Source organism: Noviherbaspirillum sp. ST9 (assembly GCF_048799745.1).
GTDB lineage: Bacteria > Pseudomonadota > Gammaproteobacteria > Burkholderiales > Burkholderiaceae_D > Noviherbaspirillum.
Genome location: NZ_JBLWFR010000002.1, coordinates 228739 through 657116, shown reverse-complemented (window position 1 = coordinate 657116; position 428378 = coordinate 228739). Strand labels below are relative to the sequence as shown.

The following is a 428378-nucleotide window of genomic DNA, read 5'->3' as shown; positions in this document are numbered from 1 at the left end:
TGCCTGATGACCATAGCGAGTTGGTACCACCCCTTCCCATCCCGAACAGGACCGTGAAACGACTCTGCGCCGATGATAGTGCTGCAACCAGTGTGAAAGTAGGTTATCGTCAGGCTTGTTATATGCATGAGCCCCGCCTTCTTCTGAAGGCGGGGCTTTTTGCTTTTGCGTGCCAAATTCCGGCTCCCCGTAGTATCAAAGACCGACGTCATCGGCTTGTCTGATCCGAAGTGGGGTGGAATGCGGAGGGCCGGGTTGAAACCCGCCAACGAGTGCCAGCGGGTGACGCGTTCGATTATTCCTTCTCGATACCGGCCTTGCGAATGATTTCACCCCACTTGCGGGTTTCATCCGATTGGAATCGCGCCAGTTCTTCCGGCGTGGTGACAAAGACCTCCACCCCGCTTTGCCCATAGAAGGCAGCCTTCGCCGCCGGGCTTTTCGCGGCCTGCGTCAGCAATTCATTCAGCCGGGCGACGATGGGCTGCGGCGTCTTTGCCGGCGCGTAGGCTGCAAACCAGTAGCCGATGTCATAGCCTTTCACGCCGGCTTCCTCGATTGTCGGTACATCCGGAGCAAGGGGAGAGCGGCTCTTGGCCGAATAGCCGAGCGCGCGCAGCTTGCCGCTTTTGACGTGGGGGAGCCCCGTCGAGGTATCCGTGATCATCATGTCGATCTGTCCCCCGAGCAGGTCGGTGACAGCAAATGTGTTGCTCTTGTACGGGACGTGCAGGAGCTTCACGTCGGCAAGTTGCTGGAAGAGTTCGCCAGCGACACGGCTGGAGGAGCTTCCACTGCCGAAGGTAATCTTGCCCGGTTCCTTCTTTGCCATCGCAATAAATTCGGCGACGTTCCTGGCCGGATACTGGGTATTGACCACCATGACCTGGCCGCCCTTGCCGAGCCCGGTGACAGGTGTAAAGTCTTTGACCGGGTCGTACGGAAGCTTCTTGAAAAGGTGTTCAGCCGCCGCGTGCGTCGTATTCGTGGTGATAAAGACCGTGTAGCCGTCCGGCGCAGAGCGGACCGCTTCATTCGCCCCGATGAACCCGTTCCCGCCCGGCTTGTTGTCCACGATGACCTGGTGCTTGACCTCTTGCGTCATGGCTTGGCCGAGCGCGCGGGCGAGTTGGTCCGTGGCAGTCCCCGAGGCAAAAGGCACGACCAGCCGGATCGGCTTTTCCGGGAAATCCGCGGCCGCAGGGACGGCGATGACGGCCAGCCAGAGTGTCGAGAGGGCGAACAAGGGTCGTTTGATGTGCTTCATGGTTGTCTCCATCATGATTGTTGGAAGTGGATTGTCAGGTCGACTGGGGTATGTCCAGGCTGAGAATGGCAAAGCTGAGCGTCTTGCCATGGGCATCGATCGCGAGTGAACGCGTGACCCCGCCGGCAAGCGCGTCGCGCATGACGAAGTTGAGTGCGCCGAGGGAGGACAGTACAAAGCGCTCGACGTCGCCTTTCACGATCTCCGACAGATGCGCCTTGACGCGCTCCGCCGTCACGTATTTCTCGATCGCCGGAAAGTCTTTCGGGTCGTAGACGATGACCGAAATATTTGAAATGTTGCCTTTGTCGCCGGCGCGCGCATGGGCGATTTCCCTCAGCTGCATGTCAGGTCTCCGTGATGTGAACGGCAGTGTGAAGTTCGGAGCGTGGCAGCAATATGGACACCACCGCGACGATGTCCCGTGCCCACTTGCTTGCTCCACCGCCGCCGGCGGGTCCGCAGGTGTAAAGGCTTTCCACCTCGTTTGCAATGCGGGTTGCTTCTGCCAGCGAGCCGGTGCGACCGGCGACGCGAATCCTTACCTCGCAAGGATCCGGCCAATTCGCCGAGAGCTTGTCGCCGTGCATGGAATTGATGCCCAGGAGGTCGTAGCGCATTTCGCTCGCTTGCAGGCCAATCAACTTCAACCGCTCCTGCACGATCTCAAGCGCCAAGCGCGCCCTAGTCGCGGCGCCCGGGCCTGCATACGACATCTGGCCTTCTCCAATGTAACTGTCGACATAGCCGATCGACGTTTTCAGCATCTCCGGCCTTGCCCGTCCGCTCGCTCCGCTGACCCGGACACGGTCGGGTCCAATCTCTTCAATCACGACGCGGGAAAAATCCGCGACCACGTCCGGCGTCATGTAAGAGGCGGGATCATGGATTTCGTAGAGCAATTGCTCCTTGCAGGTGGCGGTAGTGACCTGACCGCCGCTGCCCGGCACCTTGGTAATGATTGCTGAGCCGTCCTCGTACACTTCTCCAATCGGGAATCCCAAGCGCGCCAGCCCGGCGACATCCTTGTAACCCGGGTCGGCGAAATAGCCGCCGGTAATCTGACCGGCGCATTCGAGCAGGTGTCCCACGAGCGTACCCTGGCCCAAGCGATGCCAGTCGTCCATCTTCCACCCAAAGGTATGGACAAGCGGGGCCAGCACCAGGGCCGGATCGGCCGCGCGTCCGGTAATGACCACGTCCGCGCCCTGTGCCAACGCGTCGACGATTGCTTGTGCGCCGATATAAGCATTGGCCGACAGGAGCCGGTCACCAAATCGCGTGACCGGCTGTCCCGTGTCATCGAGGTAACTCCCCCGCCGCACCCTTTCCAGCACGTCGTCGCCCGTCACCGCTGCCACCTTGAGCCCGTGCATCCCCAGCGACTGCGCGACGTCGCGCACCGTTTGGGCGGCCGCCAAGGGATGCGCCGCCCCCATGTTGGTGATGATCCGTATGCCGCGCGCGCAGCAGGCAGGGAGCACAGCGCGCATCCTGTCCTCGAGAAGCGGGTCGTAACCCGCGTTCGGGTTGGCCATTCTCGCGCGTTGAGCGAGAGCAATGGTCCGCTCGGCGAGGCATTCGAAAATCAGGTAGTCGATGTCCCCTTTTTCGGCGAGTTCGACTGCCGGTTCGATGCGATCGCCCGAGTAACCTGCGCCTGATCCAATTCTGACGTATCTCATTGAGGCCCTTGCTTCTGCGGCTGCGGCGCCCGCCGTTTGTCGGTGTTGTACTGATTCTGAGGGCGCGGTTTGATGAAGTAAAATGAATATTTGCGATCAATTAATCATTTTTAGGTATTAATCGTGCAAAGAAATATTTCGACCCGCCTGCTCCACGCGTTTGTCGCGCTGGCGGAGCTCAAGCACTTTACCCGAGCGGCGGAGCGGTGCCATACGTCACAGTCGGCGCTGAGCGTCATGATCAAGAAGCTCGAAGGCATGCTTGGGACAACGCTGTTCGAGCGGGACACACGGAAGGTGACGTTGACGCCCGAAGGCGAACTCTTCGCGGAGGCCGCGACGGCACTCATTGCCGAAATCGAGGCTGCTTTCGACGACATGAGCGAGTACGTTGCGCTGCGTCGGGGCAGGGTGTCCATTGCGGCGCTGCCTTCCCTTGCGGCGAACGGCCTGCCGTCGGTCATTGTCGAGTACAAGCACCTCTATCCGGGGGTGAAGGTCAGCCTGCACGACGCACTCTCGGATCAGTGCCTGGCTCTTTTGCGGCAGGGGAAGGCCGACCTGGCGTTGACGGCGCCCGGGCCGGACGTTCAGGAATTCGAGGCGCGCACGTTGTGCAGTGATCCGTTCTATGTGGTCTGTCCGAAGGAACATGCCTTGGCCGGGAAGAAGACAGTGCGCGTGGCGGATCTGGCTGGCCACGAAGTCATCCACCTCGCGAAGTCCTCCAGCGTGCGCCAGCATGTCGAGATCCTGCTTCGGGAAGTGCAAGTCGTTCATTCCGGGTTCGAAGTCGAACACCTTGCGACAGTCGCCGGTCTGGTAAAGCAAGGACTGGGGATCAGCATCGTCCCCGAGCTGACACTGTTCCAGTTTCGTCAGCTGGGTCTCGTCGCAATACCTCTGCAATCGAGCAAGCTCGTTCGCCCGATCCTCGTCGTGCGGCGGAAGGACAGGTCCTTGTCCGTCGCTTCTCAAGCGATGCTGAAGTTGATCGAGAAGCGCCTGGGTCAAACGGCCATACCACGGAAGTACAAGAATTTCTGAGTGGAGCGCGGGAGGACTTCCGGCACGGCCGCGTCGCAAGATAACCACAGCTTCGCGATTTCTGCTCCAGACGGTGACACATCGGACTATCCGCATTGTCCCAAAAAAGAGCACCGACATCATGCTTTTGCGGTCTTTGACTTGAGTCAAAGTTGCGTCGCAAATGCGTTGCATAGACTGGCTCCATCTTCCACTGCAAAGGAGTCATCCATGAAAGCACTACCTCGCATTTTCCTGCTCGGCCATCTTGCGTTCGCACTGAGCGCCGCGCCCCTCGCACACGCTGCTCCGTCCGATGCGCCATTGGGCGCGATCGAACGCGCGGAAGCAGACAAGGCAAAGACATTGCTGGAGGAGGCCGCTTCTTACCTGCGGAAGAATGGCACAGAGAAGGCATTCAAGGCATTCAGCAAGCGGGACGGTGAATTCGTGAAGGGCCCGAATTACGTTTATGCGATCGGGCTGGATGGGATGATGGTCGCGCACGGTGCAGCGCCGGAAGTGCTGGTCGGAACCAACGTCACCGACCTGCGCGATGCTGCAGGAAAGTCCTTCATCCGCGAGATGCTGGACCGGGCCGCCGCTGACGGAAGTGGTAGTGTCGAGTATCGCTGGCTCAATCGCAGCAACAACCGCGTGGAGGCGAAGACAGCTTTTTTCACGAAGGTCGACAACCACGTCCTCAGCGTGGGTTACTACCTGCCTCGCTCGTCAGAGGAGGAAGCGCAGGGCATGCTGGACAAGGCGGTTGCGCAGATGAAGAAATCGGGCGCACGTGCCGCGTACCGCAAGTTCAATGATCCCAAAGGCGCATTCATTCGTGGCGACCTGTACGTGTTTGCGATCGGCATCGAGGACGGGAAATATCGCGCATCCGGTGCTGCGCCCCACCTCGTCGGCAAGAACGTGCGCGATATGCGGGACGCGGAAGGAAAACCCCTCGTCCAGGAAATGATTGCGCTGGCCACGGAGAAGGGGAGTGGTACGGTTGATTACGTGTGGCGTAATCCCGCGACCAACGCCGTTGAACCAAAGCATTCACTGGTCCAACGGGTGAACGATGTCGTGGTGGGCGTGGGGTATTACTCGAAGCAGAAATAGAGGCGGCAGCCGTGAAGCCCCATTACTGTCTCATGTAATACCATGACGGACATGGTGGGGCGTTCGAGAAATTCGATCTGAACGCAGCACCTTTACCCAGGACGGTCGACAGACCGCGGCGAACCTTGCATTACTTGAGTCTGAAGAACGATGACGCACTACCTTATCTCCTTTCCCGCAAGCGCCATGGACGTCCCCGCTAAGGACTTTGCCGCCGTGGGCGAAGCTGCGCGCGATGTCATCCGCGAGGCGAAGGCGGCAGGCGTGTACGTGTTCGGTGGCGGTATCAATTCGGATGTCGCATCGCTCATGGTCGCCTCAGATGGCACAGTCAGAAACGAAACCTATCCGCAGACGAAGGAATTCGACGGTGGCTTCTGTGTCCTGCGGCTCCCGTCACGCGAAGCCGCCATCCTGTGGGCGGCAAAGATCGCCAACGCCTGCCGCTGCGCGCAGGAGCTCCGCGAGTTTGGGTATGACCCGGAGAGTTGAGGGGCAGTGCACGTACCCATTGCGACCGGCTTCGTCGGCCGACTGGACGGTTCAGCGTGGGTAGGTGAATTTCGTTTTGAAGTTGGTTGTCGACGGCATAGAAGGCGTTCAGCGTGACCGTTCTTGTTCCGTGTGAAAAGACGCGAACCGTTTCCCGGACGTTCCCCTGAGTATTCGCTCATATTCAGAAATGACCTGGGCGCCAAGCAAGAGCACAATTGCTCCAATTTCCAGGCTCAGGAGCACGACGATTGCTGTCGTCAACGATCCGTAGACTGTACTGACTTGCGACAGTGTTGCGAAATACCACACCAGTACATGCCGCGTGATTTCCCACAGCAAGGCCGCTACCCCGCCTCCGATCAAGGCATGCCGCAGCGAAAGGCGTCCGACCGGCATTACCAGGTAAACGGAGGTGAGGACGAGGATTTCACCCGCCACGCCGAGAAGATAGAGCAGCATGCCCGAGACACCGCCCAGCGACCAGCTATGCCCGAGGAAGTCGATGCGCTCCCGTCCCATGGCCTCCAGAGCGCCCGATACCAATGTCACCACCAGCGTGCCGACACCCAGAAACAGGATGTAGCAATACGGCAGCAGGGCGGATACGAGGAAATGGCGCCGGTGGATCGCGACGCGATGAAAGAAAATCACCGACAGCGCATTCTCCAGCACGGTGAACGCGAGCGAGCTGAAGAAGATCATCGTTGCCAGCAACAGCCAGCCGACCACATCGCTGTGGTGCATGAAACTCGCCAGCTCGCCGATGATTGCCTTCGATTGTCCCGGGATGAGCCATTCCAGATAACGGCCCATGGTATCCAGCAACTCCACCTGGCCGATCACATGGGATAGCGCGATGACAATCAGGATGAGCAGAGGCACGATGGACAGCAGCGCATAATAGGCAACGGCGCCGGCCAGCAGTAAACCTTGGTTGGCCCTGAAGGCTTTGAGCGTGTGGATGGCAAAGGCTCCTGGATGTCTCAGGATGTCCCGGGCCTGGTGGCCGAACGTGTCCATGCCGTTATTTGACGTATTGGAGACGAAATCTGTTCGCTAGAGCTTAACCTCAGCTGCGCCGGCGATGCTTTGATCATGACGTTCTTGCATCATTGCAGCCTAGTGTTTCCGAATGGCAATCTGTGTGCAGGTGGCACTCCTGAGGCAATAATCACGCCTTCGTCGTCGCATTCGGAACTACGACCTACCAGCAAGCTTTTCAGACCGCCGCGGGAGGATAAGCCAGTTGTAAATCCCGAGAACGGCGGTTCCCACAAACACAAGCTGCATGGTGATGAGGCCTGGTGCGCCGGTCAGCAACCCGAACGCGATCCAGGCACAACTGGAGATGAGATAGAGGACGAAGGCCCATGCGGCGTGCGCGTGCCTCGCTGCAAGCATGATGGATCCAACGGCTCCAGTAATGCATCCGGTCCATTCAAGGATCTCGGTAGGTGAAAAGTACATCGACGTCAACGGCAGATCTGAGAAGCCGGGAACGATCTCACAACGATGGGTGTTGGACAACGTCGGGAGTCGCTGCAGTGCGAAATGGTTGACTGAGGTCAAGCGGTGACGATCTCCCTGTGGCGAACTGCCCATTGTCCCGGCCCGACGCATGGAGGAGGGCGCTGCTACCGGGAGCTTGTCGACGTGACGGCAAGGTCAACTCAATGGACTGTTGTTAATACTCAATGGCGCCACTGCTCGAGGGAATATCGTGATGGAACAATGATCACGCCCACGAGAACATCATGACCGATCCGCAAACGCCAGAGGCTTCATCCTACGATCCGAACCGATTGTTCGACGCACTTATCGACCGGATGCATCTGAAAAATGACGCGCAGCTTTGCCGCGAGCTGAACGTGGAGCCCCCCCTCGTCAGCAAAATTCGTCATCGTCGGCTGCCCATGGGCGGATCCCTCCTCATTCGCATGCACGAGGTAAGTGGGTTGACCATCGCGGAGCTGCGGCACCTGATGGGGGACCGTCGGCAGAAGTACCGCATTAGTGCAGCCCCTTACAAATCAAAATCGCAGCAGACCCGGCCAAGCGCATGACCGGGGACACCTCGGCATCCCCATCTCCCGTCCGGCCGTCCTGTGCCTGCGGGGCACGTAGTCGTATGAGGCCACTTTCAGAAACTTGCAACGGGAAGGCCTGAGTTTGGTGGTATGCTCGCGGCACATTTTTTCTGCGATCGACAGGTATGAACTCTCCGTCTCATGAACCGGCTCATTCCGGCCGCGGGCTGCTGAAGCAACTTGAACAACAATTCGAGGTTTTTCGAAAAGGCTTGCCGCTCGCGATCGGGATTGACAAGGAAATCATCGCGCGCATGCCCACCATTGACCGGAAGGCGCTACGGGTTGCCCTGAGCATCCATACCCATACCACGCGATATTTGACCGCACTCGACAAGGCAAAGACGCGCTTTGACCTGGATGGGAACCCGGCCGGGGAAGTGCTGGAAGCGCACCGTGTCCTTGCTGTCGACACAGTCAAGGCGCGTAAGAAAAAGATCGCCGAGCAACGCAAGGAACAGGAGCAGGCAGCGCTCGAGGAGCAGGAAAAAATCAAACGTGACGAGAAATTGCGCCTGCTCGCGGAAAAATTCTCAGTGCGTCGCTAGTTCTTGCACGTCTACCTCATCCACTCTCTTGTTCCGTGGCTGTGGGGTACCGGACGAAATGCAGACGCCGTGCACGGCAAGGACGTGGCGTCGCCCACAATGATCACGACTTAGGTGCCTGCCTCGCTTACACAGGCGCTTCTTCTCAAATATCGTACCTGACAAGTAAGGCACCCCGGGTGGCAGGCAGAGGCGATTGAGCCATGATGAGGCCTTTGGTCTCGCTCCCGCTGCCGCACTCGACGCAGTTCAACTTCACTCTTATCGCTTGCACTTATGCCTGTATAAATATACAGTGTGCACAATTTTGAACTGACAGTGCCTCTATACGATCACGACTTGCAATAATGGGGCTTCAAAATGCGGTTCGGGCGGCGTGCTCGGTCGGTACACGCAATTTGGGACAAAGAAATGGCTGGCAAACAACTCGACATGTTCTTGAAACCCAGTGGAAGGACAGCCATCATCACTGCATCGGGCTTCGTGCTGGATCTCGGAAATCCTGATGCCTCCGGTTTGCCCGTTGAAGACGTTGCCAAAGCACTGGCGTACCAGCCGCGCTGGTGTGGCGCTACGCGACAGTTCTACTCGGTAGCAGAACACAGCGTCATGGTGTCGCATCTTGTTCCCTTACCAATTGCATACCACGCGCTATGGCATGATGCGATCGAATTCATCCAAGGCGACTGGCCATCCCCGCTCAAGGTTCATCTGGGTAGGGAAGCCATCAATAAAAAGCTCGCACCTATCGAAGCCGCTCTTGCAAATCGATTCGGGTTCGATCTGCATGTGCCTGGCGTCAAGGAGGCGGACCTGGTGGCGATGGCGACCGAAGTTAGGGACCTCTTGCCCGCAACCTGGATGGATTGGGGCCATTTGCCCACGCCGGCGCCTGCAAGGATTGAGCCTGTCGGCCCTGAAAAGGCGTATGACCTGTTCATGCAGCGCTACGAAGAGATCCGGCACCTCGCGCGGCCCGCGTCCGCGGCACAGAAGTCACGGCGAAATCGACGTCACTGATATCCTGTGCTTGTCCAGAGTCTTCCTCGTATCCTTGAGCACATGGCACTCCAGCCCGTCCGCTTGGACCTCCAGATCCCAGGTTGCGCACTTGGGCTTTCCGCTCGGCGTCTGTGGGAACATACCGAGTTCGGCCAGATCACTCCTTTTATTCCGATTCCGAAAGAGGGAGCGATTGATGTTCGCGCCTATATCGATGTCGTCAATCGCGCCGGACGGATGGAGATCCTTACCGGACTGACCCTGCTCGAAGCAGTAGAGGGTCGCCATCAGGGCGTGTTCCGGACGATGATCAATCAGCTGCTGCGGCAGTTGGGAAGCCGCAGTGTGCGTCAGTGGCTGGCGCAAGTCGAGAGTCACGTTATTGCCTTCACCCAGCAGCGTGCAGTCCGCAACCTTCCGCAGCCGTTTCTTGCTCTTACTGGGGAGGGGGCATTCGGAATACTCGGATTGCACTCTGCGCTTCAGCATTGGCTCAAGGAACATGGCCTGGAGAAGGCGAACCTCCTTCAATGGCAGCAACGCATTTCTAACCTGGGAAAAAAAGGCTTGCGAGCGGACGAGCTCGCCTTTTGCGGGCTGGCGGAGGCAGAGTTGGAGGAGTTCGACGTCGTGGTAGACGGAGCAGACCTGGCAACGCAGCTTCATTTCAATCCATTGCGCTTGTCCATCTTGCCGGTGCTTTCTCCGGCGATCGTCCAACTCGAGTTTGTGCGCGTGCCCGCCAATATCGACTATCCACGGACGAAGCCAAAAATCAAGCGGGAATTGCAGAGTCGCCCGCAGTGGCGGGATCGTGTACTCGGTTATTCCGTCGACGTGGTGGAATGGGACGATCTTCTGGGTCCGGTTCGGACCTGGATGGCGTTCACACACCAAGGTGAACCTGTCGTTTCTGATACCAATCCTACCGGTTTGTGCCATTCGCTCGATGAAGCAAGGAACTTGGCAAACGTTCACGCTGCGCAGCTGTTCCCGAAAATGTCGACGCAAGGAATATGGTCTGAGTACCGCCTGAGCGGTGGCTCCGATTATCGCGAGTGGCTGGTCACATTGCCCTATTACGCGCCCAGCTATTTCTCCCAACACTTCCAGCACAGGAATGTCTTGTTGCACTTGCGTTGCGATATACGTGAAGGCGCACACGGGGAACGCGTTCTGCTGCTGCAGGAGGTACAGAGCGACTGGGCGCAGGAGGCACGTCGCGAAAGTAAGGATGAACGGGTTCTCCCGGTGCCTCCATGGTTGCAGGAGTGGCCGGCGCTTGCAATGAAACTGGCGCTACTGCATGCCGCAACGCTGAACGTCGATGCCCTTGCTTGGACGCCCGGCTCGATGCAGGCGCATCGCTACGGTGGGCGAGGCTCTGCAGGATTGACCGAGCTGTATGACCGGACCTTGCCGGCTGAGGCGACGCGATTGTTGCGGCGATACGGCGCGCAATGCGGGGCGGTAGAGGTCTTCCAACCCGAGAACTTTTACGTGGAACCCGCCGAGTTCGGCTACGAGGTATGGGATGACCGGGGACGTCTGCTTGCCACAGCCGACAGCTGGGATGCGGCGCAGGCTGCGTTGCCAGATGGGGCGCATGAGACGCTCGTCTCGATGCACGGGATAACACTAGATGAGCCACTCAGGCAGGCCATCCTTGGTGACGGATTTTTCGCGTGGGGTAACGGGATTCACTAGGACGCGAGTGCATTGCCGTCGTTACACCGGCCGCCGCGCTATTCATGGGCGAGACGGGCAAAAGCCCGGAATCGGCGTCAGATGCTGCTGCCCAGGCAGTGACGATGCAGGTCTTCGAAGGATTCGACAAGGAGGCCGCTCGCAAGCCGGCGCTTTTCTTTGGCGGATAAACCCTTTATGCGGTACTCGATGCGGGAGGCGGAGGAGCGGTCGGGGTATTCCTGTTGCCAGAGTATCCGTACCGGCTTGTGGGCGCGCGTGTACTTGGCTCCGCGTCCCAGCACGTGTGCAGAGAAGCGCGCCAGGACATCGACGGCAATGCCTGTATAAATACTGCCGTCCTCACACTCGATCATGTACACATGCCAGTTCATGCGCGCACTATATCCTTATCTGCAGAAAAAGAAAAAGCGCCTCCAAAAGGCGCTTTTCACTTGATGCCCGTTCCGATTACTTGCCGACCTTGACCTTGGCGACCTTATCTTTCAAAGCCGGGGCAGCCTTGAATTTCACCGTCTTGGCTGCCTTGATCTTGATGGTAGCGCCAGTAGCCGGATTGCGACCGGTGCGTGCAGCACGCTGGCCAACCGTAAAGGTGCCCAGATCCGGGAAGGCAAAACGGCCTTCCTTCTTCAGGTCGCTGCCGATGAAGCCAAACACCTGCTCCACGATGGCCTTTGCCTTGACCTTGGTCAATTCATGGTCGCCTGCGAGCTTCTCGATCATTTCCGATTTGTTCATTACTGCTTCTCCTTGTTTTGTTCCTTGGCAAATATAGCCAGGGGCGGAGTATAAGCTGCGGTAGCCGAGCAAAACAAGAAAGAAAGAAAAAACGAAGTCTCTGATAAGAGAGTGCGGCGCACGGAATTGCGCGCAAATGAGTGGTCGCGTTCCGGCTACTCCGATAATTTCGGGGCGCGAGGCCGACACGCTTCCCGACGCGTCCATTTGGAGAGGTAAGTGCAAGGGAGTGCGGTATGCCGCCAAGGCACTGGTTGTAATCATTCTCAATGGAAGAACTCGCGGGTTACTGCGCGAGCAGCAAGTTAAGTGACATTGGACGAAACGCCGGAGCATCCAGCTTCATCTAATGGATAGATGCAACGAAAAGGTCGTCACGCGAGTATTTAATCGGAGTTCGCTGTCACCCGTGGGAGATACAAAGCGCGGCGACGAAAGCCGGAAACCAGCGAGGAATGCCATGAATGCCTTTGATACCCGACTCATCTCCCGTGAAGTGGTCGCAGAAGGAACGCTCGCTTTTCATTTCAAGAAGCCTGACGGGTTCTCTTTCAAACCTGGCCAAGCGATCGATCTGGTTCTCCGCCTTCCCGAGAGTGAAGGTGAGGTCGCACGTCATGCCTTTTCCCTGGTTAGCGCCCCCCATGAAGACGATCTCGTGGTTGCGACGAGAATGCGAGACAGCCTGTACAAGAAGACGCTCGCCTCTCTTGCTCAGGGAGATGCGGTCAGAATCGAAGGACCTTTCGGTTCACTCCTTTTGCACAGCGACCGCGCACGTCCCGCAGTATTCATAGCAGGCGGCATTGGCATCACGCCATTCATGAGTATGCTTCGTCAGGCGGCGTTCGAAAACCAATCGCGCGATTTGAGTCTCCTGTACTCAAATAGGCGCCCCGAGGATGCGGCATTTCTTGATGAGCTCCAAGAATTGGCCACGCGGAACAGGGGAATCAAGGTGATTGCAACGATGACAGACATCACCAGATCAAAGCGACGTTGGGATGGTCCAACCGGGGCAATCAATGAAGGCCTGGTTGCAAGCGTTGTCACTCGGGATGTGAATCCGGTTTATTACTTGGTGGGGCCGCCCGGTTTGGTCGAGGCGCTGAGAGACATGCTCAGTCGAGTGGGAATCGGTGACGACGATATACGTAGCGAAGAGTTCTACGGGTATTAATTTTTGTCATCCGGTGCGCCGTCGTGACAAGTATGCTGGCATGAATGGAAAAGCGACCATTGGACAAGAAACGTTCGGCGCAACAGCCAGGCCGTAATGCACCTGCCAGGGCGAAGCCGCCAGGGCAAGTGGTGCTGGTCCTCCAAGGCGGCGGTGCATTGGGCGCCTATCAGGTTGGTGTCTATCGGGCGATGCACGAGGCAGGCATCGAGCCTGCCTGGATTGTGGGAACTTCAATTGGGGCCATTAATGGCGCGCTGATCGCCGGAAATCCTCCGGGCGCACGATTGGACCAACTACACCGCTTCTGGGAAACAGTCGAACAAAGTTCTGGAAGCTATCTATCAAAGTACCTGTCGAGCAATGACCATGCTTTCTCGAGCTTGCTGACGATTATGTCGGGAATTCAGTCCTTCTTTGTCCCGAATCCACTGGTCATGTTCGGCCAGAATGCGCCGGTTGGCATTGCCAACGCTGCGTTCTACTCTACCGTGCCGTTGCGCCATACTCTGTCGGAACTGGTCGATTTTGAATACATCAACCAAGCGCATGTTCGGATCTCGCTCGGCGCTGTAAATGTCCGCACTGGAGAAATGGCGTACTTCGACAGTCGAGATACCGGCATCTCATTGAATCATGTGATGGCGTCGAGTGCATACCCCCCGGCGTTTCCCGCGGTCGATGTCGACGGAGATTTTTTTTGGGATGGCGGGATATTTTCCAATACACCTATCGAGGCGGTGCTCGACGATAATCCGCGGCGAGATTCCCTGATTTTTGCGGTGGATGTCTGGAAGCCGGAAGGCCATACGCCGGATTCACTATGGGAAGTTGCCGAAAGAGAGAAGGAAATTCTTTACGCGAGCCGAACCAAGAGCCATCTTGCGAGGCAGAAGCAAATACATCATCTGCGCCACGTCATTCGTGAGCTGACAAAGGAAATTCCAGATAAGGGACGGAATTCACCGCGCATCAAGGAATTGGCATCATGGGGATGCCATACGACGATGCACGTCGTCAAATTGGTGGCAAATGGGCTTGAGGACGAAGACCATCTGAAGGACATTGACTTCACCGCTTCAGGGATTACTGCGCGCATGAGTGCGGGTTATGCGGACGCCAAACGCATGATTGAGGATGCGCCGTGGCTCCGCGCTGTGGATGCGACGGACGGTGTCGTTGTCCACGAGATGTTGACTGGCCTGACCAGACCGCTGGCATCGGGCGTGGACGGGTTCGACGGGCGGACAAAATAGTTGGACGCCGAGGCGGGGAGGGGCAAGCCCGATTTCAGGACGCCGTAGCGTCGATGCGCCAGGACGAGGCCCCTAATTCCGTAGGAGACTAGACTTTGGAGTTTGACATGGGTGACAACATGCAGCAAAGGACTCCACTCGGTGACGCCGTCATGGAGCAGATGGCCGATGCGCTGATTTACTCCGGGACGGACGGCACGATACAGCGGTGGAACCGCGCCGCCGAAGCATTATTTGGTTTTGGCGCTTCAGAGGCACTCGGGCAGAGCCTGGACCTGATTATTCCCGAGCATTTGCGGGCGTCGCATTGGCGCGGCTTTGACGCGGCTATCCAAAGCGGCGTGACGCGCCTGAACGGCCGTCCTACACTGACACGCGGCTTGCACAAGTCTGGGAAGAAGCTCTATGTCGAAATGAGCTTTGCCTTGGTGCTGGATGAAGCGCGTAAGGTGATGGGTTCAGTGGCGATTGCGCGCGATGTTACTGAAAGAACAGAGCGGGAAAAGACGCAGGACGTCGTAAAAGATTGAGGGCGGCGGGGTTCCGACAATTGGAACCTGCAATCTTGGCTCTGTAATTGGTTAGCCGGCTAGCCTTGTTTATTCCACATTCGGCATAAGTTGACTTTATTCCTTTTGACGAATATTATTACTATATTCCATATCTGGAATATCAGTTTTTTATTCCGTAAATAGAATAATTGGAGCATGCCGTGACATCCCTGCCGATTCGTACCACGGGCCAGTTAGGCCCGTACTTGAAAGCCCTTCGGCGTGCGCGCGGCTGGTCGCAAGAGCAGCTCGGCACCAGGATCGGATTGTCGCAGGAACGCATTGCGAAGATCGAGGGAGCACCTGAAAAGGTAAGTTTCGACTCCCTTCTGACCCTCTTGATGGCACTGGACGCCGAATTTCATGTCGTTGATCGCCAGGCCCCACATGAAACGCGCCAGGACCAAGGGGAGGGCTGGTAATGGCAGGCCGGCCGAGCGGAAAACGCATGCTCGATGTCTGGATGAACGGCGAGCTGGTCGGCAAATGGACGCTGGCTGCGCGCGCCAGCGACAGCTTCGCCTACGACGCCTCCTGGCTTGCAAGTCCCAGCAGACGCCCGATCTCTCTGTCCATGCCACTGACAAACGGCACGGCAGCCATTACGGGCCCGGTCGTATCCAATTATTTCGACAACCTCCTTCCCGAGAGTGCCGATATCCGACGCCGAATCGCGCAGAAATTCGGCGCAGCCTCGACGGGCTCATTCGACGTACTGGAGAAGATCGGACGCGACTGCGTCGGATCGGTCATGCTCCTTCCTGCCGGGTCGAGCCCGCCCGAAGTGCGGCGGATCGATGCAGAGCCCCTGACAGACTTGCAGGTAGAAAAGCTGCTCGATGGAACGATCTCTCCGGCCGCACCCGGCGAAACGCAGGACGATGAACTGCGCATATCGATCGCCGGTGCACAAGAAAAGACGGCATTGCTTTGGCACGACGGCAAATGGTGCCGACCGCACGGCGCCACTCCCACGACGCACATACTGAAGCTCCCACTCGGCACTGTCGGAACGGCGCAAGCCGACTTCTCGACGTCGGTAGAGAACGAATGGCTGTGCAGCAGGATTGCGGCAGCGTACGGGCTGCCTGTCGCGCGAAGCCAAATACGCAAGTTCGGCCGTTATACCGTACTCGTTGTTGAACGATTCGATCGCCTCGTCCAGCGAGACTGGATTATCCGATTGCCGCAGGAAGACTTCTGCCAGGCGCTTGGACATGCTGCGACAAATAAGTACGAGAGCATGGGAGGCCCCGGAATGGCGTCCATTCTCGACCGGCTGCGCGGAAGCTCCAAAGCACTCGATGACCGCCGCAACTTCCTTGCTGCGCAGCTGCTTTTCTGGTTGCTGGCCGCTCCGGATGGACATGCCAAGAATTTCAGCATTTTCATCGACCGTGGCGACGCATTTCGCATGACGCCGCTTTACGACGTTCTGTCCGCGTGGCCTGCAATAGGAAGCGGCCCAAACAACTACCAGTGGCCGAAAGTGAAACTGGCGATGGCAGTGCGCACTGCCAACGTCCACTACAGGATGTGCGAAATCCGGCGACGGCACTGGAACGCTGTCGCCAAAGCCAACGCCTTGGGCGCCGACTTCGAGGAGACGATCCAGGATCTTATCGAACGGACCCCACGCGTCATCGACGCGGTCAGTTCCCAGCTGCCCGAGGGCTTTCCCGCCGACGTGGCTGGCCGCATATTCGAAGGGCTTCGACAACAGGCCGCGGTGCTCGCAAGCCAGGAGGTCGACGCTGCGGGCATTACATACATTTAGGGTCGGTGCGAGGGTTGCGTGTTCCGGCGATAGCGCGGATTGAAACCACCGGGGCCAGGACGGCCCCGGCTTCAGGTACCTACTTCTTTACCAGAACGCACTTGGAGTCGGCCAGTTTGGTGAATGCTTCCTCGCCGGGGATGGTGGCGACCGTCTTCAGGTAATCCCACGGCTTCTTCGATTCGGACGGCGTTTTCACCTGCATCAGGTACATGTCATGCACGTAGCGGCCGTCTTCGCGGATGTAGCCCTTCGCGTAGAAATCGTCGAGCTTCATTTTCTTCAGCTCCGCCATCACCTTGTCCGCATCGTCGGTGCCGGCGGCCTTGACGGCCTTCAGGTAGGTGGCGGTCACCGAGTAGTCGGCGGCCTGATGCGAGCTGGGCATTTTTTTCATGCGCTCGAAGAAGCGGGCAGCGAATTTGCGCGACGCCTCGTCTTTGTCCCAGTACCAGCTGTCGGTCATGACCAGCCCCTGCGCGACCGGCAAGCCGAGGCCGTGGATGTCATTGATCGTCATTAGCAGGCCGGCGAGCCGCATATTCTTCGTCAGGCCGAAGTCATTGGCAGCCTTGATCGAATTGATGGTGTCCGCGCCGGCATTCGCGAGGCCCAGCACTTGTGATTTCGATGCCTGCGCCTGCAGCAGGAAGGCCGACATGTCGTTGGCGTTCGGCGGGTGTTTCACCGAGCCCAGCACGGTGCCGCCACTGGCCTTCACGACTTCGCTGGTGTCGTTGTACAGCGAGGCGCCAAATGCGTAATCAGCGACAAGGAAATACCACGACTTGCCACCGGTCTTGACGACCGCCGAGCCGGTGCCTTTGGCGAGCGCGACCGTGTCGTATTCGTAGTGCACGGTATAGGGCGTACAGTCCTCGTTGGTCAGGCGCGACGTCGCAGCGCCGACGTTGAAATAGACACGCTTCTTGTCGGCGATCACCTTGTTCATCGCCAGGCCGGCGGCGGAATTGACGCCGCCGATCAGCATTTTCAGGTCTTGCTGGTCGATCCATTCCCGCGTCTTGGCGGCGGCGGTATCCGCCTTGTTCTGGTGATCGGCAGATAACACCTCGATCTTGCGGCCGAGGACCGTGCTGCCTGCATCCTCCACCGCCATGCGGATTGCTTCCAGGCCCCCGGTGCCGTCGGTGTCGGCGTAGGGGCCGGACATGTCGGTGATGAAGCCGATGCGAAACGGCATGCTCGATGTCTGCGCATGGACGCCCGCTGTCGCGAGGCAAAGCGTGGCGGCGGCAATGGCGCCGATGGTGCGGCGGGGCTGCTTGTTCATGTCTCTCTCCTGTTCACGGGCGCTCTGTGGGCCCGCTGTTGTTCAAAACTCGTTGAGGGGAAGAATGCTACAGCTGCAAAGAAATTCTTGTTCCGAGGGCGGCATTCGGCAATCCGCCCGGCAGTTACTGACGTCCGGCGAGCAGGCTGACCGCAAAGTCGGCCCGCACATCCTTCGCCGCGACCATCTCACGCGCAATGCGGTCGATATCCGCGCCTTTGGCACCAGCAGCAATCGCGATATTGCGCGCGTGAAGCGCCATGTGGCCGCGCTGTATCCCTTCCGTTGCCAGTGCGCGCAGCGCGCCCATGTTCTGCGCCAGGCCGACCGCAACAGCGACTTCGGCCAGCTCCTGCGCACTACCGGCCTGCAGGATCTTCAGCGCCAGTCGGGCGAGGGGGTGTGTCTTGGTTGCGCCGCCAACGAGGCCGACCGGCATGGGCATTTCGATGGTGCCGACCAGGTCGCCTTTCGCGGAGACTTCCCAAGTGGTGAGCGAGGTATAGCTGCCGTTGCGGCAGGCGTACGCATGCGCGCCCGCTTCTACCGCGCGCCAGTCATTGCCGGTGGCGATGATGACGGGGTCGATGCCGTTCATGATCCCCTTGTTGTGGGTGGCGGCGCGGTACGGGTCGACGGCGGCGAAGGTGCCGGCGTCGACGATGCCGTTAACGACTTCTTCACCGCTGTAGTCCTTGCTGTCGAGCAGCGCCGCCGGCACTTGCAGGCGTGCCCGCGCAAGGCGAAGGTCCGCCAGGTTGGACAGGATACGCAGGCGAACCTTGCCGCCGGTGATTGCTTCCACCCGGCTGGCAACTGCTTCGGCCATCGTATTGACGGTATTGGCGCCCATTGCGTCGCGCACGTCGACAATCAGGTGCATGACCACCATCGATCCACGCGCGGTGTCCGGGAAGACGTGCACTTCGATATCCCGGCAGCCGCCGCCGAGGCCGATCAGGACCTTGTCGCGGCTGTTGGCGATGTCGATGATTTCCTGGCGGTGGTTGAAAAGGGCATGGCGCGCGCCGTAGGGATCGGCCAGGTCCATGATTTGTACTTGCGCGCGCATCAGCGGGCCAGTACTGGAGGTCTGGAAGCCACCGGCTTCGCGCACAATCTTGGCCATGTAGGAAGCGGCCGCCACCACAGAGGGTTCTTCGACCACCATCGGCACCAGCACATCGCGGCCGTTGAGTTGGAAGTTGCCTGCTACCGCAAATGGCAGTTCGAACTTGCCGACCACGTTTTCGATCATGCCATTGGCGATATCGAGCGGCAGGGCGCCTGGCTCGGCGAGCAGCGCACGTTCGGAAGCGCTGAGGCCGACGCGGGCGGCGATTTCATCGAGGCGCTGCGCAGGTTCAAGCGAACGGAAATTCGGCAATCGGGAATCGATTGTCATGTCTGTCTCCTGTAGTGGGTGGGGCCGTGGAATCGTGCCCGGCTCTTCGAATCAGGAGGAAGTCTAGAGGTCGGAGGGGGATTTTGATATGTATTAAGTACACATATAAGTTAATAATTAATGTAGGTTGGTGGCGCCAGAGAATGACTGGCAGGGCACGTGTTTAATGCAAGATGCTTCGACGTAAGAATTTCCCTTACCCAGTCATATGGAAGGAAAACACATAAAATCATTGAATTAACGGGTTCTTGTTGCCAGCAGCTTCGCTGCGCTCGAAAAGGAATGACGTGATGGAAAGCCAGTCTCTCCGTGGTGCCGAAAGCGCTGCAGCGCTAGGAAACGAACTCATCGCCTTGCTGTACCAGAACGCAGGCAAAGAAGAGTTTTCTCGCCTTCTCGCGCGCATTGATGTTTCCGACCATAGCGTCGCCTCGAAAGAGCTGCTGTCACAAGGCGCGCAAATGGCGCAGGCCATCCGCGAGCGATTCGACGAATACCTGCAGCGTGAACGCGGATTGAACGCGGTCATCGAAACCGCACAAGATCTGACCGCCATCCGTGACCTTGACCGTACCTTGCAGGCCATCGTTCACCGCGCCCGCAAGCTGATGGGAGCAGACATCGGCTACCTGTCTATCCGCGACCGCGAGGAAGGTGATTTCTACGTACGCGCGACCGATGGCGCATTCTCGGAAAATTTCAAAAAGATTCGGGTCCCGCAGGACGTCGGCATCTGCGGCTATGTCGCCCGCAACAAGTCGCCATACAGTTCCGCCGAATACGGCAAGGATCCGCGTTTTTCCCACACTGGACCCATCGACATGGCCGTGACCGAGGAGGGGATCAAGTCAATCCTCGGCGTGCCACTACTGGCCGGCGCTGACGTGATCGGCGTGCTCTTTGTGGGGGACCGCTATGTCCGCGCCTACAACGCGTGGGAAATGTCGATTTTGTCGACGCTCGCGGCCCACGCCTCGGTCGCGATCGAAAATGCTCGTCTGTTCGAGCAGACGCAGGTCGCGCTCAAGCAGGCGAGCGACGCCAACGCGCTGCTCAAGAAGCAGAGTGCCGACACCCAGATCGCAGCGGAAGCGCATGAGCAGTTGACGACGCTTGTGGCGCGAGGCGGGGGCTTGCAGGACATCTGTGACATGGTGGCGTCCATGCTGGACGGGCACGTCAGCGTCATCGATGAAGCCGAGCAATGCATCCATGCTTCCGCCGCGGGCAATCCGGAGCCAGGCCATGAGGAAAAACGGCGCGGCACGGAACGCGAACAGGAACTGCTGTACACGCGACAGGACAAGATCCACGCCGCGCTCGTCGAAAGCCGCATCATCGGTCGTTCGGTGGCTGCATACGTAATGCCTGATGAAGTGTGCCGAGTCTCTGCCGTAGTAGGGAGCAGGGGTTTGCTCGGCGGTTTGATCATCAGGACGGCAACCGAACTGAACGACGTTGCTGTGCGCATCTTCGAGCGAAGTTCGATGGTCACCGGCGTGGTGTTACTCGCGCAGGAGCGCAATGAGTACGCAGCGCGGCAGGAAATCCCCGCGATCTTTCGTGGCCTGCTCAGTCAGCCGCAGCACGACCTGGCGCGGCTCACTGAACAAGCGGCGCGCCACGGCCTGAACCTGTCACAGTCCTTGTGTGTTGCCGTTCTACAGGCGAAAGGGGAGCGTGCGGCATACGTGCTCGGCAAGCTGCGCGGACTGCCCCAGCTCCCCGCTACGCTCTTCGACGAAATCGACGGCGCCATCGTGCTTATTTCCGGACTGACGGACGACGAGGAACTGCGAAAAAGTCTGGAACGGGTCATCGTGCAGGGAATGCGCGAGCCGGTAACAGGCGTCATTTCCCGGACGCTTGCGCATCCGAGAGCGTTACCGGAGTGCTACCAAGCCATGCTGCGATGCATAGCCACCATGCATGCGCTTGGAAGGTCGGGAGCGATTTTTCTGGAGCGCGAGTTGGCGCTCTACGCCTTCCTTTTCGACAAACGTGCTCCCGAGGACATTGAAGCTTTTCTGGCGGCGACCCTTGGGAAGCTCTATCAGGAGGGACGTCAGCGCAAGTCGGAGCTGGCACGGACACTATTGTCTTACCTTGATCACGGCCACAACGCACGTGCCGCGGCCGCGGACCTTGGTATCCATATCAATACCTTCCGCCAGCGCTTGGACGCCATCGACTCCTTGATGGGGACGTGGAATGACGGGAGCCGCGCACTGGAAATCCATGTCGCGCTTCGCCTGCTGCGATTGCGGGAGGAGTTCACTTCTACGGGGAATTCGATTCAATAAGTCCGCCCTGAGGCAATAGCCTCTGGCAGAACCGCTTATCGCTGGATTGCGGCGAAGGATTCCTCGCAAAAGATCCGGTTTGCTGGATTTCGACAAGTGGAACTTGCAAATTTTTAATCTGTAAGTCTGCAGTTGTCGTCATCTTTATGGACAATTCGTTGGATATCCTGTCACAGGACCCCCTTGGACTTGACTCGCGAAAGACGAGCAATTTGCATTTGCAATTATGTTTCCCGGCACAAGACGTAGTCCGGTCAAGCGGAACCGGAGTTAACATCATGAGCATAATGTCTGCTTGGCAATAGGGCTGCGAATTTCGATCTCGTCGTGTTGGAAGACGATTACATTTGCGCCGAATACCTGAACGGGCACTGTGTGACAGACGCAAGCAGCTTCATCGAATACGCCTTTGAATGCGCAGAGCACGGCACTGCGCAACATCCATGTACCGTCGATCGCCAGCCTTATGAAGTGCCCAGCGCCCTCGCTGCAGGACGTGCAGCGACGCATATTTATTCCGGAGAATTAAGCCAATGACCGTACTGCACGTTATCTACCTAGTAGCCATCGCTGCTGAGGCAGCGTCGGGCGCCCTAATGGGCATGCGACGTAGAATGGATCTGTTCGGTCTTTGCGTAGTCGGCACGGTAACCGCACTGGGGGGCGGCTCGGTGCGGGACATGATCCTCGGACATTACCCGCTGGGATGGGTTGCGCACCCGGAGTACCTGCTCTTCACCGTCGGCGCATCTGTAGCGGCCGCGCTTTGGGCACGGCGGCTCCATCAACTCAAGAGGGCATTCCTCCTGATGGACGCCCTCGGCCTGGTGGCATTTACCGTGATCGGCTGCAATATCGCCGCAACCACAGAGGTGCACATCGCGGTAGTTGTGCTGATGGGCATGATCACGGGGGTCTTCGGTGGACTGCTGCGAGACATCCTGTGCAACCAGGTGCCGTTAGTGCTGCGGAGGGACCTCTACGCCACCGTCTCGCTTGTTACGGGCATGCTGTATGTCGCCCTTCTGGAGCTTGGGGCCAGCGTCAATCTTGCGACCAGCATGGCAATTCTTATCGGCTTCTCCATGCGGTTGATTGCAATACGTTTTTCACTGGCCTTACCGGTGCTAGAGGCCGACCTCAGTTCTTTCGAGGAAGAAAACGAGAAGCGCTGAATACGAGTGGAAGTCTTAGATGAGCCTAACGCTGGCGGTCACGTATTGCGAGCCTCGTTTAAAAAGGATCCGAACCAGGGGGTTAAAGAAGCGATCAGAAGCATATTCAAGCGGAAATGGCACATTACTCTCCGCGCCAGTGAGCCGCCTGTCATATTTGCCTCAACCCACTCTTATCAAGAAGCAGTAGACAAGGCGCCATCCTAAGTATTACGACATCGCGGAACGGAGATTATTGTCGAGTGGGGGAAGGGCAGGCAGGCATTGGCGACACCGCCTTTGCATCACCGTATCCTTGTTCTCCCTGACAGGGAATCTCTTGACGCCATAGCGCAACCAACACCTGCAACTCGCGCTCCGCGTCGAAGCCAGGGTCGTTCGTAGGCTTGATACGGTCAAGCACAGCGAACTCGAAGTTTTCCTCGCCGTACTCCTTCCAGTCCTGCTGGAGCAGGCGGTTGCGGTGCATGCCTGTGCGCAGTTCGAAGCAGTGCCGGTTCAACGCTCCTTGCACATCCTTGCTGCCCGCCACGAGGGCACGCTTGCTGGTCAGGTTGCGTACGATGTAGACGCCGGCGCGCGAGCTGGCCTCCAGGTAGTTTTGCTTCAGGGTCTTTTTGTCGGTCATGTTTATTCCTTGTGCCTGCATTCCGGTGCTGCCAGGCGTTCAGCTTGCAACGCCAAAGGCGAGGCGAGTCGCGTAAGCGCGCAGATCATCGGGCCAGGAACGAGTGTGCCGGTCAAACATCATTTGGTCCTGGGCGAACAGCGCCCGGGTAGCGTCCTCGAAACCTGGCAAATCACCTGCGATCGCCGACATGAATCGGTAGGCGCGTTCCTGTGCATGGCGCTGCCTGTCGCGATCGACGTTTTCACGGCGTGCTTCATCGACCAGCTTGCGTAAGGTGACCGATGCGCCGCCGGGTTGCCCATTGAGCCAGTCCCAATGGCGAGGCAGCAGCGTGACTTCGCGCGCTACCACGCCGAGTCTGGGCCGGCCGCGGCCTCGCGGCTCCTCGTCGGCAGGAATCGTATCCTCCGGTGCTGATGTACCGGAGGTGAGTCGAGCCAGTACTTCGTTGTTGCTGCCACGCGTGTCGATTTCGACGACCCGGCCACTATCGTCGTCAAACGTCAGCACGGGTCCGGACAGTCCGGCATCCTGGGCTTGCTTGACCGCGAGTGCAACGGTTTGGAGGGAGCCGGCAGCGATACGGTGATGGCCGGCAAAGCTCGTGTATGAAGGGGGCATGGTCATGGGCGGGCGTGATGGATGGCAGCGATAGATGCGCATAATACCCGGGTGAAAATCATATTGTCAATTATATCCGGGTAAAATGTGATGGATGATTCGCATGACCGGGCACCTCAAGGTCGCAGGGACGGTTTGCATTTGCAGCTTTTATCGGGGTATTGTGGACGGTCCGCCTTCAATCCGCGCGGCTCCAGCTTGTTAAGCGGCAGGCGGCGCTGGAGGGGCGCCAGCGATAGCTTGGTGGCCTGGGGCTCATTCGCGTTTGCGGGGACGGTTGAGGGCGGATTTCTCCGCAAGAACGGCGCAGAGTATGTGGACAAGCTCCAGAACGCTGCAACCAGGGCAGCAGGAATGGAGGCAGCTGACCTGGTGGAATAAAGAACGCCTGCTCTTGGCAGGTGTTCCAAATCAGGAAATCTCGATTTTCTAGCTGAATGCAGGGCGGCGCAGAAGTAGTCAGACACAAACATCCTAACAACTCGCTTCTATAACTTATTGAACTCTAGGGGTAAAGTGCTTAGAAAAAGCATTATTGTGTCTCAACGTTTAGTCGCAATCCTCCTAACGATCTGCCCTTGCACACAATAATCCTAACGCCCGGATGGCGACTTGAACGTGACACAATGCGCCTAACATTCGTGCGCATGCCGCATCGCGCATAATTGTCTTGACTTCACGGGCCAGAAAATTAATCTGTAAGAATTGTAGTGGGCGTCGCCAGATACCCCTGCAACCAAATGCAGCAGGCGGTGTATGTCGGGCAGGATGGGAACGCAATTTCGTGGCAAGTTGGCCGATGCTTACGGCCAACGGGGAAGCTATAACAGCAACCTCTGGTATGTCTATAGTCCACGCACCTCCCGCGACTGGGTTCTAAAAAGCGATCTTGAATGGGATCACTTTGTATTAGCCGAGTCTGATCCCACCATCAAAGATATCGATTACAGCCCCGCACCTTTGCGAGAGCGGCTAGATGACGGCCGCATTTACGAAACTACATTGGATGCGACGGTGATCCATACCGACGATTCGATTGAGTGGCGGGAAATCAAATACGCCGAACCATCCAGCAGGAAAGAAGAATCTCGCAATCGACTTCAGCAAGAAGCGCAGTCCAAGGCGGCGCGGCGAGCCGGTGTTGCATATACCAGGTGGACCGAACACGAGATACGGTCAAATTTCCAGAAGCTAACCAACTGGCGCCGAATCGTTGTCTGGCTCGCCGCCACGCGAGAGCGATCCCTTGCAACCTATCAGACAGACATAGCCTGTTTTCTTGACCGTAGGCATACGGTTACCTTAGGAGAAATCGAAGATCAATGGGGCGAGCCCGCCTTCCCCTTGTACGCAGCAGCGCTATTTCGGTCTCTACAGCAGGGCTCCTATTTATCCGACCTGGATATCAGGCCGTTGAGCCGCTTGACTCAAATAAGTGTGCTGAGAGGAGAGACATGAGCGGGGCGCACTGGACTTTCCGAAATCTCCCGCAGGAACTTGCGGACACGTCTAGTTGGCCGCAAGTCGACGCCGACGCCTTGTCCGAAATGGAACGAGCCCGGTTGATGAGGTTCCAAACTGCCATCGAGGAGTACATCCACACCGGACAGATTAGGTCGATCTGCAGCGAAATGGGTATTACGCCACCGGAGATAATCCGCCAACTGAATCGCTGTGTGAAAGTAGCCGCGGACGGACGCTTGGAGGGTTGGCGTGCACTTATCCGCGGCCGAAGGATCAATTCTTTTAAACGTTCGAGGGCTCTTCCCAAAGGACGTGCACATGCTCCGAGCGACTTTACAGGCGCGTTCGCTGCCTTCATGGACGACTATCCCGAGATCAGGAAAACGGTGATCGACTTGATTCTAAAACGCAAAACGAAAGAGCAAGGACATGTGCATGAGGCCAGAGTTTCAGTGAAAAGTCTGCACAAGACGTTCGTCCAGCTCTGTGAACAACAAGGAATTACTAGGGAAGACTACCCATTGAACACTAAGTCTTGCGGCCGACGCTCCCTGGCGCGATTCGTACACGACGTATTACATGGCAATCCAGAGGACGGCGTCGAAGCAAGATTTGGCAAAGTCGCAAGAAGCCGCATGAACACGGGTACGGGACAAGCGTCTAGTCCGATTTCTCTGGCCCCGTTCGATCTAGTCGGAATGGATCCACACAAAATGCATTGTTATGGCACAGTCCGTATTCCGGGCCCGGTCGGGCCGCAACGGGTGCCAATCGAGCGGCTTTGGATTATTCCGGTGCTCGAAGGTCATACGAAAGCTATTTTGGGCTACAGCGTCGGCATTCGGACCGAGTGTTCTGCCGCGACGGCAGAGAATGCGGTTATATCGGCCATGTCCCAATGGCAGCCGCGGGCGCTTAAGGTACCGACAATGCGTTACAAGCCGGGCGCCGCCTTGCCGTCAGGGATATTTCCGGAATTGGTAGGACGCGCATGGGTCACCATGATGGTCGACAACGCTGCTATCCACTATTCGAAGACGATTGCCGAACGTGCGCGGCGACGGGTAGGTTGTTTCTTGAATTTTGGCCCGCTCGGGCATTGGGAACATCGAGCTGCTCTCGAACGGCTGATGAAGACACTTGAACTGTATGGCTTTCAACGGCTTCCGTCTTCGACCGGATCATCTCCACAGGATCCCCTGAGAGACGACCCAGTCAAGAGGGCGGTTGAAATCGGAATCGATTGGGAGGTATTGCTCGATTTGATTGACGTGACATGCGCGAACTATAACGTGGAGGCTAATGGCGCGTTGGGAAACCGATCGCCGTTGAGTGTGCTGCGTGATTTCATGCACGCTGACCCGCCTGAATTTCTCCTTCGTCGCCTTCCCCCGGCGAACGCACAACAGCCCGAGCTAGGAGTGAAGGTTGAAATTCGATATGTGCGTGGCGATCCGGCAAAAGGAAGGCGTCCCTATGTCGAAATTGATCGAGTTCATTACACCAGTACAATCCTCGCCAACGCGATGGGACTGATAGGTAAAAAACTTCGTATCCACATTCGGGAAAGCAATATGTGCACGGTCACGGCTTATCACGAGGGAGGAGAAGAGCTTGGCGTATTGTCGGCACAAGGTGCCTGGGGGCGTGTTCCTCATACCCGAGAAATGCGAAAGCAAATTAACGCGTTGAGGGATGCCGGCGAACTGGCTATCGGGCCCGACGATGATCCGGTCCACCAGCTGATGCAGTACTACGCATCCAAGGCCCATAGAGAGGCTGAAAAGCAGCCGTTGAAGGTATCGAAGCCGGCAACCAAGCTTGTAAATGCGGCTGCGGCCTCGGGCCTCCCGGTACCGACCGCCATCCAACCCAGTGAGCTGGCACAGACGGCAAAACCAAGCGAACAGCAACCAGCTTCGCTATCCCGCTTAGTCAAGCCTCCGGTGTGGAAAACAATCACCTAGGATTTGATTGTCCATGGATAAGAATGCGCAGTCGGCGACTGAACCATCCGTCCTCCGAAACAAAACTAACCCAGACGAGCATCCCGTTATTCGGAATCGAGCGCGGCTTCCCACGCCGCCGATAAGAAATGCTTTCAATATTGTTTCGCGCACCGTCCTTCAGCGCGATCCTGGCTGTTGTTTCATAGCGCATCCTAGGTTCGGCAAGACTTCCGCAATTAGGGTTCTTAGCAAGCAGTTGGCACATAGTTTTCCCGCCATGCCGATAGTAACTATCAACGCCAAGTCACATCAGCGATTTTCGGAAGCGACGTTTTATGGTGAGCTTCTGACTACCTGCGGGCACGGCGCCCCTACTGCCGGAAAGATCGAGGCACGCCGCTCTCGATTCTTCAATTTCGTCTGGGCGTTGGCTCAGTCGCGGGATAGCGATAGGGTCCTGATATTTATAGATGAAGCACAAAACTGGCATGAATCAGAGTTCTCCGTGCTGCGCGACTTGTCCAACGACCTGTCGTTGGAACGCGACGTCATCTTGATTGCCGTTTTTTTTGGACAGCCTGAACTCGCATCGATCCGTACGGCATTACTGCAGAGCGCACGTATCGACTTGATCGGACGTTTCATGATTCAGCAGCACAATTTCGCCGGCTTGGCGACGTTGGCGGAGCTGGTCGAAACAATGGGTTATTACGACGATCCGGATGTTTCTGAATATCCGGAGGGTAGCGGCACGAGCTACAGCGAATTTCTTCTAGGCGCTGCATTTCGGAGCGGTTGGCGTCTCCAGAATGAAAGCGGTCGATTGTGGAAGCAATTCAAAGACGCCGCACAGCCGCATGGAGGTCTAGGTCAACTTGGAATGCACTGGGTTGCGGCAAGCATTCGGACTTTTTTCGTATCACAAATGGAATATGACCACCCTGGCCTGGAAGGTACCGATGAAGACTGGGAAAATGCCGTGAGAGCCTCCGGGTTTGCCCAATCTTTAGGGGTCACCTATGTCTTCGATGACAAGCTGCCGGTGGTTGCCCTTCACTAACGGTCGATCAATTCGCCGGCAATGACATGGGACAAGTGTACGATTACGGCAGGTCTGAGGCATCGTTCTACACTTGGTTGCCGGAGTGGGAAGGGCAATGGGAAGGCCCGATGTCTCTCTTGCTCAAATTCGGATGGGCCAATTGCCTCTCGGCACGTGTGCTGTGCGATACATTATTCGGGCGCCATTTGCTCCAGCAAGACCAGCCGAATTTTCATGGTCGAACGCTATTGTGCCCACAGTGGGCGTTCCGGAGCGATTGTGAAAGCGCGCTTCCCTTGGCGAGGAAAATTGCGACTAGCGGATTGGATCAGTTCGCACCAAGTTGGTTTCGAACCTTGGCGTCCGACGCCCATCTGCGCTTTTGTCCTGCATGCCTCGGATTGGGGTACCAATCGGCAATATTTCAAATAGATGCATTGGCGGTTTGCCCAATTCATGGTGAAACGATTCATGAGACTTGCCAACATTGTGGCACCCCAACACCGCGATATGCGCTGACAGCGGATTCATTTGAAAAGCCGTTCCATTGTCAAGCCTGTAATAAGCCATATGGGGGATCATTTCAACCGACATCGTGGAGGTCCGCCTTTGTCGATAAAGAAACGACGGCTGGGCTAAATCCCCTAATTCATTGGCTAGAGGCGTTGCAAGAGCGAGGACCGACATGGCCGCAATGGAGCGACTGGTGGGGGCCGTGGCTCGATGACCGAATGGCGCATGAACGGCGTGTCGCAACGTTTAACGCCCTTACACAAATGATTGACGTCGATATCGATATGAAATGCTTCAAGTCGCCGGAGCGATCGGTCCGGGTAACAGCGGGAAAGCTGAATTCTGAATTGAGTAGTTACGCGCGCGCGTCGTTAACCGGCGTTGCGCTTGATGAAGAAAAGATACGGACGCGACAAAATATCTATAAGTCGATCCGACGATATGTTTTGAAACGGATGGCGGGCTGCAATCAAGCCAATCTGCAGAAGACATACGAGTCGACGGATCTCTCTTCGATAGACGAAACACTAAATCTGAGCTTAAAAAAGTGCATGAAGGCGCAAAGCGTGACGCTTTGGCGCCTGCATTTTGAAGAAGTCGGGTCGTTGATCGATCAACCGCGAGGCTCGCTTAGCTTACGCACCGCGGCGCTCAACTGGCCTTGGAATGGCAGTGCCGACGATACGGCGTGGGCTGGATATGTGCTTACCAGTTTGTTCGCATCGATTGACGTGGTACAGGCGTGGCAGAAACAGGCTGGCGCGTTGCATGACGCCGATCTGTACGGAAGTGACCGGGCGCATGCCATGTCACTTTACAGTGAGTTCGCTTTACATTTTAGCGTCAGAAGATTTCCGGTTTTCCCTCAAATTTCTGTGGCGACCGCGTCGCTGGCGTCGAATCAGTTACAGCAGATATTGTTTGTAATTGGACCCGGGAAGCGAATTCATGAAGGTAGCTACTTTCCGCTATGCGATAAGACCAAGCAATGCCCGCTTTGCAGGCACCGTCCGAGCGCGTCATTGACTAGTGGCGGCAAACACCTCGGGGCCGTGCGCTGCCACTTCAGGCTCGGCGGAGCAAATCAAAACACATCGGGCATCGTAATTCGTCCAATCGAGCGCCTCGTTCTACCGCCGGATCTCGATGGATCATTAGGTCCGTACCGGGAAACGCAGGAGCCATGCCAAATATCCGCGAAAACCGACCTGGAAGCACTTGAGCACTGGCTGGAATCTATGGAGTCCGGTAAGAGTACTTGTCTGGCATACCGGCGCGAAGTGGAGCGATGCCTCCTTTGGGCAGTTTGCGAAAGGAAAAAACCACTGTCCGCTCTGGACACAGACAATACGACCGAGTATGGCAACTTCCTCTTAAATCCTCAACCAGCCCGTCGCTGGATTTCCGCAGGCCGGGTACGGCGATCAGCGGACAATTGGGCACCGTTCCGTGGACCGCTTTCTTCACGTAGCCGAGAATTTTCTATTCGCGTAATCAAGCTGTTTTTTGACTGGCTTTGCGCGCAGCGATATGTCACACGCAATCCCTGGATGCTTTCACGTTTCGGTTTAGGTAGAACCCCTCTTCGTGACTCCGCTCCCGTGATGGTAGCGCCCCCCCGAAACGCCATGATTTCTCTAGACGAATGGCACTACATTGCGCTGGCGCTGGACGTCGGAGAATTTAGCCCGCGCCATTGTCTGCTGATATATTTGGCGTACTTTTCAGCTCTTAAGCCACGCGATTTAGTGACCTTAACCAGAAGCTCCTGCCGTCCGGTGACCAGCGGCGAAGACGCCATCTGGCAAATGGCTGTTCCGAAGAGGGGTGATGGTCGGGCCGTTATCTATCTGCTCCCGCCCGTGAGAGATGCACTGCTCGATTACCTTGCGGAGTACCGATTCCCGGTCGCCACTACCGGAAATTTGCCAGCCTTTCCAGATTTGCCGTTGCTGGTGACGGACCCGAAAGTTCGTCCGGCCGAACTTTCAATCACCGTCAAGCCTGTTTTTCTGGCAGCAGCAAAATTGGCCGAGAGTGAAGGGAAGATATTCATGGCTCGCCGTCTTGAAAAAGCAGCCTTGGGCTGGTTATCAAATGCGCTCGAAGCTCATGCCGCGCAGCAAAACGTTCCTGGAGACTGGCCGCGGCGCCTTCTTGGGGTCACAAAGTTGGTGTCGGCAAGTTCTATGCGATATCTGCCGAACTGTGAGCATCTACCTGAATCGGAAATATTGCGCGGATTTGATGCGCTACAAACATTTTGGCCCCTTGGAAAGGGACGAGCAGGCACCTCAAGGTACTAAATTGGTGACCGTACTCGGAACTAGTATCTGAGCCTTCAGTTGACTAGTGCAACATTACGCTCCCTCGGTCTCGAATGTAGCGCGCCTGCTAATCCTCGAGGCAGAGTACGGCCGCAATAGCTATCAAATCGATCATCCAGCGTGTCGATAGACATGAATTCTCGATCTGATGCTAAAAGCGCGCTGATAAATTGACATTATGAGCATAATGTCAACTAATTAGGCAGAAGCTGCAAATCCTGGCTCTGCCCAGCCGATATTTCTCGGACAATTTCCTGAATGATCTGCTACCGACGTGGCAAATACGCGATGGAGCTGGAATGCCTGTCGGCTTGTGGCATAGCGGACATGCGCTGCAAAAAATTTCCCACCACCGCCAAGCTGTAGCCTGCACGCACGAGCATATTCAGCGCAAGCCTTTCCAGCTCGACGTTGACGTGGATCGGCCCAGATGAGGCCTCCACGGCACTAACACCTGTCGCGGATTCGACGGCAGGAGCACGCAAACTGTCGATAGTCTTGGCTTCCTCTGGATTCAGTTGCGGTTGCAAGACATTGCGCGCCACCTCACGCGCGATTACATAGGCAAGTTCTCCGTCCGATCTCACGAAGTTCAACATTCCTCGCGTAATCATCACGCGCCGTCCGTCGGCGTAAGCGGTAAACTCGTCGCTGTGGCCGACATCGATTTTCATTGCACATGCCGGGGTGAGGGGAACGTCGAAGGTCATCCGGTCGTGGCCCCGTAAAACCATCAGCGAGACTTCGGAGCGACCCTGCAACTCCGACGCGATCAGCGCGGACGCCTGCACTTCTGCCAGCTCACCCTCGGGTATGGGTTCAATACCGGCCGCGAGGAGGATATCTCCCTCACGGATTCCGGCCCACTCGGCCCCGCTTCCATTCAACACTTCTGTAACCCGCAGGCGATCATCCAGGCCCAGATACTTCTGTGCTTCGTCGACATAGTCCGCCGAATAGGAATACTTGTTTTTTGCCGTAAATCCGATGATATTTCGCGCATGGTCGGGACACAGCGGCGTATTGTTCAGCAATATAGGCGCGGCAACGCGATATAGACGTTGCTGCTGTGCGTTCCAAGCGTGGAAGCTGGTGGCCGGGTCCGCGGCGGGCAGGTCGAGTTCGTGGGTGGGTTGCCGTGAAGGCGGTCCGACCGGTGCGGCTGGTTGCGGTATGTTCACGACAACCTGTTTCGGACTCGATGGAGCGGGCGGAGCGGCGATGGAGGATACCGCCCGAGGCGGAGCGCTGCACGCAGATAGGACGAGTGCAATCGCGCATCGGACCGCGATGGCGGCGCAACCTCCCGACTGCCAAAGTTTTCCAGATTGCCTGTGCTGGCTCATCGCTATTCCTTGTCCCGCTTTACATTCTTCTCGACGATGGCATACAGGATGAGGCCGTAGGCAATGAGTCGGATTACATAATAGATCGGAGCGTCTTCGTTCTGCATGAGCGACAGCCCGAGGATCAGGCGGTTGGCTGCTTCCAATGCGAAGGAAATCGCAAAGTACAGGAAGAAGCGATCCTTCGTGCTCTTCCAGAATCCAAAAAAGAACAAGCTTACGGTGCTGGATGCCATGGCGATCGCGCCGACAAGGGTGGCATTGAGCATGGTTATTCTTCCTCCCGAATGAGTCCGTATAAAAGCGGAAGCAAGGCCGCCAGGCCGGCGAGAAGACGCCAGGTGGTCAGATTCGTATCAAGGAAGAAGAGGCGGTCAAGGACAAGAAGTACATTGTTGATGAACATCCCGGAAAAGCACAGCCCGCTCCATAGCAGAATCCGATGGCGGGTAGCAAAGAAACCGCGCAGGAGCATGAGCGCGCAGGCAAATGCCGTCAGTGCGCAAAGCGTGTAGATAATTGCCGCCATGCTATGTCTCCTTTCTCCATTTGAAGGCGTCGGCAAACTGCTGCGCCTTCTTGCTGCTCTTGGCGTGGATGAGATTCGTGACACCGATGAGATTGCGCGAATACACCTCAGCCAACCCGTTAATCATCCTGGCAATATCTTCATTGTTTGGTTCGTAACAGTAGAGCGGGGGATCCTGGGCAATTTCCGCGACAATTCCCGCATGCCCCAGCTGCAAAAGCAGGTCGACGGCGGCCCGTTCACTCATGTAGAGCCGATGCGCGACCTGCTTGCTGGTCCAGCTGCGCGACATTTCATTCCGCAGCAGCAGCATCGCTTCAAGATACGGAACCGAAGGAATGCAGAGCAGGATGAAACGCCTGACGTCATCGGGAATAGGGGCCCGATCCATGTTTCCTCACTTTGTTTGCAGATTTTTTGCGTTGTCTGGCAACCCGGCGACGTCGACGGCGGGGCCCATGAACCGGTCGGCAAGGGTCTGGTAAAGCGGCGCCGGACAGACCAGCCTGGATGCACCGGTGGCGACCACCGTAGTTGCCATCAGCGGCAGGAGCATGTGGTGACTGCTTGTCATCTCCATCATGATCACGAACGACGTCATCGGCTCGCGCGTCACGCCCGCGAGATAGGCCGCCATCGTCAGGACGATGACAGCGCTATGGGGCGCGATCGTGGGCAGGAATGACGCGACGTTTTCGCCCAGCCCGGCGCCTACTGCGAGCGAGGGAGCGAAGATCCCGCCAGGAATTCCGCTCAGCGTCGAGAGCAGCGTCGCGGCCAGCTTGGCAATCCCGAAGTACCAGGGCAGCTCCTCACGGCCTTCGAGCGCTGCGCGAGTGACCTCGTAACCGGTCCCAAAAATGACGCCATCCGTCATCAACCCGATGACCGCGACAGCACTGCCGCCCAGGGCCGCAATGAGAAGGAGACGACTTTTTTGATCGGTGCGCGATGGCAGCAGGGTCGTGCCAGCAATCATGGCCCGGCTGAATGCCGCACCTGCAACTCCGCCTGCAGCGCCGCAAACAAGGATGGCAGCGCCTTCCGTCGCGAGATCCAGTGTCGCCGCGGTGAATCCAAAATAGGTGTAACTGCCCAGCAGGAAGAGCGATATCAGGCCGCTAAAGACGACTGTGACGATGGTCGGAGTGTTCGCATTGAAGACATGCTTCTTGCTTAGCTCTTCGATGGCAAACATGATCCCGGCAAGGGGCGTATTGAACGCGGCGGCGACGCCGGCAGCGCCACCAGCAAGGATCAGCGCGCGCCTGTGCGCGGGGGAGCGGAAGGGCCCGTGCCCGTAGAAGAAGTGCATGATCGAGGCTCCGATCTGCACCGTCGGACCTTCGCGCCCGACGGACGCGCCGACGGCGATGCTCGCCAGGGTCAGGATGACCTTTCCAACTGCGATATGCAGCGACAGCAGGTCGCGCCGCTTCCCCGCACGGGGCTCATTCAGTGCCGCGATGGTCTGTGGGATGCCGCTTCCCGCCGTGCCGTTGAAATAGCGGGTGCTGAAAAAGGCAATTGCCGCAAAGCCCGCGGGCATAAGAAGGAGGGGGACAAGCGAATTGGTGGCGAATAGCAATTTATTCAACTTGCTGGCATATTCACTCTGCATAGCAAGAAAAACAGCAGTCAGCCCGACAAGCAGAGAGCCGATCATCCATGCGGCGGCGTGATGCCAAATGGAAGTCAGCTGCGACCAGAATGCGGATCGACCCGCTGCGGGCCTATGGGATTCGTCATCGCGGGCAGGTGGCATTGATGTATAAATATGGAGAAATCAGGTTTGGGCAAAATATATTGCGCCAAATATAAATTTGAGGCAATATGTATCGGAGCAGATAAATGACGACTAGAAAGAAATCGAACAGCGTGCATGAGCGCGATCAAGGCGACGCGGAAGCCGCGCCCCACATGGAGGTGCTGAAGAAACTGCGTATCGTCGTCCGCGCCGCACAGCGGCACTCGAACTGGATTGAAAAGCAGTGTGGCGTGACTGGCGCGCAGCTCTGGGTGATGCAGGAATTGCACGATTCCCCAGGCCTGCGAGTGGGCGATGTTTCGCAAAAGCTGGCTATCCATCAGACCACCACCAGCAATCTGGTGGATGCGCTGGTGAAGAAGGGGTATGTAACAAAGGCGCGCGACGCTGAGGATCAGCGCGTGGTCAAGCTGCAATTGACTGAGAAGGGCGTGGACGTCATCCACTGTGCACCGACTCCTGCACGCGGCCTGCTGCCGGAGTCGCTGCAAAAACTGGACGCGAAACAGCTGCGGGACCTGAATAAGAGCCTGCAAACCCTCCTCGACGTCATCGAGCGTGCCGACGAATCGTTTGGAATGCAGCCGCTGCCGTTCACGATGTAAGTGCGGCGCTGCCCGATAGCAGCGGGTTCTTATCGAGCCTCTTCAAGCCCCCGGAACCGGGGGCGTTTTTTTCAGCGTGTCTTCGCAAGATTGCGCGTGCGTTCAGCCCACGGCCGGTTTTTTAAAGGAGTTGCCATGACCGCATTCGAATTTGCGTCCTATGACGTTTTGACGGCAGGTATCGTGTTCATGGCGGTTCTGCTCGCCCTCCTGCTGGTGAAGGCATTTGCCGCTCGGCAGTTACGCCGATGGGCATCGGACGGCCGGTTCCAGTTGCTGGCCTACGCCGAACAGATCCTGACCGCTACCCGCCTGCCGTTCATGCTCGCGGTTTCGCTCCTGGCATCGATAAGCCAGATGGATATTCCCGCCGACCAGCGCAAATGGATCCATTACGCCTGGATCGTGATTCTGGTTTCGCAGATCGCGCTGTGGGGCAATCGGATGATCACGCTTGCCGTAGCGCGTGCCTTCGAGCGACAGCGCGAGGCGGACCCGGCGGCGGCGACACATCTGATGCTGGCCGGCCTGGTCGGTCGAATTATTCTCTGGTCGCTCGCTCTGCTGGTGGCGCTCGACAATCTCGGCTTCAACATCACCACGCTGATGGCAAGCCTGGGAATCGGCGGCATCGCCGTCGCGCTCGCGGTGCAGAATATCCTTGGCGATATCTTCTCGTCCGTATCCATTGCGCTCGACAAGCCCTTCGTCATCGGCGATTTCATTGTCGTCGATAACTTCATGGGCACGGTGGAATACATCGGTATGAAGACGACACGCCTGCGCAGCCTCGGCGGCGAGCAAATCGTTATCTCGAATACCGAACTGCTGAAAAACCGTATCCGCAACTTCAAGCGCATGCAGGAGCGCCGCGTCGCCTTCGAATTCGGCATCGCTTACGAAACCCCACCGAGCGAGGTCGAGCGCATTCCCGCGCTGCTACGGAAGATTGTGACCCAAGAACGCTTCGCTACCCGTTTTGACCGGGCGCACTTCAAGGCATACGGCGACAGTGCCTTGCAGTTCGAGGTGGTGTATTACGTGCTGGATCCGGACTACAACAAGTACATGGACATCCAGCAGGGGATCAACCTGGCTCTGCTGCGCGCCTTTCGAGAGCGGGGCATTGCTTTCGCGTATCCCACCAGGACCCTTTACCTCTCCTCTCCGGCGGACGGATTGCCGGTCCAGGCCGCGCCTGGACACGCATCTTTCGCACCTGCAAAGTAAACAGGAGGAAACATGTCGCTCCGTTCGATCCGGCTTTCGCTGCGATTCATCGTGCCGCTCGCCCTCGTTCTCGGCGCGTGCGCCTACGTAGTGGTGCCGCTCATGGATTCCCTTACCGTCCGCTGGTTTGTCAGAGACCTGGACATCCGCTCGCAACTCATTGCCTCCACGCTGCAGGAACCGCTGGCGGAGCACATCGTGCAAAAGGCAAAAAAGCGCATTACGCAGCTCTTCGACCGAGCCATCCAGGACGAGCGCCTGTACGCGCTGGGATTCTGCGACAACTCCGGAAGCTTGCTCTACAAGACTGGAACGTACCCTGAATCGCTTGCTTGCGCCGGGAGCGTCGAGCGCTCGCTCATTCGCTTGCCGCAGGGGGCGCTGCATGTCGCCCAAAGTGTTGTCAATAATATTTATGGCGAGTCGCTCGGAAAGCTCATTCTTCTGCACGACATGAGCTTCATCGAGCGGCGCAGCGCAGATACCAAGAAGTACGTCGTAGCATTCTTTGCACTGCTCGCGGTTGTGATCTCTCTGATTACAGTCGTTATCGCCCATCTCAGCTGGCGCGGATGGATGAACGGGTTGCGAAACTTTGTTCGCGGCGGCCTGCTTCCCCGTAACGCGACCTACACGCCGCCGGAGATGCAACCCCTGATCGGTGACCTGCGTGCACTCCTGCATGAATATCACCTGGAGCGTCAGGGCCAGCAGAACGGCTCGCAGCTTTGGACTCCCGAGAAGCTGAAAACGCTGCTGCAGGGAGAACTGGCGGGCGATCAGGTCTTGGTGGTCTCCAACCGCGAGCCCTATATCCATGTGCAAACGCCAAACGGCATCGAGGTGAGCCGACCGGCCAGCGGACTGGTAACGGCTGTCGAAGCTGTCATGCGGGCCTGTTCCGGGACGTGGATCGCGCACGGCAGCGGTTCCGCGGACCGCCAGACGGTCGACCGCAATGATCATGTTCAGGTGCCCCCGGCACAACCGAGCTATACCTTGCGCCGGGTCTGGCTCTCGAAGGAGGAGGAGCAGGGGTACTACTACGGCTTCGCGAACGAAGGGCTGTGGCCGCTATGCCATATCGCTCACGTGCGGCCGGTGTTCCGGTCCAACGACTGGGAAAAGTACGTAGAGGTCAATCGGCGCTTCGCTGACACCGTGATCGCCGAAGCGCGGACCGAGGACCCGGTGGTCCTGGTTCAGGACTACCATTTCGCCCTGCTGCCCAGGATGGTGCGCGAGGCCCTGCCCAGAGCGACCATCATCACGTTCTGGCACATTCCCTGGCCGAATCCGGAATCCTTTGGAATCTGTCCGTGGCGGGAAGAAATCCTCGCCGGCATGCTGGGCAGCACTATCCTCGGCTTTCATACACCGTTTCATCGCAAGAACTTCCTTGAAACCGTGGACCGGTACCTTGAAACGCGCATCGAATTCGAAGCGTCCACTATTTCCCATGGCGGAAAATTGACGCAGGTCGAACATTACCCGATCTCGATTGCCTGGCCGGAATCGCAGAGCGGCGAACCTGAGATCACGGAATGCCGCGCCGCCATCCGGAAGGAACTGGCGCTGGCGCCGGATCACCTCCTCGGCATCGGGGTGGACCGTCTCGACTATACCAAAGGCATCGTCGAGCGCTTTCAGGCCGTCGAGCGGATGCTGGAGCTGAATCCTGACATGGTGGGGCGCTTCACATTTGTACAGATCGCTGCACCCAGCCGGTCCTCGCTCGACGAATACCAGAACTTTGAGGCGCGCGTGCGCAGTCTTGCACTGCGTATCAACCAGCGGTTCTCGCAAGGAAGTTATACCCCCATTATCCTCAAGGCGGAACATCACGAACAGGAGGCGCTGCACCGGTACTACTGTGCAGCGGACGTCTGCATGGTCACCAGCCTTCACGACGGGATGAACCTTGTGGCCAAGGAATTCATTGCGGCGCGCGCGGACGAGCAGGGCGTTCTGATCCTGAGTCAATTCACGGGCGCCGCACGCGAGCTCCATGAAGCGCTGATCATCAATCCGTATCACATCGAACAGGGCGCGGACGCCTTGCACCGCGCACTTACCATGCCGGAGAACGAACAGCGGGAACGCATGCGCAGCATGCGGCTGCTCGTCCGGGATTTCAACGTCTATCGTTGGGCGGGACACATGCTGCTGGATGCGGCCCGTCTGCGTCATCGGGAGCGAGTCATGAACAAGATCCATTCGCACAGCCGCAAGGCATTGCGCCGGGTGATGTAGCCATGTCGCTGCACTTTTTCGAACATGGCGCGCAGCGCCTGCAGGAAATCGTACAACCCGGCATGCTGTGTGCCTTCGACTTCGACGGCACGCTGGCGCCAATCGTGAAGGATCCCCACCGGGCATCCGTCCCCTCGGCCGTCCTGCGCCGGATGACCATCCTGTCGGAGCTCGCGAGAGTCGCGATCATTTCTGGACGCTCCGTTGCGGATGTGGGCGTGCGTCTCGACTTCCTGCCTGAGTTCGTGATCGGCAACCACGGGATCGAAGGCTTGCCGGGTTGGGAAGAAAAGGCGAGCCGCTTCCAAGCGTTGTGCGCTGGCTGGGAGCAGCAACTTCGGCATGCAATGACCGACCGCACGCTGTTCGACGGCGGCATCTGGATCGAGAACAAGACCTATTCCGTCTCGGTGCACTATCGTCTGGCGCGCAACCGGCTTGATGCTGAATCACGGCTGCTCGACCTGTTCTCCGCGCTCGCGCCTGCTGCGCGCGTCGTACCAGGCAAATGCGTCTTCAACCTGCTGCCGGTCGACGCTCCGGACAAGGGGACAGCGTTGGCGCAATTATGTGTTGCGAGCGGGGCGCCAGGTGCCATTTATGTGGGAGATGACGTCACGGACGAGCACGTATTCACGATGCGCAGGCGCGATTGGCTGACGGTGCGGATCGAAAGGTCCGGCGACAGCGCAGCCGATTTCTACATTCATCATCGGCTCGACATGGTTCAGCTCCTGGATGCATTGATCGGCCAGCTGGCATCGTTCAAAGCTCCGTCCTGGAGACAGTCTGAGCAAACCGTCATGACCCGATAGCATCCGGACAAGCTCTTCAACTCAGAAAGAAGTGCCATGCAAGAGATTTTGCCGATTTCTTTCCAGCTCGCCTGGCCGATTGCCATCTTGCTCGCGTGGCTTGCGGGAGAGTTCGGTTACCGCTACACAGGCCTGCCGCGCATCAGCATTTACGGACTGGTCGGCTTCCTGTTCGGGAACCTGACCTCGGGCGTCCTGCCGCAATCGGAAACGGATGCATTCATGCTGCACGCCAATCTGGGATTCGGCCTGATCCTGTTCGAATTGGGCTACCGCATCAACTTGCGCTGGTTGTATGCGAATCCCTGGCTGGGCGCCTCCAGTGTGGTCGAAGCAGCGCTGACCTTCGCAGCGGTGTATCTGGTTGCCGAATGGTACGGCGCACCGACGCTGACATCGCTGCTGCTGGCATCGCTGGCGATGTCGACGTCACCAGCGGGGATTGTGCGGGTGCTGAATGAACAGCAGAGTTCCGGTCAGGTGACGGAGCGTATATTGCACTTGTCCGCCTTGAATTGCGTGCTTGCGGTGTTTGCCTTCAAGGTGATCGTTGGTATCGGCGTCTTCCAGACCTCGGGCAACCTCGGTCATGCCGTGTGGACAAGTCTGGCTGTGCTGGCTGTTTCCGCCTGGCTTGGGGCGCTGCTTGGCATCGTCGTGCCCGCGCTATTGAGACGCCTCGGCAACCTCGCCCAGGATGCGACGCTGGCATTTGCCCTTGCGGTGATCCTGCTGGTCACGGTCACACATGCGTTCAAATTTTCACCCTTGCTGGCCACGCTCACTTTTGGCATCGTTGCTCGCCACAGGCGGGTTACCCTGAACCAGGCGCAGCGCAATTTTGGTGTGATGGGCGATTTGCTGGCGGTTCTGTTGTTCTTTTTCGTCGCAGCGATTCTGGACTGGGCGCAGGTGGTGCAGGGCATGGGCTTCGCCCTGTTGCTCGTGGCAACCCGTTTTGTCGCGAAGATGATTGGCGTGGCGGCTTTTTCGCGTCTTAGCGGCATCTCATGGCGCAAGGGCGCGCTCATCGGCATGGCGCTGACGCCGATTTCGGTCTTTGCCATCTTGCTGCTGGAACAGACGCGTCGTCTCGGCATCGACCTGGTGGAAGGGCTCGCACCGCTGGCCGCAATGGCGCTCTTGCTCGAAGTGATTGGGCCGATCGTCACGCAGCGCGCGCTAATCTGGGCAAACGAAACGCCGGATACCACGGAGAACTGAGATGCCGCTCGAACCTTTCAAACTATCCGATCCGCTGACTCTCGGCGTCGAACTGGAGCTCCAACTCGTCAGCCTGAGCGACTTCGACCTGACCTCGGCCAGTCCTGACATGCTCGACCTGTTGTCGCGCAAACCGTTTCCTGGGATTGTGACGCCGGAGATCACCGAGAGCATGATCGAAATCGCAACCGATATACAAACCAGCCATGCCGGCTTGCTATCGCAGCTGCAAGGTATTCGGGATAGCCTGGTAAGGGCTGGCGACATGCTTAACGTGGGCGTATGCGGAGGCGGAACGCATCCGTTCCAGAAGTGGTCCGAGCGCAAGATCTATTCGAAACCGCGCTTCAAGCAAGTGTCCGCGCTGTACGGCTATCTGGCCAAGCAATTCACCGTTTTCGGACAGCACGTGCATGTCGGTTGCCCGTCCGGCGACGACGCCTTGTTTCTCCTGCATTCCCTGAGCCGCTATGTGCCGCACTTTATCGCACTCTCCGCGTCTTCACCGTATTTTCAGGGGCGCGACACCTTGTTCAATTCCGCGCGGCTGAATTCTGTATTCGCCTTTCCGTTGAGCGGGCGGGCGCCGTTCCTGCTTCGCTGGGAGGATTTCGAGCGCAGTTACTTCACGCGCATGGAACAGACCGGAATCGTCAAGAGCATGAAGGACTTCTATTGGGATATCCGGCCCAAGCCCGAATACGGGACCATCGAGCTGCGCGTCTGCGACACACCGCTGACAGTAGAGCGTGCTGCCGCGCTGGCGTGTTACCTGCAGACGCTCTGCTGCTATTTGCTCGAGCGGACGGAGGCACCACCCGCCGAGGACGACTACCTCGTCTACAACTACAACCGCTTCCAGGCCTGCCGCTTTGGCCTCGACGGCACCCTGGTGCATCCGAAAGGTCACAGTAGCCTGACCCTTCGCGAGGACATCCTGACGACGCTGCGCAGCCTGGAACCGTACGCCGAAAAGCTAGGCGGCGTAGCGGCGCTCGAGCATCTATACCAGGCGACGCATACCGGGAGTGACGCGCATTACCTGAGGCAAGAGTTGGGGACAAGTGGCAGTTGTGAAGGAATGGTGCATGCGGCGATCCGCCGCTTCCGCGAGGGCATCACACCGGCGCGTTAGTTCGCTTCGATGGCCGCGATGGGCTCACTCGGCAGCTGTGGCGGTCGCTGCAGTGCTGCCTCCATGACCGGTGCAAACGAAGGGCCGTACTCCCCGGGGACGGTGCATTCGCTTTGCTGCGCAATGTTGCCGTCGACTGGAAGGCTGAGGCTGAAGTACAGGGACGCGCTCGATCCGCTACTGCCTAAGTCTTGCGAGAGCGAAATTCCCCACGTGTCATTCGCCACGCCTACTTCCAGTCGGCCACCATCATTGCCTGCACCGTAGCCTCCCCGGAACCGTATGCAATTGGCGAAAAATCGTTGGTATACAAGGCGGCCCGTGGAATGAAATTCCTTCCGTGCCTGGGCGACGCCAGCGCCATAGTCGAAATGCGAGAACTCGCGGCGCAATTCGATGCGTGAATCCCAGGTCGGGCGCAGGCCAAGGTTCAGCATGAAACCATCCATTTTCGCGCCGGTGATACTGCCTGGTCGGTCCTCGTCGCCATCCTGCATGGGTAGCCCGGGCATGGCAGACAAGTAGGAGGTAACCGAGGGGGCCGCCGAGACCGTATAAACTGCAAGGCCGAGGTCCGAAACGAAACGTTCGGCAGGCCAGTACTTTCTTGCGCTGAGGAGGTAGCTGTCCTGGCGGAAGGAGGGCGTATCCGCAGCATATGCGTTGCCCTCAGTCTTGCGCATCTGTGCGCCCGCAAGACGGAACCGGACGTTGCTGCGATGCGCGTACACGGCATTGCCGACGATTTCCGAATAGCCGCGGTCACGCCGGAAAGTGGCGCCCGCGCCCAGCTTGCTGTTTAGAAGCAAGCCATATTCCAATGCGATCGTTGCCCTGCCGTCGACGTCGTGGTCAAGTTTGGCTTCCCATTTTTCGGTATGCGCCTCGTACGTGATGCTTGCTCCCTGCTCGTCGAGCTGCCATTGCAGGGCCGGTGGCAAGTCTGAACCCGGCAGGTTGGGAAGCGCAGGAACCGCTGCGGGAAGATGCGGAGCGACAAGCGATAACAGTATGGCGAGCAAACGGATTGGCGTCCTTGCGCCGGAATGTGCAATCGAACGGCCTGAACACACTGGGATCATGCTATCTCGTCTCCTGATTGGCAGGGCAATGGATGCGTGTCTCGAAAGCATTTGCTCCAATATACTTGCTTGCCGTCCAGACGGCAAGGCATGACGAATTGTCCACGGTCAATTCAAAGGAACACGAGCAGCGCGGCGTAGCCGATTGCGCCCAGAAGGAAAGGAGCAAAGCGACTTTCTCGCTCGGCAGGAAGCTCTTCCTTGAGCACATTCAGGATGATGCCGCCAGTCAGGAACGCGACGAGCAGTGACAGCAGGGACGGGGGGATGACAGACGCCATTCCGGCGACTCCGCCCAACGGCACGCCTGCAGCAATGATCCATCGCCCGATGCGTGCGTAGTAGTGTTTATGGTGCTCATGCAGGCCGTAATCGTTGACAAAGAAGTGAAGGGCCATCGCGAGCGTAAAGAGTGCGACATCGTGCCAACCGACGTAGCTGCGTTGAAGCATCAGATAACCGACCAGCGCGTTGTAGAGGGTAAAGACAACGGTGCTGATCCAGAACATGCGCCGGCTCGTGACATCTTCGTGCGTGGTCTTCCGGTGTCTCTTGCGCGATTGAATCGCGGCACGCTCCAAGCCATAAAACGCTGCCAGACCCGCGAGTGCCACGAGGTAGGCATGATGTTCCAGGAACGCGAGCGCAATTCCCGCCGCCTCCTTCAAGACTTCCTGATGCTCTCCGAGCTCAGGCAGGAGGCGGACAAATGCATAAGCAACGGAAATACCGCCGGCAAACGACAGCCAGCCGCTTCGAGGAATGACATCGAGAAAGCGCAATTTGCCCGCAACGAGCGGGACAGCGGTGAGGCAGCCGAGTGCCAGCCAAACCATGGCTTGATTGTTCATTCGATAAATGCCGAAGCGTTTTGGATGACGAGTAGGGTGCAAGGCAAGTTGGATGCCAGAAGGTCCGCTGGCTTTGATGTTGCTATCTCTTGGATTCCATCTCCTGAAAGGCGCGCGATGACTGAGAAGAGCGAGAACAAGCATCTGTCAAAAGTCCAATCTTTACCGCAGCGTGCCAGCCCGGCGTTTGTCCGGCGCGTGCTCATTGTCTATGGCGTCGGTGCCGCATTTCTTATGCTTGGCGTGACGCTCTGGTTCGCGTCGAGTGCTCTGTTACTGGTGTTTTCCAGTGTCCTGGTCGCTGTACTCCTGCATGACGCCTGCGCCGTGCTGGAGAGGCGCACGCCGCTGTCACGCGGACCGGCGCTCGGACTTGTGCTGATGCTTGGGTTCGCGGTATTGGCACTCATGGGCTGGTTTCTGGCGCCGCAAGTGGCGGCCCAGACCAGTCAGCTTGCAAGCGATCTGCCAGCAGCGATGCAGCGTTTGCGCGATTATCTTGAGAGCCATCCAGCATTGCAGGAAATGGTACGGTCCCTGCCGCCGCCGGAGCAGATTTTGAAGGACGCCTCATCCCTGATGACTCGGGCCGGGACGGTGTTTTCCGGGGTACTTGGCGTCCTCGGTAATGTCGTGATCGTGCTGTTCGTGTCCATTTACCTGACCTATCGCCCGCAGACATACACGCACGGCATACTCAAGCTTCTGCCACCATCACGCCGTGAACGGGGCCATGACGTGTTTGCGGGAGTTGAACGACACCTTGAGCCTCTGGCTGCGCGGAAAGCTGCTTTCCATGACCGTCGTCGGCGCGGCGACGGCGATCGGATTGACCATTCTCGGCGTCCCGCTGGCGCTCGCCCTCGGACTGGTCGCCGGGCTCCTGGATTTCATTCCGTATATCGGACCGGTTCTGGCCGCAATTCCCGCGCTCCTCATCGCGTTTTCCCAAGGACCGATGCTTGCGCTGTACGTCATCTTGCTGTTCATCGTCCTGCAATTGCTCGAAGGGTATCTGCTCTTGCCGCTGATCGAGCGCAAGACAGTCTCGATGCCACCGGCATTGACGATCACGATGCAAGTACTGATGGGGCTTGCCTTCGGACTGGCGGGGATCGCGCTGGCGACGCCACTGACTGCGGTCGTTGCGGTACTGGTCGCGATGCTCTACGTGGAGGATGTTCTTGATGACCGGGTCAACCTGCCGGCGGAAAAGGAGTGAAGAATGTTTTTCGATAGCTGGGACAGTCTTGTCCGAATCGTGTTGACTGGTATCTTCGCCTATGCTGGAACTGTCTTCCTGTTGCGTATCAGCGGCAACAGGACGCTTTCGAAAATCAATTCCTTCGACCTGGTCGTGACGATTGCATTCGGCTCCACTTTGGCGACGATACTGACCAACAGCAGTGTCAGCCTAGCCGAAGGACTTCTGGCCATTGCTGTGCTGGTTTCGCTTCAGTTTGTTCTCACCTGGTTGTCCGTGCGCTCCCGCGCATTCGGTCGCATCATCAAAACGCAGCCCACCTTGCTTTTCAAGGACGGAGAGTTTCTTGTCGAAGCCATGCGCCGGGTTCGGGTGACCCAGGAGGAGATCAGGGCGGTGATATGCCAGCAAGGGATTGGGAGCACCGGCCAGGTTGCCGCAGTGATCCTGGAGACGGATGGCAGCCTTTCGATCGTGAGCAAGAATCAGGAGGGCAACCTGGACGTTCTGCAAGGTGTGCGGGGACATGAAGAGCCTTAACGGCACGACAGGAATGTTTGGCGGCGGCCGGCTGCAATAAATTTTACAAAATGTTGTAATTTGTATTTGGTCGAATGTAGTTCATCTTGGAAATCGGCGGCCGGTTTGGCGCATCAGAGCCACTGGCAAGACATTCTCCGAGGGCGGCCAGACATGGCATCGCATTTGCAAGTCACTCCGCGTGCACTCATGGTTCGCTCTCTGGTTTTCAGGTTGAGTGCTTCCCCATGGGAGGGCGCCGGCTTTGCCCGAAGCCGAACTCCCCATGGGGTTTTTTGCGCTATTGTCCGCTACTCAGTTCCTGCGTCAGGGACTTGGCCTGCGCATTCTTCACCTTCCCTCCCACGATGTCCTTTGCAGTCACTCCCGATTTGTAGAAGGCAGCGTTCTCGTCATTGTCGAAGTTGATGTCGGTGACGCCGATCACGGCGCCGGCGAATGCGCCCTTTGTATCCGACCAGACGACGATGTCGCCCCGTCCCGCGGTAGCCTTGGCCTTCGCCTCGTAATCGACAATCGTCAGCCCCGCGTCAGCGGTAAGCGAAAACTTGTTCTCCTGCATGAAGTTGTCGACGGCTTTCTGGTTCATAAGCATCATTGCGATCGATCCCACCTCTGCGCCGGCTTGCGCACCTACGCTCATTCCGCCGAAGTTGTAGAACGCCGGATTGCTCCATTTTCCGTTGTTGTTGACCAACAGGACGCCTTCGCCGCCACGCACGCCCACCGTCAGGCCGCCTCGTGCGTATTGCGGCACGATGAAGACGCCTTTCGCCTGGTGCAACATTTTCTTCAGCTGCGGGTCCGTCTCCATCCGTTTCACAACGCGGGTCGCATTATTAATCTGTTGCATCGTGTCTTCCGGGGCACTCGATGCAGCGGAACCGCTGCGAGAAGCGCCGGAGCTGCTTTCAGAGGCCTGAGCCAACGCAGCGCTGCCAGGTGAGCCGAGCGCTAGTGCGCAGGCGAGTGCCAACATTCGCGTCTTCGGTGTTTTCGTCATCATGTTCGTTCTCCTTTGAATGCCGGGTCCATTACCCGCAAGAGATCATGCAAAAAATCGTCCATTTTCCGGGCAGGTACAGATGATGCGTGCGCCTGCAGCGCCTATTCATCACGTGAAACAGGAGAACGACATGAAAAGATCGACACACCTCTTTCTGATTGCCAGCTTTGCCTCCATCAACGCAATTGCACAGTCATCAAATGACAGCGCAGCCATGCAAACCGACGACTTGACCGCCTCGACGATTGCGCGGCTGGAAAAGCAGACGGACAACGATGTCAAATACGTTTGCGGGGGCATCGGCATCAATGAAGTCGCCAGTTTGAAAGACGCGGCATCCAACTATGACCTGATGATGACCTTCGCCGCCAGCACCGGGGAGTACCTGGCAAACGTGGATGTCGAGATAGCGGATTCCCGCGGGACGCCCGTCCTGAACGCGAATTGCGACGGCCCCATCATGCTGGTCGATTTGCCGAAGGACGGCCGCTACCGGGTCCGCGCCGAGGCGGAAGGACGTGCCTTGACCCGGACTGCGCACGTCAGGGAGCGTGGCAATGTCCAGCGTCTCCGGTTGGCGTGGCCGGTGCAGGTGGTGGACATGGGCATATCGCCTTCGGCGATACCGCAATCTTCCGGCGCAGGGGCGTCCAGCAGTCGTTCAAGTGGCGGTGACGACGGGTCGAATCCGAGCGGTGCCCAGGCGCGCTAGATAGTTCATCTGCATGAACGGGAGGGGAGCCCCGTCTGGATAGCGGCTCCCCTCGACCTCGCTGAAGGCTGAATCCGTCCGGACATCCTGGCCACGATCATCCCAATGACAAGAAGAAGAACGATTATTGGCGCCACCCTCGGTGCCATCGTCACGGTCCTTGCCACGTTGCTCGTGCTGAATGTGAGCATCGGGGACAAGCAGATCGACCGGCGTCTCGAGCACCGCTACGCCGTCGATGACCGCCAGTTTGCACGGACCATGGGCGTGATCCTCGGCCCGGCGCTGGAACCGGGCAATCATGTCGAGGCTCTCGTCAACGGCGACGAGATCTTCCCCGCCATGCTGAAGGCAATCCGTAACGCGGAACGGACCATCACGCTGGAAACCTATATCTTCTGGTCGGGAACGATCGGCGATGAATTCGTCAATGCATTGGTTGAACGCGCCCGCAAGGGAGTACGGGTGCATATACTGCTCGACTGGATTGGCGGCAAACTCGACGAGGATCAGATTACGCGAATGCAGGAAAACGGTGTCGAGGTCCGGCGCTACAACGCACCGCGCTGGAACAACCTGCATCGTCTAAACAACCGGACGCATCGCAAGCTGATGGTGGTCGACGGAAGGATCGGCTTTACCGGTGGTGTTGGCATATCGGACCCATGGCGCGGCGACGCAGGCAGTCCCGCGCACTGGCGCGACACCCATTTCCGTGTCGAGGGGCCGGTCGTCGGCCAGATCCAGTCGGCCTTCATTGATAACTGGATGCAGGCAACCGGAGAAGTGCTGCACGGCGAAGCCTATCTGCCGGAGCTCGTCCCGGTCGGAACACAAAGTGCGCAAATGTTCACCAGTTCACCGGGCGGCGGATCGGAAAGCATGCAGCTTATGTACCTGCTGTCGCTCACCAGTGCGGCGAAATCCATCCGGCTGTCCGCCTCGTATTTCATCCCTGACGATGTGGCGCTCAACACGCTGCTGGCCGCTTTGCGCCGCGGCGTAAGGGTTCAGATCGTTCTGCCGGGGCATCATCTCGACCGGCCGAGCGTGCGGCGCGCCTCGCGTGCAGAATGGGGCGAGCTGCTGCGTGCCGGCGCCGAGATCAACGAGTTCCAGCCCACGATGTACCACGTCAAGGTGATGATTGTGGATGATCGCTGGGTGTCGGTGGGTTCGACGAATTTCGACGCGCGTTCTTTCGCCATCAACGACGAAGCCAACCTCAATGTGTACGACAGGGAGTTCGCGCGTCAACAGATCGACATCTTCGAGCGCGACCTGGCGCAGTCGCGCCGGGTGAGCCTCCAGGAATGGGAAAACAGGCCGTGGCGCGACAAGCTTCTCGACTTTCTTGCCTCGCTGCTCAGTTCCCAGCTGTAGGCATTGTGCAGTTTTCTATTGGCGTCGTCGCGGTCAGTTTTGCTTGACTGTGACGATCAGCCTGGCGTCGTCCAACGCGGCCGTCCGGTGAAACGTAATTTCCTGGTACTGGGGCGATTTCAACATGGAGAGGAAGGCGTCCTTCGACGGATATTCGACCAGGAGCACCTCGTCCCATTGCTCGCCGGGAGGGGCGATAAAGGCATGTTTCGCGTCGCCGTGCCACACTACTCTTCCGCCGACTTGCTGCAGGTGCGGAACAGTCTCTTTCGCGTAGGTCGCATAGGCCTCCCTGCCTGACCGCGGCGGTTGCTGCTTGTCGACGGCATACGCTGCTTCGGCACGAAAGCGAAGCAGGTTGAGCATGACGACCGGCGTATCTGCGGGAACGGTTTGGGCGAGGAGCTTGACGCTTTCGGGTGTGGGGTCGACGGATTTTGCCAACGTAGTCTCCTTGATTCATGTTGGAATAGTGCGGATGTCGTCAAGCATATGATAGTGCGATTCTTCAAACTTGTTGGCCGGTGCGATTCACGAAAGAGTTTCGACGCTCACGAACCCCGACGAGGTCAATTTCAGTGTTACTTGTTTTTGCGGGCCGCTGACTTTCTCGCGTACGCTCTTATGCCGTCCCCCTGTACACGCATGAGCGCAAAGACAGCCGCCGCGGACAGCGTCAACGTTCCCACGTCGATGACGAACTCGAGAATCCGCTTGCCGGTCTCCGCGCTCGACGGCAGTCCGAAAACAAGCGAAATTCCCAGCCACGCAGGAAGAATGCTGATATGGGCGGTCGCAGCAAGGCCGATCAATTCTCGCCGGCCGGCGTCGTCCAGCGCGGCGAAGCCGGCAGCTGCGCCGATCACCAGCGCGATCAGAAAGCCTGACAGGGTTGAGCCGAACTGGTCGTACTCCATGGGCGCCTCGGACAACAGTGCGACAACGGCACTCCCTGCGACAATGAGTGCCGTTGTCGCAACGAAAGCTGTAGCTCCCTGACGGAGCAATCGCCATTCCCGCGTGCACATGGAAAGCGCGACGGAGATCATGTGGTGGTGATAGGGAAGGAAAAGCAAACCGGCAATCAATACCGGCAAATTCATTTCAATCATCCCGTAGCCGACGAGCAGCGACGCCAGAAAGACCCGCCCGACGAGGCTGGCGGTGATATGGGTAAATTGCCAGAGGTCCTCGTAGACATCGAGCGTCGGCATTGTTACGGGCACCGTCTCGTCACTGGGCTGTTCGGGTGTAATCAGCGATCGTGGATGCCGAACAGCAATCGTGTAGAGGGCCGGATCGAAGAAGGGCGCTGCCAGCAAGGAGTCGAGGAATTCCTTTGCAATCGGTGTAGCAGTGGCTATTTCCACTGTTTCCGATGGTGTTGGCTCCGCCCCGCTTTGCAGGAGAGCGCCTTCTTGAACGGATACCTTCGTGATGCCGACGCTGAATGCAATTGAGGCAATCCTTGTTGCTTCGCCTGCGGGGGCCGTTACAGAAATCAGTCGCATAATGCCTCCTCGAGTTCGGGGTTTGGACGCAGAATACCGGCCGTGCCGGACGCCGCAAGCGGATTACCGCAATGAATCAAACCGCTTGCTGAAATACACATCGATTCCCGTCACCGCACCGCCGCGTAGCACGACCGACCAGTTTCGTGTCATTTCATACGTCAGTTTCAGCACGCTTTCCGCACTCGCCAGGCTCTGCTCGTAACCAATAAAAAGCCGGTCCGAGATTGTCTTGCCGAGATTGACCACCTGCTGTCCCGCCAATCCAAACTCGCTTTCCCCGATGGACAGCTCGTCCAGTCCAAGACCGCCGGCCAGACGTTCGGCGCCGAACTTGTTGAGCAGGCCGAGGGCCGCTCCCTTAGCTGCGGCCTGCGCCTGTCCCGGCCCGGCGTTGCCGCCGCCGCCGCTGCCGAAAACCAGCCAGGAAAGCTTTTCTTCGTCCGGGACGTTCGGCTCCGACACCAGTTGTACGCGGGGCCGCTGCGGCGTTCCCGAAACGCGGACGCCTGCGGCAACCTCCTGATCACGGCGCATGGCGAGGATATTGATGTTGGGATTGCTGAACGGTCCCTGGAAATTGATCACGCCGCGCTCGATGTCCAGTTCGGCGCCGAACGCTTCGTAAGTGCCTTTGACGACGCGTATCGTCCCGTAGGCTTGCGGGGCCTCGCCGGGCGCGCTGCGAATGTCCAGCGCGCCCGCGAGCAGCAGTTCGGCGCCGGATCCTTCGAAGCGGAAGTTGTTGCCGAGGTCGACATGGATGTCGACGCTCGGCGAGAACGGCCCGGCCGGCGGTCGGCGGGTTGCCAACGGGCCGTCCTTCGCGGGACCTCCTTCCTGTGCGCCACCGCGCAGCACGATGACATCGTCTCCCAGTTTGGGCGGCGTCTTTTCGGGCAGGTCGAACAGTGCGCGGTCGACCACAAACTTGCCGGTTACCTGCAGGTGGCCGCCGGCATTCACGGCCTGGGCCTGGCCGGACAGGATCAAGAGCGAGGAAGGATTGGACAGCAGCTGGAAATTATCGGCGACGATGTTTGCACGCAGACCGCCGTCGCCGGGGTCGAGCGGAATGCTGCCTGATGCACGCAGCGTACCTGGGCCGCTGCGGAATTCCACCCGCTGCAGTTGGACCACATTGTCCTGCAACTGGAGGCGGGCAATGCCATCGTGCATCTGGATGCCCTGGTCGTACATGGTTACTACCAGTCCGTCTCCCGTAATGGGGCCCGTCAAACTCGGATCGGCAAGCGTGCCGCCTATGTCCAGATCGAGCGCGGCACGGCCTCGCAGGATGATGTTCGGTCCGGCGATGAGACCGAGGGTCTGCAGTTGCGGGATGGCCGCCTCGACGTGGCCGCTGAGCGGAGCGCCCATTTCCATCGAAAGCCGGCCGTTCGACTCCTGTAGCGGAATCCGGGCGCGGGCCGCGGCCGTGCCAAGTCGTCCGGCGGCCGCGTGTGCCCGAAGCGCGACAACCAGTCCGTCGAAATCGGCGCGGGCAGACAATGTATCCAGGTCGACGCCACGTTTGCCCGGGAGCTGCGGCAGGTTGATATCGCCGCTGCGGCGTTCGACCTGTACAAAGCCGCTCGCACGGTCTGCCAGCGTCAGGCTCCAGTCGCCGTCAAGCACAAGATCGGTCGTCAGCGGTGGTTTTGCGCCGGTCAACTGACGCCGCAGATCGAGCAGACGCGCGACTTCCAGTCCGCGAAATGCGCCCTCTGTCCGGATGCGGCGGTCGTTGTACTGGAATCCTTGCAGATCAATCTGCGCACCTTCCAGCCGGATCCGGGAGGCACCGAGCGTGACCGCTCCTGGCGCAATACGCGCGGACAGCGGATCGTCCAGCGAGACCCGGGGGAAACCAGTGTTTTCAAGTGCTTGCAGCACACCGTCCCACGTCAAACCCTCGGCGTGATGCGTCAGCGCGCCGCGCGCGCCGACGCGCATATCGAGGGGCTTTCCGCGCAGCTGGCCGCGCGCGTTTGCGGTAACCGCATGCCGCGCCCAGGTGCCGTCAACGTCTGCGCTTAAGCGGTCCAGACGGATGTCGGTGCTCCGAACGCCGGAAGCGTCAAGTTGCACATTGACGGCGGCGTCCGGTGACACTCCCGGCAAAGCGTCCATTCTGGCCTGCCCGGAGAGGCGCGCCGCCCGGTGAGGGCCGAGCGCAAGTTGTTCGGCGCGAAACTGCGCGTTGATCTTCGGACGGTCTACCGACCCGGCGAGCTCGCCGTCGAGACGCAGCACACCGGACAAGCCAAAGCCAAGCCGCCCGAGTGCAGGCGCGTCGACGGTGATGTGCAAACGGTCATCAGGCTCGCCGAAGCTGCCCTTCAGCGTGGCGTGGTTGCCTGCGATTGATACGCGGGCATCGCTCGGCAGGATTTCCTTGCCGGCCACGCGCACGGTGCCGCTGCCCGTCATCGGAAGGCCGGCATAGGTGCTGTTCCGGATGTTGAAATCCACCGCAGCGCGCAGTAATGGTTGCAGTGCGCCTTGCACATCGAACTGCATATTGATGCGTGCGGGGGGAATCTTCTGTCTTTGCGCGCCTTGTCCGGTCGCGGTCAAGAAGCGTGCGGGGTTGAAGTCGTTCAGCGTGCCGCTCAGTTTGTACGATGAATCGCCTTCGCGCGCCAGTGTGCCGCTTGCTTCGAGCCGTGCGTCGGCAGCCTGCAGCTTGAGTGACTCGACCGTGACGTGCGCCGGAACCAGCGTCGCCACTGCCGCGATCGAAAACGTCTTGTCCTCGAATCGCATTTCGACATGTTGCATGTCGCCGTCCAGCTTGACCTGCAGCGGCCCATCGAGTGCCGACCGCTGCAGGGCAGTATGGAGGGCATGCATGTCGATGCCGCTTGCCTGCAGCACCAGTTGTCCCTGCGACGGTCCGTGCAGCTCGCCACTGCCGGTCAGTGTGCCGCCACCATTGAGCGAAAACGACAGGCCTTCGAGCTTTTGCCGCTCGGCGTCGAGGACCAAGCGTGCCTTCGCGGCAGCCAGCGGCAACAGTCCGGCATCGATTGTCCCCGCCTTTGCGTTTGTGACCGACACCGGACCGGCAACGGTGAACGCAGGCGCGCCTTCTACCGGCACGAGTTGGGCATCGACGTTGATTTCGGCCTTTGGCCAGGCAGGATTGATCGCGCGCGGGTCGAGGTCACGTGCCTGGATCTCGGCGCGGCGCAGGGGGACGGGCGAGAACGGGGCAGCAGCAACCTTGGCCTGAGCGCGCAGTCCCTCGCCGGTCGCATCAAGGTGGATGACGGGTTCGCGCAGGCTTCCGGAGAATTGCGCGGCGAGCCGGAGGTCCTTCTCCTGCACGCGGCTTTCCAATGTGGCATTTCCGCTGACTGGAAATGGCTGGCGGCCGCCGAGGTCCAGCGACGCCGCTGCCTTTCCGAATGGTGTCGCGGCATGTTCGAGGGTCACATGATGCTGTTCGCCGTCGGAACGCGCGCGAAGCAGGATGTCGCGAAAGGTCCGGGTCGAATCGTCATCGCGGATGGTCAGCGTGTCCACGGAGGCGCTGCGCAGGTCGACTGCCAGCGGCAACGTGATTTCCTGCGGCAGGCTTGCCGGCTCGGGAGGGGAAGGGCGCTGCGTGATGTCAACCTTGCCCGCATGCAGACGATCAATCGTGAGCAGCAGCGGGGAGCGAGTAAGGTTCCAGCGGCCTTCGAGCCGGTCGATATGGATCCGCTTCGACTTGTCCTCGATCACGACGTCGCGCAGTTCCAGCCCGCTGGCCAGAGTGCCGCCGGACACCTCGCCCGACAGTTGCATCGGAAGCAGGCGGGTGGCGGCTTGCCACGCGAGGCGGGCGCCCGGTTCAGTAAACAGCATGGCAAGCACGACAGCGACTGCGAGAACAATGAGCAATCCTGCTGCTGCCGATGTCCATCGCAGTACGCGTCCGGCCGGGCGCGCTGGTGAACGGGACGGGGCGGGTTTCCGTGCCATGGCCGCCGCTCAGAATGCGACGCCCAGCGAGAGGTGCGGGCGGATGCTGTTGTCGCGAAAACCGAAGGCGATGTCGAGATTGACCCGGCCGACGGGGCTGCGCCAGCGCGCGCCGACGCCCACGGCGTGGAATAGGTCCCTGTCCGCCCAGCGGTCGCTGGCCATGCCCACGTCGTAGAACACGGCGGCGCCCCAGCGCTCGCGGAACCAGCGCTGGTACTCGACACCGCCGGTGGCCAGGAATCGCGTCGGGTAGATGACGCCGTTGCGCTCCGTTCCTATGCTCTGGAAGGCGTAGCCGCGCACGGAATCGGTGCCCCCGGCGCGGAAAAGCAGCGATGCCGGGATTGCCGCGTTGCCGCCCTTCGAAATGACGGCACCGAGCTCGGCGCGGAGGACGACAATGTCGCGTTGCCTGACCGGCAGGTATTCGCGCAGGCGGCCGTATCCGCGCACGAAGGTTTGATCGCTCAGCAGGCCCTTGACGGCGACGCCCGCCTGCAGGGTGACGATGCGTCCCTTGCGAGGGAAGGTCGGATTGTCCACCTGCCGCCGGGTTCGGGCGATGCCTGCGACCAGCGCTTCATGTGTCCCCGGGAGCACCACCACATCGGGTGGGACGGGCGCACCACTGATCTGTTCCAGCCGGTCGCGGTAATACTCGAGCGAGTAAGTCAGGTCGCGTGTATCGGTGCTCCGGGACCGCCGCAGACCGAGGCGACGGCTGCTCAGTTCGACGCCTTCCAGCGTGGACCGCTCGAACGAAGCGCTGCCGCCGTTGACAAAGGCATTGGGGCCGGGCGGCATGGCCAGGTCAAGCGACCCGAACTGGCGGCGCTGTTCCACAGCGACCTGCGTGTCCAGCACCCATGCGCGTCCGAAGATGTTGTTGTGCGAGTAGCGGCCATCGAGGTGCGCACCGGTGTCGGTGGTGTAGCCTGCGCCGGCACGGATGCGCTGCTCCGGGTACTCGGTGACGCTGACGTTGACCGGTGCCAGGTTGGCACGGCTGCGATCCTTGTCGATCTCGACGACGGCATTGCTGAAGTAGGGTGTGCGCAGGATCTGGCGCTGGAATTCAAGCAGCCGGTCGGCACTGTACTCTTCACCGACACGCAGCGGATTGACGTTGCGGACTATGCTTTCCGGATAACGTTGCGTACCGTTGATACGCGTCTCGCCGAAGGTGAAGACTGGTCCGCTGTCATAGGCCACTGACAAGTCGGCCGCTTGCCGGTCAGCATCGACACGCGCCTCGGAGGAGGCGATCTCCGCTGCCGCGTAGCGCCGCCGCTGCAGTATCTGCAAGCCGCGCTGCTTGGCGCTGGCCCATTCCTCCTGCCGGAATGGTTCGCCTGCCTTCAAGGACCAGGCCTCTTCGACGCGTTCCGACTGTTCAGGTGAACGTCCTTCCGCCGGCCCCTGGACGTCGATCCGGACGTTTGAAATCGTGGTTCGCGGCCCCGCTGTTACCGCCACCCGGATGAATGTGTCGCCGTTCTCTTCTCGCACATCGACTTTCGTCTCGGTTGAAAAATATCCCTCGGTGGCAGCGAGCCTTGCCACGCTGTCCGGCGTCCTAGCGACCATGAAATCCAGATGCTCGCGGGTCAGGTCCTCTCTGTCCTCGTAGCGTGCCAGGTCGAGAAACTGTTCGAGTAGTTCCTTCAGGGGTTTCGGGGCTTCGATTTCCACCCTGTACGCCGTGGCAGGCATGCTGGCCATGAGTAATAGGATGCAGGCAAGCACTTGCGGCAGACGGAAGGAGCGCAAAACTGGTTGTTGAGCGGAGGCCACGTGTTCACCTCGACGTTTGAACGACAGACGGTATGCGCGACGGCCGGGGTGTGGTGCGTTTCTTGCATCTGGACAAGCGACCATGGAACTCGACCTCAATATCCTGCTGCGCCTTCTGATTGCGCTGGCGCTTGCCGGCCTTCTTGGTTGGGAGCGGGAACGGACCGGAAAGGCCGCGGGTGTACGCACGCACATGCTGGTCGGGATGGGTGCGGCGTTGTTCGTGATCCTGGGAGAATTGTTTGTCCTGCGCTTCAGAGAGTACGACGAAAACATGCGATTCGACCCCTTGCGCATCATCGAGGCCGTAGTAACCGGCATCAGTTTCCTCGGGGCTGGCACCATCTTCGTGTCCAGGGGCGAGCAGCATGTGAAGGGATTGACGACGGCAGCGTCGATCTGGGTGACGGCTGCCGTAGGCATGCTGGCGGGCCTCGAGCGGTACCTGCTGGCGGCTGGCGCCGCGATTCTGGTTTTCGGCGTACTCCATCTCGCCGCAAGCCTCAAGCCCGCGGAATCGAAGGAAGACCGGGGGAGGGAATAGCGAGCGGCAGTCTCGCACGGTTGCGATTTTCCTCATGGCACTGGTTCTGCACGCTTTATGCCGGCCTGTTGGGTAGAAATCGTCGGCGGCCACTTGAAAAATCGAACCGGACGCGAATCCAGGAGCATCGTGCCGTTCGCCGTCACAATGCGCGCTCGCAGCCAGTGCAAGCCGGGAGCGACGTTGCGAAGAGCGAGCTCCCGATCTTTGCCCGGACTGATCCGCCGCCCGTCCAGCACTAGCTCGACGCGATTGCCGGGGGCGCGATGTTCGTTTGTCAGCGTGAGCAGATGCACGTCGATTTCCCCGTCGTTATCGAAGACGGTCGTCCTGTCTCCCGGAAAGAGGATGACAAGCCGCTCGTAGCCATACGCATCTGCCAGCGCGAAGCTGTCGTGTTCCTCTCCCAGTCCAGGCAGATGCCATAGCAGGGCAAGGAACACGGCAGCAAGACGCCAGTACCGCATGGACTGCGTGCCCCTGTGTTAGCGGCCGCTGCTGGTCCCGGCGCCCGGCTTCAGCTGGAGGTTGTTGAAGACTTTTTCGACCCCGGATACCCGCAGCGCCGCCTGTCCGGCGTTGCGCTTCTCCTGCTCGCTGTCGACAAATCCGGCGAGTGAAACGACACCCCGATAGGTATCGACATTGATCTTGGCGGCTTCGCCCAGCCCCTGGGTCTGCGCAATTTCTGTCTTGACCCGGGCCGTAATGGCGGCGTCATCAAATGCCTGGCCGGTTGCGCGCGACGTGGAGGTCGGAGCGCAGGCGGCGACGAGGAGCGAAAGTACTGCGGCGACGAGGGCAGACAACAGCTTCATGGCAATTTCCTTTCATCGATGGCTTGCGGGCGGAGTGACGGACCTGCGGCCCGCGTGCTCCGAACGGATGGTTCGATCCGCATGTTGCATTTTTCGTACCAATGCTCGTACGCAGCATTTATCGGATTGCTGGCCGGGATCCGACGCAAAAACTACAAAGACCTTGTAAATCGTATTTGTACAAATATTTTAAGTTGACATTGGGAAGCAGGTGCGATCGCCAACGGTGACGCCGCTCGTCGACATATATCTGGTTCTTGCGCAGTACGCAGGCCGGCATCGCCTGACCATGGAAGACAAGTTGCTTGCGCCATCGACGAGCACCTTGAGCAGAGGAGAGAAAAGAATGCCAGGAGGAATCGTAGTGGTCACGGGGGCATCTGCCGGCATCGGACGTGCAACGGCCGTCGAGTTCGGCAGACACGGCTGGCGGGTGGCCTTGCTGGCGCGCGGCGTGGACGGACTAGAAGGCGCGAAGCAGCAAGTGGAAGAGGCCGGCGGCACGGCAATGGTGGTGCCGGTGGACGTCGCCGACCAGGAGCAGGTTGAGGCGGCGGCGGAAAGAGTGGAGCGGGAATGGGGGCCCATCGACGTATGGGTTAACAACGCCATGGCGACCATCTTCTGCGCCTTCGTCAACATTTCGCCCGATGACTACCGCCGCTCCACGGAGGTCACCTATCTCGGTACGGTATGGGGGACGCTGGCCGCACTTCGGCGGATGAAGCCGCGCGACAGCGGCGTTATCGTACAGGTCGGCTCGGCGCTCGCATACCGGTCGATCCCGCTGCAAGCCCCGTACTGCGGCGCGAAGGCAGCGATCCGCGGATTCACCGATTCCTTGCGCTCGGAACTTGTGCACGACAAGAGCAAAGTCCACCTGACCATGGTGCAGCTTTCCGCCTTCAATACGCCGCAGTTCGATTGGGGGCGCACATGCTTGCCGGGCAAGCCCAAACCGCTCGGGAAGATCTTCCAGCCCGAGGTCGCTGCAAAGGGCATTTATTGGGTCGCCATGCACCGGCGGCGCGAGCTGTGGGTCGGATGGCCGGCAGCCAAGGCTATTCTAGGGACACGGGTGCTGCCAGGATTTCTCGATCGCCTGCTGGCCTTCCAGGCGTATGAAGGCCAGCAGGCGAGTGAAACGGTGTCTCCCGATCGGCAGGACAATCTGTACGTCCCGGTTCCTGGAAACCATGGCGCACATGGACGATTTGACGCACAGGCAATCGAGCGGAGTGCGCAAGTGTGGGTCGTCACGCATCCATGGCCGCTTGCGGCCGGGACCATGGTCTGTGCCTTGCTGGCGGGACTGCTGCTTGCGGCGTGAAGTGTAAAGACGAGACGGGGAGAATCGCGAGCCGAACAGGAATTGAAGGATAATCGAGGCGAAAAAGCCGACAGAACAACATGAACGACATCGAAATCATCGCCGCCTTCCTCTTTGCGCTTGCGCTAGTTCATACGTTCGCGACCAAGTCCTTTGGACGTCTTGCCGATCGCCACCCGAAACATGCGGGCCTGTTTCACTTGCTGGGCGAGATCGAGGTTGTCTTTGGCTTCTGGGCACTCGTCCTGTTTGCGGCGATCGCCGTGACCGACGGAGGAAAGCAAGCCATCGACTACGTGGAGTCCCGGCAGTACACCGAGCCCCTTTTTGTGTTCGTCATCATGGTCGTTGCCGCATCACGGCCGGTGCTGGAGGCCGTCAAGGGGTTCGTCCGAATTCTCGCCGGGCTGGCGCCCTTTCGCCTGGCTGTCGCTCGTGTCTGGCTATGTCTTGCCGTCGTGCCTTTGATCGGGTCGCTGATTACCGAACCGGCGGCAATGACGCTTGCGGCCCTCATGCTCGCACCGCTGGTGTTCCGCCAGGGCGTACCGGAATGGCAAAAATATGCTGCGCTGGGTGTGTTGTTCGTCAATATCTCCATCGGCGGAACGCTCACGTCATTTGCAGCGCCACCAGTCCTGATGGTTGCGTCGACCTGGAAGTGGGACAGCGTTTTCATGGCAACGACATTCGGATGGAAGGCATGCTGTGCGGTGCTGATCAATGCAAGCGCGGTCACCTTCCTGATTCACAAGCACTTGGCTGATGACGCGCCGGAGGCGGGCGCCGAGACGCAGGTGCGGGTACCGGTTCTCGTCTCCGCCATTCATCTACTCTTCCTGGCCGGAATCGTACTGTTCGCACATCACCCGGTCATCTTCATGGGTGTCTTCCTGTTCTTCCTTGGCTTTAGCCATGCCTACAGCGCCTACCAGAGCCCGCTGATCCTCAAGGAGGGGCTGCTGGTCGGCTTTTTCCTCGCCGGCCTGGTGGTGCTGGGCGGTATGCAGCAGTGGTGGCTGCAGCCCATCGTCGCCAGGCTGGAACCTACCGCACTGTTCTTCGGTGCGCTGGCCCTGACGGCGATCACCGACAACGCCGCGCTCACGTACCTCGGTTCGCTGATCGAAGGCATTTCCGAGCAGGCCAAGTACATGCTTGTGGCCGGCGCGGTTGCGGGCGGAGGGTTGACCGTCATCGCCAATGCGCCCAACCCGGCTGGTGTCGCGCTTCTGCGCGACGGATTCGAGGACGAGTCGATCGGTGTCGGCGGCCTGCTGCTAGGGGCGATCCCTCCGACGATCGTGGCCGGGCTTTTCTTCTTGCTCTAAGGGTCGCGCCCCTCCCGCAACGCCACGTGCTTTTAGTCTCCTGCCTGGTTTGAGCGGAGGTTGCCAGCTGTAGCGTCCTCGCGGACCATGCCTCTCCATGCCGCTTGCCGCATGCCACGTAGCAGAAGGGCGATTCCGAGGCTGCCGAGCAACAGGCCCGCCATACGTTGACGTTGCATCAGTCCTGCCATCCATAGTGTGCCGCCTCCCAGCAAGGCGGCTCCGGTTGCCTTGGTCATTTCATCATCCTCCTTAAGTAAATGTCTCATCGACGACGTCCGCTTTACCCGTCCTGGCGGTGCCTTTCAGACTGGAGTGTCGACGCCATCGATCGCCGTACAGGCAGCACGATGCATGCCAGGCGGTTCGAGTGCGGCTGAGGATTTTTCGACTGCGTGGATGGGCCAAAAGCGTGGAACTGCCCGTTCGCCCGTCACTCCCAATCCATAGTCAGGCGATTCTATGGAGGCAGCAATGAGCGAACAGAGATTGAAGGGTGAATTAGCCGTCGTTACCGGCTCCGATTCCGGAATCGGACAGGCAACCGCGATTGCCTTCGCTCGCGAAGGAGCGGATGTCGTCGTAACCTGGTTCCACGACCGGCAGGGGGCGGAGCAGACCGCGCGCGAGGTGGAGGCAGCCGGACGCAGGGCGGCGGTGTTCCAATTTGACCAGCGTGAATCGCAGAATGCCGCCCAGTTGTTCCAGGAGGTTCGGAAATCGCTTGGGGTGCCAACCATCCTGGTCAACGACGCAGGCATCGATGCGACCGGCAAGCATGTCAAGGACATGACGGACGACGACTGGAACGACGCAATACGCACCAACCTTTGCGGGCCGTTCTACTGTTGCCGTGAATTCATCCGCTGCATCGAGGGCAGTGGAAAGCATGGCACCATCATCAACATCACGAGCGTGCACCAGGAAATCCCGCGGGCCGGTGCATCCGGTTATGACGTGGCCAAGGGCGGATTGCGCAACCTGACGACCACGCTCGCACTGGAGCTGGCCGAGAAGGATATCAACGTCAACAACATCGCGCCCGGCATGGTGCTGACGCCGATGAACCAGTCTGCGCTGGACGACCCGCAGGTGCTGCAGCGGCAGGTCCAGTCGATTCCGATGAAGCGGGCGGCGCAGCCGGAAGAGATTGCGCACGTCGCTGTCTTCCTCGCCTCCGCACAGGCACGCTACATCCATGGCACCACCATCGTGGTGGATGGTGCGTTGATGCTGTTCCAGGGACAGGGCGCGTAGCGGGCAGTGCGTTGCCGCGTGCCAGGACCCGCTTCCACTTTCCGGGAACCGATTGCTACCAGACGAGGTAGCGGTCCCATGCATCGTAACTGTGGCGTACCGGGCCGCGCGGGAACGCGAGCAGAATCAGCAGGACGCCTGCAATCGTGTCGCCGATGGTCGTCGACTGGTTGGCGCCGGCAAGCACCCACGGGGCAACGAGAAGCCAGGCACCGAACAGGAAGTTGACCGCGCGCAGCGGACGGGCGACTTCGGCAAACGCCGCAATCGAGAAGGTGAATACCAACGCACCGACAAGATGATCGCTGTCGGCCAGCATTCCTTCTGCGCCCAGTGTGGCTCGGGTGAACATCAGCCAGACGCCGACGGCCGCGGACAACGCGAGCCCGACGGGCAGGGCGCGCGCCTGCTCGCGCAGATGGACGAGATGGGTCCGCGTCACCTCAAGTGGGGGGGATGCATCATGGCCGGCGCCGCGTACGGTGCCGCCATGCCAGAACACCTTCCACACGGATTGCCCCTCGCGGCGGGCGCGGATCAGGAACTGGAACATGGCAACCAGTTCGTCAAAGGTGTAGGGCAGCATGAGCACCATTGCCGCCGCCGTCACGAGGCAGAGCGTGCACCAGGTGCCGATCACGATCGGCTGGATGATGATGAAGAAGATGCTGACGCCGCCCAGTGGAACCACCAGCACGCCAAACATGCCGACCATCCAGGGCATGGTGCGCCAGCGACGCCGGTCGCCCATCAGGCCGGACAAGGCTTCGAGCAGGTAGCTGACGGCCCCGAGTCCGGCATCGGCGACCGGCCAGGCTTTCGATACGTCCGAAGTGATGATGCGCGCCGTGCCATCGCCAAAGAACGGATCCCAGACAGTAGAGATGTGCCCCATCTGGAAGGCCGCAAGATGACGCGCGAGAAAAAAGCTGAACAAGGCCAGCGCCACGATCGGCAGTCGCTGTGACCAGGAGGACGGCGAGTAGGACCAGCCGGGCGGAATGTCTTCTTCGGCCTTCATCGCATCCATGCTCATTCCAGGCATCATCGGCACCAGGATGGAGAATGTGATGGCGAGCGCGCCGATCAGCAGGTCGTTGTTGGTCGACGCGGCGTCCGGCGCCCAGAATATCAGCGGCGCGAACAGCAGCCAGATGCCGGTGAAGCATGTTCCCCATTGCGCCCAGCGCTGCCGCCAGAACAGGGAAAGCGCCCCGAAGAGGATCAGCAGGCACCCGGCAGCAAGGTCGCTCCACATCATCGCCTGAGCACGCAGCTCGGGTGACGGCAGGTTGCGCGCCGCTGTCACGCGGTCCACTGCAGGACCGAAGCCGCCGGGATCGAGATAGCCCAGGACTGCCGGCGAGGCCAGCAACCATGCGCCCAGCGTGATGACGGCAAAGTGCACCCACAGCCGCTGCAGATGCTGCATGTACATGTGCCGCATGTGGGCATCACCCACGTGCTTTTCGGCATCGGTGTGCATCATCTCCATGTCGAGCCCGTTGTCGTGCCTGATGTTTTCAGTGCAAGCTGCAGTACCTGTGCCAGGTGCATTGGATCGCGCCCGGTCGTCTGTACGATCTGTTCGCGGCAGCTGAAGCCGTCCGCAATGACAAGAATGTCCTCCGCGGCGTTTCGCACGGCCGGGAGCAGCACGCGCTCGGCGCAACGCATCGAAACGTCGTACTTGCCGGCCTCGAAGCCGAACGACCCGGCCATGCCGCAGCAGCCGGAATCGAGCAAGTCGTAGTCCAGTCCCAGTTTGCGCATCACGGCTTCTTCCGCGTCGGTTTTCAGTACGGCCTTGTGGTGGCAGTGCGTGTGCACGATGGCGCGCCGGTCGAGTGCCGGTGGCGTGTAGCGGTGCCGTTCCAGGAATTCGCTCAGCAGGAAGACCTGCTGTTTCAATCGCTTTGCCTGTTCGCTGTGCGGGAACAGGTTGGGAAGTTCTTCGCGGAATACGGAGACGCAGGCCGGTTCCAGACCGACAATCGGCGTTCCCGCATGGATCTCATGTTCGAGCACATCCATCACCCGCCGCAGGTAATTGCGCGCCCTGGCCACCATGCCGAATTCATACAGGGGGCGTCCACAACAGAGGTGTACGCCGGGAATGTGCACTGAGAAGCCGGCGTGTTCCAGCACCTCGACCGCGGCCCGGGCGACATCCGGGTGGAAAAAGTTGTTGAAGGTATCCGGCCAGAGAATGACCTTGCCGGCCCCTGTGCGGGAAGAGGGCCGCTTTCGGAACCAGTGGGTGAAGGACTCCTGCGCAAATGGCGTGATGCGGCGCTGTGGCGCGATATGCGCGATGGCCTTGGCGATGCGGGCGAACGGTTCTTTCTGCGTGAACAGATTGACGACGCGTGGCATGTGTGAAGCGAGCGCCGCCCAGCGGTCGATCATGCCGAACGCGTAGGCATTCAGCGGGCGTATCTTTCCGGCGTAGTAGTGCGACATGAACTCGGCCTTGTAGGTTGCCATGTCGACCTTCACCGGGCATTCGCCCTTGCAACCCTTGCAGGACAGGCACAGGTCCAGCGATTCGCGTACCGCTTCATCTTTCCAGCCATGCGTGATGACGTCATGCTGCAGCATTTCGAACAGCAGGCGCGCGCGGCCCCGGGTTGCATGCATCTCCTCGCCGGTTGCCATGTAGCTCGGGCACATGACACCGCTCTTCTTTCGGCACTCCCCGACACCGACGCAACGCAGCATGGCGCGCGAAAAATTGCCGCCGTCGCCGGGATAGAAAAACTCGACTTTTGCCACCGGCGGATCGTAATCCGCGCCCAGACGCAAATCCTGGTCGGCTTGGTGCGCACCGATCACCTTGCCGGGATTCATGCGCCAGTGCGGGTCCCAGATACCCTTGAACTCGCGGAAAGCCTGTATCAATCGATCGCCGAACATGATGGGCAACAGCTCGGCCTTCGACTGCCCGTCGCCGTGCTCGCCGGAGATCGAGCCGCCCATGTCGACGACGAGATGCGCCGCCTCGTGGATAAACTTGCGATATTTTTCGATGCCCGGTGCGGTTTCTAGGTCGAAGTTGATGCGCGTGTGCACGCATCCCTGGCCGAAATGTCCGTACAGGTCGCCGTCGTAGTCGTACTTGTCGAACAGTGCGCGCAGCTTGCGCAGGTACTCGCCGAGGCGTTCCGGCGGCACGGCGGAATCTTCCCAACCTTCCCAGGTGATGTCCTTGTTCGGCACGTGGGCGGTTGCGCCCAGGCCGGATTCCCGCACTTTCCAGACCTTGTGCTGCACGGCAGGGTCGTCAAACAGCTTCATGCTGGGCGGTTTGTCGGTGCGCCCCAGGCTGTCCATCAGTTTCCGAGCGCGGGCATTGGCGTCTTCCATCGTGTCGCCGCCGAATTCGACCAGCAGCCAGCCGCCGCCCTCGGGTAGAAGCCGGATGTTTTCGGGGTGCAGGTCGATCGCATCCATGTCGTGCACCAGCCGGTCGTCGATGCCCTCCAGCGCGATCGGCCCTGCGCGCATCACCTCCGGCACGTGGTCGCCTGACTCGAAGACATCCTTGTAGCCCAGTACCAGCAGCGTCCGGCAGCGCGGGCTGGGCAGCAGGCGCAAGGTTGCTTCCAGAACGACGACGCAGGTCCCCTCGGATCCGACCAGTGCCTGCGCCAGATTGAAGCCGTTTTCCGGCAGCAGGGCATTGAGGTTGTAACCGGATACGCGGCGCGGAATGTGCGGATAACGGCTGCGGATGTCATCCGCAAAGGTGTCCCGCAACGCAGCCAACCGGTCGTAGATATCGCGGCTGCGTCCGGTCTCGCCGCGCATGCGCTCATCGCTGGTCGCTCCGACGCGCAAGCGCAGTCCGTCATACGTCAGGACGTCAAGTTCCAGGACATTTTCGACGGTGGTGCCGCCCATGACGGAATGCGGACCGCAGGAATTGTTGCCGATCATGCCTCCCAGCGTGTTGTGGTTATGGGTGGCGGGGTCGGGGGCGAAGGTCAGGCCATGGGCTTCGGCGGCATCGCGCAGGTCGTCCAAGACAACACCCGGCTGAACGCGCGCAGTTTTCTCATCGGGGTCAATTGACAGCACGCGATTGAGGTACTTGGAAAAGTCCATTACCACCGCGACGTTGCAGCACTGCCCGCACAGGCTGGTGCCGCCGCCGCGCGGCAGGACAGGCGCGCCGTAGCGGTGGCAGATGCGCACGGTCTCGATGACGTCTTCGGTCGTGCGGGGAATGACGACTCCGATCGGCACCTGACGATAGTTCGAGGCGTCGGTTGCGTACAGGGCCCGGCTCCCGTTGTCAAAGCGCACTTCACCCTGCACGGCGGCACGCAGTTCCTCGGCCATGCTGTGCATGTTGCCGAAATCCGGCGCAAGCGGCTGGGCCGGAGCACCTTCTATGAGACGAGATAGCATTGGGCGTCCTGTTCCTTGAAGTCGATGCCGAGACCAGGACGGCCGGGATCAGGGGCCAGGCGGCCCTTGTCCGGGCTCGGCGCGCCGTCGAACAACATGCGCTCGATCCGGGCATGGTCATGGAAGTATTCGAGGTGTATCGCCTGCTGTGCGGCGCAACATAGCGGCAGGTGCAATGTCGGTGCGCAGTGTGACGACAGCGGTATGCCAAAGGCGTCGCACAGAGCGGCGACAGCCATGAATCCGGTAATGCCTCCGCAGCGCGTGGCATCTGCTTGCAGTACGTCGACCGCCTGTGCTTCCAGCATGCGCCGGAAGTAGAACACGTCGTAACCGTACTCTCCGGCGGAGATCGCCATGCCCGGCGGCGCCCGATCGCGTAGCAGGCGCAGTCCGGCGAGGTCATCGGACGATACCGGCTCCTCGAACCAAGCCACGCCACACTCGACAAAAGCCTCGGCCATCGCCAGCGCCTGCTTGCGAGTACAGGCACCGTTGGCATCGACGAACAGGCTGGCTGCGTCGCCTATCGCATGCCGTGCGGCCTGCACGCGGCCGAGGTCCTTGTCGGGCTCGCGTCCGACCTTCATCTTCACCATACGCATGCCGGCCTCCACCCATCCGCCCAGCTGGCGCTGCAGCTGTTCGATCGTATAGCTGGTAAACCCGCCGCTGCCATATACGGAAATCGTCGGGCGCGCCATGCCGAGCAGTGTTGCCAGCGGCAGGCCAAGCAGCTTCGCCTTCAGGTCCCACAGGGCGGCGTCGACCGCCGAGATTGCCATGGAGCAGATGCCAGGGCGCCCGAGGTTGCGAACAGCGGCAACCATCTCGCGCCAACGCGCCCCAATTGCCATGGCATCCTGCGCGTCGAGCAGCGGGGCGAGCGTGTCGTGGGTGAGCTTTGCAGTCGCCGTATCTGCATAGCCGTACCCGATGCCGGTCTTGCCGCCGGCAGCGAGGCGCACCAGGACCAGCGTCGTGGAATTCCACGCCAGGGTGCCGTCCGACTCGGGCAGGTCGGTAGGGATGCGGTAGGTTGCGACGTCGACCCGTTCTATCCTGGGTGTGGAGGCGTTCATCGCTTACTTCTTCTCCGACGGCGGGAACATCCCGTCCCACCATTCCTTGGCGGACGCCTTGATGATGCCGGTTGCGTCCGGATCGCGGTTAATCAGGGCGGACAGGTAGGCCTTGGCCTGCTTGGCCGAAATGTGCGGCGGCAGCGGCGGAACGTCGGGGTCGGTGACCATTTCGATGACCGTTGGCACGGAGGAGGTGAGCGCAAAGTCCCAGGCCCTGCCGATGTCCTCCGGCCGGTCCACCCGCATGCCGCGCAGGCCGATCAGATCGGCGTAGGCCGCGTACGGAAAGTCAGGCACATTCTGTGAAGTCGCGAATTTCGGGTCCCCCTGCATGGCGCGTTGTTCCCAGGTCACCTGGTTGAGGTCGCCGTTGTTCAAGACCATGACCGTCAGGCGCGGGTCTTTCCATTCACGCCATACCTTCGAGATCGTGATCAGTCCGCTGATGCCGTTCATCTGCATTGCGCCGTCGCCAAGCAGTGCAATCACCGGGCGATCAGGATGCGCATACTTGGCGGCGATGGCATAGGGCACTGCCGGCCCCATGGTCGCCAGACCGCCGGACAGCGACGCCATCATGCCGCGCCGGATCTTCAGGTCGCGCGCGTACCAGTTCGCGGCGGAACCTGAGTCGCAGGTGAGGATGCAGCCGTCGGGCAGGCGCGGCGACAGTTCCCAGAATACGCGCTGCGGGTTGATCGGCTTGGCGTCGTTCATCGCGCGCGCTTCCAGTACCCGCCACCAGCGGTCGACATTCTGCATGATGTCCTGCTGCCAGGAACGGTCCGTCTTGCGCACCAGGCGTGGAATCAGTTCGCGCAGCGTTGCGCGGGCGTCGCCGACGAGCCCCATTGCCATCGGATAGCGCAGGTTTAACATGCGCCCGTCAATGTCGATCTGGACGCCGGCCGCCTGGCCTTCCTTCGGCAGAAATTCGGAATAGGGGAAGGACGAGCCGATCATCAGGAGCGTGTCGCAGTCGTTCATCATGTCCCAGCTCGGCTTGGTGCCGAGCAAGCCGATGGACCCGGTCACGAAGGGCAGGTCGTCGGGCACTGCCGCCTTGCCGAGCAGGGCTTTGGCAATGCCCGCGCCGAGCAGGTCGGCGGCCTGAAGCACCTCGTCGGTCGCATGCAGCGCACCAGCGCCGGCCAGGATCGCGACTTTCTTGCCCGCGTTGAGGATATCGGCCGCGCGGGCCAGGTCCGGTGCGGGCGGGACGATGGCGGAAGCGGAATATCCCATTCCGCTGTGCACCGTGCCGTGCTCCCGCGGCGGGACAGGAACTGCCGGCAGTTCCTGTACGTCGTTGGGGATGATGATGCAGGTCACCGTGCGCTGGTCGCGCGCGATGCGGATAGCGCGATCGACGAGGTGGCGCATCTGTTCGGGCGTGGTGGCCATGTGCACGAACTCATGTGCGACATCCTTGAACAGCGACATCAGGTCGACTTCCTGCTGGTAGTCGCCGCCGAGGGCCGCACGCTTCTGCTGTCCGACAATGGCGACCACGGGTTGGTGGTCAAGCTTGGCGTCGTACAAGCCGTTGAGCAGATGGATTGCTCCCGGGCCGGACGTGGCGAGGCAGACGCCAACGTCCCCGGTAAACTTTGCATGCGCGCAAGCCATGAAGGCCGCCAGCTCCTCGTGCCTTGCCTGCACGAACTGCATCTTGTCGCCCACGCGCCCGAACGCGCCCATGATGCCGTTGATGCCATCCCCCGGATAGCCGTAGATGCGGTGCACTCCCCATTCGGAGAGGCGTTGCAGCAGGAAATCGCTCACAGTTGCAGCCATGTCTGCCTCCTCTGATTGCTGAAGCCGTTTCGGTGCAAGGCATGTGCCCGTGTAGAGTTTGAAACCGAGAATTCCGAGCGCTGGGCTGCAGAAGCTTGAGGAAGGGTGATTAGTTCGCACGCCGACCGTGAAGACCAGAAAAATGCGGCTGCAACAGTCTCCCGCCAGGTCAAGTTGCTCATCGGCTGCTTTGGCCGCCGGCGACAATCCGGCAGTTATATCGCCGTTCATTGATCCGATTTGTAACTGTTTTTACAAACTCGTGTAAATAATATTTGTCCAAATATAGTTGGCGGGCGCTTGTTTCCTGGCATCGACCACATACCGGGGAGAGCGGCATTGCGTCCGGTTCGGCGCCATCCGCACAGCGGGTTTCGAGGTACAAGGAGACATGAATGGAATCGGGTCATTCAAGGAGTATTCGATGGGTATCTTGCAAAGCACAGAAGCGCTCCGGGACTTTTCGGTTGTTGCGGCGGACGGCCGCCTCGGATATGTCGCGGATGCCTGTTTCGACGAGCGACATTGGACCATCCGCCATCTTCTCGTCAATACGGAAAGCACGCTTCCCTTTCGGAAAGTGCTCATCTCGCCCTCATCCCTTTTTGCGGCTGACTGGGAGCACCGCACACTTTTCCTCGGGCTGACCACGCAACAGGCCTGGAGCGGTACCGCGATCGAAGCGGTGGGGCAGGCGGCGACATCCTGCCATATGCAACATGAACGGCAATTGCGCTGGTGCGGGGATGTGGCCGGCTGCGACATCCTGACAAAGGACGACGAGCCGGTTGGGCATATCGATGATCTCCTGTTTGACGAGGAGCACTGGAAGATCGTGTCGATGGTCGTGGAGACAAGGAACTGGTGGCCGGGAAGGCGGATCGCGATTCCGCCGCGCCGGATCGTGCGCGCGAGCTGGCCGGCGATGATCGTCGTCGTCGATGTAACGCGCGGGCAGTTCGAACCGGAGGACGGTGAGGATGCCGATGGCCGAATCGCGGCAAGAAGCCCCCGCACCTATCCGCGCGGTCGTCGACCTCCCCAGAAAACCACACCGGGTACGCAATTTGCGGTACGGAGTCAGTGACGCGTGCCGGCGTACGCGCGGCGAATCCGTACTTGGACGAGAAGGAGCAGATAATGGACAGGGCACCCGAATCATTGATCGGAGAAATGAGCGTGATGGACGGATCGGGCCACCGGCAAGTGACGTGGAACCGGGATAATCCTGTTGAGATCGCCGCGGCGAAGGCGGTTTTCAATGATCTGATTGCGCGTGGATACAGCGCGTTCGGCGCGAAGACGAAAGCCGCGCCAAGGCATGCCACTCCGGTGTTCGATCCGGATGCCGCTGCGCTGGTCATGGTGCCGCGGATAGTGGGAGGTTGATGTGTTCGTACTCGGGCAATTTTCCTCCACGAGCGGTTTGCGGGAAAAGGCTCGCACTCTCTCCCGGGGTTGGAACAAGGTGTGGAGGCACATCACGGCGATCAGGCGGGTTGACGCGACTGCCGGGCAAGAGGCGGAGCGGCAGCGGAAGGCCGCGAAGCGAAGCGAGCGGCGCGCGCTCGTTTTTCTGGCGAGGCAACTGAATGAGGTGCAACGCAGTGAATTCCGCACGTTCAGGTATTTTCATGTCACGGGTGGAAAAAGCGGCGATCGTTATCTCATCCGGCCGGACAAGGCCGCCAACATCGACGTTCTCCTCGCGGACGGCAGGACGAAGCACCGCTTGTGCGCCAGCCCGGTCGGCGTCCCCTTGTATGCAATGATGGCGGCGCAACTGCTGTACTTGCAGGACCCGGAAAGCGAGCAGCGTTTTCTTCGGCGCGCGAAGGTGCACCCGGACCCGACCGTGTTTCCGGGGCTGCCGGGAATTATCCAGTGAAAAATCCAGCTCACTTGTCTGGTCGGGAGAAGAACGCGTCGCCGCCCAACATCTCCATCGGCAGCGGAAAGACGATCGTCGATGACCTGTCACCGGCGATGGTGGAAAGTGTTTGCAGGTAGCGCAGCTGCATGGCCCCGGGCTGCCGGCCCAGTACCTCTGCCGCCTGCATGAGCTTCTCGGAGGCCTGCAACTCGCCCTCGGCATGAATGACCTTGGCGCGTCGCTCGCGTTCGGCTTCCGCCTGCCGCGCAATCGCGCGTACCATGGATTCGTCGAGGTCGACATGCTTGATCTCCACATTCGCCACCTTGATACCCCACGCATCTGTTTGCACATCCAACACTTGCTGGATGTCCAGGTTCAGCCGCTCGCGCTCCGCCAGCATGTCATCCAGTTCGTGCTTGCCCAGCACGGCACGCAGCGTGGTCTGCGCCAGCTGGCTGGTCGCCTCGAAGAAGTTGGCGACCTGGATAATCGCCTTTTCGGGCTCGACCACGCGGAAGTAGAGAACAGCGTTGACCTTCACCGAGACGTTATCGCGCGAAATGACGTCCTGGGTCGGCACGTCGAGCACGATGGTGCGCAGATCCACGCGCACCATCTGCTGCAACACGGGAATGATAATGATGAGGCCAGGCCCCTTGACGCCCCAGAACCGGCCCAGCTGGAACACCACCCCGCGTTCATACTCTCGCAGGATGCGGATGGAGGCGGCGAGCAATGCGAGCAGCAAGAAGAGCAGGGCACCGATACCGAAGCTGAAATCGAAAAACATCATCGTTCATTCTCCACGTTCAGGATTTCCTGCCGGGACGACGCGCAAGGTGAGTCCGTCGCGCGCGGCGATGCGCACCTTCTGCCCTTGCCTCAACGGGGTTTCACTGGTGGCGCGCCACAGTTCCCCGCTGGCGAAAACCCAAACTTCGCGTTGTCCGGCCTCGCGCACTTCGGCAATGCCGCCGATCAGTCCGTTGCGGACCGCCCGACGGCGAGTCTTCAACGCCACAGCAACCGTTCCCGCGACCAGCACCGCACCTAGCATGGCGATGGTGCCAATGACGCCAAACGGAATGCCGTAGCCCGGAAGTTCCGTATCGATCAGGATGACCGCGCCGGCCACAAAAGCCGCGACGCCGCCCAGCCCAAGCGCACCGAAACTCGGCACGAAGGCTTCCGCAGCCATGAATGCCATTCCGAGCACGATCAATGCCAGTCCCGCATAATTCACAGGCAACAGTTGTAATGCATAGAGCGCAAGCAGCAGGCAGATTGCGCCGATGACGCCCGGGACGCCCAAGCCCGGGCTCATGAATTCGAAGATGAGACCGTAGAGTCCGATTGTCATCAGCAACAGCGCGACACTGGGATTGGTGATGGTGCCGAGCAAGCGTGTGCGCCAGTCAGGTGCGGAGTCGACGACCGATGCACCTTTCGTTTGCAGCGTCCGCTGCTGTCCCAGGACGTTTACCTTCCTGCCGTCAAGCTGCACGAGGAGCGCCGGAACGTCGGCTGCGATCAGGTCAATGACATGCATCTTCAACGCCTCCTGGGCCGGCAGGCTCACTGCGTCGCGTACTGCACGCTCTGCCCAGTCGACGTTGCGCCCCCGCATCTGCGCCAGTCCACGCAGGTACGCGACGGCATCATTGACCTGCTTGCGAGTCATCGGCGTCGTGTCGGCCTTGTCGACGGGATCCTTGCCGGAAGCGCTGCCCGGCTGTTCATCCTTTCCACCCGGCGGCCGTTGTCCGCGCTCCGGCTCAGAGGGCGAGATACCGAGCTGAACCGGCGTCGCCGCCCCGATATTCGTTCCCGGCGCCATCGCCGCGACGTGGCTCGCATAGAGGATATAGGTCCCTGCGCTCGCCGCACGTGCACCGGATGGAGCCACATACCCCGCGACGGGCACCGGTGAAGCAAGGATTGCCTTGATCATCAGGCGCATCGACGTATCAAGGCCCCCTGGCGTGTCCATTTTCAATATCACGAGCTGGCTGCCGGAATTCGCCGCGCGCTTGATTCCGCGAACAACATAGTCAGCATGGGCGGGCCCGATAGCGCCATCCACGGTAAGCAGGGCGATCGGGGCCGATACCTTATCCTGCGCGACGGAGTGTACGGCGGCGCCCCATGCGAGCAGCGCACATACGCTGGCGAGGATGGTCGTGACGATTGGTCCCGGTCGCCAGAATGCGCCGACACGGGAGGCTTGACGGAGGGGGGACATAGGCTGCAATGACGCATGAATCGCACCAGCCGTTTCCGTGCTTGCGCTAGCCTGGCCCGCCTCTTGCCTTCATGTCTCTGGGCCTTTGTACGGAGAAACGTGTTGGAGCGCTCGATGCTAACCACCCAGACACTTGGCGATAGGCTTGAATCCACGGCGCACCCGCCGTTCCCGATGACCAAGGTGCGCGCAATCCTGCTCGGATTCCTCTTCGTCACGGTGATCGGGGCGCTCGATCTCGCTGCGGGGTTCCGTATCAGCCTGTTTGTGCTGAACATCATCCCGGTGATGTTTGTCACCTGGTTCGCCTCGCCGCGCTGGGGGGTGTTCTTTGCCGTGCTGATGAGCGTCGTGTCGCTGACGACCGACATCTGGCTGGCGCCATCGGCGCAAATCTTCGCGCACTATCGCTATCTTGATATTGGCAGCGACTTCGCTGCGACCCTGTTGCTGGTATACATGCAGCATCGACTCAGGAAGGCTTATGACCAGGCAATGCATTCCTCGCGGACGGATGCGCTCACCGGTTGTCTGAACAAGAGCGGTTTCGTTGAAGAACTGGTGGTTGAAATCGAACGGAGCAAGCGCTACGGGCATCCGATGTCGCTCATCTATGTCGACTGCGATAATTTCAAGACAGTCAACGACACCCTGGGCCATCAGGCCGGCGACGCCGTGCTCGCCGACATTGGGCGCGTATTGCGCAAACGAATCCGAAGCGTCGACAGTGCCGGTCGGCTTGGGGGAGATGAGTTTGCGGTACTGCTGCGCGAAAGCAGTGCGGAAGCGGCGCTCAGCCTTGCGCAGCAAATCAAGCTGGCGTTGGACCGTGGCATGCATGCACATCAGCGGCCGGTGAGTTTCAGCATCGGCGCCGCCGCATTCGACAAACCGCCGCACAATGCCGATGCGGCATTGAAGGCAGCCGACGCGGTCATGTACGAGGTAAAGAAACATGGCAAGGATGACGTCCGGGTCCGGCGCTGCTGACCGCGGCGCACCTACCCTGGACCGACATGTTCTCCGATGACGAGGCGGGTGTCGCTCAGATAGCCGTATTCCGGCACCTCCAGGTTGAGCGGCGCGGGAACGTTCTTGAATACACGGCCAGAGAGGTCGAACTTGGAGCCGTGGCACGGGCAATAGAACCCGCCAGGCCCATCGGCGCCTGTGGCGGTGGCGACGTCTTCGGGCCGGTACACGGGGATGCATCCGAGATGCGTGCAAATGCCGACCGCGACGAAGTAGGGCGGTCGGATGGCGCGCGCCGGGTTCGAGCAGTAGGGCGGCTGCTGTGGCTGAGACGATTGAGGATCGGCCAGTAGCGCATCATGATCCCCGAGCCTTGCCAGCATGCCTTCCGTCCTGTGCACGATCCAGATCGGCTTTCCGCGCCATTCAACTGTTCGGATATCCCCCGGCGAGAGGCCGGAAAGGTCGACCTCTACGGGAGCTCCCGCTGCTCGGGCTGCGGCGCTTGGTTGCATGCTCGCGATAAAGGGCACGGATGCTGCCGCCAGGCCGACACCGCCCGCGGTGCTTGTAGCCGCGAGAAGGATCCTGCGGCGATGCTTGTCGACTGTCATCGCTCCTCCTGTTCTCCAGTTGCCAAGACGCGAAGCGAGTCGCGTCCAATCCGCATTGAACTGATCGTCATGGAGCCTGCTGCAGGTTTCGTACCGACTGCAGCCCTGATCTCGTTCACGGGACCCTGCTTGCGAGGCAAACGGTGCCAATTGCTTTTGATTTAACGCGCTATTCCGTGTGCGGAGGCGCTTCCGCAAGTGGGTCTGCAACTTGCATCGCCCCGAGCTGGGCGAGCAAAGGAGATCATTTATGCGCGTGTACTCGTGTTTACTGGCGGCGGCACTGCTGTCCGCTTGCGCCTCCGACGTTGCCATGTTGCGTCCTGCCCCTGAAGCGACGCGTGCTGATACAACGGGCGCGGCCCAGTCTGCTGTCGGTGAATCGGGTGGGGTGCGTGTGCTCGCAACGGCGCGCGCGTGGCCGGGGCGCGTCCCGGTCGAGGATGTGATCACGCCGCTTCGACTCCGGATAGACAACAACAGCAGTCGGCCCGTGCTGGTGCGCTACGATCGGATCATGCTTGCCGGAGCTTCGGGAAAAGGCTATGCGGCACTGCCACCGTACGAGATCGACGCGACCGTGTCGGTGCCTCGATTGACACCCGGGCATCCCGTGATCGTCGAACCAGGCTTCGTCGCACATGGTTTCGCTGTGTCGCCGCTGTACGCACCTGTCTATCCCGGCTACTCGACGATCGGCGGCCCCTACGCATTCGACCCGATGTACTACAGCAGCCATGGTCGCTACTGGCGGAATGTTCCCGTCACGCTGCCGACGCGGGAAATGCTGCGTCTGGCGCTGCCCGAAGGGAGGATTGCTCCCGGCGGCGGCGCTGACGGCTTCGTCTATTTCGAGAAGGTCGCGAAGGATGCGCAACGTGTACGGTTGCGCGTCGAAATCCTCGATGCCGACAAGGGGAGCCGGATAGGCATAGTCGAGATTCCCTTTATTGTGACCGCCGGCTAGTTGCCGGCAGTATCCTTGAGGACCGCCGTCGCGCTACCGTATTCGACGGTGGTGTTCCCTTGTTCAGCCACCTGCAGCAACGACTTTCGGACGTTGCCAACCTGCATTGGAAAGTTATTCAAAAAACATTACAAAAGCGTGTAAATAGTATTTGACCAAATATACTTCCTATCTGCGATTTGCCGGCTGGCTTTTTCCATTCAAGGCCGAAGCGACGCCATGGAGGCGACGCGGTGCAAGTCTCAATGGATCCGGGCACTGCTTTTGCATCCATCAGGGATACTGCGGCATCCACATCCTTGTTCCGATCTCATTGCCGTCATCAAGGCGACGGAAGTTTGTCGGCATGCCGCAGTCCCTTCCTGCGCTCACACTGCTACCCGCAGGGCGGGACGAGGAAGGCCGGCAGCGTTTCCCAGACGATCCCCAATATCGACAGCAGGCCCAGCCCGAGCGTCGCCCGCTGCTCGAACAAAGAGTACTTCCTGGCACGTTGACCGGTTACAAGGACAGTGGCAATTGCTGCGACCGCGGCGGCCGTCAACGCTGAAATTCCCCATTGCGTCACCCCTTTCCCCAACCATTCCACGCCCGCGAACCCGCGCGCGCAGGCGAGGGCAGCCAGGCTATAGACCGACAGGAAATGGCATGCCCAGACCAGTGGACCGGAGAATATCAGGAGGAAAGTGCGTGTAAAGGAGGAAATCCCCATGGCAGTCATCCGATCAAGCGTGGAAAGATGTGCACCAGCGCGAGGCCGATCACGCCCTGGACCGTGGTGTAGTGCCAGAGCAGCATGGTGTTGTCGAAAGTGACGCGCCGGTTCGCGTCCAGCAGGCCGAAGGCTGACCGTGCAACCGTGTAGAGACCCATGATGACGAGGATGGCGACGAACAAGCCTTGCAGGGCCTGGATGGTGTAGACGGCGGCGGCGTAGGCATTGTCTTCCGGGCGCAAGCCGGTCTGCCACTGGCCCATGAAATCGAGCAGGAGAGCGCCGCACAGCAGGACGATGGCGACGGGCAATGCTATTTGCACGGCTTTTCCATTGCCCTCATGCAGCCGGCGGTTGGCCCATGCAACGAGAACGCTTGCGACAAGGAGCAGGCCGGTCGATGCAAGCGGCCATCCCATTGTCGGCAACAAGGTCGGGTCAGGCCAGATCTCCGGAGAAACGGTCCACAGGAACAGATAGGAGAACAGCATCGAGCCGAATATCGAGCCCGACACCAGGATCAGCACGACCATCGCCCACCAGGAATGCGACGATGGACCGGCCATGTAGACCGGGAGGTGCTGGCCGCCGATGTCGACTGGCGGATGGGATGGGCCGGGGTCGGTGGTCCAGAGCCAGCGCAGCACCATAACAATCGCGACCACGCCGCAGATCACGGCCGGCACCACCAGCTTGACCGTCAGCAGCAGGAAGAAGCCGGCCGTGCCGAAGGCCGCCAGCACCGGCGGCCAGCTCGGGCCGGGCATTTGCAGCACGTATTGCGGTCGGGCATCCAGCGGACTGGTGACGATGGTTTCCCGGCCGCCGGTCGGCGCATTGGGCAGGTAGTAGCGCCCGGCGTCAACCTCTTCTCCGAGACCGGGCTGGTCCCACAGGGGCTCCGCGCTGGACACGATCGGAATGCTGCGCGTCCCGTAGTTGTCGTTCGGCAGCCATTCCAGCGTGCCGGCGTCCCACACATTGCCCGCGTTCTGCCCCCCGGTGGGACGAAAGTTTCGGGCGAGATCGACAAGAAAGACCAGGACCCCGGCCGCAATGATGAAGGCGCCGATGGTCGAGACCATGTTGAGCGGGCCCCAGCCGAGATATTCCGCATAGGTATAGACGCGGCGCGGCATGCCGGCGAGGCCGGTTATGTGCATCGGGAAGAATGCGACATTGAAGCCGACGAACATGAGGCCGCAAGCCCATCGCCCCAGGCGTTCCGACAAGGGCTTGGCACTGACGAACGGCGCCCAGTAATAGAACGCCGCAAACAGCGGAAACACCATGCCGCCGAACAGCACGTAGTGCAGGTGCGCGACGATGAAATAGGTGTCATGTGCCTGCCAGTCGAAGGGCACGACTGCCACCATCACGCCGGTCAGGCCGCCAAGGACGAAAATGAAAAGAAATCCGAGCAGGAACAGCATCGGCACTTTCCACTGGATCTTTCGAGCAGCTGCCAGGGTGGCGATCCAGGCGAAGACCTGGATGCCGCTGGGCACCGTGACCGCCATGCTCGCCGCCGTGAAGAAGCTGAGTGACAGCTGCGGGATGCCTGTCGCGAACATGTGGTGTACCCACAAGCCGAAGCTGAGGAAACCGGTGCCGATCAGCGCCAGTACGACCAGCCGGTGTCCGACCAGCGGCGTGCGTGTCATGGCAGGGACGATCATCGAGACCATGGCCGCGGCCGGCAGGAAAATGATGTAGACCTCCGGATGTCCGAAGAACCAGAACAGGTGCTGCCACAGCAGCGGGTCGCCGCCCTTGGCGGCGATGAAGAAGGGCCAATGAAAGCTGCGCTCCAGTTCCAGCAGGATGGTTCCCAGGATGACCGCGGGAAAAGCGAAGATGATCATGCCGGCGAATACCAGCATGCCCCAGCCATAGACCGGAATTTTGTCCAGTGTCATCCCCGGCGCCCGCGTGCGCAGCACGCCGACCACGATCTCGATCGCGCCGGCGATGGCGGAAATCTCGATGAAGCCGATGCCCAGCAGCCAGAAATCGGCGTTATGCCCCGGGGAATATTCGTAACTGGTCAGCGGCGGGTACATGAACCAGCCGCCGTCCGGCGCCAGTCCCATGAACAGGCTGCAAAAGAACACCAGGCCGCCCACCGCGTACGCCCAGTAAGCATAGGCCGACAGCCTCGGAAACGGCAGGTCACGCGCGGCCAGCATATTTGGCAGCAGCAGCACACCCATCGCTTCGACGGCCGGCACGGCAAACAGGAACATCATGACGGTGCCGTGCATCGTGAACAGCTGGTTGTACAACTGGTGGCCGATCAGGTCGTTGTCCGGCACCGCGAGCTGGCTGCGCATGAGCAGCGCAAGCACGCCGGCCAGCAGGAAAAACAGGAAGGCCGTGCCTACGTACAGCAAGCCGATGTACGTATTGTTAACGACCGTGATGAAACGCCAGCCGGAGGGGGGCTGCCAGATTTTCTTGAGCTGGTCGAGCTCCGCTTCCGGCCGCGGCGCCGGGTTGGGGAAGGGCGGTTTGGTCTTGGCGTCCATCAGCGCATCCGGTAAAGGAGAAACAGGCCGGCGACATACACGATCAGCGTGGCAAGCGAGTCGAGGCCCATGCGGGCAACCGTCAGGTTGCGCCGCTCTATCAATCCGACCAGATACGTTGTGGTGAGCAGGATGCCGATCAGCGATACGAACAGGGAAAAATTGCCGACCTCGTTGAGCACCGGGCCGCCGGGATACACGGCATCGACCAGGAAGATCAATGCGACATTGAACAGGTTCGTGCCGAGGATGTCGGAAATGGCCATTTCATACTGGCGCAATCGCATCGCGGAAACGACGGTGCTGATCTCCGGCAGCGACGTGGCCAGGCCGAGCAGCACCGCGCCGACGAAGCTCTGTCCCAATCCGGTCTGCTCCGCGATCGCGTCGCCGGTCTGGCTGAGGAGAAAACCGGCGGCGAGGATGAATGCTGCTGCGACCACGGTTTTCCCGACCAGCCTTCGCATGGAAATGTTCTTCTGCGAATCGCTCGCCGGCGTGCCGCCGCTCCGCGGCGGGCTGTCCACGGAAGGCCGCCACGGCTGGCGTCCTTCCGCCTTCGACAGCATCCAGATGGTGCATAGGTAAAGCGCAAGAATGCACCAGCTCCAGGCACCGATTCCCAGGATCGGCGTGTCCCGGACCACAATCGCAACGGCCACTACCGTCAGGACGAGAATGCTCAGCGCTCCCTGCAGCAGCAGCGCCGGGGAAGAGACGACCACGGTGAGCGCATCCTTGCCGATGATGGCATCGCTCGCCGCGAGGACGGCCTTCTGCATCGCGACGCCCCCGAGCAGGTTGTTGACGGAAAGCACAGGGTTGCCAGTGAACGCGGAAAAGAGTGCGACCGCGATTTCCGGCAGCGAGGTAATGCCACCCAACAGGACAAGTCCGACCGCCATATGCCCAACTCCGGTCTTATGGGCAATGTCGTCCGCATAATGCGCCACCCCGGTTCCCGCCAGCCAGACGATGGCAGCCGACGAGGCGAAGATTGCGAAATTGCCCCAGAGCGGAAACTGGCCGAAATCGGGTAGCTGCATTGCTTGTTTCCTTGTCGCTATTGCAGGCTTTCCATGTAGGCGGCAATGGCGCGCAAGTCATCCGGCGAGAGTCGGTCGAATGAGGGCATGCCGTTGCCGGGCTTGATATGCTGGCTCGCAGCGATCCATCCCGCGAATGCGCCCACGCCGTTGGGCAGCGTGGCCGCCGCGATCGATAGCCGGCTTCCCGCGTGCGTCAGGTCCGGTCCCGCTGTGCCTGCGGCCGGAGTTCCCCGTACCGTGTGGCATTTGACGCAATCATTGTCGAGAAAAACCTTCTGCCCGCGTCGCGTCTGGGCTGAGTCGGGGCCCCTTGCCGGCTGCTGTTGGGCCGCCAGCCAGGCATCGAAATCTTCGGGAGGCATGACGGCCACATCGAAGGCCATGTTGGCGTGCTGCGCGCCGCAGTACTCCGCGCACTGGCCGCGAAAAATTCCCGGGGTCGATACGAACAGCCGCTGCCGGTTGACATGGCCGGGAATCATGTCCGTCTTGCCTGCGAGGTTAGGCACCCAGAAGCTGTGAATCACGTCGGCCGTGGTCAGCTCGAGCTCGACGAGGCGTCCTGCGGGCATGCGGATTTCGTTAGCCGTTTCCATGACCGGTTTTCCGGATGCATCCAGATAGCGCACGCGCCACCACCATGTCTCTCCGACAACCTCGATGCGCAGGTCCGGCGCCTCGCTTGCCCGGACCAGCGAGGCCGACACGATCATCGCGTAGATGAGGAGTGCGGTGAGCACAATAACCGGAAAGGCTACGCCCCCGATGACGACCAGCCGCCGGCTGCGGAGCCATGTGCGCACGGATACCGGGCCGAACATTGCCAGCGACACGAGCAGCATCACACCAACGAAAATCGCTGCGCCGGCAACAAACATGACGCCGCCGATACCGGCAATGGCGATCGCGTCCTTGCCTTCCGGATGTAGCGCCGACTGGATATTCGCCCAGGCGCCGAGAGGGAAGGCGGCAAGCGTGGCAACAGGAAGCCTTCTTCGCATCGAAGGAATACCTTTCGTCAAGCGGGTAAAAGCGTGTTGCAGAGGCGCCGCCTGCATGTCCAGCGGCGGCCGGGCACAGCGGACTAGCAGATTGCGTACCACTTGCCTGGCAGGCTGGCAGGGTAATTGCACCACGGGAGAGCGGATTCCTATTGAGCCGGCACGACATTCATGTTGCGACATGCTTCCCGTATCGCATTACTTCTTGCCTGCACTGCCTGTGCAGAGCAGGCGCTTGCCCATGGAGCGGAGCAACACAACGTCGGCGCGACGATCAACGCCTGGGTCCTTATCTGTCTGCTTGCCGCTGCTGGCTGGTATGCGCTCGGCGTCGCCCGCCTGCGGCCGCGCACGCATCGGGGGGCGAGCGTATCAGGACGCCGTATCGCTTCTTTCAGCTTCGGCCTCGTCTTGCTCGGGCTTGCGCTGGCTTCTCCGCTCGATACCTTGGGCGCCGATCTGTTTTCCGCCCACATGCTGCAGCACGAGGCGATGATGCTGGGGGCAGCCCCATTGCTGGTAGCGGGCCGGCCGCTGCCGGTCTTCCTTTGGGCGTTGCCGCCAAGTGCACGGATGCGGACCGGAATCGTGCTTCGTTCCCGCGCCGTGCACCATGCATGGCGAACCCTCTCCCGGCCAATCGGCGCATGGTGGCTGCACGCCGTCGTGCTCTGGGCCTGGCACGTTCCGCGCCTGTTCCAGGCGGGCCTTGCGAACGAAGCGGTGCATGTGCTTCAGCATGCATCCTTCCTGGCGGCGGCGCTGCTGTTTTGGTCTTCCGTGGCGCGGGCCGGAGCGGGCATGGCGGTGCTATCGCTGCTGGCGACGGCCATCCACACCGGTATCCTCGGTGCACTGCTGACGTTTTCTCCGCATGTGTGGTATCCGGTTTACGACGGCCGGACCGATGCCTGGGGTTTGACTCTGCTGGAAGACCAGCAGCTTGGCGGGCTGATCATGTGGGTGCCAGCGGGCTTCCTCTTGGTCTTTGCCGGCGTGGCCGCCGCTGCAAGAGCGCTCGGACAGGACCGGGAGCGCGCGGCATGAAGGAACTTGTCCTTGGCGTGTGCCTGGTGCTCGGCATCGGCGCTTGCAGCGAGCGCCCGGTCGTGCCAATGCTTGGCGCCGACGCAGACCGGGGAAAGGACGCCATCCGGCGCCATGGCTGCGTCGCCTGTCATACGATTCCGGGCATCGCCGGCCCTGCAAGCAACGTGGGCCCTCCGCTGGCGCAAGTCGCGCGCCGGGCCTATCTCGGCGGCGTGGTGCCGAACCTGCCTTCCGAAATGATCCGCTGGCTCATCGATCCGCCTCAAGTCGATCCCCAGACCGCCATGCCGGCAATGGGCATCACGGAGCCGGAAGCAAGGGACATCGCGGCGTATCTGTACACCCTCGATTGAACAGGTGCCGCAGCCATGGCAATCAGAATACGGACCCTGATCATCGCGAGCCTCGTCGCTGCGGCAGCGGGCGGCACCTTCGTTTACTTGGGGATCTACAACATCGCGGCAACGGAGCAGCATACGGCGCCCGTGTACTGGCTGCTCGACTATGCGATGCGGCGGTCGGTGAAGAACTTCAGCGCCGATATCGAGCCGCCGGCTTTGTCGGAGGAAGCGCGCGTGCGAAACGGCTTCCGGATCTATAGCGAGAAATGCCAGCAGTGCCACGGCGCGCCGGGTGTCGCACCCGATGCACTTGCCTTCGGGTTGCGGCCGGCGCCGGCAAACCTGGCGGCGACGGCCAGGGAGTGGAGCGTGACCGAAATCTACTGGGTGGTCAGAAACGGCGTCAAGATGAGCGGGATGCCGGGATGGGAATACAGGCTCACCGACGACGAGATCTGGGATGTGGTCGCTTTTGTCAGGCGCCTGCCTGCATTTTCGCCAAAGGGATATGCGGAATGGGCATCTGCCGCCCCCCCGAGGAGCGAGGCAAGACTCGCGCCTGCGCCGGACGAGGCAGTGCCCTCCGCTGGCAACGCCGAGGCCGGCAAGCGAGCCATCGGGCAGTACCTGTGCGCGACATGCCACAGCATTCCGGGCGTTGTCGGGGCCAGCAAGCATGTCGGCCCGCCGCTGGAAGGCATGGCGAACCGCAAGTACATCGCCGGTGTACTGCCAAATACGCAGGAGAACATGGTCCGATGGCTGCGTGACCCGCAGCGTATCGATCCCAGGTCCGCCATGCCAGCGCTCGGTGTGACGGAAAAGGACGCGCGCAACATGGCCGCCTATCTTTCGACACTGGACTAATAATGGACACTCGCTATCCGCCGATCGAAGACTATGCCTTCATCAGCGACTGCCACTGCGCGGCGCTCATCTCGCGCAATGGATCGATCGACTGGTGCTGCATGCCGCGACTGGACGATGACAGCTGCTTCGGGCGGCTGCTGGATTGGGACAAGGGGGGGTATTGCGCAATCTGCCCGGCGGGCGCGGAATTCACCACCACCCGCCGATATCTTCCGCAAACCATGATCCTCGAAACCCGCTTCCAGGCTCAGGGCGGAGAAATCCGCCTGCTGGACTTCTTCGCTATGGACGAGGTCGAGATGGAGCACGCCCGCTACGACCATGTGCGCATCCTCGAAGGGGTGGCGGGCGAGGTCGACGTGAACGTCACGGTGTCGCCGCGTTTCGATTACGGTGAAATCGTGCCTTACATGAAATGCAGCCAGCCCGGCACCTACACGGCGACCGGCAGCAACAAGGGGTTGATCATTCGTTCCGGCTTCCCGCTGGAGGTGCATCAACACCGCGATCTGTCAGGCCGCGTCACCGTCCGGGCGGGACAGCGTATCCGCATGGTGGTCCAGTTCCAGTATCCTGAGCTGATCGACAAGACGCTGGCCGCCGGCGGCCCGGATGACGAGGAAGTCGACCGGAGTTTCGAGCGCACGCGCGACTGGTGGCGGGACTGGGCCAACCGTATGCGGCCCCCGAGCGGGGAGACGGCGGATGCGCAGACTGTGCGCTCGACGATCGTCCTGAAGGCGCTGACGTTCCAGCGGACGGGCGCGATCGCGGCGGCGGCAACGACATCGCTGCCGGAATGGCCCGGCGGCACCCGCAACTGGGACTATCGCTTCAGCTGGATCCGGGACTCGGTATTCACCGTGCGTGCACTGCATGAACTCGGCTTTACAGTAGAGGCCGACCGGTTTCACCAGTTCATCCAGCGCAGCGCTGCGGGAGATGCGGACCAAATGCAGATCATGTACGGCGTCGACGGCAAACGCCGGCTGACAGAGATCGAATTGCGCGATCTCGAGGGTTACCGGCATTCCAGGCCTGTGCGGATCGGCAACCATGCGGCAAGCCAGATGCAGCTGGATGTATATGGAGAACTGTTGGAAATGGCGTGGGAGTGGCACGTCAGCGGACATCGGACCGAGCCGGATTACTGGACTTTCCTGGTCGATGTGGTCGAGATGGTGTGCGGACGCTGGCAGCAGCCGGACCATGGCATCTGGGAAGTGCGCGGCGAGCCGGAGCACTTTGTCCACTCGAAGGCGATGTGCTGGGCGGCGCTGAACCGCGGCATCCTGCTGGCGGAGCAGAACGGGCTCGAAGCACCTGTTGTGCATTGGCGCGAGGTGCGAGACCAGGTCCGGCGGGCAATCGAGACCGAGGGTTATGACGCCCGGCGCGGCATCTTCGTCCAGTCGTTCGGCAGCAGCTATCTGGACGCCGCTCTGCTGCTCCTGCCGCGCGTCGGGTTTGTGGCCTATGATGACCCGCGCATGCTGCGCACGGCCGAAGCCATCTGCGCGGAACTGGACCACCGGGGACTGCTGCGGCGGTACAACGCACCGGACGGACTTCCGGGACCGGAAGGCGCCTTCCTGCCGTGTACGTTCTGGCTGGCCGCGTGCCTGGCGTGCCAGGGCCGTCTGGAGCAGGCATGGCACTACTATCGGTCGGCCTCCGAATGCGCCAACGACCTTGGCTTGTTTTCCGAAGAATTCGACACCGGGTCCGGACGCATGCTGGGCAATTTTCCGCAGGGTCTGTCGCACGTGTCGCAGGTTACGGCCAGGCTGTCGCTGGCACAGGCCGAGCGTGGCGGCAAGGCCGCTAGGCCCCAATGTCAATAAGCGGAAGGCCGCTCTCCGGGTCAAGCTTGCGCTTCAGGTAACCAGGAGATTCAACCAGCAGGACCTCCAGCGTCGGCCGGACAATGCCATGCAGCAGGTGTCCGCCACAAGCGCTCCCGTCTCGCTTGCCGAGCACGACATGCGCGTGGATCTTCGGCCTCCCTTCATGCAGGGCTACGTCGCCGACCAGCGACAGCACCTCGACCTGCTCATCGACAGGAGTCTTCTCGTAATCCTTCTTTTCCCAATCGAAATAGCCGAGCTGCGCGGAGCGGAACGCGCCGATGGCGGTAAAACGCGCGGCTGTCAGCGCTTCGCTCTCGCAGAACGCCTGCAGGCTGGATATCGCCTCGTCGCCCGGTTCCATGACAAGCGCGTAGGTCTTCTCCTCCGCATTGTTGATGATCTTGAAGCGCATGACGCTGACCTCCAGCGAGTACCAATTCCCGGAAAGTAGCAAGAACCGCGCGCATACCCGCCGACCAGCACACCGCCGGGAATATCGCTTGCTTCTTGTTGTTATTTGGCCTGATGCATGACAGCACAAGGAGGGAAAATGAGATATGTGACGGCTGCGCTGATCCTCTCGGCAGCGACCACAGTCCATGCCTTCGACCTGACGCCCATGGACGCCTGCAGGCCGCAAAGCGGCGCATCGTGCGCGGCGGCCAGGCTCAGCGGCATCAACTGGCGTGGCGCCCGCCTCGACTATGCGGAACTGGATAGAGCGGTGCTCGTTCGTGCACGCCTCGATCGCGCGAGCTTGCAGGGCGTGGACCTGAACAATGCGGACCTGACCAATGCCAGCCTGAGAGCGGCCGACATGCAGGCGACAGACCTGCGCGACGCCTCTCTGGTCGGGGCACGACTGAACCGGAGCGACTTGAGTTATGCGCGCATGCACCGTGTGCAGATGAGCGAAGCAATTTTGCGGGACGCGGACCTGACCGGAGCCGATCTGCGTGAATCGGTGTTGAGAAACGCGGACTTCGAGAATGCTGACTTGCGGAATGCGCAACTGGAAGCAGCGGACGCCGCGTGGGCGAACTTCCACGATGCTGATCTGAGCGAGGCTTCGCTCGCCGGTGCAAACCTGCGGGGCGCCAATTTCAGGAATGCCGATCTGCGTAATGCAGACCTGCGCGGCGCGAAGTTCGACGAGGCAAGTTTTGCAGGAGCGAAAATGGCAAACTGCCTCGGCTGTCCCGGGATGGCGGGCGATTGAACAGAAGGGACAATGATCGAAGGAAATTGAAACTATATTTGAGCAAATACAATTTACACGGATTTGTAAAAATTGTTTCACTTCTCCTTCTTGCCGACATCGACCGGCCCGCCGGGCCGAAGGTGGAATTTCCCCGCGGCCTTATTGCTCCAAATTCGACACCATGTTTTTCCCCGACCCGCCGCCCGGCAGATCTCACGCAATGAAGACCCCAGATACCCACCCAGACGCCCGCATCATCAGATTTGCGTTGGCAAGAAACCGTCTTGCCATCCTGCGGCGCCTGGAGGCGGCGCTTGAAATTCCGATGGCGGTGCTAGGGGTTGTGTGGCTGGTCTTCATGGTCGTTGAACTCGTCTACGGCCTTGGCACTGCGGGAGCCACCGCCGTGACGGCGATCTGGGTCGTATTCATTGCAGACTTCCTGCTTCGTTTTGCGGTGGCGCCTAGTAAGGGCGTCTATTTGCGCCGCAACTGGCTCACCGCAATCGCCTTGTTGCTGCCGGCGTTACGCATGCTGCGTTTCGCTCGCATTTTCCGAACACTGGCGCGGCTGCGCGGCGTGCAACTGGTGCGCATCCTGACTTCAGTGAACCGCGGGATGAAGTCGCTCGGCAACACCATGCAGCGACGCGGCTTCGGCTACGTGTTCGCCCTGACCCTGATCGTGACCCTTGCTGGAGCGGCAGGGATGCTGTACTTCGAACGCGACGCACCCGGCAGCGGCCTGACGGACTTCTGGAGCGCCTTGTGGTGGACGGCAATGATCGTCACCACCATGGGCAGCGAAAGCTGGCCGAAGACACCGGAAGGCAGGGCCTTGTGTCTCTTTCTTGCCATCTACGCGTTTGCGGTCTTTGGCTATGTGACCGGGACAATCGCGACCTACTTTATTGATCGTGATGCGGCGGAAGGGAAATCGGAAACGGCAGATCGGGCGGGAATGGACGCCATGCGGGCCGAGATCGCCGAGTTGCGGCAGGAAATCCGGGCGCTTCGTATCGGCAAACAGTAGGCGGAAAGGTTGAATCGATACCCGTGGAACGGACACCACGAGCCGGATTCATGAGAGCTTGCTGAGTACGAAGGCACAAAAGAAGCCGAGCGACGCGATGAGCCCGCTGAAGTTATGCACCGTTTCGAAAGCCTCGGGAATCATTGTGTCCACCAGCATCGCCAGGATCGCTCCGGCCGCCACTGCATTGGTCGCGGCCAGAACTTCGTTCGAATAGTGGCTGAACACCGCGTAGCCGGCCCATGCCGCCGCGCCGCAGGCCAGTGCAATTCCGGTCCAGATTCCGAAAATGTAGGTTTTCGAGCGGCCGGCGCTCTTCATGCCGGAGGCACTCGACAATCCCTCGGGGACGTTGGACAGGAAGACGGCGGCCACCGCGACCAGGCTGACCTTGCCATTGGCGATCATGCTGACGCCGATGACCACAGCCTCGGGGATGCCGTCGAGCAGGGAGCCGAGCGCAATGGCGATGCCGCTGCCTTCCTGCTCGGATTCGGAGTGCTGCCGGCTGCCGGAACGCTTCCGATGCTGCGCGCCATACCTTGCAAGCAGGACGTTGGCAACGGTGAAAACCGCCGCCCCGCCCACGAACCCGAGTGCAGTCGAATCGAACCCGCCACGCCGGTAGGCCTCGTTCATCAACTCCAGCGACAGGGCAGAGATCAGCACGCCACTGCCAAACGCCATGACGGCGGCCACGAGACGTTGCGGCAACTGAGTGAAGTAACCGACGCCGGCGCCAATGACCAGGGCTGACCCGGCGACAAGCCCCCACATCAGCGCCAGAAGGGACGGAATCACGCTGGCTCCCCGGTGCACCGGAATGCAGGCGGCCGGGTCGGCGCGATCTACCTGCCTATCCCGTTTGTCGGGCCGGGAGCGGGGCCGGTGGGAGAGCCGGTGACGCCACTGCCCATGCTGCCGGAACCCGGACTGGTCGGGTACTGCGATTCGGTGATTGTCGAATCCTTGTCCGGCGCGCTGCCGATGGGCAAGGAGTCGGTCGTGATGACCGACGATCCGCTCGAATCCGTTACCGGGCAATGTACGCTCGAGGGTCGGCATTCCATTTCGAGTCCGATCCGGCCGGCGTTGCCGGAATTCCGTGCCGGCGCAGCCTTCGCCGGAGCATTGGTCCCGGCGTTGCCTGCGCCGGACGCTCCGGAAGCGCCGCTGCTTGGGACGGCGGATTTGTCCACAATGGTCATCGAATGGGCAATGATCGCCGGTTTTCCTTCATAGCGGCGGAACATGCGGTCATCCACGCCGCGACCGTACTCGCGGCGGAAGTCTTCCGCCTGCAGCACGCGCACGGTTCCGGTCACACGTACTTGCTTGTCTATCCACGCGGGGTTGAAGCCAAGGCTGACGAGCGGCGTTTTACCGACCACCAGGATGTCGTTGTCGATGCCGCCGCTGAGCACGCGGTCTTCATCGAGTTTGACCGTCCAGGGCGTCAGGACTTCTTCGACGGGGCTCGTCACGGTAACGTTGCGTCCCGCGAAGTCACCAGGACGCGACATGATTTCCGCGACCGTGACATTCAGTGCCGGCGAGGCAGGCGGTGCCACACCTTCCATACCGGCACCGGCCTTGCCGGGCGATATGACCGGCCTCGACGTGTCGGTCGGCGCGACATTTTGTGCAAGGGCCGATACGGAGGGGAGCAGGGGAGAGATTGCCATCAGAAGGGCAAGCGACGCTTTTTTCATGACACGACCTCCACGTGATGCGACTGTCAACAGGGGCTTCGGTCTGCATTTCCCATACCACCCCCTGGCTGCTTCAGTGCCTCCCCCAGGGCAATCGCTACCCCTGCCCACATTCGATCGACAATGAATCGATGGACTGCGGCATCTTCAATTTGTTGCGCAGTTCGGGCTCTCTCTCACCTGGCCGCAGCGTTGCCTTAGGGCCGCGGAAGTCCTGGTTTTCATGCACGGTGACGGTCGCGCGCGGACCGACGATGATGCTCTCGGCCTTTGACTTCCAGTACACGCCGCTCGCACCGCCGGTCGGCGCGTGCAGCGAGGAGATGGCAATCGGACCTGCGATCATCAAATCATCCGCCCCCTTGTATCCGGTACTGGGAAAAAGCCTGACCCAGCAGCCGCGCGCCAGGGTCGGATCTGTTCTGACTTCCGTCGGCGCAAGAATGATCAATGGCGGAACGACAGGGCCGGGAACAAGCGTGCCGCCGGTGGATGGCGAGGCCGCTCCGGTTAACTGGGCGTGACATGGTATCTGCAATGCTGCCAGCAAGGCGGCACACGCGGCGCCCCGGGCTACGTTGACAAGTGTTCTCGACATGCGTGTTCCCTCATGAACAATGGCTTCCTGCCGATTCTGATCAGCCTGCGAGTCGGTGAAAGACGGCTTTGCCCTTCACCTCGATTCCTGCCTGCTCACGCAGTGCAATCTACTTGCAGCGAATCGATGGACTTTACGAAACCGAGTTCCTTGGAAATGTCCTTGACCTGCTGTCCTCCGCTGAGTTTCGCAGAACTGCCCTTGAAATCGCGCTCGCTGAATACGGTAACGCTCGCCTTGGGCCCGACGGTCAGGCTGTCGGCCTTGCGCGACCAGTTCACGCCGCTCGCCGTTTCGAAGGACGGCATATACATCCTGCCGACTACCGTCAGGACGTCGTTGCCCTTTTTAGGCATGGCGTCCTTGTCGGTAAGACGTACCCAACAGCCGTTATTGAGCGTGCGCTCTTCCTGCTCCACCGGGATCAGGACAACCAGGGGAACCGTGACAGTGGCTGTTCCAGGCGCGCTTTGCGCACTGCCCGGCGTGGACGAGGCACCGCTGGTCGTGGAGCCTGGCGCCGTTGCCGGGGCGCTGCCCTCGGCCAAAACAGGAATGTGGGCGCTTCCGATCAACATGGTGAGCAGGACAGTCAAGCTTCTCAGTTTCATTCTGGTCATGATGGCCTCCGTTTCCAGTTTATTAAGATGCACATGCAATGGTCACGGCACTGCGCCGTGTGTGGCCCGTGACGCTGCATGATGCGTGCCATCGCGGCGTGACGCGTCGCTCGCAACAGCATCTGGTGGAACGGCTAGCGGCAGGCGGGCCAGCATGGCGCGGCCGCGCTGTTCAAGCGCGGCAATCTGGTCGGGATCGTCGAGGTGCCTGTTGCCGCCGCTGGCAATACGCGCAATCTGGTCGACAAGAAATCTGCGCCGTTCGCCCTGTGCGCATCGTGCGATGGCGTCCAGTGCGTCCAGCAGGCGCAGTGAAACGGTGAGGCTTCCCTTGCCACTTTCACCAATCTGCCGGACGACATTGCCCAGCATGTCATGGAAGTCGTCGCCACAGCGCATCACGCGCAGATTTCCCTCATGCCGGCAATGGTCCGGAAGTATTTGCAGAGGCGCCATCCGGGCAAAAATGGAGGACAGGTAATCGATGCACAGGAGTGCAGTCGTTGTGTCGTTTACGCCCGGAGACAAGGCGCGCAAGGCGATGTCGACAAGTTGCTGTACGCCGACGGCTGGGTCTTGTTCGACGGTTCGATAATGGCCGGTGTTGAAGTAGCCATTCAGCTTCGCCTCCATCTGGGCATCGGGTTTGCGGTTCATTGATGCCAGCAAACCGCCGTCGATGACGAAGTCCCCGATCTTCCGTTCCATCCGGACGATGATCCCGTGTTCCGAAGCGTAGCGGGCAAGCCCGCTGAAATCGACGGATCGCAGGTAGCCCGTACGTGCCGATTTGAGCCCGAACCAGTCCGCGCCGGAATAACCTGGCGGTGAAGCATTCCGATTGTCCTCCTTTGCGGGCAAATCGCTGCCGTAGGTCGCGTCGACCATCCTGACCGTCTCCGCCGCGACGTGCGAAACAATGGTGGAAACCTGAATCGAGGTTGCCATGTGATGGATGAAATACACCAGAACACCGACGCCGATCAGCGCGAACAGCATGGCGACGGTGACTGCCACGGACGGCACGAAGGCCTCGTCGGTGCCGCGGATTGCGCGCATGACGACGAGGCAGTAGCAGAAAATCCCGATAAAGGTGCCGAGCACCATCTGCGTCGGCCGGCTGCCCATGAAAGTGCGGATGACGCGTGGTGTGTACTGCGAGGCCGCCAGCGACAGGACCAGGACGGTGATCGAAAACGTCAGGCCGGCGACCGTAATCATCGCCGCCGCGACGGTCTGCAGCAATGCACGCGCGCCATCGGCGCTGGCGCCGAACAGGCGGGGCCATTGAGACAGTATGTCGTCACCGATACGCGTATCCACCTCGATGGCGAGAACCGCGAGGCCGATCGCGAAGCCGACCACCAGGGTAGGGATGAACCACAGCGAATAGCGAATGTCCTGGAGGACTTGCAGAAGACGGAGCATGTCGCCCTCAAAATGATCATTACCACCACTGAAACTTTGCAGGATTCATACCAGTGGATTGCGACGCCGAAAGAAGTTGCCCCAGGGTGTACGACGTGAGGGCAGTCCCAATCTGGAGTCGTGGCGGCGGTGCTCACGAGCATCCGGATTGAAAACTTTCTTACAAAGTCGTGTAATTTATATTTGTACGAATGGATTGCTGGGCGGAAAATTGGCAGTGCGGCGAGGAGATCAGGCGTACGCGGCCCTGATGTGTCCGGGCACTCCTTTTGCACCGGCATTACGGAACGTCGTCGTGTGCGCGAGCGACGATCGTCCCGAGTTGAACGATTGTCCGCACTCTGCCGGCGCGTTGTGTCGAAAACACAGTATCAATGTCGGAGGTAACCATGAACTTGTTGCACAGCACCGACGGTCTCCAAGGATTCTCCATCATCGCGAAAGACGGCGAACTTGGCAGCGTCAAGGATGTGTACTTCGATGATCAGGAATGGACCGTCCGCTACCTGGTGGTTGATACCGGCGGATGGCTGACCGGGCGCAAAGTCCTGCTTTCACCCCATGCCGTGACCGGCGCAGACTGGCGGAACCATTCGCTGGCGGTCAACCTGACCAGGGAGCAGGTACAGAACAGCCCGTCTATCGAGACGGCAAAACCGGTGGTTCGCCAGCATGAGGTTGAGTTCTACGACTATTACGGCTATCCGTACTATTGGTCCGGGCCCTATCTTTGGGGATATACCGTGCTCCCCGGCATGCTGGAACAGAAACCTCTCGAAGATGAAGGACGCCAGGAAGACCGCGTGCGCATGGAGCAGAAGCGCGCCCGCAACGACCCGCATCTGCGCAGCGCCGACGAAGTGATCGGCTACGACATACAGGCGACCGACGATACGATCGGCCACGTCGAAGACCTGCTTTTCGATGAAGAAAGCTGGAAGATCGCCTTGATGGTGGTGGATACGCGCAACTGGTGGCCGGGGAAAAAAGTCATGGTGCCGCCTGGCCGCATCGAGCGTGTGAGCTGGGAAGGCAAATCCGTGGTGGTCAATGTGACGCGCGAGCAGATTGAGGACAGCCCGGAATATGACCCCGAAGCAAACCTCCCGCCGGACACAGGATCCGCCCGGCTGTTCCGGCAGTTCGGTCCCTCGTGACGGCCGGACGCAGTGTCCAAGCGGGCCGGTGCCAAGCTTCTGTCCTGTATGCCTACCGGAGAACAACATGAACAACTTCAATGCTGCAGCTTGCAGAACCGCCTTCACAAGCGCCGTCGCGCTGTCCTTGCTTGTTCCGCTCCCGGGCCATGCCCAACCAGCGCCCGCAGGCGGCGTGCAACAACCTGCGCCGGCGCAGACGATCGAACTGCCAAGCTTCGTCAATCTCGTCAAACAGCAAGGCAACTCCGTCGTCAACATCAGTGCCACCCGGACCATTTCCGGCGGGCGCGCCGCCATGCCCGTGCCGGAGGGAGATCCGTTTTTCGAATTCTTCCGCCGCTTCGGGCCGCAGCCTGACCCGGGGGAGCAGCACGCGCAAGGACTGGGTTCCGGCTTCATCATCAGTCCGGACGGATTCGTCCTGACCAATGCCCACGTGGTGGCGGATGCCGACGAGGTGACAGTCAAGCTTACGGACAAGCGTGAATTCAAGGCCAAGGTGCTGGGGGCGGACACCTATACGGACGTGGCCTTGCTGAAGATCGAAGCGACCGGGCTGCCCGCCGTCAAGATGGGCAACCCGCGAGCGCTGGAACCGGGAGAGTGGGTCGCAGCAATCGGCGCGCCCTTTGGCTTCGAGAACAGTGTCACCGCCGGAATCGTCAGCGCGAAGGGACGCCTGTTGCCGAACGAAAGCTACGTGCCTTTCATCCAGACGGATGTGGCGGTCAATCCCGGCAACTCGGGTGGACCTTTGTTCAACATGCGCGGAGAAGTCATCGGGATCAACTCGATGATTTACAGCCGGACTGGCGGGTACATGGGATTGTCTTTTGCCATACCCATCGATATTGCCTCCGATGTCGCTGAACAGCTCCGGACATCGGGGAAGGTGACGCGCAGCCGTATCGGCGTGCAGGTGCAGGAACTGACGCGCGAACTGGCGGCATCGTTCGGCTTGCAGGAGCCGCGCGGGGCGCTCGTGGCCCAGGTGGAAGAGGGCGGGCCGGCCGCAAAGGCCGGGCTGCAGGCGGGCGACATTGTCATGGCATTGAATGGACAGCCGGTGCAACGCTCCGCCGATCTCGCCCGCCTGGTCGCGGGGACGAAACCCGGCACCACCGTGACGGCCGATATATGGAGAAAAGGCCAGATCGTGCCGATCAAAATCACAACGGCGGAGCTCATGGCGCCGTCTGCAAAGGAAAGCAGCGATGCCAGCGCAAAAACCGCTGCCCGGGCTGGTCTCAGCGTAGGACCGATGCCCGACGAGCAGCGCCGCACGCTCAAGCTCGATCACGGCGTGCTGGTGCACAATGCAGAAGGCCCGGCAGCGAGGGCTGGAATCCGGCCGGGCGACATCATCCTCCGCATCAACGATATGCCCGTGAAGGACGTGGCGCAGCTTGAGTCAATGTTCACCCGCAACCGGGGCAAGACAGTAGCCTTGCTGGTGCGGCGCGGGGCAGAAACGGTCTTCGTGCCCCTGAAGTTGCCGGAAGGCGCGGAGAGGAAGCCGCGCTAGAAGGGCGCTTTCCGGTGGTCTTGAATAAGGTATGCGCCGTTCAACAAGGAGAATCGCCATGAACAATTCATTCCGCCTGTTTGGTTGCTTCCTTGCCATCCTGTTGCACGCTTCGCTTGCGCACGGCCAGGATCAGACCACGGTCAACAATTGCCGTCCGCGGGAAGGGACGCTGTGCGCCGACATGAACCTCAATAGCGTCGACTTCAGCCGGCAGAATCTCTCGCGCGCCCAATTCTCCGGTTCCAACATGGAAGGTGCCAGGCTGACTGGGACGAATTTCACCAACGCCAACCTGACGCGCACTGATCTTCGGCTAGCTGATCTTCGCGAGGCACGCCTGGTTGACGCGGACCTGAGGGCGGCAAACCTCGCGCACGCCAATCTCCTGTCGGCGCAGGCCAGCAATGCAAACATGCAGAACGTGATCGGCGAGGCGGCCGACTTCAGCAAGGCCGTCCTGAACGGTGCCGATTTCTCCGGCGCGGAACTGCGAGCGGCGAAACTGCTGAACACTGATGCCAACCGGGCCAATTTCCGGTCGGCAGACCTGTCGGGAGCCGTGCTGAACGGCGCAAACCTGGAAGGCGCAAACTTTACCAACGCCAACCTGCGCAACGCGGATCTGCGCGGCGCGAGGCTGCACCAGGCCACGTTCACCGGCGCCGACATGGTCGGATGCCGCGGGTGTCCTCCTCAGCCACCCGGGTCGTTGCGTTAGGAACGTCAACTATTCGGCGCCGACCACCACCGTGGCAAGACGCTCCGGCCCGATCTTGCGTCGGAAAGCACGCATGACGTCATCCGCGGTCACCTGCGAAATCCTTTGCGTCCAGGTCTTCAGGTAATCGAGCGGCAGGTCATAGAAGCCGATCACCGCGATGTTTTCGAGGATCTTCAGGTTGTTGTCCAGCCGCAGCGCGAAACCGCCGATGAGGTTATCCTTCGCCGCCTGGAGTTCATCCTGCGTCGGCCCGGTGTTCATGAACTCCGCGATCGTGCGGCGCGCCACGTCGAGCGCCACGTCGGTCTGCGCCTTCTGGGTTTGCATGCCGACTTCGAACGGGCCTTGCTGCTCCATAGGCAGGAAGTAGCTGTAGACGCTGTAGGACAAACCGCGCTTTTCCCGAACCTCGTGCATGAGACGGGACACAAAGCCGCCCCCGCCAAGAATGTAATTGCCGACGGTAAGCGGAAAGTAGTCGGGATCGCCGCGTTCGAGCGCCGGCGCGCCCATCAGGATATGTGATTGCGACGCCGGGTGCGCGACGCGCTCTTCCTGTCTGACGGTCACAGGCACCGGTGGCAGGGAGCCCAGCGCGGCTCCGCTCGGCAGCATGGAGGTCAATGCGCGCGCCGTCGCATCCGCTTCCGCCCGGCTGATGCTGCCGATCATTGCAATCACTGCGCGATTCGATACGTAATGCTTCTTGTGGAACGCGACAAGATCCTCGCGGGTAATCGCTTGGACCGACTCGGGAGTCGCATTGCTGCCGTAAGGATGCGGCGCGTAAAGAACACGCCAGAATGCCCGGTTGGCAATGGACTCCGGCCGCGTAAGCTCTTCCTTGATGGCGGCGACGACGCGGGCCTTGTCCCGGTCGAGCAGCGCCTCCGGAAAACTCGGCTGGGCCAGCAGGCGCGCCATCAGCATGATCGCCCGATTGCGGTTTTCCGGCGACGCGAGCGTGCGTAGCGTCATCCCACCGCGATCATTGCCAACGTTCCCCGAACGGCGGGCGGCGATATCGGCGAAGGCATTCGAAATCTGCGCCTCGTTCATCGCGGGGCCGCCCGCGCTTCCGGGGGCAGGCTCGATGCCGCGGGCGAGCATCGCATTGGTCAGCGAAGCGGTCCCGGCCTTGCCGGCAGGGTCGCGTCTCGAACCCGCATCGAATTCGACGCTGACGTCGAGAATCGGGAGGGTGCGACTTTCAACAAAAAGGACGCGCGCGCCATTTTCAAGCGTCCAGGACTGGATATCGAGCGCGGCATGAGCCGTGCCGCTCATCCAGGCAACGAGGAACACAATGACAATTTTCATGTTCTGCATCCTTGAACCGGTCTCAGTGCCGCGTCGGAAGGGAAGGAGGCTTCCTGTTCTCCAGCGGGAGTGGAACGAGCGTGGCAACTGTCAGGTTGTCGTCGCCAAAATATTTTGCGGCCACTGCCTTGACCTGTTCCACGCTGACCTTGCCCAGCCTCTCGATGATCCGGTCGATCTTCGTGTGCGGTATCCCCGACAACTCCAGCTCGCCGATTTCCATTGCCTGCCCGAACGCGGAGTCCCGCTTGTAGATTTCGTCGGCGACGAGTTGGGTCTTGATCCGGGCGAGTTCCTCCTCGGATACGCCGTCCCTCGCAATGCGGGCCACTTCGTCGCGGAGTCGTTTCTCAAGTACCTCTGGGGAGACGCCCGTCGCTGGCGTTCCGGATAGGACGAACAGAACAGGGCTCCCCCGCGAAATGTTGGCGTATTCCGCCGACGCGGTATTGGCGATACGTTCGGTGCGGACAAGCCCGGCCTTGAGCCGCGCATTGTCGTAGCCGTCGAGCACCGCAGCCAGCACATCGAGTGCGAACGGATCTTCATCCTTTTCAACGTCGCGCAAGGCAGGTGCCTTGAACGCGAGCGCGATGTAGGGATTCTCCGCCGGCGCCTTCACCGTCACGCGCCGTGGTCCCGTCTGTGGGGCTTCCTCCTGCGGACGTGCCGAGAGCACCGGGCGTGACGGGATGGCTCCAAAATGGCGGCGCGCCAGTGCGCACACGGCGGCTCCTTCGACGTCACCCGCAACCACCATGACGGCATTATTCGGCGCATACCAGCGGCTGTACCAGCGCCGGGCGTCTTCCACCGTCATATTTGCAAGGTCGCTCATCCAGCCGACGATGGGATGGTGGTAGGGATGCGAGAAGTAGGCGGCCGCGTGCAATGCCTCGTATAACTTCGCGATCGGCTGGTCGTCAGTCTGCAGGCGACGTTCCTCCATGACGACCCGTATCTCGCGTGCAAACTCTTCCTCGGTCAAGACGAGATTCGCCATCCGGTCCGCTTCAAGCGCCATCATCTGTGGCAGACGAGACCGTTCCACCTGTTGGAAATAGGCGGTGTAGTCGGTGCTTGTGAAAGCGTTTTCCCGGCCGCCCAGTTGCGCCACGCGGCGGCTGAACTCGCCGGGCTTGTGCGTTTTCGTTCCCTTGAACATCATGTGTTCAAGCACGTGGGCGACACCGGTCACGCCGCTGTGCTCGTCCATCGAGCCGGCGCGGTACCACACCATGTGCGCGACGGTGGGGGCGCGGTGATCTTCCTTTACGATCACGCGCATGCCGTTGACCAGTTGGCACTCGTGCGACGCTTGCGCCGACGCGACGGTGGTCGCGAAGGCAAGTGCCATCGGGAGGAAAGAGCGCGTTGCCGTTTTTTTCATTTATCCCCCTTGTCCGGGCGAGTCCGCAACGACCGCCGCCCCGTCAACGGCGCGGCGGTCCACCATGGGGCACTGCGATGTCAGCTTTGTTGACAATCGATGCGCAAGGACGCGAATTCGTCGAAGAGTCCCACACGCTTGCTCACATCCGCAACGCGCTGACCGGCATTGAATCGCGCGACCTGGTCCCGATAATTTTCATTGTCGTACACCGTCATCGACGCCTTCGGGCCCAGTTCGAGGCTCTCGACACGGTCGTCCCAGTTCAAGCCGAAGAAACCAGTGCTGTCCATATCGGCCAGCATCGTCGGTCCGACCAGTGTCAGCATGTCGCCGCCGTAGTTGTCGCGGCTGTAAAGCTTGGCCCAGCAGCCATTTTTCATCGCGTTGTCATTGGTGGCCACGTCAACGGGAACCAGCAGGTAGACGGGCGCCTTCGCGTCGCGGCCTTTGTTCGACGCCGTTTGCGCGGATTTTCCCTTGCTTGCCGATGCTGTGCCTCCGCCTTGGGCCGACGACCCTTGCTGCCCGCTTTGTCCCGAGCTGGCTGCGGTACCGGACGAACCGCTCGTGCCGGAGGCGCTTCCTGATCCCGACGCGCCGCTCGGTGCGTTGGCGATGTTCGCGGGGTCCGTCGACGCGCCTACGCTCGGCGTTTGCTGTTGCGTCGCTGCTTGCGCGAGCAGCGGCCCGGCATCCGCGGAGCCGGCCATCACGGGGCTGAATGCCACGGAAAGCGCGGCCGCAGCCAATGTCGTCTTGCATGTCTTGGTCAAGTTGGTCATGTCGTTCTCCTTGCTTGGCGTTGTAGAAGGTGCCCGCACGAAGCGGTACTGCGCTTCGTGCAAGTCGGGTGCCAAACACGGGTTTTCGCGCTGGGTCCAGCCGATAGTTGTGCGCGATCCCGAGCAGTGAGGCAAAAGCAGAAGGGCGTCGGCGACGACGTCTTGCCTAATGGAATTCATATTTGGGCCAATATAAATTACACGCTTTTGTAAAAACTTTTCCCTGCTTGCCCGGTGGTCAAAGAGTCCGGTGCGAGCTAGGGGCATCCGCGGCACCCTCTGGTTTCAGCACCCAGAAAATTGGCCAGCGACGTGTCGGCTCCGCGCAAATCCGCATTTGTCAGGTTTGCTCCGGTCAATGTCGCGCCGCGGAGGTTGGCCTGAGACAGCGTCGCGCCGGCCAGATTGGCGGAACGCAGGTCAGCGTATTGCAGGTTGGCGTGTTCGAACTTCGTCATGGCCAGATCGGCGCCAAGGAGCTTTGCGCCGGTAAGATCGGCGCCGCGCAAATTCGCGCCGCTCATGATCACGTCTTCCAGGTCGGCGCGCCGCAGGTCGGCATCCCGCATGGTCGCCGCAGTCAGGTTGGCCTCTTGCAGGACGGTTGCGTTCATCGACGCCCCTGCGAAATTTGAGCTGCGCAGGTCGGCATGGGACAGATCGGCACCATCGAGGTCGGCGTTCTGGAAGCTGGCGCTGGCGAGGTTGGAACGGGCGAGGGACGCGTTCGACAGGTCAGCACCCCGGAGGTCGATTCGCGCCAGAAACATGTCGCTGCAGTCGCCGCCGGGTTGCGCATGACACACCTCAAGCTCGCCGGACTCCCAGGCAAGGGCCGATGCGCCAATTAAGATCAAGGGGATCGCAATCCATTTTCTGCCATTCATGGTTCGCTCCTTCAATAAGATTGCTATCGTCTGAAACCGCCGCAGCGGCTGCGTACGTCCTTCAGCGCCGGCCGCTGAACTCACGTCCCCTTGTCCTGCAAACCGCATACCGGCCTCACGGCGCTGCGCGTTCGCGGGCACGCCATATGCACCCGACTCCGGTGTCCACTCAACCGACAGTCTTCCAATCAATAAAGGAACAATGATGAAGATACTAATGTGGCTGCTTGTCATCATTCTGATCATCGGCTTGCTGACAGTTTTTGGCGTCTTCAAGCTGATCTTCTAACGCGGCTGGCGCCACTCCGCTTCTCCTGCATCCCGTACCAGTTCAATGAAGAGCCTTGGCAAACGTTGCGGATCATGGGGCGTCGCCATTCGGCGGAGCCTTTTTGTGGTCTTTGTTGCTGCATTAGCGTGGACAAGTGCGCAGGGGCAAGCACAGCCAGCCGACGTGCTTGAATCGGGGATCGGTGCAGAAGTCCAGGAAATGGACGCGTCGCTCGCGTCGTCGTTCGGCCTGAACAGGGTCGCTGGCGCACTTGTAACTTCAGTGATCCAGGGCGGTCCTGCATACCGGGCCGGGCTGCAGGTCGGAGATATCCTTCTTTCTCTGGACGATGTTGCAGTACGCGATTCCCGTCACCTTCTGCAGCTACTGGAGGCGCATGCACCTGGAAGCATTGTTTCCGCTCAGGTATGGCGGGATCCATATCCTGTTCCGCTGAAAATCCATCTTCCGGCGGGAAAGGGACATGTCACCAGCATCGAGAAAACAATGCCGCTATCCAGCAAGGTGGCAGGCTTGTTGGTGCGCGAAATGAATCACGCCGACCGTTGCCGCGCAGGCGTGCGAAGCGGACTGGTGGTGGAATCGGCGGAAGGTCCGGCAGCAGCAGCGGGCATCCGGGTGGGCGCGGTCATCCTGGGAATCAATGGCGCTGAAGTATCGCGCATAGACGACTTTTACGGACGGCTTGCAGAACGGGAAGGGCGCGTTGCCGCAGTACTCGTGCGGCAAGAAGGGCATGCGCACTTTCTCTCGCTTGTCGTGCCCCGAAAGTGAATTTACAGCAGAGGGTGGCCGATCCGGCTAAAGCATATCCGGCAGTGCGGCAACAAGACCGGCGGGCACAGTAAGCAGCGCCACAAGCACCTGTGACCACGCGGCGCGCTGTCTGGCGTTCTGCACCGCTTGTTTCGACCTCGATGCCTTCCAGGCCTCCCAAGCCCAATGCGTCAAGCGGTTCGAGTACTGCCCATCTTCATCCTTGTCGAACTCGGCATAGCCGCGTTCCTTGATGAACCACTCCTCGAATGCGAGTTGTTCGGCTTCTCTTCGTGTTTCCATGGCTGACCTCCATCCGCACACCTGTCGCGTAAGACAGCGCAGGGGATGCCGTGTTCCGGTCGAGGCCCAGAGCTGCTGACGGCGGTCAAGCTAAGCAGATCTGAGGCCATCGGGACGACGCTGGGGGTTTCGGCACAGTAGTTGCATGAGGCAGGATCCATTTCCTTCCTGGGAGAGTCGCCATGAACCATCATCCGAACAGGGAACGAACCGCGGATCAGCCCGCACGTCCTCCCCACGAAGAGGGAAAGCCCGAAGATTCACGTTCCCTTGAAGCAGCTGACGACCTCAGTGAAAGCGACGGCAGCTCGCCGTCAGTCGGACCTATCCCGCGGGAAGCTGCAGAGAAGGGTATTCCGCCCGACCCCGATCCCGACGACCCTGTGTCGCGATAGCCTTGCGCGGGACGGACTCGGCAATTCAGGACGAGAGTCGCTGTTCAATGTCGCGAGCCATCTGCAAATGCTTTTCAAGCATCTGCACCCCGTTCTCAGCCAGCTTGCAGATGGCGTCGTCCGACTCTTGCTCCGCGTAGTGGCGGAATACCTTGATATCGTTTTCATGTTCCTTCACGTTGTGCTGCATGAAGGCGCGGTCAAATTCAGTGCCGGAAAGCTTTTCCATCTGCCGTTGCGCGGCCTTGTGCTTCGATTCGAGGTCCTTTGGCAAGTCGATCTTCTTGTCGCGTGCCAGCGTTTCCAGCTGCGTCCCCATCCGGCTGTGCTCATCGATCATCTGCTGTGCGAAAGACTTCACCTCGTCGGATGCGCTTCGCTGAAGCGCGAGTTCGCATAGTTCAACTTCCGCCATCGAATCTTCCACCGCCTGCGCCACGAATTCGTTTCCTCCCGACTGCCCGGCCGAACTGCCGCGCCGATCATGCGTCGCGCTGCTGTCCTTTTCCTGCTCTCCCGCATCGTCACTCATTGCACCGAACGCCTGGCTAACGTCCGCGGGTGTCTGGAAATCTTCGTCGGGCAATTGCTCCAGCGACGCGCAGACGTTCTCATCTGCGCCCATGTTCTTCGCGTTGTCGATCAGTGCCTGCTTCGACGCGGGATAGTCGACGCCTTTGAGGAATTTCTGTATCTGGATTGGATTCACGTGAGCCATTATGGCCTCCTGCAAAATGAGCGCCGGAAGCGGGGCGGCGATTGTTCGCTTCCCCGCCTGCTCGGCACTGAGTTCCTTACTTGGAATTACCGCTGCTGCCTTGATTGTTCGAACCGGACTTGCTGTTGCCCAGCTCTACCGTGTTACCGCCGGGACGACCGGTGACCGTCGCGCTGCCGCCGGCCCCGCTGCTGCCTGTGGCAGCGCCTGAGCTGCCCGAGGACCTTCCAGCGGAATTCCGCTTCCCATTGCTGGTTGCAAGCTGCAGGCCGGTCAGCATCGCTTCGTTCGTCTCCAGTAGCGCCTGGTTCACCTTTCTTACGGCGGTATCACGCGCTTTCCCGCGCGGCTGATTCGCGAGGGCGTCCGCTGCAGCGTACAAGCGGTCGCTTGCGTGTTTCAGCTTGTCCATGGACCGCTTGTAGTCCGATTCCCTGGCGTTGGCAGTCAGCAGATCGGGCGGGAGCGACGCCATTGCACCCTGCACTTGCATCAATGCCTCGTTGCTCTCGCGGATCGCCTCAGTGCGCTTTTCACCGGGCGGCATTTGCGCCATTCGTTGCACGGCCTCCCTGAGGGACTGTGCCGCAGCCTGCAGGTTCTGGATCGCCTCGTCGTCAGTGGCCGTGTCTGCGTTCGAGCGCGACGGAATGCTGCTCTTTCCGCTGACCGAAGACGAACCCGTCGCACTTGATCCGGAACTGGTGGCTGCCTCGGTAGCCTGAGGTGAAGTGGTCTGCGCCGGCACCACGGGAGATACGCCAGTCAGAATGGCAGCGATCATCGAGGGCAGTAGATAGGTAGGTAAGCGTTTCATGCGGGTCTCCTTATTCGTTGGTAAAGAGGTCGCGCCTGCCTGAAGGGAGTCGCGGCCGCGAGGGGATACTGGAGGTTGCAAACGATGTGCCACGGTTTGCGCTGAACCGTAGGGCACTCGGCCAGTCCACCTCGGGACACAAGTTCAACGCGCGCTGGAGAGTCGAAAAAAATACAAAGAGCGTGTAATTTGTATTCGTGCGAATGTATTTCGGCGCTTCAAATTTGCTGCTCGGAAGCGTGATGGAATGCGTAACAAATTGCGATACCCGCTGTACAGGCTGCGATTATCGGCACGCAGTGCAGCCAGCTTCGTCACGGGTGATAACGATGCTTCGGCCCGCTTCTTGCAGCCTTCGATGTCGAAACGGTTCTTGATCGATCGGCAATAGTGGCACGCGACACATAGCCCACGGGGAAAACCGAGCCTTGTGAGAAACGTCGCGCTTTTTCAAGTTCGTGTTTGCATGTTGCGTGAACATCATGAAAAGGATATTCGTCCCGCTCTTCATCATCGTTGCGCTGCTCATCGTGTTCTCGGCCGGCTGGCGGGAGAGATTTGCGAAGGCTGTTGATTCCGCAGCGGAGGCCACAGGAATGCGTCAACTGACAGATGCAGGAAAGCGCCAGCCGGATCCCGGTGCAGCTAATCACAGGAACGAACCGACGTCATCGTCGACTGACAGCGCATCGCCGCGCACGAAGGAGAGCGAGAATGAACGCCGACCTTAGCCCCGGTCGGAAGGGAAGAGCCAGCATTTATTCGACTTGCTGCCTCATAAAGGAACCTCGATGAGACGGCTATTCATCCGCGTCGCATTCTTTCTTCTGGGCGCCGGTATAGCGCTGTCGTCCGGTGCGCAACAACTGGATGCGCCAGACGCCCTGATCCAGCGACTCAGCGGTGAGGTACTGGCCGAAGTACGTGGAGACAGGGAGCTCCAGCAGGGCAATTCAACGCGAATACTTGAACTGGTCAGGCAAAGAATTCTTCCCCATGTCGACTTCGAGCGCATGACATCGCTGGCCGTCGGTCGTTACTGGAATCGCGCCAGCGAGAGCCAGCAGCGGCGCCTGACCGAAGAGTTCCGCGACCTGCTGGTGTACGTCTACTCGGGCGCGCTATCCCAGGTCGAGGACAACAAGATCGTTGTCGAACCAATGCGGGGCAATTCGGCGGATGGCGAAGTGATCGTCCGGTCGAAAGTGATTCAGCCGCGCGGCCGGGAGCCAATCGAACTGGACTACCGGTTGGCGAGGGAGGATTCGGGCTGGAAGATATTTGATGTCAGCGTGCTTGGTGTCTGGCTGGTTCAGTCCTATCGCGGGAGCTTCTCCAACGAGATTCAGCAGTCGGGCATCGACGGCCTGATCGATACGCTGGATCGGAAGAACGAGCGGCTGGCAAAAAACATGGCGGACAACAGCGGCAAGGGATCAAGTGGGCGTTAAAACACGGACAGCCCAAACGTCAGACTGCGGCTTGCTGCCTTCAAGAAGCATCGCGTGTTCGTTCGGATACGGCGATCAGCTCTGAACGGATTCTTTTCAATTGCGCCTTCACTCTCTTCGCGTTATCCGCCCCGATGCGCATCATGATCTTCTGCCCCGCCGATGCATGCTGAAGCTCGGGGTCAGCGAACTCGTAAAGAACCCGCGGCTGTACGAGCTCGGCACCGGCATCAATTTCCGGCGCATCGAGAAGATGGTCGATTACGGCAATCAGGCGGTCGTTGAAATAGCCCTGGGGATAGCCGAGTTCTCGGTAGGCCTGCTGGAAGAGTGGGTAGAACCGGACGTAAGTTCCGACCAGGGGCTCCGGATCCAGAGATTCGAAAATCCGGACAGGCGTCTCGTAGCGTCGCGCGTTTGCAACTGATATCCGAAGCGTCTGCCCATCTTTCGAAACGCGGAAGCTGTCGGCGACCGGTTTTACCGGCCGCATTCTCGCGGCCACATACTCGCGCGGCAGGTTATCAACGGTGACGACGATATTGCGCACTAATCGCTCAGGAATCAACATGTCGCCGAGCTTGCGCTGGATTCCTGACAGCGCTGAGAGAAGGGCGTCGTCGCTCTTGTCAAGCACTGGAAGTTCCGCTGCAGTCGGCCCCGGATCGGGCAAAGGATAGGTGATCGAAGGCTCAACACGGCGTTCCGCCACCTCGTCAGCCGGTGCTGCGGGCGCTAACCGTTGCGGGGCCGGCTGGTTCCAGATCAGCGCGACGCCGCCAATGACTATGGCGGCGACAAAGAGGATTCCGAAAAAGACGCGTTTCATGTCGGTCTCCATGTTCTTTTGCGAGCGAGTTCATAGGGTCTTATGAACAGGGAAGGGGGCGCTCCAGTTGTCAGGTGTTGCAGTGGGAGTTTAGGACCGTCCGCTTAGGCGCACCTTAATTTCGTGTCGGCGAAGCGGAAATCGCGGGCGGGTTAGACTCTCGTCAAGTAGTGCCCCGTCTGCCGTGCGTGCCGCGTCTGTGACGGCGTTCCGGCAGGCGGGGCAAGCAAGGACTGAACGCTTCTGTCACCCAATCTTGATCGGCACGAAGATCTTGCTTTCCCCCCGCTGCACCAGAAGTGCGACGTGCTTGTGCTCCTTGTCGACAAGCGACTTCAATTGGTCCACCGTTTTCACTTCCTTGCCATTGACGGACAGGATGATGTCGCCCTGTTCGATTCCTGCGCGTGCAGCCGGCCCGGCGGCCTGTTCAACCAGCACACCCGCCGCCAGCCTGCTCGCACTCGCTTCCTCCGGGGTGAGGGGCCGTACGGCAAGCCCCAGCTTGCCCTTCGGCACCGCAGTGCCCGCATCCTTCGCAGCAACATTTTCCTTTGCCGCGCCGAGCGTCGTCCGCAGGTCCACTTTCTTGCCGTCGCGCCAGACCTCCATGCTTGCCTTGTCGCCCGGCTTGCCGAGGGTAACAAGCGCGGGAAGGTCGCCAGAGCGGACGATCCGCTGGCCATTGAAGCTGAGCACGACGTCGCCCGGGCGCACGCCTGCTTCAGCCGCCGCGCTGCCCGGCACCACGGATGAGACGAGCGCGCCTCCGGGCTGCGCCAGCCCGAACGAATCGGCCAGCGTTTGGTTCACTTCCTGGATCGTCACTCCCAGGCGCGCATGCTCCACCTTGCCCGTCTCAACGATCTGGTTCTTCACATGCAGCGCAAGGTTGATCGGGATCGCGAAGGACACGCCCTGATAGCCGCCGGTACGGCTATAAATTTGCGAATTGATTCCCACCACCGCACCGTTCGCATCGAACAAGGGGCCGCCGGAATTGCCCGGATTGACCGCGACGTCCGTTTGGATGAACGGTACGCTCCCGTCGCCAGGCAAGGAGCGCGATTTCGCACTCACGATGCCCGCCGTTGCGCTCTGCTCAAAACCGAAGGGTGATCCGATCGCCAGTACCGCGTCGCCGACGCCGAGTTTCCCGGGATCGCCGATATTGACCACTGGCAGATTCAATGCGTCGATCTTGAGTACCGCGACGTCTGTCGCTGGATCGGTGCCCAGTACTTTCGCCTTGTATTCACGCAAGTCGTTCAGCTTGACTGTCACTTCATCTGCGCCATCCACCACGTGCGCGTTGGTCAGGATCAAGCCGTCCTTGCTGACGATGAAACCTGATCCTTTCCCTTGGGCCGGTAAGCGGTCTTGCGGCATTTGTCCATTCGGGCCCGGGGCGCCTCCGAAGTGCTTGAAGAACGGATGCGCCTCGAGCTCGTCGGGCAAGTCCACCGCAGCTGAGGTCGCCGATCCTTCAGTCGTGATACCGACAACAGCCGGACCGTACTGCTCGACGATGCTGCGGAAATTGACGTTTCCCGGTGTTGTCACACCGCCAACCGGTGCAGCAGCGGGTGCTCCAATGGCGGATTTCTCCGCTTTGCCGTCGAACAGATCTGCGGGCTTCCAGCCAAGCGCGTTTGCGCTCCCCACCGCGATACCAGACCCGATGAGTACAAGCGCCAGTGGTTTCAATTTCATCATTCTTCCTTCATCAAGAACACCGAAACTTCGGTACGGCGCCAGATTAAGGACGGAGAATTAAACCAAACTTAAAGCGCTCCCGCCGATACACTTCCCCGAAAACGCACGGTAACGCGTAGCCCGCCGAGGCGGGACTTGCCAAGCTGCACGACAGCGCCGTGGCGTTGCGCAACATTTCGAACGACCGACAATCCCAGCCCGCTTCCCGGCGCGTCATTTCCTTCAATCCGGTAGAAGCGGTCGAAGACCCGCTCGCGCTCGTGCTCCGGAATGCCAGGCCCGGAATCATCCACGGCAAGAGTCACTGCTTCGGTGTCCCGCGTGATCGATGCCTCGACCGTTCCGCCGGGCGGGGTATAGCGGACGGCATTGTCGAGGAGGTTGCGCACGAGGACGCGCGCAGAAGCCGGTTCGAGGTTCAAGAGCACAGTGTCCGGTGCATCGAGCGACATATCGATACGCTTGATCGTGGCGAACTCGAACGTGTCGGCGATGGCACCACGCACCAGTTCGGCGAGATCGGTATCGACAAGGGCCACTTCTGCGTCCTCGGGGTCGGTTCGCGCGGCCAGCAGCAGTTGCTCGATCAGGTGCGCGGCGCGCTCCACTCCCGCGTGCAGTTTCTGCAATGCTTCGCGGCGGGACGCTTCGTCTGCGGCACGATCGAGAAGCTGCAGATGCACCCGCAACGCTGTCATCGGAGAACGCAGTTCGTGGGCGGCATCGGCGACGAATGCGCGCTGCTGCGCAAACGCCTGCCTGAGGCGGATGAGCAGGGCGTTGATCGCTTTGACAAGCGGGAAGATTTCTTCCGGCACGCCCTCCTCGGAGACCTTGTCGAGTGCGCGCGCGTGGCGGTTTTCGACTTCCCGTGCCGTACGCGTCAGCGATGATAGGGATTGTCCAACGAGCCACCAGATCATCAGCGCCATCAGCGGGGCAAAGGCCAGCAGCGGCGTGAGGCTGCGCAGCGCGGCGGAAGCCGCGAGATCGCGTCGCAGTGCGATCGGTTGCGCGACCTGGATGATGCGTTGCGCCGTGTGCAGTGTGTAGACGCGCCAGCGCCCGCCGGGGCCGGTCAGGTCCGCAAAGCCCGGGGCCAGCGTGTCCGGGACGGGATTGTCCGGATGGGACAAGTAGACGAGGCTGCCGGCTGCCGTCCAGATCCGGATCACGACATCGGGGCTATCCGGCGCGGCAATCGCGCCGTCGAGGAGTCCCGCGCCACCGTGGTCGCGCAGGGAGAGCGCGATCTGGCGCAACTGGTAGTCGAACAGGTGCTCGTTCTCATTCAATGTCTGCCGGTACGTGAGCAGACCGATGCCGACAGCCGTCAACAACGCGGCCAGCAGGAGAAAACCGGACAACCTTCGGCGTACCGAGGTCATGCCGTCCCTGCTTTTGGCACGAAGTAGCCGACCCCGCGCACGTTCTGGATAAAGTCCACCCCGAATTTGCGCCGCAGCGCATGGATGTACACTTCCACGGTATTGCTACCGATGTCTTCACCCCATCCGTACATCCGTTCCTCCAGCTGGGCGCGCGACAGTATCTGCCCCGGCCGCGTCATCAGGGCCTCGAGTAGTGCGTACTCCCGGGCCGAGAGCAACACCTGCGCCCCGTCTTTCATCACTTCTTTGGTCGCCGGGTTCAGTCGAACGCCGTCGACCTCGATTTCGGGGGCGCCTCTGCCCGCTCCACGGCGCAGTCCCGAGCGGATGCGAGCCGAAAGTTCGTCAAGATGAAAGGGTTTGACGACATAGTCGTCCGCACCCGCATCGAGGCCCATGATCCGGTCTTCGATGTCGTCGCGCGCGGTGATGACGATGACGGGCGTGTTCTTTTTTCTCGCACGCAGCTGCCGGAGTACGTCGATACCATCCATTCCAGGCAATCCAAGGTCGAGCAGCACAAGGTCGAACTCTTCCGCAGTCAGGGCGGCGTCCGCTGCCCGGCCGGTACGAACCCAATCGACGACGTACCCGTCCTGCCGCAGCGAAGCTCGCACGCCATCACCGATCATCACATCATCTTCCACCAGCAGAATGCGCATCACTTGCTTTCCGTACTTGCTCCTGCGCGCCCGTCATTGGCACAAGTGCTCCATGCAGCATGTTCTGAACCTCCATTACCGCCAAGTATGCATTTGACCTATGAAAACTGCGACAGCGTCATCGTCTGCGAAGGCTGCAAACGGTATGCCACTCCATGCTTTTCCTTGCCGCAAAGAATGCTCCGCAGCCATACGATTCCCATGAAACGGGTACAGTCCGCTGCACCGAAAAAATCTACAACTGCGTTGTAATTTGTTTTCGTAGGAATGTATTGATCAGGGTGAATACTGCGGTTTACGGCAGAACGGCTGCAGTATCAACGGCCCGTCATGATCTTTGCTTTTTCAGTTGATCCAGGACGCGCATCGATGGCAGGAGGGACGAGGGAATGAACTTCGACTGGACCGAGGCGACCCGGTCTGTGCAAGTAATGGCCAACGGATTTATTGAACGGCTGCCATATTTTGCGATCGCGTTGGTCGTCTTCGTCGCATTTGTCCTGCTCGGGCAGGCGGTGCGCCACGGAATCCGGCTTGTGGCAGAGCGTGGCAGAAAGCATCACAATATCGGCCTTGTCCTCGGCCGCCTGGGCTACGGAATCATTATCTTCATCGGCCTGTTGATTGCCCTTGTCATCGCCATCCCCGGGTTCACGCCCGGACAACTCGTCAACCTGTTGGGACTGTCGAGTGTGGCAATCGGCTTTGCCTTCCGCGATATCCTGCAAAACTTCCTTGCGGGAATCCTGATCCTGCTTACGCAGCCGTTCCGAATCGGCGACCAGATCATTCTCAAATCCTTTGAAGGAACCGTGGAAAATATCGAAACCCGCGCCACCTTTATACGGACCTATGACGGCCGAAGGATTGTGATCCCCAACTCCGAGCTTTTTACAAATCCCGTCACCGTCAACACCGCCTTTGAAAAACGACGGCTGGAATACGATATCGGCATCGGCTACGGCGACGACATTGCCAAGGCAAAAGAAATCATGCTCGGCGCGATCAGCGAAATTCCCGAGGTGCTCAAGGAACCGAAGCCGGACGCGATCGTCGTGGACCTCGCCGCCAGCAGCGTAAACATTCGATTGCGTTGGTGGGTGCATCCGCCACGCCAGCTCGATGTCCTCAACGTCCGGGATGTGGTCCTGCAAAAGGTCAAGTCGGCACTCATGTCCGCTGGCATCGACCTTCCGTTCCCCACGCAACAGATTCTGTTTCACGACCAGACCGAGGAGACGGACGGGGACCGCGCGCGCCAGAGAGAAGGATGGCCCAAGGGACACCGCGAGCCCCCGCGCCAGGCAAGCGTGAGCCATGTTCTTTCCGGCATGTCGAGTGCGAAAGAAAAAGACGAGTCCTGACAGAAGTAATTTCGATGACATGCTGCCTGCAGGAATCCACCAGCGAGAAAAGGAACCAGCCGTGGTTCCTCCTGGACTACCAGTGAGGCCAGGCAGAATTGCAGCGCGTTTCATCAAGCACATGCCCGGCACCTCGGTAGGTGCGAGCCGCGAGGATCAGGTTTTCCCTCGCTGCCTCCGTGTCTCCATTCAGCAGCGCGACATGGGCGCGCGCCTCATGCAGGGCCGCATGCCACGCCGGAAGCTTCATCACCACGTTCGCCAGATACTCCGACTGACGCAGATAGGCATCGGCCAGATCCGCGCGACGGGCTCTCGCGGCAGCGATGGTTGCGGGAATGGCGAAGGTGATGCGACAGCCGGGGCAAGTCTCAAGCGGCCCGCACACTGCGGCTTGCGCCTCTTCCAGCACACCAAGATCTGTGTTACTCGCTCTGGCAAGGGTGATGCGGGTGCCGTAAATCCGGTCCAGCAGGTGAAAGCCGACATCCGATTGGCGGGCCACATCGAGGGCTTCGGACAGCAGGCGGCGAGCATCCTCAAGGAGACCGCGATGCAGGGCCAGTTCCGCGCGGCGCTGCAATGACAAGGCTTCGCCGGTCGCTCCCCCGATCTTTCGATGTAATTGCCCGCCGGCGATCAAGTCCTTTTCCGCTTCGTCCAGGTGCCCGCTGAGCAGCCTTGCTTCTCCCCGCAATGTGATGGCGAAGGCCTCTCCGCGCGTGGCGCCGAGCCGCCGCGCCTCGGCTGCCAGCGAATTGGCGAAGGCGATCACTTCGGGGTAGGGGCGGGCGCCGTACAGGAATCGCTGGGTAATGCAGAGGTGGCCATCGAACACGCGCACTGCCAGGTGCGGGAGGTGGCTCGTCTCGCGCAGATCGGCCCACACGCTTCCGTGCAGGTCGCCGCGCGCGTGCGCCGCTGCTGCCTGCGCCCATGAGGCGATCACCAGCGTACCCTCGTCGCCGGTCTCCAGCGCCAGGCGGCGTACTTCGGCTGCGCGGCGCGCCCCTTCGGCCGGGTCGCCGAAGCCGAGTGCGGCAGCGCCGCTATACGCAAGCGCCTCGGCGAGCCGGCCGGGCACCGTCGTCGGCTTGACGTCCTGCAGATACTTGAGGGCTCCCGGTGGATCGCTCATCTTCACTTGGGCGAGGGCCCGCTTGGCTTTCAATTCCTGGCAGATCTCATAGGGAGCGACCTCGGCAGCAGCATCGTAGGCGGCAAGCGTGCCGGGGCGCCCAAGCGCATCCATTGATTCGGCGCGCAAGGCAAGCGCCTCCGGATGTCGCGGGCACAGTTCAAGCAGCGGGTCGACGTGGCGAAGCACGTCCTGGCAGGCACCGAGACGAAACGCTTCACGCGCTGCCGCCAGGGAGCAAGGCAGCGCTTGCTCGACATCGCCGGCTGCAAGCCAGTGCTGTCCTGCAAGCCCTGGGGCGCTGCCCGCGTGCTGCAACCGCTGAGCGATCTCGCGGTGCATTGATACGCGGCGGTGTGGCGCAATGTTGTTGACGAGTGCCTGGCGTACGAGGCTGTGCCGGAACCGGTATCGCCCATCATCCACGATCAGCACGGCGCTATCGAGGGCGCGGTCGAGGCAATCCGTCGGGTCTTGTTCCCCGTTGCTGGCGAGAGCGATTGCCGTGGCCGCGTCAAAGTCATTGCCTGCAAGCGCCAGGCGTTGCACCAATTGCAAGATGTCCGGCTCGACGTCGCACAATCGCTCTGTGATCGCCGCTGAAGCATTGGCCGGCAGACTTGCGGCCAGCGCGGCACTGGTGGCGCGTTGCGTGCGGGCCAGTTCGACCACTGCGAAAGGAACGCCTTCGCCCAAACGGGCGATATCGGCGGCAATCCTCGGCGGAAGCGGTTCCGGCGCCGAACGGGCCGCCAGCAACGCCGCTTGCTCCTGGTCGAGCGGTCCCAGTTCGACTACCTCAAGCATGTCGGCACGCAGCATGCGCTCGATATTGTTGTCGAGCACCTGGGGCAGGGAAGGGCGGCAACCGAGCAGCACAAACAGCGGCGGGCCACTGGCGGCCAGGTGCGCCAGTATTTCCGCGCTGGCGTCATCCGCGCAGTGCGCATCATCCACCACGAGCAGTACCGGGCGCCCCGGTGCGGTGGCGAGCAGCAGGCGGCGCACCGCACCGACAACCTGGTGCCGACTGATCGGCAATGCCAGCGCTTGCGCCGGGCGGCCTGCCGGATTCATTGCGGTCAGCACTGCCAGCGCATGCCGTCCCAATGCCTCCCTTGCACTGTCTCCCGCTTCGAGCAATAGCGGCTCGATCAGGTCCTTCGCCAGTCCGTAGGGGCGAGTCCAGTCGGAGGCCTGTACCGCGCGCACCTGCCAGCCCATTTCCCGCGCTTCGCGCTGCAATCGACGGCACAATGCCGTCTTTCCCATGCCAGCAGGTGCGCGCAATATTACGCCGCAGCAGGCACCAGCCGACGACCCGTTCATCGCGGCCAGGACCCGTCCCAGTTCCTCGGCGCGGCCAATGAAGCCCGGCGTCTCGCCCTCGGCACCCGCTACACATTTGCGATACAGGGCGTCCACCTCCGGTCCTGGCTTGATGCCGAGTGACTGCAGATGGTCGCGCAGACGCCCGTACCACCGCAAGGCGGCAGCACGCCTGCCGGAAGCAAGTGCGCCTTGCATAAGCGCTGCACATGCCGCTTCGTCGGTTGGTTCCTCTTCTGCCAGCCGTTCGAACAGGCAGCCTTGCCGCAGCAGGCGCAAGTATTTCTCGCGCAGACGCCGCCGCGGCGCTTCGGTCCATGGCTCATAGGGAGACTCGGGCAGCAGGTCGCCGCCGTACAGCTGGGCAGCCGCACAACATGCCTTCGCATCCTCTGCGGCAAGAGCGCGGTCGGCAGCCCGCTCGAACTCGACGGCATCACACTGCACGCTGCAGGACGGGAGCAGGTAAACCTGACCGTTGCGCAGCTGAAGGGCATCGGCCTGACCGATAGCGTGCCTGGCATGATGCGCGGCCTTGCGCAGGTTGGCGCTGCCGGCATCGAGATCGAGATGCGGCCATAGTGCCTCCAGCACCTGCTCATGCGGCAAGCAGCGGCCGGCCTGCAGACTCAGTAATTGCAGCAACTCGGTCGGACGGCGGCCGAGTCCGCGCACTCTGTCATCCGCCGGCTCTTCCCGGAAGTTGCCTAGCCTCAAGCTGAATCCTCCCAGTAAGCGGATTGTTACTGGCAACGGCTCGCGAGCGGGGTCCAGCTGTGGCGATAGTGGCATGACATCCCCTGCAAATGGGCGGCGGGAACGTTTTGGGAACGCTGTGCATGGAGTATAGGCAGTGCGATGTGCAAGTTGAAGGACGCAGCCGTGCATCAGTCGCTGCAATCTTATCCACTCTAGATATAGGCCGGCATTGGCGGGATTGGCGGGAAGCGAAGTTCAACTCGCGTTGACGCGAAGCTGCCGCGCAGAAACGCATCCGCGTTGTGCAGGCAGTATCGCCGCAAGGAAGATTTTCAATTTCAATGGAGGTGCATGATGAAACGGTATTACATGCTTATTGCTGCGGTTCTACTCATGGCCGGTTGCGCCGGCACGGGAGCAGGAGGGCAGGGCGGAGCCGGCGCCAATTTTACTGACCCGTCAAACATCTACTTCGGCGGCTGATGCCCGCGCGCCCTGGAAAGTTTACTTTGCGTCCGAAACGGACGAACACCTGATTGAAGGAGATCACCATGCATATCACCAAGGACGATGTTCCAGTCAAGATTGGCATTCCGGGAGCCACGGCTCGCCAACAACTCAACTTCGGCGATGCCACGGGGTATGGGAGAATAAGCGGCGAATACTTTTCGCTGCCGGCGGGAATGGATATTTCCCCTTTGCTGGAGGGCCTGGAGGGCGATATGTGCGACGCGCCCCACTGGGGCTATGTGATTCGCGGAAGCGTAACGACCACATACGCCGATGGCAGCAGCGAAACTTCCCGTACCCATGATCTGTTCTATTGGCCCCCGGGACATACCGTCAAGGTCGAAGAGGATGCCGAGCTCATTCTCTTCAGTCCGCAGCATGAGCATACCCGCGTGATGGATCACATGATCGAGAAGATGGGCCAGACGGCTTGATCCGCAAGGCCGGCCTTGCCGGCCTTTTCGCTTGCCATGCCTGACGACGTGAAGAACCTGTTCAGTATTTTTCCGTCAAACTTTTTTCGCTGAAGCGCGAGAACAGTTTGAGGAAGTCCGACCGGTGCTGGAGAGCATGTCGCAGGGGGCGCGCGACGAAAGTGAATCAACCGCACTTGCCCTGAGATCCTGTACATTCCCCTAATCCGGTCGTCTTGCTTCTGCCAGGAGTGAACAGGCATGGCACCGGAAAAGCACCTTGCAGGAAGGGCTGCATTGATGGTTGCAGCGCTGGCCGGACTCGGAATCGCGCTGTTCAACTATTTAACGCCGATGACCGGCGTCACCAGCACGGTCGGCGCATTGACGGTCGTCGCGTCGACCTTGTTGCTAACGTTGTTCGGCCTCGTCTTGCTTAAGAGGCGATCCGCCGGCGGCATCCGGCTCGTGCGTATCCTTGCCTTCCTGACGGCCCTCGGCACATTGGCGGCGGCCTGGCTCCTCCACGAGTTCTGGCTGCTTGGCGCCATGGCCATCGCACTCCTGGGATTGCTGATCGATATCGCAACCGGCCGCACGAAGACTGCAGGTATGACTACCGCAGCCAGTCTGTTTCTCGTTTCATCGCTCTGCATCGGATTCGCCGCCGGCAGCAGACTCCCGCATGCATCGGCGGAGGGGCATGCAGCCAATGGCAAGGCAGACGCCCCGGTCGCGAAGCAGTCGCCGCTACCGGAGAAACCCGAGTGGAGCAGCTTCCACGGTCAATTGAACGCGCAGAAGTACTCGCCACTGTCGCAGATCAATACCGCGAACGTCGGCAAGCTGGAGCTGGCGTGGCAATACCAGACCGGTGATGTATCCGACGGCAGCGGCGACAAGACAGCGACGGTCTGGTCGGCCACGCCAATCTACGCCAATGAGACGCTGTATATCGGCACACCCTTCTACCGCATCATCGCCCTTGACCCGGCGACCGGACAGGAGCGCTGGACCTTCGACACGCACTCGGTCCTGAAGCCCCTTACGCAGCCGGCACTGAAGAACCGCGGCGTCGCCTACTGGGAGGCCGCCCACCCGGTCCAAGGGCAGGTCTGCCAGAAGATCGTCTACATCGGGACCATGGACGCCCGGCTCTTCGCTGTCGATGCCGACAGCGGAAAACCGTGCCTCGACTTCGCCGACAACGGCGTCCTCGACGTCAACAAGTGGAACGACGTCAACGACTCCTGGCCGCTGTCACTGCTGCAGCCGCCGACTGTAACAGGCGATCACCTGATCCTCGGATGGGCCGGCAAGGACTGGGAGCTTGCCGCGGCGCCACCGGGCACCGTCTTTTCGATCAATGCCCGCACCGGTGAGCGGGAATGGAGCCTGCACGTCCTTCCCGAAGAGGTGCGCCAGAAAACCGGCACGGCCAATGTATGGACCGCGATGTCCGTCGACGAACGGTTGGGGCTGGTCTACTTGCCGGTCTCGTCGCCATCGCCCAATTACTGGGGTGGCAACCGTGCCCAGCCGATCCCCATGGCGACCTCCACCACTGCCGTCGACATCGAAACCGGGCGGGTAGTCTGGTCGCGCCAATGGATCCACCACGATCTATGGGACTATGACATCAATTCGGCGCCTACCCTGATGGACATAACAATCAATGGCAGGACGATCCCGGCCCTGATGCAGGCGACCAAGATGGGCTTTTTATTCGTGGTCAACCGCGAGACGGGCGAGGATATCTGGCCGATCGAGGAGCGCCCGGTCCCAAGCGGCAATGTTCCGGGCGAGGTGTACGCAAGGACGCAGCCGGTGCCGACGCGCCCGGCACCATTGCTGAAGCAAGCTGCCAAGCCCAGCGTCTGGTGGCTTGCCGACCTGGTTGGCTTCGGTCAGTGTTCGCGCCTGTTTGAAAGCTTGCATTACGAAGGGATGTACACGCCCCCGACCACCGCGGATGCAGGAACGCTGGGCTACCCGCTCAGCGCCGGCGGTGTGCAGTGGGGCGGCGTCGCCTTCGAACCACGCAGCCAGACGGCGATCGTCAACACCTCGCACATTACCCAGTATGTCAAGCTCCTGCCGCGGGAGGAATACGAGCGCGTTGCCAGCGGCTCCGGCGCAGAGCAGGGCTATTATCCGCAAAAGGGCGCGCCCTTCGGCGTTTCACTGGAGAACACGATGAACTGGCTTGGCATGCCTTGCTGGGAACCGCCGTTCGGCGAACTCGTGGCGATTGACATGAAGACAGGCAATGTCAGCTGGCGCCGGCCTGTCGGCGCATCGCAAAAGTACGGCTTTTACATGCCGGAGGCCTGGGGATCGCCGACCATTGGCGGGCCCGCAGTCACCGCCGGCGGCCTGATCTTCATCGGCGCCTCGATGGACGCAAAGGTACGAGCCTATTCCCTGGCGACCGGCGAAGAACTCTGGTCCGCCCTGGTCGAGGCCCCCGTAGTCGCCAACCCGGCTGTGTACGAGCACAAGGGCCGGCAATACGTCGCCTTTGCCGCCGGAGGCAACCCGATCATCAAGGACCAGGTAGGAGATCAGCTGGCCGTTTATACGCTTCCGCAGTGACAGTGATTGTTGAAACAGCACCGGGAGGCGCAGAGCGCGGTCGGTGCTCCACCGGATCGTCGCCTACCCGCTTGTGCGAGCGGGATATCCGGCTTCGGTAACTACGTGTGCCAGAGTACCGCCGTCCAATTCACTTTCAACCAAAACGACCTTTCGCGGAAGGTCGACTTTCACCTTTGCCGACTCGTCCAGGGCCTGAATTGCCCTCGTGACGCGAGCCGCGCAGCCGCCGCACGTCATCTTTTCAACTTGAAGCTCGATCATGATGATCCCTTCTGTGTTAATCCTGAAGCCAATGTAGACCTTCCCTCAATGGGAAGGTCAAGGGAAATGCTATTCGACTTATTCTTGCATCTACAGTGACAGGTGCATCAAGGTGCGTCGGGCCGTTGCTATTGGCGACCCGACGACGCCCACGCTGCGCTTAATGCGCGGACAGTCCTGCGCTGGCCCCCTTTGAGCTCGAACCCATGCCCGCCATCCTTCGACATTCTGCAGCGCACCTACGGCAGGCTTGTGCGCATTCCTGGCAATGGGTCATTTGATGCTTGGCGCACTCGTCGCCGCACGCCTCACACAACTCGGCGCACATTTGGCAAATCGATGCCGCAAATTCACTCCCCCGGGCCATGTAGCCAGCGGCGAGGCGACAAATCTGGGCGCAGTCGATGTCCAGAGCGATACATCTCGCCATCATCTTCACATCCTGCTCTTGCAAACAGGACGTGGCGCAGTGGTCGCACGCGTCCGCGCACTCGTTACATGCTTCTATACAGCTTTGGTACTGTTCATGTGCCATGACATTCTCCTGAAAATTCCCCTTGAACTCAAAAGCTCCCTTTCAGAATGGCTCTTTGAACAAGAGCACTCATTGCGCTTGAAGTTAAGAGAGTTCAACGCGCGCCGAAGTCGGCATGCACGGCGTTATCATGCTGACCGTTGCATCGATGTGTGATATGCAAGGACCGGGCGCGCTGCCTTGGTCATGCGCTTCCATGATGCAGCGCGGCGTCTACAAAAATCAGCGTTTAGGAGGCCTGTCGAGGACAGGCGGAAGATGCCCTAGGGAAAGTGTGGGCGGTGAGACTGAGACGTCCTGAGACGCGTTGCACTGTTGAATGGGTAAGAGATGGGACGGCGCAGCTGCCGCACCGGCGCAGCACGTGGCGTAGGCAGCACAAACATGGTGATTCAGTCGATCTTCTTCGTTGGCGGCTTCCTCTGCATTGACGGCAGAAATGCCGGTTGGCTGCATGGCGGCATGATGCGCAAACGCGCGCGGATGATTGTTCTGGCTTAGATTTTGAGAAGAGGGCAGGCATAGTACTCGTGCCGTTACGGCGATGCCCTGTACCGGGACGGCAACAAATAGTAATAGAGCGACAAGTCTGCTAAACAAGTGAGACATCGACAGAGCCAAGGACTGAATACCATGATTATTGGCAAAACCGCAATTTTTCGACCCACATGGCGAGAGATGGTTCAGCCGCTTTAAGTGTTGCTCAGGGCTGCAGAAAGATGCGTCAGCTTGAGCGTAGCCTTGTCTGGCTTTCCACTTACGTGATCACCTCTATCATAGTCCCACTGAGCTTGCCGCCGACAATCGCGACCACGGAGCTCACCTTGTGTCCGACTTTCACTCTGTCGAGTTGCGTCTGATCAATCCACAAAGGGCAACTCAGCTCGTCCTCACATGATTGCGGGGGAAAAAGTCTTTTACGTGGAGGGGAGATTCAAAGCCCGGAATTCCAGCCAACGAAGTTGTGGCAATCACCTTCCCGGACAGACGACAGATGTCAGACCGTTATCAAATAGGTTTTCGCTCGGCGAGGACGAAGTCTAGCGGCGCCGGCGGCCTATATTCGACATTATAACGCTAATGTCATATTTCGGCGGCTAGAAATTGGATAATTGATGTATTACGTCATATTATCAATTCAATTTCTGCCTCTTCCCGTCGCTATGTCCACGTCCGAACCCAATGAAAAACAGCTGCTCGCCGATATCGACGCGCTGCGCAGTCAGTTCCCGCACACTCAGGACCTGTACCGCGAAGTGTGCGTGCTGCTGTTCTTCCGGTACGGTATCACGCCGACCACCAACAAGCTGTACCAGCTGGTGCGCAAGGGCAGCATGAGCGCGCCGGCCGAGGCGCTCAACAAGTTCTGGGAAGATCTGCGGGACAAGAGCCGGGTGCGGATCGAGCATCCGGACTTGCCGGAGTCGCTGAAGACCGCCGCCGGCGAGCTGGTCGCGGCGTTGTGGTCGTCTGCACAAGGCGCCGCTCAGGAGGGGCTGGCGACATTGCGCAGCGAAGCCCAGGCGCAAGTCGCGGAAGCCCGGCTGGCGCAGGCAACCGCGGAAGCGGATCGGAATACGGCACAGGCGTCGCATGCGCTGGTGAGCCAAGCGCTGGAGCAGGCACATACAAGGATTGGGGAGTTGGAGCAGGCATTGGCCGCGCGCGACGCGACGATTGCCGCGCTGGAAGGGCAACTGCAATCCGCCCGTGGTGAAAACGCCGGGTTGCTGCAGAAGCTGGACGACGCGCGGCGGGACTTCAGTCTCGAGCTCGAAAAACTGCGCTCAGCCGCCAGCCTCGCTGAAGAACGCTTCCGCGCGTCCGAGACGCGCGCGCTGATGGAAATCGACCGTGAGCGAACTGCAGCCAGCAAGCTGCTTAAGGAGATGGAGGGCTTACGATCGCACGCAGAGCAGGCGGGGGAGCGCCATCGCACCGAACTGGCAGCCCTGCAGGAGCAGCTCGGCAATTATCGGCAAAGGGCAGGGGAGCTCGAGGGGAATTTGAAGGCGGTTTCGGCAAGCCGTGACCTTGCATTGGAGGATCTCAGCGCTATGCGCAACCTTCTGGGCGAGAGGAATACGTATATCGCGCGTGTTAACGGAGAAGCCGCGGAATTGCGAACTCAACTCGAGCAAGCACGGCAAAAAGTCGACGACTTGGTGAAGGCAGGTAGACCAACACGCGGAACTCGTGCATCAAAGAATCTTAAGTCAGCGGATTCATAATCTGTTGGTGCCGCGTTCGGCTCGCGGGAGGCCCGCCAAAAAATTGTGGCGTGAAATCAGGCCCTTTCGATTCGTCCCAAGGGCTTTTTCACATTTGGGCGCATGCGTTTGGAAGCGTGTATTGCGCCTAATAAGTATCTCAAACTTAAGGTGGCATGACCTTCGTCATGAGGCCGCCTCGCGTCTATTCGACAAGGGACTGCATCCACTCGAAGTGGCGAGCATCACAGGTTATAAGAGTATGCAGATGCTCAAGCGATATACACATCTAAAGCCGGAAACCCTCATAGCGAAGCTGGGTGATGTGGCTACGTGCACTCGGCATACCAGTGTGCCGCCGACATGTGCTGCGCCCGCTCGGCCTCAATCCTGCCCTTAAGTGTCCTTGAGCCGTGACCTTCTCTGATGATGTTAGCCTCATGCCGGAGGTAGTCGAGGATGGCGCGAAAACGTGGGACGAGCTGCTTATCCTGGGAGATATCCCCGCCGTTGCAAAAAAAGTCAGCCATGATTAACGTCATGACGGAAAACATATCAAGTTGAGGAGTTGGCAGGCGCAGGTAGGGTGTCCCCAAATCTTGCACCTGTTCGTTGTTGATAACCACCTTGTCTCGGCTAGTGTGCAGGTGCTCCTGAAAGAGGTCGCGTACCGTGTCGTCGCTTACCTCGCGGCTCACACCGCGTTGGACGTGAAAGATTGGGTGGAAAGCTGTCTGACTTTGGGCAGCTTCGAAATCAAAATGCATCGCATCGAAGAACTTCAAAGAGAAGCCTTCAGGTTCCGGCTTGCACGTGTAGAAGGTCACATTGCAGTCTGCCTTGTGCATGCACGGCTGCTCATCGGCCGCGGACACTTCAAAGCTGCCGGCGATGAAGATGGCCAATCGAGTCGATTTCCCGCGACTACTTGAGGCTTTGGGGGGCGCATTGTGAATAAAGATCGGCGCGACAGGCCGAATGGTGATCTTGCCATCGACGATTTCACCGTGCTGCAATGCAGTCGGGAAGAATAGCCGCGCACCATTGCGCCCGCTGATCAGCTGCTTGAGTCTGGAATCCCAGCCGTCCCAGTAGCGCTGCAATTTGGCATAGGAGGGAATTGTCATTCAGATGCTCAACAGGGGGCCGAGTTCGTCATAGAGGTCCTGCTTAATCCTTGCCACCTGTGCACCCGAGGGAATCCAGTCAGGATTGGAACTCGCTTCGCTGCGTTTGATCGGCTCGCGCGACAGCATGCAATAGTATGCAGTACTTTCGGGATGGTCCGGGTCCACTCGCGTGATGACGGCGTCCTTGATTTCGGGCGCATTTGCGATATCGCCGCCATTTTTTTCAATCAGTTCTAGCAGGTCCTCCGCCCAGAAGTAATCTTCCACTTTGCTGAACGGACCTGTGTAACGGGCCGGTGCAAGCATAGCCTGGACACTGGGTTGGGTAACGCTCTCCGGCGTGATGTTAAGGAATGCAGCGGTCGCCTTCGCATTGAGGATCGGTCCCGGGAAGGCCAGCACATAGTTGTACAGCCAGTAGCCCAACCGGGTGGCCAGTTGACCGATATCCTGGGCCGCCCTCGGCATCTCATCATTATCATTGGAGGGGGCGAAGAAGAAGAAATTCTGGGCGGTATAACCGAGTAGGTCCGCACGCAAAGACGGCCGGTCGAGCGCGTGCGCCAGGATGCCGGTAGGACCGAGCGACTGCCCCAGCACATCTGTGTGTTGGTCGAGGTACGATTTCAATGCGCGAAAACCGTCTTCGATCCCCTTGAGCCAGGGAATGATCCCGGACTGGCCAAGAGGGTCCTTAGTCATGCTATTAGGTACCCAGATCGCACTTGCCCCTTCCACGGCGAGCCTCTGCAGGTACTTCAGGTGTGAAATCTGGGTTTCGCTGTGCTTCTTCGTGTAGCGCGTTACAGGCAGACCCAGGTCCTGGCATGCGGTTCGGCATGCGGCTTGGCTGATGCCGTTGCCCAGTTTTGAGATGTCGGTGTCCAGCAGCACCAGGTCGATAGCGTGCTTCTCGCGGATCGCACGTAGCTGATCGACGAGCTGCTGCTCTATGGCGGCTTCGCTCGTAAATTTCTTGTCGAGCCCAGCCGCTTCCGGGGACACGATCGTGATCCCTTGGTCTTTGCACGCTGCGGTTAGGCGATCGATAAAGCCGTTCTCGTCTTCAATCAGGAGGATATTCATGCGATGCTCGTTTATTGCAGGGGGAGAGTAACCTTGAACGCGGTGTTGTACCCAGGTGGTGCAGATTCCATCAAATCGATCTTCCCACCCATTTTGCTCACGACCTGTTTCACCACGCTCAGGCCAAGGCCTAGCCCCGAAGCCATTGGATTGTCTGCGGTGTTGCCTTGGCTGGTGGTGCTAAAGAGTGGGTCCCAGATTCGCTGGCGCAGGAAGTCCGGGATACCGATGCCGTTGTCAGCGCACACAAGGATGTGATTGGTAGCGTCGTTGACGGCGTAGATCCGGATCTTCCTATCGTCGTCGGAAACCTTGGGGACCAAGGCCTTCACTGCATTCGATACCAGGTTGATGACGATGCCGTTATAGGCGGCGATGGGCATCAATGGGCCAGGCAACTTGGCGTCGATCTCGATCTCGGTTTTGATGCCATGCGCATCTATAATCGGCCCCAAGGTTTTCGCCGCTCGTGATGCCTGCGCAAACGACTTGAAGGATTGCGGAACCGGATGACGTGCGCGGTCAATGAAAATGCGCATATAGTCCAAGTAGTTCGCAAGTGCGTGCTCATGGGCAGAGACCTCCTCAGACGCCGCGCCCAGCGAACGATCCTTGGCAGCCAGCGCTTTCAACCGCGCGGCCGCTTGGCTCAGAATGTCCATTGCTTTCTCGAACTCATGCGTCATGAAGCCTGCCATTACGCCCATCATGGACATGAGCTCCAGCGATAGCCTGGCGTCCTGCTCGTATTGCCGAGTCTGGTCCAGCGTTGTCTCGACGGCCTTGAGCTGCTCAACAACGCGCTTGCGGTACTCGGGCTCGATCGACTGCGAGTGGCGGATTTCCGCAATGGCAGCAGCCAGGGAGGTGCGAGTTTGCTCTTGTTGTTTGACGTACTGGGCGTATTCGGCCTCAAGACGTGTCTTACGGTCGAAATGAGCGAGCAGTTCGGCGCCAAATCGCGCGACGTGCCACAGCAACCGAAAGGCGCCATTGGAGCGCAAAGATTCTCGGTCCATGTTCGGCAGCAGCCAGCTATCACTGTCTTCCTCGCCTCCCGGGTGCTTATGGGTCGAAATATGTACCCGTCCGATCAGTTGTGGTCCCCGTGGCAGGGCCAGCATAGGGTTTTTGCCGGTATCATTTCTGTCCGCGCCCATGGGGTAGAGCATTGGCGTGAAGATTGACTGCCAGTTGCGTTGGTTGAGAGCTTTGCTTGCATCAATGGCTAGCCAATCGCTGTCTTCAGCGTACGCCGCCATAGCAAAATGGTTGTCCACGACCGCGTAGCTTGCGTGATCACGCACCCAGCCCAGTGCAGTTCGCCCGTCCACGCTCAGACCCGAGAAGGTGCCCTTGCGCTTTGGAAAAAAACGCAGGTCAATGAACACTGGCGAATGCAGCTCCTCGGCAACGGGTAGATGCAGAATGTCCTGCACTTGGGGCACAAGCCCGCGGGCATCGGCGGGTTGGCCCTCCTGTACACTCAATGCCGACCGTGTGTAGGCCGCCGCAAGCTCGCTTAACTTGAGACTCTTCGACTCCAGCGGCTCGGCATACCCTTTCCAGAACACCTCGTAGTTCATTACACCGTCTTCGTCGACGTGGATCCGCACTCGCCCCACGTAGGCATCGAGAATTTCCTTTTGCAGGGACGCATCCACGGAATTCTCTGCTTGGCCTTCGCCTTCAAACACGAGCGAAAAGCCCGGGTCGGCATGCCTAGACTTTTTCCTGCCATCCGTTCTGAACGGTGGTGCCTCCAAGCCAGCGGCGGCATCTGTCAGACGAAGGACGTCAGTCTTCAATGTGCTGATAGAGATGCTGGTTGCTTCCTCGCGTAGCCCGGAGATCCTCAGCATTGTTCCTGTCCGAGCGCGGTCGGACACATTGGTAACACGATAGGGAATGGCGACATCGCCAATGGCGGTGGCGCGCGTGATGTAATCCCAGTCGAACGTCGCTTCTAGCGACTTCTTGCTGCCGTCGGGATACTGAGCCGTCGTCTGCAAAGTGACCTGTGCACCCAAGTATCTCGCCGAAAACCTGCCGACTCCTTTGGAACCAGCCATGCTGCGACCGTACTGGCGGGAAAACCGGGCCTTTCCTTTGTTTTGGCTGCTGATAACCATCCAGTTGTTCAGGAAGATTTCCTCAGTCATTCCATGGCCGTCATCGGCTACGCAAATCGCATCTTCCGTCAATGCCAAGGTGCATTCCTTCGCATCAGCGTCATATGCGTTCTTGACCAGTTCAGCCAGCGCGACCTCTGGTTTGCTGACCAAGCGCTCGCCCAACTCTTCCAGCAGGGCGGCATTGACTTGGAAATACGCTTTACGTGAACCAGCTTTCGTTGATGACGGTTCTTTTTTCACCGGGATCCTTCCTTGGACAACTGCGTTAGCACACTGTTGAATTGGCGTACTTCGACCTTTTTGAGGTTATTTGAGTGACTGACGACCCGTTTTGAGAAGTCGAATGTGGCAAGCCTCTGAGCCAATACGGCAGCCTCCTGCAGATCTGTACAGAAGAGCGCATAGACAGCTCCAACTGCAACTGCCTTGACGGAATTCAAGGCGATCTTCGGCCGCTTGCCAACGAAGCCTGAGGAGGCCAGCAATTGCGGAACAGGATGGGGCTTATACTGATACCATGTCTGTCGTAGCGTGCAGGTGGAATACTTCTTCCATGCATCTCCTACATTGTCCAAGTAAGCCCGCAGTTCAGGTGACACATTCTCCTTGTCGCTACGGATCAACCAGCAGCGCTGGCCGGCGTCGACGTAGTACTTCTTGAATGCCTCATCGTCCAGATCCTGTAGTTCAATGGGTAGTACCCGCAACGAAGTGACGCAAGGGACTACGTCTCGCTTCTTCTTGAGGCCAAAATGCAGTCGCTCTTCCTCTGTCAAGACGAAGATTTCCTGTCCGCCAGGACTCAAGCCACGCATGGCGTGTGCCGCATGTGCCCGATTTTCGTAGCTCAGAACTCGCGTGTTGGTGCCCGAGGGCTGCTTAACAGGCTTACTTTGGCCATCGGCACCAATCTTCCAGAACTTCCAATTTCCCGATTTTCTTGACTTGTCGATAATCGTGATTGAGGCAGTCGTCAGGACCGTGGGAAAGATGTCCTCGCTGAAGCGAAACACTTCGACATCCCATCCTTGTTCTGTGATATGGGCGCGCAGTTCACTCGCGCTTGGGCGGCTGACCCATTCGAACGGAATTACTTGCACGACCAAGCCGTCGGGCTTGGTCTTGATCAGTGCCTGGGCCAAGAAAAGGACGAACAGATTGGCGGTCTTCTTCAAGCGGATGCCCGATACAGACCGAATATTGGCTAGGACTTCGTCTCGCCACTGGGAGTCAAGGCGGTGATGGCGAATATAGGGCGGATTGCCAATGCAAAGATCGAATCCCATGGGCTCCCACTTCATCGCATCGGCATGGACGATTTGGGCATTGTCGGGCAGGGCCTTGCTACGCACCTTCGTACCGTCAACCTCGACGCCGACGTAGCGGCGGTAAGCCTCGTTTGGTTGGGAAAACCGTGCGTCGCCAGCACCTAGGTCGACCACGGAATCGAAAACCTGTCCATTCCGCAGCCGCCTTGCCATGCCCCATGCAAGTTCCACGATGGGGTGCGGCGTCTCCACCTGGCATGCTTGGAGGTGCTCAGCCTTCATCAATGCTCCGAACCGTATAATATGATGATATCCTTATATTATGACTCAAACGCGCCGCGATCACCATGCCAAAATTGTCGTAGGACACCGGCTCAGACAACTTATTGAAGGTCATCTCGGAATGCGCATCGAGTCGGCTGCAGAGGCTCTCGGCTATTCCACATCCTCCACATTGCGCCAAGCGTGCGCCGGCACTACGTTTTTAAGTGTCGAAAAACTTTTGCTGCTTGCACAACTGACAACCGCCGACGGCAAGGCAAAGGCGTCAATTGACTGGCTATTGACTGGCGAAGGAGCTCCAACTCGGCCTGTGTCTGCTGCAGAGGATCCCTACAAGTCGTTGTTGGACCGAATAGTGCTTGCCGGCCCCGAAATTCAACGGCAAGTTGAAGCGTTCCTGGATGTCCACTTAGTACCAGGACGAAACGACGGAGAAAAGGCATAGCCGTGGCACGAATTGTTTGAGTATCTACGAGAAACCGGTCCCGTCGCTGCTTTACATCACTTAATAACTCCTATTATCAAGGGATGCAAAAAAGCATGTCAGTTATGCGTACTGAACAATGAGCAAGTGCACTACCGCAGGCGCGCATCGACATCGTCGCAGGCGCGGTCGGCGCGCCTAAACGCTCCTACATGCCGATGAAAACCGCGAGGGTGCCCCGTTGGGGCATCCGCGCCTTCGCCCGGACTCAAATCTCCCGCGCAAATTCTTAGCAGGTCACTTGTGTAACACGACGATAACCGTCTCCCGGAAATCCATCCTGGATTTCACCGATCAGGTCAATCAGTCGCTTGTCCATCAGGTCCGTCCCCGCAGCCGTAGAGCGGTAATAGTAAGTGCTTCGGGGAAGATTGATCATCTGGCACCCCCGTCGGGTGGAAAGGGAAGCGGGCCGCTGATGGGCAATGACGGCTCGTTGCTGCTCGCGGACCTTGAACGCGCGTTTTTTTACCAGGTCGAGTTCCATCGTCAGTTGGCCTACCTTGCACTCCAGCGCAGCGATCTTCGCTTCATACTCGGCAATGGTACTGGCGGCCGCTTCTTCACGGTCGAGGTCGCCGTTGTCGTACTGATTCAGCCAGAGCTGGATGAGATTTGCTGAATCACGATAGGTCTTCTGCGCTTCGCGCCGACCGAGCTTGCCGTCCCGGATATCACTGCACAGCTGCAATTTGAATTTCTGGGAATGCCGCCGGAAAGGTCCTCTTGCAGACATCTGCTGCTCCTTCAGTAAAAGAGGAGCAAGCGTATCAAATTCTTCACCCCTTAACGGTCCAGCTTCTGGGGTTCACTCCGCTCCAAAAGTGGGTCAAATTTCAGTGAACGTCAAAGTAATTTTTCAAACACAGACGGAAAAGACAAGGCTATGCCTGCCTTGCAGTTAGATTAATTCCTACCACTTCAATTGCCTCAACATTTGGGAACTTTGACGAGATAACAGACCAGTGATTTTGCAGTGATTCTACAAGGCCGCTAAAGTCCACCCTGTTCTCAGAACCCGGAATGTCCCATCCTGCCTTTTCGCCTCGATAAACAAGCACAAAGAATCCACGGTTGGAACGATTGTCACGTAAATAGTCCCCGCAAAGTTGGTTTTCCAAACGCTCGAACAAGGCGGGGCCGGTCCATTTATCAGCAAGTTTCAGTTCCACCGGAACAGGGCCATCAAATTTTACGCCATGAAACCGCAGATCGGGCCTCTTGGCATCCCCAAGCTCTTCCTCCTGTGGTATCGAGTATCGGCCTTGCGCCTTCTCGCGGAGATCATGTCCAATGTACTTGCGCATCTCGGTTTCCTGCGTCACTCCAAGCAGGATCGAGGCTATGCCGCTATCACCGTTCTCCAGATCATCGCGAAGATCGAGTAGTCGTAGGTGTGCAAGCTCAGCAAGCTCTCGATGATTTGCTGGCGTCCGTTCCACCCGCTCAGCGAATTCACGAACTTGTGCGATTGTCCAGGGTTCAGTATCTCCGTCCTGCTCCGCTTTCATCTTTGCATGATGCAGCAACCAAGGCCTAAACGATTCCTCGGGGTGGGATTTTGCAACTTCCAGAAGTGCGAGAAAAGCTTCTTTGCCCGGGATCTTGTTCAACAACTCGAACAGGCGGTTGCGCGCTTCCTGAGCGTTGTCCCTCAATCCTGGCGAATAGACACCCGTTCCGGCGCGGTTAATGTCCTCACCAATGCGTACATACTCGTGCACAAGCAAGTAGAGCGATTTCAGATGGTCGGGCGTCTTATATGCTTGCCGTGTGCTTACTACGTCACCCGAACGACCGCCCCAAAGGTGCGTCACAAACGTCATCGCCAACTGAACTTTCTTTTGTCGACCGCGCAGCTTTACGAGGCGAGCACGAAGTACCTCGATAGAGCGTTCAGGCTCTACCCCAGTCCATACTGCAAACCACCGAGCCAAGTGATCGACATTCTTCAGATTTTCACATTTCTCGACGGCCAGGTCTCGCAGGGCGGCATCAGGCACTGACGAGCCTTGCAAGATGGTCAGTAGCTTGTCGAGATTATCGAGATTCTTGGGTTCATCCTTGCGCAGTTGCGCAAGGATACGAGGACCTAAGGTGTCCCAAGCCCACGCTCCGGACCAACTTACGTCACTGATAATGTAGTGTGTGCTTTGATCGACTTTCTCGAGCGTCAGCTCATACAAGATTTCCTGCATTAGAAATTCAGACACTTCAGTTGGAAACGCCGCAAATAGTCTTGGAAACCAGATGGGAAAGCCGTTAAGTTCGAAGGAGGCGTGACGGCATGCGTGTTCGACTTCAAGGGAACTCAAGCCGACCGGCCACTGATCACTCGATTCGATAAACTCGATCTCTAGACCGGCGAGGCCGATGATGGTCGCACCGGCGGTTCTATTGAGTGCAGCTCCCTCTGAGATTAGTTTCGGCTTATAGTTCTTCCAGAGCTCGACTGCAGAGTCCCTATAGAACTTGGCGACTTCATCACCGTATTCGTGGATCAACTCTTTCCAATTGTATGCAGTCCAGCGGCCAGACGTAGGCGAATTGTTGCGGGTTTGCTGAAACAGATAGTACAGGGCGTTTGTTACTTCTCCAGGAGCCTTTTCCTGCGCCGTGCGGGCCTCGGTCAAACTGGTATTGAAATATTTCTTCCAACCCGCGTGATACTCTGCCTCCTTTTCCTTGCGCGCCTTGTCTCGACGCTTCCATTTTTCCTCCATCTGCTTCATGCGGCGGTAGTCACTACCCCGCGGCGGGGGCTTGAGATAATTCGCCAGCCGATCTGCAAGCGCCGCGTCTTGGCCCGTAAGCTTTTTGAGCAGCTCGCGCCACGCGTTCGGTCGGCCGTTCCGAACATACAGATTGAAAGCAAGCGACAGCGCAACCTTTCTATCGTCCAGCAATGTCCGTCTAGCGATCTCGCCGGCGACATAGTTGAAGTCGTCAGGACCGAACTGTGCAAAGGATCCATATAACGAGGCCTGCCAGAATTCCGTGAGAGTTTCTCCACGCTTTCTGTCGATAGTCTCTCGTGACTGATGCACCTCGAACCAGAACAACGCTTGGTTTAGTTCAGGCCAAGCCGGAACGAGTTTTTCGAATTGGGCCTTGACCTCGATGGCATCATCAATGCCATATCCCTGAATTGCAGACAACTTGCTTAGAACGCCGAGAGCATCAGGACCTGTCGCGGCCGGTTGCCTCGCAATAACGAGCCGCTCCACTGCCTTGGCAGCAGGAGTTATAAGCCATTGGAACTTTTCGGAGACCTCGCAATTTCTCCGCTCCACAACCGGGGAAAGCCCGAGGAGTCGATTCAATTCCGAAACAAGAGGTGAAAGTAGGTCAACATTGGCCGAAGTGATCATCGCTTCAAGGCGATCTGTCAGATGATCGACGGAATAGCGCTGCTTTTCAGCCGACTTTTCCAGGCACGAAACCAGCCATGTAATATTTTCAGCTGATAGCTGGATGCCTTCCACGAGTTCTGCAAGCCAGTCTCGATTCAGTTCGTCGGCCTCGGTTAGAAACCGCTGACGGATTATCAATTGGTCATCGGCCGTTCCAACGGCGCGAACGGCCCTGAAGGCGGCTATTCGAAGGTACTGCTCGGCATCAGATTTCATGGCGATTTCCAGTGCTTCCCTGCGAACTCCTTTCAGCTCGCCGAGCCAAACCATACGCAACAGAAAACTCGCTAGATCGTCGTTGTCCGCATACTTCCCGACGAGCGTCCGAACATCATCGGCAAGGTCTGTATTTGCAAAGCGTTGCACGGCTGCGTAGTCACGCATGCTGCGCCCCACTGCGCCGCCTGCCATTTGCTCGCAAACTTCGTGAAGAATGTACCGGCGCACGTCAAGCGGCAACTGGCTGGGATCGCCCCCCTCAAAGATGATCTCGGGCGCAACCTTTCTAATACGCTCCCGGATTCTATCGTCTAGGATAGCAAGCCAAGGCAGAACGGGACGCAGCTTCGGGACAACGATGTCCATCCCATACTGCTCGCGAAAAAATAATGCCTCGATGCTTCTTCGCGATGTCTGTCGAGCCAGCAAGTCTGAAAACCACTCGGCCGTGAGATACTCCCTGACCGAACGGTGATGAAACCGTACCGTCCCGTAAATCGCTTCGTCGAAAATGGGTCTCGACAAGAGCGTTGCCTGGTCCTTGTCATCCCAGTCAGCGAGAATTGAGCGCACGTCCAGTCCATTTGGGTTGTCTGCGCCGTCCGGGACACGGAGTACTTGGCTCTGTGCAAGGGTCGCTGCGACAGCCAGCAACTTTGCACCTGTGCGTGCACGATCTGCCGCTAACGGTCTACTGTCAGCCCGATCCTGATCCCGTTCCGCCAGTCTGCGTTCAATGCTGTTTCGCATGATCTCGAGGCGACTACCTATTCTCCCCTTATCGAGCCAGAACTCCGTCAACTCTGCAAGATCTTGGGGCCGGGATGTAAATGACCATGCATCCGCGCGTTCAATCGCCTCAAGAAACTCTGTGGAGTCGTTAATACCGCGCGCGCGAGCAAACGACGCTATTTGATCCGAACTGAGATCGTCCAGTGCCACAATCCTGAACATCGGCGGAGTTTTGCCACGTTCATTGGTCAAAACTGTCAAATCGAGGCAGACATCTGCCTCGGATTTTTTTGCCTGTGTCGCACCGCGTGGCATGTAGGGTAGATGATTGACGCAATGGGCAAGGTCGGTCATGGGTCGCCACGCGGTTGTTCTACCTGTAATGACGATATGCGTTCTATCTTTAGCAGCATTGATGCGCCGCCCGAGCTTGCGAATGGCTAGCTCGAAGTCCGCGGGATTGCGCAGCCTCGCTTCATCGACGGAGTCTAGTAGCATCCACCCCTCTTGGCCGGACGACATCCACTCTTCAAATTCTTCGAAAGTCCCAACTTCGAACGCGTCCTCGAAGTCAGAAGGGATATGTTCAAGTCTGAGAAAAAAAGCGGATCTTCCCTCGGCCCGGAGTCTTCGCGCCACATTGCGGATTTCAGCAGTCTTACCCGCACCAGCTTCGGACAGGAGTATCAAGCGGTATTCAGCAAGGAGATCAGTCCAGGTGAGTCGTTCACCTAGACGGAATGCATGGCCGAAATCCGAGTCGTCATCCTTGCCCGAATATTCCGAAAGTTCACGGAATGTACGCCCAAGTTCGATAAATTCGTATTTGGCGGCCTGTTTCAGGTCAATGGCAGTAGTGTTCATTTTGGTAAATCATATTTCCAACGTGCTGTAGCAGCGCAGGGCATGCTTTGTTTCCCTGTCTGGATTGCGGCTCGGCATCGGCGCAACTGGGGCGGCGAGCGTGATGTTCTGGTATAACGGCCGAATGTCACAGAATTGATGACGTTTACCATTTGATCTTGTGTCGCTCGTCGGTTTCACGATGACGAGCATCATCCGATGAATGGAGATATCCGCTCGTTGTAGTGATGGATTCATGCCCCAAGTTGTCGCGGACATGTCGAAGGTCTACATTACTGTTCGCCATGTGTGATCCAGCGGTATGCCTTAACCAATGGGCGGATGCGGCCTCGACGCGTGTGGCAAGTGATTCAAAGCTTGCCCCGCGCATCTTCAAGCGATTCGCTGTATCTAAGAAAACTTGTTTGACGAGCGCATGCACTGCACCCCGTGTCATCTGACGCTGCTGTGTCCCAATGGGCAGGAGCAGTGGGACGTCTTCGGAAGGAGTTGGAAAGGGAGCTAGGCGTTTTTCTCGACGATAGCGCGCTAGCTCAATCATCAGCTCGTTGGTTGCAGGGACAATTCGTGTCTTATCCCCTTTGCCAACGATTTCGAGCCACCACCGTTCCTCCCCATCCTTGTCCCGGCGGCAGAAGAATCCGCCCATTGTGTTTCCGACGACTTCCGAGATGCGCACCCCGCAGAGATACAACAATGAAAACAGCCACCGTGTCCGCAAGTAGTGCTCGCGCTCCCGGTCGGTCTCCTTGGGCATGGCGTCGATGGTGAGCTTGACCTCGGTCCACAAGTCTTCTTCGAGATATCGGGTGACGCGCGGTTTGGCTTTTCTGGTCCGCTGACGTGACAGGGACAGCGGATTACCGGCCAGGTAACCTGCATTGACCAGCCACGAGAACAGCGTATTGAGGATGATGAACGCCTGTCGCTGACTTGAAGGGGAGAGGGGGCCGGCGAACGGGCGCCAGTCCGGATGCGACCGCCCGAACTTCCGACCGTCACGCATGACCCAGCGGGCAGCCGGCTGCGGATCAGCGAGGAAGTGCTGATACGCGAGCAAGTCTTCGTGCGTCAGCGAAGAGATCGGTTTCTGCAGTTGCACCGTCGACCACAACAGGAGCCGTTCGGCTTCCTTTCGGTAGTTGTCGAACGTGGTTTTCGTATCGGCGAAACGCGCAAGCCAGGCTTTGATCGCATCGATATCATTCTGTGCGGAGATCTGAGGCCGGTTTCCCGTCGCTCGGTTCGTACCGTCCCGGCCGTCGAGGTCAGGTGAGATAACGATGGCTTCAATGGGAGCCAATGATGAGCTGGCAGGTGAAGAACTACGAGAGTCGATGGGCATTCGGAAGCCGATCCAGGGCGAAAATTCTATTCGACATTATATTAGTAATGTCATCTTTTTGGAGTAGGGGCGCCATTTGGTCTGAAGCCGGAACTGAAATCTCTGTGCTCCGTGGTGCGTAAATGCAGCATACGGATCGAAGGAACTACCTGCTCAGCCACCAATTGGCGAACGCTGCAAGGTTCGGGTGTTGAGAATGAGCGAGCACGAGATCGTCGCCAACGTTAGGTGACCCGTTAGGTTCGCGCAGAATCAACGCGGCATGGATATCGGTCGGAATCCCGCGCAGGTATGGTAAGAAATCATCGACGAAGGCAACGGGATTGAGTTCGCGAAGAGCGGCTGCCTTCGGACTGACGCTCGAGCCAGTATTGGGCGTGGCATACAAACGTGCGATAGGGAATCCGCAATCGCGCAAGTTCTGCAGTCTTGCTGCCTGGTACTGTAATTTGATCGCGCTCACACACACGAGTTCGTAGCCAGCGGCTGCGAGAGCATGACAGGCGTCGACAGCGCCGGAGACGGGCGGTATCGTTGACCAGTACTGGTGATCGAAATACGCGCGAAATTGCGCTAATTCTTCGCCATTCAAACGACGTACTTCCCATCGATCGAGCGGCCAATAGGCAAGAGGATCGCGTACAGCAGGCATCGAACCAAATGCCTTTGCCCAGGCACCGGCGTAGGCTTGGTGGTAGTCGAGTAAGACGCCGTCAACATCAAGTGCAATGATTTGTTTCATGAAGTCATGCGTTCATAAAGTGTAGAACTTTCCGACCTAGATCCGGAGAAATGAAAAAAGGCTGTTCGCCGGCTGTTCCCACTGCATCACTTGATTGAAGCCACCACCCATCATGGGTTAGTTGTTATAGAAACTTTGCCAGAGGCCGTCTCTCTGGCGCAAGGCGTTCTGCCGTTGCAATTCGTATTGCCAGCGCACAGGAGGCCAGTCAGCCGAGCAGCTAAGAGGTCTTGGGCGTTTACGGAAGCAGTGTTCAAGCAAAAAGTGGCAGAACAGATGGTCCCATAAGTTTTGCAGTACTCGATAAATCGCACCGGTATGTTTCGCAGAAGTCGCACAGAAACAGAAAACCTTTCGCAGTATAAATCCGTGAAACATTACGCGAATAAAGAGTGGAACTTATGGGAACGCTCTAAATGCTCTCTCAGAGCGCTGTCGGTAGGTCGGAGGAGGTGTGACGCAAGGCGCCTAACGTCCGAGCCGTAACTTGAAAGGTGACACAACTCGTCAAACATTCGTTTTCATGCCTCCGTTAGGTCCATTGTGTCCGCCCGTAGAAGAGCGTTCGCATAAGTTTCACCATTTCCCTTCAGAGGGAAGCCGCAGGAAAACCATCAAAAAATAGTGAAATTTATGCGAATTTTGACGCGTGAATTCCTCGTCCTTTCAGCCAATTCGCACAAGTTTCACAGAAAAAGAAAAGTGTTTTTCTCCAAGGCAATAACTTCTTGACTTTACGGAAATTGCTCCTAAAAAAGAAAAACGGCCAGCTGTGCGCCGGCCGTTTTCATTTTTGGAGCCCACCCATGTAAGCTCAGAATTTTTGCGTCCTGATAGCCACCGCCATGGCTTCCAGGGCAATGCCTTACTGGAACACTTTGCAAATTAGTTCGACAAGAACTAGATGTCAAGGTCGGGTTTCGCTTTGCTCGAATTTTGGGAGCATGCGATGTCAAAACCGGCAAAGAAGTGGCGAACCGACTTGCGTGTCGCCATCCAAAAACGCGGACGCCGAAAATACGACGTATGGACCGGCTTCGCCCCTAAAGGCGGGTTCTTCTTTACCCTCGAGGGGACTCCAAACTGCGACCATCTGATCTGGATGGAAGGCGATCCAAATATTGTCAACTATACAATCCCGTCCGAAAAATTCGTGGGACAGGGATCAGAAGGGCCGCAGGGAACCATTCCCGACGCCATCTGCATCCTTCGTTCAGGCGAAATCGAATGGCGCGAGGTCAAGACAGAGTCCGAGGCCGCACAGATCCGAGAAAACGGTTCGGACCAGGTGCGCGCGCAGATTAGCTTGGCGGAGAAGTACCAAGCGAAGTGGCGCTTGATCACGACAACCGACCTGAATAAGCAAAGAATTCTCATACAAAACTGGCGCGAAGGGCTAGGGTACATTTGGGCGGCCCACGGCCATGACCTGGCACCTTTTGAGCACGACGTATGCTTTGTGGTTGACAAGGTGCCATGCACGGTCTCACAAGTTCTTGCCTCTTATCCGCCAGATCGTGAGCCTCTTCTCCTCGCTGCGATATTTCGACTCCTACAGAAAGGGGTGCTTGACGCGAACTTATCAAAGAAATTCTTCGGCTATGGGACCGTTCTCCATCCGAGGATTACCGGATGAGCGCGTCCTCAACTAATCGCCGGACGCCGCGCGTGACACGCCGGGATATCGCACTAGAAGATCGAAATACTTGGAATTGGCGCCGCCCGGATACGAGTGGATGGGAAGACGACGAGAGAAAACGATATCTGAAATTTGAAGGCGCAATCGTCGATTACCTTGCCGGCGAAAAGGTTGCCATTATTGAAGCCCGCTACAAAATTCACATTTCACAGGTCCACGAGCAGCTTGCACGTGCAATGGTACGGGACGGCGACGGCGAGCGGCTTGGATTTTGCGCACTCGTCAAATCTCTGCAAGTAAACGAACAGGTTCGGCGAAAGCCGCTTCCGGACGGCGCTGCGCCTACAGGTCCTCAATGTAAAGGAGGCCTAAAGCATCTGCTAATCATTGAAGGGTTGTACCCGGAGTTCGAAGCGCGCGTCCTCGGGAAAAGTTTGGAACAGCACAAGAGCAAGGTGTCCGTGTTGGCTCTTCAACGATGGCTCACCGAAGAGCTCACTAATCGACGCTACAAGAAAACACAGTATCCGTTCAATACAAAAATTCCCCTCTATTCAAGCATTGCCAAGTTAGTGCAGAGGATCAAAGAAGAAAATCCCGAAGAGTACATAAGAGCGCACGGTGAGAATAATCAAGCTGCGAACTTGTCAGTTATGTCAGGGGAACCGCATCGGCGAGAGCGTCCGAGGCCTTATGAGCGCGTTGAGATTGACGAGCACAAGCTCCACGGAATCGCCACAGTTCGCATCACCATCGACGGCGTCACAAAAAAGATTCCTGCAGAACGTCCCGTCGGAATAGCAATTGTCGATCGAGGAACAGGCGCCATACTGGGCGGTGCCGTTTGCCTTAACCCGGAAGCGAAAGCGGCTGCGCTAATCGAAGCAATCCGTTCGGCGGTTATTCCGAACTACGTTGTCACATTGCCCAGTGGCAGGCCGGCACCGCCATTCCGCGCCTGTGATTTCGATCCACGGCTTGCCGGATGCGTCTGGTCAGTCGCGCATATAGACAACGCAAAAATTCATGTAAGCGATCTGTATTTGAACGTGACTGCACGTCTCGGTGCACAGACCTGTTACGGGCCGCTTGGTAGCTGGAGCGGGCGTCCACAAATTGAAGGGGTATTCAGTCGAGTGGTAAAGGGAAAGTTCGATCGACTTCCATCGACGACAGGGACTGACAAGGGCAAGGGGCGGAGGTTACCACCAGCGGAACAGGCAATAGCCAGTGATATTGATCATGACGACCTTTGCCAGGCGTTCTTCGAGGTTCTTGGTGACATCAATAACGATGTGACGCATGGATTGCTCTACCAGAGTCCGTTGCAGGTTCTGGACGATTTTCTAAAGGATGTGGACCGTCCAATACTTCGCAGAATACCTCCGCCCACAGCAAAAAATCCTGAGGTTGGTGAACATGTGGTGCACCGCCCGGTGCGGCAGCGTAGCAAAGACAATCCCAACCTCTATGTCAGCTACGGCGGCGTCAAATATACGAACGAGATCCTCACCCGCCGAATCGATCTCCTAGGGGAAAAAATTGCAGCACACGTTGCTCCGAACCTGCGCTATCTACGCGCATTTGAACTAAAAGGTACTCCGCTTGGCCAGTTGCAGGCAGACGGATTTTGGGGAGCGACCGACCACACAAGCGAAGTACGGCGCGCAGTAATGCGCGATAAGTCGCTCAAGTTCGGCCAGCATGGTGAAAGCTCCGACCCGATCAGCGCGATACTCGCAAAGAAGGCACGAAAGACCTTAAAGAAAAATGCGGCCCGACCTCGCGGCGGTGTCGTCAAAGAAGCGACTGAGCTACAGCGGTATATGCAAGCTACTGGAACGGCCAAAGTCGTGCTCGAAACCCCGCCGGATCCCAAAGTCGTGGTGGCGACCACGAAAACGGCCGCTGCTCGGGCAAGGGAAGCTCGATTGGCGGCGGAAAAGCAACGAGGAGGAAAGTGATGGACGGTCTTCACGACTTACAAGTCCCCGCGGGGCGTTTCCCGACAAGCAAACGTGATTACGAAGTCGTCACGCCTATGATGAAAGATGTTCTTGACCTGGTCTGTCTAGAGGTCGAGCGAATGGCCACAGGTATTGCCATTTATGGACCGTCACGTATCGGCAAGTCACGGACGATTCGGTACGTTCTCTCAGAAATTCGAAGAAAATATCCCAGCGTCGTATGCGTCAACGCCGTCATGGTTGATAGAAAAACGCGCTCCGACACGCGCTTTTTCAAAGGTCTGGCCACTGATATGCACCTTGACATTCCTGTGCTCGGCGATGGCGACGACATTCGAACCGCCATGATCCGGCACCTCCTTGTACGATGCGCGGAAACGCACGATCCCCGCGTGCTGATCATTCTGGATGAAGCGCAACGCATCAAGCCCCATGAATACTCCTATTTGATTGACCTGACCAATCACCTGGAGAAGTATGGCGTATCGCCAACCGTGATACTTGTTGGGCAACCGGAATTGCTTGAGCAGCGCGATGAACTCATCCGATTGCGGCGCAAGGACGTCATTGGGCGGTTTCTCGAGAACCCGCTTTCCCTTGAGGGCGTTTCATGCGAGGAGGAGCTTGCGGATATCTTGCGTCAGTTTGACGATCCAACGGCAATGCGCTTCCCCCCTGATAGCAACACCTGTATCACTGCAGCCTATGTGTCTCAGTTGTACGCGCGAGGATTTCGACTTGGTGAAATGGCGCAGCCAATGTGGAAGGCGATCGACAAAGCAGCCTCGCAGCTAAACGCCTCGCCAGTGATTGGGATGCGAAGCCTAACTCAGACGATAGAAATGGGATTGACATCCCTTGCCGCGTCAGGAGAGTCACAGCAGGCGAAGTCCGAGAATTGGTGGAAACTAATCTTGCAAGACTCAGGATATCTGAAGCACCTCGTCGTAATTTCCATGTCTTCAATGCCTGGAGGGTAACGATGCCCTGGTTCGGTAAAGGTAAGCATGCGGTTCTCTGGAGCAGAGACCTTATGCACCCCTTCGAAAGTGACGACTCCCTGATTGTAAAGCTTACCTGGATTAACGACGCCTCATACGACCGCTTTCGAGAGATCGACAGTAACATACGAAAAAAGCAGGGGCATGCCTTCGCCGCAATACATGCGACCAGGCCAGCAGACTGGCAGCCACCCCTCCACCAGCTCGCCCGGGCATTGCCGCGGGACGAAGTGAAAATCTGTCCTGAGTGCTTGCTGGCTGGATATCACTCAGATCTACCTCAGATACTCGGACTGGAAAAGTGCCCGATCCACGGATGTCCATTCCAACACATTTGCCGGTGGTGCAAGCGTCGGATCTACTTCGGTTTTCCGGAATTCCGGAAGTCGGCGATCTACGTGTGCAAGTCATGTGACAGGCGAATTCACCCGGAAGGGACGGTATTCCTGTCAGACATTAAGCGGCTTTCGGATCAACGGATTCTCTCGGCATTTCAGCCCTATCTATCTGGCCTCGCGGAAGCCGCCCGAAAATGCGAGGGGCAGTGGTATGTACACGAAAGACACATTGCCGACATCTACTACTATATGACAGGCTACCGGTCGACCTTTATACGGTCGTTATGGCGCTCCTCATCAATTCTTCGCACGATTTCTGTGAGGGAATACATGCTTCCGACAGAACAAGATGAGCTCGACAATGAATTGGCGCAGTTGATGCGATACGATGACCGTTGCCTGGCAACTTGGGCATCGGAGCGGTGCCAACTCAGTGTCAATCCTGCTGCGAGAACGCCAGAGGCGAGGTTCCTGAATGATGAGGTCGAATATCAGCGAGGGACAGATCCAGTTAAGGGCGCTATTGCCGTACGTGAGCAATTGATCCGCTACATGGCTGGCGATACTCGGGTGTTTCCAGCCGATTACCTGTTCCCGACCTCACTTTTTCGGCGGGCCGAATGCTACCGTCAATTGCGGCAAATCGTTGCGTGCACCGCTTTATATCGAATATTCGTGCAACTGCGGCGCGCCGAACGGATTGCGGCTTACCTTTGGCCTGATCCCAACGACACCCCCATTGACGCATCAATTGAGCGAAGGGCTGACTTGGCGCTTCGCCTTGGTCACTTTACGGCCAGTGCGACCTACAGCGACCGAGTGATATTGAGGGCGGCGTTGTTTTCGTGGCTTCCTGATTTTCAGTTCCACCTTGTTGGAGGAATGCTCAGACTGCGTATATTTCGATTTTCCTACAATCCCGCAGTACAGCCGGCGTCCGCACAGCCCGGAACTCTACATTGAACGTCGATTCTCGGTCGATCTTCATGTCTTATGCAGGCCGGTCGGCACAAATCCTTTCCTTCTCAGCTCCTGGGAAATTTCGAGTAGTGGCTTGATTCCGGTCCCGAACCGAGTGATCGCCTGGCGGTGCTCTTTCAGCCCGCTGTACGGAAGATATCGGATATTCAGCTCCGCCACTCGCGAGAATGCCGGGCGGCAGAGCTGTTGTTCGACCTCGCCCCGCCGGTTATCAGGCGCGACCAAAAACAGCGTGCTCTTTTCGCCCACTTGAGTACCAAGGGCCAGATCCAGCATGCGCACGATGCCGGAATAGATGGAGGTTGAGTGTTCTACCTCGAAGGCTGCCGCAACTTCATGCGAACCCCGCGTAATCCATACGACATCGATGAGGCGCACCGAATCCATGCCGGCGGTGATTCCCTCGGGGAGGTGGGAAAGGCATCCGTCACCCAGCTTTCCGGAGCCATACGCCCGCCCGCGGTCGTTTGCGGCTACCCATACATCGAACCCTAGCGCCGAGCCAAGGTCGCGCAACCATCCCTGAATTTCGGTGTGGGTAGCGTCGCTCTCGCGGGCTAGCTCCCATTGACGCTGTGCCGCAGAAGACTCTTCTCGTACACGCTGCAGGTCGGCTTCCCACTCGCGGACGGCACCAGCATCGTCAGCGCGCGGGGGCGCAGCATACCGGCCTGTCCCGACATCGAACATCAAACCAGCGATGGCGCCTAAGTCGTTCGACAAGACGGTCCGGTAGTTATTGTTCAAGCGAATTAAACCTTCACGCATGGACAGGTAGTGGTCCCACCGCCCAAGCTTCACGTTACTCCCGGTAACCGCATTGAAGCCTTTGACGATCGCTGTATTAAACGGAGGTACCAGCGTCGGATGGATGAAGTACAGCAAATTGGCGACGGCCGGGCCCAGTCCTTTGATTGCCAGTGCATCAATTCTATGGATCGCAGCAATGATCTCATCGGCAGAGTCGCAGCAGTCGCAGTGGTGCAGTAGTCGGGCAAAGGCCGCCTGGTTCGCCGAATTTTCGTAGATGTCTGGAATGCGCAATTTTGGCTTCCACAGGAATGCGTGATCGGCGCCCTTGAAGATCTGTCGTTGCTCGGCAATCGACCCCACTACCGTTTCCAGTGACGATCCTCGATACGCATTCCCAAACGTCCCCGCCTCGATGTCACGGACTACTTGTCCGATGCCACGGCGGATGGAACGAAAGTTCTTTAACCGTTCCTCCCACAGGAACCAGGAGTTGTAGGTACTGTGTGCATCGGCTTTCCAGTGCTCGATGAGCCTTGCGAGCGTATTGCCCATTCACCACTCCCATTTGATTATTCTTGGACACCGGAACGCTATTGTACTGGGGGAGGGCAGGTCAGAAAACTGCAGAGTCGCGACGGATACACGATGTATTCACCCACCGAGTCGCGCGCATCGAACGAGCGTGTACGCACTGGCACGGCATGGCGGTCCCGTTTGCCGTCCGTGACCGCCATGGACGGCCACGGGGAAAAGCGATATTTATTTTTTCACTTCGATCGAGGTGACCATCAACTGACCGCCGACCTTATCCGCGACAAAGCTGATCTTGTCGCCGGCCTTAACCTGGTCGAGCATCGCCGGATCCTTTACCTGGAAAACCATGGTCATCGGCGGCATGCCGAGGTTTTTCAGGTCCCCGTGCTTGATCGTGATTTTCTTGGCATCCTTGTCTACCTTGCGCACTTCGCCATCCGTCATTTGGGCGGCAGCATCCGCCGAAGTCATCTGCATGCCTCCGTGATGCGAGTCATGCGATGAAGCCGCTTGTACAGTGAAGGGCATCGCGATCAGGCAAGTCGAGGCCAGGGTGAGTTTTGCAAGTGTGTTCATTTGAGCTCCTTTCAATTCAGTTTCAGTTGTAATGCCGGTACACCGAGTAACGGTCATCGGCGTGGACCAGTAGTACGTCGAACGGGTCTTTGCGCGGTCCCTCCATGCCGGGAGAACCCAGCGGCATCGACGGAACGGCCAATCCCTTGGCCTTCGGTTTCTCCGCCAGCAGGCGCTTGATGTCGTCGGCGGGGATATGCCCCTCCAGCGCGTAGCCGGCAACCATGCCGGTATGGCAGGAGCCGAGCGCCTGCGGCAGACCGAACTTTTCACGGTAGTCGGAGGGGTTCGCGACGTTCTGCGCCTTCACCGTGAACCCGTTGCGCGCCAGATGCTTGACCCATTCGGTGCAGCACCCGCAGCTCGCGCTCTTGTAGACCTCAATGACAGGAGCAGCCGCGCCGGCAGCCAGATGGACGCCGAGGGCTCCGGTCAGGAGGGCCTGCACCAACATGCGTTTCATCTTCATTTATCCTTTCAAAACCTTGATTTTTCCGAGCATCCCGGCCTCGAAATGGCCGGGGATCAGGCAGGCAAAGTAGAACTCTCCCCCCTTGGTAAACTGCCAAACCAGTTCCTGCTTCTTGCCCGCGCCAACGTGCGCCATATAGGGTTCGTCATGCTCCATCCCGGGATGCTTCTTCATCATTTCGGCGTGTGCCTTCAGCTCATCCATGGTGCCGATCACCATTTCGTGCAGCATTTTTCCCTTGTTGGTAACCACGAAACGGATGGTTTCTCCTTCCTTGACGGTGATTTCAGACGGGCCGAAGCGCATCCTGTCGCTCATGTCGATGGCGATGGTGCGGGTTACATTCTTCGGATCGCCTTGCTTGCCGAATCCGTGCTCTTCGGCCGAAATTTCCGTGTTCACCTTGGCTACGGAATCGGTCTCACCGTGGGCTTGCACTGCAGCGGGCAGGGCTGCAGACAACGCAACGAAGATGGCGGCGGCAAAAATGTGGGTAGATGCTTTCTTCAATTGGGTCCTCCAAAATGTGTATTTCTTTCCGGTTCGGCAATTAATGGCCGCCGTGGCCGGAAGGCTTGCGTGCCTTCAGTTCAACGCCGTCCGGTTTGTTCGTCGGTGCCGTCAGCTGGCCGCCTGGTGACTTGCTGCGTGTCGGCTCGGGTACGGGGCCTTTCCACTCGTACGCCACAGTCCCGGCCGGATGCTTGTACCAGCCCGGATCCTTGTAATCCCCGGGCTTCTGGTCCTTGCGCACCTTCACCACCGTGAACATGCCGCCCATTTCGACGCCGCCGAACGGCCCCTGGCCGCCCATCATCGGCAGCGTGTTGTCCGGTAGCGGCATTTCCATCTCGCCCATGTCGGCCATGCCGCGCTCGCCCATCACCATGTAATCAGGGACCAGCTTGTTGATCTTTTCCACGACGCCGCGATGGTCCACGCCGATCATCGTCGGCACATCGTGGCCCATCGCATTCATCGTGTGATGCGACTTGTGGCAGTGAAATGCCCAGTCACCGAGATCGGTGGCGTCGAACTCGATAGCGCGCATCTGGCCGACGGCAACATCGACCGTTACCTCCGGCCAGCGCGACGCCGGATTTGTCCAGCCGCCGTCAGTGCCGGCGACAACGAATTCATGACCGTGCAGGTGGATCGGGTGGTTCGTCATCGTCAGGTTGCCGAAACGGATGCGCACCCGATCGTTCTGGCGCACGACCATTGGATCGATGCCGGGGAAGACGCGGCTGTTGAAGGCAAACAGGTTGAAGTCGAGCATTGTGTTCACGCGCGGCGTGGCGCTGCCAGGCTCGATGTCAAAGTTGTTGAGCAAGAAGACAAAGTCCCGGTCGACCTTCATGAAGTTCGGATTTTTCGGGTGCGTGACCCAGAAACCCATCATGCCCATCGCCATCTGCACCATTTCGTCCGCATGCGGGTGGTACATGAAAGTGCCGGGACGCTTGGCGATGAACTCGTAGACGAAGGTTTTCCCGGGCGGGATGCCCGGCTGCGTGAGTCCTGTCACGCCATCCATCCCGTTGGGAAGCCGTTGGCCATGCCAGTGGATGCTGGTGTGCTCCGGCAGTTTGTTGGTCACGAAAATGCGCACGCGGTCGCCTTCGACCACCTCGATCGTCGGTCCCGGCGACTGCCCGTTATAGCCCCACAGATGCGCCTTCATCCCGGGCGCCAGTTCGCGCACCACGGGTTCTGCGACCAGGTGGAATTCCTTGACGCCGTTGTTCATGCGCCAGGGGAGGGACCAGCCGTTGAGCGTGACAACCGGGTTGTACGGCCGTCCGGTGGACGGCATGAGCGGTGGCTGCGTGGTCGCATCGCTCATCAACGGCGCTTCCGGCAGCGAGGCGGCACCGGCCTTGCTGACCAGACCGGCGCCCAATGCCACCGCACCGGCGCCCATAAAGAAATCTCTGCGTGAAACCATTCCTGTTCCTTTCCTTCAGTGTCCGCCGCCGGCGTCGGCAGGCGCGGCACCACCGCGCATCGGGGCAGAGGCGCCACCACTGCCATTGATCGCCATCTGCAGGTCGGTGTCGGCTATCCAGTAGTCGCGCTGGGCTTCGATCGCGGCATTAACGCTGTTGACCTGGATGCGCGCATCGGCCAGCAGCTCGAACACGCTGGCGAGCATGCCGTTGTAGCGCAGCAGCATCTCGTCCGAGATCTTCTTGCGCAGAGGCACGATTTCATCGCGATAGTGCTTCGCGAGGTCGTACGAGGTACGGTAGGCGGAGTAGACTTCCCGTACCTCGGAGCGTGCACGGATCGCGGCATCTGCAGTACGGTGCACCGATTGCATATAGATCGCTTCAGCCTTCGCGGTCCGGGAACGTCCCCAGTCGAAGATCGGCAGTTCCAGCTCGATTTCATACCCGTTCGCGCGCGGCGCGTCGGTCTCGCTCTTGTTGGCGTAACCGGCATGCAGCACGTTGATAAACCCGGTTGCCTTTGACAAACCGAGTGCCGCCGCGGTCGTCTCCGCGTCGCGCTTGGCCATCTGGACATCCAGCCGCTGCTGCATCGCCTGTGCCTCGATGTCGGACACATCCTTAGGTGCCTTCGGCAAGTCCGGCAAGCGTTCGGGCAGCTGGTAGGCTGTCCTGTTTCCCCATAATCCGAGCAAACGGGTCAGCTGCTCCCTGGCTGCAGCCGCGTTATGGCGCGCGCGGGCAGCCTGCGCGACTGCGTCGGCATAGAACGCTTGTTCGCGCGCCTGGTCTAGCTTGCTCCAGTTGCCGACCCTGGCCATGCGCTTGGCCAGCTCGGCGCCGGCCTCCGCCGCAGTCAGCACTTGGTCCATGTACTGCACGGTTTGTTGCGCGGCGACGGCATTGAAGTACGCCTTGCGGGTATCGGCGGCCAACCGGACCGCCTGTACCGCGGCCTGCAGTTTGGCCTGTTCGAAACGGCGGCTCTCGATATTGGTGCGCAGCGGGATCGTCAACAATCCGACCAGGTCGAACATGATGCTGCGCTCGATCTCGACGTCATGTCCTTCCCGCAGCCGACTGAACGAAAAGCTGGGATTGCGCATGCGACCGGCTTGTACCAGGTCGGCTTCGGCGATTCCCAGCTCCGCCAGGGAGGACTGGAAACCCTTGTTGTTCAACAATGCAACTTGCACGGCCCCATCGGGCGTCAAGGGCTTGCCGAGCAGCTCGTTGAGGGTCTTATCGATTGCGGTCGTATCGGCATCCGTCTTTGCCTGGAGCACGCTTTGACCCGTGCGCTCTTTGGTGAGCGAGGAGACGGTATCGAGGCCGCCATCGCTGGAAAACGTCGCGCAGCCGCTCAATAGCACCGCCGACAAGGCGAGCACGACCGGCTTCAGGCGTTGTGTGTGTATACCGGGTAGGCGCATCCTTACTTTCCTTTGTTTTGATGGTCCATGCCGTGGTGTGCCTGCCCGGAATGCGCGGGCGCAACGCGTTCCGCTGCAGTCTCAGTACCTTCTAGGTGGCCTGCGTGGCCGCCGAGCTTTCCCATCTCATCGTTGGCGGCACGCCATGCTTGTGCCGGAGATTCTTCCGTCTCCAGCATCGGTTGGTAGCGGCTGAATGCCGATTCGTAGCGATAAGGGGCAGCGGCGGCAGTCGGGTCGGCCGGATCCGCTGTACGGGAGTTTTCTTGCGCGGTCGCAGCGACAGACGCGGCAACCAGCATGGCAATCGCCATCCAGCGTCCAAGTGGCATGGTTTCCTTTGAATCTCAAACAGGCGCGAGATTGCGCGGTTGATCAATACGCCGAGCGACAGCCACTGCAGGCTTTGGCCAGGGCAAACCTAGAGATCAGACGGCTATGGGGCGGGGTGGCCGTTCGAGGCCGGGGGGAATGAAGCCGTTAAATGAAGAAACATATGTGATGACGGGTGCAAACGCGCTACTGCTAGACGGCGTCCACTCGAGCACCGCCGATGTGACGGCGGCACCAATGCAACAGGCAGCACAGGCGCTGCAATAGGAACTCTTGAACTTGCTGGCCACGTCCGCGGAGTCCGAACTGGACATCTCCTCGCTCGCACCAGCCATATCGTGATGATGACGCGCATGATCAGCATCAGGTTCGTGATGAGAATGCGGCAACTCGGCCGCACTCTGCGACGGGATGTGCGAACCGGGCCCGCAAGTCATCTTGACCGAGGACGCAATAACCTGGGCCGGGAACATGACGGCCAGTATCCATATCAAAAATGTCTTGAGGAAACGGTTCATTATTTGATCCAGCAGACGATCGGAAGCAGGGCCTGCAGGTAAGACGAAATCTCTACGGGTTTATGGGGTTCGACAGCCTTCCGGCATGGGAAGGTTCCGACGTGCTCAAGGCATTTGCTTTCCCTAAAGTGTATCGAAAGAACACGTCCGTAACCTGACAGTTTGATTACATCTTTGTAATGTTGGGCTGAACCGGGAAAAATGCGGATAGTGTAGCGGTCGTTCAAGGCACTCTCGTGGGCGTAGCACGATGACGGAATGCTTGGCGGAAGGACTGCGCGGACCAGCACATCTCAAGAAAGGTCTTGACCTTCCTTGACCTTCCCATAGCGGGAAGGTCTAACGTATAGATACAGTCAACAAGGGAGAACCTGCCATGTATGAACTTCAAGTGGAAAAAATGACGTGCGGTGGCTGTGCTTCGCGTGTGACGAGGGCAGTGCTCGCTGTCGACGATACTGCGAAGGTGAACGTCGACCTCAGAAACAAGACCGTACATGTGGAAAGCGATCTTGACGTCGACGTGGTCGTATCGGCCATCACGCAGGCCGGATATCCGGCGCGTGCTTGCGTGCGAGATTAGCCTGACGCCATCGACACGCCAGTTGCCGGCCGCGCTGGGTAAGCCGGACCGGCAACGCTTGGAAGGTACAGGGCATTTGGAGAACCTTGATGCAAGTCAAACAACTTTTCGAATGCAATCCGTAGCATAAACACGAGGACAACCGGTACATACACCATGCTCGCCTTCGCGAAAATCCGCCAGTATCGTTCCGCTGCAGTATTCGTGCTGCTGGGCTGGATTTTTGCTCTCACCGTTGGCAGCGCTTATGGATGCATCCCGGCCGCTATGGACCACCACGAAGGCGCCGTCATGGCAATGGACAGCGACGGCGACAGACACGTAGCGGGGCATGCCGGCGATGGCCATGAGCCGTGCCAGGCTGCTTGCGACTTGCAGGCTTCCCCTGTGGTCAAGGAAGCATCCGGCCAGGCGCCGGACATGCAGTTCCTGACGTACTTTATCGCCGCCTATTTTCCAGTCTTCTATCCTCCTGACGAGCACGCGCTGCCCGTCCCCAAAGACGAAGGTCTTCCCGTCCAGGCGCAATCCCTGCGCACCACACGTCTGACCCTATAGCACGAGAATCGCCGCCGGAGCGCCGTGCAAAGGGTGGTATCCGTACCCCCCATTACACGACGAATCCGGGCCACGGCAATCGTCGTTCCTCGCCGCCCTGTCATACCATGCATTGCGCAGACAGGGCAGACCTGAACAGTGCAACGGGAGAGTCACATGGCACACCACGACCAACACGAAGGCAAACCGGGGCTTTCAAGCCGGACGAAATGGATACTGATCGGCTTTCTTGCGGTCGGCGGTTTCTTTCTGATTACTGAGCATCGCGCGCATCTGTACGGCGCACTTCCATACCTGCTGATTCTTGCGTGCCCATTGATGCATCTGTTCCACGGGCATGGCGGCCATGGTGGCTCGCACCGGCACGGTGATACGCGCACGGATTCGGGAGCGGCAAACGTTAGCAGCTTACCCTCGGATAAGCATGATCATGGAAAGGAGCAATCATGAACGCCGCACATGACGCAGTACCGGCCTACGGATTGTGGACGCTGGTCATCCTCAATTCTCTGGTCTTCATCATCTTTGCCTTCAGTTTTGCCAAGCCGCAGAGCCCGCGAGACTGGCGTTCGTTCGGCGCGTTCTCGGCATTCCTGGTGGCCTTATTTACGGAAATGTACGGCTTTCCGCTGACCATCTACCTGCTGATGCCATGGCTGACAAAAACCTTCCCAGGCATCGACTTCCTCTCGCACGACGCTGGCCACCTGCTGGAAACCATGTTGGGGTGGAACGTCAATCCGCACTTCGGGCCGTTCCACCTCGCCAGCAATATTCTGATCGCGGCAGGCTTCCTGCTGTTGGCGGCTTCCTGGGACGTGCTGTACAAGGCGCAACGCGCGCATCAGTTGGCTGTTACCGGCCCCTATGCGCGGATCCGCCACCCGCAATACATCGCCTTCGTGATGATCATGTTCGGTTTCCTACTGCAATGGCCGACGCTGGTGACCCTGGTCATGTTCCCGATCCTGCTTGTCGTGTACGCACGTCTTGCGAAACGGGAGGAGCAGGATATGGTCGCGGAATTCGGCAGGGAGTATGAAGCATACCGGCAGCGTACGCCGGCATTCATACCGGCCATCGGGAGGACGGGCACGAACGTCAGCCCTCGGTAAAAAATGGAGAACAACATGGACGACAGGACCCGCCCGCATGATGCTCACCACGAACATCATCACGACCACCATGTGCATGGTGAAGCCCGCGACGCCGCAACGCCGGTGAAGGCCGACAAGCCATACATCGATCCGGTGTGCGGCATGAAGGTGGCCGCCAACCCGGAAAAGACCATTGAGCACGACGGCGCTTCGTATCACTTTTGTAGTGCCAAGTGCATGGACACATTCCGCGCCAACCCGCAGGCATACATTGCCCCGGCCCCGGTGGCGCATCCCGAGCCCGTTCCCGAGGGAACGATCTATACCTGCCCGATGCACCCGGAAATCCGCCAACCGACGCCGGGCAACTGTCCGAAATGCGGGATGACGCTGGAGCCAGTGATGCCGGCGCTGGACGAAGAAGAAAATCCCGAGCTGACCGATTTTCGCCAGCGCTTCTGGTGGACGCTGCCGCTGACAATTCTGACCGTAATCATTGCGATGTTCGGCCACAAGCTGATGCATGGCGGCTTGCCTGCGCAAAGCTGGATCGAGTTCGTCATCGCCTCACCGGTCGTGGTTTGGGCGGCGTGGCCGTTCTACGTGCGCTGGCTGGCGTCACTGAAAAACCGCAGTCCGAACATGTGGACATTGATCGGCACCGGGGTGGGTGCCGCTTATGCGTACAGCGTCGCCGCAACCATTGCGCCTGATCTGTTCCCGTCCGTTTATGCCGCTGAAGGACGGATTGGGGTGTATTACGAAGCGGCAGCCGTAATCGTGTCGCTGACCCTGCTCGGGCAAATCCTGGAGCTGAAGGCGCGCTCCCAGACGTCGGCAGCGATCAAGGCGTTGCTTGGCTTGGCGCCAAAGACCGCGCGGCGGATCAACAGCGACGGCAGCGAGGAAGACGTGCCGCTTACGCACGTGCATATTGGCGATACCCTGCGCGTGCGCCCGGGTGAAAAAGTGCCGGTCGACGGCGCCGTGCTCGAAGGGGAAAGTGCGGTCGACGAATCGATGCTGACCGGCGAACCCGTTCCGGTTACCAAGCGTGCGGACGACAAGCTGATCGGCGCGACCATCAACACCAGCGGCAGCCTCATCATGCGTGCGGAAAAGGTCGGTTCGCAGACCATGCTGTCGCAGATCGTGCAGATGGTTGCCAACGCGCAGCGCTCGCGTGCACCGATGCAGCGCTTGGCCGATGTCGTTGCTGGCTACTTCGTGGTCGTCGTGGTCGGTATCGCGCTATTGACGCTGGTCGTCTGGGGGCTGTTCGGTGGGCAATCCGGCTGGCTGTTCGGTTTCCTGAACGCTGTAGCGGTCCTGATCATTGCCTGCCCGTGCGCTCTAGGACTGGCCACGCCAATGTCGATCATGGCCGCCACCGGCCGCGCGGCAACGCAAGGCGTGCTGTTCCGCGACGCCGCCGCGATCGAGGGGATGCGCAAGATCGATACCCTGATCGTGGACAAGACTGGCACGCTGACAGAAGGAAAACCCGCATTTGACCGCGTGGTCGCCGCACTTGGATACCGCGACGAAGACGTGTTGCAAATTGCGGCCAGCATCGACCAGGGCAGTGAGCATCCGCTGGCGCATGCGATCGTCGATGAAGCACGCCGGCGCGGCATTGCCCTCGACAAGCCAGATACTTTCGAATCATCGAGTGGCATCGGGGTGCGCGGGATGGTAGCCGGCCGCCGCATTGCGCTGGGTAACACGGCCTTGATGGACACTGAGAAAGTCGACTGGCGCATGCTGGTAAAGCAGGCGGAGACGCTGCGCAATGAGGGCGCCAGCGTGATGTACCTCGCCGCTGACGGGAAACTGGTCGGGCTCATCGCGGTGTCGGATCCTGTCAAAACCACCACTCCAGAGGCTTTGCGCGTGTTGAAGGAAGCCGGCCTGCGGGTGGTCATGGCGACCGGTGACGGCGTAACCACCGCAAAATCGGTCGCAAAGCGCCTCGGCATCGACGAGGTGCATGGCGAAGTGAAACCGCAGGACAAGCTGGTGCTGGTGGAACGCCTGCAGAAGGAAGGGAAAGTGGTGGCGATGGCCGGCGACGGCATCAATGATGCACCAGCGCTGGCCAAGGCGAACGTCGGCATTGCGATGGGAACCGGCACCGATGTGGCGATCAACAGTGCCCATGTCACGCTGGTCAAGGGCGACCTGCGGGCGATCGCCCGCGCGCGCAACCTGTCGGTCGAGACGGTGCGCAATATGCGGCAGAACCTGGGCTTTGCTTTCGTCTACAACGCGCTCGGGATCCCGCTTGCCGCCGGCTTGCTGTACCCGTTCACCGGGCAGTTGCTGTCGCCGATCGTGGCAGCGCTGGCCATGAGCCTGAGCTCGGTGTCGGTCATCGCCAACGCGCTTCGTTTGCGTGGCACCAAAGAGTAGGGAAGGTCAACGCGACACAAGGAGAGGATCATGACTATGCACACATTACGTGGTTCCGGCCGTCCAGTTGCGCTCGGTGTCGGTGCAGGTGCCCTGTTACTTGCCGTGTACTTCGGCACGCTGTCGATCCTGTCCGGCTGGGATTTTGCCATCGACCAGTTCGGGCAGTTCTGGTTCTACGTTTTGCCGCTTGCCGCCGGTTTTGCGCTCCAGGTGGCACTTTTCATTCGGTTGCGCGAAATCGTGAACCTGTCCAAGGATGCCGGTGCAGTCGTCGCCACCTCGGGAACCACGTCGACGGCCGCGATGATTTCCTGTTGCGCACACTATCTCGCCAATGTCGCGCCGGTCTTGGGTGCAAGCGGGCTGGTCGCGTTCGCCGCACAGTATCAGGTGGAGTTTTTCTGGATCGGCCTGCTGCTGAACCTGGCCGGTATCGGCTACATCGGAAGCAAGGTTTTCAAAGCAACCAAGGAGCATGAACAATGTCTCGCATAATTCGCGCAATCGTCCTATCTACCGCAATCGCGGCATGCGCTTCCGTGTCGGCGGCACCGCCGCTTCCGATGTTGAGCAGTACCCAATCTGCAGTGACGGTCAAGGCGACGCCACGCGGCCTGCAGGGCGACGTATGGGAGTTCGACGTGGTGTTCGACACGCACTCGCAAGAATTGAAGGATGACCTGATGAAGAGTGCCGTCCTTGTTCCGGCCGGAGGAACGAGTGTCAGCCCGCTTGAATGGAAGGGAGATCCGCCGGGCGGCCATCATCGGGAGGGCGTATTGCGGTTTAACGCAATTCAACCGACACCTGCGGGCCTCGACTTGCGCATAGACCGGGCGGGCGAATCAAAGCCGCGCTCGTTCAATTGGTCGTTGAAATAGGGCCCTGTGGAAGGTGGAGCGGCGACAGGGGAATCAGCCATGGAAACATCGATGACACGGGTAAGTCTCAACCCCTGGCGGGAAAAAAGGCGCCGGCTGGCGATTCTTGCCGGCGTCGTGCCACGTCTGCTCAACGGTGTCCTCGGACCTTTGCTTGGCTGGCATGGCGTGCCGTTCATCATCGGCATGCTGTTTGCCGCGCCCCATTACCGCAAGCAGTTTGCGCGTGTGACCGACGACGACGGGCTGCGAGAGGTGAAACGCACGTTCCTGCTGGTCGGCGTACTGTACAACCGCCTGCGCGATCGATTCGGGGAGGAGGTCGCGTACCGGGCAGCGCACCGTTTCATTTACGGTCTCGGCAATGCCGTGCAACGGCAAGCATATTTTCCGCCGGCGGGCGTACCGCGCAAATGGGAGTGGTTTCATCAGGAGCATGAAGCCCAGATCCGTGAGGGCTTTATCCGGAACAACGAGAACGACGGAATCCTGTACAGCGAAAACCAGGTATCGCTGCATATCACACGCTGCCGATTTTTCGAGGCGTTTCGCGACATGGGGAATGCGAAGCTGGCGGAGGCGTTCTGCGCGTCCGACGAAACGGTTTTCAATGAATATTCACCGGAAATGCAGTTTCACCGCGGGTCTGAGGTGCCGAATACGATTGCGCGCGGCGCCCGCCGCTGCACGTTTGTCTATAACCGCAGGTTGCAGGATGGCGGCCAGCGGTAACAGGGGACTGAACAAGAATGAGGGAATCGAATGTGAATCAGGACCGAATCAAGAGGATGGACTTGCTGGGCGGGCTGGGGGCGGGGATTCTCGGCGGCGGGCTCGCGCTGCTGTTCGCCCGCTGGCTCGAATCGTTTGCCGTGCCGGCACTGTTACTCGGCGTCGCAACGCATGGATGGGCAATGTACCAGAAAGGACGACTTGAGCGGACCGAGGGGCTGGCCGAACCGCGATGGGCGATCGTGGTGGAAGGCGTGTGCTGGGTCTTGCTCGCGATTTTGGTTCTTTACATCGGCTACCGGATCTCGGTGCCGGCGAGGTAGGGCATGCCAGGAACGGCATGCCGCAGCAAGACAGGAGATAATTAATGCGAACCGATAGCCGGCCGTCGGACGGCACGACAAAGCGCAGTGCAAGCAGGCTGCGCGCAACAGCACGGCCGGGTGATGCCGTGCGGACGACAGCACGCCACACAGCTCCACGACCTGCGCAGTCCGACAAGCCGGAACACGCTCGACCGCAACCTCAAGCCATGTGGGAGCAAGCATGGCGCTACCAGATCGACCGCTGGCAGCGCAGCGTCTTGTTCCTCGACACGCTGCGCGAGCGCGCCAATAACATGCTTGCGCACGAAGAGTCGGGTCTACCGCCGCTGCTCGACTTCGACTACGAAACGATCCTCGATGCGCGCCGGTTCCCAAGGCCGGCGAACTATGCGTTGCTTCGCATTACTGGCTGCCACGGTAACAGAGCGGCCGATTGCATTGACGACAAAAAACCGCCAGTGATCATCGTTGATCCTCGCGCTGGCCATGGCCCGGGCATCGGGGGATTCAAGCGCGAATCCGAGGTGGGCATGGCGTTGCAAGAGGGGCACGCCACGTACTTTGTGGTTTTCTTCCCAATGCCGGAGTCTGGTCAGACGCTGGCCGACGTGCTTTACGCATTACGTCGCTTTGTCGAAGCGGTCAGCGAACGCCATGGCGGAAAAGCCCCGGTCCTTTACGGCAATTGCCAGGCCGGTTGGGCGGTCATGTTGCTGGCGGCCGGATGCGAGGGCCTGGCGGGGCCGGCGGTGCTCAATGGATCTCCATTGTCGTACTGGGCAGGGCAGTCCGACGTGAATCCTATGCGGCTGGCTGGCGGTCTGATCGGTGGCGGATGGATTGCCCATCTACTGGCCGATCTCGGAGACGGACGGCTGGACGGTGCCTGGCTCGTCCAGAACTTCGAGAACCTGAATCCGGCAAATACGCTGTGGGATAAGAATTACCAGGTGTTTACGCACATCGACACCGGGCGCGAACGGTTCCTTGAATTCGAGCGATGGTGGTCCGGGTATTACTTCCTGAGCCGGGACGAGATCCTGGCCATCGTCGAGAATCTTTTTATCGGAAACAAGCTGGAACGCGGCCTGATGAAGATTTGCCACGGGTGCTATGTGGACCTAAAGCGGGTGTGCAATCCGCTGGTGATCTTTGCGTCCGGCGGCGACAACATCACGCCGCCGCACCAGGCACTGAATTGGATTCCGAGCGTCTACCCGACGACAGCCGAGCTGAAGGCCGCCAGCCAGCGCATCGTCTACCTGCTCAATCCCCACGTTGGGCATCTGGGCATCTTCGTTTCTGCGGCGGTCGCGCGGCTGGAACACCGGGCTATCCTCGAAAGTATTGGGGAACTGGAGGCGCTGCCGCCGGGCTTGTACGAGATGAAGATCGTGAACACGACCGGAGATCCGGATTGTCGCAAACCGCAATACTTGGTGCGATTCGAGGAACGGCAGGTCGAGCAGATCCGCTTCCCTTATCCGATGCATGCGTTTGAAAATGTCTACGCCGTCTCGCAATGGAATGAACTCTGGTACCGGCTGATGATCAGTCCCTGGGTCACGGCGGTCGCCAATCCCCTGAGTGCCGAAATGCTCAAATGGATGCATCCGATGCGCACGCGCGTCCTCATGTTCTCCGAAAAACTCAATCCCGCAATGCAGCTCGTCAGGTTAATGGCACCCTTAGTTGAAGCTGCCCGAAATACGGCCGATGAGGACAACGCGTTCGTTACGATGGAGGGCAGGGCGAGCGATGCGATTTCCCAATCTCTGGACAGCTATCGGCGCTTGAGGGATGCAGTCTCCGAACAAATGTTTACGATCGTCTATGGGCGCGACTGAAAGGAGTGCGCTTCACCGACATCCTCAACCCTGCCCATATGGAGAGGGCATGCTTATTGCATGACCGTAATATGTAGCCTGAATAGCTATCGGAGTTCTCAGAATGAAGAAAACATTTGCGATTGCCACCCTGTCCATACTGATGCTGGCGCAAGTCTCATCGACGCATGCGCAGCAAACTAACGCTCCTGCAACGAACAAGGGGCTGGCCTCCTTGTTCTCCAGTGCTAGCGAGGAGGAATTGATTGAGCCGGACCTGGCGTTTCAGATGAAGGTGACGGTCAAGGGGCCGAATACGGTGGTTGCCGAATTGGTACCGGCCAAAGGATATTACCTGTACAAGGAAAAAATCCGCTTCGCGTTCAAGAATGGCAGTGGCGTCTTGGTGAACACGGTGAAGCTGCCCAGCGGTGAAATGAAGAATGACCAGATATTCGGCAAGACTGAAGTCTACCGAAAGGCCGTGCCGGTCGAAATAACCATGAGTCGTCCGGCGAACGCAGGCCGTGTCACGTTGGTCGCCGCCTACCAAGGGTGTCACGAAAGACTGGGCGTTTGTTATCCGCCTATCGAAAAAGCGGTGAACCTCGTGTTGCCCTAAAGGTCAGGGATGCGAGGAATTCGATTTTTTAGGAGCTGAAATGAAGAAGTGGATGTTGACTGCACTGCTGGCTGCGGCTTACGGCGCCGCCTATGGCGCAGGCGAAGCGATCACGGTCTACAAGGACAAGCATTGCGGTTGCTGCGAAGGCTGGGTGGACCACCTGCGCGCATCGGGTTTCCAGGTTAAGGCGATCAATGCGGACGACATGTTTGCAGTCAAGAAGAGGCTGGGGGTCCCCGAGTCGATGGGCTCGTGCCATACCGCGGTCGTGGACAAGAGCGGGCAGGTGATCGAAGGGCACGTCCCAGCCAATGCGATCAATAAGCTAATTGCGCGCCGCGATGTCAAAGGCGTTACAGCGCCGGGCATGCCAATAAATTCTCCTGGCATGGGCAAGTTGGACGGTACTTTGATCACCTATGATTTCGCAGGAAGGTCGTTCTCCAGGGACTGATCGTAGCGCTTTCCGTGAGCATGGAACTCCGGCGATAGCAGTGCTGGCACTTTCATGACTCGACTAATGGGAGGCGGTGCGTTGCTCCGCTAATTGGCGGAGCTTGCGACCTCCATACTCGGCCCTACACTGAGATACCCCTTGGCCTCCAGCCTGTTCTCGCCAGCAGGGCACGAGCTTGACGTCCGACTTCCAGGCGGCCGACAGCTACGGTCGCAAGACAGAGGCATTCTTGCTATTGACCAGCCCGTCCTGGTTGCTGCCCTATACCGCTCAATGCTGTTCGGTTTTGCAACTGCATATTCAGTGTTTATGACCGCTTTGTCCGGCACTATTAGCTGTCGGAAAGGCGCTCATGAATGCCGGAAGCACAGTGCCAAAAATCGGACGTAGTCATTATTTAACTGATTTACGGAAGTCGACCCAACGCGGAAGTTCGTCTTGCTTCGAAGCAGACGGTGAAGGCCAGTAATATCGATCAAGCGACGCTCATCCCCAGCAGCACGGCAATCGGATGCCAAGAAGTCATTACTGTTCTTGACGCCCATACAGGTTCCATTCAACTGTTGGCCTTAACCCGCCATTGGATGTCCTCATCACGAAGCGTCAAGAATGCCGCTGTGCACATTTGCACAAAAATCGGCATTTGAATCAATGGGTTAGCGGTTTTCATGGCATGACGTGCCCGGCTGGCACGTCCCCTGCAATAGGTCTGTCGAGCGCAAGAAATGCTCGCACCGAACCATCACCTGACTACACCCTTTAAGGATAAATGTAATGACAACCCTGACAATCAAAGACCTACGACTGACCGAGGAGCTCGACGGCAAAACCATGAGCGCTGTGCGCGGCGGCTATGGCCTGCCGGGCTGGGCGCCGCTCTTCGGCATGCCCAAGTTCGACTTCAAGAAGTTTTCGATCGACGCCTCGCAAACGATTGGACAGAGCCAGAACGTCGTGAACAACAACGGCAACAACGCCGCATTTGTCGGCGGCATCGGTTCCACGGTCAGCCCACCGCAGGCCGGCGACAACGGCCTCAGCCTGGTCTAACCGCCTCACACACTTTCATACTTTAAATCCAAGGAAAACCAAAATGACGACCCTATCCATCAAAGATCTCTCCATCACCGAAGAACTCGACGCTAAAGGAATGGCAGCTGTGCGCGGCGGCTGCTCGTATTGCCCGCCCAAGGTTGACATGCCGAAGCTGTACGGGAAGCCGACCAACCTGTCGTTCGATGCGTCCCAAATGATCGGTCAATCGCAAAACGTCGAGAACAACAACGGCAATAACGTTGCCTTCGCCAGCGGCATCACGTCCACGGTGTCGCCGACCCAGACCGGCAACAACAATATCAACTTCGGCTACTACTGATCCATGCAGCCGTTGGAGCTTTTGCCGGCTCCAACGACCTAAACCGGACGATGTCCAAGTGCGATGACACCCGCCCCGACGAGAGCCAAGCCGACGCCGACATAATCATTCCAGGTCGGACTGACTCCGTCGACAATCCATAGCCATCCAAGCGCCGTGGCGATGTAGATCGCACCGTAGGTCGCATATACCCGTCCGCTCGCTGTGGGATGGAGCGTTAGCAGCCAAACGAAGACAATCAAGCTGCACGCTGCCGGAATCAGGAGCCACGCAGCGCCTTTTCCAGTCATCCAGAGAAGTGGCAGATAACACCCGACCAGTTCGGCAATCGCAGTTACAACAAATAATGCAAAGGCGCGGGGCAAATCGGGCCAGTCCATTCTCAGTCCTGTTTCAACTCAGTTGCAGGGTTTTCTCGTATACACGATCAGTCCGTTCAGGAGGCGATACGGCGGCAGTAGCAGTAGACAAACTTCTGAACCGTGCCAAACGGGGTGTGATGCTCTTCGCGTTCGTGCTTGAGCAACGTGAATGGTGTACCGAACTCGGCGTGAAGTTCAGGGGCCGAATAGCGCCGAACCGGCAGGCCACTGCATTGAAGCGGACCGTCTTCTGCAAACGTGGCGACGATGACATGGCCACCCGGCTTCACCGAACGCAGCACGGTCTGCACGTAGGCTTTGCGATCCTCCTCTGAAGTCAGGAAGTGGAATACAGCGCGGTCGTGCCACACATCGTAAGCATGCACCGGAAGGTTGGCGGAAGTGATATTTGCCTCAAGCCATGTTACGTTCCGGGCTTGATCGCCAAGACGAGCTTGGGCGGCTGCAAGTGCTGCGTGGGAAATATCGAGTACCGTGAGCGAACTGTAGCCTTTGCTAAGCAGGTCGTCGACGAGTGTCGAGACGCCGCCACCGACATCGATGATCGACGCATTCAACGGGACGCCGGTTCCGCCAATCAGTCCCAGCGACCGATCCGCGTGCTGCTGGTACCAGCTCACGCCGTCAGCCGGCTTCGTGGAATACACTGTTTCCCAATGATCTTTCTGCTGCATGCATCCCCTCCGGAAGAAAGCTGTGGCTCGATCGTATCTTGAAAAAGATTATGCCACTGATATTCCTTGGTGCCGGCGACAGCATCCCTCTATCTCACTCCCTTATCCGCCTTTTGACGTTTTCTCCAGTTCTTCCCGAACAAGCTTCAGCAGTTCCTGATCGCCAAACGAAGGCAGGGGACGGCCATTGACAAAGAACTCAGGCGTCTTCTTCACATTCAGCGTCTGCAGGTCCGCCATATCCTGCTGGACTATACGGGCAATTTCTGGAGACTGCATATCGGTCTTCAGCCGTTCCACATCGAGGCCAAGAGGTGCGAGGTACTGCCAGACGAGCTCAACTCGTGCGGTATGGTGCTCAGTCCAGCCTGATTGCGCAGCGAATAGCGCTTCCAAGGCTTGCCAATACTTGCCTTGCTTGCGGGTCGCCTCGAGCACCTTGACTACGTCTTCCGACCCCTTATGGAATGGTGCGTACCGCACCGAGAGGCGGATCTTTCCCGGGTGGGAGGCCATGATGTCCTTGACGAACGGGTAAAACGCGGCACAGCCTTCGCACGCTGGATCCAGGAACTCAACGATATGGACCGGTGCTTCCGCGTTCCCGGTGGTGGGCGAGTGGAAGCGGACAAGGGCCTCCCGATTTTGAGTGACGACTTGCGTTGCCTGTTCTGTTTGATTGCCGCGGTACAGCTGCGTAGCAGCGCCGAACGCCACTGCCAGAATCACGATGGCCGCGATAAAAATGGTCTTCTGTTTCATTTCCGGGTCTTCAAATAGGTAGTAATCAGCAAGGCATTTATCACAGAAAAGGCCGCGACGGAGAGTAGCGGGATCGTCACAAACCCCAACCATTCCACCTCTACCTGTGAACACGGAACACCTTGCCGGCACGGTGTCATCGTTTCCGGGATAACGCCTTCAATAAGCAGCAGGTGATATACCGCGACGAGCCAGCCCGCGATCGACAGCGGAAGTGCATAGCGCACCCCCTTCACGTCCAGAGGAAAGAGCCCGACGGCCAGCACAAAGGCCAACGGGAACATGAATATCCGCTGGTACCAGCACAGTACACACGGTGCGAATCCCATGACCTCGCCAAGGAACAACGCGCCGAGCGATGAACTTGCGGCGACGAGCCAGGCCACGAATACCAGCGCCCAAATGTTCTCGTGCGTGCCTCTACCGCTATTGAGACGGCCAAATGCGGGTCTACCTGTTTCAATCTTGTTCATTGTCGTGATTCCCATGTTGGCCGGGTAACCGTGCTATGCAGTTACTCGCCGCCGAGCGTCGCCGGCAGCGAGCAACCGCGGCCCGCTTACTTCAACGTGAACTTCACGCTGTTAAGCTTGCCGTCAATCTTTACCGATCCCGCCACCTTCGTGCCCGGCTGCACCTTGAAATTGCCCTTGGCTTCCAGCTTGTTCTCGCCCGCCGGTGCAAGTTTGACTTCGGACTTCTCGGCAGCCGACAGCAACGTCAGCGACGCGGAAGCATTCTTGGTATCGACCGGCTTGCCGTGGTCGATGACGTAAAGCGTGATGCTGTCCGGCTTGGCGACCAACTCGTAGTTCACGTCCTTGACGACGGAGACCACACCGCCGTACCGCGGCTTGTCGTCATGATCCTTCTCAGATGCGAGGACACCTTGCGACATGGACAAGGAAAGGGCGGCGAACAGCGCAGTGGAAAGCTTCGAAAATGTCATGATTTTTCCTTGGGTTTAAACAGCAATAATGGAAATTGGATGATGCCGCCCATGCTCTCGAGCATAGGCGGCTGTGGTCAGGCAGGTACGGATACTGGCTTTCCTTCCAGGGCGATTTCTGCCTCTTCGTCCTTCCGGTAGGCCATACCGTATAGCAGCGGCAGCACCAGGAGCGTCAGCGCTGTCGACGACAGGATGCCGCCGATGACGACCGTAGCGAGCGGTTGCTGCACCTCGGCACCGGTGCCGGTAGCAATCGCCATAGGGACAAAGCCGAGCGACGCGACCAGTGCCGTCATCAATACCGGCCGCAAACGCGTCAATGCGCCTTCCCGGATTGCTTGCTCCAATGAGCGACCTTCTTCACGTAGCGTGCGGATGAACGAGATCATCACCAGGCCGTTCAACACCGCCACGCCGGACAGTGCAATGAAGCCGACTGCCGCAGAAATGGAAAGTGGAATACCGCGCAGCCAAAGCGCGATAATTCCCCCGGTTAGCGCAAACGGGATTCCGCTAAAGACGAGCAAGCCATCCTTGATGTTGCCGAACATTGCAAATAGCAGCGTAAATACGAGTAGCAGCGCGACCGGCACCACGACTTGCAGGCGCTGTGTCGCCGATTGCAACTGCTCGAACTGACCGCCCCACGTTGTCCAGTACCCAGCTGGAATCTTTACCTGCTGGCGGATCTGCGCCTCGGCATCAGAGACGAACGAACCAATGTCACGGCCGCGCACATTCGTGCTGATGACGATGCGACGTTTGCCGTCTTCCCGACTGATCTGGTTTGGGCCGGGCGCCAGCTCCAGGCTGGCGATTTCGCCCAGCGGAATGAATGCAGCACGGCCATTACCGTTGTCCCCGCGCGGCAGTGAAATCGGCAGGCGCTTCATCGCTTCGAGGTCAGTGCGCATGCGTTCTGGCATGCGCACGATGATGTCGAAACGGCGATCGCCCTCGAACAGCGCGCCGGCCTCCTTGCCACCGATCGCTGTCGCCACGGTTTCCTGCACATCCGCGATATTCAAGCCATAGCGCGAGGTCTTGTCGCGGTCGATGTTCACGGTCAGCATTGGCAGGCCCGTGGTTTGCTCTACCTTGACCGCCTCGGCACCGGGAATCCTTCCGAGGACGGCGGCAACCTTCGCTGCCGTATCGTTCAGCGTGTCCATGTCGTCGCCGAACAACTTCACCGCCACATCACTGCGTACGCCCGAGATCAGTTCGTTGAAGCGCATCTGAATCGGTTGGGTGAACTCATAGTTGCTTCCAGGCACTTTGCCTGCCGCCGCTTGTACTGCGGACACCACTTCCGCTTTGGTGCGTATAGGCGCAGGCCATTCGGACTCCGGCTTGAGCATCACAAAATTATCCGCAACGTTGGGTGGCATGGGATCGGTAGCAATCTCGGGCGTACCAATCTTGGCGAACACGCGTTCCACCTCCGGAACTTGCTTGATCGCCCGCTCCAGCTCGTGTTGCATACCCACGGCTTGCGTCAAGCTGGTTCCGGGGATGCGCAGCGCATGCAATGCAATATCCCCTTCGTTCAAGCTCGGAATAAATTCACTGCCCATCCTGGTGGCGAGCAAAGCGGACAGGATCACTGCCACAGTCGTGAAGGTGAGCACTACCGGCTTATTTGCCATGGCAGCATCCAGGGCCGGTGCGTACCAGCGCCTTGCTCCCTGCATCAGGACGTTTTCCTTTTCCGCTATCTTGCCGCGGATGAACAGTGCGACTGCCGCCGGAATGAACGTGATCGACAGGATCATCGCACCAATCAACGCAATGACGACGGTGAACGCCATCGGGTGGAACATTTTGCCTTCCACCCCTGTAAGCGCAAAGATGGGCAGGTAGACGACCATGATGATTAACTGGCCGTAGAGCAGGGGTCGCCGTGCTTCCTGTGAAGCGGCGAACACTTCATGGAAGCGCTCTGCTCGCGTCAGCGGACGGCCATGCACTGCTTGCGCATGTGCCATGCGGCGCACGCAGTTCTCGACAATCACGACCGCGCCATCGATGATGATGCCAAAGTCGAGCGCGCCCAAGCTCATCAGGTTAGCGCTGACCTTATTGCCGACCATGCCGGTAAAGGTGAACAGCATCGCCAGTGGAATGACCAGAGCGGTGATGATGGCTGCACGGATGTTGCCAAGGAATAGGAACAGGATGGCAATGACCAGCACCGCACCTTCCAGCAGGTTCATTTTTACGGTGTTGATTGCCTTGTCGACGAGAATCGTACGGTCGTAGACAGTGATAGCCTCCACGCCTTCCGGCAATGTACGGCTAACCTCCTGCATTTTCTTGTCGACGGCTTGGGATACCGCGCGGCTGTTCTGCCCGATCAGCATAAACACGGTACCCAGCACTACTTCACGCCCGTTCTCGGTGGCCGCGCCAGTGCGCAGCTCTCGTCCGATCTCAACTTCAGCCACGTCGCGGATCCGGATCGCTACACCCTGCACGTTGCTGAGGATGACGTTGCGGATGTCTTCCATCGATTGCACCTGGCCAGGGGCACGAATGAGCAACTGCTCGCCGCGTTTTTCGATATAGCCGGCACCGGCATTGTTGTTATTGCGGTCCAGCGCAGTGACGACGTCATGCAGGGTCAGGCCATAGGATGCCAGCCGTTCCGGGCTCGGTGCGACATGATATTCCTTGGCGTAGCCACCAATGGTGTTAATTTCGGTGACGCCCGGGACGTTGCGCAGTTGCGGCTTGATGATCCAATCTTGGATCTCGCGCAGGTCGGTCGGGGTGTACGGGGTGCCGTCCGGCTTCTTCGCACCTTCTTTGGCTTCAACCGTCCACATATAGATTTCACCAAGGCCGGTAGAAATCGGCCCCATCTCCGGCGTGACGCCGGCGGGCAAGCGCTCCTTAGCTTCCTGGATCCGCTCATTCACCAGCTGGCGCGCGAAATAGATGTCGGTGCCTTCCCTAAAGATCACCGTGACCTGCGACAGGCCGTAGCGCGACAGTGAACGAGTTTGCTCGAGATTCGGCAAGCCCGACATCACGGTTTCAAGCGGAAAGGTAATACGCTGTTCGGTTTCCAGCGGCGAATAGCCTGGAGCTGAGGTATTGACTTGGACCTGGACGTTAGTAATGTCTGGCACGGCGTCGATCGGCAGCTTCTGGTAGCTGAAAACGCCGATTGCCGCTATCCCGAACACGGCCAGCATGACCAGCCATCGTTGCTCGATGGCGAAACGTATGATGCGTTCAAACATGATGTTCTGCCTTTCGCATCAGTGGGTATGCTCGGCACTGGCCTTGCCCAGCTCCGACTTGATGACGAAGCTACCCGGCCCCGCGTACTGGCTGCCAGCCTTCATGCCTTTGACAACCTCAACGAGCTTGCCGTCACTGCGGCCCAGCGTCACCGGCGTCGGGAGGAAGCCGCCTGGTACTTGGACAAATACGGACGGTTTGTCATTGACGGTGTGGATTGCGTCGGTAGAGACGGCGACCGGCACGTCCGCTTCGTTCGATACCACTTCGACATTGACAAACAGGCCGGGACGCCAAGCCATTTGTGGATTGGTCAGCGTCACACGAGCCTTGGCGGTACGGGTTTGCTCACCGAGCAGCGAGCCAACATAGCTGATCGTGCCCAGCGCCTTGGCGTCGAAGGCGGTAGCCCTCACAGTCACTTTTTCGCCGACGCGCACCAAACCCAAGTCTTTGGGTGGCACGGCAAGTTCGGCCCAGACAGTGGCCAAGTCGGAAATTGTGAAGATGCTTGCGTCTTCCTTCACCGCTTCGCCGAGCGAAATGTGCTTCTCCACTACGATGCCGTCAAACGGCGCCCGGATTTCGTAGCTGCTGAGCGGGCCGGATCCGCCGGTGCTCGCGCCCAAGGCAGTCAGCTTTTGCTGGGCGTTGCGTACCGCGATCTCGGCTTCCTGCATTGCTTGCTCCGCCTGCAGGTAATCCTGTTCAGCTGAAATCTTGTCTTGCCAAAGCTTCTTCTCGCGCTCGTAGGTCGTCTTGGCTAGTGCCAGACGCTTTTGCGCGGTCAGCAGTTCGCTGCGCTGCTCCGATAAGCCGGTGCTGGCGATAGTCGCCAGGACCTGGCCCTTTTTGACCTTCTGGCCGAGATCCGCCTGGACTTTCTCGACGACACCGGCAAGGCGCGGTACGACGTGCGCGGTGCGATCTTCGTTGAAGTGGATTTCGCCAGGCAGGGTCAGGGCGGTCTTGATCTTCGCTGCTCCCGCTGTCTGGATCGTCACACCCGCCGCCTTGACCTGAGCGGCACTCAATTCGACCTTGCCTTCCTGTTCGGCAAAACTAAACAGGAACGGCTCGTTCGCGGTCTGCGCCGCGATGGTGGCCTCGAAAATATGTGGCTCGGCAACCGGCGCCGTACTCTTCAAGTAATCCTTCTCCGGTTTGAACGTGATTTCCTGCTGCTCGCCGTCCGGGCGAGTCAATGTCACGGATACCGTCGCGCTATTGGGCGGCAAAGGCTTGTCCTTGTTGAACAGGTAGACGTGAAAGCGCGGCTCCCCGCCTTCCTCGGCCAGCAGGACTTCCAATCCGAAGTCTTCCTCGGTGAACAGCTTGCCACCATGCGGGCCTTTTGCTTGATGTTCATCTTCATGGCCTTCGTGCTCATCATGGCCGTGGCCGTGTTTGTCGTCGCCATGTCCCGCGTCGGCGTGCGTGTCCGCATGCCCCCCGTGGCCGTGTTCATCTGCCGGCTTGGCTTTTTCCATGGTCAGGATGAGCGCGCCCAGCAGGACGCCGAGGATGACAATCGCAGCAATGGAAAGGGATTGTTTCTTTGTCAGATTCATTTTCATGGGTAACTCTTATTGCTTTGTGGCGTGCAGAGGTTCGCCGAGAATGCGGTCGATGTCGGCGGCGGCACGGTGCGCTTCCGACAGAGTGCGCAGGTATTGGGACTGGGCTTGCAGTAAGGTGCGTTGGGCATCCAGCACGTCGAGGAAACCGAATTTGCCGTACTCGAAACCCTTGGTCGCGGCTTCATACGCGCTTTGCGCGCCCGGCAAGATTTCTTTCTGCAGGGCCTCGGCTTCCTGTCGCGCAATGTTCAGGCGCTCGTACGCTTGGCCGATTTCGCCGTCCAGCCGGATCTCCGTTGCGGACAGCTCGTCGCGCGCCTTGTCGGTACGCCGGAGGGCCTCGAGTATATTGCCGCGGTTGGTATCGAACAGCGGCAGCGGAATGGAAACACCGACAATCGCCTGATTGCGACCCAGTTCCTCGGAGCGTTTAACGCCCAGACTGACCGTTAGGTCAGGAATGCGTCGGCTACTTTCAAGCTGCGCCATCGCTTGCCGGCGGTCCAGTTCGGAACGGGCGCGCAGCATCGCAGGGGCTAACGCCATCCGCCCCGTCAGATCCTTCAGGTCGGGCAATTCGGGCAGAGCGTCGAGCCGGCCGTCGGCGCGCTCGAACTGCGGTACCGGGTTGCCCCAGGTTGACGCCAGTCGTTTGCGGGCGGCTGCCAGTTCCCCTTTGGCTTGGCTCAATTCCAGCCGTACGCTCGATTCGGCAACCCGCGCCCTGGTTTCTTCTACCGGCGACGCCTTGCCAGCTGTCACGCGCCGGGTTGCAGCATCGGTCCCGCGTTGGGCGAGCTGGGCAGATTCTTCCGCCAGACGCATGCGCTCTTGGGCGGCGAGTACATCAAAGAATGCGGCAATGACTGTGGCGCGCACTTCGGCGCGTTTTGCCTGGAATTCCGCCGCGGCGGCATCCTTTCCACGCTCAGCGGCAGTCAGGCGGGCACTGCGCTTGCCGCCCAATTCGATCGGCTGGTTAAGCAGGAATGTTGTTTCGCGTGTCTCGCGGCGGCGGTCCTCCACCGACATTTCCAGTGCGGGATTCGGCAATACGCCGGCTTGCAGGACGGATGCTTCGACTGCCTGCAGCTCATGCCGGGCGGACGACAGTTCTGCGTTGGCATCGAGTGCCATGCGCAACGCAGCCGACAATGAGAGCGGGGCGACGCCTTCGATTACGCGTGTGGGCTGGCCAGCTGCCGGTAAAACGGTACTATGCCCGGGAGCGGCGGACTGCGCCGCCACGGGCAACACAACTGCCGCCAGACTCAGCGGCAACAAAAAACGGTACATCGAATTCTCCAGGTGAACGGGAAGGAATTCGACGAGACGTCTGAACTATGCGTGAGGCGAAAGAAGAAGACTGTCTCGTCGTGCTATGCGACGAGACGCCAATCGGGCCGCTGCAGGCCATCGGGGATATGCGAAGAATACGATTGGGTAGGCTTTTCCACATGTGTGGAGCCTGTCGGAAGAACGACTTCGGGCACCGATGTCAGGGCCGACACCTGGCAATACGCGTGGCAATATCCGCAGTCCGCATGACCCTTGACCACTTTGTCGGTGTCGTCCGGACGATCGGCGCTCGCATCATGTTGATGCGAGTGGTGGCCGAAGTGCTGGCTGCTCTTTTCACCTTCGTGCTGGCAATACGCTGCCGCCGCTGCCCAGGAAAACTGGAGCGGCAACAAAGCAAGCAGGAAGATGAGCAGGAGCTTTTTCACGGGCGAAATAATAGCATCAAACAGAGCTCCGAAGCCGGCCCAATCTGACGTAGTTTAATCATTACAAGACCATTGCCAGCATCACTTGCCCTCAAGGATCTTAGCAACATCTGCGGAAATTGGTAGACGTTTGAACATGCTGATATTAGTGCCGCCAGTATTTCCAACGGGGATAATGTTAACCGCCGAACCGAGTGCACCGAGCAGAATCCGTATTGCCTGTCCCCACACTTGAGACGGAGAGCGGCGCGCCAAGCCAATTTTCAACATGAGCCAATGGGAGAGAACATGTGGCAGGACGTGCCACTGCGCAATCACATGTGCGCGTTCCAAATGCCGGCAAGCATCGTCTAAGCGACCGGCACGGTAAAGGTGCCGTGCTGCAGCCATCTCGTCATCGTACGCTCGTTTCAGGCTCGCTTTCATCAGTGTGCTCCGGCTGTCTTCAGTTCACCGCAAGCTTGGGCGACGACGACCTTAGCCGCCGACAAGATCAGGACACCCATGACACCGGCGACGATAATATCGGGGAGGCCGGATCCGGTGCCGAATACTCCCAACGCCGTAACCATGACGGCAACATTGCCGATCGCGTCGTTCCGGGTACCGAGCCAGACGGAGCGCATGTTCGAGTCGCCGTTCCGGAAAGTAAAGAGCAGTACAGCGACGGAAAGATTCGCAAGCAGCGCCAAGAATCCGATCAAACCCATGATAGCTGGTTTGGGCACGATCCCCGTAGCCAGGTTCCAGGCAGCCGTACCAAGCACGAACAGTCCATAGCCCCATCGTCATGCCTTTGATAAGAGCGGTATGCGAGCGCCAATACGAACAGCGACAGGCCGTAGTTTGCGGCGTCGCCGAAAAAGTCTACGGCGTCGGCTAGCAGGGATACGTACCCGGCATTCCATCCGCCGGCAAGTTCGACGACGAATATCCCGGCATTGACGAACAGCGCGATCCAAAGGATGCGGTGGTAGCGCCGGTTGACGGGCGGTTTCTCAGGGGAACAACCTTCAGAACAGCATACAGACATGACGATCTCCGCTTAAAGCATGTCTTTATTAAAGAGCCCGTAGTGACTACAGAGTCAAGGTCATGATTTAAACGCGCCATTCTCAAGATAAACATCGGGATTGAAGCGCCTGAATCCCGATTGATTGGCAGGGCAGATCGCTGCTAGATCCCTAGCAGCCGCAGCACTTGCTGACCTTGCCAGTTATTTGCACTGGTGGGCAAGGGACACTACCGTAGGAACAATAGACGCAGCAGTCTCCCGGCTTTGGCTTCAAGACCGCGTGGCATTGTTCGCATTCGTAGAACCACTGACATGCATCGGTGGGCATGAGCTCGGCCTTGCTGTGATGGCATGCAGGACAAGTTAGCATCGACTCGAGAACGACAGCCACGATTAGCTCGCCACTTTCTCAGATGGATAGCCGACGTTTATTGTCGCCTGCGTGAGCGATCCGACGTCAGTCTGGGTGTCGTCAAACGTAACGATCGCCTGCCGCTTCTCGAAACTGACTTCTGCCTTGCTTACGCCAGAGACTTTCATCAGGGCCTTCTTGATAGTGATCGGACATGCAGCGCAATCCATACCTGGCACGGAAAGCGTGACCGTTTGCGATGCGGCCCACAGCGGCGAAGAGAATGCAGCTAGAGTGGCGAGAAGGGCAAGGCGTTTCATTTCAATTCCTTTTAGTAAAACCACGGAGCAATAATCGGGAAGCTGAAGGCGACAATAACAATCGCAGCAACCAGGCAGAAAAGAACTTTATTAACAAGTTTGGCCTTCGGTGACGCGCACATTTTGCCCGGAGTGCAAGTTATTGGCGTCCATATGCGCTTCCAAGCGAAAAACAGTGCCACCAAGGCGATGGCGATGAAGGCGGGTTGGATGGGTGCAAGCATGGTCAGGTTGCCGATCCAGACTCCAGAAATGCCAAGGCTAAGTAGCACCAAGGGGCCAAGGCAGCACGAGGACGCGAGAATACCTGCGAGAGCGCCAACCAGGAGCGGCGCGCACTCTGAAGGAGGAATGTTTTCAGTTTGAGATTTGGTGCTCATAACTTAAGCTTACTTCCGTACCATAGTACGGAGTCAAGCAAATGAATTCTCCTTCAAACAGTTTTACGATTGGGGCTTTAGCTGCTGCAGCTGAGGTCAATGTTGAGACCATTCGGTTCTATCAGCGCAAGGGCTTAATGTCCGAGCCGTACAGGCAGCACGGCAGCATCCGGCGGTATGGAGAAAAAGATCTGGCCCGTGTCCGCTTCATTAAGTCGGCGCAACGGATTGGCTTCTCACTCGATGACGTGAGTGAATTGCTAACGCTCGATGACGGCACTCACTGCGATAAGGCGCGTATCCTTGCCGAACAGAAGCTGCGTGACGTGCGTGATCGACTCCGTGATTTGCAGCGGATTGAAGCTGCGCTTGGAGACCTCGTTGACAAGTGCTGCACCGCGAATGGACAAATCAAATGTCCACTCATAACTTCTTTGCAAGAGAACTAACGAGAACGTGGCGGCCGCCTGGGCTACCCTCAACTGCCATACCTGGGGTGCCATCTATAACGTATCGACTCGTAAATTAGGGGCGGCATATACCCGTTGCAGCAAATAGCTTCGAAACCCTAAATTTGCCGCCTCGATCATACGCCTCCAAAGACTTATGTCGCCACGGCGTCCCACCATGCTATTGCCGCTTCGGCCGAACAAGGAAGTTCTACAAACTCGCCGCCAGTAAAAGCTGACTAAGGTTTTTGCAAACTATCCTTAACCGCTGTCAGTACAGGCACACCGGCTATTGCTGCGACTGCCGTCTCGTCACATAGCCCACTTCCTTCAGCTTCTTGCTTGCCAAATGATTCCTCTGAAGAAAAAAGGGGCCGGTGGCCCGGCCCCTCTGGTGCATTTTTCGGCGTACTTATTTTGCGTCACGCGGGCTGTATGTGCCAATGTAATGCACGTTCGGCTCGGTGCCCTTTTCTTCCAGCTATACGGACAGTGCCAAAGGAGACGGGGAGGGTTGTACTAGCTATTCCAGAACGCTCCGACAATGCCGGAAATGACAACCAGTACACCTAGTCCGCTCGCGACAATTCCATAGGTGGTGATCTCGATAAACAGGAGCACAGCACCGAGGAGCGCCGCTCCAATGCCGATGCAGACCATCACCATGTACTCACTGTATTCCATCAATATTGACCGATAGTTGCAACGGCTGGAATTAAACACTAAATAGTGGCAAATTAACTCCCATACTCATGGGAAATTACTGCAAATCCGGGAACACACCTACGATCAAGCGAATCGACGTATCTCTTGCCAGGCTAGCTCCCTGTAGATAATCTCCACAGAAACGACGACTACCGCGTCTTTTTGCTGCCACGACTTTTTGCAGCCTTCTGGTTTCGGCGCTCTGGCGGCAACTGTTTTGCCTTTGCCCGCAACCAGTACAGCAGTAGCCCAATAATGGCGGCGGCAATCAACCATAGAACCATGATCAGGTTCATGAGCTCCGGGGGAACCGAGCGTCCGTTAAAGTTCATCGCCGCCTTCCTCGCACACTGCACGTGTTCGTTGGCCACCCACTTCGCAGTGGCCGCGCTGTCTACTGAATGCCTACCTTGCGCTGCTCGGCGCGGATGAAGGCGGTAATGTGCGCAACATCATCGGGGGTGACCGCCGGCACGGGCGCCATGTCGCCGAATTGCCAGTGATGGGCGCGCACCCCGCGTGCCGCCGCAAGCTGGAAGGCGACGTCGCCGTGGTGGGACGGCTCGTACACCTTGTGCAGCATTGGCGGTCCCTTGTCGCTGCCTTTCAGGTCGGCGCCGTGGCATGACGCGCAGTGGGTGGCGAACAGTCCTTTTCCTTTTCCGGGGTTGGGCATCAAGCCATCGCTGGGCTTCGGTATTTTCATGGATTGCGCTTGCGCAGCAGCGCCAATGGACAGCATTAGAAATGCCGCCGTTGCTGCGAGGGTATGCGCCCTTACTCGTTTCATGCCAGGTTTCCTTAAGGGTTTCACTATTCTCAGTGCGGGTGAATGTGCGCGCTGCTTCCGTGCGCGGGTACGCTTCCCTTCGCATCCTGTCAACAAGACAGCAACGACGGTAAGCGCAAGCGCGGCGATAGCTTTCAACGTCCAATACGAGTCTCCAGATGAAGTTGAAAAGCAGTGGCGTCCTGGTCCTCGTCATTACTCGCGCCCCTTGTTCAGTCGCCATTGCTTGACCAGCGCGTATAGAGCAGGAATCACGCCGAGCGTAAGAACCGTCGACGAGATCATGCCGCCCACCATAGGCGCGGCAATGCGGCTCATTACCTCGGATCCCGTGCCGGTGCTCCACATGATCGGCAGCAGGCCGGCCATGATGGCCACTACGGTCATCATCTTTGGACGGACCCGCTCGACCGCACCTTCCATTACGGCCTCATACAGGTCGGCTGCGGTTGGCTGCCGACCTTCGCTGCGGGTCTTTCTCTTCACGTCTTCCCATGCATGGTCGAGGTAAATAAGCATCACCACGCCAGTCTCCGCGGCTACGCCGGCTAGTGCGATAAAGCCGACCGCCACGGCGACCGACATGTTGTAGCCCAGCCACCACATCAGCCACACCCCACCAACGAGGGCAAACGGGACCGACAGCATCACGATCATCGTCTCGGTCAGCCGCTTGAAGTTCAGGTACAGCAGCAGGAAGATGATCAGCAGCGTCACCGGAACGACGACCTTCATTTTTTCGATCGCTCGTTCCATCGCCTCGAACTGGCCACTCCAGGTAGCGTAGTAGCCCGGGGGGAACTTGACCTGCTCGTTGACCGCCTTGCGCGCATCGGCCACGTAGCCGCCAATGTCCCGGTCGCGGATGTCGACATAGATGTAGGCCGACAGCAGAGCGTTCTCGGTACGAATGCCCGGTGTGCCCTTGGCGATCTCGATGCGGGCCAATTGGCCGAGCGGGATCATTGGGCCGTCCATGGTTGGTACCAGCACTTCGCGCGCGATCAGTTGCGGGTCACTGCGCATCTCGCGCGGATAGCGTACGGTCACTGCAAAGCGCTCCCGGCCTTCCACCGTCGTCGTTGCCATTTCGGCACCAAGCGCGGTGGCGATCACATCCTGCACCTCGCCGACAGTCAGGCCGTAGCGCGCGAGCTGCGCGCGGTCGGGTTCGATGTTGAGGTAGAAGCCGCCGGTAATCCGCTCGGCGAAGGCCGACGTCGTTCCCGGAACGGTCTTGACCACTGCCTCGATCTGCTTGGCCAGCTTTTCCATCTCGTCCAGGTCCTTGCCGAACACCTTGATGCCAATCGGTGTGCGAATGCCGGTCGACAGCATGTCAATGCGCGCCTTGATCGGCATGGTCCAGGCATTGGAGACGCCGGGGAACTGCAGCGCCTTGTCCATTTCGGCAATCAGCGCATCCATCGTCAGGCCGGCCCGCCATTCGGATTCCGGCTTCAGGTTGATGACAGTCTCGAACATCTCGGTCGGCGCCGGATCGGTGGCGGTGTTGGCACGTCCTGCCTTGCCATAGACCGATGCGACTTCCGGGAACGACTTGATGATCTTGTTCTGCGTCTGCACCAGTTCAGCCGCCTTGGTCATGGTCATCCCCGGCAGGCTTGACGGCATGTAGAGCAGGGTGCCTTCGTTCAACGTCGGCATGAACTCGCTGCCGATCCGGGAGGCTGGATAGATGGTGACAGCAAGGACCACCAGCGAAAGGAAGACCGTGGTCTTCTTCCAGCGCATCACGCCCTTGATGATCGGGCGGTAGATCCAGATCAGGAAGCGGTTCACCGGGTTTTTCGCTTCGGGCATGATCTTGCCGCGGATGAACAGCATCATCAGCACCGGCACCAGCGTGATCGACAGGATCGCCGCGCCGGCCATCGCGAAGGTCTTGGTGTATGCCAGCGGCGAGAACAGGCGGCCTTCCTGCGATTCCAGCGTGAACACGGGGAGGAATGACACTGTGATAATCAGCAGCGAGAAGAACAGCGACGGGCCGACTTCCTTGCAGGCAGCAAGCATCGCGTCGACGCGCGATTCACCTTCCTTCATCCGTTCGAGATGCTTGTGTGCATTCTCGATCATTACAATCGCCGCATCGACCATGGCACCGATGGCGATCGCAATGCCGCCCAGGCTCATCAGGTTCGAATTCATCCCCAGCACGCGCATCGCGATGAAGGCCATCAGCACGCCGACCGGCAGCATCAAAATCGCCACCAGCGCGCTGCGCACATGCAGCAGGAACACGATGCAGACCAGGGCGACAATGATGCTTTCCTCGATCAGCGTATGCTTCAGCGTGTCGATCGCACGATGGATCAGCTCGGAGCGGTCGTACACCGCTTCAATGCTGACGCCTTCCGGCAGGCCAGCGCTGATTTCGGTGATCTTGGTCTTGACGTTGTGGATGACCTCAAGTGCGTTCTGGCCGTAGCGTGACATCGCAATGCCGGAAACAACTTCGCCTTCGCCATTCAACTCGGTCATGCCGCGCCGCTCGTCGGGTGCCAGCTCAACGCGGGCGATATCGCGCACCAGCACTGGCGTGCCGCGTTCGGATTTCACTACCAGGCCTTCCAGGTCAGCCTTGCCGCGAAGATAGCCCTTGCCACGTACCATGTACTCGGTCTCGGCCATCTCGACCACGCGGCCGCCGACGTCCCGGTTCGACTCGCGGATCACTTGCGCCACCTTCATGAGGGGAATGCCGTACGCGCGCAGCTTGACCGGATCGACGGTCACCTGGTAGGTCTGCACGAAGCCGCCCACCGACGCCACTTCGGCCACACCGGGTGCTTTGGCCAGCTGGTAGCGCAGATACCAGTCCTGCAGCGTACGTAGTTCGGCCAGCGTCTTGTCCTTGGCCAGTACCACGTACTGGTAGACCCAACCCACGCCGGTCGCGTCCGGACCGATCTGCGGGGTGACGCCCTTGGGCATGCGTCCCGCGGCAAAATTCAAGTATTCCAGGACGCGCGAGCGCGCCCAGTAGATGTCGGTGCCATCTTCGAAAATGACGTAGACGAAGGACGCGCCGAAGAAGGAAAAGCCGCGCACCACCTTGGACTTCGGCACCGACAGCATGGCCGACGTGAGCGGATAGGTCACCTGGTCTTCAACCACCTGTGGCGCTTGGCCCGGATACTCGGTATAGACGATGACTTGCACGTCCGACAGGTCGGGCAGTGCATCAATCGGGGTCTTGATCACCGCATAGACGCCGGCGACTGTGACGAAGAGCGTGGCCAGCAGGACCAGGAAGACGTTCCTGCCGGACCATTCAATGATCTTGTTCAGCATGATGGCTTCCTGTTAACGATGGCCGGCGTGCGGATCAGCAACCGGAGCGGGCGCCTTCCTGACTGTCGCTGGAGCCGGCTGGAATCCGGTGATCACCCACTCCCCCGGTTGGCGCTCGACGAACTCAAAGGTCACCGGGTCACCCGGCTTCATGTTTTTGAGCAATGCGTTGTTGGCGACCTTGAACTCCATGGTCATTGCCGGCCATTTGAGGCTGGCGACTGGACCATGGTTGACGCTGACCGTACCCGATTTCGCATCGATCTCATCGATCGTGCCTTCCGCCTTGTGGCCCGCGCCAGTCGATTTTGCAGCGCCAGCATCCTGACCAGACGGCTGCGCGCCGTGCCCGGCGTGGCCGCCGAAGCCGCCGACAGCCGCCTTGAGGTTGCTTTCCGCATCGATCAGGAAGTTGGCTGCAACGACTACGTCCTCGCCATCCTGGACACCCTCCAGCACCTCGACGTAGTTGTCACTACGCGCACCCAGCTTGACTTCGCGCGGCTCGAACCGGCCTTCCTTGAGCTGCACCAGCACGATGCGGCGCGTGCCGCTATCGATCACCGCCGACAACGGTACCGTGACTGCTGTGCTGCGCGGGGCCGCCGCCAGTTCGACATTGGCAAACATGCCCGGCTTGAGCAGCTGGCCCGGATTGGCAAGTTCGACGCGAACCTGTGCGGTGCGCGTGTCGGCATTCAGGGTTGGGTACACATACGTGACGTTGCCGTCGAATTCCTTGTCTACGTACGCGTTGATCCGGACTTTGGCTTTAGTGCCCGGCTTGACCAGGCTGATATCCTGCTCAAATACATCGGCAAACACCCAGACCGTGGAAAGATCGGAAATCTGGTACAGCATTTCGCCCGGCATGAAGCGCATGCCCTGGATGGCTTTCTTTTCGGTCACGATACCCGATACCGGCGAGCGGAAGGTCATCGTGCGTTTCGCGTCACCGGACTTCGTCAGTGCCTTGATCTGTTCGTCGGAGATATCCCAGTTCCGCAGACGAAGCAGGCTGGAATCGGCCAATTGCTTCATTCCCGACTGCACATCGCCATCGGCTCCCTTGAGCGACTGCAATCCTTGTGCGGCGATCGCGTATTCCCGTTGCGCCGAGACCAGTTCAGGGCTATAGACTTCGAACAGCGGCTGTCCCTTGCCGACCAGCTGTCCGGTTGCGTTCACATGCAGACGCTCGACATAGCCTTCGAATTTCGGCGAAATGACGAACACGCGCCGCTCATCCGGTTCGATACGGCCGGCCGCGCGCACGACCTTGTCGATTGCCCGCTGCGCCGCTTTCTCGGTACGCACGCCGAGTTTTTGCACCTTCTCGGTACTGATCTTGATCTGGTTGCCGGAAGACGCGTCGGCCTCTTCCTCGCCTTCATAGACCGGGATGTAATCCATGCCCATCGGGTCCTTTTTCGGCACCGGTGAGGTATCAGGCAATCCCATCGGGTTGCGGTAGTACAGCAGCTTGCGCTCTTTTTTCGCTGTGCCTTCGGCTTGTCCAGTCGCCGGCGCGCTTGCCGCAGCGGCTCTAGCTGCTTCACGCGAGCCGACCAGGTATCCGCCGCCAGCGGCGACGACGGCCGCGACGACGGCCACGATCGCGATGTTTGCGGACTGTTTCATAGTTCTTCTCCTAAAAGTCGTTCGATTTCCGCCAGGCGGGTCTGGGCGTCAGCCTGCGCCTTGATCTGGCCTTGTCTTGCCTGGCGAATCTGGCGCTGGGCATCGAGCAAGGTCGCGAAATCAACCTTGCCGTTTTCATAGCTGGCCAGGGCGGACTTGTAGGTCAACTCGGCCTGGGGAAGCAAGCTGTTGGTGATGATGGATTCGGTGCGACGGGCGGCTTCTAGCGCGGAAAGGCTCTCCGCCAGTTCCGATAACACCTCATTGGCGGTTGCATCCTTGCGGGCGCGTGCAGCAGACAGCATCGCTTCGGACTCACGCTCCATCGCGCGGCGCGAAGATTGCTGGATCGGAATGTTCATCTCGAACATGACTTCCCATTCCTTCACCGATTTGCCGCTCTGCATAGGCGCAAAGCCGACAGCGAAATCCGGATAGCGGTTCTTGTACGTCAGGTCCCGGCTTTTTTCCGCGGCGCGCACGCGTGCGTCGTCGGACGACAGCCGTGGGTTGCGGCCGCGCACGCGATCGGCGAGGGCGGCGTACTCGAGGTGTGCAGGGGGCGGCAACTGGCGCAGGCGTTCGGGATCGGCCAAGGGCGCGTTGGGCGGGCGGGCGATCAACATGTTCAGCCGCGCATGCAGCATGCGCTTTTCGTTGTCGAGCATTACGAGCTCGTTTTTCATATTGGTCAGCTCGACCTGCGCGCGGATGGCGTCCGACTGGGCTGCGAGGCCACCGGCATAACGGACCTGACTAACCCGTTCCAGACGTGACATCAGGTCCAGGATTTCCTTGGTGAGACGCTCGTTTTCGTGGATGTAGTAAAGCTGCGCGTAGCCGGCCTTGATGCGCGAGGCCAGGTCCGCCCACATCGCATACGCCTTGCCTTTTGCTCCTTCGGCCTCCAGCGTTGCGACCTCACGCTGCAGGTCGCGCTTTCCGAACCAGGGCAGTTCTTGCATGATCTGGTACTTCGCCTGGCCAACCCGGCTGGGCGACAAGGTGGGATTCTGTTCGCCCATCTTCGTGATGTCTTCGAGTTCGACCCGGAGTTTCGGGTCGGGCAGCGCACCGGCCGATGCCGACCGCTCGCCTGCCGCTTCGGCTTCATAACGCATGGACGCATACTCGGGATTCCGTTCTCGGGCGAATTCGAGAAGGCTTTCGACCGAGGCGCCGATTTTTTGGTCATCGAGAGCGTTCGCTAAAGGCGCACCCAGCGTCAGCGCGACGGCCAGAGCGCAGGCACGTAATGTTAATTGCATTGCTGTCTCCGAAGAGAGAATGAAGTATCGGAATTGCTTACCGCAGAGGTGCGCGACGCTGGCCGACGGATCTACGCAACGATTGCGAAGGCGTAACGGCATGCCGGCGCGCACCGGCGGGAGCGCGGTTCAGGCAACAGGCGTGGGGTCAAATCCGGAAGCAGCAGTTCCGAATGGACAGGGGAGGGGAAGAAGTGCGGGTCAGCCAGAAGCTGGCGGCTTGTGCGTGGATGGGACGGTAGGCGACATCGGCGTTGCCCACTTCGGGGACCAGGATGATCGCAACCGATGGCGTCAGGTTCGGCGGCTGCGGCCGGTCCCCCGACTGATTGTCTCCCTGGCAGTGCGTGCGGCACAGCGACGACTGCATGTCATCCATGTCCTCGCAATCCGAAGCGTTATGGTGCTCGCTCATTGCCTGCATTGCGGCCAGCGGTCGCTGATCCTGCCCATCTGCGACGCTTGGGCAGACGTAGGCTGCGACGGCGAGCTGGCTGAAAAGCACGCTCACCATCACAAGCAAGGCTGCAATAAAGCGAAGATGTTTAGGCAGTTTCATTACGCGTTCGGACTTTGACTCGCCAGTGCGCATGGATGGACACGCATGACGACGCTTTTATTCTACGCAATCAAGGCACGTATTTTTATTGACTCAGATCAATCGAATCAGGATCGTTCCTTGAATGACGGACGTAATGATAAACAGAAGAAGATCGAAGTTCCCAACATTACAGAGATGTAATCTTGTCGACGGCCGTCCGCAAGGATGCTGCCGGAGGAGGGGGCCGCCGTGAAAGGCACAGGGCCTCCACGGCGGACGAATTGCGAGGGTCAGAAGTTAATGCTGTTGTTCGCGGTTTGCGTCGGATTCACGGTAGACGTGATGCCGCTGGCAAAAGCGACATTGTTACCGTTGTTGTTCTCGACGTTCTGGACCTGGCCGATGGACTGCGCAGCGTTGAACTTGAAATCGCCTACCGGCAGGCCAGCATGTGGCTTACCGTAGGACGGCGCGCAGTACGACGGCAAATAACAGGACGGCGGGGTATAGCAGGTGCCGCCGCGGACTGCGGACATTGCTGTGGCGTCCAGCTCGGTCGTGGTGGAAAGGTCTTTGATCAGTAGTGCGGTCATGGTGGTTCTCCTGAAGTGGAATGGGCGGGTCGATAGATTTCGATGTAGGTAGCGTGGGAATCCTGGCGTTACACGGCTGGTACGCTTCCGAGCCCCGGGACGCCGACGAACGCTGCATTGTTGCCGTTGTTGTTGACCACGCTCTGGCTCTGGCCGATGAATTGGGAAGGGTTCAAGCTGACGTCGGCTTGCGGAAAATTCAAAAATGGCATCCAGTAGGCCGGCATGCCCTTGAACATGCCGCCGCGGACTGTCGACATGGCAGCACGGTCGAGGTCTCCGGTATGGGATAGATCGATGATTGTCAATGTAGTCATGGTGTATTCCTGAAAAGTAGGTTGGTTGGATGAGCATTTGGTTGGCTCGCCAGACCTACAGCAGGGACCGTACCAGTGCCATGACCGATTGCGCGACAGGTCGCTAAACACTTGAAAAACAAGGGAAAGGCGAGCCCCTTCGGGATACGCGCCGAATACGAAGCCCAGCCGGCGACCACCTGACAGACGGTCTCCGCCCTACACTTGGACGACTTGTGTTGTCTTGGCAGCGACAGCGGGCGTAGGCAGGGTGACGGCCCTGCATTTGCCAAACGGCCCGCTCATTACGCTCCATGACGCGCATGTAATTTCTCCGTCACGTTTCTGTTGGGCAGCCCCTCCTAGACTGCAAGCATGGATCAGCGATGTCGCGATCCGATTGCAACGACGCTCAGTCACTCATCAAGGGGTACATCATGAAAGCACGCAAACTTATTCTTCTGGCCGCAACGACTATGGTGGCCATGTCTGCAACGATCGCTTCGGCAAGCGACAAGTGGTTGGGAGATCGTGGCGACAATTGGCAAGAGCACATCAAGTCCACCAAGACACGGGCAGAGGTGATCGCGGAGTTGAACGAGGCACGCGCCCAAGGCTTGATCCGCGGTGGGACCATGCACGATTATCCGCGCCTGCCGGTGGCGAAAAGCACTCGTACGCGTGACGAAGTGCGCGCCGAGACGATCGAAGCCGCGAAAAATGGCACACGGACGGTGGATTACACCAGCGGTCGATAGCGCGAATACACTGGCGGCGCAGCGACGAACCGCTGTGCCGCCAAGCGCTATTCACTGGCGCCCGTGGAGACTGCAGGAATTCTTGATTGAATTGAATGAGGCGCGGTCCAGTTGCCGTCCTGAACGCGATTCGGCGGCAAGCGCAGCTCGAAGCACGTCACGCCGTCCCGGGACTCGACACTGATCGATCCACCATGCAGCAAGAAGATTGACTTTGTGATGGCCAGTCCGAGCCCGGCGCCTTCGGCGGAGCCATGTCTTGAACTATCGGCACGGTAAAAGCGGTCGAACAACCTCGGGATATGCTCTTGTGCGATGGTATCTCCGCGGTTCGTAATGCGGATGGCAAGGGCGTCATCGTCCGTGCGTTTCAAGTTCACGACGACTTCGCCCTCCGCAGTCGAATGTCGGATGGCATTTGACAAGACATTGCTGATCGCGCGACGCAGCAGCATCCGGTCACCGTGGACATGACCTTCGCCGTCCAGTACGAGCGCGAGGTTCTTGCCCTCGGCGAGCACTTCAAAAAAGGAAAACAGGTCGCGGACTTCCTGGCCAATGTCAACGGTTTCATTGAATGGTGCGACCAAGCCATGCTCCGACTTTGCCAGAAAGAGCATATCGGCAATCATCCTCGACAGGCGCGTGAACTCTTCCATGTTCGAATACAGGATCTCCCGGTACTCGTCCGCGCTACGTTCCTTGGACAGGATGACTTGCGTTTGCATCAGCATATTGCTTACCGGCGTGCGCAACTCATGTGCAAGATCTGAGGAATAGTCGGACAGTCGCTGGAACGACTCTTCCAGGCGCCCCAGCATCATGTTCAGGGTATGAACCAGCTCCTCCAGTTCGACGGGTACCGTGTCTGCCCGCAGGCGCTGATCCAAGCGGTTTGCAGTTATCGCGGACGCGGCATGGTTGATTGCGCGTAGCGGCTCCAGTCCCTTCCTGACCGCGAAGCGTCCCAGGATCCCGCTGACCACTGCCGCGAGAATGACGATGAGCCACAGTGCGAACTGAAAGTTCGAGATGAAATGCTCGTGATGCGAAATATCGAGCGCGATATCAACAATTGCCGGTGGCGCTTCGGAGAACTCAAGGGGGGCGGTCGCAGCCATCCGCAGATACGGCTTGCCGTCGTTACCCGATTGCCGTACGGGCGTGGCGTCGTCACGCACCCGGGTCTGCATGAGCTGCTTGGCCGGGGAGTCCTCGCCGCTGACGGTAATCAATGTCGCCGCATCCGGCCACCTGATTACCAATGCCATGCCAGGGTGGCCAACCAGTGCAGCATTCAATTGCTGCGGCAACGTCTCCATGTCGGCTCTCGATCGGACTTTGGCGAGCGTATTGCGCGCAAGTTCAAGCTTTCCGGTCAATGCCTCAGTGTCGAGTTCGGCAAAATGGCGCTCGACAAGGGTGTTGACCACCAGTCCGAGGCCGAGCAACATCGCGGCCGATGTGAGGGCGAACAACAAGGTCAGTCGATTGGTCAGGGAGAGGCGTTTCATCGATCCCGCCCATCCGAATCCAGCACATACCCCATCCCGCGCACCGTGTGAATCAGCTTCACCGGGAAGTCATCGTCGACCTTGGCGCGCAACCGGCGTACCGCGACTTCGATCACGTTGGTGTCGCTGTCGAAGTTCATATCCCAGACCTGGGACGCGATGAGGGAGCGGGGTAGCACTTCACCCTGGCGCCGCAGGAGCAGCTCAAGCAGCGAGAATTCCTTGGCCGTCAAATCGATGCGCGTGCCACCGCGGGTAACCCGGCGTCGCAGCAGGTCCATTTCAAGGTTGGCCGCCTGCAGGATTTCCGGTCCCCGGCTCTTGCTTCCACGCCGTAACAGCGTCCGTACACGGGCCAGCAGTTCGGAGAAAGCGAACGGTTTGACCAGGTAGTCGTCGGCGCCCATTTCAAGACCTTTGACGCGGTCGTCTACGTGGTCGCGCGCGGTCAGGAATAACACGGGGATTTCCTTACCGGCCCTGCGCATCGATTGCAGGATCTGCCAGCCATCCATTCCAGGCAACATGACATCCAGGATTGCCAGGTCGTATTCCCCGTTTAATCCCTGATGCAAGCCGTCAATCCCGTCACGGACCAGGTCGACCACGAAACCGGCTTCATCGAGCCCCTGTTTCAGGTAGTCACCCATCTTGCGTTCGTCCTCGACAACCAGGATCTTCATTTTCTTTCCTCATGCGTGGCGGTCGAGTCAGGATTATCCGTGACCCGCCTGCCGACGCCAACAACATTACAAAAATGTAATTCTCTCGCAAGGAAGCGGTCGGTGGAGACATTTCATACTGACTTGGCGCTGGCAATCTTTCTCAGTTTCACGCTAACGCATATTCGCCCAACAACCGAGGAATTGACCATGAAAACGAGATCCACACTGGCCGCCGGCATGTTCGTCGTTGCCACCGCCTTGTCGCTCACTGCGCTGGCACAATCCAACAGCCCGGATTCGGGTGCCGGCCCAAGCGCGCAGCAGTCGGAAGTAAAATCGAAGGTAAAGCCGCACTCCCATATGGAAGAGAAAATGGGCGTAGTGGCAAAGGCGCCGAAGGCGGCAGAAGACAAACCAGCCGCAGCCAAGAAAAATCCTGCGAACGATTTGAGCAAGCACTATCATCCGCGCGATGGCGGCAAGTAATCGTATGGTCCACGTGGCATCGGTGGCCCGCAGTCAGGCGGCGCGTACCTACAGCCGTTTGGCTGCGACAGCGTTGGAACCTACCGCTGCCGAGCAAATTCAGGACCGCAGTGCCGCCCAGTGAGGGAAGCCATCGGTATCACGCCCCGAAGGCTATAATGACCTGGTCTGCGGTATATTTTTGCGAGATTGACATGTCCGATGTCAAACCGAATAGGTTCCTGAATCCAAAGCGCCTTACCCCGAGCACACCTGTGCTTGGCGCTACCGCTGAGGAATGGGATCGCGCCTTGAAAGGCAATATTTCCGAGACACTGGAGGAAGTGCGCCGACGCGCAATGTTGGTCGCTGCGCGAAGAGCCGCAGGCCAACCGATCGACACTGTTAGGATGACCACCGATGTGGCGAGTACCTTCAAGCGAAAGATCGTTTCTCGCTGAATTTGACCTTACGAGCGCGTTATGGCCGCGTTTTTCTGTTGAGCCTTTCTGTTCAATCTACACTGCAATGGCATGTGGCGGCCCATCCTGCGCACACTATGCACCTGAGCCCTTTTCCGCCGCAATGAGAAGGCCAGCCTCCATCCGTCGTTTCGCAAATGGATCTGCGGCTTCCACGTATCGCATGGCGGACTGGACATTCTTCCAGCCCACATACTCCATCAGGGTCTTGAGGTCCCATCCATTGGAAGTCGCCCAATTGGCAAAGCCTCGCCGTAAAGAGTGTCCACTATACCGGTCGGCCGATGCGATGCCTGCCCCCATAAAAATGGTGCGCAAGAGCGGAATCAGGCTGTCTGGGTGCAAACCCTTGTCGCTGACATGCCCCCATCGGTCGATGCCACGGAACACTGGACCATCCGTGAGATGTGCTGCAGAGATCCACGTGACATAAGCGTCGACAGGGCACAGCTTGGACAGTGCCGGTGCGCTGAACGTCGTGCCTCGATACTGGCGGTCGCCTTTGGTATGCGGCAAGTAGCAGCGCAGACCTTCTCCTGGTGCGACGTCAATATGCTCGACGCGCAGCCGGGTCAATTCATCCCCTCGAAAGCCCCGCCAAAATCCCACGAGGACCAGAGCCTTGTCACGAATCCGCCGCAATTCGGTTTCGCGGTCCTTGCGTTGGGAAGCTTCGAATATAACGGCATCTAGCCATCCTACGACTCTTTCGAGCTCTGCCAGCTGCAGCGGCTCGGCGCGCTTTTCTTTCGCGGGATGAAGTGCGCGAATGCCGCGGAATACCTTACGGACGACGGGAGCCTTGGTTGAATCGGGAAAGCCCTGGTCAATATGCCATTGCGCGAGTGCCGCCAGTCGATGGCGAAGGGTATTAATGGACAGCTTTTCCGCATAGTCCACAAGATACCGGGCAATGCTGTCAGCCGTCGCCGGCAAGAATCCGCCCCATTCGATCTCGAAATGGCGTACCGCGGCTTGGTAACTTTGTCGGGTGTTTTCGCGGGTAGCCGCGTTGACGTATTGATCCAGCTTACTCATTGGTACCTGCCGCTTTTCGATCGTGCATCCGGGCCCACGCCGCGAGCGCCATTCGCTCCGCATAAATGCTCGCCAGCTGCGGCTGTGACAGCCCGCGCAACTGCGCGACGTCCGGAGCGTTCGCCAGGCATTCCAGTAGCCGTTCGGCTGGTGTTTTTGAATAGCTGGTCAACATGAAATCATACAAGTCGAGTGGGTCTTCAATCCTCGGGCTATTCTCGGTACGGCCAAAGAATGTATTCGGGTGCTGGCGCCAGGCATTCAGTTCGGCCGCTGTCAGGGGAACGGATTGAATGTCGGCGCCACCATCATCGTAGTAGAAGGCAGCCATCGCCACGGACTTTGCCTCGTCGACGAGAGCGCTGGTCAGTACTCCGACACGACACGCTCCATCCGGGCCTGGGATCGTGTACCGTTGTCCGATAAGGAGGCGGGTGCGGTCATCGGCGTTCCCGAAAGCGAACTCTGGGATCTCACCGTCAAATGTGGCCGGTGGGTTGCGGTGCTGTCGTAGCGAATCCATGATCGCAAATATGGCGCAATGCTTTTCCCTGGCGTTAATGGCATCGCGCAGACTCGGGAAGGGGACGTCCTGACCGAAATCGGGTATCTGGAATCCATCGGCACCTGCAAAGAAGCGCACCTGCTCCTCCTCCAAATGGTAGTGCCACGGCGAATTGGTGATGACGACATAGGCGCTGGGTAAAACCTGGCCATCGATTTTGCGTCCCTCAAAGGCCTGAACTGCAGCGATCGCGCTCTCCAGTTCCCGCGGGATGCCGCTGGAGCCGATCGTGTCTGGAATATTCAGCTCGATGAATACGATGCGTTCATGGTTTGCTGACTTTTTCAATGCGCGGCACAGTTGTTTTCCCAGCCGGAATTTCCCGTTTTCGGCACGGCACTTGGCCTCAACGGAAAACTTCTTGCCCGTCTTTATGTACGTGGCGACAAACTCGCAGTGCGAGGTGCTGCGATCGTCCTCGTCTTCGAACTCGATCGTGAATCCGGCACGAATCAGCGCTGCGGCGACGAACACTTCGTATCGGGCTGCCAGGAACTGGTCCGCGCGCCGCAGGCGATTCACCAACTTCTCCTGCAATTCCGCGTTGTGATCCAGCGCGTACAGGTCATACGCCAGTAGCAGGTAGGCCATCACCGCGCCGTTGGCGGGCATTTCGGAGATCTTTCCCGGCGTTCCGCAGGCGGCTTGGGCACGGCAAAGGCGATCGTACCACTGCAGGATCGGATGGCGGTCAGCTAGCGGCTTGGCGATTTCTGCGTTGCCCCAGGCGCGGCCGAGGACGATCTTGATGTACTCAAAGAGGAAGTCGTGGAAGGTTTTCCAGCCTTCGGAGTGCAGCAGGCGGTTCTTGACCGCGACAATTCGCCGTCCGCCGAGTTCGCCGGAAATGATCGGACGGCCCAATCCTTGTTGCCGCTCCCGCTGGGCGATCTGCGCGAGCCGACGCTCGTAGGCAATCAATTCGGGCGAGAGTCCGGGATCACGATTTCGGATGGCACCGTGACAGCGCTTGAATTTTTTCCCGCTCCCGCAGGGGCAAGGATGATTACGACCGATTTTGGCCACGGTAGGTCATGGAGGAATTTGTCGGGCTCGTACCGCAATTACACCGTTTCAAAGGGCAAAATTGCCGCATCACACTCATAATACCGGATAAATAGCCATTATCCAGCATCATCATTCCTCCATTTTCCACTTGCGCTATCTTTCTATTTATTATGTAATTACGTGGTATGTAATATATTACTTTATCTGCGGGAGATGCCATGGGGCGCAGCGGACTTTACAAATCGGACGTCAAGAAGGCGCGCGACAGCTTGCTTGCGTTGGGCAAGCATCCGTCGGTTGACGCGGTGCGCGTCGCGCTCGGTAATACCGGCTCCAAGACCACGATCCACAAGTACCTGAAAGAGCTGGAGGAGGAAGAGGGCGCCGATGGCCGTAAGCTGACGCTCAGCGACGCGCTACAGAATCTCGTTGAACGCCTGGCAGCGCAGTTGCAAGCGGAGGCCGACGCCCAGATTGACGCGCTCAAGGCACAGCAGGCGGAACAAAATCGCAAGCATGCCGAGGCGCTGGCCGCAGCGCAGCAGGAATGCACCGTCTGGCGCGACCGGGCACGGAACGCAGAGGCAGCGTTCCAGGATGAGCAAGCCGAACACAGCCGGACCAAAGAGGCGCTTCAGCGGGAAACGATCGCGCGCTCCACTGGTGAGCAGCAAGTGGCGGACCTGAAGGAGCGCCTCGCCGAAAACGAAGCGCACCGGCAATCCCTCGAAGAGAAGCATCGCCGTGCGTATGAAGCGCTGGCGCATTACCGGCAATCGGTGAAGGACCAGCGTGAACAGGACCACCAGCGGCATGAACAGCAGATTCAGCAGCTGCAGGCCGAACTGCGGCAGGCGCAGCAGACCGTCGTCGTGAAGCAGGAAGATATTACGCGGCTGAACCAGGAAGGCGCACGTTTGGTCAACGAGCTGTCGCACGCGCGGCAGGCATTCCTCGATGAACAGGAAAATGCCCGCAGGTTGGTGCAAAAACTGGATGCGGCCCATGTAGTCGAACAGCGCTGTGGCACATTGGAAGCGCAGGCGGCCGATCGCGAAGCCCGCATGACCGAGCTCAAGCTGCAGTTAGCGGCGGCGATGGAGTCCATCGACAATCTGCGGGGGCAATTGCAGGCGACGCAGCTCGACGCCACGGCGGCCAAGGCCGCGCTGGCCGCGCAACAGACCGTCGTCACCGAACTGCGTGCATATCTTGGTGGGCCGCCGGGAATGACAGAGCAACCGGCCGGCAAGGTCTGACCGTGCGCAGGCAACGGCCACATCACGCGCCTGGGCGGCGCAAATTCGAGTAAACTTCGGCGTCAAAAGGACACCCCCATGAGCATTCTTACCATCGGCTACGAAGGCCTCGACATGACTGGATTTCTGGCGCTGCTGCGCCAAGGTAATGTCGAGACCATTGTCGACATCCGTGAACTTCCGCTGTCGCGCAAACCCGGATTTTCCAAGAACGGACTGCACGAAACACTGAACCTGCATGGCTTCGAATACATGCATGTCCCGGAGCTGGGGTGCCCGAAACCGATCCGTGACCAGTACCGCGCGGACGGCGACTGGAGCCGGTACAAGGAAGGGTTCCTGCATTTTCTGGCGCTGCAGGACGACGTCATCGCTGAAGTGGCGGCAATGGCGGCGACGACGACTTGCGCCTTGTTGTGCTTTGAGGCCGACTACAATTATTGCCACCGCTCGATGGTGGCTCACGCCATGAGCAATGTGGCCGGCCTGCCGGTCCGACATCTGCAGGCGCGGATGCTTAAAACAGCGACTGCTGCTGTGCCTCAGTTGGACTTGGTTTAGGCGGATAGATCAGGCTGATGATCAGCCATTGATGCTGGAAGCGGTGGATGTTCCCCATCATGAACATCAAATCCTTTTCCGCCAAGTCCGCCTCGAGCTTTGCGCGAAAGGGCGCTTCCCATCCATCGCGATGGTTTCGCTTGCAGTTCCAGAACAGCATGCCGACTTCCCAGTCCACGATCTTGTGCTTGTAGATCCGTTCGCCGTCAGGCATGTCGCAGGCATAGTGGTAGTAAAAATCGAACGGTAGCTTCTTTAACAGCTTGAGCTGCTTTTTCTCTTCTTCCTGGTCGAACAGGTTTCCTTGATTTTGCTCCTGCAGAAGCTTGGCCAGATCTTCGTCGGTCCACTCCGGACTGTCTGCCGGCGTAATCTCGAGTTTGACAAGTCTCTTGGGACGCAACAGTGCCAGACTGATGCCGCTTTGCTCGCGTGCGCCGTCGAGCGCCGCGAATTCGTCGAATGTGGGGAGGCGGCTGATCCACGGACGCCGGGCAGCCCACTGTTTTTCCGTGTTCAGCACGTCCTCGACCTCGATCGTGTCGACGAATACACGATGACTTTCCGGACGGTGGTCGGCCGGGCTCTTTTCGATACGAACGCGAATCCACTGCCATTTTTTGAATTGTTGGTCGCCCGAAATCAGCCGAAACGGGACGGGATACAGCCGCCGCGGAACGCCGGCTTCATTGATGCCGGCGACGCACGATGTCTCCGTGTGCTTGGCACTGGGCGATGGGTAGGTCTTTGCGAGGATGAGAATGCGTTCAATGCTTGATGGCATCATGACCCGATCGTTGAAAGATCGCTCCGACATTTCTTCTTGGCAAGAAGTGTAGAGCCATTAGGGCGTCATGTACCTCCCATAAACATGGTGCGAAACATTGCGTGTTCTGAGACCGCGTTCGCACAAGTTTCACAGAATCAGAAAAATGAGCATGGTTTTTCTCGCACAAGATTCACAGAATTAGAAAACGTTTCGGAATATGAAATCTGTGAACTTTGTGCGAAAAAAAGAGTGAAACTTATGCGAACGCTCTGTAGAGGAGCATTGTGTCCGCTTGCTGCAGATAACTGAGGGCCTTCGCAACGACGCGGCGAACCGTTTTCATAATTTGACATAATACAAATTATGCGAATATTTTCGTATTCTTGGGCGGTTCGAACTTTGTTCCCCACGACCGCCCACAGTAAGCGGAAGCAATTTGTAGAAATTTTTGGAAGTAAATCTCATACATAGACCCTATTACTGCCATGTATTTAAATTCGTTCCAAGAGTTTTCCCTCCCGGGTACAAACACCCAGTACTGAAGCGTTTGCTATATGAAACAGGCAACAGCCCCAAGAATCGCCACAATCGAAGTGGCGAACGTTAACCAGATGACACGTTGATCCACCATTTTCTGGACATCTTGACAGGTAAGCCGAACCGCTGGTGCATCTTTCTCGCGCTTCCGAATCGCCGAATGGCGAACAGACGAGCCTACAGCGATTGCGGTTTTCCGCTCGCTCGCGTACTCGCCACGCCCCATTCCGTCGCTGGCGTCAGTCCCAAGGCCGCTACGCTCTGCGAGATCAAGCGTGTTGCCTTCGTCGATGACTTCCTGCCAAACTAAGCGACGCTCTTAAGCCATTCCTCTGATTCCGTCGACAAAGCCGTGGCGCGATAGCCGTGACTCGCGGTTACCCAGCGCTCCGAGCTGCAGTGCGGACAACATATCTTGCCGACTTCGTCGGTGCTAGCGAAGCAAACGCTGAAGCGTTGAAGGACATATGGGCGTCGGCACTCCGGGTTCGTCTACAGCGTCAGTGCAACGATGCCGCATGCTCGCGATACCACGTCACAAACTGGTCGCCCGCAATGGGTTTGCAAAAATGGTACCCCTGCGCCTGATGGCACCCGTGGCCGCGCAAGTACTTCACCACCGCGTCCGACTCAATCCCCTCGGCGACGATTTCCAGTTGGAGCGTGCGACCGAGAGCAATGATCGCTTCAATGATTGCGCGACTCGCGTTGTCGTGCTGCAGACGGTGAACGAAGGATTTGTCGACCTTGATCTTGTCGAGGGGCAGTCGGCTGAGGTAATTGAGGCTGGAATAGCCAGTGCCGAAGTCGTCCAACGAAATCTTGATGCCATTGCTGCGCAGCTTGTTCAACAGGCTGATTGCATGGTCAATGTCTTCCATGACCGCCGTTTCAGTCAATTCAATCTGCATGCCTTTGGAAGCGACGCAGTGATCTTGAAGCGTCGACTCGAGGTAGCTGGCAAAATCGCGTTTGCGAAATTGCATTGGCGATACGTTTACCGCAATCGGAATTGCCGGCAGGCCCTCCCCTATCCATGCGGAGTGTTGACGGCACGCCCGCGAAAAGACCCATTCCCCTAGTCGCTCGATCAGTCCCGTCGCCTCGGCGACGCGAACGAAGCGCTCGGGACCGATTCCATTACCCGGCCACCGAAGCAGCGCTTCAACGCTGACGACCTGGTTCGACCCCATGTCAATCAGAGGTTGGTAGCAAAGCGAGAATTCGTCGTGCTTGAGCGCGTTCTTTATCCCATCCTCAATGATGGACTGCATGTAGACACGCTTGGCTAGGGAGGACGTGTAGAGCTGGATCGTATTACGTCCCATTTGCTTCGCAACGTACATGGCAGCGTCCGCGTAGCCGATCAGTGTATCGATCTCCACATCGTCCTGCGGGTAGATACTGATGCCGATGGAGCAGGACAATGTCAGCTCGATCGAACCCAGCCGGTACGGGCGGTTCACCGCCTCCATGAGATGCTGTGCGACCTTCTCGCCGGAATGCGCATCGTCCCGATGCGGAACGAGTGCAAGGAATTCGTCTCCCCCCAGCCTGAACACGATATCCTCACCGCGGATACTGCTTTTCAGGCGGCTTGCGACCTGGCGCAGGACGGCATCACCCGCCTCGTGACCATGGATGTCATTGATCGGCTTGAATCGGTCGAGGTCGATAAACAACACCGATACTTCTTGCCGGCTGCGCTTTGCACCGGCAAAGATATGCCGCGCATACTCAAAGAGCAGTGCCCGGTTCGGCAAGCCTGTCAGCGGATCATGGAGCGCCGCCTGCCGAATCCTTTCTTCGGCGTGGCGACGCTCGCTGTAGTCATGGCAAATCACCATCACTTCCCGCACCGACTGGTCGCCCTCCGTGATAGGCACGCAGGTCACCCTCAGGTTTCGAAGACCCTTATCCGTCGGAAATTCCACGTCCTTTGCCTGTTCCATGGCGGACGCCAGCGTTTCGATGACCAGGTCCTCCCATACAGCACAGATCGATTGGGGGGAGCCTTCCCTGACATGCTGTCCGATCAAATGCATGGGATGCTTGCGCATGCTGTAGGCAGCTGCCAGGTTGACGTACTGGATGCGCTGGCCTGCGTCGTAAATCACCACCATGTCCGGGATGTGATCGAACGCCAGGCGCAAACGTTCTTCGCTCATGCGAAGGGCGGTCTGGGCCTTCCAGCGCTTGGTAATATCCTTGATGGTCAGCACCGCCAGCGGACCGGCAACCGCGGGGGAGTCAACCAATGTGCCGGATACGCTGGCTACCCATCTCCTGCCCGAGTCCCGGCGCCGCACGATGAGCTCGGCGTTGACGACCGCTTCACCGCGCAGCAGCTTGGAGATCGGCCAGTCTTCCACGGGAACCGGTTCTCCATCGAGCGTACAGGCTTCAAAGGAGTCGGTAAGTGCCGTTGGTGCCGAATTGATGTTGGACTGGGATTCGTATTCAAACAGTCTCATCGCTGCCGGATTGGCCTCAAGCAGTTCGCCTTGATGGGAGAATACGATCACGCCTTCGCTGAGGCTGTCGAGCACCGCCTTCAGGTGCGCACGGCTTTGATCTACTTGAGCCGTTGCACGCACCCTTGCATCGATGTCTTCGACAATGGAAATGAAATGAACCGGCAATCCTCTCGCATCCCGAACGAGGGAAACCGTCAGGTTCCCCCAAACCAGCTCACCGTTTTTTTTCAGGTATCGCTTTTCGAGAGAGTACGACTTGCGCTGACCCGCGAGCAGCTCGTCGACCAATTTCAGGTCCGTTGCAAGGTCGTCCGGGTGCGTGAGTTCCTGAAACGTCTTGGTCTGGAGCTCTTCCCTGCTGAAGCCCAGCATGTCGCAAAGAAAGGTGTTCACCCGAAGCCACTTCCCGTCAAGGGTGATATGGGCAATTCCTACCGCGGCCAGCTCGAACGTTGTCTGATACACCCTCGCTATTTCATCGAGCCGTGCTTTCTCGTCGGTAAGTGCAGTTTGAGCTGAAGCCAGGCTGTTGCACTTTTCTTCGAGCATCTTTTCCAGCTTCGCTATGCGTTGCTCCAAGTCGTGAATCCTGGTACCCATCATTTGCACCTTTACTTCAGTCGCAGCCTCGCAATCTGCAAGTAAAGCAGAAATCGCGCCGGAAATACCTCTTCCGGAATAAATGCAGACAGCATTCCATGAGGCCGAAGTGCGTCAGCCCTCATAGCGCTTTCGCAACTCACGCTTCAGCAATTTTCCGCTGGGATTCTTTGGCAAGGCGTCGGTAAAGATTACGCGTTTCGGCACCTTGAACGTCGCCATATTTGCCTTGCAGAAGCCGATCACGTCTTCCTCGGTCGCGGACTGCCCCTGCCGCAACACGACCACGGCGGTCACTGCTTCCACCCAGTAGGGGTCGGACAAGCCGATGACGGCGACCTCGGATACCGCAGGCAGGCGGAAAATCATTTCCTCCACCTCGCGGCTGGCGACGTTTTCGCCGCCCGTCTTGATCATGTCCTTCTTCCGGTCCACCACAGTGATGTAGCCCTCTTCGTCCCGCACGGCAAGGTCGCCGCTGTGGAACCAGCCGCCGGCGAACGCCGCCGCGGTTTTCTCCGGATCGTTGTAATAGCCTTCCAGCAGTTGCGGCGAGCGATGCACGATTTCGCCGATTTCACCGGGCGCCACGTCGTTCATGTTTTCATCGACCACGCGCGTCTCGACGTTCAGCACCGGTCTCCCTGCGGATCCCGCCTTGCGCATCTGGTCTTCCGGATACAGGACGGTGGCGAGCGGCGCGATTTCGGTCTGGCCATAGAAATTCCACAAGCGCACCCGGGGCATGCGCACCTGCATCTCCTTGAGGACTTCGACCGGCATGATGGATGCGCCGTAGTAGCCCTTTTCCAGGGACTCCAGGTTGGTGGTATCGAACTGCGGCGCGCGCAGCAGGGCGATCCAGACAGAGGGCGGTGCGAAGAAGGAATTGACCTGGTAGCGTTCAATCAACGGCAGGATCACATCCGGCCGCGGTTGTCCCGTAATGATGCTGGTTGTGCCAAGATACACGGCTGGCCCAAGGAAGACATCCAGCTGGGCGCAGTGGTACAAGGGCAAGGCATGGAGCATGACGTCGCCGGCGGCAATGCTGCCCTCCACCACGCAGCTCACGTACTCGCACAGTACCGCTTCGTGCGACAGCATCGCGCCCTTGGGCAAGGACTCGGTACCGCTTGTATAGATGATCTGCAGCAGGGCACGCGCATCGACGGCAGGCAGTTCGGTGGCTACCGGCTCGTTGCGCAGCAGATCGTCGAACGTGTCCATGTGCGGCGGCGGACTCCCCTCTTCCTCGCCGGGCAGCCAGATCCTGTCAGTGACCGTCGTCCCCTTCTCCGCGGCGGCTGCAGCCAGCGACTCGAATCCCGCACCGACCAGCAGCGTCCTGGCGCCCGAACTCTTGAGGATGAACGCCACTTCGTCCGCATTCAGCATGAAGTTGATCGGCACGATGACAGCCCCCATCCTTGCGAGGGCAAATCGCGCCGCAGCAAACGCATGCGAGTTGCGCGCCAGGATTGCGACCCGATCGCCGGTTGCCACGCCGCGGGCGATGAACGCGTGCGCAAGCCTTGTGCACACGGTATCGAATTCCGCATATGTCCAGGACACGTTGCCGCAAACGATCGCTGTCTTGCGCGGCATGCGCTGTGCGGTCCGACGGAGAACATCGCCTAGGCTATGGCAGCGAAGCGCCTGAAAAGTGTCGTTCATCCTGTGTCTCCTTTCTGGTTTGCCGTTCCAATCCGGCTCGAGAGCAGGCCGATGATGACCAGTGCGGCGCCGACCACCTCCGCCCAGTTGAACCGGTAGCCTTGCATGATCCCGATGATAAAGGCCGTGATGGGAACGAAATTGATGAAAAGCACGCCGCCGGCGCCGACCCGCCGGATACCGATGTTCCAGCACAGGGTGCCCAGCAGCGCGGCACCGAAGGTGACGAACAGGATCTGCCAGGCGACCGATTGCAATTGGCCGGACGTTGGCACCGCCGCCACACCAAGCTGTGTTGCCACGAGTGTGGCGGCGACCACGAAGAGTGCCCCGGCACCCGCGGTCAGCGCGGTGAAGCGCAAAGCCGACCAGGAAGGAAACGCGGCGGCGCAGAGCGTATAAGTAACCCAGCACAGGGCCGCGCCCAGCACAAGCAGATCTCCGATCGCCGACCCCGTTCCCGCAAGGCTGGATGGGTCACCGCGCGTGACGACCAGTGCGACGCCGGTGAAGGCGAGGCCGATCGCGAACAGGGTTGCCCTGCCCGGACGCTGCTTGCGGATCACCCATCCGAGCAAGGCTGCGACCAACGGCTGCGTTGCGACAATGACCGCGGCGTGTTCAGCCTGCGTGTGGTGCAGTCCGATGAACATCATCAGCACCCCGCCGCCGATGCCGATCACCCCCAGCAATGCAACCAGCAGCGGGCGGCCGTCGCAACGCAGCGCCGCCGCGCCCTCGGTATGCAACAGCACGCCCAGCAACACCGCGGCGGCGAAACCGTAGCGGATCGCTGTCAGGAAATAGGCATCGACAACAAGCATCGCGGCCTTCCCGACCGGAAAACTGCATCCCCATGTGACTGCGGCAAGCACCAGGCAGCCGATCCCGGCAAGCGGCGCATCTCGCGCTGCCGCATCGCTCACGCGGTCGCCTTCTGGTCGGACAGCAACTGATCCCGCAGCTCACGCTTGAGCAGCTTACCGTTCGCATTTCTGGGCAGCGCTTCCCTGCGCAAGGTGACGCTCTCCGGAACCTTGTAGTCGGCCAGGCGTTCAGCGCAAAACGTGATCAGTTCCTCCTGATCCAGCCGCATACCCTCCTTCAGCGTCACGAACACATGCACGCGCTCGCCCAGCACCGGGCACGGCTTGCCGACCACGGCCGCTTCCAGGATCGCGGGATGCTGGCACAGCGTGTTCTCCACTTCCACACTGTAGATCTTGTAACCGCCGCGGTTGAGCATGTCCTTGCGGCGGTCGAACACATAGAGGTAGCCGTCGCTGTCCATGCTCCCGATATCGCCGCTATGCCAGTAGCCGCCGGTGAAGTTCTCCGCGGTCGCCGCGGGGTTATCCCAGTAACCCTTGACCACCATCGGTCCCCCGATCCAGATTTCGCCGGTTTCGCCGCGCGGCACTTCGCGGCCGTCTTCGCCCATGATGAGGATATGCCCGCACTGCACCGTCCTTCCCACGCTGTCGCGGTGGCCATCCGTCTGGCCGGGCGGCATCAGGGTCGAGGGCGAGGTTGTTTCGGTTGCTCCGTAGGCATTCATGAGGACCAGGCCGGGCAGCTGGCCGGCAAGCGCATCGATGGTCGCCGTTGGCATAGGCGCCCCGCCATAGGCGCCTACGCGCCAGGCGGACAAGTCGCGCTGGCCGAAACCTTCCTGCAGGAGGCACAGGTTGTACATGGCAGGCACCATCACCGTGAACGTCATGCGTTCACGTTCGGCGAAGGCAAGGAAGTCGGCGGCCTTGAAGGCCGGTGTCACCAGCAACGTGCCGGCAACGCGCACCATCACCATCAGGAGGCCGACGAGGCCGGTCACGTGCGACAGCGGCACGACTGCCGCCCCGCGGTCGGCAGCGGTCAGGGCCATCGTGCTTTCGTAATGCAGGGTGGAATGGACGATGTTGAAGTGCGTGAGCATCGCGCCCTTTGGCCGGCCAGTGGTGCCTGAGGTGTACAGGATCACCGCGACGTCCTCTTCCTCGACCTTGGCAGGCTGTCCGAGCGCGGGGCCGGCAAGCAGCGCCGCGAACGGCGTGGCGACGCCGTCATCCCCCACGCAGATGCGCACGCGCGGGTCTTTCGCAGGCAAGCGATCGGCAAGCTCGGCGTCGTGGACGATGGCGGAAGCACCGCAGTGTTCCAGGATGTAGGCGATGCCGGGCGCCTGCTCGCGTATGCTGAGGGGCACCACGATCGCGCCGAGGGCCGCCCCGGCAAGGGTGACCACCATGAACTCGATGTCATTGCCTAACAGCAGGGCAATGCGATCCCCTTTGCCGATGCCGCGCTGCGCGAATCCGCCTGCTGCTGCCATGGCCTCGGCGTGCAGCGCGCGCCAGCTTAACCGCCGGTCGCCGCACACCACCGCTTCGCCGTCGGGGTTGCGCGCGACGGCGTCGGCAAACATCGCATAGACGCTGCCCGGACGCTCCGCGCAGCACTGCACGAGGCGGTCCCCGAAATGCGATTCCATGCGCGTGGCCGGTTGCCTGATCTCCCAGATGCTCATTCTCCCTCCGATGTCATCGTCCCTGGTAACGCGCCGGACGCTTGTCGAAAAAGGCGGCGACCCCCTCCGCGAAATCCTCTGTCGCGGCGCAGGCGGCAAAGCCTGCTGCCTCCGCATCCAGCTGTTCCTGCAGGCTGCGGTCCAGCGAGTCGCGGATCAGGCGTTTCAGCCTGCCCAGCGCAAGCGGCGGGCCATCCGCGAGCCTGCGTGCCAGTTTTGCGGTTTCCTCCTCCAGCGAAGCGGCCGGCACGACGCGGTTGACCAGGCCGATGCGAAGGGCTTCCGCCGCGTCGAAGGTCTCGCCAAGCAAGGCAATCTCCATGGCCTTGCGCATGCCGACCAGGCGCGGCAATGCCCACGAGGTCGAGCAATCGGAACTTGCGCCAATGTTGACGTAGGCAAGATTGAAACGCGTACCCTCGGCCGCAATCGCCAGGTCGGCGGCGAGTGCAACACCAAGTCCGCCGCCGGCCACGGCCCCTTGCAGGCTGGCCAGAACCGGCGCATTCATCCCCGCCAGCAGCGCAATCCCGCCATGCATCGCCTTGATCAGCGCTTGCGCCGTATCGACCGGGTTTGCCTTCATCGCGGCAAGGTCGCCGCCGGCTATGAAAGCGCGTCCTTCTCCACTGAGCACCACCACCCTCACCTCCTTGTCCTCGGAGGCGGCCTGGCAGGCTTCAAGGAATCCGTTCGCGGTCGGGACGTCGATCGCATTCAGGACGGCGGGACGGTTGAAACGGATGTGGGCGATGCCGCCTTCGCGCCAATAGCGCAGCGGCGCATCGGTATCGTGGATGCTCATGCGTTCTCCTCGGGCACAAGGTAGTACGGCAGCGTGGACCCGCGGTTTGCCTTGGCCTTGCCCAGTTCATTGCGGGCAAGCACGCGCAGGTGGACTTCGTCCGGGCCGTCGAAGAAGCGCATTGCCCGCCCCCAGGTCCACAGGTAGGACAGGGGCGTATCCGGCGTGAGGCCCATCGCGCCGAAGACCTGGATCGCGCGGTCCAGCACCCGCGTCTGCAATTGGGCGGCGACGAGCTTGATGGCGGAGACGTCGATGCGCGCCGCCTGGCTGCCCTGCCTGTCCATCAGCCATGCCGCGCGCAGCACCAGCAGGCGGGCCTGGTCGATTTCGACGCGGGAATAACCGATCCAGTCCTGCACGTTCGAGAATTCGCTCAGGTACTTGCCGAAGGTGCGCCGCTCCAAGGCGCGTTCACACATCAGTTCCAGCGCCAGCTCGCACTGGCCAATGGTGCGCATGCAGTGGTGCACGCGCCCCGGGCCGAGGCGTGCCTGGGCCAGCGCAAAGCCCTTGCCTTCCTGTCCCAGCAGGTTCGACACTGGCACGCGCACGTCGCGGAACACCAGCTCGCAATGTCCTTCGGGCGAGGTGTGATGCATGATGGGTACATTGCGCACCACGCGCAGGCCGGGCGTGTCCATGGGCACGATGACCATCGAGTGGCGGCTATGCGGGTCGGCGTCGTCGCGTTCGTCGGATACGCCAAGGACGATGGCGAACGCGCATTCCGGGTGCGCGGCATTGGTGATGAACCATTTGCGGCCATTGATCGCGTACTGGTCGCCCTCGCGCCGGATCGTCGTGCGGATATTGGTGGCATCCGATGACGCCACGTCCGGTTCGGTCATCGCGAAGCAGGAGCGGATGTCGCCGTTCAGGATCGGTTTGAGCCAGCGCTCTTCCTGCTCCGGCGTGGCGAACATGTGCAGCAGCTCCATGTTGCCGGTGTCCGGTGCGTTGCAATTGAAGATTTCCGATGCCCAGGGGATGCGGCCCATGATTTCGGCCATGGGCGCGTAATCGAGGTTGCTCATGCGCGTCCCCGGCTCGTCCTCCTTGAGGCCGGGAAGGAACAGGTTCCACAGTCCGGCTTCCTTGGCCAGTTTCTTGAGCGGTTCGATCACCTGCAGCGGATAGGTTCCGCTATCGGCGAGGTGATGCCATTCGCGATTGGCCGGCAGTACGTGGCGCTGCATGAACTTCTTCAGCGTGTCCTGCATGGCCTGCGCGTCAGGCGAGAATTCAAAATCCATGTTGTTGTCCTTGGAGATGGGGAGTGAATGAAATCGTTGGTCAGTGACGAGCCTGGATGTTGGCTCCGCGTTCGATCACGTACTCGCGTTCGAACAGCGTGCGTGAATGATTCAGGTCGGATTGTGAAATGACTACGGACAGCTGCTGTCCCTTGAGCGCGAAGATGACCTCCGACAGGCGTTGCGACAGCGCCGGGGCGACGCCTTCAAAGGGTTCGTCCAGCAGCAGCATGCGCGTACCGACAGCGAGCGCGCGGCCGAGCGCGACCAGCTTTTGCTGGCCGCCAGACAGCAGGAGTGCCTTGCGATCCCGCATGTCGGCGACTTCCGGCATCAGGCCGTAGACGAAATCCAGCCGCTCCTTCGCCTTCAGGGTCTTCGATACCCATACCGGAAGCAGGATGTTTTCTTCGACGGTCAGTTGCGGCACCAGGCCGCGGTCTTCCGGCATATAGCCGATACCGGCGGCCGCACGCTGATGGCGTGCGCGCGCAGCGAGATCCGCCCCGTCGAAATGCAGTTCGCCGCCGGCGGGCTTCAGGTGGCCCATCACCGTGCGCATGAAGGTGGTCTTCCCGGCGCCGTTGCGGCCGATCAGGCCCACCATCTGGCCGGGCATGACGCTGATCGAGAAACCACGCAGCGCCGCCATCGACTGGATGCTCACTTCCAGCCGGTTAGCCGTCAGCAATGCCTGTGTACTCATGCGTGGCCTCCCGTGACGTAGCGTTTCACTTCCGGATTCTGCAATACCGCATCCGGCGTCGCATCCGCGATGATACGCCCGCTGTAGAACGCAATCACGCGCTCCGAAAACCGGGCAACGATGTCCATGTCGTGCTCGACGAACACGACGGTCACCGCTTCGTGCGACAGCCCAGCCATGATGCGTTCCATGGCAACAAACTTTTCCTCGGCGCTTACGCCGGAGGTCGGTTCGTCCAGCAGGAGCAGCTTGGGATGACGCGCCATCGCCATCGCAATGTCGAGCAGCTTGCGGACGCCGCCGGGCATTTCCGTCACCCGGCGATCGGCAAAGGCGGCCAGTCCGAAGCGTTCCAGCAATTGTTCGGCGCGCAGCTTGCGGTCCGGCTCATCGGCCGGCTTCCAGACTGACAAGCCGGCCGGGTGGGCGGCGGCAACGGCGACCAGCAGGTTTTCCATCGCGGTGAGTTCGAGGCACAGTTGCGGGATCTGGAACGAGCGGCAGATACCGAGCCGCGCCACATGTCGCGGCGCCATGGCCGTGATATCCGATCCTTCCAGTGAAATGCTGCCGGTATCCGGGCGCAGGTAGCCGGTGACCATGTTGACGAAGGTCGTCTTGCCCGCGCCGTTGCTGCCGATCAGGCTCAACTTCTGGCCGGACGGCACGTCGATGGAAATGTTGTCGGCGGCAACGACTGCGCCGAAGCGCTTGTTAAGGTTTTTTGCCGATAGCAGGCTCGTCATGTTGCGGTGCCCTCCTTGCAGGAAACGGTGCGCTCGCCATCCGGGTCCGGGAGTGGCGGCTTGGCCTTGCGGCCCGACCATAACGACCCGATGCCGCCCGGCCGGAACAGGACGACCAGCAGCAGGAACACGCCCAGCGCGAGTTGCCAGGTGTTGGGGAAATACAGGTTGGAGAAGGAGCGCACGACTTCGAGCAACAGCGACGCCACGAACACGGCGGCCACGCTCTGGTAACCGGCAAGGATGGCGGCAAAGACGAATTCGCCCGAGGTCGTCCAGTAGGCAAACTGCGGATCGACGTGTCCGAGGGCGAGGCCCGTCAAAGCGCCGCCGAGGCCGCCGAGCGCCCCTGCAATGGTGAAGTTCAGCGCCAGCAAGGCACGCGGCGACGCACCGAGGTATTCGACACGCAGGTCGTTTCCTCGCACGGCGAGCGACGCGAGCCCTGACGAAGAGCGGAAATAGACGGCGACCGCGGCGCCGGCCAGTGCGGAAAACATGACCGTGAGGCCATAGAGGATGTAATCGGCCCAGACCGTTTCCAGTTGCATCCCGAGCACGGTGGGGCGCGGCAGGTTGAAACCGTCGGTCCCGCCCAACGCCGACCACTTGCTGAGGATGCCGTAGGCCACCATCGACAGCGCCAGCGTGAGCATGGCGAAAAAGATGCCGCGGTAACGGGCCAGCAGCGGGGCGACGAGGCCGGCAATCAGGCCGGCGCTCAAGGTCCCGAGCAGCGCCCGCAGGACGGCGTCCGTGATCCCGAGCTGGACCGAGGCCATGGCAGCACCGTAGGCGCCGATCGCAAAGAACAGCCCCTGCCCGAACGTTGCGCCCCCGCCGCGCGTCAGCACGACGACGCCGAGGATCGCCAAACCATGGGAGGCGGCCATGGTCGCCAGGAACAGCAGCCATTTCGGCGCTGCCAGGCCGGCCAGCAAGAGGATGACGATGGCGGCCAGCGCCAGTTGGAGTGCTTTTGTCGGCGTCATGTCAGATCACCCTCGCCTTGACGCTCTGGAACAGTCCTTCCGGACGGAACACGAGCACCGCCGCCATGACCAGGTAAATGCTGAACAGCTCGATCTCCGGCATCACATGCACCGCGACGGCCCGGGCCAGTCCGACGACGAGGGCGCCGATCGCCGCGCCTTCGATGCTGCCCAGCCCGCCAATGATGACCACGGCAAAGCTGACGATGATGACACTTACGCTCACGCCCGGCTGGACGGAAATCATCGGGGCGGTGAAGGCGCCACCGAGCGCCGCCAGGAACACCCCGATGGTGAACGCGACACTGTAGACGACGTTGATGTTGACGCCCATGCTGGCGCTCATTTCCGGATTGTGGATGACCGCGAGGACGACCTTGCCGGCCACCGTGCGGTTCAGTCCCAGCCACACCACCAGCCCGCACACGGCGGCCAGTCCGACCAGTGCGAGGTCGTAACCGACGAAGGTCAGGTGGCCGATCTCGATGTTGCCCAGCAGGCTGTACGGTTCGGACACGTAGTACGGGTTGACGCCCCAGATCAGCTTGGTCGCATCTTCCAGGATGAGGAACAGGGCGTACGTGACCAGCAGCAGGAGCACCTCGTCCCGCCCGTAGAAGCGCGCCAGCAAGGTCCGTTCGAGCAAGGGCCCCACGACGGCGGCCACGACCGCGGCCGCTAGCAGCATCGCCACCAGCGAGGACGCCGGCGACCAGCCCCATGACGAGAACAGGGCAACACCGCTGGCGGCAGCGTATGCGCCCAGCGCGTAGATGCTGCCGTGCGCCATGTTGAGGATCTTGAGCACCCCGAACACCAGGGTCAGTCCGAGGGAAACGATGAATAGCCACGACGCGTAGGTCAAGGCGTCGATGCCGATGGTCAGAACGAGATCCAAGGAAACCTCCCTGTCATGAAGTGACGGGCAAGGACGGGTGCGCCGGTGAACGCGGCCGCCCTGCCCTTGCCTGTATGGTGTGGCAGCTTAGTCGCAGCGCGCGCCGGGGAAGCCGGCCTTGATCCACTCAAGGCTCTTCATGTTGGACGGCGGGTTCACGCATTCCGCCTTGAAATGCTGGACATCCTCGGCCACGACCATCTTCTTGCCGGCGTCAAACTTCGTGCGTCCGATCGCGATCGGCTGGATCGCCTGCTGGCCGCCTGCGAGCGCCATCTGGATTTTGCCGCCCGGCGAATCCCATTCCAGGCCACGCAGCGCCTCGGCCAGCTCGTCCGCATTCGGCTTCTTTCCGCCGTTCTTCGCCATCGCCTTCTCGACGGCCAGTTTCACGCCGAGCAACGCCTGCGCCATCCGATAGCTGGCCTGGACGACCGCCGCCTGGCCGTGCGCGTCCTGGTAGGTCTTCCAGAACCAGTCATTCAACGGGCTTTTCGCCGCAAGGATGCCGTACGCGCCGCGCGCGCCAAGGATGGTGCCGTCGGGCATCTTGTCGCCGAGGGATGGCAGCACATGGTCGCCGGCGCTCAACACCAGCTGGCTGCGCTTGAAGAGGCCGCGCGGGGCGGCCTGCAGCACGAAGGCGGCCAGGTCGCCGCCCCACAGGCTCGAATACACGATGTCGGCCGGTTGGCGCGCGAGCGCCGAGACTTCGGTGCCGTACTGGCCCGCGCCGAACTTCGGCAGCAGGTCGCCAGCCGGCTTGGCGTTCGGATACAGCTGCTGCATCGCAGCCACGAAGTCGGCCCGCGAATCATGTCCCCAGGCGTAGTCCTGGTTGATCAGGTTCATCGAATCGATCTTCACATTGCGCGACTTGAGGTAACGTGCGAGTGCCACGTTGTCCATCGCGCCGTGCGACGCGGTACGGAACACATATTTGTAGTTCGCCTCTTCAAAGATGCGCGGCGAACCGCAGTCGAAGAGCACCAGGAATTTCTTCATCTCCTCGGCCGCTGGCGCGACGGCGAGGCAATCGCCGGAACCGACGTAACCGACGACTGCATCCACGTTCTCGCGCTGGTAGAGGTTGCGCAGTTCCTGCACCTGCTTGGTCGCGCCGCCCGCTTCATCGACCAGCACGGTTTCCACCGTCATGCCTCCGAAGCCTTTCTTGTCGTAGGGCTTGGGCGCTGCGCCCTTGTTGAAGGCGTCGACCATAACCTTGGCCGCATTGGCGGCCGGTACGCCGAAGCTCTCCGCCGCCGGGCCGGAAAGAAAGGTGACGACGCCGAGTTTGAAGCTTTCCTGCGCCTGCGCCGGATTGGCCAGGCCGCTCCAGATGCCCGCCGCCGCGAGGCAGATCGCCGTTTGCCGGCCAAACTGTTTCCTGCTGAACTGATTCCTCATCGTGTTCCCCTCCTGTTGTTATGTCCGGGGTAGCCCGGGCGGTTGGACAATCGAGTACCGGGACGTCAGCGCCCGGTAAAGCGCGGCGGCCGTTTCTCCGCAAATGCCGCCGATGCTTCCGCGAAGTCATCAGTCAGCAAGGCCAGCACCTGCGCGCGGTTTTCCAGTTCGATCGCCGCGTCCAGGCTGGGCGCTTCCAGGTTCGCCCACATCAGCCGCTTGGTCTGCCGGACCGAATACGGACTGTTCCGCAGGATGTCGCCGGCCATGGACCGGGCACGCTCGATCAGCGATGCGTCATCCGCCACTGCGGACACCAGGCCGATGCGCGCGGCCTCCTCCGCGTCGACCGGTCGGCCGGTGAGCATGAGTTCGAATGCGCGCGAGGCGCCGACCAGGCGTGGCAGGTGGTAGCTGATGCCGCATTCGCCGGCGGTCAGGCCGATGCGGATCGCGCCGATATGGAAAGACGCCGAGCGGGCTGCGAGACGGATGTCGGCCGCCAGCGCCAGCCCGAGGCCGGCACCGACCGCCACGCCATTGACGGCAGCGATCACGACCTTGCCCATTTCGCGCAGGCGCCGGATCATCCCTGCAAAGCGCTCCTGGCCACCGTAGAGGCCGGAGACGCCCGACTCGCCGCCGTCCTCTCCCTGGAGTTTGGACTTCAGGTCCCAGCCGGCGCAGAAGCCGCGCCCCTCGCCGGTCAGGATCACGACGCGCAGGCTGTCATCCCGGGCAATCTCGTCCAGGGTGGCGGTCAGGGCCGAGACGGCTTCCTGGCTGAGCGCATTCAGGCGATCGGGGCGGTTCAGGCGGACGATGGCGAGGCCGTCGGCAAGGCGCTCGACGACATTCAGGGGGGATGCCGGCACGATGTCTCCTTGGTGTACCGGCCTGGTAATCGGCCGGATTGGTTTTGGGTGAGCCTATCCCGCGTCCCGGTTGCCGGCATCGTCGAAATAGACGATTTGCTCACGCGGCCGGGTGCCCGGCCTGAAATCGTCGCTTCGGACGACGAATCGCGGCACCTGCTCGATGAAAATGTCCACAGTCCCTGCCGCCGGCGCGCAATTGCCGCGCATCAATACTGCGAAGAACAACCAGAGGAGATCTGAATGAAAACCCGAGTGACAGAAATGCTGGGCATCCGCTACCCGATCATCCAGGGAGGCATGCAATGGGTCGGCCGGGCCGAACTGGCGTCGGCGGTATCCAATGCCGGCGGCCTGGGCATCCTGACCGCCCTTACCCAGGAATCGCCGGAAGCGCTGGCCCGCGAGATCCGGCGTTGCCGCGAGATGACCGACAAGCCGTTCGGGGTGAACCTCACCATCCTGCCCTCCGTCAAGCCGCCGCCGTATGCGGAGTACGTCGAGACCATCATCGAGTCAGGCATCAAGGTCGTGGAAACGGCTGGCAACAGTCCAAAGGATTTCATTGCGCGCTTTAAGGAAAACGGGATCCGCATCGTGCACAAATGCACCTCCGTACGGCACGCCCTGTCCGCCGAACGAAACGGCGTGGACATCATCAGTATCGACGGCTTCGAGTGTGCCGGCCATCCGGGCGAAGACGACGTCGGCGGGCTGGTGCTGATCCCGATTGCCGCACGCAAGCTGAAGATCCCGGTCATCGCCTCGGGCGGCATCGGCGACGGCTGGGGACTGGCCGGGGCACTGGCGCTCGGTGCCGAGGGCGTCAACATGGGCACGCGCTTCTGCGCAGTGAAGGAAGCGCCGCTGCACGACAACATCAAGCAGGCACTGGTCCGCGCGTCCGAACGCGATACCAACCTGATTTTCCGCACCCTGCATAACACGGGGCGGGTGCTCAAGACCTCGATATCGGACGAAGTCGTGTCGATGGAGCGGCGTCCCGGCGGCTGTACCTTCGAGGAAATCCGGCCGCTGGTGTCCGGCCAGCGCGGCCGGGCGGCCCTCGAAACCGGCGACATGGACGCCGGACTGGTGTGGGCCGGCGAGGTGGTCGGCCTGATCGACGATATCCCGACCTGCGCCGAACTGATCGAACGCATGGTGTCCGAATGCCGGACGCGGCTGCAGGCCGCATCGGCCTTCATGTAAGGGAAAGGAGTTTCCATGCGCCCGACCGTAGACTTCCTGCTATTCGACTGGTTGCGGGTGGAAGCACTGACCCGGCGAGACCGCTTCGCCGAGCATGGACGCGAGACCTTCGTCTCGGTCCTGGACATGTGCGAGCGCGTCGCGCGCGAGGAATTTGCGCCACACAACCGGATTTCCGATGTCGAGGAACCGTATCTCGAGGATGGCCGCGTGGTGCTGCCCGCGGCCGCCCTTTCCACCTCGCGCGCCTACCTTGCGACGGGGATGATGACCGCGACCCAGGACGCGGATGCCGGCGGGATGCAATTGCCTTTCGTGGTCGACCGCGCTGCCAATGCCTTCTTCTCGATGGCGGCCAATGCCCTCTTCGGCTACCCGATGATTGCCGCCGCCAACGCCAGCCTGCTGATGGCGCACGGCACTCCGCGCCAGAAGGAAGCCTTCGCCGGCGCGATCTACGGCGGCCGTGCATTCGGCACGATGTGCCTTTCCGAGCCCCAGGCGGGCTCCAGCCTGTCGGACATTGCCACCCGCGCGCTGCCAGACGGCGACGGTTACAAGGACGACCCGCTCGGCCCGCGCTACCGCCTGCGCGGGACAAAGATGTGGATCTCCGCGGGCGAGCATGAACTGACGGACAACATCATCCACCTCGTCCTGGCCAAGGCGCCGGACGAAGATGGCAAGGTGCAGCCGGGCGTGCGCGGCATTTCGCTGTTCATCGTGCCGCGCTTCATGGTGGATGAACGTGGGGAAAAGACCGGGGCGCGCAACGATGTCGCGCTGGTCGGCCTGAACCACAAGCTTGGAAACCGGGGAACGGTCAATACCCTGCTCAATTTCGGCGAGGGACGCTTTCCCGTTCCCGGGGGCGATGGTGCCGTCGGTTATCTCGTCGGCAAGGTCGGCCAGGGCCTCGTCCTGATGTTCCACATGATGAACGAGATGCGGATCGAGGTTGGACTCGGGGCGACGATGCTGGGCATGGCCGGTTACCTGGCCTCGCTGGAGTACGCACGCCAGCGGCCGCAGGGACGTCCGGTCGGCCCCGCCGGCAAGGATCCGTCGCAGCCCCAGGCACGCATCGTCGAGCACGCCGATGTCCGTCGCATGTTGCTGGCACAGAAAGCCTATTGCGAAGGGGCACTTGCGCTCGAGCTCTATTGCGCGCGCCTGGTCGATGACCAGAAAACCGCCGGGCCGGAGGAAGCGGCGCAGGCCGGCCTCCTGCTGGAGATCCTCACTCCCATTGCCAAGAGCTGGCCGAGCGAATGGTGCCTGGAAGCCAACAGCCTCGCGATCCAGATCCACGGCGGCTACGGTTACACCCGCGACTTTTCGGTGGAACAGTACTGGCGCGACAACCGCCTCAACATGATCCATGAAGGCACCCATGGCATCCAGGCATTGGACCTGCTGCACCGGAAAGTGCGAATGCAGGAAGGCCGTGCGATGGCACTGCTGGCGGCGCGGGTCCGGGACACGATAACCCGCGCCTGGGGCGTCGAAGGCCTGCGGGACCACGCAAGCGCATTGGACGGCGCGCTTGCGGAATTGCTGGAGGCAACGACCTCCGCCTGGGAAGACGCCTCGCCCTCGCAGGCACTCGCCAATGCCACGCCGTACATGCAGGGCTTCGGTCATGTGGTGCTCGCGTGGCTATGGCTCGACGTCGCACTGGCCGCCTGCGACATTGCCGACGACATGCTGCGGGAAGGAAAGCTGGCCGCGGCGCGTTACTTCTTCCATTACGAGCTGCCGAAGATCCATGCCTGGCTGGCCGTTGCGGCCCGCCGGGACCTGACCTGCCATGACCTCGACGAGCGGTGCCTGTAACCGCCACAACAAAGGAGACCCGAATGCAAGCAAGGACCGTACAGCAGTTGTTCAACCTCCATGGCCGTACCGCGCTCGTCACCGGCGGCTCGCGCGGCCTCGGGCTGCAGATTGCGCATGCGCTTGGCGAAGCCGGGGCGCGCGTGATGATCAGTGCGCGGAAAGCTGACGAACTCGAGCGCGCCGCCGCTGAACTCAAGGCATCCGGAATCGACGTCCTCACCGCCGTCGCCGACGTCAGCCGCGAAGCGGATGTGATGGCGCTTGCCGATGCGGCGCTGGGTAGCCTCGGCCATGTCGATATCCTCGTTAACAATGCCGGCGCGACGTGGGGCGCACTGGCGGAAGAACATCCGATCGACGCCTGGGACAAGGTCATGAACCTGAATGTGCGTGGACTGTTCCTGTTGACCCGTGAAATCGGCAAGCGCAGCATGATCCCGCGCAAAAGCGGAAAGATCGTCAATATCGCTTCGGTCGCGGCACTGGGCGGCAACGTCAAGTTGATGCAGGCCATCGGCTATCACACCAGCAAGGGCGCGGTGCTGACGTTCACCCGGGCGCTGGCGGCGGAATGGGGGCGCTACGGGATCAATGTCAATGCGATCGGGCCAGGCGTTTTCCCGAGCAAGATGGCGAACGGCATGATCGACCATCTGGGTGCCGACAACATCAAGGAAAACATCCCGCTTAACCGGCTGGGCGACGACGAGGACCTGAAAGGTCCGCTGCTCCTGCTCGCCAGCGACGCCGGCAAGCATATGTCTGGCGTGTTCATCCCGGTTGATGGCGGTGCGTCTGCGGTGATTGCCGGCTAGGCAGTGCAGGTTGCGGCGGTCGAGTGACCGCCGCAACAGCAGGATCAATTCACGCTGCGCGTCCTGCCTTCCCAGTAGGGACGCCGCAGTACGTTCTTCAGCAGCTTGCCGCTCGGATTGCGGGGCAAGGTTTCCAGGATGTCGATGGAGCGCGGACACTTGTAGTGCGCGAGCTGCTCGCGGCAGAAATCGATGACGTCTTTCTCGTCCACCTTGCTGCCCTGCCGGGGCACGATGCAGGCCTTGACCGCTTCGCCCCATTTGTCGTCCGGCACGGCGATCACCGCGCAGTCGAGAATCGCAGGGTGCTTCATCAGCGCGTTTTCAACCTCGACCGGATAGATGTTTTCGCCGCCGGAAATGATCATGTCCTTGATGCGGTCTTCGATGAACAGATAGCCGTCGCGCAGCGAGCCGGCATCGCCCGTCCGGAACCAGCCGGTTTCGCCGTCCTTCCCTTCCGGAAAGGCTTCGCGCGTCGCCTTTTCATTGCGCCAGTAGCCGATCATGTTCTGCGGCGAATGGATCCAGATTTCGCCGATCTGCCCTTCCGGCAGGTCCTTGCCGGTGCCGATGTCGACGACACGCAGCCGCGTGCCGTCACACGGTTTCCCGGCGGCGCGCAACAGGTGGGCACGCGGGCCGTTGGGTTCGTGGTCTTCCGGCGGCAGTGCGACCACTGTGCCGGTGGTTTCGGTCAGCCCGTAGTTCTGCACGAACTTGCAGCGGAAGACGCGCAGCGCGTCGGTCAGTACCTTCTCACTGATCGGGGCCGCGCCGTAGCCGATGACGCGCAGCGCGGAAAAATCGGTGTCTTCCACCCCTGGTACCTGCAGCAGGATGTGGATCATCGCGGGCACCAGGAAGCAATGGGTGACGTGATGTTCGGCGAATGCGGCGACGACTTGCGGCGGATTGAAATCCGGATAGGTCACCGTCGCCCCGCCTGCATACAGGGCAACGAAGGACATGCCAAGCCCGCCGATATGGAAGGTGGGCGCCACGTTCAGCGTTACGGTTGGGCGTTCCGCATATCCGTAGCCCTTGCCGATCGTCTCGCATACACCGATCAGGTTGCGGTGCGAAATCTCCACGCCTTTCGGCAGCCCGGTCGTACCGGACGAATAGAGCTGCAGGGCCGGGTCGTGCATGCTGGCCTCGTACTCGGGCGCAGCGTCGGAAAACGGTGCACACCATTCGGAAAGCGATTCGCGCCCGCCGGAAGGCAGGGTCGAGACCGTTTTGAGAACGCCTGGCGTCTTGATCGCTTCGACGGTGCCCGAGAATTCGGCATCGGTCATCAGGAAGCGCGCCTCACCGTGGTTCATGATGTATTCGACCTCCGGCGGCGCGAGGCGCCAGTTCACTGGCATGCATACGGCGCCGATCTTTTGCGCCGCAATCACCAGGAGCGTGCACTCCGCCATCTGCTTCGTCAGGCAGGCAACACGGTCGCCCTTGCCTATTCCAAGGCTGGAGAGTGCGTTGGCGATCCTGTTAGCCTCGCGTTCGACGTCCGGGAAGCGGAGCGTGCGCAACGGTGTACGGAACGCGATCTGGTCCGGCATCTCTTGGGCAAGCGCGGCGATCGCGGCATGAAAGCTTGAATGGCGCATGTTGTCTCCGTTGTTTTCTTTCTATGTAATCTTCAGGAACTCACCCGGCGATCACTGCACGTCCCGCGACCTTGACCTCGCCGTCTTCATTGCACGCCTGCACCTGAACCACGATCTTCCCATCCTGCCGGTCCACCACTTCGCCGGAGCACGTGATGCGTTCGCCGACACGGGTCATGCTGGTGAAGCGGGTATCGAAGCTGCGGATGGATTCCGGCGGCGCCCAGCCCGTCAGAAGGCGTCCGAGCCAGGCCGTCACCAGCATTCCGTGCGCAAACACGTCGTCCTGTCCGGCAGCCCGTGCCGCGTCGAGATCGATGTGGTTGGGATTGTGGTCGCCCGACGCGCCGGCATAGAGTGCCAGCGTGGCGCGGGACAGCGGCGGCATGGTCAGCGTCGGTAACCGGTCGCCGATGGCGGCCGAGCCAAGACGGTCAATTTTAAGGCTGCTGTTACGCATGACGCTGGATGATGACGGCACGGAGGTCGGCAACAGGCTCGCCGTTTCCATCCGCTACCCGCGTGCTCCTGACGACGAATTCCAGCGCGCCGTCCTTCTTGTCGTAGATATCCTCAATGCGCGACGTGAAATGGAGGATGTCACCGGAATGGCAAGGCTTGTGATACACGAAGGACTGCTCCCCGTGCAAGATCAGGGGCAGCGACAGGCCGATCTCCGGATACCAGTCGTACGGGTCGGGGCGGTCCATGTCAAGGCAGAACAGGAAGGTCGGCGGCACGGGAAGCCGCTCGCCCTCTGTCCAGTACGGATCCGTCTCGCCGATCGCCTTGGCGAAAAAGCGCAGCCGGCCGCGTTCGACCTCCGCCTGGTGGCGGGACACGATGCGGCCGATATGCTGCCTGTCGATCATGTCCGCACCGGTCAGGCCGTCGGCAGGCGGTAGTCGCGGAACTGCTCCCGGAGCTTGGTCTTGAGCAGCTTCCCGGTGGCGGTGTGCGGCAACTGCTCGACGAACACAACGTCGTCGGGCACCCACCATTTCGCGACGCGTTCGCCCAGGTATTGCAGCAACTCGTCGCGCGTGACTTCCTTGCCGGGGCGCTTGACGGCGAGCAGCAGCGGGCGTTCCTGCCACTTCGGGTGTGCCGCCGCAATGATCGCGGCCTCCTGCACGGCCGGGTGTCCGATCGCGGTATTTTCCAGGTCGATGGAAGAGATCCACTCGCCGCCGGACTTGATCACGTCCTTTGCGCGATCCACCAGCTGCACATACCCGTCGGGGTCGATGGTCGCAATGTCTCCGGTCGGGAACCAGCCGTCCTTGTCCAGCACCTTGCCACCCTCATCCTTGAAGTAGCCTCCGGCAATCCACGGGCCTCGCACATGCAGGTGGCCGTAAGCGACCCCATCATGCGGGAGCTCCGCGCCGTCGTCGCCGACAATCTTGAGGCCGACGCCCCACACGGCGCGACCGGCCTTCATCTTGACCCTGGTGCGCTCCTCCTTCGGAAGCTCACCATGCTTGGGCAGCAGGCGGCCGATCACGCCAATCGGGCTCGTCTCCGTCATGCCCCAGCCCTGCACGTAATCGGCGCCGAACTCATTCTCGAAGCGTTCGATCATGCTGCGCGGCGTGGCCGCGCCGCCCACGCCGATGGTCTTCAGGCCGAGCTTCTTCATGTCGATTTCGGGATGCTGGTCGAGATACTGGAACAGCATCAGCCAGACCGTCGGGACGGCCTGCGAGAAGGTCACGCCTTCGTCGCGCATCAGTTCGTACAGGCTCTGGCCGTCGAGATGCGGTCCCGGCATCACGACCTTGGCGCCGACCATCGCCGTCGCATAGGGCATGCCCCAGGCATTGGCATGGAACATCGGCACGGCAAGCAAAATGCACATCGACGAGCACACGCCAAACGTGTCCGGGGCGCATTCCATCAGGGAATGCAGGACGGTGGAACGATGCGAATAGAGCACGCCCTTGGGATTGCCGGTCGTGCCGGAGGTGTAGCACAGGGACGAGGCGGAGCGCTCATCGAATTCCGGCCAGGTGTATTCCTCGCTCTGTTCGGCAAGCAGGTCTTCGTAGCAAAGCAGATTCGGCACGTCCAGCACCGGCATGTGCGCGCGATCGGTCATCGCGATGAAATGCGTGACGCTCTTCAGTTTCGACGCCAGCTTTTCGACGAGTGGGGCGAACGTGGTGTCGAAGAACAGCACCTTGTCTTCCGCATGGTTGATGATGTATTCGATCTGCTCGGGGAACAGCCGCGGATTGACCGTGTGCAGCACGGCGCCAGATCCGGACACGCCGAAATACAGTTCCAGGTGGCGGTGCGTATTCCATGCCAGCGTTCCGACCCGGTCGGACAAGGCAATGCCGAGCGTCCCGAGCGCGTTGGCGACGCGCTTTGCGCGGCAATGGACTTCCGCATAGTTGGTGCGATGAATCGTACCCTCCACCGTGCGCGCAACGATCTCCCGCTCTGGATGGTATGCGGCCGCGTGCTCGATCAGCGATGAAATCAACAGCGGCCGGTCCTGCATCAGTCCTAGCATGGCGTCTTCCTTTTCTCTCTCTGTGTCGGTTCCGGTCCATGCCGCCCTGCGGCGGCTGGCCCTGTCATTGTGCAGCGTGCTTGAGCTTCACCGGTTCGCCGACCGGTTCCAGCTCCTTGCCGTTGAAACGTACCATCTGCATGGTGTTGATCGGGAAATAGTCCGTCGGCGAATTGCTTGCCGCAATGCCGGGCATGAGCATCTTGAACTGTGCATCCTTGAGGGTTGTCGCCTGTTTCAGGATGTTTTCCCGTGTCAGATTATCGCCCGCCTTCTTGAGCACATGCTCAAGCGCCTGTCCGCTCACATACCCGTACACGATCAGGCTGTTGTTGATGTCTTCGTCGGGCATGTACTTCTTCAGGAATTCCCGGTACTCCTTCGTATCCGGATCATTGTCCCAACGGCTCTGGCCGGCGTCCTTGAAGAATCGCATGGACATGACCCCGACCGACTTGTCCAGGCCGGCAGGTTCGAACGTCGTCTTTACGTATGCCGATACATAGGTCACGTATTGCTGGTCCGGGCGCCAGCCAAGGTCATGGATCTTGCGAATTGCCTGCGCGGCGGCGCGCGCCAGGCTGAAGTTCACGAAGACGTTGGCGCCGGTCGACTTGAGCTGCACGATCTGCGAGTCGACGCTCGGGTCGGACGTCTCGTAGGACGCCTCGCCCACGATCATCTTCGCCGCCTTGTCGCCCAGGCCGTTCTTCAAGCCCTTGAGCAGATCCTTGCCGAAGTCGTCGTTCTGGTAGAGCACGGCGATTTTTGCGTCGGGCTTGGTCTTCAGGATGTTCTGCGCAAAGAAGCGCCCTTCCGCCTCGTAGCTCGGATTGAAAGGTACCGTCCATGGGAAATTCTTCGGGTCGTTGAACTTCTCGGTGCCGACGGAAATCATCAGGTGCGGCACTTTCTTCGCGTTCAGGTACTTCTGGATCGCCAGGTTCGGTCCCGTGCCGACATTGCCCGACAGCGCCAAGACCTCATCCTGCTCCACCAGGCGACGCGTGACCTCGATCGTTTTCGGCGGGGAATACTGGTCGTCATAGGTGATGAAATTGACCTTGCGCCCGTTGATGCCGCCGCGGTCGTTGACCATCTTCATGTAGGCGCTGATGGCCTTGCCGATTGCGCCGTAGGCGGAAACCGGACCGCTGTAGGGGGACGCATTGCCGATGCGGATTTCCGTGTCGGACGCGCCGGTGTCGTACTTCTTCTGGGCATGTGCGGAAGTGGCGAGCGACAGGCACAGGGCGGCTAAGGCCAGTGGCTTCAAGGTACGCATCTTGTCTCCTTTTCATTATGGGTGATTCTGGTCCGCGCCGGCATGGCGGAAATCGTCGAAAGCGACGAATTTCAGCTGCCGGTGCGCCGTCTGAACCGATTGATCAATCCGGCGACGCCGCCGGGCATGACGAACACAAACAGGATCAGCACCAACCCGTACACGGCCCACGGCGCCGCCTTGGATACTTTCTCCGCCGCACTCGGCACGAACATGATGAACACGGCGCCATAGAAGGCGCCCGAGATCGTGCCGACGCCGCCGACCACGATGCCGACCAGCAAGGAAATCGACAGGAACATGGTGAACGAGTCCGGCGCCACGAACTGGACGGCAATGGCCGACAATGCGCCCCCGACTCCGGTGTACATCGCCGACACGCCGAATACGGACGCCTTGTAGTGCCGGTTGTTGACGCCCATGGTCTCGGCGGCAAGCGGGTTATCGCGGATCGCGGTGATCGCGCGCCCCACCCCGCTTTGCAGCAGGTTGCGCGCCAGGATGAACATGACGACTGCCACCGCCAGCGAGAACAGGTAGAGCCACTGGTCCTGCGTGATCTGCAGGCCAAAAGGCGCATCCGGCTTCATCAGGACGATGCCTTGCACGCCGCCGGTCCACGCCTCCAGGTGTTTGTATTTCAACAACTGCGGCGTCGCGACGGCTAGCGCGAATGTGGCCAGCGCCAGATACAGGCCCTCGAGCTTGAGCGCAGGCAGGCCGAACAGATAGCCGGCGACGAGGCAGACCATGGCAGCGACGGGAATCGTTGCCCAGTACGGCATCGACGCCTGGTCCATCAGGATCGCCGTGGCGTAGGCGCCGATGGCATAAAAGGCACCGTGCCCGAGCGAAATCTGGCCGTTGTACCCGGTGAGGATGTTCAGGCCGAGCAGGGCCACGGCATAGGAAAGCACCATGGTGGCCTGGAAGATGACGTAACCCTTTGCGAGGAAAGGGAAAGCCAGCGCGGCCAGCAAGGGCAGCGCGAGCCATAGCGCAGGATGCAACGCCTTGCGCCCGGCGACGGGAACGATGGGCGGTGTGGCGGGGGCAAGCGGGTTGACGGAGCTCATGGTCGTCTGTCCTTCCGATATGGGTTCGCAGGGGCCTACACCTTGGTCACGATCGTCCTGCCCATCAGTCCCGAAGGCCGCACGATCAGCACCAGCACGATCAGCACCAGCGCGACCGACAGTTTCAGTTCCGTCCCGACGACGTAGGTGCCGATCAGGTTTTCGAGAACGCCAACGATGAAACCGCCGAGCACCGCACCGGCCGGGTTGTCGATCCCGCCGATCAGAGCGCCGGCAAAGGCATAGATGAGCACGCCGCCCATCATGTGCGGATCGAGGAACACGACAGGCGCCACCATCATGCCGCCGATCGCGCCCACCGCGCCGGCCAGGCCCCATCCGAGCATCAGCATGCGGCCGACGTTGACGCCCACGAGGCGGGAGGACACCGGGTTCTGCGCTGCCGCGCGCATCGCCAGGCCGAGCGGCGTAAAGCGGAAGAACAGGAACAGCACGACCATTACCGCCAGGGTGACCGCGATGGCGCCCACCTCATGGGGCGACATGAAGGTGCTGCCGTACCAGGCATTCCCCGGGAAGGGACTGGGAAATTGCTTGATGGTGAAACCGAACAGCCAGCCGGCGATGCTGTGGAAGATCACCATCAGGCCGATGAAGACGACGACCACCGACAACACCGGCGCACTGCGCACGGGACGGATGACGGCGGCCTCGACCAGTGCGCCCATTCCGAACGACAGGACGACGGTGGCGCCGAAGGCGAGCCAGTACGGCATGCCGGCCTGGATCAGCATCCAGGCAATGTAGGTGGAAAACATTGCCATTTCGCCCTGGGCGAAATTCACGTGATGGGTCGACTGGTAGATCATCACCAGCGCCAGCGCCACGCTGGCGTAGATGCCGCCGGTGGCGAGGCCGGACAGGAATTGGTGCAGGAAGGCTTCCATGGTCATTCTCCGAGGTACACGCGCCGCACGGCGTCGTTGTCGCGCACATCCTGGGGCGTGCCATTGAGCACGATGCGTCCGGTTTCGAGCAGATAGACCGAATCGGCGATGTCGAGCGCGAGCGAGGCGTTTTGCTCGACGAGCAGGATCGAGACCTTCTCTTCCGTGTTGATGCGCCGCATGATGTCGAAGATGTCGCGCACGATCAGCGGAGCGAGACCGAAGGAAGGTTCATCGAGCAGCAGCAGGCGCGGACGTGACATCAACGCGCGGCCGATGGCCAGCATCTGCTGCTCTCCGCCCGACAGCGTGCCGGCCTGCTGGTGGCGGCGTTCCTTCAGGCGAGGGAAATAGCCGTAGACCCGTTCGAAATCCTCGGACACCCCGGCCTTGTCCTTGCGCAGGTAGGCGCCGAGGCGAAGGTTTTCCTCGGTGCTCAGGCCGAGGAAGGTGCCGCGCCCATCGGGAACGTGCGCCACGCCAAGGCGCACGATATCCTCCGTCGCCCTGCCGTCGGCGCGTTTCCCGTCGAGCTGGATGGATCCGCGCGTGCTCACCATCATCTGGCACAACGCGCGCAACGTCGTCGTCTTGCCGGCCCCATTGGCGCCGAGCAATGCCGTTACCGAGCCCTCGCGCAGCTCCAGGTCGATACCGTGCAGCACGCCGGTCGCCCCGTAAGCGGCATGCAAATCCTTCACTTCAAGCAGGTTGGGCATGTTCCCCTCCGAGGTAGGCCTGGATGACCTCCGGGTGCTGGCGCACTGCGGCCGGCGTCCCTTCGGCGATCTTGCGGCCGAAGTTCAGGACCACGACCTTGTCCGAAATGCCCATCACCAGGCTCATGTGGTGTTCGACGAGCAGCACGGTCACGCCGAAGCGGTCGCGTACGGCGCGGATCAGCTCGCCCAGGCTTTCCAGTTCCTGGTGGTTCAAGCCGCAGGCCGGTTCATCCAGCAGAAGCAGCTTCGGCCGCGCAGCGAGCGCGCGCCCGAGTTCCACTCTCTTCTGCGTGCCGAACGGCAGGTCCGCCACCACCCGGTCCGCCACGCCACGCAGGTCGAGGAAGTCGAGCAGTTCGTCCGCACGCGTAGCGGCGAAGTCCTCAACCTTACGGGTGCCGGGCAGGCTCAGCATCGTTCGCAGGAAGCCGGCGTGGTAGCGGCTATGGCAGCCGACCAGGATGTTCTCCGTCACCGTCATCGTGCGGAACAGCGCGAGGTTCTGGAAGGTGCGGCCGATGCCGAGCGCCGCCATGCGGTGCCGCGGTAGGCGCGACAGCGGCTGCCCCTCGAATGCGATGCTGCCGCCGCCGCATTCGTAGATGCGCGACAGGCAATTGAACAGCGTGCTCTTGCCCGCGCCGTTCGGTCCGATCAGCCCGCAGATCTGGCCGGGCGCGACGCTGAATGACACCCCGTCGAGGGCGAGGATGCCGCCGAAGCGGACCGACACGCCATCGACCTTCAGCAGGGGCTTGTCTCCTTGATCGTTCATGCGCGATCTCTTCTCCTGGCCCGTGAGATGGTGGAACGCTGCCCGAAAAGCGGGCAGCCGGAGGTGTGCTACAGGCGTTCGACGATGGTGACGTTCGCCATGCCGCCGCCCTCGCACATGGTCTGCAAGCCGTAACGCTTGTTGCGGCGCTTCAGCGCGTGCAGCAGCGTGGTCATCAGTTTCGTACCCGAAGCGCCGAGCGGATGTCCGAGCGCGATGGCCCCGCCATGCACGTTGAGGCGAGCGGGGTCGGCGCCCGTTGCCTGCAGCCAGGCGAGCGGCACGGAGGCAAAGGCTTCGTTGACTTCGAACAGGTCGATGTCGTCGATCTTCATGCCGGCCTTCTTCAATGCCTGCAAGGTCGCCGGGATCGGCGCTTCCAGCATGATCACCGGGTCGTGGCCGATCAGGGACAGGCGATGGATGCGCGCGATTGGCGCGACGCCAAGGGTCTTCAGCGCCTTCTCGCTGACGACCATCACGCCGGTTGCGCCGTCGCAGATCTGGCTGGCATTGGCAGCGGTGATGACGCCGCCTTCCTGCAGCAGCTTGACGCCTTGGATGCCTTCCAGCGTCGCATCGGTACGGATGCCTTCATCGGCCACATGCATTTCGCCGGTGACCGTGCCGTCGGCGAGGCGCACTTCGATCGGGAGGATTTCCTCCTTGAACAGGCCCTCGCGCGTCGCGGCCGTAGCCTGCCGGTGGCTGTGCAGCGCGTACTGGTCGAGCGCGTCTTTCGACAGCCCATACTTCTTCGCCATCATTTCGGCGCCCATGAACTGGCTGAAATCCCCGACGGCGGCGTAGCGTTCACGGATCTGCGGGCTCATGTAATAGCCCATGCCGTTCTTCTGCGGCAAGGCGCTTGGCGTGAACATCGGGACCCGCGACATGCTTTCGACGCCAGCCGCAATCACGACATCCATGGTGCCGGCCATCACTGCCTGCGCGGCGAAATGCAGTGCCTGCTGGGATGAGCCGCACTGGCGGTCGACCGACGTGCCGGGCACGGACTCCGGCAGTTTCGATGCCAGGACGGCATTGCGCGCGACATTGGTGGACTGCTCGCCCACCTGGCTGACGCAACCCATGATGACGTCCTCGACCATCGCGGGATCGATGCCGGAGCGGTCGACCAGGGCATTCAGGACTTGCGCGGCCAGGTCGACGGGATGCCAGCCGGCAAGCTTTCCACCGCGGCGGCCCCCGGCAGTACGCACAGCAGCAACGATATATGCTTCAGCCATGTTTCTTCCTTGTTAAAAGAGTATTGAAGACAGTGTGTTCAGGTTGGCATTCTTGGCGCTTTGCCCGTCGTCCGCGTCGTCGAAAAAGACGATTGCGATCGAGGTTTCAGCCAAGCACGCCGTTTTCCTTCAGACCATCGATGGCAAGCCGGTCAAAGCCCCAGTCGCGCAGGATCGCGGCACCGTCAGCGCCGGGTGCCGAGGGCGCTGCGGGCACGGCCGCGGGCGTCCGGCTGAAGCGCGGCGCGGGGGCGGGCTGGGTCACGCCGGCGATTTGCACAAACGTTTCGCGTGCGAGGTTGTGCGCATGCCGGGGCGCTTCATCCCAGTCGAGCACCGGGGCAAAGCACACGTCCGTGCCTTCCATCAGCGCGCACCATTCCTCGCGCGTCTTGGTCCTGAAAACATCCGCGAGCCGGTACTTGAGCATGGGCCAGCCATGCGGATCGCGCTGCGACTGGAAGGCCGGATCGTCGATGCCGCACAGTTCGATCAGTTGCGCATAGAACTGCGGTTCAATGGAACCGATCGATACATACTTGCCGTCGGCGCAGGCATAGGTGTTGTAGAAATGCGCGCCGCCATCGAGAAGGTTTTCGCCGCGCTGGTTGTTCATCGAGCCGTCGGCGCGGAAGCCGTACATCATGGCCGACAGCAAGGCGGCGCCGTCAGTCATTGCCGCGTCGACCACTTGCCCCTTTCCGCTTCGTCCCGCCTCCAGCAGGGCGCACAGCACGCCGAAGGCCAGCAGCATGCCGCCTCCGCCGAAGTCCCCGATGTAGTTAAGCGGCACGACCGGCGGTTCCCCGGGCCGTCCGATGGCATGCAGGGCCCCGGACAAAGCGATGTAGTTGATGTCATGGCCGGCGGCATGGGCGAGCGGCCCCTTCTGCCCCCAACCCGTCATGCGGCCGTAGACGAGCTTCGGGTTGCGAGCGAGGCAGGTGTCCGGCCCCAGGCCCAGTCTTTCCATGACGCCAGGACGGAAGCCCTCGATCACCGCGTCGGCCTTGTCCAGCAGCGACAGCACGGTCTCCGTGCCTCCCGGCTTCTTGAGGTCGATGGCGAGTGATCGCCGGTTGCGCGCTGTCACGTCATAGCGACTGTCCTCCGACGCCACGACCGACGCATTGCCCGGCCGGTCAATGCGGATGACTTCCGCCCCCATATCGGCAAGCATCATTGCGCAAAACGGTGCGGGACCGATTCCCACCATTTCCACGACCTTCAATCCCTCGAGCGGACCTGCCATCGCGTTTCTCCTGATTCACATCACGTTCCAGATGGACGATGCCTCATTATTGGCGCTGGCGCTGTACTGCACATCGTCGAAACCGACGAACTACGCACAGCGTGCCGCGTGCAATCGTTGCCTCAACGATTCCGGCAACAAAATCGGCCGGCCGCTCGCGCGGGCAACAAAGACCAGCACGTTGTTTGCCACCGCGAGGCATTCACCGTCGCAGAAGACACCCACGCGCAGATGGACCGAACTGTTGCCGATGCGGGCAATGCCGGTCGCAAGCTGAATCCGGTTCGCCGGAGCCTGGTGACGCAGGATGTCCACGCTGGTGTGTGCAAGCAGCATTCCGATTTCAGAGCGCAGGTCGAACAAATCGATGTCGCACTCCCGGAGGATTTCAATGATGGCGTGGGACCGCGCCTGCTCGATGTAACGTCCAAGTGCCGACTCGGAAAGCAGGTTGTCGGCATCGCGGTCTCCGTAGCGGGCACTCAGGGTATCGACGCGCGGGAAACTGTCGAGTGATGGCGTCATTGCACATCCTCCGTGAGGCCGAAGCGCTGCAGACGGTCAAGCAGTAGTGCAGGCAATTGCGTCCACGCCCCTTCATGCCAATGTCCGATCCGGCACTCCTGCAGGCCGACGCAGGCGCCGTCCTGGAACAGGCCGATCGCGAGTGTGTACTGATGAGGATCGAGGCTGACCAGGCTGACGCCCGCGGCAACGTCGCCGGGATAGTGGGCAATTTCAAGGAAATCGGTCTGCAGTTTGGCGGGGCGAAGCGCATGCGTCCGGGCCAGCCATTCGTCACGCCCGAACAAGGCAAGGTGCAGGCGGGAGCGCGCTTCTGCATGCAGCGTAAGCACGGCCACATTGTTGACATGGCGTTCGGTGTCCATGTCGGCGTACCGGGTCGGCAAGTCCGTACTGAACGAATAGAACCGCTGCTCGCGCCGCCAGGGTTTGTCCTTCATTCCGTCCTCCGCAGGTCTGATGGAGCGATGGTAGGTCTCCCTTTCCTCCTCTACATCGTCGCTTCAGACGATTGATGACCCTGCTTGACGTACCTATGCTGTTCAGTGAAAGGAGACGATATGAACGTCAGTGAAGCGATCCAGACCCGCCGCGCCATCCGCGGCTTCCTCGATACCCCGGTGCCAGAGGAGACCCTGCGCCGCGTCCTGCAAACGGCAAGCCGCGCCCCGTCAGGCGGAAACCTGCAGCCCTGGCACATCCACGTGGTGCATGGCGAGCCCCTGGCCGCACTCAAGCGTGTGATGCGGCAACGTACCGAGGAGGCGCCGCAGGGAGAGGAAACGGAATACGACATCTATCCGCGCGAACTGGTTACGCCCTACCGCGAGCGTCGCTACCAGGTCGGCGAAGACCTGTACGGCCATCTTGGCATCCCGCGAGAGGACAAGGCGGCGCGGCGCAAATGGTTTGCGCGCAACTTTGCATTCTTCGATGCACCGACGGCACTCTTCTGTTCTGTCGATCGCCGGATGGGTCCGCCGCAATGGTCCGACCTCGGCATGTTCCTGCAGAACGTGATGCTGCTGCTACGGGAAGAAGGCTTGCATAGCTGTCCGCAGGAGTGCTGGGCGATCTACCCGAAGACGATCGGCGAATTCCTGAAGCTTCCGGCGCAGCGGATGCTGTTCACCGGGATGGCCATCGGACACGCGGACTGGACTGTGCCGGCAAATGCCCTCGTCGCGGCGCGTGCGCCGCTCGAGGAATTTGCGGAGTTCATCAGCTGATCAAAGAGAGCCGACGAGCGCGGCTTCCTTTGCGCGCCTTGCCAGGCCGCCGGACTGGCGGCCGACTTCGATCGCGTCCGCGCCGGCAGCGCTGCCTGCCTTTGCACGAGAGGCAATGCCTTCCAGAATGACCGCAAAACGGAACATCGAAAACGCCAGGTGAAAGCCGGTGATCGTATCCACCCGCCCGCTGAATTCCCGGTAATAGCCCAGGTACTCCTGCTGCGAGGGAATGCCGAGCGCATCGAGGTCGGCGTCGCGCATGCCTTTGAACTCGCCCGGACCGGTATGCCACGGGATGCAGTTGTACGCGAGGTCGGCCAGCGGATGGCCGAGCGTCGACAACTCCCAGTCGAGCACCGCGACCACGCGCGGCTCGGTCGGATGGAACATCAGGTTGCCGAAGCGGAAATCGCCGTGGTTGATGGTCGTGTCGTCGTTGGCGGGAATGTGTTCCGGGAGCCATCGGATGAGGAAATCGATGTCGGGGTTGTCAGCCGTCTTCGACATCGCCCATTGCTTGGTCCAGCGCGCGATCTGACGCTCGAAGTAGTTGCCGGGCTTTCCGTAATCCGCAAGCCCTACCGCCTTCCAGTCCACCCGGTGCAGCCTGGCCAGCGTATCTGCCATGGAACGGTACATGGCCCTGCGCTCGTGCACATCTGCGCCCTCAAGCAGATAGGTTTCGAAAATACGGCCCTGCAAGCGGTCCATCAGGTAGAACTGCGTGCCGATCACTGATTCGTCTTCGCAGAACAGCACCGTCCGGGGCACCGGGACGTCGGTGGCTGCGAGTGCGTTGAGGATGCGGTACTCCCGGTCGACGGCATGCGCCGATGGCAGCAGGTTGCCGCCCGCCGGGCGCTTGCGCAGCACCATCTCGCGGTTGCCGAAAGTGACAAAGAACGTCGGGTTGGACTGGCCTCCGCCGATGCGTTCGAGCTGCATTTCGCCCGTCAGGCCGGGCACATTCTCAAGCAGGTAGCGGTGCAGGCGGCCGGCGTCGAATTCAAGGACCGCGCGCGCCGGCGCGTCCAGCGTGGTTGTCGTATCGCTCACATCCATCCTTGTCATGGCCGGCGGAATACCGGTTCGCGTTTTTCGAAGAAGGCCTGCACGCCCTCGCGGAAGGAAGGCAGGTCGAGCAGTTCGCGCTGCCGCCCCTTTTCATAGTCGAGCTGGGTTGCGAGGTCCTGGCTTGCCGCCTTGTCAAGCGCGCGCCGCGCTTCGATCACGGCGTGCGATGGCGCGTTGGCGAGCGATTGTGCGATTCGTCGCGCCTCTTCCATCAATATGGCGTCGTCCACGCAGGCCCAGATCAGTCCCCACTCGGCCGCCTTATCCGCCGGCAACCGGTCACCGAGCAGCATCAGGCCCATCGCACGCGCGCGTCCGACCCGTTGCGGCAGGAACCAGGTGGTCCCCATGTCCGGAACAATCCCGAGACGCGGCAGGAAGGGAGAAAGGAAAAATGCCGAACGGCCGGCAATCACGATATCCGCCGCCAGTGCGATTCCCATCCCCGCACCAGCCGCAGCGCCGTTGACCGCGGCAACCACGGGAATCGGAAGACTCTGCAACGCCAGGATGAGCGGGTTCGACAGTTCATCCATGACCTTGGCGACACTGTCGCCAAGGGACGCACCGCCCGATGCATCCAGCCTGCCGAGATCCGCGCCGGAGCAGAACGCCTTGCCGGCGCCGGTCAGGATCAAGGCCCGTACCTCATCCTGCTGGGCGAGATGGTCGAGGGCGTCGAGCACTTCCGTCTGCAGTTGGGCCGTCAGTCCGTTCCGGCTGACCGGCTGGTTGAACGTAAGCACTGCAATGTCATTGTCTTGTTCCAGGAGGATGGTTTCGTAGGTCATGGCCGCCTCCTAGCGCGGCGCCATGCGGATGGCCCCGTCGAGGCGCACGCTTTCACCGTTGAAGTACTCGGTCATGATCATGAATTCGGCGAGTGCCGCGTATTCGTCCGGTTCGCCGAGCCGCTTCGGGAACGGCACCGAGGCGGCCAGCGAGGCCTTCACGTTTTCCGGCAGCGCCTGCAGCAGTGCGGTGTTGAAGATGCCGGGCATGATGGTGTTGACGCGAATGCCGTCATTCATCAGGTCGCGGGCGACCGGCAGCGTCATGCCGACGATGCCCGCCTTGGAGGCCGAATACGCCGCCTGGCCTATCTGCCCGTCCTCCGCGGCCACAGAGGCGGTATTGACGATCGCCCCGCGCTCGCCGTTCGGCAGTGGATCGAGCGATAGCATGCCGGCCGCAGACCTGGCGATGCAGCGGAAGTTGCCGACGAGGTTGATCTGGATGATGCGGTCGAAGGCGTGGGTCGGGTAATGCTTGATCTCCCCGGTCGTCTTGTCGCGGCTGGCCGTCTTGATCGCATTGCCGGTGCCCGCGCAATTCACGAGCACCCGTTCCTGTCCGATGACGGACCGGGCGCGTGCGAAGGCGGCATCGACCTGTTCCTCCGACGTGATGTCCACCTTGCAGAAGACGCCGCCGAGTTCTTCCGCCAGCGCTTCGCCCTTTTCGCTGTTGAAATCGAAGATGGCGACCTTGACGCCGCGTGCGGCGAGACGGCGTGCGGTCGCCTCCCCGAGTCCGGAAGCGCCGCCGGTAATGACGGCGGAAATGGTGTTGTCGAGTTTCATGGTTTCCCTTCGTAGTCGTAAGTTACTTGTCGTAATAGCGTGTTCCCGTCGCCGCCATGTCGCGCATGCGCGGTGTCGCCTGGTAGGCCTTGCCGAGGTGGCCATACTTGTCGCTGAGGCGGATCACATGATCGAGTCCCAGCCAGTCGGCGTACTTCAATGAACCACCGAGGTACTGCGGGAAACCGATGCCGAGCAGCAACGCCATGTCCAGTTCTGCGGGCGTCCCGACGACACCGTCTTCAAGCGCGTGCGCGGCTTCAATGATGAGCGGAAGCATCATGCGCTCAATGATTTCCTGGTCGGCGAAGTCTTTCTGTCCTTTGGGCTGAATAGTCGCCAGCAAGCTCCGCGTGTCCGGCGCCGCCGAACGCTTCGGTTTGCCGTTCGGATCCGTTTCGTAGCGGTAGAAACCGATGCCGTTCTTCTGGCCATAGCGGCCGCTCTGCGCCATCAGACGCAAGGCATCGTGCCGCAACGGCGGCATGCGTTCGGGATAGCCGGCCGAGATGACGTCGCTGACGTGGCTGCCGGTATCCATGCCGACCACGTCCTCCAGATACGCCGGTCCCATCGGCCAGCCGAAGTCTTCCATTGCGCGGTCGATTTGTTCGAAGTCGGCGCCATCAGCCACCAGTTCCATAAAGGCGCGGATATAGGGAGTCAGGATGCGGTTGACGAGAAAGCCCGGGCAATCCCTGACCACGATCGGCGTCTTGCCCATGGCCAGCGCATAGTTGACCGCGGTCGACACCGCCGCCTCGCTGGTGCGGCTGCCCTGGATCACCTCCACCAGCGCCATTACCGGCACGGGATTGAAGAAATGCATGCCGACGAAGTTCTCCGGACGGCGCAGATGCATGCCGATATCGTCGATGCGCAGGCTCGACGTATTCGACGCGATGACGGTGTCTTTGCGCACGACCTCTTCCAGTTCGGACAAAACCTTGTGCTTCACGCCAAGATTTTCGACGACGGCTTCGACGACGATATCGACGGTCTCGAAGCCCTGGTAATCGAGCTGCGCACGTATGCCGGCCAGTACCTGGTTGGCCTTGTCCTGGGTCAGCTTGCCGGCCTTGACCTGCTTGGCGAGCTGCTTGGCCGCCTCGTTCGTGCCCAGTTCGAGCTGTCCCGGTGCAATGTCCTTCATGATGACCGGCGTGCCGCGCAAGGAACTGGTGTACGCGATACCGCCGCCCATGATGCCCGCCCCAAGCACCGCCGCCTGCGATATCGGCCGGCCGCTTTGCGCATGGCGCTTGAACAGCTTCTTCAGCTGCTGGTCGTTGTGGAAGACCTGGACCAGCGAATCGGCCGCCTGGGTCTTTGCCACCCGCACGAAGCCTTCGCATTCCAGCGCCCGGGCACCGTCGCGGTCCTTGCGTGCCGCCTGTTCCATGATCTCGACGGCAACGAGCGCAGCCGGCTGGTGCTTGGGACTGCCGGCACCTACCCTCGCCTTGGCCGATGCAAAGAATTCCTCGAGCTGCCCGGCATCCATTGGAACCGGAAGGCGCTTGCGGTCACGATATGTGCGCCAGTCAATGCCTCCGCTGATGGCCTTGTGCAGCAGTGCCAAGGCCGTGTCGCGTAGTTGCTCCGGCTCTGCGAGCGCGTCGACCACGCCCGCTTCGAGCGCTTCCCTGGCCTTGCGGGGACGTCCTGTGGTGATCCAGTCGGAGGCGACCGCTGGACTCGCGACGCGCGGCAGCCGCACGGTGCCGCCCGCTCCGGGATAGAGTCCGAGCTTGACTTCGGGCACGCCGACCTGGGCTGCGGTCGACATGACACGGAAGACGGCGGACAGCGCAATCTCCAGACCGCCGCCCAGCGCATAGCCGTTGATCGCCGCGACCGTCGGGAGCTCCAGATCTTCAAATGCGTTCAGCGGTGCACTGCTGGCATGGTTGGATGCCATCATCTCCGCTGGCGGCAGTTTGAACATGGCGTTGAATTCGTTGATGTCGGCGCCAACGATGAACACCTCCTTGGCACTGGTCATCAGCACGCCGCGCAAGCCCGGCCTGGTGGCGAGCAGTGCTACAGCCTCGCCCAATTCGCGCGTCATGCGCTGGTCCATCTTGTTGATCGATGCGGCGGCGCGATCAAAACACAGTTCGGCAATGCCGTTTCCGATATCCGCTACCCGAATCGTTTGGCCCTGGTACACGTTCGTCCCCTTCTTCTTGAGCTTGCAGGCAAGGCGGCCCAGTGAGGCGTCCGCCATCGTTTTCCTGCAGTGTAAGAATGCAAGGCGGCTTGCAACATCGTCGGAACCGACGAATTGCGCAGCCCCCGCTTCGCGTATTGTCTGTTTCACACGGCGGCGTGTTTTCCGAAGGAAAGAAATGCTTGCGCTTCGTCAAACGGGCCGCCGTTGCAATTTTGGCTTCTACGCTAGAATTCATTGATGCGCGCCATACTGCCGGCGCAACTGGGTTTCGTGCTTATGCTGTTCCGAGGCTGTTGCCAATGATCGAGTCCGCAAGTCTTGCCCGTCCTTTCCTGTCGACCAAACTGAATCCGCCGACGACGACTGCGGCACAGGTTCCACGCAATGCCATTCGTGAACTGGTACGCACCTCCACATCCGTCAAACTGATCCTGGTCCGCGCGCCGGCCGGATTCGGAAAAACGACGGCGATGGTGCAGTGCCGGGACCTGCTGGTACAGAACGGGGTCGACACGGCATGGATGACCGTGGACAGCGCCGATAACGATGCCTCGCGCTTCCTTGCCTGCCTGGCTGCGGTGGTCGAAGGCATGACGGCCGAGCGCGGCGGAACGCGGGCAGAAATCGCAGCCGACAGCAGCCGTCCTCCGGGCGACGTTGCGCTCGAAATCATGGCGCGGCTGGCTGCCCATCCCGCCCCCTTTACCCTTTTCCTGGATGACTTCGAGGCGTTGCAGGAACCCGCCGTTCTGCGCCTCGTGCGCGAGCTCCTCGACAACCTGCCGCGCCGCGGCCAGCTGGTGATCGGCTCGCGCGGCCTGCCCGACCTCGGCCTTGGCCGTTTGCGGGCACGGGGGCAATTGCTCGAGATCGACGCCGCGCAGCTGCGCTTTTCGCTCTCGGAAACCACGGAATTCTTCAACCAGCGCCGCCAGGTTGGTTTGCCGGAAGAAGACCTGTCACAACTGCAACGCAAGACCGAGGGATGGGTCGCCGCGCTCTGGCTGGCCTCCGTGGCACTTGAACGCCGCGAGGAACGTTCCGCCTTCATCGCGCGGTTTTCCGGTTCCAACGAGGCGGTCGCCGACTACCTGGCCGAAGACGTCCTGGCGCACCAGCCGCCCCGCGTTCGAGAATTCCTGCTCAAGACCAGTATCCTGCGCCACCTGAATGCTTCGCTCTGCGACGCCCTGCTGCCGGGAACGGACAGCGCCGCCATCCTGCGGCAACTGGAGGAAGCGAACCTGTTCCTGACGCCGATCGAAGGCCAGGAAGGCACCTACCGCTATCACAGCCTGTTTGCCGGCTTCCTGCGTGCCCAGCTGGGCCGTGAGATGCCGGGCGAACTGGTGCGCCTGCATCGTGCCGCCTCACAGTGGTACGAAGTGCAGCGACGTCCGGTGCCGGCCATCGATCATTCCATCGAGGGCGGCAATTTCGAACATGCCGTTGCGCTTCTCGCGCAGCATGCGGAAAACCTGCTGGAGAGCGGCCGCATGCGCCTGTTGTCGCGCTGGTTCGCCGCGTTCCCGGAACAGTACACGCACAATTCCGATCTGCTCCAGGTCATCCACGTGTGGGCGCTGTGCTTTACGCGCGGTGCGCGCGAGGCGATGGCCCTGCTCGAACGCTCCGGCTGCTCCACCTCGTCCGACCCGAAGATCCTTGCGCACGTGCTGGCGCTCAGGCCGATGATGCTTGCCATCATGGATCGCAACGAGGCCGCCTATTCCGAAGGCCGGGCGGCGCTCAATCGCCTGCCCGAATCGGACGCCTTCAGCGGCAGCGTGCTGTCCAACGAGATGGCCTACATCTGCGCCGTGATGGGCGATTACCAGCAGGCGCACCGGCTCCTGGACGCGGCACGCCGCCGCCAGGGCAGCGACACGAGCTTCTTCAACAAGATGTACTCGGAGTCGGTGGAAGGCATCATCGACCTGGAGGAAGGCCTGCTGCGCCAGGCGACCGCGCGCTTTCGCATTGCCGTCAGTGCGACGCACAGCGTGTCCTATCGGCATACCGGGGGCAATGCGTGGGCGGGCGTGCTGTATGCGTCCAGCCTGTACGAGATGAACGACCTCGACCAGGCGGAACACCTGCTGCACGTGTATGTGCCGCTCGCCAAGGACGTTGGCCTGGCCGACCACATGATCATCGGCTACACGATGCTGTCGCGCATCGCCTTCGACCAGGGCGATGTCGACCAGGCCTTCCACTGCCTGACCGAACTGGAATACCTCGGCCATCACCGGCAGCTGCCGCGCGTCGTCAGCAGCGCCAAGCTGGAACGTGCCCGCCTCCTTACGATCCAGGGCAATTTCGCGGCGGCGCGCGAGGAACTGGAGCGCGCCGCCACGCCCGAAGTGTGGAATGAAGTGTCCCGCCTGCGCCTGCCGGCACATGACGTCGAATACCACGCGCTTGGCGAACTGCGCTGGCGGATTTTCTCGGGCGACGCCCGCGACGCCCTGCCGGCGCTCGAGGCGGCCATCGGCGAAGCAAGGGACGCGCGACGCCACCGCCGGGAACTCAAGCTGCGGGTACTGCAAAGCATCGCCCTGCAACAGAATGGCGATCAACGCGCGGCACTGGTGGCGATGAAGTCCGTGCTGAAAGCGGCCAGCGGAGAGGGCTTCGTCCGCCTGCTGGTGGACGAGTCTGTGCGCGCCGGTGTCCTGGTTCGCCAGGCGGAGGAAGCGCTGCGCGCGGAAGATGGCGGCAACGACCCGATCTTCAGCGTTTATCTACAGAAGCTGCTGCAGGCATTCGGCCCAGCCGCGGCCGCGCAACCGGACGCGCAAGCAGCGACCAGTGCCCCTACCCTTGTCGAGCCGCTGACCACCAAGGAAATCCGCATCCTGGGCCTGCTTGCCGAGGGCTATTCGAACAGCGCGCTGGCGGAAAAACTGTTCGTATCCGACAGCACGGTGCGCACTCATCTGCGCAATATCAACGGGAAGCTGAGCGCGCAGAGCCGGACGCAGGCGGTTGCCATTGCGCGCCGGCTCGGGGTGATCCGGTAGGCGACGGCCGCAGCAATGGAACACGATTCCTTTCTTGAAGAGACGCTTGAGCGTTTCCGGGAAAAGCGTTTTCACAAAATCTTCTTCCCTGAGGTGACGATTATTGCCGCGCTTGCCGTTATGGCAATCTTTGCCGGGTTGATCGGATGCACACTTGCGTCGGGAATTCTGGCTGCCTTGGCTGTTGGAGTCTGCGGCTTCATCCCTCCACAGTGGCACGGATGGCGCGAGCGTTTGGATCGCGCTGTTCAGGCGAAATACGAGGAATTCAGCCATTGGGGTTTCCATAGCCGGGACCGGGATTTCCCGTGGGTGGCGCACATTGAGGGCGCGCTCATTCTCTGCGCGGAATGCGCAAAGGATAAGTTTTTCTACAGTGAATGGCTGATCATTCACGATGGCCTTATCATCGTGAATCCAGGAAGTTACGACGTCGACGACAAGACGAAAGAAATTACCTACAACCACGCCGTCCGGCGTACCTATGCCTGGGATGGCTGCACGCCAAAAATATCGTGGCTGTGGTTTGTTCTCATCGGCACACCCGACTGGTGGCAGAAAGAGTTCTCGATCGTCAGGGTGTCAAACCATGGTCATGTAGAGGAAGCGACCGTCTTCTGGCCGATGACCCACTACGCAAGCGTCGTCCACGATGCGCTGTACCAGTACCTTCACCATATTCCGATCAAACCGAGCGAGGTCGATCGTCTCTTCCACACCATGCTACTGGAAGCCGGGATGTGGCCTTGGCTCGCCAAGTTGTACTACTCGCTTGTCAAACGGTGCGGAGGCAAGGACGTGAAGCAGAGTCGCCAGATTCCAGTAGCGATCCCGCCTGCGAACGTCCCCTTGCTGAAGCAACTGGGCGATGCATGCAAAGGCGGCAATACCCGCCTCCCCACGCTCACATCGCCCGAGAAATCACCTCTTTCATGATTTCATTCGTCCCGCCATAAATGCGCTGGATACGTGCATCGACATACATCCTCCCGATCAAGTACTCGTTCATGTATCCGTAACCGCCGAACAGCTGCAGGCATTCATCGACCACCTTGTTCTGCAGGTCGCTCGCCCACATCTTGCACATCGAGGCGCCTACGGTATCCAGCCTGCCTGCCACCAGGTCTTCGATGCAACGGTCTACATAGGCGCGTGCTGCCGTCACGTTCGCTGCAATCTCTGCCAGCTTGAACTTCGTGTTCTGGAATTGCGCGATCGGCTGGCCGAAGGCTTCACGCTCGCGCGTGTACTGCAGCGTCGCTTCGTATGCGCCTTCCATCGCCGCCGCCGCGGTGACACCGATGATGGTCCGTTCGTACGGGAGGTCCCCCATGAGCTGGTAAAAGCCCCTTCCCTCCTCGCCGCCCAGCAGGCAGTCGGCGTCCACCTTCACGTTGTCGAAGAACAGTTCGGAGGTGTCCTGCGCTTTCAGTCCGATCTTGTCCAGCACCTTTCCGACCTGGTAGCCGGGCCTGTTCTCCGTCTCCACGATCAGGATCGACATGCCCTTTGCCTTCTGCGCCGGGTCGGTCTTGGCCACCACCAGCACCAGGCCGGCGAGATAGCCATTGGAGATGAAGGTCTTGGAACCATTGATAAGGTAATGGTCCCCATGACGTTCCGCCCGCGTGCGCACGCCCTGCAGGTCCGAGCCGGCGCCCGGTTCCGTCATGGCGATGGCGCCGACAAGTTCCCCGCGCGCCATGCGTGGCAGGTATTGCCGCTTCTGCTCCTCCGTGCCGTGGTTGAGAAGGTAATGGGCGACGATGCTGTGGACCGAGGCGTTCATCCCGGTCAGGCTGCGCCGCGCCATTTCCTCGTAAAACACTGCTTCATGCCGGAAGTCCCCGCCCCCGCCGCCGTACTCTTCGGGAATGTCCGAACACAAGAGTCCGAGTTCGCCCGCCTTGCGCCACAGCGCATGCCCGACGTGTCCGCGCTTGCGGGCGGCTTCGTCGTCGGGGAGCATTTCGTTCTCGATGAAGCGGATGACGGTCTCGCGAACCATCGCGAGTTCCTCATTCATCCAGGAGCGGTGGAAATGGATTGCCATACGGTCACGTTCTCCAGAATTGTCGGACGCGTTACATGCCGAGCACGCTGCCGAGATTGTCGTAGCCGGTTCCGTTGAACCGGATCATCTGCATCTTCTCGATCGGATAGAAGTCAGTCGCACCGGTCTTGATGTTGACGCCCGGGTACAGCATGGGAAGCGTCATGTCGAGGCTCGCGGCCTGCTTCATGATGTTGGCGCGGGTGAGGTCGTTGCCTGCCTGCTTGATGACCTGCTCCAGTGTCTGCGCCATCGAGTAGCCGATCACGTTCAGCGAATTGGTGGGATCGCCCTCGGGATAGTACTTTTTCATGAAGTCGACGAAGTCTTTGTACTCCTTCGTATTCTGCCAGCGGGCTTCCGCCGGGTCGCGGATGTAGGCCGCCGAAATGATGCCCGTCGCATTTTCCAGTCCGGCAGGTTTCAGAACTGCCGTCACCTGGTTGGAGACATTGGCGAGGTATTGCGTTGGCTTCCAACCGATCTCGGCCGCCTTGCGGATGGCCTGGGCGGCGAACTTCGGCGTGGACAGGTTGATGAAGGTGTCCGCGCCCGATGCCTTGAGCGAGACCATCTGGCTGTCGACTGTCGGGTCGGTCAGTTCATAGCTGACCTGCGTAACGACCATGGTCTTGGCCTTGTCACCCATGCCCTCAAGGAAGCCGCGCAGCATGTCCTTGCCGAATTCGTCGTTCTGGTAAAGGATCGCGACCTTTGCCTGCGGGCGGTTCGCAAGAATGTGCTGGGCGTAAATGATCCCCTCGGCGTGGTAGCTCACGTTCCAGCCCATGGTCCACGGAAAGTTCTTGTAGTCGCCCCAGCGATGCGCGCCGGAGCTGACGAACAGTTGCGGCACCTTTTTCGCATTCAGGTATTTCTGCGTCGCGAGATTGCTTGCGGTGCCCAGCGGCGCAAACATCAGCAGCACTTCTTCCTGCTCGACCAGCTTGCGCGTCTGCTCGACGGCGCGCGGCGGGCTGTAGGCATCGTCCAGCGAGATGTACTTGATCTTGCGGCCATTAATGCCGCCTTCCGCATTGATCTTGTCGAAATACGCGCCTGCCGCCCGACCCACCGTACCGTAGGCGGACGCCGGGCCGGAATACGGGACGAGGTTGCCGATCTTGATTTCGGTATCGCTTGCGCCGGTATCGTATTTCTTCTGCGCATGGGCACTTGAAAGAGCGGCCATCGCAAATGCGGCCACGCCGGCGGCGAGCAGAGGTCGGAATCGAAATGTCATGTGGGTCTCCTGTGGATGTCGTTCAGGTATTGGCATAACGTGGGGGCCGCTTTTCCATGAAGGCCGCGACACCTTCCTTGAAATCCTGTGTGTGCAGGCACAGCACCTGATTGCGGTCTTCCATCGCTACGGCAGCCTCCAGGCTGGAGGCGTTGACGCTATGGTTCAGGCATTCCTTGGTCAGCCGAAGGCCAAGCGGCGCGGTGGCAAGGAGATCGTCTACGTACGCACTCCCGGCCTGTTCCAGGTGTGCGTCGGGAACCACCTCCGAGACCAGGCCAATGCGCAGCGCCCGGTCCGCGTGGATGAAGCGTCCGGTCATCATCAGCTCGGACGCCACGGACACGCCGACCATGCGTGGCAGGAAATAGGACACGCCGATATCGCACGCCGAAAGTCCGAGCCGGATGAAGGCGGCGTTCATGCGCGCGCTCTCGCCGGCAATGCGAATATCCGACGCCAGTGCGAACGCAAAACCGCCGCCGCATGCCGGCCCGTGCACGAGGCTGACGATGGGCTGGGGACAACGGCGCATGCGCATCACGATTTCGCTGATTCTGCGTTGAAGGCGCAGCATCTCCGCCGGTCCGTTGCCATCGAGCTCGTAGGCCTTTTCGCTGCCCGAATTGTTGTCGAGGTCGAGCCCGGCGCAATACGCCCGCCCCGCCCCGCGGAGCACGACCACGCGCGTCGCATGATCCATGGTGAGTTCGCCGAAATAGTGGAGCAGCTCGTCGATCATCCTGTGGTTCAAGGTATTCAGGCGGTCCGGGCGGTTGAACGTGACCCAATCGGCCGATCCCCGCTTCTCGATATGCAGCGTTTCGTAGTTCATGCTTCCTCCGGGGCGATCCTGCCCTGGCCCCGGCCACGGGCGAGGACAGACTCGCGCCGCCGGGCAATGTCGCCTTCTTTCATTTCGGCGCTCCAGGCCGTCGTCCGCTCCTGCTCCAATGCCAGTCCGTCGCCAAAGCTGCTGCGGTAACCTTCGTCGATCAATACCTTGTAAGCGGGCAGCATGTCGGGTAGCGCACTCAGCATGTCGCCGGCCAGTCGGCGCGCTTCGTCGAGCAACTGCGCGGGCGGAAGGACGCGATTGACCAGTCCCATCGCCGCTGCTTCCTGTGCATTGATGAAATTTCCGGTAAAGGCCATTTCCTTCGCGCGGGACGGGCCGACGATGCGGCTGAGCTTTTGCGACAGGCCCCACCCGGGGATGATGCCGACGCGCGCATGCGTGTCCGCAAAGCGTGCCTCGGTGGACGCGATCAGGACGTCGCAGGCGAGCGCGAGTTCAAAGCCGCCTGTTATCGCCACGCCGTTGATCGCGCCGATGATGGGCCCCGAGAATCGCGACAGCGCCCGTACCGGATCATTCGCCTGGATGAAATCCCCGACATTGCTGTACGCCGCCAGTTCCTTGAGGTCCAGTCCCGCGCAGAACCCGCGGCCGGCGCCTGTGACGATCAGCACGCGCACCACCGGATCGGCTTCCAGCCGGTCCACAATCCCGGAGAACGTTTTGCACAAGCCCTTCGACAGCGCGTTCATCGCGTGCGGCCGGTTGAGGGTAAGCACCGCCAGGCCGGGCTGGGGCGTATTGACGAGTACCAGTTCTTCGGACATCAAGGACTCCTACGCCCGAATCACGTATTCATCCGCCGCCATCGGCGAAGCGTCGCCCAGCTTGCAGCCACCATCGCATTCCACGACCGTGCCGGTGATGTAGCGAGCATTGTCGGAGGCAAGAAAAAGCGCTGTGTCCGCGATGTCTTTCGTGGTCCCGTAATCGCGCAGCGCGAGGCGCGACTTGAGCGCCGCATCCGACTCCGACGTCGGCGAGAGGCGGCGCATGCCTTCCGTATCCGCTATTGGTCCGGGCGAAATGGCGTTGACGCGGATGCCCTCCGCTCCCCACTCCATCGCCAGGCACTTGGTCAACATGTTGATGCCTGCCTTTGCCGCGCACACATGTGCCTGGTACATCATCGGATTCGTTCCCTGCGGCGCGGTAATGGAGATCAGCGAGGCGCCCGGCTTGTTGAGGTAGGGATACGCACCGCGCAGCACATTGAAGGTGCCAATCAGGTCGATATCGACCACAGTCTTGAAACCGTTGGACGACATCTGCGCTGCGGGCGCAATGAAGTTGCCGGCCGCGCCGGAAATGACGATGTCGATCGGCCCGAATTGCGCATGCGTCTGCTTCAGCGCCGCCTCCACGGCAGAAAAGTCGCGGACGTCGGCGGCCATGCCGATGGCTTCGAAGCCATCGGCGACAAGACTTGCGGCGGCAGAAGCAATCTTGTCCGCACTGCGGCTGACGATGCTTACTCGGGCGCCATGCGCGGCAAAATGCCGCGCAATGCCCAGGTTGATGCCGCTCGACGCGCCCGCGATGAACACGACCTTGTCCGCCAGTGCCTTCTCCCTGAAGAGATCCATGCTCAGTATCCTGTCAGCCGGATCACATGCGCTTCATCGCGCAGGTGGTGGGGACTTCGGTGTCCTTGGCCGGAATGGTGGCAACGGTGCGGAACCCGTAGCCCGTTCCCTCCGTGTCGTACTTCACCGTCGTGCCGTTCTTCTTGCTGTAGGTCGACAGCACCAGCGGCTGGATCAGCTGGTGATCGTCCTTGCGCATCACCACCTTGCCGTTTCCGGCCTCGAACTCCATGCCTTCCATTGCCTGCGACACCTTCAGCGGATCGGCGGACTTTGCCTTGTCCATTGCGGCAGCAAGCATCTGTATCGTCGTGTTGATGCGTACATAGGAGAATTCCAGGCCCGGGAAGCGCTTGGTGTAGTCTTCGGCGAACTTGTCCAGCTTGTTCGGTTGCACGTTGCGGTGCCACTCGGTGATCTGGAACACCGTCTCTTCCGGCATTTCACCGAGCGCCGTTGGCGTACCGCGTACCGCCGCGAAATAGGTGAAGAACTTCGTCTTCAGGCCGGCCTCCTTCGAGGCACGCAGTAACAGCGCGAGGTCGTTGCCCCAGTTGCCGGTAATGACCGTATCAGCCCCGGAAGCCTTGATCTTCGTGACGTACGGCGCAAAATCCTTGACCTTGCCGAAGGGATGCAACTCATTGCCGACGATCTCGACATCGGGGCGCTTCTTTGGCAGTGCGGAAACGACGGCCTTGGCCATCTGCTGACCGTGCGCGTAGTCCTGGCCGATGATATAGACCTTCTTGATGGACTTGTCCTTGGCCATGTAATTCGTCAGCGCTTCCACCTTCATCAGGTTGTGCGCGTCGAAGCTGTAATACCAGAAGCTGCACTTGGAATTGGTCAGTTCGGGATCGTTCGACGCATAGTTCAGGAACAGCACCGTCTTGTCCGGATTGCGGTCGTTCCACTTGTTGACGGCGTCGATCAGCGCGCCGGCCGCGCCGGAGCCTTGCCCTTGCACGATGTACCGGATTCCGCTGTCGGTCACTTTCTTCAGCAGGATCAGCGATTCTTCCGGGCTCGCCTTGTTGTCCATCGGGACGATTTCCAGCTTTTGCCCGCCGAGCACGCCGCCCTTGGCGTTGACATCCTCCGCGATGGCCTGGAAGCTCTTGAGGCCGAATTCCCCGATGCTGGCAAAGGCGCCGGACAAGGGATCGATGTAGGCAATCTTGATCTGGGCCTGGGCAGTAGCGGAAGATCCGAGGGCGAGTCCGACCAACAGGCCCGTTGCGAGGCGAGTGAACATGCTTGTCTCCTTTTGGAATCACCTGGCCGCGCTCCTCCGCATGTGAAGGCCGCGCCAGCGGTTGTTCCTATTCTGGGTGGACAGCAGGGGACAGGCGTCGTCGGAAGCGACGATTTTGGTGCGGAAGGACGGAGGGAAGCCGTACGAGAAGAGATTTCTAACGAGTAATCAGCCGCAAACCCCGCAAGGTGTTCCCTACAAGCCCCTCAAAAATGACGATAACGATCGTTTCGCGAGCCGTAACCGGTGCCTTTGCATTGCTCGAGCTGCGGCGCGGTGCAACCACCGTGACAGTTGTTTGGCATATCTGAATAGGTCAGTTATGTATGAAAGAGCGAGTTGTTGCTACTGACTCAAGACAAATGCGATGAATGTGCCGCTGGTTCAGAATGAGCTGCTCGCTCAAAGGGGGAGCAGCAGCAATTTATAAAATTCAGTTCCACCTGCAGCTTTGTTCAAAATTCAGTTCCGAAATTTAGAACCAAAATTGGTAAGACACTTATTGAAAATCATGATGGAAGTCTATGAAGATTAATGATTTTCTTCCTTGCAAGATATTCGAGATTTACTTCCCCTTACTCCCACGCCGCATATCACCGCGCTCCTCTACGGAATCCACGACGCCGGAACGCCGCACGTCGCCGCTTCATCAAATGGTTACACAGCCTGAGTCACCACCCACAAGGAGCACGACCATGAAAACAATCTCCACCCAAATCTCGAGCGCGCTGTTCGCCACCGCATTGGCCTTCGGCACATCGACGGCATTCTCCCAGGCTTCAGCGCCTTCCGATGCGCAGATTGCCGGAATCGTCGTCGTGGCTAATACCGTGGACATCGATGCCGGCAAGCTGGCGGAAAAAAAGTCGAGCAACAAGGAGGTCAAGGCGTTCGCCAAGCAGATGGTGACTGACCATACGGGCGTCAACAAGCAGGCTTCCGCGCTGGTCAAGAAACTCAAGGTCACCCCCGAAGACAGCGATACGAGCAAGAGCCTCAAGGAAGGTGGCGATGCCAACCTCGCCAAGCTGAAAGGTCTCAAGGGAAAGGAATTCGACAAGGCCTATGTCGACAATGAGGTGACGTATCACCAGGCGGTGATCGATGCGCTCGACAAGACCCTGATTCCGAACGCGAAAAATGCCGAGCTCAAAGACACGCTGGTGAAGGTCCGGCCCGCGTTCGTGGCGCACCTGGAGCACGCCCGGCATCTCCAGTCCTCAATGAAGTAGCCCGGTCATGGATTGCGCCAATGCGCTGAAGACTTCTTCCCGGTGGCACCTCATCCTCGCTACTTTCCTCGCGGGGATGAGCATGATGGCAAGTGCCGCGTCAAAGCCCGCCGTCCATACGGTGATCATCGACGGGATGCAGTTCTCGCCGGCGACGCTGGAAATCAACGCCGGTGATACGGTGATCTGGAAAAACAAGGATCCCTTTCCCCATACCGCGACGTCGCTGGACAAGCCGGGATTCGATTCGGGAGAAATAAGGACGGGAGGCAGCTGGCGCTACGTCGCGAAAAAGCGCGGAAGCTTTCCGTATGATTGCACCCTGCATCGGACCATGAGGGGTGTCCTCATCATCAAGTGAACCGCACTCGCCGTCACGACCCGGGATTTTCCCCACCCGCCATGGCGGCAGTCCGCGGCGCTTTCCGCGCTGCGCCGAGCAGTTCGGCGCTTTCGCCAACGATTCTGATCGATTCCAGCAGCCAGATATCGTTCCCCGTGCCGGACGCAGACGCGTCGGGCGGGGCCGATTGCATGCGGGCTTCGCGGCGACGGCGCTCCTTGAGGCGCTCGGCTTCGTTCAATGTGACGCCCTGCTTTATGCCTCGCTCCCTGACCTCCGCCATTTCGGCAACCAGCGACTGGAAATCCTTGTCCTGCGCGATGCGCAGGGCGTGCCGCCGCTTCAGCTCCGTCACGACGCTGTCCGGCGCGTGCATGTCGCCATGCATGACCGGCTTGACCTGGGCCCAGGGCAAGGCGTTGTCGTAGCTGGATTCGCCGATGCGCTCCAGGTCGGACATGGGCGGAAAGGCAATGTCGGGCGTGACGCCGCGCAGTTGGGTCGTTCCGCCGTTAATCCTGAAAAATTGCGCAATCGTCATCTTGAGTTCGCCCAACTGCGGCTGCTCGTTCTGCGCGATCTTGTCGAGATCGACAATCGTTTGGACAGTCCCCTTGCCGAAACTTTGCTCGCCAAGGATCGTGCCGCGCCCGTAGTCCTGGATCGCAGCCGCAAAGATCTCGGAGGCGGATGCCGAAGCGCGATTGATCAGTATGCCCAGCGGGCCGTCCCATACTGCCTGGGAAGCGACGCTTGTGTCGACGCGCACGATGCCCTGGGCGTTGCGCTCCTGGACCACGGGACCGCTGCCGACGAACAGGCCGGTCAGCGCAACCGCTTCCTCCAGTGAACCGCCGCCATTGTTGCGGAGATCGATGAGGATGCCGTCGACTTTTTCGGCCTTGAGCTCGACCAGCAGGCGGTGCACGTCGCGCGTCGCGCTGCGGAAGTCCTTGTCGCCTTTACGGCGGGCGTCGAAATCCTGGTAAAACGCCGGCAGGGAGATCACGCCGACCCGTTTGAGGCCTGCGCCCTCCCCGGTTGAAATGACGGTTTTTTTCGCGGCCTGTTGTTCGACGCTGATTTTGCCGCGGGCAAGGGTGAGGCGTTCCGGTTTTTTGTCCGGGCTGTCGACAGCCGGCGTCACGTCGAGACGCACCGCGGTTTTCTCGGGGCCGCGAATGAGCTCGACGACTTCCTCCAGCCGCATGCCGGACACGTGGACCATGGGGCCGTCCTCGCCCTGCCCGACGGCGGAAATGCGGTCTCCTGCCTTCAACGCGGACAATGCGGCCGGACTGCCCGGCATGATTTCGCGGACGGTAACGTAGTCGCCAGTATCCTGCAGCACGGCGCCAATGCCGGACAGCGAGAGTTTCATCGAGATGTCGAAATTGGCGGCCTCGACCGGCGCGAAGTAGTCGGTGTGCGGGTCGACCGCCGTTGCGACGGCATCCATATAGAGCTGGAACACGCTGTTGCTGTTGGTGTCTTCGATCCGTCGCGCCAGCCGGGCGTATTTCCGGTCCAGCTCGGCACGGATGGCCTGGGCATCCTTGCCTGCCAGCTTCAGCTCCAGCCAGTCGTTCTTGACGCGCTTGCGCCACAAATCATGCACCTCGTCGTCGGTGGCGGCAAACGGTGCGCGCTCACGGTCGATATGAAAGCGCTCGTCGCCGGCAAAGTCGAACTCCTCGCGCAGCAAAGTACGGGCATAGCCCAGCCGTTCCGACGCCCGCTTCGCATAGGCCGAGAAAATGCGGAACGGCACGCTCAGGTTTCCCTGCTCCGTCTCCTCGCCCAGCGTGCGCCGCGCCTCGCGGAATGCATCGAGATCCGGCTGGATGAAGATGATCTTCTGCGGATCGAGGGCCTTGATGTAGCGCTCGAAGATGCGCTCGGAGGCGGCGGCATCGAACGCAATGGGCCGATACGGGAATCGCTTGAGTATGGACGCGGCCAACTGTGCCGCCTGCACATGCTGCGGCAGGGGTTCGCGGATCGCTGCACCGGCATTTCCCAGGGCGGCCGCGTTGACGGCAGCGGCCAATGCAAAGACAAGCGACGGCAGCTTCCACTTCATCCATTTCTCCCTGATCTGGTTTGTTCCGGAGGGCGTAACCTCCTTGCAGGCGTATAACTATGATTGGCAAGGGAGAGCTTATCTTGCGCGATGTCAAAACGGAAAATGTGGAGCGCAACTATCTCTTGCCCTTGGAACGCCATCGTTGTCATCGCGAGCCAAATGGCTCGATAACAGGGTTCAAACGAGAGATCGGAAGGCTTGCTTGACCAGGGCCGACTTTCGGATTTTCGGCGCTGCTAATATCATCGCATGCCCACTTCTTCGACTGCCCCATCCAATTCGACGACGCCATTCCCGGAAGGCCGCGCGACAGCGGTTTTGATGACGGAAACCGTTCGACTGATCGAGCAGGACGGCCCGCTGGAAGACGAGAACGCCATGCGGGAAGCTTTCCTTGGCGCAACAGGCGATGAAGAACGTCTGCTCGTGCGCGGCGTGTTGCTGGGGCGGCGCTTGCAGATTGATGCCGAACTGGCGCACTGGCGACGCGCGGCATGGGGTGTTGTCCTGCTCCTGGCCGTGCTGGCGTTTCTGTCTGCCTACGGTACTGCGGGCGCGGTCATTGGCGGCGGGCGCACCGTCAATGCCGTGACGGCATTCTTCGCCTTGCTGGCACTGCCCACGCTGACCCTCATGGCCTGGCTCGCGGCGCTCGTTTCGCGCGCCGGCTGGTTCAGCACACTGTCATTCGGCAATATTTTCCTTTGGGTGCTTGCGCGCCTGCCCGGCAAACCCCGGGCCCGTTCCCCGAAAACGGTGCAGGCGGCGCACGCGCTGCTCGAGCGGCAACGATTGCTGCCATGGGCATTCGGTGTCGTCAGCCATGTGACGTGGACCGTCGCGCTCATCCTTATTCTCGCGGGCCTGGGGTTTGCGTTCTCGTTCCAGGCCTATCGGCTCGTGTGGGAAACGACCATCCTCGAGCCCGGCTTCTTCGCCCGCTTCGTCACCCTCACCGGCATCCCGCCGCACTGGCTAGGGTTTCCATTGCCGGACACCGCCACCTTGCGGCACCCGGCGGCGCCCGGCGCGGACCACCGCGCGTTTGCATGGTGGCTCATGGGCTGCGTATTTACCTACGGGCTGTTGCCTCGCGCCCTGTTCGGCTTGTTGAGCTGGGCGGCGTGGCGACGCGGCATGCGGCGCATGCACCTGGATACCGCCGAGCCCTACTATCGCAAGCTGCTCATGCGCCTTCAAGAGCTGGAAGCATCGCGCGTCGTGGATAAGGAGGAGCGCCTTCCTGCCGCCGATCACACGGCGCACGGCATGCGAGCGGCACGAAACGAAGGCGGCGCGGTGGTCGGGTTTGAATTGCCGCCGGAAGCCTTGTGGCCGCCCTCCCCGTTGCCCCACGGACTGGCGCTGGTCGAACGCACCGCCGGCGCAGCGCTCGAGCGGCGCATGCTCCTGGACCGGCTGGGCGCCATCCGGCCGCGCCGCCTGCTCCTCGTGTGTCATGCAGCGGCAACGCCGGACCGCGGTACCGAACGCTTCATCAAGGATGCATCGCGCCATGCCGTCGACACGGGCTTGCTGCTGACCGCCATGGCGGGCGAGAACGATGTGCCGCGCTGGCGGCAGTGGATGACCCAATCGGGCATGGAAGGCATCGCCCTCATTACCAGCGGTCCGGAGGCGGCAGACTGGATGGGAGGCAATCATGGCTGACGCGATCCAGGTCGCCGTGGTCGGGCATACGAATGCCGGCAAGACATCATTGCTGCGCACCTTGACGCGACGCGTGGCGTTTGGCGAGGTGTCCGCGCAACCCGGTACAACCCGCCATGTGGAGGTGGTGGACCTGAAGGTGAATGGCCAAAGCGCGGTGCGCTTTTTCGATACGCCGGGACTGGAGGATGCCGTCACCCTGCTCGACTTGATGAAGGGACTGGATGAATGCCCGACACCGCCCGACCGTATCCGCGCCTTTCTTCGCGGTCCCGAGGCGCGCGGCGCCTTCGAGCAGGAGGCAAAGGTGCTGCGCAAGATGCTCGAGGTCGATGCGGGCATGTATGTCATCGACTCGCGTGAAGCGGTGCTGCCGAAATTTCGCGCCGAAATCGAGATCCTCACCTGGTGCGCACGCCCGGTCATGCCGGTGTTGAACTTTGTGCGCGACGCGCGCAGTCGCAAGGACGAATGGCTTTCCACCCTGGCCGCTTACAACATGCACGCATGCGTGCAGTTCGACGCCGTGGCGCCCTTCGTCGGATCCGAGCAGTGGCTGTATCAGGACATGGCGACGCTGATGCGCGAACGGCGCGCAGACTTGACGCGGATCGTGGAATACCTGGGGCAGCAACGGCGCGAGCGGCAGGCGGCGGCGCGCCGGGTCGTGGCGGACCTGCTGATTTCGCTGGCAGCGCTGCGCCAGCCAATTGCGCCGGAAGACTTCGCCGATGCGCAGAAACGCGAACGTTTCCTCGGCGATTTTCGTGCGATGGTATTGCGAGCTGCCCGGGTAGCCGTCGATGATCTGCTCTCCATCTACGGATTCCGGACGGACGACGCCGACGTCGCCATGCTGCCGTGGCTGGATGGCCGTTGGGAAGATGACTTGTTCGATCCGGAAACGCTGCGTGATGCGAGTCGTACGCTCGGCACGGGCGCCGCCCTGGGGGCCGCCATTGGTGCGGCCGCGGATATCGCACTGGCCGGTCTTTCCCTTGGCACTGCCACGGCGGTCGGCGCCGCGATCGGCGGACTGGCGAGCCAGGGCTGGGGCCAGTTCGGCCGCAGGCTTGCCAACAAGGTGCGTGGCGTGCAGGAGTTGACGCTGGAAAACGAGGTTCTCTACATCCTTGCCGCACACATGGTCGACCTGCTGGCCGCGCTTGAACTACGGGGCCATGCCGCTGAGGGCAAGTTCAAGTCGGGCCCTGCCGGCGGTACCGCCGAACTCAAACCGCTATTGACTGCATTGCAGCCAGGTCGAGCCCATCCTGACTGGGCGCTTCTCGAGCGCCGCGGCACGCGCCAGGACCAGCGGCGAACGCGGTTGGTGGAAACGGTGAGCGACAGGCTCAAACCGGTTGTCGACGCGCGCTTGCAGTGAAGCCAAGGCACGCGAAAGGAACTTTTCACTACGGATATTGTCGTTTTAACATCGAGCCGAGCAAGATTGACGGCATGAATCGAGTCCATCCTTTTCGGGAGACGGCCATATGAAAATTCTCTTCTGGATCATCGTGATCATTTTCCTGATCGGTTTGCTCGTTGTTACCGGCGTCCTCAAGCTGATCTTCTGACGACAGCAATCAGGATTGCTCGAAGCGGCGCAGTTCGTCGACCGTGTTGATGTTGCGGAAGGCATCCGCATCCTCGAACGGGACTTCAGCAAAGGGCAGCGAGCGATACCAGGTCTCGATCTTCCGGCCGCCGCCCTGCAGGTAGGCATCCAGGCTGCCGAGCACACTCGTTTTCATCAGGGCGAATACCGGATGCGTGCGCCGCTCGCCCTCCTCTGTCACGGCGACGGCGATGTCCGCGCCGGCCGATTGCAGTCCTTCCGCCAGGTTCATCACAAGATCGTCCGGAACAAAAGGCGAGTCGCACGGCGCGGTGACGAGGTAAGGCGTCTCGCAACGCGAGAGTCCGGTCTGCAGTCCCGCAAGCGGCCCCTCGAATCCGCCCAACTGATCCGGCCACACCGGATAGCCGAAGCCCTCGTAGGGGCCGATGTTCTGGTTGGCGTTGATCATCAGCGCGCCGACCTGCGGCGCGAGGCGCATGATGACGTGCAGCACCATGGGGGAGCCACGGAACGCCTGCAGTCCCTTGTCCACGCCGCCCATGCGGGAGCCGCGGCCGCCGGCGAGCACCAGGCCGGTGATCTGTGAAGTCGTGATCGTCATCGCTGCGTCCAGTAACGGGATTCAAAAAATTGTAGGTTTCCGCCGCACCGCCTGTCCATCGCGATGCTAGGTTTAGATGACTTCGAGCAACGATCCGGCGCATTCCGTCTGGCATGGATCAAATGGATGCAAAGAAAAACTTTACATTCCGGATTTTTGTCGCACTATGAGACAACATGTTCCCATAAATTAGACAAGCGCAGGAAGCGCTGGCGGAGCAGATGGAGACAATATTCCTTTCGGTGGCGGTTTTGATGCACCGCACACCGATTGCCAACCGATGGCAGCCCTTCCAATGGAAGCCGATTGAAATCACGGCCGATCCTGTTTTGGCGGCCGAGGATAGCCGTTGCCTGCGCAGCAGCGACAGCGAATGCCTCTGGCTGTTCGGTGGCTTCGACATCAGCCTGTACACGGACGAGGCGGAGGGCTATTTTCTGAACATCTCGTCGCCCGCCCCCTGCTGGTTCGTCATGTGGAGGATGGAATCGCGCGACGGCCAGGAACTCGCCGTGCCGCGGCAGGTCACGCTCTCATATAACGAGGCTGCACGCCTGATGGATGGCGGTGAACAGGTCGATACCCTGCCCGCCTCCCCGGCTGTGATTGAACGCCTGGCAGCCTTCGTCGAGGAGCATTACCGTCCCGAGCCGAAGAAGAAGCGCCGCAAACCCTCCTTCGAAGGCGGCGCTGCCGTGGAGGAGATGGCACGGGCGGAAGGAGGCGCGCATGGACGCTGAAAGCTTTTTTGACCGCTGGTCGAAACGCAACGCGGATGCCGCCGCCGAAAGGCAGGCAGCGCTGGTGCCGGACGAGCCGCTCCCGCCGCCAACACTGGACGACGTCGCCCTGCTCACACCCGAGGCCGATTTTTCGCGATTCGTGGCGCCCGGCGTGGACGAAACCGTCCGACGCTCCGCGATGAAAAAGCTGTTTGCCGATCCGCACTTCAACGTGATGGACGGCCTGGATGTCTATATAGAGGATTACCACAACTTCACGCCCATTCCCGCAGCGGTCCTGGCCGCGCTCGACCACGCCCGGTCGCTGCTCGACCCGCTTGCCCTGCTGGCGCCTCCTGACGAAGCGTCGAAGGAGGCCGCCCGCGAGGACGGCGTGACGGTAACGGATAACCCACCCAGAGAGGATGCGCCCCCTGATGGCAACACGGTACAAGGTCTGTAACTGCAATCGCACCATGCCGCTCGATGCGGCGACCGGCGCAGCAATTGGCAGCGCCATCGGCACATCCGCACTCCCTGTTGCGTCCCAGCTATGCCGCAGGGAGGTCGGCGCCTATCTCGATGCCATCGACGGCAACGACCAGGTCGTGGTGGCCTGCACCCAGGAGCGCGCACTGTTTTCGGAACTGGCCGAACAGCGCGAGACCGCCGCGCCGATTCGATTCGTCAATATCCGGGAAACCGGAGGCTGGGGGAAGGAAGCAAGACAGGCGATCCCTAAAATGGCCGCCCTGCTCGCCGCTGCAGCCCTGCCGGACCCGGAGCCGGTGCCGTCGGTCGATTACGTGTCCGCCGGCAGTGTGCTGCTGGTCGGACCGTCGTCGCGGGTCATGCCATGGGCCGATCGGCTGGCGGCGCAACTCGACGTCAGCATCCTGCTCACTTCCGTCAGTGGAAACGAGGTGTTGCTCGAACGCCGCTATCCGGTCTACTCCGGAAGCCGCGTGCGGATCGAAGGATGGCTCGGCGCCTTCCAGGTGCGTTGGGAACAGGCCAATCCGATCGACCTCGAGTTGTGCACGCGCTGCAATGCCTGCGTCAACGCTTGCCCGGAAGATGCGATCGGCCTGGACTACCAGATCAACCTGGCGGCCTGTACCGGTCACCGTGCCTGCGTGAAAGCCTGCGATGCCATCGGCGCAATCGACTTTATGCGCAGTGCCACCGGCCGCGAAAAGGAGTTCGATCTCGTCTTCGACCTGTCCGACCAGCCGCTCATCCGCCTGCACCAAGCGCCACAGGGATACTTGGCGCCCGGAGCCGATCCGGCCCGGCAGTCAGAACTTGCGCTGCAGCTGACGCAACTGGTCGGCGAATTCAGCAAGCCCAGGTTCTTCGCCTATAAAGAGAAGCTGTGCGCCCACGGCCGCAACAAGAAGACCGGCTGCAGCACCTGCATCGATATCTGCTCCGCCGGCGCAATCAGTTCCAATGGCGACCACGTTACCGTCAATCCACACCTCTGTGCCGGTTGCGGCGCTTGCACCACGGTCTGTCCGTCCGGCGCGATGACCTATGCCTATCCGCGCGCTTCCGACCTTGGCCGAAAGCTGCGGACATTGTTGAATACCTATGCGAAGGCAGGCGGTCTCCAGCCGGCATTGCTGTTGCACAGCGAAGAACGCGGCGCGGCATTGATCGACGCTGCCGGCAGGCTGGCTGGTACGCGCAGCGCGCACGGTGTACCTGCAAGGGTCATTCCTGTTGCCATGCACCACGTCGCCTCGGCGGGAATCGATGTGTGGCTCAGCGCGATTGCCTACGGCGCGACGAATGTCCTCATCCTCCTGACGGGCGAGGAAGCGCCGCAGTATGTGGAAGCGCTGGAACAGCAGGCAGGCATCGCGCAAACCATTCTCGCCGCACTGGGCTATCGGGGAACCCACATCGAGTTGCTGCGCGCATCGACCGCGCTGGAACTGGATACGGAACTGCAGCGTGCGCAGCCCGCCACGGTTCCGGCCGCACCGGCCACTTTCCACATCGATGCGGAAAAGCGGACGACCCTGCGTTTCGCTGTCGAACACCTTGCCGCACATGCGCCCATTCCCGCAACGGAAATCGCGCTGCCGGCCGGGGCGCCGTTCGGCGCTGTCGCCGTCAACACATCGGCTTGCACCCTGTGCATGTCTTGCGTCGGCGCCTGCCCGGAATCGGCGCTGATCGACAACCCCGCCAAGCCCCAGCTGCGCTTCATCGAAGCCAACTGCGTGCAGTGCGGCCTGTGCGAGAAGACCTGCCCGGAAAATGCGATATCCCTGACCCCGCGCCTCCTGCTCGACGGACGCGCCAGGGAGCGGGTGGTGCTGAATGAAGCCGAACCTTTCCATTGCATTCGGTGCGGTTCGCCGTTCGGCACCCTGCAGATGGTGGAAAACATGCTCACCCGGCTCGCGGGCCACGGCGCCTTCGCGGGCAACCTGGACCGCATCAAGATGTGCAGTGATTGCCGCGTGGTGGACATGATGGAGAACAAGCAGGAAGTAAGCATCCTCGACGTGAAACGGTGATACGGAAGCGCCAATGACCCTTGCCAGCACCCATACGCTCAAGTTCGAAGCCCCCGACCGCGGTGAAGAGGCCGCGCGCGCGGATCTGTATCGATTGCTGGCCGGTCTGTTTTACGGACCGCCCGCGCAGGATCTGCTTGACGCCATCGCGCACGCGCCCTCCGCTGGGGACGGCGTCCTCCAGCAGGCTTGGAACGACCTCGCCGAGGCATGCGAGGAAGCTGACGCCCAGAAGATTCGCGACGAGTACGAGTCGCTCTTCATCGGTGTCGGCAAACCGGAAATCATGTTGTATGCGTCGTATTACCTGTCCGGCTTTCTGATGGAAAAACCGCTCGCCGCGCTGCGCGATGACCTCGGTGCGTTGTCATTGCAGCGCAGCGAAAGCATGCCCGAGAGTGAAGACCACATTGCGGCGTTGTGCGAGGTGATGCGCTACCTGATCGAGTCCGACGACGCAGTGCACAATGGCCTCGCCACGCAGAAGCAGTTCTTCAGCACGCATCTGCAGCCGTGGGCAGGCGAAATGTGCGACGCCATCATGCATCATCCGCAGGCCGTTTTTTATGCCGACGTGGCGCGGCTGGCAAAGGAGTTTTTTGAAGTCGAAACGCAGGCGTTCGATATGGCGTGATCGCTTGTGGGCAATCAATCGCTTGCACCATTTTTGTGCTAACTTGATTTGATGCAGAAGTAACGCAGAGTACTTCGCCGGTGTATACCACCAAGGAGACAACCATGTCCCAACAGACCAAGATCGCCCGGAGAACGTTTTTCGCCGTGCTGGGCGGTGCGGCGGCAGCAGGCGTTGCCGCCAAAATTGCTTCCAAAACTCCTGTGCCGGCGGCACTGGAGCCCGCCAGTGAGCCGCAAGGCGACGGTTATCGCCTGACGGACCACATCAAGAAGTATTACCGCACCACCGCCATCTAACCGGCCTGGGAGATGAACATGCTGTTGACTCGCAAAGGGCAGCCGGGGCAGCGCTCGCCCAATCGTTTTAGCGCCAGCCTTGCCGAAAGCCTCTCTCGCGCCTTGCCGACCATGGACAGACGCACCTTTCTCAAGCGCTCGGGCATCGGTATCGCCGGTGGCGTCGCCATCTCGCAGCTCAACCTGATCGAGAAAGCCGGTGCAGCCGACGAGAAACCGGCTGCAGGCGGCAAGGTCGAGGTCAGGCGCACCGTCTGCACCCATTGCTCGGTCGGCTGCGCGGTTGACGCGATCGTGGAGAACGGCGTGTGGACACGCCAGGAGCCTGTTTTCGATTCGCCGATCAACCTCGGCGCGCACTGCGCCAAGGGCGCGGCCTTGCGGGAACACGGTCATGGCGAGTACCGGCTCAAATACCCGATGAAACTGGTCAACGGGAAATACCAGCGCATCAACTGGGACCAGGCGCTCAATGAAATCTCGGCCCGCATGCTCGATATCCGGAAAGCGAGCGGACCGGATGCCATGTTCTTCATTGGCTCGTCCAAGCACAACAACGAGCAGTCGGCGCTGCTGCGCAAGTTCGTCTCCTTCTTTGGCACGAACAACACCGACCACCAGGCGCGCATCTGCCACTCCACGACGGTTGCCGGCGTCGCCAATACCTGGGGCTACGGCGCAATGACCAACAGCTACAACGATATGCAGAACGCCAAGGCGATCATGTATATCGGCTCCAACGCCGCCGAGGCGCACCCGGTGTCGATGCTCCACATGCTGCATGCGAAGGAGAACGGTACGAAGGTGATTGTCGTCGATCCCCGCTACACCCGCACGGCGGCAAAGTCCGACCAGTACGTCCGCATCCGCTCCGGTTCCGACATCCCCTACCTCTACGGCATGCTGTACCACATCTTCCAGAACGGCTGGGAAGACAAGAAGTACATCAACGACCGCGTCTACGGCATGGACAAGGTCCGCGAGGAAGTCATGAAGTGGACGCCGGACAAGGTCCAGGAAGCCTGCGGCGTGCCGGAAGCGGAGGTACGCCAGGCTGCAGAAACGATGGCGAAGAACCGGCCGTCCACCGTGGTCTGGTGCATGGGACAGACCCAGCACACGATCGGCAATGCCATGGTCCGCGCCTCCTGCATCCTGCAGCTTGCGCTCGGTAACGTCGGCATCTCCGGCGGCGGCACCAACATCTTCCGCGGCCACGACAACGTACAGGGCGCGACCGACGTCGGTCCGAACCCCGACTCCCTGCCCGGCTACTACGGCCTGTCGACCGGCGCATGGAAGCACTGGGCGGCGGTGTGGGGCGTGGACTATGAGTGGATCAAGAAACAGTACGTGTCGCAGGCGATGATGGAGAAGTCGGGAACGACGGTCTCGCGCTGGGTTGATGCCGTACTGGAAAAGAATGAATTGATCGACCAGGACCAGAACGTGCGCGGACTGGTGTTCTGGGGCCACGCGCCGAATTCCCAGACGCGCGGCCTGGACATGAAGAAGGCGCTCGACAAGCTGGACCTGCTGGTCGTGATCGATCCCTACCCGTCGGCGACCGCGGCGATGGCGGCGATGACCGTCGACGGCCAGCAGCTCAATCCCAACCGCGCCGTGTACCTGCTGCCGGCGGCGACGCAGTTCGAAACGGCGGGATCGGTCACGGCCTCCAACCGCTCGCTGCAATGGCGCGAAAAGGTGATCGAACCGCTGTTCGAGTCACGTACCGACCAGATGATCATGTACCAGCTCGCTGAAAAGCTCGGCTTCGGCAAGGAACTTGTCGCCAAGCTGAAGCTGGTGCCCGGCAAGGGCGGCATGATGGAGCCGGAGCCGGAATCGATGCTGCGGGAGATCAATCGCGGCACATGGACCATCGGCTACACGGGCCAGTCGCCCGAACGACTGAAGGCGCACATGCGCAACATGCACCTGTTCGACGTGAAAACCCTGAAGTGCAAGGGCGGCAAGGATCCGGTGACCGGTTATGACCTGACCGGCGATTATTTCGGCCTGCCATGGCCATGCTATGGCACGCCGGAACTCAAGCATCCCGGTTCGGCCAACCTGTACGACACCACCAAGCACGTGATGGACGGCGGCGGCTGCTTCCGCGCCAACTTCGGCGTCGAGCGCGACGGCGTCAACCTGCTCGCGGAAGACGGCGTGCATTCGGTCGGCTCGGACATCACGACCGGCTATCCCGAATTCGATCACGTCCTGCTGAAGAAGCTCGGATGGTGGGATGACCTCAACGAGGAAGAAAAGAAGGCGGCCGAGGGCAAGAACTGGAAGACGGACCTGTCCGGCGGCATCCAGCGTGTCTGCCTGAAGGTGCACGGCGTGCATCCGTTTGGCAATGCCAAGGCGCGTGCCCTTGTCTGGAACTTCCCCGATCCGGTACCGCTGCATCGCGAACCGCTGTACAGCACCAAGCCGGATCTGGTTGCGAAGTATCCAACACATGACGACAAGATGGCCTTCTGGCGACTGCCCACGCTGTACAAGTCGGTGCAGCAAAAGAACGTGGAAGCCAAGCTGTACGAGAAATTCCCGATCATCCTGACGTCGGGACGGCTGGTCGAGTATGAAGGCGGCGGCGAGGAGACGCGCTCCAACCCGTGGCTGGCCGAACTGCAGCAGGATTCCTTTGTCGAGATCAACCCGCAGGCGGCAGCCCAGCGCGGCATCCGCAATGGTGAGTACGTGGTGGTTTCCACCCCAACCGGTGCGCGGTTGAAGGTCAAGGCGCTGGTCACGCCGCGCGTGGGCCCGGATACGGCATTCATGCCCTTCCACTTCTCGGGCTGGTGGCAGGGCAAGGATCTGCTCGCCTTCTACCCGGAAGGCGCGGCGCCGGTGGTGCGCGGCGAGGCGGTCAATACCGCGACGACCTACGGATACGACTCGGTCACCATGATGCAGGAAACAAAGACCACGATCTGCAATATCGAACGTTTCACTGCCTGACGGAGCGACGACATGGCCAGGATGAAATTCATTTGCGACTCTGAGCGCTGCATCGAGTGCAACAGCTGCGCGACAGCGTGCAAGAACGAGAACGAGGTGCCGTGGGGTGTCAACCGGCGGCGTGTGGTGACCATCAACGATGGCGTCGTCGGACAGGAAAAGACGATCTCGGTGGCTTGCATGCATTGTTCCGACGCGCCTTGCATGGCGGTCTGTCCGGTCGACTGCTTCTACCGCACTGACGAGGGTGTGGTGCTGCACAACAAGGATGCCTGCATCGGCTGCGGCTACTGCTCTTATGCCTGCCCGTTCGGCGCGCCGCAGTTTCCGTCGAGCGGCACTTTCGGCCTGCGCGGAAAGATGGACAAGTGCACCTTCTGTGCCGGCGGCCCGGAAGAAAACGGGTCGAAGGCGGAATTCGAGAAATACGGCCGCAACCGCCTGTCCGAAGGCAAGCTGCCGGCCTGCGCGGAAATGTGCTCGACCAAGGCACTGCTCGGTGGCGACGGCGATGTGGTTGCGGAAATCTTCCGCACGCGGGTGATCCACCGCGGCAAGGGCAGCGAAGTGTGGGGATGGGGCACCGCCTATGGCAAGGCACCCAATCAGGCAACGACACCGAACGGGAAGAAATCATGAAGCGGTCAACCGTGTTGCTGGCATCTGCCGCGCTGCTCGTCGCCTGCGGTGAACCCAACCAGGCCAAGACATCCGGTAATACCAATCGCGGCGATGCCGCTGCCTGGCAAGGGGCGAACAACCCGCATGTCGTAAAGGGATGGAATCCAGGCAACCGGGGAAGCTGGGAAAACCAGATCCGCTCCCGAGGCCAGCTCCAGAACGAGTATGTGAAGACGAATTGAGTCGCCGTCCGCCCCAGGAGGGACAACGTGATGAACCGAAGAATTGCCGCCCTGGCCTTCACCGCGATGCTGGTTGCGTCCGCAGCAAGTGCACAGACCGCGCCGCCGGCCGCCTTGCCGAACGTGGAGTCCCAGGACATCCTCAAGCAGAACCAGGCCGAACGCACGCGTGACCAGCCCGGCAACAACGCGCCGGTATGGCGCGCGGTCGTCAGCGGAGAGCAGCATTATTCCAGTCTGCCCGCGCCGGAAGCCGGTGTGTTGATCCAACCGGCAACCCGCTTCCTGGGTCAGGACCGTGCGACCACGGCCGGTGAAGCATGGCGTCAGTACCGCAACGGCCCGCTGACGGCGATCGGCGCCGGCGTCATTCTCGCTGCGCTGGCGATCGTGACCCTTTTGTACTTTATCTTTGGCAAGATCCGGAACAAAGAAGCGCCGACAGGACGCCGGATTGAACGCTTCACGCCGGCGGAGCGCATGGTGCACTGGACGGTGGCAATCAGCTTCGTCGCCCTCGCCGTTTCCGGCCTCATCATGCTGTTCGGGCGCTACCTGCTGCTGCCGCTGATCGGACATACGCTGTTCGGCTATCTGACGTACGCATTGAAGAATGTGCATAACTTCGTCGGGCCGCTGTTTACCGTATCGATCATCGTGTTCTTCGTCATGTATGTCCGCGACAACGTCCCGGCAAGGCAGGACGTCGGCTGGCTAATGCGTTTCGGCGGCCTGTTCGGCGGCAAGGGCGCGACGGAACCGAGCTCCGGACGCTTCAACGCCGGCGAGAAGATCTGGTTCTGGGGCGGACTGGTCCTGCTCGGACTCATCATCAGCGCGAGCGGTTTCGTACTCGACATGCTGGTACCTGGCATCGCCTACACGCGCGGCAACATGCAGATCGCCCACATCATCCACCTGTTAGGCACCACGTTGATGGCGGCGGGAGCGGTCGGGCATATCTACCTCGGTACGCTGGGCATGGAAGGCGCGTACGACGCGATGCGGCACGGCTATGTCGATGACACCTGGGCCAAGGAACATCATGACCTGTGGTACGAGCAGGTGCAGCGCGGCGAGGTTCCGCGTGTCCGTTCGCAGCAAAATCATGGCGGCGCACCGTCGCCATTCAAGGCATGAGGAGAGCAAGATGCGCATCGCACTCGTAATGACCGCCCTGTCCCTTGTCATGGGCAATGCGATCGCCAAGCTGCCGCCGCAATCGCCGGAGGCCGCCGCGACCGCTGCTGCCGCAAAGGACAAGACCGCATGGACGGAAAAGGTCGCCGCCTACAAGCTCTGCCTGGCGCAGGATCGTGTCGCCAAGCAGTACCACAAGACCAAGGAAGGCGCGCCGAAGCAGACCGTGGAAACGCCTGCCTGTGCCGACCCCGGCCCTTACGTGCCTGCCGCAGCTGCTCCGGCCGCTCCGGCAGCAAGCGCACCCGCGACGGCCCCGGCGCCGGTGCCGCAGGCTGCCGCACCGGCAAAGAAGTAAACCTGTCCAACGAGCCGAAAGCCCGCCATGCCTCGCCGCCCGACCATGACCAACGCCAGCGCTCCCCTGACCCGAGAGGTGGAGGTGATGGATGAGCGCGGGCGCCTGTCCGTGATCTCGATCCCGGCGGAACGCCCTCTCACCGTCTATGTCGACAAGCGGGAACTGGTCACGCTGATGACGCTGGGCGCGGCGCCGGAAGCCTTGACCCTCGGCTACCTGCGCAACCAGCGGCTGGTCGCTTCGATCGACGAGGTCGACTCGATCACGGTCGACTGGGACGTGGACGCGGTCGCCGTGAAGACGGTATCCGGCATCGCCGGCATCGAGGAACGGACGGCGCGCAAGGTCGTCACCACCGGCTGCGGACAGGGTTCCGTGTTCGGTGGCCTGATGGACGAAGTTGACCGCATTGTTCTGCCGCCCGAGGCGCGGCTTCGGCAGTCGGTGCTGTACCGCGTCGTCGACACGGTTCGCACCTACCAGTCCATCTACAAGCAGGCGGGCTCGGTGCACGGCTGCGCGCTGTTCACCGGCGATGGCGAATTGCTGTACTTCATCGAAGACGTGGGCCGCCACAACGCCGTCGACTCGATCGCCGGCCTGATGTGGCTGGACGGTTTGACCGGCGACGACAAGGTGTTCTACACCACCGGCCGGCTGACGTCCGAGATGGTGATCAAGGGCGCGCAGATGGGCATTCCCTTCCTCTTGTCGCGCTCCGGCACCACGCAGATGGGCCACATGGTCGCCGAGCGCCTCGGCATGACCTTGCTGGCGCGCTGCACCGGCAAGCATTTCCTCGCGCTGACGGGCAAGGAAAGACTGATCATGGAAACCCACCTCGCCGACGTCCTGCGAGTCGCCTAAGCGATGATTGACGCCGTTCACGCCGCCTTCTCGCTCCTGTTCTCCGGCGACGCCGAGCTGTGGCGGGTGATCTGGGTGTCGCTGAAAACCACGCTTGCCGCCCTCCTCATCGCAACCCCGCTCGCGGTGCTTGCCGGCTACGGGCTCGCCACCCATTCCTTTCGCGGGCGCCGCGTCGTCATCTGGCTGGTGCAGGCCACGCTGTCGCTGCCGACCGTGCTGGTCGGCCTGCTGCTTTACCTGATGCTGTCCCGGCAGGGCCCGCTGGGAGAGCTGCAGTGGCTGTTTTCGCAAAGCGGGATCATTGCCGGGCAAGTGCTGATCGCCTTGCCGCTGCTGACCGCCTTCTCGCTTGCGGCGACGCAGGCCGCCGATCCCCGTATCGCGGAAACCGCGGTGACGCTGGGGGCATCGCGCTGGGAAACCATGTTCACCGTGCTGCATGAAGTCCGCTTCGGCATCATGGCCGCCGTGATCAGCGGCTTCGGCCGCGTTATCTCGGAAGTCGGCTGCGCCATCATGATCGGCGGAAATATCGCCGGGCAGACGCGCACCATGACCACCGCCATCGCGCTGCAGACCAGCAAGGGCGAGTTCGCGCAGGGCATCGCGTTGGGCATCGTGCTCGTCGCGATTGCCTTGCTGATCAATGCCGCCCTCGTGCTCGCGCAAGGCGATACGCAGGCGGCCGGGAGCCATGCATGAACGCAATGCTCGATGTGACCGGCCTGAAAAAGCGGTTTGGCGAGCGGCTGCTGTTCGACATCGACCGTCTGGTGCTGCGCCAGGGCGCGGCCTACACCTTGACCGGACTGAACGGCACAGGCAAAAGCACCCTGCTGCGCATTCTCGCCGGACTGGAGCCGGCCGAGGTGGACGCGGTCCGTTTTCTTGATGCCCCGATAACGTTCTCCCCCTATCCGAAGTCCCTGCGCGACGCCGTCGTCTACGTGCACCAGCACCCGGTCATGTTCTCCACCTCGGTGGCGGAGAACATTGCTTTCGGCTTGAAAACGCGGGGGCTTGAAGCCGGTGAAATCGCGCGGCGGGTCGAGGCAGCCATGCAATGGGCGGGCGTGGAACATCTGCGCAAGAGCAAACCGGCGACGCTGTCCGGCGGCGAAAAGCAGCGCATCGCCCTCGCCCGCGCGCACGTGCTCCAGCCCCGGCTCCTGCTGCTGGACGAGCCAACGTCGAACCTCGATGGCGCGGCCCGCGAGCAGGTGATCGCGCTCATTCCGTCCCTTGTCGCGGACGGAAGCACCGTGGTCATGGCCTGCCACGACCGCGACCTGATTTCCCTGCCCAACGTGGAACGGTTGAAACTGCGCGACGGCCGCTTGCAGGCGCGCCAGAACCGGCTGCGAAAGGTCATTTAACGAAAGGGCGTCAACGACGAATGAAAACGTTCCTGCGGGCCGTGCTGTCCCTCTCCTTGCTGTGGCTCGCGCCAGAAGGTATGGCGCAGCACATCCTCAAGCTTTCCACCACCACCAGCACGGAAAATTCCGGTCTGCTGAATTTCCTGCTTCCTCCGTTCGAGGCGCAATCGGGACTGAAGGTGCAGGTCATCTCGGTCGGCACCGGCAAGGCGCTCGAACTGGCCAAGAACGGCGACGTCGATGTCACGCTGGTCCATGCGCGGACGGCGGAAGACCAGTTCGTCGCGCAAGGGTATGGCGTCGAGCGCCGGGATGTCATGTACAACGACTTCATCATCGTCGGCCCGGCGTCCGACCCGGCCGGCGTCAAGGGCACGAAGGATGTGCTCGACGCGTTCCGCAAGATCGTCCAGGCGAAATCCCGCTTCATCTCGCGCGGCGACAATTCAGGCACCGACCAGATGGAGCAGGCTTACTGGAAAAAGGCCGGCGTCAAGCCGGAGGGGGACGCCTACCTCTCTGCCGGCCTCGGTATGGGGGAAGTGCTGAACATGGCGGCGGAGATGAAGGCATACACGCTGACCGATCGCGCCACCTATGTTGCCTACAAGGCCAGGACCGGGCTGTCGATTGCGCTCGAAGGCGATCCGGCGATGTTCAATCCCTACGGCATCATCGCCGTCAACAACGCGCGCCACAAGGGCGTCAATTTCGATGGCGCAATGCATCTGATCCGCTGGATCACCTCCGATGCCGGGCAAAAACGGATCGCCGCCTTCCGCGTGGAGGGACAGCAACTGTTCTTCCCCAGCGCCGCGCAGCGTTGACTACTTTCCGGTGCCTGTCGTCTCCGGCACCGAATGGTTGTTCACCTGGCCGGAATGCGGCATGGTCTTTTGTTCCTGCTGCTTCTCCAGCGGGGCGGGATTGGCCTGCGTCGGCGTGTTCGCGCTCCCGCTCGTGCCCTTGCCTTCCGCTGACGCGGACACCGGCGGAACAGCGGCATCCGACGGCGGCATCTTGTCCGCCGGAAGTGCAACGGAACCACCAGGCGGCGCCGGCGAAACCGCCGGCGACGAACCTGATGTCGGGTCTGCGCCGGAGGTTTTCGGTTCCGGCGCTTTCTGGCAGGCGGACAGCATGGAAAGCGCTAGTCCGGCGAGCAATACGGTAGTCTTGGCCCTCATGAGCGTCTCCTCGGGAAAGAGCGGTCTTGTACCGGCGGAGCAATTCCGCTGTTGCCGCGGTTATCTGGTTTGACCGGCTTGAGCGGCGCGCGGTTCTGGAGGATGACGTTTCTCAAGGGCGATGGTCGGAAGCGTACTGGGGCAGCTCGTCTATTCCTCAGGATCTTTCTTCAGCATGATTGCGCCAACAAGAATCAGCACAACAACAATCATGGCGAGTAGCAACAAGCTTGCATCCATAAGAACTCCGCGACACATAAAGGCCAGACCACAGGTCGGTGTGCATGACACCTGACGCGTTAGACGGCCGGCAAAGCAAAATTACTCCATTGATGGCGCACCGGGCAAGCCGCAGTCGCAGCAGACGTGACGATAGGTCACAAAAGCTGCAAAGGAAGCAACCAAACTGGAAAGATTGGCAAGTAACACATCGACGCGCGACTGCCTCCTCCTATGATCATGGGATACCGCTCGGAGGAATGACGACGTAGGCTCTTTACACGAGCAACAAAACTCCTTTTTACGAGGAGATGTGCGTCGATGGAGAATACCGGGTACCCCACAATCCTCATCGTGGATGACGAGGAACGCAACGTCCGATTGCTCGACGTTCTGCTCAGAACAGATGGATACCGGACGCTGTCCGCCAGTTCCGGCGCAGAGGCCCTGGCACTCGCCACGTCCGCTCAGCCTGACCTGATTCTGCTCGATCTGATGATGCCTGGCATGGATGGCTTCGAAGTCACACAGGCGCTCAAGAATGCCTCCGCCACCGCGGCCATTCCTGTCCTGATCGTGTCGGCACTGGACGATGTGGCCACGCGCCGCCGCCTGCTTGCGTCGGGCGCCGACGAATTCATTCGCAAGCCCGTCGATCGCTGGGAGCTTTCCTTGCGCATGTCGCGCCTGCTCGGCACTGACCGGTCCCCTGAAGAAGATTCAGCCAATCATGGGTAGGCAGCGTATCAGCCTCAAGAAATCAAACTGCATCCTTTCGATGCTGAGCCGCATCAACCGGGCAATCGTCCGTGCCGAATCGCCGGACGACCTGTTTCGCGCGGCATGCCAGATTGCCGTCGAGTCCGGATTGTTTTCCGCGGCCTGGGTCGGTCTTGTCGCGCCGCATTCCAGGACGCTCCAGGTTCTATGCCATACCGGCGAGATCGGTTCCGTTGACCGCGTGCTGGCCCGTCCCGGCGGATTTCCCGATACGGTCCGGACCGCCGGCGAGATGCGCATCCTCGACAAGCCGGAAACGCGGACCGCAGCGCTGTTTCCCCTTGAATTGGTTCGGCACGGGATTCATGCCATGGCTGGCCTGCCCTTGTATGAACACGGACGTGTCGTGGCCGTCCTGACCGTCTTCGCGACCGACCCCGGCTGTTTCGATGCGGCGGTGACCGCCCTGCTGCACGAAGTGACCGAAGATATCTGCTTCTCCCTTGATCACCAGCTGAGCGAGCAGCATCGGCTGGCAGCCGAATCGAAGCTGTATTACATGGCGTCCTATGACGCACAGACCGGCATGCCGAACCGCAGCTTGCTGGAAGAGCGCCTGCCGGCGCTGGCTGCGCGCGCGGAGCAGCGTGGTGCATTCCTGACCATGTTCGCGATGCGGCTGATGCGGCTGGACCGGGTGGCGCAGATCATCGGCCCTGCCGCTACCAATGACGTGATGCGGACCATTGCGTTACGCCTGGAGGATTTGCGGGGAGCGGACGGCCTGCTGGCGCAGTTGGGGCATGAAGAATTTGCATTGGTGACGCTTGGTGCACGGGACAGTGCGGATGTCGAATCGCTTGCTCGCACAATGGTAAGGGCGGTCGAGCAACCTGTGCATCTGGACGGGAAGGAGGTATTCCTCCACCTTGCCGTTGGCGGAGTGACACATTGGCTGCACGATCAGGATGTCACGACCCTGCTGCGCCGCGCGCGCGCCGCGGCCAACCAGGTTGGCGCCGAAGGCGGCTTCCGCCTTTACAGTCCAGACCTTGACCGTGACCTTGAACGACATGTGGAGATGGAGGCCGAACTCCACCGCGCCCTTGAGCGCGGTGAATTCGAACTGCATTATCAGCCGCAGTTGAACATGAAAAGCGGCATGGTCGTCGGCGTCGAAGCGCTCCTTCGCTGGCGTCATCCGCTGCGCGGGCTGATTCCCCCGAATCAGTTCATCCCCCTCCTTGAAGAATGCGGGTTGATGTCGCGCGTCGGCACGTGGGTCTTGCGGACGGCCTGTGCGCAGGCCAGGGAATGGCAGGAACTGGGCCTCCCCGCGATTCGCATGGCGGTCAACCTGTCGGCCCAGCAGTTCCGTCTCGCCGATCTGGTCACATCCGTCGCGCAAGCGCTTGGCGACGCCGGCCTGGCGCCGGAGGCTCTTGAACTGGAGCTGACCGAAAGCCTGATTCTCGAGAACGCCGAGCAGACGATCCAGGTCATGCACGACCTGAAGAAGCTCGGCGTCAGCCTGTCGCTCGATGATTTCGGTACCGGATATTCTTCGTTGAGTTACCTGCGTCGTTATCCTGTCGACCGGATCAAGATCGATCAGTCCTTCGTTCGTGACATCATGGAACACAGCAGCAGTGCCGCACTTGTCCGCAGCATCCTCTCCATGGCGCACAACCTTGGCCTGGCTACGATCGCCGAGGGCGTGGAGACCCCGGCGCAACTGGGCTACTTGCGCAAGCAGGTGTGCCAGGAGATGCAAGGCTTCCTGTTCAGCAAACCTTTGCCCGCGGACGAATTGACGGAAATGCTCCGCCAGGGGCGCGGGCTGGCCTCTGACGACCCGGTCGACGCCGCCGCGTCGACACTGCTGATCGTCGACGATGAAGCCGTCGTTCTGAAAAAGCTCAGCCTTGCGTTCCGTTCCGAAGGCTGGAAGATCCTGACAGCGGGAAGCGGCGAGGAGGCCCTGGTCATGATGTGGGAGCACGGGGTCGGCGTCGTCGTCTCCGATCTCCAAATGCATGGAATGCCGGGAACCGAGTTCTTGCGGCGTGTCCGGGAAATGTATCCGATGACTGTCCGGACGATCCTGACCCGCCATGCCGATTTTGAAACCGTCGCCGAAGCGGTCAACGCGGGCAACGTGTACAAGGTGCTGAGCAAGTCCTCCAGCATCGAGTCCCTCCGCGGCGACCTGCGTGACGCCTTCAGACGGTACGAAGCCAAGGTGGAATATCTGCGCCGAACCGGCCAGCAGGCACATGCGGACAATGGCAAGGCGGCAAAAGTAAAAACGCCCTGATCGATGGCATGACGTTGCCGCAATCTCGTTCCGCTATTCCCCATTTTTGAGAAACGCGCTTTCGCACCGTGCGTCCATTCCTGCAGAAATAGCTTCCTGCCGCCCTGCCCGCCGGATCTTTCCGCCAAGTGGGCATCAGGGCACGACTATTGCTATAGTCCCGTCTTGTCTTCATTCCGGGAAACTTCGTGCCATATCAATTCGACCTTCCATTGTTCATTCCCACCGGGGGCGCCGTATGAAACAGTCAGCATGGACCCTCGTTTTTGGTGCCTGGCTGGTGGCGGCAATGTCCACCCTCGGCGCGCTCTTCCTCGGCGAAGTCATGGGCTTCGCGCCCTGCGTGCTGTGCTGGTACCAGCGCATCTTCATGTTCCCGCTGGTCTTCGTCCTGGCAGTCGGCCTCTTCCCGTTCGACCCGCGAGTCACGCGCTACGGACTCCCTCTCGCCATTGGAGGCTGGCTCATCGCCGCCTGGCACGTGCTGCTGACGGCGGGGATCATTCCGGAAAGCGCGACGCCCTGCACGAAGGGCGTCCCTTGCGGTCTGGTCCAGGTGGAATGGTTCGGTTTCGTGACCATCCCGCTCCTTTCGCTCGCCGCTTTTACCGTCATCAACGCTTTACTTTTTGCCACCCTCAAGTCCAACAAATGAAACAGAAACAACTCTTTATCGGTGCCGCGGTCCTGTTGATCGCTGCGTTCGCCGCCGGCGCTTTCCTCTTCAAGGGCCGTCAGGCGGAGCAGGCGGCGCAGACTGCCGCACGCAATAGCGAGGCGCTGGTGCGCTTCCATTCCCAAACCACCGGCAATGCCGACGCGCCTGTCCATATCGTCGAATTCCTGGATCCGGCCTGCGAAACCTGCCGGGATTTCTATCCGATGGTGAAGGACCTGATGGCCGCCCATCCCGGCAAAATCAAGCTGACCGTTCGCTACGCACCGTTCCATAACGGCTCGGATGTGGTCGTCGCCATGATCGAGGCCGCGCGCAAACAGGGCAAGTTCTGGCCGGCCCTGGAGGGCTTGCTGGATGCACAGCCGTATTGGGTAAAGAACCATGCGGCACAACCGGAGGTAGCCTGGAAGGTGCTCGACAGCCTCGGCCTCGGACTGGACATGCAACGCGCGAACACCGATATGCAGTCGCCCGAAGTGACCAGGATCATCCAGCAGGACCTGGCCGATGCGCAGACGCTGAACGTGACCAAGACGCCGGAATACTTTGTCAACGGCAAGCCGCTGCCAAGCTTTGGCTATGACCAGTTGAAGAAGCTGGTTGACGATGCGCTGGCAAATGCAGTCACAAAGTAACCTGCGCCGCACTTAATCTTCAGCATGAAATGACGGCGGCAAGGCATTGATATTAAAAGAAAACAAGTCCGCCGCCATCTTCCATCCCGCAATTCTGCGAAAGTACATCAGGTTTGCACCGCAACCCCTTGATCTCTGCTTTTCAGTCCTCGGCCGCCAGCGATCCGGCCGCCGGGGATTTTCTTCGCGCATCTCTTTCCGTTTCCTCTTCAACATATTGATTTGAAAACGAATTATTTCAAATTGAATAGACAGGCTTTCATTTCTGTCGCGAAGAAAAGACAGAATCCTGCGCGTCGACACGAAGTACGTGGCACGACCTGCCGCCGTCGCTATGATCAGCATGCTTGCAGGCAACAAGCGCTGCCGGAATCGAGGGAGACCAATGGCTGGCCGCGCGGTGCATCCGCCCCGCCCGCCTCGGCACCTCATGTTTCTGGAGAATAGTGTGAAAAAAGCAGTACTGCTGGCCGCCGTGACGGTCCTGTCCACCGGTTGCGCCACCATCGTCAATGACTCGGCGCAACCCATCAAGGTAGAAACGCGTTCCGAATCCGGCCAGATGATTACCGGTGCGGACTGCACCCTGACCAACGATTTCGGCGCTTTCACCGGCAAGTCGGGCGAGGTCGTGTCCGTCCATCGCTCGTCGAAGGACCTCGACATCACCTGCAAGCATCCGTCGAATCCCGACGCGACCGCTCGGGCGGTCTCCCGCGCCAATGCCGGCCTGGCAGGCAATATCCTGATCGGCGGTGGCATCGGCGCCATCATCGACCACACCAAGGGCACCGCCTACACCTACCCGACCTGGCTGCAGCTTGTATTCGGCAAGACGCTCGTGTTCGATCGTTCCGGTGAAAAAGACGGCGCCCCGGTCGCCGGCATCGAACCGCAGACCACGGTCAAGTAACCCCTTAACCCTCGACCAGGACGGCCACCGGAAGCTGGGCAAGCGCCTCCGCCAGCATCAGCTTTCCGGCCTCGATCCTGACCCTGCTGCCCGAATAGACCTCGTTCCAGGTTGAATCGGGCGCCCAGGGGCACAAGAGCGCCGTGTCCTGCCAGCGTACCGGCGGCACCACTGGCGTCCCATCCTGCGCAAGGATGCGGACCGGGAGAAGCGTGCTCAGCACGATCACCGACCGCTGGCCAAGCCGGCGTGCGAAGGCAATGGCGTGTCCCGCCAGCGCGCCTTCCAGTTCAAGCGGCAGGTAATCGCCTTTCAGGAACAGCTCGGGCTCCCGCGTGCGCAATTGCAGGGTGCGCAGGATGATCTGCTGTTTCAGACGGCCATCCCGCCAGGCGTTGATGTCCGCCGCGGGCGCTGCCTCCTGGACTGCCTGGATGCGGCTGCCATAGTCCACTGGCCGCCGGTTGTCCGGGTCGACCAGGCTGAAATCCCAGAACTCGGTACCCTGGTAAAGGTCCGGCACGCCCGGCGCGGTCATGCGCAGCACGGTCTGCGCGAGGCCGTTGACGACGCCCGGCGCGGTGAGCGTGTCGACGCAGGCGGCAAGTTCGGCCAGGAACCGGTTCTCCGTCGTCACCTCGACGATGGCGAACAGGAAACGCCGGCACGCGCTTTCATATTCTTCATTCGGAATCACCCAATCGCTGACCTGCTTCGCTTCGCGCAGTGCCTTGGTCTGCCATTGATCGAGGCGTTCCGCAAAAGCGCGCACGCCTTCGCGATCGCCCGGTTGCAGGCCGATCGGCCAGGCACCGACCAGCATCTGGTAGAGCATCAGCTCGTCGGCCGGCTGCGGTGCGATTGCCGGCTGGCCGCCATCGCCCGCCACTTCGCTGCGTTTGTCCGCATTGAGCTCCATCCAGCGCCGCACGGTGGTATTCCATGTCGCGGCGATCTCGCTGATGGCCGCGATCCGCGCCCGCACGTCCTCGCCGCGCTTGTGATCGTGCGTGGCGGTGGCAAGCATCGAGCTAGGAAAGCGGGATGCGCGTTCCCGGTTCGCGGCATGGAATTCGCGCACACCGCAGGCAAACTGGGACGGATCGGAACCCACTTCGTTGCGGGACAGCAGCCGGCCATAGCGGTAGAACGCGGTGTCCTCGACCGACTTCGCGGCCAGTGGCGGTGTCAGCTGCTGGAATCGGGTAATCGCCCGCTGGTGCAGGCCGCGCACGCGCGGGTTGGACGCGTCACGCGGGGCATCGCCGCCCAGCCAGTGCGCCACCAGGTCCAGCAGCGGCGTTTCGGTGCGGTCGACGCTCTGCCGTGCCTGCTCCAGCGCGGACTCGATCACGGCCTCATCGAGCTCGTCACGGCCGTTGGCGTCGGCATAGGTGCGGTAGACCGGGAAATGCACCAGCAGCTCGGCAAAGACCCGCCGGATGGCACCGAGGGAAAAGTCGCGCGTGCGCAGGTCGGTACGGGCGACCGCATGCAGGGCGCGGGCCGCCGCCTCGAATTCTCCGGCGAGATTGTTGGTGAGCAGCTGGCGGCGCGCCTGCCGGACCTCCGCCTGGAAGTCCAGGTCATGCCCGGTCAGCGCGTTCCACATCGCGGCCAGCGGTGCATCGCCTGCCGGATCATGCAGCAGCGCGCCCACGCGATCCATGAAATCGTAGCCACTGGTGCCATCGATTTCCCAGTTCTGCCGCAGGTGCTCGCCGTGCGCAAGGATTTTTTCCACGACAATCCAGGCCGGCGCCGGTAACAGTTCGGGCGGGCGCTGGGAGGACAGGGCCTGCAGGCGGCGCCGCAACTTGCGGCAATAGGCGCCGGGGTCGGCCAGGCCATCCACATGGTCGATCCGGACGCCGTCGATCAGGCCCTCCGTGTACAGGCGGAAGATCATCGCATGGGTCGCCTCGAACACATCGTCCTGTTCGACCCGCACGCCGGCGAGGTCAGTGACCTCGAAAAAGCGCCGCCAGTTGATGCCGTCCGCGGCGCAGCGCCACCAGGCCAGGCGGTAGTGCTGGCGCTCCAGCAAGCCATGCAGCGCATCCCTGCCCTGGCCGGTCGCCGGGGAGTAGGCGGCGAGCGCGTTCTCGATGTCCGCGCGCCCGTCCGCGCGCATCCCGGCCTCCCGCAGCAGGCTGAATCCGAGGTCCGCAAAATGCTGCGTGAGGACAGCTTCCCCCGCTCCCCGCTCCTCGAACGTGGCGATGGCCGCCGTCAGCCGGTCCGAAGCGGCCTGGCGCAGGATGCCGCTGTAATCCGACGGCGCGACCGGGAACCGGTGCGCATAGTAGGCGACGAAGAACTTGCCGCGCGTCTCGTCGTACTGCAGCGCGATCTCCCCGTCGTGAAGGGCGTCGCCGTAGGGCTTGCCGAGGAACGGCGCCATCACCTTGCCGCGCAGCGTTTCGTCGGCAGGGTTCCAGTCGATGTCGAACCAGCGCGCGTACGGACTGCCCTCGCCCCATTCGAGCACATGCTGCCACCAGGGGTTTTCCGGGCCGACGCCCATGTGGTTAGGGACGATGTCCAGGATCAGTCCCATGCCGGCTTCGCGGATTTTGGCCACAAAGCGCCGCAGCCCTTCCTCCCCGCCCAGCTCCGGGTTGATGCGTGTCGGATCGACAATGTCGTAACCGTGCGTTGAACCGCTGCGGGCGGTCAGGATCGGCGAGGAGTAAATATGGCTGATGCCGAGCGAGGCGTAGTACGGCACCACCTCGGCGGCCTGGTCAAAATTGAAATCCTTATGCAACTGCACTCTGGCGGTGGCGCGCGGAATGGACATGTCAGGAGCTTCCTTTTGCGGAGCGTGTTCGATTCATGGCCGCCAGCCGGTTGCGCACCGCTGGCTCGTCGAGCACCGAGTCGATCGGTTGCGGCAAGCGGCGGCGCCAGTTTGGATGCGAGTCGATAGTGCCGGGCAGGTTCGGCTGCTCCGGCAGGCCAAGCGCATCCTCGATCGGGAGCATGGCAAGCGGCGCCGGCGTCGCGGCGACGAAGGACGCGGCGGCATCGACGACGGGCAACGCTTCGGCCGGTTGCGGAGCGCCATCCCCCGCGCAGCCCGCCTCGGACAAGGCCTGCCACATGGCGGCGCGCTCGCGCGTCCGGTCGTGCCGCGCATCCCGTTCCGTCTGGCCGGGCATGAGCAGGTCAAGACGCGCGCGCCAGTCGACGTCGCGCCCCTGCCACCAGCCGGCAATCGTCGGCAGGTCGTGGGTGGTCGTCGTGGCGATGGCGTGCGACGGCCACTCGTCAGGACGCAGGAAACGGCCGTCGTATTGCTGGAACAGGAGCACGCGGATGCCGAGCAGTCCCGCTTCGGCCAGGAGGACGTCGTAGCCCTGCGGCACGGTGCCAAGGTCTTCGCCGATGACGATGGCGCGGTTGCGCCAGGATTCGAGCGCGATCAGGCGAAGGAGATCGTGGACCGGATACTGCAGGTAGGCGCCATGCAGCGGCGATTCGCCGTCCGGCACCAGCCACAAGCGGTTCAGGCCCAGCACATGGTCGATGCGCGCACCGCCGGCATAGGCAAAAATCGCGCGGAGCATTTCGATATAGGCACTGAAGCCTTTCGCCTTCATCGCATGCGGAGAAAAGGCCCCGAGCCCCCAGCTCTGGCCGCGCGTGTTGAGGACGTCGGGCGGCGCCCCGACGGAGAGTCCGTTGATGATTTCCGCCTGGCGGCTCCATGTCTGGCTGCCGCCGTTATCCGCGCCCACTGCAAGGTCGGTAATCAGGCCGATCGCCATGCCGGCGTCGCGCGCCGCCTTCTGCGCTCCGCCCAGGCCACGCGCCGCCTGCCATTGGAGGAAGAGATGGAACGCGATCTCCGCTTCATGATGCCGGGCGAACTCCTCGACGGCGGCACCGCGTGGATCGCGCAGGCCTTCTGGCCATTCCTTCCAGTACCCGCTTTCGCCATTGGCGAGTTGCCACGCTTGCAGCGCCTCGAATCGGGCATGGTCGCGCAACGCATCGCCCCCGCTCCTGACAAAGGCATCGAAGTCGCTGTCGCCACCCGCCGCCCGCTGGCGCGCATGAAGACGTCGCAGCAGATCCAGGCGAAGTTGCGCGGAACCCGGCCAGTCGATCAGCTCCGTGCTTTCCATGGCGGTGTAGCGGGACGGCGCGTCATTTCCCAGCGCCGCCAGTTCGGCATTGAATGCGTCCTGGCCCAGCACGGCCGCCGGGTCGATGTGCAGGGCATTCAGGAAAAGCCGGCTGGACGGGCCATACGGGCTGAAGCGGTTGACGTTCGCGCTGAACATCGCATGGACCGGGCTGATTGCGAGTGCGGAAGCGCCGTGGCCCGCAGCGGCGCGGGCCAGCGTCGACAGCGCGGTAAAGTCGCCGATGCCGCCATCTCCGTTCCGGCGCAATGCGTAGAGCTGCACACCCAGCCCCCAGAGGCGTGGCGAAGCGCCCGTGCCATCCAGTGCATCGGCTATTCCGAAGCATTTGGGTGGGGCGATGGCAAGGGTCGTCACCGACTCGCCGGCATGGAGCTGGTGGTATCCGTAGTGGTCAATGGCCGGAAGCTCGATGCCGTGCGAGGTATCGGCGGAAAACCTGCCGCTCAATTCCTTGCCGCCTTCGAGTTCGATGCGCCAGGCCAGGCCGGCAAGCCGCCGCGCCGCCGGAAGATGCAGGGGACGGCCGGCGATACCCGTGACCAAAGGCGGCAAATCGTCACCGCCGTTCAATGCCGCCAGCCGGGCAAGGCTATCCCTGCATTGCTCTTCGCTCGCGCAGTGAAAACCCAGGCGCGCGAGGATGTTGCGCAAGTCTTCGGTGTCGACCTGCATCGGCTTTCCGAAGGCGTTCGTCCATTCATGCGCAAGGCCTGCGGCCTGCGACAGCTTCAGTACGTGTTCATCGTTCATGCGGAGGACTCCAGGACTGCGAGGAAGGCGGGACCGGGGAGGAAATGACGGGTGATGGCATCCTCCACACCCTCGGTGGCGAACAGCAGCTGACCGCCCTGCCCGTCGGCGAGCCGGTCGTACGCGACAGGCACCGGATCGGTGCCGAGATTGATGGCAAGCATCAGTACCTTGCCGTCGCCCATGCGCCAGCGCGCTTTGACCGATGCCGGCCCGAGAATCTCCGTCCCCAGCGCCCGGGCGCCTTCCAGCCGCGGCGTGACATGAGCATGGCGGATCGCCAGCACGGAGGTGACCCATTCGGTGAAGGCAGGGCCAAGCACAGGGTCGGGCTGCGGGACCGACTGCCGGAAAGTCTGCTCCTCGTTCGGATCGGGAATCCGTTCGCGGCGCGCCGGATCGGAAAAAGCGGAGAAGCGGGCGAACTCCTGCCGCCGCCCCTTGCGCACCGCATCGGCCAGTTCCGAGGTCAGGTGACTGGTGAAATACAGGAAAGGCTGCGTGGCGCCGAATTCCTCGCCCATGAACAGGAGCGGAATGTGCGGTGACAGCAGTTGGAGCGCCATGGCCGCCCGCAATGCGTGCGGATCGGCAAGCATCGACAGCCGCTCGCCAAAGGCGCGGTTACCGACCTGGTCATGGTTTTGGAGGAAAAACACGAAAGACGTCGGCGGCAGATGGGCGCTCGGCTCGCCGCGCCGCGCACCGCCGGGGTACAGCGATGTCTCGCCCTGGTAGATAAAGCCCTCGGACAATCCGCGCGCGAGTTTTTCCGCGCCCTGGCTCGCATAGCCCCCGTAATAGCCCTCGCGCTCGCCCGTCAGCAGCACATGCACGATGTGGTGCATGTCGTCATTCCACTGCGCATCGAACAGGCGTGCCGGCGAACGTGCAAGCAGGCGCGCGCAGTTGTCGTCGTTCTCCAGCACCAGGTGCACGTGCCGCCCTGCCGGCATGGCCGCACGCACGCGCCGTGCCATTTCCACCAGCCAGTCCTTCTCGCTGATCGCATGCACCGCGTCGAGGCGCAGTCCGTCAAACCGATACTCCTGCAACCAGTAAATCGCATTTTCGGTAAAGAAATCCCGCACTGGATGCTTGCGGAAATCGATCGCCTGCCCCCACGGCGTCTGGATGTCATCGCGAAAGAAATCGGGCGCATAGGCCCCCAGGTAATTGCCGTCCGGCCCGAAATGGTTGTAGACCACATCGAGGAAGACCATCATGTCCAACCCGTGGGCCGTGTCGATGAGCGCCTTCAGCTGATCCGGCGTGCCATAGGCCGTATCCGGCGCATAGGGCAACACGCCGTCATAGCCCCAGTTGTGCCGTCCGGGAAAATCGGCAACCGGCATCAGTTCGATGGCGGTAATGCCAATGGCAGCCAGTTCCGGCAGCCGCCTCCTCACGCCCTCGAAGCCGCCCAGCGCTCCGGCGTGCAATTCGAGCAACACCGTCTCGTGCCATGGACGGCCTGTCCAGTCTTTGCGCTGCCAGTGATAGGCGTCCGGGTCGCACACGATGCTCGCATCGTGCACGTCGCCTGCCTGCGCGCGTGAGGCAGGATCGGGCACGGCAAGGTCCGGCGCCACGCGGAATTTGTACCGTGCTCCCGCGTCGCACGCGGCTTCCGCCTCGAACCAGCCGCCGGCCAGTCGGCGCATGGGCACCGGCGGCACACCTTCGATTTCGACGCTCACGCTCTCCGTGCCCGGCGCCCACAGGCGGAACCGGGTGCGATCACGGGCAAGCAGGCGCGCGCCGAAGGAGGGATTAAATGATGACATTGTCGGTTACCAACAAAACCGCACTTTGTGCGGAAACGATAAGCCTGCCGTCGTCCGGCATACGGTTGTTGTCGACCGCCGGATCGGCCGCGTCGAGCGCGACCTGCCATGGCATGTCGGGTTTGGGCAGGATGAATTCAGCCTCCTTCGCCGACGCATTGAGCATCAGCAGCGACGCGGAAAGCTTTCCTGCCCGCAGCTCCTGGCCGATGCGGCGCAGCGCCAGCAATCGTCCTTCGCTGAAATTCCAGCGCTCCTGCGTCATTTCCACGCCTGTTTCGTCGAACCAGCTGATTTCCGGAATGCGGTGCAGCGTGCGCAGGTTCGATGCAAGGAAGCGGGTGCTGCGCAGGCGCGGCACGATGCGGCGCGCGGCAATGCAGCGCCGGGTAAAGTCGAGCAGCGTCCTGCCTTCTTCCGTCTCGATGAGACTCCAGTCAAACCACGAAATTTCCGTGTCCTGGCAATACGGATTGTTGTTACCCTGCTGTGTACGGCCGAACTCGTCGCCGCCCAGCAGCATTGGCGTGCCGTGCGAGAACAGCAGCGTCATCAGCATCGCGCGCTTGACCCGTTCGCGCATCGTCCGGATTTCCGGATTTTCTGCCGGCCCTTCCACGCCCCAGTTCGCGCTGCGGTTTTCGTCCGCGCCGTCGCGGTTGTCCTCTAGGTTCGCTTCGTTATGCTTGCGGCTGTAGCTGACGAGGTCATGCAGGGTGAACCCGTCGTGCGCGGTAACGAAGTTGACCGAAGACCAGGAACGACGGCGGCGATGATTGAACATGTCGGCGGAGCCCATGAGACGGCTGGCGACGGCGCCGCGCAATCCGGCGTCGCCTCGCCAGAAACGGCGCACGTCGTCGCGGAAACGGTCATTCCATTCGGCGATGCCCGGCGGATGGTTTCCGACCTGGTAGCCGCCTGGTCCCACGTCCCACGGCTCGGAAATCAGCTTGACCCGTGCCAGCACCGGATCCTGCAGCAACGAATCAAAGAAGCCCGAACCAGGATCGAAACCGTAATTCTCGCGTCCGAGCGTGGCGCCGAGGTCGAATCGGAAACCGTCGACATGGAATTCCTGCACCCAGTAGCGCAGTGAATCCATCACCATCTGGATCACGCGCGGATGCGTCATGTTCACGGTATTGCCGCAACCCGTATCGTTGATGTGGTGGCGCGGGTAGTCGCGGTTGAGCCGGTAGTAGCTGGCGTTGTCCAGTCCGCGGAAGCACAGCGTCGGACCCAGCTCGCTTTCCTCGCAGGTATGGTTGTAGACCACGTCGAGGATGACCTCGATACCGGCCGAATGCAGCAGCCGGATTGCCCGCCGCATCTCGTCCGGCGTGCCGGTTGACAGGTAGCGCGGCTCCGGCGCGAAGAAGGACAAGGTGTTGTAGCCCCAGTAATTGAGGAGACCGTTGTTGACCAGCCGGCGGTCGTCCAGGATCGCGTGCACCGGCAGCAATTCGACGGCGGTCACGCCGAGACGGACGAGGTAGTCGATCACCCAGGGATTGGCGAGACCGGCGAAGGTGCCACGCTCCGCCTCGGGCACCTTGTCCAGGCGCATGGTCAGGCCGCGTACATGGGTTTCGTAAATCACCGTCTTTTCCCACGGCACCTGCGGCGCCTTGTCCCCGTGCCAGTTGAAGGAGGATTCCGTCACCATGCATTTCGGCATCGATGCCGCGCTGTCGCGATGATCGAAGGACAAGTCAGTGCGCGGCGAGTTGATGCGGTAGCCGTACAGGGTGTCGGCCCAGCGGAGATGGCCGTGCAGCTGGCGTGCATAGGGATCGAGCAGCAGCTTGTTCGGGTTGAAGCGGTGGCCGATTTCGGGCTGGTACGGGCCGTAGGCGCGGTAGCCGTAGAGCGTACCGGGATGCACGCCGGGGACGTAGCCGTGCCAGACTTCGTTCGTGCAGTGCGGCATGGGCACGCGCGCGATTTCGTGACGGCCAGTCGGGTCAAAGAAGCAGAGTTCGATCTTGGCGGCATTGGCGGAGAAGACGGCGAAGTTGGTGCCGTCGCCATCGTAGGTGGCGCCGAGCGGGTACGAGGAGCCCGACTGGATTGGCGGGAGCGGCAGGTTCAGGGTCGCCATTCAGGGTCCATGTGTTGAACAGGTTCGCCATTGCGGCACGCGAGCGTTGACGCACGTATGCGTGCGCGTTCCCGCAGTGCTCGAAGGCGGGCGCATTCTTTCACCTCTTCCTCCATCCTTCACCCCGTCATCCCCGCGAAGGCGGGGATCCATGCCGAGGCAAATTGAACGACCTGCCTATGGATCCCCGCCTTCGCGGGGATGACGGATTAAACTATCTTGAAAAATCGACCTCAGCTGCCCGCCTGCGAAACTCACCTCGCAAGCGACAACACCAGCACGCCCAACGGCGGCAGCCGCAGCGAAAGGGACTGTGCCATGCCGTGCGAAGCAACGTTGTCGGCAACCAGGCGCTCGCCATTCCCCATCCCGCTCCCCCCATACATCGACGCATCGCTATTCAGCAACTCCACCCAATCCCCTCCTTCGGGCACGCCGATCCGATACCCCTCGCGCGGCACCGGCGTCATGTTCATCACGACCATCACCGGCGCGTCGCCCTCCTCGCCTTTCCTCAGGTAGGCAAAGACACTATTGCTGCTGTCATCGCCAATCACCCAGGCAAAGCCATCCGGAGTGTGGTCACGTTTGTGGAGCGCAGGATGGGATGCATACAGCCGGTTCAGGTCGCGCAACAGTCGCTGCACACCGCGATGCGCCGGATTGTCGAGCAGGCTCCAGTCGGGCGAGCCGTCGTGGTTCCATTCCGTCGGCTGGGCAATTTCGCATCCCATGAACAGCAGCTTCTTGCCGGGATGCGTCCACATGAAAGACAGATAGGCGCGCAGGTTCGCCATCTTCTGCCAGCCGTCGCCGGGCATCTTGTTGAGCAGCGACCCCTTGCCGTGCACCACCTCGTCATGCGAAATCGGCAGCACGAACTTCTCCGAGAACGCATAGATCAGGCCGAAGGTCATGTCGTGGTGATGATGCATGCGGTACAGCGGATCGGTGCTCATATAGCGCAGCGTGTCGTGCATCCAGCCCATGTTCCACTTGTGGGTGAAGCCGAGTCCGCCGTCGGCCACCGGCGTCGATACACCCGGCCATGCGGTGGATTCCTCTGCAATCATCAATGCCCCGGGACAACGCTGCGCGATGACCTCGTTGAGGTTGCGCAGGAAGGCAACCGCCTCCAGGTTTTCGCGCCCGCCGTGCACGTTGGGCACCCATTCGCCGGCCTTGCGGCTGTAGTCGCGGTAGAGCATCGACGCCACCGCATCCACGCGCAGGCCGTCGACGTGGTAATGCTCCAGCCATTCCAGCGCACTGGCAATCAGGAAGGAACACACCTCATTGCGCCCGAGGTTGTAGATGAGCGTATTCCAGTCCTGGTGATAACCTTCTCGCGGGTCCTGGTGCTCGTACAGCGCGGTGCCGTCAAAGCGCACCAGTCCGTGCGGGTCGGACGGAAAATGCGCGGGCACCCAGTCGAGGAGCACGCCTATCCCTTCCGCATGGCAGCGGTCGACGAAGGAGGCGAAGCCCGACGGCGAGCCGAAACGCGCCGTCGGCGCAAACAGCCCGAGCGGCTGGTAGCCCCACGACCCGCCGAAGGGATGCTCCATGATCGGCAGGAATTCGACATGCGTGAAGCCCATGTCGCGCACATACGGAATCAGCCGGTCGCCGAGTTCGTGCCAGTTCAGGCTGCGGTTATCTTCCTCGAGGATGCGCAGCCACGAACCGGGATGCACTTCATAGACCGCCATCGGGGCGTCGCGGCCCTGCCGCTGCGCGCGGCTTGCCATCCATGCATCGTCGGTCCAGTGGAACGGCATGTCCGACGGCACCACCGACACCGTCGACGGCGGCATTTCCGTCGCACGGGCAACCGGATCCGCCTTGAGCGGCAGCACATTGCCGTCCACGCCGACGATTTCGTACTGATAGCGTGCGCCGCTGCGCAGGCGCGGAATGAACAGTTCCCAGACGCCTGCCTCGAAGCGCAGGCGCATCGGGTGGCGGCGCCCGTCCCACAGATTGAAGTCCCCCACCACCGACACGCGCCGTGCATTCGGCGCCCACACGGCGAATCGCGTGCCGGCGACGCCATCGATCACCATCGGGTTCGCCCCCAGGCAGCGTCCGAGTTCGCGATGCGTTCCCTCGCGCAGCAAGTGCATGTCCAGGTCGCCGAGCAGCACGCCGAAGCAATACGGGTCTTCCGTGACCTGCACCTGCTCGCCGCCGGACGCGGTTGGCCAGGTGATACGGAGCAAATAATCCTGGCCCGGGACCAGCGTCGGCGCCCCGCTCACGAACAACCCGCTCTGGTTGACGTTGTAGAGCGACTCCAGCAGCGCACCCGACGTATCGTCTCCGGGTGCGCGCGTCACCACGTCCACCGCCAGCGCACCCGGCTGGAAGGTACGGATCACGATGCGATCGCCCGCACCATGCGGCCCGAACAAGCCGAACGGGTCCATCAGCTGCCCGTGGAGGACGGCGTCGATCGTTCTCTGGTCGACGCCGGTCAGGTCCTCGGTATGTTCAACCATTCAACGACTCTCCTTCTGAAGCGCTCAACAGTTCCTCGGCAATCTTTGCCAGCCCGTTCATCGGCACGGGAATCCAGGCAGGCCGGTTCGCTGCCTCATAGCAAACTTCATAGCCCGCCTTTTCCAGGACAAAGAGCTGGAGCAGACTGGCCTCCACTTCCGGGGCGACCTGGAAGGCGCCTGTATAGGCCGCCCCCCGATACGCCGCAAGGAAGGCGGCCTGGCAGTTGGGCGCGAACTTGCGGATGATCTCCTGCTTGCGCAGTTCACCCGCTTCGTCGAGGTCCGTCGGTCCTGCATTGCTGGCGAACGCCGCGGCGTAATCGAACGAGCGCAGCAGTCCGGCCACATCGCGCAGGGGACTGGACTTTTCACGCCGGGCTGCAAGCGGTTTGGCGGGTTCGCCTTCGAAATCGACGATGTACACATCCGCCTGGGCGACCAGCACCTGGCCAAGATGGAAGTCACCGTGGATGCGGGTGCGCAGCGTGCCGACGCCGGCGGCGGCCAGCGCATCGAGCCTGTCAAGCAATCGCTCGCGCTGGCTGATGAGTCGTGCCGCGCGCTGCGCTTCGGCCTCGTTGCTCCATTCGGTCTTGGCCTGCAGGTCGGTAAATGCCGCCTCCAGCTGCCTTTTCGCTCCTGCCGCCCAGGCCTCCGCATCGTCGGCTGTTGCCGATTCGGGCGCGAAGTCCGGGTTGTCGGTCGGCGACGCCAGTGCCGCATGCATCTCGCCCAGGCGCTTGCCGAGATTGGCGGCCAGGCTGAGCAACTCGTCCTGTGGATGCGAAATATCCTGTGAGGCCTCGGCCGCAATGGCTGACTCGGGGAACGCGACCTGCTGGACCCAGCGCGCGAGCGTTTCCAGCACCCATTGCCAGGCATCCCCCTGGTTGTGGATGAACTGCTGTACCAGGATCATGGAATACCGCGTGCCGTCCGTCGCGACCCGCGCCACCTCGCCGATCATACGCGGCGAATTCGCATAGCCGAGGGTGGTCAGGTAGCGCCCCATCTCGGCCTCCGGATGCACGCCGGGCAGCAGGCGGCGAATAAATTTCATGACCAGCTTGTCTTCGATGATCAGGGACGTATTCGACTGCTCGGCGGAGAGCCTGCGGATCGGCGGCTCTACGCTGAGCTCCACGCTGTCGATGCAGTCGGTCGGCACGAAGTGCAGTTCGCCGTCGTCCGACGGCAGCCTTGCCCTCGCGCGCAACTGCTCGATGATGACGAAGGAGAACGAATCCAGCACGAAGGCGTCCGTGAGGAAGCCGACGAACCGGCCGCGGCGCGCACGCGCGAGCGCCAGCTGCTGCGGCATGGCCGTGACGATGTCTTCCTCCCGGATGTAGCCGATCGGGAGCAGGTATCGGTCGGCGCCGCCCGGCGTCACGGTTTCGATTTCCGCGATCATGGCCGGCATCACGTGCGGCCGCGCGGTGGAACCGGGCAGCAAGGTGGTCGTCGCAATCCGCACCGACTTCAGCTTCTCATGCTTGGCGGCGTACCACCGGCGTTTGGACAGGTAGACCGGCAGCGCCTCGTTCTCGAGGATATTGCGGCGCGGCGCTTCGAGCACTTCGCCGATGCCATTGCGCAGGACCAGTGTCGCGAGCTCGGGTAGCGGCTCGGGGGCCGGGATGTGCCATGGCGGCAAGCGGGTTTCGGGTGCCAGCAGGAACCAGTAGAACCCGTAAGGCGGCAAGGTCAGCAGGTAAGGCAGCTTGCCGATCGGCGGGAAGGCGGAGCCGCCGAGCATTTCGATCGGCACCCGACCCGCATACGTGGACAGGTCGAGCTCGACCGCCTGCGCCGAACGGGAGACGTTGGCCACGCAGAGAATGGTTTCGGTTTCGCCCTTGCATTCGTACTCGCGCAGATAGGTCAGGATGCGCCGGTTGGTGGGATACAGCAGCGTAAACGTGCCGCGGCTGAAGGCGCAATGCTGCTTGCGCACCGATAGCATGCGGCGCATCCAGTTGAGCATGGAATACGGGTCCCCGGTCTGCGCCTCGACATTGACCGCCTCGAAACCATACAGCGGATCCATGATGGGCGGCAGGACGAGTTTTGCCGGATCGGCGCGCGAAAACCCGCCGTTGCGGTCCGAGGTCCATTGCATCGGCGTGCGCACGCCGTCGCGGTCGCCGAGGTGGATGTTATCGCCCATGCCGATCTCGTCGCCGTAGTAGATGACCGGCGTGCCCGGCATGGACAGCAGGAAGCTGTTGAGCAGTTCCGTGCGACGGCGGTCGCGTTCGAGCAGCGGCGCGAGGCGGCGGCGGATGCCGAGGTTGATGCGGGCGCGCTTCTCGGAGGCGTAGTAATTCCAGAGATAGTCCCGCTCCTTGTCGGTCACCATTTCCAGCGTCAGCTCGTCATGGTTGCGCAGGAAGATCGCCCACTGGCAGGCCTCCGGTATTTCCGGCGTCTGGCGCAGGATGTCTGCAATCGGGAAGCGGTCTTCCTGGGCCAGCGCCATGTACATGCGCGGCATCAGCGGGAAATGGAAAGCCATATGGCATTCGTCATTGCTGCCGAAGTAAGGCAGTACGTCCTCCGGCCACATGTTCGCCTCGGCCAGCAGCATGCGGCCCGGATAGCTGCGGTCGACCTCGGCGCGGATCCGCTTGAGGATGGCGTGGGTCTCGGGAAGGTTTTCGTTGGTGGTGCCCTCGCGCTCGATCAGGTAGGGAACGGCATCCAGCCGCAACCCGTCGACGCCGAGGTCCAGCCAGTACTTCATGACGCCCAGCACGGCCTTGAGCACCTGCGGATTGTCGAAATTGAGATCGGGCTGGTGCGAATAGAAGCGGTGCCAGAAGAAGGCGTTGGCCACCGGGTCCCAGGTCCAGTTCGACTTCTCCGTGTCGCAGAAGATGATGCGCGTGCCGTTGTAGGCATTGTCGTTATCCGACCAGACGTAGAAGTCGCGTGCCTTGGAACCCGGCTTGGCCTTGCGCGCACGCTGGAACCAAGGATGCTGGTCGGAAGTGTGGTTGACGACCAGCTCGGTAATGACGCGCAATCCCCGCCGATGCGCTTCGGCGATGAAGCGTTTCGCATCGGCCATCGTTCCGTAATCCGGGTGCACGCCGCGGTATTCGGCGATGTCGTAGCCATCATCGCGGCGCGGTGACGGATAGAACGGCAGCAACCAGATGGTATTGACGCCGAGGTCGGCGATGTAATCGAGTTTATCGATCAGCCCGGCAAAATCACCGATGCCGTCGTTGTTGGAATCGTAGAACGACTTGACGTGCACCTGGTAAATCACCGCGTCCTTGTACCAGGACGGTGCTTCGCTGAACGTCTTCTCGGGGGTGGCTGCGGGAGAGCCTTGTGCGCGGCGTGCTGTCCTGCGGCGGTCCGTACTCATGTCCATGTTAAAAACTCACTTCTGTCGAACGCGCCAGATGGCATAGGGGCAAACAAAGGGATCCAGCCGCAGGTGCTGGTGCTTTCCATGCCAGGCGGTATGGCTATTGTTGACGAGGTCATCCATTTCCAGCACGCCGTCATCCGGCAGGCCGAATTCCCAGAGCGGTATTTCGAGTGTCGTGTCGTGCGCGGCGAAAGGATCCAGGTTGATCGCCACGATGACCACGTTGTCTCCGCAGCGCGCGCCTTCGATGTGCGGCGTCGTCGACTTCATGAAGAACAGGATGTTGTCGTCGGACGCGGGCAGGAAACGAATGGTCAGGTGCGTCTGCAGGGCCGGATTCTCGTTGCGGAGCCGGTTGAGCAGCGTGATCTCGTGGATGATGTTGCCGGGCCTGTTCCAGTCCCAGGCCTTGATCTCGTATTTTTCCGAGTCCAGGTATTCTTCCTTGCCCGGCACCGGCGTTCCCTCGCACAGCTCGAAGCCGCTGTACATGCCCCATAGTCCCGAGAGCATGGTCGCCAAGGCGGCGCGGATCAGAAAGCCCGGACGGCCGGAGCGCTGCAGGAAGATCGGATTGATGTCCGGGGTGTTGACGAAGAAATGCGGCCGGAAGTAATCCTTCACCGGCGTCTGCGTCAGCTCGGTCATGTAGTCGATGAATTCCTGCTTGGTGTGGCGCCAGGTGAAGTAGGTGTAGGACTGCGAATAACCGATCTTGGCGAGGCGGTACATCATCTTCGGCCGGGTGAATGCCTCGGACAGGAAGAGGGTGTCCGGGTAGCGCCCCCGGATGTCGCCGATCATCCATTCCCAAAAAGGGAGCGTCTTGGTGTGCGGATTGTCGACGCGGAATACGCGCACGCCCTCCTTCACCCAGAACAGGACCGCGTCGCGCAACGCGATCCACAAGTCGGGCACGGCGCCGTCCGCGTAGAAGTCGACGTTGACGATATCCTGGTATTTCTTTGGCGGGTTCTCGGCATAGCGGATCGTCCCGTCCGGTCGCCAGGAAAACCAGTCAGGGCGCTCCTTCAGCCAGGGATGATCGGGTGAACACTGGATCGCGAAATCCAGTGCCAGCTCCAGGCCGTGCCGCGCCGCGGCGTCGCGCAACCGCCGGAAATCCTCGATCGTGCCGAGCTCCGGATGCACGGCATCGTGGCCGCCCTCTTCCGCGCCGATCGCGTACGGACTGCCTGGATCGCCCGCCTCGGCGGCCAGGCTGTTGTTGCGCCCCTTGCGGTGCTTGCGGCCAATTGGATGAATGGGCGTAAAGTACAAGGTATCGAAACCCATCGCCTGGATCGCCGGCAGGCGCTTTTCGACATCTGCAAACGTCCCGTGGCGCGCAGGATCGCCGCTCTGCGAACGCGGAAACAGTTCGTACCAGCTGGAGAACCGCGCCGCCGTCCGTTCGACGTCGATGCGCAGCGGTTCGCTGCGCACCGCAAAGGGTCGCGCGTCGGCAGCCCGCATCGCTTCCAGCATCGGCTCGGACAGCAAGGCAGCGATACGTTCGGCATCGCGCGCGGCAGCCTTCGCCTTGTCGCGCGTGACCTTCAATGATTTGGTGAAGGCCTTCAGGCTGTTGGCCGCATCCTCGATGCCGCTCTCCTGCGCATGGGCGTGCGCGGCCTCGACCAGCAGGCGCCCTTCTTCCAATTCGACCGCGACATTCAAGCCGGCAGTCGTCTTCTTTTCCAGCTCATCGCGATACGTGGAAAACACGTCGCGCCACGCCTCCACGGCGAACAGGTAGCGTCCGATGCGGGTAAGCGGCAGCGACGCCGCCCAGCGGTCATTGCCGATGGGATGCATGCGCATCTCATGCCACTCCGCTTCGTCGGCGGTCCGCCACAGGGCCGCGACCGCCAGCTTGTCGTGGCCGTCCGAGAACACGTCGGCTTCGATGCTCACCGATTCGCCGACGGTGCGCTTGACGGGAAACTTGCCGCCGTCGACGGCGGGAGATATCGCTTCAATGGCGATGCGTGGGGCCTTGGCCGCGGCACTCACCGCCTGTTTGCCGCGCGGCGGCGGCATGAGAATCGGCGGTGGCTTGTGCACCGCGTACATCTGGAAATCGCCTGCCTCCAGCGCCATCGGTCGAGCCATGTCCAGCGCATCCTCGCCCCCCGGCCAGACGCGGCTGTGCCGAACATACCCGCCGGCGCGTTCCAGTAACTGGTTCTCGGTGATGGAACAGGCACGGGCTGCGTCGGCATTGGCAGCGACAAGCAAGGCAGAGCGTGGCGCATTGGGCGCAGCGCTGGCATCGCGCAGGAGCATGGCGACGCCGGCGTTCGGGCTGCTGATGAGCCGGAGCGGGTTGCCGTAGAAAGCACTGCCGCCGCTCGCCACGAAACGGTTTGCCTCGGCGATTTCCCCGGAAAGATCGAAGGGGGCATGGGCACGGACTTCCTCCCACGACGGTCGGCCGCCGAGCGGCGCGGTCATGCCCGAGGCACCGTATTCGAATCCCATCGTCACCATCACGCCGTTTCCCGCCGCCGTAGCCAGCCCCAGGGCGCGCAGGAATATTTTGCGTCGCACCGCGACTTCTTCATTGCCGATGAGTCGACCGACCACGGGTTCATCCGGACTGTCGGGGAAGGCGATCGGAGGCGCAATGCGTCCGAGGCGCCCCTGTTCATCGGCGAGCCAGCGGGATCGGAAATCCCACCAGGCGCCGGATGAAAATGTCGCGTCGAAGGGGCAGTCAACCAAGGCGTCGAGCTGCGCCGGTGTACAGCCAGGCGTCCACGCAAGGAAACGTACCTGGGGATGCGCCGCACGCACTTCGTCCAGCATGCCTGTCCAGCGCGCAGCGGGAATCTCTGCGAGCCCCATGCAGCGAAACCCTGCGACGCCCGCCCGGATTGCGTCGAGCAGTCTCTCGCGCCAATGCGCGCCCACCTGCGCCGCAATGTCCGCCGCGCCGATTCTCAGCGTCCGCATGCCGGGCTTGCGCGGCAGCCGCCGCGGATCGGGTAGGTCGTCGAGCGCAGCGCCCTGCTCGAACCAGTCGGGATGCTGCTCCGCCAGTGCGGCATCCTCTCCCGTCGACCGCACATCGACATCGAGCAGGAGTTTCAACTTCCGTGCGCCGCATCCCTTCGCCAGCGCGCCGGCATCGCTCGCCGACGGCACCATGACATGATCGAAGCCCAGTTCCGCGCAGCGATCAAGCAGCTGGTCCAGTTCTGACGTATCGCGGAGGAGTCGTGGATCGAAATAGTAAATCCTCGGAAGAAAGGGCTTCGCTGGTCGCATTGTCGTCGTTCGAATTGCTTTGGTTGCGAAAGTTGCACGCATGCGGGAAGGTCCCGGCAGCGCCAGTCATTTTCAATAGAGCAGGCAAGACGACACTTTGTTCGCGAAAAGACATTCAGAAATCGCAATCTTGCAGCGCGACCATTGCCAGAGGCACCATGCTTTGGCGGAATCAGTTGCGGCCAAGGAACAAATGGCCCCAGTTTTGCCTCTACGACATTGCGCAATTCCCTTCAGCAACAGATATTGCAGGGAAAGATTTCTGCATGGCGGAAATCTCGTGTCCTGTCCTCGCATGCGTGCGCGACGGCGGGCAGCAATGTTTTGTGAGGCAGGCAATGATCATCTATCAGGTTTACCCGCGCAGCTTCAGCGACGCGAACAACGACGGCATCGGCGACCTCGCGGGGATCGAGCAAAAGCTCCCTTACATCAAGAGCCTCGGCGTCGACGCCGTCTGGATCAGTCCGTTCTTCAAGTCGCCGATGAAGGATTTCGGCTACGACGTTTCCGACTATCGCGCCGTCGATCCCATCTTCGGCACCATGGACGATTTCAAGAGCCTGATGCGGCGTGCGCGTTCGCTCGGGCTTGGCGTCATCGTCGACATGGTCATCTCGCACACCTCGGAAGAGCACAGCTGGTTCAAGCAGAGCCGCGCGCGCGAGAACAACAAGGCCGACTGGTACTTGTGGGCGGATCCGAAGCCGGACGGCAGCCCGCCGAACAACTGGGTTTCCGTCTTCGGCGGCCCGGCCTGGCGCTGGGATGCGGAGCGCCGGCAGTACTACTTCCACTCTTTCCTCTCCAGCCAGCCTGATCTCAACATGCACCATCCCGCCGTGCAGGATGCCGTGCTGGCCGAGATGGATTTCTGGCTCGACATGGGTGTTTCCGGATTCCGCTTCGACGCGTGCAACCATATCTTCCAGGATGCGTTGCTGCGTAATAATCCGCCGCGCGAAAACACGGCCGACGCATTACATCCGTATGGCTTCCAGGTCCACCTGTACGACCAGGGCCGCCCGGAAATGCTTCCTTTCCTGGAGCGCATTCGCAAGCTGCTGGATGCCTACGGCGCATTCAGCCTGGCCGAGGTCGGCGGTGTCGATCCGCTGAAACTGATGGGGCAGTACACGCAACCGGGGCGGCTGCATTCCGCCTACAGCTTTGCCTTGATGCGTCCCGATTACAGCGCTGCCTATGTACGGAATGTGATCGCGACGCTGGAAGAGCACATCCATCCTTCCAGCTCGGCGTGCTATGCGATGAGCAATCACGACAAACCGCGTGTCGCCACACGCTGGTTGCAGGGACGCGATCCGGTGGATACCGCCAAGGCGCACCTTGCATTGCTGCTCTGCATGCGGGGGGACATCTGCCTGTATCAGGGCGAAGAACTTGCGCTGCCGCAGGCCGATGTTCCCTTCGAACGCCTGCAGGATCCGTTCGGGATCTCGTTTTGGCCCAAGTTCAAGGGCCGCGACGGCTGCCGCACCCCGATGCCGTGGACGGATGCAGCCCACGGCGGATTCAGTACGATCGAACCGTGGTTGCCTGTTGATTCCTCGCACATTGCATTGAACGTAGAAAGACAGGAAGGCGACACCGCGTCGATGCTGCACTTCGCACGTGAAATGATTGCGCTGCGCAAGGAGCGCCCGGAGCTCCTGCATGGACGGATCGCGTTCGATGAGGCGCCGGAAGGCGTGCTCGCGTTCAGCCGCGTTCACGAAGGCAAACGGATACGCTGCCTGTTCAATCTGGATGGCGTGGTAAAGAAAGTCACCGGGCTTGCTGCTGGCGATGTCGTGCTGTCGCAGAACACGGAACCAGTCGGCGAAACCATGCTCCTCGGCGTCAGCGGCTTCTGCCTTCTACGCAATTAAATTCCAATCAATGACAATTTCGCACAAATTCACGGAAGCCATATCTCACATTCGTAATCGAAAGTATCCCTGATGAAGGCACCTTCCTATACTGTGCGTGCATGATCCATGCATCACTTTGAAGGACAAGAAAATGTCAGCAGCAACCCTCAACACCGTGCCCCATGCCCTGGTTACCGCCATGGTTGCAGCAGGCCACGGAATAGCCGCATCTACCCATGCAGCTCTTGAATATATTGGCAATACCATTTCCCGGAGCATCGAAGAAAGCCGTCGCGAGCACGATGAAGCGTACCTGGCCGAAGCGACCGACTGCTCCGACCTCGAGCGCCGCATGCGCGATCTCGACCACGCACAGAGAGGCAACGCTTTCTGGGTTGATTGAATGACCCGATCGGGAGGCCGGGCGGCACGTGCCACCTGGTCTTCACCCTCGCTGTTCCCCCCGCCTCTCTCCCCCGCTCGTATCCATTCCCCTTGCAGTAGTTGTTGTTGCGTCTCCGCCATAGCTGTTGGAAACAGTTGTTACGAATCAATTCAAGGCTTGAGGGCGCGCCGACGTCCGCGATAGAGTGAATTCAGGAGGCGATTTCTTTGCAGCACTCCGTTAATGACCAAGCGCGCAACGAGGAAGCAACATGAGAATGAGGTTTATGCACCGTGACGATTCGGCCTGGGAAATGGGCGACATCGCCTACGATCTCGACGATACGATCGAAACAGGCGCCATCAAGGCACGCCGGATGGGACTAGCCGCAGGTTCCGACAGCTACGCGGCCTTCATGACCGCGTTCTCGCGCCGCGTGCGCAGCAGGCAGCCGTCCGAAAAGAAGGAAATGATCGCGGCCCTGCCGGCTTGATTCCGGCGGGTTGTGCGGAGGCTATCGCCGGCACTCCAAACCGAGTGCCTTGGCAAGCGCTAAACAGGACTGGGACACTTCGTTTTCCCGTGCGCCAAACCCGTTCCTGAAGCGCAGTACTTCCACGCTTTCATCCGCAGGTGTACCAACCTCGACCACCAGGTCGGGGAGATCGCTTCGTACGCCAACCCATGCCATGCCCGGGAGCGTTTCCGTCCGCGTATGCAAGGGAATCGAAAGCAGCGAGACGGTCGTGTCGATCCGATGCTGTTCCGAGTCAATGGAGACGGTCCGTCGCAAGGCGGCCGACAAGATGGCCAGCATGGCGACAAGGAGCGCGATCGCAACCGCACTCGCCGCAAACCCGGACAGCCGGGCAAAGTGGAACGCAAACAGGATGACCACAATGACAACCATGCCGTGAACGGCACGGTTCACGATGGCAGGGCCTGGAACCTGGACGATGTGCTTCATGAGGTGTCGGGAAATTGAATCGCCCGAGTATAACCCTCTACCGCAAGGCTTTCGGCACCCGGTTGGCAAGCACGAGGACGGCGTGGCCTGGAACGTCGATCTGCTCCTCGAATACAGCGCGAACATCCGTCTCGTCCGTGCTGCTGTCAACCAGCACATGCCAGCGGCGCGCAGGCTGTGGAAAGCGGAATGCAAGCGCGTCGTGCCCACCATTGACGAGCATCAGCACGACGTCGAGCCTCCCGTCATCGTCCAGACTGGCGCGCTGCACGGCCAGCGCCCTTGCTTCCGGGTTCTGCCATGCATCTGGCGGCAGCTCTTCTCCCCGCTCGTCGAACCAGGAAAGATCGCGCATGCCGTCGCCTACTTCGTCGCCGTGCTGGAAACGCTGCGACTGCAAGGCGTCGAAGCTGTGGCGGACCGCGAGCAAGCGGCCAACATAGGCAGTCAACGACCTGCCATCGTCCGATTGCGCCGCATTCCAGTCAACCCATGACAGTTCATTGTCCTGGCAATAGGCATTGTTGTTGCCCTGCTGGGAGCGACCGAACTCGTCGCCGGCCAGCAGCATCGGCGTTCCCTGCGCCAGTGCGACGGTGGCGAGCAAGGCGCGCTGCACCCGCTTGCGCAGCGCGAGGATCTGCTGATCGTCGGTTGCTCCTTCCACGCCCCAGTTATTGCTGAAATTCTCGGAATGACCGTCGTTGTTGTTCTCGCCGTTCGCTTCGTTGTGCTTTTCGTTATAGCTGACGACGTCGTGCAGCGTAAATCCATCGTGCGAGGCGACGTAATTGATCGAAGCCCAGGGCTTCCGTCTGCGGCGGTTGAATAAATCCGCCGACCCGGAAATGCGCGCGGCAAAATCGGCGCGCTGTCCCGGATCGCCGCGCCAGAAGCGGCGCACGCCATCGCGGAACTTGTCGTTCCATTCAGCAAAACCCGGCGGATGGTTACCGAGCTGGTAGCCACCGGGTCCGATATCCCATGGTTCTGAAATCAGTTTCAAGCGCGACAGCACCGGATCCTGCAGGATCGCGTCGAAGAATCCGGAGCCTGGATCGAAGCCGGTTCCTTCACGGCCCAGCGTTGCCCCAAGGTCGAAACGGAATCCATCGATATGAAAGGACTCGGCCCAGTAGCGCAGTGAATCCATGACCATTTGCAGGACGCGGGGATGAGAGACATTCAGCGTGTTACCGCATCCCGTCTCATTGATGTAATAGCGTTCATTCCCCGGTACCAGACGGAAATAGCTTGCGTTGTCGAGCCCCCGGAAGCTGATCGTCGGCCCCATTTCATTGCCGCTGCCGGTGTGGTTGTAGACCACGTCGAGGATGACTTCGATGCCGGCCGCATGCAGGCGGCGTACGGCGAGCCGCATATCGTTCAAGCCGCCGCCCGACAGATAGCCCGGCTCCGGCGCGAAGAAGGAAAACGGACTGTACCCCCAGTAATTGCGCAGTCCCTTTTCCAGGAGGAACCGGTCCTGCAGGAAGGCGTTGACCGGCATGAGCTCAAGTGTGGTCACGCCCAGCTTGAGCAGGTGGTCGATGAAGCGGGGATTGGCCAGCGCCGCAAAGGTGCCGCGCAGGTCGGGACGCAGGTCATCGCGCAGGATGGAAATGCCGCGTACGTGCGCCTCGTAGATGACGGTCTTCGACCATGGCACATAGGGGCGCCGGTCGTCACCCCAGTTGAACAGGTCTTCCACCACGATCGACTTGGGCATGGCTTGTGCACTGTCGCGACGGTCGAAACTGAGATCCGCGCGAGGCGATCCGAGGCGATAGCCGAACAAGGCATCCGACCAGCGCAGCGGCCCCGACATCAGGCGTGCGTAGGGATCGAGCAGCAGCTTGTGGTGGTTGAAGCGGTAGCCGCGATGCGGATCGTAAGGTCCATAGGCACGATAGCCATACAGCAAGCCCGGCGCGGCCTCCGGCAGATAGCCGTGCCAAACCTCATCGGTGCAGTCGGGCAGCGGCAGCCGCGCGACTTCCTTGCGGCCGGCGGCATCGAAAATGCAGAGCTCGATCTTCTCGGCATTGGCCGAAAACACAGCGAAATTGACGCCCTGTCCGTCATACGTGGCACCCAAGGGGCACGGACGCCCCGGCAGCAGGCGGTCAGGGATCTCAAAAAACATTAGGCTCGTCTCCAGATGCGGCTGTCATTGTCTTTCTGATGGAGCGTTGTCGATCCTTTAAGTTGCCTGCGGGCCTGCACACATGTCATGCGGTCATGTACTGCACGGCCTGCACATCCGACGATATCAGTGGCAGATCGAACAGCGCCCTGGCGTCGTCACTGGCAAGTGCGCGGTACACGGCGATGTATTCCTGCACCGGCTGCTCCCAGGAAAAATCGGCAGCCATGGCATTGCACTGCACGGCATGCCACCGACTCGGGTTCACGTAGAGGTCGAAGGCACGGCTGACGGCCGCTGTCATGTTCGAGGGGGCGTCACCGTCGAACAGGATGCCACTCGCCTCCTTGCATGGCGTACCCGAGAGCCCGGCATCAACAATCGTGTCGATGATTCCGCCGACGCGCGATGCAATCGGAATGGTGCCGTAACGCATCGAATACAAGGGCGTCAATCCGAACGGTTCGAACCGGCTTCCGTGCAGCAGCATGTCGGCGCCGGCATGGAGCGCGTGGGCGCGCTGCTCGTCATAGCCGATATGTACCCCGACGCGTCCCGAGAAATGTTTCGCCAATGCGGCAAACCCGGCTTCGTAACCGTGGTCGCCGCGGCCGAGGATGACGACTTGCGCACGCGGGAAACGCTGGAGCACCTCGGGAAGCGCGACCAGCGCGACATCGGCCATTTTCTGGTGGGTCATGCGGCTGCCGAGCGCCAGCACAGGGGCGAACGGGTCGGCCGGCAGCCCGAACAAGGTCTGCAATTCACGCTTGCACACGCTCTTGCCGCGCATGTCGAGTGGCCCGAACTGCCGTGCGATGAGCGGGTCCGTAGCGGGGTCCCAGGTCGAGGTATCGACGCCGTTGCGGATCGCGTGCAGGTCCTTCCGCCGCGCACTGAGCAGGCCGTCCATCCCATGGCCGAAGCGCGGCGTCAGGATTTCGCCAGCATAGGAATGGCTGACGGTCGAGATGCAATCGGCGTAGCGGATCCCGGCCTTGAGGAAGCTCAGCTGTCCCCAGTATTCGCAGCCCTCGGCAGTACGCATCTCCGGTGGAATGCCGAGGAGCGCCGCATGCGCCATGGGATAGTTGCCCTGGAATGCGAGGTTATGGATGGTCAGCAGTGTCCCCGTTCCCTGAATGCCGGCGGCTCTCAGGAGCGCGGGGACGAGGCCGGCATGCCAGTCATTCGCGTGCACCACGTGCGGTCGCGCGAGCGTCGTGCGACCGGCGCAAATTGCGACGGCCGCGTGCGCAAGCGCGCCAAAGCACAGGGCATTGTCCGCGAACTCCGTCCCCGCGTCGTCGACATAGGGATTGCCGTGACGGGTATCGAAGGCCGGCGTGCGCAGCAGGATGACCGGCACGTCCTGTCCGGGCATCGATCCCGCGAGAAGCCTGCCACCGCCGGGCAGGTCCGGCAGCATGCCCGCATCCTGCAAGCCGGTCGCCCTGGCGAGCGCGGTCGGATAGCCGGGCATGAGGATGGAGGCATCGATACCCCGCTTGCGCAGGCTGCGTGCCAGGGAAGTAATGACATCGGCGAGACCGCCGGTTTTGACGAGGGGGACTGCTTCAGATGCGACGATAAGAACGCGTGCGTTCAATGTGGTGACTCCGGATCGTGTTGTTGTGTTTCCCGCCATGGGAAAAAGCCACAATAATTCGCCGACCCGATTTCCCTCCTGTCAAATATCAATTTTTCGTTGCCTTCATTTCAAAGCGTCTGCGAACCGATGGTCAAGCACTTCCAGGGAGGTGAAGGATTCCCTTCGAGACATTGCCCGACGCGTTGGTTGTAGGCACAATGTGCGGGTCGGCCACTGGCCTGTCTCCACGTTCCACTCGCACCATGAAGGAAAACATGAAACACGTATCCAAGCTTGCTCTTGCCCTGCTCATGGGCCTCGCATCCGCGCAATCCGTTATCGCCCAGGATGCGCACAAGGGGCATCATGGCGCAGCCGCGGACACGACGGCCGCTGCGCAGCTCTCCGCCGGTGAAGTCAAGAAGATCGACAAGGGCGCTGGCAAGATCACCATCAAGCACGGCCGGATCTACCGCCTGGACATGGAGCCCATGACGATGGTGTTCCGCGTCGCCGACCCGAAGATGCTCGATCAGGTCAAGGTCGGGGACAAGATCCGCTTTGACGCCGACAAGGTAAAAGGTGCGCTCACCGTCGTGAAGATGGAAGCCGCGCAGTAATCCGTTCTTCCATCGCGGCCTGCCTCGCGGGCCGCACCTCTCCCATCCCTACTCTCCGGAACTCCGGTTAATCACCTGCAGGTTGTTGAAGACCTGCTGCACGCCGGAAACCTTCAGCGCGGTTTGCCCCGCGTCGCTCTTCTGCTTCTCCGTCCCGATAAAGCCGGAGAGGATCACGACGCCCTTCGCCGACTCGACCTTCACCGAGCGCGCACCCCCGATTCCTTCCGTCTGGGCAATTTCCTGTTTTACGCGCGCCGATAACTGGGCGTCGGGAGAAGGATTTGGCGTGGCACAGGCGCCAAGCAAGAATGCCGCGCCAAGAATGAGACCTGTGGTTTTCATTGCACCTCCATTGTTCGTATCAGGTAAGGGAACTGAAGGTTATGACAACGCGTGGGCGCAAAAAAATTCCCCACGCAGCGTTTGTCCGAACGGTTTGAATACCCCTTCTTTGTCGATGGAATTGACACTTCTGGCTGGCAAAACGTTTGCGCAAAGTCAGTCGAATCGGGCTAATCCGAGCCGCACGGAAATTTACTGCCCAGATTTTTGGGCCGCAGAAATTTTATTCATTCCCCTTGGAATATTGCATATCCGATAAGACAGAATTTTTCCGTACGGCTTCGTAAGGCATTGATAAATCTCACTTTTTGTCGACCACGCTTACATCTCATACAGCGTCCGTCCGTATTCGGCGATGAATGCCAGTCAAAACAAAGAGTTAACTATTTGGCATTGACTTTGCTGTACCTATGGTGACGCAAGCTGCCATTGCGTTTTGTCAATCAAGTCCTTTTATTCAACTTTACGAGGGGAATCATATGTTCAAGCGTTTCATTGCCACAGGAGTCGCTGCCTGTGCAGGCCTGGTACTCAGCGTGGCCAGCCTGCCAGCCGCAGCCTACACATTGGACGTCAAGATCGGCCAGACCTTGTCAGGAAACTCCGGCGATGCGACGGAGCTGGCTGCCATCGAAGCGATCACCGGCCAGGATCTGGAACTGGACTCAAAAGTCGACATCAGCACCGCCGCCCAGAACCCGGGCACGCTCGATCAGTGGTTCATCGATGTCGCCCCTGATACGCCAGGTTTCTTCGCTGTCAAATTCGGCATCGGCGGGCTAAACGTTGCAGCTGACACCTTTTTCTTCCAGAACATTGCAGAGTTGACGAAGCTCGTCTTTTCCGACGCGCAAGTTCTTGGAATTACCGGCATGTCGGGTTGCAGAAACTGCAATATTGAACGTATCAGCCATTACACGACGTTCAGCGGTGGCGAAACCCACGTACCCGAGCCCCTGCCGTTGACGCTGCTGGGCATCGGCATGGCCGGAATGTGGTTGTCGCGCAGGCAGCGTCGCGGTGACACCCAGGCGTGACATGGGCGTTACAGGCTATGCAATTAACAATAACTCTACGCCATTCCTGACTTTCAATAATTAGACCGGGGAAGGCATCCTACCGGATGCCCATTCCCCGGAACTTCTCTCCCACTGCCGGGGTCGTGCTTTGGCTATAATTTCCGCCTTCGCCCGATTGGACCCCGCCATGTCACTCCCCGCCCACCATCTCGAACTGCTCTCGCCCGCCAAAACCGCCGAGATCGGACGCGAAGCCATCCTCCACGGGGCCGACGCGGTCTACATTGGGGGGCCTTCGTTCGGCGCCCGCCACAATGCAAGCAATTCGATCGAGGACATCGCCGGACTGGTCGATTTCGCCCATCGCTACCATGCGCGCATCTTCGTTACGCTGAACACCATCCTGCATGACGCCGAGCTGGACGCCGCGCGCAAGCAGATCTGGCAACTTTACGATGCCGGCGTCGATGCCCTCATCGTGCAGGACATGGGCCTGCTCGAAATGGACCTGCCGCCCATTCAGTTGCATGCGAGCACGCAGTGCGATATCCGCACGGTGGAGAAGGCGCGCTTCCTTGGTGCGGTCGGGTTCTCCCAACTGGTGCTCGCGCGCGAGCTGACGCTGGAGCAAATCCGCCGGATCCGGGCGGAAGTCGACACCCCGCTTGAATACTTCATCCATGGCGCGCTGTGCGTCGCGTTTTCGGGCCAGTGCTACATCTCCCATGCCGACACCGGCCGCAGCGCCAATCGCGGCGACTGCTCGCAGGCTTGCCGCCTGCCCTATACCCTTACGGATGGCGAGGGACGCGTGGTGGCCTATGAAAAGCACCTGCTGTCGATGAAGGACAACGACCAGAGCCGCAATCTCGAAGCGCTGGTCGACGCCGGCATCCGCTCGTTCAAGATCGAGGGACGCTACAAGGACATGGGTTATGTGAAGAACATTACCGGTCATTACCGGATGTTGCTCGACGAAATCCTGGAGCGGCGCCCCGAGTTCGCCCGCGCGTCCAGCGGCAGCACGCGCTTGATGTTCACGCCCGACGTGGACAAGAACTTCCATCGCGGCCATACAGACTATTTTGCGAATGGCCGACTGGCGGACATCGGCGCTTTCGATTCGCCGAAATATGTAGGGGTGGAACTGGGGACGGTGACGCGCATGGGCGCCGATCATTTCGACATGGTGACGGACGCCCCAATGGCCAATGGGGACGGCCTGAATTACATGAACAAGCGCAATACCGTCGGACTCCAGGCCAACAAGGTGGAAAGGCTCGGTGAGGACGAGGACGGCCAACGCTGGCGCGTTTTCCCGAATGAACAGTTGAGCGCCCTGCCCGGCCTCAAGCCAGGCACCGTCATCCACCGCAACCGCGACCACCAGTGGGAAGGCGCACTGAACAAGAAGTCGTCAGAGCGCAAGGTAACGCTGCACCTGACACTGACCGAACATGCGGACGGCCTGCGCCTTGCCACGTGCGACGAGGACGGCATCACCACGACGACCGACGCGGCCATTGCGTTCCAGCCTGCGCAGCAGCCCGTGCAGGCGGAAGCCTCCCTGCGCTCCAGCCTGGGCAAGCTCGGCAATACGATGTTCGAGGCGGGCAACGTGGAACCGAAGCTGTCGAAGCCGTGGTTCGTACCGGCAGCGGCGATCAATGCGCTGCGCCGTGATGCCATTGAAGCGCATGAAACAGCACGCCTCGCCTCCTGGCAGCGCCCGCCGCGCAAGGCATCGGCAGAACCGCGCCCCGCCTATCCCGAATCACAACTGAGCTACCTTGCGAATGTGTACAACGAGAAGGCGCGCGCCTTCTATCAAAAGCACGGCGTGCAATTGATTGACGCGGCTTACGAAGCGCACGAGGAACCGGGTGAGGTGTCATTGATGATCACCAAGCACTGTCTGCGCTTCTCGTTCAACCTCTGTCCGAAGCAGGCAAAGGGCGTACAAGGCGTACAGGGCCAGGTGCGGGCCGATCCGATGACGCTGGTCAGCGGCAACGAGCGCTATACGCTGCGTTTTGACTGCAAGCCCTGTGAAATGCATGTGGTCGGGGCGATGAAGCCGAACATCCTGAACTCGCCTCCGCCGTCGGCGGTGCCGTACAGCCCGCTGGTCTTCCATCGCAAGCGCCCGGCCGCCTGAAGCATTACTGGATTCCGACCTTCCTCTGCTCCATGCGGATATAGGCGGTTATGTGCGCGACGTCATCGGGTGTCAGCCCGGGCACGGCCGCCATGTCGCCGAACTTCCAGTGGTGCGCCCGCACCCCGTTCTTGACGGCGAACTGGAAGGCGGCGTCGCTGTGATGGGACGGTTCGTAGATTTTGTGCAGCATGGACGGTCCCTTGTCGCTGCCTCTCAGATCCGCGCCATGACAGGCAGCGCACTGGGCGGCAAACAGGGTTTTTCCCTTGGCGGGATTGGGCATCAGGCCTTCGCTCGGCTTCGGGATCAGCATCGACTGTGCGACCGACGCACTTGCAGTACACGCAAGCAGCAATCCGATGAGTTTGCGTTTCAACATTTCGTTCATTACGCCGTTCCCTTGCCCCGCCGCTGCGGCAGGTTCAACAGCAATTTAACGCGCGCGGGACAGGATGACCAGCCACTTCTTCCACAACAGGAGTTCAAGATGGCCGGCTTCCACCCCGGTGCTGCAATCGATCAGCGGATTGACGCGGTAGTAGCGCTTGCGGAAGTCGCGGCACACGAAAATTTCGCGGCGGCCGAAACGGAGCAGGAACGAAGTCGGGGCGTATTCAAGGCCAAAGCGTGCGCCGAAGGAATTGTTCAGGTGTGCCATGTCAGTCCTCCAATGTTTCGTCGTTGATCGAGTCCTTACTTTAGCACAACTACTGTATAAAACAACAGCGCTGTAAAAAAATCCAGTATGTTAGCAGATAGACAATCCCAGTGATATTGCCATCATCCGCTTTATCGTCCTTTCGAACGATTTCAATCGCCAAGCTTCGGTCCTAGCATAAACAGGCAATAACGGTAACCGAGCGTTCATAGAAGCGCATCACCAGCAATCAATAGGAGACCACATGTCCTTTGCTTGGCGACAACTGCAATCCGCAATGCGCGTCCTGACTGGAACGGGCGAGCGACGCGACCGCCTCCACGCTGCACTGAGCAAGCTGATCAAGCTCAAGCAGCGCGACCTTCCAGCCGAAGTGGCCGATGATTTCAACACCCTCGTCGGCGGGATCTCGCGCTTCCCGCTCAGGAGCATCAGCCAGGAGATCAAGACTACGGTCGGAATACTGACCGATGAGGAAGTGATCGATGCCATCAGCCGGGTGATGCGCATGTATGACGCGGTCGCGGCATACCAGCCGCGGCCGGTGAAGCATCCCGGCGGTCCGCGCCGCCTCGACATGCAACCGTTGCCATGGCCTGTCCCCGCCCTGCATATCCTCGAAACGCGCCAAGGCGCCTTCTTCCACGAAACGGCCTGAGCACATAGGGCGGGATTGGAACCCGTTCCCGCCCTAGTTTCGTTCCAGGCCTTCCCGATACGCGCCGGGGTTCTTACCGGTCCACTCCTTGAATGCATGGCAGAACGAGCTCTGCTCCTGGTAACCCAGGAGGAAAGCGATCTCGGCCAGGCTTAGCCTTTCGCGCTTCAGGTAATCGATGGCGAGTTCGTGCCGCGTGCGGTCCAGCACCTGCTGGAAGGTCACGCCCGCGTCGGCAAGCTTGCGCTGCAGCGTACGCTGGGTCATGGTCAATTCCTCCGCGATCGTCGCCAGGCGCACCCTGTCCTGCGCAAGGTTGCGGACGATGGCGCCGCGTACTTGCGCGACGATACCCGCATCCGCCTGCGCCCGCTGCTTCTCGCGCAACAACTGTTCCGCATGCTGCTGCAGCACGGGATACAGGCCGACATCGGCATTGCGTACCGGCCATGCGAGGAGCGCCGCGTCAAAACGCGCACAATGCGCTTCCGCGCCGAACCGCACCATGTCGCCGAAGATGCGCTGATGCTCCGTCCTGTCCTCCGGCGCCGCATGCACGAAGGATATCTGCGCGTGCGGAAGCGTTGTTCCCGCCAGCCAGCTGCCCATGACCTGGATGCCGGCAAAGACGCTTTCCGCGAGGTGTCGGCTCGCTCCCGGCAATGCGCTGTCCCAGCGATATTCCGCCACGCCTCCCTCCATGCGCAAGGATGATCGCCCCAGGTCGTGCGCCAGCCCTTCGAATCGCAGGGTTTGTTGCAGGGCTTGTCCGAAATCGCGGCAGCTCAGAAGGATGAGACCGTAGACGTTGTAGGCACCCAGGTTCACGCACTCGCCGACATGGAGGCCGAAGTGCGGGTCTTGGGCGAGTGCCGCGCCCGCGTCGAGCAGCCGCACATAGGTCGCCACAGCAAGCACGTCGGGAAGTGGCGACAGCGCTCCCGCAGGAAGCCCGATTGCATGTGCCAGGTCCACCGCGCGCACGCCGCGCGCTGCGGCCGCCTCAAGCAAAGGCTGCACGTAAGGCCCGGCGACGATGCCTGCGGCTTGATCAATTCCGGTAGGCGGTGCGGTTGTCATGTTCGGACAAATGGCGTGTCATGAATGCGCAATACAAGGAGGACTCCAATCAATAAGCTGCTGCCAAAGTATAAACAAAAGGAGCAGGAAGATGAGACGATGGAATGGCTGGGGCGACGAGTCGATCGAATTCGCCCTGACCGAAGATGCGCTGCAATTCCTCCGCGAACGGCTTGGCCCCGGGACAACTCCCCGCGATGCCGGCTTTGAAGAAGTGTGCCGCCGCGTGCCGCCAGGCCGCCTCAAGTCGCACCGACTCATCGAAGCTTCGCCGCAGGCGCGGTTGCGCAACGGACTGGGGCAAAGCATGCAGGACTGGCTGCGGCTGCGCTACGGCGTGCCCGGTGCGTTGCCGGATGGCGTTGCCTTTCCGGAAAGCAGCGAACAGGTGCGGGAATTGCTCGACTACGCGGCGCGCCATGATGTTGCCGTTATCCCGTACGGCGGCGGCACCAGTGTCGTCGGCCACTTGAGCGCGCCCTGCGGCGACCGTGCCGTCCTCACCGTCAACCTGTCGCGCCTGTCGCAGCTGCTTGACCTCGACGCCGAGGCCCAACTGGCAACCTTCGGCGCGGGCATCGCGGGACCGGACCTGGAAGCGCAATTGCGTGCACACGGCTATACCCTGGGACATTTCCCGCAATCCTTTGAATATTCCACACTCGGCGGGTGGGTGGTCACGCGCTCCTCGGGGCAGCAGTCGCTGCGTTACGGGCGCATCGAACAGCTCTTTGCCGGCGGCAAGATGGAAACCCCGCGCGGCATGCTGCGCATTCCGGCGTTTCCCGCATCTGCTGCCGGGACCGACCTGAGGGAGATGGTGCTCGGCTCCGAGGGGCGTCTTGGCATCCTGACGGAGGCAACCGTTCGCATCTCGCGCCTGCCACAAACGGAATCCTTCCATGCGGTTTTCTTCCCCGGCTGGGCCGACGCCGAAAACGCATTGCGCCACATCGCGCAGTCGCGCATTGCCTTGTCCATGCTGCGTCTGTCCAACCCGGTAGAAACGCTGACGACCCTGCGCCTGGCGGGCCACAGGACGATGATCGGCGCACTGGAACGCTACCTGCGCTGGCGCGGATGCGGACAGGATAAATGCCTGCTCTTGCTCGGTGCGAGCGGTGAGCCCGCGGCGACGCGAACGGCCCTCGCCTCTGCGCTGCGCGTGGCGCGCGAACATCATGGCGTCCACGCGGGACAGGCCATCGGGCGCAAATGGAAAGCAAACCGTTTCCGCAATGTCTATCTTCGCAATTCCCTCTGGAGCCGCGGATACGCGGTGGACACCGTGGAAACGGCCGTCGAATGGCCGAAGGTCAGGAGCGCGATGCATGCAGTGGAACAGGCCGCAAGCCGGGCACTGGAGGCGGACGGAGAACGCGTCCACGCTTACACGCATCTTTCCCACGTCTATCCCCAAGGCGCGAGCGTCTACTCCACGTTCGTCTACCGCCTGGCTGGTGACTTCGAGACCGACCTCGCCCGGTGGCGGCGACTGAAGGCCGCAGTCAGCGACGCCATCGTCGCCTCCGGTGGAACCATCAGTCACCAGCACGGCGTCGGCACGGACCATGCGCCCTATCTGCAAGCGGAAAAAGGCGAACTCGGCTTGGGCGCCATGCGTCGCCTGTTCCATCATTTCGATCCGCAGGGCGTGATGAATCCCGGCAAGCTGGTTGGACAAAGCAGTGAGGAGGAAGGCCATCATGTGGCGCGAAAACTCGCGTGACCGCCTGGCCGCGGAGCTCGGTGCACAGGAATGGGACGTGCTCGTGATCGGCGGCGGCATCACCGGCGCCGGCATCCTTCTGGAAGCCGCCCGCCAGGGACTGACCACGCTGCTCGTGGAACAACGCGATTTCGCGTGGGGCACTTCCAGCCGTTCGTCAAAGCTGGTGCACGGCGGACTCCGCTATATCAAGGAAGGAAAACTGCTGCTGACGCGCGACTCGGTGCGCGAGCGGCAGAACCTGCTCAAGGAGGCCCCTGGCCTGGTGGAAACACAGGGATTTGCTTTCGCCGATTATCAGGGACGCAAGCCGGGCCGCCGTCTGTTCGCCGCCGGGCTCGTCCTGTACGACCTGATGGCCGGGCAGCGTTCGCGGCACTACCACGCGCGGGACGACTTCCTCATGCTCACGCCGCATATCCGGCGCGAACAACTGAATGGCGGCATGTGCTACGCCGATGCCAAGACCGATGACGCCCGTCTCGTGCTCCGCGTATTGCAGGAGGCGGTCGATGCAGGCGGGACTGCGGTGAATTACCTTGCGGTGAAGCAGCTTCACCGTGTCGGCGGGCGCGTGGCCAGTGTCGCGTTGACCGACAGTCATACGGGCGAGTCGTTCATCGTGCGTGCGCGCGCGGTCATCAATGCGACGGGCGCCTGGGCCGACACACTGCGCAACGTCACCGGCGGCCAACCAAAACTTCGTCCCTTGCGCGGCAGCCACCTCGTCCTGCCTGCCTGGCGCTTGCCCGTCGCGCAGGCCGTCAGCCTCATGCATCCACTCGACGGCAGGCCTGTATTCGTATTTCCGTGGGAAGGCGCGACGCTGGTCGGGACGACCGATGTCGACCATGCGCCTGCCCTGCAGCACGAAGCATCCATCACGCCCGAAGAATTCTCGTACCTGATGATGGCCATCGAGTTCCAGTTTCCGGAACTCGCCATTCGTCCGGACGACGTGACCGCGACCTATGCGGGAGTGCGTCCCGTCATCGATACCGGCAAGGCCGATCCCTCGCGGGAAGGCCGAGACCACGCGGTATGGCTGGAAGACGGCCTGCTCACCGTCACTGGCGGGAAGCTCACCACCTTCCGGCTGATCGCCCGCGACGCAATGAAACAGGTGAAGGCACTCTTGCCGGGTTGGCAGCCCGATCTGCGCCTCAAGCCGATCTTCTCGCCGTCCCCGCCACTGCCGCGTCATCGATCCCTCACGCGCCTGCAAACGCGCCGGCTCGAAGGCCGCTACGGACGGCATGCGCCACAAGTCGTGGAACACGCCCCGCCGGATGAGCTGACGCCGATTCCCGGCACGGAGACGCTCTGGGCGGAACTGCGATGGGCCGCTCGCGCGGAGGCGGTACTTCATCTGGAAGACTTGCTGCTGCGTCGCACCCGCATCGGACTGCTCCTGCGCGACGGCGGCGCAGCGCACCTAAGCCGCATCCGCCGGATCTGCCAGCCTGAACTCGGCTGGAGCGACCAACGCTGGCATGCCGAACAGGATGCCTATCTGGCACTATGGCAACGGCACTACGGATTGCCGCCGCAGCATCTCCTGCCCGACTGGCGCAAGCTGAGGCCGGTGCTGCAGGCCAACTAGAGGACCTGACATGTCATCGGAATATCTCCTTGCCATCGACAACGGCACCCAGAGCGTGCGCGCGATCCTGTTCGACCTGCAGGGGCATATCGTTGCCAAGTCCCAGGTACATCTCGATGCTTATTTCTCTGCCGAGCCGGGTTGGGCCGAGCATGGCGTCGACGAGTACTGGCAAGCGTTGTGCACCGCCTGCCAGCGCCTGTGGGCTCAATCGGCCATCCCGCGTTCGGCCGTCAGGGGCGTGGTGGTCACCACCCAGCGCGGCACCGTGGTCAACCTCGATCGCGAGGGAAAGCCCTTGCGCCCGGCCATCGTGTGGCTGGACCAGCGGCGCACGAACAATGTCCCCGCGCTCCATCCTCTCTGGCGAGCAGCGTTCAAGCTCGCCCGCGTCGAGAACACGGTCGACTTCTTCCTTGGCGAAGCCGAGGCGAACTGGATCAAGGCGCACCAACCCGAGATCTGGGAACGCACGGACAAATTCCTTCTGCTGTCCGGCTACCTCAACTACCGCCTTGGCGGTGAATTCATCGATTCCATCGGCTCGCAGGTCGCCTACATCCCCTTCGATTACAAAGGGCTGCGATGGGCACCGTCCTGGGACTGGAAATGGCAGGCGCTTGCCATCGAACGACGCATGCTGCCGGAGCTGGTTCCGCCCGGAACGGTAATGGGCAAGGTCACAGCCGAAGCCGCCGACGAAACCGGCATCCCCGCAGGCACGCCGTTGATTGCGGCGGCGGCCGACAAGGCCTGCGAAGTCATCGGTGCGGGTTGCCTGGAGCCGCATATCGGCTGCCTGAGCTATGGAACGACAGCGACCATCAACACGACAAGCCGCAAATATGTCGAGGTCACGCCCTTCATTCCGCCCTATCCTGCTGCCGTGCCGGGCGCATATAGCACCGAAGTGCAGATCTTCCGCGGCTACTGGATGGTGAACTGGTTCAAGGAACAGTTCGGCCTGCATGAAAAGATGCGTGCGGCCGAGGAAGGCGTGGCGCCGGAGGAACTGTTCGACGACCTGGTGAATGCGGTGCCGCCAGGAGCGATGGGGCTGATGCTCCAGCCGTACTGGACGCCGGGGATCAAGCAGCCGGGGCCGGAAGCCAAGGGCGCTGTCATCGGCTTTGGCGACGTGCACAACCGTGCGCACCTGTACCGCGCCATCCTGGAAGGACTCGCGTACGCGCTGCGTGAAGGCAAGGAGAAAATAGAAAAGCGAAGCGGCGTGCCGATCACGTCGCTGCGGGTGTCCGGAGGCGGCTCGCAGAGCGACGCCGCGATGCAACTGACCGCGGACATTTTCGGCCTGCCGACTGCGCGTCCGCATGTGTACGAAACCTCGGGCCTGGGCGCCGCGATCAATGCCGCAGTCGGTGTCGGACTGCACAGGGATTTCGATACGGCGATCGGGGCGATGACGCGGGTCGGCAAGGTCTTCGAACCGAAGCCGGATCATCGCGCGACCTACGACGCGCTGTACTCGCGCGTGTACAAGAAAATGTACGCGCGACTCGGACCGCTGTACCAGCAGATCCAGGAAATTACCGGATATCCGAAGTTGTCCTAGTTGCCGCGATACGTCATGTCGTTCGGCTGCTGAACCTCGCGCGGCGCCGGCGGTGCAGCCGGCCGGCCGCCGAAGAGACGATCCCAGAAGCCGCGGACCGGATCGACGTCGACGGATTGCACGGCATTCTCCCGGGTGTACTCCTCGTACATCCAGTCGCCATCCGCCTGCACCAGTCCGACGGGAACGCCGCGTTGCACCGGTCCCTTACCTTTCAATGCCGTACGCATGTAGTCGATCCAGATCGGCAACGCAACCGTGCCGCCGTACTCGCGCCCGCCCAGCGAACGCGGTTTGTCGTAACCCATCCAGGCAACCGCGACGACGTCGCCGCCATAACCCGCGAACCATCCGTCCATGGAATCGTTGGTCGTGCCCGTCTTTCCGGCAAGGTCGCGCCGGCCAAGCCGCTGGCTTGCTGCGTAACCGGTGCCGGAATTCACCACGTCGCGCAGCATGCTGTCCACGAGCCAGGCATTGCGGGCATCCAGCACCCGCGCATTTTCATCCCCGGCGATTGCCGGCTTGTTTTCAAGGAGTACGTTTCCGCGCGCATCGACCACCTTCTGGATCAGGTACGGTGCCACCTGGTACCCCCCATTGGCGAACACCGCGTAGGCGCCCGCCATCTGCAGCGGCGTCACCGCGCCAGTGCCCAGCGTCAGGGTCAGGTTGGACGGATGCTTGTCCTGCGCGAAGCCGAAACGCGACAGGTGCTGCAGTGCGAACGGCGGCGTGATGGTCTGCAGGATGCGGATCGACACCAGGTTCTTGGAACGCTTCAGTCCGGTGCGCATGGTGACCGGTCCATCGTAATTACCGTCATCGTTCTGCGGATTCCATGCCGGCCCGCTGCCGTCGGCGATGCCCCCGTCGAGCGGCGCATCGTTGACGATGGTGGCGGGTGAAAAGCCCTTCTCCAGCGCCGCCGAATAGATAAACGGCTTGATGCTGGAGCCCGGCTGGCGCCAGGCCTGGGTCACATGGTCGAACTGGTTGAGGTTGAAGTCGAAACCGCCGACCATCGCGCGGAACGATCCGTCGTTGGCGTTGATCGAAACGAAAGCGGCGGACACTTCAGGCAGCTGGGTAATCCACCAGCGCTTTTTGGCATCCCGGCTCACGCGGATGACCGTCCCCGGACGAATGCGGTTCTTGCCTTTTCCGGAAATTGCCGACGACGCGAATTTCAGGCCCTCTCCCGCGATTTCAGCTACTTCGCCGGACAGCAGCTCGGCGCGCACCGCCTTTGCGGATGCGGAGAGCACAACGGCAGCGTACATGTCGTCACTGTCCGGATGCCTTGCCAGAATCTCGTCGATCGCCTGCGCGCGGTCTTCCTCGCCGGACGGCAGGTCGATGTAATCTTCCGGCCCGCGGTAGCCGTGCCTGCGGTCATAGTCGAGCACGCCCTTGCGCACCGCCTCGTAGGCCGCGTCCTGGTCGGTGCTGCTGAGTGTCGTGTACACGGTGTAGCCATGCGTGTAGACGTCGTCCTTGTACTTGTCGTACATGTATTGGCGCACAATTTCGGCAGCGTGCTCGGCGTGCGTCTGCATCAGGTAGCCCTTGCTGCGCACCTGCAGCTTTTCCTTGGCCGCCTGCTCGTACTGCGCCGGCGTGATGTAGCCGAGTTCGCGCATGCGCTTGAGGATGTATTGCTGGCGCTGTTTTGCGCGGGTCGGATTGACGACCGGGTTGGCAGTCGATGGCGCCTTCGGCAGGCCCGCGAGCATGGCCGATTCGGCAATCGTCAGCTCGCCCACTTCCTTGCCGAAATAGATACGCGCGGCGCTGCCGAATCCATAGGCGCGCTCACCAAGATAGATCTGGTTCATGTACAGCTCCAGGATCTGATCCTTGGTCAGTTTTTGCTCAATGCGGTAGGACAGCACGATCTCCTGGATCTTGCGCGAATACTCCTTCTTGCGGCTCAGGTAAAAATTGCGCGCCACTTGCATGGTGATGGTCGAAGCCCCCTGCGAGCGGCTGGCGCCGAAGTTCATGATGAAGGCACGCGCGATGCCGGTGTAGTCCACCCCGCCGTGCTCGTAGAAATTGGCATCCTCGATCGCCAGTACGGCCTTCTTCATGACCGCCGGCATGTCGGCGATCCGCACGAAGTCGCGACGCTCCTCGCCAAACTCGCCAATCAGCACCTGGTCGGCGGTATAGACGCGAAGCGGAATTTTCGGCCGGTAGTCGGTCAGCGCGTCGAGCGACGGCAGGTTGGGCAGGACGATAAGCGCGATGTAGCCGGCCAGCAGTGCGCACCCCGCGGCACCTGCGGCGGCAAGCAACAGCAGGAATTGCAGGAGGCGGGCCTTGTGAGGGCGCTTGGCGGTACGTGACGACTTCGAATTGGCGGATGATTTTCGCGCCACTCCGTACTCCCTTCGGCGAATATGCAATGCGCAACTTTATCAGGCATTAGCAGTGCATGGCCGTAAGAAGATGTAACACCTGCCGGCGGAGTGGCGCGGAGAAACTTGCGCCGGGGATCAGTGGAGTTGCTGCTTGAGGGAGGAAATCGCCTTGCGCGCCTGGCGCACGGCATTCTGTACCTGCACGTCGACGTAGTCGCCCTGGGCGCAGGATTGCATCGCGCGGTCGCCAATCTTTTCCAGCTTGCTCACGCATTGCCGGATCTGCTCATCACCCTGGCCCTGTTCGGCCACTTGGATCGCATGGTCCGCTTCCTGCTCCAATTCGCTCAGGCAACTACGCAGCCGCTCCGGCACATCGGCGCTCATCTCGCACATCTGGGCGGCGGCATCGATGCACTGTTCCACTTGGGAAAATCGGTCTCTGAGCTGGTTCATCTGCATGGGGGCTCCTTTCCATTCTGTTACGTGAATGCGGTTTGGTGACCGCCAGCGTCATTAGTTCCGCAGAAGCCGCCCAAGCAATGCTTGCAACAAGCCGCGCAGCGCGTAATTTGTACAAGTGGAGGTGTAAAGACGCCCACCCGAATCGTCTTCCCCGGGCTTTCCCCACGGCGGCCGCTTGGCAGGCATCTTGCAAAAACCCTTGTCTCCAGCATGGAGTGCACACGGCATGTTTCCCAATCGCCATCCTTTCCGCGACCGTCGCGATGCCGGCCGCAAGCTCGCAGCGGCCCTGCAATATCTGAAGGAATCTGATCCCGTCATCCTGGCCTTGCCACGCGGGGGTGTGCCTGTCGCCTTCGAGGTCGCGCAATCCTTGCATGCCCAGCTCGACGTTTTCCTCGTGCGCAAGATCGGCGCGCCTGGATTTTCGGAGCTGGGGCTCGGCGCCATTGCGGAGGGACGGGAACAGTACTGCGTGATCAACCACGAACTGGCGCTGCGCGCGCACGCGTCCGATATCTACCTGGAGGAGGAAAAGCAGCGGCAACTGGCCGAAATGTCGCGGCGGCGCGAGCGGTATCGCGGCGGCCGCGAGCTTGTCGAGCTGCGCGACCGGATTGTCGTCGTGATTGACGACGGGATTGCTACCGGTGGAACGATGAAAGTCGCGCTACAGGCAATCGCCTCAGCCAAGCCGGAACGCCTGCTGTTTGCCGTGCCCGTTGCACCTGCGGAGTCCCTTGCCGCACTTTACGATCTAGCGGACGACGGTGTCTGCCTGCTTTCTCCTGCGGATTTCCGCGCCGTCAGCCAGTATTACGGCGACTTCGACCAGACCAGTGACGAGGAAGTGGTCCTGCTCCTGGAGGCAGCCGCGTCGTCTCATCCCCAGCCGGACACGCCGGAGGATATGGCCAGGCCGTTCGAGCCGGACCCGCCCGCTTCGGATCACACCGGAGGCCGCATCTGAGCCGCGCCGCGCGCGCCGGGCAGTCCGCGGCATTGCTGCCTGGCGAGGCACGACGTGTCGCCTTTTCCTTCGCCGGTTTTTTCCTGATCCTGTGCAGCTATACCATCCTTCGACCAGTACGGGATGAAATGGCCGTGCGTTTTGGCGCGGACAAGCTGCAATGGCTGTTCAGCGCGACATTCGTTTTCACGCTGCTGGTCGTTCCGGCGTTCGGTGCGGTTGTCCGGGCTCTGAGAAGAGACCGGGTGCTGCCGGTGGTGTACGGATTCCTCGTGCTCAATCTCCTCTTGTTCCTGGCGGTATTCGCCGCCGATAGTTCATCCGTGGCGGCAGGCGTGTTCTTCGTCTGGCTCAGCGTGTTCAACCTGTTCGTCGTCTCGCTGTTCTGGAGCCGGATGGGAGACTGCTTTTCCACCGCGGAGTCGCACCGCCTGTACGGCTATATCGCGGCAGGCGGAACCTGCGGTGCCGTCGCAGGACCGGCGGCAACGGCGTTTCTGGCCCGGCATCTCGCCACGTCGCACCTGCTGGGTATGTCCGCCATCCTGCTGGCCGTGTCCATCGCATGCGTTCTTGCCGTCCCACGGAATCCCGAAGTGAATGCACCGCGGCCAACGGGTGGCGCAGTCCTCGCAGGCATTCCGCTAGTCATGAGGCAGCCGGATCTGCGCAGCATCGCCCTGCTCGTTCTTTGCTATACCACGGTCTCCACCGTCCTCTATATCGAGATGGTGCGCCTGGTCGGTATCAATTTTGCAGATAGCGGGGAGCGCACAAGCTTCTTCGCCCGCATCGATCTCGCGGTGAACGCGATCGCGCTTGTCCTGCAGTTGCTCGGCACGCGCAAGGTGGTAGGCCGTTATGGATTACGTAAAGCCCTTCCCTTCGTCCCCCTGCTTCTGGCGGCAAGTTCGGCCGCGTTGGGCGCGTGGCGCGACCTTGCCGGCGTGGCCGCAGCGCAGGTCATCCATCGGGCGGGTGAATACGCGGTGGGAAAGCCGGGGCGGGAAATGATCTATACCACGCTCGATACCGAAAGCCGTTACAAGGCGAAAAACTTGATTGACACGGCGATCTACCGGGCCGGCGATGCGGGCAGCGCCTGGGCAACGTCCGGACTGCGCGCCGTCGGCCTGGATGTGTTCCTGCTGGCGGCCCTTCCCGCCGCATTACTCTGGGCGGCGACAGCCTACCGACTGGGAGAAAGGCATGACAGGCATCAATCGACGTGAAGCAATGGGATTGCTCGCAGCCGCAGCCACCGGCTTCTGCGGCATTGCGCACGCGGTTCCGCCGGGGCCAGGCGGGAGCACGCTCCATACCCGCCGCATCCCCTCGTCCGGCGAAGCGCTTCCCGTCATCGGGTTGGGCACCTGGCAGACCTTCGATGTCGGCAAAGGTCAGGCGGAACGTGCTCCGCTTTCCGACGTCCTGTCTGCCTTTTCCTCACTGGGTGGTCGTCTGATCGATTCCTCACCCATGTACGGGCGCTCGGAAGAAGTGGCGGGCGACCTGATCGCCGACCTCGGCCTGCGCGACAAGCTCTTCATCGCGACCAAGGTCTGGACGCAAGGGAAGAACGCCGGCATCCGCCAGATGGAAGACTCCATGCGTAAGCTGCGTGCCCGCCCGATCGATCTCATGCAGGTGCACAACCTGGTCGATGTGCAGACCCACCTCGCCACGCTGCGCGAATGGAAGAAGCCAGGCCTGGTGCGCTATATCGGCGTGACGCATTACACCGCCGGCAGCCATGCCGAAGTCGCCCGTGTCCTGCAGGACGAACCGGTGGACTTCGTCCAGATCAACTACTCGGTCGCGGAGCGCGAGGCGGAACAGCGCCTCCTGCCGTTCGCACAGGAGCGCGGCGTCGCAGTGATCGTGAACCGCCCCTTTGCCGGCGGCGACGTCATTCGCCGGCTACACGACCGCCCCTTGCCGCCGTGGGCGGCGGAGATCGATTGTTCCAGCTGGGCGCAGATCCTGCTCAAGTTCGTCATTGGGCATCCGGCCGTGACCTGCGCCATTCCCGCGACCTCAAAACTCGCGCATTTGCGGGACAACATGGCGGCGGGAACGGGGCGGCTGCCGGATGGAAAACTTCGAAAGTTGATCGCCGGAGCCCTATGAGCCGGTATGGTGTTTGCTGCATGTGTCATCCGACCACAACATGAACGAAGGAGGATGCCATGATGAAATCCCTGAGGGACACCGTAACGAGCACCTTGTCTCCCACCATCACCAACATGATTCGCATGGATCATACGGCGGTGCTGGAAACCTTTCATCAATACGAGATCGACAACAGCCCGGCCACGAAGAAGGCGCTGGTGAATACCGCCTGCATCGCCCTGGAAATCCATGCCCAGCTGGAAGAAGAAATTTTCTATCCAGCCATGCGCGCCGTGAGCGCCGACAAATCCGTGCTCGACAAGAGCGTTCCGGAGCACAACGAGATGCGGCGCCTGATTGCCCTGCTGCGTTCGATGGACGCCAACAATCCCGCCTTCGATCGCACCTTCATGGACCTGATGCGCGACGTCATGCACCACGTCGCCGACGAAGAGACGACCCTCCTGCCGGAAGCCGAACGCGTGCTTGGCGCCCGCCTCTCCGAACTTGGCGCCGAAATGACCAAGCGCCGGCTTCAACTTACCGCGCCGCGCGCCGGCGAATTGGCGTCCAATACCCTGCGCAGCTTCCCGACCAGTTCCATGCTGGTCGCCGCCGGCGCCGTGCTGGCCGGCACGTATCTCGCGAAACGGGCGTTTGAGGGACAGGGGTACTCCCGCAGTCACTAAGGGCTTTTGGGCAAGGTTGAGAGGGGAGAGTTCGCATGGGAATATCGGGAATGCCAGGATTGAGCGTGATGCAAGTCGCAAAGAAAGCGTTCAGCGACTTTCTTGACGACGACATGACCACCTATGCTTCCGCGCTCGCCTACCAGGTATTTTTTTCAATTTTTCCCTTCATCATTTTCCTGATCGCCCTCCTCGGGTTCCTCCGGCTCGAGGATTTCTTCGACTGGTTGCGGCAGCATTCGCAAATGATGCTGCCGCCGGAGGCGTCCGAGCAGGTCAACAAGGTCATCGCCGACTTGCAGAAGGAACAAGGCGGGCTGCTGTCGATCGGCGTGATTGTCGCGCTTTGGTCAGCCTCGGCGGCCATCCGGGCCACGATGAACGCGCTCAATGTCGCCTACGACGTGCGCGAAAGCCGGCCTGCATGGAAGCTGTATCCCTTATCGCTGATCTATACCGTCGGACTGGCCGCGATGATGATCGCCGCGGCCGCCCTTCTGACGATCGGCCCCCAGGTCGTCCAATGGGTGGCGCAGCAGGTCGGCCTCGAACAGATCTTCGTCACGCTCTGGGCATGGCTGCGCTGGCCGGCGGCCCTGTTCATCCTGACGCTGGCCGTCGCCATCATTTATTACGTCGCGCCGAACGTGAAGCAGAAGTTCCGCTTCATCTCCCCCGGTGCCCTGCTCGCCGTGGCGGTCTGGGTAGCGGCATCGCTCGGGTTCAAACTCTACGTGGTCAACTTCGCGGATTACAACGCGACCTACGGCAGCATCGGCGCCATCATCATCCTGCTGCTGTACTTCTTTATCTCCTCCGCCGTGCTGCTTTTCGGCGCCGAAATCAATGCGACCATCGAGAAACAGTCGCCGGCCCGCGCCGGATCAGGGGTTGCTCAAGCGGGGCAGGAGCAATACATGCGAAAATAGCAGGTTTTTCCTCAACCTCATCCTTTGTAGCATATGCATTTCCGCGTATTCGACCTCCTCAAGGCAATCGCCTGCAATCTGATTGTCCTGCACCATCTTGCCTTTTATGGACCGATGGCGGATATCGCATGGCCGGTCATGCCGGAAGTCTTCGATTGGCTCGGCACACAGGGGCGCATTGCCGTGCATGCCTTCCTGGCCATGGGCGGATTCCTTGCGGCCCGTTCCCTGTCGGCGAAAAATACTGCTGTGCTGGCGCCGGTTGACGCTGTTGTACGGCGCTTCGTCAAGCTGGTTCCTGCATTCATGGCAGCGATGCTTCTCGCGGTCGCGGCGTCCGCGCTCGCGGCGCAATGGATGACGCATGATTCCATTTCGGCAATGCCGAGCCTCGGCCAGATCCTGGCGCATGCCCTCCTGCTGCACGGCGTGCTGGGCGTGGAGTCGATTTCGGCCGGCGCGTGGTACGTCGCCATCGACTTCCAGCTGTTCGTGATGATGACCCTGATCCTGCATATCGCGGCGCATCCCCGCATGCCCACGCGGATGGCGCCGGCCTTGGTGGCCTTTTGCACGGCCGCGTCGCTGCTTTATTTCAATCTCGATTCGTCCTGGGACGCGTGGGGCCCCTACTTCTTCGGCAGCTATGGACTTGGAGCGCTTGCGTGGTGGGCGTCCGAGCGCGCCCGCACGTCACTCCGGGTCCTGGTCTTGTCGGGGTTGATCCTGCTGCTGGGCGGACTTGCGCTCGACCTTGAGTTCCGGAGCCGTATCGCCGTCGCACTCGGCACCGCGTTGTTGCTCGTACCGGCCTGCCGCGGCATCATCCGGCTACCGGGCCAGGACAATCGTCTGGTCGGCTACCTCGGACGCATTTCCTATGCGGTCTTCCTGGTGCACTTCCCGGTATGCCTGATCGTGAATGCATTCTTTACGCGTTATGTGCCGGCTGTGCCTGAGTTGCAGGCCGGCGGCGTGGCGCTCGCCTGGCTTGCGAGCATTGCGGCGGGTGCGGTCTTCCATCGTTGGGTCGAACAACCACTGGCCGCGCTGACATCGCCGGCCCGGACGGCCTCCCGCTCCGCTCACGCACCGTCGAACTGAAACCAGCCGCCCTCGGGCGGCTGGTCTTGTCTTAATGCGCCATATCGTGTGTGGCGAGGGCCAGTTCCTTGTCCGATTTACCGATGTGATTGATCAGCCAGTCGCGCAGGAAGTGGAGTACCTGGATGGACAGGGTCGCGGCACCGCTTTCGAATTTCGCCTGTAGTTCGAGGACCTGCGCGAGCAGCTTTTCATGCTCGGCCTTGTGGTCGGCCAGCCCCGGGAAACTGATCTTGCGCATCAGGTCTTCCTCGCGGCGGAAGTGCTCCTTGGTGTAGGTGATCAGGTTATGCAGCACCTTGCCGAGGACATCCTTTCCCTTGCCCTCGGACATGAGGACATGAAGGCGGTTGACCATGTCGATCAGCTTCTGGTGATCGCCATCGATAAAGCTGTTGCCCACGGCGAGGTCATTGGACCATGTCAGATATGTCATTTTTTTTGTGCTCCCAGTGAGATTGTCGAGGTGGCGCGGTGATGCCGGACGTTGTACCGACAGGACTGCCGACGACACCGCCATGCACCCTCGCGGCAGTATCGTCTCTCGGCGGGGCTGGGGCCGTGAGCGTCAGGCCAGGAGGCAATGCCTTATCCTGGATCAAGACGAGGAACGAGCATAAGCAATCGGCATGCCAATGGGAAATGTGTCGAAAACCTTAACCTGGATCAAGTTTCGGGCGGAGTTCGCCTGTCCATTCCTGTAAATAAGAGAGGCGCATTCCTGCATTTCAGAAAATGCAACACGCGGACGGCGGAAAGACGCGCGCTACTGGAACATCGCGTCGACCATCGAGTAGCCGCGCATGAAGCCGGCCTCCACCGCCGCCTCTTCAGAGGGAAAATCGCTGTCGTCGCCGGATTCGGCGGCCAGTTCGCCTTCGGACGTGGAATCATCGCCGGGTTGCGTAACGCGCACGGTATAGTCCCAGGCCTTGCCCCGTTCGTCCTTCGGAAGCGCGGTCACATGCACCTCCATGCCCTTGTACGCTTCGGTATGCCAGTCCTGCTCCTGTTGCATGTCACGCCTCCCGGTGCCGTGCGAAGTCCACGAAAAATTCAAGGCTGCCCGGGTTGCTCATGGCATCCGGGTTCGCTACTTCATCGACCTTCATGCCCAGCAAAAGTTTCTTGACTGGCAGCTCCATCTTCTTGCCCGTCAGCGTGCGCGGCACCTCCGTTACGACGAACACGTCGTTCGGCACGTGCCTCGCGGACAGCGCCGTCCGGATGCCCTCGGCGATGCGTGCCTTGAGTATCTCGTCGAGCGTGACGCCGGGGCGCAGCACAACGAATAGCGGCATGTAGGACTCCCGCCCAAGGTATTCCAGGTCGACCACCAGGCTGTCGAGGATTTCCGGCATCGCTTCGACGACACGATAGATTTCGCTGGTGCCCATGCGGATGCCATGCCGGTTGATGGTCGTATCCGAGCGGCCGTAAATGATGGCCCCGCCGCGCGGCGTGATGCGCAACCAGTCGCCATGCCGCCACCATCCGGGATACATGTCGAAGTAACTGTCGCGATAACGCAGGCCCTGTGCATCGTTCCAGAAGTAGAGCGGCATCGAAGGCATCGGCTTGGTCACCACCAGTTCGCCGACTTCGTCTTCGAGCGGCCGGCCCTCCTGGTCCATTGCATAGACCGCGATGCCCAGGCAGCGGCACTGCATTTCGCCGGCATACAGCGGAATGATCGGGCAGGCGCCGACGAAGGCTGCGGCGATGTCGGTGCCGCCGCTGATGGAGGCCAGCAGGATATCCGGACCAAGCTGATCGTAGATCCAGGTGAAGGCTTCCGCGGGCAGCGGCGAGCCGGTCGAACCGATGGTGTGCAGCCGATCCAGCTTCGCCAGCTTGCGCGGTGCGATGCCGGCTTTCATGCAGTTGGCGAAATACGCGGCGCCGGCACCGAATACGGTCAGGTCCGCCTCCTCCGCGAACTTCCATAGAGTGCCAAGGTCCGGATATCCGGGATTGCCGTCGTAGATCGCGATCGTGGCGCCGAGCAGGAGTCCTGTCACCTGGGAGTTCCACATGATCCATCCGGTCGTCGAGTACCACATGAACCTGTCCTGCTCGCCGAGTCCGGTGTGCAATCCATGGCCTTTCAGGCTCTCGATCAACACACCGCCCTGGCCGTGGACGATGGGCTTGGGCATGCCCGTGGTGCCGGATGAGTAGACCACCCACAAGGGATGGTCAAACGGAAGCTGCTCGAAATGCATTTCGGTGTCGTTCACCAGCAATTCCTGCCAGGAATGCGCGCCGTCGAGCCGCGCCTCCTTGTCGAGGTACGGCAGCAGCACCACCTGTTCAAGACTGGGCAAGGCCTTTACCAGGCCCTTCACCACCTCCAAACGGTCAAAATCCTTCCCGCCGTAGCGGTAGCCATCGACCGCCAGCAAGACCTTCGGTGCGATCTGTCCGAAGCGGTCGAGCACGCTGGGTGTGCCCATGTCGGGGGAGCAGCTCGACCAGATGGCCCCGATGCTGGCGCAGGCATAGAACGCGACCGCGGTTTCGGGAATGTTCGGCAGGTAGGAGACGACGCGGTCGCCGGGCTGCACGCCCATGCCGCGCAGTGCGTTGGCAACGGCGGCGATCTGGCTGCGGAGTGCATTCCATGACAGCTCGACCGTCGGTCTCACCTCGGACCTGCCGATGATGGCCGGCCGTTCGCCGGACTCTCCCTCGCGGTGGAAACGGAAGACCTGTTCCGTGATATTGAGTCGGCTGCCGGTGAACCAGGTGGCGCCGGGCATCTTCATCCCATCCAGGACCTGTTCCCACGGTTTGCTGCTACGAATGTCAAAGTACTGCCAGATCGATTCCCAGAACGCGGGCAGCTCGTCGACCGACCACTGCCACAGCGCCTCATAGCTGTCGACATTGACCTTCTTCTCGCGAGCGAGCCAGCGCATGTACTCCTTCATGCGGCTGGCTTCGATACGGGCAGGACTGGGCGTCCACAACGGACGCGGATGGTCATTCATGCTTTTGTCTCCTCGAGTCTTTTTTATTGACGCGCCGGGCGCGACTTCAACTTCAGGCTGAAACGAACTGCAACGGCAAGCACGCCGACGGCGCCGACCAGCATCACATTGGACGTGCCCAGACGTCCGACGAGCGCACCGGCGATTCCCACGCCGACCGACTGCCCCATGAAGAAACACGAGGCAAACGCAGACACCGCCGCGCCACGCCGCTCCGGCGCCATCTGCGTTGCGTTGATCTGCAAGGTGTTGTGCAACATGTAGAACCCGAGGCCGGCGCCGAAACATCCGCCGATTGCCCACCACCAGACAGGGGCGAGTCCTGTGCCGAGCAGCGCGAGCGCAACGAATACCCCGCCCCACAGGGACAATCCGACTTCACCCAGCTTGCGCACCAGCGTCGCCGATGCCACCGCGAACACGAAGCCCCCGAGCCCGAAGAGCATGACCAGCGCGCCGGATGAGGTGAGCGACATGCCGTAGGTGTGATGCATGTGGGACGCGATGAAGGCGAACGCGCCGTACAGGAATGCGCCTTCGAGGAAGACCGTGAGCAGTACCATGCGCGCCCATGGCAACGAAAGGATGTGCCGGAACTCGCCAGCCATCCGCGCAATGACGGCGCCTTCGGCACGGCGCACCTTGCGCGCCGCCTCGGGAAGCCTCCGGTTCAAACCAAACAGGGCGAGGCTGACGAGCAGGAAGACGCCGGCAACGAAAAAGAACGGCAGGCGCCAGTTGCCGGCGTCCGCCGCCAACCCGCCGATCAGGACCCCCGTGGCAAGCCCGAGAATCTGGCCGATCAGAAAGCGCGCCAGCACCGGCTGACGCTGGTGATAGGGAATAACGTCGCCAATCCATGCCATGGACAGCGGAATAATGGCAGCCGCCGTCGCGCCAGCCGTTAACCGCGCGGCCAGCAAGGGAACAAAGCCGGGGGCCAGCGCGCAGAAAAGCGAAGTCAGCGCACAGGCAAGCGTGGCGAAGGCGACGACAAGGTACTTTCCATACCGGTCGCCGACAGGTCCAAAGAACAGCTGCGACAGGCCGTAGGCAATCGAGAACACCGTGATGACGTTGGAGGCATCGCCGAGCGATACGGAAAACTCCTGCGCCAGTTGCGGCAGCATCGGATCTGTCACGCGCAATGAGATGCCGCTGCCGAAGGCGGCTAGCGACAGCAAGGGAACGGAGAGCGCGGGGATGCCGGTGACGCCGGACTGTTCTGGACTGGAAAGAGTCATGAAACCGAATGAGGCAATGCTGCGTCTTGTGTATGCAATGCCAATCATTCTAGTGTCAAACCAGATCGGGCGTATTCAGGTAGGGCAAAGTCGCGCCGCGCCTTTCCGCCGCCGCGTCCATTTCCTGGCGCGCGACGGTGCGCAGATGCACCTCGTCGGGTCCGTCCGCGATGCGCAGCACCCTTCCCCATGTCCACAACTCGGCCAGCGGCGTGTCGGGGCTTAGCCCCATCGCCCCGAACACCTGCATCGCGCGATCGCAGATCGTCGTGTGCAGCCGTGGCACGATCGCCTTGATCATTGCAATCTCGCGTGCAGCTCCCTTGGAACCGTACTGGTCGATTATCCACGCGGTCTTGAGCACCAGCAGGCGAGCCTGCTCGATCTCCATGCGGGACAGCGCGATCCATTCGGCAACGTTCGCATGCTGGTGCAAATAGCGGCCGAAGGTGCGGCGATCCGCCGCGCGTTCGCACATCAGCTCCAGTGCCAGCTCGGCCTGCCCGATCGAGCGCATGCAGTGGTGGATGCGTCCAGGGCCGAGGCGCGCCTGGGCGATGGCAAAACCGGCTCCTTCCTCATGGATGAGATTGCCGGAGGGGACGCGCACGTCGCGGAACACCATTTCGCAATGCCCGCCCGGAAAGCTGTGATTCATCACCGGTATATTGCGCACGATCTTGAGGCCCGGGGTGTCGAAAGGCACGATCACCATGCTCTGCCGGCGATGCACTTCCGCATCCGGATCGGTCACGCCCATCACGATGGCGAAACGGCATAACGGATGGGCTGCGCCTGAAATGAACCACTTGCGCCCGTTGATGACGTACTCGTCGCCCTCACGCCGCATCGAAAGCTGGATGTTGGTCGCGTCGGATGAAGCGACGTCGGGCTCGCTCATCGCAAAGCAGGACCGGATGCTGCCGTCGAGCAGCGGCTTGAGCCAGCGTTCGCGCTGCGCTTCGCTGCCGAACATGTGCAGCAGCTCCATGTTGCCGGCATCAGGCGCGCTGCAGTTGAATGCCTCCGCCGCCCAATGCACCCGGCCCATGATTTCCGCCAGCGGCGCGTATTCGAGGTTCGTCAGTCCCTGGCCGCCATGCTCCTTTTCAAGCGCGGGAAGGAACAGGTTCCACAGCCCCTCGGATTTCGCGATCTCTTTCAGGTCCTCCATGCATTGCGGATGCTGCAGGCCGTCACCGACTTCTTCGCGCCACAGCGGCAGGTTCGGCACCACGTAGTTGTCCATGAAATCCTGCAACTGCCGCTTGAGCTGCCGGACACGCGGTGAAAACTCGAAATCCATGGGGTCTCTCTGAAAAATGATGAAATCGATGGATCGTTGGAATGCGTTCTTGCACGCCGATCAATCTGCGGAAAATGGTAATTGGCCCCGAACAATCATTCAAATGAATGCTTCTCATCCGAAGTTATAAATTCGCTGCATGCGCCGTCCGCCGCGCGGGGTTTGAAATTCTTGATCGAGGTCAATAAAATCCGCGACGCGAGTGGATTAAGCTTGCGCGCACATTAACCTTCGTGATCGATCCTGCATTCACAAGATGTTGCGATCCCATACCGATTCCATGACCATGCATAACCGCCACGCTGCGGCCGCCCTGCCCGGCCCGGTTCCAACCGAGACCCTGCCTGCCATGATCGACCAGCACGATCGGGAGTCGGGACAGACGAAAGCGCTGCAGCAGCACACGCTCTTCGACGACATGCAGGCGCTGGTAACCGGCACCCTGCTTGTATCGCTCGGCGTTGCCATGCTGGGCAAGGCGCACCTTGTCACGGGCGGCACGGTCGGCATCGCCTTCCTGCTCCACTATTTCACCGGCTTGAGCTTCGGCAAGCTCTTCTTTGCCATCAACGTGCCCTTCTATTTTCTCGCAGTGAAAAAGATGGGATGGAAATTCACGCTGAAAACGTTTGCCGCCGTCGGGTTGCTTTCGGCGTTCTCCGAGCTCCTGCCGCTGGTGTTCACAATGGAGAACCTCAATCCGCTGTACGGCGCCATCATGGGCGGCCTGCTCTGCGGCGTCGGACTGCTGGTGCTGTTCCGCCACCGGGCCAGCCTCGGTGGCATCAATGTACTGGTTCTGTACTTGCAGGAGCGTTACGGCTTGCGTGCCGGCCTCGTGCAGCTCGGACTCGATGCAACCATTCTCATGCTTTCGATTCCCATGATTTCCATGACGTCTGTCGCGATCTCGCTCCTCGGCGCAGCAATGCTGAACCTGACCTTGGCAGTGAACCACAAGCCGGGACGGTATATGGCGATCTGAGTGTAAAAATGTGGCGGCGCACCACGGAAGTCGTCGAGATAGGACGCCCGTCGTGCCCGAATCTGCCGTATTATTGCCGAGTGACAATGCGATCCGAAAAAACGATGCCTGCAGCCTCACCGCATATAAGCGCCCCGGTTGATCTGAAGGTCGACGCCAACTCCCCGCTCGACCTCGACTACCCTGCGCTGACCGATGGCAGTGCCCTCTGCATCGGTCTTTCCTTTGACTGGCGCCACCAGACGGCGCTCCATTCCTTCGCCCTGAAAAACACGCTGCAGGACGAGCACGCCCGCGCCGCACGATTCCCGCGTCAGGAAGACAGTATCCGCAACCTCCTGGGGCGAACGATGCTGCGTCGTGTAGCCGTGCATTACGGCGGCATGGATCCGGCGCAGATCATTCGCAGCAATACCTGGGGCAAGCCCGAACTCCCCGGATGCTCCGTCGGCTGCAATGTCAGCCACGCCGGCAGCCAGGTATGGGTGGCGGTTTCCCGATTCCCTCGTGTCGGGATCGACGTCGAAATGACGAACGCGACGCAGGAATACCACGATCTCGCAGCGGGACTCCACCCCGACGAGATCGCCGCCCTGCGCCGCATGCCCGACGGCAAAGTCGCCACGGTACGCTGCTGGAGCCGCAAGGAAGCCATTTCGAAAGCGACCGGCATGGGCGTCGCTCTGCCGCTGCGTGCCTACGCGGTGGAATGCGACCGGCGCGCGTCAGGCTGGTTGCGGCTGCCGCCGCCGCGCACCGCGATCGAGGACTGGACGACGGCGGACCTGCCCATCGCCAAGGATTATGTCGGCGCCCTTGCGATCGAAGGGCGCTGCGACAGGATCACCATCCTTCGATTGAAAGTCACTTAGAGGAAAGCCACCTCGGCAAAGCTGCGCAGCTTCCGGCTGTGCAGCTTGTCTACTCCCTTGCGACGCAACAGCTCGACCGCGCGGATGCCGATGCGCAGATGCTGGTCGACGCGCTCCCGATAGAACTGGTTGGCCATGCCGGGCAGTTTGATCTCTCCGTGCAGCGGCTTGTCGCTCACGCACAGCAAGGTGCCATACGGCACCCGGAAGCGGAAACCGTTGGCGGCAATCGTGGCGCTCTCCATGTCCAGCGCAATCGCGCGGCTCTGGCTGAAGCGACGCTCCGGCGTACGCTGCGGAAGCAGCTCCCAGTTGCGGTTGTCGGTGCTGGCCACCGTCCCGGTGCGCATGACGCGCTTGAGGTCATAGCCCTTCAGCTGCGTCACTTCAGCCACCGCCGATTCGAGTGCAACCTGTATTTCCGCAAGCGGCGGAATCGGCACCCACAGCGGCAGGTCTTCGTCCAGCACATGATCTTCGCGCACATAGCCGTGCGCCAGGACATAGTCGCCCAACTGCTGCGTATTGCGCAGCCCCGCGCAGTGGCCGAGCATCATCCATGCATGCGGACGCAGCACGGCAATGTGGTCGGTGATGGTCTTCGCATTGGCCGGGCCAACACCGATGTTGACCATGGTGATGCCGCTGCCGTCGGCGCGGATCAGGTGATAGCCGGGCATCTGCGGCAACCGCGGCGGCGCCTTGCCGATATCGTCACCTTCCTGCACCGCCTCGCCGACGCGGCGCGTAATGACATTGCCCGGTTCCACAAAGGCAATGTAGTGATCCTCGTCAGCAGGCGCATCCGGGTCGGGGACACGGTTCATGATCTCGTGTCCGAGGCGGACGAATTCATCGATGTAGAACTGATAGTTCGTGAACAGCACATAGTTCTGGAAGTGCTCCGGCGCCGTTCCCGTGTAATGGCGCAGGCGATGCAGCGAATAGTCCACGCGCGGCGCGGTGAACAGCGAGAGCGGCTGCGCTTCTCCGGGCGGCGGCTCGTACGTGCCATTGGCGATGCCATCATCCATCGCGCCGAGGTCCGGCAAATCGAACATGTCGCGCAGCGCAAGGCGGCGTTCTGCCGTCATGCTGCCTTCGATATGGTCGTCCTGTGCGAATGAAAAGTGGATCGGGATCGGCTGGGCGCTCACCCCCACCTCCAGCTGCACGTGCTGGTTCTGGCTGTGGTTCTTGAGCAGGAGCCGCAACTGCTCCGTGTAGTAGTTCTCGAACAGGTCCGGTCGCGTGATCGTGGTTTCGAACGTACCCGGCCCCGCGACGAAGCCGTACGACAGGCGTGAATCGGCCCGCGCAACCGTCTCCGTCTGGATGCGCACATACGGATAACAGGCTCGCACGCGCGACGGAAAGCGCTCGCCGTTGACGAAGCGCTGCAGGTGGTCCCGCAGATGCGTGATGCTGGAATCGTAAATTTCGCGAATACGCCGCAGCGCGTCGACGGCATCGTCAAAACGTTCGGCCGTGATGTGATTAGGGCTAAGCAACTTGCTACTCCTGAGAGGTGAATGCGGCCGGAATGCACACGGCCCATTGCAGCTATTGTAACGGCATGTCCACGCCTGCGAAGCATTCCCGCTGGAACTCACTCCTGCACCGTGTGTCGAACCGGCGCATTCAGGAGATTCGATCATGAACACGGTTGTTGAAGCAGCAGTAATCGAAAAGGCAGCACAGATTGAAAAGGCAGCGCAGGAAAAGCGCGACGCATGGCGCGGCTTTCGCGGTGAAGACTGGCGCGGAGCCATTGCGGTCCGGGACTTCATCCAGCAGAACTACACCGAGTATCGGGGCAATGACCGCTTTCTCTCGGGGCCGACCGCGCGCACAACGAAGCAGATGGACGTATTCAACGATCTGCTCGCGCAGGAGCGCCGCAATGGCGGCGTGCTGTCGGTGTCGGCAGACGTTATCGCATCCATCACCGCGCACGCCCCGGCGTATATCGATCAAGACAATGAAGCCATCGTCGGACTGCAGACCGACGCGCCGTTGCGCCGAGCGATCTTTCCGCAGGGTGGACTGCACATGGTCGAACAGTCACTGAAGGAATACGGCTTCCCGGAGCTTGATCCTCGCATCGAAGAGATTTACAAGAAGTATCGCAAGGATCACAACAACGGCGTGTTTGACGCCTATCCCGCCGACGTGCTGTCCGCTCGCCACAGCGGCTTGCTCACGGGCTTGCCGGATGCCTACGGCCGTGGCCGCCTCGTCGGCTGCTTCCGCCGCGTTGCGTTGTATGGCGTTGACCGGCTGATTTCGGAAAAGCAGGATGACAAGCGCCGCCTTGACGATGCAGCATTCAGCGACGAAGTCATCCGTACACGCGAAGAAATCTCTGAACAGATCCGCGCATTGAAGGACCTGAAGACGATGGCGGCCTTGTACGGCTTCGACATCGCCAGGCCGGCGCGCAATGCACGGGAAGCTGTACAGTGGCTGTACTTTGGCTACCTGGCCGCCGCCAAGCAATCGAACGGCGCCGCGACGTCCGTCGGTCGGATCTCGACCTTCCTCGACATCTACATCCAGCGCGACCTGGACGAAGGCACGCTGACCGAAGCCGAGGCCCAGGAACTGATCGATCACCTTGTCATCAAGTTCAGGGCGATCCGCTTCCTGCGCACACCGTCCTTCGACCAGCTCTTCAGTGGCGACCCGACCTGGGTCACGCTGTCCATTGCCGGCATGAGCAATGACGGGCGCTCGCTCGTCTCGAAGACCTGCTTCCGCGTGCTGCAAAGCCTGTACAACCTGGGCAATTCGCCTGAACCCAACCTCACCGTGCTCTGGTCGACGCGCCTGCCAGAAGGCTTCAAGGATTTCGCATCGAAGGTGGCGATCGACACCAGCGCCATCCAGGTGGAGTCGGACGACGCGATCCGTCTTGTGCACGGCGATGATGCATGCATTTCCTGCTGCGTATCGCCCATGGCCAACGGCAAGTCGATGCAATTCTTCGGCGCACGGTGCAACCTGCTGAAGACCCTGCTGTATGCGATCAATGGCGGTCGCGACGAAGTGACTGGTGAACGGGTTGCCAGTGGACTGGAGCCCGTAACCGGCGACTATCTCGAGTTCGACGACGTCAAGGCGCGTTTTGAAAAAGTGATGGCGTACACGGCAAAGATCTACATCAAGGCCCTGAACTCCATCCACTACATGCATGACAAATATGCGTACGAGGCACTGCAGTTTGCCTTGCTGGATACCGAGCACCACAAGACCATGGCTTGCGGCATCGCCGGGCTGAGTCATGTTGCCGACTCGCTCAGCGCCATCCGGTACGGTCGCATCCGCATCATCCGCAATGAAGCCGGACTTGCCGTCGATTTCGTCAATGAAGGCGGCGAATTCCCCTGCTACGGCAACAACGACGATCGTGTGGACGACCTTGCCGTATGGGCGACGCGCACGTTCATGTCGAAGCTGCGCCAGCATCGCGCCTACAAGGACGCGATCATTACGCAAAGCGCGCTGACGATTACGTCCAACGTGGTGTATGGCAGTGCGACCGGCAACGGCCCGGATTGCACCGCCCCCGGCGGCCGCCGCGCCGGCAAACCCTTCGCGCCGGGCGCCAATCCGTCGAACGGCCAGGACAGGAACGGCTACGTGGCGGCGGGATTCAGCGTTGCCAAGATTCCGTTCGACGATTGCGGCGATGGGGTGTCGTGGACGTTCTCGATGGTGCCGTCGTCGCTTGGCACGACCGCCGGCGACCGGATCGGCAACCTTGGCGGATTCATCGACGGCTTCGTCGAACAGGGCGGCTACCACCTGAACGTCAATGTGATGTCGCGCGAGATGCTGCTCGACGCCATGGAGCACGGCGCGGACAAGTATCCGAACTTGTGCGTGCGCGTGTCCGGCTACTGCGTGCTGTTCCATCGCCTCACGCGCAAGCAGCAGGAGGATGTGCTGAGCCGCACCTTCCACGAGCGGGCGTAATCGCAATGGGAGACTCGCCACTCCACAGCATCCTGCTCCGCCCCGCGCAGTACATCGGGGCGGACGGTTTCGTCCACGCCGTCGAGACCTTCGGCGCCGCCGACGGTCCCGGTTTGCGCTACGTGCTCTTTACCGCCGGGTGCAGGATGCGCTGCCTGTACTGTCACAATCCGGACAGCTGGACGATGCGCGACGGCCAACGGGAGACGGTGGAGGAAGTGGTCGAGGATATCGGCCGCTATGCCGCCTTTTACCGCCGGACCGGCGGCCTGACGATCAGCGGTGGCGAACCCCTGATGCAGCCTGACTTCGTCGGCGAGGTCTTCCGGCAAGTCAAGCAGCGCTTCGGCCTGCATACGGCGCTCGACACGAATGGCGCGCTGGCTGGGAGCCTTCCCGATGCGTGGTTCGACCCCGTGGATCTTGTGCTGCTGGACATCAAGCACATGGATCCTCTCAAGCACCGTGCGCTGACCGGCATCGATCTCCAGCCCACGCTGGATTTCGCCCGTCGTCTCGACCGCATGGGCAAGCCGGTCTGGATACGTCATGTGCTGGTGCCCGGCCATACCGACGACCTGCTCGACGTCGAGGCGCTTGCGGACTTTGTGTCGGCCCTGAAGAACGTGGAGCGCATTGAAATCCTGCCATTCCACAAGATGGGCGAGAACAAGTGGAAGGAACTGGGGCGCAAATACCAGCTTGCCGACACGCCCGTTCCGACCCTGGCCCTGATCGACAGGGTCAGGAAGCAGTTCGAATGCCGGGGCCTTCCTGTCGTTGCCTGAGCTCTCCAGCAGGGAAATCGTGAAGTGTTTATATTGATTGGCTTCAGCGATATTTCACGGAGCCTGCATGTCCGATCTTTCCGTATTTCCCATCACGAAAAAATGGCCTGCGCGCCATCCTGACCGCCTCCAGCTCTATTCCCTTCCGACACCGAACGGCGTAAAGGTGTCCATCATGCTTGAAGAGACAGGACTGCCCTACGAGCCGCACCTCGTCAGCTTCGACACCAACGACCAGACGTCGCCGGAGTTCCTGTCCCTCAATCCGAACAACAAGATTCCCGCCATCATCGATCCCGCCGGACCCGGCGGAAAGCCGCTGCCGCTGTTCGAGTCGGGCGCGATCCTTCTGTATCTCGCGGAGAAGACCGGCAAGTGCTTGCCACAGGATGCGGCTGCGCGCTACGAAACGATCCAGTGGCTGATGTTCCAGATGGGTGGAATCGGACCGATGTTTGGCCAGGTCGGTTTCTTCCACAAGTTCGCCGGCCGGGAGTATGAGGACAAGCGCCCGCGCGACCGTTATGCGGCGGAGTCCCGGCGTCTGCTCGCCGTGCTTGAACGCCGGCTTGACGGGCGGCAGTGGATCATGGGGGATGACTACACGATTGCCGACATCGCCACTTTCCCGTGGGTGCGCAACCTTATCGGGTATTACGGCGCGGGAGATCTCGTCGGCTTTAATGACTTTCCGAACGTGGCACGCGTGCTCGAACAGTTCGTCGCGCGGCCGGCCGTTGTACGCGGACTGACGATTCCCGCCCGCCCGAGCTGAACGGTTTACTCGGCGCGCTTCATCTTGCAGGCCGTCGGCAAGGTCGTGTCGGCCATGGACAAGTAACGTTCGGTCCTGAAGCCGTATCCGCTGCCTTCGTTGTCGAAGCGCACCGAACCATCGGCCACCTTGCGCATCACGGAGACGTACAGGGGCTGCAGCAATTGGTGGTCGTCGGCGCGCATCACGGCCTCATGGAAAGCGTTCTTGTAGCGCGCGCCTTCCAGTGCCTTCGCGACGGCGGCGGCCTCAGTCGACTTCGCTTTCTCGATCGCGGCCACCAGCATGTCGATCATGAGATGCATGCGCAGGTGGACATAGTCGTCTTCCGGCGCCGGATAACGCTTCCGGAAGGCCTTGTAGAAATCGTCGCTGGCGGAGCTCTTGATGCCTTGCCCGGTATTCGGATGCCATTCCGCCACCGCGCGCACGCGCCCTACGCCGGCCTCGCCGATCGCCGCAGGCGCACCGAGTCCATTTCCGTAGAAGGTATAGAACTTCGCGTTCAGCCCGCCCTCTTTCGCCGCCTTGACGAGCAGCGTCAGGTCATTCCCCCAGTTGCCCGTGATGACAGTATCCGCACCGCTGGCTTTGATCTTCACGATGTAGGGCGTGAAATCCTTGATCTTTCCGATCGGATGCAGTTCGTCACCCGCGATGGTGATGTCCGGGCGCTTCTTGCCCAGTTGCGCACGCGCCGAACGCGCCAGCTGCTGTCCGAAGCTGTAGTCCTGTCCGATCAGGTAAACGCGCTTTGCACTGGCGTCGCCCTTGATGACCTCGGTCAGTGCGTGCATGCGCATGTCCGCGTTGGCGTCGAAACGGAAGTGCCAGAAACTGCACTTTTCGTTCGTCAGGGCGGGATCAACAGCGGAATAATTCAGGAACAGCATGCGCTGCGCAGGTGTGCGCTGGTTGTGCTTTTCGACGCCGTCAATGAGCGCCGCCGCTACCGCCGAGCTGTTGCCCTGCAGGATGAATCCGATCCGCTGGTCGGCCATCTGGCGCAGGCCGATCAAGGCCTCTTCCACGCCCTGCTTGCTGTCGTAAGTGACCAGCGCCAGCGGATGAGCGCCGTCAGGCAGTTTCACGCCGCCGCGCGCATTGACGTTTTCAATGGCAAGCTGGATGTTGCGGATGACGGCGTTGCCGGCATTGGCGAAGGGGCCGGAAATGCCTTCGATCATGCCGAGTTTGATGGGCTCGGCGGCGTGGGTGGTGCTTATGGCCGCGAAGGCGAGGATGGAGAGAAGTGTTTGCTTGGATGGGAACATGGCAATGCGTGGAGTATCCGCAGGCGGGACGCTACAGTCGCTATCCGCACTGACGATTACCCGTCATTCCCGCGAAGGCGGGAATGACGGGGTGTGGGAGGCTGAAAAATTAGAAGACAGCGCCCGCAGGCGAAGGCTGGAAGATTATTCTTGCTCGAAATCCAGCATATGCCCCAGCTTCTGCTGCTTCGTCCGCAGGTAGCCGATATTATGCGGCGTATGCGCCGTCAACACCGGCACGCGCTCATCCACCTGGATGCCGTAATCCGCCAGCTTCTTCATCTTCTTCGGATTATTGGTCATCAGGCGAACGGAACGCACGCCCAGGTCATCGAGAATCTGCGCCGCGACCTGGTAGTCCCGGGTGTCGACCGGAAGGCCGAGCGCGAGATTCGCTTCGACCGTGTCCTGTCCCTGGTCCTGCAACTGGTAGGCGCGAATCTTGTTCGCCAAGCCAATGCCGCGGCCCTCATGCCCGCGCAGGTAGACGACAACGCCGAGCCCCTCGGCGGAAATCTTCGCCAGCGCCGCATCGAGCTGCTCGCCGCAATCGCAGCGCAGCGAACCGAGCACGTCGCCGGTCAGGCATTCGGAATGCACGCGCACCAATACCTTTTCCTGCCCCTTGAGCTCTCCCTTGACGATGGCCACGTGCTCGACCGATTCGCCAAGCGGTTTGTAGACATGGATGCGGAACTCGCCGTGCTTCGTCGGCAGAAGCGACGTGGCGACGTGATCGAAAATCTTGTCGGAGCCGGCTGCAGCCGTGTTCTGGTCTCCGGTGTTGTTCATTATGAATCGTCCCAGTTGAAGCAAGGCATGGATTTTAGCTGAAAGACTCTGCCGGCTTCGGTTCATCCGGCAAGGGAATCCATTCGGTTTCATCCGGCACCTTGCCGAATCCCTGCGCGCGCCAGCGTTCCTTCGCTTCCTGGATCGCCTCCTTGCTGCTCGCAACGAAATTCCACCAGATATAACGGTCGCCGCCGATCGGTTCACCGCCGAGCAGCATGACGCGCGCCCTTGTTTTGGCCTCTATTGTAAGGGTTTGGGCGCTGCTCGGCACAGCCATGTGCCTTTCCGCAAGTGCTTCGTCATCGATGGTAATCGAACCTTCCGCCAGATAGATCCCGCGCTCTGCATATTCGGAAGGGAATTCAAACCGGACGCCCGGCTCCATCTCGAGCGCGGCGTAGAACATGGGGGAGAAGGTAGTCACCGGCGAGGTCATGCCGAACGCGCTGCCCGCGATCAGGCGCAGGTTCAGGCCGTCGGCGGCGATCATCGGCAAGGTGGCCGCCGGATGATGTTCGAAGGAAGGCTCTACTTTTTCATGCTCTTTCGGCAACGCAATCCAGATCTGGATGCCTTCCAGCGCGCCGCCGGAGCGGCGAATGGCATCAGGCGACCGCTCGGAATGCGCAATGCCGTCACCAGCCGTCATCCAGTTCACATCGCCCGGATGGATCTCCTGCACCGTACCGAGCGAGTCGCGGTGCAGGATCGCACCTTCAAACAGGTAGGTGACCGTCGCCAGGCCGATATGGGGATGCGGACGCACATCGAGTCCATCGCCCGGCGCAAAATCGGCGCGGCCCATGTGATCGAAGAAGATGAAAGGACCGACCATCTTGTGGGGATGGCTCGGCAGCAGCCGGCGAACCATGAAGCCGCCGCCGAGGTCCTTGGTGTGCGGTTTGATGAGCGCGAATGTCATGGGCAGTCTCCTTGTTGTATTCGGATCCTGCCCATTATCCGCTCAAGCCGCCGCTTGCGTGAATTTGCCGCTCTGGAAGTCCGTGATGGCCTGCTCGATTTCCTCGACGGTGTTCATCACGAAGGGGCCGTACTGCACAACCGGTTCCTTCAGCGGACGCCCGGCCAGCAGGAGGAAACGGGCGCCAGCAGCATCGGCACGGATCTCCACCTGGTCGCCGGGGGACAGGAATCCCGCGCTTTGCGACTTCAGCGGACGCGGCGCATCAGCATCGCCGATTTTCACGCTGCCTTCATACACGTAGAGGAAGGCATTCAGGTGATTGCCCAGCGGATGCGCAAACACCCCGCCAGGAGGCAAAATCACGTCCACATAGAGCGGCTCCGTGCTCAATCCCTGGATCGGTCCGGCAACGTCCTTGCCATCGATGCGCAAGGTACCCGCAATGACCTTTGCCGTACCGCCATCGGGCAGCGCGGCAACCGGGATCTCCGCAGGCGGAATGTCACGGTAGCCTGCCGGCTTCATCTTTTCCTTTGCCGGCAGGTTGATCCACAACTGGAATCCGCGCATGCGCCCTTCTTCCTGCTGCGGCATTTCCGAGTGCACGATGCCGCGCCCGGCCGTCATCCACTGCACGCCGCCGTTCTTCAACTCGCCTACGTTGCCGAGATGATCCTCATGCCGCATGTGGCCGTCGAGCATGTAGGTCACGGTTTCGAACCCCCGGTGCGGGTGCGGCGGAAAGCCGGCGATGTAGTCGCCTGGATTGTCCGAGGAAAACTCGTCCAGCATCAGGAACGGATCGAGACGGCTGCCCTGCCCCTGCCCGAGGCTGCGGCGCAGCTTCACGCCGGCGCCGTCGGAAGTGGCGAGGCCTTCGATCACGCGTTGCAGCGTGCGGGTGATGACAGTCGTTGTGGTCATGGCAGTTTCTTCCAGTTGTGTTTGGATGTTAGACGACTCAGGCAGCTGCGCGCAGCGGGGCGGCGAGCTGGCGGATGACATTTTCCGCCTTGGCCAAGCCGGCCTGCTTGCTTTCCTCGCCCATCGCCAAGCCTTCAGCATAGACAAATTCGACATCCGACAGGCCGATGAAGCGCAGGAAGTCGCGCACATAACTGGTCTGCGTGTCCATTGACGTACCTTGGTACATGCCGCCGCGCGCCGCGAAAACGTAAACCTTCTTCCCGGTCAGCAAACCCACCGGACCGTTCTCGGTGTAACGGAAGGTGACGCCGGAACGGGCGATATGATCAAAATAAGCCTTGAGCGTCGACGGCACGCCGAAGTTGTACATCGGCAGGCCGAGGGCGATGACGTCGGCATTGCGCAGCTCATCGATCAGCGCATCGGAGAAATCGACGACAGCCTGCTGCTGGGCAGTCCGGTCTTCCGGTTTGGCCAGGAAGGCGCCGAAGCGTTGTCCGTCGAGGTGCGGTACCGGGTTGGCAGCGAGGTCGCGGGTGATGACCTTGCCGTCCGGGTTGGCATCACGCCAGGCGGCGACGAATTCGTTGGACAGGTGGCTGGATTGGCCGTTACCGGAAAACAGGCTGGAATTCAGTTGGAGCAGGGTTTTCATCGATTTCTCCTTGTGTGATTTGGTACGTGTATTTAACTATTGAATGAATCGATAAAAAAGTAGAATAATTAGCGCAAATCTATCTATTGGTCTGATAAATGGAAAATCAGTACATTACCCTCGAGCAATGGCGCACCCTGATTGCCGTTGTCGATACCGGCGGCTACGCACAGGCGGCGGAGGTCTTGCACAAGAGTCAATCGTCGGTGACGTATGCGGTGCAGAAAATCGAGTCCCTGCTCGGCGTAAAGGCGTTCGAGATCCAGGGACGGAAGGCAATCCTGACGCCGACCGGGCAGTTCCTTTACCGGCGTGCCCGTGCCCTGCTCGACGAGTCAAGCGCGCTGGAACGGGCTGCTCGGCGCCTGTCAGCGGGTTGGGAAGCGGAAATACGGATTGCGGCGGAGATCATCTTCCCGACCTGGCTGCTGCTCGACTGCCTCGACAAGCTGGGAAAGGAAAGCCCGCACACGCGCATCGAGTTGATTGAGTCGGTCCTGGCCGGGACGTCGGAAGCGCTGCTGACCGGCGCGGCGGATCTTGTCATTTCGAACATGGTGCCGCCGGGGTTCCTCGGCATCCCGCTGATGCGGCCAAGATTCATCCCGGTTGCGAGCCCCTCGCATCCGCTGCACCATCTCGGGCGCGATGTCACGCTGGAAGACCTGCGTCACCACCGGCACCTCGTGGTCAGGGAATCGGGCACACGCCGCGATACCAAGGCGCAACTCGACGTGACCCAACGCTGGACGGTCAGCCATGCCGCCACCTCGATTGAAGCGGCGCGGCTCGGCTTTGGGTTTGCGTGGTATCCGGAAGAAAAAATCCTGAAGGAGTTGCGGGAGGGGGCGCTCAAACCACTTCCCATGGGCGACGGCGGGGAGCGGTTCACACAGCTTTACCTTGTTCTTGCGGATCCCGACAGCGCGGGTCCGGGCACGCGCCGCCTCGCGGAAATCATCCGCGAGGCGGTGAGCACGGAGTGCATGCGTTACGAGCCGCAGCGAACTGAGGCAACCTAAGCGCCTTACGTCAGTCGCGCGCGCAACTCCGTCTTCAGCACTTTTCCGTAATTATTCTTCGGCAGCTGCTCGACCAGCAGATAACGTTTCGGCCGCTTGAAGCGCGCGATCTGTTCCAGGCAGTGCTGGTCGAGCATCGCTTCCGTGACCTGCGCCCCGCCCGCGGGCACAACGAACGCCACCACGACTTCGCCCCATTCGGGATCCGGCGCGCCGACAACGGCGGCCTCTGCTACGCCGGGGCAAGTCAGCAGCACCTCTTCCACTTCGCGTGGATAGATATTGGAGCCGCCGCTGATGATGAGGTCCTTGCTGCGGTCTTTCAGCGTGAGGAAACCGTCCGCATCCAGGCACCCTACGTCCCCGGTAAACAGCCACCCATCGCGGATCGCTGCGGCTGTTGCTGCCTCGTTGCGCCAGTAGCCCGACATGACGCTGTCGCCCTTGACCAGCACTTCGCCGATTTCGCCGATCGGCAGGTCGCGCCCGTCCTCGTCGGTGACGCGCACCTGCACGGGCGTCTGCGCAATGCCGACCGAGGCAATCCGATCGAGGTAGCGCGGGTGGGCCGAATCCGCAAGATGGCGACGCGAAAGTGCCGTGGCGACCATCGGCGTTTCGCCCTGTCCGTAGATCTGCACGAAGCGCGGCCCCATCACCCGCAGGGCGCGCTGGATGTCGGCCACATACATCGGCGCGCCGCCATACACGATCGTCTTGAACGATCGTGCGGCATCCTCCGGCGACAAGCCCATCTGCTCCGCATGGTCTACCAGTCGCTTGACGATGGTCGGCGCGGCAAAGGTCGACAAGGGGCCGATTGCCTTGCCAAGGGCAAACAGCTCTGCCGGCTCGACGCCGCCCGAGGCCGGGACCACGTGTCGCGCTCCGGCCATGAGATGCGGCACGGCGTACAGACCCGCACCGTGTGACATCGGCGCAGCATAGACAATTGCGTCCTCCGGCGATACCGCATCCACGTCGACGAAATACGTCAGCCCCATAGTCATGAGGTTGCGGTGGGTAATCATCACGCCTTTGGGCCGGCCAGTCGTGCCGCTGGTGTAGAACAGCCATGCGGTGTCATGCAAAGCGCGTTCCGTGACCGGGATGGCCATCGGGTCCGGGACCGCCCCAAGCAATGCATCGGCTTCGGGAGATTCAATGTCGACCTGGCGCTCCAGTCCGGCCAGCGCGTCCGGTGCGATGTCGCTGGTCACGAATCCCCAACGTGCCCCGGCATTGTCGATGATCCACTCCACTTCCCTGGCATGGAGCTTGGCGTTGACCGGCACCACCACGAGTCCAGCCCACCAGGCGCCCCACATCACTTCCAGATAGCGCGGATGGTTGCGCATGAATAACAGCACGCGGTCCCCGGGAACGAGGCCGGCATCACGGAATTGTCGCGCAAGGCCCGCACTGCGCGCGGCCCACTGGGCGTAGGTGGCGTGCACCGCATCGCCATGCAAGATCGCAGGTCGATCCGCTGCGTGACCTGCGTGGCGAACGAGAAGATGGGCAAGGCTCATGGTTGTCTCCGCTGATTTTTTATTAGCCAGAAAGTAACCGCAGCCGTCCCATCTGGCCATATCGTAGTAATACTGCCTTCGGATGCCTGCGTCCAGATTTGATTGCACGCAACTATCGCGGTGAAACATTGTCCTGGATTAATTGATCGAACTGTAATATCCGCCCGCGATCAAACTGTCATGAGACGTGGACTGAAAATTGCAGGAATCACGCTTGCGTCGATCGTTGCCTTGCTGGCGCTGCTGCTGGCGATCGCGTCGGCACTCGACTGGAACCGCTTCAAGCCCTGGATCAACGACAAGGTCAGTGAAGCCACCGGCCGGTCATTCGCCATCAATGGCGACCTGTCCTTCAGCTGGGAGCGCCCGACCGAGCAGCAAATCGGCTGGCGCCGCTTCGTCCCGTGGCCCCACATCCGGGCACAGGACATCACGCTCGGCAATCCGGATTGGGCACGAACGGGTCCACTGATGGCGCGCGTCCGGCAAATCGATACCACGGTCAATCCGCTCGCCCTGTTCACCAAGACGATCAGCGTCCGCACCCTGGTCATTGATGGCGGCACGGTCGCCCTTGAAAAGAGCAAGGACGACAAGAACAACTGGACCTTCAAGAAAGAGGAAGAGGACCAACCGTCCGCCTGGACCTTTGCGCTGCACAGCCTGGCGATCAAGAACGGCAACGTGCGCTACGTCGACCCGGCGAAGAAAGCGGATGCGACCGCGCGGATCGACACGTCGGATGACGGCACGGTCAACTTCAAGCTGGGCGGCATGTTCAACGGCGAGCGCGTCGGCGGCGGCGGAAAGGCGGGAGGCCTGCTGACACTGATGGAAAAGAACGTGCAGTATCCGGTGGAAGCCACGCTGAAAGTGGGCGAAACAACCATCACGGCGGACGGCAGGCTCACCGACCCGGCGCACCCGAGCGCGCTCGACCTCAAGCTCAAGATCCTCGGCGCCAGCATGGCCGACCTGTTTCCCATCAGCGGCCTGGTGCTGCCGGAAACACCAAAGTTTTCCACGGAGGGCCGCGTGGTCGCCAGCTTCAAGCCCGACGACATCCGCGTGCGCTACGAAAAATTCCAGGGCAAGGTTGGTGACAGCGATATCGGCGGCACGCTCGAGTATCTGCACCGCAAGCCGCGTCCCTTCCTGGGCGGAGAAGTGGTCTCCAACCAGTTGCGCCTGACCGATCTGCGGGCGCTCGTCGGCAGCGACGAGGAAGCCAACAAGGACGACGAGAAGGCGAAAATCCCGCCGGGCAAAGTTCTCCCTGTCTCCCCTTTCAAGACCGATCGCTGGGGCAAGATGGACGTGAAAGTGAAGTTCACCGGCAAGAAGATCATCCGCGACGCAGCGCTGCCGATCGACAACCTGCACACGAATGTCACGATGGACAACGGCGTGCTGTCGCTGGCGCCGCTCAATTTCGGGATCGCGGGCGGAAGGCTGACCACCGAGCTGAACATCAATGGCCGCGACAATCCGGCCAAGGCAAGGATGAAGATGTCGGCACGCGGCCTGCGTCTGAAGGAGCTCTTCCCCAAGGCGGAATCGATGCAGGCCAGCATCGGTGAAGTCAACGGCGATGCCGAGCTTAGCGCCGCCGGCAACTCCATCGCCGCCCTGCTTGCCTCCGCCAATGGCGAAGTGAAGTCGCTCATCAGCCAGGGCAGCGTCAGCAAGTTCATCCTTGAAGCAGCCGGACTGAACATCGCCAGCGCGGTAGCGGCCAAACTGTTTGGTGATCGTCAGGTGCAGCTCAACTGCATGGCGGCCGATTTCGGCGTCAAGAATGGCGTGATGCAGACGCGACTGTTCGTCATCGACACCAAGGACGCAACGATCACCGCCGACGGCAACATCAGTTTTGCGGAAGAAAAGCTGAACCTGACCATTCATCCGGAAAGCAAGGGCGTGCGCATCATTTCCCTGCGTTCGCCGTTGTATGTGAGCGGCACTTTCAAGGAACCTGATTTCGGCGTGGACAAGGGCGTGGTCGCCGCGAAGGCGGCGGCGGCAACCGTGCTCGGCGTGGCCGCAGCGCCAGCGGCGGCCTTGCTGGCGCTGATCAACCCCGGACCTGCCGAGGACAGCCCCTGCGTGGACTTGCTGAAAGACGCGAGGAAAAAGCCGCAGGCCCCATCGCCAGGGAAAAAATGATCAGGCGATCCGCTTGATATCCGACACCTCGCCAAACTCTTCCTCGGGAGCGTGTTTGCGGAACGACTCGATCGCGCCGTATCCCCATGCAACCGCACCGAATGCAATGCTCTCCTTGCGCGCCGCCCCCAGGTCGGTGAGCTGGTCGCCGATGTAGATCGCCCTGTCGGGAGCAATACCCGTCTTCCGTAGCAGGCTTCTGATCCGTGCCGCCTTGCCGAAGATCGACATCCCGCAATCAAAATGCCGGATCAGCGCGGCATTCGAGGGCCCAAGCACGCGGACCACGTTGTCTTCGGCATTGGATGACATGACGGAGAGGTAGACACCCGCTTCAGAGAGGTGTTGCAGCATTTCATCGACACTATCGAACAGCGGGATGCGGTCCGCATTCTCCCGCATCAAGCCGATGAAACTCGTTGCGACGACCGGCAGTTTCCAGCGCGGCAATCCGACATGCTTCATCATTTCGCCTGCCGAATAATGGCGGTAGGCATGGACGTTTTCCGCGTCAATCGCCCTGAACTTGTGGCGCTCCGCAAGCAGATTGAACTGCCCGACGAAGAACGGAAACGAGTCCGCAAGCGTTCCATCGAAATCGAAAATGGCGAGTTGATATTTCATTGTTGCGAGTCGGCACGGGTGGATTCCGCTGAATTATTGCTGGATTAATGCCTGCTGCTGTCCGATGTAAATGCGCAGGAAGGCATGTGACTCCTGCTGAACGTCTTAAAAAGCACCCCGTCATTCCACTCGGCGTGCCCCCGCGAAGGCGGGAATCCATGCTGCGTTTGCATCGATCATCTCACTATGGGTTGCCCCCAGCGCGGAAACGACGGGGTATGGCGGCAAAAAGCCCTATAGCAGCGCCCGCAAACAAGCAATTCGGCACGTTGCAAAGATATCGTTTTGTTCAGCGAACCCACGCCTACTTGCCAGTACGCTGAATGTCGCTGCTCCTCCTTCGGCTGTCGAGCGCACCCGACGCCGCCGCCTTGAGCAGCCGCTGAAAAGTCGGGCACTCCGCATGGCTCGGCGCTCCGCACGCCGCGGCATGCCGCAGTCCCCTGCTTACCGCCCGCAGTTGCTTGATGGTCTGGTCGATCTCGTCGGCCTTGGCCGCCAGCAGTTGCCGATTGATCGACGGCCCGCTGTTCGGCGACAGCATGGATCCGATTTCATCCAGAGACAATCCGGCCGCCTGTCCCAAGGCGATCAATGCAAGCTGATCCAGCACGCCCGGCGCAAAGCGGCGCCGCACGCCTTGCCTGCCGACGGACGCTATCAATCCCTTTTTTTCATAGTAGCGCAGCGTCGAAGCAGGAACGCCCGTGCGCTTGGCGACTTCAGCAATATCCATGGCGAAAATTAACCCTTGACTTGAAGTTGACTTCAACTTCTATAGTGGACGCATCAAGTCGATCGGTCAACCGCAAGGAGCATTGTCATGGCAGTCACAGAAGAAATTGCACGCGTCGTTCTCGTCGGGGTTGGCGCCACCGCCGTCATGGATGCGTGGCTCATGCTGTTGAAGCACATGGGCGTCCAGACGCTCAACTTCGCTTTCATCGGCCGATGGGTGGGGCATCTCTTTCGCGGCACCTTCGCCCATCCCTCGATCGGGAAGGCCCAGCCCATTCCTGGCGAACTGGCGTTGGGCTGGCTGACCCATTATGCGATCGGCATTGCCTTCGCAGGCTTGCTCGTCGCGTTGCGCGGCACTGCCTGGATGCAGGATCCCTCCCTCCTGCCGGCCCTCGCCGTCGGCATCTGTACGGTGGCCGCCCCTCTGTTCGTCATGCAGCCCGCCATGGGTCTCGGCTTCGCCGCGTCACGCACGCCTGCCCCCTTGAAAAGCTGCGCGCGCAGCATCACCAATCACACGATCTTCGGCCTCGGCCTTTACCTTTCCGCAGTCGCTATCGACTGGATGTCCCGATAACGAAGCGGTCCCGTCTTCAAGGAGCTGGAACAATGAAAAAACTCGCCGTCATCTACCATAGCGCCCACGGGCATACCGAGCACATCGCCAGGCAAGTCCTCGAGGGTGCTCGCAGCGTCACGAACACCGACGTGCATCTGCTGAAGGCCGAAGACCTGGCAAAGGCGCCCGATGTACTGCTCGACTACGACGGCTACCTGCTCGGGTCGCCCACCTACCTGGGCGGCGTATCGAGCCAGTTCAAGGCCTTCATGGACGCCACCGGCCGCTTGTGGCGCACGCAGCAGCTCAAGGGCAAGCTCGCCGCCGGATTCACCGTGTCTTCACTCCCGGCCGGGGACAAGCAATCGACGCTGTTTTCAATGTTCGTATTTTGCATGCAGCACGGCATGCTCTGGGTCGGCAATCCCTTCCTCCCGGAGCAGCACGCCGGGGTGCCGTATGACGAAGCCGTGAATCGGCTTGGGTCGTGGTCGGGCATGATGGCGCAGGCGGGACATGGCGCTTCCGCCGACGCTTTCATGGCGGGGGACGTCAAGACGGCGCGCATGTTTGGAAGGAATTTCGCCGAAACGCTGCAGCGCTTCGCCGGCTCGCACACTGAGCAGCAACGGGAGGCGTTCGCATGATCCCCGAGAAGGTCGGCCAGATCCTGTTTGGAGCGATTCTCTCCGGTCTGATGTCGCTGCTGGTATCCGGCATCTCGACATTCCGTGCCATCGGTCCGGCAGCCAGCTTCTTCGGCATCTGGACCAGTGCATGGCTCACCGCCTGGCTGGTTGCATTTCCGACCGTCCTGCTGGCGGCTCCGCTTGCCAGGAAGCTTGTACGCTGCCTGGTCGCGGAAAAGTGAAGCATTCAACGAAAACGGGCGCGCATGACTGCCGACATGCGCGCTGCTGACCGGCACGAAATGATCCGGGCAGCAGTCCGCGTTGATCAGGTCGCGGAAAACCCGCCGTCGACCGCCAGTTCTATACCCGTGATCCATGCAGACGCGTCGCTGCAGAGAAAGCGGACGGCATTGGCGATATCGCGCACCGACCCGAACCTGCCCAGCGGATGCATTGCCTTCAACACTTTACGGATTTCATCGATCGATGCACCGGCCAGGCGGGCGTTTTCCTCGATGAAGATATCGCCCATGTCGGTCTCGATCACGGCCGGATGAACCGAATTGCACCGTATGCCGTATCCCAACTTTCCGCACTCGACGGCCACGTCCTTGCTCATGATGCGGACCGCACCCTTGCTCGCCCCATAGGCGCTTATCCCTGGGAAGCCGACGATGCCGGCGAGCGACGAGATGTTGACGATCGACCCGCCGCGCCCTGCTTTCCCGCCGGGGCGCATGACTTCAACAGCATGCTTCATTCCCAGGAAAACGCCTTCGCCATTGACCGCCATCATCCGCCGGAAATCCTCGATCGAGCTATCGCCGAGATAGTCCATGATCCCGAGCCCGGCATTGTTCACCAGGCCGTCCAGGCCGCCGAAGGTCGAGAGCGTGGCGTCGATGCAGGACTGCCATGCGCTATCGCTCGTCACATCGAGATCCAGGTACGCCGCCTTCCCGCCCCGTTCGCGGATGTCGCCGGCAGTTTTGCGTCCGACATCGGACAACACGTCCGTGACCATGACTGCCGCACCCGCATCGGCCATGACACGTGCGCACTCCGCGCCGATGCCGCGCGCGCCTCCGGTGACGAGCACCGTTTTTCCGTCCAACCTGAAATCGTCTTGCATTTTCCCACTCCATTGATTGAGCACGCGACGGCCTGCAAACCCCGCTGCCGATGGAAGCAGCTGTTCCTGAGACAGCCGCGCGCCATATTGAAAAAAGATGGCGCGCACGTCTGTGGACCGGTAACCGCCCCACTGTCCGCGTCAATATTTTTTGTCTCCTTGAATTGCTGTTCGGGCTCATCGCCCGTTATGCATAGTAGTTGCGCATGCAGCCTCCGGATCGCGTGCAAACTGCATGTCCGTCATAAGCAAAAACTCGATGGCTTTTTTGAAAACCGGGCGTCTCGAGGTGTTGCTGCAATGCACGCAATTGACCGTTTTCGGCTCCGTTTATTTCCGCGCAGATTCAGGATCGTCAATGGACGACAAGGTGGAGAGGAATGCAACGAGGTCTTGCGCCTCGCTCTCTGTCAGCCTGAGTGGTTTGAGTTCGCTATGCCCTGCTGCTGCCGCAGGCGCCGCAGCGTAATGCCGCACGACCTCGGCAAGCGAAACGATCTGGCCGGCGTGCATGTACGGGGCGCGCAAGGCAACATTGCGCAGGCCGGGTGTCTTGAACGCCGCCGTCATCGCATGGTCGTCCGCTGCCAGGAAATTCAGCTCTTCGCACTGTTCCGACCGGGCGTCGCTGAAGCGGCCCAGGCAGTTGAATTCGTCCTCGCGCACCTTCGCGATTCCTGCGCGGCGGCCGGGATCGGGCTGAGCCGGGTTGCGCGGTGCGACACCGGTATTGTGGAAATGCTGGTCCGTCAGTAGCGGCCCATTGTGACAAGTGATGCACTGCGCCTTTCCGATAAAAAGACGCAATCCATTCCTTTCCTGCGCACTCAGTTGCACGGATGCCGGCACGTCACGCTTGAGGACGCCCTCGATGTACCGGTCAAGCCGCGACTCGCGAATCCGCATGGATTTCTGATAGGCCGCGAGTGCCTTGCCCATGTTGGCGAACACCTTCGAGACGTCATGCCGTGCCTTGTCGTTCATGGCGCCCCATGCCGCGCGTTGTGAAGGTGCGCCGAGCGGGCTCGCGTCTTTCGGAAGTCGGCCGAGGTCAGGCATGGGGCCGAATACGGCTTCGTATTCCGCGCGGTAATGTGCAGCGACAACATGCGCATAGGCGAGCCGGTTCCCCCCATGCTCGGCCGGGTCTTCGAGCGGCCCCAGCGCCTGCGACCACACGCTGTCCTTGCGGCCGTCCCAAAACAGGAAGGGGCTGTATCCAACGCCGGCGACGGGCATGGTACGGCGCGCTCCGGTACCCATGCCCTGCCCCAGCGGCCGCCCGTCCTGGAATTGCTTCTCCGGCTGATGGCAACTCGCGCAGGACACTTCGCCGTTGCCACTGAAGCGACGGTCGAAGAAAATGCGCCGCCCGAGGCTGGCCGCCGTTGCTGATGACTCGACGGCATTTGACGGATCTTTTGGTATGGGCGGCAATGCACTCAGCCGCATCGTGGACAGCACGGCGATTTCATCGCGGCTCCAGCCGTCGATGGGAGTAGCCTGCGCCGTGGCTGCGAATAGTGCGCCGCCGAGCAGGCAGGCCGTCAACATTGTCACTGATTTCATGGCGCCACCGATACGGTGTGAGACGCGATGATCGTATTGAATGTGATGTCGTCCGCACCGGATGCGGAATCGACCTTGAGCTTGATTTCCCACCATCCCGGCATGCTGAATTTCATGCCCTCGAGCAGATAACGGCCGTCACCGAGCTCGCGCGTAACCCTGGGTTGAGTCGGGAAGCCGTGGCCATGCTGCGGCATGCCGCCGGCGACGCTGATGCGCGCGCCCGATATGGCTTCGCCTGACGGAGAGCGCAGCTGGATCTCCCAAGCGTGCATCTTGTTGATAGCGATCGGCTCAGCCAGCGATTTGATGGCGATCCGGTAGGTATCGTGAGTGGTTGGACGATCGAGCGAGACGTTCAGCCCCGACGGCGGTGACATGCAGGCAGCGAGGGCGGCGAGCACGATGAATGAAAGAATGAGACGCAGCTGTCGAAGCATGACGATTGCTCCTTGGGATCCTGTAAATACGGAAAGATGAGGATGCCGGGACTGGAGGCCAGCCCCGCGGCATCGGGACATCAGTTTTGCGCGCACGCGCACTGCGGTCCGCATTGGCACTGCGGGCCGCAGGCACACACCTCTTGCTCGGCGGGTTGCTGGCAACCGCAGGTGCAGCCGGCGCCGGGGCAGTTAGTGCATGTGCAGGGGGATTGGGTGGTGGGGTTCATGGCGATTCTCCTTTCGGTTGAAATGAGATGCCAGTGTAGGATCGCGGACTGGCCGCAGATTGAACGAAACGGCTAACTGCCTGCCGGGACAGGCTTGATGCCGACCGCCGGCAGGCCGAACATGCGCTTGAAGGTGCGGGAGAAATGGGCCGAATCGGCGAAGCCGCCGGCATACGACGCTTCGGTCAGGTTGTTGCCCGCTGCATAAGACGCGACGGCGACTTCGAGCCGCAGCCACAGCACATAGGGCCGGAAACGGACACCGGTTTCCTCGAGAAAAAGATGGCGGAATCGCTCTGGAGAAAGATGCACGGCGTCGGCGATCTCTGTCATCGTGATCGCCTCGCCGAGCCGTTCGCGCACCACTTCGATCGCCCGCGCGATGCGCTTGTCGAGCGGCTTGGGCGGCGAGGCCTGGGTTGCGGTGAGCCTTGCCGTCACGGCGCGTGCGCGGGCGACAAGTTCCTCGTCGGTTGCTCCCGCCTCGTAGGCGGCGAAAAGCGCTGCCGACTCTTCGGCGAAGTCGTCGCACGCGAGCGCGGCAATTCCCTCGCCATATCGCTGTCTGAGTACCCGCCCGTCGCGCGATTCGGGTTCGGTAAAAATCTGCGCGACGCACTGGCCGCCTGCTTCAAAGGCGTGGTTGCGATCGGCGGCAATGATCGCCGCCGAGTAGCTTGCCCAGTTTTCGCCAGGGCTCTGGAATCGCACCTGACCGCCGGATAGTACGAGCGTGACCTGGATCGCGTGATGTGCATGGAAACCGGTTTCGCCGTCCGCACGACCGACCCAGACACTGCCGCCGCGCCAGAAGACGATCCGCCCTGTTCCCAGGGGCTTTGCAGCACTTTTTTGGCGTCCACAGCTCATCGCGTCACCTCACGGGCGGCATCACCCCTGAAGCTTACGCCTTCTTCAGCTGCTTGTGGATCGCTTGGCTGGACCGCGCGTCGCCAGCCAGCACAGCACCGATCCGGCGCAGACCATCGACGCCCCCTGCCAGAACGAGATCGAAAGCGGTGCACGCAGAAGCGCGGCGGCCAGGGCAGCGGAGATAACGGGAATGAAATACGACGCCCCCGCAAGAATCGTCACATTTCCATGCAGGATGCCGACGTTCCAGGCCGCGTAGCCGAAGCCCATGGCGGAAGCGGCGAGCGCAAGGTAGACCAGTGCCTGGACGCTGAACACCATCGCGCCTTCCGCCGCGAACAGATACTTGGCCCACAGCGCCAGCGCGGTCAGCATGAAGAACAGCGTAATGCCATTCTTGCCGCCGGCAATCCGGCTGGTCACGGTGCAATATGCCGCCCAGATCACGGCACCGGTAAAGGCGAGTCCGTAGCTGAGCGGATTGTCCTTGATGTTCGCCGCCATGCCTGCCGGGTCGAGGCCCTGGTCGCCTCCCAGGACCCAGCAAATCCCAAGGACCGCGATGAGAAAGCCGGGAACGATAAGGAAGTTGGATTTCTGGTTGTTGAACATGATGGCGGACAGGATCGTGAAGGAAGGCCACAGATAATTGACCATGCCGACTTCAATCGCCTGCCTGCCGCTGTTTGCATAACCGATCGACAGCGCGAGGCACAACTCATACGAAACGAACAGGATGCTGCCCCAGAGCAGATAGCGTCGGGGAATCTCGCGAACCCTGGGGAAACCGATCGTCAGCAAGAGCAAGCCCGAGGCGACGGTGTACATCATCGCGGCACCACCGGTCGCTCCCAGGTTTTCACTGACGCCTCGAATCAGGCCGACGATCGAACTCCATAACAAAATGGCAATGAGCCCGATAAGAGTTGCCTTGCGTGTGTTTTTCATGCCGCCCTGTTGCGTTTTCATGTCGTTCGGAATTGGGAGTCAGCCGTCCCAAGGCCGTGCATTGTAGAGAAAATCAAGTCCGTGTGCTGCCCGGTTAACGCAAATCAACGCCCTCGCCGCATGGAACAAATACCAACATTTCCCTCTCCTAAATCAAAACCCCTTCAGGAGAAGTCCATGAAATCGCAGCATCAGATCGACCCGGGCGACATTGCGTCGGGCGTGCTCCAGGTTGCGGTGGCGGTGCTTTCGGTCCTTGTTTTCCGCAAGCGCTCGAAGCGCTCCGTGCCCGCGCAAGAGGTCTCCGCTTCCTACGTCACCGCGCCTGCCGTCGGCTACGACAGCACCTTCGACAAGGAGCAGGCGCAGCGCCAGTTGCAGGAAGCGGCCCGCAAGGAGGCTGCCCGAAAGAAATCCGAAGAAGTCGCCTCCCTGCGCAAGGAATCGAAGCCCAAGGCGCTCTTCCATATCGCCATCTCTGCCGCCAAGGAATGGTCCGCGCATCGTGCCGCGAGCAAGGGCGCCGCCCTCTCCCTCTACACGCTTTTCTCTCTTGCGCCCATGCTGGTGCTGGTCGTGACCATTGCGGGCTTCTTCTTCGGCGAGGACACGGTACGCGACGCCCTGCTCCAGCAGATGTCGGGACTCATGGGCGAGCAAGGCGGTGACGCGGTGCGCACCATCCTTGCCGGCGCGCAGCGCGAGGATGCGGGACTCATTGCCGGCCTGATTTCCGCGGCGCTGGTGCTGGTCAGCGCGACGAGCGCCTTTTCCGAATTGAAGGACAGCCTTGACGAACTATGGGAAGTACCGCCGTCAAAGGAGTCCGGCATCTGGTCCTTCATCCGCCAGCGCGTGCTTTCCTTCGGACTGATCCTGGTGATCGCACTGATGCTCCTGATTTCGCTGGCGGTCAGTACCGCGCTCGCGGCGATGGACAGCATCTGGCCGGGCGGTGAAGGATCGCCGCTCAAGATCGTGAGCGTGACGCTCTCCCATCTCGTTTCATTCGGCATCGTGACGGCGCTCTTCGCGGTCATCTTCAAGTACCTGCCGGCGACAACAATCGCGTGGAAGGACGTGATCGTCGGCGCACTGATCACCGCCGTGCTGTTCATCATCGGCAAGACGCTGATTGGCATTTACGTTGCCAGTGCGGACATCAGTTCCGCCTACGGCGCTGCGGGTTCGGTGGTCATCCTGATTACCTGGGTCTATTACTCGGCGCAGATCTTCTTCTACGGATCGCTGTTCACGCACGAGTACGCAATGAAACTGGGCAGCCGCGCCAACGCGACCGACAGCGAGAGCCTGCCGAACAGCAGCACGCCTCCCGGAACCGAGCGCGCCCAGCTCGTGCGTTAGCTTGAGCGCTTCTGCGCGTCCGTGATGGTCCACAGATGGATCTTCCGGTCACGCACTGTCTCGCTGCGCTCCGGGGGCCACTCCGGCCCCATGTCCCAGAGGTGGGAGACGACGCGGGTGCCGATCTTCAACTGGCGCCAGAGAATGGGACGCAACTTGCGGTTCACGTGCGGCCACAGGAAGAGCGTGACGACGGTGGCGTCCGAGAAATCCGCGGTGTACAGGTCGCCCACGCGAAACACCACCCTTTCGTCGACCCGCGCACGTTTCGCGTTGGCCCACGCCTCTTCCACCCGCCGCGGGTCAAGGTCGATGCCGATGCCACGGGCACCGTATTTCTGCGCCGCGGCAATCACGATGCGCCCGTCCCCGCAACCAAGGTCATACAGCAAGTCGTTACGGCTGACCGCCGCAAGTGAGAGCATCCGGTCCACGACCTCCGGCGGCGAGGGATCGTAGGGCACGTCGAGGCCGAACGGCGCCATCTGCTGAGCCCGGCAAGGGACAGGCACGAAGGCCGATGCAAGGGTCGCGGCCCCGATGGACAGAATCTGCCGCCGCATCGGCGACACCGGCACTGCGAACCGACGCTCGACCATGATTGCCTCCCGTCTGACATTACGTAGTAGTCGGAAGATGCTGCAAAAAGTTCGAAACTTCCATGTCATTCAAACAAGAATCTGCACGTTCGTCTTAATCCATGTCAAAATATTTCCTGCCAACAAGCTTCCTGCAACACCTCCCGCTTGCTCGACGCCCCTTCTCTATCTTGCTTACCAGGAGAGCATTTCATGCAATTGATTACCAAGCCCGCGACCCTGCTGGCGTTTGCTGCAGCTGCCGCGGCCTTCTTCACGACCCAGCCGTCGCTGGCTGTTGACGCCGCCGCTGCCGAAAAGCTGGCACGCCAGGAAGGCTGTCTGCGCTGCCACGGCATTGACCGCGCCAAGGACGGTCCCGCCTACAAGCAGATCGCCGAAAAGAATCGCGGCAAGGCCGATGCCGAGGCACGCCTGGTCAAGCACTTGAGCAGCGGCCAGAAAGTGAAGTTCGAAGACGGCCACGAAGAAGAACACAAGATCCCCAAGACCAAGGACGCGGACCAGATCAAGAACCTGATCCAGTGGATCCTGTCTCTCTGATCCCAACTCCTCTTCCACAACGGGGCGGAACCGCGAGGTTGCCGCCCCGTTTTCATTTACAGCGCGGGGATAAGGACTTTGTCGATTACATGGACCACGCCATTGCTCGCCCTGACGTTGGTCGCCACGATCCTCGCTGGCGTCGCAGTGGTATCGCTGATCGTCGGTGGCGAGCCCGCATTGATCACGATGGATTGCGTCGCCAACGTACTGACCGCCGTACCGAACGGAATCTGCGACGCAAGGACCTGTGTGCCGAGCACGTGATAACGCAGCACCGTTCCCAGCTGGGCGGCGCTCAGCCCCGCCGGCGCCTGGGCGAATGCGGCATTGGTTGGGGCGAACACGGTGAAGGGACCTGCTCCGGACAAGGCTTGCTGCAGGTTGGCGTCGACAACGGCGGCGACCAACGAAGACAGCTCCGGATTCAGTTGCGCCATCTGGACGATATTCAGGACACCGGGTGGAATCAGGACCTTGTCGATCGCATGGACGACACCGTTGCTGGCAGCGACGTCCGTCGCCGTGACCTTGGCGGAGGTCAGCGCGCCATCGGTCAGCGTGACCCCCGACGGTCCCGCGCCGACCGTGAGCGACGAGGGTTGCCCTTCGAAACTGTACAAGGTCGACTGCGTGGACTGCGGTGCAGCGCTCAATTCGGCGGCGCGCTTTGATCCGGACAGCACGTGATACGTCAGGATGCTGCGCAGCGCAGCTGCCGGGAGCGCGTCAACCATCGCCGCCGCACTGGAAAAACCCAAAGCCGACGCCAGTTTTGCGAAGGCCTCATCGGTCGGCGCAAATACCGTCAGCTGTGCATTCGCGTCCGACAGCGCAGGCCCGAGGTCGGCCTTGGCCGCAGCGGCGAGCAAAGCATTGAAGCCACTCGCACCGGCCACTTTGTCGATGGTCTGTGAAGCGCCGGACGCGGGTGCCGGCGCTCCGGCGGCGGCAGGCGCGGATGGCTGGGAAGCGACAGGCTCCGGATCGTCGCTGCTGCCGCAAGCGGCGATCAGTGCAGCGGACAGAAGCGCGAGGGAATGCGTGGCGAATTTCATGAGGGTCTCCTGAAGAATGTTGGCGGACGGCGACGGCGCAAATGCGGAGCTGCGCCCCGTGGAAAAAGCATAGGACGACGCTTCCGCATCTGTTTGCGTTTCATCAAACTGACCTCCATTTTGTCCTAGACAATTCATACATTCCTGTTGGCAATAGACGTCTCGCGGGCATAAAAAAACCCGGCATTTTCATGCCGGGTCCGGGAAGCAACGGCCGTCCGTCAGGCGTGCGACATTTTCTTTGCTGCAAATAGGGTGTACAGCGCGGACAAGCCGACCAGTACATACACCACACGCGAGAGCGCGCTCATCTCGCCGAACAGCGCGGCGACCAGGTCGAAGCCGAATAATCCGACCAGTCCCCAATTCAGGCCGCCCACGACGAGAAGAAGCGTCGAAATCCAATCCATCGCGCTCCATCGCTTCGCGCTGTGCGTCCGCGCCATCGCCCTTCTTTCCGGAATGTGCCGCCGCTCGTGCATGTGTCCATCAGCTGTTGTTGCCATGACTGCCTCCGTTTCAAATGAAATCCCGTGCACGGAAATCGTGCTCGTCAGGAACACCTCGCAGCGCGGATGGTTCCGGCTGCAGGACCTGGAGATAGACAACATGGCATCGGCTTGGTTCGATAAAAATTCGTCTTTGTCTTGGACATAAATGCACCTAGAATGCACATATCAAACCGACATCACGTGCCGATTACCGAACATGCCCCTGTCATCCGCCCCCCTCAGCATTGCCGCGGTCGAACGTGAAACCGGCCTGTCGAAGGACACGCTGCGCGTCTGGGAACGGCGATATCGTTTTCCCCTGCCGAGACGGGACGGCAATGGCGAACGGACGTATCCACCGGACCAGGTGGAAAAACTGCGGCTGATCAAGAAGCTGATGGACCGTGGTTACCGTCCCGGCAAGCTGGTAGACAAGGCGCCCGAATCGCTGCGCGCGCTTGCCGAGGATGCCGCGCCCCTGGATGCACCGGGCACACTTTTGCCTTACATCGCCATGTGCAGGCAACACCGTGTGGACGAACTCAAGCAGGCACTGGCGCAATCCCTGCTTCGCATGGGCATGTACGCATTCGTCACCGACGTCGTCGCGCCCTTGACGAGTCTGGTTGGCGCCGAGTGGGCCAACGGCCGCCTCGCGGTCTTCGAAGAACACTTGTACACCGAAGCGATGCAGTCAGTCCTTCGCCAGGCCATCGCCGCAATCCCCGCGTCCGCGGTAAAGCGCCGCCCTCTCATCCTGCTGTCGACAACTTCGGGCGAACCGCATTTCCTTGGACTGCTTATGGCCGAAGCGATCCTGACGCTGGAAGGCGCGCAATGCCTGTCGCTCGGCGTGCAAACCCCGGTAGACGAGATTGCGCACGCAGCCCATGCCCAAGACGCGGATATTGTCGCCTTGTCATTTTCTTCCGCGGCACCGCCGGCTCAGGTCCTGAACGCCCTTGCCGATCTTCGCCTGGCGCTGCCGCCTCACATGGAAATCTGGACCGGCGGCCAATGCCCGGTCCTCGACCGCCGCCGCCCTCCCGGTATCACCCACCTCCACTTGCACGACATTTCACGCGCGCTCGCGCACTGGCGCGCAAACCGGCCGGCCTGATTGCCGCGCTGCCGCATCGATTGTCGTGCCCATTCCGGACGGTTTTGACCTGAATCAATCAAATCAAATTTCCCGCTCCATACACTGCCTCCAACCCCGGCGTCACGGTATTTTCTGGGCAACGGCGGAAGGATAGACGCATCTCTCCGCTATTTCGCGCGCGTGGCGCGCAAACATGAACGCATCCTGCAAGAGCAGGTGCCTCGCCTAGGAGAGCGCATTGAAGCCGACCGACATCAGCAATCCGGACTTCTACCATCAGGTAGTCAACTGCCAGTGGACCTGTCCGGCCCACACCCCCGTCCCCGAATACATTCGACTGATCGCAGCAGGCCACTATAACGAGGCCTACATGCTGAACTGGCGCGCCAACGTCTTCCCCGGCGTCCTGGGCCGCGTCTGCGACCGTCCCTGCGAGACCGGCTGCCGCCGCTCGCGTGTGGAAAGCGCGGACAGCAATGAACCGGTGGCCATCTGCCGCCTCAAGCGCACCGCCTCCGATTACAAGTCCGATGTGAGCGTCCGCATGCCGAAACCTGCCCCTCTCCATGGAAAGCGCGTCGCCTGTGTCGGCGCGGGACCTGCCTCGCTGACGGTCGCCCGCGACCTCGCCGTACAGGGCTACAAGGTCACCGTCTTCGACGGCGAGAAAAAGGCCGGCGGCTTCATGCGCAGCCAGATTCCGAAGTTCCGTTTGCCGGACGAAGTCATCGATGAAGAAACCGGCTACATCCTCGACATGGGCGTCGAGTTCCGCTCCGGCGAACGCATCGGCAGCCTCAAGGCGCTGCTTGGCGAAGGCTACGACGCCATCTTCGTCGGCTGCGGCGCACCGCGCGGCCGCGACCTCGACGTTCCCGGCCGCAAGGAAGCCGCGGCGCACATCCACCTCGGCATCGACTGGCTCGCTTCCGTATCCTTCGGTCACGTGACCAAGATTGGATCACGCGTGATCGTGCTCGGCGGCGGCAACACCGCGATGGACTGCTGCCGCTCTGCCCTGCGCCTCGGCGGCGACGACGTGAAGGTGATCGTCCGTTCCGGCTTCGAGGAAATGAAGGCCAGCCCGTGGGAAAAGGAAGACGCGATGCACGAGGGCGTCACCATCCTCAACTATATGGTGCCCAAGTCCTTCACGCACGAGAACGGCAAGCTGACCGGCATGACCTTCGAGAAGGTCAAGGCTGTCTATGACGACAAGGGCCGCCGCAGCCTGGTGCCGACAGGCGAACCGGACGAGCATGTCGAATGCGACGAAGTGCTGGTCGCCGTCGGACAGGAAAACGCCTTCCCGTGGATCGAGCGCGACATCGGCCTGCAGTTCGACGACTGGGGCATGCCGGTGGTCGACAAGAAGACCATGCAGGCGACCCTGCCGAACGTCTTCTTCGGCGGCGACGCTGCTTTCGGACCGAAGAACATCATTACCGCGGTCGCCCACGGCCATGAAGCGGCCGTGTCGATCGACCGCTTCCTGCACGGCGAAGACATCGCCGTCCGTCCGCCGCCGTCGGTCAACCTGGTCAGCCAGAAGATGGGCATCCATGAGTGGAGCTTCGACAACGTCGTCTCGCTCGACCATCGCCACAAGGTGCCGCTGGAAGAATTCCACGTCGCGCGCAAGAGCATCAAGATCGAAGTCGAACGCGGCTTCACGCCGCAGATGGCCGCCAAGGAAGCGCAACGCTGCCTCAACTGCGACGTGCAGTCGATCTTCACCGCGAGCCGCTGCATCGAGTGCGACGCCTGTATCGACATCTGCCCGATGGACGCGCTCACGATGACGGACAACGGCGAGGAAGGCGATCTTCGTTCGCGCCTGAAAGCGCCCTCGCTGAATCCGTCCCAGCCCTTGTACGTCTCGGCAGCATTGAAGACCGGACGCGTCATGGTCAAGGATGAGGACCTGTGCCTGCATTGCAGCCTGTGCGCGGAACGCTGCCCGACCGGCGCGTGGGACATGCAAAAGTTCTCGCTCTGCACGACCCAGGCCGGCCCGAACTGCCGTGACAAGCATATCGCGCAAGTGCGCAAAACCGCGTAACAAGGAGCTAGCGCGATGACACAAAAGATCCAGGCGACCAACGATTTCGTTGTCAAGTTCGCCAACATCAACGGCTCGGGCTCGGCTTCGGCCAACGAACTGTTTGCCCGTTCCATGCTGCGCATGGGCGTGCCGGTCAGCCCCCGCAACATTTTCCCGTCCAACATCCAGGGCATGCCGACCTGGTATGAGGTGCGCGTCTCGGAATCCGGCTATCTCGGCCGACGCGGCGGCTGCGACCTGATGGTCGCGATGAACCCGCAGACCTGGGATGCGGACCTCAAGGAAATCGATGCCGGGGGCTATCTGTTCTACGATTGCACCCGCGAAATCCCTGCTTCCCGCATGCGCAGCGACATCACCGTGTTCGCGATGCCGCTCACACAAATCTGCAACGACGCCTACACCGACGCCCGCCAGCGCCAGCTGTTCAAGAACATCATCTACATCGGCGCCCTCGCCGCCCTGCTCGGCATCGACGAGAAGGCGATCGAGCAGCTGTTTGCAGAACAGTATCGCGGCAAGGAAAAGCTGCTGGATTCCAACGTGCAGGCGCTGCACATGGGCCGGGACTACGCACTCGCCAACCTCGACTGCAACGCCATGGGCCTGAAGGTCAAGCGTGCGGACAAGGTCGGCAAGCGCATCTTCATCGATGGCAACCAGGCATCCGCGCTTGGCGCGATTTGGGGCGGCGCGAATGTCTGCGCGTGGTATCCGATCACGCCGTCGTCGTCCATCCCGGAAACCTTCGACAAGTACTGCCACAAGCTGCGCATCGATCCGGAAACCGGCAAGCACAACTTCGCCATCGTGCAGGCGGAAGACGAACTGGCCTCCATCGGCATGGTCATCGGCGCCAACTGGAACGGCGCGCGTGCCTTCACCGCCACCTCTGGCCCGGGCATTTCGCTGATGACGGAATTCCTCGGCTTGGCCTACTTTGCGGAAGTGCCGGCCACCCTGGTCAACGTTCAGCGCGGCGGGCCGTCCACCGGCATGCCGTCCCGCACGCAGCAGTCCGACCTGTTGCAGTGCGCGTATGCATCCAACGGCGATACCCGCCACGTGCTGCTGTTCCCGCAGGATCCGAAAGAGTGCTTCGACTTCACTGCCGCCGCGCTCGACCTCGCCGACCGCCTGCAGACGCCGGTGTTCGTGATGTCCGACCTCGACATCGGCATGAACTCGCGCCTGTGCGACTCCTTCGAGTGGGATGACAGCAAGCAGATGGACCGCGGCAAGGTCATGACCGCTGAAGAACTGGAAGCCGGCAAGGATTTCGGCCGCTACCTCGACGTCGACGGCGACGGCATTCCGTACCGTACCTATCCGGGCACGCATCCGACCAAGGGTGCGTTCTTCACGCGCGGCACGACCAAGGACCGTTACGCGCGTTACAGCGAAGAAGGCCCGGTGTACGTCGACAACATGGAACGCCTGCAGAAGAAGTTCGAAACGGCGAAAAACCTGGTGCCGATGCCGGAAGTGAAGAAGGCATCGAAACCGACCAAGTTCGGCGTGATCCACTTCGGCTCGACCAGCCCCTCGATGAACGAGGCGCTCGACGTACTGGAGCGCCAGGGCCATGCGATCGACTCGATGCGCATCCGTGCCTTCCCGTTCCATTCGAGCGTACTCGATTTCATCGAAGCGCACGACCATGTCTTCGTCGTCGAGCAGAACCGCGACGGCCAGCTGCGCGACATGCTCATCACCGAATGCGGCATCGACCCGGCGCAACTCAGCTCCGTCGTCCACTATGACGGCACGCCGATCACCGCACGTTTCATCACCAAGGCCATCGCTTCGCGCCTGGCGCTGTTCAGCCCGCTCAAGGAGGTGGCGCAATGACTTATATCGCTAAACCGAAACTGCATCACCCCAGCCTGCAGGTCAACAAGGCCGGTTACACCCGCCGCGACTACGAAGGCCCGGTATCCACGCTGTGCGCCGGCTGCGGCCACGATTCCATCTCGGCAGCCATCATCCAGGCCTGCTTCAATATGGATATCGAACCGCACAAGGTCGCCAAGCTGTCGGGCATCGGCTGCTCGTCGAAGGCGCCGACCTACTTCCTGGGCGGCTCGCACGGTTTCAACACGGTCCATGGCCGCATGCCTTCCGTGCTGACCGGTGCCGCACTATCGAACCGCGACCTGACTTATCTGGGTGTCTCAGGCGATGGCGACTCTGCATCGATCGGCCTCGGCCAGTTCGCGCACATCATGCGCCGCGGCGTGAACATGACCTACATCGTCATGAACAACGGCGTGTACGGCCTGACCAAGGGTCAGTTCTCCGCCACCGCTGACCAGGGCTCGAAGTCCAAGAAAGGCGTGGTGAACAGCGACGCGCCGGTCGACCTCGTGGGTCTGGCCTTGCAACTTGGCGCAACCTTCGTCGCGCGCAGTTTCTCTGGCGACAAGGCACAGCTGATTCCGTTGATTGAGGCAGCGCTGGTGCACAAGGGAGCGGCGTTCATCGACGTGCTTTCTCCTTGCGTCACCTTCAACAACCATCATGGTTCGACGAAGAGCTACGACTACGTGCGCGAGCACAATGAAGCCGTCAACCGCATCGATTTCTTCGTGCCCGGCAAGGAAATCACGACCGAGTACGCGCCCGGTACCGTGCAGGAAGTGACGCAGCATGACGGTTCGGTACTGCGCCTGCGCAAGCTGCACGAGAGCTACGACGCGAGCGACCGCGTGGCGGCGATGAACCATCTGCAGAAACATCATGCGATGGGTGAAATTGTCACCGGCTTGCTGTATGTGGATCCGAGTGCTTCGGATATGCATGACCATCTGAACACGGTGAACAAGCCGTTGAATACGCTCGGGGATGATGTGTTGTGCCCGGGGTCGGCGGTGCTGGAGAAGATCAACGCGTCGTTGAGGTAATTGAAGTTCGAGGGCGGGTGGAGTGAATCAAGCGCCACCTAACCCTCCCCGTCATTCCCGCCAAGGCGGGAATGACGGGGGAAAAGAAGTCTGAAAGCAATACCGTTGCCACCCGCAATCGGTCGGCAACAAGCAACACCAGGAGCCCCTCATGCTATTCCAAGTCCGAATCCACGGCCGCGGCGGCCAGGGGGTCGTCTCCGCAGCAGAGATGCTCTCCGTCGCCGCCTTCCTCGAAAACAAGCACGCGCAAGCCTTCCCCAGCTTCGGTTCCGAGCGCATGGGCGCGCCGGTGATGGCCTTCTGCCGCATCGACGACAAGGAAATCCGCCTGCGCGAACCCGTCATGCACCCCGACGCGCTGATCATCCAGGACCCGACGCTGCTGCACCAGGTCGACCTGTTTTCCGGAGTCTCGCCGGAAGGTTTCATCCTCATCAACTCCACCCGCAGTTTCGACGAACTCGGCATCGGCAACTTCGTGAAGGGTTATCGTCCCGAGCGGTTGTGCACCGTTCCCGCCACCGAACTCGCGCTCAAGCACGTCGGGCGCCCACTCCCGAATGTCGCGCTGCTCGGCGGATTCGCCGCGATCAGCGGCATGGTGACTATCGAATCGGTCTGCGCTGCGATCCGCGACAAGTTCCCGCCCAAGATTGCCGACGGCAACATCGCCGCCGCGCGCGAAGCCTACGCCTTCGTCAAGGATGAAATGAAAGAGGCAAGCCATGCTTAAGCAAACCGAGGGCTCGCACGCGATGGCGGAGGCCATTGCCCTGTGCCGCCCTGAAGTCATCTGCGCCTATCCGATCACGCCGCAGACTCACATCGTCGAGGGCTTGGGCGAGATCGTGAAGTCGGGCGAACTGGAGAATTGCGAATTCATCAACGTGGAATCGGAATTCGCAGCACTGTCCGTGGCCATCGGTGCGTCCGCCGCCGGTGCGCGCACCTATACTGCGACGGCCAGCCAGGGCCTGCTGTTCATGGCGGAAGCCGTGTACAACGCCGCCGGACTCGGCCTGCCGATCGTCATGACCATCGGCAACCGCGCGATCGGCGCTCCGATCAACATCTGGAACGACCATACGGATTCCATGTCCATGCGCGACGCCGGCTGGATCCAGATTTACGCGGAGAACAACCAGGAAGCAGTCGACCTGCACATCCAGGCCTTCCGCCTGGCGGAAGAGCTGTCGATGCCGGTGATGGTCTGCGTGGACGGTTTCATCCTCACGCATGCCTATGAACGCATCGATATCCCCTCGCAGGAACAGGTCGATGCCTACATTCCTCCCTTTGAGCCGCGCCAGGTGCTCGATCCGCGCGAACCGGTTTCCATCGGCGCCATGGTCGGGCCGGACGCCTTCATGGAAGTCCGTTATCTGGCGCATCACAAGCAGATGCGCGCACTGGAACTGATTCCCCAGCTTTCGGCAGAGTTCGAACAGCAGTTCGGCCGCAAGGCGGGCGATCTCATCAAGACCTATCGCTGCGAAGACGCGAAGACGATTGTCGTGGCGCTCGGCTCAGTCATCGGCACCATCAAGGATGTCATCGACGACATGCGCGACCAGGGCGAATCGATCGGGGCGGTCTCCATCTGTTCCTTCCGACCCTTCCCCACGCGCCAACTGCACAATGCGCTATGCAAGGCTGAACGCATCGTCGTGCTCGAAAAGGCACTGTCGCTTGGCATCGGCGGCGTCGTCTCGCATGACCTGCACATGGCGCTGGCAGGAACGAAGGTCCGCGCCTACACCGTCGTCGCGGGACTCGGCGGTCGCCCAATCACCAAGACCAGCCTGCGCAACCTGTTCGAGAAGGCACAGCAGGACGCGCTGGAGCCGCTGACCTTCCTCGACCTCAACCAGAATGTCGTGAACCGGGAAATCGAGCGCGAGAAGCAGCAGCGCCGCTCCGGCCCAACCGCGGAAAACATCCTGCGCGACCTTGCCGCCGGCAATGCACGCTGAGGAGCCGACCATGGAAAAGCAACCCGTCAAGTTCTACCAGACCGGCACCTTCACTGTCGGCAACCGCCTGCTCGCGCCGGATGAGCGGTCGGTGCAGGCCAACATGACCCGCACCAATTCGCTCAACTCCGGCCACCGCGCCTGTCAGGGCTGCGGCGAAGCGCTAGGCGCGCGTTACGCCATCGACGCCGCAATGCGCGCAGCGGACAAGCAGGTCATCGCGGCCAACGCCACCGGCTGCCTGGAAGTATTCTCCACGCCCTACCCGGAAACCTCCTGGCAGATCCCATGGATCCACTCCCTGTTCGGCAATGCCTCGGCGGTGGCCACCGGCGTTGCCGCGGCAATGAAGGTCAAGGGCCGCAAGGACGTGCGCGTGATTGCCCAGGGCGGCGACGGCGGCACGACGGACATCGGCTTCGGCTGCCTGTCCGGCATGTTCGAGCGCAACGATGACGTGCTCTACATCTGCTACGACAACCAGGCCTACATGAATACCGGCGTGCAGCGATCGTCGGCAACGCCGCCTGCCGCACGCACGGCGACGACGATGCCAGTCGGTCCGGAACCGGGCGCCACCTGGGGTCAAGGCAAGAACGTGCCGCAGATTGCCATGGCCCACGGCATTCCGTACGTCGCCACCGCCTCCGTCGCCTACCTGCACGACCTTGAAGCCAAGGTCACCAAGGCGATGGCTTTGCGCGGCGCGCGCTATATCCACATCCTGGTGCCGTGTCCACTTGGCTGGGGCGCGGCATCACAGGACACCATCCGGCTCGCCCGTCTTGCCGTCGAGACTGGCCTGTTCCCCCTGTACGAAGCCGAGCATGGCGAAGTCGTGGCTTCCCAGAAGATTCGCCAGCGCGTACCCGTCGAGGAATACCTCAAGCTGCAGAAGCGCTTTGCCCACCTGTTTGGCAAGCAGCCGGCGGTGGAAACCATTGCCCGTATCCAGGCAATGGCCGATAGGAACATCCGGAAATTCGCCCTGCTGGAGGACCGCTGACATGGACAAACCCTTTGCCATCACGCTCGACGTCGGCTCCTCGCTGGCCAACCGCACGGGATCGTGGCGCACTACCCGCCCGGTCTACGTCGACCGCCTGCCGCCCTGCAACAATGCTTGCCCGGCGGGCGAAAACATCCAGGCCTGGCTCTACCATGCGGAATCCGGCGACTACGAAAAGGCCTGGCGCGAGCTGGTGAGAAACAACCCGATGCCCGCCGTCATGGGACGCGTCTGTTACCACCCCTGCGAGTCCGCCTGCAATCGCGGCTGCCTCGATGAGCCGGTGAATGTGCATGCAGTGGAACGCTTCCTTGGCGACGAGGCGATACGGCAAGGCTGGAAGGCGGAGCCCGGTCCCGCAAGTGGCAAGAAGGTGCTCGTGATCGGCGCCGGCCCCTCCGGCCTGTCCGCCGCCTGGCACTTGCGCCTGCTGGGACATGAGGTGACGATCGACGAAGCCGGCCCGCTCACGGGCGGCATGATGCGTTTCGGCATTCCGAAGTATCGCCTTCCGCGCGACGTGCTCGACGCCGAAGTCCGTCGCATCGAAGCCATGGGTGTCACCATCCGCCTGAACCGCAAAGTCGACGACGTTCTGGTTGCCATGAAGGAAGGCGGGTTCGACGCCGTCTTCCTCGCGGTAGGCGCGCACGTCGCCAAGCGCGCCTACATCCCGGCCGGCACCGCCAGCCGCATCCTCGACGCCGTCTCCGTCCTCAAGAGCATGGAAGGCCAGGAAAAGCCGATGCTGGGCCGGCGTGTCGTCGTCTACGGAGGCGGCAACACCGCCATCGACGTCGCCCGCACGGCGAAACGCCTCGGCGCGGAAGAATCCATCATCGTCTACCGCCGCACTCGCGAGAAAATGCCGGCGCACGACTTCGAGGTCGAGGAAGCGCTGCAGGAAGGCGTGATGATGAAATGGCTGTCGACCATCAAGGAAGCCGGCGACGGCAGCTTCACGGTCGAAAAGATGCAACTCGACGAGAACGGCTTCCCGCAACCGACGGGCGAATTCGAAACCATCGAAGCCGATTCCCTCGTGCTCGCGCTGGGCCAGGATGTGGACCTGTCGCTGCTGTCGAACGTGCCGGGCCTGGACATCAAGGACGGCATGGTGCAGGTCAACCGCAACATGATGACCTCGCACCCCGGCATCTTCGCCGGCGGGGACATGGTACCGGCCGAGCGCACGGTGACGGTGGCGATCGGGCATGGCAAGAAGGCGGCGCGCAACATCGATGCGTGGTTGCGCGGCACGACTTATGAAGCACCGCCGAAACACGAGCTCGCCACCTTCGACAAGCTCAATACCTGGTACTACGCGGATGCCCCGAAGACGGTGCAGCCGGTACTCGACATCATTCGGCGCCAGTCGACCTTCGACGAAGTGCTTGGCGGACTGGATGAGGGCAACGCGCAGTTCGAAGCGCGACGTTGCCTCTCATGCGGCAACTGCTTCGAGTGCGACAACTGCTACGGCGTCTGTCCGGACAACGCGGTGATCAAGCTCGGGCCGGGAAAGCGCTTCGAGATCAATTACGACTACTGCAAGGGTTGCGGAATTTGCGTGTCGGAGTGCCCGTGCGGGGCGATCAAGACGGAGCAGGAGACCATCTAGGGAATACTTTTTAGCCAAGCGTTGTGGTGAGAACCAGCGCTGCAGGAGCAAATGCAGTAAATATCCGCAGAAGCCAGGTCACATAGGGGTGGGCTTCTGCGGCATTCAAGAAATACCGGGTGACGAGCCAGCCCTTCAACCAGATCAGCGCTGCGACGATGATCGGCAGCCAGGAGGCATGGCCGGCCCTCAGTCCGGCAGCCAGGCCTGCAGCAGACAGAAAAAGCAGCCCCAGCCACGCCAGGGTGAGCTTATCGTTCTTCAGTCGATCCATTGCCACTCCTCAGGCAAGCACATAGAACAATGGAAATAGCGCAAGCCAGATGATGTCGGTCGCATGCCAGTAACTGGCAAGTGCCTCCAGTCCGTCGTGCTGCTCGCTTGAATAGGCGTTCCCCGCCATCCGCACGAGTACCCAGCCCATACCCAATATCCCCCAGCACGCATGCACCAGATGGTTGAGCGTGAGGTAGTAATAGACCGTATAGAAAATCCCGGCGCGCCCGTCGATTCCGTGCGCGATGTTCCACTGGATTTCTAGAACTTTGACGATCGGATAACCGATTGCAACGATCATCGCCAGCACGAGCCACCGCAGCGACGCAGGATTTCGCCCGGCCTTCATCGCCCCTACGGCGCGTGCAATAAAAAAGCTGCTGGTCACCATGATGAAAGTGTTGATCGTGCCCGCCGTCGTCGAGATCAACTCCGGTCCCTGCCTGAAGGCGTCGGGGTTATGGTAACGGGAGATAAAGTACACAACGAACATCAGCGCGAATTCGACGAATTCGGCGGTAATCCCCACCCAGATCGCCTTGTTTCCGGGGAAACGGCGCTCTTTACCCGACGGGGGTTGGACAGGATAGGCAGCAGCTTCAGCAAGCATGACGGAAGGCCCGATTCAAATTGACATAGTCCCGCAAAGAGATACCGGTGAAATTGTCCCTCCGCAACGGACGTAAAAACAGAGGCAGAACGCAGGGAAATAACCGTATCAGACGGCCGTGTCCGAACAAGCCTCGGCTTAACGCGGCCCCGGCCGATTCCGGCTCCGCGCAAGCTCGCGGTCCAGCGCATTGGCGAAGTTCTGGCGGTCGGCGTGGCTGAACGCCGCCGGACCACCCGTGTCGACGCCACTGCTGCGTAATTCTTCCATGAAAGCGCGCATCGTCAGCTGTTGGGCAATGGTGTCCTTGGTGTACCACTCCCCGCGCGGATTGAGCGGCAACCCGCCTTTTTCCAGTACCAGGGAAGCCAGGGGAATGTCTCCGGTCACCACGATATCGCCTGGGCTGACCCGACGGACGATCTCGGCATCCGCAGCATCCGCGCCAGCCGGGACCTGGAGCGCACGGATGAAGCGCGAGCCGGGCACGCGGATCAAACGGTTGGCAACCAGCGTGACGTCGATCTGAAGGCGATCGGCCACCCGGAACAGGATGTCTTTGATGACGGCGGGACAGGCGTCGGCGTCGACGCAGATGTGCATGGCAAATTGGCTGTAGGCAGCAGGATGCGATCTGCCTCATTGTAGAAAAACGCAAAAAGGCACCACAACTTCGTGTGGTGCCTTTTCCTTTCAAAAAGAAAGCGTCGGCGCACTTTTCAGCGCACCGCGTGCATCAGGCAGCGAACTTCTCCAGCACCGCGTTGAATGTTGCGCTCGGACGCATGACCGCCTTCACCTTGACGTCATCGGGCTTGAAGTAGCCGCCGATATCGACCGGCTTGCCTTGCACCTCGATCAGCTCGCCCACGATCTTCTGCTCGTTGTCTGCCAGCGCTTTCGCCAGCGGCGCAAAGGCAGCGGCAAGTGCGGCGTCTTCCGTCTGTGCCGCCAGTTCCTGTGCCCAGTACATGGCCAGATAGAACTGGCTGCCGCGGTTGTCCAGCTCGCCGGTCTTCGGCGACGGCGACTTGCGGTTGTCCAGCAGCTTGCCGGTGGCAGCGTCCAGGGTCTTTGCCAGAACCTTCGCCTTGGCGTTGCCTTCCTTGATGCCGAGGTCTTCGAGGCTGACCGCCAGCGCCAGGAATTCGCCCAGCGAATCCCAACGCAGGTGATTTTCCTCGACCAGCTGCTGCACGTGCTTGGGCGCCGAACCGCCGGCACCGGTTTCGTACATGCCGCCGCCGGCCATCAGCGGAACGATAGACAGCATCTTTGCGCTGGTGCCCAGTTCCAGGATCGGGAACAGGTCGGTCAGGTAGTCGCGCAGGATGTTGCCGGTAACCGAAATCGTGTCGAGGCCGCGGCTCACGCGTTCGAGCGTGTAACGCATCGCACGGACCTGCGACATGATCTGGATGTCCAGGCCGGTGGTGTCGTGATCCTTCAGGTAGGTATTGACCTTCTTGATCAGCTCGTTCTCGTGCGGACGGTAGGGGTCGAGCCAGAACACGGCCGGCATGCCCGAGTTGCGTGCGCGCGTCACGGCGAGCTTGACCCAGTCGCGGATCGGTGCGTCCTTGACCTGGCACATGCGCCAGATGTCGCCCTGCTCCACATTCTGCGTCAGCAGCACTTCGCCGGTCGCGAGGTCGGTGATGTTGGCCACGCCGTCTTCCGCGATTTCGAAGGTCTTGTCGTGCGAACCGTACTCTTCCGCCTGCTGGGCCATCAGGCCGACGTTGGGCACGGTGCCCATCGTGCGCGGGTCGAAAGCGCCATGCCATTTGCAGAAGTTGATGATTTCTTGATAAATACGCGCGAAGGTGCTCTCCGGGATCACCGCCTTGACTTCCTTGAGGCGGCCGTCGGCGCCGTACATCTTGCCGCCGTTGCGGATCATGGCCGGCATGGACGCGTCGACGATGACGTCGTTCGGCGAATGGAAGTTGGTGATGCCCTTGGCGGAATCGACCATCGCCAGTGCCGGACGGTGCTCCTGGCAGGCGTGAAGGTCACGGATGACTTCTTCGCGCTGGGATTCGGGCAGCTTGGCCAGCTTGCCGTACAGGTCGGCCATGCCGTTGTTGACGTTCACGCCCAGGCTGTCGAGCAGCGCGCCGTGCTTTTCAAACGCTTCCTTGTAGAACATGCGCACGCAGTGGCCGAAGACGATCGGATGCGACACCTTCATCATGGTCGCCTTGACGTGCAGGGAGAACATGACGCCGGTCTTGTGTGCGTCTTCGATCTGCTGCTCGTAAAACGCGAGCAGCGCCTTGCGGCTCATGAACATCGAATCGATGACTTCGCCGTCCAGCAGGGAGACCTTCGGCTTCAGGACGATCGTCTTGCCGCTCTTGGTGATCAGTTCCATCTTGACATCGCGTGCGCGATCCAGCGTCATCGACTTTTCGCCGTGATAGAAGTCGCCGCTGGTCATGTGCGATACGTGGGTGCGCGAGGCCTGCGACCATTCGCCCATCGAGTGCGGATTCTTGCGCGCATATTCCTTCACGGCGCGCGGCGCACGGCGGTCGGAGTTGCCTTCACGCAGTACCGGGTTGACGGCGGAGCCGATGCACTTGCCGTAGCGGGCCTTGATGGCCTTCTCTTCGTCGGTCTTGGGGTCGGCCGGGTAGTCGGGGATCTTGTAACCCTTATCCTGCAGTTCCTTGATCGCTGCCAGCAGCTGGCCCACCGAGGCGCTGATGTTGGGCAGCTTGATGATGTTTGCGTCCGGCTCGAGCGTCTTCTTGCCCAGTTCCGCGAGCGTGTCGGGGACGCGCTGCTCCGGCGTCAGATAATCCGAGAAATTGCCCAGGATGCGTGCCGCGACAGAGATGTCGCTCTGTTCGATGCGGATGCCGGCCGGCTTGGCGAACGTAGTGATGACTGGCAGGAAGGCGTGGGTTGCCAGCAGGGGTGCCTCGTCGGTTAGCGTGTAGATGATGGTCGGATCGCTCATACGTTGCCTTTAGTTGGTTTTCTCGGGGAGGTTGTCAAGTTTTCAATCATTGCCCTGCCCGGCTCGCGTATTTCCCGGTGGAATTCGCGGACTTTCCAGGTCTTATATAAGACATATGATTCGTTCGCATTATGCATTGCCTTTTCACTATACGCAACCATAATCCGGCGGGTCGCCGTAACGCTTCGCCGATATGGAAGGTTGGAAAAAGTTCAATCGCGATACGATTTTTTTGAGGTCTTTTGCGCAAGCTTTAGTCGCTGCACTATTCTGGAACTTCGTCATTGACGCTCTACATCGCTGATACCAGAATAACCAAGAGGTGGTCACTATGGACTTTGACGGCGGGCAAAAGAACCCCAAGGGAAAGATTCTGGTAGTAGACGATACTCCCGGCAATTTGCGTCTCTTGATCAGCATGCTTGGAGCCCAAGGCTATATCGTCCATCCCGCCATCAGCGGCAAAGATGCCCTCCGATTTCTGCAAACGACCCTTCCGGACCTTGTCCTGCTCGATATCAGGATGCCGGGGATGGATGGGTACGAAGTGTGCCGGCAAATCAAAGCCGATGAACGCACACGAAACCTTCCCGTCATTTTCATCAGTGCCGCCGATGAGGTATTGGACAAGGTCACGGCATTTTCTTCAGGAGGAATCGACTATGTCGTGAAGCCTCTGCAAGAGGAAGAAGTCCTGGCGCGGATCAACACCCATCTCACTTTGGCCCAACTGCAGAAAAGCCTTGAAGAGCGTGTTCGTGAAAGAACTGCTGCCCTGACCGAAGCCAATAGCCGGTTGAATGAGGAAATCAGCGAGCGCAAACTGGTTGAAGCGGAATTGCGCACGAGAGAGGCGCAAATCCGCAGCCTGGTGGATGCCGATATCATCGGAATTTTTTTCTGGGATATCGATAGAGGCGTGATCGATGCAAATGACGCGTTCCTGTCCATCATCGGGCATGACAGGAACGATCTGATGGCCGGAAAAATAGACCTGGCTGCAATTACGCCGCCGGAATATCTGGATCGCGACCAGAATGCATTTCTTCAGCTCAAGCAATCCTCCCGGTTTGTTTCGTATGACAAGGAATTCCTGCGCAAGGATGGCGAGCGCGTGCCGGTCATGATTGGCGGCACGTTCATCGAGGGCTCGCATCAGGCAGGAGTGTCCTTCGTGCTCGACCTGACCGAGCGAAAGCACGCTGAAAAGCGCATCAAATACCTGGCACAGTACGATTCGCTCTCCGGGCTCCTTAACCGGAAATCAATCATCGACAGGCTGGACCAGTGCATCATGCACGTACAGCCCGGCGAACATCATCACGTCACGGTTTTTCTTCTCGACGTGGATGACTTCAAACGCATCAACGATTCCTTGGGACAGCAGATCGGAGACCGGCTCCTGCAGATGACCGCGCGGCGCCTCGAAAGCTGTCTGCGGCACGGAGACAGCATCGCGCGAGCAGGCGGCGACGAGTTTGTTCTTCTCTTCCCGGCATTGCACGAAAGAAGTGATGCCGTCCTGATTGCGGAAAAAGTCCTGAACTCCATGAAGCAACCCTTTGCTGTCAATGGACACGAGTTGCATATCAGCTCCAGCATCGGCATCAGCATGTATCCTCACGACGGCGCAAATGCGGTTGCCTTGCTTGGCGCGGCGGATGCCGCCATGTTCGAAGCCAAGAAGAGAGGACGTGACAACTACCAGTTTTATACGGCATCGCTTGACGCGGCCCTCAAGGATCGCTTTGCACTCGAAAACCAGTTGCGTCGCGCATGGATGCACAAGGAACTTGCCGTCTACTACCAGCCGCAAGTAGATATGGAAACCGGCAACATCTACTCGGCGGAAGCATTGTTGCGCTGGGAGCAGCCAGGGGCCAGTCCCGTATCGTTCGCCAGATTTGTGCCGATCGCAGAATCGACTGGCCTGATCCTGCCTATCGGCGAGTGGCTCCTCCGGCAATGCTGCCTGGAACTGCAGTACTGGCGCAATCATGGCAGCCCGGATTTGAGGGTAGCGATCAATCTCTCCCCACGCCAGTTTGAACAGGGCGACTTGCATGAGCAGGTAGCAAAGATCCTTGAAGAATTCGACTTGCCGGCCGATGCGCTCGATCTGGAAATCACTGAAAGCATCCTGATGCAGCCCAGTGAAGACAACCTCACGGTCCTCAATCGCTTGAGCGAGATGGGCATACATCTTTCGCTGGATGACTTTGGAACCGGCTATTCCAGCCTCGCCTATTTACAGCGGTTTCCCATCGACGTGCTGAAGATCGACAAGGCGTTCATCAACGGACTGCTGACCAGTCCGAACGACCAGGCGCTGGTCACGGCGATTATCGCCATGGCGGAGAGCCTTCAGATCAAGGTCTTGGCTGAAGGCGTGGAAACACTGCAGCAAGCGCAATTTCTTCAAAAGAACGGCTGCAAGGCAGCTCAAGGGTTTTACTACAGCGAAGCGGTGCCATCCACGCGATTTGCGGAACTGTTGCAGAGCCAGGGGGGGCAACGAATGCGACCGTCTTTCGACTCTCGGCCCGTTCCAGCAAAGTAGTACTTTGCGATAGAGCCTTAGGACATGCTTTCATCGTACCCGGCTTGACTTCCCCACCGACAAAGCAAGTCGGAAATCAACACTCTCTGATTGTTATTTTGACAATCCAGAAGCGGTGTCTCCTGTCGAAGACGAGTAATTTCCAGGAGGATTAACCCGGCATCTTCCAATTTCTCTGCTATCAACTATATTTAAAGCAACAATAATGATGATCAACCTATAGCAGGGTTGTCCAATGAGGAGCTGGGGAGAATCCAAGCGGGCACGGGCGCGCATCGAGATCATTCCGATGATCGATGTGATGATGTTCCTGTTGATTTTTTTTGTCCTCATCAGCATCAACGTCATTCCCACGCTGGGCGTTCGAACCCAGCTGCCGAAGTCGTCCCAGGTACAGGAGCTGAATACGCCGGTACGGGTGGTCATCACTATCGCCAAGGAAGGTGAACTCCTGCTCGACGGCCGGCTGGTGACGCTGGAAGAGATTCCGAAGCGGCTTCGCGAAAAGCAGGGGGAGGACCTGAAAAAGCCGAGCGTCCTTGTCAATGGCGACGAATCGGTCCGGTTGCAGCGATTGCTCGACGTACTGGACGTCGTCAAGGCCAGCGGCTTTGATTCCTTATCGATCGCTGCGCGAAGAAAATGAGGGTGCGATGAATGCCCTCTACCGCATGCGAGACTGGCTCGGTATACCGCCCGCGTTTCTTGTATTGATGCTCTTGATTGCCATTCCTGCACGTCATCTGATGAGCAGGTTCCCTGACGGGCGATTCGAAGTAAATATTGAAGCGCCTGCTCCGCTGCCCTCCCCCTCGAAACCGGAGCTTGCACCACCAACTGAAAGCGTACCGCCGGCGATGGCCGCGCCCAAGGCGTTGACGAAGCGTCACAGTCGCGATTCCGCATCGTCACCGGCACAGGTACTGCCCGTACCCCGGTCAACAGCATCGATCTCCTCGCCTGCGAATGAGGGACTTCAGGTCCCCGAATTGCCACTGCCAGCCGTGCCGGCAACGACTCCTTCTCCAGTTGAGTCTTCCACACCGTCCCTGATCCCGACGGCCTCCCAAACAGCAAGAAGCCTGAGTATCGATGAAGCGTACATCGCTCAGATACGAACCAATGTGCAAGGGCGAAAAAAATACCCGACCGGACGCGAGGCGAGCGTGCAGAAACCATCCGGTACGGTGCGCGCCTGCATGGATCTGGGTCGGGACGGTATCGCAGCAAACGAAATCGTCATTGAACGCACATCCCATTCGATGATTCTCGACGCCGAGGCAAGAAAGCTGTTGCGCATGGGGGTCTACCCGCCATTTCCCGCTGGCGCATTTCCAGGGGAATCGACGCACAGATTCTGCATTCACCTGGATTACACGTTCCAACCGTCTGGCTAGCGTCTCCTGGCTGGAGGAATCCTGGAGAAAGCCCTACCCGTCTCCTTGGCAAGTTGCTGAAAAAGGAAAGAATCATGCAGCCGAAACGATGCACACTGTCAGTTCTGGCAACGTCCTTGCTCGCAGCATACGGCGGCCAGGTCGTCGCGCAAACTTCCAGCCCGGACTCCGCCACCAAAGCGTCCGAGGTGGGAACGATTTCCATCGTCGGCGAAGGCGAAGAGTTGGGCACCGGCCTCATCGAGCCGGACGACACACCCAGGGCGCGCAGTGTGGTATCGCAGGCAAGCGCGGAAAAGGAACGCGCGACTGCGGATCCTTTCCAGCTGATTGAATTACTCCCGGGCGTGAACTCCGCCAGCGCGGACGCGACCGGGCTGTTCGATAGTGCATTCTCAAGTCGTTCGTTCTTGAACAATCAAATGGGCTTCACGATCGACGGCGTGCCCATCAACGACGGCGCAAGCACCGTCTTTCCGCAGCCATTCGTAGACCCGGAGAATCTCTGCCAGGTGTCCGTGACCCGCGCTTCGAGCGAGTTTGATGCGCCTAACATCTACGCAGTCGGCGGCACCGTCAACGTCGCCACCTGCGACCCCACCGACAAAACCGGATTCCGCTTTTCACAGACACTTGGCGGGCTGAACCTTCGCAAGACATTCTTGCGTGCCGAGACCGGCAAACTTCTTGACGATCGATTCAAAGCCTATATTTCGGCCTCCGAGAGCCACGTCGACAAATGGAAGGGAAAAGGTTATGCAAACCGCGATCAGTACGGGTTCGGGGCCGAGTGGAACATCTCTCCGGGCAATCGTATCCGCTTCAGCGGACTGCACAATGTGCAGATGAATCACAATATCCGGGCGATTACCAAACAGCAGTACGCTCAGTTTGGCCGCGGCTTCGACTTTCCCGAAACCTTCCAGGGACACCTCACTCCAGTCAACGGAACCGCGCAGGTCGAAACGGCTATCGGCTACTACGGGCTCAACCGCAATCCGGCACGCAACTGGATGTATTCGTTCAAAGGAAATTTCCAGCTCAAGCCTGACTTGCGTCTCGATGTGGAGCCCTACTATTGGACCAGTAATTCCACCGGGGCCAGTCAGGAGGCGGTCATTGCCGAAAACGCTTTCCTCGACAGCACAACCCGTACCCTGACAGGCAGGACGGATATCAACGGTGACGGCGATACGCTGGATTCAATCCTGGTCGCCCGGCAGACCCTCAACGATACCCACCGCCCAGGCATTACCGTCCGACTCAATTGGCAGCTGGATAATCACAGGCTCACATTTGGTTATTGGTTCGAACGGGCCAGACTGCGCCAAACCAATCCGGCAGTTCGTGTGAATAACGACGGCACCGCAGCCGATGTATGGCTGAGTGACGACGTGATCCTGCGCCCCGACGGAACCCCGTACGAAAACACCTCCCGACTCACCATCACGACTGCGAAACAGCCGTTTGTGCAGGACTCGATGACCTTCATGAACGAAAAACTGAATGTGGCGATCGGCGCTCGTGCCCCTCAATTTACCAATGACTTTTTCAACTATGCGAGCGAGGGGCGCGCCGGCTCGGGAGCCGTCAACGCGGGGACGGCCAACAGCTTTTCCGATTACCAATTGAAGCAACGCTTCAGCAAAGTGCTTCCAAGCGCCGCCGTACGCTATTGGCTGACACAGGCAAGTCACGTCTTTGCAAATGTTTCGAGAAACTTCAAGCCGCCCAATAACCAGATCTACACGAACTCGATTACGCGTGGGCAAGTGCTGTTCAGGGCTGCCAATACCATACCGGAGAGTTCGATCAACACCGATTTAGGCTACCGGTCGCAAGGAGCGGCATTCAACTTTTCCGCCATTGCATTTCACACGAACTTTGACGACCGGCTGGCTGCCGCATTTGACGACCAGGCAGGAGGAACGATCTTGACCAATGTCGGCAAGGTGATCGTCAAGGGGATAGAGCTGGAGGCGGGAACACGACCGTTCTTCGGCGGGTGGAGTGTCTACGGCTCGTACGCGTATACCGAAAGCGAGATGAAGGAGAATCTCAAGACTGGGGCGACAACCTCACTGCCGACAAAGGGCAAGGATTTCCCCAACACGCCGCACAATATTGCCGGCATCCGCATTCAATATGCTTCAGGCCCCTTCTACGCGCAGCTTCAGGCAAAGTACACCGGAAAATTCTTCTCCACTCTGGTGAACGATGAAAGTGTTCCCGGCTATACGGTCGCCAACCTCAACATGGGTTACAAATTGCCGGACGCGTGGTATCTCAAGAATCAAGTCCTGCGACTCAACGTCACCAATCTTTTCGACAAAAGCTATCTCGCGTCAAGGGGAGGTGTCGCCAATACCGCGGCGAACAATCCCACTTATTTTGCCGGAGCGCCGCGCTTTGTCAGCATTTCTTATGGGGTTGTGTTTTGACTTGAGGCGGCAACACGGAGGGTTGCAGATGGACTACGAAAGGTTTCACCAGATAACTTTCTATGTCATGTACGGTGTCATCGCTATTGCCATCACCGTCATCGTCGAGCGCCTGATCTTCTACGCGGTCAACCTGCGCCACGCCGTTGAACTGGCTGCTGCCATGCATAGCGAAATTCGATGTCTTGCCGATTTGCCCCAGCCGCTGGTCAATAGAGACAGTATCGGTCCCCAGGCCGTACGGGAATTGCTGGATACCCGGCATCTTCTTGTCGATCCGCGCAATGTTGAAGATTTATCGGAAGCCATCTACATCGCCATGAAGGCGAGACTGGTAAGCCGTCTCTGGATACTGGATACCGTGGTGACTGCCGCACCGCTGCTCGGTCTGCTGGGAACGATCTTCGGCATCATCGACACCTTCGCTGTCCTGGCACAGTCCGGAATTTCCGATCCTGCAGCAGTGAGCAAGGGGATCGGAACGGCATTATTCGCAACTGCGTTAGGCATCGGCATCGCCGTATTCGGGCTGGTCTTTTTCAACCTGTTCAACGAGAAAGTCGCACGCATCGACGATTACCTGAAAATTCTTCTGTTGCGTGCCGTAGCCGGGAGCAACCGGGAGCAAAGAAAGCGGGTTGAAATCGATCATGAGTAAGGCAATGAAACGTCTCATGATTGCGACGCTGGCGTCTCTTCTTTTCAATTACGCCCTTGCCGCAAAGATTCCGCTCCACGATGCGCCAGTAGCGGCAGACACGCACATTCCTGCCAATGTCCTGTTTGCCATCTCCAGTGAATTTAGCATCGGCGAGTCCTTCGCTTACCGGAACGCGGCTGACCCCCTGGAATTCATTGACTCGAAAGGGGTTACCCGATACAAGCAATGTCCGGGAATCAGGACGTTCAAACGCCCCCGGATCGGCGACTCAATGAACGAATCCCTCTGCTACTTCAAGGAAGTAACTTATCCGGGCTATTTCGATCCGTACAAATGCTATGACTACGACGCCGATCTTCTCTCCAGAACCGCGGACAAGTCGAGAGGGGCTTTCGTACCAAGGGAATATGCCAATCGTTTCCACGAGTGTAGCAGACGGTGGAGTGGCAATTACCTGAATTGGGCGACTACCCAGGTTGCCGACGGCATTCGTATTGCACTGACCGGCGGTAATCGCTCCGTTGACACGGCCTCCACCACCATTCTGGAAAAGGCCAGGCATACCGGGCGTGTCCCGACCGGTCTTCATCTAAGACGCGTTGGAGGAAGCAGTTTTACACAAAAGGAGGCGACCGTTACTCCTGTGGACCGGAGCACGGTGACGCCTTATCCGAGCAACGCTAACGCACCGCTCTATCTTCGCGTAAGCGATCAACATATCCAGATACGCGATGGCGTGCAAATACAGGTCAGTGACGATATTAATTTTCTGACTGCGGAAACCTTTAATGTTCGCGTTAAAGTATGCGATCACAAGATAGGCCTGGAGAAGAATTGCAGGAAATTCGGTCAAGTGTACAAGCCCGCCGGATTGATTCATGACTACAGCCAGGCAATGCGCTTCGGCGCGACGTCGTATCTTTCGAATGTTGACCTTTCGCGCGCCGGCGGCGTACTGCGCGCCCGACTGAAAGATGTTGGCCCCATGCGATACGTCGGCGGCAGGGTTCTCGCCGACAATCCAAATGCGGAGTGGTCATCCGTTGATGGCATATTTCTTACCAATCCCGATCCCGTCGATGCCATGCAAAGCGCCGTCCCGAATAGCGGGGTTGTCAATTTCCTGAACAAGTTTGGCAGGACCGACGGCTACAAGAACTTTGACCCGGTCGGCGAACTGTACTACGAGAGCCTGCGCTATCTGCGGGGCCTCTCTCCCACTCCCGAATACATCCGTGACATTTACAGGAACATGAAAGACGGGTTTCCGGTCATTTCCGACTGGGATGACCCTATCCAGCATTCCTGCCAAAAGAACTTCATTGTTACCTTATCCGACCCGGCAACATGGTGCGACACACTTGTTCCGGGAAATACGCTTGTCGACACCTGCTCCGGCCATGAGGGCGTGCCCAGCGTGCCGGATCCTGCGATTGATGCCACTGCGCTGACAGATAAAGTGGCAGCCTTCGAGGGCTTGGGAAAGATTGGCCGAACGCATCCGAGGATATCGCATTGGAATTCGTTCTATGTCGCCGGGCTGGCGTACTGGGCAAACACGCAGGACATTCGACCGGACGACGCGGCATGGCCCCCCACCATCGGCAAGCAAACGGCGCAGTCGTTTTTTGTCACCGTTATCGAGAGCCGTCCCACTGCCACCAATAACCAGTTGTGGATGGCGGCAAAGTATGGCGGTCCCGAGGGTCTCGATATAGAGGCCGATCCACAGCGCAAGGAGAGTCCCGACGCGCGTGAGCGCTTTCCCGCCAACTATTTTGCGGTCCGGAGCACGAGGGAGATCAGCAGCGCGCTAAGCAGCATATTTTCGTCTATTGCCGCATCGTCACGCATAAGCGCAAGCACCGGGGTGGCAGTTGAATATCAACATAACGCTGACGCCGTTGGCAAAGTCAGTGTCTATCTGACCTCCTTCACATCCGCCCAATGGAGCGGCGACGTTTTGGGAGGCGATCTGGTCATGGACAAGGCGCCATCGATGTCAGCCAGTTTCAAAAGATCGTGGAGCGCTGCAGCCCTGCTTGACCAGCTCGCAGCAGGCGATGGCTGGAGAAGCAAGAGAAAAATCATCACGATGAGCGCGGGCCGCGGCGTACCTTTTGCGCAAGACAAGCTTTCAGCATCCCTGCAGCGCGCTCTGGGAACAAGCAGCACGGCACAGACCGACATGGTGGAATACATCCGGGGAAATCAAGGCAAAGAAACGAAATCGTTTCGGGAACGCGTCCATATCCTGGGCGATATGGTCCACTCCGGTGCGGTGGTGGTGGCAGGAAAAGGGGCTTCGTATAGTGAATCGGCTCACCCGGGTTACGCCGCTTTCAAGGCCCACGCGCGCAAGAAGATGATTTATGTCGGCGCCAACGACGGAATGCTGCATGCATTCAATGGCGAAACCGACTTGGCCAGGGACGCAGAGGGCGGGCAGGAGGCATGGGCTTATATCCCCAGCTTCGTGATCGCCGGACCGAGCGGCAGGCCTTCTGTGGATGGCCTGGCCGCACTCGCTTCACGAACAAAGCCGTATCTGCATCGCTACTACGTAGATGCTCCCTTGGACGTCCGCGATGTCGATTTTTCCGACACCAAGGGTGCGAATGGAAAGTCACCTGATTGGCGTACCCTCCTAGTGGGCGGACTGGGCAAAGGGGGAAAAGGCTTCTATGCCCTTGATGTGACCGACGGCGCGGCGGTGGCGAGCGAGGCGGCGGCGGCGGAGAAAGTTCTCTGGGAATTTACTGACAAGGACATGGGTTTCAGCTACGGTCGCCCGGTCATCGTACACACGGCCAAAGACGGATGGGTTGTACTTCTCACCTCGGGTTACGACAACGGACAGGGAAATGGGAGCCGCGAAGGATTCCTCTATGTCCTTAATGCACGCACCGGCAAACTGATCCAGAAAATCGGCACATCCGCGCGCAGCGATGGTCTCGCGCAGGGGGCAGCATATGTAGAGAATGCAGGGGACTTCTCGGCCAGCCACCTCTATGCGGGCGACCTTCTGGGCAATGTGTGGCGTTTCGACTTGTCGGTCAAAACAGGAAAGTACCCGCCCCCAGTGAAGATCGCCGTTCTGACCGATTCCGCCGGAAAACCGCAACCCGTAACCGCGGCACCACACATCGCCATTTCGGCAAATCAGCAGAGCCGCTGGATACTGATCGGAACCGGAAGGGACCTCGGAGCGACCGATTCCTGGAATCCGCAGCAGCAGACCATGTATGCGATTCGAGACGGAGGCAGGCAGATGCCCTCAACAGTCCGGCATCCGCTGACACGGGCTGACTTTGCCCCCGTGATGGAAGGCGGACAGCACCACGGGAGCACCGACAAAGGCTGGTTGATCGACTTGCAAAGGGGCGGTTCGGAAAATGGTGGCGAGCAAATCACGCAGGCGGTACTGGAAAACAGCGGTATTGTCAGCTTCATCGCCAAATCCGCGAGCAACGATCCCTGTCGTCCGCTTGGCATCGGCAATGCGTATGCGGTTGCACTCGATACGGGATTTACCGTGCTCAAGGATGACAAGGGCAAGCCCAAGCGTGCCTTCCCGGGAGACGCATTCGTTGGCTCGATGTTCGTGCGTCTGGATTCAGGACTTGCGATCGTTCTTGCGGACATCAACGGCAAGTTCGTGACGGCGTATCGAGAATCGCACGCCTCGGGAAAAAGAAAATAAGGTCAGTCTTCCATGCTATTTTCCAGACAGCCGCGACGTCCCCATATGATCCGGATCCTGCCCTGCGCGCTCGTATGCGTCTTGCTGATTTGTGTGAGCTTGAATGTGCACGCGGCAGAGGACGAGCTGCGTGATCTAATCAGGATTGCCGATTACGGTCCGGATGTCGCCGCAAAGGATGCAAAGAGCGCTGCTGACCAGGCGAACAAGAATGGAGACCTCGAAGGAGAATTGAGGGCATTACGCATTCTGGTTATAGCGCATTCGCACGTCGACAGGGGTATCAGCAACCAGATTTCCAATCGCATCATTGCCATTTATCGCGAGCATGGTGCGCTTCAGGCAATGTGCGAGTTGCTCAGCAAGAGAGCCAAGGATCTCTCTATGTTCCAATTCAAGGATGCGAACCTGATGTACCGCGAAGCAATCGTTTTCGCCCAGAGGCATCAGTTAAGTTCGTGTCTGCCGATGATTTATCTCGACATGGGAAAGGGATATGTTTCAAGGGACGAGAAATCCGAGGCAATGGCAATCCTGGAAAAAGCCTACGCGCTCTTCCAGGAGCAGCAAGACAATGCCGGCATGTCACAGGCCTTGGGCCAAATTGCCGAAGTCTTCGGCGGCCCCGAAGCCAACGAGGAAGACCAGGAAAAAGCGGAGAGCTATTTCAGGCAGGCGCTTGAACTCATCGATCCGGCTGTGTACCGGCATACCGCAAGCCTTCACCATGTCGGGCTGGGGCTGAGCTTTTTTCATCGCCGGAAGTATGACGAGGCCAGGCATTACCTCGAAAGAGCGATGGCCAGTTCATATGAAATGGGCGCGGGAAACTATAAAGTAATTATCAAATTTCATCTTGCGCGCGTCGCTAAAGAGGACAAGCGATTCGAAGAAGCGCTGACTCTTCTTCGGCAATCCTTGCCCGGCCTTGCGCAGATCGCCGACCGGTATTACCTGGTGGGTGGTTTTCTCACGCGCGCCGAAGCGCTTGCCGAACTCGGCCGCACAGATGAAATCCTGGAATCCTTGCTTGACGCAAAAGTTGCCTTGCCGCGAAACGGCTATTACAACAGCGCCAAGATTTACGCCGATTACTACGCCCGCGCCGCCAGGCTTTACGCAAGGCTGGGCGACTACCAAAAAGCCTATCAGGAAATGGAGTCGCAGCTGGAGTCGAGCCAGCGCCTGGTGGAGACGGCCAATACGAAGCTGGCTGACGAACTCAAGACACGCTTCGATGTGAGGTTGAAGGAAGCAGAGAATGCGCGACTGCGCGCGGAACAACAGCAGACCGATACGGTGCGTATCACCCTGGCGCTTGCCTTTGCGTTCTCCCTGTTATTGCTGGGCAGTGTCGTCATGCACTTACGGCGTCGTGCGGAAGCGGCAAAAATCGATGCGACGCATCACCTCGCACTGGCGAATGCCGAGGCCCAGCGCGCGAAAGCGTCGGAAGCGGCGAGCCAGGCGAAAAGCGCATTCCTGGCAAATATGAGCCACGAATTGCGCTCGCCATTGAACAGCATATTGGGATTCACACGCTTGATCCTCCGCGACAAACGGTTGGCGGCGGAACTGGCCGATGACTTGCGCGTGGTGCACAAGAGCGGCGAGCATTTGTATTCGCTGATCAACCAGGTCCTTGACCTGTCCAAGATCGAAGCGGGACGCGCGACGCTCGTCGAAAGGAATTTTGACCTCCATGGATTGCTCGATGAACTGGAGGACATGTTCGCGGCGGCCGCCTGGCAAAAGGGCCTGGATCTGAACGTCGAATACGACGCAGGCATTCCGCAATTCATACGCGCAGACGAGGTCAAGCTGCGCCAGGTTCTCATCAACCTGCTCAGCAACGCATTAAAGTTCACCTCGAATGGCGGCGTGGTGCTGAAAGTGCGCATGGAGGCATGTTCGGACCGAGAACCTGTTCAAACGCAGGACGCAGGCGAGGCAGAGCCGTCCTGCTCATTGAATTTTTCTGTTGCCGATACCGGGATTGGTATTTCGCCGGAAGAACTGAGTCGCCTGGGCGAAGCCTTCGTTCAAGCAAAGGCGGGACAACTGGCCAAGGAAGGAACCGGCCTCGGCTTGGCATTGAGCCGTAGCTTCGTGCAACTGATGGGCGGCGCGCTGACCATATCGAGCGAACCGGAACGAGGCTGCACCGTCGCGTTTCTCATTCCCGTTCGTCCAGTGGCACGCGATGATATCGACGCTAACGCTACGCCGCCCGGCCGGCGCGTGACAGGCCTGGCGCCCGGACAGCCGCAGTATCGCATTCTTGCAGTGGACGACAGGGAGGACGGCCGCCTGCTGCTCTTCAAGCAGCTTACGCCGCTGGGGTTTGAAGTGCGCGGTGCGTGCAATGGCGAAGAGGCTATCGCGATCTGGGAAGAATGGCAGCCTCATCTGATCTGGATGGATATGCGCATGCCAGTCATGGACGGCCGCGAAGCAACCAGACGGATCAAGGCGACTGAACAAGGACAGAAGACGATCGTGATCGCGCTGACGGCGAGCAGTTTCGAGGAGGAGCGCGAACAGATCCTCGCGATTGGCTGCGACGATTTCGTGCGCAAGCCGTTTCGGGAGAATGCACTGTTCGAGTTGATGGAAGAGCATTTGAAGGTGCGCTTTGAGTATGCCCAGGATGCCGTGCCAATCCCTGCGACCCGGCTGGATGCTGCCTCATTGGCACGCCTCCCGGCGCAGTTGCGCACCGAACTTGCGCAAGCGCTGCTAAAACTGGATGCGGGCGCGATCAACACGATTATCGAGACGATTCGTTCCGGCATCGACACGGATCTGGCGCAGGCGTTGGATGCTGCCGCCGATCAGTTTGACTATAAATCGATCCTGAAAGTGCTTAGCGAAATCGATGATGAAGGCCCAAGGCCGCAGAGTCCCGCGCAGGAATAGTCCAGGGAGTCCAAATGACTGATTGTCCGAGCACGGCAAATGCACCAGGCGCACCGGAAAGAATCCTGATCGTCGATGACTCGCCGGCGAACCTGCGCCTGCTCATGAACATGCTTGGCGAGCATGGATATCTTGTTCATCCGGCTACCAACGGTGAGCTCGCGCTGCAATTTGTCCAGACCACCCTTCCCGACCTGATCCTGCTCGATGTTTTCATGCCAGGCATGGATGGGTACGAACTGTGCAGGCGATTGAAGGCAGATGCGCGCACGCGCGATATCCCGGTGATTTTTCTCAGCTCGGCAGACCAGGAGCTGAACAAGCTCAAGGCCTTTTCAAGCGGCGGCGTCGACTACGTCGTGCGTCCCCTGCAGGTGGAAGAAGTCCTGGCGCGGATCAGGACCCACCTGTCGCTGCGCAACTTGCAGAAAAGGCTGGAAGACCTGGTCGAGGCGCGCACTGCCGAGCTGATCGCCGCCAATCAGCGCCTGCAGGAAGAAAACGCGGAGCGAAAGCGGGCTGAGTTCCGCATTCGCCACATGGCGCATTACGATGCATTGACCGACTTGCCGAACCGCGTGTTGCTGCAAGATCGCATCCAGAAGGCGGTCGACTATGCGAATCGAAACAAGACGCAGATTGCCGTCCTTTTCGTCGACCTCGATTATTTCAAGAATATCAACGATTCGCTGGGCCACATGGTGGGTGACAGCTTGTTGCAGCTGGTCGCGCAGCGTCTGCAGCAATGCTTGCGCAAGAATGACGACGTCGGACGCCTGGGGGGCGATGAATTCGTGTTGTGCCTGTCGCTGATGAATGGCAGGAGCGATGCGGCGCTGGTTGCACAAAAAGTTCTCGATGCCCTGGATAAACCCTTTACTCTCCACACCACGGAAATGCATGTCGGGGCCAGCATCGGTATCGGAGTGTATCCCGATGACGGCACCAATGTAGAAGCCTTGATGCGCGCCGCCGACATGGCGATGTACCGCGCAAAGGAGGCCGGCCGGAGCAATTACCAGTTCTTCACGCCATCCTTGAGCAGGTCCGTGGAGCAGCGCCTGGAACAGGAAAATCGCTTGCACCACGCTTTTGCGCGCGGCGAATTCGCACTCTACTACCAGCCGCAGGTCGACATGAAAACCGGCAGGATCTATTCAGCCGAGGCCTTGTTGCGTTGGCGACAGCCGGACCGCGAGCCGATCCCCTGCAGTTCATTCATCGCCATCGCGGAAGAGACAGGCCTCATCGTGCCGCTTGGTACATGGGTGCTGCGCGAAGCCTGCAAGCAGTTGCGCATCTGGCACAACGCCGGCCATCCCGGATTTCGCATGGCGGTCAACCTTTCGCCTCGCCAGCTTTCGCAATCCAATTTTCTCTCCACGGTCGAAAGCATCCTCACCGAAACCGAGGTGCCGGCCAGCGCGCTGGCACTGGAGATCACCGAAAATCTCCTGCTGCCACGCAGCGAAGAAAACATGATGGCGCTCAAGCACTTGAGCGCCATGGGAATACAACTGTCGATCGACGATTTTGGGACGGGGTATTCAAGCCTGGCCTATCTCCAGCGCTTTCCGGTCCACACATTGAAGATCGACCAGACCTTCGTGCGTGGCATCGGGGAGAATCCGAACGACATGGCGCTGGTCACTGCCATCATCGCGATGGCGCAAAGCCTGCATTTGCACGTGGTGGCCGAGGGAGTGGAAAAACAGGAGCAGGTTGATTTTTTCCTGGCGCGTGGCTGCCTCGCGGCACAGGGCTTCTACTACAGCAAGCCGGTGCCGGCGGAGGACTTCCTTGAATTACTGCAGAAGGCAAACGGTATCCCGCAGGCCTGACTGATCTTGCTCGTCGGTCCGACCAGGGCCTGCTTGATATTCCGTTTCAATACACGTTGCGCGCGGGGATTATTCCACTTCCGGCATTTCGTGCGCCTTCACGTCACCGCGCTGAACCTGCAGGTGCTCCTTCAGCTTGCGGGCAGCTGCATCGAATGCGTCGCGCACGGCGACGTACACGTCTTCATTGGGATGGACACGGTTGAGCACGATTTCTGCGCCGGGAATGGTCAGGTCGATGCGCACTTCATACTCGTGCCCCTGGTGCTTGTGCTTGCCGCTGGTTTCCACCGTCACGTCGCAACGGTTGATACGGTCGGAGATCTGGCTCAGTTTTTCCGCGCGCTTGCGGATTTCGGCTTCGACGGCTTCGGAAGCGGGAATGTTGTGGAACTTGATATTCAGGGAGTTGACCATGATTGATTCTGAAAATGGATTGATCGATCGCGCACTGCTCAGACCGGCATTCCACAGGATGCCTTGGATCAATATGTGCGTAGGGACAGGGTATGCACCCTGTCCGCACATTTCCTTGATCGTAGTCAACAAAACAAGGATGGGATGCGATCCGCTCAGGTTCCTTCGAACTTGATTCCCTGCTTGATCACCAGATTCTTCATCTTTTCCAGCTCGGTCAGTGCGGCGATTGCCCCGAACAGGGTGTGTTTTCGCATGATGTCCCTCCTTGTGGTTTGCATTCACTCGCGGCGGATGAGGAAGCCGCTATCCAGTTCTTCAAGCCGGTTGATGCCCAGCATCGCCATGTTCCTGTCCACCTCATCCCGCAATAGCCGGATGGCGCGCTGCACCCCTTGCGGACCCGCCGCTGCCGCGGCGTACATGAAAGGCCGCCCGAGGAAGACCGCCCGCGCCCCTAGCGCCAGCGCCTTGAGCACATCCGTGCCGCGCCGGATCCCGCCGTCTAGCATGACCGGATAGTCCCCGACGGTCTCCAGCACGCGCGGCAGTACGCGCAAGGCGGATACGGCGCCGTCGAGCTGACGGCCACCGTGATTCGACACGATGATGCCGTCCGCACCCAAATCACGCGCCTTCCTGGCGTCTTCCGGGTGCAGAATGCCCTTGAGGACCATTGGTCCCTGCCATAGCTTCCGGATACGGGCGATGTGGGCCCAGTTGAGGTGCTCGCGCCCGGTCGTATCCCGGATCGCGGTGCGCGACACGATGGGCGCGCCGCGCGTGGCAAAGGAATTTTCAAAGTGCGGCATGCCCGAGGCGAGAAGCGTGCGCGCCAGCGTACCGAACAGCCATCGAGGGCGGACAAGCCCGTCCCACGCGAGCCTGAGGCTGGGACGCAGCGGTGTTGAAAACCCGGCGCGTATGTTGTTCTCGCGATTGGCCCAGACAGGAATATCGACGGTCAGGACCAGCGTCTCGAATCCGGCACTGCGTACCCGGTAGATCAGCCCGTCGATGCGCGACTCGTCGGCCGGCAGGTAGGCCTGGAACCAGGTTCCGGGTGCCGTCTCGGCGACTTCCTCCATCGGGATCAGCGACGTGCCGCTCATGATTGCCGGGATGTTGGCTTGCTGCCCTGCTTCGGCGAGTACGATGTCGCCGCGGTAGGCCGACAACGCGCTGATGCCGACCGGGGCGATGCCGAAGGGTGAGGCGTAGGTTTTCCCGAACAGGGAGACGGATTGCGAACGGCGCGACACGTCAACGAGCACGCGCGTCAGGAAGCGGTACTCGTCGAAAGCGGAGCGGTTGTCCTCGCGGGAGCGGTTGTCTTCCGCCGCGCCGGAGATATAGCCGAACAGGGGGCGCGGAAGATGCCGCCTCGCGGCGTCCTCGAAATCGTCGAGAGACAGTATCCGCGCCAGACGCCGCGGCAGGGACGGTTCCGGTGCGTAGGCCGCGCGCGGCGTGGTCGCCTTCCATGTTCCTGCTTCATGCGCCGCCCTTTCCATGTTCTTCCTCCGTGCCGTTGACGGAGACTACTTTAGCCGCGTAGCTTGGTTCAAAAAAGCGAATTTATATTAATATGTTTATTCGCTTTTCCGACACTATTTCGCCATGACGCTCAAACAGCTCGAAGCCTTCTACTGGGCCGCCACCTGCGCCAGCTTCGCGATGGCAGCCGAGCGCCTGCACGTGACCACGTCCTCCCTGTCCAAACGCCTCGTGGAACTGGAGGAATCGCTTGGCGTGGCCCTGTTCGACCGATCCGGACACAAGGCAGCCCTGACTGACGCCGGCGAGCGTCTGCTGCCAAGGGCGAGCCAGATGCTCCTTGCTGCGGAGGAGACGCGCAAATCCGTGGCGGCCGACGCACGCGTTGCCGGCCGCTGCCTGTTCGGCGTCGGCGAATTCAGCGCCCTCACGTGGCTGCCGCAACTCGCCTCCCGCGTCAGCCATCGCTTCCCGGACCTGCGGCTCGAACCGCATGTCGATATCGGGCGCGTGCTGGACGAGCGGTTGCGCAACGGGGAGCTGGATTGCGCGGTGATCGCCGGACGCTCGCCACATCCGTCCATTGCTTCGCACACCGTAGGCAAGGCGCATTTCGTCTGGGCGGCATCGCCCGCGCTCGCGGGAAAGTCGACGAAACTGACGGAAAAAATGTTGCGCGACCATCCCCTCGTCACGCTGCCCCAGGGCGCCGGCACGAGCCGCGTCCTCGACGAATGGCTGCTGGCGACCGACATCGATCCGGCATACCGCCTGAGCTGCAATAGTTGGGGCGCGATCGCGGGATTGCTGATCGAAGGAACGGGAGTGGGCTTCCTGCCGGAGAGCTGGGCGCGCTCGCTCGCGCGGCGCGGCGAGTTGCGGGTACTGCAGGGCATGCCGGCCCTGTCGCCGCTGGCCTACACCTTCCAGAAACGGCGCAATGACGAACGGCCGCTGCTGGCCGAGATGCTGGGAGCCGTGCGCGCGACCATCGATTTCGCGCGACCGCCCCGGCTGCTCTGAATTTCAGGCGTTGACGGCCGCCCGCTTGATGATGGCCGCGCAATCCACGCCGCGAGGCAGGTTCCCGTAGACGAGGCCGCTGGCCGCACCCGAGAGGCGAGACAGGCAGAAACCGTCGGCCACCGCCTGGTCGCCGTGCCTGACGAGCAAGGCCCCCTGCAAGGCCAGCGCCATGCGTTCGACGATGGCGCGGGCGCGGTACTCGACGTCGGCGCGGTCGGCAAACTCCTTCGCGAGCAAGGCGACGTACTGGTCGAGATGGCGATTTCCTCCGGCGGCCAGTTGCAACTCCGCCATGTATGTCTCGAGTGATCCCGGGTCCTTCTGCATGGCACGCAGCATGTCCAGGCATTGCACGTTGCCGCTGCCTTCCCAGATCGAATTGACCGGCGATTCGCGGAACAGTCGCGGCATGATGCTGTCTTCCATGACCCCGCTGCCGCCGATACATTCCATCGCCTCATACGCATGACCGGGCGTGCGCTTGCAGATCCAGTACTTGCCGACGGCGGTGCCCATGCGCACCAGGAGCTTCTCCGATTCGTTCTCACTGTCCAGCGCGCGCGCGATACGCATCGTCATCGCCAGCGCGGCCTCGCTTTCGAGCGCAAGATCGGCCAGCACGTTCTGCATCAGCGGCTGTTCCGACAGCAGCCTGCCGAAAGCCGCACGCTGCGCGCAGTGATGCGTGGCCTGCACGACCGCCTGGCGCATGCCGGCCGCCGAGCCGATCATGCAGTCGAAACGGGTCATCGACACCATCTTCAGGATGGTCGCGACTCCGCGCCCTTCCCCGCCGATCATGACGGCCCATGCACCGCGCAGTTCGGTCTCGGACGACGCATTGGCCACATTGCCCATCTTGTTCTTCAGGCGCTGGATCTGCAGCGGATTCTTGCTGCCGTCGGGACGCCAGCGCGGCAACAGGAAGCACGACAGCCCGCCGGGCGCCTGCGCCAGCACGAGGAAGGCATCGCACATCGGCGCCGACACGAAGTACTTGTGGCCGACCAGTTCGTACGGCTGGCCGGGACCGCCGCTGCCGAGCGGGATCGCGCGCGTCGTGTTCGCGCGGACGTCGGAGCCGCCCTGCTTCTCCGTCATCGCCATGCCGATGGTGACACCTTCCTTCTGGCTGTCGGGCACGTTGCGCGGATCGTAATGACGGGCGAGGATTTTCGGTTCCCATTGCGCGGCAATGTCGGGCTGCAGGCGCAACGCCGGGATCGCCGCCGAGGTCATGGTAATGGGACAGCAGTGCGCCGCCTCGACCTGGCTTTGCATGTAGAACTTTGCAGCGCGTGCGACCTGCACCCCCTCGCGCGGATCGGTCCAGTGCGAGGCGTGCAGCCCGTGCTCGATCGACACCTGCATCAACCGGTGGTAAGCCGGATGGAATCGCACTTCGTCCACGCGGCGACCGTAGCGGTCATGCGTGTAGAGTACCGGCTTGTTCTCGTTGGCCTGGAATCCCAGCTCGATCAGCTCGCGCGAACCGGCCAGCGCGCCGAAGGCGTGCAGCCCGTCCTCCGCCCACGACGCACCTTCCCGGGCCACGGCTTCCCGGAGGGCGCGGTCCTCGCGGTACAGGTTGTAGTCTTCCAGCGGGCGCGGCTGGTTTTCGACGATATGCGTCTCGGCGAAGTACTGGTTGGCGCGCGCAATTTCCGGCATGTCTCTCTCCCGCCCACAAGGTGTGAATTAATGTTCATTTATTGTCATCCAGTTCATCATGCGTTGTCTCGCCTGTCAAGTGTTTGCTTGTCGGCAATCTCCTTGCTCGGTTACACTGCCCCGAATAACGACAAGAGATGACGCATGGTTTACCGGCCAACCGAGAAGACTGCCGCCCGCAAAGCAGCGATGCGGCAGCGCATACTGGATGCTTCCCTCCTGCTGGTATGCACCGGCGGCTTCGGAGCACTCACCATCAACGCCGTCGCCCGCGAGGCCGGCATCGCCACCGGTGCCGTCTACAAGCACTTTGAATCGAAGGCGCAGTTGTGCGCGGAAATTTTCCGGGGCGCGACGGAAAAGGAACTCGCCGTCGTCCGGCAAAACGCCTGGGCAGAAGGCGCGCCGGCGAAACGCCTGCTCGACGCGATCGAGGCATTTTCCGCACGCGCGCTGCGCGGCCGGCGGCTGGCCTATGCCCTGATCGCCGAGCCCGTCGATACGCTAGTGGACGCCGAACGCCTGCGCTACCGCCGCGCCTATGCCGAAATTTTCGAAAAGCTGGTCGAGGACGGCATCCGCAGCGGCGACTTTCCGCCGCAGTCGCCCGCGGTCTCGGCCGCGGCCCTGGTCGGCGTCATTTCCGAGGCGCTGGTGGGTCCCCTTGCCTGGACGGCCGATGCGGAACCGGCCATCGAGCAAACCGGCCTTATCCAGTCCATCCAGGCTTTCTGCCTGCGCGCCGTGGCCATGCAGGAAGCCCACAGCCCTTGATTTTGATTGCCGACGAGGAACTATGAATCGGGTTATGCTGTCCACATGAACGTGAAACCGCCTGCCACGCTGCCCAACATCGTCGACCTGCTGCTCGATGCTGTCTTCCTTGTGGATACAGGCGGACGCATTGTCTACGTCAGCGCGGCCTGCGAAGGCATCTTCGGCTACACCCCGGACGAAATGATCGGCATGGAGATGATCAATCTCGTCGTTCCCGAAGACCGCGCAAGAACGATCGAGGAATCCGGCCAGGTCTCCGCCGGCCGCCCCCGGATCGGTTTCGAGAACCGCTACATCCGCAAGGATGGCAGCCAGGTCCACCTCATGTGGTCAGCCCGATGGTCGGAAGCCGACCAGCTCCGGATCGGGGTTGCGCGCAACATTACGGAACGCAAGCGCGCCGAAGACATGCAGACAGCGACCTATGCGATTTCCGAGGCAGCGCACGGCGCGAACGATTTCGTCGACATGTTCCGGGAAATCCACCGCATCATTACCCGGCTGGTTCCGACTGCGGGCTTCGCGGTGGCGCTGCGCGACGGCTCGGCCGCCGAGTTCTCCCAACCCTACGAAACCGACGTATCCGGCGATCCCAATGTTCGCCGCCTGTTCATCGACGTCATCCGGACGAGGCGCACCGTTGTCCACGAGACGGAAAGACAGGCCGACGGCCGCATGGAGTCCTGGATCGGCCTTCCACTCGTATTGCCCGCCGGTGTCTCCGGCGCGCTGATCCTGAAAAGCCATCCCGGCACGCGTTACGCCGACAAGGACCGGGAACTGCTGCAGTTTGTTTCCACCCAGGTCGCCATCGCGGTGGAGCGCCGGCGCCTGAACGACGAGCTCAGGCGTGCCGCACGCTACGACGAGCTCACCGGCCTTCCCAACAGGCGCCTGTTCCAGGACAGAATGAAGTCGGCTCTTGCCCGCACACGGCGCCATGGCGGGCGGATTGCCCTGCTCTATGTCGACATCGACGACTTCAAGCAGATCAACGACTCCCTCGGCCACACTGCCGGCGACCAATTGCTCGGTGAAGTGGCGCACCGTCTGCAACAGTGCGTGCGCGAAGAGGATACGGTCGCCCGCCTCGGCGGCGATGAATTCGTCGTCCTGCTGGAGGAAATCAGTACGCCGGACGATGCGCAGCTTGTCTCGACGAAGATCACGGCAACGATCAACCAGCCCGTTCACCTCGACGGGAGCCTGCTCTGCGTGCACCCCAGCATCGGCATCGCGGTGTATCCCGACGACGGGGAAACCGCCGAGCAGCTGCTCAAGCACGCGGATATGAGGATGTATGAAATGAAGAAGGCCAGGTCACCAGGCGCCTGAGCCGGACAATTACTCAGCGGAAAATTCCGCTGCCGCCTTCGCCGTCCACAACGCCTTGTTGTAGCTCTCGAAGGCCGTATCGTAGGAATCGGTTTCACCGTCCGGGCCGACGAAATGCGTCCACCAGCCGTCCTCTTCCTCGACAAGCGCGATGTCACCTTCCCTGCAGCAGTCAGCGAGGATATCGTCCGGCTCCAGCGTGACGATGCGGAAGCCGCGGTGATTGATGACTTTTGCCATGGAGAACTCCTGTCGGCGGCCGATGCGAATAGTTATTCTAGGCCATCATCCGCCGATTTGCCGGAAGGGATCCAGGGCCATGTCGATGATGCGGCGCTCCCTCACCACGATCTCGGCAGTTGCCGTCATGCCGTAGCGTAGCGGATAGCGGGTTTCCCCCACCATGTAGTGGTCGGTGTCGAGTGCGACCCTGCCCTCATACACAGGCTGCTTGGTCTGAGGCGACATCTTGGTCGCCGGCGAAATGTGGTCGAGCGCGCCCGTGACGACGCCGTAGCGCTGATAGGGAAAGGCATTGAATTTCAGCTTCACCGCCAGTCCCTCCTTCAGGAAGGCGCGGTCATGCTCGGCGATCTCGATGCGCAGGATCGGCCGTGCATCCTTGGGCGCAATGCCGCCGATCGGCGTGTTGGCTTGCACCTTGTCGCCGGGTTGGGTGGTAGTCACATCGGTAATGACGCCGTCCACCGGCGCCACGATGAGCAGGAAATTGTCCTTGTCGATATTTTCGAAGCGGATGCGCGCGGCAGCGTCCGCCACCAGGCGCGCGGTCTGCACCTGCAGCCGCAGCTTTTCCTCGGCATTGGCGATTTCCTTCGTCGCCGCTTCGTATTGCAGCTGCAGCTTGGTGAACTCCTGTCCGCTGGATTCCAGCTGGGCCCGCGCCTGCGTGAATTCCTGGCTCTGGCGCGCGGTCAGTTCGCTGACCCTCGACTGGGCGACGCGCAAGGCATTCTCGGCCGCCTGCAAGGCGTTGCGCTTGCTCTCCACCTGCAATTGCGACACGCCACCACCGCCCGTCATGGAGAACAGGCGTGCATACTTCTCCGACTCCAGTTTTGCGGCATCGCGCGCGCGGCGGGCTTCCTCGACATTCGTCCGCGCTTCCGCGAGCTGCGCACGCTGGCTTTCGGCCAGCCTGCTCGTACCTTCCGCCGCACGCTTCGAATGCTGGTGTTCTTCCAGCTCCATGGACTGCTTGAGCGCGGCCACCTTGCGCTCCATCAGCGCCCTGCGCTCCGGAAATTGCTTCCACTCGCGCTCGGCGTCCTCCAGCTTGAGCTGGGCTTCCAGTGCATTCTTCGCCGCCTCGATCGCGCCTCGGGCATTCAGCCGCGCGAGCGTATCTCCCTTGGACACTGGCTGCCCCTCTGCGATGTACAGGTTGGCCAGCTCGCCATCGATCGGCGTGTAGAACCGCCTCACTTCGGACTCCGGCTGTAGCGAACCCTGCGCACTGACGATCACGTCGGCGGTACCGATAAACGACCACAACAGCGCGGCGACGATCAGCGCAAACACGGTCACCACCGCCGCCTGCGTGAATCGCCAGGGTTCAGCGGTGAGGACGGAAATGCCTTCGGCGCTATGGTCTTCCAGCGCCTCGGTCAGCGGACGCAAGCGGGCTTCATTGCTCATTGCCGGATCCTCCCAGCAGGGCGAGTTTTTCCTTCAACAGGGCGGGTTCCAGCACCATGCGCAAGTCCTGCACAGCTTTGCGCTGCTGTTCGGCTTCCGTGGTGATGTCGTCGCGCAGCTTGTTCCACTGCGACGGGTACTCCGCCCTCAGCTGGCGTGCGATCAGCAATCCCTGCTGCACGCCCTGCCGCGCTTCGGTCAACAGCTTCGCCTGCGTGCGGAACTGGTTCGAGACGCTGGTTTCGAGGCGCAGCGCGCCCTCGATGGGGCCGTTGTCCTGGTACTGCCGCCACCGGGTGGCGGCACGGTTCATCAGCTCCTGCGCACGCGCCAGCGCCTTGTCGCGGTTGCGGTTGACGTCGGGTTCCATCGCGCGGATGTAATAGACGTCGTCGTCCGGATCGAGCCCACCGTAGAACGTCAGCAGGCGTTCGTCATAATCCCGGCTCCCGCGCATCTTCTGCAAGGCGGCATACTGCTCGACAATCGTCTTGCGGCGCTGGATCTGGCCGGCAATCGATTTGGCCCACGGCCCGGCGTCGAGCTTTTCAAGGGCGGCAAAGGAGGCATCCGGCTTTCCTTCGCGCCACGCCTTGTTCGCGGCCTGATATTGCGCAAGCAGGTTCGCCGGCGGCATCTGCCCCCCGGTGCTCATCCCCTTAAATCGGGCCTGGAACGGCGGGGTCGCAAAGCGTGCCTTTTCGACACTGGACGACAGGCGCGCAAGGTCATGTTCGCGCGCCGCGTTATCGATCACCGTATAGAGCTGCAAATCCTGGCGTACGGTGTCCAGTCCGCCAATGCGCGGGTATTTCGCCGCATAGTCTTTCAGGATGGGCTCGAGCGCGGCGGGATTATCCCGCTTCAGCTCATCCGCGATCGCTGTCTTCAAGCGTTCAATGGCGGCAAGGAAAACCGCCTCATCGCTCTGCAGTTTGCGCAGGTGGCTCAGTGCTTCCGCATAGACAACCTCGAACGCCGGCACCATGGCAGTGATCGTCGCGAATGCACGCTGGTGCTTCTGGGTGCCGTCTTCCCATTGCCGCAACAGCGTGCGAATCCTGTCCTCGTCCTGGTACATGCGGATCGCCGCCTCGGGGCCGCCCCTGCCCATCACGAAGCGCTCCAGTCCGCCTATCCATTCCAGCTCGACGAGCAGCGGGTTCGCATGATCGTTGTGCCGTGCCGCCTCCTTCATGCCCGACAGCACGGTGGCGGCACGATCAAAGTTACGCAACTTGATCGCCGCCACCCATTCCGGCAGCCGCGCCTTGAGCAAAGCCTCCGTGCCAAGGGCCTTGATTTCGGCGTTTCCGGGATTGCGCGCGAGATGGCGTGTCGCCACGTCCGCCGCCTGCGCAAACTCGCCGTCCGCAATCAAGTCCTTCATCTCGCGTTCCGGCGCACTTGTCAGGCGAAGCACAACGACGGTGGCAACCAGCAGCGCGAAGACCGCCGCAGCGATGCGCATCGCTTTCTTCGACATCGCACGTTCGCCGCCGGCAAAGGCGCCTGCGAGTTCCGAGACGAAAATGGAAGCCTTTCCCCGCGGCTTGCGCTTCGCATTGTCGCTGGCCGCTTCCTCCTGCTTCGCCGCATCGTCGTTGACCTCGTCTTCCTGCTGCGGCGCGTGGTCGACGCAGAAGATGTCGAGGAAGGAATCCGGCGCGGCGACAAAGGTCGTCTTGTCGGGATTGCCGGTGGTGGGCATCACGCTCTGCACCATGGTGCTCAGCTTGGTGACCGTCGGATCGACCTCATGCTCTTCCTGGTGCAGGCTGACCTTGTACACGAAATGGTGGCCGCCGAAGGCCAGCGTGTCGCCGTCATTGAGCGGCACCGCATGCTCGTCGAGGCGTTTGCCGCCGACAAAAGTCCCGTTCGTACTGCCAAGGTCCTCGACGAAAGCCTGACCGCCTTTCAAGAAGATATGTGCGTGGCGGCGCGACAGGTAGTTAACCTGGTGCGGGAAGTCATCCTTGTAGCGCGCGAACGCGTCGTCCGCCTTGCTGATCAGGAAGGGAAAACTGCTGATGACGATCGGCTGCAGCCCGAGGTCTCCCCTGTCGGGATTGAGCACGACGGCGACCAGGCGCGACGCCATGAGGGCGCGCTCTTTCGGCTTGCCCAGCCGCACCGAGTAAGTCAGTCTTCCGCCGAAACAGATCTCGTCGCCATCATCCAGCTTCGTGATCTTTTGCTGCACGTCGACACCGTTGACCTTGGTGCCATTCTTGCTGTCGAGGTCGGCGATGTAGACTGCGCCGTTCTCGGAAAAAATACGCGCATGCCGGCGCGACAGGTCGGCGACGATGTTGGGTGGATAGTCGGAAAAAGGCGGCTCCGTCCGGCCGATGGCGAACAGGTTTTCGTCAATGCGGATTTCGCCGGTCTCTGGATGCGACACCGGCTTGAGGACGATATCGAAGGCCATGTCGACCGTCTGCATCCGCACGGTCGCGGCATTGTCATGCGCCACGTTGCGTTTCACGTTCATTGGCTCGCATTCCCCACTGCCACCGCCGGCCATCCGCCGCCGAGCGCCTTGTACAGCGTCACTGTGTCAGACAGGATCTGCTGGTGGTTGGCGAGCAACGCCAGCTCCGCTTGCAGCAGGGAGCGCTCGGTTTCGAACACTTCCAGTTGCGACACGACGCCTTCCTTCAACTGCGCCTCGATCTGGGCGCCCACCGTGCGCAGGTTTTCCACCTGCTGCTGAAGTTCCGTGCGCTGCTTCTTGTGCGCGTCGAGGTTCACCAGCGCATTCTCGACCTCCTCGAAGGCGGTGACCACGGTCTTGCGGTATTGCTCCTCCGCCACCTTGGTCTGCGCCTCGCTCGTCTTCACGCGCGCTTTCACGCTAGGATCGAGGATCGGAATGTTGATGCTTGGCAGCAGGCCGAAGGTGAACGATTTCAACAAGTCAGTCAGCGCAAAGCTGGAAGAACCGCCGCGCCCCGTCAGGCTGATCGATGGCAGCTGCGCCAGTTTTGCCGCTCCAACAAGATCATAGGCCTGCAGAACCCGGTATTCCGCCGCCACGATGTCCGGCCGGCGCTTGAGCAGATCGGCCGGCAGGCCGGATGGGACACTGGGGGGATTGACCTTGTCGCGCAAACTTCCCGGCGGCACCTTGAAATCTCCCGCGGGAACGCCCAGCAACGTGGCCAGCGCATTGCCTGCGAGGTTGCGGGCGCGTTGCAGTTCCAGCAAGTCGTTGGTCAGCCGGTTGATCTCGGCGCGTTGCTGCAACACGCGCGTATTGGGGAGCAGCCCGTTCTTGTGCATCGCTTCGTAAATGCCGAGGATCTGCTTGCCCTTGTCCAGCGACTTCTGCTGCTGCGCCATCTGCTCATCCAGCTGCAAAATCTGGAAGTAGGTCGTCGACACCGAGGAGGCCAGGGTCAGGTAGCCTGCGCGCCAATCCGCCTCGGACGCCTCGAATCCCGCACGCTGGGCCTGCACGCCCTTCTCCACCTTGCCCCAGATATCGACATCCCAGTTGACCTGGGTGCCGAGGTTGAAGGTCTTGGCGAAGGGCTGGCCGGTACTTTTCTCGAAACTGGCGCCGGCGGCAGCGCTGAGGGATGGCATCGCTCCGGCACGGGCCTCGCCAACCTCGGCATTCGCGACCTGGACGCGTGCGGCAAGAATCTTCACGTCGAAGTTGCCGGCGACGGCCCGGTCCACCAGGCTGTCGAGATACGGATCCTTGAATTCGCGCCACCAGTCCGGCGCGATCGTCTCGGCGGCGGACACCGGCTGTCCCTGCTGGGACCAGGACGCCTTCACGGGCGCGGCAGGCGTCTGGTATGGCGCCATGCTGACGTCGGCGCAACCGCCGAGCGCAGTAACGCACAAGCCGCCGGCCAGTGTTCGCCGCAGGCCGGTCATCCTGATCTGAGTCGTATGCATTGTGGTTCCGTCCTTGAAATTGTTCGGTTCATGCCTCTGTCCATACGCGGGCGTCGACAAACACCTTGAATAGCCTCGGGTCGAGATGGCCGGCGCGGCATTCGGCGCCGATCAGGTCCAGCGCCTGTTCGACCGGCACGGCCTTCTTGTATGGCCGGTCGCCGGCGGTCAGCGCGTCATAGATGTCGCAGATCGTCAGGATGCGCGTCTGCACGCTGATCTGATGCCCGCGCAGACCCATCGGGTAACCCGAGCCGTCGAGCTTTTCGTGATGCCCATGCGCGATGGCAGGCACGCCGGCAAGATCGCGCGTCCAGGGGATCAGGATCAGGAATGAGTAGGAGTCCGCGACGTGCGACTCGATCTCCTTGCGCTCCTCTGGCGTGAGGCAGCCCTTTGGCAGGCTGAGCGCCGAGAACTCGCATTCGTGCAGCAGCGGCGATGTGCATCCATCCACCTCCTGGTAGGCGTAACCCAGGATGTTCGAGAGGTCGGGCAAACCGCCGCCGTGCGAAATCGCCGGCTCGTTCGCCTCGCGAATCGACGAAAGGAATCCTTCGAGGCGCGCGAATTCTTCCTGCAGCGCCTCCTCCATCCGGTGCTTCTCGGCGCGGAAGGACGCCATTGTCATTTCCTCGGCGGCGTGGCGTTCCACCAGCCCGCGATACGCGTGCCGCTCGAGACAGGCGCGCGCGTACTTGAATCGCTCCTCCAGCATGCGCATCTCGAAGTGATGCAGCTTCTTCTGCTTGCGCAACACGTGCTCGCGCACGCCGACCTTGCCAAAGTCGTGCAGCAGCGCGGCATAGCGGATTTCGCGCAACTGGTCGAGGGTAAACCCGACGTTGCGCAAATCCGGCGTATCGGCGCGATCGACCGCCTTCGCCAAGGCCTCCGCATATCCGGCCACCCTGAACGAGTGTCCGGCCGTGACCGGATCGCGCTCTTCGATCGCCTGCACCGAGGCGCGCACGAAACCGTCCAGCAGGCGTTCAATGTCCGAATACAACTGGAAATTCTTCAACGCCACCGCCGCCTCGGCGCAAACGCCGGTCAGCATCTCCAGGTCCTGCTCCTTGAACGCATAGGGATCGGACGAGGTATCGACCTGGATCAGCCCGAGACACTCGCCCTCGAGCACCAGCGGCACGCACATCACGCTGCGGATCGCCTGCGCGAGGATCGACTCCTGCGCGCCGAAATGCCGGTCCGACAAGGTATCGACCGACAGGATGGATTGCTTGCGGTTCAATACTTCATCGATGATGGTGCGCGACATGCGGACCCGCTCCAGGTCCTCCGGCCTGCCATCCCTGCGGCGCGCCGCCACCGGAAGCGGCTGTCCTCCTTCGGTCTTGCGCAGCAGGATGAATGCGCGCTCGGCCAGGGGGAAGAGTTCGAAGATGAAATTCATGATCTTCTCGGTCAGGGTTTCCTGGTCGGTCACCGCGCCGAGCGCAATGCCGACCTGGGCCATTGCGTGCAGCTTCTGCATCGTCTGCTGGACATCGCCATGCGCCGCGCCCCCGCCCGGTTCCATGATGCGCGTCAGCTCCGAGGCATCGACTACGCGTGTAATGATGGTCGGCGTGCTGTCACGCGCAGGTACCACGAGGGAATGGAAAACCATCTGCGCATTCGACACGGTCAGCTCGTCGCCATCCTTGAGCGCGTGCCACGCACCCGGTCGCAGCTTGTTGCCATCGACGAACGTACCGTTGAAGGAATGCAGGTCTTCCACGAAATAGGTGTCGCCGCGCCGGCGGATGCGCGCATGCCGACGGCTCACCGTATGCTCGGGAATGCACAGGAATTTGTCGGACGCGAGCGAATCCTGCGGATCTCGCCCGATGACCACTTCATCGTGGATGGGAAACACGGTCGGCCGCGCCGATCCGTCGCCGGTGACCTCAAGGTAGGCCGTCACCGCCCCGGCGGAAACGGCCGGGGCTACATGGTTGTCCATCACACCTCCATACGCCGGCGTCGCGCGCATCGGCTCTTGACTGCCGGGGGAGGCCTTACTTGACCGTAATCGTGATCTTCTTCGAGAAGATCGGCGGATTGTGAGGGATGTGCTTGTCGTCGCCCATCAGCAACTGCAAGGTGTGCTTCCCCGGGGGCAGTTCAATCGTGGTTTCGGTTTCACCCGCACCGAAATGCAGGTGGTTCCTGTCCGACGGAATCTCCTTGTCGGCAGGCGGAATGGGCGTATCGATGAGCAGGTGATGATGCCCGGTGTTGGGCAGCTTCACGTCCTTCGGCGCCACACCCATGTCGCGCAGGCCGAACCAGACGCGGATCGGCTTGCCGGCTGAAACGACTTCGCCGTTGTTCGGCCATCCTATGTACAGGTAGGCGTGCGGCGCGGCAGGAGTCTCGCCCGCGAACGCCGCTGTCCACGAGAGGAGGAAGAATGCCGCTGCTACGCAGGTCCTGGCCATGATGCGCACTCCCGAATCCGTTTTCATCCGCACAAGCATCGTCGTTCCGGTCCTCATCTACTTCACCGTGACCGTGATCTTCTTCGACATCACCGGAGGATCATGCGGAACATGGTTGTGGTCCCCGAGCAGCAGCTGCAGCGTATGCTTGCCGGGAGGCAGTTCGATCCTTGCCTCGGTTTCGCCTGCGCCAAAGTGCAGATGGTTGCGATCGGACGGAATTTCCTTGTCCATGGGAGGCAGGTCGGTATCGATGAGCACATGATGGTGGCCGGTATTCTGCCTTTCGACACCCTTGGGCGCGACACCCATGTTGCGCAGTCCCATGCGAAGCCAGAACTTGCCGCCGCTGATGACCGTGCCGTTCTGCGGCCAGACGATGTACACCTCGGCGTTCTCGGGGGCGGGCGACCGTTGTGCGTGTGCCGCGGTCATGCCGATGCATGCTGAGGCCACTGCGACAAAAAAGGCGAGTCTAGGCATGCAATGGCTCCTCCAGCAGTGAAGTCCGCCTGAGCGCCCAGGCACATGCGTCGAAGCGTCGCCTTGGGGGCCAGTTCCATGATCAACCGCCGGCGGATGCGTCTACCGTGCGGAAAAAGCAGTTGCTCTCATTTTCGGAGAAGTTGTGGACCGTCGTTTGTGCTTTCGCAAACCGCTACCACTATTGGATATCGATGATATGCAGGAGGAACAATCTCCGATGATGAATTTCTCATGACGAAGGTTTTGCTGTGAGGCCAACATTCCTGATCGCACTTTCGCTGGGCGTGTCCGTCGTCGACCTTGCCGCGGCAGCCGACCGCCGGACAGACTTGCTCGATAACGGCATCGCCGCGATCCTTCCCAAGGACAGCGCGGAACAATATGAGATGACGTTCTGGGAGTCGATCAAGGACAGCAACCATATCGGCGACTACGAAGCCTACCTGCAGCAGTATCCGAAAGGACGATTCGCCGGACTGGCTAAAGCCCGTATCGAACGCCTGCGCGCTGCGGCCAAGACGGAGGCAGCACCGGAACCTGCGGCCAAGACCGCCCCCGAAAAATCGCGCCCCACTCCGCCGCCAAAGGCCGAGCCAGAACGCAAGCGCACCCCGCCGGTGGCGAAAGAGCCACCCGCACCGAAAGAGGTCCCGCCACAAGCCGCGCCTGCGGAGCCCGTTCCCGACAAGCCACCGCCCAAGGCGGCGAGCGGCGAACTGCGCGATTGCCCGACCTGCCCCGTGCTGGTCAGCCTCCCTGCAGGGAGCTTCACCATGGGCGCAAGCAGCGGCGATCCATCTGAAAAGCCAGCCCACCGTGTGTCCGTCGGCGTGCCGTTTGCAATCGGAAAATACGAGGTGACGGTAGACCAGTGGAACGTGTGTGCCGAAGGCGGTAGTTGCCCCAAACTGTCGAGCAGCAACCCTGGCAATACACCGGTGCGGGACGTGAGCTGGGACGATGCGCAGCAGTACGTGAAATGGCTTTCGATCACCACGGGAAAGACGTACCGGCTGCCGAGCGAAGCAGAATGGGAATTCGCCGCGCGCGGCGGAACCTCAACCCGCTTCTGGTGGGGCGAGCAGATGAAACCGGGTAATGCCAACTGCAAGGAATGCGGCGAGCCGTGGAACGCGGACGGCCCGGCAAAGGCCGGCTCCTTTGCTGCCAATCCGTACGGATTGCACGATATGAGCGGCAGCGTCTGGGAATGGGTTGCGGACTGCTGGCACAATTCCTACAAGGGCGCGCCCGGCGATGCGAAACCGTGGGATACGCCCGGTTGCAGGGAGCGTGTGATCCGTGGCGGCTCTTGGCGGGATGGAGCGACCTATATGCCATCCTCCACGCGCTTCAAGTACGGCGCGAGCGTGCGGCATTCGCAGAACGGGTTCCGGGTGGCGAGGGACGTGAAGTAAGAACGGTGTTTTACCGCATTCCGCTGGCGGGCGGTGTCCTATGACTTGTCGCCGCCCTATCCCCGTCGTTCCCGCGAAGGCGGGAACCCATAGTGAGGTGATCGATGCAAACTCAGCATGGATTCCCGCCTGCACGGGAATGACGGGTTGCTTTATGCGCTAAAGCGAACGCTCCTACCCGCCAGCTAACGCATGTTGCAAAGCCCCACGCATGCACCAAGCTAGCCCCCGTCTCCCCACGCTTCACTGCTTCCGCGCCCTCGTCGTAATCTGCAGGAAATCAACCATGATCTTGTCCCGCCCGTGTTTGGCGGCGATCTGCTTCAACTGCTTCTCTACCGCCTTCAGGTAATCGGCAGTCTCTTCCGCCTCCGGCCGCATCGCATCGAACAATGGCGCGGGTGTCGTCAGCAGCACAATGAGGTCCGTGCCGAAGGGCTTGGCCACCACCCAGTTGCCACCCCCGCCAATGGTGGCCGAATAGTTGGGTGGCGCCTGGTTGGCCCGCAGGCGCGGGCTCGGCACCATGTGCAGCACGCTCCCGTCAAACGAAAAGTAATCGACGTGAACCCAGGATTCGAAACCCGGTGTGGTGAGATCAAGGACCACCGAATCACCTTCGACAAGTTCATTGCGCGCGGGCCTGATCTTGACCGAGACGGATGATCCCGCCGCCTGATTGCTTAGCCAGTAGGGGGCGAAAAGTTTGATGGCGCCGCATTTCTCGTCGCCGACCTGACGCACGTCCAGGTTCAACGCCTGCACGCCAGGGATGGCGCCAAGTGTCTCCTTCGCGCCGGCGACACCACTGCCTGCGAGATAACCTTTTACCTGGAGCGTGTTGCCCTTGATCGACGGTACCAGTGCGGAACACGGAATGCGCGACAGGACCGGCGTGACCGCTTCCATGGTCAGCGCCGGAATGACGGGCGTCGGCGGGGTCGTTGCCACCGCGGGCGGCTCGCGCTCCTCCATCTTCACGACGGGCGGCTCCTCCGCGGGTTTCTCCTTGCTCCCCTGGTAGAAATTGAATGCCAGCGTGGCAAGCAATGCAGCGGCAAAGACGCCTCCGCCGATCAGGGCAAACGGCGGCACGCCACCGGAACCGCTGATTTCCTTGTAAAAGAGATCGACGCCTGGCGTTCGCGCCTCGCGTTCAAAGGCCAGTGCATGCCGCAAGGCCTTCCATGGCGCGTTGCCGAGATGCTGGGGGCGCTGCGGCTTGAGCCCCGAGTTGCGTGCCTGCGTTGCGGGCACGCGGTCGAAGGGATGGTGCCCCGTGAGCAATTCGTAAGCGATGCATGCGAGCGCATAGACGTCGTCACGGGGATCGGGCTCCTTGTTTTCCAGCATTTCCGGACTGGCATACGCAGGCGTCATTGCGCCCAGACTTCCAGGGTCGAAAACGGTCGCCTCGACAACTTCTTCCGGCTTGTGGAATACGCGTGCAATGCCGAAGTCGATCACCTTCACGTCGCCATTGTCCGTCAGGAACACGTTTGCCGGTTTCAGGTCGCAATGCACGAAGCCGCGTTCATGCGCATAGGAAAGCGCCTTGGTAATGCCGGCAATGATCTTCAGTGCCTCCTCATACGGCACGCCGGAAAAGCCTGGCGCGCGCAGCATTCTGTTGAGGGGACCGCCGGTCAGGTATTCCATGGTGAGGTACACCATCGGGCCGTCGCGGTCGAAGTCGTAGACGCGGACGATGTTGGGATGCGCCAGTGCCTGCGCCTTCTTCGCTTCGCGCTGCAGCGCGATGAGCGACTTCGGATGCCCTCGGAACTGGACGTTCAGGACTTTGATGGCGATGTAGGGATTGCGGTCGGACGCCTCCAGCTTGCGCAGGTCCAACGCCTTGTACACCGTGCCCATGCCGCCGAAGCCGATACATTCCTCAAGGACAAAACGGCCGTTGAGCGTGTCGCCCACGCCCTTGATGCGCTCCAGCCCGTCAACCATTTCACTGCTGTAACGCGTCTCGCTGCCGGATACATACGGCGGCATCGTGCTTCTGAGCGAACTGGTCCGCATGCGGGTTTCGTTGCCGTTCATGCCGCGCGTCGATTCCACGACACGCTCTACCCGGCGTTGCAACTCCGCATACACGTCGGGGGGCAAGTGTCCCCTTGTGTTCTCGTCGTCAAGAATTTCCAGAAGCTTGGTGGGTTCGACGCTAGGGGCTGCCAGCGCACGGTCGACTTGCGCAAAGAACTCGTTGTGCGAAACGCCGCCACCCTGAAAGTTGCGGATCGCATGCGCAAGGCTAGCCATAGGTTTAGTCGGTGACATGAGGGCTAAAGAGGGTGTTACGGACTCATGAAGGGGGCGCGCAGCCCCGAGAACCGGTCGAATGCAAGGCGCGGCGACGCGTCGTAGCGGTGCTACGGCAAGGAGCCGCAACACCGCAGGCGGCCGGTTATCGGGGCTGCCCGGAGGGTTCGGTCGAGAATGGACGCATTGCGGTGTTGCGACGCTTGCTCAGACACCCAGTCTGAGCGGCGCGCCGCGCCTAGCACTGCATCCCTTCTCGACCGAACGCGCCCCCTTCATGAGTCCGTAACACCCTCTAATACTGCTCGCCCGTCGCTTTGTCGTTTTAATATAGTACAAACTGACAGCGTTGCCGCGATGCGAATGCCGCGAAAAAAACGCGCCGGACGGCGCGTTGAATGAGAAATGGTGATGTGCCGGCAGTCAACACCGGCACAGAATTTATAAAGTCATCCGCCGAGCAATGCTTGCTTCAGCGTATTGTCGACCGGCTTCTCACCCAGCCAGATGCGCATAAAGGCGTTGTAGAACGCAATGTCCGGCAGCACTTCGCCGACGCGCTTGTCGTTCACCAGCACATGCATCCCTTGTCCGGGAACCCAGTCGCAGGTGATGGCGTCGCCCTTGCTCAGCTTGGGGATGGACGCGAAGATCTCTCCCATCTTCATCGTCTGGTTCACGAACTTGGCTTTTTCCGCCTTGTCGGAGTTGGCGTTCAGGCCGTCCATGAAGGCCTGGCCCAGTTCTTCATTGTTGACATCACGCAGCAGCACCAGCTTGATGCGACGTGCGCCGTTCAGCGCCGCGATTTCCGGCACGGTCTTCTTTTTTTCCGTCAGGTAGAGTCCCGCGGCATAGACCTTGAACACGGCCCAGGTGCGCACTCCCGCGCCGTTCAGCTTCAACTCCTGGTTGGCCACCTTGGTCGTGTCGTCCAGTTTGATGCCGCCGACTTCCATGGCGTGCGCGGTCATTCCCAGTCCCATTGTGAAGCTGGCTGCCACGACCAGACTCATCAGGTTCTTGCGTGCTTTCATATTGTCTCCGGTTGCAACTAAAACGAATTAAAACTCTTCCCAACCCTCGCTGGCATTGACGGCCGGCGCCCTCTTCACGGCGGGCACGTTGGACGCTTTCTGCTTCACGGGCAAGGTCACCACCTTGTCCGCTTTCGGCACCGGCGCAGGTTGCGCCAGCGCCGGCATGCCGTTGTTGAGCTTGAACACGCTGACCAGCTGCGATAGCGTCGATGCCTGGAACTGCATCGACTCCGCGGACGCCGCGGCTTCTTCCACGAGCGCCGCGTTCTGCTGCGTCACGCCGTCCATCTGGACGATCATGTGGTTCAACTGCTCGATGCTGGCGCTCTGCTCCTGGTTGGCGGCGGTGATTTCGGACATGATGCCGGTGACGCGCTTGACGCTGGCGACCACCTCGTTCATCGTGCTGCCCGCCTGGTCGACGAGCTTTGCGCCGGTGTCGACCTTCTCGACCGAGTCGCCGATCAGCTGCTTGATTTCCTTGGCAGCACTGGCCGAACGCTGCGCGAGGCTGCGCACCTCGGCGGCGACCACCGCAAAGCCTCTGCCCTGCTCGCCTGCACGCGCGGCTTCGACCGCGGCGTTCAGCGCAAGGATATTGGTCTGGAAGGCGATGCCATCAATGACACCGATGATGTCCACGATCTTGCGCGAGGACTCGTTGATCGAACCCATGGTCTGCACCACCTGCGAGACCACCGCGCCGCCCTTCTCCGCGATCTGCGACGCGGTGGCCGCGAGATCGTTTGCTTCGCGGGCATTCTCGGCGTTCTGGCGCACGGTTTGGGTCAGCTGGCCCATTGACGAAGCGGTTTCCTGCAGCGACGCCGCCTGCTCCTGCGTGTGGTGCGACAGGTCCATGTTTCCGCTGGCGATCTCGCGCGATGCGTCGGCAATCGTCTCCGTTCCCTGGCGCACGTCGCCGACGAGCTTGGCGAGGCTGTCGTTCATGTGCTGCAGGGCTTTCATCAGTTCACCGGTCTCATCCTGCGTCTTGACCTTGATCTCGCTGGTCAGATCGCCATCGGCAACGCGCTTGGCGACGTTCACCGCTTCGTTCAGCGGGCCGGTGATGCCGCGCGTGGTCAGGAAGCCGACCAGGATGCTCAGTGCCGCCGCGCCGGCAGCCAGCGCGAGGATGAAGATTGCCGTCTGGCTGGCGGCCGCCGTGGAGTCCGAGCCGGCCTGCGCCATCTCGCCGTCCTGCAGCTTGATGAAGCCATCCAGCTGCTCAAAGTATTTGCCCTGCAGCGGACGCACCGAGAACATCAGCTTGACCATCGCCTCGTCCTTCTTGTCCTCGTTGATGAGGGCGACGAACTTGTTCTGCGCCGGAAGGAACTTATCGCGCAGCTCGCCGATGGCCTTGACCTGCTCCTTGCCCTTGTCGTCGGTAATGATGGTGGTGAGCTTGTTGATGGAGGCGTCGATGCTCTTGTTGCGCTCCTCGATATTGGAGAGCTCCTTCTTGATCTGCCCCGCATCCTGCATGATCAGGACGTTGAGCATGCTGCGGATGCTCTCATCGAGGTCGGCCTTGATCTTGTTGGCGACTACCGTCTTGGGATAACGGTCATTCACCATGTGGTTGATTTCCTCCGTCAGGCTGGAGATGCGGAGGTAGGACAGGCTGGCGAGCAACACCAGCAGCGTGGTGACGACCCCAAAGCCCAAAGCCAGTCGCTGGCCGATGCGCAAGCGGTTCAGATTCATTTTTGCCCCCGTTATTAGCCCGTCGTTTGTAAGTCGCGGTATCTTTTGATTCGCCGGCAGCCCGCGTCTCACGGATCTGCAGAGGGGCGCTTTTATTGCACTATAGCAACCCCGACATGATGATAGCCCGAGACGAATAAACTTACTTAAGTGATATTAGAAGCACTGCTCTAGCAATTCTCCGTGGCATGTTGCGGTTGCTCATGATGTGCTTCGCGCGTTGCGCCCTACTATTCGTTGACATTCACGCAACATCGTCGCGGTTGCACAACGTCTGCTTCCCCTGCGGGGAAAACGCCTTTCGCTCCCCGATGCGCGAACTATACTGTACAAACATACAGATCTGCCGAGGTGTAGCATGGAACCGGAAGTATCTAAGCTTGCTGCGATAGAACAACGGCTACGTGAGGAAATCCGTTTGCTCGTGAGGCGCCGTGTACCGCGCGGAATGCGCTTGAACTGGAGGTTGATGTTCGAGATCGAGGACGAAGCCGTCTCGCGGCTGCAACAGGATGACGCGCTCGACCTCCACTACATCAACATCATGGTGTCGCCGTCCGCGCAACGCCAGCCGAGGACGGAAAAGCCGGCTGAACTCGCCGACATCTACCCCACGCATACCGCGCTGCGCATGATCCAGGAAGCCCACAAGCATGCGCATTGACAGCACCCGCCCGACTTGCCGGAACTTCAAGCATGTACCCCGCTCAGAGCGAACAGGCGCACCAACGGGAGACCGCATGTGAGGAAAAGCCGCTTGCCGCCGTATGTTGTGAGGCACTCCGTCATTCACGGCAATGGGGTGTTTGCCCGCCGGCGTATTGCGGCGGGCGATCGCATCATCGAGTACAAGGGCGAACGCATTGCATGGCCCGAAGCGATACGGCGCGCCGAAGCGAAAGGCGGGCCGTTGAACCATACGTTCTTCTTCACCCTTGCGGATGGGCGCTTGATCGATGGCGGCGCCCACGGCAATGACGCCCGTTTCATCAATCATTCCTGCGAGCCGAACTGCGAAGCCATGGAGCACGCGGACGGCACGGTCCACATCTATTCACTCATGGATATCGAGCGCGGTGAGGAGCTCTGCTACAACTATGCGCTGATCTACGAGGGCCGCCATACCGCCGCAGTGAAGCGGGCCTTCGCCTGCCACTGCGGCGCGCCGGGCTGCAGCGGCATCATGCTTGCACCGAAGCCGCGGCGATAGCGTGCCAGTCAAGATCAGGTTGTTGCAGCAGTCACCGATCCGGAGCCGCCAGGCAGCGACGACCTCTTTTCCGACACATACTTCGGTGCGCGCGGCGCGCTGCCAGCCATGATGTCGTTCACCTGGTCCGCATCCAGCGTCTCCCATTCGAGGAGTGCATTCGCCATCACCTCGACCTTCTCGCGGTTGGTTTCCAGAAGGCGGCGCGCCAGGGTGTACTGGGCATCAAGGATGCGTCGGATTTCCTCATCCACCTTTTGCTGGGTCTCCTCCGAGACGGTGCGGGAATTCATTCCCATGCCATCCTGTTCATCGGTATAGACCATCGTTCCAAGCGTCTCGGACATCCCGAAGCGCGTGACCATCGCACGGGCCAGTTTGGTCGCGCGCTCAAAGTCGTTCGATGCGCCAGTCGATTGTTGCTGCATGAAGATCTCCTCGGCAATACGGCCGCCGAACAGGATCGCGATGTCTTCCAGCATCTTGTCCTTGTACATGTTGACGCGGTCGTGCTCGGGCAGTTGCCACGTCAGGCCCAAGGCAAAGCCGCGCGGCATGATCGTCACCTTGTGTACCGGGTCGGCCTTTGGCAGCAGTTTGGCGACCACGGCGTGGCCCGATTCGTGGAAGGCCGTGTTGCGGCGCTCTTCTTCCCGCATCACGGCCGACTTGCGCTCCGGTCCCATGATGATCTTGTCCTTTGCATCCTCGAAGTCCTGCATGTCGAGCACTTGCTTGTTGCGTCGCGCTGCGAACAGCGCGGCTTCATTGACCAGATTCGCCAGCTCAGCGCCCGAGAAGCCGGGCGTGCCGCGCGCCAGGACATCGGCCTGCACATCCGGAGAGAACGGAACCTTGCGCATGTGCACGCGCAGGATTTTTTCCCGGCCGCGAATGTCCGGCAGTCCGACCATGACCTGGCGGTCGAATCGGCCAGGGCGCAGCAAGGCCTTGTCGAGCACATCGGCACGGTTTGTCGCGGCGACCACGATGATGCCGGAGTTGGGTTCGAAGCCATCCATCTCGACAAGCATCTGGTTCAACGTCTGCTCGCGTTCATCGTTACCGCCGCCCATTCCCGTTCCCCGGGCACGGCCGACGGCATCGATTTCGTCGATAAAGACAATGCACGGCGCATGCTTCTTGGCGGTCTCGAACAGATCGCGCACGCGCGAAGCACCGACGCCGACGAACATCTCGACGAAATCGGAACCGGAAATGGTGAAGAACGGAACACGCGCCTCGCCGGCCATCGCGCGGGCAAGCAAGGTCTTGCCGGTGCCAGGAGGGCCGACCAGGAGAACGCCCTTCGGCACATGGCCGCCGAGTTGCTGGAATTTGCGCGGCTCGCGCAGGAACTCGACGATTTCGTCAACCTCCTCGCGCGCTTCGTCACAACCGGCCACGTCAGCAAAGGTCGTGGTATTCGTGTTCTCGTCCTGCAGGCGTGCCTTCGACTTGCCCATCGAGAACAGGCCGCCCTTTCCACCTCCTTGCTGGCGTCGCATGAACCACACCCACACGCCGATCAAGAGCAGCATCGGGAACCAGGAGACGAAAACCTGGGACAGGAAGGACGGCGCCTCCGGATTCCGGACGTCAAATTTGATGTCGTTATCAATCAGGTCATTGATCAGGCCACGGTCGAGCAAGGTCGTGTTCGTCCTCAATTCCTTGCCGTCACTGGTGACGGCAGTGACGCGCGTGCCCTCGATCACGGCTTCGCGAATCTGCTTCGTCTGGACCAACGAGAGGAATTCTGAATACGCGATGGGCGTGGATTTTCCGGAAGTGCCGGAGTTGAATGCCTGGCTGACCATGAAAAAGACAACGAATGCTGTAATTGCCGAGATGGCCAGGCGTAAGTGTTTTGGGTTCACTAAGATTCCTTTGAGAGTCCAAACGTTGGAACTGCCCCAGTCGTTCGCCGAATCAGGGCAGACACTCTGATGATGCTATCGCTTTCAATCCAGCTGATAAAGCGAACATTCATAGATAATTACTTCGCAAAATCAGAAGACATTGCTCCACAGCCCAGGTATCAGAATGCTTTGTTGAGCCATGGCAGATCCCGCGCCTTGTCCTTGTCCTACGCTTTAATGCATCAGTATGCATGAAGGAATCAAGATGCGTTTGCCTACCTTACTTATTGCGATCGGCGCTGCCGCCATCACATCCCTCTCGCTGGCGCAGCCGGCTTCCACGCCTTCCGAACGCGATAGAAGCAGCGGATCCTCGGAAACACGCTCGGCCGGCGCGAAATCAAGCTATGACGCCGACGATTGTCGCAAAGACATGGAAAATGCCAGGGACGCCAGGCAAGCTGGACACATCACGGAGAAAGAGTACGCCGAGCAGAAGAAAATGGCTTTAACGAAGCTGAAAAGGGATTCCGGCCAGACCGGCGCGTCTGACAAGGGCGTAGACTGCAAGTAGCGTCAATCCTTCCCCATAAAACCGGTCGCGCCGCAGCGTCGGCGCCACCCCAACACTTCCCCCGATCTGTTGGCCGAGAACCGGCGGCCACGATCGTCCCGATTGCCCCCAGGCATCGCCCGAACACATTGCAGAGTTCGCATTTCCTTTATTTTTCAATGATTTGCATGCGGTCCGCGTGATGAGCGACGCTGCTGGCACACCTCTCGCAATAGGGTTGTCGAGCGCAACGAAATGCTCTTCCAACCCAAACCAACCTCAGGAGATTTATCCATGTCCACTCTGATGATCAAAGACCTCGCCATCGCTTCCGACCTCGACCGTGCTGCCATGTCTTCCGTACGCGGCGGCTACTACAAGGGCGCACCGTCTTGCTGGACCCCGTCCTACTGCGCGCCGAGCTGGGGCATGCCGACGTCCTATGCACCGGAGCAAAAGTTTTCGTTCGACGCCTCGCAGATGATCGGCCAGTCGCAGAACGTGCAGAACAACAACGGCAACAACGTCGCCTTCGCCAGCGGTATCACCTCGACCGTGAACCCGACGCAGTCCGCGAACAACAACATCAACTTCTGATTTTTGATTTCTGATTCGATAGGAGAACAATCATGGCAACCCTGATGATCAAAGACCTGGCCGTTACCACCGAACTCGGCCACGCAGCGATGGCAACCGTACGCGGCGGCTACAACAAGGAACTCACGGGCGGACTGTCCCTGACTTCGCTGGGCGTCGATATGCCGAAGACAACGATGCCGACCAACACCTACAGCTTCGATGCATCGCAGCTGATCGGCCAGTCGCAGAACGTGCTGAACAACAACGGCAACAACGCAGCCTTCGTGTGCGGGATCACGTCGACGGTCAACCCGACCCAGACCGCCCACAACAACATCAACTTTTGATTTGGAAAGCAAGGAGAACATTCATGTCCAACCTCATGATCCACGACCTGCCCCGCAGCGACGAGCTCGACCGGCAAGCAATGGCCCGGGTGCGCGGCGGCAACTCCTGGCTGAAGGGCCTGGGCCCGATTGCCAACGTGAACGTCGGCGTCAACCAGAACATCGCGCAGATGCAGAACGTCGAAGTCAACGCGCTCAACAACATCGGCGTGCTTGGCGCAGGCTTCGGTCCCTTGAAGCTGGATGTCAGTCCGTCGCAATGGGCATCCGCCGACGCCTATTTCTGATCACTGCGCATCCTCTGTCAAAAGCTCGCCGGGAGTTTTCCCGGCGGGCTTTTGGCGCGTTGCTGTGATACATCAATGCTTCACCTGGCCGTGCAGGGCATAACACGGAGTACTCAAGGAGAAAGCCATGGCCACCATCGTTATCAAGGACCTGACGGAGAACATCGACCTCGATCGCCAGGCAATGGCATCGATCATCGGCGGCGCTCGCACCCGCGGTCGGTTTATTCCACGCCGTACCATCGCAAGCCCCACACGCATCGTGAATTATCCGCGCGGCTTCGCGGGCAACCTGCCGCCGATCATGGGCGGGCCGTCCATCATCCGCAAGAAGGACAAAGAGGAAGAGTAAGCAGGTTCGGCCGCAACCGCGACCGTTCGAATTTCCTCCGGCGCAAAATCGGGTAATGTGCGGATTATTCACGAGTCCGTTCCATGCACCTGATCGAGCGCCCCCTGTTCCGCAGCGAGCTACTGGCAATTCGCCATGCCGTCGCACGCCCCACTGAAGCGGAATGCAGCGACCTCGCCTGGGCGGAAGCAGACCTCGTGATCTTGCCGTTCGCAGGCCTCTTTGCCCTGCATGATGCGCCCCGGCGGCATTTCATTGCCAATCCGAACCACGCCCTCTTTCTCGGGCGCGGCCAGCCTTATCGCATGAGCTTCCCCGGCCGAATCGGGGATGAAAGCATCGTCCTCGCCTTTTCCCCGGCGGCCCTCGCGGACATGCTTGCCGAAACGGTTGGCTTGCAGGCGCTATGCTCGCCTCGCCTGCGTCCCAATTGCCTGCTGTCTGCGGAAAACGTGCTCGAGCGGAGCCTCTTGTGGCGGGAAATGATGAGCGCATCCCCGGACCCGCTTGCCGTCGAAGAGCGCAGCGTCGCGGTCATGGAGGCTGTCCTGCGGGGCGCCGCGAGCAACGGCCACGCCGCGCCGTCACCCGGTCGCGCCCTCACGCACGCCCGGCGCCGCCGGCAGGTCGAGGACGTCAAAGAGGCCATCACCCTGTTCCCAACGCAGCCATGGACGCTTGCTGCCCTCGCCAGCGTAGCCAACACCTCCCAGTATCATCTTGCGCGGGTATTCCGGGAGGAAGTCGGCTTGCCGGTGCACCAATACCTGCTCAGGACTCGGCTTGGCAAAGTCATGGAAGCCATGCACGAAACAGGAATGGGCCTCACCGACATCGCGCTCGATGCAGGCTTTGCCAGCCATAGTCATTTGACGGCCGCCTTCCGGGCACACTTCGGGATGGCGCCCGCCGAGTTCCGCCGGACGGTCCTCCGCTGACTGAGCAAGATCCTGATAGTCGCGAGGGAATTGCCTGCCTACCATGATGACGTTCATCCTGTTCGAAGGACATCATGGCGATACACCTCACGCACCGCCCCGCCGCGCGCACTGCAATCCTCGCGCTGACACTGCTCCTGTTCCCCTTCGTCGCCGCCCGGTTCGGCAATTCCTGGGTGCGCATGGCCGACATGACGCTGCTGTACATCATGCTGGCACTGGGACTCAATATCGTGGTCGGGTTTGCCGGCCTTCTCGACCTTGGCTATATCGCATTCTTTGCGGTGGGCGCCTACATGACTGCCTTGCTCGCCTCGCCGCAATTCGCGGTCGTCCTCGAATCCCTCATCAATACATCACCTGCTACTGGCGCATTCGTCCTGCGCCTGCTTGGCCCTGAAGCAGCAACGGAAGGCATCCACCTGTCGGTATGGGCCATCGTCCCGCTCAGCGCCGCGCTCGCGGCCTTCTTCGGCGCCCTGCTCGGCGCCCCGACACTGCGGCTGCGCGGCGACTACCTGGCGGTCGTTACGCTGGGATTCGGCGAGATCGTCCGCATCTTCATCATCAACCTGAATGCGCCGGTCAACATCACCGACGGACCGAAGGGCATCAACATGATCGACCCGATTCGCGTCTTCGGTGTATCGCTGGCCGGCGAGCCGGGGGCACGGGCGATGGTCGACGTTTTCGGAGTGATGATGCCCTCCGTGAATGCCTACTATTTCCTGTTCCTCGCACTCTGCGCCGTCATCGCAATCGTGTCACTGCGCCTGCAGCACTCGCGTCTCGGCCGTGCCTTTCTTGCCATTCGCGAGGATGAAACCGCTGCGCGCGCGATGGGCATCAATACCCGCAACGTCAAGCTGCTTGCCTTTGCGCTGGGCGCGTCCTTCGGCGGCGTATCCGGTGCCATGTTTGCGGCCTTCCAGGGATACATATCGCCGGAATCGTTCTCGTTGAACGAATCGATTGCGGTTCTTTCCATGGTTGTCGTCGGCGGCATGGGCCATGTGCCGGGTGTGGTACTGGGCAGCATCCTGCTCGCCGCCCTGCCGGAAGTGCTGCGCCATGTGGTCGAGCCGTTGCAACGTCAACTCTTCGGGCACGTGGTAATCGAGGCCGAAGTGCTGCGGCAGCTGCTGCTCGGCCTGGCCATGGTGCTGGTCATGCTGACACGTCCGGCAGGCATCTGGCCGCGTCCCGGTGACGAGACAAGCAAGACAAGTCCGGCAGGAGAATCCAATGCCGCCAACCAATCCAGCGACGTTGAAAAGCTCGCTGCATGACCGGGGCCGCCCGTTGCGGCCACCGGTGTCGTGAACCAGCGGACACACGCTAGAAAACTGTTGGCGGCACACTGACTGCCGCCTCGTCTCACGCCCGCCTCATTCTGCGCCAGCTCGCAGGAAATCCACCGCTTTTTCTATATTTTTCAAACACTTAGCCGTCACCTCAGCAGAGCCAGCGTGCGCTGGCACACTCCTCGCAATAAGGTGGTCGAGCGCAACGAAATGCTCTTCCACCCCACCACCCATTAGGAGATTTACCCATGACTACCCTGCTGATCAAAGACCTCGCCGCCGCCACCGAACTCGCCCGTGCCGACATGGCTGCCGTATCCGGCGGTTGCTACTACAAGCAGCCTTCCTGCTATACCCCGACCTACTACGTTCCCGAGTACTGCGCGCCAGCACACAAGGGCTATCCGAGCTCGTTCTCGTTCGACGCCTCGCAATCCATCGGCCAGTCCCAGAACGTCGTCAACAATAACGGCAACAACGTCGCCTTCACCAGTGGCATCAGCTCCACCGTGAACCCGACACAGTCCGCCAACAACAACATCAACTTCTAAACCGTTTCGCCCCTGTTCTGCCCCTGACAACCTGAATCGCACCCCCAAGGAGACTTCAAATGACTACCCTGCAGATCAAAGACATCGCTACCGCAACCGAACTCGACAGCGCCGAAATGGCATCCATCGCCGGCGGCACCTGCTACAAGCCGCCCGTATCCTGCTGGACGCCGCCGTCCTACTGCCCGCCCGGATATGGCATGCCGTCGGAACCGAAGGGCTATCCCTCGTCCTTCTCGTTCGACGCTTCGCAGTCCATCGGCCAGTCGCAGAACGTCCAGAACAACAACGGCAACAACGCAGCCTTCGTGTGCGGCATCACGTCGACGGTCAATCCGACCCAGACCGCCAACAACAACATCAACTTCTGATTCGAAGCCCTAGTTCAAGGAGAACACCATGACCACACTGATGATCAAGGACCTGTCCGCCACGATCGAACTCGATCACTCCGCCATGGCATCCGTGCGCGGCGGCTTCAACAAGGAATACATGGGCTCGATGTCCCTGTACTCCCCCGGGGCCGAGATGTCGCAGTCGACCATGCCGGTCAACACCTACACCTTCGATGCCTCGCAGCTGATCGGCCAGGCGCAGAACGTGACCAACAATAACGGCAACAACGTCGCGTTCGCCAACTGCATCACGTCGACGGTCAATCCGACGCAGACCGCCCACAACAACATCAACTTCTGATTCCGTCACCGTCAGGTGGAGGCCGCGCGCCTCCACCCGAACAAGGAGAAATACCCATGTCAAGCCTCACCATCCAAGACCTGCCGCTCAGCCAGGACCTCGACGAGAAAGAAATGTCGAAAGTACGCGGCGGCAATTCGTGGCTCCAGGGCCTCGGCCCCATCGCCAACGTCAACATCGACGTCAACCAGAACATTTCGCAGCTGCAGAATGTCGAGGTCAACGCCCTGAACAACATCGGCGTGCTCGGGGCCGGTTTCGGCCCCCTGAAACTGGATGTCAGCCCGTCGCAATGGGCTTATGCGGACGCCGCCTTCTGAACGCACCCTGCCCGTGCCTTGGCCTGCCCGGAATTTTCCGGCAGGCCTTTTTTCATCCTGCCCTGCTCGACACCTCAGGAACAATGCAAGAACAGCAAGGTCAACCTACTCCAGTCAAACGGGGAGGTCTCCAGGATGGATGCAGGAACACAGCTTGCGCGCAGCCATGAAAATGCCATCAAGATCGGATTTATCTTCCGTGAACGTGCCGAATCTGCCCTAAGGCAATACGGCAACCAGGCAAGGAAGGTCATGAATGGGGACGGTGCCGAAACGGCACGTCGCGCATCCCTGCAACTTGCTGCCGATCCCTGGGGAAGCTTGGAATATGCAGCCGACGCGGTGCAGCGCGCCATCCTGTTCTGGGACACCTTGCGCCGGCGCGGCAACCAGTTCGCCAAGCATCCCTGGCTCGGACCGGAACTGGTGCTGCACTTCGACTTCGACGTCGTCCTCGATGGCCGATCCTTCGAGCGCCCGGTCAACTATGCGATGCTGAGGATCAAACCGCCGGAAGGGGTGGTCGTGGATCCCCGCAAGCGCCCTTACCTCATCATCGACCCGCGGGCCGGACACGGGCCTGGCATCGGCGGATTCAAGGACGATTCGCAGGTCGGCGTGGCGCTTCGTGCCGGCCATCCCGTGTACTTCGTCATCTTCTTCCGCGATCCCGAGCCGGGCCAGACGCTGCTCGATGTCTGCGCCGCCGAACAACAGTTCGTCAAAAAAGTGCGGACGCTGCACCCTGAGAGCGCCAAGCCGGCCATCGTCGGCAATTGCCAGGGCGGATGGGCGGCAATGATGCTCGGGGCGTCCTCACCGGATAATACCGGCCCGATTGTCATCAATGGGGCGCCGATGTCGTATTGGGGCGGTGCATGGAGCGAAGGCGGCGGCGACAATCCGATGCGCTACAGCGGCGGCATCCTTGGCGGCACATGGCTCGCCTCTTTGATGGCGGACTTGGGTAACGGAAAATTCGATGGCGCATGGCTGGTGCAGAATTTCGAAAACCTCAACCCGGCCAACAGCCTGTGGGACAAGTATTACCACCTGTACGAAAACGTCGACACCGAGCCGCCGCGCTTCCTTGAATTCGAACGCTGGTGGGGCGGCTACTACCTGATGAATCGCGAAGAGATCGAATGGATCACCCGCAATCTCTTCGTCGGCAACAAGCTATGGTCGGGAGACGTCAAGTCCACGGATGGACGGGCCTTCGACCTGCGGCGCATCAAGTCGCCGGTCATCCTGTTCGCCTCGATGGGCGACAACATCACGCCGCCGCAGCAGGCATTCAACTGGGTGGCCGACATGTATGGGAGTACCGAAGAGATCAAGGCCCACGGCCAGGTGATCGTCGGGCTGACGCACAAGAACATCGGCCACCTCGGCATCTTCGTGTCGGGCAAGGTGGCGCAGAAGGAGCACACGCAGATCGTCTCGGTGCTCAAGTCCATCGAGGCACTGCCGCCGGGCCTCTATGGCATGGAAATCAGCGAACGCCGCGATGGAAGCGGCAAGCCCGAGTATGACGTCGCCTTCCGGGAGCATCGACTGGAAGACTTCACTGCTTACTTCAATCGCTTCAAGCGGGTGGACGAACAACCCTTCGAGGCGGTGGTCGCGATCTCGGATTTCAACCAGCGTGCCTATGAACTCTTTGCCCAACCCATCGTGCAGTCGCTGTCGAATGAATTCAGCGCACGGCTGATGCGCCAGTTCCATCCCTTGCGCGTCCAGTACTGGTCGTTCTCGAATTTCAACCCGATGCTCGCCTGGCTGGAACCCGCGGCACAAGCCGTCAAGCTCAACCGCAAGGCCGTGGATGCGGACCATCCATTGCGACGGGCAGAAAAGCTGGGGTCCGACCTGATCAGTTCATCGCTCGACTTCTATCGCATGATGCGCGACGCCGGCACGGAAGCGGCCTTCTTTGCCGTCTATGCCAACATGTTCTCGCTCTACCTCGCCGACAAGCATCAGGCCGAGGAACGCGCCGCAAAACCGGTCACCGATCCGAGGGATTTCCCCTTCGTGAAGGAAGCGCTGGAGTCGATCTCGGAAGGTGGATACGCGGAAGCCTTTGCCCGCATTTCCTTCCTGCTCTCGCGCAAGGGCGAACCCCTGCCCTTGTCCCGGCTCCAGATGGAAGCCGAACTGGCCGAGACCTATGCGGAGTTTTATCCATCGGCGATCCCGGCGGACCAGTTCCGCCGCATTCGGGGCGAACAGGAGATCATTGCCCGCTTCGAGCCCGAGCGCGCCGTGCTGACCTTGCCCGTCCTCCTTGCCGACCGCCTCGACCGCGAACGGATGCTCACGCTGCTCGACAAGTTGATGAGCGATGAACGTGTGCAACACGCCCGGCCTACCGCCGAACAGCTGGCCATGTTCGACCGGATCCGGACGGTCCTGAACCGCAGGAAATCAAGCGAACGACCTTTCGCCACCGTGCGGAGCTGATCAATTTCGCAACGTTTGAAGGACAAGGCGACGGGCCGGTACCGTGATGAAGATGTAAGCAATTGTTAGCCTGTGCACCGATTCCCGTCCTGGAGCGTTATGGCCTTGTATCAACAACTTGCACCAGGATCAACATGGACATTCAGCCTAAATTCGATGCCGACATGACCGTTCGTTCGTTTGCTTATACGGCAAAGCAGTTGGCCACCACGCACGCCTCGCTGGCGCCTTCCGTCCTGCATGACCGCATCCTGGCCGAAGCGGAAAAGCACCGGAGCGCCTTGCGTCTGGTGCAGCGCGACGCATTCGAAATGGCGCAACAGGGGTTGCGCAAACAGGCTTTGACCAAGGCTGAATTCAACCAGGTATGCGAGGCGGCCGTACAGGCAGTTTCGCAGGCGCAACAGGCACTCACCCGGATCGCGGCGCAGTATGCACCGCAGAAACTCGCGGCCTGAGGACCGCGGTTTTGGTTTGGCAACGCCCGCGTCCGACGGGCGTCTGCTTTCCTACTGGATCACTCCGCACACGACGCGCGCACCGCCGCCGCCCAAGGCTGCAGGATGGTCGGAATGATTATCCCCGCCTGCGTGGACCATCAGCGCGCGACCGCGCACATCGGCAAGCTTGAGGCGCGGCGAAAGCACCGGATTGCCGGCATTACCCGCCGTGTCCACGAAAAGCGGCGGCAGGTCGCCTAGATGCCCGTCACCCCACGGCAGGCCATGCTTCTTCGTGCCTGCAGGATCAAAGTGCCCGCCGGCCGCCAGGCCAGCCACCATCTTGCCGTTCTGCTCCTTCGCATCGCAGCTCGGATTCTCGTGGACATGGAAGCCATGCACGCCCGGCGTCAGCCCGCTTAGCGCCGGCACAAACTCGAGCCCGTACTTCGTATCACGAAGTACGACCTTGCCCACCGAGGCGCCGGCGCCGCTTTCGCTGAGCGCCTTCATTTCGACAGCCAAGCCGTCCGAGTTTGCCATCGCAACCGAGCTCATCGCCATGGCTGCAATCGATGCGAAAAACCTGATTCGTGTTTGCATGAGAGTTGATCCTTTTTTTAGTTGCGGCTTTTGGTAACGATCTCCAGCATGTGCCGTGCCGGACTGCATCTTGTCGGACGACTTTAACAGCCGGATTTTTCACGGCGGTTGAGGAAGCGCAGAACGATGACACTCGGCATTGGGCGAGTTCTGCTTCGCCATTTTTCCTCTGTCGGCGCTGACCAGACAGTGCGGGAGCATGTGTCGGGTTCAAGCCGCCGTACTGCCGCGCCAGCGCATGCAAAAGGTATCACGAGATTTCAGCAAATTTCTCAAATTTCTTCACCAATCAAGGACTTAGACGCACTGCGCATGCAGGCGGTCCGTGCTGGCACACTCCTCGCAATAAGGTGGTCGAGCGCAACCAAATGCTCTTCCAACCCAAACCACCTTTCAGGAGATTTACCCATGACCACGCTGCTGATCAAAGACCTCGCCGCCGCAACCGAACTCGACCGCTCCGCCATGGCTTCCGTGCGCGGCGGCTATTACAAGGCGGCCGTGCCGTCCTGGATGCCCGGCTACGGCGCCACCAACACCTCGATCAAGGCGGAACAGCTGATCGGCCAGTGCCAGGATGTGGTGAACAACAACGGCAACAACGTTGCATTCGCCAACTGCATCAGCTCCACCGTCAACCCGACGCAGACCGGCAACAACAGCATCAACTTCTAAGCACGAACGACGATCCGGTGGAGGCCCGCTGTGCCTCCACCCAACCCGCACCCACATTCAAGGAGAACCACCATGTCCAGCATCATCATCCACGACCTGCCCCGTGCCGCCGAACTCGACCGCAAAGCCATGTCTTCCGTCCGCGGCGGCAATTCCTGGCTGCAAGGCCTCGGACCAATCGCCAACGTTAATGTCGGCGTGTCCCAGAACATCGCGCAGTTCCAGAACGTCGAAGTCAATGCACTCAACAACATCGGTGTGATTGGCGCAGGTTTCGTTCCGCCCAGCCTGAATGTCAGCCCTGCACAGTGGGGAGTCGCCGGCGTCGCCTTCTAAACGCAGGCACGGCACTTGCACAAATCGCTGACCGCCCAATAAAAGCTCTCGGAGACAAGAAATGGCAACCATCACGATCAAAGACCTGCGCACCGACCAGATTCTCGACCGCAAGGCAATGTCCGCCATACGGGGCGGAAACGGAGGCTGGGTCTACGGCTGGATCCGCCCCTACAGTCGCAACACGAATGCATTCGGATCGGGATCGGTCATCAACTTCTACCAGATCAACAACTATGCCGACCAGATGATCAACCAGGTGCAAGTGGTCGACATCAACAACTCGGCCGCCAACGCGAACATCAACGTCGGCCTCAATGAGAGCAGTACAAACGTCAAGCATTAGACGCACCACAATTGTTTTGCGCGGGAAGACGTGCATTCCGCGTCACTGGTTCTATACTCATCGCAGGGAAGATTCCCGCTTTCCGCCCGCCGCCGGAGGTGAACGTGACGCAAACCACGCCATTCAAATGGACGTCGTCCTCCCGCACGGACGTGGGACTGGTTAGAAAGGTCAATGAAGACTCCATCCTCGAAATCGCAGACCGGGGAATATGGGCCGTGGCCGACGGCATGGGCGGACATACGCTGGGAGACTTCGCCAGCAATGCCATCGTGTCCGCGCTCTCGGACCTGCAGCCACGCGATTCGCTCGAACAGTTCGCCACCGATGCCGAAGCCACCCTGCAGGCAGTGAACCGGCAGTTGCGTACCGAGGCCTACAACCGGGGTGCGCAGATCATCGGCAGCACCGTCGTCGTCCTGCTTGCCTGTGGACGGCGCTGCGCCTACCTGTGGGCCGGTGACAGCCGCATTTATCTCTGCCGGAACGGCCACCTGCTGCAACTCACGCGCGACCACAGCCAAGTCGAGGAATTGCTTTCGTCCGGCACGCTTACGGCTGAGGCGGCTATCCATCATCCGGCGCGCAACCTGATCACGCGTGCCGTCGGCGCCGCCGAATTGCTGGAAGTGGATGGCGAGATGATCGAAGTGGCCGACGGCGATATCTTCCTGCTTTGCAGCGACGGCGTGAGCAATGAAGTGACCGACCAGGAAATGCGCGCGGCACTCGTCACCGGCAATTGTCCGCAGGCAGCGAACGAACTCGTCGAAATTGCCCTCATGCGAGGCGGACGCGACAATATTTCCGCCGTGGTCGTCCGTGCGGACGACTTGCACGTCACGGAGCAGACGGTGCTCAATCCCGCGCTGTGACGGCGCGCGCGGAATATCGACAAATAGCGATTCAGATCAAGCCCTGCATTCATCACGCGACGATCATGAACAGGGGATCATGCGCCCGCCTGCAGAGCCGGGCGCGCGCATGATCCGACGACGCCGGCGTGTCGCTGCCACTCCAACAGACTGTCACGCGCCGGCATGCACATGTTGGACAAGCCCCGACAGCCGCCATGCCTTCAATCCGGCCCGCCATGATGTCAGCGCCTTCCGCCTCTACGCCCCGATGCGAACTTCGCTCATCCTGCACCGATCGAGGCCGAATTCGCGCGCGGAGATCCCTTCCCGGCTCGCCCAGGGGTGCTGGCACCAAAGGTGCTAGTAGCGGTTGTTCCTTGCACATTGTGCTGCATGGCTGTCCACACAGACTCGGTAGATTCCTATGGTGAACGATTTCAATCAGAAGACTGCACTGCGAACCCGGCGCATGCCATTCAGGCCGTCGCCGGAGAACGATGCGGATCACGGCGCGAATGTCCTTCCGGTCGGCACACACCTGGGCGAGTTCGAGATCCTCGACCTGATCGGGGAAGGCGGCTTCGGCATCGTGTACCTCGCCTATGACCATTCGCTGGAACGCCAGGTAGCCTTGAAGGAGTACATGCCCTCCGGTCTCGCCAAGCGCACCACGCGCCTGGCGGTGACAGTGCGGTCCCAACACAACGTCGAGACGTTTACGGCCGGCCTCAAGAGCTTCATCAACGAGGCCAAGATGCTGGCGCAATTCGATTCGCAGTCGCTGGTGAAGGTGCATCGATTCTGGGAAGGCAACGGCACCGCCTACATGGTGATGCCGTTCTATGAAGGCATTACCCTGAAGCAGGCGCTCAAGCAGCGCCGCATCACGCCGTCGGAATCGTGGATACGCGTGCTCCTCGCCGATCTGTTCGATGCGATCGAGATCATCCATCGCGGACAATGCCTGCACCGCGACATCGCGCCCGACAACATCCTGCTGCTCAAGGACGGCCGTCCGCTGTTGCTGGACTTCGGCGCGGCACGGCGCGTGATCGGCGACCTGACGCAATGCCTGACGGCGATCCTGAAGCCCGGCTACGCACCGATCGAACAATATGCCGATATCGCCGGACTGCGCCAAGGGCCGTGGACGGATATCTATGCACTCTCGGCGGTCGTGTACTACCTGATTGCGGGGAAGGCGCCGCCGCCCGCGGTCGCACGCATGGTGCATGACGAGCTGGTGCCCGCGCGTGAAGTCGGCAAGGGACGCTACAGCGCCGGCTTCCTCGCGGCCATCGACAAAGCGCTGTCGGTCAAGCCGGAAGCGCGTTTCCGCTCTATCGCCGAGCTGCGCCACGCGCTCGACATCATGGAAACCTCACCGCGCACCCTTCCCCATTCCGATGCCGGCTTCACGACCACGATGGTGCACGAGACCGCCATGGATCCGATGCGCACCCAGATCCCGCTCAATGCCATGCCGGATATCAGGACGCGTATTGCGCCGCCACCGACCCAGCGCAGCGAGCGGCAGCGGTCACAGTCGCAGCCGTCAAGAAACCTCATGCCTGCCGGCGCATCCTACGGAAAGCGGGAATGGGCACTACTCGGCATTCTCCTGACGGCCGGCATTGCGTCCGGCATCTACCTCGGCACCGGGCAATCGTGGAAAGGCCTGGGTACTGGCACAAGCAATTCAACAGTGGAATCCTCAGGGGCCAGCGAGGTCCCTGAACAGGATGCGGAAGAAAAGTCGGCTGCCGCCTCGCCTTACACGTTGACGCCGCCGGTGCCGCAAGTGCCTGCCGAAACCAGGCCGAAGCAGACCGAGCCTCCCGTGGCAAAGGTACCGTCGGCGCCGCCCGTCCTGCAGGAAGTTCCCCGGACGAGCGAGTCGACCGCACAGAAATACTTGCGCGACCAGGCTGCGCCCCCCTTGCCATCGACCACGCGCGAGGACGACGTCTGGCGTCAGGCAAGCAGTTCGGACAAGACCACCGCCTATGAAAAGTACCTGAAGGAATTCCCCAAGGGACGTTATGCCGCCGTCGCGCGCCTGCGCCTGGAGAGCAAGCAGACCAAGGAAGCGCCGTCGACGCCAGAAGAGGACCTGTGGACCGCTTCTACCTCCGTCCATACGCAAACCGCGTATGAGACCTACCTGAAGAAATATCCGAAAGGACGTTATGCGGCACTGGCAAAGGACAGGATCGCCAGTTTCAAGGAACCCGATCGGGTTGAACGTGTCGAGCCGGTTCCCGCCGTTCCGCCAGCGGCCAGCGTAAAGAAGGAAAGCCCGGCACCGACGCCATCCCCCGCGCAACCGCCTGCGACAGCGTCCGCTCCGCCAGCGCCGGCCCCTGCATCGACGGTTGTCGCGACGCCGTCATCCGCCGCTGCCGTAACCCCGCCAAGCCAGGCGCCCTCTTCTGCCACGGTGGCGCCTCCTCCACCACCGTCCGCGGAACGCAAGCCGTCGGACGAAAAACTGGCGAGCATCAATTCCTCCCAGAAAGCGCCGGCAGGCATTGCGAAGCCACCGGTGGAAACGCGGCCGGCGGTTCCGGAATCATCGACATCGCCCGGACGAAAACCGTTGGTGCTGGACGACCAGACCATGGTCGGCAACTTCTCCGTCGATCCGAAAACCGGCGCGGTCTCCGGCACGGGCAAGGTCACCTGGACCAACGGCAACCAGTTCGAAGGCACCCTGGTGCGCGGAATGAAGGAAGGCAAAGGCAAATTCGCCTGGAACAACGGACAGCGCTATAGCGGCGACTGGGCGCGCGACATGCCGAATGGCCGTGGCGTGATCACCTTTGCGGACGGCAGCAAGTACGAAGGCGAAGTGCGGGACGGCATGCCACAGGGGCGCGGCGCGGCAAGATTCAAGAGCGGCGACGTCTACGACGGTACCTGGCTGCGCGGCAAGAGCCACGGCCACGGACGGTACACCTGGGCCAATGGCAGTTACTGGGAAGGCGAGTTCAGGGACGACAAGCGCACTGAGAACGGCAAGATGGTCTTTGCCGACACTGCCAATAAGGTCGTCGAAGGCGCACCTGCCGGTAATGAAACGCAAAGCGCCGAGCGCAAGGGAGCTGCGAGCGAGTCGTCAGGCAATTGACGCGTTAAACGAACAAAGGCCCCGAAAGGCCTTTGTTCGTTGTGGACCAACGCCGGATCAGAACGCCGTCGCCAGTGTGAGGCGCGCATTGCGCGGTGCTCCAGGGCTGATGTTGTTGTCGCCGTTGGCCGTCGCGTAGTACTTCTTGTCGAACAGGTTCTCGACATTCAGCGCGAGACGGGTCTTGCCGTCGGCGAAGGTGTAATACACCGCACCGTCCGCACGCGTGTAACCGGGCAACTTCACGGTGTTGGTAAAGGAGGTGTAGGTGTCGGACTGGTAGACGACGCCCAACCCGGCGCCCCATCCGCCGCCAAGGGTCACCTTGTTCCAGATCGACAGCGCATGTTCGGGCACGAGGCCGATCTTCGCGCCGGCCGGGCCGGAAGACGTCGCCTTGGTGATGCGTCCGTCGAGGAAGGCGTAGCCGGCAAAGACCTGCCAGTTGCGCATCACGTCGCCTTGCAGTCCGAGCTCCACACCTTCCGTGCGCTGCTGGCCGGTCTTGACGAAGAAGCCGGGGTTGGCTGGATCGGCTACACGCACGTCATCCCGGTCGAGACGGAATACGGCCGCCGACAGCGTCAGTGCCTGGTTCAAGTCCCAGCGCGCGCCAACTTCGAAGTTCTTTGCCTTTTCCGGTGCCAGGTCGGCGGTGTTGGGTGCCAGGCTCAACTGTTCGCCCGAGGGAAGCACGGCGTAGCTGTAGCTCGCGTAATACGTGCTGCCTTCGGTCGGCGTCCAGATAAGTCCCAGGCGCGGGCTGAAAGCATTGTCGGTGCGCGCAAGGTCGACAGGAGCCGTCAGCGTGCGCTTGTCGTCGAAATCCACCTTGAAATGGTCGTAGCGCACGCCGGCGAGCACTTTCCACTGTTTGGTCAAGGCGATCTGGTCCTGGACGTAGATACCGGCGATGTCCGCCTTCACGCGATTGTTGGCATCGGTCGCTGCGGGCTGGAAGCGGGTTACTGTCGCAAACGGATTGCTTGCGGAAACCGTGGTGCTCGTCGCCGCGCCGAAGAATCCGGTGTTGCGCAGGCTTTGGCTGTCCTGATGTCCCAGTTCCACGCCGGCGAGCAGGGTGTGCTCCATGCCCCCTGCCATCACCTTGGTCGTCAGGTCTGTCTGGTTGAAGATATTGGTGCGCTTGTTGCTGTTGTTGTAGGCGGAAAGCGTGAGGTTGCCGGACGCGTTGACCGCACCGCCCGGGTAAACGTTCTGGTAGAACTTGTCGTAACGCGTCGCGCGGAAATTGTTTTTTAGGCGCACGCCGCCGCCGAGTTCATGGTCGAGCGTCGCCGAGAAGCCATCGACGGTCGCCTTGGAAAGGCTCTGGTCCGCGTTGCCGAAGAAGGTGGCCGGATCGGTATCGAATGGCCCGCCGCTGCGGGAAGGAATGCCGCGATCCGCGGTGCGTTCATCGCGAAGGTGCTCGAAACCCAGGGTCAGGACCGTGCTCTGACCCGGAACCAGTGTCACCGTTGGATTGATCGCGTAACGCTTGAGGTCGACGCCGTTGCGGAAGCTGTCCGCATTCTCGCCCATCGCGTTGAGACGCCACGCTGCAGCGTCGTTGAGCTTGCCGCCCACGTCCACGCTGCCGCGGAGCTGGCTGTCTTGTCCCACCGTGACCTCGGCTGCGCCGACATGGCCAAACACCGGCTTCTTCGTCACGCGGTTGACGACGCCGCCTGCCCCGCCGCGCCCGAACACCATGCCTGCCGGCCCCTTGAGGACTTCAACGCGCTCGACGTTGTACAGGTCGCGGAAGGTCTGGGCATCATCGCGGATGCCGTCAACGAAGAAATCGGCGGTCGTCGCATTCCCGCGCAGCACAACCTGGTCGCGATTGCCTTCGCCCTGGTGTGCCGACGCGCCGGGCACGTAGCGGATCACGTCCGATATGCTGCGCATCGCCTGGTCGCGCATGACCTCACCGGGCACGACGGTTAGCGAAGCCGGGACTTCCTTGACGGGCGTATCGGTCTTGGTAAAGGTCGAGGAACGCTCGGCGCGATAACCGGTGACGGGGCCGTCGGCCTGCTCCCCCTTGGCGCGAACGGTCACGGACGGCAAGTTGGAGTCCTCGGCAGCGGCGGCCATCCCCGGTACGCAAATCTGTGCAACGGCAGCCAGCGTCAATGCGACCGACGGGCGCAGATGGAAGTGAAGATTGGCGCGCGCACGGACGGTGCGCCCCTTTGTCAGCTTGTTCATGCAACTTCTCCTGATTAATATGATCTTGGCTGGCTGACGGGCAGGCCGGTGGCTGGCGCGGGTTGGACTTACTTTAAATGCGAATCATTATCATTTACAAGTTGAAAAAGATCAACGCTTACGTTGGCGCTTTCCCATTTCCTTGACCTGAACAAGGTTTGCGGACGCACAAATCAGGACTGCCTCAACGGCCGAAGCTGGAACAATCCGCAAGAGATCACCAAGGAGGTCTTGTGCCGGGCATGACATATCACGACGGGATGCGGCAATTGCAGGAGCGCCGCGACACCCAACAATTGGCGGAGCGGCTGAATGAAGTGACGGTACGCACGGCCTTCACGGAAGAAGACCGCGACTTTATCCAGCGTTGTCCGATGTTCTTCATTGCCACCGCCGACGCTGAAGGCCGGCCGGATTGTTCATACAAGGGCGGGCTTCCCGGATTCGTCCATGTCGTCGACGACCGCACCCTCGCCTTTGCGGACTATGACGGCAACGGCATGTACCGCACCTGGGGAAACGTCCTGGCGAATTCGCACGTCGGCATGCTGTTCCTCGACTTCGAAAGACCGAAGCGATTGCGGGTCAATGGGACGGCGCAGATCAGCGAAGACGATCCCCTGCGGGAGGAATATCCGGGATCCGTGTTCATCATCCGCGTGCAGGCGGAATTGATTTTCCCGAACTGCCCGCGCTACATCCACAAGATGCATCTCGAGGAATACTCGGTCTATGCGCCACGGCCCGACTACGTTCCGCCGGTGCCGGCGTGGAAGACCTTCGACGTCTTCCGCGATGCCCTGCCCGCGCGGGACCGCGAGGAAGGGAAGGAACAGTCCTGAATGGGCGGAGGCGTCAGGCTGCCGACTTTTCCTGCGCCGCTTCCGCCGCAAGGATTGCCTTGTAACAGGCCGCGGCTTCGTCCCCTTCGAGGCAGGCTTCGGCATGCTCCGGCCGCAGCCGGCCGTGCTTGACGAGGAGCTGGATCTTGCAGACGCGGTCGGCGAGGCGGACCGCTTCACCGAGTTCTGATGCGGGACCGGTGCGGTCGACCGCGGCAATGGCCTGTGCGGGAAATTCCCAGTGCGTCCCGACGACGCGCGCCAGGCGCCGCGCGTAATGCGCGAAGGACGCCTGGAAGTCGAGCGAACGCAATTCTCCTGGTCCTGCGCCCCCGGCCTGGTCAAGCACGCGCAGCGCAACGATTGCACCCACGTTCTGCAGCAACCCCGCGAGGAAAGTTTCAAACCCGTCTACATGGCGGGACTGGGCGAAGTAACGGCAAGCGACACCGTAGGAATCCGCCAACTCCCACATCCTCGGCGCGCCCTCCGCCGTGAAATGCCCGAGGCCCGCATTGAACAGCGGCTTGAAGGCCACGCTGGCAACCAGCATGCGCAGGCCGTTCTGGCCGATGACGGCGACGGCGTCCTCGATCGTGTGAACCGGCGTCGTGCGGCGGAAATAGGAACTGTTCACCTGCTTGAGCACTGCTGCCACCAGCACCGCATCCTGCGCCACCTGTTCGGCGAGCTGGCTGTTGGAGACATTGCGGTCGCGCAGGCTGCGCAGCAGCATGGGGATGACCGAAGGAATGCGTGGAACAAGATCCACGGTTGCCGGATCGTCGGAATCGGCAATGCGCTTGAGCGTGCGCAGCAGGCGATTTTCCGAATCGTCCATGTCTTCCGCCACCGCGGTCCCCATCCCGAGCAGCCAGGGAAAGAACAGGTTGTCGACGTCGATCATTTCGACCGGCGCAGGCGCTTCCATCGCAAATACGGTCAGGGGATTGAGGTCGGCGTCAGCCTCGGGCTCCATTGGTCCGGGCGCGCGGCTGAAAAATCGGTTGAGAAGCTTCTTGAACATGGGGCGAAGGCGTATCGGAAAGCAACGGACAGTGTACTGCCTTGCCCCGGGACGATGCGCGCATCCAGCTCAATAAATTCCGAAAGTCTGACGCATTGCCAAAACCGCATCAGTGCGTCTTGCTCTTGTCCGGGCCAGCCGCCGCCTGGTGCCGGAAATCTTTGGACCGGATGCCGTGCTTCTTGAGCAGCATCTGCAGGTGGGATCGATTCATGTCGCAACGTCTTGCCAATTCGGCCACCGTGCCGCCAACCTCCTTCAGGCCGCGCTCCAGGAAGGCGCGTTCGGCCTCGTCGCTGGCGGCGCGCTTCGCATCGCTCAACGAGGTCAGCTTGATCGCTTCCAGATCGATGCTGGTGTCCGTGATGGAACGCGCCGGGGCCTTTGGCCGGATGTCTTCCGGCAGGTGCACGATGTCCGCCATTTCCCCCGCAAGGCAGGAAATGCGGTAGATCAGGTTGCGCAGCTCGCGGATATTGCCGGGATAGGCGTAATTCAGCAGGAAATCGCGCAGGCGGGGTGTCATTTTCACCGGCGGTCGCTTCAGCGCCTCCGCTGCCTCGTCGCCGAAGAAGGAAAACAGCAGCGGGATCTCGTCCTTGCGTTCCCGCAGCGCCGGCAGCGTCACCTGGATGACGCTGAGGCGATAGAACAGGTCTTCGCGAAAGCTGCCCTCGGCGATCAGCTTGCGCAGGTTCTTGTTGGTCGCGGCGACGATGCGCGTGTCCACGTTGATGACCTCGTCCGAACCGACGCGCTGGATCTCGTGCGCCTGCAGCACGCGCAGCAACTTCACCTGGCCCTGCAAAGGCATTTCCCCGATCTCGTCGAGGAAGATCGTGCCGTGGTGCGCGCTCTCGAACTTTCCCTTGCGGTCATTGGCTGCGCCAGTAAACGCGCCCTTCTTGTGGCCGAACAATTCGGACTCGAGCAGGTTTTCAGGAATGGCGCCGCAGTTAACGGAAATGTAAGGCTTGTCGGCACGGGAGCCGTTTGCGTGGATCACCTTGGCCATCAGTTCCTTGCCGGTGCCGCTTTCGCCATCGATGAGCACCGGCAGGTCGGACGGCGCAGCCTTTTCCGCGATCTCCAGTGCTTCCAGCAGCTTGGGATTGTCTCCGAAGGTCCCCTCGAAAATGAAGCTGCGCTCCATCAGCCCCCGGCGACGCTCGCCCGGCGGACGCTCCACCGGCTCCATCGGCTCCACTTCGGCGGTGGCGGCGCGCACGAACCTTTCCTTGTGCGACAACTGCATCACTTCGTCGCGCAAGGCGTTCGACTGGCGCAGGAGCTTCTCAATTTCGGCGCGTTCCAGCCTCGTCGACCAGCGCAACGTGTTGCGCATGATTTCGATTTTCTCCAGCAGGCCGGCATACGACATGCTGGAACCGCCCAGGCGTTGGTCGAATATCTTCATGCGGCGCTCAACTGTTTCTGAACCAGTTCGTAATACATGCCCCGCCGGGCGACCAGTTCGTCGTGGCGGCCCTGCTCCACCACCGCGCCTTCGAACAGTACGAGGATCTTGTCGGCGCGCATGATGGTGCTGAGCCGGTGCGCGATGACAACGGCCGTGCGGCCTTTCAGAATCTCGTGCATGTTGCCCATGATGTTGCTTTCGGATTGGGTATCGAGCGCGGAGGTTGCCTCGTCGAAGACCAGCAGGCGCGGGTCGTGGTAAAGCGCACGCGCGATGCAAAGACGTTGAATCTGGCCGCCCGACAAGCCCATTCCGCGCTCGCCGACGATCTGCTCGTATCCCAGCGGGAGCTTGCTGATGAAGGCATGGGCGTCGGCCATCTTGGCCACTTCCTCGATACGCCGGCGGTCGGGGCTCTCCTCGCCGCTGGCAATGTTTTCTGCAATCGTCCCGGAGAACAGCAGGTTGCTCTGCATGACGTAGCCTACCTGCGCCCGGTAGTAATCCTTGTCGATCACGTTCATGTCGTAGCCGTCCACGACGATCTTGCCCTCAGTCGGCGGATAGAAGCCGACCAGCAGTTTCGCCAGTGTCGTCTTGCCCGAACCGCTGCGTCCGACAATGGCGACCAGTTCGCCCGGCTTGATGTCGAGGCTGATGTTTTCAAGCACGTAGGCTGTGTCCTCGCCGCCATAGCGGAAATAGATGCCCTCCAGCTTGATTTCCCCTTGCAGGTCCGGCAGCACGACGCGCGACGGCAAGTCCTGCGGCTTCTGCTCCGGTTCCATGTCCAGCACATCGCCCAGCCGCTCCATGGCGACGCCTGCGTCATTGAGCAGGTTCCACAAACCGACCAGACCCATCAGCGGCGCGAGCACGCTGCCCATCAATGCATTGAAGGCAATCAGCTGGCCGATGCTCAGTTCGCGCGACAGGACCAGGCTGGCGCCGACCCAGAGGACGGCGATCGTGGTGGCGGCGTTGAGGATCTGTCCCGCAAAGGAAATCCAGATATTGAAGGTCTGCGCGCGGTACTGCACTTCCAGCGCCTTCACATATTTCCGCTCCCATTTCAGCCGGACCGGCCGCTCGATGCCCATCCCCTTCACCGTTTCCACGCCGCCCAGCGTCTCCATCAGGAATGCCTGCGCATCGGTTGACGCCGTGAACGCTTCGCGCGCGAAATTCTTCACCTTGGGCGTCGCCAGTACCGTCAGCGTGATGATCGGAATGACAAAGGCGATCAGCACCATCGTCAGCTTCACGTTGTAGAGAAACATGATGGTGAAGTAGATGAACACCATCAGCAGGTTGAGGATGGTCGTGATCGTCGACTCGGTGAGGAAGGCGCGGATCGTGTGGTTCTCCTGGAAGCGCGCCAGGATGTCGCCGGTCTTGCGCTTGGCAAAGAAGGAAAACGGCAGCGACATGGTGTGCTTGAAGAAGTGCGACATCATCGCGAAGTCGAGATTGCGCACCATGAAGCCGGCGAGGAAGGAGCGTATCGTCGTCATCAACTGCGTGAACAGGCTCGATACAACGAGGCCGACGATCAGCAGGTGCAGCAGGTTGACGTTCTGATGCACGATCACGCCGTCGAGGATGTTCTGGATGATGAGCGGCGGCACCAGTCCGAGCACCTGGATCACGAAGGTCGCGAGGAAGATGTGCAGCAGGATCTTCTTGTAGGGCTTGAGATAGCCGACGAAGCGGATCCACGGCGAGCGCGAAGCCGCCAGTTGCACCATGTCCTGCCCGGGCGTGAAGACGAGGCAGGTGCCGCTCCAGCCGCGCTCAAATTCCTCCACCGCCATTTTCTTGAAGCCGATGGCAGGGTCGGCTACCCAGACGTGCGACTTCGACACGCCGTAGATGATGATGTAGTGGTACCCCTCCCAGTGCGCGATGAAAGGCAGCTGGAAGCCGAGCAGCGATTCATACGTGCACTGCACGCCGCGTGTCGAGAAACCCAGCGAATCGCCCACGCGCGCCAGGCTGTCGAGCGTGGCGCCGGCCGTGGTTACATTGGCAAGCTCGCGCAGCTTGCCCAGCGTCATCGGAATCCCGTAATGCTTGCAGATCATGGCGAGGCAGGCCGCGCCGCAATCCATTTCCTCGGCCTGTTCGACCAGGGGGAAGCGGCGGATGACCTTCTCGCCCATCTCGGGCTTCGACTGCAGGTCCAGCAGCACCGGGCGCTTGCGCCGCTCCTCGAGCTTCTTCTGCCGCTGCAATTCCCGTTCGACGATGCGGATGCGGTCTTCCAGAATTTCGCGCAGCTTGGGGTTCCGCTCGAGGATGACGTGGATGGTTTTTTCGGGAATCACCAGCAGCGTAGTGTCGGTGACGGCGCTCACGGTCACCATCTGCTCCTGCCGCATCAGGCAAGCCTTCTCGCCAAAGATATCGCCCTGGCGCAGCGTTGCCAGCGGGTATTCCGTGCCCTCTTCCGTCCGGACCAGCTTCACCTCGCCCTGGCGGATGACGTACAGGCGCCGGTCCTCCTTCGAATCCTGCTTGAGAATGTTCTTGCCGGCACCGACACGCTTGACGCCGACGCTGCGCACGAATTCTTCCAGCTCCGTCTTGTTGACCTTGCCGCGCAGATCGAACAAGCGCGTCACGAAGCCGCCGGCGGAACTGATTGCGACGTAGCTCGCGACGAATTCCAGCGCCGCCGGATTGCGCGCGATGATCGGCTCGATCACCTTGCGCGGGATAAACAGCAGTTCTGTCTTCAAGGATGCGCGAACCGAGGATTCGTGGCGGTAGTCGCGCAACATGGCGATCTCGGCAATGACTTCGCGCTCCTTGCGCACGCCCATGCTGATTTCCTTGCCGTTCTCCTCGGTGAAGACGCGCACGGAACCGGACTTGACAATGAATAATCCGCCGGCCGGATCGCCTGCGTTGCACACCGTATCGCCAAAGGCAAAGAAGCGCGACTCCGCGTGCTCGGCCAGGCGCTCGATCTCTTCACGGGTGAACGGTGAAAGGATCTCGACGGACGCAAGGAAATCCGCGAGGGGTTGCTGCTGCTTCTGCGCGGCGTCCATGGATCAGGAAGCGGGCTTAGCGCGCTTCAATAATGTGTTCCTGCGCGCGGGCAAACAGCCATTCTTCACGAAGCAGGCGGCGGATCTCGGCGGCAGTATCCTCGTCAAGGCGCGCGGGATGCTTGGCATCCACCTTGAAGATCTCGAACACCGTCTTGTCGGCCGAAGGGAACGGCCCCAGCAGGTCGCCCTCCGATGCATTGAACACCTTCGCCTCGATGTCCGTCTTGAGCGAGCCGCGCAGGACCTTGCCGATGCGGCCACCCTGCTCCCGCGTGTCGGCGACCGAATGTTCGCTTGCCATGTCCTCGAAGGCATCGGGATCGTCGCGCAGGTAGGCGATCATTTCCTTGGCCTTGTTCTCGGCATCGAGCACCATGTGGCTGACTTCGATGCTGTCGAACTTCGGCGAGTTGAGCTTGAAGTAGTGTTCGACGGCCTTGTCGCTGCACACGTCGGCCATCATCTTTTCCTGGTACAGGCTGTCGGTGACGAAGTTCTCGAACTCGTCGAGGCTGACGCCGAGCGCGTTGAGGTAATTGTTCATGTCGGCCGCGCGATGCAGGCCCTGGACGCGTCGGAAATTGTCGGCGCGCTCCTGGATTTCGTCGGGCGACACCTTCACGCCGTGTTTCTTCGCCGCACGCACCGTCAGCTTGTCCCTGACGATCTGCTCGATCAGTCCTTCGAACTGGCCGGTGAGCTTCAATGTCCTGACAAAATCCTCGATGCCGATGACTTCATCATCAATACGCACAATCGCCGTCATCGTCCTCTCCTTGCGGTTAGCCACGTTGGATATGAGGCATGCTCCTCGGGTTCGCTGCTTCCCGACCTGAAGTTGGAGCTAGCGCAAGACTTGTTCGGATTGCACTTCACCGCCGTGAAGAAACGGCAGCGGCAGGCACAAGCAAGCGCTACAGAAACCTTAGGATTTCATTCAGGTGCGACGTTTGCGGATGCTCAAACCGGCGTCAATCGACGCGCGGCTTCAGCAGGGATTGAGGCAATAGCGATTCTTGCCGGCCTTCTTTGCCTTGTACATCAGGCGGTCGGCTGTTTCCATGACGGAGGATTCGTCATGGCAATCATCGTCGGGCAGCAGGCAGATCCCGATACTGGCGCCGATGCGCATGTCGCCCTGCCCGTGCACATGGATTGCCGCGATCGATTCGATGATCGCTTGCGCGAGCCTTTCCAGTTCGCGCAGGTCGGAGGCATCCGCCACGACGATGCCGAACTCGTCGCCGCCCAAACGGGCTACCTTATCAGCGGCCTCGACGCAATCATGCAGGCGATTGGCCACGCATTTGAGAACATCGTCGCCGGTCCCGTGGCCGCAGACATCATTGACACCCTTGAAACCGTCGAGGTCCAGCAACATCACCGCGCTGCGGTTGCCATTGCGCGCCACGTCCTGGATCAGCTTCTGCAGGCACTGGAAAAATCCTGCGCGGTTCATCAGGCCGGTGAGCGAATCCGTGCGCGACGCGGATTCGAAACGCGCGGCGCGCTGCTGCATCTCGCGCTTGGCCTGCGCGATCTGCTCGGACAGAAGGAGCGTATATCTGGGCAGGATGATGATCGCCAGCACGATCCCTTCCGTCACCAGCTTTCCTGCATGCCAATAGGGCGACAGGATCAAGGCTGCGCCCACTCCGGCGCCGCCAAGGAGCGATGATAACTTTGCAAACCTCGGCCCGTTGCGAAGCCCGTTGCCGATGGCCATGACTACCGGTGCCCACAGCACCGGGGCCAGCACATCTCCCCCTTCATAGACTGCAAACGCAAATACAGCCTGGTCGAGCACGATGGAAATCATCCGCCGGGAGCGGAAGGTCAGCAGCGAAAAGCCGACCACGCCAATCCAGATGGCACCGAAGCCGAGATAGGCGGCAATGCCGGTGATGGCATTGCGGAGGTCGGCGATATGGCCGACCCAGTGCGCGACGGCGACGTACATAACAAACACCATCGTGCCCGCAAAGCGGAAACACGCGTGCCCCATCTCCCCGCCAAGGTTAAGCGACAGCGTTTTCGACCGTGATGCCGTTACCGGGATATCCATGGCGCCTCGTCCGTATGGCGGCTCCTCGCCAGGCGCAAGAAAGGTGCTGGCCGCACCTGCGCTACTGCCGGGTTGTCTCCGTATTGTTATTGCCTTTGGGAAATTATTATAAACATACGCGAGAATTGACTTTTATTTATTTGTAGAGGGCATGCACTAGAAGTTTCTTGCCTGAACGGCGCGTCGGGATTTTCCACAAGGGAACAAAATCGGATACGCATTGGTCTAGGGAATACCGAGTGGCTTTTAACAGAAAGAACCATCATGATGCTTGACGAGCAACACAGCGAAGAACTGCGCGCGCTGCGCAACCTGGAGCGTACGGTGCGTGCCTACAGCCTCACCGCGCACATGATTCCCGCCTACCGACGCCAGGAAATGCTCGCCGCCGCGCTGCGCGAAGTCATCAACGCGCGCAAATCGGCAATCCGCAAGTCGAAGTGTGTTCCCTTCCGTGAAGCTTGAGCCGGGTCCCTGGACGACAGGGACGTCCCCTGCACCACCCCTAGAAGGAACAACACCTTTCCGATAAAGACTTTCCCTTTATCAACACGCCCTGGCCTTTCGCGGTAACATAACACTCTCGTTATTTTGCCGTCCGACGTCGCCATGAGCGCCCTGAATCCTGTCCCGCTCCTGTCGGTAGAAGTCCTCGCCGACCGGAACCGCACTCCAGCCGCGCTGCTGCTCGACTTAAGCCCCTATTCCACCGAGGCATTCACGCCGCTCGTGCAGGCCGAGGATTTCCGCGCGCTGGCAAGCCGTTTTCCCTGCCTCGTACCGGCGGCGCGTCTTGAACCCACGCTTGAACAAGCCTTGCTGGACGCCGGCTGCCGGATCGTTCCCGACGCATCAATCGTCCGTCTCGCGGCGCTTCCCGAGGAAGCCTTGCCGTCAGAGGTCGAATGGATCGCCGGCCCTTGGTACATGGCCCCTCGCGCCAAGCCTGCCGGAAGCCAGGCTGCCTCGCGCGCCCTGGCGCTGCAACTTGTGCAACTGGTATCGGCCGACGCGGACACGCATGAAATCGAAGCCGTACTGCGGCGCGACCCGGCGCTCTCCTACCATCTCCTGCGCCTGGTCAATTCGCTCGGCATGGGGATGAGCCGCCAGGTCACCAGCTTCTCGCAAGCCATCCTGATCCTCGGCCGTGCGCAACTGCGCCGCTGGCTCAACCTGATGCTGTTTTCCGCACGCTCCGGCGATGAAGGATCGGCAATGCTGCTGACCCGCGTCGCTTCCCGCGCACGCTTGATGGAACTGCTTGCGAAGGCCAGCGGCCTGGACAAGCCTGGACAGGAATCGGCATTCATGGCGGGCATGTTCTCGCTCCTCGGCATCCTGTTTGGCATGCCCCTGGAAGAAGTCCTGCGACCGCTGAAAATCAGCGAATCCCTGCAGTCCGCACTGTTGCACCGCGACGGCGAAGTCGGCCGTCTGCTCGCCCTGGTCGAATCGGCGGAGCAAGCCGAACACGCCGTGATTGCCTCGTATCTGCATGCACTTTCCCTCCCGGCGGCGGAATTCAACCTGCTGACGGTACAGGCCCATGCCTGGATGCTGGACGTGGTACGCGAAAGCGCCGGAGGCACGCATGCCTGACCAAAAGACCATCGAGCGCTGCCTCGCGCTGTGCCGCGAGGCGCGTTCGCTCGATGGCGCCGCCCAGTTGCAGGCCTTGAGTGAACTGGAAGCGGCACTGGGACAAGCGCAACACGAACCGCGCGCAGCGAAGCCGGTCGAACCCGTCATCACCATGGACCCGGCGGGCTACATCACCGGATGGAACGAGGGTGCCGAGCGCCTGTTCGGCTACACGCGTGAAGAAGCAGTCGGCCAGCACGTGCTTTTCCTGTACGCGGATGATGATCAGGAGGTCGCCGAGCTCTTCCTCGAGGAAGGCAGTTCGCCGCTGATGGAAGTCCGGCGCCGCAAGAAGTCCGGCGACATATTCTGGGCCAGCCTGGCGCTGACGATGACGACCGACGAAGCTGGGCATCCCTCCGGCATGGTCGCCCGCATGTCGGAAATCACCGAGCGCCTCTCCGACGAGGACAAGCTGCGCCTGCACGCCCGCATCATCGAAGACAGCGACCAGGGCATCCTGATCACCGATGGTGAAGAGCGCATCGTCTCAGTCAATACCGCATTCACCCGCATTACCGGCTACTCCGCCGCCGAAGCCATCGGCAAGACGCCCGACCTGCTCCGCTCCGGCAAGCACACCGCCGATTTCCGCGCCCAGGTGCGCTCGGCAATGAAAGGATCGGGCCCGTGGCAGGGCGAGATTTTCGGCCGTCGCAAGAATGGCGAGGTTTTCCCGCAGTCGGTGACCATCAGCGTCGTGCGCAACGACAAGGGCGAAATCACCCACGCCTTTTCGATCTTTTCCGACATCAGCGTGTTCAAGGAAGCCGAAGCCCGCATGCAGCGCCTCGCCAACTACGACACGCTCACCGGCCTGCCCAACCGCGCCCTGCTGAACCAGCTGGTCGGCCAGGCGCTGACCTCGGCACGCCGCACCAAGGGGCACGGCGCGCTGCTGGTCATCGAGCTGCAGCGCTTCCATTCGATCTACGACACGCTGGGCCATGAAGTCGGTGACGCCCTGTTGGGTGAAGTCAGCAACCGTTTCCGCCATGTCCTGCGCGACGAAGACGTCCTCGCCCGCATCGATGGCGACAAGTTTGCCGTCGCCCTGTTCGACATCCAGAAACGGGAACACGCCGGCATCGTTGCGAACAAGCTGCTCGCCAAGCTCGACGATCCCTTCGAGATCGACGACCACAACCTGCGTATCGGTGCCAGCATCGGCATCTCGATCTATCCGGAAGACGGCATGGATACGGCCTCGCTGCTGCGCTACGCCGATGCGGCGCGGGTACGCGTGCATGACAGCGGCGCCGGCTACATGTTCTACAGCCCCGAGATGAACCAGCGGGCGAAGGAACACCTTTGGTTTGAAAGCGAATTGCGGCGCGCGCTGGCCGGCAAACAGTTGCAGTTGCACTACCAGCCCAAGGTCAGCCTGCGCAGCGGACGCATTGTCGGCGCCGAGGCGCTGTTGCGCTGGAAGCATCCGGAACGAGGCATGGTGTCGCCCGGCATTTTCATTCCGGTTGCCGAGGAAACCGGCTTGATCCTCGATCTGGGAACATGGGTGCTGGAAGAAGCCTGCCGGCAGATCCGCCAGTGGCAGGACGCCGGACTCGACGTACCGCCAGTCGCGGTCAACCTCTCATCGCGCCAGTTCGACCGCCACCTGCCGGACCGCATCCAGGAAGTGCTGGAACGCCATGGCGTCACGCCCGACAGGATCAAGTTGGAAATCACTGAAACCCTGCTCGTGCGCGGCCCGGAAACAGTCATCCCCATCATGAATGAACTGGCGGCGCGCGGGCTGGCGCTGGCGCTGGACGATTTCGGCACCGGCTATTCCAGCCTCGCCTACCTGAAGAAATTCCCGATCAGCACGCTCAAGATCGACCGCGCATTCGTGATCGGCCTGCCGCACGAGGAAAACGACTGCGCCATCGCCCGCGCCATCGTGACCATGGGCCAGCAGCTTCGCCAGGAGATCGTCGCCGAAGGTGTCGAAACGCCGGAACAGATGGCCTTCCTGCGCGACCTTGGATGCGACCAGTTGCAAGGCTATCTGTTCAGTGCGCCGGTTGCCCCGGGCGATTTCGAGCGGATGGTGCTCGACAACAAGCGGCTCAATCTCACACTCACTGTCGAGCAGCGCCCCGCCACCTGATCAGGCGGGCAGGAACGCGCCTACCTGCGTGGCGAAGGTCTTGATATCGAACGGCTTGGAAATATAGCCATTGAATCCCGCCGCCAGCAATTCACTGTGATCTCCCGCGCTCGCCAGCCCCGTTACCGCGACCATCGGGATGCCGGCCGTTGCCGGCTCGCTCCGAATCTGGCGCGCCACATCGAAGCCCGTCATGTCGGGCATGCGGCCGTCGCACAGGATGAGGTCAGGCAGTTCCCTGCGCGCTGCTTCGAGCCCATCTCCCCCGTTCGACGCTCCGGTCACCTGGTGCCCTGCCGCCTTCAGCAGCAAAAGCATCAACCGCAGGTTGGCGGAGTCGTCTTCGATCACCAGCACACGCTTACCAGCCATAGGTTTTGCTCCATTGGGACAGGGTTTCCGATGCCGCGTCCAGCACGTTGTATTCGCGGTAAGGCGCGACGGTCATACAGGCGTGGTTTGGAAGGATGCGGACCTGCGTGCCGACAGGCAGGCGGTCGAAGGGTGGCGCACCATCGGCGCCGCGCACGAAGCCGTGTTCCTGGTGGACCTCCGCCACATGCAATCCATCGATCGGCCGGCCTTCAATGTCGCAGACCAGACCGTAACCGATGTGCGGATCATGCTCGTTAGCGCTAATGTCCTTCGACAGGGCGAGCGCCCCGGCGTCCACCAGCAGATGCCCGGCCTCACGGTGATGTCCGATGACTGTTGCCAGGACGCTGACCGCGATATCGTCCACGCTGCATACGCCCAGCCTGGCTTGCGAGAGGTCGAAAAAGACGTAGACACCAGGACGGATTTCGGTCACGCCGTCCAGAGGAACATCAGTCAGCGCAGTTGGCGTCGAGCCAATACTCACCGTCTCGCACGGAAGTCCCGCCGCGCGGATGCGTTGCGCGGCGCGAACCGCCGCATCCCGCTCGGCCATGGCGATCTGCCTGCGTGTCGCCTCATCCGCGGCATGGTAAGAATGTCCTGCATGGGTGAGCACGCCTTGCAGCGTCAGTCCCGGGGCAGCATCGATGCGCTCCGCGATGGCGATCAGCGCCTCGCTCTCCGCTGCAACGCCTGCGCGATGCCCGCCGCAGTCGATTTCAATCAGCACAGGGACGGGCGTGCCGCCATGGCCGGCGATATCTTCCGCCGCCTTGAGCGAATCCAGGACAACCGTGATGCGCGCGCCTTGGGCAATCAAGCGCTCGATGGCCGGCATCTTTGACGGCACGATGCCGACCGCGTAGGTCATGTCACGAAAACCGGCGTCAAGAAAGTAGGCGAGCTCAGCGATCGTCGACACCGTGATTCCGCCGAATTGGCCCGCCGTCGCGATGCGCGCCACGTCGGCGCATTTTGCGGTTTTCAGATGCGGCCTGAGCTGGACGCCAGCCTGGGCGGCGCGCTGCGCCATGCGCTTGCAATTCGCCTCGAGGCGCTGACGGTCAAGAATGATCGCCGGTGTGGTCAATGCGGAAAGAAGATGTGCTGAAGATGTCACGATTGTCGAAAGCGATACGGGAATTGCTCCGGTGGACCTTTCCGCCGGTATCATGGCGATGTTAACACGAACACCGCTGCCGTTTTTTTCGATGACGCCTTTCCGCCCGTTCCCCCATCCCCATGCGACGATGCCATTCCTGCAGCTTTCCGGCAGGAGGATGCGCACATGTTGAACGGCTTGTGGCTGGGCTTCTTCGCAGTCGGCGCGGTCAGCGCATTCAGCCGGTGGCTGGTGGGAGGCGACGCCGCTGTCTTCGCGGCGATGGTGGAGAGCCTGTTTGCGATGGCAAGGCTGTCTGTCGAAGTCATGGTGCTGCTGTTTGGGACGCTGACGCTGTGGCTGGGATTCCTGCGTATCGCGGAAAAGGCGGGATTGGTGGAACTGCTTGCACGCCTGCTGTCCCCCTTGTTCAGCAGGCTCATGCCGGGCGTTCCCCGAGGCCATCCCGCGCTCGGACTGATCACGCTCAACTTCACGGCCAACGGCCTCGGCCTCGACAACGCGGCAACGCCGATCGGCCTGAAAGCGATGCGCGCCTTGCAGGAGCTGAATGACAAGCCAGACACGGCAACCAATGCGCAGATCCTGTTCCTGGTCCTGAATGCCTCCTCCCTCACCTTGCTTCCGGTATCGATCTTCATGTACCGCCTGCAACAAGGCGCCGCCGATCCGACACTGGTCTTCCTTCCCATCCTGCTCGCCACCAGCGCCTCGACACTTGCCGGCTTCCTGTCCGTCGCATTCATGCAGCGGCTGAAGATCTGGGATCCTGTCGTGCTGGGATGGCTGGGCGGTGCCGCCCTTCTGCTGGGCGGCTTCATGGCGACCCTGGCCGGCATGTCGGCTGCGGCGCTGGCCTCTCTCTCCTCCCTGCTGGGCAACCTGGTCCTGTTCGGCCTGATTCTGCTTTTCCTGCTCGTCGGCGCCTGGCGGCGCGTGCCCGTGTACGAAACGTTTGTGGAAGGCGCGAAGGAAGGCTTCGAGGTCGCGAAAAACCTCTTGCCCTACCTGGTGGCGATGCTGTGCGCGGTCGGCGTGCTGCGGGCGTCGGGCGCGCTCGATGCAGCACTGGGCGGCATCCGGTTCCTGGTGGAGACGATAGGATGGGACACGCGCTTCGTCGACGCACTGCCGACCGCGCTCGTCAAGCCCTTCTCCGGCAGCGCGGCCCGCGCGATGCTGATTGAGCTCATGAAGACAGGCGGTGTCGACAGTTTTCCGGCACTTGTCGCGGCGACTGTGCAAGGCAGCACCGAGACCACGTTCTACGTCCTGGCGGTGTATTTCGGCGCCGTCGGCATCCAGCGCGCGCGGCATGCGGTCGGATGCGCCTTGCTGGCCGACGCCAGCGGCGTCCTGGCCTCGATCCTGGTCTGCTACTGGTTCTTCGGCTGATCCGCCAGGCGCCCGGCTACGCCGGAGCGCAGCAGGACTTCGATTTCTTCCGGCGGCAGCGGATCGCTGATGCATGACCCCTGGATTTCATCGCAGGAGGTCGTGCGCAGGAAATCAAGATGCGCCTTGCTCTCGACGCCTTCGGCGACGACGGAGAGATCCAGCGTGTGGGCGAGGTTGATGACGGCCTCAGCCAGCTTCCACGGACTGACTTCGTCGCAATCGTTCTGCCGCAGGAAGGAACGGTCGAGCTTGAGGCAGTCCAGCGGAAAGCGGCGAAGATAGGCCAACGACGAGTACCCGGTACCGAAGTCGTCGACCGACAGCCGCAAGCCGAGCGATTTCAGTTCCTTGAGCAGGACGGCCCCGGCGTCCGCGTCCTCCATCAAGGCCGATTCCGTCAGCTCCAGTTCAAGCTGCCCCGGCTGCAGCGCGCTCTGCGCCAAGGCGTTGGCCACCGACCCGAGGATTTTCTTGTTGCGCAACTGGCGCGCCGAGAGGTTGACCGAGATCGTGAGCGGGCGTCCATGGCGTACCGTCCACTCCTGCACCTGCTTCGTGGCGCGCTGCAGCACCCAATCGGTGATGTCGTCGATCAGACCGCTTTCCTCGGCAAGCGGGATGAAGTCCGAGGGGGATACAGCGCCGAGTTGCGGCTGCGTCCAGCGCAGCAAAGCCTCCACACCGGTCACGCGCAGCGTCTTGATGTCGACGCGCGGCTGGTAGTGGACGACGAACTCGTTCCTGTCCAGCGCGTGACGGAGCGCCGCGTGCCGCATCATGCGGGTGCGCGACTCGGCACTCATGTCCGGCGTATAAAAACGGAAACAGTTTCCGCCGGTTGCCTTTGCACGGTACAACGCCGTATCCGCATTCTGCAGAAGGACGTCGCTGGTTTCGCCATCCTGCGGGAACTTGCTGATGCCGATCGATGCGCTGGCCCGGACTTCATGCCCCTCGATCATGACGGGCCGGTCGAGCGCCTTGCACAGCTTGCCGGCAAGGCGGACGGCCGATGCCTCGCCACGTTTGCACTCGGCAAGGACGACAAACTCGTCGCCTCCGAGGCGGCCGACGGTGTCGTCAGGCCGGATACAGCGCCGCAAGCGAAGCGCGATGGCCTTGAGAAGCGCATCGCCGGCCGCGTGACCCAGCGAGTCGTTGACCTCCTTGAAGTTGTCGAGGTCGATGAAGAACACGGCCAGCATGTCTTCATCCTGCCGGTCTTCCAGGCACTCCCGAAGACGGCGCTGCAATAGCGCGCGGTTCGGCAATTCGGTGAGTGTGTCTCGCGTGGCAAGATGTTCAAGCGCATTGGCGGTGCGGACCTCGTGCGTGACATCGCGGCTCACGCCCCGGTAACCTCCGAACACGCCATCCTCGGTGAATGGCTCTCCCGAGATGCGCAGGAAACGGACCTCGCCGGGTTTGGTCAATGACCATACCGGATAGATCAGATCGTGGAACGGCCTGCGGGCCGCAATACTTTCGGCGCACGCAACGAACCCTGGTGCCTTCGGGTCGGCGATATGTTCCTCGAAACTGGTACCGAGCAACTCGGACGCACGCAATCCCAGCCGCTGATAAATACCTTCGGAAAAAAAGCTGAAACGAACGTGGGCGTCGGTCTCCCAGTACCAGTCGGACGACAGCGTCGTCAGGCTGCGAAAGCGTTCCTCTCGACGTGCCAGCTCCCGGCCGGCCTGCAATTGCGCCGTGATGTCGCGCGCAATCGCAACGATTCCCATCTTGGCGCCGGTCTTCGGATCGCGCACCGTGCGCGTGCTCGCGCCCAGCCAGACCCAGTGACCCTTCTTGTGGCGGAAGCGGATGTTGACCAGGCCGCGCTGAGGGCGGAAGCCTTTTGGCGCATCCTGCCTGGCATCGTCCGGGTGGACGTAATCGTATAAATGGGTGCCGACCAGCTCATGCGGTTCGTAGCCGAGCGTGTCCTTGTGCGACGGCGAAACGTATTGGTAAATGTTGTCGGCATCGCTATAGGAAATGAGATCGCGCGCGTTTTCGGTCAGCAGGCGATGCTCGATTTCGCTTCGCATCAGCTTTGTGCGCACCTCGTAGCTTGCCGTTACATCGACGAGCGTACCGAGATAACCGAGCAGGCTGCCATCGCCGGCAAGCCGAGGCGCGCCGGTTTCGGCCACCCAGCGCGTGCGCCTGTCGGCGCGATTGATGCGATATTCGAGCTGATATTGACGCCCCTTTCGCCGGGCATCGAGGATCTTCTGGATAGCGACGGGTGCGTCTTCCGGGTGGATATGGGCAAACCAGTCGTTGATATGCACTTCCCCGGGCGACGAGAAGCTTTGCATCGCTTCCGGGTTGAGATAAATACAACGCCCGTCGGCGTCCGCCTCCCATACGATCATCGACGCTTCACCGACGAGACGGCGAATGGCGTC

387 protein-coding genes, 1 rRNA gene and 2 pseudogenes (1 of these 390 running past the window's edge) are annotated in these 428378 nt (G+C 60.7%); 183 read left to right on the top strand and 207 right to left on the bottom strand.

Going from position 1 to position 428378, the window contains the following annotated elements; translation table 11 throughout:
• Positions 1-2: 2 nt before the first annotated feature.
• Positions 3-115, top strand: a 5S ribosomal RNA gene (gene rrf / locus ACNOHI_RS06360).
• 180 nt (positions 116-295) lie between these two features.
• Here the strand turns inward: rrf and ACNOHI_RS06355 are convergent.
• The 3 genes from ACNOHI_RS06355 to ACNOHI_RS06345 are packed head-to-tail and all read right to left on the bottom strand — an operon-like array spanning position 296 to position 2952.
• On the bottom strand, positions 296-1267 hold the full coding sequence (locus ACNOHI_RS06355) for a Bug family tripartite tricarboxylate transporter substrate binding protein (RefSeq protein WP_420473806.1): 972 nt from the start codon (positions 1265-1267) through the stop codon (positions 296-298).
• Between the two features lie 34 nt (positions 1268-1301).
• Complete coding sequence (locus ACNOHI_RS06350) at positions 1302-1613, bottom strand: AtuA-related protein (RefSeq protein WP_420473805.1); 312 nt, start codon at positions 1611-1613, stop codon at positions 1302-1304.
• A gap of 1 nt (position 1614) precedes the next feature.
• Positions 1615-2952 (bottom strand): acyclic terpene utilization AtuA family protein, encoded by a 1338-nt coding sequence (locus ACNOHI_RS06345; RefSeq protein ID WP_420473804.1) that lies wholly within the window; start codon positions 2950-2952, stop codon positions 1615-1617.
• A gap of 123 nt (positions 2953-3075) precedes the next feature.
• On the opposite strand from ACNOHI_RS06345, the gene ACNOHI_RS06340 reads away from it, so the two are divergent.
• From ACNOHI_RS06340 to ACNOHI_RS06330, 3 genes are all read left to right on the top strand, one after another.
• Positions 3076-3999, top strand: a complete 924-nt coding sequence (locus tag ACNOHI_RS06340) for a LysR family transcriptional regulator (RefSeq protein ID WP_420473803.1) — start codon at positions 3076-3078, stop codon at positions 3997-3999.
• Positions 4000-4209: 210 nt separating this feature from the next.
• Positions 4210-5100, top strand: a complete 891-nt coding sequence (locus ACNOHI_RS06335) for a cache domain-containing protein (RefSeq protein WP_420473802.1) — start codon at positions 4210-4212, stop codon at positions 5098-5100.
• A gap of 186 nt (positions 5101-5286) precedes the next feature.
• Positions 5287-5592, top strand: a complete 306-nt coding sequence (locus ACNOHI_RS06330; protein ID WP_420473801.1) for a YciI family protein — start codon at positions 5287-5289, stop codon at positions 5590-5592.
• 108 nt (positions 5593-5700) lie between these two features.
• Here ACNOHI_RS06330 and ACNOHI_RS06325 read toward each other — a convergent pair whose 3' ends face one another.
• Positions 5701-6615, bottom strand: coding sequence for a YihY/virulence factor BrkB family protein (locus tag ACNOHI_RS06325; protein WP_420473800.1), 915 nt, complete (start codon positions 6613-6615; stop codon positions 5701-5703).
• A 734-nt stretch (positions 6616-7349) separates the two neighbouring features.
• On the opposite strand from ACNOHI_RS06325, the gene ACNOHI_RS06320 reads away from it, so the two are divergent.
• From ACNOHI_RS06320 to ACNOHI_RS06305, 4 genes are all read left to right on the top strand, one after another.
• Positions 7350-7658: a hypothetical protein gene (locus ACNOHI_RS06320; RefSeq protein ID WP_420473799.1), complete on the top strand. Its 309-nt coding sequence runs from the start codon at positions 7350-7352 to the stop codon at positions 7656-7658.
• Between the two features lie 149 nt (positions 7659-7807).
• Complete coding sequence (locus tag ACNOHI_RS06315) at positions 7808-8230, top strand: ProQ/FINO family protein (RefSeq protein ID WP_420473798.1); 423 nt, start codon at positions 7808-7810, stop codon at positions 8228-8230.
• A gap of 411 nt (positions 8231-8641) precedes the next feature.
• Positions 8642-9250: a hydrolase gene (locus ACNOHI_RS06310; RefSeq protein WP_420473797.1), complete on the top strand. Its 609-nt coding sequence runs from the start codon at positions 8642-8644 to the stop codon at positions 9248-9250.
• Between the two features lie 63 nt (positions 9251-9313).
• Positions 9314-10939, top strand: coding sequence for a hypothetical protein (locus ACNOHI_RS06305; RefSeq protein WP_420473796.1), 1626 nt, complete (start codon positions 9314-9316; stop codon positions 10937-10939).
• Between the two features lie 77 nt (positions 10940-11016).
• On the opposite strand, the gene ACNOHI_RS06300 is transcribed toward ACNOHI_RS06305, so the two are convergent.
• Complete coding sequence (locus ACNOHI_RS06300) at positions 11017-11313, bottom strand: GIY-YIG nuclease family protein (RefSeq protein WP_420473795.1); 297 nt, start codon at positions 11311-11313, stop codon at positions 11017-11019.
• 76 nt (positions 11314-11389) lie between these two features.
• On the bottom strand, positions 11390-11680 hold the full coding sequence (locus tag ACNOHI_RS06295; protein WP_420473794.1) for an HU family DNA-binding protein: 291 nt from the start codon (positions 11678-11680) through the stop codon (positions 11390-11392).
• 460 nt (positions 11681-12140) lie between these two features.
• On the opposite strand from ACNOHI_RS06295, the gene ACNOHI_RS06290 reads away from it, so the two are divergent.
• From ACNOHI_RS06290 to ACNOHI_RS06270, 5 genes are all read left to right on the top strand, one after another.
• A complete protein-coding gene (locus ACNOHI_RS06290) occupies positions 12141-12860 on the top strand; it encodes a ferredoxin--NADP reductase (protein WP_420473793.1) in 720 nt (239 codons plus the stop codon).
• A gap of 59 nt (positions 12861-12919) precedes the next feature.
• A complete protein-coding gene (locus tag ACNOHI_RS06285) occupies positions 12920-14116 on the top strand; it encodes a patatin-like phospholipase family protein (RefSeq protein ID WP_420473792.1) in 1197 nt (398 codons plus the stop codon).
• 107 nt (positions 14117-14223) lie between these two features.
• Complete coding sequence (locus tag ACNOHI_RS06280; protein ID WP_420473791.1) at positions 14224-14646, top strand: PAS domain-containing protein; 423 nt, start codon at positions 14224-14226, stop codon at positions 14644-14646.
• A 182-nt stretch (positions 14647-14828) separates the two neighbouring features.
• Positions 14829-15089 (top strand): helix-turn-helix domain-containing protein, encoded by a 261-nt coding sequence (locus ACNOHI_RS06275; protein ID WP_420473790.1) that lies wholly within the window; start codon positions 14829-14831, stop codon positions 15087-15089.
• Positions 15089-16444, top strand: coding sequence for a type II toxin-antitoxin system HipA family toxin (locus ACNOHI_RS06270; protein ID WP_420473789.1), 1356 nt, complete (start codon positions 15089-15091; stop codon positions 16442-16444). The genes ACNOHI_RS06275 and ACNOHI_RS06270 overlap by 1 nt, the downstream gene beginning before the upstream one ends.
• Positions 16445-16523: 79 nt before the next feature.
• On the opposite strand, the gene ACNOHI_RS06265 is transcribed toward ACNOHI_RS06270, so the two are convergent.
• A complete protein-coding gene (locus ACNOHI_RS06265; RefSeq protein ID WP_420473788.1) occupies positions 16524-17738 on the bottom strand; it encodes an ABC transporter substrate-binding protein in 1215 nt (404 codons plus the stop codon).
• A gap of 124 nt (positions 17739-17862) precedes the next feature.
• Entirely contained in the window at positions 17863-19143 is a 1281-nt protein-coding gene (locus ACNOHI_RS06260; protein ID WP_420473787.1) for a hydroxymethylglutaryl-CoA reductase, degradative, read from the bottom strand.
• 290 nt (positions 19144-19433) lie between these two features.
• On the opposite strand from ACNOHI_RS06260, the gene ACNOHI_RS06255 reads away from it, so the two are divergent.
• A complete protein-coding gene (locus tag ACNOHI_RS06255) occupies positions 19434-21446 on the top strand; it encodes a helix-turn-helix domain-containing protein (protein ID WP_420473786.1) in 2013 nt (670 codons plus the stop codon).
• A gap of 542 nt (positions 21447-21988) precedes the next feature.
• Entirely contained in the window at positions 21989-22621 is a 633-nt protein-coding gene (locus tag ACNOHI_RS06250) for a trimeric intracellular cation channel family protein (protein ID WP_420473827.1), read from the top strand.
• Between the two features lie 232 nt (positions 22622-22853).
• Here the strand turns inward: ACNOHI_RS06250 and ACNOHI_RS06245 are convergent, their stop codons facing one another.
• On the bottom strand, positions 22854-23249 hold the full coding sequence (locus ACNOHI_RS06245; RefSeq protein ID WP_420473785.1) for a GIY-YIG nuclease family protein: 396 nt from the start codon (positions 23247-23249) through the stop codon (positions 22854-22856).
• Positions 23250-23288: 39 nt separating this feature from the next.
• Positions 23289-23879: a DUF2239 family protein gene (locus ACNOHI_RS06240; RefSeq protein ID WP_420473784.1), complete on the bottom strand. Its 591-nt coding sequence runs from the start codon at positions 23877-23879 to the stop codon at positions 23289-23291.
• Positions 23880-24629: 750 nt separating this feature from the next.
• Between ACNOHI_RS06240 and ACNOHI_RS06235 the strand changes: the two genes are divergently transcribed.
• The 4 genes from ACNOHI_RS06235 (at position 24630) to ACNOHI_RS06220 (ending at position 31147) form a co-directional block, all read left to right on the top strand.
• Positions 24630-25331: a hypothetical protein gene (locus ACNOHI_RS06235; protein WP_420473783.1), complete on the top strand. Its 702-nt coding sequence runs from the start codon at positions 24630-24632 to the stop codon at positions 25329-25331.
• Positions 25332-25693: 362 nt separating this feature from the next.
• Entirely contained in the window at positions 25694-27304 is a 1611-nt protein-coding gene (locus ACNOHI_RS06230; protein WP_420473782.1) for a hypothetical protein, read from the top strand.
• Between the two features lie 13 nt (positions 27305-27317).
• Positions 27318-28346, top strand: coding sequence for an AAA family ATPase (locus ACNOHI_RS06225; RefSeq protein ID WP_420473781.1), 1029 nt, complete (start codon positions 27318-27320; stop codon positions 28344-28346).
• A 713-nt stretch (positions 28347-29059) separates the two neighbouring features.
• Positions 29060-31147: a hypothetical protein gene (locus tag ACNOHI_RS06220; protein WP_420473780.1), complete on the top strand. Its 2088-nt coding sequence runs from the start codon at positions 29060-29062 to the stop codon at positions 31145-31147.
• A 287-nt stretch (positions 31148-31434) separates the two neighbouring features.
• Here ACNOHI_RS06220 and ACNOHI_RS06215 read toward each other — a convergent pair whose 3' ends face one another.
• The 5 genes from ACNOHI_RS06215 to ACNOHI_RS06195 form a co-directional block, all read right to left on the bottom strand.
• A complete protein-coding gene (locus ACNOHI_RS06215; RefSeq protein ID WP_420473779.1) occupies positions 31435-32349 on the bottom strand; it encodes a peptidase M48 in 915 nt (304 codons plus the stop codon).
• Positions 32350-32516: 167 nt separating this feature from the next.
• Positions 32517-32783, bottom strand: a complete 267-nt coding sequence (locus ACNOHI_RS06210) for a DUF5985 family protein (RefSeq protein WP_420473778.1) — start codon at positions 32781-32783, stop codon at positions 32517-32519.
• 2 nt (positions 32784-32785) lie between these two features.
• Positions 32786-33043: a DUF5985 family protein gene (locus ACNOHI_RS06205; protein WP_420473777.1), complete on the bottom strand. Its 258-nt coding sequence runs from the start codon at positions 33041-33043 to the stop codon at positions 32786-32788.
• A gap of 1 nt (position 33044) precedes the next feature.
• Complete coding sequence (locus ACNOHI_RS06200) at positions 33045-33434, bottom strand: hypothetical protein (protein ID WP_420473776.1); 390 nt, start codon at positions 33432-33434, stop codon at positions 33045-33047.
• Between the two features lie 6 nt (positions 33435-33440).
• A complete protein-coding gene (locus ACNOHI_RS06195) occupies positions 33441-34709 on the bottom strand; it encodes a chloride channel protein (protein ID WP_420473775.1) in 1269 nt (422 codons plus the stop codon).
• Positions 34710-34894: 185 nt separating this feature from the next.
• Here ACNOHI_RS06195 and ACNOHI_RS06190 point away from each other — a divergent pair, with 185 nt between their 5' ends.
• The 6 genes from ACNOHI_RS06190 (at position 34895) to ACNOHI_RS06165 (ending at position 42073) form a co-directional block, all read left to right on the top strand.
• Positions 34895-35416, top strand: coding sequence for a MarR family winged helix-turn-helix transcriptional regulator (locus ACNOHI_RS06190; RefSeq protein ID WP_420473774.1), 522 nt, complete (start codon positions 34895-34897; stop codon positions 35414-35416).
• A 135-nt stretch (positions 35417-35551) separates the two neighbouring features.
• Positions 35552-36646, top strand: coding sequence for a mechanosensitive ion channel family protein (locus ACNOHI_RS06185; RefSeq protein ID WP_420473773.1), 1095 nt, complete (start codon positions 35552-35554; stop codon positions 36644-36646).
• 12 nt (positions 36647-36658) lie between these two features.
• On the top strand, positions 36659-38899 hold the full coding sequence (locus tag ACNOHI_RS06180) for an alpha,alpha-trehalose-phosphate synthase (UDP-forming) (RefSeq protein WP_420473772.1): 2241 nt from the start codon (positions 36659-36661) through the stop codon (positions 38897-38899).
• A 2-nt stretch (positions 38900-38901) separates the two neighbouring features.
• Entirely contained in the window at positions 38902-39714 is an 813-nt protein-coding gene (gene otsB, locus ACNOHI_RS06175) for a trehalose-phosphatase (protein ID WP_420473771.1), read from the top strand.
• Positions 39715-39750: 36 nt separating this feature from the next.
• Entirely contained in the window at positions 39751-40938 is a 1188-nt protein-coding gene (locus tag ACNOHI_RS06170; RefSeq protein WP_420473770.1) for a cation:proton antiporter, read from the top strand.
• A 1-nt stretch (position 40939) separates the two neighbouring features.
• The gene (locus tag ACNOHI_RS06165) at positions 40940-42073 is read left to right on the top strand and encodes a YbdK family carboxylate-amine ligase (protein ID WP_420473769.1); all 1134 of its coding nucleotides are present in this window, start codon (positions 40940-40942) and stop codon (positions 42071-42073) included.
• On the opposite strand, the gene ACNOHI_RS06160 is transcribed toward ACNOHI_RS06165, so the two are convergent.
• Positions 42070-43155, bottom strand: coding sequence for a hypothetical protein (locus ACNOHI_RS06160; protein WP_420473768.1), 1086 nt, complete (start codon positions 43153-43155; stop codon positions 42070-42072). The two genes, ACNOHI_RS06165 and ACNOHI_RS06160, sit on opposite strands and share 4 nt — an antisense overlap.
• Positions 43156-43268: 113 nt before the next feature.
• Entirely contained in the window at positions 43269-44150 is an 882-nt protein-coding gene (locus tag ACNOHI_RS06155) for a hypothetical protein (RefSeq protein ID WP_420473767.1), read from the bottom strand.
• On the opposite strand from ACNOHI_RS06155, the pseudogene ACNOHI_RS06150 reads away from it, so the two are divergent.
• The 3 genes and pseudogenes from ACNOHI_RS06150 to ACNOHI_RS06140 form a co-directional block, all read left to right on the top strand.
• Positions 44031-44753 (top strand): annotated as a pseudogene (locus ACNOHI_RS06150) (AI-2E family transporter); the annotation flags it as partial. The gene ACNOHI_RS06155 and the pseudogene ACNOHI_RS06150 overlap by 120 nt on opposite strands.
• 16 nt (positions 44754-44769) lie before the next feature.
• Positions 44770-45228 carry an AI-2E family transporter gene (locus ACNOHI_RS06145; protein ID WP_420473766.1) on the top strand — a complete coding sequence of 153 codons (459 nt, stop codon included), beginning with the start codon at positions 44770-44772 and terminating at the stop codon, positions 45226-45228.
• 3 nt (positions 45229-45231) lie between these two features.
• Positions 45232-45750 carry a DUF421 domain-containing protein gene (locus tag ACNOHI_RS06140; protein ID WP_420473765.1) on the top strand — a complete coding sequence of 173 codons (519 nt, stop codon included), beginning with the start codon at positions 45232-45234 and terminating at the stop codon, positions 45748-45750.
• 280 nt (positions 45751-46030) lie between these two features.
• On the opposite strand, the gene ACNOHI_RS06135 is transcribed toward ACNOHI_RS06140, so the two are convergent.
• Positions 46031-46756 (bottom strand): lipid-binding SYLF domain-containing protein, encoded by a 726-nt coding sequence (locus tag ACNOHI_RS06135; RefSeq protein WP_420473764.1) that lies wholly within the window; start codon positions 46754-46756, stop codon positions 46031-46033.
• A 130-nt stretch (positions 46757-46886) separates the two neighbouring features.
• Here ACNOHI_RS06135 and ACNOHI_RS06130 point away from each other — a divergent pair, with 130 nt between their 5' ends.
• Both ACNOHI_RS06130 and ACNOHI_RS06125 read left to right on the top strand, forming a co-directional pair.
• Positions 46887-47468: a hypothetical protein gene (locus tag ACNOHI_RS06130; RefSeq protein WP_420473763.1), complete on the top strand. Its 582-nt coding sequence runs from the start codon at positions 46887-46889 to the stop codon at positions 47466-47468.
• 105 nt (positions 47469-47573) lie between these two features.
• On the top strand, positions 47574-48851 hold the full coding sequence (locus ACNOHI_RS06125; protein WP_420473762.1) for a phospholipase D-like domain-containing protein: 1278 nt from the start codon (positions 47574-47576) through the stop codon (positions 48849-48851).
• A 33-nt stretch (positions 48852-48884) separates the two neighbouring features.
• Here ACNOHI_RS06125 and ACNOHI_RS06120 read toward each other — a convergent pair whose 3' ends face one another.
• From ACNOHI_RS06120 to ACNOHI_RS06105, 4 genes are all read right to left on the bottom strand, one after another.
• Positions 48885-49295: a DUF1330 domain-containing protein gene (locus ACNOHI_RS06120; protein WP_420473761.1), complete on the bottom strand. Its 411-nt coding sequence runs from the start codon at positions 49293-49295 to the stop codon at positions 48885-48887.
• A gap of 137 nt (positions 49296-49432) precedes the next feature.
• The gene (locus ACNOHI_RS06115; protein ID WP_420473760.1) at positions 49433-50362 is read right to left on the bottom strand and encodes a DUF389 domain-containing protein; all 930 of its coding nucleotides are present in this window, start codon (positions 50360-50362) and stop codon (positions 49433-49435) included.
• A 63-nt stretch (positions 50363-50425) separates the two neighbouring features.
• On the bottom strand, positions 50426-54253 hold the full coding sequence (locus ACNOHI_RS06110; RefSeq protein ID WP_420473759.1) for a translocation/assembly module TamB domain-containing protein: 3828 nt from the start codon (positions 54251-54253) through the stop codon (positions 50426-50428).
• Between the two features lie 90 nt (positions 54254-54343).
• Complete coding sequence (locus tag ACNOHI_RS06105) at positions 54344-56029, bottom strand: autotransporter assembly complex protein TamA (protein ID WP_420473758.1); 1686 nt, start codon at positions 56027-56029, stop codon at positions 54344-54346.
• Positions 56030-56213: 184 nt separating this feature from the next.
• Here ACNOHI_RS06105 and ACNOHI_RS06100 point away from each other — a divergent pair, with 184 nt between their 5' ends.
• Positions 56214-56675, top strand: a complete 462-nt coding sequence (locus ACNOHI_RS06100; RefSeq protein WP_420473757.1) for an MgtC/SapB family protein — start codon at positions 56214-56216, stop codon at positions 56673-56675.
• Positions 56676-56707: 32 nt separating this feature from the next.
• On the opposite strand, the gene ACNOHI_RS06095 is transcribed toward ACNOHI_RS06100, so the two are convergent.
• Both ACNOHI_RS06095 and ACNOHI_RS06090 read right to left on the bottom strand, forming a co-directional pair.
• Entirely contained in the window at positions 56708-57142 is a 435-nt protein-coding gene (locus ACNOHI_RS06095; protein WP_420473756.1) for a hypothetical protein, read from the bottom strand.
• A gap of 18 nt (positions 57143-57160) precedes the next feature.
• Positions 57161-57493, bottom strand: a complete 333-nt coding sequence (locus tag ACNOHI_RS06090) for a BON domain-containing protein (RefSeq protein WP_420473755.1) — start codon at positions 57491-57493, stop codon at positions 57161-57163.
• Between the two features lie 346 nt (positions 57494-57839).
• On the opposite strand from ACNOHI_RS06090, the gene ACNOHI_RS06085 reads away from it, so the two are divergent.
• From ACNOHI_RS06085 to ACNOHI_RS06075, 3 genes are all read left to right on the top strand, one after another.
• The gene (locus tag ACNOHI_RS06085) at positions 57840-58823 is read left to right on the top strand and encodes an SDR family oxidoreductase (RefSeq protein WP_420473754.1); all 984 of its coding nucleotides are present in this window, start codon (positions 57840-57842) and stop codon (positions 58821-58823) included.
• Positions 58824-58903: 80 nt separating this feature from the next.
• Positions 58904-60154, top strand: a complete 1251-nt coding sequence (locus ACNOHI_RS06080) for a putative Na+/H+ antiporter (protein WP_420473753.1) — start codon at positions 58904-58906, stop codon at positions 60152-60154.
• Positions 60155-60628: 474 nt separating this feature from the next.
• Positions 60629-61411, top strand: coding sequence for an SDR family oxidoreductase (locus ACNOHI_RS06075; RefSeq protein WP_420473752.1), 783 nt, complete (start codon positions 60629-60631; stop codon positions 61409-61411).
• Positions 61412-61466: 55 nt separating this feature from the next.
• On the opposite strand, the gene ACNOHI_RS06070 is transcribed toward ACNOHI_RS06075, so the two are convergent.
• Genes ACNOHI_RS06070 through ACNOHI_RS06055 form a run of 4 tightly spaced genes read right to left on the bottom strand, consistent with a single transcriptional unit; the run spans position 61467 to position 68706 of the window.
• Positions 61467-62906, bottom strand: coding sequence for a vitamin K epoxide reductase family protein (locus ACNOHI_RS06070; protein WP_420473751.1), 1440 nt, complete (start codon positions 62904-62906; stop codon positions 61467-61469).
• Complete coding sequence (locus tag ACNOHI_RS06065) at positions 62897-65824, bottom strand: FAD-binding and (Fe-S)-binding domain-containing protein (protein WP_420473750.1); 2928 nt, start codon at positions 65822-65824, stop codon at positions 62897-62899. Before ACNOHI_RS06065 ends, ACNOHI_RS06070 begins: the two co-directional genes overlap by 10 nt.
• A complete protein-coding gene (locus ACNOHI_RS06060; RefSeq protein ID WP_420473749.1) occupies positions 65806-66906 on the bottom strand; it encodes an enolase C-terminal domain-like protein in 1101 nt (366 codons plus the stop codon). The genes ACNOHI_RS06065 and ACNOHI_RS06060 overlap by 19 nt, the downstream gene beginning before the upstream one ends.
• Positions 66907-66909: 3 nt before the next feature.
• Entirely contained in the window at positions 66910-68706 is a 1797-nt protein-coding gene (locus ACNOHI_RS06055) for a thiamine pyrophosphate-requiring protein (protein WP_420473748.1), read from the bottom strand.
• Between the two features lie 424 nt (positions 68707-69130).
• Between ACNOHI_RS06055 and ACNOHI_RS06050 the strand changes: the two genes are divergently transcribed.
• From ACNOHI_RS06050 to ACNOHI_RS06040, 3 genes are all read left to right on the top strand, one after another.
• On the top strand, positions 69131-69793 hold the full coding sequence (locus ACNOHI_RS06050; protein ID WP_420473747.1) for a PRC-barrel domain-containing protein: 663 nt from the start codon (positions 69131-69133) through the stop codon (positions 69791-69793).
• Positions 69794-69825: 32 nt separating this feature from the next.
• On the top strand, positions 69826-70095 hold the full coding sequence (locus ACNOHI_RS06045; RefSeq protein WP_420473746.1) for a hypothetical protein: 270 nt from the start codon (positions 69826-69828) through the stop codon (positions 70093-70095).
• Between the two features lie 79 nt (positions 70096-70174).
• Positions 70175-70594 carry a hypothetical protein gene (locus ACNOHI_RS06040; protein ID WP_420473745.1) on the top strand — a complete coding sequence of 140 codons (420 nt, stop codon included), beginning with the start codon at positions 70175-70177 and terminating at the stop codon, positions 70592-70594.
• Positions 70595-70604: 10 nt separating this feature from the next.
• On the opposite strand, the gene ACNOHI_RS06035 is transcribed toward ACNOHI_RS06040, so the two are convergent.
• Both ACNOHI_RS06035 and ACNOHI_RS06030 read right to left on the bottom strand, forming a co-directional pair.
• Positions 70605-71372, bottom strand: coding sequence for a slipin family protein (locus ACNOHI_RS06035; protein ID WP_420473826.1), 768 nt, complete (start codon positions 71370-71372; stop codon positions 70605-70607).
• A gap of 6 nt (positions 71373-71378) precedes the next feature.
• Positions 71379-72824, bottom strand: a complete 1446-nt coding sequence (locus ACNOHI_RS06030) for an NfeD family protein (protein WP_420473744.1) — start codon at positions 72822-72824, stop codon at positions 71379-71381.
• A 114-nt stretch (positions 72825-72938) separates the two neighbouring features.
• Between ACNOHI_RS06030 and ACNOHI_RS06025 the strand changes: the two genes are divergently transcribed.
• A complete protein-coding gene (locus ACNOHI_RS06025; protein ID WP_420473743.1) occupies positions 72939-73814 on the top strand; it encodes a GGDEF domain-containing protein in 876 nt (291 codons plus the stop codon).
• Positions 73815-73825: 11 nt separating this feature from the next.
• Here ACNOHI_RS06025 and petA read toward each other — a convergent pair whose 3' ends face one another.
• Positions 73826-74410, bottom strand: a complete 585-nt coding sequence (gene petA / locus ACNOHI_RS06020) for a ubiquinol-cytochrome c reductase iron-sulfur subunit (RefSeq protein ID WP_420473742.1) — start codon at positions 74408-74410, stop codon at positions 73826-73828.
• A 256-nt stretch (positions 74411-74666) separates the two neighbouring features.
• On the opposite strand from petA, the gene ACNOHI_RS06015 reads away from it, so the two are divergent.
• Positions 74667-75377, top strand: a complete 711-nt coding sequence (locus ACNOHI_RS06015) for a hypothetical protein (RefSeq protein WP_420473741.1) — start codon at positions 74667-74669, stop codon at positions 75375-75377.
• A gap of 376 nt (positions 75378-75753) precedes the next feature.
• Here ACNOHI_RS06015 and ACNOHI_RS06010 read toward each other — a convergent pair whose 3' ends face one another.
• Genes ACNOHI_RS06010 through coxB form a run of 4 tightly spaced genes read right to left on the bottom strand, consistent with a single transcriptional unit; the run spans position 75754 to position 80670 of the window.
• A complete protein-coding gene (locus ACNOHI_RS06010) occupies positions 75754-76089 on the bottom strand; it encodes a hypothetical protein (protein WP_420473740.1) in 336 nt (111 codons plus the stop codon).
• 5 nt (positions 76090-76094) lie between these two features.
• On the bottom strand, positions 76095-78620 hold the full coding sequence (locus ACNOHI_RS06005) for a cbb3-type cytochrome c oxidase subunit I (protein ID WP_420473739.1): 2526 nt from the start codon (positions 78618-78620) through the stop codon (positions 76095-76097).
• Positions 78620-79666, bottom strand: coding sequence for a sodium:calcium antiporter (locus tag ACNOHI_RS06000; protein WP_420473738.1), 1047 nt, complete (start codon positions 79664-79666; stop codon positions 78620-78622). Before ACNOHI_RS06000 ends, ACNOHI_RS06005 begins: the two co-directional genes overlap by 1 nt.
• Positions 79667-79683: 17 nt before the next feature.
• Positions 79684-80670, bottom strand: coding sequence for a cytochrome c oxidase subunit II (gene coxB / locus ACNOHI_RS05995; protein WP_420473737.1), 987 nt, complete (start codon positions 80668-80670; stop codon positions 79684-79686).
• A gap of 171 nt (positions 80671-80841) precedes the next feature.
• Between coxB and ACNOHI_RS05990 the strand changes: the two genes are divergently transcribed.
• From ACNOHI_RS05990 to ACNOHI_RS05975, 4 genes are read left to right on the top strand one after another with little or no spacing between them, the layout of a single operon-like run.
• Positions 80842-81717, top strand: coding sequence for a cytochrome c oxidase assembly protein (locus tag ACNOHI_RS05990; RefSeq protein ID WP_420473736.1), 876 nt, complete (start codon positions 80842-80844; stop codon positions 81715-81717).
• Positions 81714-82073, top strand: a complete 360-nt coding sequence (locus ACNOHI_RS05985) for a c-type cytochrome (protein WP_420473735.1) — start codon at positions 81714-81716, stop codon at positions 82071-82073. The genes ACNOHI_RS05990 and ACNOHI_RS05985 overlap by 4 nt, the downstream gene beginning before the upstream one ends.
• A gap of 15 nt (positions 82074-82088) precedes the next feature.
• Positions 82089-82928, top strand: a complete 840-nt coding sequence (locus ACNOHI_RS05980) for a c-type cytochrome (protein ID WP_420473734.1) — start codon at positions 82089-82091, stop codon at positions 82926-82928.
• A 2-nt stretch (positions 82929-82930) separates the two neighbouring features.
• Positions 82931-84775, top strand: coding sequence for a glycoside hydrolase family 15 protein (locus tag ACNOHI_RS05975; protein ID WP_420473733.1), 1845 nt, complete (start codon positions 82931-82933; stop codon positions 84773-84775).
• On the opposite strand, the gene ACNOHI_RS05970 is transcribed toward ACNOHI_RS05975, so the two are convergent.
• A complete protein-coding gene (locus ACNOHI_RS05970) occupies positions 84756-85193 on the bottom strand; it encodes a PPC domain-containing DNA-binding protein (RefSeq protein ID WP_420473732.1) in 438 nt (145 codons plus the stop codon). The two genes, ACNOHI_RS05975 and ACNOHI_RS05970, sit on opposite strands and share 20 nt — an antisense overlap.
• A gap of 138 nt (positions 85194-85331) precedes the next feature.
• Between ACNOHI_RS05970 and ACNOHI_RS05965 the strand changes: the two genes are divergently transcribed.
• Positions 85332-86000 (top strand): pentapeptide repeat-containing protein, encoded by a 669-nt coding sequence (locus tag ACNOHI_RS05965; protein ID WP_420473731.1) that lies wholly within the window; start codon positions 85332-85334, stop codon positions 85998-86000.
• A 163-nt stretch (positions 86001-86163) separates the two neighbouring features.
• On the top strand, positions 86164-87015 hold the full coding sequence (locus ACNOHI_RS05960) for an ion transporter (protein ID WP_420473730.1): 852 nt from the start codon (positions 86164-86166) through the stop codon (positions 87013-87015).
• A gap of 48 nt (positions 87016-87063) precedes the next feature.
• Here the strand turns inward: ACNOHI_RS05960 and ACNOHI_RS05955 are convergent, their stop codons facing one another.
• From ACNOHI_RS05955 to ACNOHI_RS05935, 5 genes are all read right to left on the bottom strand, one after another.
• The gene (locus ACNOHI_RS05955) at positions 87064-87816 is read right to left on the bottom strand and encodes a ZIP family metal transporter (RefSeq protein ID WP_420473729.1); all 753 of its coding nucleotides are present in this window, start codon (positions 87814-87816) and stop codon (positions 87064-87066) included.
• 47 nt (positions 87817-87863) lie between these two features.
• On the bottom strand, positions 87864-88727 hold the full coding sequence (locus tag ACNOHI_RS05950; RefSeq protein WP_420473728.1) for a hypothetical protein: 864 nt from the start codon (positions 88725-88727) through the stop codon (positions 87864-87866).
• A 97-nt stretch (positions 88728-88824) separates the two neighbouring features.
• Positions 88825-89325, bottom strand: a complete 501-nt coding sequence (locus ACNOHI_RS05945) for a hypothetical protein (protein WP_420473727.1) — start codon at positions 89323-89325, stop codon at positions 88825-88827.
• Positions 89326-89420: 95 nt separating this feature from the next.
• Positions 89421-89945 carry a hypothetical protein gene (locus tag ACNOHI_RS05940; protein WP_420473726.1) on the bottom strand — a complete coding sequence of 175 codons (525 nt, stop codon included), beginning with the start codon at positions 89943-89945 and terminating at the stop codon, positions 89421-89423.
• A 42-nt stretch (positions 89946-89987) separates the two neighbouring features.
• Positions 89988-91373 carry a DUF2254 domain-containing protein gene (locus tag ACNOHI_RS05935; protein ID WP_420473725.1) on the bottom strand — a complete coding sequence of 462 codons (1386 nt, stop codon included), beginning with the start codon at positions 91371-91373 and terminating at the stop codon, positions 89988-89990.
• Positions 91374-91762: 389 nt separating this feature from the next.
• On the opposite strand from ACNOHI_RS05935, the gene ACNOHI_RS05930 reads away from it, so the two are divergent.
• The 3 genes from ACNOHI_RS05930 to ACNOHI_RS05920 all read left to right on the top strand — a co-directional run bounded on the left by ACNOHI_RS05930 (position 91763) and on the right by ACNOHI_RS05920 (position 94779).
• Positions 91763-92530 carry a PRC-barrel domain-containing protein gene (locus tag ACNOHI_RS05930; RefSeq protein ID WP_420473724.1) on the top strand — a complete coding sequence of 256 codons (768 nt, stop codon included), beginning with the start codon at positions 91763-91765 and terminating at the stop codon, positions 92528-92530.
• A 67-nt stretch (positions 92531-92597) separates the two neighbouring features.
• The gene (locus ACNOHI_RS05925) at positions 92598-94058 is read left to right on the top strand and encodes a DegQ family serine endoprotease (RefSeq protein ID WP_420473723.1); all 1461 of its coding nucleotides are present in this window, start codon (positions 92598-92600) and stop codon (positions 94056-94058) included.
• Between the two features lie 58 nt (positions 94059-94116).
• A complete protein-coding gene (locus tag ACNOHI_RS05920) occupies positions 94117-94779 on the top strand; it encodes a pentapeptide repeat-containing protein (protein WP_420473722.1) in 663 nt (220 codons plus the stop codon).
• Between the two features lie 9 nt (positions 94780-94788).
• Here ACNOHI_RS05920 and ACNOHI_RS05915 read toward each other — a convergent pair whose 3' ends face one another.
• The 4 genes from ACNOHI_RS05915 to ACNOHI_RS05900 form a co-directional block, all read right to left on the bottom strand.
• On the bottom strand, positions 94789-96111 hold the full coding sequence (locus ACNOHI_RS05915; protein WP_420473721.1) for a M16 family metallopeptidase: 1323 nt from the start codon (positions 96109-96111) through the stop codon (positions 94789-94791).
• A 13-nt stretch (positions 96112-96124) separates the two neighbouring features.
• Positions 96125-97492, bottom strand: coding sequence for a M16 family metallopeptidase (locus tag ACNOHI_RS05910; RefSeq protein ID WP_420473720.1), 1368 nt, complete (start codon positions 97490-97492; stop codon positions 96125-96127).
• An 80-nt stretch (positions 97493-97572) separates the two neighbouring features.
• Entirely contained in the window at positions 97573-98277 is a 705-nt protein-coding gene (locus tag ACNOHI_RS05905; RefSeq protein ID WP_420473719.1) for a beta/gamma crystallin domain-containing protein, read from the bottom strand.
• Between the two features lie 257 nt (positions 98278-98534).
• Positions 98535-99440 (bottom strand): pentapeptide repeat-containing protein, encoded by a 906-nt coding sequence (locus ACNOHI_RS05900; protein ID WP_420473718.1) that lies wholly within the window; start codon positions 99438-99440, stop codon positions 98535-98537.
• Between the two features lie 58 nt (positions 99441-99498).
• Here ACNOHI_RS05900 and ACNOHI_RS05895 point away from each other — a divergent pair, with 58 nt between their 5' ends.
• Positions 99499-100230 carry a PDZ domain-containing protein gene (locus ACNOHI_RS05895; protein ID WP_420473717.1) on the top strand — a complete coding sequence of 244 codons (732 nt, stop codon included), beginning with the start codon at positions 99499-99501 and terminating at the stop codon, positions 100228-100230.
• A 27-nt stretch (positions 100231-100257) separates the two neighbouring features.
• On the opposite strand, the gene ACNOHI_RS05890 is transcribed toward ACNOHI_RS05895, so the two are convergent.
• The 3 genes from ACNOHI_RS05890 to ACNOHI_RS05880 all read right to left on the bottom strand — a co-directional run bounded on the left by ACNOHI_RS05890 (position 100258) and on the right by ACNOHI_RS05880 (position 102445).
• Positions 100258-100515 (bottom strand): hypothetical protein, encoded by a 258-nt coding sequence (locus tag ACNOHI_RS05890; RefSeq protein ID WP_420473716.1) that lies wholly within the window; start codon positions 100513-100515, stop codon positions 100258-100260.
• Positions 100516-100935: 420 nt separating this feature from the next.
• Positions 100936-101628, bottom strand: a complete 693-nt coding sequence (locus ACNOHI_RS05885; protein WP_420473715.1) for a DUF4142 domain-containing protein — start codon at positions 101626-101628, stop codon at positions 100936-100938.
• Between the two features lie 76 nt (positions 101629-101704).
• Complete coding sequence (locus tag ACNOHI_RS05880; protein WP_420473714.1) at positions 101705-102445, bottom strand: hypothetical protein; 741 nt, start codon at positions 102443-102445, stop codon at positions 101705-101707.
• A 473-nt stretch (positions 102446-102918) separates the two neighbouring features.
• Between ACNOHI_RS05880 and ACNOHI_RS05875 the strand changes: the two genes are divergently transcribed.
• Together ACNOHI_RS05875 and ACNOHI_RS05870 are read left to right on the top strand one after the other, a co-directional pair.
• Positions 102919-103176, top strand: a complete 258-nt coding sequence (locus ACNOHI_RS05875) for a hypothetical protein (protein ID WP_420473713.1) — start codon at positions 102919-102921, stop codon at positions 103174-103176.
• A 60-nt stretch (positions 103177-103236) separates the two neighbouring features.
• The gene (locus ACNOHI_RS05870) at positions 103237-103896 is read left to right on the top strand and encodes an MlaC/ttg2D family ABC transporter substrate-binding protein (RefSeq protein ID WP_420473712.1); all 660 of its coding nucleotides are present in this window, start codon (positions 103237-103239) and stop codon (positions 103894-103896) included.
• 40 nt (positions 103897-103936) lie between these two features.
• On the opposite strand, the gene ACNOHI_RS05865 is transcribed toward ACNOHI_RS05870, so the two are convergent.
• The 4 genes from ACNOHI_RS05865 to ACNOHI_RS05850 all read right to left on the bottom strand — a co-directional run bounded on the left by ACNOHI_RS05865 (position 103937) and on the right by ACNOHI_RS05850 (position 108494).
• On the bottom strand, positions 103937-104725 hold the full coding sequence (locus ACNOHI_RS05865) for a DUF3014 domain-containing protein (protein WP_420473711.1): 789 nt from the start codon (positions 104723-104725) through the stop codon (positions 103937-103939).
• A gap of 246 nt (positions 104726-104971) precedes the next feature.
• Positions 104972-106438 carry a DegQ family serine endoprotease gene (locus ACNOHI_RS05860; RefSeq protein WP_420473825.1) on the bottom strand — a complete coding sequence of 489 codons (1467 nt, stop codon included), beginning with the start codon at positions 106436-106438 and terminating at the stop codon, positions 104972-104974.
• 71 nt (positions 106439-106509) lie between these two features.
• Entirely contained in the window at positions 106510-107829 is a 1320-nt protein-coding gene (locus ACNOHI_RS05855) for an ATP-binding protein (protein WP_420473710.1), read from the bottom strand.
• Positions 107826-108494 carry a response regulator gene (locus tag ACNOHI_RS05850; protein WP_420473709.1) on the bottom strand — a complete coding sequence of 223 codons (669 nt, stop codon included), beginning with the start codon at positions 108492-108494 and terminating at the stop codon, positions 107826-107828. Before ACNOHI_RS05850 ends, ACNOHI_RS05855 begins: the two co-directional genes overlap by 4 nt.
• Positions 108495-108883: 389 nt before the next feature.
• Between ACNOHI_RS05850 and ACNOHI_RS05845 the strand changes: the two genes are divergently transcribed.
• Positions 108884-109858, top strand: coding sequence for a mechanosensitive ion channel family protein (locus ACNOHI_RS05845; protein WP_420473708.1), 975 nt, complete (start codon positions 108884-108886; stop codon positions 109856-109858).
• Positions 109859-109934: 76 nt separating this feature from the next.
• Here the strand turns inward: ACNOHI_RS05845 and ACNOHI_RS05840 are convergent, their stop codons facing one another.
• Positions 109935-113042, bottom strand: coding sequence for an ATP-binding protein (locus ACNOHI_RS05840; RefSeq protein WP_420473707.1), 3108 nt, complete (start codon positions 113040-113042; stop codon positions 109935-109937).
• Positions 113043-113575: 533 nt separating this feature from the next.
• Between ACNOHI_RS05840 and ACNOHI_RS05835 the strand changes: the two genes are divergently transcribed.
• Complete coding sequence (locus ACNOHI_RS05835) at positions 113576-113968, top strand: hypothetical protein (protein ID WP_420473706.1); 393 nt, start codon at positions 113576-113578, stop codon at positions 113966-113968.
• A 240-nt stretch (positions 113969-114208) separates the two neighbouring features.
• Positions 114209-116542 (top strand): PQQ-binding-like beta-propeller repeat protein, encoded by a 2334-nt coding sequence (locus ACNOHI_RS05830; protein WP_420473705.1) that lies wholly within the window; start codon positions 114209-114211, stop codon positions 116540-116542.
• 63 nt (positions 116543-116605) lie between these two features.
• Here ACNOHI_RS05830 and ACNOHI_RS05825 read toward each other — a convergent pair whose 3' ends face one another.
• A complete protein-coding gene (locus tag ACNOHI_RS05825; RefSeq protein ID WP_420473824.1) occupies positions 116606-116782 on the bottom strand; it encodes a heavy-metal-associated domain-containing protein in 177 nt (58 codons plus the stop codon).
• A gap of 184 nt (positions 116783-116966) precedes the next feature.
• Positions 116967-117341, bottom strand: coding sequence for a four-helix bundle copper-binding protein (locus ACNOHI_RS05820; RefSeq protein ID WP_420473704.1), 375 nt, complete (start codon positions 117339-117341; stop codon positions 116967-116969).
• 1115 nt (positions 117342-118456) lie between these two features.
• On the opposite strand from ACNOHI_RS05820, the gene ACNOHI_RS05815 reads away from it, so the two are divergent.
• Positions 118457-119572, top strand: coding sequence for a DNA-binding protein (locus tag ACNOHI_RS05815; RefSeq protein ID WP_420473703.1), 1116 nt, complete (start codon positions 118457-118459; stop codon positions 119570-119572).
• A 106-nt stretch (positions 119573-119678) separates the two neighbouring features.
• A pseudogene (locus ACNOHI_RS05810) lies at positions 119679-119951 on the top strand (tyrosine-type recombinase/integrase); the annotation flags it as partial.
• On the opposite strand, the gene ACNOHI_RS05805 reads toward ACNOHI_RS05810, so the two are convergent.
• From ACNOHI_RS05805 to ACNOHI_RS05790, 4 genes are read right to left on the bottom strand one after another with little or no spacing between them, the layout of a single operon-like run.
• Positions 119881-120678: a hypothetical protein gene (locus tag ACNOHI_RS05805; protein ID WP_420473702.1), complete on the bottom strand. Its 798-nt coding sequence runs from the start codon at positions 120676-120678 to the stop codon at positions 119881-119883. The pseudogene ACNOHI_RS05810 and the gene ACNOHI_RS05805 overlap by 71 nt on opposite strands.
• Complete coding sequence (locus tag ACNOHI_RS05800) at positions 120679-121767, bottom strand: hypothetical protein (protein ID WP_420473701.1); 1089 nt, start codon at positions 121765-121767, stop codon at positions 120679-120681. It lies immediately after the preceding gene.
• Between the two features lie 11 nt (positions 121768-121778).
• Positions 121779-124142 carry a sensor histidine kinase gene (locus tag ACNOHI_RS05795; RefSeq protein WP_420473700.1) on the bottom strand — a complete coding sequence of 788 codons (2364 nt, stop codon included), beginning with the start codon at positions 124140-124142 and terminating at the stop codon, positions 121779-121781.
• Positions 124139-125452 carry an Eco57I restriction-modification methylase domain-containing protein gene (locus ACNOHI_RS05790; RefSeq protein WP_420473699.1) on the bottom strand — a complete coding sequence of 438 codons (1314 nt, stop codon included), beginning with the start codon at positions 125450-125452 and terminating at the stop codon, positions 124139-124141. Before ACNOHI_RS05790 ends, ACNOHI_RS05795 begins: the two co-directional genes overlap by 4 nt.
• A gap of 121 nt (positions 125453-125573) precedes the next feature.
• Here ACNOHI_RS05790 and ACNOHI_RS05785 point away from each other — a divergent pair, with 121 nt between their 5' ends.
• On the top strand, positions 125574-125897 hold the full coding sequence (locus tag ACNOHI_RS05785; protein ID WP_420473698.1) for a hypothetical protein: 324 nt from the start codon (positions 125574-125576) through the stop codon (positions 125895-125897).
• A 268-nt stretch (positions 125898-126165) separates the two neighbouring features.
• Here the strand turns inward: ACNOHI_RS05785 and ACNOHI_RS05780 are convergent, their stop codons facing one another.
• The 4 genes from ACNOHI_RS05780 to ACNOHI_RS05765 all read right to left on the bottom strand — a co-directional run bounded on the left by ACNOHI_RS05780 (position 126166) and on the right by ACNOHI_RS05765 (position 133251).
• Positions 126166-126672, bottom strand: coding sequence for a hypothetical protein (locus ACNOHI_RS05780; protein WP_420473697.1), 507 nt, complete (start codon positions 126670-126672; stop codon positions 126166-126168).
• 148 nt (positions 126673-126820) lie between these two features.
• A complete protein-coding gene (locus ACNOHI_RS05775) occupies positions 126821-131164 on the bottom strand; it encodes an NACHT domain-containing protein (protein ID WP_420473696.1) in 4344 nt (1447 codons plus the stop codon).
• Between the two features lie 145 nt (positions 131165-131309).
• Positions 131310-132509, bottom strand: a complete 1200-nt coding sequence (locus tag ACNOHI_RS05770) for a tyrosine-type recombinase/integrase (protein ID WP_420473695.1) — start codon at positions 132507-132509, stop codon at positions 131310-131312.
• A 145-nt stretch (positions 132510-132654) separates the two neighbouring features.
• The gene (locus ACNOHI_RS05765) at positions 132655-133251 is read right to left on the bottom strand and encodes a 5' nucleotidase, NT5C type (RefSeq protein ID WP_420473694.1); all 597 of its coding nucleotides are present in this window, start codon (positions 133249-133251) and stop codon (positions 132655-132657) included.
• 949 nt (positions 133252-134200) lie between these two features.
• Here ACNOHI_RS05765 and ACNOHI_RS05760 point away from each other — a divergent pair.
• From ACNOHI_RS05760 to ACNOHI_RS05745, 4 genes are all read left to right on the top strand, one after another.
• A complete protein-coding gene (locus tag ACNOHI_RS05760; protein ID WP_420473693.1) occupies positions 134201-134887 on the top strand; it encodes a hypothetical protein in 687 nt (228 codons plus the stop codon).
• On the top strand, positions 134884-136854 hold the full coding sequence (locus tag ACNOHI_RS05755; protein ID WP_420473692.1) for a hypothetical protein: 1971 nt from the start codon (positions 134884-134886) through the stop codon (positions 136852-136854). Before ACNOHI_RS05760 ends, ACNOHI_RS05755 begins: the two co-directional genes overlap by 4 nt.
• Entirely contained in the window at positions 136854-137837 is a 984-nt protein-coding gene (locus ACNOHI_RS05750) for an ATP-binding protein (RefSeq protein ID WP_420473691.1), read from the top strand. Before ACNOHI_RS05755 ends, ACNOHI_RS05750 begins: the two co-directional genes overlap by 1 nt.
• 689 nt (positions 137838-138526) lie before the next feature.
• On the top strand, positions 138527-139159 hold the full coding sequence (locus ACNOHI_RS05745) for a hypothetical protein (protein WP_420473690.1): 633 nt from the start codon (positions 138527-138529) through the stop codon (positions 139157-139159).
• Positions 139160-139180: 21 nt separating this feature from the next.
• On the opposite strand, the gene ACNOHI_RS05740 is transcribed toward ACNOHI_RS05745, so the two are convergent.
• The 8 genes from ACNOHI_RS05740 to ACNOHI_RS05705 form a co-directional block, all read right to left on the bottom strand.
• Positions 139181-140482, bottom strand: coding sequence for a type II restriction endonuclease (locus ACNOHI_RS05740; RefSeq protein ID WP_420473689.1), 1302 nt, complete (start codon positions 140480-140482; stop codon positions 139181-139183).
• A 207-nt stretch (positions 140483-140689) separates the two neighbouring features.
• Complete coding sequence (locus tag ACNOHI_RS05735; protein ID WP_420473688.1) at positions 140690-141040, bottom strand: copper-binding protein; 351 nt, start codon at positions 141038-141040, stop codon at positions 140690-140692.
• Positions 141041-141062: 22 nt separating this feature from the next.
• A complete protein-coding gene (locus tag ACNOHI_RS05730; RefSeq protein ID WP_420473687.1) occupies positions 141063-141503 on the bottom strand; it encodes a DUF411 domain-containing protein in 441 nt (146 codons plus the stop codon).
• 6 nt (positions 141504-141509) lie between these two features.
• On the bottom strand, positions 141510-142022 hold the full coding sequence (locus ACNOHI_RS05725) for a cupredoxin domain-containing protein (protein ID WP_420473686.1): 513 nt from the start codon (positions 142020-142022) through the stop codon (positions 141510-141512).
• 40 nt (positions 142023-142062) lie between these two features.
• Entirely contained in the window at positions 142063-143460 is a 1398-nt protein-coding gene (locus ACNOHI_RS05720) for a multicopper oxidase family protein (protein ID WP_420473685.1), read from the bottom strand.
• A 15-nt stretch (positions 143461-143475) separates the two neighbouring features.
• The gene (locus tag ACNOHI_RS05715; RefSeq protein ID WP_420473684.1) at positions 143476-144897 is read right to left on the bottom strand and encodes a TolC family protein; all 1422 of its coding nucleotides are present in this window, start codon (positions 144895-144897) and stop codon (positions 143476-143478) included.
• Positions 144898-144899: 2 nt separating this feature from the next.
• Positions 144900-145229 (bottom strand): hypothetical protein, encoded by a 330-nt coding sequence (locus ACNOHI_RS05710; RefSeq protein WP_420473683.1) that lies wholly within the window; start codon positions 145227-145229, stop codon positions 144900-144902.
• A 96-nt stretch (positions 145230-145325) separates the two neighbouring features.
• Positions 145326-145748 (bottom strand): hypothetical protein, encoded by a 423-nt coding sequence (locus tag ACNOHI_RS05705; RefSeq protein WP_420473682.1) that lies wholly within the window; start codon positions 145746-145748, stop codon positions 145326-145328.
• 376 nt (positions 145749-146124) lie between these two features.
• Between ACNOHI_RS05705 and ACNOHI_RS05700 the strand changes: the two genes are divergently transcribed.
• From ACNOHI_RS05700 to ACNOHI_RS05635, 14 genes are all read left to right on the top strand, one after another.
• A complete protein-coding gene (locus tag ACNOHI_RS05700) occupies positions 146125-146331 on the top strand; it encodes a heavy-metal-associated domain-containing protein (protein WP_420473681.1) in 207 nt (68 codons plus the stop codon).
• Positions 146332-146487: 156 nt separating this feature from the next.
• Entirely contained in the window at positions 146488-146889 is a 402-nt protein-coding gene (locus ACNOHI_RS05695) for a hypothetical protein (RefSeq protein WP_420473680.1), read from the top strand.
• A 156-nt stretch (positions 146890-147045) separates the two neighbouring features.
• A complete protein-coding gene (locus tag ACNOHI_RS05690; protein WP_420473679.1) occupies positions 147046-147339 on the top strand; it encodes a DUF2933 domain-containing protein in 294 nt (97 codons plus the stop codon).
• Positions 147336-148004: a methyltransferase family protein gene (locus ACNOHI_RS05685; RefSeq protein WP_420473678.1), complete on the top strand. Its 669-nt coding sequence runs from the start codon at positions 147336-147338 to the stop codon at positions 148002-148004. Before ACNOHI_RS05690 ends, ACNOHI_RS05685 begins: the two co-directional genes overlap by 4 nt.
• 15 nt (positions 148005-148019) lie before the next feature.
• Positions 148020-150398: a heavy metal translocating P-type ATPase gene (locus tag ACNOHI_RS05680; protein WP_420473677.1), complete on the top strand. Its 2379-nt coding sequence runs from the start codon at positions 148020-148022 to the stop codon at positions 150396-150398.
• A gap of 30 nt (positions 150399-150428) precedes the next feature.
• The gene (locus ACNOHI_RS05675) at positions 150429-150896 is read left to right on the top strand and encodes a hypothetical protein (RefSeq protein WP_420473676.1); all 468 of its coding nucleotides are present in this window, start codon (positions 150429-150431) and stop codon (positions 150894-150896) included.
• Positions 150884-151282, top strand: a complete 399-nt coding sequence (locus ACNOHI_RS05670; protein WP_420473675.1) for a hypothetical protein — start codon at positions 150884-150886, stop codon at positions 151280-151282. The genes ACNOHI_RS05675 and ACNOHI_RS05670 overlap by 13 nt, the downstream gene beginning before the upstream one ends.
• Positions 151283-151333: 51 nt before the next feature.
• Complete coding sequence (locus ACNOHI_RS05665; RefSeq protein ID WP_420473674.1) at positions 151334-152014, top strand: L-2-amino-thiazoline-4-carboxylic acid hydrolase; 681 nt, start codon at positions 151334-151336, stop codon at positions 152012-152014.
• Positions 152015-152046: 32 nt separating this feature from the next.
• On the top strand, positions 152047-152337 hold the full coding sequence (locus ACNOHI_RS05660; RefSeq protein WP_420473673.1) for a hypothetical protein: 291 nt from the start codon (positions 152047-152049) through the stop codon (positions 152335-152337).
• 44 nt (positions 152338-152381) lie between these two features.
• Entirely contained in the window at positions 152382-154187 is a 1806-nt protein-coding gene (locus ACNOHI_RS05655) for a DUF3141 domain-containing protein (protein ID WP_420473672.1), read from the top strand.
• A gap of 103 nt (positions 154188-154290) precedes the next feature.
• Positions 154291-154788 carry a protein-disulfide reductase DsbD N-terminal domain-containing protein gene (locus ACNOHI_RS05650; protein WP_420473671.1) on the top strand — a complete coding sequence of 166 codons (498 nt, stop codon included), beginning with the start codon at positions 154291-154293 and terminating at the stop codon, positions 154786-154788.
• 40 nt (positions 154789-154828) lie between these two features.
• The gene (locus tag ACNOHI_RS05645; protein ID WP_420473670.1) at positions 154829-155245 is read left to right on the top strand and encodes a DUF411 domain-containing protein; all 417 of its coding nucleotides are present in this window, start codon (positions 154829-154831) and stop codon (positions 155243-155245) included.
• Between the two features lie 777 nt (positions 155246-156022).
• The gene (locus ACNOHI_RS05640) at positions 156023-156298 is read left to right on the top strand and encodes a hypothetical protein (RefSeq protein ID WP_420473669.1); all 276 of its coding nucleotides are present in this window, start codon (positions 156023-156025) and stop codon (positions 156296-156298) included.
• A 43-nt stretch (positions 156299-156341) separates the two neighbouring features.
• Positions 156342-156623 (top strand): hypothetical protein, encoded by a 282-nt coding sequence (locus tag ACNOHI_RS05635; RefSeq protein WP_420473668.1) that lies wholly within the window; start codon positions 156342-156344, stop codon positions 156621-156623.
• A gap of 38 nt (positions 156624-156661) precedes the next feature.
• Here ACNOHI_RS05635 and ACNOHI_RS05630 read toward each other — a convergent pair whose 3' ends face one another.
• The 15 genes from ACNOHI_RS05630 to ACNOHI_RS05560 all read right to left on the bottom strand — a co-directional run bounded on the left by ACNOHI_RS05630 (position 156662) and on the right by ACNOHI_RS05560 (position 168017).
• Positions 156662-157003 (bottom strand): YnfA family protein, encoded by a 342-nt coding sequence (locus ACNOHI_RS05630; RefSeq protein ID WP_420473667.1) that lies wholly within the window; start codon positions 157001-157003, stop codon positions 156662-156664.
• A 56-nt stretch (positions 157004-157059) separates the two neighbouring features.
• Positions 157060-157680 carry a class I SAM-dependent methyltransferase gene (locus tag ACNOHI_RS05625; protein ID WP_420473666.1) on the bottom strand — a complete coding sequence of 207 codons (621 nt, stop codon included), beginning with the start codon at positions 157678-157680 and terminating at the stop codon, positions 157060-157062.
• Between the two features lie 102 nt (positions 157681-157782).
• Entirely contained in the window at positions 157783-158442 is a 660-nt protein-coding gene (locus tag ACNOHI_RS05620; RefSeq protein ID WP_420473665.1) for a DsbA family protein, read from the bottom strand.
• Positions 158439-158915: a disulfide bond formation protein B gene (locus ACNOHI_RS05615; RefSeq protein WP_420473664.1), complete on the bottom strand. Its 477-nt coding sequence runs from the start codon at positions 158913-158915 to the stop codon at positions 158439-158441. Before ACNOHI_RS05615 ends, ACNOHI_RS05620 begins: the two co-directional genes overlap by 4 nt.
• Positions 158916-159001: 86 nt before the next feature.
• Positions 159002-159391, bottom strand: a complete 390-nt coding sequence (locus tag ACNOHI_RS05610) for a hypothetical protein (protein ID WP_420473663.1) — start codon at positions 159389-159391, stop codon at positions 159002-159004.
• Positions 159392-159468: 77 nt separating this feature from the next.
• Positions 159469-162642, bottom strand: a complete 3174-nt coding sequence (locus ACNOHI_RS05605) for a CusA/CzcA family heavy metal efflux RND transporter (RefSeq protein ID WP_420473662.1) — start codon at positions 162640-162642, stop codon at positions 159469-159471.
• A gap of 18 nt (positions 162643-162660) precedes the next feature.
• The gene (locus ACNOHI_RS05600; RefSeq protein ID WP_420473823.1) at positions 162661-164214 is read right to left on the bottom strand and encodes an efflux RND transporter periplasmic adaptor subunit; all 1554 of its coding nucleotides are present in this window, start codon (positions 164212-164214) and stop codon (positions 162661-162663) included.
• Positions 164215-164229: 15 nt separating this feature from the next.
• Complete coding sequence (locus ACNOHI_RS05595; protein WP_420473661.1) at positions 164230-165519, bottom strand: TolC family protein; 1290 nt, start codon at positions 165517-165519, stop codon at positions 164230-164232.
• A gap of 83 nt (positions 165520-165602) precedes the next feature.
• A complete protein-coding gene (czcI, locus tag ACNOHI_RS05590) occupies positions 165603-165950 on the bottom strand; it encodes a cation efflux protein, CzcI family (protein ID WP_420473660.1) in 348 nt (115 codons plus the stop codon).
• 81 nt (positions 165951-166031) lie between these two features.
• On the bottom strand, positions 166032-166376 hold the full coding sequence (locus ACNOHI_RS05585; RefSeq protein WP_420473659.1) for a DUF3703 domain-containing protein: 345 nt from the start codon (positions 166374-166376) through the stop codon (positions 166032-166034).
• Entirely contained in the window at positions 166376-166660 is a 285-nt protein-coding gene (locus ACNOHI_RS05580; protein ID WP_420473658.1) for a hypothetical protein, read from the bottom strand. The genes ACNOHI_RS05585 and ACNOHI_RS05580 overlap by 1 nt, the downstream gene beginning before the upstream one ends.
• A complete protein-coding gene (locus ACNOHI_RS05575) occupies positions 166651-166983 on the bottom strand; it encodes a cation transporter (protein ID WP_420473657.1) in 333 nt (110 codons plus the stop codon). Before ACNOHI_RS05575 ends, ACNOHI_RS05580 begins: the two co-directional genes overlap by 10 nt.
• 151 nt (positions 166984-167134) lie before the next feature.
• The gene (locus tag ACNOHI_RS05570) at positions 167135-167359 is read right to left on the bottom strand and encodes a GDCCVxC domain-containing (seleno)protein (RefSeq protein ID WP_420473822.1); all 225 of its coding nucleotides are present in this window, start codon (positions 167357-167359) and stop codon (positions 167135-167137) included.
• Positions 167359-167637, bottom strand: a complete 279-nt coding sequence (merP, locus tag ACNOHI_RS05565) for a mercury resistance system periplasmic binding protein MerP (protein ID WP_420473656.1) — start codon at positions 167635-167637, stop codon at positions 167359-167361. The genes ACNOHI_RS05570 and merP overlap by 1 nt, the downstream gene beginning before the upstream one ends.
• 11 nt (positions 167638-167648) lie before the next feature.
• Complete coding sequence (locus ACNOHI_RS05560) at positions 167649-168017, bottom strand: mercuric ion transporter MerT (protein WP_420473655.1); 369 nt, start codon at positions 168015-168017, stop codon at positions 167649-167651.
• Between the two features lie 41 nt (positions 168018-168058).
• Here ACNOHI_RS05560 and merR point away from each other — a divergent pair, with 41 nt between their 5' ends.
• Positions 168059-168466: an Hg(II)-responsive transcriptional regulator gene (merR, locus tag ACNOHI_RS05555; protein WP_420473654.1), complete on the top strand. Its 408-nt coding sequence runs from the start codon at positions 168059-168061 to the stop codon at positions 168464-168466.
• Positions 168467-168705: 239 nt separating this feature from the next.
• On the opposite strand, the gene ACNOHI_RS05550 is transcribed toward merR, so the two are convergent.
• From ACNOHI_RS05550 to ACNOHI_RS05505, 10 genes are all read right to left on the bottom strand, one after another.
• The gene (locus ACNOHI_RS05550) at positions 168706-168882 is read right to left on the bottom strand and encodes a DUF2478 domain-containing protein (RefSeq protein ID WP_420473821.1); all 177 of its coding nucleotides are present in this window, start codon (positions 168880-168882) and stop codon (positions 168706-168708) included.
• A gap of 103 nt (positions 168883-168985) precedes the next feature.
• Complete coding sequence (locus ACNOHI_RS05545; RefSeq protein ID WP_420473653.1) at positions 168986-169150, bottom strand: hypothetical protein; 165 nt, start codon at positions 169148-169150, stop codon at positions 168986-168988.
• A gap of 170 nt (positions 169151-169320) precedes the next feature.
• Positions 169321-169467, bottom strand: coding sequence for a hypothetical protein (locus ACNOHI_RS05540; protein ID WP_420473652.1), 147 nt, complete (start codon positions 169465-169467; stop codon positions 169321-169323).
• A 98-nt stretch (positions 169468-169565) separates the two neighbouring features.
• A complete protein-coding gene (locus ACNOHI_RS05535; protein WP_420473651.1) occupies positions 169566-169961 on the bottom strand; it encodes a c-type cytochrome in 396 nt (131 codons plus the stop codon).
• A 195-nt stretch (positions 169962-170156) separates the two neighbouring features.
• The gene (locus tag ACNOHI_RS05530; protein ID WP_420473650.1) at positions 170157-173279 is read right to left on the bottom strand and encodes an efflux RND transporter permease subunit; all 3123 of its coding nucleotides are present in this window, start codon (positions 173277-173279) and stop codon (positions 170157-170159) included.
• Positions 173280-173291: 12 nt separating this feature from the next.
• Positions 173292-174920, bottom strand: coding sequence for an efflux RND transporter periplasmic adaptor subunit (locus tag ACNOHI_RS05525; RefSeq protein ID WP_420473649.1), 1629 nt, complete (start codon positions 174918-174920; stop codon positions 173292-173294).
• Complete coding sequence (locus tag ACNOHI_RS05520) at positions 174917-176188, bottom strand: TolC family protein (protein WP_420473648.1); 1272 nt, start codon at positions 176186-176188, stop codon at positions 174917-174919. Before ACNOHI_RS05520 ends, ACNOHI_RS05525 begins: the two co-directional genes overlap by 4 nt.
• A 148-nt stretch (positions 176189-176336) precedes the next feature.
• Positions 176337-176747 (bottom strand): hypothetical protein, encoded by a 411-nt coding sequence (locus tag ACNOHI_RS05515; RefSeq protein WP_420473647.1) that lies wholly within the window; start codon positions 176745-176747, stop codon positions 176337-176339.
• Positions 176748-177019: 272 nt separating this feature from the next.
• A complete protein-coding gene (locus tag ACNOHI_RS05510) occupies positions 177020-177322 on the bottom strand; it encodes a hypothetical protein (protein ID WP_420473646.1) in 303 nt (100 codons plus the stop codon).
• 68 nt (positions 177323-177390) lie between these two features.
• Positions 177391-177639, bottom strand: a complete 249-nt coding sequence (locus tag ACNOHI_RS05505) for a hypothetical protein (protein ID WP_420473645.1) — start codon at positions 177637-177639, stop codon at positions 177391-177393.
• Positions 177640-178055: 416 nt separating this feature from the next.
• On the opposite strand from ACNOHI_RS05505, the gene ACNOHI_RS05500 reads away from it, so the two are divergent.
• Positions 178056-178376, top strand: coding sequence for a DUF4148 domain-containing protein (locus tag ACNOHI_RS05500; protein ID WP_420473644.1), 321 nt, complete (start codon positions 178056-178058; stop codon positions 178374-178376).
• A gap of 47 nt (positions 178377-178423) precedes the next feature.
• On the opposite strand, the gene ACNOHI_RS05495 is transcribed toward ACNOHI_RS05500, so the two are convergent.
• A complete protein-coding gene (locus tag ACNOHI_RS05495; RefSeq protein ID WP_420473643.1) occupies positions 178424-179890 on the bottom strand; it encodes a heavy metal sensor histidine kinase in 1467 nt (488 codons plus the stop codon).
• On the bottom strand, positions 179887-180573 hold the full coding sequence (locus tag ACNOHI_RS05490) for a heavy metal response regulator transcription factor (protein ID WP_420473642.1): 687 nt from the start codon (positions 180571-180573) through the stop codon (positions 179887-179889). The genes ACNOHI_RS05495 and ACNOHI_RS05490 overlap by 4 nt, the downstream gene beginning before the upstream one ends.
• Positions 180574-180612: 39 nt before the next feature.
• Between ACNOHI_RS05490 and ACNOHI_RS05485 the strand changes: the two genes are divergently transcribed.
• The gene (locus ACNOHI_RS05485; protein ID WP_420473641.1) at positions 180613-181041 is read left to right on the top strand and encodes a hypothetical protein; all 429 of its coding nucleotides are present in this window, start codon (positions 180613-180615) and stop codon (positions 181039-181041) included.
• 536 nt (positions 181042-181577) lie between these two features.
• On the opposite strand, the gene ACNOHI_RS05480 is transcribed toward ACNOHI_RS05485, so the two are convergent.
• Positions 181578-182540 (bottom strand): site-specific integrase, encoded by a 963-nt coding sequence (locus ACNOHI_RS05480; protein WP_420473640.1) that lies wholly within the window; start codon positions 182538-182540, stop codon positions 181578-181580.
• A complete protein-coding gene (locus ACNOHI_RS05475) occupies positions 182533-184131 on the bottom strand; it encodes a YecA family protein (RefSeq protein WP_420473639.1) in 1599 nt (532 codons plus the stop codon). The genes ACNOHI_RS05480 and ACNOHI_RS05475 overlap by 8 nt, the downstream gene beginning before the upstream one ends.
• 200 nt (positions 184132-184331) lie before the next feature.
• On the opposite strand from ACNOHI_RS05475, the gene ACNOHI_RS05470 reads away from it, so the two are divergent.
• Both ACNOHI_RS05470 and ACNOHI_RS05465 read left to right on the top strand, forming a co-directional pair.
• Entirely contained in the window at positions 184332-185372 is a 1041-nt protein-coding gene (locus ACNOHI_RS05470) for a DNA-binding protein (RefSeq protein WP_420473638.1), read from the top strand.
• Positions 185373-185450: 78 nt separating this feature from the next.
• Positions 185451-185933: a DUF488 family protein gene (locus ACNOHI_RS05465; RefSeq protein ID WP_420473637.1), complete on the top strand. Its 483-nt coding sequence runs from the start codon at positions 185451-185453 to the stop codon at positions 185931-185933.
• On the opposite strand, the gene ACNOHI_RS05460 is transcribed toward ACNOHI_RS05465, so the two are convergent.
• A complete protein-coding gene (locus ACNOHI_RS05460) occupies positions 185890-186720 on the bottom strand; it encodes a hypothetical protein (protein ID WP_420473636.1) in 831 nt (276 codons plus the stop codon). The genes ACNOHI_RS05465 and ACNOHI_RS05460 overlap by 44 nt on opposite strands.
• A gap of 679 nt (positions 186721-187399) precedes the next feature.
• Here ACNOHI_RS05460 and ACNOHI_RS05455 point away from each other — a divergent pair.
• Positions 187400-187549, top strand: a complete 150-nt coding sequence (locus ACNOHI_RS05455) for a hypothetical protein (RefSeq protein ID WP_420473635.1) — start codon at positions 187400-187402, stop codon at positions 187547-187549.
• Between the two features lie 190 nt (positions 187550-187739).
• Here the strand turns inward: ACNOHI_RS05455 and ACNOHI_RS05450 are convergent, their stop codons facing one another.
• The 13 genes from ACNOHI_RS05450 to ACNOHI_RS05390 form a co-directional block, all read right to left on the bottom strand.
• A complete protein-coding gene (locus ACNOHI_RS05450; protein ID WP_420473634.1) occupies positions 187740-190295 on the bottom strand; it encodes an EAL and GGDEF domain-containing protein in 2556 nt (851 codons plus the stop codon).
• A gap of 135 nt (positions 190296-190430) precedes the next feature.
• Positions 190431-191993, bottom strand: coding sequence for an acyl-CoA synthetase (locus ACNOHI_RS05445; protein WP_420473633.1), 1563 nt, complete (start codon positions 191991-191993; stop codon positions 190431-190433).
• A complete protein-coding gene (locus tag ACNOHI_RS05440) occupies positions 191990-192919 on the bottom strand; it encodes a DMT family transporter (RefSeq protein WP_420473632.1) in 930 nt (309 codons plus the stop codon). The genes ACNOHI_RS05445 and ACNOHI_RS05440 overlap by 4 nt, the downstream gene beginning before the upstream one ends.
• Positions 192916-194520, bottom strand: a complete 1605-nt coding sequence (locus ACNOHI_RS05435; protein ID WP_420473631.1) for a class I adenylate-forming enzyme family protein — start codon at positions 194518-194520, stop codon at positions 192916-192918. Before ACNOHI_RS05435 ends, ACNOHI_RS05440 begins: the two co-directional genes overlap by 4 nt.
• Positions 194521-194533: 13 nt before the next feature.
• Positions 194534-195325 carry an enoyl-CoA hydratase/isomerase family protein gene (locus ACNOHI_RS05430; protein WP_420473630.1) on the bottom strand — a complete coding sequence of 264 codons (792 nt, stop codon included), beginning with the start codon at positions 195323-195325 and terminating at the stop codon, positions 194534-194536.
• Complete coding sequence (locus ACNOHI_RS05425) at positions 195322-196581, bottom strand: acyl-CoA dehydrogenase family protein (protein ID WP_420473629.1); 1260 nt, start codon at positions 196579-196581, stop codon at positions 195322-195324. Before ACNOHI_RS05425 ends, ACNOHI_RS05430 begins: the two co-directional genes overlap by 4 nt.
• A gap of 40 nt (positions 196582-196621) precedes the next feature.
• Entirely contained in the window at positions 196622-197287 is a 666-nt protein-coding gene (locus ACNOHI_RS05420; RefSeq protein WP_420473628.1) for an ABC transporter ATP-binding protein, read from the bottom strand.
• A complete protein-coding gene (locus tag ACNOHI_RS05415; protein ID WP_420473627.1) occupies positions 197284-198033 on the bottom strand; it encodes an ABC transporter ATP-binding protein in 750 nt (249 codons plus the stop codon). Before ACNOHI_RS05415 ends, ACNOHI_RS05420 begins: the two co-directional genes overlap by 4 nt.
• Positions 198030-199025, bottom strand: coding sequence for a branched-chain amino acid ABC transporter permease (locus ACNOHI_RS05410; protein WP_420473626.1), 996 nt, complete (start codon positions 199023-199025; stop codon positions 198030-198032). The genes ACNOHI_RS05415 and ACNOHI_RS05410 overlap by 4 nt, the downstream gene beginning before the upstream one ends.
• 1 nt (position 199026) lies before the next feature.
• The gene (locus tag ACNOHI_RS05405) at positions 199027-199923 is read right to left on the bottom strand and encodes a branched-chain amino acid ABC transporter permease (protein WP_420473625.1); all 897 of its coding nucleotides are present in this window, start codon (positions 199921-199923) and stop codon (positions 199027-199029) included.
• Between the two features lie 87 nt (positions 199924-200010).
• Positions 200011-201333, bottom strand: coding sequence for an ABC transporter substrate-binding protein (locus ACNOHI_RS05400; RefSeq protein WP_420473624.1), 1323 nt, complete (start codon positions 201331-201333; stop codon positions 200011-200013).
• Positions 201334-201398: 65 nt separating this feature from the next.
• Positions 201399-202208: an enoyl-CoA hydratase/isomerase family protein gene (locus tag ACNOHI_RS05395; RefSeq protein WP_420473623.1), complete on the bottom strand. Its 810-nt coding sequence runs from the start codon at positions 202206-202208 to the stop codon at positions 201399-201401.
• A gap of 54 nt (positions 202209-202262) precedes the next feature.
• The gene (locus tag ACNOHI_RS05390; protein WP_420473622.1) at positions 202263-202418 is read right to left on the bottom strand and encodes a hypothetical protein; all 156 of its coding nucleotides are present in this window, start codon (positions 202416-202418) and stop codon (positions 202263-202265) included.
• 33 nt (positions 202419-202451) lie between these two features.
• On the opposite strand from ACNOHI_RS05390, the gene ACNOHI_RS05385 reads away from it, so the two are divergent.
• From ACNOHI_RS05385 to ACNOHI_RS05375, 3 genes are read left to right on the top strand one after another with little or no spacing between them, the layout of a single operon-like run.
• Positions 202452-203420 carry an NAD(P)H-dependent flavin oxidoreductase gene (locus ACNOHI_RS05385; RefSeq protein WP_420473621.1) on the top strand — a complete coding sequence of 323 codons (969 nt, stop codon included), beginning with the start codon at positions 202452-202454 and terminating at the stop codon, positions 203418-203420.
• Between the two features lie 15 nt (positions 203421-203435).
• Complete coding sequence (locus ACNOHI_RS05380) at positions 203436-205256, top strand: acyl-CoA dehydrogenase (protein ID WP_420473620.1); 1821 nt, start codon at positions 203436-203438, stop codon at positions 205254-205256.
• A gap of 23 nt (positions 205257-205279) precedes the next feature.
• The gene (locus ACNOHI_RS05375; RefSeq protein ID WP_420473619.1) at positions 205280-206074 is read left to right on the top strand and encodes an SDR family oxidoreductase; all 795 of its coding nucleotides are present in this window, start codon (positions 205280-205282) and stop codon (positions 206072-206074) included.
• 44 nt (positions 206075-206118) lie between these two features.
• Here ACNOHI_RS05375 and ACNOHI_RS05370 read toward each other — a convergent pair whose 3' ends face one another.
• The 13 genes from ACNOHI_RS05370 to ACNOHI_RS05310 form a co-directional block, all read right to left on the bottom strand.
• Entirely contained in the window at positions 206119-207690 is a 1572-nt protein-coding gene (locus ACNOHI_RS05370) for a long-chain-fatty-acid--CoA ligase (protein WP_420473618.1), read from the bottom strand.
• Positions 207691-207730: 40 nt separating this feature from the next.
• On the bottom strand, positions 207731-208150 hold the full coding sequence (locus ACNOHI_RS05365; protein WP_420473617.1) for a MaoC/PaaZ C-terminal domain-containing protein: 420 nt from the start codon (positions 208148-208150) through the stop codon (positions 207731-207733).
• On the bottom strand, positions 208143-208562 hold the full coding sequence (locus ACNOHI_RS05360; protein ID WP_420473616.1) for a MaoC family dehydratase N-terminal domain-containing protein: 420 nt from the start codon (positions 208560-208562) through the stop codon (positions 208143-208145). Before ACNOHI_RS05360 ends, ACNOHI_RS05365 begins: the two co-directional genes overlap by 8 nt.
• 11 nt (positions 208563-208573) lie before the next feature.
• A complete protein-coding gene (locus ACNOHI_RS05355; protein WP_420473615.1) occupies positions 208574-210211 on the bottom strand; it encodes a 3-(methylthio)propionyl-CoA ligase in 1638 nt (545 codons plus the stop codon).
• Positions 210212-210275: 64 nt separating this feature from the next.
• Positions 210276-211496, bottom strand: coding sequence for an ABC transporter substrate-binding protein (locus ACNOHI_RS05350; RefSeq protein WP_420473614.1), 1221 nt, complete (start codon positions 211494-211496; stop codon positions 210276-210278).
• A gap of 71 nt (positions 211497-211567) precedes the next feature.
• On the bottom strand, positions 211568-212572 hold the full coding sequence (locus tag ACNOHI_RS05345) for a branched-chain amino acid ABC transporter permease (RefSeq protein ID WP_420473613.1): 1005 nt from the start codon (positions 212570-212572) through the stop codon (positions 211568-211570).
• Between the two features lie 35 nt (positions 212573-212607).
• Positions 212608-213480, bottom strand: a complete 873-nt coding sequence (locus ACNOHI_RS05340) for a branched-chain amino acid ABC transporter permease (RefSeq protein WP_420473612.1) — start codon at positions 213478-213480, stop codon at positions 212608-212610.
• Between the two features lie 2 nt (positions 213481-213482).
• Complete coding sequence (locus ACNOHI_RS05335) at positions 213483-214199, bottom strand: ABC transporter ATP-binding protein (protein ID WP_420473611.1); 717 nt, start codon at positions 214197-214199, stop codon at positions 213483-213485.
• On the bottom strand, positions 214183-214977 hold the full coding sequence (locus ACNOHI_RS05330; protein WP_420473610.1) for an ABC transporter ATP-binding protein: 795 nt from the start codon (positions 214975-214977) through the stop codon (positions 214183-214185). Before ACNOHI_RS05330 ends, ACNOHI_RS05335 begins: the two co-directional genes overlap by 17 nt.
• 68 nt (positions 214978-215045) lie before the next feature.
• Positions 215046-216227 carry an acetyl-CoA C-acetyltransferase gene (locus ACNOHI_RS05325; RefSeq protein ID WP_420473609.1) on the bottom strand — a complete coding sequence of 394 codons (1182 nt, stop codon included), beginning with the start codon at positions 216225-216227 and terminating at the stop codon, positions 215046-215048.
• Between the two features lie 106 nt (positions 216228-216333).
• On the bottom strand, positions 216334-217479 hold the full coding sequence (locus tag ACNOHI_RS05320) for a CaiB/BaiF CoA transferase family protein (RefSeq protein ID WP_420473608.1): 1146 nt from the start codon (positions 217477-217479) through the stop codon (positions 216334-216336).
• A 90-nt stretch (positions 217480-217569) separates the two neighbouring features.
• Positions 217570-218004 (bottom strand): acyl-CoA thioesterase, encoded by a 435-nt coding sequence (locus tag ACNOHI_RS05315; protein ID WP_420473607.1) that lies wholly within the window; start codon positions 218002-218004, stop codon positions 217570-217572.
• The gene (locus tag ACNOHI_RS05310; protein ID WP_420473606.1) at positions 218001-218444 is read right to left on the bottom strand and encodes an acyl-CoA thioesterase; all 444 of its coding nucleotides are present in this window, start codon (positions 218442-218444) and stop codon (positions 218001-218003) included. Before ACNOHI_RS05310 ends, ACNOHI_RS05315 begins: the two co-directional genes overlap by 4 nt.
• A gap of 120 nt (positions 218445-218564) precedes the next feature.
• On the opposite strand from ACNOHI_RS05310, the gene ACNOHI_RS05305 reads away from it, so the two are divergent.
• A complete protein-coding gene (locus tag ACNOHI_RS05305; protein WP_420473605.1) occupies positions 218565-219233 on the top strand; it encodes a nitroreductase in 669 nt (222 codons plus the stop codon).
• Here the strand turns inward: ACNOHI_RS05305 and ACNOHI_RS05300 are convergent, their stop codons facing one another.
• From ACNOHI_RS05300 to fadB, 4 genes are read right to left on the bottom strand one after another with little or no spacing between them, the layout of a single operon-like run.
• Positions 219234-220307 carry a phosphotransferase family protein gene (locus ACNOHI_RS05300; protein ID WP_420473604.1) on the bottom strand — a complete coding sequence of 358 codons (1074 nt, stop codon included), beginning with the start codon at positions 220305-220307 and terminating at the stop codon, positions 219234-219236.
• Complete coding sequence (locus ACNOHI_RS05295) at positions 220304-221101, bottom strand: enoyl-CoA hydratase-related protein (protein WP_420473603.1); 798 nt, start codon at positions 221099-221101, stop codon at positions 220304-220306. The genes ACNOHI_RS05300 and ACNOHI_RS05295 overlap by 4 nt, the downstream gene beginning before the upstream one ends.
• A gap of 9 nt (positions 221102-221110) precedes the next feature.
• The gene (locus tag ACNOHI_RS05290) at positions 221111-221893 is read right to left on the bottom strand and encodes an SDR family NAD(P)-dependent oxidoreductase (protein WP_420473602.1); all 783 of its coding nucleotides are present in this window, start codon (positions 221891-221893) and stop codon (positions 221111-221113) included.
• A 22-nt stretch (positions 221894-221915) separates the two neighbouring features.
• The gene (fadB, locus tag ACNOHI_RS05285; protein WP_420473601.1) at positions 221916-224123 is read right to left on the bottom strand and encodes a fatty acid oxidation complex subunit alpha FadB; all 2208 of its coding nucleotides are present in this window, start codon (positions 224121-224123) and stop codon (positions 221916-221918) included.
• 245 nt (positions 224124-224368) lie between these two features.
• Between fadB and ACNOHI_RS05280 the strand changes: the two genes are divergently transcribed.
• A complete protein-coding gene (locus tag ACNOHI_RS05280) occupies positions 224369-227092 on the top strand; it encodes a LuxR C-terminal-related transcriptional regulator (protein WP_420473600.1) in 2724 nt (907 codons plus the stop codon).
• A gap of 15 nt (positions 227093-227107) precedes the next feature.
• Entirely contained in the window at positions 227108-228028 is a 921-nt protein-coding gene (locus ACNOHI_RS05275) for a DUF1353 domain-containing protein (RefSeq protein WP_420473599.1), read from the top strand.
• Here ACNOHI_RS05275 and ACNOHI_RS05270 read toward each other — a convergent pair.
• The 6 genes from ACNOHI_RS05270 to ACNOHI_RS05245 are packed head-to-tail and all read right to left on the bottom strand — an operon-like array spanning position 227997 to position 234091.
• Complete coding sequence (locus tag ACNOHI_RS05270; RefSeq protein WP_420473598.1) at positions 227997-229145, bottom strand: acyl-CoA dehydrogenase family protein; 1149 nt, start codon at positions 229143-229145, stop codon at positions 227997-227999. The genes ACNOHI_RS05275 and ACNOHI_RS05270 overlap by 32 nt on opposite strands.
• A 31-nt stretch (positions 229146-229176) precedes the next feature.
• The gene (locus ACNOHI_RS05265; protein ID WP_420473597.1) at positions 229177-230388 is read right to left on the bottom strand and encodes an ABC transporter substrate-binding protein; all 1212 of its coding nucleotides are present in this window, start codon (positions 230386-230388) and stop codon (positions 229177-229179) included.
• A 22-nt stretch (positions 230389-230410) separates the two neighbouring features.
• Positions 230411-231223 carry an enoyl-CoA hydratase/isomerase family protein gene (locus ACNOHI_RS05260; RefSeq protein ID WP_420473596.1) on the bottom strand — a complete coding sequence of 271 codons (813 nt, stop codon included), beginning with the start codon at positions 231221-231223 and terminating at the stop codon, positions 230411-230413.
• Positions 231220-232014, bottom strand: coding sequence for an enoyl-CoA hydratase (locus ACNOHI_RS05255; RefSeq protein ID WP_420473595.1), 795 nt, complete (start codon positions 232012-232014; stop codon positions 231220-231222). The genes ACNOHI_RS05260 and ACNOHI_RS05255 overlap by 4 nt, the downstream gene beginning before the upstream one ends.
• 9 nt (positions 232015-232023) lie before the next feature.
• Positions 232024-232833, bottom strand: coding sequence for an SDR family oxidoreductase (locus ACNOHI_RS05250; protein ID WP_420473594.1), 810 nt, complete (start codon positions 232831-232833; stop codon positions 232024-232026).
• Positions 232834-232855: 22 nt separating this feature from the next.
• On the bottom strand, positions 232856-234091 hold the full coding sequence (locus tag ACNOHI_RS05245; protein ID WP_420473593.1) for a branched-chain amino acid ABC transporter substrate-binding protein: 1236 nt from the start codon (positions 234089-234091) through the stop codon (positions 232856-232858).
• 695 nt (positions 234092-234786) lie between these two features.
• Between ACNOHI_RS05245 and ACNOHI_RS05240 the strand changes: the two genes are divergently transcribed.
• Entirely contained in the window at positions 234787-235323 is a 537-nt protein-coding gene (locus ACNOHI_RS05240) for a DUF4142 domain-containing protein (RefSeq protein WP_420473592.1), read from the top strand.
• 7 nt (positions 235324-235330) lie between these two features.
• Positions 235331-235684: a cupredoxin domain-containing protein gene (locus tag ACNOHI_RS05235; RefSeq protein WP_420473591.1), complete on the top strand. Its 354-nt coding sequence runs from the start codon at positions 235331-235333 to the stop codon at positions 235682-235684.
• 13 nt (positions 235685-235697) lie between these two features.
• On the opposite strand, the gene ACNOHI_RS05230 is transcribed toward ACNOHI_RS05235, so the two are convergent.
• Positions 235698-237749 (bottom strand): carboxy terminal-processing peptidase, encoded by a 2052-nt coding sequence (locus ACNOHI_RS05230; protein ID WP_420473590.1) that lies wholly within the window; start codon positions 237747-237749, stop codon positions 235698-235700.
• A 324-nt stretch (positions 237750-238073) separates the two neighbouring features.
• Between ACNOHI_RS05230 and ACNOHI_RS05225 the strand changes: the two genes are divergently transcribed.
• Both ACNOHI_RS05225 and ACNOHI_RS05220 read left to right on the top strand, forming a co-directional pair.
• Positions 238074-239423 carry a DUF2868 domain-containing protein gene (locus tag ACNOHI_RS05225; protein WP_420473589.1) on the top strand — a complete coding sequence of 450 codons (1350 nt, stop codon included), beginning with the start codon at positions 238074-238076 and terminating at the stop codon, positions 239421-239423.
• Positions 239416-240810 (top strand): GTPase/DUF3482 domain-containing protein, encoded by a 1395-nt coding sequence (locus ACNOHI_RS05220; protein WP_420473588.1) that lies wholly within the window; start codon positions 239416-239418, stop codon positions 240808-240810. The genes ACNOHI_RS05225 and ACNOHI_RS05220 overlap by 8 nt, the downstream gene beginning before the upstream one ends.
• A gap of 202 nt (positions 240811-241012) precedes the next feature.
• Here ACNOHI_RS05220 and mobA read toward each other — a convergent pair whose 3' ends face one another.
• A complete protein-coding gene (gene mobA, locus ACNOHI_RS05215; protein WP_420473587.1) occupies positions 241013-241609 on the bottom strand; it encodes a molybdenum cofactor guanylyltransferase MobA in 597 nt (198 codons plus the stop codon).
• A gap of 254 nt (positions 241610-241863) precedes the next feature.
• Between mobA and ACNOHI_RS05210 the strand changes: the two genes are divergently transcribed.
• The 14 genes from ACNOHI_RS05210 (at position 241864) to ACNOHI_RS05145 (ending at position 254214) form a co-directional block, all read left to right on the top strand.
• Positions 241864-242349, top strand: coding sequence for a DUF3305 domain-containing protein (locus ACNOHI_RS05210; RefSeq protein ID WP_420473586.1), 486 nt, complete (start codon positions 241864-241866; stop codon positions 242347-242349).
• Positions 242339-242794: a DUF3306 domain-containing protein gene (locus tag ACNOHI_RS05205; RefSeq protein WP_420473585.1), complete on the top strand. Its 456-nt coding sequence runs from the start codon at positions 242339-242341 to the stop codon at positions 242792-242794. Before ACNOHI_RS05210 ends, ACNOHI_RS05205 begins: the two co-directional genes overlap by 11 nt.
• Positions 242769-244862: a 4Fe-4S binding protein gene (locus ACNOHI_RS05200; protein WP_420473584.1), complete on the top strand. Its 2094-nt coding sequence runs from the start codon at positions 242769-242771 to the stop codon at positions 244860-244862. Before ACNOHI_RS05205 ends, ACNOHI_RS05200 begins: the two co-directional genes overlap by 26 nt.
• 13 nt (positions 244863-244875) lie before the next feature.
• Entirely contained in the window at positions 244876-245496 is a 621-nt protein-coding gene (locus ACNOHI_RS05195) for a TorD/DmsD family molecular chaperone (RefSeq protein ID WP_420473583.1), read from the top strand.
• 104 nt (positions 245497-245600) lie between these two features.
• Positions 245601-245795, top strand: coding sequence for a hypothetical protein (locus ACNOHI_RS05190; protein WP_420473582.1), 195 nt, complete (start codon positions 245601-245603; stop codon positions 245793-245795).
• 18 nt (positions 245796-245813) lie between these two features.
• A complete protein-coding gene (locus ACNOHI_RS05185) occupies positions 245814-248774 on the top strand; it encodes a formate dehydrogenase subunit alpha (RefSeq protein WP_420473581.1) in 2961 nt (986 codons plus the stop codon).
• Positions 248775-248786: 12 nt separating this feature from the next.
• On the top strand, positions 248787-249413 hold the full coding sequence (gene fdh3B, locus ACNOHI_RS05180; RefSeq protein WP_420473580.1) for a formate dehydrogenase FDH3 subunit beta: 627 nt from the start codon (positions 248787-248789) through the stop codon (positions 249411-249413).
• On the top strand, positions 249410-249637 hold the full coding sequence (locus tag ACNOHI_RS05175) for a hypothetical protein (protein ID WP_420473579.1): 228 nt from the start codon (positions 249410-249412) through the stop codon (positions 249635-249637). Before fdh3B ends, ACNOHI_RS05175 begins: the two co-directional genes overlap by 4 nt.
• A 30-nt stretch (positions 249638-249667) precedes the next feature.
• Complete coding sequence (locus tag ACNOHI_RS05170; protein ID WP_420473820.1) at positions 249668-250777, top strand: formate dehydrogenase subunit gamma; 1110 nt, start codon at positions 249668-249670, stop codon at positions 250775-250777.
• 10 nt (positions 250778-250787) lie between these two features.
• The gene (locus tag ACNOHI_RS05165; protein ID WP_420473578.1) at positions 250788-251135 is read left to right on the top strand and encodes a hypothetical protein; all 348 of its coding nucleotides are present in this window, start codon (positions 250788-250790) and stop codon (positions 251133-251135) included.
• A 27-nt stretch (positions 251136-251162) separates the two neighbouring features.
• Positions 251163-252005, top strand: a complete 843-nt coding sequence (locus tag ACNOHI_RS05160) for a formate dehydrogenase accessory sulfurtransferase FdhD (protein ID WP_420473577.1) — start codon at positions 251163-251165, stop codon at positions 252003-252005.
• 3 nt (positions 252006-252008) lie between these two features.
• Complete coding sequence (locus ACNOHI_RS05155; protein WP_420473576.1) at positions 252009-252710, top strand: ABC transporter permease; 702 nt, start codon at positions 252009-252011, stop codon at positions 252708-252710.
• On the top strand, positions 252707-253384 hold the full coding sequence (locus ACNOHI_RS05150; RefSeq protein WP_420473575.1) for an energy-coupling factor ABC transporter ATP-binding protein: 678 nt from the start codon (positions 252707-252709) through the stop codon (positions 253382-253384). Before ACNOHI_RS05155 ends, ACNOHI_RS05150 begins: the two co-directional genes overlap by 4 nt.
• A gap of 20 nt (positions 253385-253404) precedes the next feature.
• Positions 253405-254214, top strand: a complete 810-nt coding sequence (locus ACNOHI_RS05145; protein WP_420473574.1) for a substrate-binding domain-containing protein — start codon at positions 253405-253407, stop codon at positions 254212-254214.
• On the opposite strand, the gene ACNOHI_RS05140 is transcribed toward ACNOHI_RS05145, so the two are convergent.
• A complete protein-coding gene (locus tag ACNOHI_RS05140; protein ID WP_420473573.1) occupies positions 254215-254574 on the bottom strand; it encodes a hypothetical protein in 360 nt (119 codons plus the stop codon). It abuts the gene before it with no gap.
• A gap of 540 nt (positions 254575-255114) precedes the next feature.
• Here ACNOHI_RS05140 and ACNOHI_RS05135 point away from each other — a divergent pair.
• From ACNOHI_RS05135 to ACNOHI_RS05120, 4 genes are all read left to right on the top strand, one after another.
• Entirely contained in the window at positions 255115-255531 is a 417-nt protein-coding gene (locus ACNOHI_RS05135; RefSeq protein WP_420473572.1) for a response regulator, read from the top strand.
• Positions 255524-257830 (top strand): EAL domain-containing protein, encoded by a 2307-nt coding sequence (locus ACNOHI_RS05130; protein WP_420473571.1) that lies wholly within the window; start codon positions 255524-255526, stop codon positions 257828-257830. The genes ACNOHI_RS05135 and ACNOHI_RS05130 overlap by 8 nt, the downstream gene beginning before the upstream one ends.
• Positions 257831-258068: 238 nt before the next feature.
• Positions 258069-258485 (top strand): disulfide bond formation protein B, encoded by a 417-nt coding sequence (locus tag ACNOHI_RS05125; RefSeq protein WP_420473570.1) that lies wholly within the window; start codon positions 258069-258071, stop codon positions 258483-258485.
• A complete protein-coding gene (locus ACNOHI_RS05120) occupies positions 258482-259144 on the top strand; it encodes a DsbA family protein (protein WP_420473569.1) in 663 nt (220 codons plus the stop codon). The genes ACNOHI_RS05125 and ACNOHI_RS05120 overlap by 4 nt, the downstream gene beginning before the upstream one ends.
• Positions 259145-259156: 12 nt before the next feature.
• Here ACNOHI_RS05120 and ACNOHI_RS05115 read toward each other — a convergent pair whose 3' ends face one another.
• Positions 259157-259489: a hypothetical protein gene (locus tag ACNOHI_RS05115; RefSeq protein ID WP_420473568.1), complete on the bottom strand. Its 333-nt coding sequence runs from the start codon at positions 259487-259489 to the stop codon at positions 259157-259159.
• A 103-nt stretch (positions 259490-259592) separates the two neighbouring features.
• Here ACNOHI_RS05115 and ACNOHI_RS05110 point away from each other — a divergent pair, with 103 nt between their 5' ends.
• Positions 259593-260057, top strand: coding sequence for a hypothetical protein (locus tag ACNOHI_RS05110; RefSeq protein ID WP_420473567.1), 465 nt, complete (start codon positions 259593-259595; stop codon positions 260055-260057).
• A gap of 4 nt (positions 260058-260061) precedes the next feature.
• On the opposite strand, the gene treY is transcribed toward ACNOHI_RS05110, so the two are convergent.
• The 7 genes from treY to ACNOHI_RS05075 form a co-directional block, all read right to left on the bottom strand.
• A complete protein-coding gene (gene treY, locus ACNOHI_RS05105) occupies positions 260062-262860 on the bottom strand; it encodes a malto-oligosyltrehalose synthase (protein WP_420473566.1) in 2799 nt (932 codons plus the stop codon).
• Position 262861: 1 nt separating this feature from the next.
• Positions 262862-264964 carry a 4-alpha-glucanotransferase gene (malQ, locus tag ACNOHI_RS05100; protein WP_420473565.1) on the bottom strand — a complete coding sequence of 701 codons (2103 nt, stop codon included), beginning with the start codon at positions 264962-264964 and terminating at the stop codon, positions 262862-262864.
• Positions 264961-266751, bottom strand: coding sequence for a malto-oligosyltrehalose trehalohydrolase (gene treZ / locus ACNOHI_RS05095; RefSeq protein WP_420473564.1), 1791 nt, complete (start codon positions 266749-266751; stop codon positions 264961-264963). Before treZ ends, malQ begins: the two co-directional genes overlap by 4 nt.
• Entirely contained in the window at positions 266738-268855 is a 2118-nt protein-coding gene (gene glgX / locus ACNOHI_RS05090; protein WP_420473563.1) for a glycogen debranching protein GlgX, read from the bottom strand. Before glgX (ACNOHI_RS05090) ends, treZ begins: the two co-directional genes overlap by 14 nt.
• Before the next feature lie 254 nt (positions 268856-269109).
• Positions 269110-271356, bottom strand: coding sequence for a 1,4-alpha-glucan branching protein GlgB (glgB, locus tag ACNOHI_RS05085; RefSeq protein ID WP_420473562.1), 2247 nt, complete (start codon positions 271354-271356; stop codon positions 269110-269112).
• Complete coding sequence (treS, locus tag ACNOHI_RS05080; RefSeq protein WP_420473561.1) at positions 271349-274744, bottom strand: maltose alpha-D-glucosyltransferase; 3396 nt, start codon at positions 274742-274744, stop codon at positions 271349-271351. The genes glgB and treS overlap by 8 nt, the downstream gene beginning before the upstream one ends.
• A gap of 9 nt (positions 274745-274753) precedes the next feature.
• Positions 274754-278017, bottom strand: coding sequence for a maltotransferase domain-containing protein (locus ACNOHI_RS05075; protein WP_420473560.1), 3264 nt, complete (start codon positions 278015-278017; stop codon positions 274754-274756).
• A 338-nt stretch (positions 278018-278355) separates the two neighbouring features.
• Between ACNOHI_RS05075 and ACNOHI_RS05070 the strand changes: the two genes are divergently transcribed.
• The 3 genes from ACNOHI_RS05070 (at position 278356) to ACNOHI_RS05060 (ending at position 280766) form a co-directional block, all read left to right on the top strand.
• Positions 278356-279906 carry an alpha-amylase family glycosyl hydrolase gene (locus tag ACNOHI_RS05070; RefSeq protein WP_420473559.1) on the top strand — a complete coding sequence of 517 codons (1551 nt, stop codon included), beginning with the start codon at positions 278356-278358 and terminating at the stop codon, positions 279904-279906.
• A gap of 133 nt (positions 279907-280039) precedes the next feature.
• Positions 280040-280291 carry a DUF3563 family protein gene (locus ACNOHI_RS05065; protein WP_420473558.1) on the top strand — a complete coding sequence of 84 codons (252 nt, stop codon included), beginning with the start codon at positions 280040-280042 and terminating at the stop codon, positions 280289-280291.
• Positions 280292-280544: 253 nt separating this feature from the next.
• Positions 280545-280766: a hypothetical protein gene (locus ACNOHI_RS05060; RefSeq protein ID WP_420473557.1), complete on the top strand. Its 222-nt coding sequence runs from the start codon at positions 280545-280547 to the stop codon at positions 280764-280766.
• A gap of 21 nt (positions 280767-280787) precedes the next feature.
• Here ACNOHI_RS05060 and ACNOHI_RS05055 read toward each other — a convergent pair whose 3' ends face one another.
• From ACNOHI_RS05055 to glgA, 3 genes are all read right to left on the bottom strand, one after another.
• Positions 280788-281240: a hypothetical protein gene (locus ACNOHI_RS05055; RefSeq protein WP_420473556.1), complete on the bottom strand. Its 453-nt coding sequence runs from the start codon at positions 281238-281240 to the stop codon at positions 280788-280790.
• A gap of 37 nt (positions 281241-281277) precedes the next feature.
• Positions 281278-283386 (bottom strand): glycogen debranching protein GlgX, encoded by a 2109-nt coding sequence (glgX, locus tag ACNOHI_RS05050; RefSeq protein ID WP_420473555.1) that lies wholly within the window; start codon positions 283384-283386, stop codon positions 281278-281280.
• An 85-nt stretch (positions 283387-283471) separates the two neighbouring features.
• Positions 283472-284995 carry a glycogen synthase GlgA gene (glgA, locus tag ACNOHI_RS05045; protein ID WP_420473554.1) on the bottom strand — a complete coding sequence of 508 codons (1524 nt, stop codon included), beginning with the start codon at positions 284993-284995 and terminating at the stop codon, positions 283472-283474.
• A 257-nt stretch (positions 284996-285252) separates the two neighbouring features.
• Here glgA and ACNOHI_RS05040 point away from each other — a divergent pair, with 257 nt between their 5' ends.
• On the top strand, positions 285253-285597 hold the full coding sequence (locus ACNOHI_RS05040) for a copper-binding protein (protein ID WP_420473553.1): 345 nt from the start codon (positions 285253-285255) through the stop codon (positions 285595-285597).
• 48 nt (positions 285598-285645) lie between these two features.
• On the opposite strand, the gene ACNOHI_RS05035 is transcribed toward ACNOHI_RS05040, so the two are convergent.
• Complete coding sequence (locus ACNOHI_RS05035; RefSeq protein WP_420473552.1) at positions 285646-285942, bottom strand: BON domain-containing protein; 297 nt, start codon at positions 285940-285942, stop codon at positions 285646-285648.
• 479 nt (positions 285943-286421) lie between these two features.
• On the opposite strand from ACNOHI_RS05035, the gene ACNOHI_RS05030 reads away from it, so the two are divergent.
• Together ACNOHI_RS05030 and ACNOHI_RS05025 are read left to right on the top strand one after the other, a co-directional pair.
• Positions 286422-286979, top strand: a complete 558-nt coding sequence (locus tag ACNOHI_RS05030; RefSeq protein ID WP_420473551.1) for a PEP-CTERM sorting domain-containing protein — start codon at positions 286422-286424, stop codon at positions 286977-286979.
• A 169-nt stretch (positions 286980-287148) separates the two neighbouring features.
• A complete protein-coding gene (locus tag ACNOHI_RS05025) occupies positions 287149-289119 on the top strand; it encodes a peptidase U32 family protein (protein ID WP_420473550.1) in 1971 nt (656 codons plus the stop codon).
• A 4-nt stretch (positions 289120-289123) separates the two neighbouring features.
• Here ACNOHI_RS05025 and ACNOHI_RS05020 read toward each other — a convergent pair whose 3' ends face one another.
• A complete protein-coding gene (locus ACNOHI_RS05020) occupies positions 289124-289510 on the bottom strand; it encodes a c-type cytochrome (protein WP_420473549.1) in 387 nt (128 codons plus the stop codon).
• A 45-nt stretch (positions 289511-289555) separates the two neighbouring features.
• Positions 289556-289780: a hypothetical protein gene (locus ACNOHI_RS05015; RefSeq protein WP_420473548.1), complete on the bottom strand. Its 225-nt coding sequence runs from the start codon at positions 289778-289780 to the stop codon at positions 289556-289558.
• 244 nt (positions 289781-290024) lie between these two features.
• Here ACNOHI_RS05015 and ACNOHI_RS05010 point away from each other — a divergent pair, with 244 nt between their 5' ends.
• On the top strand, positions 290025-290438 hold the full coding sequence (locus tag ACNOHI_RS05010; RefSeq protein WP_420473547.1) for a hypothetical protein: 414 nt from the start codon (positions 290025-290027) through the stop codon (positions 290436-290438).
• A gap of 33 nt (positions 290439-290471) precedes the next feature.
• Here the strand turns inward: ACNOHI_RS05010 and ACNOHI_RS05005 are convergent, their stop codons facing one another.
• On the bottom strand, positions 290472-291518 hold the full coding sequence (locus ACNOHI_RS05005; protein WP_420473546.1) for an AraC family transcriptional regulator: 1047 nt from the start codon (positions 291516-291518) through the stop codon (positions 290472-290474).
• A gap of 91 nt (positions 291519-291609) precedes the next feature.
• On the opposite strand from ACNOHI_RS05005, the gene ACNOHI_RS05000 reads away from it, so the two are divergent.
• From ACNOHI_RS05000 to ACNOHI_RS04990, 3 genes are read left to right on the top strand one after another with little or no spacing between them, the layout of a single operon-like run.
• The gene (locus ACNOHI_RS05000) at positions 291610-293247 is read left to right on the top strand and encodes an FAD-binding oxidoreductase (protein ID WP_420473545.1); all 1638 of its coding nucleotides are present in this window, start codon (positions 291610-291612) and stop codon (positions 293245-293247) included.
• Positions 293225-294850: a glycerol-3-phosphate dehydrogenase/oxidase gene (locus ACNOHI_RS04995; protein ID WP_420473544.1), complete on the top strand. Its 1626-nt coding sequence runs from the start codon at positions 293225-293227 to the stop codon at positions 294848-294850. The genes ACNOHI_RS05000 and ACNOHI_RS04995 overlap by 23 nt, the downstream gene beginning before the upstream one ends.
• Positions 294851-294860: 10 nt before the next feature.
• Positions 294861-296423 carry an FGGY-family carbohydrate kinase gene (locus ACNOHI_RS04990; RefSeq protein WP_420473543.1) on the top strand — a complete coding sequence of 521 codons (1563 nt, stop codon included), beginning with the start codon at positions 294861-294863 and terminating at the stop codon, positions 296421-296423.
• Here the strand turns inward: ACNOHI_RS04990 and ACNOHI_RS04985 are convergent.
• Complete coding sequence (locus tag ACNOHI_RS04985; RefSeq protein ID WP_420473542.1) at positions 296420-298807, bottom strand: penicillin-binding protein 1A; 2388 nt, start codon at positions 298805-298807, stop codon at positions 296420-296422. The genes ACNOHI_RS04990 and ACNOHI_RS04985 overlap by 4 nt on opposite strands.
• 117 nt (positions 298808-298924) lie before the next feature.
• Positions 298925-299245 carry a hypothetical protein gene (locus ACNOHI_RS04980; protein ID WP_420473541.1) on the bottom strand — a complete coding sequence of 107 codons (321 nt, stop codon included), beginning with the start codon at positions 299243-299245 and terminating at the stop codon, positions 298925-298927.
• A 235-nt stretch (positions 299246-299480) separates the two neighbouring features.
• Here ACNOHI_RS04980 and ACNOHI_RS04975 point away from each other — a divergent pair, with 235 nt between their 5' ends.
• The 6 genes from ACNOHI_RS04975 (at position 299481) to ACNOHI_RS04950 (ending at position 305058) form a co-directional block, all read left to right on the top strand.
• On the top strand, positions 299481-300224 hold the full coding sequence (locus ACNOHI_RS04975) for a phosphoribosyltransferase (RefSeq protein ID WP_420473540.1): 744 nt from the start codon (positions 299481-299483) through the stop codon (positions 300222-300224).
• A 32-nt stretch (positions 300225-300256) separates the two neighbouring features.
• Positions 300257-301456, top strand: coding sequence for an NTP/NDP exchange transporter (locus tag ACNOHI_RS04970; RefSeq protein WP_420473539.1), 1200 nt, complete (start codon positions 300257-300259; stop codon positions 301454-301456).
• Positions 301443-302354, top strand: a complete 912-nt coding sequence (locus ACNOHI_RS04965; protein ID WP_420473819.1) for an aldo/keto reductase — start codon at positions 301443-301445, stop codon at positions 302352-302354. The genes ACNOHI_RS04970 and ACNOHI_RS04965 overlap by 14 nt, the downstream gene beginning before the upstream one ends.
• Before the next feature lie 59 nt (positions 302355-302413).
• Positions 302414-303025, top strand: a complete 612-nt coding sequence (locus ACNOHI_RS04960; protein ID WP_420473538.1) for a hemerythrin domain-containing protein — start codon at positions 302414-302416, stop codon at positions 303023-303025.
• A 68-nt stretch (positions 303026-303093) separates the two neighbouring features.
• Positions 303094-303954: a YihY/virulence factor BrkB family protein gene (locus tag ACNOHI_RS04955; RefSeq protein ID WP_420473818.1), complete on the top strand. Its 861-nt coding sequence runs from the start codon at positions 303094-303096 to the stop codon at positions 303952-303954.
• A gap of 33 nt (positions 303955-303987) precedes the next feature.
• Complete coding sequence (locus tag ACNOHI_RS04950) at positions 303988-305058, top strand: acyltransferase family protein (RefSeq protein WP_420473537.1); 1071 nt, start codon at positions 303988-303990, stop codon at positions 305056-305058.
• 31 nt (positions 305059-305089) lie between these two features.
• Here the strand turns inward: ACNOHI_RS04950 and ACNOHI_RS04945 are convergent, their stop codons facing one another.
• The 5 genes from ACNOHI_RS04945 to ACNOHI_RS04925 form a co-directional block, all read right to left on the bottom strand.
• Positions 305090-305494: a bacteriohemerythrin gene (locus ACNOHI_RS04945; protein ID WP_420473536.1), complete on the bottom strand. Its 405-nt coding sequence runs from the start codon at positions 305492-305494 to the stop codon at positions 305090-305092.
• A 330-nt stretch (positions 305495-305824) separates the two neighbouring features.
• Positions 305825-306076, bottom strand: coding sequence for a hypothetical protein (locus ACNOHI_RS04940; RefSeq protein WP_420473535.1), 252 nt, complete (start codon positions 306074-306076; stop codon positions 305825-305827).
• Position 306077: 1 nt separating this feature from the next.
• Positions 306078-308051 (bottom strand): acetoacetate--CoA ligase, encoded by a 1974-nt coding sequence (locus ACNOHI_RS04935; RefSeq protein WP_420473534.1) that lies wholly within the window; start codon positions 308049-308051, stop codon positions 306078-306080.
• 23 nt (positions 308052-308074) lie between these two features.
• On the bottom strand, positions 308075-309295 hold the full coding sequence (locus ACNOHI_RS04930; RefSeq protein WP_420473533.1) for an MFS transporter: 1221 nt from the start codon (positions 309293-309295) through the stop codon (positions 308075-308077).
• A gap of 55 nt (positions 309296-309350) precedes the next feature.
• Positions 309351-310601, bottom strand: a complete 1251-nt coding sequence (locus tag ACNOHI_RS04925; RefSeq protein ID WP_420473532.1) for an acyl-CoA dehydrogenase family protein — start codon at positions 310599-310601, stop codon at positions 309351-309353.
• Positions 310602-310881: 280 nt separating this feature from the next.
• Here ACNOHI_RS04925 and ACNOHI_RS04920 point away from each other — a divergent pair, with 280 nt between their 5' ends.
• On the top strand, positions 310882-311586 hold the full coding sequence (locus ACNOHI_RS04920) for a YitT family protein (RefSeq protein WP_420473531.1): 705 nt from the start codon (positions 310882-310884) through the stop codon (positions 311584-311586).
• 104 nt (positions 311587-311690) lie between these two features.
• Entirely contained in the window at positions 311691-312458 is a 768-nt protein-coding gene (locus tag ACNOHI_RS04915; protein ID WP_420473530.1) for a 4'-phosphopantetheinyl transferase family protein, read from the top strand.
• Here ACNOHI_RS04915 and ACNOHI_RS04910 read toward each other — a convergent pair.
• Positions 312455-313969, bottom strand: coding sequence for an AMP nucleosidase (locus tag ACNOHI_RS04910; protein WP_420473529.1), 1515 nt, complete (start codon positions 313967-313969; stop codon positions 312455-312457). The two genes, ACNOHI_RS04915 and ACNOHI_RS04910, sit on opposite strands and share 4 nt — an antisense overlap.
• Before the next feature lie 145 nt (positions 313970-314114).
• Between ACNOHI_RS04910 and pflB the strand changes: the two genes are divergently transcribed.
• The 3 genes from pflB (at position 314115) to ACNOHI_RS04895 (ending at position 317999) form a co-directional block, all read left to right on the top strand.
• Positions 314115-316436 carry a formate C-acetyltransferase gene (gene pflB, locus ACNOHI_RS04905; protein ID WP_420473528.1) on the top strand — a complete coding sequence of 774 codons (2322 nt, stop codon included), beginning with the start codon at positions 314115-314117 and terminating at the stop codon, positions 316434-316436.
• Between the two features lie 5 nt (positions 316437-316441).
• Positions 316442-317224: a pyruvate formate-lyase-activating protein gene (gene pflA, locus ACNOHI_RS04900; protein WP_420473527.1), complete on the top strand. Its 783-nt coding sequence runs from the start codon at positions 316442-316444 to the stop codon at positions 317222-317224.
• Between the two features lie 67 nt (positions 317225-317291).
• Positions 317292-317999: a glutathione S-transferase N-terminal domain-containing protein gene (locus ACNOHI_RS04895; RefSeq protein ID WP_420473526.1), complete on the top strand. Its 708-nt coding sequence runs from the start codon at positions 317292-317294 to the stop codon at positions 317997-317999.
• Between the two features lie 5 nt (positions 318000-318004).
• Here the strand turns inward: ACNOHI_RS04895 and ACNOHI_RS04890 are convergent, their stop codons facing one another.
• From ACNOHI_RS04890 to ACNOHI_RS04870, 5 genes are all read right to left on the bottom strand, one after another.
• Positions 318005-319273: a branched-chain amino acid ABC transporter substrate-binding protein gene (locus ACNOHI_RS04890; RefSeq protein ID WP_420473525.1), complete on the bottom strand. Its 1269-nt coding sequence runs from the start codon at positions 319271-319273 to the stop codon at positions 318005-318007.
• A gap of 144 nt (positions 319274-319417) precedes the next feature.
• Positions 319418-320065 carry a GTP cyclohydrolase II gene (ribA, locus tag ACNOHI_RS04885; RefSeq protein ID WP_420473524.1) on the bottom strand — a complete coding sequence of 216 codons (648 nt, stop codon included), beginning with the start codon at positions 320063-320065 and terminating at the stop codon, positions 319418-319420.
• Positions 320066-320099: 34 nt separating this feature from the next.
• Positions 320100-320990: a pirin family protein gene (locus ACNOHI_RS04880; protein ID WP_420473523.1), complete on the bottom strand. Its 891-nt coding sequence runs from the start codon at positions 320988-320990 to the stop codon at positions 320100-320102.
• A 42-nt stretch (positions 320991-321032) separates the two neighbouring features.
• On the bottom strand, positions 321033-321917 hold the full coding sequence (locus ACNOHI_RS04875; protein ID WP_420473522.1) for a pirin family protein: 885 nt from the start codon (positions 321915-321917) through the stop codon (positions 321033-321035).
• A 37-nt stretch (positions 321918-321954) separates the two neighbouring features.
• Positions 321955-322575, bottom strand: a complete 621-nt coding sequence (locus ACNOHI_RS04870) for an FMN-dependent NADH-azoreductase (protein ID WP_420473521.1) — start codon at positions 322573-322575, stop codon at positions 321955-321957.
• 98 nt (positions 322576-322673) lie between these two features.
• Here ACNOHI_RS04870 and ACNOHI_RS04865 point away from each other — a divergent pair, with 98 nt between their 5' ends.
• Positions 322674-323597: a LysR family transcriptional regulator gene (locus tag ACNOHI_RS04865; RefSeq protein ID WP_420473520.1), complete on the top strand. Its 924-nt coding sequence runs from the start codon at positions 322674-322676 to the stop codon at positions 323595-323597.
• A gap of 5 nt (positions 323598-323602) precedes the next feature.
• On the opposite strand, the gene ACNOHI_RS04860 is transcribed toward ACNOHI_RS04865, so the two are convergent.
• A complete protein-coding gene (locus ACNOHI_RS04860; protein WP_420473519.1) occupies positions 323603-325129 on the bottom strand; it encodes a class I adenylate-forming enzyme family protein in 1527 nt (508 codons plus the stop codon).
• Between the two features lie 180 nt (positions 325130-325309).
• Between ACNOHI_RS04860 and ACNOHI_RS04855 the strand changes: the two genes are divergently transcribed.
• Positions 325310-327295 (top strand): AsmA family protein, encoded by a 1986-nt coding sequence (locus tag ACNOHI_RS04855; protein ID WP_420473518.1) that lies wholly within the window; start codon positions 325310-325312, stop codon positions 327293-327295.
• On the opposite strand, the gene ACNOHI_RS04850 is transcribed toward ACNOHI_RS04855, so the two are convergent.
• Both ACNOHI_RS04850 and ACNOHI_RS04845 read right to left on the bottom strand, forming a co-directional pair.
• Entirely contained in the window at positions 327296-327919 is a 624-nt protein-coding gene (locus tag ACNOHI_RS04850; protein WP_420473517.1) for an HAD hydrolase-like protein, read from the bottom strand.
• Positions 327920-328223: 304 nt separating this feature from the next.
• Entirely contained in the window at positions 328224-328655 is a 432-nt protein-coding gene (locus ACNOHI_RS04845) for a helix-turn-helix domain-containing protein (protein ID WP_420473516.1), read from the bottom strand.
• Positions 328656-328742: 87 nt separating this feature from the next.
• Here ACNOHI_RS04845 and ACNOHI_RS04840 point away from each other — a divergent pair, with 87 nt between their 5' ends.
• The 3 genes from ACNOHI_RS04840 to ACNOHI_RS04830 are packed head-to-tail and all read left to right on the top strand — an operon-like array spanning position 328743 to position 330090.
• Complete coding sequence (locus ACNOHI_RS04840; protein WP_420473515.1) at positions 328743-329237, top strand: DUF2938 domain-containing protein; 495 nt, start codon at positions 328743-328745, stop codon at positions 329235-329237.
• 32 nt (positions 329238-329269) lie between these two features.
• Positions 329270-329866 (top strand): flavodoxin family protein, encoded by a 597-nt coding sequence (locus ACNOHI_RS04835; RefSeq protein WP_420473514.1) that lies wholly within the window; start codon positions 329270-329272, stop codon positions 329864-329866.
• Positions 329863-330090, top strand: coding sequence for a DUF2798 domain-containing protein (locus ACNOHI_RS04830; protein ID WP_420473513.1), 228 nt, complete (start codon positions 329863-329865; stop codon positions 330088-330090). Before ACNOHI_RS04835 ends, ACNOHI_RS04830 begins: the two co-directional genes overlap by 4 nt.
• 86 nt (positions 330091-330176) lie before the next feature.
• On the opposite strand, the gene ACNOHI_RS04825 is transcribed toward ACNOHI_RS04830, so the two are convergent.
• The 5 genes from ACNOHI_RS04825 to yddG all read right to left on the bottom strand — a co-directional run bounded on the left by ACNOHI_RS04825 (position 330177) and on the right by yddG (position 335043).
• Positions 330177-330983, bottom strand: a complete 807-nt coding sequence (locus ACNOHI_RS04825; protein ID WP_420473512.1) for a glucose 1-dehydrogenase — start codon at positions 330981-330983, stop codon at positions 330177-330179.
• 330 nt (positions 330984-331313) lie between these two features.
• Positions 331314-332552, bottom strand: a complete 1239-nt coding sequence (locus ACNOHI_RS04820; protein ID WP_420473511.1) for a cytochrome-c peroxidase — start codon at positions 332550-332552, stop codon at positions 331314-331316.
• A complete protein-coding gene (locus tag ACNOHI_RS04815) occupies positions 332549-332992 on the bottom strand; it encodes a FixH family protein (protein ID WP_420473510.1) in 444 nt (147 codons plus the stop codon). The genes ACNOHI_RS04820 and ACNOHI_RS04815 overlap by 4 nt, the downstream gene beginning before the upstream one ends.
• 302 nt (positions 332993-333294) lie before the next feature.
• On the bottom strand, positions 333295-334092 hold the full coding sequence (locus ACNOHI_RS04810) for a helix-turn-helix transcriptional regulator (RefSeq protein ID WP_420473509.1): 798 nt from the start codon (positions 334090-334092) through the stop codon (positions 333295-333297).
• A 45-nt stretch (positions 334093-334137) separates the two neighbouring features.
• Positions 334138-335043, bottom strand: a complete 906-nt coding sequence (yddG, locus tag ACNOHI_RS04805; RefSeq protein WP_420473508.1) for an aromatic amino acid DMT transporter YddG — start codon at positions 335041-335043, stop codon at positions 334138-334140.
• Between the two features lie 177 nt (positions 335044-335220).
• On the opposite strand from yddG, the gene ACNOHI_RS04800 reads away from it, so the two are divergent.
• Positions 335221-336408, top strand: coding sequence for a YihY/virulence factor BrkB family protein (locus ACNOHI_RS04800; RefSeq protein WP_420473507.1), 1188 nt, complete (start codon positions 335221-335223; stop codon positions 336406-336408).
• Here ACNOHI_RS04800 and ACNOHI_RS04795 read toward each other — a convergent pair.
• Positions 336405-336920: a class I SAM-dependent methyltransferase gene (locus ACNOHI_RS04795; RefSeq protein ID WP_420473506.1), complete on the bottom strand. Its 516-nt coding sequence runs from the start codon at positions 336918-336920 to the stop codon at positions 336405-336407. The two genes, ACNOHI_RS04800 and ACNOHI_RS04795, sit on opposite strands and share 4 nt — an antisense overlap.
• A 279-nt stretch (positions 336921-337199) precedes the next feature.
• Here ACNOHI_RS04795 and ACNOHI_RS04790 point away from each other — a divergent pair, with 279 nt between their 5' ends.
• A complete protein-coding gene (locus tag ACNOHI_RS04790) occupies positions 337200-337550 on the top strand; it encodes a c-type cytochrome (protein WP_420473505.1) in 351 nt (116 codons plus the stop codon).
• Between the two features lie 56 nt (positions 337551-337606).
• On the opposite strand, the gene ACNOHI_RS04785 is transcribed toward ACNOHI_RS04790, so the two are convergent.
• Together ACNOHI_RS04785 and ACNOHI_RS04780 are read right to left on the bottom strand one after the other, a co-directional pair.
• Positions 337607-338608 carry a fasciclin domain-containing protein gene (locus ACNOHI_RS04785; RefSeq protein WP_420473504.1) on the bottom strand — a complete coding sequence of 334 codons (1002 nt, stop codon included), beginning with the start codon at positions 338606-338608 and terminating at the stop codon, positions 337607-337609.
• 221 nt (positions 338609-338829) lie between these two features.
• Positions 338830-339114, bottom strand: coding sequence for a DUF378 domain-containing protein (locus ACNOHI_RS04780; RefSeq protein WP_420473503.1), 285 nt, complete (start codon positions 339112-339114; stop codon positions 338830-338832).
• A 202-nt stretch (positions 339115-339316) separates the two neighbouring features.
• Between ACNOHI_RS04780 and ACNOHI_RS04775 the strand changes: the two genes are divergently transcribed.
• The 8 genes from ACNOHI_RS04775 to ACNOHI_RS04740 all read left to right on the top strand — a co-directional run bounded on the left by ACNOHI_RS04775 (position 339317) and on the right by ACNOHI_RS04740 (position 349775).
• Positions 339317-340219, top strand: coding sequence for a MerR family transcriptional regulator (locus ACNOHI_RS04775; protein WP_420473502.1), 903 nt, complete (start codon positions 339317-339319; stop codon positions 340217-340219).
• A gap of 220 nt (positions 340220-340439) precedes the next feature.
• A complete protein-coding gene (locus ACNOHI_RS04770) occupies positions 340440-342263 on the top strand; it encodes an FAD-dependent oxidoreductase (RefSeq protein WP_420473501.1) in 1824 nt (607 codons plus the stop codon).
• Positions 342264-342278: 15 nt separating this feature from the next.
• Positions 342279-344117 (top strand): 2-oxoacid:acceptor oxidoreductase subunit alpha, encoded by a 1839-nt coding sequence (locus ACNOHI_RS04765; RefSeq protein ID WP_420473500.1) that lies wholly within the window; start codon positions 342279-342281, stop codon positions 344115-344117.
• On the top strand, positions 344114-345169 hold the full coding sequence (locus ACNOHI_RS04760) for a 2-oxoacid:ferredoxin oxidoreductase subunit beta (protein ID WP_420473499.1): 1056 nt from the start codon (positions 344114-344116) through the stop codon (positions 345167-345169). Before ACNOHI_RS04765 ends, ACNOHI_RS04760 begins: the two co-directional genes overlap by 4 nt.
• 151 nt (positions 345170-345320) lie before the next feature.
• Positions 345321-345905 carry a 2-oxoacid:acceptor oxidoreductase family protein gene (locus tag ACNOHI_RS04755; RefSeq protein ID WP_420473498.1) on the top strand — a complete coding sequence of 195 codons (585 nt, stop codon included), beginning with the start codon at positions 345321-345323 and terminating at the stop codon, positions 345903-345905.
• The gene (gene porA, locus ACNOHI_RS04750; RefSeq protein ID WP_420473497.1) at positions 345898-347145 is read left to right on the top strand and encodes a pyruvate ferredoxin oxidoreductase; all 1248 of its coding nucleotides are present in this window, start codon (positions 345898-345900) and stop codon (positions 347143-347145) included. The genes ACNOHI_RS04755 and porA overlap by 8 nt, the downstream gene beginning before the upstream one ends.
• A gap of 10 nt (positions 347146-347155) precedes the next feature.
• Entirely contained in the window at positions 347156-348151 is a 996-nt protein-coding gene (locus tag ACNOHI_RS04745) for a thiamine pyrophosphate-dependent enzyme (RefSeq protein WP_420473496.1), read from the top strand.
• A gap of 1 nt (position 348152) precedes the next feature.
• A complete protein-coding gene (locus ACNOHI_RS04740; RefSeq protein WP_420473495.1) occupies positions 348153-349775 on the top strand; it encodes an NAD(P)-binding protein in 1623 nt (540 codons plus the stop codon).
• Positions 349776-349785: 10 nt separating this feature from the next.
• Here the strand turns inward: ACNOHI_RS04740 and ACNOHI_RS04735 are convergent, their stop codons facing one another.
• From ACNOHI_RS04735 to ACNOHI_RS04720, 4 genes are all read right to left on the bottom strand, one after another.
• Positions 349786-350049 carry a hypothetical protein gene (locus ACNOHI_RS04735; RefSeq protein WP_420473494.1) on the bottom strand — a complete coding sequence of 88 codons (264 nt, stop codon included), beginning with the start codon at positions 350047-350049 and terminating at the stop codon, positions 349786-349788.
• Between the two features lie 9 nt (positions 350050-350058).
• Entirely contained in the window at positions 350059-350661 is a 603-nt protein-coding gene (locus ACNOHI_RS04730; protein WP_420473493.1) for a cytochrome c oxidase subunit 3 family protein, read from the bottom strand.
• A gap of 138 nt (positions 350662-350799) precedes the next feature.
• Positions 350800-351264, bottom strand: coding sequence for a YaiI/YqxD family protein (locus tag ACNOHI_RS04725; protein WP_420473492.1), 465 nt, complete (start codon positions 351262-351264; stop codon positions 350800-350802).
• Positions 351265-351397: 133 nt separating this feature from the next.
• A complete protein-coding gene (locus tag ACNOHI_RS04720) occupies positions 351398-353629 on the bottom strand; it encodes an NADP-dependent isocitrate dehydrogenase (RefSeq protein ID WP_420473491.1) in 2232 nt (743 codons plus the stop codon).
• 331 nt (positions 353630-353960) lie between these two features.
• On the opposite strand from ACNOHI_RS04720, the gene ACNOHI_RS04715 reads away from it, so the two are divergent.
• From ACNOHI_RS04715 to ACNOHI_RS04680, 8 genes are all read left to right on the top strand, one after another.
• Complete coding sequence (locus ACNOHI_RS04715; RefSeq protein WP_420473490.1) at positions 353961-356189, top strand: EAL domain-containing protein; 2229 nt, start codon at positions 353961-353963, stop codon at positions 356187-356189.
• A 235-nt stretch (positions 356190-356424) separates the two neighbouring features.
• Positions 356425-356835 carry an ExbD/TolR family protein gene (locus ACNOHI_RS04710; RefSeq protein WP_420473489.1) on the top strand — a complete coding sequence of 137 codons (411 nt, stop codon included), beginning with the start codon at positions 356425-356427 and terminating at the stop codon, positions 356833-356835.
• A gap of 7 nt (positions 356836-356842) precedes the next feature.
• Positions 356843-357586 (top strand): hypothetical protein, encoded by a 744-nt coding sequence (locus ACNOHI_RS04705; RefSeq protein ID WP_420473488.1) that lies wholly within the window; start codon positions 356843-356845, stop codon positions 357584-357586.
• Positions 357587-357660: 74 nt separating this feature from the next.
• Entirely contained in the window at positions 357661-360027 is a 2367-nt protein-coding gene (locus tag ACNOHI_RS04700) for a TonB-dependent receptor (protein WP_420473487.1), read from the top strand.
• 28 nt (positions 360028-360055) lie between these two features.
• Complete coding sequence (locus tag ACNOHI_RS04695) at positions 360056-360685, top strand: MotA/TolQ/ExbB proton channel family protein (protein WP_420473817.1); 630 nt, start codon at positions 360056-360058, stop codon at positions 360683-360685.
• On the top strand, positions 360666-364391 hold the full coding sequence (locus tag ACNOHI_RS04690) for a pilus assembly protein (protein WP_420473486.1): 3726 nt from the start codon (positions 360666-360668) through the stop codon (positions 364389-364391). Before ACNOHI_RS04695 ends, ACNOHI_RS04690 begins: the two co-directional genes overlap by 20 nt.
• 45 nt (positions 364392-364436) lie before the next feature.
• Positions 364437-367310, top strand: coding sequence for an ATP-binding protein (locus ACNOHI_RS04685; protein ID WP_420473485.1), 2874 nt, complete (start codon positions 364437-364439; stop codon positions 367308-367310).
• A 14-nt stretch (positions 367311-367324) separates the two neighbouring features.
• Positions 367325-369151: an EAL domain-containing protein gene (locus ACNOHI_RS04680; RefSeq protein ID WP_420473484.1), complete on the top strand. Its 1827-nt coding sequence runs from the start codon at positions 367325-367327 to the stop codon at positions 369149-369151.
• Between the two features lie 69 nt (positions 369152-369220).
• On the opposite strand, the gene ACNOHI_RS04675 is transcribed toward ACNOHI_RS04680, so the two are convergent.
• Both ACNOHI_RS04675 and ACNOHI_RS04670 read right to left on the bottom strand, forming a co-directional pair.
• Positions 369221-369568 carry an HPF/RaiA family ribosome-associated protein gene (locus tag ACNOHI_RS04675; RefSeq protein ID WP_420473483.1) on the bottom strand — a complete coding sequence of 116 codons (348 nt, stop codon included), beginning with the start codon at positions 369566-369568 and terminating at the stop codon, positions 369221-369223.
• 281 nt (positions 369569-369849) lie between these two features.
• Entirely contained in the window at positions 369850-371082 is a 1233-nt protein-coding gene (locus ACNOHI_RS04670) for an alpha-hydroxy acid oxidase (protein WP_420473482.1), read from the bottom strand.
• Between the two features lie 106 nt (positions 371083-371188).
• On the opposite strand from ACNOHI_RS04670, the gene ACNOHI_RS04665 reads away from it, so the two are divergent.
• Positions 371189-372088, top strand: coding sequence for a LysR family transcriptional regulator (locus ACNOHI_RS04665; RefSeq protein WP_420473481.1), 900 nt, complete (start codon positions 371189-371191; stop codon positions 372086-372088).
• A gap of 3 nt (positions 372089-372091) precedes the next feature.
• Here the strand turns inward: ACNOHI_RS04665 and ACNOHI_RS04660 are convergent, their stop codons facing one another.
• Entirely contained in the window at positions 372092-373762 is a 1671-nt protein-coding gene (locus ACNOHI_RS04660) for an acyl-CoA dehydrogenase family protein (RefSeq protein WP_420473480.1), read from the bottom strand.
• Positions 373763-373906: 144 nt separating this feature from the next.
• Between ACNOHI_RS04660 and ACNOHI_RS04655 the strand changes: the two genes are divergently transcribed.
• Both ACNOHI_RS04655 and ACNOHI_RS04650 read left to right on the top strand, forming a co-directional pair.
• Positions 373907-374536: a TetR/AcrR family transcriptional regulator gene (locus tag ACNOHI_RS04655; protein WP_420473479.1), complete on the top strand. Its 630-nt coding sequence runs from the start codon at positions 373907-373909 to the stop codon at positions 374534-374536.
• Between the two features lie 45 nt (positions 374537-374581).
• Positions 374582-375874: a diguanylate cyclase domain-containing protein gene (locus tag ACNOHI_RS04650; protein ID WP_420473478.1), complete on the top strand. Its 1293-nt coding sequence runs from the start codon at positions 374582-374584 to the stop codon at positions 375872-375874.
• 9 nt (positions 375875-375883) lie between these two features.
• Here ACNOHI_RS04650 and ACNOHI_RS04645 read toward each other — a convergent pair whose 3' ends face one another.
• From ACNOHI_RS04645 to ACNOHI_RS04615, 7 genes are read right to left on the bottom strand one after another with little or no spacing between them, the layout of a single operon-like run.
• A complete protein-coding gene (locus ACNOHI_RS04645; protein WP_420473477.1) occupies positions 375884-376114 on the bottom strand; it encodes a hypothetical protein in 231 nt (76 codons plus the stop codon).
• A gap of 45 nt (positions 376115-376159) precedes the next feature.
• Complete coding sequence (locus ACNOHI_RS04640; RefSeq protein ID WP_420473476.1) at positions 376160-377533, bottom strand: HlyD family efflux transporter periplasmic adaptor subunit; 1374 nt, start codon at positions 377531-377533, stop codon at positions 376160-376162.
• A complete protein-coding gene (locus ACNOHI_RS04635) occupies positions 377523-380030 on the bottom strand; it encodes an FHA domain-containing protein (protein ID WP_420473475.1) in 2508 nt (835 codons plus the stop codon). The genes ACNOHI_RS04640 and ACNOHI_RS04635 overlap by 11 nt, the downstream gene beginning before the upstream one ends.
• Complete coding sequence (locus tag ACNOHI_RS04630; protein WP_420473816.1) at positions 380027-381427, bottom strand: efflux transporter outer membrane subunit; 1401 nt, start codon at positions 381425-381427, stop codon at positions 380027-380029. The genes ACNOHI_RS04635 and ACNOHI_RS04630 overlap by 4 nt, the downstream gene beginning before the upstream one ends.
• A gap of 49 nt (positions 381428-381476) precedes the next feature.
• Positions 381477-383414 (bottom strand): HD domain-containing phosphohydrolase, encoded by a 1938-nt coding sequence (locus tag ACNOHI_RS04625; protein ID WP_420473474.1) that lies wholly within the window; start codon positions 383412-383414, stop codon positions 381477-381479.
• A gap of 55 nt (positions 383415-383469) precedes the next feature.
• Positions 383470-383892 (bottom strand): DUF4399 domain-containing protein, encoded by a 423-nt coding sequence (locus tag ACNOHI_RS04620; protein WP_420473473.1) that lies wholly within the window; start codon positions 383890-383892, stop codon positions 383470-383472.
• Positions 383893-383949: 57 nt separating this feature from the next.
• Complete coding sequence (locus tag ACNOHI_RS04615; RefSeq protein ID WP_420473815.1) at positions 383950-384327, bottom strand: DUF4399 domain-containing protein; 378 nt, start codon at positions 384325-384327, stop codon at positions 383950-383952.
• Between the two features lie 299 nt (positions 384328-384626).
• Between ACNOHI_RS04615 and ACNOHI_RS04610 the strand changes: the two genes are divergently transcribed.
• A complete protein-coding gene (locus ACNOHI_RS04610; RefSeq protein WP_420473472.1) occupies positions 384627-385796 on the top strand; it encodes an SUMF1/EgtB/PvdO family nonheme iron enzyme in 1170 nt (389 codons plus the stop codon).
• Between the two features lie 243 nt (positions 385797-386039).
• Here ACNOHI_RS04610 and ACNOHI_RS04605 read toward each other — a convergent pair whose 3' ends face one another.
• The 3 genes from ACNOHI_RS04605 to ACNOHI_RS04595 all read right to left on the bottom strand — a co-directional run bounded on the left by ACNOHI_RS04605 (position 386040) and on the right by ACNOHI_RS04595 (position 390823).
• Positions 386040-388070: a serine/threonine-protein kinase gene (locus tag ACNOHI_RS04605; RefSeq protein ID WP_420473471.1), complete on the bottom strand. Its 2031-nt coding sequence runs from the start codon at positions 388068-388070 to the stop codon at positions 386040-386042.
• 449 nt (positions 388071-388519) lie between these two features.
• Positions 388520-389107 (bottom strand): chalcone isomerase family protein, encoded by a 588-nt coding sequence (locus ACNOHI_RS04600; protein WP_420473470.1) that lies wholly within the window; start codon positions 389105-389107, stop codon positions 388520-388522.
• Positions 389108-389134: 27 nt separating this feature from the next.
• Positions 389135-390823: a methyl-accepting chemotaxis protein gene (locus tag ACNOHI_RS04595; RefSeq protein WP_420473469.1), complete on the bottom strand. Its 1689-nt coding sequence runs from the start codon at positions 390821-390823 to the stop codon at positions 389135-389137.
• Positions 390824-391277: 454 nt separating this feature from the next.
• Between ACNOHI_RS04595 and ACNOHI_RS04590 the strand changes: the two genes are divergently transcribed.
• Both ACNOHI_RS04590 and ACNOHI_RS04585 read left to right on the top strand, forming a co-directional pair.
• Complete coding sequence (locus tag ACNOHI_RS04590) at positions 391278-391487, top strand: hypothetical protein (protein ID WP_420473468.1); 210 nt, start codon at positions 391278-391280, stop codon at positions 391485-391487.
• Positions 391488-391580: 93 nt separating this feature from the next.
• Positions 391581-392033 carry an SET domain-containing protein gene (locus ACNOHI_RS04585; protein ID WP_420473467.1) on the top strand — a complete coding sequence of 151 codons (453 nt, stop codon included), beginning with the start codon at positions 391581-391583 and terminating at the stop codon, positions 392031-392033.
• A gap of 14 nt (positions 392034-392047) precedes the next feature.
• Here ACNOHI_RS04585 and ftsH read toward each other — a convergent pair whose 3' ends face one another.
• Complete coding sequence (gene ftsH / locus ACNOHI_RS04580) at positions 392048-393853, bottom strand: ATP-dependent zinc metalloprotease FtsH (protein WP_420473814.1); 1806 nt, start codon at positions 393851-393853, stop codon at positions 392048-392050.
• Positions 393854-394160: 307 nt separating this feature from the next.
• Between ftsH and ACNOHI_RS04575 the strand changes: the two genes are divergently transcribed.
• From ACNOHI_RS04575 to ACNOHI_RS04515, 13 genes are all read left to right on the top strand, one after another.
• Positions 394161-394469, top strand: coding sequence for a hypothetical protein (locus ACNOHI_RS04575; RefSeq protein ID WP_420473466.1), 309 nt, complete (start codon positions 394161-394163; stop codon positions 394467-394469).
• A 273-nt stretch (positions 394470-394742) separates the two neighbouring features.
• The gene (locus tag ACNOHI_RS04570) at positions 394743-395045 is read left to right on the top strand and encodes a hypothetical protein (RefSeq protein WP_420473465.1); all 303 of its coding nucleotides are present in this window, start codon (positions 394743-394745) and stop codon (positions 395043-395045) included.
• A 32-nt stretch (positions 395046-395077) separates the two neighbouring features.
• Complete coding sequence (locus tag ACNOHI_RS04565) at positions 395078-395374, top strand: hypothetical protein (protein WP_420473464.1); 297 nt, start codon at positions 395078-395080, stop codon at positions 395372-395374.
• A gap of 23 nt (positions 395375-395397) precedes the next feature.
• On the top strand, positions 395398-395661 hold the full coding sequence (locus tag ACNOHI_RS04560) for a hypothetical protein (RefSeq protein WP_420473463.1): 264 nt from the start codon (positions 395398-395400) through the stop codon (positions 395659-395661).
• 127 nt (positions 395662-395788) lie between these two features.
• Positions 395789-396013, top strand: coding sequence for a hypothetical protein (locus ACNOHI_RS04555; protein ID WP_420473462.1), 225 nt, complete (start codon positions 395789-395791; stop codon positions 396011-396013).
• 83 nt (positions 396014-396096) lie between these two features.
• On the top strand, positions 396097-396951 hold the full coding sequence (locus tag ACNOHI_RS04550) for a helix-turn-helix transcriptional regulator (RefSeq protein WP_420473461.1): 855 nt from the start codon (positions 396097-396099) through the stop codon (positions 396949-396951).
• A 74-nt stretch (positions 396952-397025) separates the two neighbouring features.
• Positions 397026-398240 carry a branched-chain amino acid ABC transporter permease gene (locus ACNOHI_RS04545; protein ID WP_420473460.1) on the top strand — a complete coding sequence of 405 codons (1215 nt, stop codon included), beginning with the start codon at positions 397026-397028 and terminating at the stop codon, positions 398238-398240.
• 263 nt (positions 398241-398503) lie between these two features.
• Complete coding sequence (locus ACNOHI_RS04540; protein WP_420473459.1) at positions 398504-398806, top strand: hypothetical protein; 303 nt, start codon at positions 398504-398506, stop codon at positions 398804-398806.
• 59 nt (positions 398807-398865) lie between these two features.
• Entirely contained in the window at positions 398866-399177 is a 312-nt protein-coding gene (locus ACNOHI_RS04535; RefSeq protein ID WP_420473458.1) for a hypothetical protein, read from the top strand.
• Positions 399178-399205: 28 nt separating this feature from the next.
• Positions 399206-399502: a hypothetical protein gene (locus tag ACNOHI_RS04530; RefSeq protein WP_420473457.1), complete on the top strand. Its 297-nt coding sequence runs from the start codon at positions 399206-399208 to the stop codon at positions 399500-399502.
• A gap of 56 nt (positions 399503-399558) precedes the next feature.
• On the top strand, positions 399559-399822 hold the full coding sequence (locus tag ACNOHI_RS04525) for a hypothetical protein (protein WP_420473456.1): 264 nt from the start codon (positions 399559-399561) through the stop codon (positions 399820-399822).
• A 135-nt stretch (positions 399823-399957) separates the two neighbouring features.
• The gene (locus ACNOHI_RS04520) at positions 399958-402288 is read left to right on the top strand and encodes a DUF3141 domain-containing protein (protein ID WP_420473455.1); all 2331 of its coding nucleotides are present in this window, start codon (positions 399958-399960) and stop codon (positions 402286-402288) included.
• Positions 402289-402422: 134 nt separating this feature from the next.
• Entirely contained in the window at positions 402423-402746 is a 324-nt protein-coding gene (locus ACNOHI_RS04515) for a hypothetical protein (RefSeq protein WP_420473454.1), read from the top strand.
• Between the two features lie 51 nt (positions 402747-402797).
• Here the strand turns inward: ACNOHI_RS04515 and sodC are convergent, their stop codons facing one another.
• Positions 402798-403331, bottom strand: coding sequence for a superoxide dismutase [Cu-Zn] SodC (gene sodC / locus ACNOHI_RS04510; protein WP_420473453.1), 534 nt, complete (start codon positions 403329-403331; stop codon positions 402798-402800).
• A gap of 408 nt (positions 403332-403739) precedes the next feature.
• Between sodC and ACNOHI_RS04505 the strand changes: the two genes are divergently transcribed.
• The 5 genes from ACNOHI_RS04505 (at position 403740) to ACNOHI_RS04485 (ending at position 408675) form a co-directional block, all read left to right on the top strand.
• Positions 403740-404006 (top strand): hypothetical protein, encoded by a 267-nt coding sequence (locus ACNOHI_RS04505; protein ID WP_420473452.1) that lies wholly within the window; start codon positions 403740-403742, stop codon positions 404004-404006.
• 72 nt (positions 404007-404078) lie between these two features.
• On the top strand, positions 404079-404342 hold the full coding sequence (locus tag ACNOHI_RS04500; RefSeq protein ID WP_420473451.1) for a hypothetical protein: 264 nt from the start codon (positions 404079-404081) through the stop codon (positions 404340-404342).
• Between the two features lie 61 nt (positions 404343-404403).
• Positions 404404-404688 carry a hypothetical protein gene (locus ACNOHI_RS04495; protein ID WP_420473450.1) on the top strand — a complete coding sequence of 95 codons (285 nt, stop codon included), beginning with the start codon at positions 404404-404406 and terminating at the stop codon, positions 404686-404688.
• A 104-nt stretch (positions 404689-404792) separates the two neighbouring features.
• Entirely contained in the window at positions 404793-405563 is a 771-nt protein-coding gene (locus tag ACNOHI_RS04490; protein ID WP_420473449.1) for a PP2C family protein-serine/threonine phosphatase, read from the top strand.
• Positions 405564-406014: 451 nt separating this feature from the next.
• Complete coding sequence (locus ACNOHI_RS04485) at positions 406015-408675, top strand: protein kinase domain-containing protein (RefSeq protein ID WP_420473448.1); 2661 nt, start codon at positions 406015-406017, stop codon at positions 408673-408675.
• 57 nt (positions 408676-408732) lie between these two features.
• Here ACNOHI_RS04485 and ACNOHI_RS04480 read toward each other — a convergent pair whose 3' ends face one another.
• A complete protein-coding gene (locus ACNOHI_RS04480; RefSeq protein WP_420473447.1) occupies positions 408733-410892 on the bottom strand; it encodes a TonB-dependent receptor in 2160 nt (719 codons plus the stop codon).
• Positions 410893-411134: 242 nt separating this feature from the next.
• Between ACNOHI_RS04480 and ACNOHI_RS04475 the strand changes: the two genes are divergently transcribed.
• Positions 411135-411734, top strand: coding sequence for a pyridoxamine 5'-phosphate oxidase family protein (locus ACNOHI_RS04475; RefSeq protein WP_420473446.1), 600 nt, complete (start codon positions 411135-411137; stop codon positions 411732-411734).
• Positions 411735-411747: 13 nt separating this feature from the next.
• Here the strand turns inward: ACNOHI_RS04475 and ACNOHI_RS04470 are convergent, their stop codons facing one another.
• The 5 genes from ACNOHI_RS04470 to ACNOHI_RS04450 form a co-directional block, all read right to left on the bottom strand.
• Entirely contained in the window at positions 411748-412761 is a 1014-nt protein-coding gene (locus ACNOHI_RS04470; RefSeq protein ID WP_420473445.1) for an HDOD domain-containing protein, read from the bottom strand.
• A 109-nt stretch (positions 412762-412870) separates the two neighbouring features.
• The gene (locus ACNOHI_RS04465) at positions 412871-414178 is read right to left on the bottom strand and encodes a sigma-54 interaction domain-containing protein (protein WP_420473444.1); all 1308 of its coding nucleotides are present in this window, start codon (positions 414176-414178) and stop codon (positions 412871-412873) included.
• Positions 414175-417237 (bottom strand): peptidase domain-containing ABC transporter, encoded by a 3063-nt coding sequence (locus ACNOHI_RS04460; protein WP_420473443.1) that lies wholly within the window; start codon positions 417235-417237, stop codon positions 414175-414177. The genes ACNOHI_RS04465 and ACNOHI_RS04460 overlap by 4 nt, the downstream gene beginning before the upstream one ends.
• Before the next feature lie 16 nt (positions 417238-417253).
• Positions 417254-418006, bottom strand: coding sequence for a peptidylprolyl isomerase (locus tag ACNOHI_RS04455; protein ID WP_420473442.1), 753 nt, complete (start codon positions 418004-418006; stop codon positions 417254-417256).
• A gap of 222 nt (positions 418007-418228) precedes the next feature.
• Positions 418229-419305 carry a diguanylate cyclase domain-containing protein gene (locus ACNOHI_RS04450; protein ID WP_420473441.1) on the bottom strand — a complete coding sequence of 359 codons (1077 nt, stop codon included), beginning with the start codon at positions 419303-419305 and terminating at the stop codon, positions 418229-418231.
• Between the two features lie 264 nt (positions 419306-419569).
• On the opposite strand from ACNOHI_RS04450, the gene ACNOHI_RS04445 reads away from it, so the two are divergent.
• From ACNOHI_RS04445 to ACNOHI_RS04435, 3 genes are all read left to right on the top strand, one after another.
• Positions 419570-419770 carry a hypothetical protein gene (locus ACNOHI_RS04445; protein WP_420473440.1) on the top strand — a complete coding sequence of 67 codons (201 nt, stop codon included), beginning with the start codon at positions 419570-419572 and terminating at the stop codon, positions 419768-419770.
• A 144-nt stretch (positions 419771-419914) separates the two neighbouring features.
• Positions 419915-420907, top strand: a complete 993-nt coding sequence (locus tag ACNOHI_RS04440) for an EAL and HDOD domain-containing protein (RefSeq protein ID WP_420473439.1) — start codon at positions 419915-419917, stop codon at positions 420905-420907.
• Entirely contained in the window at positions 420900-423062 is a 2163-nt protein-coding gene (locus tag ACNOHI_RS04435; RefSeq protein ID WP_420473438.1) for a putative bifunctional diguanylate cyclase/phosphodiesterase, read from the top strand. Before ACNOHI_RS04440 ends, ACNOHI_RS04435 begins: the two co-directional genes overlap by 8 nt.
• On the opposite strand, the gene ACNOHI_RS04430 is transcribed toward ACNOHI_RS04435, so the two are convergent.
• Positions 423063-423434 (bottom strand): response regulator, encoded by a 372-nt coding sequence (locus ACNOHI_RS04430; protein WP_420473437.1) that lies wholly within the window; start codon positions 423432-423434, stop codon positions 423063-423065. It abuts the gene before it with no gap.
• Positions 423424-424560, bottom strand: coding sequence for an alanine racemase (locus tag ACNOHI_RS04425; protein WP_420473436.1), 1137 nt, complete (start codon positions 424558-424560; stop codon positions 423424-423426). The genes ACNOHI_RS04430 and ACNOHI_RS04425 overlap by 11 nt, the downstream gene beginning before the upstream one ends.
• A 168-nt stretch (positions 424561-424728) precedes the next feature.
• Between ACNOHI_RS04425 and ACNOHI_RS04420 the strand changes: the two genes are divergently transcribed.
• Positions 424729-425958 (top strand): nucleoside recognition domain-containing protein, encoded by a 1230-nt coding sequence (locus tag ACNOHI_RS04420; RefSeq protein ID WP_420473435.1) that lies wholly within the window; start codon positions 424729-424731, stop codon positions 425956-425958.
• Here ACNOHI_RS04420 and ACNOHI_RS04415 read toward each other — a convergent pair.
• Positions 425940-428378, bottom strand: partial view of an EAL and GGDEF domain-containing protein gene (locus ACNOHI_RS04415; RefSeq protein WP_420473434.1) — the 3' portion only. The gene runs 63 nt beyond the window's last position; the window shows 2439 of its 2502 coding nt (coding positions 64-2502); its start codon lies off the right edge, out of view — the gene reads right to left on this strand; it ends in the stop codon at positions 425940-425942. The two genes, ACNOHI_RS04420 and ACNOHI_RS04415, sit on opposite strands and share 19 nt — an antisense overlap.

What these genes read in the sequence shown, in the direction of transcription:
- ACNOHI_RS05505 (WP_420473645.1), bottom strand. Translation starts at nt 177,639, where the DNA reads ATGACTACATTGACAATCATCGATCTATCCCATACCGGAGACCTCGAC.
- ACNOHI_RS05245 (WP_420473593.1), bottom strand. Translation starts at nt 234,091, where the DNA reads ATGTTCACTCGCCTCGCAACGGGCCTGTTGGTCGGACTCGCCCTCGGA.
- ACNOHI_RS05235 (WP_420473591.1), top strand. Translation starts at nt 235,331, where the DNA reads ATGGATTGCGCCAATGCGCTGAAGACTTCTTCCCGGTGGCACCTCATC.
- ACNOHI_RS04830 (WP_420473513.1), top strand. Translation starts at nt 329,863, where the DNA reads ATGATCCCCGAGAAGGTCGGCCAGATCCTGTTTGGAGCGATTCTCTCC.
- ACNOHI_RS04950 (WP_420473537.1), top strand. Translation starts at nt 303,988, where the DNA reads ATGCATTTCCGCGTATTCGACCTCCTCAAGGCAATCGCCTGCAATCTG.
- yddG (WP_420473508.1), bottom strand. Translation starts at nt 335,043, where the DNA reads ATGAAAAACACACGCAAGGCAACTCTTATCGGGCTCATTGCCATTTTG.
- ACNOHI_RS04630 (WP_420473816.1), bottom strand. Translation starts at nt 381,427, where the DNA reads ATGACCGGCCTGCGGCGAACACTGGCCGGCGGCTTGTGCGTTACTGCG.
- ACNOHI_RS06140 (WP_420473765.1), top strand. Translation starts at nt 45,232, where the DNA reads ATGTTTTTCGATAGCTGGGACAGTCTTGTCCGAATCGTGTTGACTGGT.
- ACNOHI_RS04645 (WP_420473477.1), bottom strand. Translation starts at nt 376,114, where the DNA reads ATGGCAAAAGTCATCAATCACCGCGGCTTCCGCATCGTCACGCTGGAG.
- coxB (WP_420473737.1), bottom strand. Translation starts at nt 80,670, where the DNA reads ATGCGAAGAAGGCTTCCTGTTGCCACGCTTGCCGCCTTCCCTCTCGGC.
- ACNOHI_RS06190 (WP_420473774.1), top strand. Translation starts at nt 34,895, where the DNA reads ATGACGACTAGAAAGAAATCGAACAGCGTGCATGAGCGCGATCAAGGC.
- ACNOHI_RS06060 (WP_420473749.1), bottom strand. Translation starts at nt 66,906, where the DNA reads ATGAACGCCTCCACACCCAGGATAGAACGGGTCGACGTCGCAACCTAC.
- ACNOHI_RS06270 (WP_420473789.1), top strand. Translation starts at nt 15,089, where the DNA reads ATGGCAGGCCGGCCGAGCGGAAAACGCATGCTCGATGTCTGGATGAAC.
- ACNOHI_RS05650 (WP_420473671.1), top strand. Translation starts at nt 154,291, where the DNA reads ATGAAGAAAACATTTGCGATTGCCACCCTGTCCATACTGATGCTGGCG.
- ACNOHI_RS05190 (WP_420473582.1), top strand. Translation starts at nt 245,601, where the DNA reads ATGTCCCAACAGACCAAGATCGCCCGGAGAACGTTTTTCGCCGTGCTG.
- ACNOHI_RS05595 (WP_420473661.1), bottom strand. Translation starts at nt 165,519, where the DNA reads ATGTACCGTTTTTTGTTGCCGCTGAGTCTGGCGGCAGTTGTGTTGCCC.
- ACNOHI_RS04825 (WP_420473512.1), bottom strand. Translation starts at nt 330,983, where the DNA reads ATGCAAGACGATTTCAGGTTGGACGGAAAAACGGTGCTCGTCACCGGA.
- ACNOHI_RS05075 (WP_420473560.1), bottom strand. Translation starts at nt 278,017, where the DNA reads ATGCGACCAGCGAAGCCCTTTCTTCCGAGGATTTACTATTTCGATCCA.
- ACNOHI_RS06295 (WP_420473794.1), bottom strand. Translation starts at nt 11,680, where the DNA reads ATGAACAAATCGGAAATGATCGAGAAGCTCGCAGGCGACCATGAATTG.
- ACNOHI_RS05060 (WP_420473557.1), top strand. Translation starts at nt 280,545, where the DNA reads ATGAGAATGAGGTTTATGCACCGTGACGATTCGGCCTGGGAAATGGGC.
- ACNOHI_RS04565 (WP_420473464.1), top strand. Translation starts at nt 395,078, where the DNA reads ATGGCAACCCTGATGATCAAAGACCTGGCCGTTACCACCGAACTCGGC.
- ACNOHI_RS05655 (WP_420473672.1), top strand. Translation starts at nt 152,382, where the DNA reads ATGCGAACCGATAGCCGGCCGTCGGACGGCACGACAAAGCGCAGTGCA.
- ACNOHI_RS06320 (WP_420473799.1), top strand. Translation starts at nt 7,350, where the DNA reads ATGACCGATCCGCAAACGCCAGAGGCTTCATCCTACGATCCGAACCGA.
- ACNOHI_RS05030 (WP_420473551.1), top strand. Translation starts at nt 286,422, where the DNA reads ATGTTCAAGCGTTTCATTGCCACAGGAGTCGCTGCCTGTGCAGGCCTG.
- ACNOHI_RS04880 (WP_420473523.1), bottom strand. Translation starts at nt 320,990, where the DNA reads ATGACATTCGCGCTCATCAAACCGCACACCAAGGACCTCGGCGGCGGC.
- ACNOHI_RS05065 (WP_420473558.1), top strand. Translation starts at nt 280,040, where the DNA reads ATGTCAGCAGCAACCCTCAACACCGTGCCCCATGCCCTGGTTACCGCC.
- merP (WP_420473656.1), bottom strand. Translation starts at nt 167,637, where the DNA reads ATGAAACGCCTTGCCCTTCTCGCCACTCTAGCTGCATTCTCTTCGCCG.
- ACNOHI_RS05600 (WP_420473823.1), bottom strand. Translation starts at nt 164,214, where the DNA reads ATGAATCTGACAAAGAAACAATCCCTTTCCATTGCTGCGATTGTCATC.
- ACNOHI_RS06355 (WP_420473806.1), bottom strand. Translation starts at nt 1,267, where the DNA reads ATGAAGCACATCAAACGACCCTTGTTCGCCCTCTCGACACTCTGGCTG.
- ACNOHI_RS04470 (WP_420473445.1), bottom strand. Translation starts at nt 412,761, where the DNA reads ATGTTCAAGAAGCTTCTCAACCGATTTTTCAGCCGCGCGCCCGGACCA.
- ACNOHI_RS05460 (WP_420473636.1), bottom strand. Translation starts at nt 186,720, where the DNA reads ATGATGCCATCAAGCATTGAACGCATTCTCATCCTCGCAAAGACCTAC.
- ACNOHI_RS06075 (WP_420473752.1), top strand. Translation starts at nt 60,629, where the DNA reads ATGAGCGAACAGAGATTGAAGGGTGAATTAGCCGTCGTTACCGGCTCC.
- ACNOHI_RS06335 (WP_420473802.1), top strand. Translation starts at nt 4,210, where the DNA reads ATGAAAGCACTACCTCGCATTTTCCTGCTCGGCCATCTTGCGTTCGCA.
- ACNOHI_RS04705 (WP_420473488.1), top strand. Translation starts at nt 356,843, where the DNA reads ATGAATGCCCTCTACCGCATGCGAGACTGGCTCGGTATACCGCCCGCG.
- ACNOHI_RS04515 (WP_420473454.1), top strand. Translation starts at nt 402,423, where the DNA reads ATGGACATTCAGCCTAAATTCGATGCCGACATGACCGTTCGTTCGTTT.
- ACNOHI_RS05035 (WP_420473552.1), bottom strand. Translation starts at nt 285,942, where the DNA reads ATGAAAACCACAGGTCTCATTCTTGGCGCGGCATTCTTGCTTGGCGCC.
- ACNOHI_RS04740 (WP_420473495.1), top strand. Translation starts at nt 348,153, where the DNA reads ATGGACAAACCCTTTGCCATCACGCTCGACGTCGGCTCCTCGCTGGCC.
- ACNOHI_RS05620 (WP_420473665.1), bottom strand. Translation starts at nt 158,442, where the DNA reads ATGAAACAGAAGACCATTTTTATCGCGGCCATCGTGATTCTGGCAGTG.
- ACNOHI_RS06155 (WP_420473767.1), bottom strand. Translation starts at nt 44,150, where the DNA reads ATGCTTGTTCTCGCTCTTCTCAGTCATCGCGCGCCTTTCAGGAGATGG.
- ACNOHI_RS04685 (WP_420473485.1), top strand. Translation starts at nt 364,437, where the DNA reads ATGATCCGGATCCTGCCCTGCGCGCTCGTATGCGTCTTGCTGATTTGT.
- ACNOHI_RS05680 (WP_420473677.1), top strand. Translation starts at nt 148,020, where the DNA reads ATGGACGACAGGACCCGCCCGCATGATGCTCACCACGAACATCATCAC.
- ACNOHI_RS05695 (WP_420473680.1), top strand. Translation starts at nt 146,488, where the DNA reads ATGCTCGCCTTCGCGAAAATCCGCCAGTATCGTTCCGCTGCAGTATTC.
- ACNOHI_RS05375 (WP_420473619.1), top strand. Translation starts at nt 205,280, where the DNA reads ATGCAAGCAAGGACCGTACAGCAGTTGTTCAACCTCCATGGCCGTACC.
- ACNOHI_RS04640 (WP_420473476.1), bottom strand. Translation starts at nt 377,533, where the DNA reads ATGAGCAATGAAGCCCGCTTGCGTCCGCTGACCGAGGCGCTGGAAGAC.
- otsB (WP_420473771.1), top strand. Translation starts at nt 38,902, where the DNA reads ATGTCGCTGCACTTTTTCGAACATGGCGCGCAGCGCCTGCAGGAAATC.
- ACNOHI_RS04995 (WP_420473544.1), top strand. Translation starts at nt 293,225, where the DNA reads ATGTGGCGCGAAAACTCGCGTGACCGCCTGGCCGCGGAGCTCGGTGCA.
- ACNOHI_RS06240 (WP_420473784.1), bottom strand. Translation starts at nt 23,879, where the DNA reads ATGACCATGCCCCCTTCATACACGAGCTTTGCCGGCCATCACCGTATC.
- glgX (WP_420473555.1), bottom strand. Translation starts at nt 283,386, where the DNA reads ATGTTTTTTGAGATCCCTGACCGCCTGCTGCCGGGGCGTCCGTGCCCC.
- petA (WP_420473742.1), bottom strand. Translation starts at nt 74,410, where the DNA reads ATGACAGTCGACAAGCATCGCCGCAGGATCCTTCTCGCGGCTACAAGC.
- ACNOHI_RS04575 (WP_420473466.1), top strand. Translation starts at nt 394,161, where the DNA reads ATGCGTTTGCCTACCTTACTTATTGCGATCGGCGCTGCCGCCATCACA.
- ACNOHI_RS04505 (WP_420473452.1), top strand. Translation starts at nt 403,740, where the DNA reads ATGACCACGCTGCTGATCAAAGACCTCGCCGCCGCAACCGAACTCGAC.
- ACNOHI_RS04615 (WP_420473815.1), bottom strand. Translation starts at nt 384,327, where the DNA reads ATGACCGCGGCACACGCACAACGGTCGCCCGCCCCCGAGAACGCCGAG.
- ACNOHI_RS06010 (WP_420473740.1), bottom strand. Translation starts at nt 76,089, where the DNA reads ATGGGGATTTCCTCCTTTACACGCACTTTCCTCCTGATATTCTCCGGT.
- ACNOHI_RS05765 (WP_420473694.1), bottom strand. Translation starts at nt 133,251, where the DNA reads ATGAAACAAATCATTGCACTTGATGTTGACGGCGTCTTACTCGACTAC.
- ACNOHI_RS05575 (WP_420473657.1), bottom strand. Translation starts at nt 166,983, where the DNA reads ATGTCTGTATGCTGTTCTGAAGGTTGTTCCCCTGAGAAACCGCCCGTC.
- ACNOHI_RS05815 (WP_420473703.1), top strand. Translation starts at nt 118,457, where the DNA reads ATGTATTACGTCATATTATCAATTCAATTTCTGCCTCTTCCCGTCGCT.
- ACNOHI_RS04420 (WP_420473435.1), top strand. Translation starts at nt 424,729, where the DNA reads ATGTTGAACGGCTTGTGGCTGGGCTTCTTCGCAGTCGGCGCGGTCAGC.
- ACNOHI_RS05355 (WP_420473615.1), bottom strand. Translation starts at nt 210,211, where the DNA reads ATGCTAGGACTGATGCAGGACCGGCCGCTGTTGATTTCATCGCTGATC.
- ACNOHI_RS04635 (WP_420473475.1), bottom strand. Translation starts at nt 380,030, where the DNA reads ATGAACGTGAAACGCAACGTGGCGCATGACAATGCCGCGACCGTGCGG.
- ACNOHI_RS04990 (WP_420473543.1), top strand. Translation starts at nt 294,861, where the DNA reads ATGTCATCGGAATATCTCCTTGCCATCGACAACGGCACCCAGAGCGTG.
- ACNOHI_RS05370 (WP_420473618.1), bottom strand. Translation starts at nt 207,690, where the DNA reads ATGCGCCATTCAAGCTTTCATGCCGCGATCGCCGCGCTTGCCCAAGAG.
- ACNOHI_RS05295 (WP_420473603.1), bottom strand. Translation starts at nt 221,101, where the DNA reads ATGACCTACGAAACCATCCTCCTGGAACAAGACAATGACATTGCAGTG.
- ACNOHI_RS05960 (WP_420473730.1), top strand. Translation starts at nt 86,164, where the DNA reads ATGTTTTTCCCCGACCCGCCGCCCGGCAGATCTCACGCAATGAAGACC.
- ACNOHI_RS06280 (WP_420473791.1), top strand. Translation starts at nt 14,224, where the DNA reads ATGGGTGACAACATGCAGCAAAGGACTCCACTCGGTGACGCCGTCATG.
- ACNOHI_RS04465 (WP_420473444.1), bottom strand. Translation starts at nt 414,178, where the DNA reads ATGAAGATATTCGACCAACGCCTGGGCGGTTCCAGCATGTCGTATGCC.
- ACNOHI_RS05250 (WP_420473594.1), bottom strand. Translation starts at nt 232,833, where the DNA reads ATGGATCTCTTCAGGGAGAAGGCACTGGCGGACAAGGTCGTGTTCATC.
- ACNOHI_RS05990 (WP_420473736.1), top strand. Translation starts at nt 80,842, where the DNA reads ATGTTGCGACATGCTTCCCGTATCGCATTACTTCTTGCCTGCACTGCC.
- ACNOHI_RS05850 (WP_420473709.1), bottom strand. Translation starts at nt 108,494, where the DNA reads ATGCGCATTCTGCTGGTGGAAGATGATGTGATGATCGGTGATGGCGTG.
- ACNOHI_RS05985 (WP_420473735.1), top strand. Translation starts at nt 81,714, where the DNA reads ATGAAGGAACTTGTCCTTGGCGTGTGCCTGGTGCTCGGCATCGGCGCT.
- ACNOHI_RS04460 (WP_420473443.1), bottom strand. Translation starts at nt 417,237, where the DNA reads ATGGACGCCGCGCAGAAGCAGCAGCAACCCCTCGCGGATTTCCTTGCG.
- ACNOHI_RS05225 (WP_420473589.1), top strand. Translation starts at nt 238,074, where the DNA reads ATGACGGAAACCGTTCGACTGATCGAGCAGGACGGCCCGCTGGAAGAC.
- ACNOHI_RS05480 (WP_420473640.1), bottom strand. Translation starts at nt 182,540, where the DNA reads ATGAGTAAGCTGGATCAATACGTCAACGCGGCTACCCGCGAAAACACC.
- ACNOHI_RS05470 (WP_420473638.1), top strand. Translation starts at nt 184,332, where the DNA reads ATGGGGCGCAGCGGACTTTACAAATCGGACGTCAAGAAGGCGCGCGAC.
- ACNOHI_RS05150 (WP_420473575.1), top strand. Translation starts at nt 252,707, where the DNA reads ATGAACGCAATGCTCGATGTGACCGGCCTGAAAAAGCGGTTTGGCGAG.
- ACNOHI_RS06080 (WP_420473753.1), top strand. Translation starts at nt 58,904, where the DNA reads ATGAACGACATCGAAATCATCGCCGCCTTCCTCTTTGCGCTTGCGCTA.
- ACNOHI_RS04665 (WP_420473481.1), top strand. Translation starts at nt 371,189, where the DNA reads ATGACGCTCAAACAGCTCGAAGCCTTCTACTGGGCCGCCACCTGCGCC.
- ACNOHI_RS05870 (WP_420473712.1), top strand. Translation starts at nt 103,237, where the DNA reads ATGAGACGGCTATTCATCCGCGTCGCATTCTTTCTTCTGGGCGCCGGT.
- ACNOHI_RS06005 (WP_420473739.1), bottom strand. Translation starts at nt 78,620, where the DNA reads ATGGACGCCAAGACCAAACCGCCCTTCCCCAACCCGGCGCCGCGGCCG.
- ACNOHI_RS05670 (WP_420473675.1), top strand. Translation starts at nt 150,884, where the DNA reads ATGTCTCGCATAATTCGCGCAATCGTCCTATCTACCGCAATCGCGGCA.
- ACNOHI_RS05540 (WP_420473652.1), bottom strand. Translation starts at nt 169,467, where the DNA reads ATGAACCTGATCATGGTTCTATGGTTGATTGCCGCCGCCATTATTGGG.
- ACNOHI_RS06195 (WP_420473775.1), bottom strand. Translation starts at nt 34,709, where the DNA reads ATGATCGGCTCTCTGCTTGTCGGGCTGACTGCTGTTTTTCTTGCTATG.
- ACNOHI_RS05525 (WP_420473649.1), bottom strand. Translation starts at nt 174,920, where the DNA reads ATGAAACAGTCCGCAAACATCGCGATCGTGGCCGTCGTCGCGGCCGTC.
- ACNOHI_RS05490 (WP_420473642.1), bottom strand. Translation starts at nt 180,573, where the DNA reads ATGAAGATCCTGGTTGTCGAGGACGAACGCAAGATGGGTGACTACCTG.
- ACNOHI_RS05560 (WP_420473655.1), bottom strand. Translation starts at nt 168,017, where the DNA reads ATGAGCACCAAATCTCAAACTGAAAACATTCCTCCTTCAGAGTGCGCG.
- ACNOHI_RS05740 (WP_420473689.1), bottom strand. Translation starts at nt 140,482, where the DNA reads ATGGGCAATACGCTCGCAAGGCTCATCGAGCACTGGAAAGCCGATGCA.
- ACNOHI_RS06025 (WP_420473743.1), top strand. Translation starts at nt 72,939, where the DNA reads ATGCTAACCACCCAGACACTTGGCGATAGGCTTGAATCCACGGCGCAC.
- ACNOHI_RS04765 (WP_420473500.1), top strand. Translation starts at nt 342,279, where the DNA reads ATGACACAAAAGATCCAGGCGACCAACGATTTCGTTGTCAAGTTCGCC.
- ACNOHI_RS05665 (WP_420473674.1), top strand. Translation starts at nt 151,334, where the DNA reads ATGACACGGGTAAGTCTCAACCCCTGGCGGGAAAAAAGGCGCCGGCTG.
- ACNOHI_RS04845 (WP_420473516.1), bottom strand. Translation starts at nt 328,655, where the DNA reads ATGGATATTGCTGAAGTCGCCAAGCGCACGGGCGTTCCTGCTTCGACG.
- ACNOHI_RS05210 (WP_420473586.1), top strand. Translation starts at nt 241,864, where the DNA reads ATGCACCGCACACCGATTGCCAACCGATGGCAGCCCTTCCAATGGAAG.
- ACNOHI_RS05465 (WP_420473637.1), top strand. Translation starts at nt 185,451, where the DNA reads ATGAGCATTCTTACCATCGGCTACGAAGGCCTCGACATGACTGGATTT.
- ACNOHI_RS05915 (WP_420473721.1), bottom strand. Translation starts at nt 96,111, where the DNA reads ATGCAGAACATGAAAATTGTCATTGTGTTCCTCGTTGCCTGGATGAGC.
- ACNOHI_RS05260 (WP_420473596.1), bottom strand. Translation starts at nt 231,223, where the DNA reads ATGAACTACGAAACGCTGCATATCGAGAAGCGGGGATCGGCCGATTGG.
- ACNOHI_RS05330 (WP_420473610.1), bottom strand. Translation starts at nt 214,977, where the DNA reads ATGAACGATCAAGGAGACAAGCCCCTGCTGAAGGTCGATGGCGTGTCG.
- ACNOHI_RS05715 (WP_420473684.1), bottom strand. Translation starts at nt 144,897, where the DNA reads ATGCGCCTACCCGGTATACACACACAACGCCTGAAGCCGGTCGTGCTC.
- ACNOHI_RS05310 (WP_420473606.1), bottom strand. Translation starts at nt 218,444, where the DNA reads ATGAAGGACAAACCCTGGCGGCGCGAGCAGCGGTTCTATTCGTTCAGT.
- ACNOHI_RS05125 (WP_420473570.1), top strand. Translation starts at nt 258,069, where the DNA reads ATGAAACAGTCAGCATGGACCCTCGTTTTTGGTGCCTGGCTGGTGGCG.
- ACNOHI_RS05860 (WP_420473825.1), bottom strand. Translation starts at nt 106,438, where the DNA reads ATGAAATTGAAACCACTGGCGCTTGTACTCATCGGGTCTGGTATCGCG.
- ACNOHI_RS05975 (WP_420473733.1), top strand. Translation starts at nt 82,931, where the DNA reads ATGGACACTCGCTATCCGCCGATCGAAGACTATGCCTTCATCAGCGAC.
- ACNOHI_RS05830 (WP_420473705.1), top strand. Translation starts at nt 114,209, where the DNA reads ATGGCACCGGAAAAGCACCTTGCAGGAAGGGCTGCATTGATGGTTGCA.
- ACNOHI_RS04670 (WP_420473482.1), bottom strand. Translation starts at nt 371,082, where the DNA reads ATGGAAAGGGCGGCGCATGAAGCAGGAACATGGAAGGCGACCACGCCG.
- ACNOHI_RS05435 (WP_420473631.1), bottom strand. Translation starts at nt 194,520, where the DNA reads ATGAGCATCTGGGAGATCAGGCAACCGGCCACGCGCATGGAATCGCAT.
- ACNOHI_RS05800 (WP_420473701.1), bottom strand. Translation starts at nt 121,767, where the DNA reads ATGAATATCCTCCTGATTGAAGACGAGAACGGCTTTATCGATCGCCTA.
- ACNOHI_RS06170 (WP_420473770.1), top strand. Translation starts at nt 39,751, where the DNA reads ATGCAAGAGATTTTGCCGATTTCTTTCCAGCTCGCCTGGCCGATTGCC.
- ACNOHI_RS05615 (WP_420473664.1), bottom strand. Translation starts at nt 158,915, where the DNA reads ATGAACAAGATTGAAACAGGTAGACCCGCATTTGGCCGTCTCAATAGC.
- ACNOHI_RS04755 (WP_420473498.1), top strand. Translation starts at nt 345,321, where the DNA reads ATGCTATTCCAAGTCCGAATCCACGGCCGCGGCGGCCAGGGGGTCGTC.
- ACNOHI_RS04605 (WP_420473471.1), bottom strand. Translation starts at nt 388,070, where the DNA reads ATGGCTAGCCTTGCGCATGCGATCCGCAACTTTCAGGGTGGCGGCGTT.
- ACNOHI_RS06035 (WP_420473826.1), bottom strand. Translation starts at nt 71,372, where the DNA reads ATGTTTTTCGATTTCAGCTTCGGTATCGGTGCCCTGCTCTTCTTGCTG.
- ACNOHI_RS04450 (WP_420473441.1), bottom strand. Translation starts at nt 419,305, where the DNA reads ATGGATATCCCGGTAACGGCATCACGGTCGAAAACGCTGTCGCTTAAC.
- ACNOHI_RS04835 (WP_420473514.1), top strand. Translation starts at nt 329,270, where the DNA reads ATGAAAAAACTCGCCGTCATCTACCATAGCGCCCACGGGCATACCGAG.
- ACNOHI_RS04815 (WP_420473510.1), bottom strand. Translation starts at nt 332,992, where the DNA reads ATGCTTCGACAGCTGCGTCTCATTCTTTCATTCATCGTGCTCGCCGCC.
- ACNOHI_RS05935 (WP_420473725.1), bottom strand. Translation starts at nt 91,373, where the DNA reads ATGCTCCGTCTTCTGCAAGTCCTCCAGGACATTCGCTATTCGCTGTGG.
- ACNOHI_RS05070 (WP_420473559.1), top strand. Translation starts at nt 278,356, where the DNA reads ATGATCATCTATCAGGTTTACCCGCGCAGCTTCAGCGACGCGAACAAC.
- ACNOHI_RS06100 (WP_420473757.1), top strand. Translation starts at nt 56,214, where the DNA reads ATGGAACTCGACCTCAATATCCTGCTGCGCCTTCTGATTGCGCTGGCG.
- ACNOHI_RS05945 (WP_420473727.1), bottom strand. Translation starts at nt 89,325, where the DNA reads ATGTCGAGAACACTTGTCAACGTAGCCCGGGGCGCCGCGTGTGCCGCC.
- ACNOHI_RS05420 (WP_420473628.1), bottom strand. Translation starts at nt 197,287, where the DNA reads ATGAGTACACAGGCATTGCTGACGGCTAACCGGCTGGAAGTGAGCATC.
- ACNOHI_RS04870 (WP_420473521.1), bottom strand. Translation starts at nt 322,575, where the DNA reads ATGAAAACCCTGCTCCAACTGAATTCCAGCCTGTTTTCCGGTAACGGC.
- ACNOHI_RS05855 (WP_420473710.1), bottom strand. Translation starts at nt 107,829, where the DNA reads ATGACCTCGGTACGCCGAAGGTTGTCCGGTTTTCTCCTGCTGGCCGCG.
- ACNOHI_RS05605 (WP_420473662.1), bottom strand. Translation starts at nt 162,642, where the DNA reads ATGTTTGAACGCATCATACGTTTCGCCATCGAGCAACGATGGCTGGTC.
- ACNOHI_RS06310 (WP_420473797.1), top strand. Translation starts at nt 8,642, where the DNA reads ATGGCTGGCAAACAACTCGACATGTTCTTGAAACCCAGTGGAAGGACA.
- ACNOHI_RS04860 (WP_420473519.1), bottom strand. Translation starts at nt 325,129, where the DNA reads ATGAGCCTTGCCCATCTTCTCGTTCGCCACGCAGGTCACGCAGCGGAT.
- ACNOHI_RS05890 (WP_420473716.1), bottom strand. Translation starts at nt 100,515, where the DNA reads ATGGAAACACGAAGAGAAGCCGAACAACTCGCATTCGAGGAGTGGTTC.
- ACNOHI_RS05675 (WP_420473676.1), top strand. Translation starts at nt 150,429, where the DNA reads ATGACTATGCACACATTACGTGGTTCCGGCCGTCCAGTTGCGCTCGGT.
- ACNOHI_RS04725 (WP_420473492.1), bottom strand. Translation starts at nt 351,264, where the DNA reads ATGCACATCTGCGTCGACGCCGACGCCTGTCCCGCCGTCATCAAAGAC.
- ACNOHI_RS04945 (WP_420473536.1), bottom strand. Translation starts at nt 305,494, where the DNA reads ATGACATATCTGACATGGTCCAATGACCTCGCCGTGGGCAACAGCTTT.
- ACNOHI_RS05455 (WP_420473635.1), top strand. Translation starts at nt 187,400, where the DNA reads ATGGCGAACAGACGAGCCTACAGCGATTGCGGTTTTCCGCTCGCTCGC.
- ACNOHI_RS05365 (WP_420473617.1), bottom strand. Translation starts at nt 208,150, where the DNA reads ATGCGTAACAGCAGCCTTAAAATTGACCGTCTTGGCTCGGCCGCCATC.
- ACNOHI_RS04545 (WP_420473460.1), top strand. Translation starts at nt 397,026, where the DNA reads ATGGCGATACACCTCACGCACCGCCCCGCCGCGCGCACTGCAATCCTC.
- ACNOHI_RS06290 (WP_420473793.1), top strand. Translation starts at nt 12,141, where the DNA reads ATGAATGCCTTTGATACCCGACTCATCTCCCGTGAAGTGGTCGCAGAA.
- ACNOHI_RS06115 (WP_420473760.1), bottom strand. Translation starts at nt 50,362, where the DNA reads ATGCGACTGATTTCTGTAACGGCCCCCGCAGGCGAAGCAACAAGGATT.
- ACNOHI_RS05280 (WP_420473600.1), top strand. Translation starts at nt 224,369, where the DNA reads ATGATCGAGTCCGCAAGTCTTGCCCGTCCTTTCCTGTCGACCAAACTG.
- ACNOHI_RS05315 (WP_420473607.1), bottom strand. Translation starts at nt 218,004, where the DNA reads ATGACGCCATCACTCGACAGTTTCCCGCGCGTCGATACCCTGAGTGCC.
- ACNOHI_RS04920 (WP_420473531.1), top strand. Translation starts at nt 310,882, where the DNA reads ATGACCATGCATAACCGCCACGCTGCGGCCGCCCTGCCCGGCCCGGTT.
- ACNOHI_RS04695 (WP_420473817.1), top strand. Translation starts at nt 360,056, where the DNA reads ATGGACTACGAAAGGTTTCACCAGATAACTTTCTATGTCATGTACGGT.
- ACNOHI_RS05720 (WP_420473685.1), bottom strand. Translation starts at nt 143,460, where the DNA reads ATGGTTTCACGCAGAGATTTCTTTATGGGCGCCGGTGCGGTGGCATTG.
- ACNOHI_RS05865 (WP_420473711.1), bottom strand. Translation starts at nt 104,725, where the DNA reads ATGAAACGCGTCTTTTTCGGAATCCTCTTTGTCGCCGCCATAGTCATT.
- ACNOHI_RS05845 (WP_420473708.1), top strand. Translation starts at nt 108,884, where the DNA reads ATGAACTTCGACTGGACCGAGGCGACCCGGTCTGTGCAAGTAATGGCC.
- ACNOHI_RS06325 (WP_420473800.1), bottom strand. Translation starts at nt 6,615, where the DNA reads ATGGACACGTTCGGCCACCAGGCCCGGGACATCCTGAGACATCCAGGA.
- ACNOHI_RS05020 (WP_420473549.1), bottom strand. Translation starts at nt 289,510, where the DNA reads ATGAACGAAATGTTGAAACGCAAACTCATCGGATTGCTGCTTGCGTGT.
- ACNOHI_RS05145 (WP_420473574.1), top strand. Translation starts at nt 253,405, where the DNA reads ATGAAAACGTTCCTGCGGGCCGTGCTGTCCCTCTCCTTGCTGTGGCTC.
- ACNOHI_RS05015 (WP_420473548.1), bottom strand. Translation starts at nt 289,780, where the DNA reads ATGGCACACCTGAACAATTCCTTCGGCGCACGCTTTGGCCTTGAATAC.
- ACNOHI_RS05920 (WP_420473722.1), top strand. Translation starts at nt 94,117, where the DNA reads ATGAACAATTCATTCCGCCTGTTTGGTTGCTTCCTTGCCATCCTGTTG.
- ACNOHI_RS04890 (WP_420473525.1), bottom strand. Translation starts at nt 319,273, where the DNA reads ATGTTCCCATCCAAGCAAACACTTCTCTCCATCCTCGCCTTCGCGGCC.
- ACNOHI_RS05335 (WP_420473611.1), bottom strand. Translation starts at nt 214,199, where the DNA reads ATGCCCAACCTGCTTGAAGTGAAGGATTTGCATGCCGCTTACGGGGCG.
- ACNOHI_RS06230 (WP_420473782.1), top strand. Translation starts at nt 25,694, where the DNA reads ATGGACGACTATCCCGAGATCAGGAAAACGGTGATCGACTTGATTCTA.
- ACNOHI_RS05760 (WP_420473693.1), top strand. Translation starts at nt 134,201, where the DNA reads ATGTCAAAACCGGCAAAGAAGTGGCGAACCGACTTGCGTGTCGCCATC.
- ACNOHI_RS06000 (WP_420473738.1), bottom strand. Translation starts at nt 79,666, where the DNA reads ATGCAGCTACCCGATTTCGGCCAGTTTCCGCTCTGGGGCAATTTCGCA.
- ACNOHI_RS04700 (WP_420473487.1), top strand. Translation starts at nt 357,661, where the DNA reads ATGCAGCCGAAACGATGCACACTGTCAGTTCTGGCAACGTCCTTGCTC.
- ACNOHI_RS04935 (WP_420473534.1), bottom strand. Translation starts at nt 308,051, where the DNA reads ATGAATGACCATCCGCGTCCGTTGTGGACGCCCAGTCCTGCCCGTATC.
- porA (WP_420473497.1), top strand. Translation starts at nt 345,898, where the DNA reads ATGCTTAAGCAAACCGAGGGCTCGCACGCGATGGCGGAGGCCATTGCC.
- ACNOHI_RS06225 (WP_420473781.1), top strand. Translation starts at nt 27,318, where the DNA reads ATGGATAAGAATGCGCAGTCGGCGACTGAACCATCCGTCCTCCGAAAC.
- ACNOHI_RS04840 (WP_420473515.1), top strand. Translation starts at nt 328,743, where the DNA reads ATGGCAGTCACAGAAGAAATTGCACGCGTCGTTCTCGTCGGGGTTGGC.
- ACNOHI_RS05200 (WP_420473584.1), top strand. Translation starts at nt 242,769, where the DNA reads ATGGCAACACGGTACAAGGTCTGTAACTGCAATCGCACCATGCCGCTC.
- ACNOHI_RS04775 (WP_420473502.1), top strand. Translation starts at nt 339,317, where the DNA reads ATGCCCCTGTCATCCGCCCCCCTCAGCATTGCCGCGGTCGAACGTGAA.
- ACNOHI_RS06065 (WP_420473750.1), bottom strand. Translation starts at nt 65,824, where the DNA reads ATGCTATCTCGTCTCATAGAAGGTGCTCCGGCCCAGCCGCTTGCGCCG.
- ACNOHI_RS05745 (WP_420473690.1), top strand. Translation starts at nt 138,527, where the DNA reads ATGCTTCCGACAGAACAAGATGAGCTCGACAATGAATTGGCGCAGTTG.
- ACNOHI_RS05430 (WP_420473630.1), bottom strand. Translation starts at nt 195,325, where the DNA reads ATGAGCATCCACGATACCGATGCGCCGCTGCGCTATTGGCGCGAAGGC.
- ACNOHI_RS06220 (WP_420473780.1), top strand. Translation starts at nt 29,060, where the DNA reads ATGGCGCATGAACGGCGTGTCGCAACGTTTAACGCCCTTACACAAATG.
- ACNOHI_RS05635 (WP_420473668.1), top strand. Translation starts at nt 156,342, where the DNA reads ATGACGACCCTATCCATCAAAGATCTCTCCATCACCGAAGAACTCGAC.
- ACNOHI_RS05255 (WP_420473595.1), bottom strand. Translation starts at nt 232,014, where the DNA reads ATGTCCGAAGAACTGGTACTCGTCAATACGCCCCAGCCCGGCCTGGCG.
- ACNOHI_RS04930 (WP_420473533.1), bottom strand. Translation starts at nt 309,295, where the DNA reads ATGACTCTTTCCAGTCCAGAACAGTCCGGCGTCACCGGCATCCCCGCG.
- ACNOHI_RS05340 (WP_420473612.1), bottom strand. Translation starts at nt 213,480, where the DNA reads ATGGAAGCCTTCCTGCACCAATTCCTGTCCGGCCTCGCCACCGGCGGC.
- ACNOHI_RS04540 (WP_420473459.1), top strand. Translation starts at nt 398,504, where the DNA reads ATGACTACCCTGCTGATCAAAGACCTCGCCGCCGCCACCGAACTCGCC.
- ACNOHI_RS05185 (WP_420473581.1), top strand. Translation starts at nt 245,814, where the DNA reads ATGCTGTTGACTCGCAAAGGGCAGCCGGGGCAGCGCTCGCCCAATCGT.
- ACNOHI_RS04975 (WP_420473540.1), top strand. Translation starts at nt 299,481, where the DNA reads ATGTTTCCCAATCGCCATCCTTTCCGCGACCGTCGCGATGCCGGCCGC.
- pflB (WP_420473528.1), top strand. Translation starts at nt 314,115, where the DNA reads ATGAACACGGTTGTTGAAGCAGCAGTAATCGAAAAGGCAGCACAGATT.
- ACNOHI_RS05705 (WP_420473682.1), bottom strand. Translation starts at nt 145,748, where the DNA reads ATGAACCGTTTCCTCAAGACATTTTTGATATGGATACTGGCCGTCATG.
- ACNOHI_RS06180 (WP_420473772.1), top strand. Translation starts at nt 36,659, where the DNA reads ATGTCGCTCCGTTCGATCCGGCTTTCGCTGCGATTCATCGTGCCGCTC.
- ACNOHI_RS05755 (WP_420473692.1), top strand. Translation starts at nt 134,884, where the DNA reads ATGAGCGCGTCCTCAACTAATCGCCGGACGCCGCGCGTGACACGCCGG.
- ACNOHI_RS04550 (WP_420473461.1), top strand. Translation starts at nt 396,097, where the DNA reads ATGCACCTGATCGAGCGCCCCCTGTTCCGCAGCGAGCTACTGGCAATT.
- ribA (WP_420473524.1), bottom strand. Translation starts at nt 320,065, where the DNA reads ATGAACAACACCGGAGACCAGAACACGGCTGCAGCCGGCTCCGACAAG.
- ACNOHI_RS05980 (WP_420473734.1), top strand. Translation starts at nt 82,089, where the DNA reads ATGGCAATCAGAATACGGACCCTGATCATCGCGAGCCTCGTCGCTGCG.
- ACNOHI_RS04875 (WP_420473522.1), bottom strand. Translation starts at nt 321,917, where the DNA reads ATGACCACAACGACTGTCATCACCCGCACGCTGCAACGCGTGATCGAA.
- ACNOHI_RS04500 (WP_420473451.1), top strand. Translation starts at nt 404,079, where the DNA reads ATGTCCAGCATCATCATCCACGACCTGCCCCGTGCCGCCGAACTCGAC.
- ACNOHI_RS05585 (WP_420473659.1), bottom strand. Translation starts at nt 166,376, where the DNA reads ATGAAAGCGAGCCTGAAACGAGCGTACGATGACGAGATGGCTGCAGCA.
- ACNOHI_RS05500 (WP_420473644.1), top strand. Translation starts at nt 178,056, where the DNA reads ATGAAAGCACGCAAACTTATTCTTCTGGCCGCAACGACTATGGTGGCC.
- ACNOHI_RS06165 (WP_420473769.1), top strand. Translation starts at nt 40,940, where the DNA reads ATGCCGCTCGAACCTTTCAAACTATCCGATCCGCTGACTCTCGGCGTC.
- ACNOHI_RS05925 (WP_420473723.1), top strand. Translation starts at nt 92,598, where the DNA reads ATGAACAACTTCAATGCTGCAGCTTGCAGAACCGCCTTCACAAGCGCC.
- ACNOHI_RS05205 (WP_420473585.1), top strand. Translation starts at nt 242,339, where the DNA reads ATGGACGCTGAAAGCTTTTTTGACCGCTGGTCGAAACGCAACGCGGAT.
- ACNOHI_RS04560 (WP_420473463.1), top strand. Translation starts at nt 395,398, where the DNA reads ATGTCCAACCTCATGATCCACGACCTGCCCCGCAGCGACGAGCTCGAC.
- ACNOHI_RS05265 (WP_420473597.1), bottom strand. Translation starts at nt 230,388, where the DNA reads ATGACATTTCGATTCCGACCTCTGCTCGCCGCCGGCGTGGCCGCATTT.
- ACNOHI_RS04785 (WP_420473504.1), bottom strand. Translation starts at nt 338,608, where the DNA reads ATGAAATTCGCCACGCATTCCCTCGCGCTTCTGTCCGCTGCACTGATC.
- ACNOHI_RS05780 (WP_420473697.1), bottom strand. Translation starts at nt 126,672, where the DNA reads ATGTCTGCAAGAGGACCTTTCCGGCGGCATTCCCAGAAATTCAAATTG.
- ACNOHI_RS05880 (WP_420473714.1), bottom strand. Translation starts at nt 102,445, where the DNA reads ATGAAACGCTTACCTACCTATCTACTGCCCTCGATGATCGCTGCCATT.
- ACNOHI_RS04555 (WP_420473462.1), top strand. Translation starts at nt 395,789, where the DNA reads ATGGCCACCATCGTTATCAAGGACCTGACGGAGAACATCGACCTCGAT.
- ACNOHI_RS06260 (WP_420473787.1), bottom strand. Translation starts at nt 19,143, where the DNA reads ATGACAATCGATTCCCGATTGCCGAATTTCCGTTCGCTTGAACCTGCG.
- glgX (WP_420473563.1), bottom strand. Translation starts at nt 268,855, where the DNA reads ATGGCGACCCTGAACCTGCCGCTCCCGCCAATCCAGTCGGGCTCCTCG.
- ACNOHI_RS06125 (WP_420473762.1), top strand. Translation starts at nt 47,574, where the DNA reads ATGACAAGAAGAAGAACGATTATTGGCGCCACCCTCGGTGCCATCGTC.
- ACNOHI_RS04530 (WP_420473457.1), top strand. Translation starts at nt 399,206, where the DNA reads ATGACCACACTGATGATCAAGGACCTGTCCGCCACGATCGAACTCGAT.
- ACNOHI_RS05000 (WP_420473545.1), top strand. Translation starts at nt 291,610, where the DNA reads ATGAGACGATGGAATGGCTGGGGCGACGAGTCGATCGAATTCGCCCTG.
- ACNOHI_RS06135 (WP_420473764.1), bottom strand. Translation starts at nt 46,756, where the DNA reads ATGATGACGAAAACACCGAAGACGCGAATGTTGGCACTCGCCTGCGCA.
- ACNOHI_RS04535 (WP_420473458.1), top strand. Translation starts at nt 398,866, where the DNA reads ATGACTACCCTGCAGATCAAAGACATCGCTACCGCAACCGAACTCGAC.
- ACNOHI_RS06130 (WP_420473763.1), top strand. Translation starts at nt 46,887, where the DNA reads ATGAAAAGATCGACACACCTCTTTCTGATTGCCAGCTTTGCCTCCATC.
- ACNOHI_RS05685 (WP_420473678.1), top strand. Translation starts at nt 147,336, where the DNA reads ATGAACGCCGCACATGACGCAGTACCGGCCTACGGATTGTGGACGCTG.
- ACNOHI_RS06300 (WP_420473795.1), bottom strand. Translation starts at nt 11,313, where the DNA reads ATGAACTGGCATGTGTACATGATCGAGTGTGAGGACGGCAGTATTTAT.
- ACNOHI_RS06185 (WP_420473773.1), top strand. Translation starts at nt 35,552, where the DNA reads ATGACCGCATTCGAATTTGCGTCCTATGACGTTTTGACGGCAGGTATC.
- ACNOHI_RS04960 (WP_420473538.1), top strand. Translation starts at nt 302,414, where the DNA reads ATGATGAAATCCCTGAGGGACACCGTAACGAGCACCTTGTCTCCCACC.
- ftsH (WP_420473814.1), bottom strand. Translation starts at nt 393,853, where the DNA reads ATGGTCAGCCAGGCATTCAACTCCGGCACTTCCGGAAAATCCACGCCC.
- ACNOHI_RS05040 (WP_420473553.1), top strand. Translation starts at nt 285,253, where the DNA reads ATGAAACACGTATCCAAGCTTGCTCTTGCCCTGCTCATGGGCCTCGCA.
- ACNOHI_RS05730 (WP_420473687.1), bottom strand. Translation starts at nt 141,503, where the DNA reads ATGAAACGCATGTTGGTGCAGGCCCTCCTGACCGGAGCCCTCGGCGTC.
- ACNOHI_RS05010 (WP_420473547.1), top strand. Translation starts at nt 290,025, where the DNA reads ATGTCCTTTGCTTGGCGACAACTGCAATCCGCAATGCGCGTCCTGACT.
- ACNOHI_RS05965 (WP_420473731.1), top strand. Translation starts at nt 85,332, where the DNA reads ATGAGATATGTGACGGCTGCGCTGATCCTCTCGGCAGCGACCACAGTC.
- ACNOHI_RS04720 (WP_420473491.1), bottom strand. Translation starts at nt 353,629, where the DNA reads ATGAGCGATCCGACCATCATCTACACGCTAACCGACGAGGCACCCCTG.
- ACNOHI_RS05155 (WP_420473576.1), top strand. Translation starts at nt 252,009, where the DNA reads ATGATTGACGCCGTTCACGCCGCCTTCTCGCTCCTGTTCTCCGGCGAC.
- ACNOHI_RS05580 (WP_420473658.1), bottom strand. Translation starts at nt 166,660, where the DNA reads ATGGGTTTGATCGGATTCTTGGCGCTGCTTGCGAATCTTTCCGTCGCT.
- ACNOHI_RS05710 (WP_420473683.1), bottom strand. Translation starts at nt 145,229, where the DNA reads ATGCCACTTGGACGCTGGATGGCGATTGCCATGCTGGTTGCCGCGTCT.
- ACNOHI_RS05320 (WP_420473608.1), bottom strand. Translation starts at nt 217,479, where the DNA reads ATGGCAGGTCCGCTCGAGGGATTGAAGGTCGTGGAAATGGTGGGAATC.
- ACNOHI_RS05025 (WP_420473550.1), top strand. Translation starts at nt 287,149, where the DNA reads ATGTCACTCCCCGCCCACCATCTCGAACTGCTCTCGCCCGCCAAAACC.
- ACNOHI_RS06265 (WP_420473788.1), bottom strand. Translation starts at nt 17,738, where the DNA reads ATGAACAAGCAGCCCCGCCGCACCATCGGCGCCATTGCCGCCGCCACG.
- treS (WP_420473561.1), bottom strand. Translation starts at nt 274,744, where the DNA reads ATGGACATGAGTACGGACCGCCGCAGGACAGCACGCCGCGCACAAGGC.
- ACNOHI_RS04710 (WP_420473489.1), top strand. Translation starts at nt 356,425, where the DNA reads ATGAGGAGCTGGGGAGAATCCAAGCGGGCACGGGCGCGCATCGAGATC.
- ACNOHI_RS05165 (WP_420473578.1), top strand. Translation starts at nt 250,788, where the DNA reads ATGCGCATCGCACTCGTAATGACCGCCCTGTCCCTTGTCATGGGCAAT.
- ACNOHI_RS06235 (WP_420473783.1), top strand. Translation starts at nt 24,630, where the DNA reads ATGTCGGGCAGGATGGGAACGCAATTTCGTGGCAAGTTGGCCGATGCT.
- ACNOHI_RS05910 (WP_420473720.1), bottom strand. Translation starts at nt 97,492, where the DNA reads ATGAAAAAAACGGCAACGCGCTCTTTCCTCCCGATGGCACTTGCCTTC.
- ACNOHI_RS05770 (WP_420473695.1), bottom strand. Translation starts at nt 132,509, where the DNA reads ATGCCCATCGACTCTCGTAGTTCTTCACCTGCCAGCTCATCATTGGCT.
- ACNOHI_RS05835 (WP_420473706.1), top strand. Translation starts at nt 113,576, where the DNA reads ATGCATATCACCAAGGACGATGTTCCAGTCAAGATTGGCATTCCGGGA.
- ACNOHI_RS06085 (WP_420473754.1), top strand. Translation starts at nt 57,840, where the DNA reads ATGCCAGGAGGAATCGTAGTGGTCACGGGGGCATCTGCCGGCATCGGA.
- ACNOHI_RS06070 (WP_420473751.1), bottom strand. Translation starts at nt 62,906, where the DNA reads ATGGAGATGATGCACACCGATGCCGAAAAGCACGTGGGTGATGCCCAC.
- ACNOHI_RS04780 (WP_420473503.1), bottom strand. Translation starts at nt 339,114, where the DNA reads ATGGCAACAACAGCTGATGGACACATGCACGAGCGGCGGCACATTCCG.
- ACNOHI_RS04625 (WP_420473474.1), bottom strand. Translation starts at nt 383,414, where the DNA reads ATGGACAACCATGTAGCCCCGGCCGTTTCCGCCGGGGCGGTGACGGCC.
- treY (WP_420473566.1), bottom strand. Translation starts at nt 262,860, where the DNA reads ATGTCCATTCCGCGCGCCACCGCCAGAGTGCAGTTGCATAAGGATTTC.
- ACNOHI_RS05535 (WP_420473651.1), bottom strand. Translation starts at nt 169,961, where the DNA reads ATGAAACGAGTAAGGGCGCATACCCTCGCAGCAACGGCGGCATTTCTA.
- mobA (WP_420473587.1), bottom strand. Translation starts at nt 241,609, where the DNA reads ATGACGATCACGACTTCACAGATCACCGGCCTGGTGCTCGCCGGCGGC.
- ACNOHI_RS04445 (WP_420473440.1), top strand. Translation starts at nt 419,570, where the DNA reads ATGATGCTTGACGAGCAACACAGCGAAGAACTGCGCGCGCTGCGCAAC.
- ACNOHI_RS05970 (WP_420473732.1), bottom strand. Translation starts at nt 85,193, where the DNA reads ATGCGCTTCAAGATCATCAACAATGCGGAGGAGAAGACCTACGCGCTT.
- merR (WP_420473654.1), top strand. Translation starts at nt 168,059, where the DNA reads ATGAATTCTCCTTCAAACAGTTTTACGATTGGGGCTTTAGCTGCTGCA.
- ACNOHI_RS05275 (WP_420473599.1), top strand. Translation starts at nt 227,108, where the DNA reads ATGGAACACGATTCCTTTCTTGAAGAGACGCTTGAGCGTTTCCGGGAA.
- ACNOHI_RS06090 (WP_420473755.1), bottom strand. Translation starts at nt 57,493, where the DNA reads ATGAAGCTGTTGTCTGCCCTCGTCGCCGCAGTACTTTCGCTCCTCGTC.
- ACNOHI_RS05645 (WP_420473670.1), top strand. Translation starts at nt 154,829, where the DNA reads ATGAAGAAGTGGATGTTGACTGCACTGCTGGCTGCGGCTTACGGCGCC.
- ACNOHI_RS04430 (WP_420473437.1), bottom strand. Translation starts at nt 423,434, where the DNA reads ATGGCTGGTAAGCGTGTGCTGGTGATCGAAGACGACTCCGCCAACCTG.
- ACNOHI_RS04570 (WP_420473465.1), top strand. Translation starts at nt 394,743, where the DNA reads ATGTCCACTCTGATGATCAAAGACCTCGCCATCGCTTCCGACCTCGAC.
- ACNOHI_RS04650 (WP_420473478.1), top strand. Translation starts at nt 374,582, where the DNA reads ATGAACGTGAAACCGCCTGCCACGCTGCCCAACATCGTCGACCTGCTG.
- ACNOHI_RS05345 (WP_420473613.1), bottom strand. Translation starts at nt 212,572, where the DNA reads ATGAGCTCCGTCAACCCGCTTGCCCCCGCCACACCGCCCATCGTTCCC.
- ACNOHI_RS05350 (WP_420473614.1), bottom strand. Translation starts at nt 211,496, where the DNA reads ATGCGTACCTTGAAGCCACTGGCCTTAGCCGCCCTGTGCCTGTCGCTC.
- ACNOHI_RS04485 (WP_420473448.1), top strand. Translation starts at nt 406,015, where the DNA reads ATGCCATTCAGGCCGTCGCCGGAGAACGATGCGGATCACGGCGCGAAT.
- ACNOHI_RS04895 (WP_420473526.1), top strand. Translation starts at nt 317,292, where the DNA reads ATGTCCGATCTTTCCGTATTTCCCATCACGAAAAAATGGCCTGCGCGC.
- ACNOHI_RS04525 (WP_420473456.1), top strand. Translation starts at nt 399,559, where the DNA reads ATGTCAAGCCTCACCATCCAAGACCTGCCGCTCAGCCAGGACCTCGAC.
- ACNOHI_RS04940 (WP_420473535.1), bottom strand. Translation starts at nt 306,076, where the DNA reads ATGCAACAGGAGCAGGACTGGCATACCGAAGCGTACAAGGGCATGGAG.
- ACNOHI_RS05175 (WP_420473579.1), top strand. Translation starts at nt 249,410, where the DNA reads ATGAAGCGGTCAACCGTGTTGCTGGCATCTGCCGCGCTGCTCGTCGCC.
- treZ (WP_420473564.1), bottom strand. Translation starts at nt 266,751, where the DNA reads ATGTCATCATTTAATCCCTCCTTCGGCGCGCGCCTGCTTGCCCGTGAT.
- ACNOHI_RS05305 (WP_420473605.1), top strand. Translation starts at nt 218,565, where the DNA reads ATGAACGTCAGTGAAGCGATCCAGACCCGCCGCGCCATCCGCGGCTTC.
- ACNOHI_RS05130 (WP_420473571.1), top strand. Translation starts at nt 255,524, where the DNA reads ATGGGTAGGCAGCGTATCAGCCTCAAGAAATCAAACTGCATCCTTTCG.
- ACNOHI_RS05825 (WP_420473824.1), bottom strand. Translation starts at nt 116,782, where the DNA reads ATGACGTGCGGCGGCTGCGCGGCTCGCGTCACGAGGGCAATTCAGGCC.
- ACNOHI_RS06095 (WP_420473756.1), bottom strand. Translation starts at nt 57,142, where the DNA reads ATGCGGTACTGGCGTCTTGCTGCCGTGTTCCTTGCCCTGCTATGGCAT.
- ACNOHI_RS05270 (WP_420473598.1), bottom strand. Translation starts at nt 229,145, where the DNA reads ATGGCAATCCATTTCCACCGCTCCTGGATGAATGAGGAACTCGCGATG.
- ACNOHI_RS06055 (WP_420473748.1), bottom strand. Translation starts at nt 68,706, where the DNA reads ATGGCTGCAACTGTGAGCGATTTCCTGCTGCAACGCCTCTCCGAATGG.
- ACNOHI_RS04865 (WP_420473520.1), top strand. Translation starts at nt 322,674, where the DNA reads ATGGAAAATCAGTACATTACCCTCGAGCAATGGCGCACCCTGATTGCC.
- ACNOHI_RS04820 (WP_420473511.1), bottom strand. Translation starts at nt 332,552, where the DNA reads ATGAAATCAGTGACAATGTTGACGGCCTGCCTGCTCGGCGGCGCACTA.
- fadB (WP_420473601.1), bottom strand. Translation starts at nt 224,123, where the DNA reads ATGGCGGACGCCTCACTGGGCCGCCTTGCCTGCAAGCTCAAGAAGAAG.
- ACNOHI_RS05135 (WP_420473572.1), top strand. Translation starts at nt 255,115, where the DNA reads ATGGAGAATACCGGGTACCCCACAATCCTCATCGTGGATGACGAGGAA.
- ACNOHI_RS04850 (WP_420473517.1), bottom strand. Translation starts at nt 327,919, where the DNA reads ATGAAATATCAACTCGCCATTTTCGATTTCGATGGAACGCTTGCGGAC.
- ACNOHI_RS05545 (WP_420473653.1), bottom strand. Translation starts at nt 169,150, where the DNA reads ATGGAATACAGTGAGTACATGGTGATGGTCTGCATCGGCATTGGAGCG.
- ACNOHI_RS05735 (WP_420473688.1), bottom strand. Translation starts at nt 141,040, where the DNA reads ATGAACACACTTGCAAAACTCACCCTGGCCTCGACTTGCCTGATCGCG.
- ACNOHI_RS05895 (WP_420473717.1), top strand. Translation starts at nt 99,499, where the DNA reads ATGAAGAGCCTTGGCAAACGTTGCGGATCATGGGGCGTCGCCATTCGG.
- ACNOHI_RS05805 (WP_420473702.1), bottom strand. Translation starts at nt 120,678, where the DNA reads ATGACAATTCCCTCCTATGCCAAATTGCAGCGCTACTGGGACGGCTGG.
- ACNOHI_RS06330 (WP_420473801.1), top strand. Translation starts at nt 5,287, where the DNA reads ATGGACGTCCCCGCTAAGGACTTTGCCGCCGTGGGCGAAGCTGCGCGC.
- ACNOHI_RS04915 (WP_420473530.1), top strand. Translation starts at nt 311,691, where the DNA reads ATGCCTGCAGCCTCACCGCATATAAGCGCCCCGGTTGATCTGAAGGTC.
- ACNOHI_RS05775 (WP_420473696.1), bottom strand. Translation starts at nt 131,164, where the DNA reads ATGAACACTACTGCCATTGACCTGAAACAGGCCGCCAAATACGAATTT.
- ACNOHI_RS04475 (WP_420473446.1), top strand. Translation starts at nt 411,135, where the DNA reads ATGACATATCACGACGGGATGCGGCAATTGCAGGAGCGCCGCGACACC.
- ACNOHI_RS05390 (WP_420473622.1), bottom strand. Translation starts at nt 202,418, where the DNA reads ATGCGCGGCAATTGCGCGCCGGCGGCAGGGACTGTGGACATTTTCATC.
- ACNOHI_RS05940 (WP_420473726.1), bottom strand. Translation starts at nt 89,945, where the DNA reads ATGACCAGAATGAAACTGAGAAGCTTGACTGTCCTGCTCACCATGTTG.
- ACNOHI_RS05510 (WP_420473646.1), bottom strand. Translation starts at nt 177,322, where the DNA reads ATGACCGCACTACTGATCAAAGACCTTTCCACCACGACCGAGCTGGAC.
- ACNOHI_RS05055 (WP_420473556.1), bottom strand. Translation starts at nt 281,240, where the DNA reads ATGAAGCACATCGTCCAGGTTCCAGGCCCTGCCATCGTGAACCGTGCC.
- ACNOHI_RS04925 (WP_420473532.1), bottom strand. Translation starts at nt 310,601, where the DNA reads ATGGATTTCGAGTTTTCACCGCGTGTCCGGCAGCTCAAGCGGCAGTTG.
- ACNOHI_RS05120 (WP_420473569.1), top strand. Translation starts at nt 258,482, where the DNA reads ATGAAACAGAAACAACTCTTTATCGGTGCCGCGGTCCTGTTGATCGCT.
- ACNOHI_RS04980 (WP_420473541.1), bottom strand. Translation starts at nt 299,245, where the DNA reads ATGAACCAGCTCAGAGACCGATTTTCCCAAGTGGAACAGTGCATCGAT.
- ACNOHI_RS06030 (WP_420473744.1), bottom strand. Translation starts at nt 72,824, where the DNA reads ATGTCCCCCCTCCGTCAAGCCTCCCGTGTCGGCGCATTCTGGCGACCG.
- ACNOHI_RS04440 (WP_420473439.1), top strand. Translation starts at nt 419,915, where the DNA reads ATGAGCGCCCTGAATCCTGTCCCGCTCCTGTCGGTAGAAGTCCTCGCC.
- ACNOHI_RS05640 (WP_420473669.1), top strand. Translation starts at nt 156,023, where the DNA reads ATGACAACCCTGACAATCAAAGACCTACGACTGACCGAGGAGCTCGAC.
- glgB (WP_420473562.1), bottom strand. Translation starts at nt 271,356, where the DNA reads ATGGTTGAACATACCGAGGACCTGACCGGCGTCGACCAGAGAACGATC.
- ACNOHI_RS04715 (WP_420473490.1), top strand. Translation starts at nt 353,961, where the DNA reads ATGGACTTTGACGGCGGGCAAAAGAACCCCAAGGGAAAGATTCTGGTA.
- ACNOHI_RS05445 (WP_420473633.1), bottom strand. Translation starts at nt 191,993, where the DNA reads ATGAACGACACTTTTCAGGCGCTTCGCTGCCATAGCCTAGGCGATGTT.
- ACNOHI_RS04660 (WP_420473480.1), bottom strand. Translation starts at nt 373,762, where the DNA reads ATGCCGGAAATTGCGCGCGCCAACCAGTACTTCGCCGAGACGCATATC.
- ACNOHI_RS05515 (WP_420473647.1), bottom strand. Translation starts at nt 176,747, where the DNA reads ATGAAACTGCCTAAACATCTTCGCTTTATTGCAGCCTTGCTTGTGATG.
- ACNOHI_RS05690 (WP_420473679.1), top strand. Translation starts at nt 147,046, where the DNA reads ATGGCACACCACGACCAACACGAAGGCAAACCGGGGCTTTCAAGCCGG.
- ACNOHI_RS06210 (WP_420473778.1), bottom strand. Translation starts at nt 32,783, where the DNA reads ATGCTCAATGCCACCCTTGTCGGCGCGATCGCCATGGCATCCAGCACC.
- ACNOHI_RS04745 (WP_420473496.1), top strand. Translation starts at nt 347,156, where the DNA reads ATGGAAAAGCAACCCGTCAAGTTCTACCAGACCGGCACCTTCACTGTC.
- ACNOHI_RS06205 (WP_420473777.1), bottom strand. Translation starts at nt 33,043, where the DNA reads ATGGCGGCAATTATCTACACGCTTTGCGCACTGACGGCATTTGCCTGC.
- ACNOHI_RS06160 (WP_420473768.1), bottom strand. Translation starts at nt 43,155, where the DNA reads ATGATCCCAGTGTGTTCAGGCCGTTCGATTGCACATTCCGGCGCAAGG.
- ACNOHI_RS05170 (WP_420473820.1), top strand. Translation starts at nt 249,668, where the DNA reads ATGAACCGAAGAATTGCCGCCCTGGCCTTCACCGCGATGCTGGTTGCG.
- ACNOHI_RS05495 (WP_420473643.1), bottom strand. Translation starts at nt 179,890, where the DNA reads ATGAAACGCCTCTCCCTGACCAATCGACTGACCTTGTTGTTCGCCCTC.
- ACNOHI_RS05700 (WP_420473681.1), top strand. Translation starts at nt 146,125, where the DNA reads ATGTATGAACTTCAAGTGGAAAAAATGACGTGCGGTGGCTGTGCTTCG.
- ACNOHI_RS05290 (WP_420473602.1), bottom strand. Translation starts at nt 221,893, where the DNA reads ATGAAACTCGACAACACCATTTCCGCCGTCATTACCGGCGGCGCTTCC.
- ACNOHI_RS06245 (WP_420473785.1), bottom strand. Translation starts at nt 23,249, where the DNA reads ATGACCGACAAAAAGACCCTGAAGCAAAACTACCTGGAGGCCAGCTCG.
- ACNOHI_RS04955 (WP_420473818.1), top strand. Translation starts at nt 303,094, where the DNA reads ATGCAAGTCGCAAAGAAAGCGTTCAGCGACTTTCTTGACGACGACATG.
- ACNOHI_RS04620 (WP_420473473.1), bottom strand. Translation starts at nt 383,892, where the DNA reads ATGGCCAGGACCTGCGTAGCAGCGGCATTCTTCCTCCTCTCGTGGACA.
- ACNOHI_RS05240 (WP_420473592.1), top strand. Translation starts at nt 234,787, where the DNA reads ATGAAAACAATCTCCACCCAAATCTCGAGCGCGCTGTTCGCCACCGCA.
- ACNOHI_RS04480 (WP_420473447.1), bottom strand. Translation starts at nt 410,892, where the DNA reads ATGAACAAGCTGACAAAGGGGCGCACCGTCCGTGCGCGCGCCAATCTT.
- ACNOHI_RS04810 (WP_420473509.1), bottom strand. Translation starts at nt 334,092, where the DNA reads ATGAGCTGTGGACGCCAAAAAAGTGCTGCAAAGCCCCTGGGAACAGGG.
- ACNOHI_RS04680 (WP_420473484.1), top strand. Translation starts at nt 367,325, where the DNA reads ATGACTGATTGTCCGAGCACGGCAAATGCACCAGGCGCACCGGAAAGA.
- ACNOHI_RS04800 (WP_420473507.1), top strand. Translation starts at nt 335,221, where the DNA reads ATGAAATCGCAGCATCAGATCGACCCGGGCGACATTGCGTCGGGCGTG.
- ACNOHI_RS04855 (WP_420473518.1), top strand. Translation starts at nt 325,310, where the DNA reads ATGAGACGTGGACTGAAAATTGCAGGAATCACGCTTGCGTCGATCGTT.
- ACNOHI_RS05400 (WP_420473624.1), bottom strand. Translation starts at nt 201,333, where the DNA reads ATGAGGAATCAGTTCAGCAGGAAACAGTTTGGCCGGCAAACGGCGATC.
- ACNOHI_RS05820 (WP_420473704.1), bottom strand. Translation starts at nt 117,341, where the DNA reads ATGGCACATGAACAGTACCAAAGCTGTATAGAAGCATGTAACGAGTGC.
- ACNOHI_RS04435 (WP_420473438.1), top strand. Translation starts at nt 420,900, where the DNA reads ATGCCTGACCAAAAGACCATCGAGCGCTGCCTCGCGCTGTGCCGCGAG.
- ACNOHI_RS05380 (WP_420473620.1), top strand. Translation starts at nt 203,436, where the DNA reads ATGCGCCCGACCGTAGACTTCCTGCTATTCGACTGGTTGCGGGTGGAA.
- ACNOHI_RS05790 (WP_420473699.1), bottom strand. Translation starts at nt 125,452, where the DNA reads ATGAAGGCTGAGCACCTCCAAGCATGCCAGGTGGAGACGCCGCACCCC.
- ACNOHI_RS06350 (WP_420473805.1), bottom strand. Translation starts at nt 1,613, where the DNA reads ATGCAGCTGAGGGAAATCGCCCATGCGCGCGCCGGCGACAAAGGCAAC.
- malQ (WP_420473565.1), bottom strand. Translation starts at nt 264,964, where the DNA reads ATGAACGATGAACACGTACTGAAGCTGTCGCAGGCCGCAGGCCTTGCG.
- ACNOHI_RS05195 (WP_420473583.1), top strand. Translation starts at nt 244,876, where the DNA reads ATGACCCTTGCCAGCACCCATACGCTCAAGTTCGAAGCCCCCGACCGC.
- ACNOHI_RS04600 (WP_420473470.1), bottom strand. Translation starts at nt 389,107, where the DNA reads ATGAAAGCACGCAAGAACCTGATGAGTCTGGTCGTGGCAGCCAGCTTC.
- ACNOHI_RS04790 (WP_420473505.1), top strand. Translation starts at nt 337,200, where the DNA reads ATGCAATTGATTACCAAGCCCGCGACCCTGCTGGCGTTTGCTGCAGCT.
- ACNOHI_RS05230 (WP_420473590.1), bottom strand. Translation starts at nt 237,749, where the DNA reads ATGAAGTGGAAGCTGCCGTCGCTTGTCTTTGCATTGGCCGCTGCCGTC.
- ACNOHI_RS04730 (WP_420473493.1), bottom strand. Translation starts at nt 350,661, where the DNA reads ATGCTTGCTGAAGCTGCTGCCTATCCTGTCCAACCCCCGTCGGGTAAA.
- ACNOHI_RS05005 (WP_420473546.1), bottom strand. Translation starts at nt 291,518, where the DNA reads ATGACAACCGCACCGCCTACCGGAATTGATCAAGCCGCAGGCATCGTC.
- ACNOHI_RS05325 (WP_420473609.1), bottom strand. Translation starts at nt 216,227, where the DNA reads ATGGCTGAAGCATATATCGTTGCTGCTGTGCGTACTGCCGGGGGCCGC.
- ACNOHI_RS05610 (WP_420473663.1), bottom strand. Translation starts at nt 159,391, where the DNA reads ATGACATTTTCGAAGCTTTCCACTGCGCTGTTCGCCGCCCTTTCCTTG.
- ACNOHI_RS04455 (WP_420473442.1), bottom strand. Translation starts at nt 418,006, where the DNA reads ATGACGGCGATTGTGCGTATTGATGATGAAGTCATCGGCATCGAGGAT.
- ACNOHI_RS04495 (WP_420473450.1), top strand. Translation starts at nt 404,404, where the DNA reads ATGGCAACCATCACGATCAAAGACCTGCGCACCGACCAGATTCTCGAC.
- ACNOHI_RS05410 (WP_420473626.1), bottom strand. Translation starts at nt 199,025, where the DNA reads ATGACGCCGACAAAAGCACTCCAACTGGCGCTGGCCGCCATCGTCATC.
- ACNOHI_RS05520 (WP_420473648.1), bottom strand. Translation starts at nt 176,188, where the DNA reads ATGCAATTAACATTACGTGCCTGCGCTCTGGCCGTCGCGCTGACGCTG.
- ACNOHI_RS05930 (WP_420473724.1), top strand. Translation starts at nt 91,763, where the DNA reads ATGAACTTGTTGCACAGCACCGACGGTCTCCAAGGATTCTCCATCATC.
- ACNOHI_RS05530 (WP_420473650.1), bottom strand. Translation starts at nt 173,279, where the DNA reads ATGCTGAACAAGATCATTGAATGGTCCGGCAGGAACGTCTTCCTGGTC.
- ACNOHI_RS05160 (WP_420473577.1), top strand. Translation starts at nt 251,163, where the DNA reads ATGCCTCGCCGCCCGACCATGACCAACGCCAGCGCTCCCCTGACCCGA.
- ACNOHI_RS04675 (WP_420473483.1), bottom strand. Translation starts at nt 369,568, where the DNA reads ATGGTCAACTCCCTGAATATCAAGTTCCACAACATTCCCGCTTCCGAA.
- ACNOHI_RS05115 (WP_420473568.1), bottom strand. Translation starts at nt 259,489, where the DNA reads ATGCTGATCATAGCGACGGCGGCAGGTCGTGCCACGTACTTCGTGTCG.
- ACNOHI_RS06200 (WP_420473776.1), bottom strand. Translation starts at nt 33,434, where the DNA reads ATGGATCGGGCCCCTATTCCCGATGACGTCAGGCGTTTCATCCTGCTC.
- sodC (WP_420473453.1), bottom strand. Translation starts at nt 403,331, where the DNA reads ATGCAAACACGAATCAGGTTTTTCGCATCGATTGCAGCCATGGCGATG.
- ACNOHI_RS04595 (WP_420473469.1), bottom strand. Translation starts at nt 390,823, where the DNA reads ATGAATCTGAACCGCTTGCGCATCGGCCAGCGACTGGCTTTGGGCTTT.
- ACNOHI_RS06345 (WP_420473804.1), bottom strand. Translation starts at nt 2,952, where the DNA reads ATGAGATACGTCAGAATTGGATCAGGCGCAGGTTACTCGGGCGATCGC.
- ACNOHI_RS05300 (WP_420473604.1), bottom strand. Translation starts at nt 220,307, where the DNA reads ATGACAAGGATGGATGTGAGCGATACGACAACCACGCTGGACGCGCCG.
- ACNOHI_RS05425 (WP_420473629.1), bottom strand. Translation starts at nt 196,581, where the DNA reads ATGGATTTTGAATTCTCGCCTGACGCGCAGGCCATGCAGGACACGCTG.
- ACNOHI_RS05785 (WP_420473698.1), top strand. Translation starts at nt 125,574, where the DNA reads ATGCGCATCGAGTCGGCTGCAGAGGCTCTCGGCTATTCCACATCCTCC.
- ACNOHI_RS05220 (WP_420473588.1), top strand. Translation starts at nt 239,416, where the DNA reads ATGGCTGACGCGATCCAGGTCGCCGTGGTCGGGCATACGAATGCCGGC.
- ACNOHI_RS05385 (WP_420473621.1), top strand. Translation starts at nt 202,452, where the DNA reads ATGAAAACCCGAGTGACAGAAATGCTGGGCATCCGCTACCCGATCATC.
- ACNOHI_RS05625 (WP_420473666.1), bottom strand. Translation starts at nt 157,680, where the DNA reads ATGCAGCAGAAAGATCATTGGGAAACAGTGTATTCCACGAAGCCGGCT.
- ACNOHI_RS05905 (WP_420473719.1), bottom strand. Translation starts at nt 98,277, where the DNA reads ATGACCAACTTGACCAAGACATGCAAGACGACATTGGCTGCGGCCGCG.
- ACNOHI_RS05140 (WP_420473573.1), bottom strand. Translation starts at nt 254,574, where the DNA reads ATGAGGGCCAAGACTACCGTATTGCTCGCCGGACTAGCGCTTTCCATG.
- ACNOHI_RS05415 (WP_420473627.1), bottom strand. Translation starts at nt 198,033, where the DNA reads ATGACGAGCCTGCTATCGGCAAAAAACCTTAACAAGCGCTTCGGCGCA.
- ACNOHI_RS04655 (WP_420473479.1), top strand. Translation starts at nt 373,907, where the DNA reads ATGGTTTACCGGCCAACCGAGAAGACTGCCGCCCGCAAAGCAGCGATG.
- ACNOHI_RS04735 (WP_420473494.1), bottom strand. Translation starts at nt 350,049, where the DNA reads ATGGATCGACTGAAGAACGATAAGCTCACCCTGGCGTGGCTGGGGCTG.
- ACNOHI_RS06255 (WP_420473786.1), top strand. Translation starts at nt 19,434, where the DNA reads ATGGAAAGCCAGTCTCTCCGTGGTGCCGAAAGCGCTGCAGCGCTAGGA.
- ACNOHI_RS05885 (WP_420473715.1), bottom strand. Translation starts at nt 101,628, where the DNA reads ATGGCTCACGTGAATCCAATCCAGATACAGAAATTCCTCAAAGGCGTC.
- ACNOHI_RS06050 (WP_420473747.1), top strand. Translation starts at nt 69,131, where the DNA reads ATGGGTATCTTGCAAAGCACAGAAGCGCTCCGGGACTTTTCGGTTGTT.
- fdh3B (WP_420473580.1), top strand. Translation starts at nt 248,787, where the DNA reads ATGGCCAGGATGAAATTCATTTGCGACTCTGAGCGCTGCATCGAGTGC.
- ACNOHI_RS04520 (WP_420473455.1), top strand. Translation starts at nt 399,958, where the DNA reads ATGGATGCAGGAACACAGCTTGCGCGCAGCCATGAAAATGCCATCAAG.
- ACNOHI_RS05950 (WP_420473728.1), bottom strand. Translation starts at nt 88,727, where the DNA reads ATGAAAAAAGCGTCGCTTGCCCTTCTGATGGCAATCTCTCCCCTGCTC.
- ACNOHI_RS04760 (WP_420473499.1), top strand. Translation starts at nt 344,114, where the DNA reads ATGACTTATATCGCTAAACCGAAACTGCATCACCCCAGCCTGCAGGTC.
- pflA (WP_420473527.1), top strand. Translation starts at nt 316,442, where the DNA reads ATGGGAGACTCGCCACTCCACAGCATCCTGCTCCGCCCCGCGCAGTAC.
- ACNOHI_RS05630 (WP_420473667.1), bottom strand. Translation starts at nt 157,003, where the DNA reads ATGGACTGGCCCGATTTGCCCCGCGCCTTTGCATTATTTGTTGTAACT.
- ACNOHI_RS05360 (WP_420473616.1), bottom strand. Translation starts at nt 208,562, where the DNA reads ATGATCGACAGGCAGCATATCGGCCGCATCGTGTCCCGCCACCAGGCG.
- ACNOHI_RS06315 (WP_420473798.1), top strand. Translation starts at nt 7,808, where the DNA reads ATGAACTCTCCGTCTCATGAACCGGCTCATTCCGGCCGCGGGCTGCTG.
- ACNOHI_RS05750 (WP_420473691.1), top strand. Translation starts at nt 136,854, where the DNA reads ATGGACGGTCTTCACGACTTACAAGTCCCCGCGGGGCGTTTCCCGACA.